This is a genomic window from Microbulbifer sp. CNSA002, from assembly GCF_047324085.1.
Taxonomy (GTDB): domain Bacteria; phylum Pseudomonadota; class Gammaproteobacteria; order Pseudomonadales; family Cellvibrionaceae; genus Microbulbifer.
In genome coordinates, this window is record NZ_CP172449.1 from 4683763 (window position 1) to 5030000 (window position 346238).

Here is a 346238-nt window from a genome sequence, read left to right on the forward strand (position 1 = left end):
CATCCCCAGGAGTAAATATTTTCGTGCACGCAGGAAGTCCAACTCGCGTTTCTGCATACTCTCAAAGGTGCGTTCGATGTTGCTCTGGAAGTGCTCCAGGCCGGGTAATTCAGCGCAGTAGAGACGCGACCACTCCTCCCCAAACTCGGTTTCCAATGCCGAAAACAGTGGCTTTGCAAACGTGTTATCCACAGCCCCCATACCCGCAGCAGCAAGGATTACGATATCCGCCATGGCTTCCTCTTCTTATTATTCTATCGGCGCCTTCGCAGCGCTCGGCTTTTTTAATTGAATGAACATTGATGAAAACCCGCACAAGGGGCATTCTCACTGCCAAAGAAAAATCGAAAAAATACTGAAAGTGGCGCGAGGGGAAGCTGCACAATAATGCATCCCTTTACGAGCCGGTGTGGATACATCACAGTAAATATGAACTAACGTACCCACTAGTGAGCCGCAGAAACTGCATTGCGACGGGTTGAGATGACCGATTTAACCCGAATAGTAATATACTGCCCAAAGCTAAACCGGCGCCACTCCAATTTGCCACCCAAGAGGCGGAATCACCAGAAAGCTGGCCTATTACAGTGCTGTAACAATACCCGGGTCCTGGTGCATAATAGTGGCTGTACAAAAATCAAACATTTATAACAATCCCTCCCGCAGCGATGCTTTTAACTTCCAAATACAGCCTGCCGGATTGCCCCGAGCACGCCCTATCGCGCCCGCGCCTGCTGTCGGTTCTGAACCAATGCCACAGCGATCAACTGCTGTTGGTGACGGCTCCTGCGGGATACGGCAAGACCACGCTGGTTACCTCCTGGGCCTCACAGCAGGACAACCCGGTCGCCTGGTATACGCTGGATGCCAGCGATAATGAACCGAGCCAATTCTGCCGCTACCTGGTGGAAAGTGTGCACAGGGCGACCGGCAATGGTATCCCCCAGACTCACCAGTTATTGTCCGCGCCCCAGCGCCCGGACCCCTCAACCCTGGTGAGCCACCTGCTGTCGGAACTGCGGGGCCTGCCCAGCGAACTGCGCATCGTGCTGGATGACTACCACCAGATCGACAACCAGCAGGTGCACGACACTACCCGCTTTTTGTTACGCCACGCCCCCGCCGGTGTCGGTATTGTTCTCACCAGTCGCAGCCAACCGCCTTTGGGCCTGGCCACCCTGCGAGTTCAAGGGCGATTACTGGAATTGGGCAGTAATGAGCTGGCCCTCAACATTGAGGAAATCGCTACCCTGCTCAAGCAGCGCCTGCCGTTTAATCTCGACGGCGACCGCGCAGCCCAACTGCATCATCTCAGTGAGGGCTGGCCCCCCGCCGTACAGCTATTCACTTTATCGGTGCGCGACAGCAACGAAGTGGATCGCTATCTGGCAGAGCTGGAGCAGGGCCACAGTCATATTCTCGATTACCTGGCTGAGGAAGTGCTGGAGCGGCTGGAACCCCAACTGCGCCAGCTCCTTTCCTGCACATCGATCCTCACCCGGGTGAATGCCCAACTGGCAGAGCGCCTTACCGGTCGCCAGGATGGTCAGCAGTTGCTGGAAGAAGCCGCGCGCCGGGGGTTATTCCTGCAGGCGCAGGATTCAAGTCGCCAGTGGTTCCGCTTCCACCCGGTCTTCGCCCGCTTCCTGCAGCGGCAAATCAATGACCGCGAACACTTGCTGCAACTGCACAGCACTGCCTGTGATACCTGGCAAGAATTAGACCAGCCAGTGGAGGCCCTGCGCCACGCTCTGGCCGGGGGCGACCGCGAGCGGTTAAAGCAACTGCTCAACGACCGAGGGGAACAACTTCTGCGCGCGGGGCAATCGCGCCTGCTGCGGGACTGCCTCGACTGGCTCGGTGACGAAGCCCTGCAACACAGCGCCCGCTTTACCCTCCTGTCCGCCAAAATGGCGCGGGAGAATTTTGAATACGACCTGTGCGAGAAAAACCTGGCGGCCTCGGAAAGCTGGCTGCAGCGGGAGGACCCGGCACAGTGGCGCGACTTTGAAGGCGCCTTTGCCACCATGCGCGCCCAGGTGGCCATTGCCCGAGGGCAGACACTGCAAGCCAAGGAGTATGCCGAAGAAGCTTTGGCCCTACTCCGCGCAGACCAGCTGGGCGAGAGAATCTCTGCTCTGCTGGTCACCGGTGAGACCAGCTTCTGCCTGGGTGCCTTGCAAGAGGCCAACCGCTATATGCAGGAAGTTGAAGCCCTGGCGATCGCCGAACGAGATATCCCCAGCGCCGCCTGGGCCATCTGCCAACAGACAGAAATCGCCTTTGCCCAGGGCTTACTGAAAAAAGCGTCCACGCTGCAGGAGAAGGTGCAGACCCTGGTGCAGAAAAATCACCTGTCCACACTACCCATCTCGGAATTTGTGTGCCGGCTGCGCGGCCAGCTGCAATGGGAGTCCGGCGATCTGGAAGGTGCCGAGCAATCCGCTCGCCGAGGTATGCAAATCAACCGCCGGGTCGGCGAGCACTGGTTGCTGCCGGAGTACACCCTGCTGTTAAAAATCGCCCAGGCCCGAGGAGAGAAAGAAGAGTCCCTGGAGTGGCTTGAGCGTATCGAGCGGCTGCTCACAGACGGGCGCTACCACCGGGACTGGATCGCCAACGCCGATGCCACCCGCATCCGCACCTGGCGCGCCCTGGGCAATCAGCAGGCCATCGCCAGCTGGTTGGAACAGGCTACTCCCGTCGCTGACAGGCCCAGCAATCACTTTGAGCAGTGCCACGGGCGCAACCATGTGCGCGCGATGATTGAGCTGCACCACTGGTCCGATGCCAACCGCCTGTTGAGCCGCCTGAAACAAGTCGCCAACGAGTGCGGCCTGGAAACAGATCGCCTGCGCAACCGGGTGCTGGAATCCCACCTGCTGTGGCTGAGGGAGCAATACCCGCAATCTGTGGAGGCTATTAGTGAAGCCCTGCTTCTCTCCCACGAACGGGATTTTCGCGCCAGCTTCCTGCAGATCGGCAAACCTTTAATCGTTATCCTGAAAGCCGCCCTGGAAAATGGCCTGGGAGATGCGGAGTCCAGCAAAGCCCAACAACTGATCAAAGCGGCACAGCAGCAGCCAGAGCTGGACGGTGGTATTCGCATCGAACTGGATGACACCATTATCCGCGAGATACTGGCCAGCGATGCCGTGCCGGACTTCCTGCGCCACTCCCCACTCACCCCAAGGGAATGGCAGGTACTCAATGCGATTCACTCGGGGCTGTCGAACGAGAAAATCGCCCGTCACTTTAAGGTGGCACCGAGCACCATCAAGACCCATATTCGCAGCCTCTACCAAAAGCTGGACGTCAAGGATCGCCAGGAGGCCATCGCCCTGGCCGAGCAAATGCTTCGCTCGGTCCAGGACAAGCCCTAAACAGTCCTGCTCCAGCGGCACAGGGACGTGCCCACTATGCTCCTCATCCCCCGCCCGCCAATACCAAACCACCCCAGGCCGGTCACCCTTTACCCCCCTCTCCCCCCTCGCCGGGGAGGAGGAAGCCCGCCAATGACTGCTCCATACTCACCCTATCCTTTAAAGGTGGACTATCTCCCCCTTTCAAATAATGAAACAAGGCAGTAATCCATGAGCGGCTACAGCTATGAGTGGTGGCGCAACAGCGTTATTTATCAGATTTACCCACGCAGCTTCTGCGACGCCAACGGAGATGGCATCGGTGATATTCCCGGAATTACGCAAAAACTGGATTATGTAAAATCCCTCGGCGTAGACGCCATCTGGATCTCACCCTTTTTTAAATCGCCGATGGTGGATTTTGGCTATGACGTTGCCGACTACCGCGATGTCGACCCTATTTTTGGCAACCTGGAAGATTTCGACCGGATGATCGAAGCGGCCCACGAGCGCGGCCTGAAAGTGATTATCGACCAAATCCTCAGCCACACCTCGGACCAGCACCCCTGGTTCCAGGAGAGCCGCGCCAACCGCGACAACCCCAAAGCGGACTGGTATGTCTGGGTTGATCCCCAAGAAGATGGCACCCCTCCCAACAATTGGGTCTCCGTATTCGGAGGAGGCTCCTGGCGCTGGTGTACCCGCCGCCGCCAGTACTATTTGGCCAACTTCCTCAAAGAGCAGCCGGACCTGAATGTACACAACCCGGAAGTCCAGGAGCAGTTGCTCGCCGATATGAAGTTCTGGCTCGATCGGGGTGTAGATGGTTTCCGACTGGATGCGGTCAACTTTATTTTCCATCAGCAGGCCCTGGGCAATAACCCGGCGCGCCCGCTCAAGCTCGACGAGAAAGGCCTGCCGCCAGTCAATCACTACGACTACCAGTGGCACCAGAATGATAAATCCCAGCCGGAAAACCTGGTGTTTCTCCAGCGGGTAAGACAGTTAATGGATCAATATCCCGGCACTGTAACCGTAGGTGAAGTTGGCGACGACAATACCCACAAAATCATGGCCGAGTACACCACGGAAAAACGCCTGCACATGGCCTATTCCTTCGATCTATTGACCGAGGATTGTAGTGCGGACTTCCTGCGCGAAACCCTGGAAAAAAACCGCGACGTAATCGACAAGGGCTGGCCCTGCTGGTCGATCAGTAACCACGATGTACCCCGCTCAATAACCCGCTGGAACAAAGGCTTTAACGACGATCAAGCCGATACCAGAGCCCCGCTGTTCCTGCTGATGCAATTGGCACTGCGCGGCAGTGTCTGCCTCTATCAAGGGGAAGAACTGGGCCTGCCGGAAGCGGAAATTGCCTATGAAGACCTGGTAGACCCCTACGGCATTAATCTGTGGCCGGAATTCAAAGGCCGCGATGGCTGCCGCACACCGATGCCCTGGACCAATACCAGCGACGACAACGCAGGCTTTTCCACAGCAAAACCCTGGCTACCCGTCTCTGGGGAGCACCAGCAACGGGCAGTAGAGGTTCAGCAGGACGCCCAGCGCTCCATGCTCAACCGCTTCCGCGCACTGATCGAATGGCACCGGGAGCTACCCCAATCGTTGGCGACAGCAGAGCAGGAAGTGATCGACAGCGGCAGTGATTTGTTTGCTTTTGTAAGGCGCAGCGACAGCGAAGAAATGCTGGTTGTTCTCAACCTGGGGCAAAACAGTGGCACCCTGGAATTACCTGCAGCATTCTCCGGTGCGCAGAATATTACCCCGGCACTGTTTGCTGGCAATGCAGAAGGAAATAGCTTAGAGCTAGCTGCCGCAGATGCCTGTGTGCTGCTGCGTAAAAAAGCCTGATTGATTAGCAATATTTAAAAGATGCCCAGCTCATATTCGAGCCTGGGCATCGAGTAAGAATTACAGTCTCTCTGCAACGTCTCTTCCTTTCGACGTCTGCTTTCCCGCCGGCACAATGCCGGCTTTTTTCTGTTTAACTCCAGCACTTCATCATCTATAGCCTGCAAAATAAAAAAACCCGATAAAGATATCCGGTATGGCTCCCCTCTCAAGGTAAGTCTTCGCTATTGGAAATAACCAAATGCAAGGCCAAAATCATCAACTAATGAAAAATACCAACTCATCGAGTTAAGAATCCTTCAATCTCAATTTAAAGCACTACCACTGGAGAGTCACGTCATATGATTTTTCAAATTAAAAATTGAAAAATCAAAACGTTTATATAAAACCGATAATAGGACTTATGTTTTAGCTACTTCGAAATGGGACAGTCCTTCCTTGAAGTACAAGGTGAGAGAGGTTTCTCGCAACCTTCCCACCCTATCAGTGAGACTGGTTTCCTTAACAAAATATATGAATTGCTTCTCCCAGTGAGTATAAGTTTACCTCTTCTTTCTAAAACAACCGTACTTAATTTCAAATATGCTACCAGGAGACTCCCGTGAAGCATTCAGTCTTACTTGGTACTTAACCGCGAATATCTTCCATAACATTGCTATTCAAACTGTCTTATATACAGCATTTCATATCTTGTTCTACTTTCAATATCAGAATTCAAGAGAAGCTTCTCCTATTTCTGGAGAGAGCGAGCTAAGTCATTGACTTTAAAGGAGGTGACACTATTGTCACGAGCAAGAAAAGCAGGTAGATATATATCCGCTGTTATATATCTACCTGTTGAGAATTGCGCCAAAGCCTCTAACCTACTGATATTGCTGTGTTTTTTGGGTAATCTTGGATGACTGCACCAGAATTATATAGAAGGGTGATATAAAGACGCTTCTTTTGAATTAACTGTTAGGCACCAGTATGCACAAAAAGGATATTACAGTTGGCTATGCCTGCTTGGAGTGCAAGAAAGTCTTCAGGAAGCACAAATATACCCAGGATAAACGCGGAAACTGGGAGCCTGTAGAGTACGAGGTTGTCTGCCCACAATGCTCAAGGGTAATGTTTGAAACGGGCTCTGCCTTCAAGGCCCCAAAGGTCACCGACACAAAGGCATGGGCCAAACTTAGGCCGTTATTCGAAAGTGGCTACAAATTTAACCCAGATTTCGGCAGTCCATTCGAGGAGCCCCCAGCTGTAAAAGAGGTGCCCCGCAAAGCTCCTGAGTCAGAATTTAGAAAACCCGCGAGGAAGAGGCGTAAAAATGCCTAACAAAGCCAAGCACGACCGCCAGAAAAGCTGGCTGGACCTACATTCCGCAGCTTCGCTGCTCCATTTCGGCCCGTGTTGGCGGCGTTAAGTGCAGGAAGAATATGAAGAAAATTTTTGGTTCGACATTTTATTTTAAAAAGCTATTCCCCTCCGTGTGGTTTGGATTTCTGGCTTTTTTTATCATTACAGCGGTATTGTCGGGTGCAATGGCTGAGTCTTTTCTTGTTCTTTAAGAAGTCGCTTTGGGACTTGGCTGATGAGGTCTACGACGAAGGAGATTCGGTAATGTTCCGAAAAGGGGATAAAGAACAAAGGGTGTACTTAAAAGACATCATCAATGTTAGTCATACTCAAATGCAGTCCCCAGAAAAGGTTGTACTTCATTTGCGGAAAGAAGGAGCAATTGGCAAAGAGCTGGCATTTAATCCTCCCATGCGCTTTAACATGTTCACTAAAAATCCAATGGTGAATGATCTTATTAAGCGGGTAGATCGTGCTAAAAGCACTTAACAATCCGCAGCAATCGCTCCCGTTGGTCGCTGGGACAGCCAAAACGCTGCGCTTATTTGTCTGCCCCTGTGCGGGGCGTTACTAGAACCATATGAATAAGATCATCATCACATTATTGCTTTCAGTGATTGGCCAAGACGTACTCGCTTGTTCTTTTAGCGAGCGTAGTGGCGAAGAAAAATTTAAAGATGCAAATCGTGTATTTCGAGCAAAGATTGTCGGAACTCAGCTGGGAACTGAGAACTTGGAAGGTGAAACCTTCGAAATTGTTAAAGCAAAATATAAATTGATTGAGTCCTACAAAGGCCGTAATACTAAGAGCGGCTATGTAAAAGAGCTTACTTTCAGCCCAGGTAATTGTATGCTCGGTCTACTAACCGGAATGGAATATATTATATATCTTGGCGATACAGATTTTGTAACTCTACCAAGTGGTTCTTGGGGCTATTTCAATCCAGAAGGTACGCAAGTGTTGCCAGAGCTTGAGAAGTTACGGGCTCTCGCTAAAGGCGAGCGCAGTGCTCCGTAGCGCTAGTAACAAGCAGCGGCAGAGCGACAGCCAACGCTACGCACCTTTTGTGTTACTCGCTGGCGCTCAAACACTAACACAAAATGCGCTCCGCGCTGGCTGCGCCTGCGCTGGGCGTTAAATTTCCTAAGGGCAATCTCCAGTGAGTCGTATTGATAACTCTCTCATTGTGATTTCACTTTTACCGTGGTTATCGGCTATGTGGGTAAACTGGTATGTCATTGAGATGGGCTTTGTCCATACAAACGAGTCTCGTGACGTTGCAAGGCTAGCTCTCCATGTAGTTGCCGGTTTTACCGCGACGTATTTGGCTATTTTATTTCTATGGTATCGCAAGCAGCGATTCAGACTGTACAATTGTTTACCATATCTGAGCTGTATCAGTTTTTTAATATGGCTTAAATCGCTGGGGTGGCCTCAATGGACATAAAATTTAACCAGGCCAGGCAAGATCGCCCAGCTTAAGGCTGGGCTGGACAGCCTACGCTCCGCTTCGGCTGCCCTTGCTGGCAACGTTATGTGAGCTTGTGATGAAAAGTTCAAAAGCTTTAAAGCATATATCGAGCGTCGAAATTGGCCTTGGCTTTATACTTGCGCTGATTTCCATGTGGCTGTTCCTAAATATTACTCTAGAGCCAATCCACCAAGAGCCGCATAGTATTGATAGGATCATCGCCTCAGTATCATTGCTAGGGTCCCTAAGCTTATTGATTCCTGGCGTTGCTCTGCGTATTTCAGTCAAGGTGGGCACCATACTGCAGTCTTTAGTGATTATTTTTGCAGTGTTTATCATGTGGTTGGGTTCTAAATAGGATGCAAGCAAGCTCACTTAACAAACACAGGCAGAATGCTCCGGCCCGTAGGGCCTGCGCGGGACGCCCTACGCTTCGCTTCGGTCGCCCCTGCTGTGGGCGTTATGGTTTATCGATGAAAAGATTAATTCCACTAATTTTACTCTTTATTTCATTTCCCTCTTACTCAGGGAAACTTTTTACTTTCAATAAAGATGATGTTGTATTCAATGTACTATCGCATATTCAGTTAAGGCACTCAGACCTCGCAAAAGTGGAACTCATGCCAGGAAAAGTGCAGGCACGTATTAATAACGAGGGAGACATGGAAGCTTATTTGTTCTTTAGGTATAAAGCTAAAAATGAGCTAGGGGTATTGTTCGTGTGTGGGAAAGTTAATGAGGATGGCGAGCTACTTGCTATATCAAGAGACCTTGAAGGTAGGCGCGGCGTAGCGAACTTTGTGTTTCCTAAAGCAATGGGGTGCTATGAAAAGCCATAACAAAGCCAAGCAAAATCGGCAGCGCAAAATGCGCGCTGCCTGGACCTCGCTATCGCTCGGCCTTTGTTGGCGACGTTATGCACTCTTACGGAGTATAAGTTGAAAAATTTACTTCCAATAATTTTGGCTTTATCTGCCCATTCTACATGGGCAGAAGATTTATGCCCTGTAAACGAAAATGTCGAACCTGATATGAGAATGCCCGAATCATATTTCACCAAGGACCGAGCGGCAGAGGCATCCAAAAAGATACAAGGGATTGTTACGGGTACAGACAAGGTTTATGAATGGATTACTGTGCCCAACTCACTAAAGCTAATTGAAGGGTATGTTCTTAGACGTGATGCCTTAAACAGCCAAGGCACTATGCGTGAATATCATGTTTCACAGTTCTGTTCATTTATGCAATCTGAAGCATGGTGGTATGACTAAGTGCATAACAAGCGGCTGTTGTCGCCCCTGCGAGGCTGGGACGGCCTTTCCGCTGCTTCGCAGCTACAAGTCCTCCCCAAAGCCGGACATTAACTCCCATAAAGGAATTTGAGTATGAGCCATGACTTAGGCTTCTTTTCCATAAAGCAAGGAGCCACAACAGCGGAAGTGAGAGCAGCTCCCTCATGGCCGCAATCAGAGGAGCTTAAGTCATTCATTTCAGCCTTAGAAAATGAATATCCATGCATTGATACTCTCTCCGATGATGAAGTTGATAATAGTCCTTGGTTGTGCGGCTTCGATAAAGGTGAAGGCCACATAATCGTGAGCATGGTTTTTAGCCGTGCGTCCGAGGTAGGTAAATTCGTCTGGAGCTTGCTCGAACAACATGAGCTTATTGTCTTTGACCCTCAAGCAGATAGAGCTTACATAGGTAACAATGAGCTTCCAGAAAGTCAGGAAACTAAAAAATGGTGGCAGTTCTGGAAGTAAGAGTTAACAAGCCCAGCCAGAGGGGCCAAAAAACCGCCGCTTCGCTCTGGTTTTTCGGCCCCTGCTGGCGGCATTACGTGCTAAGGGGATATCGTGTCATTTGACGATAGGTATAGAAATAAAGATTGGAACGAATCTATCGAAGAGTACTTCTACTCGAAGTTGAAACGAGCAAGAACGCAACGAGATCAGTACTTGGTAATCCAAGCTCTTACTTTGGCTGACAAGCATCCAGAGATATCTATTCGTTTGGTTGATGAATACTTCGAATCCAGAAAAGACAAATTTGAAGATGTTCGAGCACTATTAGCAAAAGCCAATGCATTTATCGCGCTAAATGATCTCGAAGGATGTATAGCCACCTTTAAAGAGATACTTGAAATAGAAAGGGAGTTTCCAAACCATCAAACAGGGGTGTACCTTGATTATCCATATTTGGTGGCAACTCAAAAAATAAAAAATGAGTACGCTTACGCACTAAGTGTATTACATGAGCATGTTGATAGGCTTACGTTTCCACTTGATCATTATAAGTGGCACGCCTCTAAAGCTCTAATCAATAACGATGGTTCAGAAGCACAAAAGGCACTTGAAGCGGCCAAAGTTAAGAGGTCTGGATTTCGTTTTCATCAAGATGTCGGTTTGGTGGGTAAAGAACATGAAAAAACAATCAAACATCTGTGCAAATTCAGCACGTAACAAGTGGCTGCTAGGGACTGCATTATGTTTCGCTCCATGCAGCCCCAGAGCCAGACGTTAAGTGTTCTATGAAATGTAAGCACTGCGAATCAGAAATAGAATTACAATCTGCCATAGATAGTGCGGAGTTTTCCTGGCCTCTACGCCAAACGGTTTGGTGCTTGTGTAGTAGATGTGGCAACGGCAATCATGTTCGCTTTGAAAGAGGAATTGCACAAGTAGTTAGCTTGTCAGGCTCCCCTGGTTACGAGTATGAAGTGCTTTCATCAACTAATGAGCCAACTATTGAGGTTCGTGCTGACCAAGAATATTTGCACGTGTGGCTGCAAGGTAAGCACCATGAGGTGCAAGCACGTGCGTAAAACACTTAACAAGGCCATCAACTTTGCGCCTATCGGCGCCGGACAGCCTACGGAAACCTTCCCCCATTGAGTAGACGCCTACCTTTTGAATAGGGTAGGAAAAAATGCCGAAAATACTGAGTGAAGAGCGAGTTGTTGAATATTCAACAGAATTCAAAGTTAGAGTGGTAGCTCTCACTAATCAACTGAAAGTAGATACGACTACTATCGCCAACATTATTGGTTTGCATCCAGTAATGGTGTATAGATGGCGACAGGAAAGTAGAGAAGGCAAGCTGGTCGAGAAGCCCAGTCGTAGAATAAGTATGACAAAAACAACGAAAAATCGGTCTCAAACCGATGATAAAGAGATAAGACGTCTAAAAAAGCAGGTCGAGAAATTGCAAAAGGAGAATGATTTCCTAAAAAAGTGGGAAATGTACCTGAAAGATCCAAAGCTGAAAGATTCTCGTTCATAGCTCTTAATCGATCAGACTTTGGTGTCAGGTACTTATGTAGATACTTGAATGTTTCACCCCAAGGGTTTTATAAGTGGCTCAATCGAGATGAGAGCACTCGTGACATAGAGAATAGGCGAATTCTAGGGTGTATCGAAGCTATCTATACACAGCATGATGGTAATTATGGAAGTCCAAGAATTAGCGCAGAGCTGAAAGCTAATGGTGAACGAATAAATCACAAACGCGTTGAACGCCTTATGAGAGAGGCTGGAATCGTGGGGAAAGCTGGAAGGATCTATCGTCGACGCCCTTTGCCTGGAAATCCTTATATTAAGGTTGAAAACCTACAAAGAGAGCATGGTATGCCGAGTAAACCAGACTCTCAATGGGCTGGTGATGTAACCTATCTGAAGATCAATGGACAATGGCAATATTTAGCTGTGATTATTGATCTTTACTCCCGGAAAGTGTTGGGTTGGGAGTTGTCGGATACTCGAACTGTTGAGCTAACACTGTCAGCGCTAAATAAAGCTGTTCGTCGCAGAAATATAGAATCAGATCTAATATTTCACAGTGACCGAGGTTCTGAGTACGGTGCTTATGCATACCAAAGTCGACTCAAAGAACTGGGTATTGAGCCGAGCATGAACCGTCCAGGATTTATGAATGATAATGTGTATGTAGAATCATTTTTTCAAACACTGAAAACTGAGAGTTTCAAAGGATTTAATTTTGAATCCGTTGAGGAACTAAGAGCTAACTTAGCTTGGTATCTTGATAGGTACTATAACTTTAAAAGAAGACATGGTTCACTTGGGTTCAAAAGCCCAGATGAATATGAAAGAATGGCCGCATAAGATGAATATAAGGTGGCGTCTACTTTAAGGGGGGAGGCTTCTACGCGTTGCTTCGGCTGCCCGTTATGGCGGCGTTAGTTGTAAGGGAGTAAAATGAGATATATCGCAATTTTGGTATTATTTTTAATTGGACAAGCAGAGGCTGCAATCTATAAATGCACTGATGAATCGGGGAAAGTCAGCTTTCAAGAGCAAGAGTGCACAACAAAGTCTAAAGAAAAGCTAAGTATCAAACATAAGAGAGAATCAAATTATAATCACTCAATGTGGATTGAGCCCAATTATGTAGATACAGCTTACTCAGCATTATTTCAAAATGTGTCTATATATGAATTTCAAGGTAATGATAGTATTCTCAAATATATGCCTTTTGGTTGGAAACCTTATAGAGTCAATGGAAAAGTTTTAGAGGTCTATAAAGGCGATTTAAACATAGGTGATACGGCCTCGGTAATCGTATATCTGAGGCCGCCTTATGATAGAAAACAAATATTTTCTAACAAATATCTTTTAAGTTTCTGTAAATCTAAATCTGGTGTTTTCTTTGTGGGCAATGATTTTCAAGCTCAAAAAGCAACTTCAGGAAACATCAGAAAATTTCAAGATATAAAAGAATATGGCACTGACTATAAAGGGGATGGTAAGTGCATCACCAACTGGCCTTCATTTAACCCTGACAAACACAACTAACAAGTTTAGGCAAAGGACTAGCAAACCTGTCACTTAAATTACTTTCGCAATTACGTGCCAGATCCGCCAGCCTGTGCTAAAGGCGTTACATTCATAAATTATGAAAATCGCAACATTACTAGTAATAACATTTTTGATTTCGGCCTGTGCAATTAATCCCCACACTGAAATCTGGGCACCAAAAATTGGAGGGGTGCTAATAGATCATGGTAAGCCTATTTCAGGTATTACTATCAAGGCTGCACGCACAGATTGGCTTAAACCTGTAGAGGGTTGCCCCGATAGTTATCGAGAGGTGGTCACTGACATAGAAGGAAAGTTTCTATTGCCAGCTGACGAGCATTTTTCTCTCTTTTCCGTTATGGGAGATAGTGTTTTTTCATGGAAAGTATGTGCAATTGTCAATGAATCATCTCTGACACTTTGGCTAGGCGAGTCTGTTGGTATTGTTACCGAAAAAGACAATGCAACATTAAAATGTGATATTTCAAATGAATCAACAAATACAGGCAAGGGGGCCGTGCTATGTACCAGCATGTAACAAGTCAATTAACTACGCGCCTTCAGCACCGGACAGCTTACACTACGCTTCGCTACGTTCCAGCTGCCGGTTATTGAGGCGTTATGAGTAAGTTTAAAATGAAGAATGTCCTGATATTTCTATTGGTATTAATACTTCCCCAAATGGGTATGGCATGCTCTTGTTCAAATATTGAAGTCGAGGATTATTTGTCTTCGTGTGATTCTTTATTTGTTGCTCGGTTAGTAAAAGAAGAATATAAAGAATCTGATGGATCAGGAGGCGAAATAAAGGGTAAATTTGGTGCCCCTATTGAAGTATTTCAAGGCGATCCTAGTAAAATAAAAGGGCTTAAAGTTGAGCATATGATTGGTTCGTCTTGTGACCAATATCCAACGATAGGTAGTAAATACTTAGTTTGTGGAAAAAATAATGAAAAATATACTAGCTATAGCCATTGCTCTTATACCGTAGATCACGCGGAACATTATCGCCTAGATATATTAAAACAGCTAAGAGATAAAAACTCATAACAAGCCATTCAAAGCGCCAGCAATCTGGCTGGGACCTCCACTGCGTCGCTTTGTTTGTGCTTTAATAGCACAAATAAATCAACTACGTTCCGGACCCTTAACGGGGCGTTATATTTTTGTTCAGTATTCAACTTTTATCAACATAGGGAAATGGTGTATGAAAGAAGGACTTGAAAAAGTTAAAAGTGAGATCAACTCAAAGATTTCATTCTGGAACAATGTAAAAAGCCGTAAGGTTAAAGCTGGATTAATCGTTCTGTTTATAGGGATAGTTTGTTTGAAAATTTATACAACCGTTTTTACATTCGATTGGTTCACAAACTTAATTCAATGGTTGTAAGTTTGTTTGCAAATATAACAAGCGCTTCAACAAGGACAAATACTGGTTGGCTCCTACGCTGCGCTTCGGATTTTAGCCAGCCAGTATTTGACTGTTAAGCGGGCGTCATGAGCCATCGGTTAGATAATGAAATTCAATCTTATTCCAGCACTCATTTTTGGTTTATTTATTGCGGTACTTAGCCTATATGTTGCTTGGCAGCATAATCCGCAATGTGAGTTTCATTGTGAGGGTGCAATTTATTGGGGGGCGTGGCTGCAAATAGGTTTATCTTGGTTTATTGTCGGCTCGCTTTCGGTATACGGTATTATCTGGTTAATTCGAATTTTTTATAGATTGGTGTGGAGATCCGGTGACAACTCATAACAATCACAGGCACGCTGCTACGGCCCTTCGGGCCTACGCGGGACGGCCTACGCTACGCTCCAGCCGCCCGTGCTGTGGGCGTTATATTTTTTAAGGGAATACATAATTGAAAGGAAAGAACTGCCCTGTGTGCGACAAAGATATTGGTGTTCTGGCAATAGTGAAAGCCGCACTTCCAAGCCGTATAAAGTGCCCCCACTGTAAAACCCAAGTTGTGTATAAACCATTTCCTTGGGTGTTATCGGTTTTGTCCTTGGTGCTGTATTTGGCGCTCTTGATTATTACAATTGCTGTTTACAGCCATTACTTTTCATTCAACCAAAATTCTCATTTAGCAATCTATATTCTATTGGCAATTTTAGTATGGCAGCCATTTGAGCTTGTAATAGCAAATAGACTTAGAAATAAACACAATTTATGGGTAAGATAAAATATAACCAACTGCTCAAACATCGTTCCGGCCAAAAAATGGTCTCCACTGGCCTCGCTATCGCTCGCCGTTTAGCAGGGCGTTAGGTTTCCTTGAGATGCCAGAACCAGATACGAACATAATCCGAAGATTACTGAATGAAAGCAGAGAGCACGATCTTCTCGATTTTATGGAGTGGGATTTGGTCTACAACCGGGAGGATTTGCTTGAAAATCTTCCCGGTAAGAACGGTGATCGAGAAAGAGACATGGATGAGCTTTATACGACTGGGCTTGCCGTTGATCATATTCGCTGTGTTGTTAACTATGACCACGAAAAATCTCAAGTACTAGATGGAAATATGGTTTACACGCTAAACCAGAAGCATTTGAAAAATGGCTAGAAATGGGATGTCTTCGTCTCATACAACAAGAGCTATACGCATATTTAGAGGATAATCCACTTGATTAATCCAAAACCTAACGAGTACAAGCAGGTTGCTGCGTTCCGGCCCATTATTGAGGCGTTATATTTTATGATGAGAATACCGTTACTATTCAGCTTCTTACTTTACTCATCGCTTGCTCTATCATGTGGGGATGATGACTTATTGTCCTACTTGGAGTTCGAGCCTTCGAAACTCTCCGGTGAGGAGAGTCTGCTTCATGTTAAGCTGTCAGTGCCTTTAGTTTGGAAGCATATGAACCTTGCTGGGGCGACATTTGTAAGCCCGAGCGCGAAAATCGCGCTCAAGAATGCAGGGGAAGATACTGGCTTTCGCTCATACAAGCTGAGTGGGTCAAAAGATTTTTTAGAGAAATCAAAGTTTGTAGTGTTTTATGAGCCGCATATTCGCGTTGAAAGAAATAAAGACGGAAATGGCCATAGGGTATCTATGAGGCCTCTTTGTGAGATTTCATTCGATGTTCCACTACAAATATAACAAGCGTAGGTACGGGCGTTAAATGACAACATATAAAGTAACATGAAGTTAGTTATCCCTATAATTTTGATATTTTTGGGTGTTGCTATGTGCCTTTGGGGTAGCATGGAATTACTACAAGTAAAAGAATTTACTGGTAACAAATATACATCTGTAGGCAGGGATTCATACTCTGGGTTAATTGCAGTGTTAATCGGCCTTGCCACATTGGGTTATGGCTTGTTCGAGCTTCACTTAAAACGTGGCACCAAAAAGTAGATGAGTGCTAAATTGATAGTTCAGCCATTTAACAAGTCGGTGTTGTCGCCGCGAAAGACGCGGCTGGGACAGTCTACGCTTCGCTTCTTCGGCCCCAAACCTCAGCGTTATGAGCCTCTCAAAGTATGAATATTTTTAGAGTAATTTTTATAGCTTTATTAGCGGCGTCTTGTTCAAGCCCCGAGAATTACCAAGAGGGTTTTGACTGGATTTTACACGCAAATCCAGAGAGCGAGGCTATCTCTGCGGCTGATAATGGTGATTTACGGCTGATTGGCCTTACAGGCATGCTTCTTAACGAAGTTCCTCTCATTGATAAGAATTGCGAATATGGCAGCAATGTCAAGTATTTAAAGATTGACGACGTAATAGATAGCTTCGCAGAAAGGAAGTACCAAGTAATTGCGCCAGTATATGCGGAAACATATAACTATCATCTCATCACCTATCTTAGGAAAAAGGGTATTGATATATGCAGCCCATAACAAGGTACTCAAACACCGTTCCGACCGAAAAACGGCCTCCACTGGACGCGCGAAAGGCGCGCGCCGTTTAGCACGGCTTATGCTCTATAAGTGATGGATAAAATTTCAATTAATGGCGATTGGCCAGAAATAGAAAACAAAGAACTTGAGAAGCTGATCGCTCAAGAATTTTGGTGTAAGAATAAAAGAGAAGATCAAGCCAATATCCTTTATATAAAAGTTTCAGGTGATTGGATCAGAGTTTACGTTGATTATGAAATTTTATTTTGGCGCTCAGGTAACAATGGCCTAGAAGACCCTAAAGCCAGTAGAGAAACAGATTTTGGCTACCCGTTAATAGATTGGGGCAAAACGTTAGGTATTGAAGGTACAGTTATAAAATCAGTTTCAGCAAACCGCATAACTGGTGGTGCGCAAATAGAGTTTAAGTTCTCAAATAACAAAGTTTTTAAAGTCCAAAGCATAGATGACTATACTACAATCAAAACATAACCAGTTGCCGCACAGTCGCCCTCCGGGCTGGACCGCCCTGACGGTCAGCCTGTAGGCAAGACGTTTTATTTTTGGGTGCATCCGATGAACTTGGGAAGGTGGGATTCAGCAATTTTAAAGAGCGTGTTTTTCCCCGCGTTCCTTGTTCTCATCTATACATTGTATGAAATTGGACTTCCTCAAGATCTATATAGTTGGGCGGGCTTTGGGTTGTTCTCATTAATTTTTCTGGGGGTTTACTTACTATTCTCAATCGTTGGCTGGCTATTATTTGGTTTTCCTGTTCATTGGTTAATTTGCAGGTACGGCAATGGAAGTTATTTTCTATATTTCGGCGCGGCAGTGGTTTTTACTGTCGTTATATATATTTTCTCAGGTGTAGCAGAGACGGCAATAATTTATGGTTCTTTTGCGTTAATTCAAGCAATGCTGTTCAAGTATTATGCATATAAACAAGTACAAACATAACTAAGTCCGCCAGAGGCGGCCAAAAACCGCCGCTTCGCTCTGATTTTTTGGACCCAGCTGGTAACGTTAGCTCTCTATGAAGATTCGAGTATTTACATTTCTGATACCGATGATCTTGTCTTCTTGTACGTCACAAGAGAATAAAGAGGATGTATTGCAGTCCGCATACGGGGATGACCTTGATTACTTTGGTGGCATCACCTTCCTAACAGGGCCTTGGTATGCACCTGGATCTGAGTACGGTTACCACATAAATGATGGTGTGCTCTATATTGCTTATACTCCGGAAGTTGGCCTCGACAAGCGCATTATCAAAGTTTCAGACTGCCCTCAAATAGAAATTGGCATCAAAGAAATTAAACGTGCCATATTTGAAACAACAGAGATATTTGTTGGCATTAAAAAGCCGGCTGAGTCAGAGATCATTATAATGGATGGCCCTAGCTACCGATTGGAGTATCACTCCGATAGCATAAGTGGTTCAATCATCCTTGAGGTGGAGCAAATAACAGTTACGTCACCCCTTGGATTAACGCGGCCTAAAGCCGATGCTTGCGAATGAGCTAACAATCCATGCAAGCGGGACACAGAGCTACGCTCTCCCTCCTTCACTTTGCGTCATGTGTAAAGGGACTTTATGACACTTTTCATATTGGGCATTCTTTCGGTGACAGTATTTTCCCCATTAGTATTGCCTTGGGGTGAAAAACTACTGATTTATTGTACTGCCGTATGGTTTTTATTGTGGCTTATCTTTTTCTTGCAAACGGAGCGTGAAAGTGATCCGATTTATGGTGTAGGTATAGTTGGCGATAGTGCTGCTTTAGGTATTTCAATTTTGGTCTTTGCTATCGTAGTATTCGCACGAGGCTTTATTCATGTTGTCATGAATGAAGTTAAAGCTAATCGTAATCAAATATGACAAGCGCAGGCATGATCGCAAATACTACATATTTGCTGGACCTCCGCCATTTTTTGGAATGTTATGTTCTAGGGTCTTTCGATGCAGATTAAATTGGTACATCCAGTAGTAAAAGCTTTCCTGATGTATTTTTTAAGTGTTATGGCGATTGCGATGTTCTTTGCCCTATTTGGTGATTGGATAAGGGAAAAAACCAACTACTCGCTCATTTTGAAGGGATACATTGTTGGCCCCCTCGTTTGGCCGGTAGCTTACTTGGGGATGGTTTATGGTAAATCGAGAACTTTAGACAATAGTTAGTGATGACAACTCGAAATCTTACCAAGGTTATAAGCTGATGGAGAGATAGGCACATCGACAGCTTTTCCATTTCGGCCTTGCCTTGATTTTAAAGCCTCGCATACTGCGGGCGTTATGAGACATAAGAGTGTATACCTACGAACTTGAAAAGAACATTTGGTCTGAGAAAGACTTCTCCCTAATGGGGGGCACGACTCCAAAATATGGGGTTTCCTGGCTGATACGGAGAATTTCGAGTTTATGATAGATCTCGATTACATTTTTCAATGGATTCATCCAAGAAAAGGGGAAGCATATTTTAAGTTCTGGGTTGCTCCCGTTACGATGGTATTTGAAAATGCTTACGATATTTTACTTGACATTGAATCCAGGCAAGGTGAGCTAGAAGTCGCCGATCTGCATATGGTGAATGAGAGAAAAACAAAGAATGGTCGCTTCGATGAGCATGATTTTCGTTTTGACTACCAGGAAGGGGAATTTAAAATAAGCGCCACTGGTTTCAAAATGTACGTTCGTAAAGCACCAATTTTACAGAGTGGGAAAGCTTTGAATTACAAATTACGCGGAGGTATAGATTTTAGCCGAGAGTACAGTAGCTCATAATAAGTGACTATGGTCGCTCATCAAGTTTTTAAGCCATACTTTCATTCCAATAGGTGTTATTTTTTACCATCGTATTCAGGGTCGTAATCTGCTTTCTCATGCAGAAAATCAGAGCCACCTTTTTAGGTTTGCCAGAGTCGACTAATCGCTTATACATCGGCTTTGGTATGGGATCGTATTGTATGGCGAAGAATTTGTAGTTGTTTAATGGTATCCTTAATACCATTTTTATTACTGGTAAAACTAAAGAATTAATCAGTAGGTCTCACATAAATATCCAGTTGTTTGCTACCGGTATCGATACTGATATTGATCTCTTGAGGTTCCATAAGATAAGCTATCTCCGCCTTGCTATCCAGGCTAGAGGCCCACATGACTATTCAAGTTATGCCTAGTGAGTGTCTGTCACGTTCCTACTTGTTTTATAAACCGGCGCAGCAACGAACTGTGACAAACAAGGCCTTCGGTGGCCGCAGAAGGTGGATCTCAATTTACCCGTTAGCGAAAAGGATTTTCAACATCAGAATCGATTAAGAACAACCATACAAGTCGCAGCAATCGCTCTCTTTGATCTCAAAGACAGTCAAAACGCTACGCTATTTGACTGTCTTTGTGCGAAGCGTTACTTACGGAGAAACTCTTGAAAAAAACAACCTTTTTTTTATTCGCTCTATTTGCCACAAGTAATACCATCGCTCAGGAAGACAATTACTACTTAAGAATATCTTATGGCAGCGTTGACACAGATATTGAAGCCCAAGAAGTTATAGATAGTTATGATTATTCACTATCAGATTCAGAAGGCTGGAGCTTTTCAGCTGGTTACCGGATCAATAGGTTTCTCGCTTTAGAAGGTGGATTTAGCGATTTAGGAAAATCTAGTGGAATGTACCACTACTCAAGTACAGATACTAACTTTAGCATTACAGAAAACCTCAGCTCAGAGATTAAGTTAAAGACACTAGGCTTATCTATTTCTACTGATACGAAAAAAGCATTATATACAGGGCTTCGATTTGGATATCAGCGCTGGGATGTTAAATATAAATTCAAAGGGGAGTATTTGGAGTACCTTGCAGCTCCAACTGTTATTGGAGCTCCAGGTACTGGGGGACCTGTTGAATACTCAGAATCAAGCAAATGGCGCAACGATGGTTACGATTGGTACTATGGGATAGCAGCAGGTTGGAATTATCAGAATTGGGCCATAAGCCTGGAACACACAATCTATAACGTCGATAATGAAACCCCATCTTTCTCTGCATTAGCGCTTAGCTATAATTTCTGAATAATCAGTTTACAGATTCGAAGGCGGCCTCATCGAGGGCCGCGCTATTTTTAAAATAGTATCAAATCCTTGATACATCTCGATCTAGAGCCAATACTCACGGATAGATCGAGTGGTATGATAACAGAGTAACCTAAATGTCCATCGTCATCACCGTGAGTCCTCACTTAACGGCCAGTGGTTCAAGCAACCGAGATGGGTACGTGGCATCCTTGATTTAATGTCGCTCTTGAAAGGTAGATGCTTAACAAATTAGTGCTGTTCGCCTAAACACTAGGCTTAGGACTTACCTACTAATAGTAGATCCCCTATATAGTTGGGTTTTGGCCTATCATGAAATGCACTATAAGCTAAATAGAACTTAGGCATATACTGAAAGCACCTGCATATGGCCTATACCTTAGGCTTGTTGGCCAAGGACTACAGCACGGATTGCTATTCGAAACCCCGTAGAAAAACCGCGACGTTATCAATATAGGCTGACCCTGCAGCTTAATCAGTTGTCACGGATATATCCCTTTCAATAGCCCGCAGAAATAATGGTTTTTCACGCCAGCTTACTGCCCGCTATTTTACCTTTAACTCTACACCTTCAAATTTCTCTTACCACCGTCACCAATGTCCACATAGCGAATGGCGCAAACTGCTAGATTGAGTTATCTAGTGCTGGAACAGACTCCACAGGTAAACCTTTGTCATTGGGAAATCCAAAGTGCAAGGTCAAGAATCATCGCCAAATAATCAAAACAACAGCGACCAGCAATCGCTGGATTTGCAGAACGCTGATATTGATGCAGTTTACACTGAACTAAACACATCACCCGCCGGCCTCACCAAAAATGAAGCCAGCGCCCGCCTGCAAAAATATGGTCCCAATGCCATTCAGGAGAAGGAGCAAAGCGCACTCGCTAAGTTTTTGCGATTTTTCTGGGGCCCCATTCCCTGGATGATTGAAGCGGCCGCATTGCTCTCTGCATTAATTGGCCACTGGCCCGATTTCGCCATCATTATGGCCCTGCTGTTGTACAACGCGATTGCCGGGTTTTGGCAGGAACACAAAGCTGCCAATGCGCTGGCAGCACTGAAGGCCAGTATGGCGCCCAAAGCCAATGTATTAAGGGATGGGGAGTATCAATCCATCGATGCGGCGATGGTGGTCCCAGGGGATATAGTGCGAATCAAGCTAGGGCAAGTCGTGCCCGCTGACGTGCGCTTTACCGAAGGGAAATCCATCAGTATTGATCAGGCCGCCCTTACCGGGGAATCTCTACCCGTCAGTAAGAGCATCGGTGATATTGGCTATTCCAGCAGTATCGCCAAACGCGGGGAGATGACCGCTGTTGTCATTGGTACCGGGCACAATACATTTTTTGGGCGCACCGCCCAACTTGTTGCCGGCGCAGGGCAAAATGCCTCACATTCGCAGAAAGCCGTCACCCATATCGGTGACTTCCTCATCGTGCTGTGTTTGGTGCTGGCCGTTATTCTGGTGGGCACAGAGTTATACCGCGATATCGTGGTCGCCGAAATATGGCACTGGTCAGATATCATCAATATTCTTCGCACTGTACTGGTGTTGCTGATCGCATCAATTCCCGTTGCCATGCCTTCGGTCATCACAGTGACCAATGCTCTCGGTGCCCTGGCGCTATCCCGTAAAAAAGCGATCGTCTCGCGGCTGGAGTCCATCGAAGAGTTGGCTGGTGTTGATATCCTCTGCTCAGACAAAACCGGCACCCTCACCAAGAACCAATTGTGCCTCGAAGAACCTACCTTATTCAGCGCGAAAAAGAACGACCAGTTAATTCTTGCCGCCGCTATCGCATCTGAAGCAGGCGCCAGTGATCCAATTGATCAAGCAATTTTTGCCGGCCTGAAAAATAAGGAAGAACTGAAGAAATATAAGGTTGATGAATTCACTCCCTTTGATCCGGTGAGCAAACGCACTGAAGTCAAGGTACAGAATCAGGATGGGCAAACCCTATATTTCAGCAAAGGGGCCCCCCAGGCTATTGTCGACTTATGTAACTTGAGTGGTGCGAAGGCCGACAAAGCCTCTGCTTGTGTGCAACAACAGGCCTCCAGGGGACTGCGCTCCCTGGGTGTTGCGCAGAAGGCAAACGGCTCACCGTGGCAATTCCTGGGTATTCTGTCTCTTGAAGACCCACCTCGGGATGACTCCAAAGACACTATTCAGCGCGCACGGGAACACGGGCTTCAAGTAAAAATGATTACGGGCGACGATGTGGCTATCGGCAAGGAAATCGCCACCCAAGTCGGTATTGGAACAAATATTTTCGCTGCCAGTAGTGTGTTTACAAAGTCCCAGGATATGGACCACCTGCCATCTACTATCGTCGACACCGTTGAACGTGCAGATGGGTTTGGGCGGGTTTTTCCCGAACATAAATATGCCATTGTGAAAGCATTGCAAGGCAGAGGTCACCAGGTTGCCATGACTGGCGATGGTGTAAACGATGCGCCGGCCCTTAAGCAAGCTGACTGCGGTATCGCCGTTAGCGGAGCAACCGACGCCGCACGCGCGGCTGCAGCCATTATCCTGACCTCTCCCGGACTATCAACCATCGTCGATGCCATCGATGAAGCCCGAAAAATATTTGAACGCATTATTAACTACGTACTTTTCCGGGTATCCATGACCCTGGATATTATGGTCGTGGTTGTCTTTGCTACCATAATGTTCGGCTTCTCGCCCCTAACCCCGGTTATGATCGTACTAGTGGCTCTTCTTGATGACATTCCCATTATGACCATTGCCTACGATAATACTCTGCTTCCCAAGGAACCTGTGCACTGGCAAATGCGAGACCTATTACTGGGCTCCAGCATTATCGGCCTTTTTTCTATTGCTCAAACAATGGGTATTCTCTTTATTGGAATGGAATGGCTCAATAACACCAACTGGCAATCCTGGATCGCATTAAATAAAGAGCAAATTCAAACTATCGTATTTTTACAGATCGTAGCGGGTGGACATCTACTGTTATTCGTTGTGCGCTCTCGTACAGCTTTCTTTTCCAAACCACTACCCGCATTCCCTCTGTTTATCGCAATTGTTGGCACCCAAGCATTTACCGTGCTGATGTGTGGATTCGGCTGGCTGGTGCCGGCAATACCCTGGACTATAATCGGTCTGGTATGGCTATACATGATTATCTGGATGTTTTTCCTGGACCTGGTAAAGAAACTTCTTTATCGAAGATTAAGTGATATCTGAGCCATCTACAAAAGCCTAACAAAGGTAGGCAGTCGAACTATGAATTGTTTCGAAGATTTCAAGGTAAAGCCTGGCATCAAGATAAAGCTCTCCGATATAGATCCGAGCTTCAAACATTGTTACGAAAGTCGTGAAGAGGCACTCCCAGATACCCAGCGTATAGATGAGCAGATACGTTCATTCACTTACAAGCTTTACGCTGAGCGTAAAACATCTCTACTTATCTGCTTGCAGGGAATAGATGCCTCGGGGAAAGATGGCACCATCAAGCATGTATTAGGCGCAACAAATCCACAAATGTGTAGAGCGATTTCCTTTAAGGAACCTTCAAAAGAAGAGAGCGAGCATGATTTCTTATGGCGATATCACAAAGTAACCCCTGCGCGAGGGCATATATCAATCTTTAACCGCTCTCAGTATGAGGGCGTACTGATTGAACGAGTGCATAGCCTGGTTCCAATGGACATTTGGAGTGAACGCTATGATCAAATTAATAACTTTGAGAAATTACTCTCTGAAAGTAACACAATAATACTGAAATTTTTCCTATATATCAGTCAGGATGAGCAGTTGGATAGATTCAAGCAACGTATTGATGATCCCGCCAAACAGTGGAAAATCAGCGAAAGTGATTATACTGAGGCAAAATATTGGGATGAGTATATATGTGCTTTTGAAGATATGCTAAATCAATGCAGCACCGAATACGCGCCCTGGTTTGTTATCCCCGCAAACCACAAATGGTTCCGGGACTTGGCCGTAGCCTCGATTATTTCTGAAGCATTAAAAAAATTAAATCCCCAGTTCCCTGCCCCCACTGTCAACCTGGAAGAGATAAAAACCAAATATCATCAACTTAAGAATTCTTAACAAATTAAAAGCTAAAAAATTAGGGTTCTATTATTCCTTAAACATTTAATAAATAAGTTATCTTTTAATCATAGATTTCTATCAGAAGAATTAAAGTGAATGCGCTGGGCAGCTCGCCGTCATTCTCAATAAATTATACAAAGTCACTCTGCCTCAATACGAAATCAGCTGAAGTATCATTTTCCTCTGGCTACTGATCCCAAATAAGCACTCAATTGTTATCAGTAGCAAATAACTGTATATCGTTCACCCAAATTCATAATCAGGGATAATGAAATTATCTTCTATCGCAGAATCTATCCACCCATAACTATTGAAGCTTTTCGTCCTAGTACTAAATATACTGCAACATAGTTTTCTATAAAAAATTCACCCCAAGGCCTAGCCCATAAAAAAGACCTCTCGAATAGACATACATAGGGTATAACCGCTAGATAATCCAGCCGTTGGTCTGATTATAGATAACCAAAAATAAAAATTTTATAAAATCTATGCAGATATCACTGCTTGACGTAAGGCGAAAATAAAAAACCAGGTAGCATACACTACCTGGCAGAGAAGGATTTGACTTGGTATCAAACGATCAGACCAAATTAAAGCCGTTCAATTTAACCAAAGCGCCGAAAATTTTAACAGACCTCTACGGTATATGGAGATATGCACAGGCTGACCTGCTAGTCAGCGGTCTCTCTACTTTTAATAATAACGATATTAACTCGTCAGTGGACTTTAGATCCGATTTACATTAATAGATAAAGAACTCTCGATAAGAGCTCATAAGATTTATATCTTAAAAGATAACTGCTTCACTGAAAGAAAACTGCTAACCATATAGTTGCCTCATCTGCAGCTGTCTCCACCACCCGGTGCCTTTGATTTGCCCTAATCAACAAGTTATCCCCCTTCCCAAGGTGGTGCCTCTCACCATTTTCCATTTCTATAACACCATAACCGGAAAGTACTAACACCCACTCATGCTCATCTTGATCATACCACCCTGTTTCCGGCGAGGACTGCCCGTAAGATATAATCCGCTCAATCCTGCAGCTTTTCCCCTCTAGTAAATTCTCAAAATGCTCCTTAGAGTGATCACCTGGTAGTTGAGTGAAAAAATTACCCATAGTCTCCCCTAACATTAAATCGGCATGAAAAAACAATTTACAAAAATACAACTATACTAAAATCAATAGACTCTACAAATGGGATTAAGATAGAAAAACATACGCCAACCGAAATCAAAATGAGCCCGAGACCAGAAAATAGAATATCTTTTACTAAACCTTCAATATTGGCTCTTTGACGCCCCCAAAAACACAACACTCACATAAAATATAAAATAGATCATTCGAAATAGATATGAGCACCTATTAAAAAGCAGCAGATACCAGATCACGACCTATAAAACACAAAGAACATATAATGACTATATATTTACATTCAGGGCTACATAAAACAGGCACCACAGCAATACAATGCTACGCCTATAAATATAGAAAGCTATTAAGAAGTAAAGGTATTTTATATCCCATTATTCATCGAAATTTAATTAGCATAGATAAGGGTCACCATCTTTTTGCACACTCATTTTCCGATCACCCTGAGAGCCCGCCTATATCCAGAGGAAAGTTGCTAGCATATGATTGGAAGTCAAAATCGCAGAAAAATAACCTTGATCTATTAATTAGTGCAGAGCCTATTTGTCGACATACTTACAAAACAAAAGATTGCTCCTGGATTGAGGCTCGGCACCATTATTTAAAACAACTCTCCAATACAATACCCCCAGAGCAAACCAAAATCATCTTAACCTTGCGCAGACAAGATAATTTTGCCCAGTCTCTCTACAAAGAACATATTATGAAAGGAGTATCTCCACTAGCGAAACTGTCATTTAAGGAGTTCCTATCAAAGATAGAAGGGAGAACCCTGAACTTTTATAAAAATATAGCAGCATTCAAAAAATTCTTCCCCAATATACAAATACTCATTTACGAGCAGCTATGTAATGGCGACCTACCAGTTAATTTTTTCCGCTCGCTAGGGGTTTCCGGCTTACCAAACTCTAACAAGATCATAAGGGAGAGTCTCTCCAATGAAGAGGCCGTTTTAAAGCAAATATTGAACCAGCAAATACACTCAAAAGCTGAAAATATAAAACTATTAAAATGGATAAAATCTGGCAGTACGCAAAACATAATCAAGCGAACACTACCAAGATCATCACACCTATGGAACTCTGATGAAGATAGAGCTAATTTTTTAGATCGATATTCACAGGAAAACAAAAAAATAAACGATGAATTCCTCAATGGAGGTAAAGAGCTTTTTCCGTCAAACCATACATCTCCCCAAAAAAAGGCTAACATTATCACACTACAGCCATATTTAATTAAAACACTTCAAGCCCTATCTAGTGATATTAAACAGTTACTGGGGGAATACCGCTTTAGAAACATAATCAATGCTATAGAGCACTGATTGCCAAATCTGGTTAGAAGTCCTTTAAAAAGAATCGCCAGCAACAAAGTATGCTACTGGCGCCTAACTATTTAGAGGATCTAAAGTGATAAATCACTTACCGCTGATATATCATTCCAAGAAAAACGCTCAGCACGATATACACTCGTATCATTGACTACCATCTCCCAAACCGTCTCTGCAGTCTGATCGCCGGCGACTTCAACAATATATGCATCTCTATTGTTGCCGGTACTAGCACTGGATGGGCCGCCCGCGCAAAGTAGAATATTCCCTCCGGAAAGTTCATCTACATCCCCTAAAGAATTCGTGTACTTTGGTGCAACGTACTCCCAAGTCTGCACTGCCACCATTTCCTCTGTGTTCAAAGAGAATTTCACTGCGCGGCTATTATAGATCTCACCACTGTATTCGGACTCATTCCTATTATCGTAAATCAGAATATCTCCGTCTGAAGCAAGCATAGCTGCATGCTGAGAAGCCATCCAGGTGCCAGCTTGCAATGAAAATAATTTCTCAAGAAATCCCTCGGAAGTATCCAAATCCCTACCCATAATCCAGTTTACTTCGCCACTATTATGATCAATATTGACCACCCAGCTTTGAGAGCGACTTGACAGTAAAATCGAATTATCCTCAGAAATATAGTGTAATGAGTTAGAGTGAGTCCAATCCAGCGCACCATTGCTCGCTTCTCGACGGGCTAACTCACCGGGGAAACGCTGAGTATCGAGATGATCGAATGCAGACCATTCCCATACAGTATTGCCCTGCCCATCCACTTCAAAAATCGCATCTCCTTTTATCAATTGACCATCAATTGTTTCATAGGCGTTTGTTAATACCAGTAAGTTTCCATTTTCAAGAAGAATTGCATCGTGGTGATAGGCTGGCAGCTCAAATGATTGCAGCGTTTCACCAGCAAAGGAGATAATTCTTGCTTCCTGATCCAACAGCAACATTAAATTGCCATCCTGTAAATTGCGCACTACCGGTGCTCCGGTGAGAGGAGTGTCTCCGTGGAGGTACCAAACAACCTCACCCTCTTCATCGAATCCCCAAAAGGTATTATCCCTGTCACCTGAAGGTGAAAAAATAGTTACACCTCCTTCGCTTTGCTCTGTAAATGTAGTTACCTCAACTGGGGGAGCGCCTTCAGGTAACGAACCAGTCTTGAAAGAAATAGTCGAGCTCTGCACAACGTCTCCACTTTCCAGCATTGCCAGTGCAGTAAAACGGTAAGTGGTATCGGCTCTTAAACCTACTAGGGTCATATCATGCTCTGTGCCCCAATCGGTATAATTTGTTCGCCGACGGTCGGTTACCGCCGAATTGATCCTGATCGCCACTCGCGACTCACTGCTAGTCGATACTTGTGCATTAACCATTAAACTATTTAGTGGATGCATCGAAAGGGTTAATTCTACTTCGTCTTCCAAAATAAGCAGAGTTTCATTCGCTTGCTCTACCTCAACACTCACGCCCGGATTGCTGTAAAGCATTACAATAAATACTAGAAAAAATATGGGTAACGTCGATCTTCCAGTCATAGCCAAATCCTATTTAATAAATATTAAAAGTAATCATCCCTACCCTGGTATTTCATTTTCAGGGGAGCTTCCAATAATCAGCTATCACATAACGCAAAAAGGGTGGATTCGTTTACCTGGCTTTCAAACCAGAAAGGAATATTTTGGGCGATCCCGAAAAGAAAATTTCTTTATTAAATTTTCTAATGCGCAAAGGCCTGCACAACAAATATGAGAAATGGGATAAATGTGGATAACGGTATAGTTGCGACACTTACTAAGATGAAATAAATAACAATAACTTTTGAAACCTATTTCTATTATTCTAGTGTGATTCAAGAACGCTGTTAATTGACTCGTAAGTTACGGTAGATAACTCATAAAACCTTAGCAACTAAGACAAAATTCCTAAAAATCACCAACAACTAGAAGAGCATCCTCTAAGAGAACCTCAGTATATTCCTTTTTGTTGTCACCAGCCCTTAAGACCCACCTTACCATCCCTTGGACTTGTAGTGGTTCATACCGCCGCAGTACCAACCCGCAGCCGAGGCCGAGTATACGGTTATCTGCTTTGGGGAAATCACCAGCTATGGACTTGTCCCTGTAGAAGGGCAGAAATACTTGCCCTTAGACAAACTGTAGCTGGATTCAAAATCCACGGTTGTTTACACGGCCCACTGGTAGTAGAGAGGTGTGTAATGCATAGCCGATCTTCGCTGCAAAATCATCAATCCATTTCCACGAAACAGAAGGGATCTCTACGCAAAAAATCATCATTCGCCGCTGCCGTAGTGATTGTGGGATCTGCAATTCTTGCCCCACTGACCTATGCCGTGGATTATTCCAATTCCCGCTATAACTCGAGATACAGCGCTCAACATGGACATGGAAACTACGGAGCACACTCCAGGTATAGCAGGGACTACCGAGCAAATTCACGGCATAGCAGGAATTACAGATCGCACTCAAGGCACAACCGGGACTACAGAGCACACCCCCGATACAACAGAAATTACAGGGCGCATTCCCGATACAACAGGAATTATCGGGCTCACTCCAGATACGGAACACATTCCAGATACGCGGCGAATCCACGGCATAGCCGCCATATGTGGTTTAAATCCAATATCCAGGGAACACCGCGTATTGTGATCGACCTCAGTGATCAGATGGCATACTTCTATAAGGGTGGGCGCCTGGCCGGTATGTCCCCGGTATCTACCGGCAAAGCCGGACACCGCACACCTACCGGTAACTTCCGTATTTCACAGAAGAAATACAGCCATCGATCAAATCTGTACGGTCACTACATCAGCCCACGGGGCTATGTAATGCGCAGCAATGTGGATGTGCGCCGCCACCGCAAACCTGCGGGTTCTCGATTCCGCGGGGCATCTATGGATTACATGATGCGTATCAATGGCCCCGTTACCATGCATGCCGGCCACGTCCCGGGATATCCCGCCTCTCATGGCTGTATTCGTATCCCCTGGCATATGGCTAAGATTTTTTATGCCCACGCCAAGGTTGGTACCAAGGTGTCCGTGGTGCCTTAAGTTGGAAGTAACAGGTAAATTTTTACCAAGCATAAAAAAGGCGGACTATTTAGTCCGCCTTTTTTAATTAGGAAGCCTCGGCCTCTTTTCTCTTTGTTAAATCCATACGGGTAAAATAATCGTGAGCCGCTCGATTAACATGCCTTGCCAGCAATAAAGTAGACACCATTGTTGGAATCGCCATTACCGCATACATCCCGATGATGATGCTGTTTACCGCACTTAAAGAAGCCACCGCACCCAATATAATCAGCACCATGTAGAGTCCGGTATAAAGACTCTGCCAGCGGCCACCGAAAAGAAAAACATAGCACTTCATACCGTAATACCAGCAGGTAACGATAGTGCTGAAAGCCAGCGGAAGGACCATTAGCAGTAGCAAAATTGGGCCGAACTGCCCAAACACCTGAGAAAATGCCTGTGCAGTCAGGGTGACGCCAGCAATATCCCCTTCCTGCTGCCAAGCGCCAGTCAGTAGTATCACCAGGGCAGTACAAGTGCAGATAACCAGTGTGTCTACAATGGGGCCCAGCATGGCAACCACGCCTTCTCGAACGGGCTCACGGGTTTTAGCTGCACCATGGGCCAAAGACTCTGTACCTATACCCGCCTCATTAGAAAATGCGCCCCGGCTCACCCCTACTGTGATGACCGAACCCAGAGTACCTCCAGCAATAGCTTGACCGCTGAAAGCATCCGAGAAAATTAACGCAAATGCTGCCGGTACCTGCTCCCAGAAGCTGGCAATTACCACAAGGGTCATGCCCAGATAAAACAGCACCATGCCCGGCACTACTCTTGCGGAGAATTTACCGATACGCTGGATACGACCGGCTATAACGTAAGCCGATGCAACAGCAATTAATAAGCCAATAACAAAATCAAAAGTGAGTGAGCCTCCGGGCGCAACCCAACCCAAGGGCTCAGCAAAAGACTCGCGCAGTAGCTGCGTGGTTTGATTGGACTGAAACACCGGCAACATACCGCAGAGTCCCGCCACGGCAAACAGTACCGCGAGCGGCATCCAGCGTCGGCCCAACCCCTCGCGAATAACATACATGGGGCCACCTTGCAGTTCCCCGGAGGTATCACGACCGCGAAACATCACCGCCAGCGTCGCTGTATAAAACTTGGTAGCCACCCCCACCAGGGCGGTTACCCACATCCAGAAAATCGCCCCAGGCCCACCAATCGTAATTGCGATAGCAACCCCGGAAATATTGCCAAGCCCCAGGGTTCCCGACAGCGCTGTGGAAAGCGCTTGGCTATGATTCACTTGACCAGGGTCATTGGGGTCATCATATCGGCCACTTAAAAGCCCAATACTGTGCCCAAGATGACGGTAGGGACGGCCACGAGAATAGATTAATAGCGCGAGGCCGCCACCAACGAGTAGCACTAATAAGGGGGGACCCCAGACAAAACTGGCAAAAGCCTCTAATGCCTGATCAATTGCAGGGAATATCGACATAATTTAATTCATTTCCGGTGAGATCCGCCCAGTCTAGGTACGCTCACACCAGACTGTCAAAATGCCACCATAAAACTCCGTAGCCCCATAAATGCGAAAACTTTGGGAAAACCTGGAATCCCGGCAATAAAAAAGCCCCTAACAGGGGCTTTTCTAACAATCTTTTACAACTTTTTATCAAGCTGTAGTAGTTGCCTTTAATGCGGGCTCGGGTTCAGAACTCTCCCTCACAAGCGCCACCGATATAGCGCCAAGCAACATACACACCCCCGCCAAAACAATGATGTAAATTGCCTGGTTTTCGAAAACTGTTTTCAATATCAAGCCAGCTACCAGGGCGGAAACAATCTGCGGGGCTGCGATAGTGAAATTAAAAATCCCCATATAAACACCAGTCTTATCCGCCGGCAGCGAGTCGGAGAGGATCGCATAGGGCATAGCCAGAATAGCGGCCCAGGCAATGCCCACACCCACCATCGGTAGCAATAATCCCAGGGCGCCACTGGGTACGGAAACTTCTGTAATCAACAGATTCACCTGTGTGGGATCGCCCCCCTGGAAGAACAGGAAGCTGATGTATCCCAAACCGCCCAGTGCCAGCGATAGGGAATAAGTGAGCTTACGCCCCAGCACCTGAGACAAACGGGCCAGGACAATAGAGAAGATCGCTGCGAACAGGGAGTAAGCAGCAAAAATAATTCCTACCCAGTCACCGGCAGCACCCTTAGCGGCAGCGATATGTGCGGGAATTTCTTTGACGCTTTCCAGATAGGCGGGATCAAACCACTTGGCTTCCACTCCCCAAACGTGCTGAGTGATCGCGGGCGTGGTGTAAACCCACATAATAAACAGGGCAAACCAGGAGAAGAATTGCACCAGGGCCAGCTGGCGCATGGTGCGCGGCATTTTAATTAGCAGTTGGAAAAAACCAATCAAGCGCTTTGCCAGTGGAGCTTTTTGCTGTCGCTCCTGCTCCAGTTGCGCGGAGTCGAGACCTTTATAGGCATTGTACTGCTCCGGCGGATACTCCTTGGTGCGCAGCACAGTCCACAACACACTGCCCAGCAGCACTGTGGCGCCGATATAGAAAGCCCATATAACGGAGGGCGCTACCTCTCCCGCACGAGCGGTATTCTCCAGACCAATCACATTAGTCAGAATAAATGGCAACATGGAGCCGAAGATGGCACCAATGTTAATCAGCAAAGACTGTATCGAGTACCCCAGGGTGCGCTGCTCTGATGGCACCATGTCGGACACCAGGGCGCGGAAAGGCTGCATGGTCACGTTAAAGGCCGCGTCCATCAGGGCCAACATAACGCCGCCGAAAATAATTGGGGCCACTATCGCCACCACAATCCCGGCATTGGGCATAAACGCCATCCCCAGGGCTGCGGCGATGGCACCAAAAAGGATAAAGGGGTTGCGGCGACCGAAGCGACTCCAGGTCCGGTCCGAGGCCGAACCCACGATCGGCTGTACGATAAGTCCCATGAGCGGCGCTACTATCCAGAACAGGGATAGAGAATGAAGGTCCGCCCCCAGATCAGACAAGATTCTACTGGCATTGGCATTTTGCAGAGAAAAGCCAAATTGCACCCCGAGAAAACCGAGACTGACATTCCACACTTGCCAAAAGGGCAAGCGCGGTTGCTGGGCTTGCGGCGCAACGGCGCTGCTTGCTGATTGGGTCATAGAGGTCACCGCATCACTAGTTATGCTTATTCTGCCATTCTCACACGCACTCCCGGAGCATCCATCCTCCCCCATAGGGGAGGATGCGGGCCAGATCCTTCGCTTTAGGATAAACTCAGGCCCATGCGTATACGCCGGGCCAACACGAAACTGTGAATCCTAATCAAGCAACTGAAGTCCCGCGCGATGATCCTAAAACTCCCACTCCTGCGCCTGGTGTGTCTCGCAGCTACACTCTGCCTGAGCGCTCAATCCCTGGCCGCTGAACAGCGCAACTACCGCGATCACACCATGAGCGAAGACTCACTAACTGTACAGACGAGTGAGGGCGAGGTCACCCTTACCCCGGTTGGTCCGTCAGCGCTATCGGTGCACTATCGCCGCGAAGGCCTGAAGCAGTTGCCCTCATTTGCGTTGGCCACCAATTCTGCTGGCCGATCCGAGGCGATGCTGGAGCAACAAGGGGACAAGCTCGTTTACCGCACTGGCTCGCTTACTGCAGTCATCCACAAGTCTCCCTTCCGAATCGAGTACTTGCGCGGTAGCGAACAAATCCTGAGTGAAGAGAGTGGTTTCTTTGCCACCGAGACGATGCGCGGATTCCGTTTCGCACTGTCGCCAGAGGAAAAACTGCTGGGTGGCGGAGAGCGGGTTATGGGGATGGACCGTCGCGGTCAACGCCTGCCTCTATATAACCGTGCCCATTACGGATACACCACCGAATCCAACCAGATGTATTTTTCCCTGCCAGCGGTACTGTCCAGCAACAAATACATTCTGCTGTTCGACAACTCTGCCACCGGCACCCTGGATCTGGGCGCAAACGAAGAAGATATCCTGCAATTTGAAGCTGTAGCCGGGCGCACCGCTTACATCGTGGTTGCCGGTGAGACTTATCCACAGTTGCTGGAAAATTATGTATCCACCACCGGCAAACAGCCCCTGCCCCCCCGTTGGGCCCTGGGTAACTTCGCCTCCCGCTTTGGCTATCACAGCGAAGCTGAAGTCCGCGCAACCGTGGATAAGTTTGCCGAAGAAGATTTCCCCCTGGACGCCCTGGTGTTGGACCTCTACTGGTTTGGCCCGGATATAAAAGGTCATATGGGCAATCTTGCCTGGGACAAAGAAGCCTTTCCCGAACCAGAAAAGATGATGGCCGACCTTAAAAAACGCGGCATCAATACCATCCTGGTGACCGAGCCTTTTGTCCTCTCCACCTCCGAGCGCTGGCAGGAAGCCGTGGCGAATAATGCCCTGGCCAAAAACCTGGCCGGAGAGCCTAAGCGTTTTAATTTCTATTTCGGCAATACCGGCCTGATCGATGTCTTCGCTAAAGATGGCCGCGACTGGTTCTGGAATATTTACGATGGGTTATTGGAACAGGGCGTAGCCGGCTGGTGGGGCGACCTGGGTGAACCGGAAGTTCACCCCTCCGATACCGTTCACGCAATCGGTATGGCCGATGAAATCCACAACGCCTTCGGCCACGCCTGGGCGCAATTACTGCACGAACGCCAAACGGCAAAGCACCCTGAGCGCCGCCCCTTTATTATGATGCGCGCCGGTTTTGCCGGCTCCCAGCGCTACGGCATGATCCCCTGGACCGGCGACGTCGCTCGGGAATGGGGTGGCTTACAGCCCCAGGTGGAATTGGCTCTGAGTATGGGCTTGCTGGGCTTTGGCTACACCCATTCAGACCTGGGAGGCTTTGCCGGCGGCGAGAAATTTGACCGCGAACTCTACATCCGCTGGTTACAGTACGGCGTATTCCAACCGGTTTATCGCCCGCACGCCCAGGAGCATATTGCCTCTGAACCGGTTTTCCACGATCGCCGCACCCGCGATATCCTGCGCGAATATGTAAAACTGCGCTATCGCCTGCTGCCCTACAACTACACCCTCGCCTTCGAAAACAGCCAGACCGGCATGCCGCTGATGCGCCCGCTGTTTTTCGAAAACGAAAGTGACCTATCTCTCCTGGACTACAAGGATGCCTACCTTTGGGGGCAGGACTTCCTCGTTGCCCCGGTCGTGGAAGAAGATGTGGATGAGGTCGCGGTAAAACTGCCCGGCGGCACCTGGTTCGATTACTGGACTGATGAACAATATTCTGGCGATCAGGCCCTGGTAGAGGTGAACCTGAAAACGATTCCTGTACTGGTGCGGGCCGGCGCCATTATTCCCACCATTGACGATATTCACAGCAGCCGCGATTACTCCAGTAAAAACCTGATCCTGGACTACTACGCGCACCCATCAGCAGCAAAGTCCGAGCGCTATGTTTATGAAGATGATGGCGCTACCGCGCAGGCTTTTGAAAAAGGCAAATACGAGAAGCTGCATTTCTCAGCTGAAAACAAACAGCAGGGTTTAACCTTCGCCTTTAAGCGTGAAGGAGACGGTTATACCGGTATGCCGGAATCCCGCAAGGTCAATTTAAAGATCCACAACTGGCAACAAGTGCCTGCGCAGCTCGATGTTACCGGCGAATCCCTGCCTATTTTCGACAGTGAAAAAGACTTTGCTCAGGCACCCCGTGGGGCCTGGTACAACAGGCGCAAGCAGCAACTGCTGGTTAAATTTGACTGGCACAAAAAACCGCTGGATTTAGTGCTCAAAAATCAATAATTCAGCAAACCGCTGTTCACTGACAAAAAAATTTAAAGTCATCAGGAAACAATGAAGAAGTTACATTCCCTGTTTATTGCCAAACTCCTTTCGGCTTCCCTACTGGGCGCTGCTCTATTCGGCACTGCCGGCTGCAGCCAGGAGAGCAGCCCGGAAGAAATACAGCCCGCTGAAAAAGTTGCGGAGAAAAAAGCCGTTATCTACCAAGTGCTACCGCGCTTATTTGGCAACACTAACAGTACCAACAAACCCTGGGGCACACTCGAAGAGAATGGTGTAGGTAAGTTCTCCGACTTTACCCCAAAAGCACTGAATGGAATCCACGCGCTGGGCGCCACCCATATCTGGTACACCGGCGCCCTGCACCACGCGCTCGTTGGCGACTATACGGAATACGGTATCAGTAACGATGATCCAGATGTGGTCAAAGGCCGCGCCGGCTCTCCCTATGCCATCAAGGATTACTACAGCGTAAACCCGGACCTGGCCAATAACCCAGCAGAGCGATTACAGGAATTCCGCGCACTGGTGGAACGCAGCCACGCGGCCGGCCTGAAAGTAATTATCGATATAGTGCCTAACCATGTAGCCCGCGCCTATCATTCTCTCGATAAACCCCAAGGCGTGCAGGATTTTGGAGCTGGCGACAACACCCAGGTCACCTACGCCCGCAACAACAATTTCTACTATGTGGTGGGCGAAGACTTCCGCGTGCCCGTTGCAGAAGACAGTTATCAGCCACTCAATGGCGAAGCCAATGATCTTGTCGATGGGCAGTTTGTAGAGAGTCCAGCTAAATGGACCGGTAATGGCGCGCGCAGTGCACAACCTGCCATGCACGACTGGTATGAAACCGTCAAAATTAATTTTGGCGTTCGCCCCGATAACAGCAAGAACTTTTCTGAGCTACCCCAGGAGTATGCCGAGCGCGACTACCGGGCCCACGCCCAGTTTTGGGCAGACAAGAAAGTCCCGGATACCTGGAAAAAATTCCGCGATATCGCCCACTACTGGCTGGACTTTGGCGTGGACGGATTCCGCTATGATATGGCCGGTATGGTACCGGTAGAATTCTGGAGCTACCTGAATTCCTCCATCAAAATGCGCAACCCCAACACACTGTTACTTGCCGAAATCTATACTCCAGAGCGCTATCGGGATTATCTGCATCTGGGCAAAATGGATTATCTCTACGATAAAGTCGGTACTTACGACGCTATTCGTGCGGTCATGGAGAACAAGGGCAGCGCAGATAAAATCGCAGAGGTACAGGCAAGCCTGGTAGATATTTCCTCTCATATGTTGCGCTTTATGGAGAACCACGACGAGCAGCGTATTGCCAGCCCACAATTTTCTGGCAACCCAGAGGCAGGCAAACCTGCAATGCTGGTGTCTGCCACGCTCTCTCCAGCCCCTACCTTGGTTTACTTTGGCCAGGAGTTAGGAGAACCCGCCAACAAAGATACCGGCTTCGGCAAAGCCAGCCGCACCACCATTTTCGACTACTGGTCAGTACCCAGTGTGCGCCGCTGGAACAATGAGGGCACTTTTAACACTGCACTGTTGACAAAAGAAGAAAAAGAGCTGCGCATCTTCTACCAGCGCCTGCTTAATTTCTCCAAACAGAGCCCGGCCTTACTTGGCGATTACCTGGACTTGCACAGCTACAACCGCAAGCAAAACTCTGGCTATGGGGAAAAACAATTTTCCTTTGCCCGCTGGAGCGAACATGAAAAATTGTTGGTAATCGCCAACTTCGATAACAGGGCAGTGGAGTTTGATTTTCAGTTGCCTACAGCACTTCTAGAGGCCTGGAAACTACAACCGGGCAGCTACCTGGCTGAAAGCCAGATATCCAATAAGGTGGCAAACCTTATCTTGGAAAAAGACCAAGCCTCCACAAAGATCCAGTTGGCCCCCTACGAAAGCCATATCTTTGCAATATCCACTGCCCCCCAGAAATAGCCACTCAGCCCTGGAGGGGACTACTCCCCTCCAGGAACGCTTAAGCATAGCAATTTATACCCACCCTACCCCCTTTCTCACAACATAATCCCGACAATCCCTAACCATACTCATCAGGTAACTCGCTTGACATAAACACTACTCCATGTATATTGCTCACAATTATATTGTGCACAATTTAAATAAAAGCCGAAATTGATATGCAAGGGGACATTATGAACCGACAACCTAGCCGCTATTTTTCACCACTAAACCTAATTTTGGCTGCACTTTTAGCATCAGTAGCACTTCCTACAATGGCTGAAACTAACAAGGCTGAACAGAGCGAAGCACCTATCCAGGTAACAGACGAGACTTTTAACTGCATCCGAGATATGACCAAGGTGCGGGGGTTTTATGTGGATAATTTACTGGGAGATCTGGATGGGACTCTAGAGGTCGCAAACTCCAGCACTGGAGGTGTTTATCCTCCTGGATCAGTGGTCCAGTTGGTACCCGGGGAAGTGATGATCAAACACCAAAAAGGCTTTAACCCCGCCACTAAAGATTGGGAGTTTTTTGAACTGGATGTTTCTGAGGAAGGCAGCAAAATCCGTAAGCGAGGTTTTGTTGATGTAGTTAACCGTTTTGGAGGTAACTGCTTTGCCTGTCATGTCCAGGCCAAACCGCAGTGGGATTTAATTTGCGAGACCGGACACGGCTGTGAACCCATACCATTAACAAAAGAAATACTGGCCTTGCTGCAAAAAACCGATCCTCGTTGTGAATCGAACCCAAAGTTAAATCAAGAAGAGAATGCAAAATTGCAGGCGCTACAACAAGCTCTGCTGGCTAAAGAAAAAGAAAATAAATAACTAAAGAAGCCTGCAGACCAACTTCCTGGCCTGCAGGCTCTTATCAATTACAGTGCAACCACACTATAAATCATGGTTTGATCATTCACCTGCACCTTGTAGCTTCCGCTTACAGAAGTGTAGATATCAGACCCACCCTGCTCCAAGTCACCATCGGAGTCGCTATCGCCGTAGTTTTCAGTCCAGTCAGCATTAACATCGAACTTGAAACGCTGCTGGGATTGGCCATCAAAATTTACCTGGATTTCCCAGGTATTGTCGGCAACTAATTCCATAGCGTCAGCACCCCAACTATTTGGTGTGCCACGGAAATAAAGTGAGGAAAAGTTGGATGCGTAACTACCACAGTCTGCACAGGTCAGGCTGTAGCTCAGGGTTTCATCATTTACCTCAACAATATAGGTACCTGATACATCGGTGTAGATATCATCCCCACCCTGCTCCAGAGAACCGTCCGCATTGTTATCCCCGTAGTTTTCAGCCCAGTCACTGCTGACATCAAACTTAAAGCGCTGGTTACTGCTGCCATCAAACACCACAGTGGCACGCCAGGTATTATCTGCAACCAGGGTCATCGCCTGAGTGCCCCAGCTATTGGGCGTACCGCGGAAATTTAATGCCGTAAAGTTTTGAGCATAACCAGCATTGGGATCAGTCACGGTAATGGTTGCCGTAGCACTATCGGTCAGGCCATCGTTGTCAGTAACAGTGACTGTCTCGGTATAAGTGCCCGCACTGGCGAAGCTCAAAGTCGTCGAGGAAGAACTACCACCACTGCTCCAGCTATAGGAAACCACACTACCGTCGCTATCAGTAGAGCTGCTGGCATCCAGGGTGACACTCTGATTGACTTCTACTGTGCTGGATACTGGAGTCACACTTGCAGTGGGTGCTTGCTGGGAAGAGACCTCGGTGATCGAATAGGCCAGAGTCTCATCATTTACTTCAATCAAGTAGTTACCGGTTACAGAGGTATAGATATCTTCTCCGGTTTGATCCAGCGTGCCATCAGCACCATCGTCACCGTAATTTTCGGCCCAGTCACCATAGATATCCAACTTAAAGCGTTGGTCTGCCTGGCCATCAAAATTGACCACCAATTGCCAGGTATTATCTGCTACCAATTCAAAAGCCGTTGCTTCCCAATTATTTGCTGTGCCACGGAAATAAAGGCTGGGGAAACCTGTACCAGAACATTCATCACCACAGGGACCAGATAGCTGCCCACCGTGAATGGCAGCAGCGGAATAAGCTGCAACATTGAAAGTGGCATAGCCATTGCTGCCTACGGAAATAACATCGCCACTGCACTCATCATCTCCCGCCAGGACATTGCAGTAGTCCCCTGCAGGAAGGCCTGTATACAGTGTCTGGCTGAAAGAATTACCCTCGTTATTGATAACGACATAGCCTTTATCACCGCGTCCAAAGGCAATCTGGTTATCTCCGTTATCCCACCAATTTTCCATACTGGTGCCATCGGTATAGTTACGGAAACCCACCATATTGGCAATATTGCCCCATCGGTGCTGACATATCCATTCGTTGTTTTCACAACTCTCCGGACCAGTATTGGGGGGACCAATATCCGTATCGGTAAAGTCATAACCTGACATTACCTTCGGATAGCCATAGGGGTGTGCCAGCATAAAAACGTTGGCCAGGTTGTACTTGTAGCCATCGTGATAGGTCAGGTTACCGCCGCCACCGTGGCCACGCTCACGATCGTGGTTGTCGATAAAGTGAACTGCATCGCTGGAAGATAAAAGTCCCCAACTCTCGCCAATACTGGCAAGATTTTTAATTTGGCCGTTAAAATTACTCGCCACATCAGTGCCGTACTTAAACTCAGTCACACGGCCCAGGAAAGTGTAGTTGTACGGCTGAATCTCAGAAGCTTCGCCAGCTGCGCCGATAACTTCAGAAAAGATCCAGGGATTGCCAGCTTTACTCATGATGCCGTACATATCGCTGGGAGACATGTGCTTAACCGCATCTACACGGAAACCATCAACGCCCATACCCTGCAATTTATTTAGGTAATCGGCCAGGGTCTGCTGAACATAAGTGGAACCAGTATCCAGATCCGGAAGTCCAACCAAGCGGCAGTTCCAGACATTATTGGCATCACTATAGTTATCGACGGTGCACTCCGAATGATAATCCCAAGAGGAAAACTCTCCAGGGTGATTCAACAGTGTCCACTCGGTGCCGCCTGAACCTGTACCACCGCCATTCCAGGCCGCAGTATGGTTGATCACTACATCAGCATAGATTTTCACACCCGCCGCATTACAGCGACTGATCATGCTCTGTAACTCAGCCTCGGTACCGCTGCGGCTGGTCAGGTTAGTGTAGGAAACCGGCTGGTAGCGCGCCCACCAGGTGGTGTGGCTGATATGTTCATGGGGCGGGGAGATCTGTACCGCATCAAAACCTTTTGGCCCCAGGAACTCCTCACATTCACTGGCGATATCATTCCAGCTCCATTCAAACAAGTGTACAAAGGCTGTACCTGCGCTGGCATGGGTACTGGACATGGCTCCGAGTACGATACTCGCGCCTCCCAGAAGCCCTTTTAACGGAAATTGTTTTTTCATTTTAGCTTTCCTTTTTCTCTCATCTTTAGTCGTTATCTTTTTTGTATAAGGAGAACCCCAGGAGCAGTTGCCCACCAATGATTAATGGCTCTCCATTTCTACATAAATAGGGTCAACCTATAAGCACGCCTTTTCCCAGGCACTTGCAAATACTTGGATTGCATTCGCCCCACAGTAGGAGCTAGAAATATTCTCCTCAGGCGACACAACCAATAGGCATTCGCTCAAGAAAAGAATTTGTGGGAAGCACCGAAAGCGGCGAAGAAAAGTTCAGGCTTATCATCACAGGTGACCATTTATTATTTTTTGCAATTCAAGCCAGATATTTGGAAACCCCAACTACGCAGTATCTAAACTGCTGGATTTCAATACCCGGCCAATTGATCACTCATCCTGAGATATCCACAGACCACCAAAGGCATCAATAAACCGGTAGTGTGTGAACAGATACCGAACAGCAGCGGTAATATGCACCTCCTGTGCTACTGCAAACCCGAAATTACAACTATTCGGGCATTTGGAAGGCTAATAATCAGTGCTTGAGAGCACATCCTCCCTATAGGGGGCGTAGTAGATATTTGTGCTACAGGTCTAAATAGCGAAGATAATTTGGCTTTTAAGACCAAAATTTAAACAGATGGGAAAACAGAATCACTCACAACTCTAGCTTTAAATGCTTGAAGTAATGACGGTATGTGAGCACTTCTTAGCGATGACTCTAGATAGATAGAAATTAATACTCCAGATATTTCTTAGTTATTCCATGAGCATAATCGCAGTGTTCATCAAACTCACTTACAGGCCAATCTCGAAACTCCAGTAGATCCTGACCTATTTCTGATATCTCATCAGATAGCTCAAGTTGAGCCAACCAGTTTGCAAGAATTGCACCCACACCCTAATTGGCACCAATCAGGATTCCGCTAATAGAGCCTGTAGAATCTAAATCGCCATCGTGATTAACAGCCATCAGCAACGCTTCTTTGAAGCTTGGAGCTTTAGGGGCACAGTAAACTGAAATAACAAGAGCCTCTTCAGTCGCCCAACCTTCCCCCACCTGTTCAATCGCCCGACCTCAAGGTCTATCTCCACGAGCAAGCTCTTCAGCCAACTCTATAGCTATAGCGTCTCCATATGATTTGGATGTTTACACAGCTCCGTTATAGCTGTAGTAATGCCTTATTTACCGTAGTCTAGAGTAATATTGCATCAAGGATATCGAGAAAATCGACATAATCCTGCATTATGTGCGCTGGGCTTACAAGAAATTACTCGACTGTTCGACAAGTGTAAATGGAGGCAGTAATTGAAATTTAGCAAGCGGCAAGTAACTTTTCTTTCACTTGCCTTATTATCTGGATTTGTTGCATGGTACGCACTCGGTGCTGCATCTTCTTGTGCTCATTTTGATATTAAAGATTTTTGCAAAGGCGTATTTACTGTTGCACAAGATGAAATGGTGCTAAGCGAAAAGTTAAACTGCTTCCGGCTAGTCGAGTTATCTAGTTCGCTATGCGACTACACTTTCAAACTGGGTATAGGTGCGCTAGCCCTGGGTATATCGACGTTAATAATTAGCATTAGAGAATTAATCTACTCAAATGTCGTAGACAACTGGAATATCGAAAATTCATAATAAATTAATGAAAGTCACTCCGACAGGGCTGGAGCTTCACTTCGCAGTTTCTCTGTAACGCTTAAACCTTTTATAGTGCGTTATGAGCCAAGTAGAATGAATAAAGAAATTGCTAATTGATAACTAGCATATAACTAGCCAATGAACTACACCTCTGCGACATTTCAGGGCTTACATTTTGTTTAACTACGTTTTAGGTACCCAGTACGGCTACCTTAATGGTCAGGAACTGGATTTGTGTCAGTTCAATCAGTAGCTAAAAATATATAACAAACGACGGTACAAATACATGTTTTGCGTTTTGATCTCTCTACCAGTCGCTAGCAAGAGGGACGGGCGTTAAACATAGAACCTTTCTAAAAACACTTCAATTTGTCACTTAAACACCCAAATCACTAAGTTTATCTACCTACCTCCTACAGTAGATGTGGCAATCTGCCATACAAAACCTGCTATGCATCTAAGCTATTGCGGTAGATAATTTTGATTAGTTCCTCAGACTGAAGGCTCAAGTTTTGGCATAGTGTATCTGAAGGAAATTGCCTTACAACTTGGCACCATAGCTTCATTCAAGTGTGATCTCACCTTATCAGTAGAGAAAGTAATGTATTTTCCTTGTAAACTTACCGGGCAGTGAACATGTAGTTCATTCCATCTGCACTAACTATAAAACCGCTCAGCCGGTAACTGAAATAGACAGCTAGGGCTCGATCCCTACTGTGAAGCTTCAGCTTTTATATTCAAATTAAGGGGAAAAGGATGAAATTTTTCAAAGGGATAAAGGTATTTTGCCTTGCAGTGACACTTTCAGCTTTATACGGATGTGGTGTCGCACACGTAAAAACAGACGTTCAAGCGCAAAGTTTTGAAGACTATAAAAATATATTAATACAAGACGTAAGGGTGTACTCAAATGAAAGTGCAGCCAAAAACAATAGTGCCCTACAGGAAAAAATGAAAAGTTGGGAGCTCCATACCCGCAGTGAACTCGAGGAATTTGCCAGAGAGAGCGATTATCAACTCGTCAATTCCTTAGATGAAGCTGAAGGTAAGACTTTGCTCGTTGATCTTGATGTGAAGGTTCAATACGGAAATCGCGCATTGCGCTGGGCTGTTGGCTTTGGCGCAGGAAAGGGAGGCGTTGACTCTGTCCTGACTGTTAAGGACTCCGAAACCGGTGATGTTAAATACAAGGCTCATGCCGATAGTGATCTGTCCGTGGGCGGTGCAGGTGGAGATATTGGCGCTGTACTTAAGAAAAATATCAAAGCGCTCATTGACCAGTATCGGGAAGTCTAAACCTTACGAATTGAGCACTAGGGACGCGCGTATAGTGCGCGCTCCCTCTTCACCGGGTAAGTTTCTTTGGGAAAGACTAAAAGAACCGATCACGGCTTAACTCAAAGAGCCTGTAGCCGATAGTTACTTATGGTGTTGTAGTTAGCCCCCACTCTCTAAGTAATTCCAATCCCAACATACTCCAACCAGCTCTCAATAACGCTACCAGGCAAGAATACATTTTGAATTCTGGTCACCCGCATTTTGGTTCTAGTAGGGCTTGCACGCGCTACCTATAAACTTGATCTACCTCAATACCTCCACCCCCAACTTCGCCATTATGCGCAACAAAATTATTCGATGAGATAGGCGCCAAATTCGACAAATGGGACAGTCAGGTACTCGGGCTGACCACCCCATCATGATAGATTAGACCTCTTGGTCAACTGCAGGTCGCACTGGCCAGTAACACGCTTAGTTGAGGAGAAAAAATGGAGCAGCAAAGCACCGTATTCGTTGTAGTGGACCCTAACGATGAGAAGCATGTAGCTCTGGAGCGAGCCCTGATCACTTCACGTGGACGCAATCCTCAGCCGCGACTGGCTGTATTCGTCGCAGTTGATGGTGAAGCGGTGGATACCCGTGCAGTTAACGACCACCTATTTCGCGATGAGTCGTGGTTCCGTGAACAAATTCGTGAACCCATCTCAGAAGCTGGTCTTTCCTGTGAGATCACTGTTTGCTGGTCCAGTGATTGGCAGGCGGCCATCGTGCAGGAATCAAAGCGTTGCAACGCAGAAATGATCTACCTACCAGTACACGCGAAGAGCAGCCGTCGCTTTACCTTCGCCGAATCCAAATGGCGAGTCCTGAAAACAGCGCGCTGCCCAGTAGTATTGATTCGCCCTGGCGCCAAGGACGAGCGCAAAGTTGTATTGGCTACCGTTAACTACCAGGCAAAAACCCTCGAGCAGCGCGAGCTCAATCGCCAGATCAGCGAACGCGCGACCTATATCGCAGGTCATTACGGAGCAGAGCTACACCTCGTAAACGCCTTCCTGGATTCCATGCTCTACCCAGATCGCGGTGCTTTGGCCAAGCTTGCCGATAAAACCGGTGTCCCCACCCATCGCATTCACGTAAAGCGCGGCTATACCAGCGATGTTGTTGAGGAGGTGGCCCGTGAGATCGATGCAGACTTGGTCGTGATGGGAACCATGAATCAGTATGGCGAGACCGGTTCATTCCTGCGTGGCAATACTGCCGAGCGTGTAATTGGCCAGTTGGACGTTGATGTGATGGTATGTAACCAGTTCACCACAACAACAATGAACAACGATTAAGTCATCCCATTTTCAAGGATGCTGAAAGCCCCAGCAGTGCTATCTGCAGGGGCTTTCTTTTTTGGATTTACTGCGATTTAGCCGATAGTAGTAGCAGAGTTCCCTCGGTATCGAAATTCACCCTGCCATCCTCAACTTTGGCTCGCTTGCCCGAATAGTAATCGGTCAGTTCGATACCATCGGCAAACACACCTTTAACTGATACGCTCTTCTCACCCGCGGACAGTTCCATCGCCACAACTACCGGCTGCTCACCAGATAAGGTGCGGGAGAATGTATAAGGCTTATCCTCCAGCTTCTGGTGTACACCAGCTCCAACTGCCGGGTGCGATCGACGAAACTGCCCCAGCTTCTGCCAATGAGCCAGCAATGCACGGGTTTCCGGCTTTTCCAAGTCATCCCAGTTCATATTGGTGCGCATAGAGGCGTCGCCGAATGCGCGATCATCAATCATGGGGCGCGCCAGTTCATCACCGTAATATATCTGCACTGCACCGGGCGCCAACATCAGTTTACTTGCGGCACTCAGTGTGTGCTGGCGCTCGCGGTCAAATGAGTGATGGTCATCGTGGGAGCCTAGATAATTTAGGACACCGAGCCCTTTTAGTTCACCACTGTTCAAGGAGGAGGAATAGCTGGAGAAAATATCCTCCGCTGGCTTGCCCGCAACCTGGGCAAAATCAAAGTTAATCAGGCTGTCAAAACCGTACTGATAAAAGTCTACTTTCCGATCGCTATAATCGTAAGAGCGACCAACACTGGGACCAAAGTTGTTAACGCCGAAATGGTAAACCTCACCCACCATAAAGAAATTGCGATCGTCCAATTTCTTCTTCGGGTTCTCAGCCTTCCACTCCGCCAGGGCTATATCCGCTTCGTTTTTCAGTATTGCCCAGGCTTGTGGCTCTACATGTTTGACGGTGTCCACACGAAAACCATCGACACCGTATTCACGCACCCAGTCGGTTAACCACTTGATCAGGTAATATTTGGGGGCGCGGGGATAGCCAGTGCGCTCGAAAAAGGCATCCAGTTCACGCTGCTCTTGCTGCAGGCGGCCTTCTTTTTTCCACTTTGCCACCAGTTGCGGCGGCAACTCGACATCTTTCTCGCTCTCCGTGAGGATATCCGTCAGGTTCGCGTGAATTGCACACTCAACATTGCCGGCATAGTCAGACCAGTCGCATTGCTGGCTATTGCGCAGCCAACTCGAGGGCCATCTGGAATCCTGTTCAGTGACTGGCCCGGTGTGATTGAGAATTACATCCAGCAATACGCGAATCCCCTGGCTGTGAGCTACCTCAATCAATTCTGCCAGTTCTGCTTCGGTGCCAAAGTTGGCATCTACGGCAGTCCAGTCCTTAGGCCAGTAGCCATGGAAAGCGTAGGTGCGTTTATCGGACTCATTGTAGCCATGGATGTTCTCAATCACCGGGGCCATCCAGATAGCATCGACTCCGAGATCATTAAAATACCCCGCTTCAATTTTCTCGATAACGCCGCGCAGATCCCCTCCCTCAAAGCCACGCAGGTATGCCGCATCGTCTTTGCGACCGTAGGGGAAGTCATTGCTGCGATCGCCGTTATTAAAACGGTCCGGCAACATAAAATAGACTGTCGCATTGCGCCAAAAAGGATCTACCGGCTCTGCAGCCACGGCAGCTTGTACACCACCCAGCATCAGGCCAATCAATAAGCTGGTGAATTTTCCCATTGTTCTCTCTTTTATTCGCCGCTCAGAATCAGCAACCACCCGCATAGCGGGTGGTATGGTGAAAGCCCCCAGAGGGGGCTTGTTACAATCCCGCCAATTGCATCTGCTCTTGCCGGCGTTCTTCAACCTCTTGATTCTTGATGTACTCTCGAATCATCTGCTCATCAAGCCCTACTGTACTCACGCAGTAGCCCCGAGCCCAAAAATGTCTTCCTGTGAAATTTCTCTGTACATGCTTGTACTTCCGAAATATCCGGATCGCAGATTTCCCTTTCAGAAACCCAACCGTATTGGAAACACTTATCCTGGGAGGAATCATTAACAACATATGAATGTGATCCCTCATTGCGTACCCCTCGACCAACTCAATGCCTTTTTGACGACACAAGTCTCGGAATATTGCTCCAATCTCACGTCTCAATGCCCCAACTAACGCTTTCTTTCGATACTTGGGCACAAATACCACATGGTACCTGCAATAATGTTTCACGTGAGCTTGGCACTGCCAATCTCGCATATGGCCTCCTTAAAGAACTTGCCGGTTCATGGAGGCCATATTTTTACTCTGCACGCCGGAACGGCAGAGCCTTGTCAAGTCTCACCGCCAGAGGCGGTGGTTTACCCATGTATTAATTATTCAGAAGCTCCCCAGGCCACTCTAATAGGCCCAGTAAATCAAACATCCTCCCGCGCGGGGGCGTAGGTGCTGCGCAGGGTATAAGACCGGCAATAAGGTTGTGCAATTACCCCATAGTAAAACTATTTTGCGAGCGGCGCTTTTGCAGAGTAATGTAAAACCAGCAGATCGCGAGAAACCGCAGCGCTTTGTCGTGGTCCAAGCGTCACATTCTGTTAGCAGTCAAAGGAGGCAGGGAATGTCGGAACAACAATCTAGGCAAGGGTGGATCATCGGCATTATTGTGGTGGTCGTTGTCGCTGCAGCAGCCTATTGGCTCTGGACCGGCGAGGAAAAGAAAAAAGAAATTCCCACTATCGGTGTTGTCGAAGAACCCCAAACTGCTCCCGAGCCAGAAGCCCTGGCACAACCTGAGAGCCAGGAACCAGCCCAGCCGCCCGAGGAGCCGGTCATTGAAGAGGAGCCCGGCAGAGAGCCGCCTCCCCCCCTGAACGAGAGTGACAAGGCCGCATATGACGAGTTAATGTCCTTGGCACCCGACGGCGCCCTGTCCCGCTGGCTGGTACCCGACGAAGTAATACGTAAATGGGTGGCCGCTGCCAATGCAGCATCCCGTGGTGAGCTGATTCACAAGCATCGCCCGCTGAAAACCATTCGCGGCCCCATCACCGTTACCGGGTCATCCGCTGAGGGCTACCAACTGTCCCCGGAGAACTATCGCCGTTACGACCAACCAGTACGATTGTTCGCACTGGCTAACACTGATGCCATCATTACTTTGTATCAGTACTGGTACCCCCGTTTAGCTCAGGCCTATGGCGAGCTGGGGATTCGCAACAAGTCATTCCACCAGGTGGTGATTGGAGCAATCGACAATGTACTGGCAGCGCCAGATGTTGAAGGCCCTATTCAATTGATACGCCCGTCGGTGTATTACAAATTTGCCGACCCAAAACTGGAAAAACTCCCTGGAATACAAAAGCTGATGATCCGCATGGGCCCCGACAATGCAGCCCGGGTTAAGGAAAAGCTCAAAGAGATAAAGGCTAAGCTCGAAGAAATGCCCGTTCAGGAGCAAACCCAATAAGCAGATCTCAGGCCACTCAGCTTACAAGCTGGGTGGCCTCCCACCTTTAAGATTCGGTTGTTTTTTAACCATTTCATCGCCTGGACACAACAAACCCTGCCTTCATCAATTTGAACCGCCGAAAAACTTATTCAAAACGCCAGCGGTCATACCCATCCGATACTCAGCCCATAGCCATTGGGGTATATTACCGGCTGTTCACTAAACGATCCCAACACCAAGCGGCAACAGGCACTGCCCTATAGGGAAAGATCCAGGGTTCAACAGGAGCGAATCAATCGTAGGGTGCCCTGCGTGCCCCTTCTGCTTACTCCCCACCCAAGATCTATTCTGTCTCCGCCGGTATAGGCTGTAGATAACAATCGAGGCTCATTTTGAAATATCGTTCCTTCGGCCAAATTCTGGCTGTGACTCTCTTATTTGCTGTGTCGCTGGCCCAGGCTACCCCTGAAATTAACATAGCCCCAACACCCACTTGGGTGGATGCCGTCGACCTCTCGAGTAGTGTCACTGCACCCGAAGGCAGTGTTAGGTATCACCTGAGTAACTCCCAGATATCCCATACGAACGAACAACACCAATACTATTTTCAGTTGGTGATGGAGCCCCTCAATCAGCAAGGGGTTAAACAGGTATCGGAACTGAACATTAGTTTTTACCCCGCATTCCAGCAGCTGGTCGTCCACGAAATTACCGTCACCCGCAATGATCAAGTGATTGATCGCCTGGAAAAACAGGACTTCAAGTTATTCCAGTCTGAGCAGGAACTGTCCAGCAAACTCTACTCTGAAATGTGGAATGCGCTTTACATTCTTGAGGATATCCGACCCGGTGACCAAATCTCCTACGCTTATACGCTCGAGGGAAGCAATCCTATTTTTGAACGCGGGGATTTTGGTACTTTCTACCTATCATGGCCAGATGCCATCGACAGGCGCTATGTAAAAATTACCAGTGACAACAAGCTCAACTACCGTTTTAACAATGAAAAAGTACCGGTGAACGTTACCCGCAATAACGGCACTTACCAGTACACGCTGGACCTGAAGCAGGTGTCTCCGATACTTCAGGAGGGGGAATACCCTCACTGGCATGACCCATTCAACTACATCCAATATTCAGGCTATAACAGCTGGGCTGAAGTGAACGACTGGGCAATGACACTCTACGATATTGACCTTTCCCTGCCAAAGGAACTCACCCGACAATTGGATCAATGGCGTGCAGAGGAAGGCCTTGAGAGAGCGGTCAGCAAGGCTATTACCTACGTTCAGGAGGATATTCGCTACTTTGGGATCGAGTTTGGAATCAACTCACACCAACCGCGAACGCCGAGAGAGACTTTGGATAAGCGCTATGGCGACTGTAAAGACAAGGCCATATTAATAACCGCCATGTTGTCTCACCTGGGGGTTAACTCTTACCCCGCTTTGGTGTCTTCAGGACGCGGGCGTGACCTTGCCAATGATATCCCCTCTCCCAGTTCGTTTGATCATGTAATCAGCGTCATTGAACTCAATGGACAAGATTATTGGGTTGACGGCACCGCTTCCGGACAGGGCTCTAATATCAAGAGTAAAGGCTTCTTTGATTATGAATTGGCACTCCCCATTCGAAAGGGAACCCGAGCATTAAAACAAGTAACCACGATTTATCCCGCCAATGGCACTCTGCAACTGGATGTCACCGAAAATTTTGAAATCAATGCCAGTGCCAATACCGCAGGGCTAACTGTTGAGTCCACCTACAGCGCTCTCAAAGCGGAGCAGATGCGTCAATTTTTCCAGTCAGCGGACTCTGAATACATAAAGAGTAATTACGCAAACTTTATGGCAACTTACTACCCCGGTATTGAAATCACATCCAATATCAAGCACCAGGACAATCGGGGTGAAAATATACTTCAGGTATCGGAGCTATATGAGATCAGTGATTTTGCCGAGTTGAACTCTGCCCGGAAGATTTTCTCACTGTATGGCTCCAGTATCGCCTCTTATATTACCAGCCCCCAGAAGCGTATTCGCCAGAGCCCATTAGCGCTGGCACATCCTGTGGATATCAACCACAAAGCAGTAGCCAAAATTACTGGAGAGGTTTTGTGGAGAGAGGAATCCCAGGATCTACAGATAGAAAATCCCTGGTTCACCTTCTCCAGAACCTCCGATCATATTGGCAATAACATCTCGGTGAACTACGCCTTTAAATCCAAAGCGGACCATGTCCGCAATACGGATATTGCCGAGTATATGGAGCAACTCGATAAACTGGATGAAGCACTTCAATATCAGTTCTGGGCCAAGGGCGATAATTCGAATACTCAGGAAACCAGCAAGGCAATGAAAAACCTGGTTAAGTCACTGATCAGGAAGTAAATAATGAAAAAATTCCTTTTTGCCCCCGTTATTTACTTACTGGCCTCTTGTGCGGCCCACACTTCCATCGAACCCGGCGATAGTGAAATAAGGCTGCTAACCGAACAAATTGCTAGCGCTCCAGATAAAGTTGCTTATGAGGATTTCTGGGTTGCCTATCTTGAGTCTCAGCAACCCCTGAATAATATCGCGGCCAGAGAGCGCTACCAGGCGGAGCTATCCGCGATTGAATCTGGGGATAAGTCTTGTGAAGCCGTGGACTGGAAGGCCGTAACAAACAACAACATCCTGTCACTGACGCCCCATCTCAGCGCTGCAGAATGCTATGAGTCTGTGGGACAGTTAGAAGCCGCCAACTACCATAAAAACCTGTTTGAATTTATTGCTACTGGTATCCTTTCCGGACGCAGTGGTGAGTATAGCTATAGTGCCTTTGAGGTCGGAAGCTGGGCAGATGCAGAAGACCTGCTCACCATATCCGGCTATGAAATTATTGATAGCTATTTTGAATTTGCAAATAGTCGCAATGCTATATACCGCGTATATAACGTAAAGGAAGTAGGCGGCTATCAGGTATCGAAAATCTACTTCGATAATGCCCGCTTTCTACACCGACTGCTCGCGATCCGGTATCCATTTGCCGGCACATCGGATCAGCTATATGCCGATATTATCCAGATATTAGCCTCTACAGACTATGCTGCTCGACACGCCGAAGGCATTGTGTTTCATGCGGAGGGTCAGTATCCACAGGCTGAACAAGCTTATCTGGACGCTATTGTTATGGGATCCATTTCCGCCAATATCAGTTTAGGGCGGCTGTGTCTCAGTGGCAAAACTGAAAAATTTGCAGTTAACGAGTGCGCACAATTATTTGTTGCTGCTGCGGACCTGGGCCTCGAAGAGGCGAAGATTTACCTAGCCTATATAGCCTTTATGGGCCTGGGAATTGACCCAGACAAAGAATTAGCAACTTCACTACTTTCCAGTGCCGAACAACACCTGAGGAAGGGCCAGGCGGAGTACGAACTCTACTCCCTTTTTGCGTCAGAAGAATTTAACTCAGCTAACGAATCCGGTGCTGCACAATTCTTGCAAGCCAGCGCTAATAAAGGTTACCCCGTAGCCCACTTTACCCAGGCTATTGGTTACCTTGAGCAGAATAATTACTATCAATTTGAAAAGCTTATTCAAAAAGCTTCCGATAGTGGCTTTTCACCAGCCCAGTTTTTTTACGCCAGCTACCTGCTGGAGGAGAAAAAAGAAATCAGTGGGGGCATGGCACTTCTCAATGAGGCCGCAATTGCAGGAAACCCCGCCGCACTCTTTGAGAGAGGGCGTATCACACAACTAGGCGCCCATGGCCAACCGGTTAATATCAATCAATCTATCAGGGACTATCAAGCTGCGGCATATCGCAATCATCTTCCTGCACAATTAAAAATGGGGATCCTGCATTCCAAGAATATTATTGCAGATGCCAACGCCGATATTGCCTATGCCTGGTATTTATTGTGTGGACGGGCCGGCCACCTGGAGTGTATTACCAATATGGGTTACTCCGCCGAAAATGGTTATGGAGTGGAACAAAACCCGACTCATGCAGCACAACTTTATAGGCTCGCAGCTGCAGAAGGCTCAGCCAACTCCAGTGCCAGGTTGGCCGGACTCTACGAGGCAGGTAACGGAGTAGAAAAGGACCTGGAACAGGCAATCTATTATTACACTCAAGCAGCAGAGAGGGGATTAGCAAGTGCTATGAATAAGCTGGGGCTCATATACTTGGACTCCGGTAGTGATTCTTTCCATAACTATCCCGAGGCTCTTCATTGGTTCGAGCAGGCAGCGAATCAAAATTCAAAGTATGGATACTTTAACCAAGCCCGTATGTATGAACAGGGGCTTGGTGTAGAAGCTAATCTAGATCGAGCAATGTCACTCTACGAGGAAGCCTCAAAGAGAGGGCATGGTATAGCTTCACTAAAAATTGCTGAGGCCTATAGTCAAGACGAAAATCCAGGCAAAAACCTTGATCAGGTACGTTACTATTTGAAATTGGCTACTGAACAAAGTGACGACCAGCAGTTGAAACAAATCCTGGAAAACTGCGCAAACACAAAAGATTGCAATGTCTCACACTTAAAACAGTTTCTGAGTGGACTCTCTGCAGAATAAGATTATTTATGCGGTCGACTATTCACAGCGAATAGTTGACCGCGTTCAACCTTCTTTTGCCAACAAGTTCCTAAACCACTCTTTTCCTCACTTAAAAATCCCCAACTATTTTTCAGCCTGTTTTCTTTAGTTTTATTGGCAAAAAATTCCTAGGTGCGATCGATAGCACCATTTTTTGCTCAAGTAAAAAATCAGCCTCAAAAGCAAGCCAACCATCACAGATTATGACTGACAGCTCTTTATACTCCGCGCCAATTATATTTGGTTTAACGGATCTATCGAGGCGATATGACCTATTCACTGAAGTTACTCACAGCTATCAGTTTATCTGTATTTCTTACTGCTTGCGGTGGGGGCGGAAGCTCCGATGACAACGAACCTGACGATACTCCAGTAAGCAACGATAGCGATTCAGGGGCAAACTCTGACGGCGATGATGACGATGGCAATACTGGCTCTGATGATGACAGCTCCAGCTCTGATGATGATGACAGTTCAGATTCGGATGATGACGACGGCGATGACTCCCCTAGCATAAGCGGTGACAGCGGCAGCGTCAGTGAAGATGTCGAGACAACGGTTTCTGGGCAACTGGTCGATGACTCAAACAGCAATCAAACCTTTGAATCCGGAAATTTTCAAGGGACTTACGGAGAGCTTGAAATATCCAGTGATGGCAGCTGGACCTATACTTTGGACCTTGAACTATCCGATCCAATTGCTGGCTCAGAATTAGTGACCGACACATTTAATATTGGTATCGGTTCCAGTGATTCAGAAGCCACTATATCCATTTCCATAACCGGTTACGACGATGCCTACACGTTCAACCCCGCCAGCCCACTGGCCACTTTGATTGTTGAAGGTAAGGAATTTTCTTCGGGAACGTTCCTTTTGGAGGATGTCGATGGCAATACTCCGGAGTTTGTCGAGGAAACACTTAACGGATCCTACGGCGATTTCAAGTTATACAGCAACGGAGATTGGGAATACAGCCTGAATGATTCTGCAGACAGTTTAAACAATGGTGAAACGACAGAAGATACCATTTCATTTCAACTTAGCGATGGCACTACTCAATCGATTACCTTCTCTGTCGTCACTTTAGAGCCTGATGAAAGCAGTATCGTATTCATTTTCATGAACTTCTCTGATGCCGTACCTACAGATACCACTGATATCTCTGATATTGCAGATATGGTCTTTAACGATGAAGACTCTCTCGATAATACCTACCTAAAGAATTCATTGGGACAACTAAAATTCCTGCGCCATCGCATCAGCGACAGCTCCCTGGAACATTACTGCTATGGAGAAGGTAGCAATGAAGATAGCTCCATTGACTGTATCAGTTACAACATTCCGGATAACCAAGACGGTGGCACTTTAAGCGTTGACGATGCGGCAGCCCGCTCCAGCCAGGGAGGAGAATATACAGACGGAGGATACACTTGGCGTGACAATGCAACAGAATGGGCAGAAGCCAATTTAGTTGATAACAATAACAACCCTATCAACCTAAGCGACTGGCGCCACCGTGTTTACATCTACCCGCCAAAGGCCAAGAGTGCTGGGCTGGTTGGGGCTGGTGTCGCCTCTGTTGGTGGTAAATGGAGCATCGTTACCGCTTATACAGACCAGATAATAATGGGCCATGAACTTGGCCACAATATTGGACTCAGCCATGCCGGCAATGATGACAACAATGATGGCGATACCTTCGATAGTGGCGAAAGCGAGTATGGAACAGATGGGAGCTTTATGGGGAATGCCTGGACTTCGCGCTTATTTGGCAGTGGTCACCGAGAGTACATGGGCTGGTATGATTTATTCCCCGAATATACCCAAACGGTAACCCAGACCGCCGGCAGCACCGAAGAGGTGGAGATTGAGGCTATTGAGCTGACTGCGGGAGAGCTCTCAGGAAACCTGCCCCAGCAGCTGAAAGTTGAGAGTGCGGGTAGTCAGAATGGAGAAGACTACTACTACGTGAACTACCATGTAGGCCATGACATACTGAACCCATCGTCTCATATGGAAAATTCAGTATCCATTCATTATCTCGATAATAGACTCTTTAACCATGTAGCAGAACTCAAGGAACCAGGAGATAGTTTTACCGACTCAAATATTGGCTTAACCATTGAGTTTCAATCTATGGCCGCAGACAAACAGTCGGCCACTATCTTAGTCAGTTACAGTGATTAGACTATAAATCCGTTACCGCAGGATAAATACTATGAAAAAGTTCATTCTAATAGCGTTTGCATTGAGCTTCTCCCTGTTTGTGCAAGCAGAGGAGATTGTAACTGGCACCTTGGAGGAAATTATCTCTGAAGATTTTGAAACGGGAAAATCCGAGCGTAAGTTTTCCCTGAAAGATGAGCAGACTGGCCGCTACTTCTTCCTGAATGCCGATGAGGCCAAGCTCAAAGGTATGAAATCTGGAGATCGGGTTAAAATTCGTGGTGAGCGTGGAGAAAAGCACATACTACGTATAAAAGAATCAGAGAAAATAGAAGTAAAGGATAGCGAATAGCCATTTATTAATTTAAAACGATTCACCTCCCTATCTGATTAAAGCGGAATAGTGCTCAGAGATAACCCGAGCACTATTCCAGATTTTCTTCTACCCCACCCTTAATTGATTTAACTGATCCATGTGCGGCATAAAGTTCAGAGCACAGCGGCGGTTAAAATCCTTGATTTCCTCCAGTTTATATTTGTGTGCAAACTCATTACCTGGACGCAACTGTTCCTGCCCCGGGTAAATCCCCTTGCCAGTCAACAGGCAATTCCAGGATACATTCGGGAAATAGACATCCAGTTTTTGATCCAGTAGTTCATCAGTAATATTCTTGCCTGCCATCCAGGACATCAAGATTGAACGCAGGGAGGGAGATATCTTTTCATTAGAGCCATTGGCAATCCAATAATCCGTATCTGTTCTCGAACTAATACGATAGTGACAGACGATATAGTCCCGCACCGCATCAAAACGAGCGCTGATACGATTATTAAAGTCATCCCTATATTTATCAGTATGATCACCATTGTTATAGGCCTCTATAAAGCGCACTACAGTCTCCTGAACCATATCAAGCGCCGTTGCCTCCAAAGGCTCAATAAAGCCTTGGGAGAGCCCCACCGCCAGGCAGTTCTTGGCCCAGTGTTGGGCAACCCGTCCCACCTTGAACTTTAATCTACGCGCCTCGACATCACTGTCCAGCAAACCCAAGTGAGCGCGAAATTCCGTTTCTGCCTTGTCATCATCGACAAAGCGAGAGCTGTAAACGTAGCCGTTGCCATTGCGATTAGTCAGGGGGATTTTCCAGGCCCAGCCATATTTCATCGCAGTAGAAATAGTGTGCGGTGCATACTCCCTTTCCTGGTCCGTAGCAAATACAACCGCAGAGTCGTTATACAGACTCTCAGCGCTACTAATAAATGGAACTTTCAAGGATTGTTGTATAAGACTTCCACGGAAGCCGGAACTGTCCACATACAGATCAGCTTTGAGAACCTCACCGTCAGTAGTTTTCAGGTGATCAATATTCCCCTGTGCATCGAGCATAGCACCAGCCACTGTCGCCACCTTATAGCGAACCCCTTTTTTTTCGGCAACACCCCGCAGGAACTGGCCCAATAAACCAGAATCAAAATGGTAGCCATAGGCAATTTCAAAAGGGAAGTTTTCTGGTGCGACCGGGGATAATTTTTGCCGAATCATCTCAGTGGCCAGAAAGAAGTGGTCCGGGTGCCCCTCCAAGTCAACGCCCTTCCTGCGCAGGTAACTATTATGAAAAAATGCCGGGATAGTAAATTGGTCAGGCTGGCCAACAAAGGGATGAACATACTCGGTAAAGCCCGGTTTGACCGACCAATCCCTAAAGGTAATACCGACCTTGTAAGTAGCGTTACAAGCAGGCATCCACTCCGATTCGCTAACTCCTATAGTCTCCATAAAACCCTTTAGTGGCGGAGTTGATCCCTCCCCCACACCGATAATTCCAATATCCGGTGATTCCACCAGGGTGATTTCAAACCCTTTATTCTGCCAATGGGTCGCCATCAGATTGGCGGTTATCCAGCCAGCGGTACCCCCGCCAAGAATAATTATTTTTTTACATTGATTGCTCATGGCGACTCTCAAAAATTCGGCACCGCACTTATTTTCGGGCCATTTGATATTTCAAAAAAAAACCGCCCGGCAAGCGTAGCTCAGCGGGCGGTCTCTTATCACATCTTCAGTTTACACCGAAAGAATCAGCGATACTTAGTAGCTATAGTTCAAGCCGAGGTAGAACTGACGTCCAAACTCAGTGTATTCACCGAGGACGCCATCTACTCCGTATGATTTCACATCAGCCTCATCCGTAAGATTGTTCGCTGAGAAAATCACATCGATACCATTATCAAATGCGTAGGATATCTGTGCATCGACAGTGGTATAGGCTTGCGCTTCCACTGGTGTGGAGCTACCTGGTACCGGCATATTCAGGATAAATTCATCCCGATAGCGAACATTGACATGGGAGCTGAAATTACCAATATCCCAGAATACTGTAGTGCTCCAGACATTTTCAGAGAGGCCCGGCAATGGCAGGTTTTCACCATAGAGGTTACCGCCACTCACTTCGGTTTCACTCTCAGTATATGAATAGCTGGCGGTCATACCCAAGCCAGCCCAAATACCTGGCAGCTGATCAAAGGTTTTGGTACCCGCAAGCTCGATGCCTCGAATATAACCACCCTTGTCATTGTTCACGTAAGTCTCAAAAGCGCCAGCTTCCAGACCAACGGGAATTTCAATACCCAGGGAATCAAACAGCGCCGTCCGATCTGCCTGGCTGTCCAGGTAGATATACTGCTTTTCTACCAGGCTTTCGATATCTTTCCAGAAAATGGCTGCAGTTACCGCGCCGCCATCTTCGAAATAGTGCTCATAAGCCAGGTCAAACTGGTTTGCACGGAAAGGATCGAGGTAGGGAGACCCCTTGGTCCAAACGTTGTACTCCGTAGCGCCATCGTTGTTAACACTGTTCCAGGAGCCAGCGCCGCCCTTCAGCTGCCCAACTGGCGGACGGCCCATCACTTTAGCTGCAGCAAAGCGAATGTAGTCCTGCTCGGTCAGCTCAAAGTTCAAGTTAAGGGAAGGCAGGGTATCTGTGTATTCGGGGCCGTACTCAACATAGTCGTAGCTATCTGAAGTTACACCCACGTCATCAGTAATTTCGATACCATTGCCAGCACCCACATTTTGGATACCGCTGGACTTCACATCGGTTTCAACAACCCGTACACCGAAATTACCAGTTACTGGAATACTACCCAACTGGGTTTCGATATTGGCCATCAGGTAGTAGGCAAAAACTTCCTCTTTCACAGCACCGGACTCAACGAAAGTCCAGTCCTGGCTAAATACCTTTTTACCTTCGTAATTACCGGCACCAAAAATACTGGAAGCCAGGGCATCCATATCGTTGACTACGAATTGTGGTATCCCATTGGTAGATTCAATGCTGACATAGCCGTCCAGTAGTTGCGGCTCACAATCGATGTCGGACAGGTTATCCGCGCAGTAGTCATTGAATTGACCATCGCGGCTACCGTACAGGAAAGCACCACGCTCAGAATCGAAAGTACGCTCAGAGACACGGAATCCAGTCTCTATAGAGGCAATGGCTCGCCACTCCAAGTCAAACTTGTAATCGAACTTGAAGGCTTCAACTTTATCTGTGTACTCGTGGGGGTACTCTTCGTAGCGCGACAAACGCATGGTATCCAGATCGGTGAAATCTACACCGGAGAAAACGCCTGAGGGAATACCATCACCATTAAGGGAATAGGCAAAGCTCTGCCCAGCAGCTTCTTCCCAGGTCTCTAAGTTCCCATTGTCATCGTAGGTCAGGTCGTAAGCGTGCATGGATACAATCTGATCCTTGCGCGTCTTGGTGCCCTTACTATAGGAGTAGTCAACGGCCAGGGTATGGCGGTCACCAAAATTCCACTCCAGGTTCAGGCCAATACTATCGCTGTCCGCCTGAGTGGATTGATCCTCAGAGCGGGATTCAAACCAGGGGCTGGAATCGTAAACAGTTTTTGGATCGGTAATAATTACCGTTCCATCGGTAACCACTCCGCCGTTTACTTCCGTATCGGAAAGGGTATACATGTCTGTATTGGCCAGCCCACCAACCGTAATACCGTGGCGAGTATCCACACGCTCAAAGTCAGATTTGAAGTAATCCAACTGGGCCTTGAAACCATCGGTAGGCTCAAAAACGACGCTAGCCAGGTAACCATTGCGGGTATCGGTACCATCACCTGACTGCCATTGGAATGCGCGCGGCAAAGCATCTGCGCTGCCGTCACCATCGTAATCGCTTGCCGGCGGTTCATAACCGATCTGGGCGTCTGCACCCGTGCGGGACTTTACAAAGCTATTCGGCTGCTCAAGGTGGGAATAACCCAGGGCGACGCCCACCTTGTCATCCATAAATTTACCCATGTACGACAGCGTGACACGCTCACCGAACTCGTCGGCACCGACGTCGTCTGCTGCGTCGTTAAACGACATGCGTACATTGGCATTAAAGTTGTGTTCTTTCTCGGCGTCGAGAGGATTGGCTGTTTTCAGCTCTACAGAACCCGCTACACCACCTTCAATATGAGAGGCTTTCGGAGTCTTGTAGACCGCCGCCTGATTAATCAGCTCTGCTGGGTACTGGTCAAAAGATATCCAGCGAGTACTTTCGGTATAACCACTGGTAGAGGCCTGCTCACGACCATTCAGAGTGGTCTGCAGGAAGTCGCCGTTCATACCGCGGATATTTAGCTGTGAGGACTGACCGTTGGATCGCACGGTGGTTACGCCGGGCAGACGGCCCAGGGCATCGGCGATTGATTGGTCGGGAAGAGATGACAGCGCGCCCGCATCTATCACATCGGCCACAACATCGGCGGCGCGCTTGGCTTCAACGGAGTCCAAAACGCTGGTGCGAATACCGGTAACTGTTACTTCTTCCAGTGTTTCCTGCTCCTGAGCATAGGCCCCAACCGAGGTGGACACGGAGGCCGCGATGGCAGCAGATAGCAAAGTGGGTCTGAGCGCCCCTTTACCTTTATTGGATAGACTCATCATCTTCTCCCTGGACTTATCGTTATGTTGAGACCCTGCATCCTAGGGCGGCCCCTAATCCATAACATCCTCCCCCGAGGGGGGAGGAGACGGGAAAAAGTGTGAGATCAATCACAGGTGTAATTTAATACACGTTTGTCAGGCCATAACCCAACAAAAGTAGCGGGCAATTACCCCTCAAGCTGTACTGCAGCGCCAATCAGAGCCTGATAACCCGCATTCAACGCGTATACCGGAACGGCCTCCATCCATTGAGCGACACGCCCTTTCGTCAGGAAACGCTGCTCAAACTCGCTCTCAGGTAGCAGTTCAGCGATCCTGGGCAGTATACCACCGCCCAAAAATACCCCGCCACGAGCGCCCATGTACAAGGCCGCATCCCCGGCCGCACTGCCGAGGAAATTCAGGAAATCTATCAGAGCTTCACGGCACAGCGGATCTGAACTTTCAAGGCCTCGGGCGCTGATATCGGGAGGCGTCAGGTCCTCAGCGGTCTCTCCGTTCAGCTCGCAAACTGCGCGATAGAGATTAACCAGCCCATTGCCCGACAAAACCCATTCGTTGAAAACAGGTAACTGGGTTTTCATCAGGATTTGCAGCAACTGCAATTCACGCTCAGTGGAGACTGTCAGGTTGGCATGCCCGCCCTCTCCCGCCAGCACATGGTATCGGCCATCGGCTTCAGCCAGTCCGGCAACACCGAGGCCGGTTCCGGGACCGAGCACCGCCATAGGGGCACCTGCCTGCCGGGGAGTATCGCGCAGTACCTGGTAATCTGATTCGGCCAGACGGGGCAGAGACTGAGCCAAGGCGGCAAAATCATTAATCAGCTCTAGGTGGGGAAAGCTAAACTCTTGCGCCAGCTCCCCGGCGTCAATAGTCCAGCCCAGATTGGTCATATAAACCTTTCCACCTGTTGGAGTCATCTCCAGCGGACCGGCTGCTGCAATACACGCCTTTTCCGGGCGCGGCTGGTTTAACCCATCAAGCCAGTGCTGTAGTGCTGCATCAAATCCCTCGAAGCGTTGGCAATCAACGACTTTGAGTTCTTCCAGCTGGTAACCCTCTGCTACAGGCTTGGCGATGGCAAATCGGGCGTTGGTCCCACCGATATCCGCTACGATACTCGTCATAGTTATCCTTCTAACTTCCCCCTAAAAAAGGCGATATAACTTAAGGCGTCAGACAAAATATTGCCAGCCCCAAAGCTTACTACAGAGGACAACTCACCCTATAAAGAAACCGCATGACCCCATGCATGACCCAGATAAGCTCGGTAAACCTCGCAACAGAAAACCAAACTGCAACTTTCAGTCACTTTATTTTAGCGATCAGCGGGGGGGATATTTTTCACGCTATCGGTAAACGAGCAGATTTCATCTTTACTAAATCGAGTATTGACTCGCTTCTGTGAGGCCGGTTGATAGCTAATACCCACACCGCTACGCCGTGCAACCTGGGGCCGAATGGGGCGGGGGCAAAAATTACCGCCACAGTTAGGGCAGACGTTACTGAGAAATGTCTCGACGCAGGGCTGGCAGAAAGTACATTCGTAAGTACATATCATCGCCTCTTCCGAGTTTGGCGGTAGATCTTTATCGCAATTCTCACAGTTCGGCCTTAACTCCAGCATCCCAGTTCCCTCCTTGTTCGCTAAATAATTTTTTGAAGTTTATTAGTCTTAATTTCTCGCTCAACCTCCCTACACAAAGGAAGTTATCCCAACAGAAAATAACTACATAAAACCTGTATAAGCTTTATATATGGAAGATTAAATAGCTTTTTATATTAACGACTTACTCTATCCAATAGTGGTATTAAAATGACAGTAAATCGACAAATTCCGACATGCTCAACTGTTACAAAATCAACATTGCAAAATGCTTATCCAAGCCATCAAATTGATGACTATCTCTTGATAAGATAACCACATTAATTAATTTCTAAGAAAGGAAAACCAACTTAGACACTTCCCTCAGATTCCACAACCAGAATGCGAGCCTCACCAACAGGATGAGCTACATGTTCCGTGCCCTCAGAAGCGTGGAATATATCACCAGGTTCAAGAAGTTCCGATTCGGTTCTACCTGCCACTTTGTAAAACATTTCTACATGACCATCGAGAACAGCGAAGACTTCCTGGCCATCATTGATATGCCAAATATAAGGTTTATTAGTCCAATGCAGTTTAGTGGTAATCCCGTTCATATTTGCGATAAGTTGCGATTCCCAGGGCTTACTACCGGTAAAATCTCTGCTACGCACTATTTTCATAATGTTTATTCCAATATCGCTTTATAAAATTTCCGGAACCATCATTTAGAGAGTCGGTAACTATAAGGCGGATTCTTCAGGCGCAGGTGAAGTCATGACACCATTTTCATCAGCCTTTTTTTCTGCCAGCTCATCAACTCGCCTCACCCCAAAAGTCACCGTTGGTGGAATTCCCATCCCCAGATCGATGTCCGCAACACGATAATTGCATCCCCTGGCTTTAAGAATGGCATTCACCTTCTCCTGCTTCTCAACCGCTTTGATAACGGTATTGGCTATTACTTCATCACTGCTAAAAGCGGTTACGGACTCATTGACCCTTTCACCGAGTTCCTTGGCTTTATCAAAAATACCCATAATTTCCTATTCCTTCTTTATTCATTCGCGGCCGAAATCATAAGTTAAATATCTATTTTTAGGAACCACAAGCAGGTAGCCCTGACTCCACCTCGGGGCAACAACAATCAAAGGTTAAGACGAGCTGGTCACTTACAGCAGAGGCTTTGAGTAACCAGTTAAAAGGGGCCCATTAGTCAGCACCAGGCCTTTGTACAAAATAAGCTGACCACCTATTCATGAAGCGGCAAATCCGCTGGATTATTCATGCCAAAACCTATTTACCCCTATAATTTCGAGACTCTCCCCCTCTCGTCTTGCCCACCCCAGATTGATGTGTCACTATCATTTTTTTGAGGTTTGGTAACGATAAATGAGTGGGCGCAAGCAGTTCGATGAGTCACAAGTACTAGACAAGGCCATGCGCGTTTTCTGGGAAAAAGGCTACAAAGCAACTTCCTTGTCGGATCTTGAATCGGCCATGGGACTGAATAAATCCAGTATCTACAACACCTTCCAAAGCAAGGAAGGGTTGTATGGCCGCTGTCTGGAACATTTCCACACCCAATACGCCTGCGATGCTATGGATACCTTGAATCACCCGGACTTCCGCACAGCCATGGGCGGCTTCCTGGAAATGCTTCAGTCTGGTATGGAGAGCTCTGAAACTCCTGAAGGCTGTATCGCTACTATGGCAGCAATGGAGGTGGGTGCCAGTGAAGGGTTTCTCGCTGACCTGGTAGCCAAGGGTACCAATGATATGCTGAACCGGATCGAAACCCGTATGCAAAAGGCTATTGACGATGGCCAATTGCAGGCCGATGTCGATTGTGCCGCCCTCGCCGCGATGGTTATGGCGGTAAGCCGAGGCGTAGTGGCCCTGAATAAAGGCACGGGCAGTACCACAGCAGGCAAAAACAGTTACCAACAGCTATCCACAATTCTGGACCAGTATACACTTCCCTAAAAAAAGCCCACCCCAAAACTTCTTGCCTCTTTGGGGTGGGAATGGGGGTATTCCTGTGAGAATTAACTTTTAAAAATAGCGACGTAATTCCAACTGAAAATAGTCGTCGTTGCGCAAATTGTAGGTAGGATCTTCTTCATCGGCATTACCGAAAAAACGCGCTTCCGCTTCCATTAACCAACGGTCATTTAGTCGGTGGGTCAGTTCCAGATTGGAAAAACGACTACCGTTATCCAAATCGGTACTTACGGCAAATAAAAGCTCCGTATCCTGTGTATTATTTAGGGCGTATCGCGCACCTATTGCAATGTCATTTTGACTGGCCGTAGACCAAGGTCCGGTACGATCATCAAATTGATACTCCATTAATACCCCAAGATCTGAGATCGTTTCGCCAATACCATAAAATGTATATTCGAAACCGCCGACAGCCGCTGTCTGGCGATCTTCACCGCGAGGTTTAAATGAAATAGCTTCAAACTTCCACAACCAATCTCCACGGGTAGTTTGGATGTCCACACCCGTCTGATCGATCTGTGCATAGTAAGGCGCAAGCAAGCCATCTTCCGTAAGCAATAATAATGGATCCCGATTAGTGCCGGAAAAATGGCTGAGACCCAGGTCCCAATCCCCAAGTACATGGCTGTAACGCAAGGCCCAATCTATGTGCTTCTCCTCCCGGTCAGATTGATAGACCGCAGCATCCTCATCCACCGGCAGCGGAGCACGCAATCGCCCTTCCCGGCCAGCAAACTGACGCTCGCGAAAGCCCAGTAAACCGTACACCTCCAGTGTTCCCCAATCACGCTCCATCAGGAGGTTAATCATGGGTTGGCCAAGCTTGTCTTCACCATCGATATTTTCCAGCGCATCATCCTGGTTAATCACATCCACCAAATGCACGGTTTCAGTAACTCCCCAAAATACTTTGCGCACCCCGGCGTAAAGCTCGAAACTATCGTAAGCTTTCCACCAGTAAAGCTCGCCGAGATCCGCGTGATTGCGATCGCTATCCTCACTGTCCCAGCGTCCAAAGACACTGGCCACAACACGCTGGTTTCCATCGTCAAAATCCCGGTAGTACTCGAGATTTAAAGACGCAGAAAGACCGGCATCACTTTGTGCTGAATCCAAAGGGTCTGCGGTGAATGCGCGGGCCTCCAGGCCCGCATAACCGCTCAACTCATTTGCTCCAGCCATATGACTCAACGCCGCCAATAGTGGCAACAAAGTGAGTATTTTTCGGTTAACCATGGGCGCAATCCCTATTTCGCCCTGGAGAGACTATTTTTGGTGAAGTCGCGATCGGTAAAACCATTGCCAAATACCCAGTCGCCGTACAACAACTCTGTGGATTTACCAGTCTGGTGATTAACCATTTCCATTTTATTGGCTCGCCAGTATTGATCGCCGTACTGGTTGTAGTCGGAAATCGTGAGGGTCTTCATCAGGTCCCCTTTTCGGTCATAATAGTCGGTTCTCCATGCGCGGTACTCCTCTGTATCAACCCAAAGGTGTTGAATGGAATAACCGGATTTAGGATCAACCGGGTCCAACTCCAGAACAAAGTGATCGCGGCCATCGAAAGACTCGTTGCGCAGATATTTGTAGGTGTATTTCTCCACCTCCTGTGAGGCGATATCTTCATAGGAGAATTCACTACCCATAAATGGTCCAGACTTGTTACTGGAGGAAATACGCTTTACTCGCTTTAAAGCAGGCAAATAGAGCCACTGGTCATCGGATCCCACTTTATGAGTAAAGGACAAAAATGCTGTGCCCTTTACATCCCGAGGGTTGTCAAAAATCACCAGGGATTTATCTCCGTCATTTTCCTGCTCCAGAGTTTTGGTGCGCATAGCCCGCACACTCTCCTCTCCATATTTATTGCGCAGGGTCATTGTTAGGCTGTTGCTGAGATCGCCGAATCCCAAGTCGCGGCGGTCCGCCTCCTTGGCAATTTCCAGACCTTTTTCTGCGGCCAGATCCAGTTCACTGGCAGAAACAGATAAAGCTGCCAGAGCCAGGGCACCTGCTAGGGCCCGTGTCAAAAACGGTTTATTAGAGCGGCTGGGTTGCATAGTTTTGCTCCTTATTTTCAATAGGGGTGATAGCGGGGTCGTACGCCTTGGCATCGAGCTTCATCAAGAGAATCGGAAGAAGTAGGAAATCCGCCAGCAAGGCCATCAAAATGCAAATTGCGGTCAGAAGTGCCATGGAAGAATTCATACCGAAGGAGGACTGGGCCAACACCATAAATCCGGCAATCAGAATGACTGAGGTTACAACTATCGCTACACCCACTGAAGAGAAGGCGTAACGCAGTCCGTCCTCCACGTTATAGCCTGCACGGCGCTGGCGCAGGTATTTACTGAGGAAGTGCACTGTGTCATCTACCACAATACCCAGTGCCATACCGGTCACCATAGTGACAGCCACATTGACTTCAGCTACCAGTGCACCCCAGAGGCCAAATGCCAGGCCGGCCGGCAACAAGTTGGGAATTAAGCTTAAGAAACCGAGTTTGACACTGCGCAGGGCAATACCAATCAGTGCAGAAATTAACACCAGCGCAACCAGAGTGCCCACCAACATGCCCTCCATATTGCGCTCGGCAATATTGGCAAACATGATCGCCGGACCTACACCATAGGCAGTTACACCAATGTTTTTCTCCAGCCAATTACTGCCGGCATCCGCTACCGATTTGAGTTCTTTCGACTTGAGGTTATCGAGAGTCACAATAATCTGCGTCGACGACTTAGCCACATTCAGCTGATTATTTAAATCCAAGCCATAGGGAAGAGACAGCTCGTACAGTAATAAATACTGGGCTGCCAATTCCTGCTCTTCAGGCAACCTGTAGTAGGCCGGATCGTCAGCATGCAGATTTTTGTTCAAGCGCTTGAAAGTATCGCCAATGGTATTGACATGGCGCACCCCGGGCTGGGCCTGCATCCACTCAGTGAAACGCTCCAGATTGGCAAGAAACTCCGGATTGCTAACACCATTGTTGTCACCGGATTCGATCGAGTAAATCAGCTGGTAAATACCAGAGAGGTTGTCATTGATATAATCTGAATCGGTTCGGAACTCCACAGATTCATCAAAGTAACCAACAAAGTCATCATTAATCTCATTGTTTGGAATCATTGCCAGTAATCCCAACGAGATAATGACTCCCGCGAGTAATATTGGGCGCTGACGGCGAATCACAAAATCTCCCAGAGTATCCATGGAGCGTCCAATTTTGGATTCACTGGCGCGACTCTTGGCTGGCAGTATCGCCATCAATGCAGGCAGTAAGGTAACCGATAAGAAGAAAGCCACCATCACACCCATCGCGGTAATATTACCCAGATCGTGGAAAGGAGGCGCATCGGAAAAGTTCATCGACAGGAAGCCAATGGCGGTAGTGATCGAAGTTAAGAACACAGGCCCCATGTTGAGCTGCAAGCTCTCTTTAATTGCATCCTGCTTGCTGAGTCCACGGCGCATTGCAGCAAACAGGCTCACCAATATATGTATCGAATCCGCCACTGCAAGAGTCATGATAATGGTGGGCGCAGAAGCGGAGGGCGGTGTCAATTTAACACCTATAAAACCGGCCAAACCCATTCCTGCGGCCATGGAGAAGACGATAACCAGCAGCGCTGCAAAAGTCGCACTGAAGCTCCGCACCAACAAAAATACAACTGCAATAATCACCAGGTACATGAGCGGAACTAAGGTGCTCATATCTGACTGAGAGGCTTCAAAAAATGCATTACTCAGTAAAATAATACCGGTCGCATAGACCTCTACATCGTATTTTGCCTCAATCTCTTCCATCAATGCCTTTGCAGCTTCAGCCGCTTCAGGGGTTTCATGCATGGATTTTTGTGGAAGCTGGAAGGTGATATTGATTCCTGTAACGGAACCATCACTATTTACCAGGCGCTCCTTCAAGGTGGGATCTGCCAGCGCTACAGCCTTGATAGAGGCCAGGGTTTCTGCATCTAAATTGCTGGCATTTTCCACCAAGTCCTGTACCAGGAGGTCATCTTCCTCGGCAATGGTGTGCTGGAAGTTGGTGATTGAATCCACCCGCAGCGCATAGGGTAACAACCAGGATTTCTCGGTCATCTCCTCTACGGCTGCCAGGGCATCATTGGAAAAGGCATTGACATCTTTAGGCACTACCGCAAACAGAATATTGTCATTCTTGGTATAAGTGCGCTGGATTTGCTCATAGGCCTGTAACTGCGGATTAGATTTACTAAAGAATGCCTGGTAGTCATTATTGAATCCCAGAAATCTTGCTCCGCTTGCAGCAAAGAAGGCTAACAGTAGTGCGCCAATGGCTACCAACCATCGATATCGAATAAGCCAATCCGCATAACGGCTGACCCAATTCGAAGGTAATTGGGGGGATGACATTAAATCAGCTCCTTCAAACAACTTGATAGAAAAATAATGAATCAACAACCTAAGCAAATGAGTATTTACTTACGGCCACAGAATCCCGTAGTAGCCAATATAAAATCAGCTACAAAATTTGATAAAAAGGCACACTAATGCAATCAGCCAAACCATAAATATGACCGAGACATCAATTAAAAGCTATCGCTTTAGGCGCTATAAGAACCACTTCTTTGTAATTAATGGTAGCCAACTATCAGGAAAAGCTTACCTTTCCCCAACACAGGGGCGACCGCGAGAGAGCCGCTGAGTTAAGAGAATACCTAATTTACAGTGTCGTAAATCTAACAATAAATATAATAATTATTTATATGTACCTGGGATATACAGATATATTAGTAACCTGCCTATTATTATCACTATAAATTAACTCGTTAATTATCCTCTAAGAAATAATTAGGGGGCTCGACAAATTAAACATCTCTAATTATTTCCAACCTATGACCAATCAGTATCACCTTCTGTATCACCCAGTCTCGTGAAAACCTTGAGAACCTCCTGCAGCCCTCATTGTTCTGTGGTTATAGCTCTTTCCACAATCTATGCAGAACATCTTGAACCGTTCGGTTCACCATGTCAACAGCGGAAACTCAAAATATATAAAGGCAAAGCAGCTCGAGGGAGTCGGTTACGCAAAATCTGGGGTAGAATCGGCCGACGATAATGAGAATGAAGGAATTGTGCTGTGAAAAAACTGCTCCTGCCCATCGCAATCGGTGCATCGTTGCTGGCTACTCATGCCTTTGCAAGCGATCCTAAGCCTCAGCAATTGCTGGAAAATACTGAATCCAAAGTGATCGAGTGGCGTCGCCACCTGCACCAGAACCCAGAACTGGGCAATCGCGAATTTGAAACAGCCAAATATATTGAAAAACACTTACGTGCACTGGGCCTTGAAGTTGAAACAGGTATCGCCCATACCGGCCTTGTGGGCTTTTTGAGAGGCGGCAAACCGGGGCCAACTGTTGCCTTGCGCGCGGACATGGACGCTCTGCCAGTCACCGAGAGAACCGATGTGCCCTTCGCTTCCAAAGCGAGAACTACTTACCAAGGTAAAGATGTTGGCGTTATGCATGCCTGTGGCCACGATACCCATGTGGCCATGCTGATGGGCACTGCCGAGGTCCTGGCAGGCCTTCGCGATGAGCTGGCTGGAAACGTCTTGTTTATATTCCAGCCCGCAGAAGAAGGCGCACCGGACAATGAAGAAGGTGGCGCGGAGTTGATGCTCAAAGAAGGAATCTTCAAGAAGTACAAGCCGGATGTGGCCTTTGGCCAGCATGTCACTTCATCACTACCCACCGGCGTCATCGGCTATCGCTCGGGCCCGCTTATGGCCGCTGCCGATGAATTCCGTATTACCATCAATGGCCGCCAAACCCATGGCTCACGCCCCTGGGGTGGAGTGGACCCTATTGTCGCCGCGGCACAAGTCGTAATGGGCACCCAAGCCATTGTCAGCCGCCAGATCGACATCACCAAAGAGCCCGCAGTCGTTTCTTTCGGACGTATTGACGGTGGTGTCCGCAACAATATCATTCCCGATAGTGTCTATCTGAATGGCACCATCCGTAATTTTGATATGGATAACCGTGCAGAAATTTTCAAACGCTTAAAAACCACTGCGGAGTTAATTGCTGAAAGCTCCGGTGCAAGCGCAGATGTGGAGATTCTGGAAGGCTATCCGGTAACGATAAATAATGCGGAGCTGACAGAAATGGCCCTGCCTATTCTGAGATCTGCTGTCGGCGACAAGAATGTTGTAGAAGTACCCAAAATCACGGGGGCAGAAGATTTCTCCTACTACGCCAATGAGGTCCCTGGCTTTTTCTACTTCCTGGGAGTAACTCCTAGGGATCAGGATGCTAGCCAAGCTCCAAGCAATCACTCACCGCTTTTCTATGTGGATGAGGACGCTTTGCGTAAGGGTACTGAAGCGCTGACCCTGTTAACTTTGGATTATATGGCGAACTATAAAAAACAGTAATTGTAAAGGAGCCCCTCTTGGGGCTCTCTTTCACAATTATCTATTCCTCAACATCTAAGGTTATAGTTTTTTCAGTTGTTGCTCCATCATCATCCGTAATGCTGAATTTGAAAGACAAAGTGGCGGGCTCTGCTGGTGTCATAAAATAAGCAGTCAGCTTGTCCGCATCAATCAATTCAACTGCAGGGCCAGATACCTGCTCCCATTTCTGGCTCACAATAGTTCCATCCTGATCTCTTGAAGCCCCACCGCTCAAGGTCGAAATTGTATTAATCTTAACACCGCCAACAGCCCCATATGCAACAACCATAAACGGTGGAATGTTCCCTTCTACGATTACCGTAAATATACTCGTTACTATTTGGCCATTGTTATCTTCAACCTCCAGCTCAAACTCCAGAGTAAACTCACTTCCCGGGTTTTGCGGTGCTATAAAACTCGCACTACCATCAGTGTGAGTTATCAATTCAATCCCCCTATCGGAGAGGGAACTCCAGCGATAGTCGACAATATGCGCACCAGGGACATCCCAAGAAATGCCAGGAACCAGTAAGACATTTTCACCGGGCTCAACTTCTTGAGTAGTGCTTATTACTTTCGGGGGAACTAACTCAACATCTACGCTGACTGTCATTTGGCTTGTCGCCCCTCTGTCATCAGTGACACTCAATTTAAATGACAATACAGCTGGCTCTGCTGGAGCTTTAAAATTGGCAATTAAATTATTAGCATTTACTAATTCAACGGGTGGACCCGATACTTGCTCCCATTGTTGGCTCACAATATATCCATCTGGATCATTTGAATAGGAACCATCTAAAGTCACATTTGTATTCGGTTGAACCACTCTCATAGTTCCAACACCCATATTTGGGGGCACATTCCATTTTACAAGTACATTGTATATACCCGTTGCAGTCAGACCATCGTTATCTTCAACCTCAAGCTCAAACTCCAGTGCTAATTCTGTACCCCAGGGAATTTGAGGTGCTGTAAAGCTCGGAATTCCATCGGCGTTGACTGCCAATTCAATATCCGTATTGGAGAGCGAACGCCAACGATAATCTACAATATGACCATCACTATCCGAAGCCGATATAAAAAATAAAACTTCTTTGCCTGGCTCTACCGTTAGAAAAGCATTCCTGACCACAGGAGGTGTTAACACCTTAACAAAAAAAAACCTTTTCTGTTCAGTTTTTGCACCACCGTTATCTTCAATCTCAATCGTAAATACTAATGCTGAGAAAGACACTCCTGGCTCTGCAACTATCCTTGGAACAGTAAAGGTTACGGAACCATCATCAAGCTCTTTCAGCTCAATACGCGGGCCACTAGAAACCTGCTGCCAATGATAGCTAACGATGGTTCCATCGGGATCATAAGACTGGCCTGCGGATAATGTAACCTCTTGGCCGGCAGTAAATGCTGACATTGGCTGATCGACTATCAAAACAGGAGCTAAATTAACTCCAACACTAACCGCCACTTTGCTAGTATTCTTTAGACCCTTATCATCCTCAACTTCCAGCTCGAGAATTAACTCCTGTACAACTCCAGTAATTTCGGAGGGCGCGGTAAAGCTAGCGAAACCATTACCAGAGTCATCTAAGATAACAGGAGTACCGGAAATCTGTGTCCAGCGGTAAGCCACAATACTGCCGTCGGAATCTGAAGACAGAGTACCATTGAGCAGTACCGCCGAATTACCTTCAGCAGTTTGATTTTCACCGGCGATAGCCGTGGGTGGCTGGTTGATATGCCCAGCACCACCTTTTAATATAACCAATCCCTGTAACGGATTTGCGACAACGATATCCGCAATACCATCCCCGTTGATATCTCCACTAGCCATACTCTGGGGGCTAGTATAAGTTGCACCAGGAATGGCAATTTGTTCACTCAAAGCCAAGGTACCATCATCTTGCTGTTGATAAATTCTTAAGAACTCTCCACTGTCCGGCAAGACAACTAAATCAGCAAGGCCATCATTATCAATATCTTTTATTAAAAGCTCTCCAGGAGGACTTCCAAAGCTGTGAATTTCAGGTTGCTGTAATAAGCTATCTTCTCCCTGGTAATATACAGCGATTCTTAAATTATCCTGCCCTCCACCCACTATTGATAACGAAATATCATTGCGGCCATCATTATTAAGGTCACCAATTGCGATTCCTTTTATTTTAATATCATCATTAACATCAGCATTTCCATCTAATTCAATACTGCTAATTTCGCTCAACCTCAAAGAATCATTCGGCGCTAGAACAACCAAGCTATTTTGGAGAGACCCGTTAGCAATTAGAGAAATATCTGTTATACCATCTCCATCCACGTCACCCAGTGCCACCTGCCCTGGACTTTCAATAGCTAGATCGCTAGCGCTACTCACATAGGTAGATGACTCCCCTACTTTATGGGTTATTACAGCACCATTCTCTCCCCAACTAATCCCGAGAATTCCTTTATCACCATTATTACCAAGGTTGACAATTGCGACTCGCTCAGAATAGGAGTTCTCCAAAGATTCCGCATATTCTAAACCGTTAGCAGGATCTTGCAGGTATACCTCAATTATGCCGCCATCAACCCCAACAATAACATCTTTCAAATCATCATTATCAAGATCACCTACTGTAATAGACTGAGGCAGACTTGCCTCTCCACCTGCAAGCGGGTAGTCAATAGACCCTGTCAGACTACCAAATTCATCCTGTAGAAATACTTTTAGCTTAAAGTCATTTTCGGGATCAAAGTTACTCGATGTAGTTAGTACAACATCATCAAGTCCATCATTATTAACATCGGCAACAGAAACTGCCTCTATTTTTGATCCTGTGGAATAAATCTCTACCGGCTGAAACTGAACCTCTCCAATTGCAGTGCTTGCAAGCAGAAAAGCAGCTGAGGAAAGAGCAAAATATTTTGCAAGTAATTTAAGTTTCACAACATCTCCTTGTGTAAAATCGCTTCAAAAGCGGAAGTAAATTAGCACAAAATGTGAAAATTAAGTGTGATCAATTATGAAAGAAAATATCAAGAAAAGACACAAGAGCAGACACTAGTACCGAAAAATAAATTTAAAAATTAATCTTCAAAACAAAAAAATGTATTTCTTTAAGTAAATTAGGCAGGTAAATAGATAAAGTTAAAAGGGACCTCCTAGATTTTTTCTAAGAAATAAAAAAGCGGCCTAAGCCGCCTTTTTATTTCTTTTAATTAAACACGCTAAGCGCTTTCCGAACGTCCTCTATTAGGACGCCGTCTCGGAGCTCGTTGTGGTTTCTGTCCATCACTGCGACCAGCCTCAGCACCGCGCCCTTTACCGTTACCGCCCGCGCGCTTAGCTGGGGCCCCTTTACCCGCAGAGGCGTTACCACTGCGGCTGCTAGAATTTCCACGCCCCTCAGGCTTACCGCGTCCATTACCGCGGTTGCCCCGACGTTCCTCGCTATTGCCGCGCGCTTCACGCCGCCCTTCACTCTTCTGAGAGTTACTCGCAGGGCGCTTGCTGGAGCCGGGCTTTTGCAACCCACCCCGCTTTGGATTACCGGATGCGGGCACCTGGTGGTCTGGCTCAAACTCTTCGATTTCCTCGCGCGGAATTGGCTTGCCGATCAAGCGCTCAATATCGCGAAGCTGCTTAATCTCATCAGCGCTAACAAGGGATACCGCTTGTCCCTGAGCGCCCGCACGCCCTGTGCGGCCAATACGGTGGACATAGTCCTCAGGCACATTGGGCAAATCAAAATTTACTACCTGGGGCAGCTGGTCAATGTCGATGCCTCGGGCCGCGATATCAGTCGCCACAAGAATCTGAACCTTGCCAGCCTTAAAGTCCGCCAGGGCACGAGTTCGTGCATTTTGACTTTTATTACCATGAATGGCTGCTGCCAGGATGCCGTCACCTTCGAGCTGCTTCACCAGCCTGTTGGCACCATGTTTAGTTCGGCTAAAGACCAAGGCTTGGTGCCAGTTATTCTCCCTAATCAAATGACTAAGCAGTTTCGTTTTTCGAGCCTTATCCACAGGATGGAGTTTCTGTCGCACCGTTTTAGTAGTGGAGTTGCGTGGACTGACATCAATTTCCAGCGGATCTTTTACCAAGCCTTTCGCCAGCTGACGAATATCTGGTGAAAAAGTTGCGGAGAATAGAAGGTTCTGGCGCTTGGCCGGTAAAATCCTCAATACTCGTTTGATATCGTGGATGAAGCCCATATCCAGCATGCGGTCTGCTTCATCAAGTACCAGGGCTTCTAAGCGATCGAAGCGAATTGCCCCCTGATTGTGCAGATCCAGCAAGCGCCCAGGGGTAGCTACCAAAATATCCGCTCCGCCTCGCAGGCGAGAAATCTGGGGGTTGATCTTCACACCACCAAACACCACCGCATGGCGCATAGGCAGGTACTGGCTGTACCCCTGCACATTATCGAAAACCTGAGCCGCCAATTCACGGGTTGGAGTGAGTACCAGTGCGCGTACTTGCCCTTTTCTAGCGCGCTCCCCCTGGCTAAGACGATGCAGCAGCGGCAATGTGAAGCCCGCCGTCTTACCGGTACCAGTTTGGGCTGCGGCCATAATATCGCTGCCCTTCATTACCGCAGGAATAGCTTGTGCCTGGATTGGCGTAGGCGCAGTGTATCCCTGTTCTGCAACGGCACGAGCAATCTCCTGGGCAAGGCCCAGATCTTCAAACAACATAAATAAACCTCGAACTGCGCCGCAGGCGCAATCAAACACACTCACTCCCCCTGAGGGAATGAAGAGAGAAATCGGAGTCGACATCGGGAGCCTGTATTGCTCCCAGCGTGTACAGCCGTCTAATCGCCAGTCCTCGTAACCGGCGCGCGGCATTCAGTAGAAATTTCCTGGAAGAATTTTTGAAAAGTTCCGGAGGGGCTACCGGCGGATCACCGGCCTACAAATGACGCAGCTGAGAAAAATCAGCGGCGGTACTATACCACACAAAGGCTGACTGTATAGTTTCACCCAGCCAAACTCCTTTCCTTTATAGGTTTATACAGAGCAGTTGTTGGGGAGATCGTCTTCAGGACCGTAACATAGTTTCACGTTCGCAGCGCGAGCGTCTATCTTTGAGGTACCCCATCCCGTTGCGAACTTGTAAAACAAAGCTGCTCAAAGCAGCCAGGATAGGAACCGTTATGTCACCCAACAACAGTGTGAGTACTGAACACCAAGTTGAGCTGATCACCCTCGGCAATGGACGCAAAGTCTCAATACGCCCCATCTGTCGCAGTGATGGCCAGCTTGAGAAAGAACTAATTGAACAGTTGTCTCCAGAAACTCGCCGCGATCGCTTTATTGGCGGAAGCTGTAAAGCCAGCCAAAAACTATTGGAGTTACTCACAGATAACGACCACCATGTACATGAAGCTTTTATTGCACTCTGCAGTAGTGACAGAGCACAAAGAGCCGTTGCTATAGCACACTACGCACTTGACGTTGACGGACGCGCTTGTGAGTGTGCCGTTGTGGTGAGCGATGACTGGCAGGGGTTAGGTTTGGGACGCTTAATGTTAAAGCGACTCATCAACTGCGCTCAGGATCAGGGGCTTGAACGAATCTATTCGATTGAGTCAGCACAAAATAGACGAGTGGACAGTTTCGCAAAATCCATGGGCTTTACCTGTAAAGCCGATGCCAAAGACTATACCCTGCTCACCTATACACTAGAATTGAAAACTAATCTTGAGACTAATGGCTTTAGTCACAAAGAGGAAGTTTCCCGAATAAATTTGGAGTAAGTGAGTAATTTAAGAATTTAAGTCCATATTTATATTTATTTATCTATATGAAGCAGGTGCCCTTGGTACTTGCTTCACCTATTTTCTACTTAACTGTACATCGTTTTCCTAATACAGTCTTGGCGACCTCAAATTACTTACAGTTATTGGTCTTTTATAATACGACCTCAAGAAAAGTTGGATCACCACCGTCCGCCAAATTTCCATATACTTATTTTGTATTTATACGCTCCACAGCAGGGTACCGCTCACTTACCCATTCATGGCAGATATCTGCCAAGCATTGGGCTAAATCTTTCTCACTAATTTCCGAAGGTATTGATATCCCGGCACTGCGACGCTTACCTTCATTGCTCTGATAGAATGTGGCCCAGCTATTCGACTACCTTTCGATAAACATCTCTTTATCAAAAATATTATATTTAAATTTTTTCATAAAAAACTACATAGAATAAAAAAACTCCACAGGTTTACAGTTACCCACATAAAAATTATTGTAAATTCTCAGTTATACCATCCCTATTTTGTGTAAGTACTTGATAGCTACCGATGATTCTTTCAATCAACTCTGGGGTTAAATCTAAAGCCTCACATTTCTCGCCATTTGCTACAATTGGGGCCAATTGATTAAATTCTTTCTTCAATTCCATAACATGTAAAGAATACAAATGTAACAATATTATTAACAACTCAACCTCTTCTTGCTTGATTATTACTCTTTGCTCAGCCAACTCAATAACTTCAAAAGCGTACTGCTTCTGTCCTTTAGCAGTCAAATTTTCCCAGTAATCTGGTGTTTGCGAAATAGCAAGCTTTGCTTGAAGAGCATTGAAATTTTTTTCACGCTTCGAAGCCAGCCTTGCTATTGGCAGCAGCCGGTCTTCCTGAAAAATTTCCCTGAAATCATCCATATAATACCGGGCCTTAGAAGCACATTTTTGAGGAAGGTCCACCCAGGAGCACGACGCAATAAGAAAATTAATAATTATTAATGACAAGTATTTCATAGATAAACCCCCTTAAGAGCGAGACCTCTATTCAACGAAAACCATACTGAAACAGAAATGTAACATCGAGACTTGTCAACTTGCCACTATGTATCCATTTAGAAACAACTGCCATCAATAGAACACCATCTGGAAAAAAGGATTAACTTTCCAATAAGCAGTAATTACAATCGGTACTACTACAAAGAAAAGCACTATTCCCCAACGTCCTCAGAAATCCATTACCTATAGTGTAAATAGTACGCTTACCACAAGAACGGCCCCTAGTTTCGATGAGATAGGGTATCTGCAGGAGTTAACTTAACTCCTGCAAACCCAATAAGTTCTTCTTTTATATCACTCTTCTTTAGTCAAAAAAATCATCACACGCCAATGGCCCACTAAATTCTAGCAAAGCCTGGGGCATTTGAATTTGCTCCTTCAACTGTCCAAATTGATACAGATAGAAGTTGACATCTGCCTGCATGGATTTCATATAACTCTGCTCACCACCAAAAATAATTACAGAGGGAAACTCCAGCGGATAAAAGCTGGCAATATCTGCTTTTGCTTCGACAACTAACTTGTATGAAATTTTGTTAAGTTCAACTTGTAGATAACCTGAACAAGCATCAGCTTCCCGCTTAACAGAGAAACCATTAAAAGCCGGTAAAAAAATCAGGTCATACTCTTCAGAAACATATCGCCCCGCCCACATTTCAATCTCTGAGTCACCCAGTTTAGCTCCGGTAATCATATAGTAGAGGTCATCTGTTAGCCCCATTGAATAGATCATACCGGCACTGGATTCTTTGTCATACCAGCCCTTATCCAATTGCGCATAGCCAACACCGGCTAGAGACATAGAACCATCAAAGTAACTGTAATTGACTGGGGTACCGACCGTATATAGGAACCACTTTCCTCCTACCCCAGGTATCTCAGGAATAAATCCAAAAGGGGTTTGACCGGGGTTTAACCCATGCCAGTAATGGTGGTGTTCACCAGCCCACTCCATATTAAACAGGAAATCTGGGTGTAAGACCTGTACACCCTGCTCATCGGCCACAACTACTCCCGGTACTTCATAGTAGAACTCATCAATACCTTCAGGGTGCTTCAAGATCACTTCATCAAAAAAGAGATCATACTTCGTGGTAGCTCCGGCCTCTGAAGAAAAAGCTAAATGGATATAGGCTTTAGGCTTGGCAACTGCAAAGTCAGGTGCAATATAGGTTTGTAAGCTAACTTTGAAATATCCCACATCGGGAATTGCAATGTTATAGAACCATTGCTCAGCCCAGGTTTCATCAGAGCTAGGCTCATGTGCACTTAAGTCACTTAGAGTGGTAGCACCAACAAATATGGGAGATATCATTAATCCGATTACAATCAGTATTCTTTTTATCATAAAATACATTGAATAATCCTCTTTTACTCTTCACTAGTTACATTACGACAACAACGTTTAAGCTGGGCATTAATCCAAAGCCGAATTGCCAGCCACAAGATACTAGCCGTACAGTGCAAGATTATTTTTCATTTCTTATGGGTATTAATTATTTGCGATCTATTCTACAAAGATAATCAAATACATTTATTTTAATTTTTTGGTCAATCAACCTTCTACTCAATAAAAGTGGATAGTCATAAAAGCAGCGTGATATTCCTCTTTAATCGCGAATAAACACCTAAACTGTTGGATAAAATTCCCTCCTCTCGGCGCTTTAATTAACATGAATAAGAATATTCCTTCCAAGTTACCAATATTGATTGGTGGTGAGTGGATTCAGTCCAAAAGTACTGAGTGGCTGGATGTAACCAACCCCGCTACCGGCGATGTTATTACACAGGCGCCATTGTCTACCCCGACTGAACTGGAGAATGCAGTAATTTCCGCCAAAGAAACATTTGACCAATGGCGAAATACGCCGGTTACCGCAAGAGCACGGATTATGTTGAGGTACCAGGCGCTTCTGAAAGAAAATCAGGAGCTGCTGGCTGAAATCCTCAGCGAGGAAACAGGTAAAACTTTTGAGGATGCCAAAGGGGACGTCTGGCGCGGTATTGAGGTTGTTGAGCATGCAGCCAATATCGCTTCACTAATGATGGGTGAAACCGTAGAGAATGTTGCCAACACCATCGACTGTTACTCCTATCTACAACCTATTGGAGTTTGTGCGGGGATCACACCATTTAATTTCCCCGCAATGATTCCACTGTGGATGTTTCCAATGGCGATTGCCTGTGGGAATACTTTTATTCTGAAACCCTCTGAACAGGATCCTGTCACGCCTTGCAAACTGGCCGAATTATTTGCTGAAGCGGGGGCTCCAGCAGGTGTTTTACAGGTAGTACATGGCGGCAGGGAACAGGTGGATTTTCTTCTAACGCATCCCGGCATTCAGGCCATTTCATTCGTTGGTTCAGTCCCCGTAGGGCGGCATATTTACCAGATGGGTACCCAGCACCTAAAACGAGTTCAAGCTTTTGCCGGTGCAAAAAACCATATGGTCGTGATGTCCGATGCCAATAAGGCTGCGGCTATTAATAATATTGTTGGATCATCCATCGGAGCTGCCGGGCAACGCTGCATGGCGATTTCCGTCGCTGTACTTGTTGGGGAGACACAACAATGGGTAGACGACATTAAAGACGCTATGTCAGCTATCAAGCCCGGTCATTGGAAGGATACGCAAGCGGGCTTCGGTCCACTAATATCACCCGCTGCTCGTGCGAGGGTGCTTGGGTATATCGCCCAGGGCAAAAAGGAAGGCGCCCGCTGTGTATTAGATGGCTCTGAAATTACTGTCGAAGGGTTTCCCAATGGAAACTGGGTTGGTCCCACCCTATTTGCCGATGTAACTTCGGACATGTCGATCTATACCGACGAGATTTTTGGTCCCGTACTTTGCCTGGTAAATGCCGACTCCCTGGAAGAAGCAATCCAATTAATCAATAACTGCCCCTATGGCAATGGCACCTCAATATTTACGGCTAGTGGCGCTGCCGCACGTAAGTTCCAACACGAAATATTAGTGGGGCAAGTCGGTATTAATGTACCTATTCCAGTGCCATTACCTTTCTTTAGTTTTACCGGCTGGCGAGCGTCTTTTTACGGTGATCAACACGCTTATGGAAAACAAGCTGTACGGTTTTATACCGAAACCAAAACTGTTACGGCACGCTGGTTTGACAGTGATATAGAGCATGCAGAGCACACCAACTTAACCATACAGCTCAAATAATGTTAACTGGAGAGCAGCATGACTAAAACAGTCGCATTTTTAGGGTTGGGCCATATGGGACTGCCTATGGCCACCAACCTGGTCCAGGCGGGCTTTGAAGTTAAAGGGTTTGACCCGGTCACTGAAATACTGGATACCGCTGTAGAAAGCGGTATCAAAAAGTGCTCCTCTCCCCAAGAGTCCGTCGAGGAAGCAGATTTTGTGGTAAGCATGCTGCCTAATAGCGCGGCGGTTGAGTGCCTGTATATTGATGCCGACAAACTACTCGACAGTATTTCTCGCGACTGTTTGATTATCGACTGCTCCACTATTTCTTCCAACAGTTCTAAGCGCCTTATTCGTGAAGCCAGAATCAAAGGCCTGCAAGCCATTGAAGCCCCTGTTTCCGGGGGAGTGGCGGGTGCTAGCAAAGGAACTTTGAGTTTTATGTGTGGGGGAGAGGCCGGTGATGTCGACAGGGCCCGGGAAGTTCTAGAGCCAATGGGTAGCAATATTTTCTATGCAGGAGCAGCGGGATCTGGCCAAACAGCAAAGATTTGTAACAATATGCTGCTGGCTATTCATATGATTGGTACCGCTGAAGCCCTACAAATGGGGGTAGATAATGGACTCGACCCCAATGTGCTCTCCGACATTATGTTAAAGAGTTCAGGAGCCAACTGGTCCCTACAAAATTACAATCCCTATCCCGGAGTAATGCCCGAAGTTCCAGCGAGTAAAAACTATAGCGGTGGCTTTATGGTAAAACTTATGTGTAAGGACCTGGGGTTGGCGCAGGAAGCAGCCACTCAGAGTAAGAGCTATACGCCTCTCGGCTCAATGGCGCGCAATCTCTATGGAATTCTCAATTTGCGCGGAGGTAGTGATTTGGACTTCTCATCTATTCAAAAGCTATTTCAAGAAGTGGATTAGCCGCGTAGCAGGCTGGGTATCCACAACCCCTGCCGCAGCTCCACTTCTCTCCAGCACCAGTTACTGGCTATGGTTGCATGACTTTACCGAGAATTCGGATTTCACGCACTTGATCCCACTCTATAGCAAAGTAGAACTTTTGTTTGCGTCCAGCATTACTGGGAATCGTGAGTTCTTCAGGGTTTCCTTTGCCCCTAAACAAGTTGGTTGCATAGCCATCCTGATTAATAAGGAATACTACGATAACATCAGCTTCCAGAGTATTGATGAGAGCAGCACCAATTGAACTCTACCCTGATTTACGCCCATCATCGATGCCTTCTCTGTCGCCATCCATGATGGTTTTTTGCCAAACTTGACGATACTAGACATCACTGATTCTACCGCTTTCCCTACGCTACACTCCTACTCACCAGTATTTTTTCGTGCAAACACAGAGGAACATAAAATAAGACGGGCAAATAAAATCGTTATTCGCACTGATATCTCCATATCCTTTACTATCCATTCCAGCCTAAGCCAGCTCCGGTTAGCTGGCTTAAGTTGGGAATATTAGCAAAAGAAATATTACCTGGAAAAACGATTAGTGCTTGGGCGGTACAAAATCAGGATTACTGTCCCTGCCCTGTTGCTGCAATTTGAACCTCTCGAATATTTACATGCTGGGGCTGGGAGTACATGAACATAGCTGTGCGAGCAATATCCTCTGCATTAATTGCACCACCAATGGATTCTTTCCATTGTTGATAGGCCTCAATAATTTCTGCTGAGGTAGTGTGGCTTAGCAGCTCTGTTTCCACCGCGCCGGGGCATATGGTCATTACACGTACCCCGGTAGGCGCCACTTCCTCGCGCACGGTTTCACCAATAGCAGAGACAGCATATTTGGTACCACAGTACGCAGCATGATTGATAAATGTTTTTACTCCAGCAATCGAACTGATATTGATAATGGTCCCGGAATGGCGAGTTTTCATATCTTCCAAAACTGCCTGCATACCGTTAAGCAAGGCCAATACATTCACATCGAACATTTGCCGCCACTCATCGGGGTTCTGGGTTTCAATATTGCCCAGTAACATTTTGCCGGCATTGTTAATCAGACAGTCAACCGGGCCGAACTGAGTCTCAGCCTCACGAATTGCCCCGCGCAAGGCTGCCATATCAGTCACATCCACTTTCCTGCAAAGAGTATTTGGCAGATTTAAAGCTTCCAGTTTGTCCACACGCCTTGCCAACAATAATAAAGGATGCCCGGCAGCAGACATATGTTGGGCAATGGCAGCACCAATACCTGAACTGGCTCCAGTAATAACAACGAGTGGTTTGGACATGGGCTCTCTCTCCTTCAATGAGTTATCCCGGCGGATAGTTTTGTTTAAGTAGACCCAGTATAGGAATTCCGACTAATATGATTAGCCCAACCAATCGGAAAACATTGTTTGGTTTTTATGAACAATATCTCATGGCGCGCTATTCGTGCATTTATTCAGGTGGCCGATGCCGGAAGCTTCACCGCTGCAGCGCGGGACAGCGGCTTTTCCAAGGCCAATTTGAGCCAACTGGTCACAGAGCTGGAAACAACCCTGGATATACAGCTTCTCTACCGCACGACAAGACAACTGCGTCTTACCGAGATTGGTGAGGGTTACTATTTGCGTTGCAAGCAAGCGATGCAGCAGTTGGATTCAGCCGCCGAGTGGGCCAGTGAATCAAAGGGAGGACTGGAGGGAAACATCCGCATCAACGCTGTTGGTGGCGTTATCGGGGAGAGCTTGATTGCTCCGCTGGTGATCAAGTTTCAGCAGGCCAATCCAGGAGTTAGAGTCCATCTGGACTTTTCCAGCACCCGAGTAGATTTGATTCAAGACCAGTACGATTTGGTGATTCGTATGGGCAGTTTGCCGGACTCCTCTCTAATCGTGCGTAAACTTCACACTATCAAAACCCGATACGTAGCCAGCCCAAAGTTCCTTCAAGAATATGGACCTATAGAAAAACCTGCTGACTTAGCATCTGTACCGCTAATTTCCGGCAGTGTGGATCAATGGCTGCTAACACGAGGTAAGAATCAACAGGTTGTGCAAGTTGAAAACAGCACTAAATTGATTAGCGGAAGGGTAATGCATCGCGCTGCAATTGAGGGACTTGGAATTACCCGGCTAGCAGATATCTATGTCCAGGCAGATATTGCCAGTGGACGCCTGGTTGAAATTCTGCCCGGCTGGTCTGAGTCTACCGAGCTCTCCATGGTATGCCCGCCCCTACGCCACCAATTATTACGGGTGCGCAATTTGATGCAGTGGCTCAAGGAGGGTTTTGCAGATATTTATTTACAGGCTTTAGCTGTTAGTCCTATTGAATAAAGTACCTCAAATAAACGCGAACAATTTGTCTCTGTGACTATCTTTTCCTAATTACCGTCAAAGTTCACCTTCTGATTTTTTTATTGCCTGTAATTCCACCGGTGACAAAGCCTTGTAGCCACGCAAATAGGGCCAGCCATACCCCCAGCGAAATGGGGTGGGTAAAAAAGGCGTACCGCCAACCCGAACTCCAAGTAACATCATTAGTGCAACTTCTTCTTCCCCGGTTCCAGCTACACAGACTTCCAGATCTTTATCCGCTTGCTCGCGTTCATCGTATGTGCCCCCTTTCCAGTAGGCATAATCATGGGCAATACAGCAGTCGAGCCACAACTCCTGTTGATCAAAAGTTCCATCGGGAAATGCGCTACAACCATCAGTAGTAAATGGTTCTATTTCCTGCGCAAAGGCTTCCAAACTCAATAAGGAAATGAACAATAACCAGCGGCACATCAGTTCTACTCACACACTCGAAAAAAGTAAATCGGCTCGAACACTGGAATATAACCCCACCTCTTCGATAAACCACTAAAAATTGAATTTGAGCCCACTTGCCATTAGTGTCTATTGGACACATAATATTTCAAGACCTATTATTCAAGCCCTGGAGAGACCGGGGTTTATTCACAGCAAGGAGCTTGCTGCTATGGCCCAGCACTACGATTTTGCCGTTTTCATCGGTCGATTCCAGCCATTCCATTCCGGACATCTAAAAGTAGCCCAGTGCGGATTAGCTCAGGCCCAGCACCTGATTATCCTGATTGGCTCCGCCAACCAGCCCCGCAATCCTCGCAACCCCTGGACTCATCGCGAGCGGGAACAATTTATCAGGAAAAGCTTAAGCCAGAGTGACAACAAGCGCCTGACCTGCCTACCTTTAATGGATGTGCCCTATAACGATGAGCTGTGGGTACGCAATGTACAAAACTCCGTTAACGGCATAGTGACCGCTCATCACACCATTCCCCACAAGCCACCTCAAATTGCATTAATCGGGCACCAGAAAGACCAGAGCGGTTTTTACCTCAACCTCTTCCCCCAGTGGGGATCCCTTGGGGTGGAGAATCACAACGAAATCAGTGCAACCCCCTTTAGGGAGGCACTATTTACCGACAGCGCCGATAGCTTGTTGAATTCACTCAACCAAGAAAAGCAATTGCCAGAGGGCACTATTGGCGCTTTAAGAGAGTTTGTGGAGACCAATCCAGCCTACGGCGAAATGCGCGAAGAAATGGCATTCATCCAGCGCTACAGATCCTCCTGGGCCACCGCTCCCTATCCGCCAACTCACGTTACTGTCGATGCTGTAGTGGTCCAATCTGGCCATATCCTGCTGATAGAGCGACGAGCTTTTCCCGGGCGGGGTTTATGGGCGCTGCCCGGTGGTTTTGTCGACCCCGGTGAGCGACTGATCGATGCCTGCCTGCGAGAATTGCGAGAGGAAACACGCCTTAAAGTCCCGACACCAGTGTTGAAAGGATCTATACGCCGGCAGGATGTATTCGATGAACCCTATCGCTCGGCCCGTGGAAGGACTATCACACACGCCTATTACATAGAACTGGCTCCCAGCCAACAGCTACCCAAGGTAAAGGGCGGTGACGACGCTCGCCATGCCCGCTGGGTTCCCCTCGCTGATCTGGACCCTCAGCAGCTATTTGAAGACCACTATTACATCATTCAATCCCTGATTGGCGGTGCCTAAAGCTGGTAGGAGGTGGCCAATTGCCGCCTCTTGCACATTCAACAACTCGCATTACCTTCACCAATACCCAAAAAAACACGCCAATACTTGACAGCTTAGTATCGAAAAGACACTATTAACTTAGTTGGTGTCCTTTAGACAATAATTGGCAAGGCCCGCACTGGAGAGACCGGTGCTAACAACTACTCACGGAGGATTTCCGCGATGAACCAGTACAACCCAATCCTGAATGTCGACAGCTATAAAACCAGCCACTACCTTCAGTACCCAGAGGGAACCCAGTATGTCAGCAGCTATATCGAGAGCCGGGGCGGCCAGTTCAAAGAGGCTGTTTTCTTTGGCCTACAGGCATTTATCAAGCAGTACCTGACTACCCCGATCAACGCAGAGCACATCGAAGAGGCAGAGGAGCTCTGTCTGGCCCATGGCCTGCCATTTAATCGCGAGGGATGGGAATACATTCTCCAGGAGCATCAGGGTTACCTGCCCATTGAGATTCAAGCAGTTCCCGAGGGCAGCGTTATCCCGACTAGGAATGTCTTAGTCCAAGTAGTCAATACAGACCCCAAGTGCTTCTGGCTAACCAGCTATATCGAAACCGCCCTGCTGCGCGCAATTTGGTACCCCACCACAGTTGCCACCCAAAGCCGGGAAGCCAAAAAGGTCATTCAACGATATTTACTGGAAACTGCTGAGGGCCTCGACTCACTGCCCTTCAAGCTACATGACTTTGGCGCACGCGGTGCTAGCAGCGAAGAGACAGCTGCGATTGGGGGCCTGGCCCACCTGGTAAATTTCCAAGGCACAGACACCATTGCCGCCGTACTCGCCGGCCGCCGCTACTACGCAGCCCCAATGGCCGGATTTTCAATACCCGCTGCAGAGCACAGCACCATGACCAGTTGGGGACGCGAGCAGGAAGCCAAAGCCTATGAAAATATGCTGACGCAATTCAGCGGTGACAATCGTCTGGTCGCCGTAGTGAGTGACAGCTACGATCTTTGGAGTGCTATCGAGAATATCTGGGGCGGTGAATTAAAAGAGAGGGTAGAAAATAATGGCGGCACCCTGGTAATTCGCCCGGATAGCGGCGATCCCGTTGATATAGTCACTCAGACTATTGAGCGCTTGATGAGAATATTCGGAGCGACCATTAATAGTAAAGGTTTCCGAGTACTTCCTGACTTTATTCGGGTGATCCAGGGTGACGGGATTTCTCTACACACCATTGAGGGCATCCTCAGCGCAATGAAAGCCAGAAAACAGAGCGCTGAAAATATTAGCTTCGGTATGGGAGGTGAGCTTTTACAAAAAGTTAACCGAGATACCATGAGATTCGCCATGAAAGCCAGTGCGGTTCGAGTCGATGGCCTATGGCGGGATGTTTACAAAGACCCCGCCACCGATAGCGGTAAGCGCTCCAAGAGAGGGCGCTTGGCATTAATAAATCATCCCGGCGGAACGCCCTACACTATTCATGAGCAAGATATTGGTAGCCGTAATAATCTGCTGGAAACCGTCTACCGCAACGGGAAATTACTTATAGAACAAGACCTGGAAACTATTCGGAAACGGGCAGTTATTGTTGAGGGTAGAGATATATTGGCTGTTGCCAGTTAATATTAACTAATCAGTAATCTTTTAGGGAGCGTTGATGTTATTGGAAATTGCAGTTGGAGATGCCTACGGAGCCGGATTTGAGTTTTGTAGCCGTGAGATTATTAACAATAACAATCATGCTAACGGGTATATCTCTCATCCCCTTGGCATCAAACCCGGTTGTTATACCGACGATACTCAGATGAGCTTGGCTATTGCTGAGCTCCTTCTTGAGAATTCGAATCCCCAAGAGTCGGACTTTGCACAAGCTTTTATCCACGCTTATAAGCGTGATCCTCGCCTTGGATATGCATCAGGCTTTCAAAGCCTTCTCGATAGCTGTGAAACTGGAAAGGATCTAACTCGCAAGATAAGGCCTCACAGCAAACGTAACGGTGCAGCAATGCGCTCAGTACCCCTTGGGCTTATTCCCGATATTGATCAACTACTAACAGTGGCTAAATGCCAAGCTAGCGTTACGCACAATACCGAAGAGGGGATCTTATCTGCTCAAGCAGTTGCCCTAATGGCACATCTATTAATCTACCAAAAATCAACTCTAATTGAGTTGCCCAAGCTTATTGAGAAAAAGCTCAACCTAAAATTAATAGGAAGCTGGTCTGGCAAGGTCAACTGTGATGCCTTAGAAACCTTGGCTGCGGTAAATATAGCACTACAAAGTAATCGAGACTTCCTTGGACTATTGAAGACCTGTATAGATTTTGGTGGTGATACTGATAGTGTCGCCGCAATTGCCTGCGGGCTTGCAGCACTTACCAGAGAGTACGATTTGGAACTTCCTTTCAGTTTACTCTCTGGCCTGGAAAATAGTACTTATGGATACCAATACTTGATTGAGCTAGATAAAAAATTAGTTAACAATTTTTTATCTTAAGAAGCGAAACTATTTTTCAGTTAAAGCTCTAAATTTCTTATAAATTTATGATCAGCGGAGCTTTCACTCAAACGATAGAGCGCTGCAGGCCGACCTTTTTCAGAACGTTTTTCACCAGTATCTACTAACAAATTTGCCTGCTCAATTCGCCTGCGAAATGATTTTTTCTGTATTGGTTTACCAATTATTGCCTCATGTACATGCTGCAACTCTGGCAAGGTAAAAGTTTCCGGTAATGCAAATGCAGGCACAATAGTATAGAGCGCTTTTTGAACCAAACGCTCATGGGCACGACTAATAATTTCCTGATGATCAAAAGCCAGAGATAATTGAGATATCTGAGAGTAAGGCAACCAGTCCACACTCGATACGGTATCGATTGCACTTGCACAGCGCTGGTGGGCAATCAAGGCAGTATAGGCAACCGATATCGACCATCCGCGCTTGTCTCGGCTAGATCCACCAAAGGTATAAAGCTGCTCTAAATAGGGAGGTATAACTGATGTCTTTTCTTTTAGCTTTCGGTTAACCGCCGCCTCCAGACTATTATCTTCGGTTTCAGAGACAAATCCTCCAGGCAAAGCCCACTTTCCTTTCTCTGGATGAGCCGAGCGCTTAACCAATAACACCTTGAGAAAGCCTTCGTGATAGGTAAATAGAACTGCATCCACAGTAACTAAAGGAGCGTCAAAGTTACGCTTCTCATAGCGAGCTATATAGTCTTTTTCATTCATAGGGAGAGACAAGTATCATTTAGACACTTAGTGTAACTCGAAGGTATTGGTGGGATAAAGTTATTTACTTTCAGATAATTCTGAGCCGTCAATTTCCTCTTGTAGCTTTTCCAAGTCGTCCAGAATTCTCAGGAATTTCTGTCCAAATTCTGTAACGTTATATTCCACACGGGGAGGAATCTCTGCATAGCTGATCCGCTCCAGTATCCCGAACTCCATATTTCTTCGTAAACATTCATTCAGGACCTTGGTAGTCAAACCCTCAACGCTGCGAACCATCTCCCCCGGTCGATTTACCCCTCCAGCCAGAAGCTGATAGACAGTAAGGGACCATTTACAGCCATAGATAGTCTCAACCATTCTGGCACTTCTCTTGGGCGGGCGCTTTCGCGTGAGCATGTTTTTCTCTGATTTCATCAATACTTACCAAAAAGTAACTAGTGCACCATTTTGTGCTTACTTTTCAACCTATCCGATTCTTTTCTAAACTCCACTCACGTAATGAGCATATCTCAGTGAGGAAATAATATGAGTGACTCCACTAAAAGACCAGATTCTACTGAACAAAAAGAAGTTGCCTTAATCGTTGGTGGTTCCAGTGGTATGGGACTCGCCATTGCAAACCTACTGGTGAAACAGGGAATCCACACAGTTATTATTGGCAATAATCTCAACAAACTTGAAAGAGCCCACAACGAATTAACTCAGATGGGCTCTGCAGAAGCACTTCAGGCAGACCTCTATCAACAGGCTGATATCAGCGATATTATCGAATATATAAAATCCAGCAATCATCATTTTAAATACCTGGTAAACGCCGCTGGATATTTTAATCCTACTGCATTTCTTGAACATACTCGGGAAGACTACGACACTTATCTCGACCTCAACCGTGCCACCTTCTTTATTAGCCAGGCCGTAACAAGAAACATGGTAGACAACGGCGGAGGGAGTGTAGTGAATATTGGCTCCATGTGGGCCAAGCAATCCGTAAAGGCGACACCCTCCTCAGCCTATTCAATGGCCAAAGCCGGTTTACATTCGCTCACCCAACATATGGCGATGGAACTGGCCGATCACAAAATTCGTGTTAATGCAGTATCCCCTGCGGTGGTTAAGACGCCTATCTATGAGTCCTTTATCGATTCGGGGGAAATAGACCAAGCACTTGCTTCCTTCGATAACTTTCACCCTATTGGCAGAATTGGTACCCCCCAGGACATCGCTGGTGTCGTAGATTTTCTTTTAAGCGACAAAGCAAGTTGGGTAACTGGAGCCATTTGGGACGTTGATGGCGGGGTAATTGCTGGGAGAAACTAGAATACCAAAACGCCCGGATAGAAGTATTTTATTCGGGCTCAATTTAGAGAAATTCCTGCACTGCAGCTCCTGCTAAAGAATTGTTATTTTACCTTTTATTTAAATATCCAGAGTAAACCATCAAAACCATCTAAAGTAGAAAATTAAATCCTAAGACATGACCAATCGCTTGTGCAACAAAATACCACTCACTATAAGGTATTTTACAGCATCAACAACATTCTGATCGGCTTGCAATAAGCTATCACTCTTCTCAAAAAATCTAATTGCCTTCTTATGGTCCAAAAACGGCATATCCAAAGTTGCACGGCTATGAACAATATCCTTCATATATTCATAAAGTTTCCTGTTTTTCTTATCCGTAAGTGGTGGAGTCCAAAGAGGCTGTTTTTGCTTCTTGTATACTTGCTCTGTTAACACAGGTTTCATGGCTTCTCTGAGTATATATTTCTCCGTTAACCCGCGAATCTTGTATTTATCCGGCAATACTGAGACATACTCAACCAGGTGATGATCCAGAAAAGGTAGGCGCCCTTCGATAGAGTGAGCCATTTCTGTTCTATCCCCCATCATTGTAAGAACATAGTGGGGCAGCATAGACTTGGTAAAGGTATATAGACTTTTTGATAAAATGGACCTGTTCTTAACCGAAAAGGCACCTCCCAAGTGTTCCAACAGAGTTTCTGCAGGCTGTAAGTTCTGTATATACTCGGCATAACCCTCACAAAACAATGGGAATATCTTTGTGCCCATATCCATAAAGCTCTGCATCCAGTTTGGAAAGAAGCCAAGGGCTGACTTCACCACCTGTGACTGATGCATTCTTGTAGAGGCCATAAAAACGCCTTCGGAAACAGGATCACCAGACTGCAATTTCTGCAAGATAGCTTGCTTTTCTTTTTTTGGAATTGCATCTAAATAATTTTCGATAAAATCTTGCCTGAACCAACCGTAACCAGCAAATACTTCATCTGCTCCATCCCCAGTAAGAACCACTTTATAACCGTGCTCTCGAACAACTCGGCTTAGAACATATTTAGTGATAGCGTTACCGTTAAAGAACATTTTTTCGCCGGTATAAGCAGTATCCTCAAAGCAAGAGATCAGTGTGTCACTATCAATTTCAACAGGGTGATAATTACTTCCCAAGTAATCAGTCATGGATTTTGCGTTAGAGGACTCATCATAGGCCGGATGATCAAAAGATAAGGTGAATGCATCGATCGGCTTATCCACCATACCTTGCGCTATACCAAGCACGGAAGAGGCATCTATGCCACCACTCAAATAGCAGGCAACAGGTACATCAGCTTTGAGCCTTAACTTAATCGATTCAGAGAAGCGCTCGCGCACCTCACTAATAACCTCTTTCTCATCGAAAACATTACTTCTTTGTTCCGCAATAGTGGGGAAGTGTAAATTCCAATAAAGATGAGTCGAAAATTGTAGATTATCCAAATAGGCCAAACCATAATGACCAGGAGGAAGCTCATGAATATTGTTAAATAAGCTAGAGGCTGGAGCATGCAAGAAGCTAATTTCTTGCCAAAAAGTATGTGGATTCCAATCTATCGGCAAGCCAAGCGCTTTGAAGGCCTTAACTTCTGATGCAAAACACAAGCATCCATCTGCCCAGTAATAAAAAAGAGGTTTTATTCCAAATCTATCTCGAGCAGAAAATATTAAGTTTTTTCTTTTATCGTAAAGTACGAAAGAAAATTCTCCTCGAAGATAGTCCAAGCAATAAACGCCAAACTCTTGATATAGGCCGATAAGTATTTCACTATCCGATTGTGTAAGAAAACGATAGTTCCGCCTTATCAAATCATCTTTTATCTCTAAATAATTATAAAATTCACCATTAACAATGCAGACTACCTCTCCATCATCACTCAATAGTGGCTGCTGACCACCTTCCAAGTCAATAATACTTAGGCGCTTATGAGCCAGCCAGGCCCGTCCATCTCCTGATGACCAGAACCCTTCACCATCAGGCCCTCGATGGGAAAGGGTCTGTAATGCTCGATAAATCTGTTCCCGGTTGTATACAACGGTATTTGAAAATACAGCTAGCAGCCCACACATTTTGCTGCCTCCCCAATATCGATAGAAGGACTGCCTCAGATTAGCAAAAAAGTACTTCGCGCCATCTACTCAAAAAAAAGCGAACAAATACTTATACATTAAAGAATTGAACTAGAGATAAGTATGAGATTAAAATTTATAACCAAACTCACATTTCACTAGCTGAGCTTGATTACAAGCTCAGACTTAAAGAGAGTTATAAATTTTAAAGATATCATTTTCTTTCACTATCCAGCTAAGCTTTAGCTAAAACTCTAGATATATTGCTGCTCTAGGAAAATCTTTTGATTTACCTGAGCAACCTAAAATCTTTACTTAGAATAAAGATCTCTAAAATTTACATTGTACGTATTCCATTCGGTCTAGATTAATGATAACAATACCATTTAAACTCAAACAACTAACTTTATACGTAAATATAAATTATACAGCCCAATTAATAAATATAGACCGCTCCTGCATTTTCAGCTTCATTGCTCTCAGGGTTTGCGAACAAACCGCTATCCGCTCCATCTTCAGTGTTCGCCCCTACTGCTAAACTAGCTCCATCTCCACTTAACGCAACAGAGCCACCAAAATGGTCTCTCGAGTCTGTGTTGCTCGCCTTAATATAAGCTTCACTAGACCAGTCTACGCCATTAAATATATAGGTATAAACTGCTCCTGCTCTAGTTGAAGATTCGTCTGTACTATCTCCGAACAATCCTTGGCTATAGCTTTTCTCTCCCCATGCTCCCACGGCGATAGAACTGCCATCATCACTCAGGTTTACCGCCTCTCCAAAATAAGCCGATTCATGAGGATTGAAAGCTTTCAAATTGGCAGTTTGCTCCCAAGCGTTTTCTTTTCGAGAAAAAATGTAGACAGCGCCACTGTTAGATTCACTTTGTAATGGGGCGCCAACTGCTAGAGTTTGCCCATTACCACTTAAATTGAGCGCAAGTCCAAACCAATCATCAGCGACAGGATTACTAGCCGATATCTTGCTATCTTCCACCCAGGATTCACCATCCAACTGGTATAGATAAACGGAACCCGCCCCTGCATTGTCAGCATAAGCCCCAACGGCGAATGAAGCCCCGGCATCATCAAGGCTTATCGAAGAACCAAAACCTAACCCCTCAGAACTATCAGCAGCCTTAATGTAGGCATACTGTGACCAACTTCCCTCCTCATTACGGAACACATATACCGCTCCAGAATCTTCAATAGAATCGCCATCAAGACCACCATCTTCACTGGGTGCGGTTACTGCTAAAGTAGAACCATTTCCACTAAGGCTAAGGGCATAGCCAAATAGGTCATTATTTCCTTGATTGTCTGCTTGAAGTCGGGCGCTATGGACCCAACCTTCATTACTTCGGGAAAAAATATGAACAGCGCCCGCAGAAAAATTATCATTTTCCCCGTTCTCCTTGAATGCCCCTACTGCAAGCGTATAACCATCATCGCTAAGACTCAATGCAGTTCCAAACTCTGCAGCTTCTTGAGGATCTGGAGACTTAAGATAGGCTTGCTGTGTCCATTCGCCATCTTCCTGACTAAAAATATAAACTGCACCTGAATCAGGTGTCAGGTCATCCTCTTGGTCACCACCGCTATCTTCGCGAGGAGCACCTACTGCAAGCAGGTTGCCATCATCGCTAATTGCTAGATCCCAACCAAACTGATCGTCAGCATCCGTATTACTGGATTTAAAATAACCGATACTGCCTATCACATCCTGATCAATTGCTACTGCATCAGAATCGATACATCTCTGATCATCGCAGGTTTGCAATAAGTATTGGGCATTAAGCTTTTTGAATAAAGGCACCACTAATTCAATGCGCTCTTCTTTTGGCGCAATGGGATTTCCAATAGGTTCAAACCCAGAGTGCCCATCAATATTTTCAAATAACTGATAATAAGTTGCCCCAGAAACATCGTTCCAGCGAAAGGTTAGCGTTTTAGGCTTCTCATAATGGACCGCCATCGTAGCAGCTGTAAGCTCGCCACCTGTGTCTGGATCATCTCCCCCGCTCGAAGATCCATTACAACCTGAAAGATATACACTGAACATCAAGATTACTAGGTTAATATTAAATTTCACTATATGCTTTCCTTATAGGTCATCGTATCATTTTTCAAAACTATCTTATCCTTATCCCTTAATTAGATATTATTTTTATTGTCAACACGAAAATACAGAATATTCTCGCATCGCCTTAGCACTAAAATATTTCCAACAAGAACCACTGCAAGAAGTAAAATTCGAATGAACTTCGAATATATCCGTAAATAAACGTCTCCTTTTATAGACTTAGGTCTGATTCTCTTTTAGAGCCTTGACAGGATTAAGGGCTCAGACTGCTTTATTAATTTGCCAATTAAGACTTAGAAGTTCATTCTTGAATTCACAATAGCTAATTAACCAGTATGAAAAAACATAAAAACATAAAAAGCAAACACTCAGACGAGCAGACATTATTATGTATATTTTATTTATTCAGCAGCCGGCAGCAATAACTACTAAACAAAGTGTAAAACACTTATCAACGCCTATACTATTTACCTTTTATTATTGAGTTTGCGCCAATCATCCTGCACACCAAATGGAGCAACCGACCAGTACGAAACCAATAGTAATGCCTATAAATATAATTTGTTAATTTAATCTATAAACCATCACTCTTCACATTACAACCGAGACTTTATAAGACACTCATAATGAAACAGCCATCTAAACACACTGATACTTTTAAGCAGCCTACAAGATTCAACTGACAGAGTGAACTTTTTTTAATAAATATATTTTTACCCTCCGAACTAGAACAATAGGTCCAACTAAAAGTCTTTAATGGCTAGACATCTGTCCGAACTTGAGGGTACGTTCTTATAAAGAAATGTGACTCAAAATTTCTTAGCCAACAAAAATACGGATAATTTTTTAGCAGTTTGAAGCCAGATATCCCACATGTTTACACAAAATAAATCGATGAAGAGATGGCAGCTTAAAAATTTTCGTGCGCCAAAAATAAGAAATGTGGGCTTCTAGCCATTCAGATAATAGAGTATTATTTTATCGTATCTCATACCTTTTATGCATGAAAGCAGTTTAAAAAGGTGTAGTGGTAATTTCTTGCAACTAAAATCTGTAAGTATTCCAATATTTATTTGGAGTTCAAGATATTAGATACTCAACAACTCTTCCAGCTCGCCCTGCATGTAATTGTCGAATCCACGGCTTCATCCTAGATTTACTAACTCCCATGACCTCACAATATTCATTCATTATATATTTTGCCTGACTATCGGTTATACAACCTAATATTTGTACTCGGAGAGAGAAAATACCTCTTTCACAATTGGATCATTATTGATCTTGTTGAATGTAGTGCGACCAGCGGCCAAATTTAATATGACGATTCCTTTTACAACATCTAGATAAATCACAGTCCTATTAAGGCATGATTTAAGCTTAACCTTTGGAACCACCCCTATTACTAATTGAATTTGGTAAAATCAAATCTACTGGTTTTCTTGAATTAACATAATCCCGAAATTCGGGAGCTACATATTCAGAACGCAACTCCCATATCCTTTTAAAAGGGCTCATTGATAAATATGCAGTATATTGACGAGTCATTGAATCCCAAATAGTAAAATCCAACCTGTTTGCCTTATATTGGAAATAGGCCTCTTCCCAGATTTTAAAAAAACGATATACAAAACCAATGATTCTCAAAGTATCGGCACTTGACAAAGAATCAAAATCCTTCATTGCTTTGGCAAAGATGTCTGCCATTGGTCCGTCACAAATTGCTGCCACAGCTTCTCGATGAGCAATGGATATCTCATGCATAGAAGCAATCTTTGATTCTTTATTCTGAACTCTTATTAAAGCGGCAAGATAGACTAAAGATGCGACAACCGCAAAGGCACCGACAAGCTCACCAACGGCACTTAATGTATCCCATAGCATACTCAAAATTCAATCTCGTCAAGCAAGGCGTAAATTATATAATTTTTGACACTATCACTTTAGACTTTGAAAATACCCGAAACTACTAGTCTCACTGTCAAGGTATTATATAGGCACTTGTCACATGGTGCTTATTTCATCTTTTAAAATAATTTAGACTATAGGTAATTAGAAAATGACAAAATAGTAAAACCAATAGAATGGATTGATTTGTGCACTTCTTTTTTATCGAAAATATCACATAGATGCTAAGGCTATATATTTTCGCATCAATGAAGTTGCCTATTTTAAATAAGTATAATTCTAAAACAAGAAATTTAAACTAAAGGAGTTAAATAATATCCAGCTGAAATGGCATCCATTAAGCTGAATAACTGATACAACTTCTGAAAGAGAGATAGAGCCCCTCAAAAGGAAGAGCGCTCCATGTTAATCATATGCATTGATCTGTTGCCTTAGTACACTAAGGCAACACCAATACCTATGTTAGAAAGCTTAACCCACTTCAGCGAGATTCCCTTTACTTTCCAGCCATTGCTTGCGATCCCCAGCACGCTTCTTGGCCAATAACATATCCAAAAGCTGGTTGCTATCATCACCGGTATCGATATAGAGCTGTACGAGACGACGGGTATTGGGGTCCATCGTAGTCTCACGCAATTGCATAGGATTCATTTCTCCCAATCCCTTAAATCGGGTTACCTGAATCTTGCCCTTTTTCTTTTCTGCACTGATACGATCGAGGATGCCCTGTTTCTCAGATTCATCCAACGCATAATAAACGTCTTTACCGATATCAATTCGGAACAGTGGGGGCATGGCCACATAGACATGGCCGTTAGTGACCAACGGTCGGAAATGACGTAAGAAAAGCGCGCATAACAACGTGGCAATGTGCAGACCGTCCGAGTCGGCATCGGCGAGGATACAGATCTTGTTGTAACGCAAGCCTTCCAGGTTATCGCTGCCCGGGTCCACACCGAGGGCTACAGCGATATCATGCACCTCCTGGCTAGCGAGAATTTCCCCTGAGTCAACTTCCCAGGTATTCAGGATTTTACCGCGCAGAGGCATGATAGCTTGGAACTCCCGGTCTCGCGCCTGCTTGGCAGAGCCACCGGCTGAATCTCCCTCTACCAGGAAGAGTTCAGAGCGCGTGGTATCGCCACTGGAGCAGTCTGCCAGTTTGCCAGGTAAGGCCGGTCCCTGAGTAACTTTTTTACGTGCAACTTTTTTCGCGGAGCGCATGCGCTTCTGTGCATTGCCAATACACAGTTCCGCCAGTTTATCGCCCTCTTCCGTATGCTGGTTCAGCCACAAGCTGAATGCATCTTTGGCGACACCGGAAATAAATGCGGTCGCTTCACGAGAGGAAAGTCTTTCTTTTGTCTGGCCAGAGAATTGAGGGTCAGCCAGCTTGGCAGAGAGAACGTAAGAACACTGGCTCCAAATATCTTCTGGTCCCAATTTAATTCCGCGCGGTAGCAGATTGCGAATTTCACAGTATTCGCGCATTGCTTCCAGCAGGCCAGCCCGCAAACCGTTGACATGGGTACCGCCCTGAGCGGTGGGAATCAAGTTTACGTAGGACTCAGCGGTGACCTCTCCGCCCTCTGGCAACCATTGAACCGCCCAGTCTGCCGCCTCAGTAGTAGCTGCAAAACTGCCTACAAATGGCTCTGCTGGCAGTACTTCCCAACCCTGATTTGCAGCGGCCAAATAGTCCTTGAGGCCATCTTCGTAATACCACTCATCGGACTCGCCATCCTGCTCATTGATAAACGTAACCGTGAGACCCGGGCAGAGCACCGCCTTGGCACGCAGAAGGTGTCTTAGGCGCACCACTGAAAATTTGGCGGAATCAAAATATTGGGGATCTGGTAAGAAGCGAACACTGGTGCCTGTTGTGCGCTTGCCGCACTCACCTACTACTTCCAGATCTGAGGCCTTTTCACCATCCTTAAAGCCAATGCGATGAACCTTGCCATCTCGCTGGATAGTAACCTCCAGAACTTTTGAGAGGGCGTTAACCACCGAAACACCGACGCCGTGAAGGCCACCGGAGAATTGGTAATTATCATTGGAAAACTTACCGCCGGCGTGCAAAGTGGAGAGGATAACCTCTACACCAGGCCGTCCCTGCTCAGGGTGAATATCGACAGGCATACCGCGGCCGTTGTCGCTGACAGAAAGCGAGTGGTCCTTGTGTAACACCACTTCAATTTTCTTGGCATGTCCGGCCAGGGCTTCGTCGACACTGTTGTCGATTACCTCCTGAGCCAGGTGATTTGGGCGTGCGGTATCGGTATACATCCCGGGGCGCTTACGCACCGGATCTAGTCCCGTGAGTACCTCAATATCTTCGGCGGAATAATTAGCCATAATTCTTATTGATTACTGCTCGTTAAATAGAAATTCGGTGATAGGGTCGCAATAGCGTGCGAACTCCTGAAAACTATGATCGCCACCGTCTTCAATGGTCTGGCGTTGCCCTTGGTAGAAATCCTGCGCATCGCGATAATCCAGAACTTCATCCCCGCGCTGGGCGAGTAACCAGTAGCGACTCTGTAACGGCTTCTCCAATTCAGCCTGTACCCGCTGCATGGCATCTACATCAACCTGGGTAAGACGGAATTCCTCTTCTTCACCGCTATAGGGTTTTAAAACCTTCCCCACATAGGCTGGAATAAAGCGCGCGGGGCGCACTGCGGGATTTATCAGTACAGCGGGCAATCGGAAGCGCTCACCAAGGTAAGTGCACCAAAATCCCCCCATAGAACTCCCTACCAGTCCAATGGGCCCCCTATCGGACTGCCGAAGGAGATCCTCCACAAGAGCCACCAAAGATTTCTGCGCCTCCTCTGTATAGGGAGGAATCTGCGGTGCACAGAAGGTAACATGCGGGTATTGGGCCTGGAGCCGTTCTCGCATCAACTGGCATTTGAAGGACTGTGGTGATGAAAGGAAGCCGTGCAGATATATCAGCACCGGCCTTCCCTGAAGATCATTAGTTTGCATAGGCGGTGATTATAGCGCCCATATCGTCAATCGGGGGCGCTATGTAACCAGAAGCCTCAAAACGTGAGGGTATCACAGCAATGTGCGATTCAAACTGGCAAAGGCCCGCCTCATATCTACACGCATATCAGACCAGAAAGTTACACTGGTAAAACGCTCCATGCGCCCACCGGGGCCATAGGCACCAAAGTTCTCACCGATATCGCGGCGATCCCGGAAGCGCATCACAGCATTGCCCTCCCGATCATAAAGCGTTCCGACCAGTACCCCATAGGCACTCTGCTCGGTGTAGACGCGCCAGGTCCATGGAGAGGGGTCCAGTGGTGCAGCTACCGAAAATTTTTCCAGGGATAAGGACAGTGTGTAATCTGCCTCTTCCTCCTCCTCTGCTACCACGCTGTTACGCGGTTCGAGAAACTTCTCTGCAAACGTTTTGACCAACAGTGCATTCATCTGCTGTAGGTCCCTATCATCCAGCTCGTAATCTTTCTCTCTGTAGCGGGTGCGTGGCACCGAAGAAAAGCGCTTGGTGTAGTCAATTTGCACAGGGGCAATAAACACTTTGGAGCCGCTCATATCAAAAGCAAAGGCCGCGGCAACTTCATCCAACGAGCTGGATCTGGGAACCAAACCTTGGCTATCCTCCTGCACTGCCAGCTTTGACTCTCCCACCTTACTGGGGTTCTGTGCACAGGCGCCGACTAATAACGCCAAGCCAATGAGCGGTAAAACAAATATTCTGTTCATTATTATTCCTCACTTCCCGATGTTATCCACTTAACTGACGGAGTAGCTGCAAAATACGCATGAAATGAGGGGCAGTAGCACAAATAAAACCCTAGTACCTATTAGCGTATTTTATCAACTGTCAAATACTACTATTGATTCTGGTTTGCCCCATTAAACAAATATCATCAATGATCATAAGTCTGGGGAAATTTCATTGTACGGTCAGAAGACAAAAAAGATAATGGTAAGTTCGTAAAGGGAGGCTTTACAAATAAAGACGAGCTAGAAACTCTCAAATAAAACGATAGAAATCCCACAAAGTGGGACTTCAAAAAAGTAGGCACATTTCAAGGAGAGGTGACTCAGTAGCCGGAAGACGCAAAATCGACAGAGTATTTTGAAACCTCAACCCGTTCGACCCCGGTTTTATAGCTACCGTCATCATATAAATCGAACCAACGATATCCCGGCATCTCGTCGTCTACAGCAAATGGCCCACTACCCGGAGTAAATTGTACAGAAGTGGAGGGTGTCGCATGTAAGCCGACCCGGCCCTCATGGTTATCAAACTGCTGATGTACATGGCCCCACACGAGCGCTTTGACTTGGGGCGCTTTGGATACCATTTGCAAGAGTTGCTCGCGTCCATCGCGCAGCATATGGCCATCAATCCACTTACTACCCACCTGCACCGGCTGGTGGTGCATCATGATCATTACCGGGTGTTCCCGGGTTTCCCAAAGCAGCAGCTGCAAACGCTCAAGCTGAGCTTCGCTGAGACCGCCACATATCTGGTTTTCAACACTGGTATCGAGAAGCAAGAGGCGCCAATTTCCTAAGGCAACCACTTCTGTACAGCGTTGTGGGGCCAGCTGTTTCATACGAGAGCTTAAGTCGTGATTCCCCGGTAGCCAATACCAAGGTTTCTGCACCCTGCGCATTTTCTGAAGAAACCGGCGGTAAGAGGCCTCGGCCCCATTCGCGCTAATATCTCCTGTCGCCACCAGCAGTTGCGCTGCCTGCTGCCTGGAAACGATTGCGGACAGTACCTCATCCAAAGTATGACCGGTATCCAAACCCAGTAATTGATAATCCGGCCGGCTGCCGATGTGTGGGTCTGTTATTTGGATCAGACGATATGAATTGGTCTTATCGGACCTATTAGGCTCATTGTGCTCGCGAATCACTTGCTCACCTTGTAATCACATCCATGTGTTCTACCGCAGAATTAAATTTTTCGGCCATCCAGCACTAATTGAAATTCTGCGCGACCATTTGCAAGACAGTACTCAAGCCACTCACCGAGAAAACGGTTGGCCTGAGGCCTCTCATCTGCGCGCTGCATACGGGAATTTGGGTAAGCGATATCCACTCCTTTACCACCTACCGGTCCACAGCCATTAACTGCTATCACCTCTGCCATCCGCGCATCGTGATAGAGACGAGCGGTCAGGTTGGGAGATGCCAGCCAGTGGCTTTCACTGAGATTTACCTCTGCGTCCAGTGACACTTCTGTGGTGTACCTGGATCTCGCTACCACTCTCAGCTTTAAGCTGCCACCAGGGATTTGATAGCACCATTGCTCTCTCTCTGAAAGCTCAGGTAGCAGCCTCAGTAGACGTAGGTAGTTAGCGTCGCAGTCGGCATGATAAGACGGTAAATCGACGCGATATACTGCTTTACCGTTGCCATTTGGCGACATTTTCATCTGCCTGCGCTGGCGCGCACCTACCTCACGTACTAGAGCCATTATCAACACTCCAATTCATTTGCCGCCGTGACTTACATCTCAGTTTACCTTTTGTGCGGGTAAAGTAGCGCAAAGAGCTGTGACCGCTCAGGCTGGTGGCGTCATATGAGTAAACTGCTTCCGATTTAACTCTAGCCACTGCACCGAAATCAGTGTGGTGGCATTGTCTATCGGGTTTTCTCCCGGGCCGTAATTCCCCCGCATCGCATCTACGACGTTCTGCCTCGGGAATACCCGCAAACGGATATCCTCATTTTCCTCAGCCAAGCCGAATACGCCCTCGGCTTGCTCCAAATCTACCAGGGCACAATACAGATGTATCCGCTCCGAGCTGCCCCCTGGGCTGGGGATATAACTGTGGATAAAATGCAGGTCGTCCACAGTACATCCAGACTCTTCCAATACCTCTCTGTGCGCTACATCCTCCAGACTCTCCCCTTTCTCCACCATACCGGCTACCACTTCAAGACACCAAGGCCCTGCTGGGCGCCCTAGGGCACCAGTGCGGAATTGCTCGGTAAGTGCCAACAGGTCCCTGACAGGATCGTAAAGTAAGACTCCAACGGCCTCTCCGCGCTGAAACAGTTCCCGCTCTATTTCATTGCTCCAACCCCCGCGAAACAAGCGGTGGCGCAATCGCAGGCGCACCATAGTGAAAAATCCCTTAAACACGGTTTCCCTGGAAATTATGTCTACCGAATCAGCGGTGAACTCCGGGTTTAAATCAGTTCGACTGTTATCTTGTGGCATGGTTCGTCTTTCCCTAGGTTTCGGTTTTGCTGCGCTGCTTCCGCGACAAGACCGGGGTACCAGCTGTTATACTCTGCGCCCACCGTACCAGCCGCTGACTGCAGAGGCTATCCGGGTTTCCGTGTTGAATTTCGAGAGTACACAACATGAGAGTGCTGAATATCGCCTATCAGCAGCTACGGCGCTATGGCAAGACAAGGGTTAGCTGGGCACAAAAGCTCACCTTCGGCCTGATTAAAAATAACCACTACACCCAAGTGTTCAGCGACCGCGATATCGCCGCATTTGAGGCACCCTTTGGTATTCGCGACCTGGGTGTAAAAAAGGCGAACCGACGCTTGATGGAAACTGTCGAGGCCTTTGAGCCAGACCTGATCATCGCAGGCCACTGCGATATGATCACTAACGACACCCTGAAGGCCATTAAGCAACGCCTGCCAAATTGCTTTATCGCTCACTGCAATAATGATCCCCTCTTTGTTCCCAGCAATGTCGAGCGAATCAAATACCGCGCGGAAGTCGCCGATGCAGTTTTTGTATCCACCGGGCGAAGAGAACTGAAAATATTTGAGGGCTTTGGTGCTCGTGTTTATCACATGCCGAACCCAGTTGAACCCTCGATTGAAAACCTCAATAACGCTGAACGCACAGATTTAGCCATCGACCTGCTTTTCTGCAGTAACAGCAATAATTTCACCAAGCGTTTGCAAATGGTTAAAAACCTGAAAGATGCCTTGGGGGATTCGCTGAACTTTAAAACCTATGGCAGCTTCGGCGAGGCTCCCGTTTGGGGCCGCGACTACGACCACGCTCTATCTCAAACCAAAATGGGACTGAATTTCAATCGCCAGGATACCCATTACTGGTACTCCTCAGCACGCATGGCGCAGCTGGCGGGCAACGGTATTTTGCAGTTCACCAGTGATAAATTACATTTTGACGACTTGTTGCCTGCTGAGAGCGTCGTTTATTTCTCCGATGAGCAGGACCTATTAGAAAAAATCCGCGAATTTAACGGTGACGATGCCAAGCGACGCGCCTGGGCCGCACGGGCCAGGGAGTTTTTCCACAATGAAATGAACTCGAAGCTCTACGCTCAGTACATTGTCGAAGCCACGAGCTTACAGCCTTTTAGCCACGACTATGCTTGGGCTCAAGATATCAATCTGGATGGCACACTCAGGTAGTGTTGCACCCACTCTATTCGATCAGATGCAATAGATTATGAGTAATAACCCAATTCGAGTCGCACAGATACTCGCCGGTGCTGAGCACGGTGGTGCTGAGAATTTCTTTGTGCGTCTCGTCAGTGGATTAAATCCCCGCAGCGAAATTACAGAAAAAGCGTTTATTCGCAACCACGATCACCGGGTACAGGCACTGCGTAGCAACAGTGTTGAAACCGAAGGTTTTAAATTTGGTGGCAAGCTGGATTTTCTCGGCCGAAAAAAATACCGCAATGCCCTGAACCAATGGCAACCGGATATCGTGATGACTTGGATGGGACGTGCCACTTCAATCACCCCCAACTCTGAAAAATACCGGTTGGTAAGCCGCCTAGGGCACTATTACAACCTGAAGTATTACCGTCACGCAGATTATTGGATCGGCATCAGCAAAGGTATCTGCCAGCATTTAAGGGACGGAGGTATCCCCAAGGATAAAATTTTCCATATCCCCAATTTTGCCGATGAGACACCAGTTAATCCGCTGCCTAGAAACAGCTTCAATACTCCGGAAGACCGGCCCCTGATCCTGGCTGCAGGCCGCCTGCATATCAATAAAGGGTTCGACACCCTCCTGCATTCACTCACCCAGGTTCCCAATGCCACTTTGTGGCTCGCTGGTAGTGGCCCTGAGGAGAGCAAGTTGAAATCCCTATGCCATCAACTCGGCCTGGAAGAGCGGGTTCGCTTCCTCGGTTGGCGCAATGATGTCACCACCCTGATGCGCACTGCGGATATGTTCGTGTGCCCTTCTCGACATGAGGGCCTGGGCTCTATTGTGATGGAGTCCTGGGCCCATCGCTGCCCTATAGTAGCGACAGACTCTCAGGGCCCTGGAGAAGTGATTACCAATGGCAAAACCGGTCTGATTACCCCTATCGATAATGCCGATGAACTGGCCAAAGCCATGAAGTCCGTTATCGAGTCGCCGGAATTGCGCCAAAGCCTGATCGAAAATGCGGCCGAGGAGTACGCAACGACTTATGCGAAACAGGTTATCGTCGACTCCTATATCGATCTATACGAAAACCTGATGAAGAAAGGGCGCTAGCGGTGAATGGCAGCCACCGAATACCCGGTGGCTGCTAAATCGTATTTTTCGTTTCGTGCCAAATCGTACTTATTGATAGGCCGGGGGCAAATCCCGCAAAAGAGCGCTAACCCCATTGGCGATCAGTCGTTGACGCTGCTCAATACTATCGGGGCGTGTTAACAATTCGCTGGCTCTCCCCCCCCAAATCACAGCCCCGCCCGGGCGCCCAATACCCACACTCATAATCACCAAGGGGGCATCTGTCAGGGGCGGTAGTTCCACCACATCCTGTGGCGCATTGCTATCAAACTGTTTGTCCCAGCTGGGATCCCGGGTATCACCGGAGAAAAACTCATCGACTACCGCAACCTGGTAATCCACCACCATATCCGCATCCTGGTCCTGGGAGACTTGGCGATATCCTCGTTGCTGTAACTCTGCGGCAACGGTATCCCGCATTTCTTCATCCAACTCCACCAGCTGGGCAGAGGCATCTTCTGAGCCACTCAACGGCGCTACCCCCCATTTATACGTGGCAAAGGCAACCGGTGGCTCCCCGGTAGCGGCTTTTTCAACCTGTATCTCCTGGCAACCCGCCAATACCAAGATACTCAGCAAGCCTGTTAATAAATAGCGCATAAAAACTCCTACATTCCCGTACTTATTTTACTGGTTCGACCGTGCCGTAAAGTTCTATCTTAGGACTCCAGGTATACCACTTGGGTTCAGCTTTCGGGTAGAGAGGGAAATGGCTGCCCGACTCCACTTCAAATCCCATAAAAGGGGCTTCTGGCGTGGCAAATGCGATCCCCCCCTGCAACAGGGCCTGAGCCGATTCTGTGTTGATATTAAGCCCACTTTTCAGACCGAAATTCACATCGACGCCACTGGCATTCCAAAACACCGTGTGCTCTCGCACCAGGGGCTGGTATTGGGGTTCGATATGAACATAGATATACACTCGATCAGCATACTCCCCCAGGGAAAAACCTGTAACCTCTCCCACTTTTACCTGGCGATAATAAACCGGACTCCCTGCTACCAGAGATCCTCGCCTCGCAGCATCCAGGATAATTCCCAGTCCAGGGCGGGTAAAAGTTTCTGCAAGATCCTCTTCCGGTGCCTGTTCCAAAGCGTAAAACTTTGTCTGTGGATCTCCTAAGCCAGGCTCAAGCGCCAGGTAGCGCCCTGTAATCAGGGTATCCAGATGGGCAATCTTATCGATGCTAATTTGCGGGGAAACCACCCATATACGTGTGCCCTCCCGAGCAAACTGCTCTCCGCGGTGGTAAAGCTTGGCCCTGGCCCACACCTCGCCCAAAGAGCGATCGAGTCTCAGGCGAGTAATCTCTCCAACTTGTACCCCGCGGTAACGCAACGGTGCTCCAACTCTCAGTCCCTCGGCACTGACAAGGCTGACTTGAATTTGTATCCCTCCCTCCATAGCCGCTTCCCGACTACTGAAAAGAGGGAACTGGTCTCCATTTTTTGCCTGCCCGCCTTTTCCAAGGTCTTCCCGGCGTATGCCAAAGGCGACACCGCCGCGCAGGAGTGACATCAGCGAATCTGCCTCCACTTCCACCCCCTCAGTCAAGCTTGCTGTAGCCCGCAATCCGCTCACATTCCAGAACCGAACGCCTTCCTGCACAAAGTGGGCATAGCGGGGCTCTATCACCACATAAACCTCTACCCCCTCGCCATCCCTACGCAATTCCATTCCCTGAACTTTTCCTACCTCTATACGGCGAAAGTAAACCGGCGCGCCCCGCTGCAAAGACCCGGGATTGCGTGAAGTGAGGCGTAAATGCAGCCCCGGCACACGGGGGTCCATCGGTGGCGCAGAGGTTCGCGCAGTGAAATTGCGCTGGGAGCGCTGTCCTTTGCGCAAATCTACTTCTATACGATTACCTTGGATTAAATCGTTTAGTCCGCCAGTAAAATCGAAGGTCGGGGGGGCTAGCCAAAAACGGGTATTTTCGGTGAGCAATTCATCTGTTGTCGGATCCATCAGAACTTTGACTTCCATACCATTCAAACGGCGGTTTGCCTTGGTCCCACTGACTTCCCCTACCTGGATGCCCTGATAGTAAACCTTCGTAGAATCCGGAGTAACATTCACCCCCTGATCGAAATTTAATGTCACTGGAATTCCCGCATCTGCTGCGGCAAAATTTTTATATAACTCAAACTCACTACCATTTACAGCGAGTGGAGACTGACGTTGATTTTCCGGGGTATAAAAACTTACGCCCCCGGCAAAAAGTGCTGCCAGGGATTCTAAATTGACACTGATACCGCTAATACCGCCTTCAATAGAGATCCCTGAACTATTCCAAAAGCGGCTGCCCCGATGAACCAGATAGGCATATTCCCGACGAATAAATAATTCGATACTGACTTCAGTTCCGTTTCGATCCAAACGGTAATCCGCTACCTGACCAACTCGCAGCTGACGATAATATACTGGCGATCCACGACTTAAAGAGCCCAAACGACGGGACTGCAAAACAACACGCAAGCCATCCCCACGGATAAATGCAGGAGGCTGATCCAGGGCAACAAAGTTGCGTTTGCGCTTACCACTACCTGATTCAACGGCAATATAATTGCCAGAAAGTAGTGTTTCCAAGCCGCTAATACCGGTAATAGATAACTCGGGTTTTACTACCCAAAACTCAGTGCCCTCTACCAATAAATATTCTGCACTGCGATTTAAACTAACTTCGGCCAGAACGCCATCGGCTCCATTCAGCTCTTTCGCATTAGGTACAAGGCGCACATCCTGGACCATACCAATATCGACCCCGGAATATTTGACCACCGTTTTTCCTTTTACCAGGCCGTCGCCAGAATGAAATAAAATAGTGGCTTTAACGTCTCCCTCTGACAAATCCTGATAGAGCAACCAGAGAGCAATCAGCCCCGCGATCAAAGGTAAAATCCACACTAGGGGTAATCCCCTGCTTGCGCGCACTACTCCCCGCTGAGCACCTCCATCCAAGCGAGACGCATCACTCGTATCCTGCGGGGGCAGCTCATCAGCCATTTTCTGCGGCGCTCCTATGAGCCGTTTCTGGCTCTACTGCAGACTCATATAAATCTCCGTCATAGGCATCCCAAATTAAACGGGAATCGAAAGTTCGTGCCGCCAACATGGTCACCACTACCACAGAGGCAAAAGCCGTAGCACCAGCTCCAGCAGTTACTTGGGAAATAAATCCCATATCCACTAGCGACACCAAAATTGAAATCATAAATAAGTCTAAGAGTGACCAGCGCCCGATGCCGGAAACTACTCGATATATTTTCATGGACTGAATGGGGTCGAAGGACAGGCGCAACTGAATTTGGATCAGGAGCAATCCCAATCCCAGTAGCTTCATCACAGGAACTGCAATACTGGCAACAAAGACAATTAAAGCTATTCCCCACATTCCCGAGTTATAGAGTTGCATGACCCCGCTAATGATGGTGCTGGGATCACCGGCACCTAAATAAACTACTGTCATTATCGGTAACACATTGGCAGGTAAAAGCAATAAAGTGCCAGTAATCGTCAGAGCCCAAGTTAACATCAAGCTTCCTTCGATTCTGCTGTGTACTCTCGCTCCACAGCGCGGACATCGGCAACGACCATTTTGGGGAAGAATAATTAATTGATGACAGCACAGGCAGCTAGTTAAGCCTTTTTTTAAACCTTTATTTGGTACGCTATTCACAAGCTTGTCCCTTAAGCGCACGACGCTGTGCTAAGCGGTGCCAAATTGCTGTTTGGTCAAAACTCAGGGAAGAGAGATTTGCCAGTAGCATCATGGCACCAAAACAGTACAGCCCCGGTTCTACCTCCATCTTGCCCAAATCCCGTAATTTAATCAGGGCCACCAAAATTCCGAGCATATAGACATCGAGCATGCCCCACTCTTTCAAGTGCTGGTAAAAACGAACAGCATTGGATACCGGTCGGTCAAGCCAGGCCCAAGCACTGCCCCAACAAATAAATAACAACAGGGCAAATTTACCTACCGGAGCCAAAACGCTACAGAAAAGCACCAGCGCCGAGAGCCAAATAAACCCAGCCTTGAAAAGAGAGTAAACGCCATTAAGCAAGGTACTTTCTGCACCAAATGAGAACAGAGAAAAGTCGAGCAACGGCAAGCTAACAGAGGGAATAAACAGTAATAGGCCGGTTAGGCTGAGAGCCAGAGTGTAGTAAATACTATGATTGCCATTGCGATGCAAAGTACAGCGACATCGTGGGCAAATTAGCTTTTGTCCCGGAGGCGCCAAGCCGCCGGTTAAAAGTAGATCGCATTCGTGACAGACCCTCTGCCAATCAGCCAGCATCGCGTTACGCCCCTCATTCATGGACAGTCAGTCCTTGCCTTATTCTGCACAATTTTTGCCGCATCCAAATGCTTATGAGGCGCGTCTATTGAAATATAGGCCCTCAACCTTATTCAATGGGCCAGTGTTATTGCCAAAAAATTACCGATAACCGCACGTAGGTGTCGGTTTAACGAAGATATAGCAAAAAGCCGAAAGCCGTCTCGACGGTCGGTTTGACCCCGGGTAAACTCTCGCGACTGCTATTGGGGAGACTGGCAATATTAGTAATAATCGCAAGCTGGAGCCCTCTATATCCCCACTACGTGACACCAGCTCCAAATAACTTGCAAAAGCTTGAAGACCGTACCCTCCACAGGAAGTCGAAACAGATGAAAAGAAGTAACCGCACAGAGCCGCAAGGCCGCAAGTTGCGTCCGCTGAAAAAACTAATCGCCGCTACGCTGCTGGGCCTGGGCGCCATGCAGGCGCAAGCCGACACCCTGTGGGATATCTATACACAGGCCCTGGAGAATGATCCTCAATTAGCAGCTGATCGCGCCGCTTACCATGCGGGTATCGAGGCCAAATATCAGTTCCGCGCATTCCTGCTTCCTCAGGTTAATGCTACTTTCGAAGCCGCTAGAACTCACTCTGATAGCAGCCGGAATTCTGCTCAGTTACTGGATTTGACTGATAATGACGACGACAATGATGTCGAACTAGTGGATTTTAGAAGCCAAACTAGCAATTCCTTACAGGAAAGAACCTATAGTGCCAACCTGACCCAGGCTATTTTTGACGCTCCAGCCTGGTTCGATTATCAACAGGGCAAGAGATTAACAGAGCAGGCGACAGCAGAATTCAGTGCTAACCAGCAAGAAATGATGATTCGTGTCGCCACCGCCTACTTTGATGTATTGCGTGCTTATGACGTCCTCGAGGCAGCTGCTGCCGAAGAACAAGCCCTGGCTAAACAGCTGGAACAGACGCAACAGCGCTTTGAAGTCGGTCTAACAGCAATTACTGATGTCTACGACTCCCAGGCTGCCTATGACAGTTCCGTTGCCCGGCGCTTAACAGCTCAAGACAACCTCCTCAGTAACTTTGATGCCCTATCAGTATTGACTGGAGGCTACCATGATCAAGTAGCTCCTCTGGTAGATGACTTCCAGGTAGCTCCGCCGGTGCCTTCAGATCGCGCCGATTGGGTTGAGTTTGCCCTCGCCAACAACTTTGTCCTTAAAGCTGCACGACTTGGCGCCGATGCCGCCCGCTATAACGCTCGGGCAGAAGCCAGTGAACACCTACCCACTGTCACTGGCTCGCTTTCTTATAATAAACTCACTCAAGATGGTAACGAGAAAAATCGATTCAGCGACATAACGGGCAGCCAATTTGTACGTTACCCGCAAGATATTGACCAATGGGGAACAAGTGCAGGGGTAACTGTAAATGTGCCCATCTTTACTGGTGGCCTTCTCAGTGCCAACCGTCGCCAGGCTAGAAACCAAGCCTTCCAGGCCCAGGACCTTAGCGTCCTTGCAGAGAGAGATACCATACAAACCACGCGCACCCTGCACCGCGCTGTTGTCACCGATGTATCGAGAGTAGCGGCCCGAGAGCAAGCCGTCGTCTCTGCCAAGAGTGCATTGGATGCCACTCAGGCGGGATACGAAGTAGGCACCCGAAATATTGTAGATGTGCTCCTGGCTCAGCGGACCCTGTTTGACTCACAAACTGACTACGCCAACTCGCTGTACGACTACATTCTAAACTCACTGAGCTTGAAGCAAGCTGCAGGACTCTTATCCCCTAAAGACCTTCAGGATCTGGATATGATGCTGAATCCTGCAAGTAACGTCTCTCGCGTGGAGGAAACTGGAGGCACCAGCCTTCCAGCACCTTCGAAGTAACTGCGTATACGTATCTACCAGAGAGCAGGATTTTTATTCTCTCTCTGGTCTTCATTTTGTGTAGCCAGCCGCTCCACTTCGCCCAGTAAGCGCTGCAAAGCACCACTATTTTCTGAAGCTACTTTTTTCGCTCTCTGACCGGCGGCTTTTCTTTGCCCCACATCATCCAGCCAAGCCTGAACCTGTGAAGCCATCGATTCACTGTCTTCGACTACAATCATGGCTCCAGCCTCCTGCAACAAACTAGATACAGTGGCAAAGTTATGCAGGTGGGGACCGGAAATAACTGGTACCCCCCAGGCAGCGGGTTCAATCATGTTGTGGCCACCAACAGAAACCAAGCTACCTCCCACAAAAGCAATATCACTGGCCCCATAGAAGCGCAGCAACTCCCCCATGGTGTCTCCCAGAATAACCTCATCACTAGCTTTAATGGCTGTGCCTTCACTCCTTCGAACCAGGGCAAAGCCACGCTCCCGACACAGGCGGGCAACACCATCAAAACGCTGTGGATGCCTGGGCACCAACACGAGTAAAAGATCTTTAATTTCTCTCTTCAAAATAGAGAAGGCATCCAAGATCACCTCATCCTCACCCACATGGGTACTAGCCGCCAGCCATATAGGCCTGGAAGACTCCCCCCGCCACTGGTGCGCCAGCGCCTGCGCTTCACTGGCCAGTCCCATGTCAATACTGAGGTCAAACTTGATATTGCCGTTGGCTACTGCTCTCTCCGCAGGTAAGCCCAGATCGATAAACCGCTGCATATCAGCAGGGTATTGCGCAACAACACGATCCAGGTTGCTCAACATCGTTCGAGTCAAAGAGGGAAAACGCCCGTAACCTCGTGCAGATTTTTCACTGAGCCGTGCATTGGCCAATAAAATTGGGATCTTCCTGCTCGAGCAGAGCTTGAGTAGGTTGGGCCAAAGCTCAGTCTCTATAATCACCAATGCACTAGGGCTAAGTGCATTAAGAAATGGCACCAGGCATTCAGGGAGGTCATAGGGAAGGTAGTAGTGAAGTAAGCGGCCACCAAGAATTGGCTGCAAGGCTTCTTGTACGCGCTCGGATCCGGTTGGAGTTGTAGTCGTAACCAACCACTGCCAGTCTGTATGTCGCGCAGCCAATTTAGAGATAACTGGCACGGCGGCTAGGGTCTCCCCTACAGATACAGAATGGACCCAGATTAACGGTGCCCGGCTGTGCCTTTTGGGAACCTGACCCAGACGCTCTCTTAAACGCAACCGATAGGCCGGCTGGCTACGCCCTCTCCACCAGAGACGTAGAAGGACAACAGGTAAAAACAGGCGGAAGAGCCAGGAATAAAATATTTGCATGAAGCAGGGATCACCTAAAGATCAATATTGCCACCAAAGAAAATGCAATGATGACGGTTATCTCTTCCAGGTAAAACACCCCCGTAAGAAAGGCCTCAGGCCATTAGTGATCGACCACCCGGTAAAACTCAGAGCGCACCCCAAAAACACCACAAGCCATGCCGGCTGAACGGCAGGCGCGGAGCCAAGGCCCAGAGCCCAAGCGCTTTCCACCGAAAATCAATCCTAAAATACAGCCTATGCTGGAGATCAACAGTTGCCCCAGAGCCGATACAAAGATGCTGGTATGACCGCGACCTTTGGCAAGTTTATGCTTTGCCAGAGTGATACCAGCGGAGAATTTTCTACGCGACAACCAACGCATATTGGCGCGACTCTCCGGTACAGCCTCGTAAACCCTCGCCTCCAGGCAGTAAACAATCTTTCCGCCCTTGGCCTTAAACTCTGTGAAAAAAATCACATCTGTACCGGCACCTAGAGGGTCCTGCTCATTAAACCTCAGGCCTAGCGATCGGATACTGCTCATCGGTATTAATACATTGCTGGTCGCACAGTAGTTGAGCTGTTCTCCAGTCTTTCGTTTCTGCCGATAAAAAATACGTGAGTAATAGGCAGGCACAGAATCCGGCCAACGCCGAACAACACTGCCACAAACCACGCTACTGCCCCCCAGCTTTTGTGAGTAATCATATAGCTGGATCAACCAATCGGGCTCTACCCACTCATCATCATCAATGAAAACTAGGTAGTCAGCTCCCATATTATCCAGTTCATCGATACAGCGATTACGTGCACAAGGGATTCCCCGCCGCTCTTCAACAGCACAGTTGAGAGGAAAGGGAAAACTTCCCGACAACTCCCCCACAACTTCCCTACCAGCCTGAGTATCCGAATCGTTATCGACAACCAGTGCAGCCACATTTAAGCCCGTGGGTAGCTGTAGCTTGGCCAGGCTTTGCAGAGAACTGCGAAGCCGCTCCGGTCGCTGATAAGTACAAATACAGATCACTAACAAGGGGTGCAATGTAAACTCCAGATTACGGCCAAGGACAAATCGGATATAAGCTATCTGAGCTGGGTTAAAAAAGAATCAGCCTATACCCTTAAGAATGACCTGTCTATAATACCACTTTTGCCAAACGCTTTATCAGGGCATCTATGCTCCATATTATATGCTTGTGCCCGACCTTCCTTGCTAAAACGCAACCCATTAGTCAAATTAATTCAAAAAACTATTCTTATAAGCCCTGGTATATCTCCCCATGAAAATTATGCAGCTTTTACCCGCCCTGAACTCTGGGGGGGTTGAGAGGGGGACCGTTGATCTTGCCCGCTACCTGGTAGCAGGTGGTCATCAGTCAATCGTTGTTTCCAGTGGGGGGAGCATGGTCGAGCAGCTACAAGCTGAGGGCTCAGTCCACATAGAACTGCCAATCCACAAAAAGTCTCTTTTAAGCCTGTTACAGGTCAGATCACTTCGAAAGGTTATCTCTCGTGAGAAGCCCGATATCATCCATGTGCGTTCCAGAGTTCCAGCTTGGCTAGCCTATCTTGCCTGGCGAAATCTTGACCCCGCTAAGCGCCCCCGCCTTGTAAGCACGGCTCATGGCCTTTACTCGATAAATCGATACAGTGCGATTATGGCGAAAACCGAACAGGTAATCGCTATTTCAGAATGTGTGAATAACTACTTACTGGAGAACTATGCAAACGATCTAAAGCGCCCCCCACAGATCGTTTACCGGGGTGTAGATACAGATGAGTTCAATCCCGATATCCAGCCACCGGTGTCCTGGTACCAAAAAGTACACCAGGATTTCCCCCAGCTTGCCGGCAAGCGCTGGCTCCTCTTACCCGGCCGGCTGACCCGCTGGAAGGGGCAAGAAGACTTTATCGATCTAATCCATCAACTAGTCAAAAACCGTTCTGATGTTCACGGCATCATTCTCGGCGGAGCGGAGAAGAACAAGCAGCACTACGCCGATGAATTGGAACAAAAAATTTGCTCAATGAAGCTTGAGAACCACCTTACTCTAGTTGGTCATCGTAGTGATATACGCCACTGGTATAGTGCCTCCAGTTTGGTGTATAACCTATCACGTCGACCTGAGCCATTTGGCAGAACCGTTATAGAGTCCGCAGCAATTGGCACACCTGTCATCGGTTATAACATTGGGGGCCCGGCAGAGTCGCTGAACGCCTGTTTCCCTCAAGGGCTAGTTGATATCAATGATCCAGAAGCCTTATTCACGCGTACTCAGGAATTGCTCGACAGCCCTGGGCAAAAGCCTCATTTATCTACCGATTTCACATTGGGAAGGCAGGCCGAACACACTATTGAAATCTACAAGAGCCTACTCACAGAGCGTACCGGAGCGAACCCGCGTGATTAATTTGAGCCAGAGCGAGCCGTTTGCCAGCGGAGGCAATCGCTTTTGCTACCGACACCCGGAGCGGTCTGAACTCTGTGTCAAGGTGATGCGACCCGGCCGAACAGCGGAGCTATTGGGACGAGCTCCCTGGTACAAAACCTGGCGAGGGGAATCATATTTTGATGACAATCTTCGCGAACAGGAAGGTTATAGCCAGCGGGCCATTGCAACTAATCGAGATGGGCTTTGGCAACATCTGCCTCGATGGTTTGGGATACAGGAGACCAGCTTAGGCCCCGCTGCCGTCACTGATATGATTCTTGACGCTGATGGCAATCCGGCACCTACTCTTCGCCAATACCTAAACAAATATGGACTCAATGCCGAGGTGCGCGAATCTTTACAGCACTTTTCTGAGTGGCTGCTTGAGTATGAAGTACTCACCAAAAATCTGATTGCCCACAATCTGGTCCTGCGAAAAGAGCAGGGGAAACTACAAACTTACCTGATTGATGGGCTGGGTTGTTCCTCTTTCCTGCCTCTGCCAAAAATTTCTAGCTACTTTGCGAAACGCTATATCCATCGCCGTATCGAGCGCATGTGGCTGAGAGTCGAGTGGGAAATTTCCGATAAGGAAACCCCCTGGCGAAAATATGAAGCTGAGGGACTCAAGCGCTAACGGCTTGGCAACCCTGATCGACGCAACAATGCTTGAGCACACAATAGGTATTGATCCAGGGGGTCACGCTGGCCTCCTGCCTTCACCTCAAGCTTTTCACTAACCAAACCTTGATCCAAAAGTCGTAATACCGCTGAACGCACCTTATTAGACTTGCTGCGACTCGGAACCCGAATTACACCGACTTGGGCCCGACTTTGTAACGACTCGAATAGCATAGAGATACTGTCCTCAGTGACCCAGATTGTCTCCGCTTCCGACAACTGCTTCTGAAGCCAGCCCGCCGGACAAGAGCGCCAGTCAACCAACTCAACACTGCTTTTCTCCAGCTGCTCCATGGTACCCGCCGGTGTTCTCCGACTGTCAGAGATACACCAACTCAAGGGTTGGGCCAATAATTTCTCAACTTGCTCCCGGATTGAGAGGGTATCCCAACTGTAATGCTTACTGGGTCCACCCAATAAAATAAGCCCCCTTCCAGGCTGCAGTACATCGCTCTCAAGCGGCTCAGTCAGTGCGCCCTGGCTCACAATCACATTAGGTAGAGGGGGCGGACGGTCGTGTTCGGGTACGACCGCAAAATCAAACCAGCTGTAGGGTAACAAAGGGCGGTTAATTGCCACCGCGCGACCACCAAACCGGCAACGGGCAGACAACATAGGAAGCCGGCTTCGGCGACCTGTGCCAATTAGAAAGTCTGGGGCTGGCAACTCTTCCAGCTCCTCTCCCGCTTTTAGGAGAATACGGCTGGCTGTATATTCTGGTGATATATCAAAAACCTGCACCTCCCCGATATAGCTCCTGCGCACCCCTTCAATCAGAGCTGCGCTCTGCTTTTCATGGGCCCGGTTGCCATCTAAAAAACGCCAAATAGTAAGTTGCAAGATAGGACCCTAAACTACTGAAACACCGGAATATAAGGCAGTGTACCTAGCGCATGCCAGTGGAGCTACTGTAACAAGGCTATGGGAGCCCCAAAACATCCAGTATACTCCTTCCAGGGATTTCCAAAGGGCGTCCCCAGTGAATCCATGCCTCTCAGGAGACCCCGTTAAAGCGCTCAGCCAAACAGACATCCGCTACTACTTTGTGTAAAGCCCCACAATTATCACCAAAAAGCAAAATTTGAGCGTTCATGGACAACAGACTTTTATATAGTACCCACCCATACAGCCTATTTTCGCGCACCTAAATACAAAATTTTCTGAATGGCCGACAGTTGCACCTATGCCTGAACTTGGAAGTACTCTAAACAAGCTTTCCCAGCCCATTTATCGCCAGCAAAGCTCACTGTGGATTTCAGGTCTGCTCAAATGGGCCTTTCTTGGATTATTTCTGCTGGTATGTGGTTACTATGTTTCCCCCAAAGTTTCAGGGGTACAAACCAGCTTTTATCTAACTTTACTACCCACAGCCTTTTTACTGCTGGTATGGAGGAAGAGCTATCACTTCTTAATTTCCTGGCAATTCCTAACCTTTTGTAGCCTGCCAATCATTCTAGCGCTATCAACACTGTGGGCCTCACCGGACACCGCAGATGTTTATAGGCAATCCGATTACTACTGGAAATTGGTTTTATACCTAGCTCTATTCTATTGCGCTGTTTTCTTCCTACTGGAACAATACGGCGACAACATCCTCCATAAGCTATTACTCTCACTTATTGCGATTGGACTGCTGTCCGGTATTGCCTCATTAGTTTCTTACTCCCTTGACGGCGGACTACAGAATCTGCACCGAATTGGCGGTATATCTCTTGAGGGCAATATTGATAAAACAGGAATGCTATTTGGCTTCCACGCTCTTTTTTGCTGCTACGGCCTCTACCAAAACCCCCGCATTTGGCGCTGGTTATCAGGAGCGGGCTTACTCACCTCCTGTATCTATATAGTTTTGTCACAAACCAAAGTCCCGATTGTTATGGCCGGCTTCTCAATCTTTTTGGTTGTATTCGGCAACCTTTCACGACTGCTGAAGATACTCGTTGTTGTTGCCATAGTTTGCGTACTGCCCCTAGCCTATTTTACGTTATATGGTGATCTGCCTCTTCTACACCGGGGTAGTGCCTATTCCGTTCGCATGACGCTCTGGCAAAAGACACTTGAAGAGTTCCTGCAATCCCCACTGTTTGGTCAAGGCCTAGTGCACAAGAAGTTTATCGAGCTAAACAGAATGGTGCCCCATCCACATAATTTCCTCCTGGATATCGCACGCTTCAGTGGAATATTGGGGGTGGCCGCTTGTGCCTGGCAAGGACTCGCAGCCCTGTGGACAGTGAGATCCAAAGAGAGGCTTCTGAGCTGGATTCCCGGTTTGTACTTCACCTGGTTCCTATTCGGTGTATTGGCAATGCTGACATACGCCCAGCAACCTTTGGCCAAGCCCAATTATATTTGGTTCTTTTACTGGATTCCCCTAGCTATCCTGCTGGCACGAAGCAGCATTGAAGACCGGGGCTTGAGCCATTGTAAAACTATCCAGGAAAGTAACCCTCAAAAACAGTAACCGCTGAGAGATAGAGTCACACTGATGAATGTAACCGTATTTGGCACCGGCTATGTGGGCCTGGTGCAAGCAGCAGTCTTAGCCGAAGCTGGCAATAAAGTAGTTTGTATCGATATAGACGCGGACAAGATCAACCGCCTCAAACAGGGCATTATCCCCATTTATGAGCCCGGCCTCGAACCTATGGTGAAGAACAGTATCACCACAGGCAATCTATCTTTTTCAACCGATGCCGCCTTTGGCGTAGAACACGGTGAACTGATCTTTATCGCTGTGGGCACCCCTCCAGATGAGGACGGCTCAGCAGACCTTCGCCATGTGTTAACTGTTGCAAGGACTATTGCAAGCCACATGGAGTGCAAAAAATACATCATCAACAAGTCCACAGTACCTGTGGGTACAGCCGACAAAGTGCGGGCTGCTGTTGAAGAAGAACTGGCTGAGCGGGATAAGTCCGATCTGCCCTTCGATGTTATTTCCAACCCTGAATTCCTCAAGGAGGGGTCGGCGCTCAATGACTGTATGCGGCCAGACCGGATTATTATCGGCACCTCCGAAACAGAATCAGAACAGAAGCTTCGCCACCTGTACGCACCATTTAACCGAAATCACGAAAAAATCCTGGTGATGGACGTAAAAAGTGCGGAGCTGACCAAGTATGCCGCCAACTGCATGCTGGCAACCAAGATCAGCTTTATGAATGAAATGGCAAATATTGCCGATAAAGTGGGCGCTGATATTGAAGCAGTTCGGGCCGGAATCGGCTCAGACCCTCGAGTTGGTTACCAGTTTATCTACGCAGGTATCGGCTACGGTGGCTCATGTTTCCCTAAAGATGTGAAAGCCCTGATTTCCTCGGCTCAACAGCTGGGCATTGCTGCAGATATTCTTGCCGCCGTGGAATCCCGCAACGAGCGCCAGAAACACTATCTCGCCGAAAAAATACAACGTCATTTTAACGGAGATATTCAGGGCAAAACTTTTGCGCTCTGGGGCCTGTCATTCAAACCCAATACAGATGATATGCGCGAAGCCCCAAGCCGTGTGCTGTTAGCTCGATTGTGGGAGCAGGGTGCGAAGGTGCGGGCATTTGACCCTGAGGCCATGGAGGAGTGTCAGCGAATTTTTGGCGATCGCGAAGACCTGACCCTTTGCGACTCCAAGACAGAGGCTTTACAGGGTGCCGACGCCCTGATTGTCGCGACCGAATGGCAACAGTTCAAATCTCTTGATATCGATGAAGTAAGCAGCGCTCTCAGTGCCCCGGTTGTGTTTGACGGACGCAACCAGTACGAACCAGAGGAAATGCGCGAGGCAGGCTTTGATTATTACTGCGTAGGGCGCCCGGACACCACCAGCTCTTACTAAGTAAGCCTTACTTAAAATAAAAACCCGGCCGATGCCGGGTTTTTATTTTCCATCATGCTATTCGCATCTTTACTTCCGCCTGGCCCGCCACATCACTGAGCCAGCCCCGATGCGCAGCACTACGCCCATGTACCACCTCAAAATAAAGGTTTTGCAAACGCCCTGTGATAGGGCCGCGACGACCACTGCCGATAGAACGCCCATCCAATTCACTAATAGGCAATACTTCCGCCGCTGTGCCAGTAAAAAACGCTTCATCAGCGATATAGACTTCATCTCGCGTGATACGCTTCTCTACTACCCTGTAGCCACACTCCCGAGCCAACTCAATAACTGTATCGCGGGTAATCCCATCCAGGCACGACGTCAGCTCAGGGGTATAAATAGTCCCATCGCGAACAATAAAGACATTTTCTCCACTACCCTCAGCAACATAACCCTCAGGGTCCAGTAATAACGCCTCCTCGCAACCATTGCGCACCGCCTCCTGTAACGCCAGCATCGAGTTTATATAGTTACCATTGGCTTTCGCCTTACACATGCTGATATTCACATGGTGTCGGGTGTATGAGGAGGTATTCACCTTAATCCCCTGCTCCAGCGCCTCGGGGCTCATATAGCTAGGCCACTCCCAGGAAGCGACAATCACATGGGTTGAAAGATTTTCTGCGCGCAACCCCATTCCCTCTGACCCATAAAATACCATTGGTCTTAGATACGCTTGGCGCAGGTTATTTTCGCGCACCACAAGCCGCTGAGCTTCATTCAGCTCATCAGTGCTATAGGGCATTGGGATATTCATTATTTTTGCAGAGCGAAACAACCGACGGGTATGCTCTTGCAAACGAAAGATACTGGTCCCGTTATCGGTTTCATAAGCACGTACGCCCTCAAACACCCCCATTCCATAGTGCAGGGTATGAGTGAGGACATGCACCCGGGCATCGCGCCAGGGGACCAATTCACCATCAAACCAGATAACGCCGTCGCGATCGGCAAAAGACATGGGTAACTCCTACAAATCCTGAAAAACAGTTTAATCGGGCAGCAGGTAGAAACCCGGTATTAACCGAGTAATTGCTGCCAGTTTATTTGAACGGTCTTTCTTTCCGCTGTGAATTGGTCATCGCTCACAATCCCTGGCAGTTGTTGTAGTGCCAGGCGATGACCTTCAGATCGGTAGGCTTTGTAGGCGTCGATCAGATGTCCGGCTTGTTTGGCCGGCATCAGGCCTGCGTCAATTAGACTTTCGAGGATGCGGATATTATCGGTATACCGCACGATCGAGGGCGAAGTTTTTGCCCAGGCCAGAGCAGCATATTGAACCATAAATTCAATATCGACAATACCGCCCTCACCGTGCTTTAAGTCAAACTTTTTATCGTTGCTCTTATCGAGGTGCGCACGCATTTTATTGCGCATTTCCACCACCTCATCACGCAATTTATCGCTCTTTCGCGACTGGCAAAGCAATTTTGTACGCAACTGTTGAAACGACTCACTCAGGCGGAGACTACCGGCGACAGATCGAGCTCTCACCAGCGCCTGATGCTCCCAGGTCCAGGCACTCTCCCTCTGGTATTTTTCAAAGGCAGCCAATGAAGTCACCAAGAGTCCTGAATTACCCGAGGGGCGCAGTCTTGTGTCTACCTCATAAAGAGGCCCGCTGAGTGTACGGGTTTGCAATATGTGGATAAGTCGCTGTGCTAGTCGGGTAAAAAAACTCAGGTTATCAATACTGGTTTTACCGTCGGTAACCTGCATCGCATCCGCATCGTGCACAAAAACAATATCCAAGTCAGAACCGTGGCCAAGCTCCAATCCCCCCAGCTTTCCATAGGCGATAATGGCAAAGTGCATGTCCTCTGCCGAGGCCCCCGCAGGCACACCGTATTTATCCACCATCTGTGCCCAGGCGAGTTGCAATGACTGCTGCAATATCGCCTCTGCCAACCAGGTAAGGGAATCACTGACTTTCATCAAAGGCAGGGCACCATTCACCTCTTGTGCCGCAATGCGCAAGCTTTGACTCTGCTTAAAATATCGAAGCGCCTCCATTTGCAATTCCAGATCTTCAGGATCAATCCGCAACAATTCGAGACGCAGCTCATTGGCAATATCTGCCGCCGTAGAGGGTGCCAGTAACCTGCGGGAATCCAGTAACTCATCCAGCAGAATTGGATGGCGCGCAAGTTGCTCAGCAATCCATGGACTGGCACTACAAAGACGCACCAGCTGGTTGAGCACGGGGGGATTTTCATTAATCAGGACGAGATAGGCACTGCGACGCAGTACTGAGCGCACTAAAGGTAAAACACGGGTTAGCACTAACAAGGGATCAGCCTGTAACCCTGCTGCGGCCAGTAGCGTAGGCATAAATTGATCCAGGCGCGCACGGGAAGAAGCAGGTAGTGCCGCAACCATTGTTGACTGGCACAGCTCCGTTAAGTGCTCGAGTGCCTGCGGTGGAGGAAGAAACCCTGTACTTTCCAAAATCTGCAGATTCTCTTCATTTGCAGATTCGTCGCCGCAACTTGCCCAGAGTCCCTGCCACTCCTCAGCCACACTGGGGGCAGCCATTTCCTCTGGTGGAGCGATTACAGTATCGAACTCCCGCTCAACCAAGGAACGAACATCGACCAGCTCACTCTCCAATTGCTTCCAATTATCGCGGCCCAGGGCAAATGCCAATTTTTCCCTTTCACCCTCCTCAGCTGGGAGCGCCTGTGTCTGCTGATCCCGGTAAGCTTGAAGTGCGTGTTCAACTCTCCGCAGCAGCAAATAACAACTGGTCAGTTCACTGGCCACTCCCGGTTCAACATGGCCATCACTTTCCAAAAGGGGCAGTAGCTTGAGCAAGCTGCGCTCGCGCAGCGCGGGTTCGCGCCCTCCGCGAATTAACTGGAATGCCTGGGCAATAAATTCCAACTCGCGTATGCCGCCCCGCCCAAGTTTGATATTGTCCGTTAAACCGCGAGCGCGCACTTGCCGCTGTATCAGGGCTTTCATTTCACGCAAAGCATCAATAGCACTGAAATCGATATAGCGGCGATAAGTAAATGGGCGCAACAACTCCATCAGCTCTTCAGCAAACTCCTCCCTGCCGGCAACAGGGCGAGCTTTGACCATGGCGTAGCGCTCCCACTCACGCCCTTGAGTCTGGTAATAGTCCTCCAGAGCGGCGAAATGGCTTACCAGGGGACCACTGTCACCGTAGGGGCGCAAACGCATATCTACACGAAAAACAAAACCATCCGCATTGATTCCATCCAACGATTTAATCAAGCGCTGGCCGAGTTTTTGGAAAAACTGCTGATTTTCTACACTCTTTTCGCCATCGGTATAACCGGGCTCAGGGTAGGCAAAAATCAGGTCAATATCCGATGAGAGATTGAGTTCCCGGGCTCCCAATTTGCCCATCCCCAACACCACCATCGACTGATTATCGCCAGCTCTACTACGAGGCTCCCCATAGCGATCCACTAACTTTTCATGGTGCCATTGCATCGCCGTACGAATGGATAGCTCTGCCAATTCACTAAGTCGCAGACATGCCTGAGGAATATCCCACTGCCCGGCAAAATCGCGAAATATGACCTCAGTCGTTACCCGGTTGCGCAATAAGCGCAATTGAAGATCCAATTCCTCATCACTTTCTATGGTCGGCAGGGAGAGCCCAAGATCTTGTTTAAGTAACAAATCCCGTAAAAGCTCTGGGCGGCGACAGCACTGTTGATAAAAAAATTCTGAACCAATTAAGCTCCGAGCCACTCCTTGCGCAAGCAATGGCTCTGCCAGCAAGCTCTCCACCTCAACAACAAGCGCGGCCTCCGCCAGTTCACACCAGTCATGCCACATTGACTGAAGTTGAGCGCGGATGGGTTTTGGGCACTGAATGTTGTCAAACATGAGGGTCAATCCTTGGGCGAATATCAGCGAGCAATTCTGCCTAGCTATCGGCATTCCGATAGCTAGCGGTGGTATTGGACAATGAAGAGTGGCCGAGCAAGCCCACCCCTCGGGTCACTTCATTGGCCTCGACATCTTCAAACAGTTTTATCAGAGAAGCCTCTCAAGCTAGAAAGCGATATCCGGCGGTGGGGCCACCCTCAATACCTCTGCCACAGTGGTCAAACCCGCCGCTACTTTTTTCGCACCGGAAAGCCTCAGACTATTCATACCTTCGCGCATCGCCTGGCGCCGCAGTTGCTGTAAATCACAATCGGAGGTGACAATAGCTTGTACCGACTCGCTAAATGGCAGGATTTCATAAATTCCCTGACGCCCACGATAGCCCGTATTACGACACTCCAAGCAACCTTCCGGCCGGTAGACTTTCTCTGGCAGCGGCGCTCTCCAGGGTTTTACCAGAGACTGCCAATCGGCCTCTTCAATTTTGTCCTCCTGCTTGCAACTGGGACATAGTGTGCGCACCAAGCGCTGGGCCATCACCCCGAGGATGGTGGATTTCAACAAATAGTGGGGCAAGCCCAGATCCAATAAGCGGGTGACTGCTGTTGGAGCATCATTGGTATGCAGAGTTGAGATAACCAGGTGGCCTGTCAGTGCCGCTTGAACCGCCATCTGAGCGGTTTCCAGATCTCGAATCTCGCCCACCATGATAATATCTGGATCCTGGCGCATCAGGGTTCTGATACCCGCAGCAAAATCAAAGCCAATGGCATGGTGAACCTGGGTTTGGTTAAAGCTCTCTTCCACCATTTCAATAGGGTCTTCAACGGTAGAGACATTCACCGCACTAGTCGCCAGCTGCTTGAGGCCTGTATACAAAGTGGTAGTTTTCCCCGAGCCGGTAGGGCCGGTGACCAGTACGATTCCATTGGGCCGTGACAGCATCGTCTGCCAACGAGCCAAGTCATCGCCACCCAGCCCCAGGTCTGAATAAGATCGCGCGAGAACTTCCGGGTCGAAGATACGCATTACCAACTTCTCCCCAAACGCGGTGGGCAAAGTAGAGAGGCGCAACTCCACCTCACTGCCATCAGGCCTTTTTGTCTTGATACGGCCATCCTGGGGTTTGCGCTTCTCTGCTACATTCATGCGCCCTAGAATCTTCAGGCGACTGGTAACCGCAGCATTCACTTGATCTGGTAACTCATGAATTGGATGCAAAACACCATCAATACGAAAGCGTATTCGCCCCACTTCCCGGCGCGGTTCAATATGGATATCACTGGCTCGCTGGTCAAAGGCGTGCTGCAACAACCAATCGACGATATTGACGATGTGTTGATCGTTGGCTTCAGGGTCCTTTAAGGTGCCCAACTCCAGCAACTGTTCAAAATTATTTGCTGCTGAGGTTCCCTGAAGGCCGCTTGCGCCAGAGATTGAATTGGAAAGGGAGTAAAATTCGACGCAATGTCGCTTAATATCGGCCGGATCAGCTACCACACGGCAGACCCTGCGGCCGGTGGTATGTTCCAGCTGCTCTTCCCAGCCATGGGTAAACGGTTGAGCTGTTGCTACCACCAGCTCTTCAGCGCCCGCCTCAACACAGAGAATTTGGTGTCGCTTGGCAAACTGAAAGCTCATCACCTCGGTGACAGCGCTTACATTAACCTTAAGCGGGTCTATATGATACAAGGGGTGAGAGGAGCTCTCAGCCAACCAGGCACTGAGGACTTCCCTACTCAGCAAGCTCCCAGGTTGCTTGCGGTTGGCCAGGTCACAACTGGCTATATAGCTGAGCGGGTGCATCTGGGCCTGTTCTGCAGTCCGCGGAGTACCTACGATGCGGTTGGCATCCTCTCGGCTAACAAAGCCCTGCCCCACCAAATCCTCTAGTAATCCGCGCAATTCCAGTATTCGGTCTGCAACTCTGCTTTCTGCCATTGGCAACCCCTTTATTCTCATATGGCGACGTTGCATTGTAGCCCTATCATCAAGCTGTGAAAGTGCGCTGTTAACGCACTGTTACGAAGTTGCCCCGATTGGGGTACCATGCCGCCGTTTTCGCATTCTGAGCAATGGAGCTAACCATGGCCCTGTCGAATATTGCCAACTTATTTGGCCGCTCTCCGATTAAGCCAATCGAGAAGCATATGGCTACGGCCCACGAGGCATCGGCTGACCTGATCCCCTTCTTTGAAGCACTGATCAAAGGTGACCTCAAAGAGGCAGAACAGATCCAACTGCGCATCTCCGCCTCGGAGAACCGCGCTGACGATATCAAGAGAGACCTGCGCCTGCATCTGCCGGACAGCCTGTTTATGCCAGTGTCCAGGACTGACTTGCTGGAATTGCTGCATGCCCAGGATGAGGTAGCCAACACTGCCCAGGATATCGCTGGTCTGGCTGTGGGCAGGAAGATGCAGATTCCCGCACCTCTCCAATCCTTGATGACCACCTTTGTGGAGAGCGCCGTCGCCACCTCTGCACAGGCACTGCGCGCGATCAACGAACTGGACGAGTTGCTGGAAAGTGGCTTTGCAGGGCGCGAGGTGGATATCGCCAAACGCATGACCGAAGAGCTGGATGAACTGGAGCGCAAGTCAGACAAGCTTGAAGTCGAAATTCGCGCGTCGCTGTTTGCTATTGAGAAAGACTTACCTCCGGTGGACGTTATGTTCCTCTACCGGGTTATTGAATGGATCGGTGAACTCGCCGATCGCGCCCACAGCGTGGGCAACCGATTGCAGTTGTTGTTAGCACGTTAGGGGGTTTGGCGTGGAAATTATTAGTCAATACGGCCATATATTATTGATTTTGGCCTGTGTGGCAGGCTTCTTTATGGCCTGGGGCGTCGGTGCCAACGACGTAGCCAACGCCATGGGTACCTCCGTAGGTTCCCGTGCACTGACTATCAAGCAGGCGATTGTTATCGCCATGATCTTTGAATTTGCCGGCGCCTATTTGGCAGGCGGAGAGGTTACCGCAACCATCCGCAAAGGCATTATCGATTCTGAAGTCTTCGCCGCCCAACCGCAGCTGTTGGTATACGGTATGCTTTCGGCACTGCTGGCGGCGGGCACCTGGCTGCTGGTAGCCAGTATTCTCGGCTGGCCGGTATCCACCACCCATTCTATTGTCGGCGCAATTGTCGGCTTCTCTGCGGTAGGTATATCCCCAGATGCAGTGGCCTGGGGGAAAGTGGGCAGCATCGTAGCTAGCTGGGTGGTCTCCCCAGTTCTCGCGGGCACCCTGTCTTTCCTGTTATTCCGCAGTGTCCAGCGCCTGATCCTAGACACGGAAGACCCCTTCAACAATGCCAAGCGCTACATCCCCTTCTACATGTTTGCAGTGGGCTGGATGATTGCCATGGTGACCCTTACCAAGGGCCTCAAGCACGTTCTTAAAGATGCCAATATCCAGCTCAGCTTTATCCAGGATGCCGGTATCGCCGCCCTGGTGGGCCTTGCTGTCGCCGGTATCGGGGTCACCATGCTCAAGCGCGTCCAGCGCGACCCGGCAGCTGAAGCTGAAAACCGTTTCGCCAACGTCGAGCGCGTATTTGCGATCCTGATGGTCTTCACCGCCTGTGCCATGGCCTTCGCTCACGGCTCCAACGATGTCGCCAACGCCGTTGGTCCTCTGGCTGCCGTAGTTAACACCATCCAGAGCGGCGCTATCACCGTTAAATCCACTATGCCTTCCTGGATATTGCTGCTCGGCGGTATCGGTATCGTGGTGGGCCTGGCGACATACGGCTTTAAGGTAATGGCCACTATCGGTAAGAAAATCACCGAGCTGACACCGAGCCGTGGCTTCGCTGCCGAGCTGGGTGCGGCCTCCACCGTCGTACTGGCTTCTGGTACAGGCCTGCCAATCTCCACAACTCACACTCTGGTGGGCGCGGTATTGGGTGTTGGCCTGGCGCGGGGTATTGGCGCCCTGAACCTGCGTATGATCACCACTATCGCCGCATCCTGGGTAGTCACCCTGCCAGCGGGTGCAGGTATTGCGATCCTGTTCTTCTACTTCTTCAAAGGCTTGTTCGGCTAAAACCGAAGCAGCACACAGAGCAGATCAGCAAAGGGGGCTAAAGCCCCCTTTTTTTATGCCTCTCATATCCACCACTTTAGTAAGGCTCCCTGTCGATATCTATTTCGCTCCTCTGGCATTAATATTTAGGGAAATAAACTGGGCCGAGCCCGCCGACCAATCTATGCCTGCGAATCCACCCTGATGCCATTACTGTTGTTTGTCACTCTTCTGTGGGCCTTTTCCTTCAGTTTGATAGGCGCCTACCTGGCCGGACAGGTGGATAGCTATTTTTCCGCAATGACACGGGTGCTCCTTGCCACAGCGCTATTTCTACCCATGCTGAAATGGAAGAGTTGCCCTCCCCGTACCGCGATACGTTTAATTGTGATCGGTGCTGTACAACTGGGGCTGATGCACTTGTTTTACTACCAGTCATTCTTACTGCTCAGTGTCCCCGAAGTACTTCTATTTACTATTTTCACTCCCCTGTATATCACCGCCCTTGAGGACTACCTTAACAGGCACTTTTCTGTCTGGAACCTCACTATCGCAGCCACAGCCGTATTGGGAGCAGCCACTATTCGCTGGGGCTCCCCCAGTAACGACTTTTGGATTGGGTTTGCAGTCGTCCAGGGTGCCAACCTATGTTTTGCCGTAGGGCAGGTGGCATACAAGCGCCTGATGTCCAGAGAGCAAGGCCCCCTCCCGAGACAAACCTTCGCTTGGTTTTTTGTAGGCGCCAGCTTGATCACTGTTATTGCCTGGCTCCTGCTTGGGAAACCGCAGTACCCACAGGGCTCACAGCAATGGGGTGCTCTACTCTGGTTGGGGTTGGTGGCATCAGGTCTGGGGTACTTTTTGTGGAACAAGGGTGCTACGCAGGTCTCTACTGGTACCCTGGCCGCAATGAATAATGCACTGATTCCCGCTGGCTTATTGGTAAATCTGTTAATCTGGAATCGGGATGCCGATCTAACCCGTCTCGCCCTTGGGGGAGGACTGATCGGAGCCGCTGTTATCTTGAATGAATGGCGCAACAAGAGTAGGGAAAGTCACCATGGCGAGTATCGCAGTACCTGACCTGAAGACCCAATTACATCAACTGATCGCCTGCCCCAGTATCAGTGCAACCGACCCTTCCCTGGATATGGGTAACCGCCCGGTGGTTGAGCTACTGGGTGGATGGTTGGAAGGACTTGGTTTCAATGTAGAGGTAATGCCTTTAAAGGGATCTCCCAACAAAGCCAATATGATTGCTACTCTCGGCGGTAAAAGTGGTGATAAAGGCGGGCTCGTTCTATCCGGACATACTGATACAGTCCCCTTTGATGCGGGGCGCTGGCAATCGGACCCCTTTAAGGTTTTAGAGCGCGACAACCGCTTATACGGTCTCGGCACCAGTGATATGAAGGGTTTTTTCCCTCTGGTTATCGAGGCTGCGCAGACTTTTCTCGACAAGCCTTTACAAAAACCATTGATTATTTTGGCAACAGCCGATGAAGAAACAAGTATGAGTGGTGCCCGCGCCCTGGTGCAGGCTGGCAAACCCCAAGCGCGCTACGCGGTAATTGGTGAGCCCACCGGGCTTCGCCCGATACGTATGCACAAGGGGGTTATGATGGAAGCAGTGCGTATTACTGGGCAATCCGGCCACTCATCAGATCCCAGTTTGGGGGCCAACGCGCTCGAGGCCATGCATAAAGTTATTGGTGAACTATTAACACTGCGAAAAGAGTGGCAACAAAAATACAACAACCCCGGATTCGCCGTTCCAGTACCCACGATGAACTTAGGCTGTATCCATGGGGGTGACAACCCCAATCGGATCTGCGGCCACACAGAACTCCAGTTTGATATTCGCCCGTTGCCAGGAATGCAGCTTACGGACCTGCGGGAAGAACTAAACAAACGTATCCTTACCATTCCACAAGACAATAAAATTCAGGTGGAAGTGGCCTCTTTATTCCCCGGCACTGCGCCCTTTGAACAGGATTCCCATTCAGAGTTAGTAAAAGTTGCAGAACAACTTTGTGGCCATCCCGCTGAAAGTGTTGCCTTTGGTACTGAAGCGCCCTACTTGAAGAGTTTGAATATTGACACTATCGTGCTCGGCCCCGGCGATATTGACCAAGCTCATCAGCCGGATGAATTTCTCGCCCTGGATCGTATCAACCCTATGGTCAACATTCTGCGCGACTTGATTGGCCGCTTTTGCCTTTAATCTGCCTGCGACAGCCTCCGGGGCTTTAACACCACAAGACTTGCACACGGTAAGAATTAGTGAGCGACGATAACGCCTCCCTGAACTGGTTTCGCCACGCGGCACCTTACATCAACGACCTGCGCGGTCGCACTTTAGTAATTGGTATCCCCGGCGACGCTTTAGAGCACGCCAATTTCCGCAATCTAGTACACGATATGGCGCTGCTTGCCAGCCTTGGGGTTCGCTTGGTTGTTGTGCACGGCGCGCGGGAACAAATTAATAGAGCCCTGGATGAGCGCGGCATTGAAAATCGATTTCACGAGAACCAGCGTATTACCAATCGAGAGACATTGGAGATTGTTAAGTCTGTCGTGGGTAAACTGCGCTTCGATATTGAAGCCGCATTTTCCCAGGGATTGCCAGACTCGCCCATGGCACGTTCGGCCCTCAAGGTAGTCTCGGGCAATTTTGTTACCGCCCGTCCCAGTGGCGTGCTAGATGGCGTGGACCTGGGCTGGACCGGCACCGTGCGACGCATGGACACCAACACTCTGGAGCAAAACCTAGATCAGGGTTCCCTGGTACTCCTTTCTCCCCTGGGCACATCCCTGACCGGGGAGCTTTTCAATATCAATTACTTGGATCTGGCCGCTGAGGCTTCCAGAGTTTTGCGCGCCGAGAAACTAGTGCTATTCCGCGAACCTGAGCAACTTCAAGTGGACGGAAATCCGGTACACGAGTTAAGTATTTTGCAGGCAGAGCAGGTTTCACCCAAGGTGCAAAGCGCAACCCTGCGCTGTGCCATTCGAGCCTGTAATGCAGGGATCGCCCGTACACACCTACTTAGCTTTTGTAAAAACGGCGCCTTAATTCAGGAGCTGTTCCGCCGTGAAGGCGCCGGTACCATGATTTACCGGGACAGCTACGAAGTTGTGCGCAGAGCGCGAATTACCGATGTGGGCGGTATTCTTGGACTGATCCGCCCGTTAGAGAAAGATGGCGTTTTGGTACGGCGCTCCCGCGAGAAGCTTGAGGCAGAAATTGAACACTTCACGCTTGTGGAAGTGGATGGTACTCCAGTTGCCTGTGCAGCTCTGTATCCCATTAAGGATGACAAGGGCACTACCACAGCAGCCGAAGTTGCCTGCCTTGCAAGCCACCCGGAATTTCGCGGTGGCGGGCGTGGTGCCAAGCTGATGCGCCACCTTGAGAGACAGGCGCAAACAGTCCAGGTTGATGAGCTCTACGTCCTCACCACCCAGACAGAGCACTGGTTTATAGAGCAGGGCTTTGAGCAAGTCGGTATCAGTGAGCTGCCTACCGCGCGAAAGTCCCTGTACAACATTCAGCGCAATTCGAGAATCCTGCGTAAACGCCTGGGGAAAAGTCAGTCCACTTAGTCATAGGAATTTGGAATATCTATCCTTAATACTCCTTTAATGGGTAGTTTGGGCGCAAAAATATCCCAGGAAAGTCCGTTTTTTGCTAAGCTGGCGCATTCATTGTTGCCAGCTGGAATCTGTGACTATGCCCCAATACCGCTCCCGCACCTCTACCGCCGGTCGCAATATGGCCGGAGCCCGCGCCTTGTGGCGTGCCACCGGTATGACGGACGAGGACTTCCATAAGCCAATCATTGCCATCGCAAACTCTTTTACCCAGTTTGTCCCCGGACACGTACACCTAAAAGATATGGGTCAGCTTGTCGCAAGGGAGATTGAACGCGCCGGCGGCGTGGCCAAGGAGTTCAATACGATCGCTGTGGATGACGGTATCGCAATGGGTCACGACGGCATGCTCTATAGCCTGCCCAGCCGCGAAATTATCGCTGACTCAGTGGAGTACATGGTCAATGCCCACTGTGCCGACGCCCTCGTTTGTATCTCCAACTGTGACAAGATCACACCGGGAATGATGATGGCAGCCATGCGCCTGAACATTCCAGTTATCTTTGTCTCCGGTGGCCCGATGGAGGCCGGCAAAACCAAGCTGGCTGACCACAAGCTCGACTTAGTAGATGCTATGGTGATAGCCGCTACAGATACGGCCTCCGACGAGGAAGTTGCTGAGTATGAGCGCTCTGCCTGCCCGACCTGTGGCTCCTGCTCAGGTATGTTTACAGCGAACTCCATGAACTGCCTGACCGAGGCCCTGGGGCTTTCACTCCCTGGTAACGGCACCATGCTTGCGACTCACGCCGACCGCAAGGAGCTATTCCTGCGCGCTGGTCGCGAGATCGTAACCCTGACCAAACGCTATTATGAGCAGAATGACGAAACTGCCCTGCCGCGCAATATCGCCAACCGCACAGCCTTCCGCAATGCCATGGCACTCGATATCGCCATGGGAGGCTCCACTAATACCATCCTGCACCTGCTGGCAACCGCTCAGGAAGGTGAGATTGACTTCACCCTGGAAGATATCGACAGCCTCTCCCGTGAGGTTCCACAGCTGTGCAAAGTTGCCCCCAATACCGAGAAATACCATATAGAAGATGTACACCGCGCTGGTGGTGTAATGGCTATCCTTGGGGCGTTGGAGGCCGCAGGTCTTATCGACTCCTCGCTGCCAACCGCCTACGGTGGTTCGCTCGCCGATGCCCTTGCGCGCTGGGATATTTGCCGCACGGACGACCAATCTGTACTGGAATTCTATCGCGCGGGCCCCGCAGGCATTCCCACCCAAACAGCTTTCAGCCAGGAATGCCGCTGGTCCACTTTAGATGCAGACCGCCAGCGTGGCTGTATCCGTTCTGCTGAGTACGCCTACTCCTCTGAGGGAGGGCTCGCCGTTCTCTTTGGCAACCTGGCCCCCAATGGCTGTGTAGTGAAGACTTCCGGCGTCGATGAGTCGCTCTGGAAGTTCGAAGGCCCCGCCCATGTAGTAGAAAGCCAGGAAGAGGCTGTTTCCAATATCCTCGAAGGGAAGGTCAGTAAAGGGGAGGCTGTTATCGTCCGCTATGAAGGCCCTAAAGGTGGACCTGGAATGCAAGAGATGCTTTACCCCACTAGTTATTTAAAGTCCAAAGGACTCGGTGAGCACTGCGCATTGATTACCGATGGCCGCTTCTCAGGCGGTACTTCAGGCCTCTCTATCGGACATGTTTCACCGGAGGCGGCGTCTGGAGGTAACATCGCTCTCGTGCGCAATGGCGATTTAATACGTATTGATATTCCAGCGAGGAAAATTGAAATCGCTATTAATGAAAGTGAACTCGATAAGCGACGCCGAGAAATGGAAGAAAATCCTAATGGCTGGACGCCAATCGAAAAGCGCCCTCGTAAAGTCAGCAAAGCACTGAAAGCCTATGCCATGCTTGCCACCAGTGCAGACCGCGGGGCGGTGAGGGAAATTGACTGATTAAAACTGTTCTAAACAAAACGGCCCCAAAGGGCCGTTTTTTTATTCCGCTATTTTGTAACTGATTCGATTGCGTACCCCGTAGCGCTCCACTGGCTGGCCATTCTCCATTTGGGGGCGATACTTAAACCGCTCTGCCGCGGCTACAGCGGAGCGATCAAATACGCTCGTGGGATTACCATTAGAATCATAGCCCCCAACCACACGAGCATCACGTACCGCCCCAGTTTTGGTTACCGTGAATTCTACAACGGCATACCCCTCTATCCCCCTGCGCAGTGCCGCATTGGGGTATCGCGGTTTAGCTTTATAAACTGGTAAAGGGTCGCGCGTTATTTGCACCCCGGTAGAAGTAACAGGAGTGGGCGTACCAATCACTACATTCATCGTAACGGGTGTTACCTCAGTTTCCTCAACCCGCATCGTTGGCTGCTCCAGCACAGCTTGTGGCGGTGTAGGCTCCTCATAAGTTTGGGTAACAATCTCTTTTTTTGGCATATGTACCGGTTTTATCGTAGGCAACAGGCTGAGTTTGGGCTCCTCGATATCAGTAGCTACTAGTTGACTCATCAAAAAGATCAATCCAACTGTGATTGCAGCGGCAAAACCCAGGCTCTTTGTGTAGCCCGCGAGTAAATGTGGGGGGAAAAATAAGGGGTTGGAAATCGACTGGCAAGCTCTGTCCATAACACCTCTCCTATTATTGTTAGGGTGCGATAAGCGGCATTCATATGCCGAAAATGGAAAAGCTGATCAGCTACCATTAATCATTAGCCAATTTACAAAAAAATGCAAATAGTCTGTTAATACAGGTTATCTCAAAATTTTGTATTGCCGCCAGAAAAGAAAAAAGCATAAAAAAAGCCGCGCATTACTGCGCGGCTTTCAGGGAGCTAAACAATTAACTAGTATTAAATTGCCAATTGTTTTTCACGCTCCTGCTCACCCTCAACAAAAGAGATCCACTGGTTAGCGAACTTCTCAGAGCGCTCATCTTTCCGTGCAAGCTTGAGGCTCTTTAGTGCTGCGTCATAACGCTTCAAGTTGGCATTAGCCATACCCATCACGATATGCAGCTGATCAACACGCTTGATCCCGCCTTTTGCCAGGGCTTTTTTACCCATGGAAATGGCTTTCTCATTCTGATCCAGGTCGAGATAAATACCGGCCAAACGAGAATAGATTTCACCTTTGTCAGAAAGCTTGGCTGCCGCTTCCAGCTGGGGAATAGCTTTCTGCAGCTCCTGTGCCATCTGGTAGGCCTGAGCCAGGGTTTCCAGGTTTTTAGCCGTACGCGGGATCTTCTTCTCTTGAATACCCTTGGCAATCACCTTGGCCCCTTTATAAGGCATTTCATGCCCCATAAAGAGATACCCCATATTCAACAGGTCCCTATCCTTTTCCAAAGCTCCGGCAAGGTAAGCTGCTTCCATCATGTGCAGCTGGTCCTTTTCGCGCTTTAACTCGCCATACATCGCCGCCAGGGTGGTGTAATAAACGGGCTTCGGATAGTACTTAACCAGATTTTCGAGAACACCGGCCACTTTCTTGTAATCGGTGCGCTCAAAATAAATGAACTGCTGTATACCGTACCAATTTTCTTTTGGTACTTTGCCCTCTTTTTCGTACATGGATACCGCTATATTGATATCCGCAAGAGCCTTATCCTGGTTGCCAAGCTGATTATAAGCTGTGGCACGCAAAGCGTAGGAGTCAGCAGTGATACGATCGGAAACCTTAAACCACTGGTTCAGGTAGTTAATCGCCTGCTTGTAATCCTCAGTAACGAAATACAGCTGAGCCAGCGTAAACAAAGTGCCTACTTCTAAAGCTACCGGCAGGTTTTTTTCACCCTGGTCCAGCACCTTTTTAAAGTAAGGAATCGCCTCTTTGTAACGCTCAGTGCTGTAGTAAACAACACCGAAGAAGTTGTACATCTGGGCAATTTCATAGCCATTGAAGCGCTTCTTAGCTGCGTCCATTTCTTTCAGGGCTACAAGAGCGGCTGGCCAATCCTCTGCATCAGCAGCTTCTTGAGCTTTTTCCAGCTTCTTATACGCAGCTTCGCGCATCGCCGGCACTTTACGAGTTTTTTGCTTACTCGGCTTTTTCTGTTCCTGCGCCTGTGCAGAAGCGAAAGGTGCTGACACACCTACCGCATTCAGCACGGTAACGCTGACCGTCGGTGCCAAAACCAAGGGTAGCGCCACTGACGCGCGCAGAGCGAACTTGGACAAACCTTTCTTGATGGTCGTCAACTTCATAGTGCTTCCCCTTTAGTCCTTAGCCATGTTAAAGCTAATCTTAGTCTTAACATTAGGAACTTCGATCGGCTTGCCATCGACTACCCGCGGCTTGTACTTGTACTTCAACGCGGACTTCAGGGCTGCGCGATTGAAAACCGTTGTGGGCTTGCCGTCCAAAGTGAAGGCTTCAATTACGATCGGATCACGTACAGAGCCGTTAGTCGTTACGGTGTACTCAACGATTACGTAGCCTTCTATCCCCCGCTGCTGAGCGCGACGTGGATATTGTGGCTGTACTTTAACGATCGGCAGGTAGTCACCTTCGCCAAAACTGAAACCTGACAGCTTAACGCCGCCTCCCGCTTTTGGAGCGGAAATGTTGATGTTGCCATCAAGATCCGGCTCTTCAAACTCGGGCTCCGGCATCTCCGGTGGCGGAGTTTCCGGCTCGTCAGGTTTTACCGGCTTAGCGGTGTCGTACTGTGTTTCAATCTTCGTATCAGGCATCACCACATCGGCAACTTTGAAAGTTTCCTTATCCTCAGGAGCTTTCATGTTTGCCGCAATCAGCTGATGCATGGTGAAGATGAGGCCAAAGGTCGTGGCTACCGCCAATGTACCTGCCCCAAGAAGTCTTACCGGATTCATAGCTGTTAACTCTTCTCTGTAGCGACCGAAACTTTCTTGATACCAATCTTCCTGGCTGCTTCTGCAATCAGGGCAATCTTCTCAATACTTGCTCCCTTATCGGGCTGAATTACCAACCACCCTTTCGGGTTTTCCGAGTAGAGACGCTCCAGGACAATTCGTACCTGACGCTCATCAACCTTCTCTTTGGCAATCCAAACCTCGTCACTGTCGTTGATCGCTACCAGGATAGAGGCGGCCTTGAGTTCAGCGGTTGTCGCTTGCGGCTTCTCAACATCAGCACCCGGCTCCTTAATAAAGGTCGCGGTGACGATAAAGAAGATCAGCATGATAAACACCACGTCCAGCATGGGCGTGAGGTCAATTGCGCCGGCTTCTTCTTCTGCCGTATTTTGTCTTTTGCTCATAGCAACTCTCTTAGCGAACTTTTTCAGCGGGAGCTCAGGGAGCCCCCGGCGAAAGTATCTGGCTTGGCTAAACCTTCACAGCAAATAAGTTGGCCTATTCGCTGGTGTGTGCTTAGTGATCCATCGTCAGATGATCTTCGAGTAGCTGGGTTTCACGCTCAGCTTTACGGGCGAGGTAAGTGTTGGCAAATACGCCTGACAGAGCCGCAACCATACCCGCCATTGTCGGGATAGTTGCCATGGATACACCACTGGCCATCTGCTTGGCGTCACCACCACCTGTAATCGCGAGAACGTCGAACACGTTGATCATGCCCCAAACCGTACCCAACAGCCCAAATAGAGGGGCCAGGGCGACACAGGCTTGGATCATGTCCATATTGTCCTGAATTTTCTCAGATACCCGGGAAATCATCGCATAACGGATCTGGTGCGAAGCCCAGGATTTGCGCTCACCGCGCCCCTCCCATTGGTCTACCGCACCTTGAACGTCACTTTTCAAGCCTTTGTTAAAGTAGAAAACACGTTCAAAAATCAGCGTCCACATAAAGAAGGTCAGGCCGGCGATCAGGAACAGTACTGGCCCGCCCGACGCCATAAAGGCGTTGACGGCGGCCCATGCGTCGATTAATGCGTGCATGTTGCCGCCTCCTCTTATTTGCGCTCGGCGTTTTCTGCCACGATACCAGCACTCTGCTCTTCAAGAATATGCAGAACACGCTTGGCACGGGCATTTACGATGGTGTGCATCAGTACAGTCGGGATAGCAACACACAGACCGAGAACGGTAGTGATCAGGGCTGAGGAAATACCACCGGCCATTGCCTTAGGATCGCCCGCACCAAAGATAGTGATCGCCTGGAAGGTTACGATCATACCGGTAACGGTACCCAGCAGACCCAGCAGCGGAGCAACCATGGCGATGATTTTCAGCAGGTTGAGGCCGGATTCGATTGCCGGACGCTCTTTCAGTACTGCTTCTTCCATCTTCAGCTCGAGAGTTTCGCCGTCTACACCTTTGTTCTCTTCCGCAACAGCCAGTACACGACCCAGCGGGTTGTTGGTGTTCGGAGTAGAGGAACGCAGCTGAGCATTCACTTTGGCACCAACACCGGTCAGAACGATCAGGCGGAAGATTGCCAGTAACATCGCAAAGACACCAACAGCAGTGATGATGTAACCAACGATGTCACCCTGGTGCCAACGCTCTACGATGTCCGGGCTGTTGATCATAGCTTTCAGGTAGGAGCCACCGGTAGGACCAGTTGGGTCTACACCGAAGGCACTGAAACCACTGGTAGAAGCCTGCAGAGCTTCAGCCATGCCTTGGAACTTGGCATCCGGCTGACGGATCAGCTCAGCCATTTTGTAGGCATTGTTCATTTCCAGGTATTTACCGTTGGAAACCAGGTTGAAGTTACCTACGCGAACCACTTCCTGATCAGCCTGCTCACCATTGGGCTTGATCACGGTTGCGTTAAACTTAACGATCTTGCCGGATTCAATAGTTTCGCGCTGAATTTCAAACCACAGACGCTCGATTTCTTCGATAGTCGGCAGCTGGGTAGCACTGTTCATCTTAGCCAGAAGACCATCGATGAATTCAGTACGGTTAGGATATTGAGCGGAAACCAGAGAGGAACCGATATTGGCACGCAGGTCAGCAGCAGTAGAGGACATATGGCCGAACAGTTCCTTCAAGGAACCCAGACGCTGGTCCAGTTGCTGACGCTTCTGATCAACAGCAACTTCCTGCTCCTGGTATTTCTTTTCCAGGTCAGAAGAGCGCTTTTCTTCAGCGGTGCGAGTATTTTTGGCTTGGTTTAGCAGAGCATTCTGGTTCGCTTTCTGACGGCGGAACTCAGCTTCACGCTGCTTGTGTTCTTTGGACTCGGCAACTTTGGACTGCTGAACCATTTTCAACAGGTCGTCCAGGGAAGCAGCCTTCTCTTGAGCAACTGCGGAGAAGCTGATCAGACCAGCTGCTGCCGCTACTAAAACGCGTTTGGCGAAAGAGGTTTTCATTGCGCTGCCTCCGGAGCCGGGATCGGCATGGTCATGATGTCGATAGTGGCCTGCTTCTTGGCAATTTTCAGACCGTTCATGAGAGCGCGGCGGTATTCACCTGCGTCGATCTCAACCCACGCTTTTTGCGCTTTGTCATAAGCGAGGGCAATTTCTGCATCAGTAGTCTGAGCCAGCAGGGCGATACGGCCGATTTGCAGAACGCTCACCTCGCGCTCTTGACCGGCAACGGTCAGAGTATCGCGGTAAGAGTCGATCTTACGGGCGTATTCCGCTTCGAAGTTGTACAGTTCCAGTACCTGGCGGAACTTCTCCGCAACACTTACATCGGAACGGTCCATGGTGCTCTTAACACCGTTGAGGTTCGCCATACGCTCTTCGAGCTTGAACGGTGCGTCCAGCTCAATGAACTGCTCCAGACCTTCCAGCATACGCAGGATCAGCGGCTGAATCTGACGTTCAATGACAGTAACGTTGGCAATAGACTCATCCAGCTCATTGATAACTTCGAGCTGGTTGGCCAGCTGCTTTTCCAGCTGACGGTTGTATACGCGCAGACCATCGATTTCTTTATTAACCACCTTGAAGTCCTGCAGCAGGCTGCTGGTTTCGTCGGCAATCTTGTCGATGCGTTTTTGCGATGCCTGGGCCGCAGTGGTTTTCTGCTGGCCGACGGCGAGTACGTTATCGAGAGTATCCGCAGTGGCTACGCTGCCGTAGAGCGCGCCGGCAGACAGCGCAGTGGTCAGCGCCACAGCCATGAATCGCTTGGTTTTCATTAGACCCCCCAGTGGGTTCAATATTTCACAACATGGTCGCGATGAGTTAGCTGCCACAACGCGGTGTCCTTTTGTTTTAAAAACATTGGTTAGAAGACAGCTAAGAGCCGCACATTGTAAACAGCCGATTTGATTATTCAAATGCCGATTGCCAGCATCGGCCCGCTTGGGTAGCAAGGTAACACTTGGGTAACATCCCCGGGTTACTTGCACACATTAGCGGCGACGTTCCTTGTGTAAGCTGTTGGAGAATTTAACAGATCGATCAACTTTTGATCAAATTGTTTTTATTTAAATCTGTCATATTGGACTAATGAGTAGTTGTACTCATTCCTGTCCGAGGCCGGGTAACACTCTCGTGCTGATTCGACCCACGAGTCATCCATGTCGGGAAAGTATGCATCCCCGTCGATATTTGCGTCAACTTCGGTGACATATAAGCGGGCAGCCAGCGGCAGTGCCTGGCGGTAAATTTGTGCCCCACCAATGACCATCACTTCAGTGGCGCCGCTGTCTTTAGCGCAGCTTTGGGCCAGGCTCAGGGCTTTATCCAGAGACTGGACCACCTTTACCCCTTCCGCAACCCAGTCAGCATTACGCGTAATGACAATATTGACACGCCCCGGAAGTGGGCGACCAATAGACTCAAAGGTCTTTCGTCCCATTACTACTGGCTTTCCCATAGTGGTCCGCTTAAAAAACTGCAGATCGCCGGAGATTCGCCAGGGGAGTTCATTGTCCTTGCCGATAGCACCATTGCGGGCAACCGCCGCAATCAAAGCAATTGAAACCGTCATTACCGCTCCTTAAACCGCTACAGGTGCCGGAATATGTGGATAGGCCTCGTAACCTTTGAGTTCAAAGTCCTCGAAGCGGAAAGAAAACAGATCTTTCACATCTGGATTCAAGTGCATTTGTGGCAGAGGCAGAGGGTCGCGTTGCAATTGCAGTTCGACCTGCTCCTTATGGTTGGAGTAGAGGTGAGCATCACCAAAGGTGTGGATAAAATCGCCGGGCTTCAAACCGCATACCTGTGCCAGCATAAGGGTCAACAGGCTGTATGAGGCGATATTAAAAGGCACCCCCAGGAAAATATCTGCGCTTCGCTGGTACAGCTGACAGGACAACTTGCCGTCAGCGACATAAAACTGGAACAGGGCGTGGCAGGGAGCCAGGGCCATGCGTCCTTCACGGGCATTATCAGCAGGTGAAACACCTTCATCTGGCAGATCCGCAGGGTTCCAGGCGCTAACCATCAGGCGCCGGGAGTCCGGGCGGGTTTTCAACTGGTGTACCAACTGCTCAATCTGGTCGATCTGGCGGCCATCCGAAGTGGGCCAGGAGCGCCATTGATGGCCATATACAGGGCCCAGATCACCGTCCTCTGTCGCCCACTCATCCCAAATCCGCACCTTATTGTCCTGGAGGTAGCGGATATTGGTATCCCCCTGCAAAAACCACAGAAGTTCGTGAATAATCGAGCGCAAATGGCACTTTTTAGTGGTGATCAGCGGAAAACCCTCCGCCAAATTAAAGCGCATTTGATAGCCAAACACACTGAGAGTACCAGTGCCGGTGCGGTCACCTTTAACGGTGCCGTTATCGCGCACATGGCGCATTAGATCGAGATACTGCTTCATCTACTGCTATGCTCCGCCTTTAACTCGGGAAGACCCTGCTTTCTTACCTTTCTGCTCAGTTCTCCCCTCGGGAAGCGGCTGAGTTTTATAACTCCACACCAGCAATGCGATGCCGGCAATAATCATTGGCAGGCTCAAAAGCTGCCCACGAGTCATCCATCCAAATAAATCAAAACCAATATGCCCATCGGGCTCCCTGACAAACTCCACCAGGAAGCGGAATACACCGTAGAGCGTCACGAACATACCGCCCACCGCGAGCCGAGGGCGCGGCTTACTGGAGAACCACCAGAGCAGCGCAAAGAGAACCAGCCCCTCAAGGAAGGCTTGATACAGCTGGGATGGGTGCCGGACCAGAAGGTCCGGGTCCTTTGGAAAGACCATGCCCCAAGGGCCTTCAGTTTCACGCCCCCAAAGCTCCTGGCCAATAAAATTACCGATCCGCCCAAGCCCAAGACCGATGGGCACCAGAGGAGCAACGAAATCAATTAGAGCTGGGAAGGTTGTACCAATTTTGCGCGCATAGAGTGCCGTGGCCAACATTACCCCTATCAGCCCGCCGTGGAAGCTCATCCCCCCTTCCCACAGCCGGATCAGTGATATCGGGTCTTCGAGCAACTGGGGGAAATTATAAAAGAACATGTACCCCAAGCGGCCACCGATAACGACACCAATGGCACAGTAGAGAATCAAGTCCTCAACTTCGGATTTAATGACCGGTGACCAGGGTTTGGCACTTCGGCGCAATGCCAACCACCAGGCCGCGACAAAGCCAGCCAAGTACATCAGCCCATACCAGTGCACTTTTAAGGGGCCTATTGCAAAGGCTACCGGGTCAATTTCGGGATAGGTCAGCATGGGGGAATCGCGATTGCTAATAAAGGGCGTATTATGGTCGTAAAGCCCCCCGCTGTGGAAGGGCAGCTTGCCCCTAGGGAAGATCCCCATGTGTCTACTGCTATTCGCCTATCAATGCCACCCGAAATACCCTCTGCTGTTGATCGCCAATCGGGATGAGTTCTATCAACGGCCAACCGCTGCAGCGGCGCGCTGGCCAGGGACCGAGCTAATTGCGGGTAGAGACCTTGAAGCCCAGGGAACATGGGCCGGCGTCTCCCCCGGTCGGGTCGCCGCTGTAACCAATATCCGGGAACCTGGAACACCGGAACCTGTAGGAGCGCTATCCCGCGGGGAAATACCGCAGAAATTCCTCAGCCAACAAATTAGCCCTGAGCATTTCATCCACTACCTGGAATCCCAGCAGTACCGGGGCTTTAACGCCCTGCTGTTTGATGTTGAGAATCAAAACACTCTCTTCTGTGCCGGAAACCGGCACAAGCCATTTACGTTTGAACCGGGTATTCACGGTATCTCCAACGGCGCACCGGACGAACCCTGGCCAAAGGTGGAGAGGGGCAAAGCGGGGCTGGCAGAAATAATACCTGCGGCCGACCAGCTGGTAACAATCGAGAGCTTTGTGGAGCCAGCCCTGGCACTACTCAAAGATCGCACCCCCGCGCCGGACCAACAACTCCCCCATACCGGGCTACCACTGGAGATTGAGCGGGCACTCTCTCCTATATTCATTCAAATTGATGCCGATAGCTCGGCGACAGAACCAATGCTTCGCAATGGAGGCTACGGCACCCGCGCGAGTACCGTGATCACCATCGACCAGAGGGGGTACGGCCAACTTTGGGAGCAGACTTTTATAAACGGCAATCAAAATGGCCCCCTGCGCTACCTCACTACCCAGTCGCCCAATTAAGCGGGGTTAATCCTGATGGCAGACAAATTGTGCATAACTTTTTGTGCAAGCCTCTGCACCATATTCAAATAAGCCCCAGTAAACTCGCCCCATTTTCACCCACGGGCGAAAAATTTGACGCAAAACTCATCATCCGCAAATCCTTACTCTAAAAAGAATAAAGCGCCAAGCAAATTTTGCATTTATTGCCATACTTACTTTCACAGACTGAAGTTGGTTGAGTTTCGCGCAAGCAGGACACCGACAGCAGTCTTAATAAAAGGAAGTCGCGCGGGACGCATGACACGTGCGAGTCACCGATAATATCCCTGAGTATCTGGATGGGCTCGCCACAGGTTGGGAAGGTATGAACGATCTGGCGCCCGGCATTTTCCAAAATATCGCACCGGGCCCCCGCAGAATCGCTGAGGTACCATGTCGTATTTCAACCCCGAGCATCGTAGACGCAAATCTGTACTTCCACTGCTGACACTGGGTAGCCTCTGTGTCTTCATTCTTTATTATGCTTTCGCAGCAAACCAGAAAACCGTGCCCGTTTTACCGGAGAACGCTGTTCGCCCTCATTTAGTACACTGGCTTGAGGAAAACCCCGATGCCTGGCCAGCCCAGGACCCCATTTTCAACCCCGCCGCTGTGCGCAAGATCTACCAGCGTACGGATTACCGCTTGCTTTGGTTCGATAACTACAGCCTAAGTGATAGTGCCAATGACCTGCTGAAACAACTCACAGCTGCCAGCTCCGGCAATCCGAGCAGCATGGTCGACTACCGCTACCACCTGGGATACTTCGATCGCACCCTGCGCGATACGCCTCAACGTCTGCAGATGGCTGCGGTATTGGATATCTTACTGACCGATGCCTTTGTGTCCTATGCGCAAGATACCCAGCTGGACAGGCTAAAGCCCAAAACCCGCCCGCGCCGGGGTGTCACACCGGTTCTGCGGGATAGTGAAGGTTTCCGCTTGGTTGCGACCAGCACAGCTCAACAGCAGGCTTCCAGTGAACCCAGCGGGCGCAAGTACTTCCGCGGATATGATCGCGCAGCCAATCTCGGCAGCAATGTACGCAGCCGCTATTACTCGCGGGAATACAATGCGGATACTTCCGGCAATTACTCAGGACGCAATTATTCCGGTAGCACTCGCACCTATGAGCGCAGTCGATACCGTTCCTACCGGGACAACAATAGTGGCTCGGGTTCTGGCAGTCGTGTTTATTACAACCAGGGGCGGTCAAATACTGCCGCCCCACCGGTGAGATCTGAAAACAGTGAGGGGCCTTACTACGAGGAAAACCGGCCCTATGGCAACGATGTAAGAGCGCTGCGCGGTGAGCTGCAACGACTGCGCAAGATTTCTTCCAGCGGTCGCTGGCGTCCGATCCCCGCGGGTCCTGCCATGACCATGGGTGCACGCCACCCACATGTGGGCCTCCTGCGCAATCTGCTCTCCCTATACGGTGATTACCAGTCTTACTACAGCTACGGCGGCACTGATCGCAATCGCTTCGATCGGGGTCTTCACCAAGCGGTGGTGCGCTTCCAGAAGCGTCACGGCCTGAGGGCAGATGGTATTGTCGGTCGCTCAACTCGCAAACGCCTGAACTTATCCCCAGCTGCGCGCGCCCGCATTGTGGAAATGAATATCAAGCGCCGCGAAGAGTTGCCGGAACAATTGGGTAGCCGCTTTATCCAGGTCAATATTCCCGCGTACCGTCTCAAGTACGTGGAAAACGACCAGGTCAAACTGGCGATGAATGTCGTCGTCGGTAAGAAAAAACACGCAACGCCTGAAATAACCACCCGTGTCAGCAAGGTAGTCTTTAACCCCACTTGGACAGTACCGCGCAGCATCCTGGTGAATGAGATACTCCCCAAAGCTCGTAAAAACCCAGCGGGTATGGAAAAAATGGGATACCGGGTGATTAGCGGTAGGGGTGAAAAACTGCCCCTGACTCCGCAAAACCTATCTGCTGCAGGTGCGGGTTCCTACCTTATGCGCCAAATGGGCGGTGAGGAAAATATATTGGGACGAGTCAAATTTGAAATCCCCAATATTCATGACGTGTACCTGCACGATACGCGCGCGCGCAAACTTTTTTCCCTGACCTCACGGGGCTATAGCCATGGCTGTATCCGCCTGGAAAAACCCCGCCACTTGGCCGAAGCGCTGCTTCGTCCCCAAGGAGATTGGGATCAGTGGCGTATCGATCAATTGACCACAGGAGAGGAAACCACGGAAGTGGATATGTCCCAACTGGTGAAGGTTTATATCACCTACTGGACTGCCTGGGTCGATGGCCAGGGCAACCTGAACTTCCGCCCGGATATTTATGGCAAAGATGGACTGACCGATAATCAATTTTAAAAGAAACCGGGGCGGCTATACGTCGCCCCGGTTATAACCAGGGAATTATTGAGCGTGTTATTCCATTAATTAGCCTTTCTTAAGCAGCGCCATTCCTGAAAATTATTTAAAGACTATCAGTCACAAGTTATCAATGTGAGCACAGTGATAAATCTCACTGATTTCTCAGTGCTTGCAGGGGTGACTTATGGGTGCTGCCAACAATTCACTTTGCGCTTTTTTGCCACGCAACCAACTAACCTCCCTCAGGGCGAGTGCTGCTGCGATTGCCGTAGCAATATCGCTGGGCATTCACTCACCACAAATACTCGCCGAAGCTAAAGATACCGTCGAACCTGACCTGATCGGCAGTCGCGATCCTTTTTTACCTCAGGGCAGGCAATTTTCCCTGCTCAGCGAAGCGTTAGCACGCTATCAAACCCTGGCACAAGGTAATTACTGGAAACCGCTCAGTGCTGGACAACCTATCGCACCGGGCAGCCGCAGTCCCCGGGTTGCGCAATTGAGAAGCCTGTTAATGCTCTATGGTGATCACCATCCCGAAGAGTACGGAGCAGATACTTCTAAAGCAGATGTCTACGACAAAAAATTGCAGCAGGCCGTTAAACGGTTTCAGAAACGTCACGGATTAAAGCAAACGGCACTGGTTGATGAGGGAACCCGGAGTCGACTCAATACCCCGCCAGCTAAAGTTGCCAAAATTCTGGCAGCAAATATTGAACGCTGGAAACAACTCCCCAAGGATTTAGGGCCTCGCTATATCATCGTGAATGTTCCGGAATTTAATTTGCGCCTAATTGAAGGCGATAAAGAGCAATTCCGTATGCGTGTGGTTGTGGGAAAACCAAAACACAAAACACCGCAAATCGCTACCCGTATGACGCGACTGGAATTTAATCCTGTATGGCGTGTCCCGCCCAGTATTGCGCTGCGGGAACTTTTACCCAAGGGCAGTTCCGCCCTCAGGGCAAAAGGTTATCGCCTGATGAATCATCGGGGTAGATCAGTACCATTTACACGTGGAAATGTAGCCGCAGTGCGTCGAGGACAAGTTTCACTGCAACAAAAAGGCGGGCCGGGAAATGCTTTGGGAAGAGTGAAATTTGTTATCCCCAATCGGCAGGCCATTTTTCTCCACGACACAAATAGCAAGCACTTATTTAAAAAATCCCAAAGGGCCTTTAGCCACGGTTGTATTCGCCTGGAAAAACCACTGCAGTTTGCTCGCATGATGTTAGCTCAGCAAAACAAGTGGAGTGATGCCCGTATCAATCGCGCGCTGGGAAGTGGTCGCACCCATGGTGTTGCCCTTAAAAATCCCCTACCGGTTTATATCGCTTACTGGACTGCCTGGATCGATGAAAATGGGCAGCTTCAGTTTCGGCCGGATATCTATAACCGGGATCAGTAATAGGAGGTAGCGGAGTGAAGCGGATAAAGAGCTATAGGGACTACTGAGTTATCAGTATGGCAAATGGCCCATTCCAGCTCGGCATCGCCGCACTGATAAGCCTCGTAATTGCCTCGGCCAGCCCTTTGAATGCTTCATTCACTGGGCAGACCGATGTCATTATTGAGCCAATCAGTTCAACCCAGCAATTGCGCGATACCGCTCAGGCCTACCGAGTGTTAGCGAAAAACTGGCGACCGATTGCCCAGGGGAAAACTTTACAGCCCGGAGACAAAGGCCCTCGTGTCCTGCAACTACGTAACTTGCTGGCAATTTATAAGGATTATCACGGTCAACCCGGGCCGCTTTCCGCCCCACAAAAAGACCCCCGAAGATTTGACAGTGCGCTCCAAGCTGCAGTGGAGCGCTTTCAGGAGCGTCACGGACTGAACGTTACAGGCATCGCCGATGAAGACACACTTGCAGCCTTGGCCGTATCTCCAATAGAGCGCGCTCAGCAAATGGAATTGAATGCATCCCGATGGGAGAAACTAAAGCTCCCTGAGGATGATCGCTACGTAATCGTTAATGTGCCTGACTATCGCTTACAGCTTATCGAAGATGGTTCAGTTGCTCTCGATATGAAAACCGTCGTAGGAAAAAGCAGCACGCGCACACCGGATATGCGCACGCGAATAACCAATATTGTTTTCAGCCCAACCTGGACTGTCCCGCGAAGTATTCTTGTTACCCAGCTTTTGCCCAAGGCACGACACAACCCAACAGCCATGCACAAGCGAGGTTATCGAGTGGTGCAATATCGCAGCGGTAAATCGTCCCCTATTACAGAGGAGACTATTGCCAAGGCAGCCGGTGGGCACGCTACTTTGAGGCAATTGAGTGGCCCTGAGAATACTCTAGGGAAAGTGAAATTTGTTATCCCCAATAAGCAGGCTATTTTTCTCCATGACACACAAGCTCAAAGCCTGTTTAAACTTCGCCAGCGGGCATTAAGTCACGGATGCGTAAGGCTACAAGCACCAGAAGAATTAGCTTATTTTCTTCTCCGTGACCAGGGGTGGGACAGAACCCGGGTAGCGCAGGCAGCCAATGGACACGATGCTCTGAATGTAAAGGTTAAGGGATCACCCCGTATTTACATCGTTTATATGACCGCCTGGATAGATAGGGATGGGCGCCCCCAATTCCGCCCTGATATTTATCATCGTGACAAAGAGCTGCCTTATCCAAATTAGGGAGCCTATCGGCAAGTGAAAAATATTAAGTATCGCTAAAGGATTTTGCCTGTTCTCATTTTCGCTGGCAGCGCTCTATAACGCTAAAGCTCCCCAGGAAATAGAACTTGAAAGACACCGGTCAAAATAACCACCTAAGCAAGTTTGATTTAATTTTCAAAGCACTACTCACACTTCTATTTAAACCCTGGCTTTGGTTTGGAAACTACATCCTTATCATCACAAAATTAGAGCTTTGCCATATTCACAACCGTGGTAGCAATACTGGCCGGATCTAATTTTTCCAGGTTTCTTTTTATCGCCCGCTTCTACTGGAGGGCTCCAGGAAATCGAGATCAATACGCCCCCAAATATAGGGCGGTCCAGGGTCTGCCAGATAACCTAAACAGCTGAATGTCCGGAGAAATACTACGCTAGCAGCACCTAAGCCACATGTATATACATGTACATACAAACTCTTATCTTCTCTATATCTAGGTTGTCTTCTGTATATAGATGGGTAAACCATCCACTAATAAAGAAGGCTATCAAGCTCATGACCGAAGAGGTGATCGGATAGCTCCCAAGTACACTGACGAAACAGCCCGATAAAACTTATAAGTCGCAGAAAAATAATTTTTTAGTGATTAGCGTGCAATGACAACGCTGTCTCCTCCCTATCCAACACCGTCGACTGATCAGCAATAAAAATTCCGGTTTCAGGTAGCAGAAAAGAAAAAATATACCACCGGGGCCATCTAATTATTTCCGAATTAGCAGCTTCAGGTTTGTAACAACTGGTTATTTTTTGTACATTTTCCGCCGTACCCGGTTGCGCCAACTAAGGCAAACCGACGAGAGATTTAACGACGAGGCGGAATTATGAAGAATCCATCCAGACGTCGATTCCTGGCAGTGACCTGCGCAACTGCGGCGGCCGTCAGCGCCGGACCGACTTTCGCAAAAGTAGGTAGCTCCCGCACCCTGAAAATGCGCAACCTGCACACCGGGGAGAAGCTGGAGGCCGCCTACTGGACCAACGGAGATTACAGCAGCGGAGGCCTGAAGCAGTTCAACAAATTGCTTCGTGACCACCGCGCCAACGAAGTGACCCGAATGGACCCCAAGCTTCTAGATATCGTCTACAAGCTGAAGGAGAAGTTCAATTACAACGGCACCATTGAGATTATCTCTGGATACCGTTCACCTAAAACCAATGCCAAGCTGCGTGCAGCTGGCCGAGGCGTAGCGAAACGCAGTTACCACACACGTGGTATGGCCTTGGATATCCGTATGCCGGGAGTGTCCCTGTCGAAGTTGCGCCAGGCAGCACTCAACCTGAAAGCGGGCGGTGTCGGATACTACCCGAAGAGTAACTTCGTACACGTGGATACTGGCCCTGTACGTCGCTGGTAATCCCCACCCAACAGATACAAAAAACCCGGCAGTCGCCGGGTTTTTTGTTATGCCTGTGAGAGCAAGATTTATTCACCATCAACCGGTAAGCTAACCGGCATCACATCCTGATCGGATACTGGCACTTGGGTAGTACCTGCCATCAACCCGGCGATACGTTCCAGAAGTTTGCGTGCCTGCGCCAATTGGGTCAGCTCCGCCAGCTCAATCGGGTCTTCCATTTGCAACAACAAGCTCTCGAAATCCACAAAAGCCTGCTCTAAAGCCGTCACCTGATGTCGATCCAGCAACAGCTCCGCTAAGCCGCCCCCACCAGTGGGAATCCAGTTTGACTGGAGAGTTGCCATAATTGCCAATATCGCCTGCTTTGAATCGGCAGCGCGGCTACTTTCCACATCGCTCTCGGAACTCTCCGGCAACCTGCGCAACAGCTGCTCATCAATCACCCGGGTGTGCGATGCACGGATTTGCTGCAATCGGGCAACCGGTCCAAGGGATAAATAGGGCCGTGACAGGCTGTTGGCTGCCGTCGGCCAACGGCGGGCCAAGCCTGCCATATCTTCTTCCACACCTTTAACGATCAAGCGGGTTAGTTCACGGCGCCGATTGACGGCCAGGGCCTCGGGTTTTTCCCCATCGGACTTAGCCAAAAACTGCTCCGCAACCCGCTCGCTGGTGGGTCCCCAGAGCATGATTTCCAGGGCGTGAAAACCGGTGCTGGCCTCTTCATGTGCCGTCAGGCGGTGCTGCTTGCGCAGGTTCGTTAAAGTCAGATCAATGGCGGTATCGTTAACGATACCGCTCTCAGAATAACCCGGCACTGTATCCAGGTAGCCCGCCTGGGCCGGCCAACTATCTACTGATAACAGTAATTTTCTACCCTGGCTGCGCAACTCTCCCGAAGAAAAAGCCAACTGGATATAAGGCAGTGCAGCAGCAAATTCCCTGTGGGCATCCAGCCAGGCAAGCCTGGCATTTTCCAGCTTATTTTCATTCGGCTGAGCCAGGAGACCATCCACTTCACGCTGCAACGTTTCAACAGCGGCATGGGCGTGGATAACCTGGGCCTCACCCGCCTGCCAAATTGCAAGGGATAATTCGGTCGCAGCCTTTTCATTCACAGGTTGCGGCGCAATACTTTGTTGCGATACCTGCTGCGGTTTTTCTACCGCTTTTTGTTCACAGGCAGAAAGTCCGGCCAGGGCCCCGATTAAAACAGCCAGGGCCCGGTACTGGATAATAGATCCGTTCACTCAATTCCCCATCTTGTGCATTTCACAAATACTGGCAAGCACCTACTCACTCTCTTCCCGCAAACTGATCACCGGCCAGCCGCGAGCCTCAGCTTCTGCGCGCAGGCGATCATCCGGGTCCACCGCAATTGGGTGCTCAACTTCGCCCAGTAAGGGCAGATCATTGATGGAGTCACTGTAGAACCACTTTTCACTGTTGGCGTATTCCGGGTTGTGGGCCAGCCATTGGCGCAACCGGACAACTTTTCCCCCCTGGTAACAGGGTTCACCAACGACCTTTCCGGTGAACCGCCCCTCATCCTCCTCTGGCTCAGTGGCCAGCAGGGTATCGACACCGAGGCGCGAGGCAATAGGCTCAACCACAAAGCGATTGGTCGCAGTGATAATCATGATGTGGTGGCCTTTGCGGCGGTGCTCGCCGATCAGCTCCTGGGCCCGAGGCAGCCACAATTCACTGATAACTTCCTGCATAAACTCGCTTTGCAAGTTATCCAATTGACCACGGGAAAGCTGAGCCAGGGGCTCCAAGGCAAATTCCAGGTAGGCAAAAATATCCAATTCACCGCGCTGGTAATCTTGATAAAAGCGATCGTTAGCCGAGCGGTAACGGGTCCCGTCGACATGTTCACGCTCCACCAGAAATTCGCCCCAGGCATGATCGCTATCACCACCTATCAGCGTGTTATCCAGATCAAAGATTGCCAAGTGCACCGTCGACTCTCCCATAACTATAGGTTCCCCATAAGCATTTGACCGCCAGGAAGCCGGAAACGTCCCCTGCGCGGCCGCTAATTTTACCTTGCGCCGCACGACAGCACACGGACTGCGTCACTGAATTGCTGTAAACCCCCCGCTGTGGAACAATGCAGAACAAGTAAGTGCAGCGCACGGCCGCACACAACAGTATTGAGGATGGTATTTTGGGCGACGGCAAGCCGGCACAGGCCGGACGAAAGAACCGCCGTAAGCCCGCCAAGCATTCGAATCGCAATGATAAAGCCCCGGCCGGTAACAAGAACCGGGGCACGAGTGGCGAGAGCAGCAGCAATATCGATGCCGAGGGGTTCCGCCCCAATGTCGGTATTATCGTGCTCAACGCCCGCGGTCAGGCACTGTGGGCGCGGCGGGTAGGTGGCAAGGACGCCTGGCAATTTCCCCAGGGTGGTATTAATCCGGGCGAAACCCCTGAACAGGCGCTATATAGGGAACTATACGAGGAAGTAGGCCTTACTCGCGATCAAGTCAGTATGATTGCCTGTACTCGAGGCTGGCTGCGTTATCGCCTGCCTCAAAGGCTGATTCGACGTCGCTCCGAACCACTGTGCATCGGGCAAAAGCAAAAGTGGTACCTGCTGAGGCTCGAGGCAGAAGAGGCCTCTATCAGCTTCGACAATGGTTACAAACCTGAATTCGACCACTGGCGCTGGGTAAGCTACTGGCATCCACTGAGTAAGGTGGTGACCTTTAAGCGTGAAGTATACCGGCGCGCACTAACCGAGCTGGCCCCACAACAAATACAGCTGGAGAGACGCTGGCTGCGCGGACAGGAAAGCTGACCGCATAGGGTAGTTAGCAGCGAATCTTCACAAAATGGCCCCGATCAGCATCGAAATTCTACTTTCCGGGGCCATCGAATTTCTCCGTTGATTGGCGAGGACAGGCCATTGCTCGGATCTCTGCGCAGTATCGTTCAGGAAGTAAATGCCGCCCGGAACCTCACCGCGGTGCTCGAAATCATTGTGCATCGCGTGCGGGAAATCATGCACACCCGCGTCTGCTCCGTATATCTGCGCGACAAGCAACACGGTAACTATGTCCTGATGGCCACCGATGGCCTCAACCCCAAAGCGGTTGGCCAGGTCCACCTGGCCCCCGGCGAGGGGCTGGTGGGCAATGTAGTTACCCGCGAAGAGCCGATTAACCTGGAAAGGGCCGAAGCCCACCCCGCCTTCCAATATTTCCCCTCTACAGGAGAAGAGCGCTTCAGCGCCTTTCTCGGCACACCGATCATTCACCACCGCGCCGTACTGGGTGTCCTGGTTGTGCAGCAAGAAGAGAAGCGCCGCTTCGACGAGTGGGAGGAAGCTTTCCTGGTCACACTTTCGGCGCAGCTCGCCGGCGTTATCGCCCACGCCGAGGCCACCGGTCTTCTGGCCTGTATTGGCAAGCAACAACGGGAAACTCACTTCTCTGGCATTGCCGCGTCCCCCGGTGTGGCTATCGGGCGGGTACATATTGTCACCCCGCATGCGAATCTCGGCACAGTGCCCTACTCCGAATGCGAGGATGTGGACACTGAACTGGCCCTGTTTCAACAGGCCCTGACAGCCGCCCAAGAAGAAATTCGCGAAGTCGGTGAGCGCCTGAAGAGCGACCTCAGCCCCGAGGAACGGGCGCTATTCGATGCCTACATCAGCATGTTGGATGACAGCTCCCTCGCCGTCGAAGTGTGCGATCGCATCCAACAACAACTCAGTGCCCAGCGGGCCTGGGCCGAAGTTATGTTGGAACATGTGCGGCGCTTTGAAGCCATGTCCGACTCCTACTTTCGCGATAGGGCCGCCGATGTTCGCGACCTGGGCGCCCGAGTGCTGATGCACCTGCGGCAACAGCAGCAGAGCGACCGGGACTTTCCCGATAACACCATCCTGATCGGCGAAGAGCTAACCGCAGCAGTATTGGCAGAAGTGCCCAGGGAAAAGTTGATCGGAGCCGTATCAGTTAAAGGCTCCTCCAACAGCCATGTGGCTATTATTGCCCGAGCCATGGGACTGCCCGCTGTAATGGGAGTCCAGGACCTGCCCTACGAAACCATCGACGGTGTCGATATGGTGGTGGATGGCTACCGAGGCGATTTGCATATTCACCCCGGCGCAGAACTCAAGCGCCGCTACGACGATATTGTTGCAGAAGAGCAGCAACTGGCCCGCAATCTGGACCACCTGGCTCAACTCCCGGCAATCACTTCCGATGGCCATCGCATTCGCCTGATGGTAAATACCGGGCTGATGGCCGATGTCGTTCGCTCCCTGGAGCGCGGCGCAGAAGGAGTAGGACTTTTCCGCACCGAAGTACCTTTCTTATTGCGAGACCGCTTCCCCTCCGAGGAAGAGCAGCGGGAAATTTACCGGGAGCAACTGGAAGCCTTTGCCCCCCTGCCCGTCACGATGCGCACCTTGGATATTGGCGGCGATAAAGCATTGGCCTATTTCCCGATCGAGGAAACCAATCCCTTCCTGGGGTGGCGCGGCATTCGCGTAACTCTCGATCACCCGGAAATATTCCTGGCGCAAGTGCGCGCCATGATGAAAGCCAGCCTGGGGCTAAATAACCTGCGGATTATGCTCCCCATGATCAGCGGCCTAAACGAGCTCGAAGCCGCGCGCAAACTGGTGGAAAGAGCCTACCGGGAGCTGCTTGAAGAAGGTTACGAAATTGTTATGCCCCCACTCGGGGTAATGGTAGAGGTACCCTCCGCCGTCTACCAAGTGCGGGAACTCGCCGTACATGCAGATTTTATATCGGTGGGTAGTAATGACCTCACTCAATATCTCCTGGCGGTGGATCGCAATAACAGCCGCGTAGCCAATATTTACCACGCCCTGCACCCAGCGGTACTGCGCGCTTTGCAGGAAATCGTAACGGCAGCCCATGCCGTTGGTACCAAAGTAGGGATCTGTGGAGAACTAGCAGGAGAACCTAGTGGTGCATTGTTATTAGTAGCCATGGGCTACGATATGCTATCGATGAACGCCACTAACTTACCGCGAATAAAAGCTACGCTGCGCGCCGTTAGCCGAGCCGATATTGAGCAGCTCTTGCAACAGGTTTTGCAGATGAATAGCCCCGAGCAAATTGAAAGTACCGTGAAGGGGTTTCTTAATGAGGCAGGGTTGAAGGTCTCTTTGCAGCCGTAAATGATGAGGTATTTAAATCTAAATTTACCCAATTTTATAAAGCCTGAGTTCAATATCTAACAACCAAACCGTTAGCCCCTCGCAACAGCAAGATATTTGCCCAAGCGACTAATTAAGAGCTACATCGCTCAACATTATTCTGACCCACCAAATAGCTTCTCAATGTTTCCTAATCCTTAAGCTGCTTTTTCAGAAATGGCAAGCTCATTATATTTTTAAGCGTGTCAATGGAATAGCAGAATGTCCCCCACCCAAAGAAAAAACAAATAACTACTAAATACGCGTGATACTCAATTAGTACACTCACCCCTGAAGCCTTGGCCTCATCACACTTCCAAATTTCCGATAATTCTGACAAGTTAGTGAGTGCCAGCTCTGGTAATTATGGTCATTTTGACCGTTATTTTTGAGCTTTACATAGAATGTATAAAAATACTTTACAAATCAGCAAGTTATAAGTTGAGTTAAAAACCGGGATAGTAGTCAAAGTGATCATTTTTGTAGTTTGCACTTTAGTAGCAATTACATCTAACCCTATGATTTTAATTTAAAATTTCCATTACAGCGGGAAAATTGATTCCGAAATAGTAATCATGATAAAAGTGGTCAGAATGAATACTATATAAATGTTATGCAGATACACACAACAAAGAAAGGACGGAGTTATGTCTAGTCATTATTTCTATGGGGAAATACATCTTGAAAGCCAAGAAAGAGCTCAAAAACTCTGTGACATTGTAGATTACGAAAACATATCAAAATTATACAAAAATGTACCTCCTGAAAAACGACGACACTCTTCAATTCCATCAATTTTTGAAGAAGGCCACCCTGAATATTGTCAATTCGAGATGTGTGTTAACGAAGGAAATCTTGTAAAAATAGCGATTAATGCAACTTTTGAGCTGACGGAAGAGGAAGAACTCAATAATTTAGGAAGGTTCTTATCATCCTTTGGTGCAGAGAAAGGAATCCTGGCTTACTATTACTCAGGTGCTGATTTTACTCCAGAATTTTATAATTATTTTGGAGGGGAGTTTAGTTTGGTCTATAGCTTTGGAGAAGATCAAAATACTGACAATAAAATTCTAGATGAGGGGGCCAACAGTCTAGAAGAAACATTTGAAAATATTCGTAAGCATAATATTAACCTCGAATCTATTCCAAAAAATCCCGAAGAACACTATTACGAAAAGCTAGTTGAAATTATAAAAAAACAAGGCCCACCTATACTATTTGATAGCACCCCGATTCATGAGCTAGAAACTGATCAATATTTAGCAAATAGAATACGTGATAAGTTAATAGAAAAGCTGGAATTCCTTGACAGGGATGGTAGAAAATTACTACAAGAATATATTCATGAAGTTCATAATTCAGCTATAAAAATGTGTTTAGAATCTTTTTATAAATGTAATTGTGAAATTCGCATAAATGGAGTAGATATTTCTAATAAAGGAAAAAATAGAATCGGTGTACATTTCTCATAAAAATGTGTTTAACGAACCACCAGGCTTGAAACTCTATTTTCTAAATATCCAAGCAATAGTCACTTCGCATTGAAAAAGTTACCATAAATGCATAAACTGGGTAGCCGGTAGTTTTTAGCTACCGGCCCCCACACCACCCATCATGCGGGTCCGCAATGGGCGGTTCCTATCCGTAATGAATCTCTACCCAACGATAGTGTCGAGCAGATCTTCATTTGAGTGGAGTGTCATGGCAGTGCGCTACATCAACTTTAACCGACTGGAAACATATCAGTAGGCTAGACCTGTCCTTCAACTCGTGGATTTAGGTTCAGGCCTTCACCCTGTCCAAGGTAATAATCTTGGCATTTGGCTACTATGCCGTCTGCTGACTTCTGTTTAATCACCTTGGCCATTACTGACCGAGGCGCTGCTATTTCCCACCGTTTTGTCGATCCCTGCGATGGTGGCTAGCGGGCTGGGCCTATTTATGAGTCAGCGGCCATGCTGAGAGCTTCACAGTAGCAAGTTAAACAGATCTCCCCAGATAAGAACGTGAACTTTCACTACACAACTGCATCATTTACTCTACCCGTTAGATCACATGGCTTCGGTGTCCTTGGCCACCTCGCCTCCAGGCTAAGCCTTATATGATGTTTCTGTCCGTCAGCTCGTAATTTTGCTAGCGGCTTCCTCCCCACCAGACCTCACGGTATTGCAGTTGCCATTCGCTAGTAGTTAGCATTTAATGGAACCCATTAAATGGTGATCTCCCTACAGGGGACTTTCACCCCATTAGTTCACGCCCACACCCTGTCCAAGGTATTAATCTTGGCATTTGGCTACTATGCCGTCTGCTGACTTCTGTTTAATCACCCTACTCATTACTGAGCGGAGCGCTGCTGTGTTCCACCATTTTTTTTCTATCCCCGCGATGGTGGCTAGCGGGCTGGGCCTACTTATGAGTCAGCGGCCACGCTGACAGCTTCACAGTAGCAAGTTAAACTGATCTCCCCAGATAAGAACGTGAACTTTCACTACACAACTGCATCATTTACTCTACCCGTTAGATCACATGGCTTTGGTATCCTTGGCTACCTCGCCTCCAGGCTAAGCCTTATATTATGTTTCTGTTCGTCAGCTCGTAGCTTTGCTAGCGGCTTCCTCCCCACAAGACCTCACGGTATTGCAGTTGCCATTCGCTAGTAGTTAGCATTTAATGAAGTCCATTAAACGGTGATCTTCCTACAGGGGACTTTCACCCCATTAGTTCACGCCCATGCTGGGCGTACCAAGTAAAGGCACCCGACGTCAAAACCGCCGCTTCGCTTTGGTTTTGTCGCAGGTGCTTTAAACGTTAGATTAATTAGAGTGATTTATGAAGAAGTTAGCGTTTTTTTGTTTTTTATTATTTTCATGCTCATGCATAGCGAAAGATATTGGGTATGATCCACTAGCAGATCCCTTCCAACAGATAGATGAGTCTGCAATACAAGCAAAAAAGGAAAATAAATATATTTTGGTTATTTCAGGTGGAGATTGGTGTCGTTGGTGCCATGTGCTTGACGATTACTTAAGCTCAAATAAAAAAATATACAATGACTTGAAAAATAGCTTTGTTCTAATGAAGGTATATCTGGGAGATAAAAATTACAATGATGAATTTTTTTCTCAGTTACCAGAGTCTAAAGGAGCACCTCACTTTTGGGTATTAAATGCCAATAAGGAAGTATTGCTATCACAAAATACTAGTGTTTTTGAAAAAGGTCGAAATAGCTACGACGATGAAGTATTTACTAAGTTTATTAATCTTATTGAAGAGCACAAATCTAAATCGGGTAGCCGGTAGTTTCTAGCTACCGGCCCCCACACCACCCATCGTGCGGGTCCGCAATGGGCGGTTCCCTATCCGTAATGAATCTCTACCCAACGATCTCGTAATGAAATCAAACCCATCTCTTCGAAGAACTCATTATTGAGCGCAATATGAATACCCTCAGTTTTTGCGCTTCGCCAGTAACTTTTACCGGACGAGCCGCAGGTAACTGCCAGCGACTCACTCACACCCATACGCAGTAAATTTCGAACTTTCGTTCTCACTCTGCGCCAATTCTTCCAATAGCTCATTCTTAATCGCCGTCGTATCCAGCAGTCAAGATCGATACATTTTTGATAGCCTTGCGCTATCCTAAAATAGTTGATCCAACCACGGAGGTATACGGTAAGTTCTTTCAGTTTCTTTTCCATCGAAATACCACGAGATCGCCCTGTAATCTGGCGGACGCAGTATTTAAATTGGCGCAGTGACTTATCATGCCAGACAAGCTTTGCTCCACGGAAAGAAAAACCCAGAAACTTACAACGACTAACCGGGACTACTTGGCTTTTTGCATCGTTAACTTTGAGTTTAAGCTTGCGCTCAACAAAGCGTTTGATGCTAGCCATAACCCGTTCGCCGGAACGCTTAGAGGAAACAACAATCACAAAATCATCCGCATAGCGGACAAAAAGGTGTTGGCGTTTTTCCAGCTCTTTGTCGAGCAGATCGAGTACAATATTGGACAGCAGCGGCGATAAAGGGCCACCTTGCGGCACCCCCTCATAACACGCTTGCCAACATCCATCTTCTACCCAGCCTACGCGCAAGTAGCTTGCGATCAGTTTGAGTAAACGCTTATCGTTAATTCTTTGGCCGAGTAAGCTCATGAGAAAGTCATGATTCACTCGATCGAAGAACTTGGATAGATCGACATCCACCGCTATTCGCTTGCCACCCTCGATATACTTTTGTAGCTTTTTCACCGCGTGATGCTGTGATCGCTTTGGCCGGAAGCCATAGCTAAACTCTGAAAAAGTCACATCGAAAATAGGGTTGATGATTTGCGCGATTGCTTGCTGAATAACACGATCAAAAATCGTAGGTATCCCTAGACCTCGCTGACCACCGTCTGACTTGCGAATGTAGACGCGTCTAACAGGCAGCGGCTGGTAATGACCTTGCCGAATGGCTTCGATAATTTCATCGCCGACTGCCTTGAAGTGCTGCACAAAATCATCAACGGTAATCCCATCAATGCCTGCGGCACCTTTATTCGCGCGAACGTGCTTCCATGCAGCATTGAGGTTTTCTTTGCTGAGGATAGCGTCGAGTAGATTTTCATTTGAGTTAAGTGTCATGGCAGTGCACTACGTCAATTTTATATCCGGCTGGCAACATGTCGGTAGGCTAGCCCTGTCTTTTAACTCATGGATTTAGGTTCAGGCCTTCACCCTGTCCAAGGTATTAATCTTGGCATTTGGCTACTATGCCGTCTGCTTACTTCTGTTTAATCACCTTGATCATTACTTACCGAGGCGCTGATGTGTTCCACCACTTTTGTCGATCCCCGCGATGATGGCTAGCGGAGTGGGCCTATTTATTAGTCAGTGGCCACGCTGACAGCTTCACAGCAACGAGTTAAACAGATCTCCCCAGATAAGAACGTGAACTTTCACTACACAACTGCATCATTTACTCTACCCGTTAGATCACATGGCTTCGGTGTCCTTGGCCACCTCGCCTCCAGGCTAAGCCTTATATGATGTTTCTGTCCGTCAGCTCGTAGTTTTGCTAGCAGCTTCCTCTCCACAAGACCTCACGGTATTGCAGTTGCCATTCACTAGTAGTTAGCATTTAATGGAATCCATTAAACGGTGATCCTCCTACAGGGGACTTTCACCCCATTAGTTCACGCCCATGCTGGGCGTACCAAGTCAATCAGCAACCACCCGCATAGCGGGTGGTATGGTGAAAGCCCCCAGAGGGGGCTTGTTACAATCCCGCCAATTGCATCTGCTCTTGCCGGCGTTCTTCAACCTCTTGATTCTTGATGTACTCTCGAATCATCTGCTCATCAAGCCCTACTGTACTCACGCAGTAGCCCCGAGCCCAAAAATGTCTTCCTGTGAAATTTCTCTGTACATGCTTGTACTTCCGAAATATCCGGATCGCAGATTTCCCTTTCAGAAACCCAACCGTATTGGAAACACTTATCCTGGGAGGAATCATTAACAACATATGAATGTGATCCCTCATTGCGTACCCCTCGACCAACTCAATGCCTTTTTGACGACACAAGTCTCGGAATATTGCTCCAATCTCACGTCTCAATGCCCCAACTAACGCTTTCTTTCGATACTTGGGCACAAATACCACATGGTACCTGCAATAATGTTTCACGTGAGCTTGGCACTGCCAATCTCGCATATGGCCTCCTTAAAGAACTTGCCGGTTCATGGAGGCCATATTTTTACTCTGCACGCCGGAACGGCAGAGCCTTGTCAAGTCTCACCGCCAGAGGCGGTGGTTTACCCATGTATTAATTAACTACGCACCTACGGCGCCGGACAATCAAACCTACGGTTTGTCTTCCTGTTATTGAGGCGTTTAGTTCACAGGAGAAATCATGAAGGTTATACAAATTATATTGTTACTACTTATTTCAAGTGTTTCAGTAGCATCAGATAAAGGAGAATACATGTTATCGGAAAAAGAGTTAGCCGTTCTTAAGGTCGGTAAAAGTGTCGCTGAAGAATTAGCAAAGAAGTTGCAAAATTCTGGAGACCCTAAAAAAATCGAAGCTCTAGACTTAATGAATCAGATGGCTTTAATTAAACAGTTTCTAGTTAGTCGTACGATGACCGTTCCTGTTGCTCATTGCATGAGCGTTGAGGGCGGTGAGAATCTGAAGAAACTTTATGATCAATGGATAGATACAGCTAAAGATGACATTCGAAATGGCTATGAAATAATCAAAGATGGCTTTCAGGGGATGTCATATGAAGAAATGGATAAAGGTACTATCGCTAAAATTGAAGAATTAGAAAGCAAATACTCTTCTTATTCAGAAGATGAATTAAAATCTGAATGCGTAAAAAATAAAAAATCAATTTCAGTTTTTCTAGCCGGTTATGAAAACACTTAACAAATTACTCAAATTCGTTCCGGGCGCAAAAAGCGCGCCATCCACCGAACAGCCTACACTACGTTTCGGCTGCCGTTTAGCAAAGCGTTAAGGTTACCCATGAATCGAGCAACAATAATAAGCTGTTTAACCTTTCTGATTATCGGTTGTGCAAGCACAAATGAATTTGACGACCAAAATAATCATCACATTAAAATTGATGAAGGATTATTCTATATCAGAGAAGTAGCTGCTGGCAGAGTCTTTGAAAACGCTGAAAAGGTCCAGCAAGATTGGGAGGCTAAGACTACCGAGCTTTGCAGTGGTAAGTTTGAGAAAATGATTTATCAAGATGGCGAGCATCATTATATGGTTACTGATGCTGAAACTTTCTTTTTACCATTAGTAACAATGGCTGGTGCCCCAAGAGTTGAAGGTGTTGTTCGCTGTGAAAGCTCGCCTCTTAATACACAACAAGCAACCGAGGTTCTGGTTCGTGAGTTATACCTGCTGCCAAAGGAACCTTAACAAGTCGGTCAATGAACGCCTACGGCTGGACCTCCGCACCGCGTGCTCCGGCCCATTACCGAGGCGCTAAGTTTTATGCTCAAGTATTTTTGTTCATATCGGCCCTCTGGTTAAGCTCTGAAATAGTAGAAGAGATATTTCCTCAATCAATTCAGGCCTAATTCAGATGTAAAATAGGACGAGAAGGAGGGTCTTACTTGTCTTATAAGCGTACAAGGCCTGAGAGAATCCACTATTTGTTATAGGTTTTGATGGTCTTCAGGCCTACAAACGGTACTATTGTATATAATCTATACAACTTTTAGAGATACATTAAGCTAGTGCTGGGGTGTAGCGGCATTGAGTAACCTTAAAAGATGTGTCTCAAACACAACCAAGGCGTTATGTATAAATAGATATGGAAGATCATGTATATAGCCCGACAACTTTTTGGCGGATATTTGGTGGCATTAACGACTTTACCGCTTGGTTTATGCCCTTCTTTCTATTTGCTGCATCATTAGTGTGGTTCTATAGAGAGCGCTCCATTTTATCTGGACTTTCACTTTTCGCAGGAATATTAGTTGCCGCCTCAAGGGTTGCGCACATATTAACACCTAGCGTACATTCAGTTGCCCTTGTGTCCTCCGAACCAACTATTGAGCAAAACCCAATCATCTGGTTTTTATACGTACAAGCCTTAAATATTGGCAGTTTTATTTTCGTTGTATGCGTTGGTTATCATTTTGCATTCAGCCAAACACATAAATCGGGTAGCCGGTAGTTTCCAGCTACCGCCCCCCACACTACCCAACATGCGGGTCCGCAATGGGCGGCCCGTAATGAATTTCCACCCAACAAGCACGCAACGAGATGTCTAACAGGCAGCGGCTGGTATCGCCAACTGCCTTGAATTGCTGCACAAAATCATCAACGGTAATCCCATCAATGCCTGCGGCACCTTTATTCGCTCGAACGTGCTTCCATGCAGCATTGATGTTTTCTTTGCTGAGGATGGCTTCAAGCAGATTTTCATTTGAGTTGAGTGTCATGGCAGTGCGCTACGTCAATTTTATATCCGGCTGGCAACATATCAGTAGGCTAGCCCTGTCTTTTAACTCGTGGATTTTGGGTTCAGGCCTTCACCGTATCCAAGGTATTAATCTTGGTATTAGGCTACTATGCCGTCGGCTGACTTCTGTTTAATCACCTTGATCATTACTGACCAAGGCGCCGCTGTGTTCCACCAATTTTGTTTACCCCCGCGATGGTGGCTAGCGGGCTGAGCCTACTTATGAGTCAGCGGCCACGCTGACAGCTTTACAGCAGCAGGTTGAACAGATCTCCCCAGATAAGAACGTGAACTTTCACTACACAACTGCATCATTTACTCTACCCGTTAGATCACATGGCTTCGGTGTCCTTGGCCACCTCGCCTCCAGGCTAAGCCTTATATGATGTTTCTGTCCGTCAGCTCGTAGTTTTGCTAGCGGCTTCCTCCCCACAAGACCTCACGGTATTGCAGTTGCCATTCGCTCGTAGTTAGCATTTAATGGAATCCATTAAACGGTGATCCTCCTACAAGGGACTTTCACCCCATTAGTTCACGCCCATGCTGGGCGTACCAAGCGTAGGCGCGGGAAAATTTTCCGCTGCGCTCTAAATTTTCCCGTGCTAAGGCGTTACGCATCGGTATTGAGAGGAGCGATCGCTAAATATATAACTACTTTAGTATTTTTATTATTTTTCACGGAGGCAGAATTAGTGAGTGCTGGTACAGACGATTCAAAGATTGAGCTAAATGACGAAGATGGGGCCATTGAGCTAATTTATCGGTCTTCGAAACCGCAGGTTAGCGGTGTAATTGCCTCCAAAGAAGATGGGGAGGATGAATGGTACGTATTTGTAAATGCCGCAGAATTTGTTCGTGATGAACCCCTTGAGAGTAAATTGCGGAAGGTTGTTCACGAATCGTTGCTAAATGTAAATGGCGTCAAATCCGTGGAGGAAGCTGACCGGGAGGAATGGTTGGTGATGGGGAACCCTGATGGTAAAGACTTAGTGCGTGCGTGTATAAATGGCTTGAAATCTATTGAGTCAGAAATAGAAGTTTATATCAATAGTTTTTCTGGCTGATAATGCATAACAAACTAATTGACGCCCGGGAGCAAGCTAGCTCGGACCTCCATTGCATCGCTCGCTTTTGTGCTGAAATAGCATAAAAAAGCTCCTACGTTCCGACCCGTTATTGGGGCGTTAGCTCCAAGACTTACCCACGTTTAGTAGACACCCTGTATCTATTAAATTATCGGTTGTAGTGTTACTTTGTGTAATACCATAATTAGTTACACTTATTCAGAATCTGGGGGTTAAGCTACGAGCTTCACAAGTATGTGTATCACTATCATACTGATTAGCAAAAGCCAACATTCCTATCACCGACATTGATACCTCATTGTATGGCAGTTGTATTTTTTAAATTTCTTCCACCAGTATCATTTATTGAGTTAACATTTTGCTTAATTGTCGTTTCTGCTAGGCATACTGAGGAGCTAACTATAATATTTCTATTTACTTCAATCGCGTTTGGGTACTTTCGAGTGGCGGAGCCTTTGCTTTCTGAGGAGATAGGTGTTAGAGAGGGGAGTAACTCTAACAAATGTCGAAACTTCTTACGCTGAACTCACAACAGATTACTCTCATGTACAGCATACGTTAGATGTCGAATAAATAAACACATAAAAATTGTATTCAAAGAATTTTTGGTAGTATTATGACGATATTTGTTAGGGTGGCATACTCATTATATAAGCTTTCTCCCCCTTCCAATATATCTATATTTACCAAGGGACCTGTAGGAAACTTTCAAATCGTTAGATGGGACTTCTTGTTTCCAAGAGCCAATTGATGTGAAGGTAAAAATTAAAGCTGTTTCATTTGGTGGCACTGTAAGTCAATCTAGTTATATCAAAATCAAAGATTCCGGCAAGCCTACACCTTGTTAACTAAGAACTGCATTCGACATATTGCTTTATGTACTTTTAGTGCGGTTGCTACGCTCCCACTTTCGTGAAAAAAACGCACGAAATAAACTGCACTTGGAAAAATCAACAGCTACAAATATGCCTCACGTATCTTTTACAATGGCCCGTAGATTGGTAATCCTTGTGCTAGGAGTTCAAATTTTCCATTGGTATAAAAGATTTAATGTTAGTGATCCAAATACAGCTGTGTTCAAAAATCTGTGTAAGCTAAATTTTATGTAAGGAAATAGAAAAATGGAAAATACAATATATAAATCACCTGAATCTGAGCTGGAGATTAAAAGTCCACCTAAGACTCTATCTTCCTCAGAAAGGCTAGCAGAGTCTCGGCGGCAAATGGAAGAGTCTAATGCTATCCAAACTTTAAATTTTGTATGGGGGTTAAGGCTCGCCGGAAATATTATTTTTATTCTATTCTTCATAGTAGGATTAATCTCATCCTATAATAGCACTTCGATAGTAACTACAGGCGTACTTATCTTTTCCATTTTATTTTTTTGTACTGAAACATTCTGCATCTTAGGTTATTTTCGTAGAAAATCTTGGTGCCAAATTCCACTTCATACATTTTCAGCATTTTCTTTGTTAAATATACCTTTTGGTACTGTTTTTTCTATATTACATTATATCAAAATGCCTAAAGTTAAATTTGACGATTAATTATTTTTGCCTTGTATACTACCCATACAAGGCAACTTATAATGACCTAATGCTTAAATATACTTGACTATGTATACCCTTTAACATTTCACAAAAAGATTTTATCATTCCATTTTTTGGTATTATTCTTCGGATAAAAAACCTCACAATGAATTTTTTCACAAGTTTATATGCTTTATTTGAAATATTGGCATTCCGGTTGAAGAGGCTATTGATTTTTACCATTACACTCCTACTTGCACTTGCTGCATATTATCTTACTTTTACAGCTTTCTATGATTCATGGTTCCCTTATTATTATGAGGAATATCTTTCATACTTTTTCTTAGCTGGACTAGCAATAGTTGTATTATTACCATTCGCCATTGCAGCCACTTCAGGCCAAAAGAATGGCCTGGGTTATCTTTCTAAGTACGCCAATTCAGCAACGAAGGTTCATTTAGCAGTAGTTATCTTATCTGTGTTAGTTTTTGTTTATATGATGTCCAATGGCGTTTTTTTAGATGAGGCCGGTATTTATCAAGTGGTACCATCAGGTGAATAGACGTAACTAGCAACGGTACCTGGCACCAAGACCGAAGCTCTGCTAAGGTTTTGATGCCGATGCTTTGGATGTTCCACAATTAGGGCCAAGTTCTTAACAGTTTCTATTCCCCTACACCCTTCCCTTCTGGACTCGCATGTAAATTTCTTCACGGTGAACTGGAAGTGATCTGGGAGCTTGTATTCCTATCTTTACCTGATTTCCCTTAACTTCCAATACTGTGATTGAAACATTGGCTCCGATCCTTAGGTTTTCACCAGTTCTGCGCTTTAAGATCAACATATTTCTATTCTCTGCTTTTCAAGCCATGGGTAGACTTTTTATTGATGGACGGCTGAGAAACTAATCTATTGAAGAATGCAGGGGGAGCGCGAGAACGATAGGCATAGAAGAAGAAAAGGCGGACGCAACGCTCCCAGAGCTTGGGGAGTCTCTCCAAGCCGCTGGATGTACTCGACTTTATTGAAGACGAGCGGGTTTCTAGCGTATGATCCATATAGCCACTTTGATAGGTATGTTATCAATTTGGTTAGCTGGCCCCAGGTGTTCCCGCACCTTGGGTCAGCGCCTTTTACTTACTCTTACGTCACGTTACCGTTCTCCTTTGAGAGGGTGGATCTTTTATAAAATCTTATTCTATTGAGTTTCTTTGGTTATAGGCCTTCAAAAAGCGTCCTATTTACGACCAAAATACCAATAAATGTCCATCGATTTTACGCAGATTTGACACTGAAACAAACTTAATAAATTTCAATAAGATCATTTTTGTGCCTATTTTTTGTAAGTTACCGCCTTGGAAAATATCGGCTTATGTAGAAAATGGCCAATCGTATTGGCAATCTTTAATGGCCTTTACGTTAGAACCTCAAGACACAAGACAATCAACAATAAATACGTAAACGTACTCCTCATTTCAAAAGAGAAAGGCTAAGTATCTTCTGAGTATTGGATATATTGCCGTGGGTTTTATGCGACTTACCCATTGGCATTCGCACTCTGATTTTCGGCCAGTAATTTAGGGGGGATATCCTGCATGATCGTACCTATTTACAAGTTCAATGCCCCTGAAAACTTATTAATTACTCTTCTTAAGCCGTCTGTTTTGGCTGGGTGCTACTTATCATACATTCTGATATTTAAAATACTGCAGGAAGCATCCTAACTAGTTGATTTATAAAGATTTTTCCTCAATCTAAAAGAGGGTTCAAGGCGAATATACTGTACACTTGATATGGCCACTGGAAAATTCTTCAATCGATACTGGTTAGTATATTAGTGGGTATCTTTCTCTGATTTGAGTCGTTTTCCATACTTTAGGCATGCTGATAAATGATATGATTTCGTCCACTTTCGATTATACGAATAGACCAGTCAAGGAGAATAAATGGTCAGTCAGAGAATTAATTATTTGCAGGTAGCAGGGATACTCACAGTGTTGGCTGCTTTAGTTCATATCGGGTGTATAGTATTTGGCGGTGATTGGTATCGGTTTCTCGGTGCCGGTGAGCAAATGGCTCAACTAGCTGAAAGTGGCCACCCCTACCCAACTATTGTAACTAGCGTAATTTCAGCCGTTCTACTGCTTTGGGCTAGCTACGCTTTTTCTGGGGCGGGTTTAATTATTAGGTTACCGCTGATTCGGCTTGGCCTGATACTAATCTCAACAATATTTTTGGCTCGTGCGCTGGGTTTTTATTTCATAATGCCGGCCTTCCCAGATAATTCGCTAACTTTCTGGCTAACCAGCTCAGGCATATGTTTAATTCTCGGCTTAACCTATTCGCTTGGTTTAATACAGAGATGGAACCTAATTGGCGGAAAGGCCTAACAATGGGTGTGTTACTAGAAAATTTTATTCGTGAAGAACTCTCCGAGCGCTTGATTGGGCGCATTGAAGCGACTGTTGAAGAAGCTAAGCTTAACCCATCGATAGCTTTTAGAGAGTTTAATGGAAATGTTTATGACCTTGTATTTAATTTTGAAAAATCAGAAGTAAGTGTAAATAGTGTCTTAGATGCTAGTTCAACCGGCACTGAGAACTTGTCAATAGATGTATTTTTATTAGCAATAGGGTCCAATCTTAATTGTTACGTAAATTTGTAAAACTTAAATTTCTAGCTCTTATAGCATGTACCGCTTTAATTATAAGTTGTGGTGAAAACACGTGCACAGCACAATCTGATAAAGTGGTCGCAGCAAAGCGTTTGACTAGTGAACAGTTAACATCTCTCTATCATTCATCACTAGAGCTTATGGATAGCTCTGAAAATATAATACTTACAGGCGATCAGATTCCGGCTATATTTTCAAATACAATTAGTCCAACTCTTATTCGGGTGAAGTCGAAATCTATCTGGCTGTACCTAGAGGCATGTAGCTTTGACAATAAAGTGGTTATCTTTATTAATGCTCCATCTGTGCTCAGTAGGAGTAATATCACAATAAGGTGGGGAGAAGGCCCAACCACACAATCTATTGAGCTTTGGCATCAAGTGTAACAGGTAAGAGTATTATCTTTCCCTATATCATTAAAGATTATGATTAAGAAATTGATATTAGCATTTGTGAGCAGCATAGCTATTGGCTGTTCCACAGTAGTTACAGAATATATTGAGCGGTCTAATAGCTTTGATTTTAAAGAGATTGTTTCTTTCGATAATATTGAAACTTATGGATTTAAAAATAAAAGGCATTGCTCTATAGAGTATAAAGTATGCACAAATAACCTTCTAGGGGAGCCACTTGAAAACAAGAAACTTCGCTATAAGGTTTCCCTGGAATCATTTAGCGGTGTGGAAAGTACTGTCAGCTTAGATATTTCAAAAAGCTCACTGCCTGAGGCGCAGTTGTTCTTATACATGGTTTTAGGGCATCTAAAGAGTTTATGCTGAACTCGACTCTGTACTTCAGGATGTTAGGTTTTAGAGTTATAGTCCCTGACTTATTAGGGCATGGTGAATCTGATGAGGATAAAGAATATGGTGTTGGTGACAGTAAAATAGTTAACGAAATTATCAACAAATATGAAAATAATACCCTGTATATTATTGACAACTCTATGGGTGGTACAACTGCAATGCACATTTTACTTTAAGAAATGACATTGATGAAATATTTCTACAAGCTCCAATGCTTCGATTTGATAAGGCAGTTTTAAATTATACTAAAGCTAACTTTCCGAGTATGATAATGCTTTTCTCAGAGGAAAGCATCAAGCAAGGAGCGTTAGATAGTTTAGTTAGATCCGATATCACCCTTGAACAGACGGACATTCAGCCAATTATTGGATCTTCTAATGTACCTATAATTATTTTTTCATCATATTCAGATCCTATTGCTCCACACAACATCTATAGCGATCTAGCATCGAATGGTGTTTCAATTGTAAAAGTTGACGAACGAAACCACCCAAGTATGTCAATAATTGGTGACAATGAAAGTCGGGAGTTGGTTCACTGGCTCGGCAAGCTATCAAGGTTACGATTTCGACATAACCGGCTTAGCATTTAATCATCTATTAAACGGAGCGACGAACCATGAATGGTGTTATATTCATTGGCTTACAAGCCAGCGGGAAATCCTCTTTTTATCTTAAAAATTTCTATAAAAGCCATCTCCGCCTGAATTTGGATATGCTTAGAACACGACATAGAGAGAAGATTCTATTCAATGCCTGCTTGAAATCTAAGCAGCCAGTTGTGATTGACAACACAAATCCAACGAAAGCAGAGCGGGAAAAGTATATTAATGGCTTTAAAGAGCACCGCTTTGAAGTCATTGGGTATTATTTTTCATCAAATTTGGCTGATTGTATTCAAAGAAATGCCTCCAGAGAGGGTAAAAAGCGAATACCAGACGTTGGGCTAAAAGGGACATACAACAAGCTGGAACTACCGGAATATTCAGAAGGTTTTGACAAGTTATATTATGTAACAATGAAAAACGGGGGTTTCACAATAGAAGAGTGGAAAGATGAAGTTCAATGAGTTAGATAAGAAAATGCGCGTATATGAAACTGCGCATGATCACATTGTTTTACCCGGTATATATATCGTTGCTCGGATTGATGGTCGTTGTTTTACAACACTAACTAAAGATAAGCACAGTTTTGAAGCACCTTATGACCCCAAATTTCGAGATATGATGGTCGAAACCGTTAAACACTTGATGCAATGTGGATTTAAGGTTCTTTATGGATATACACAAAGCGATGAAATATCACTACTTCTTGATTTGAATGAGAATACTTTCGAGAGGAAGGAGCGAAAACTAAATTCAATTCTTGCAGGAGAGGCGAGTGCAAAATTTAGTTTGCTTCTAGGCGACATTGGGGCTTTTGATTGCCGTATTTGCCAGCTGCCCCATAGGCAGCTTGTCATCGATTATTTCCGTTGGAGGAATGAGGATGCTCACAGGAACGCTCTGAATGCCCACTGCTACTGGAGTCTACGCAAGGAAGGCTTATCTCCCGAAGAGTCTGCCGCTACATTTACAAAAATGTCAGTAGTTCATAAAAATGAATTCCTTTTCCAAAAGGGAATCAACTTCAATGACCTTCCGAACTGGCAAAAAAGAGGTGTGGGAATTTATTGGGAGCCTTACGAAAAAGACGCATATAATCCCATTACCGGTGAGGCAGTTAAAGCAAGTCGCAACCGACTGAAAGTTGACCTCAATCTTCCGATGAAGAACCAATACAGTGATTTTATTGATGATATCGTTCCTGAAATCACATGAGGAAATTCGCAACGCGGTATCATTTGATCAATAAGCAGAAATTGATTTAGACGCTTATAAAACAAAAAAGGCTGTGGGGATTACCCACAGCCTTTTTTTAATATGCTTTTTAGCACACTCGCTCTATTAGTCTTCAGACTCTGAGCGATACGTGTCTGCATCCAGCATATTGTCCAGCTCGCTCACGTCGGAGGGCTTGATGCGGAAGAACCAGCCATCGTCGTAAGGAGAGGAATTTACAGTTTCCGGAGCATCTTCCAGAGCTTCATTGACAGCAACTACTTCACCGGAAACCGGGGAGTAGATATCGCTGGCAGCTTTAACGGATTCAACTACACCTGCCTCGTCACCAGCAGCCAGGTTGGTGCCCACTTCTGGAGTCTCAACGTAAACCACATCACCCAGGGCATCTTGTGCGTGATCGCTGATGCCGATGGTTACAGTGCCGTTCTCTTCCAGGCGTGCCCACTCGTGGCTGGAGAGGTATTTCAATTCATTGCGGATTTCGCTCATGCTGTTATCCCTTGATTAAGCATCTAAGTTTATTGTCTTAGTGACGCGTACACCTCTGGGCGACGCTTAAATAACTGACTTGCCGTTGCGTACGAAGCAGGGCTTAACCACCTTGACTGGCTGCAGTTTCTTGCGGATTTCCACCTGTGCGGTATCACCAACACTCACCGGAACTCGCGCCAAGGCGATAGAGTAACCCAGTGTGGGGGAGAAAGTGCCGCTGGTAATGATACCCCGGTCATCACTATCGTCTACCACTACTGGTTGACCAGCGCGCAATACACCGCGCTCTTCCAGCACCAGGCCTACAAGCTTGTGCTTAACGCCATCGGCTTTTTCCTGCTCCAGAACACCACGGCCGATAAAGTTGCGGCTCTCCGGTGCCCAGGCAACCGTCCAGGCCATGTTGGCAACCAGTGGAGAGGTCTCATCGTCCATCTCATGCCCGTACAGGTTCATACCCGCTTCCAGGCGCAGGGTGTCGCGTGCACCCAGTCCACAAGGGGAAACGCCCGCTTCGGCCAGGGCGCGCCAGAAACCACTGGCGTCTTCACCCGGTAACATAATTTCCAGGCCATCTTCACCGGTGTAACCGGTGCGCGCTACGAACCAGCCACCCCGGGCAACGCTTTGGAAAACTTTTAGTGCATCAATCGCGGAAGTCCAATCAATGCCCAAAACCTCTTTGGTTTTCTCGATGGCATTGGGGCCCTGGATAGCGACCATCGCTACATCCGGGCACTCTGTCAGGGTCACATCGAAGGACTCTGCCTGCTTGCGCATCCACGCCAGATCTTTCTCACGAGTTGCACAGTTAACAACCACTCGGTAGCCGGGATCGCGCAGGTAGACGATCAGGTCGTCAATCACGCCGCCTTTGTCATTGAGCATGCCGGTGTAAAGGGCTTTACCCGGGTTGCCATCCAGCTTGGCCACATCATTGGCCAGCAGGTAGCGCAGGTAGTCGCGAGCTTGGGCGCCATCTACGTCGACCACGGTCATATGGGAGACATCGAACATCCCCGCATCGGTGCGCACCTTGTTGTGCTCATCCAGCTGCGAACCATAGTGCAGCGGCATGTCCCATCCACCGAAATCCACCATTTTGCCGCCCATAGCGACATGCGTGTCATACAGAGGAGTTCTATTTCCCATTTTTAAAATCTCAGTCCGTCAGGTTCCGAAGCGGCGTATTCTAGCGGCTTGGGTACCGGCCTTTCCAGCGGGGCAGGCGCGGCAATATATATGCTCTGCAAGCCTAGCAGGCATTGGTAGTAAAACCTGTCCAGGTTCACAGAGGCCGTCAAAGATTCCGCTGGCGCTCTATCCTGCATTCGCCCGCGTTTGGGAATCGGGCAATACCCAATACCCGCTGTATTGGGCTAGTGCAGAGATGATCATTTTTTGATCAGATAAATTCTTAATCAGTCGCTGCCCCGGTCGCGCCCTTGACCAGCCTCTTCCGCGTTCTCTTCTGTGTTTGCAGATTCGTCGACTTTGAGGCCGTACTTCTTCGATCTCCAGCGCCACAAACGCTTAGCCAGCTCCTGGCGGTCGGGTGTTTTATCTGCCTCGTCGACAATTTCTTCGCCGAGCAGGGTCTCCAGCAGATCCTCCAGGGTCACCAAACCTTCGAGACTGCCATATTCGTCCATAACAGCACTAATCTGCACGCGGCGGGACAGCATTTTCTGGAACGCTTGGTAGATAGTGGCTGTTTCCGGCAGGATCAACATTTCACGGCGATAATCCGCCAGAGTTTTCTGGTGCTCGCCTTTGGCGTAGGCCAGCAATAGCTCCTGCCGCAATACAAAACCCACCACACAATCCGGGTCGCGATTTTCATAGACCGGGATACGGGAGAAACGCCCTTTCTCTGCATCCTCGTAGGCCTCTTCCACAGTGATGTCCTGCGGCAGGGAGAAGACCACCGTGCGGGGAGTCATCACCTCGCGCACGGAGTGGTCCCGCAGGGTGAAGAATAGGTTGCGCAGGATACTGGACTCCCGCTGCTCTAACTGCCCTTCGGCCTCGCCAATTTCCGCCATAATGGCGAACTCATCGCGGCTAAAGCCCGTAAGGGTTGGGCCGTGGGACAGGCCTTTGGTCAACCACTCGGACATTTTTACAAACGGGTGGAGCAACCAAACCAGACCGCGCAATACATAAGCGGTAGTGGGGGCCAGTTGGCGCCAGTACACGGCTCCCAGTGTCTTGGGGATAATTTCAGAAAAGACCAGAATCAACAGAGTCAGGATCGCTGATGCGATACCCAGGTATTCATTGCCAAAAACCGCTGCTGCCTGGGCACCGGCACCTGCAGCACCCGCTGTGTGCGCGACGGTATTCAGGGTGAGGATAGCGGCCAGGGGGGCATTAATATCGGATTTTAATTTGCGCAGCAAAGACCCCGCTTTATGCCCTTCCCGTTCCATTAGGCGCACGTATGGCGTTGTTACGCTGAGAATAACCGACTCGGCTATCGAGCACAGAAAAGAAAAGCCAAGGGCAATAAAAATGTAGGTTATCAGTAAAATCATAATTCTCGAGCGTAAATATCACCAGAATAAAAGTTTCGCGCTCCACCTATTGCGCAATAAATCAGTCCACTCAGCAATCCACTGAGTAGCCCTCCAATATTTGCTGGGTTGGCAAAATTAACCCCCAAGATGAAACCAAATATCCCCAACGCACTTAGAACAAGCCAAGCCGTCATTACGAGTAAAATACTCCTAGGAATATCCTGCCAAGCAGGTTGCCAACGCTGAACTACCAAAGCAAAACCAACAAGTGTGTAAATTACTCCCGACATGCCGGCAAAATAGGACTGTGGAGCCCACAAGAACTGTGTGAGGTTTGCCACAAGCCCTCCAAGCACCACCAACGCAATTAAAACTGAGGCCCCTCCTCGAACTTCAATTGGCCGGGCTAAAATCCATAGGGCTAAAGCATTCATAAGGGCCTGCAAGAATGAAAAATGTACAATTGCAGGGCTCCACAACCTCCAATACTCACCTTCCTGCAAGTGCTTAGCCAATGTTGACTGACCGACGCTAGTGCCAGCCGGGTCAGGAGTAATTAAAAGCAAGCCCGCCAAGCTACTAGTGAATAAAAACCACCCCAGAAAACAAAGAGTAATTAACAGAAAAGTTAAAGGGGTGCTATCCAGAGGGAAGCTTGGTATATAGTAAGTCCTCTCACCCCTCTCAGAATCTGGCTCGCTACTCTCCTTGCCTTTAGATTCATTTAACTCTGAATCCACTTCATTAATTTCCAAACCCCGGATCAACTGAGAAAAATAAAAATCAAGATCTATTTTTTCAGTATCCCAGTGACTAATCAGTGGCCTTAAGAGTTCCGCCAATTTAGTATCTTCGGCTATTACGCATTGTTGTTTGCCTTTTTCAATAATTCGTACTGGCAAACCGTGACTTTGTATAAAACGGGCTAATTCCGTCAATTCTTTCTCCATCGGGAAAGAATAAACGGTTATCCATTGGCTCACTTATCACAACCTTTTTTCTAATAGAATCTGAGTCAAAATCCGAGCTACAACTAAACCGCCATAGCCCGCATAATAATCCGCTTCTTTAACATGGGGCTTGCATCTACCATGCTCAACCCAGTGTTACGCAGCCAGCGCCAGTGCACATCGCCAGCACCGAACAAAGACTTAAAGGCACTCATCGCTTTCATAGTGGCGGCGTTGTCGCCGCGACGGCGGCGTTCGTAGCGGGCCAAAACTGAAGAGTGAGAGGGCTCCAGGCCGCGTGCCATAGCGCGGTCAATTTCATCTGCCAGCACCCGTACATCCTGCAGCCCAAGATTTACACCCTGGCCCGCGAGGGGGTGGATACTGTGGGCGGCGTCTCCCACCAATACAGCACCAGGGCCACGATAACGTTCTGCATGGCGCGCGCGCAGGGGGAAGGAAAAGCGCTCACTGACGGATTCCACTTTGCCCAAACGGCTCTCAAAGGCTTTTTCCAGGTTCAGGGCAAAGGCCTGGTCATCCAGCATCAATAGCTCCTGCGCCAACGCTTCATCCGCAGACCAAACCACGGCGCAGTGATTGTCATCCCCCAACCCCGCGAGAGGTAAAAATGCCAGTGGACCCGTTTGTAAAAAGCGCTGCCAAGCGGTGTGACGGTGAGATTTCTCACTGCGCGCGACACACACCAACGCAGTTTGATGGTAATCGGTATCCTGGGAGCGGATATGCAGTAAGTCCCGCACTTTAGAGCGGGCGCCATCGGCACCGATTAACAGGCGGGTGCGCACTATCTCAGGTTGCTCACGGAGGCCATCCTCTTCATTTAAGCGATCTTCACCGCGGGGCTGTAAATGCCAGAGTCCGCAGTCGCGCCACCAGCTCTCCAGGCGAAAACCATTGACCAACTCCACGTTGGGTAGGGTTTCCAGCCGTGCTCTTAACGCGGCGACAATGACATTATTCTCGACGATATGACCGAGATTCGGCAGCTGCACATCGCGGCTGTTAAAGCTTACTGAGCCGGTTCCATCTGCATCCCAAACCCGCATTTCCACATAGGGGCAGGCGCGGCGGCTGGCAATATCATCCCAGGCTCCCACCTCTTCGAGCAGCTCGCGGGAGGCCTGTGTCAGGGCCACCACGCGAGGTTCATACTGCGGTGACAATTGCGGCGTTGTTTCCGGGGACGCCTCCAGCAAGGCCAGACGCATGCCCGGGTGCCGAACTGCCAGCAGCGCTGCCTGGGCCATGCCCACCATGCCCGCACCCACAATGGCAAAATCCAAACGATGTCTGTTCATAAAAGCCAATTCCGCTGAAGTGGCAGTAGCCGTCCCCGACCCTGCACCTTTTAAAGCCCAAATCCCGCCGCTTGACTGACAAATTCCCGGCGCAGCGGCGGGACCATTGTAAGGCCGAGCATTCCCAACTGACGAATTCCCTGTTGCAGCCAGCCGGAAGAGGAAAACAGTGTGGGAATACGGTCACTGAATCCAATCGTCAATTGCTGGTCCAGCTGGCGCATCTCTCCGTATTGCTGCAGGAAATCGAGCCGCCCTGGCAATGTATCCGACGTCACTGTCGACAGCGCTTGTGCCAATCCATAACAGTCCCGCAGAGTCAGGTTAAAACCCTGCCCTGCTACTGGGTGCAAAAAGTGGGCACAATTGCCCATCAACACCACATTCCGGCGCCACTGTTCCTGGGCGATCGATAAACTCAGTGGATACCCCTGAACGGCTCCAACCTTAATAAAACGTCCGGCACGCCAACCAAATACCTGCTGCAGTTTTTTCAGGCGTTCAGCCTCAGGCATTACACCGACACGCTCAGCTTCTGCTTCCTCGCAAGCCCACACTAGTGCCGCGCGGTGCTGCCCTTCTCTATCTGGCAGCGGTAAAAGTGCCATGGGCCCCATTCGGGTGAAGCGCTCGTAAGCCACACCTTGGTGAGGCTGTTGCAGAGCGACAGTAGCGACCAGCGCTCTCTGAGGGTACTTAACCGAGCTGATTTCTATTCCCAGCTGGCGGCAAAGGGGAGAGTTCACCCCATCGGCAACGACCACCAATCCGCAGAACAGTGCCTCATCGGGGGAATTCTCACCGGATCGCCACAACAGGTTTGCGCCCGCAGAGGTCATGTTAATGTCAGTAACCTGCGCCGGCGCTAATAATTGGGTGGAAGTGCTAGTCAGTGCACTGTGGAGAATCGGGCCCAGCGCTGCATTTTCTATCACTGCACCCAGAATGCCCTCAAAGTTGACTCCCTGTCCCTCACGGGTCGAGAGGGCGGCGCCAAATGCATGCCCCCGGTCACTCACATGAATACGATCAATCGGGGCGCTATAGGCTTGCAGAGCAGGCCAGAGTCCAAGCTCCGCAAACAACTGCAAGCTGCCTGCGGCAATGGCTGTGGCTCGCGTGTCGAAACTCGGCAACTGAATACTGGCAGCGGCATCCGGCAGTGCTCTCTGCTCCAGGAGCGCCACACTGAGTTGAGGACAAAAATGTGACAACATTAATGCCAGGCTGGCTCCCGCCATGCCGCCACCGACAATGGCCACATCTACTTTACGCGCCGACTCACCCATCCCAATTCCCCCTTTGATTATTCGGCATTGAAATATTATTGGCCGAACAATCCAACAATCACTTCTAACGGGTCAGTAAGTCCCGTCCGTGAAGCATGGTGTATTCAATATCTTCAATCGCTTTTGGAGCCGCTGCTGAGAGGATCTGAGGCCCTCTATTGGTAAGTGCGACATCATCTTCGATTCGAATCCCGATCCCGCGAAATTCTGCGGGAATACTCTCATCGTCCTCCGGGACATAAATTCCGGGTTCGACCGTCATTACCATTCCGGCTTCCAGCTGGCGCCAGGCTCCATGAATGCGATAATCACCCACATCGTGCACATCCATGCCCAGCCAATGGCCAACCCGGTGCATATAAAACTGCCGATAAGCGCCAGACTCTATCAACCCCTGGGTGTCGCCTCGCAACAGTCCTAAATCGACCAACCCCTGAGTGATTATCTCAACACTGGCAGCGTGGGGATGGTCCCAGTGATTGCCCACTGAAACCTGTTCAATCGCCGCTTGCTGTGCCGCCAAAACGATCTCATAAAGTGCGCGCTGCGGTCCGCTAAATGAACCATTAACCGGATAGGTGCGAGTAATATCGGCCACATAACCACGGTACTCACAGCCCGCATCCACCAGCACCAAGTCCCCATCGCGCAACTGGGCATTATTACTGCAATAGTGCATCACCAACGCATTGCCGCCACCCCCAACGATAGTGGGATAGGCTGTTTCCCGAGCTCCGGAGTCGACAAAGGTATGCAGGAGAGCAGCCTCCAGCTGGTATTCGTAAAGGCCCGGCTGGCATCGGGTCATAGCCCGGCTGTGTGCCTCGGCACTGATTTTGGCCGCCTGCTCCATTAAGCGAATTTCCTGGGCCGACTTGATCAGTCGCATTTCCCGCAACTGGTAATCGAGGTCGACCATTTCCGGTGCCCCCCCGGTATCCGGCGCTGCGGTAATCCGCTCCAGGTAATTGCGGATTCGCTTATCCAAATGGGCGTAGCGGCCCATGGGGAAATAGAGCAGCTCGCGCCCTTCTAGCAGCCCCGGCAAAATATCATCGAGATCACCGATGGGAAATGCATCGTTCAAGCCGCACTGCTGCATCGCGCGCTCCGGCCCCAGGCGCGGGCCATCCCACTTTTCTTTTTCCGCATCGCGCTCGCGACAGAACAACAGGGTTTCTCCCTGTGTTCGTCCCGGCACCAAAACCAGCAGCGCTTCCGGTTCATCAAACCCAGTGAAATACAAAAAATCACTGTCCTGGCGAAACGGAAAATAAGTATCCCGGGAACGCAGTTGCTCCCCAGCAGATGACACGATTGCCAAACTACCTGCGGGCAAATCTGCCATCAGGCGGTTGCGTCGGCGGGCGTACTCAGATCGACTGATTCCCGCTGTGGTTTTCGGGGTCTTAGACATCAGTGAATGGTGGGCTCGCTATTGGAGTCCTTACCCTTTACCTCAGTAAATATATTGAGTACGGCTACGCGCACGTATTCCTGCAGTTCCACCAGTTGCAGCTCAGTCTCCTCACCCTCTTCAACATGTTCGGCATCCAATTGAGCGATGGCACTAATATCTTTTAAAGCTTCGTCACTGGTGGGCATCAATTTTTCCCGGGCCCCGCCGACACCAAAGCCGTGCAGGAATCCATCGCACCAATGACCCAGCGCCAGAGCGCGGGAGACAACATCTTCGTCATCGCACAGCACCAACTGAAAATCGAAGTTAGAGCCGTCGAGCTGCTTGTGGCTTTCCTCAGTCAGCTGGAAAAAATCCCGATTGAGATCTGCCGGCACCGCCTCCACATCGAGCAATCCGGCCAGCTCATTCTGCCAACGCTGTTTGTCCGGTCGCTCGCCCGCCGCCAAAATGCCACAGATAAAACCGTGCAATTCACTGGGGTCAGCCTGCCCCCCAGCTGAGAGAATGGCGTTGGCGAGGAGTTCAAATCGGCTAGCTTCAGAAGTCATGGTTACCGTACAGCTTTTTGTAAATTAGGCTTTTCAATCCGGCCGTCACACTAGTGCCAAACCGGGAATTTGAGGCATTAAGAGACAATTTTGTGATTGTCCGCGCAGGTGCAGCGATTGACCCACCAATACGCCGGCAATATAGTAGCGGAATCCCTCGCAGTCTGTCGTGTTGCGAACTCAGACGTCGACCTCAAATGCAGGAAATATGGATAAGCTGCAAGCGCTAGAAAGCACCGTGGATTCACTCATTGCCCGCTGTCAACAATTGGCGGATGACAATCGTGAATTACGCCGGCAGGAAGCCGACTGGCTGCGTGAACGCCAGCGCCTGATAAAAAATAACGAGGCCGCCCGCTCGCGGGTAGAAGCTATGATTAACCGTCTTAAGGGGCTAACGCAAGATACCTGATGTCTGAAACCGCATCACCCTCCGAAACTGTAACTGTTTCTATTCTCGATAAAGAGTACCGTGTCGCCTGCGCGGAAAGCGAGCGCGCCGGACTACAGGCTTCGGCACACCTGCTACACGAACGCATGTCCCGCATCCGCGCAACAGGTACTGTCATCGGCTTAGAGCGTATCGCCGTAATGGCAGCGCTTAATATTGCCCACGAGCTTATCCAGGCGAAAGCTGAGCTCAGCTCCATTCCCCTGCAAGAGGAAATGTTGGAGCGGCTTACTGATAAGGTGCAAAGTGCATTGGGCGAAATAGACTCGGAAGAAAAACTTCAGGAGTAAGGTGACAAGAAGCCACTTTCTGCTACCGGTCACTTCATTTAAATTTCTGGTTAACAGCCCCCCGCTCTACAAGTTATAATTGGTTCATACCCTGGGGTGTTGGCCAGCAGACTATGTCCTTGAGCCGATAATCTTACCCCGGTGGTTTCCAGCGGGTGCTGGTGAGCAAGTCCGCCTTGTAGCGGAAAGCCTTATGTACTCCGGATCCCACCACCTTGAACCTTACGGTTCAAGGCTCCGTCTACAGCCGCACACTCGGGGTACCCTATTTCTTCACGCTCTTCTCTTCCCACAATGACTGAAACCAAAACGCAACTGCGCCGCCGTATGCGCGCGGGGCGACGGGAACTCAGCGCCTATCAACAGCGTTTGCATGGCCGTGCAGCCATCACTCTCCTGAGCCGTATCCCACAAATGAATCGAGCAGTGCATGTCGGTATCTATTGGCCGACTGATGGCGAGCTGGATGTCCGCTACCTGCTGCAACGTTTTCCACAAAAACATTTTTATTTGCCACAGCTGCCGGCAGAACCACACCCCCACCTCCGGTTCAGGCGTTGGCAAGGCGAACCCCTGGCTTTTCGCAATCGCTATCGCATTCCGGAGCCTGTGCGCACAGCTCACCGCGCTCCCAAGCTCCTGGATCTTGTTTTGGTTCCTCTGGTCGCCTTCGACCCCAGCGGAGCGCGCTTGGGTATGGGGGCCGGTTTCTACGATCGGACTTTTGAGCGCAAACAGTTATTACCAGGCACTGGACCACAACTTATCGGCGCGGCGCACCATCTACAATGTGTGGATAACCTGCCCACAGACAATTGGGATATCCCACTGGATATGGTGGTTACAGAGCAAAGGATTTACCGCTGCCGCTAAAAAGTGGATAGTGGAGTACAAAAAAAGCCGGACACCTAAGTGTCCGGCTTTTTTTGTGTTTGCTCGTGGGCAGAGCGCCCCCCCGGCATCAGCCTAACGGGTAACCACTCCCTGTTGCAGAGCAGCCGGCGGTTCAGCTTCGGAAGAAAATACCTCAGATAAACCACTGGTACTCAACAGAACGCCCGCGACAAAGACAACCACAGCGATTGTCAGCGCATCGGCTTTCATTGGGACCATCCTGTACGATAATTTTGTTTTTATATGCGTTTCGCCCCGCTTATGACCAAAGCCACAGCAAAAGTTCCACGCGAATAGACAATACTCAAGAAGCGGCGTAATAGTAACCGTTTATTGGATATTTTATGAGTTTTTTGTCTCAAAATTAGACAAGCAAGTTCGACAAAACAGGATTTGCAGTCTATACACGTTTCGATAAATGAGACGTCTTTCTCAGGTATCGGGAAGCGATGGTTTAAGCGCCCAAAAATAACCGATAAGCCGGATTCTGTGTTTCATCCCAAAAACGAAATTGAAGCTGGTGTAATAGTGTCTGTAGTTCGTCCCTCGCTGCCGGCTCCACCTGCAATCCCACAAGAACACGCCCATAAGCTGCCCCGTGATTGCGATAGTGAAACAGCGTTATATTCCAACGCCCGGCGAGATGCTCGAGGAACTTGCGCAAGGCCCCCGGGCGCTCGGGAAATTCAAAGCGGTAAATAACTTCGTCGGGCAAGCCCGGCACTCTACCTCCCACTAAATGGCGAATATGCAGTTTCGCCATTTCGTTATCGGTAAGATCGGTAACCTGATAATCTTTGGACTCAAGCTGACTGACCAATTGGCTGCGGTCTTCCTCAGATACCACCTGCAAACCCACAAAGATATGCGCTTCGTTATCACTGGCAAAACGATAGTTAAACTCAGTAATTGAGCGGTCCCCTAAATCCCGGCAGAACTGCAGGTAACTTCCCGGTTGCTCAGCAATTTTTACTGCGAGGACCGCCTCGCGCTTTTCACCGATCTCAGTGCGCTCACTAATGTAGCGCAGGCGATCAAAATTAATATTGGCTCCACTGCACACTGTGGCGAAGGTGCCATTGCGATTGTCGTTTTGCTCCAGATATTTCTTCAGCCCCGCCAAACCGACGGCCCCGGCCGGCTCAGCGATAGAGCGTGTATCCTCGAATATATCCTTAATGGCCGCACAGATTTCATCGGTACTAACAGTGATAACCCCATCCACGGTTTCGCGCAGAACCCGGAAGGTCTCCTCACCGATTTGTGCAACGGCAACACCATCGGCAAACAAGCCCACCTCCGCTAGCCGAGCGCGCTCGCCGGCTTTCAGCGCGGCCTCCAGACAGGCAGCATCCTGCGGCTCTACACCGTAGACTTTGGTTTCCGGACGTACATATTTGATATAGGCGGCCATACCCGCAGCTAAACCACCCCCTCCGACCGGAATAAACACCGCGTCCAGGTTACCCGAGTGCTGTCGCAGCATCTCCATAGCCACGGTGCCCTGGCCGGCGATTACATCGGGGTCATCGTAGGGGTGGATAAATACCAGCCCCCGCTCTTCAACCAGCTCGCGAGCCCTCGCCGCCGCTTCATCAAAAGTATCCCCATGTAGCACGACTTCGGCACCGCGCATGCGCACAGCACTCACCTTAATTTGCGGGGTGGTTTTGGGCATCACTATAGTGGCGCGCACTCCCATTTGGGCAGCGCTCAGGGCAAGCCCCTGGGCATGGTTACCCGCCGATGCAGCAATCACTCCCCGGGCCCGCTCCTCGGCGGGCAACTGCAGGAGCTTGTTGTATGCCCCTCGAATCTTGAAGGAAAACACCGGCTGCAGATCTTCGCGCTTCAACAGAATCCGGTTGTTAAACCGATGGGAGAGTTGGCGCATTTGCTCCAATGGCGTCTCGGTAGCGACATCGTAAATACGTGCGTCTAAAATGCGCTTGATATAGGACTTGGGCATGACGTGTTTGACGGCCGTAGCGGTTAATTACTGTGCGCGACTCAGCGTAGACTAATAGCAGGGTTACAAAGGCCCTGTGTGAAGCGCAGCACCGGCATGACAGTCTAAGCCTTGAGAAGCACATTTGCCACAAAAAACAACCAGACGCGCTTTTTTTTATCGTCAGATACAAATTAAGGCGAAATAATTGCAAAGGAAACTATCCAGAGTATGACCCAGGATGAATTGAAACAGGCGACAGCTCGCGCCGCTATCGACTATATCGCCCCGCGCCTGGAGGACAATTCCATTGTCGGCGTAGGTACCGGTTCCACCGCTAACTTCTTTATCGATTACCTGGCGGAGATCAAAGGTACCTTTGACGGTACTGTGGCCAGTTCTGAAGCCTCCGCACAGCGACTCAAATCCCACGGCATTCCCGTTTATGAACTTAATGCCGTCGACAGCATCCAGTTCTATGTGGATGGTGCCGATGAAGTGAACCCGGCCCTTGAAATGATCAAAGGTGGTGGTGCTGCATTGACTAGAGAAAAAATCGTGGCGGCCTGCTCTGAAGAATTTATCTGCATTGCCGATGAGAGCAAGTGGGTAAAAGTCCTGGGAGAGTTTCCCCTACCGGTTGAAGTTATCCCCATGGCACGCTCGCTGGTTGCCCGGGAGCTGGTTAAACTGGGCGGTGATCCGGTTTATCGTCAAGGTGTGATCACAGATAATGGCAATGCCATTCTCGATGTATACAATCTGCGTATCGAACACCCCACTGTCCTTGAAGAAACCATCAATAACATTACCGGTGTGGTGACCAACGGTATCTTTGCCAAGCGCTCCGCCGATATTTTACTGCTTGGCACCAGTGCCGGAGTGAAGACCATTACCGTTTAAACATGTCGTAAATAGTTATGCACAAAAAAAATAAAAAATGCGGACTGCTGGTTTTGCTCAGTGCTGTTGCACTGAGCAGCGGCTGTGCAACCGCGCCTCCAAGTAATCTCGACAACGTCTGCTCTATTTTCCAGGAAAAAAAGAAGTGGTACGGCGAGGCAAAAGACGCGGAGGAAAAATGGGGCTCTCCAATTGCAGTGATGATGGCAATCATGCACCAGGAATCCCGTTTTGTGCATGATGCCAAGCCCCCGCGCACCAAGATCCTGGGCTTTATCCCCGGCCCGAGGCCGTCCGATGCCTACGGTTATCCCCAGGCTCTGGGGACCACTTGGCGCCACTACCAAAGGTCTTCCTTTAACTACGGTGCCGATCGGGATGATTTTGGCGACGCCATCGATTTTATCGGCTGGTATAACAACACCAGTGCACGCCAGTGCCAGATACGCGCCAATGACACCTACAGCCTTTACCTCGCCTACCACGAGGGGCACGGTGGTTTTAATCGGCGCACTTTCCAGAATAAAGCCTGGCTAAAGAATGTATCCCACAAGGTATCTGCCAGGGCGCAAAAATATCAGCAACAACTCAATAGCTGCGAACAGTCGCTGAAAAAACGCAAGAAATTTCTCTGGATTTTCTAGCTGATCACAGCGACCGTTAGTCGCAAGGCCCACCTCGGTTTAAATTCGGTGCAGTTTTCCTGCATTATGAGCGGCGGCAGCCGCTCACTAAATTTTATGACCTCACAACTACTCCAGGAAAAATTCTCCTTGCTGGCGGAAAAAGGCGCTACAAGGCGCCAGAAACTGACTACGCTGAAGACTAATAGCTACCCGCTTTAGACTTGGTACAGGTCACTAAAGCTCCGCCACAAGCATAAATTTACAGCCCCAACGTGACGCTGGGTGCTCCCTCTGAGAAGCAAAAGCGTCCTTATACTTTTTGGAGTGCCCGATGAAGCTCTTTTTGAAATACCTGGCTGTATTGGCTATATCACTCAGCGTGCCGATGACCTTCGCACAACCTGCTACCAGCCAAACAACCGCCCCCAAAGCTTCGTTTAGCGAACCGCAGCTCAAGCAATTTGCCAACGCCTATCGCTCTATCGTGATGCTGAGTCGAGAATACGCTCCCAAACTGAAAGCGGCTGCCGATATCAAGGAAGCGGAAGCGATCAACAAAGAAGCACAGGGAAAAATGATCGCCGCAATTGAAAAAGCCGGCCTTTCCAAAACCAAATACCAGGAAATTGCCAACAGCATTAAATCGAATCCCGCCCTACTGGAGAAAGTGAACAAAATTCTTCAGCAAAGCCACGCGCCACAGCAGTAATCCAACTTTGTGAGTGGCGCTTTGATCAGCTCATTGCGTCACTCAAATCCAGCTTTACATCTAACACCTGGCAAATAATCGGCAAATTGGTTTTCACCCAATTCTTGTCAAAAGAGCCCCAATCACGCAGCAGGTAGTAGCCGTCATTGTGGCGCACGCCTTCCTGAATGAACTCTACAACTGTGCCATGCCCCGGCAATCCTTTCGCAATAATGTCCTGCACCGTACGGCGAGGCCATCCAGTTGCCTCCTCCAAAGTAGGATTATTGGGACGCGGAATATGCTCGATCAGGTAAGCAATCAACATTCGCCGGCAGATGGTCGGGTTTAACAGACTTGCAACAGACGTCGGTGACATTTGACCAGTCCTTCACTAACGGAATTTTTCCTATTGTTGACGAATATGACTTACAGGTCGAGGAAATAGTGATTCACTATCGCTATCAAACTTTAAAAGAACTGTCAGTCCACAGAGGATCAAGCATAGAAAATTGTTGAGAGCAAAACTGGGATTTTCAGTCGTTAACGCAAAAAATACACATTAAAAGACAGAAATAGACAACTTTTATTCCATAAGCCCATTAAGTTCGAAACTGTCACCACTAATAAAAGCACAGGCAGTTGCATATAAATTAAGCAGAAGCCTGACTTTCTCTCTCTGTTTGCGCATAATCCATACCGTAATACAGCAGCAGACAGAAAATAATTGTGAGGCTGAAAGAGTGGACAATGAAAACCCCAAACTCCGCGAAGCGGGGCTAGGTATTCCCGCCGCTGCGGTAAAGGCCCATCTGGTTGGCGCACAAGCGACCGGACTGGACTGCCAACAACTACTCATCGATAGCGGAATCGCCCCCGCCCAGCTAGATGATCCCGATAGCCGCGTTGGCCGGGAGCAGATGGCCAACTTGTTACGCCTTGAGTGGGATTTTCTGAACGATGAGTCAGGAGGATTCCTGGCGCGCCCTTGGCTGCCGGGCACTTTTGCCATGATGGGGCACGCTTGTATCACCTGTCCCAACCTGCGCCGAGCCCTGCTTCGCTCTAGCCGCTTTATCAGCATGGTGAGTGACGACTTGCACATCAAGCTGGTCGAGGATGGTGAAGAAGCTCGACTGATCATTCACCACACCAATGAAAAAAAATTGCCCAACCAAATTTTCGTCGAATCTATCGCGGTAATCTGGTTGCGCTTTTTTAGCTGGCTGATCGACCGTACCATTTTATTAGAGCGCGTTCTTCTGGCGTTTCCCCCGCCCGACTACAACGAAGACTACAGCGATATGTTCCCTTGCAGGCACTACTTTAACCAAGGTGAAACCTGCCTGGTATTTAACACTCGCTATTTGCAAATGCCCCTGGTACGCGATGAGCAACAGCTGGCAGACTTCCTGTCCCGCGCCCCCGAGTGCCTGTTGACCCAATACAAATCCGACCACAGTTTCACCGGTCGTATTCGCCGTATGCTGCAACAGCAAAACAGTATCGAAAATCTGTCACTGGATGATGTCGCCGCACGCTTGTACACATCTCCACAGACACTGCGCCGCCGCCTCAAAGAGGAGGGCAACAGCTGGCAGGATATTAAAGACTCTGTTCGACGGGATATGGCGGTTTACCAGTTAAAACAACAGGAAACCGCTGTAGCTGAAATTGCCGAGCGCCTGGGCTTTTCCGAACCCAGCGCTTTTAATCGCGCATTTAAAAAGTGGACAGGGCTAGCTCCCGGAGCTTACAGGGATAAATTCCGTAGTTAAGGCGACACTAAAAATCCCGGTCAAAAGACCGGGATTTTTTATAAATGAAATCCACCTTGGCAAATATCCTTTAAAGGGATTCCCGTATCCCGGCTACTCCTGAGAGTTTGTCACTACCCGGATACTAACTCGCTCAACATTGAGGGCTTTTTGGTCCCTCTTCTCTGACATATCTTCCGCTACAGGCTTAGCCGAGCCCATTCCTGTTGCAGTGATACGGTTTGCCGCTATCCCCTTCTTCAGTAGAAGCTCTTTCACTACATCCGCACGTTCTTGGGAAATTTCCTGCTCTGCAATTTCATTGCCCTCACCTTTAACATGCCCTTCAATCGCAATGGTTAAGTTGGGGTTGTCCTGCATGATTTTTGCCAGAGCATCGATATCCTCAGCTGCAGGGTTGGTGATTTTTGCGGTTCCCTTTTCAAAGTTCACCCGCATGGGAAATTCCCGGTCGGGATTGTCTGAAAAGCTCTTGAGGTAATCACGCAAATTACTGGAAAAGTTATCGGGACCCAGTTGCGCTTCCTCTTCCGCTTTCTCAAGGGGGGAATCCCCTACTGGCTGTGAAGCGGACTCCATAAAGCTCGCTTCCTGGGAAGTCATGGAAGGATTACTTTCTGAATTTTCCTTTTTCCCTTTCAACATACACATATTCAATGCGTAGAGAACCACAAGTACCAACAGCAAAGGAAAAAACCAGCTACTGAAACTAACCGGTTTACGTTTTTCTTCGGGCCCCTGAATTGCTGTAGCCCGAGGTTCCTGGGGTTTGGCGTGGCCATGGGTAACCAGAGCGTCTCCCAGCTTCCCAAAATCTGGAACGTCGATTGCTTGGAGAAGGTTATCCGGTATATACCCCTGTAAATGCTCCCGCTGCCCAATCAGGAATGAAGCCAAGTCGGAAACATCCATTTTTTGAACTTTGGCCTGGCTTTGCATCAACGAAGTAACTATCGGTGCGGATACACTCAATAGATCTCCGCCCTCTTTCCCCAAATTATTCGCTGCAACTTCCAGGACCTCTTTTTTACGACTGCTGAAAATTTTTTCCAGCATTTTCTCACCGATGTCTGTAATTGACTTCAACTTTTCTGGTGAGGAAATAGCGGTGGCAAATTTAGACAAATCCAGCGCTTCACTTTCAGAAATTAAATTAAATAAATAACCCATTCCCGTCTTGCTACTAGCCCTGTTCAACATACCAGCCAGTATGTAAGCAACACCTGAGCAGAGTGCAGCTTCACCTTGCCCTGCCGGCAAATTCAAAGCCTTTGTCAGCGCATCAATACCCCCGGAGCCCAATTGGCCGGTAGCCATATCCAAAACATTATCCGCCATAGCCAAACCTCGCTCACCACCTCAGGGACCGTCAAAGTACATTTATTTGTCCGGGGTCACCTGTGTGTTACCCATTCAAATTTTTCTCAGCTGCCCTGTATCACCCATTACCCTGCCTGACATGGGATTCCTCCAGCCGCAAAGATAATTTAAGTGCCAATTTACCGTGCCAAAATTTCAATAGATTTAGGCGCCTTACTTGAGTGTACGGCAGTACCTCCACATGGTTAGGTTAATTTGGAATAAATAAAAAGATATTTGACTAGGAATTTTTCGGTAGTACCTGGAAGCTGAGTCATCTCCCGTGGCAATTTTTATCATTGAACCCAAGCTGCACCGCACTATGGTAATAAGCGAAACCATAAAATAAAAAGAGGCTAAAACCGTGCCAACCGAAGCCTACATCTACGATGCTATCCGCACCCCGCGGGGCAGAGGCAAATCCAGCGGTGCCCTTCACGAAGTCAAACCTATCACCCTGCTTTCAGATCTCCTGAAAGAATTACAGACCCGCAATAGATTCGACACTGCCAAAGTGGACGACATCGTTATGGGCTGTGTTACACCGATCGGAGATCAGGGTGCCGATATCGCAAAAGTTGCAGCTTTAGCTGCCAATTGGGACTGGGATATCGGTGGCGTAACTCTGAATCGCTTCTGTGCCTCCGGTGCCGAAGCGGTCAATCTCGCCGCTACCAAAGTTCGCTCCGGGTGGGAGCATCTGGTAGTGGCCGGAGGTGTAGAGTCCATGTCGCGGGTGCCCATGGGCAGCGATGGCGGCGCTTGGGCGATGGACCCACGCACAGCAATAGATACTGGATTTGCACCCCAGGGCATTGGCGCGGACTTGATCGCTACACTCGGCGGATTTTCCCGCGAGGATGTGGATAACTTTGCGCTGGACTCTCAGCACAAAGCGGCAGCCGCCTGGAAGCGCGGTGCTTTCGAAAAATCTGTGATTCCCGTACGCGACCAAAATGGCCTGACAATACTCGATCACGACCAGCTGGTGCGCCCAGATGCGTCCATAGAGGCCCTGGCACAACTCAAGCCGTCCTTTGCCGGGATGGGTGACCTGTGCTTCGACAGCATTGCCATATCCCGTTACCCACAGGTCGAATCAATCAACCATGTTCACACTGCGGGAAATTCCTCAGGAATCGTCGATGGCGCAGCCGCCCTACTGATCGGCAGTGAACAGGCCGGGCGGGATCTGGGGCTCAGCCCCCGCGCCCGTATTGTCTCCGCTGCGGTAGTGGGCACTGAGCCCACTATCATGCTCACAGGCCCCGCGCCCGCCACTCGCAAAGCCCTAAAGGCCGCAGGCCTGACGGTGCAGGATATTGACCTCTTTGAGGTGAATGAAGCCTTCGCGGCAGTGGTGATGCGTTTCCAACACGAGTTGGACGTGGACCCACAAAAACTCAACGTTAACGGCGGCTCAATCGCTATGGGCCACCCCCTCGGCGCGACCGGTGCAATGCTGATCGGCACAGTATTGGATGAGCTGGAACAACGGCAACTTCGCTACGGCCTGGTCACACTATGTGTGGGCGGCGGTATGGGTGTAGCAACCATTATCGAAAGAGTTTAGGGGGCAGACTATGAAATCCATTCGCCTGGAAAAAGACGATCACAATATTGTCCACCTGATTATGGACAACCCCAATGCCTCAGCCAATGTGATGGATCGGGATTTTACCGAGTCGCTGAGCGCAGCGGTTGAGCAACTTAAGCAGCAAGAATTTTCTGGAATTATTGTTCGCTCCACAAAAAATACCTTTTTTGCCGGCGGCGACCTCAAATCTTTATTTGCAGCAAAAATTGAAGAAGCTAAACCTTTCTTCGAATCCTGCGAATCAATGAAAGCCAACCTGCGCTGGCTGGAAACCCAGGGTAAACCCGTCGTTGCTGCGATTAATGGCACAGCTTTGGGCGGTGGCTGGGAAATTGCCCTCAGCTGCCATCAGCGCATTGTTATCGATAGCACCGCAATAAAACTGGGATTGCCTGAAGTCACATTAGGCTTACTACCTGGTGGTGGCGGCTGTGTACGTATGCCCCGCCTTTTAGGCATCCAGGAGTCTCTACCCTACTTACTGGAAGGAAAACAGGTGAGGCCGCAACAGGCTCTCAAAGCCGGTCTGGTACATCAGCTCGTTACCAGTGAAAATGAATTACTAGAGAAGGCTGTCTCTTATATTCGAGAGAATAGTGAGCAACCTGTTGCTCAGCCCTGGGATCAACCGGATTACCGGATGCCGGGAGGGGACGCAAAGAATCCTAAAAATGCGCAGTTACTGATGATCGCCCCAGCAATGCTGGAGAAAAAAACCAAGGGATGTCTGCCGGCCCCAGAGTCGATAATGGCAACCGTCGTCGAAGGGTCAAGGGTCGACTTCGAAACTGCTACGCGAATTGAGTCCCGACATTTTGTAGGCCTCGCTTGCGGGCAGGTTGCCAAAAACATGATCGGTACTTTCTGGTTTGCACTCAACGAAGTCAAAGCCGGAGCATCGCTGCCCGCCGCCGCCCGCGATCATAAAACGTCGCCCATGCAAAAAATTGGCATACTCGGCGCCGGCATGATGGGCTCAGCCATTGCCTACGCCTGTGCCAGTAAAGGTGTTGATGTCGTATTAAAAGATGTATCCATGGAAGGTGCCTTAGCCGGCAAACAATATGCAGAGAAATCCCTGCAAAAACGCTTACAGCGGGGTCGCATTACCGAGGACAAGGTCAATCAGATCCTCTCCCGTATCACGCCCACAGACAGCAATACCGACCTGGCTGATTGTGAGTTGGTGATAGAAGCAGTTTTCGAAGACCGGGAACTCAAGCGTAAAGTTACCCAGGAAGCCGAAGCACAGCTGCCGAAAAATGCAGTATTTGCTTCCAATACTTCGACACTGCCGATCACTGGGCTCGCTCAAGCTTCCGACCGTCCCCAGCAATTTATCGGCCTACATTTCTTCTCCCCTGCCGACAAGATGCCACTGGTGGAAATTATCTGTGGGGAGCAAACCAGTGATGAGACTCTCGCCCAAGCCTTCGCCTTTGTATTGCAGATTGGCAAGACTCCTATCGTTGTTAACGACAGCCGTGGCTTCTTCACCTCAAGGGTATTCGGCTGCTTTACCAATGAAGGTATCGGCATGCTTAGCGAAGGCGTTAATCCCGCCACCATTGAAAATGCCGCAGCCCTAGCTGGCTTCCCAGTCGGCCCTCTAGCTGTTAGTGACGAGGTCTCCCTAACGCTGATGAGCCGTATACGCCAGCAGACCATCAACGACCTGCAAAAAGAGGGTAAACCCGCCCCCACGCATCCCGCCGACGGAGTGATCGACCGAATGCTTGAAGTGGGTCGCGCTGGTAAGGCCGCAGGTGGCGGCTTCTATACTTACCCTGAGGGCGGGAAAAAGCACTTATGGAGTGGCCTTGAGAAGGAATTTCCCGCCAAAAAGGCACTGCCGATAGAAGATGTGAAGGAACGGCTGCTGTTTATTATGGCTCTGGAGACACTTCGCTGTTATCAAGAGGATGTGCTACGCAGCGTACGCGATGCCAATATTGGCTCTATCTTCGGTATCGGCTTCCCACCCTGGACCGGTGGTGCATTGCAATACATCAGCCAGTTTGGCCTGAAAGCGTTTACCCAACGCGCCCAGCAACTGGCTGATGCCTATGGGGATCGATTTGCCCCGCCAGCAATTTTGCTGGATCTGGCAGAGTCAGGAAAAGCTCTGGCAGACAACCCTTAACCCAGGGGTTTGAGCGATGTAAACAGGCTTTTAAAATCTCGCTGTTTACATCGCCAATCAAAACACTGGTTCAATTTTTCAGTAATAAAATGCGGTGGTGTAAGGATGGTACCAAGAACTGTTTACAACGAAGATCACGAACAGTTTCGAGAAACTTTACGTAAATTTTTAGAAAATGAAGCTGTACCCTACCACCATCAGTGGGAAAAAGATGGTCAGGTAGATCGTAAACTGTGGAATAAAGCTGGAGAAATGGGCTTTCTGTGTCCGCAAGTTGACGAAAAGTATGGTGGCTTGGGGCTGGACTATGGCTACAACTCCATTATTGATGAAGAGGTAGCCCGAGCGGGACTTTCCGGTATTGGCTGGGGCCTGCACTCTAATATTGCAGTGCCCTACATTATTAATTACGGTACGGAAGAACAGAAGAAAAAGTACCTACCCAAATGCATTAGTGGTGAGATGATCACCGCTATCGCCATGTCCGAACCTGGTGCCGGATCGGATCTCCAAGGCGTGAGAACCACAGCTGTGCGCAAAGGGGATCACTATCTGCTCAATGGTTCCAAGATTTTCATTACCAATGGACAGCAAGCAGACCTGGTTATTGTCGTGGCCAAAACCGACCCTCACGAGGGGGCCTCTGGAGTCAGTTTGCTGCTTGTGGAAGCAGATAGCCCTGGATTCAAGAGAGGCAGTAACCTAGAAAAAATAGGCATGAAGGCCCAGGATACTTCAGAGCTGTTCTTTGATGATGTCAAAGTCCCTGCGGAAAACCTTCTCGGTGGAGAGGGACAGGGATTTATTTATTTAATGCAAGAATTGCCTCAAGAGCGTTTAAGTGTGGCAATTTATGCAATAGCTAATGCAGAAGCAGCCCTGCAATGGACGATTGATTACGTACGAGATCGCAAGGCTTTCGGCAAACCCATCTCTGCCTTCCAAAATACACAATTCAAGCTGGCTGAGCTGGATAGTGAGTTGACCGCTCTTCGAGTATTTATCGATCGCTGCTTGGAGCTTCACTATAAAAAGGAACTCGACGTTGCAACTGCAGCGAAAGCCAAGTTATTGAGTACAGATTTCCAATGCAAACTTTTGGATGAATGTGTTCAGTTACATGGCGGCTATGGCTATATGTGGGAATACCCCATCGCCCGGTCTTGGGCCGATGCTCGTGTAGCACGTATTTATGCCGGAACCAATGAAATTATGAAATTAATTATTTCCCGAGACCTCCTGCGCGATGACTAAATTAAAGTGCTAAATTGAAATTTCTGTTCTCAATTAAAATAATGAAATAAAAAGTGAAACAGCAAACGAAGAATCACTGCGCCCCTCTTGAGGGGCTAAAAGTACTCGACTTTTCTACCCTACTTCCCGGTCCCTATGCCACTATGCTATTGGCGGACTTAGGCGCAGAAGTACTAAGAATCGAGTCTCCCACACGCCCAGATTTACTACGGGGCTTTCCGCCTTTAGTCGATGACACGGCTTCCCTATCCGCCGCCCACGCAACCATTAACCGCAACAAACGCTCCCTGGCGATCGATCTAAAAAATCCAAAGGCGCAAGTGGTGATTCACCGGTTGCTTCAGCAATACGATATTGTGATCGAGCAATTCCGCCCAGGAGTAATGGATAGGCTGGGCCTTGGCCACCAAAGCTTAAGCCAACAGCGCGCAGACATTATTTACTGTTCGATTACCGGATATGGCCAGACTGGACCATTAAAGCAACGTGCCGGGCACGATATCAATTATCTCGCACTATCTGGCCTAGCCAGCTATTCCGGCAACCGTGACCATGGCCCCTGCCTGAGCGGCACACAGATAGCAGACATCGCCGGCGGTTCACACCATGCGGTTATGTCGATACTGGCTGCGGTATATCATCGCCAGAGAACCGGGGAAGGCAGTTATATCGATATCAGTATGACGGACTGTAGTTTCGCGTTAAACGCAATTAGTGGGGCCAATGCACTGGCTTTAAATACCGATCCCAAGCTGGAATCCGAGCTGCTAAACGGTGGAAGTTATTATGATTACTATCGCACGGCAGATAACCGCTATCTTTCTGTGGGAAGTTTAGAGCCACAATTTGCTGAGCAATTTTTTACAAAGATAGGTCGAAAGGAGTGGCTGACTCGCATTGTCCAAGACGGGCAACAAGAAACACTTAAGAAAGATATTGCAGAAATTATTGCCACAAAAAGCCAGAAAGAATGGATTGATATATTTCAGGATATTGATGCGTGTATTGAACCCGTACTTAATTTTACAGAAGCTGCTGATAGCGATCTTATCCAATCCAGAGAGATGATCTGTTCTGTGAATGGAGACATTAAACAGATCAACACACCCTTTAGATTTAACGGCCAAAAGCCCCCCTTATTTAACCGAGGGGCAGCTCTGGGAGAGCACAATCACACTGTGCTGGGTGAGCTCGGCTTTAGCGCTGAAGAAATTGAAGAGTTTTGCGAAGTTCAGGGTGTCACTCATTAATCACATTGAACAAGGTTGCTAGAGCAGTGATAGCTGCCTCTAGCTGCCACCCCCGCCACAACCCCCACCACAACTGCTTCCAGAATCTGAAGAGGAGCCGCCACCCCAAATACCAGAGAAGGCACTGCCGGAAGTTCCGCCTTGACAGCTCGCGGCACAACCAATATGACTGGCACAGTGATCCGCAGCGGGACTATTTCTCGATCGACAGTTTAGCGAATAATGAAATCCATCTTTAATCCCCAACTTTTTATCAATTGAGAAAACCAGAGGTAACGACTTTGGCTTGGATGGACTTATACCACTTCGAGCACAAGCAATTCGCCACATCCTCTTAATCCCCTCACTAGCTATGTCCTTATCTGGCAAAACTTCATTGGGTGTGTGGTGCAGAAAGTGTCCAAAAGCTTTATTACAAAAATTGCGATACACCTGTGTGCTTAATATAAATTCATGCCAAGCGACATCAAGCACTTGAGATGGCATAGCGATCATTTGTCTACCAGCCGTTTGACAAATATTCCCTCAACCCATCAAGTACCATACCCAGCTGCTTGTTGCTGAGATGAGGGTATTTTTTCTTCACTCTTTGTTTGAGAGACGGATGGAATTGATAGTCTCTTAAAAATCGTTCCCGCCGTGATTTTCGGTAAAAGAAAAAAGCATAGTACTTACGATCAATAGACAAATTGCTATAAAACCTTCAATTACCATAGTAACCCCCACTTTTAAACAATTATTGTTCTAAATCAAGTCGTAAAAATGCTTTATCTCAATGCAATATCAATAACACTCTTATACCACTCTATTTTAGGAGTTGAGAGTACCAAGTGAGCGCTTATAAGTTGGGACTTGAAGTATTTTTGAATTTTTATTAATCTAACACTTAACAACTTTTCTTTTTGGAGCTATCTACGCCAATGAATTAAGCCTTGCACACACTGGAGATAAACCGGTTTCTTAAGAGGCCATCAATTCCCGTGCAAGTGGCGTACTCCATTCTCTACAATTTTTTCTCAAGATCATGGTATTGCGCCACCCATTCCGACTACCGGAGGGTGAAATGCAGAGCATTTGTTCTATAAAAAATCTTTACTTAAACGTCCCTGAGAAATCTCTATTTAAAGGGATCCATCTTGACTTCCCTCCGGGATTTACTGGCTTAGTGGGAAATAATGGCAGTGGAAAATCGACTTTTTTAGAGGCTTTGATTGGGAAACTAAAGCCTGAACAGGGAAGTATTACTTGGTATACAGACTATCTTAAAGTGGATCAAGTGAGCAGCAATTCCAACAAGAGAATTGTAGATATATTCGACCCTACGGGCCTCTATGACTGTTTTTCACGTATTGAATCTGGCAATCAGAGTGAGGAAGATCTGATGCGTGTCTCAGATTCATGGGAGCTACCTATAATTTGGCAACAGCATTTATACAGCACCGGAATAAATCTCACGTTAGACACTCCTATCGGCAATCTTAGCGGTGGTGAAAGAGTCCGACTGGCTTTAATCAATGCCTTCTCTCATAAAAAACACTACCTACTACTGGATGAGCCTAGTAATCACCTAGATTCAGACGGTAGAAAATGGTTACAGCAGAAAATTAGAAACCATTCTGCCGGAATTCTATTGGTCAGTCATGATCGAAGCTTACTCCAACAAGCTGACACGATAGTGGAACTAGATTCAGGAAAACTACGCACATATGGTGGTAACTATTCACACTACAAGAAAGAAAAAGAGATACAGAGACAGTCTGTAGAAAAGAAAATTGAAAGTACCAAAAAGAATATAAAAAGCCTAAACAAACTTAAGCAAAGTTCTGCTGAAAAAACTACAACCAGAAAAAACCAGGGTAAGAAATTAAAAGGTTCTCAATGTAAATCGCTACTAGATGCGAAAAAAGATCGTGCAGGGCAAAGTTTAGGCAAGCTGACTAGAAACCTGGATCGTCAGCACCAAAAGTTAAAGCTAGACTTAGAAAGTTGCCAAAAGGACTATAAGAGTCATAAGCTCCCCAATATGCAACTTAGTAAAACAGGGCTAACTGGCGGTATTCGTCTGCATGTTGAGGATCTCAAACTGCCCTACGGTATTCAGAGTGATCCCATATCACTTACCATGCACAGTGGCGATCGCTGGCATATTTGTGGCGCCAATGGTAGCGGAAAGACAACGCTACTAAAGATCATTGCTGGTCGAGTTAAACCTCGCAGCGGTTTGTGTAAAACTTTTGGCAGCTGTTTTTATCTGGATCAGAACCTAAGTCAACTAAATGGAAATCTATCTGCCTTGGAAACTTTATCCCGCCTGCACTCTGATAAAGATACCAACTTCTGGCGCACAGCCCTAGCCACAATGAATATTCGAGGTGATTCTGCACTTCGCTCTACCAATACTTTAAGTGGAGGGGAGCGACTAAAGGTTGCTTTACTTGCCGCTACTCGTGGCACTGAGGCACCAGACCTGCTACTACTGGACGAACCGGATAATCATTTGGATCTGGAGTCGCGTATAGCGCTGGAAACTGCGCTGGTAGAATACCCCGGGACATTTTTATTGATCTCCCATGACTCTACTTTTGTAGAAAATGTGGGAGTGAATAGAAGGGTCTATCTATAGGCATATTAAGACCTAAATAAAGGAAGTGAGATGTGAAAACGCTGCGCTTGCTATTAGGGGATCAATTGAACCAAAAACACTCCTGGTTTAGAGGTAACCAGGAGGATAAAATCTACTTTATGGCTGAAATGCGCCAAGAGACCGATTACGTTGTTCACCACATCCAAAAAATTGTTGCCTTTTTTGAAGCTATGCAGATTTTCTCAGAGTGGCTTAAAAATAGGGGCTGCAATGTCATCTACTATCGAATAGACGATAAAAACAACAAACAAAACCTTACAAAAAATATCGAAGATATTATTAGAAAACGCAAAATTGAAAAATTTGAGTACCAACTTCCCGATGAGTACCGACTAGATCAGCAGCTGCTACAACTAGAAAAGAGACTATCAATAGAATTTCAAGCCTACGACACTGAGCACTTTTTAACCACCCGAAAAGAGCTGGCAGACTTCTTCCAGGGGAAAAAATCGCTACTTATGGAAAGCTTCTACCACTATATGCGGAAGAAGCATGACATTCTGATGAATAATGAAAAACCTGAAGGGGGAAAATGGAATTTCGACCAAAGCAATAGAAAGAAATGGAATGGAAAGCTGGACAAACCCAAGCAGGGAAAAATAACAAGTAATGTCACTTCAACTTTATCTCGTATAAAAAAGTCTGGAGTTAAGAGTATTGGAGAGATTGATCCAGAGAATTTTATATGGCCAACCAGCAGGGAGGAATCTATAAAACTACTTCGTCATTTTTGTAAACATCTACTTGCTCATTTTGGCGATTTTCAGGACGCAATGGATCCAGATGAAGCCTTTCTTTATCACAGCCGAATTAGCTTCTCCCTAAATAGTAAACTCATATCTCCAAAAGAGGCTATCGATACAGCGATAAAATCTTGGAAAGATGGAAAAATTTCAATAGGACTTAACCAGATTGAAGGTTTTGTACGCCAAATATTGGGCTGGCGAGAATATATGCGTGGTGTCTACTGGATGTCTATGCCCAGTTATGAGCATCAGAATAAGTTGAAGAATAAAAATAATTTGCCAGATTTTTTCTGGGATGCCAAAACGACCATGAACTGCCTTCACAACACCATCAGGAATAGCTTGGAAAATGCCTATGCTCACCATATCCAAAGGCTTATGATTACCGGTAATTTTGCGCTATTAACACAAACTGACCCTGACCAGGTGGAAAGTTGGTATCTCGGTATTTACATAGATGCTATTCAGTGGGTTGAAATGCCTAATACCCGGGGAATGAGCCAGTTCGCCGATGGTGGATTGGTTGCAACAAAGCCCTATATTAGTAGTGGCTCCTATATCAACAAAATGAGTAACTATTGCAGCGACTGTATTTATGACGTCAAACAACGAACTGGAGAGAAGGCCTGCCCATTTAACAGTCTCTACTGGAATTTCTTAATTGAAAAAAGAAAAATGCTAGAGGGCAATCATAGAATGACAATGATGTTCAGCCTTTTGGATAAGCTTGAGAAGAGTGAAGTGACAGCAATAAAAAAAAGGGCAAAGCAATTTATGACAAAGAAATCGTAATCTCTATATAGATCATAAAATCCTTTATCGAAGGCTTCCTTAATCATTACTAAACTAAGCCAATACTCGCCTTATTAGACTCTGGTCATGAATACTGCAATCATTACCCTCGATTTTATCAACGATATTTGTCATCCAAAAGGACAAATATCAGCAGCGGCCCCAAGAGTCCATAAGAATAGAGTTATTGAGAACACCAATAAACTCCTTATGTGGGGAAGAGCAAGACATCATCTTATTTGCCATATCAGAGTCGCTTTTTCCACCGACTACAGGGAATTCTCCTCTAACTCTCCCCTCTTCAGCTATATCAAAGATATAGGCGCCCTCCGTCAGAAAAGCTGGGGCACTGCTTTTGTTGATGAACTCAATATTACTGATAGCGATATATCTATTTATAAGAGGCGTGTCAGTGGCTTCTATGGGACCGAACTCCCAGTACTTATTGCTAGCAACAATATAGAAAGGATTGTTCTCTGTGGGGTATCAACACAAAATACAGTCGAACTGACAGCCAGGGAAGCTCACGATAGAGATTTTTCAGTACTCATTGCCTCAGATGCCTGTGAATCTGACACGGAATACAATAAACAGAATAGCCTGAACTTCCTCACGAAGATAGGCAGTGTAAAAACTGTCGATGAGATTATTGCTAGTGAGGGTGTTAGTAAACCATGAGTACCCGCATTTCCAATAGAGAATTTGCCCTCAGTGTCATTACCGCAATTCTGGCGGCCAGCTGTATGTCGCTAACCGGGCTATTTGGTAAAGAACTAACCACCTTTAGCTCCTTATCACTGGTGGTCTTTATTCGTTTCTTTGCCCCATTTTTACTCCTAACTTGGATTTGCCTCATTGTTTTCGATAAAAACCCTGTAACTCATCGAATAGACAGGATTGATGGTGCAAGGGCGTTATTCACTTGTCTCGCTCAGTATTGCCTGTTTTATTATTTGTCCAAAGGCTCTCTACTTGTCGCCGCCCTTCTATTTTCAACGTCAGGTTTATTTCTCCCTTTTATTACCCGGTTTGCCAAAAAGGATCCGATAAAAAAGAAGACAGTAGCGGCCTGTTTAATCAGCTTTATCGGCGTTGCTTTTATATTGAAGCCAACTGCTGGCTTTGATAGCTATATGATAGTGGGCCTGCTATCGGGCTTCTTTGGAGCTTGTTCACAGTTTGTAATGCACCACTCTTCAAAGAAGCAAAATACGATATCCTCAACCACCAAGATGTTCGGCCTATCCAGCCTCTATATGCTTGCCATTTTATTGATTGAAGGAAATCTTGGGGAGCTTACGAAAGTCGCGGTATCTCTATCAGACTCGGTAAGTTTTGTGATTGTGATTATTGCTTTTAGCCTGGCGACAATCAGTAATCAATCCTTGCGCACTAAAGCCTATCGTCGGGTAAACAGGCCTGCCAGCCTATCTCCCTATTTATATACAAGCCTGATTTTCTCCGGCATATTGGATTGGTTTGTTTATAGCACACTCCCAACCTGGAATACTTATGCCGGCAGCTTACTGATAGTTATCGGAGGTATTATTCAGGCAATCAGAACTCAACCCCAGATTAAGGCATCTCATTCTTAGCAAGGATAAGCGAGGACAGGGAATAGCGGGAGAAACTCAGCCCCACAGATTCAATTATCTGCAGGGCCCAGACGATTACTTGAACATCAGTTCAGGATTAACCATCGTTTTCATTTCCAGAACGTTGCCATTTGGATCTTCGATAAAGAAAGTTTCCTGTTCGTATTCATTGCCGACAAAGCGACGGTAGGGCTTGTCCAGGTATTCCAACCCGGTAGCTTCGATACGGCCTTTCAGTGCCTGAAACTCATCTTCCGGCAGGTGAATGCCAAAATGAGGAACAGCCACTTCTCCCATATCCACCTTGTGGCGAACATTGGGGAGCTTCTCCTCACTCTGGTGCAGGGTGAGTTCGTTACCCCAAAAGTCGATATCTACCCAGCGACCTTCTTCACTGTTGCCGGTCTTGCAGCCTAAAACATCGCAATAGAATTTCTTGGCGGTTTCCAGGTCCCCTGCCGGAATCGCAAGGTGCAAACAATTCGATTTCATATAGCCTCCAGCCTTTGCTAGCTCCTCATAGAGATCAAAAATTGATTGACTGACATCTGCTAGTCATTAGCCCTTCAACCCTCCCCCCTAACTGCATTAACATTTACTTTGCCGTCGGAGCCACCCAAAGGATACAAATAGGATCAAGTGATCCCGTTAATTATTTAAATAAAAGTGGCCGCTTTACGCGCTGGCAACTTATACCGGGAATATTCCTAATATTAGGGCCCATAGCTTTAGCTAAAGAGCCCGAACTCAGGGAGTATACAGATGCATATCATCGCACCCCGCCCCGAAATGGAATATCCTCCTAGCCTAGGAGTATACTTTAACATATATATTTCAATCTCTAATATCGAACCCGCGGAGAAACTGCTTAGTTATTGAACGTACTCCTCGACACTTCAGCGCCAAATCCTTATAGTGCGGCCCCCACATCACGCCTCCTATTTTGGCGAAACTGGCTTACCAGAGCCCATTTGTAATCCTCAGGAATACTCTCTTGATCTCCACCGCGAATATCACCATGCAGTTTGGTGCCCAACCACTGTTTGAAAACATTTCTGTAAAGTTCGGCAATGGCAACCGATATGGCCTTATCGGGGCCAATGGATGTGGAAAGTCAACCTTTATGAAGATCCTGAGTGGTGCCTTGGCGCCCTCGGCCGGCAACGTATCCATTGAGCCTGGATGCACCATGGGTACTTTGAGCCAAGACCAGTTTGCATTTGAAGAGTACACCGTCGTCGATGCGGTCATCATGGGAGATGTCCGCCTGTGGGAAATTAAGCAGGAACGTGACCGCATATACTCGCTACCGGAAATGAGCGAAGAAGACGGCATGCGCGTAGCCGAGCTTGAAGTCCAATTTGCTGAGCTGGATGGCTATAGTGCAGAGAGCCGTGCGGGAGAAATCCTGCTTGAAGCTGGCATCGACGAATCCCTACATTTTGGCCTGATGAAACAGGTAGCTCCCGGCTGGAAATTGCGTGTATTACTCGCCCAAGCGCTATTTGCCGACCCGGATATTTTATTGTTGGATGAGCCGACCAATAACCTGGACATCCACACCATCAAGTGGTTGGCAGATATACTGAATCAACGCAAAAGCACAATGGTCATCATTTCCCACGATCGCCACTTCCTGAACTCTGTCTGCACCCATATGGCCGACATAGATTATGGTGAATTGCGGGTTTTCCCCGGCAATTATGAGGACTTTGTTGCGGCCTCCACGCTAATACAAGAACAACTTCACGCAGAGAATGCCAAGAAAAGTGCCGAACTGGACGAGCTACAGAGCTTTGTGAACCGCTTTTCTGCCAATGCATCCAAAGCCAAGCAGGCCAGCTCCCGCGCGAAGAAGATGGAAAAAATCAAGCTGGACGAAATCAAACCCTCCAGTCGGGTCAGCCCTTATATTACGTTTAACCAGTGTAAAAAATTGCACCGTCAGGCGCTGACTCTTGAGGGGCTTACCCATGGTTTTGACAGTGAAACGCTATTTCAAGGTGGCGAAATGCTGCTGGAAGCCGGTGCGCGCCTAGCAATTATCGGTGAGAACGGCGTTGGTAAAACAACCTTCCTGCGCTGTCTTGTCAATGAGATCCAAGCAAACAGCGGAGTCGTCAAGTGGTCAGAAAATGCCGCTATCGGCTACTGTCCGCAAGACAGCAGTGCAGATTTTGATGGTGACCTGACGATATTTGAGTGGATGTCCCAGTGGCGCACCCCCAAGCACGATGATCTGGCTGTGCGGGGTATTCTGGGCCGACTATTATTTACCGCAGATGATGCCAATAAAAAGGCAAAGGTCTGCTCTGGCGGCGAGAAAAATCGCCTGCTATTTGGCAAGCTAATGATGATGGACACCAATGTGCTCATCATGGATGAGCCAACCAACCACTTGGACATGGAAGCCATCGAAGCCCTGAACAAGGCACTGGAGAAATATGAGGGCACACTTATTTTTGTGAGTCACGATCGTCAGTTTGTCTCATCCCTGGCAACCCGAGTTATTGAAATCAAAGATCAAGCACTGATTGATTTTCAAGGCACTTACGAGGAATACCTGGCGCACCAGTCAGGTACAGAACAACAGGTAGCCTGATTCCAAACTCGAACCGGAAAAGACATACTGGGGCGATAACAATACTCGCCCCAGGTCTCAAAAGCTGGAAAGTGTAACCAATCACCACCAGATAATACGGGGCTCGGTAGGCATCACCTGAGCCCCCCTAAAGTCGCCCCCCGCTACTGCAATCCATCCAGATTCCTTCCTGGGCCAATTTCCTACGAATTAGTAAAAAAACCAAACAGCCAAATAATTTTTATACAGGTTAAAAGTCGATTTACTTTTTCCAACCATCATCATCGACCTCAGGCCGATGCCTGCCTATATAAGGAAAGCGCTCAGAAGATACATTTCAACCATCCTTATTCTGCTACCAAGCGGATGACTTCCAGTGTCATCAAAGTTAAACAACATCTATTATCGCGAACCCTAAAAGCACCAAAAGTATTCATGTTGCCTGTGCAAGCACCACTGGGGAGCAGATGCCGACTTTCTGGACTATTTACCTAATTTGCCCCTGCAATGTAGCGATTCCCTACTATCAAACCAATTAAACAATACTTTTTTGCTACACCGGCCCATCGCTAACCAATAAATGAGTATCTCGTTTTCCCCAAGCGTGATTTTTTGGTGCAGAGTTACTTAAAAAGCTAGGAAAAAAGCGTAAATGCCGAGAAAAAACACTGGAAAACAGGGGTTAAGTTCTGGTACATTCCGCGACTATTTTTTAACCAACTGCCGATTTTCTCATCGGCCGCCAGTGCGAAATTCGCCTGTCGCTGTAACAGAGGTAATAGAATGAAACCAACCAAGCCCCTGCTACTGCTGGCCTCTAGCCTGTTGTCCGTAGCTGCCCAAGCTGAGATGACCTGGAGTGACAACAGCCTGAGCCTTCTTTACGGCCACGATTACAAAGTCGACTACAGCAAGAACACGGATGACTCTGAGAGATCCGTAGTAACTTTCGAGCACGCCAGTGGCCACAGCTGGGGTGACCTCTTTATTTTTGCCGACTACCTGGACTCGGAAGATGGCTCCAATGAGCTGTATAGTGAGATTTCTCCCCGCCTGAGCTTAGGCAAGCTCAGCGGCAGTGAGCTGGCTTTCGGACCGGTTACCGATGTGCTTGTCGCCACAACTGTGGAGATAGGCAATATGGATGACCCGGATCACCTGACGGCCACAGGCCCTCACTTCACCAATTACCTGACAGGTGTGGGCTTTGATCTCGCGGTACCCGGCTTTTCCTTTGTACAGGCGAATTTTTACCACCGCGATAATGATGACAAGGCCAGCAACGAGCAGCTGACCCTGGTTTGGGCCATGCCTTTTACCCTGGGTGATGCCAGCTTTGTCTACGACGGGTTTATCGATTGGACCAGCGCTTCTGAAGATGCCAATCCAAGCACAAACTTTACCTCCCAGCTGAAATGGGATGCCGGCGCCTCTTGGGGTGAACCCAAGACCCTGTACGCGGGTATTGAGTACGTACACTGGAACGACAAGTTCGGAATTGTCGGTGTCGATTTCGACGAACGCAACGTTAACCTGCTAGTAAAGTACCACTTCTGATATGAAACCCACTGATATCCAAACATCGGCGACCCCAGGGTCCGACATCCCGCAGGTGGGAGGCAATGCCTCATTCCTGGAGAAGTTGTTCAAGCTCTCAGAGCGCCAGACGAATGTTCGCCGGGAAGTGATTGCCGGCGTTACCACATTCCTGACGATGGCCTACATCATTTTTGTGAACCCCAATATCCTGGCTGCAGCAGGTATGGATAAGGGCGCTGTGTTTATGGCGACCTGTCTTGCAGCCGCTATTGGCTGCCTGATTATGGGGCTCTACGCCAACTACCCCATCGCATTGGCGCCAGGTATGGGCCTCAATGCCTTCTTCGCCTACGTTGTCGTCGGTGAAATGGGCTACAGCTGGCAAGTAGCCCTGGGTGCGGTGTTTATATCAGGGGTAATCTTCCTGCTGCTCAGTATCTTCAAGCTGCGAGAGTGGATTATCGATAGTATTCCCCTCTCCCTGCGACAATCCCTGGCAGCGGGTATCGGCCTGTTCCTGGCGATCATTGCCCTGAAGAGTGCCGGTATCGTTGTAGCCAGCCCCGCTACCCTGGTAACCCTGGGCGACCTCAAGTCAATTGAGGCGATCCTGGCAGCACTGGGCTTCTTTATTATTGTGGCGCTGTCCTACCGCCGTATGCTGGGCTCAGTGATGATCGGTATCCTTGCGGTAACCGTCATCGCCCTGGCAATTGGTAAGGTAGAGTTCACCGGTCTGGTATCCGCACCTCCCAGCCTGGCACCAACTTACCTGGAGCTGGATATTGCTGGCGCCTTCGAAGTTGGCATGATCAGCGTGATCTTTGCCTTCCTGTTTGTCGACCTGTTCGACACCGCAGGCACCCTGTTAAGCGTTTCTGATCGCGCCAAACTGCTGGATAAAGATGGCAAGTTGCCTGGAATGGGCAAGGCCCTGATGGCCGACAGTTCCGCATCTGTTGTTGGTTCTGTGCTGGGCTCCTCAACTACTACCTGTTATGTAGAGAGTACTGCGGGAATTACCGCCGGTGGTCGCACAGGCCTGACTGCTGTGGTTTGCGCCGGGCTATTCCTGTTAGCGACCTTCTTCTCGCCCCTAATCGGTATGATTCCGGCCTATGCAACCGCAGGTGCTCTGCTGTATGTTGGCGTCCTGATGACTTCCGGTATGTCATCTATTGATTGGGATGACATTACCGAGGCCGCACCGGCAGTAATCGCCGCAGTGATGATGCCTTTGTCGTTCTCGATCGCGCACGGAATCGCCCTGGGCTTTATTTCCTACGCAGTTATTAAAACGCTGAGCGGACGTAGCAAAGACGTCAGCATCAGTGTCTACGTGTTAGCGGCACTCTTTGTTGCCAAGTTTGCCTTTTTCTGAGGGGTACATTGATGAAAAAGCACTTTATTAGCGCACAGCAGCTCCTGATAGACTCTTATGCTCTCGCCGAGCAAATCTATAAGGACGGCTTTCGCCCAAACTATATTGTCGGTGTTTGGCGCGGTGGCGCTCCTGTGGGCATCGCTGTACAAGAGCTGCTGCACGTGATGGGAGTGGATGCAGACCATATCGCTATCCGCACTTCCTCCTATCTCGGTATCGGTGAGCGTGATAAGAAAGTGCGTGTGCACGGCCTTAACTACCTGATCAAGCGCCTGGAGTCCCACGACTCCCTGTTGATCGTGGACGATGTGCACGACTCTGGCCTGAGTATTGAGCAAACTATCGAAGACCTACGCGCTGCCTGTAAGAAGAACACGCCGGAGATTCGTATCGCGACCCCTTACTACAAGCCGAAGAACAACAAGGCCAAGCGCGAGCCGGATTACTTTATCCACAAGACCGAAGAGTGGTTGGTATTCCCCCACGAGATCGACGGTCTGTCCCGGCAGGAGATTCTGGAGAACAAACCAGAACTCGCCCCCTATGTGGACAGAATCGCCACTGCTGTTTAATCAGCAATATTACCGGGGGCTAATGCCCCCGGTTCTCTTCTCCTCTCATCTCCCTCTCTCCCTTAGGCCATTCCGGCAAACCCTCCCCCGGTACTCAACTCCTGCCATAGGCAATACTTCAATACTCTATTAATAAACCCCACTTATGAAACTAAAGTTAGTGAGAATCAATTTATAAAGTAGAAAAGTTGGTCCAAAATTAATGCGATAAGGCCAAATGTCGGAAAATAAAAATGAACGACAAATCAGCGGGACTTAGTAAATCGCAGCTCGATGCTTACTGGATGCCTTTTACCGGGAATCGTCAATTCAAAAGAGATCCCCGTATTATTACCTCAGCCGACGGCTGCTATTACCGTAGTGCTGATGGCCGCCCCATATTCGATAGTCTCTCTGGCTTATGGACCTGTGGTGCTGGACACAACCGCCCGGAGATAATTGACTCCATTACCCGACAAGCAGCCCTTCTGGATTATGCCCCCGCTTTCCAATATGGCCACCCGGGAGCCTTCCAACTAGCGGAGCGTGTCAGCCAGATGATGCCCATGGGGCTCAATCGTATTTTCTTTACAAACTCCGGCTCTGAATCCGCAGAAACCTCTCTAAAAATAGCTAGAGCCTACTGGCAGAAGATGGGCGCTCCAGGGAAAACAAAATTTATCGGACGCGTGAAAGGCTATCACGGAGTTAATTTTGGCGGTCTTAGTGTGGGGGGTATTAGCGCTAATCGAGCAATCTTTGGCTCATCTTTAGATTCTGACCACCTTCGCCACACCCTTTTACCCCATAACCGCTTTGCTAAAGGACAGCCTGAACAGGGAAGTTTCCTGGCAGACGAGTTGCTGGAACTTATCAAACTGCACGGTTCTGAAAACATTGCCGCTGTTATTGTCGAGCCCGTAGCGGGGTCTGCGGGAGTATTGCCCCCACCAAAAGGCTATCTCCATCGCCTTAGGGAAATATGTACTCAATACGACATATTGTTGATATTTGATGAAGTCATTACCGCTTTCGGACGCATGGGGAAAGCCACCGGAGCAGAGTTTTTTGGAGTGACCCCGGATATGCTCAATACAGCCAAACAGCTTACAAATGGCGCTGTTCCCATGGGCGCTGTGGCTGTGCGTCAAGATATCTACGAGATATTCATGGAAAATGGAGGGCCTCAATACCAACTGGAGCTTCCCCACGGCTATACCTACTCTGGGCACCCACTAGCCTGCGCAGCGGCATTGGCGACACTGGATATTTTAAAGAAAGAAAATTTATTTGAGAGATCTGCGGAGCTTGCCCATATCCTGGAAGACCATATCCATCAACTCAATGGATTACCGTTAATAGAAGATATTCGTAATTGTGGACTTGCCGCAGGCCTGACAATCGAATCAGCTCCAGATGAGCCATTACTCAGGCCTTACTTAATTGCTATGAAGATGTGGGAAAAAGGCTTTTATATTCGCTACGGCGGCGACACATTGCAAATCGGCGTCCCATTTATAGCACAGGCAGAGGAGATTGACGGAGTTATCAACGCATTAGCGGAATCAATCACTGAGGTCGCAAACGGCCAGTAGCCAGAACCTACCCCTTCTCACTCTGTATAAAAGATTCCCCCTACTGATACGGAAAATTTATATCGCCGCCTAGCTATCTTTAATGATACAAAGTAAATCGCAAATAGTAATTCAATAACTCTATATTAAAAATAGCGCCATGAACAAATATATTCGCCTTACAAATGTATTACTAAAGTACAAAGTGGTTATAGCGATTCTATGTGGTATTTTATTAAGTTCCTGTGAGCAAAGAACTACTAAGCAAGAAATAAACTTACCAGCAAAGAAAATTTCATCTCCTATTAGAACCACAGCCCCAGGACTTTCAGAATCTTATGCTGACATTCGTCGTCAGCAAATTGCTGAAGTGGACTATCGGCTGAGCATCAATCTGGATAGTCAAGCTAAGAACTTCTCCGGAATTGTGCACGCAGATATCAATTTTGGAAAAATACTCGAACAGCCGCTCACTATCGATTTTTCCGGTGGTGCGGTTGATTCAATCCAGGTCGATGGAAGATCTGTTCCATTTGAGTACAACAACTACTTTATTTCTATTGATTATCAAAATCTACCAGAAATATCCCACACGATTACGGTGAATTATCAACACCCGTACTCTAACAATGGCTCAGGATTACATCGCTTTAAAGACCCCAAAGACGAAAAGGTCTATTTATATACGGACTTTGAACCTTATGATGCCAATCGCCTATTCCCACATTTTGACCAACCCAATTTGAAAGCGCGTTACACCCTGGATGTAAAGGCTCCAAAAGACTGGGTAGTAGTTAGCGCGGAAAGAGAGGAGAGAGTAGAAGAGAAAAGAAAATCGAACCACTGGTTTTTCCCTCAAACCAAGAAATTTTCATCTTACATATTCTCTTTACATGCAGGTCCTTACCACATCTGGGAAGACACGGCAGGAGATATCCCCCTTCGCTTAATGGCAAGACAGAGCCTGGCAAATTACGTAAAAACAGAAGACTGGTTTACCTTCACCAAACAATCCTTTGAATTCTTTCAGCCCTACTTTGAAATTGATTATCCATTTAAAAAATATGATCAAATACTAGTTCCTGATTTTAACGCCGGCGCTATGGAAAATGTTGGGGCTGTAACATTTAACGATTCTTACATATCCCGAGGAAAAAAGACCCAGGCCCAGCGGATGCGCCTCGCCAATGTTATTGCCCATGAGCTGGCCCATCAATGGTTTGGTAATTTGGTCACCATGAATTGGTGGGATGACCTCTGGCTCAATGAGAGCTTTGCCACTTACATGGCCAATCTGGCTCTAGCCGAAAATAGCGAATTCACTACAGCCTGGGAGAACTATTATTTAGGCGCCAAGCAATGGGCTTACCACACTGATCAACGCCCCACTACCCACGCTATCCAACTTCCAGTTAACAATACTGATGAAGCCTTTGCCAATTTTGATGGAATTACTTATGGCAAAGGCGGCTCAGTACTCAAGCAATTGCCCTACTATTTGGGCAAAGAAGAATTTCGCAAAGGCGTCAGTAATTACTTAAAGGCTTTGTCTTATGACAATTCAACCCTCAATGACTTTATCAACCACCTGGGCAAAGCTGCGGATAAAGATCTTAATTCCTGGCAGCAACAGTGGCTTTACCAGGCCGGCCTCAACACAATTGAAGCCAGCTTCCAGTGCGATGATGACCAAATCAATCATCTGGTAATTCAGCAAACAGCACCAGAGGAATATCCGATATTAAGGGAACAGCGCACACAGCTGGGGGTTTACCAAATGAAAGCTGGAAGTATGAAACGGGTTGCAACCCTTCCAGTGCTTTATAGTGGTGCCAGAACCGAAGTAAAAGAAGCCGTGGGGCTACCCTGCCCAGAGGGGCTATACCCCAATGAAGAAGATTGGGCCTATGTGAAGGTAAATCTGGATGAAGTTACCATCAAGAATATGGCTCAGCATATCAATGATATTGAAGAACCGTTTGCACGACTAATGTTCTGGCAAAGCCTATTTGATAGCACCTATGACGCAAAACTGCCTCTGGATGAGTATATTAGTTTTATAGTGAATAATGGCGCCGACGAAAAGGACATCAATATTATTCGTTTGAATGCCAGATATATTGAATTCACTTACGATTTTCTGACTCAAATCCCCCTAAGCACAAAGCGCCGTAACGAACTTACTCAGACCGTTGAGAGCTTTGTCTGGGGTCAACTACTAGAGGCGGCTGAAGGTAGTGATCAACAAAAAGTCTGGTTTGGTGTTTTTACCAATATCGCCCACTCCACTCCAGCATTAAGTCATGCTAGAGACCTATTAATGGGAGAGTTTGCCATTAAAGGACTGGAACTCGATCCTGATATGCGCTGGAAACTTATCAAGTTGCAGAATCGTTATCTGTTCTCAGATTATGAGCAGGCAATCACAAGAGAATTGGAAAAAGATAACTCCGACAGATCTAAACTCAACGCACTATCTGCTGAAGTTATTCGCCCCCAACCCGAAAACAAATCAAAGTGGGTAGCTAACCTTATATCTAATCGAGAAAAATTCAAGTTAAGCGAAATTCGAAAAATTACAGAGTCCCTTTTTGCACCAGAGCAAATAGAGCTATTTAACATTCACGGTCAACCCATTTTTGATTCACTGGCTCAGGTCAATGAGGATGAATCTCAGGAATTGCTTACTGCTTATGCTTACGCCCTACCGCTAATGTGCTCTAGAGAAAATGTAAATGAGATTACTAAGTCACTAAAAGAAAAACCACAACTTAAGCCCATATTGGTAAAGGCACTAAAAAATCATCGCTACTCCGGAGAACGCTGTATCAATATCGGGAAGCGATTACTTTAAATCTTCTTTAAACTAGCTATTAATATTGAACTAAGGGCAATATCCAGCCCTTAGTTTCCCTTACCAGGCTTTTGGCTGGGTATTGCGCGTAATAAAACGGTGCAAAAAATGATATATTTTATCTCAATGCCCCCTAATAAAGCATATCTATTGCACCAGCCAACTTATACTTATCCTTCTCTAAAAATCTTGTTACAGTGACATTTCAAAGCCTAAAAGTTTAAAGGGCGTTCCTATTTGAACCATTGTTTTAAAAAGAAAGACAATCAAATAAAGATGTATATATCAGTACAATTAGACGACCTGTCCGATGGTTCCATTAACAATCTTCTTGAAACTCATCTACGGGAAATGTACCGACATTCCCCACCTGGAAGCGTTCACGCACTAAATCCTGATGAGTTAAATGACCCTATGATTACCTTTTGGGGAGCGAGAATTGATGGAGTTTTGGCCGGCTGTGGTGCCCTAAAAGAGATCACCCCTGATTTGGGCGAAATAAAATCCATGAAAACTCATTCTCTATTCCTGCGCAAAGGTGTTGCCCGCGCTTTGATAGAAAGAATATTGGAGGAGGCAAAGCAACGTAAATATAAAGAGATAAAGCTGGAGACAGGTCGCGCTGAAGCTTTTGCTCCCGCAATCGCCCTCTATCGCCGTTATGGATTTGAAGATTGCGACCCTTTCAGTCACTATAAAAATGACCCTTTTAGCCTATTTTTAGGTAAAAAATTATAATCAATAGGTATTCCTTATCAGTCAGTGTGAGAGTTTTTATTACCATGGCGCTATCCAGAAGATCCTTTATTAAATATTCCAGCTTAGCTTCCCTTACTTTCGGTGGAGTCAATCTAACCGCTAAAGAGGCTAATTCCAGTCTATCTATATCAAATCTTCCCAGCCTGGAAATGCCTTTACAGGAGATTTACCCCGCAGTCTTTTCTGGTGAGATCTATGTAGCAGGGGGATTTATCCCATCGGATGCGGCAGTTTTCTTCGGTCTCTCTCCAACTAAACAAACACATATCTTTTCTCCAAGGGAACAAAACTGGAGGCATGGGCCCAATTTACCTGAGGTAAGACATCACCTCGGTATGGCCAGTAACTCCAACAGTCTATATGGCATCGGTGGTTTTTTTGGCGATTCGGATAGCGCTTGGCAAGCCCGAAATACCGTTTATAAACTTTCCGGCGAATATAAGCATTGGATAGAAACCAGCCCTCTCCCCCGGCCCTTGGCTGAATCTATTTACACCAACATTGGGGAAGACATCCATGTCATTGGCGGTAAGGCCCCCAACGAACAGTCTAAAAATAGAGATACAAATTTTCATTATGTGCTTACAAGAGGAGATCATTGGGAGCAAGCAGCACCAGCCAATATCAAGCGAAACTCCGCAGGTGGGGCAACTTTAAATAACAGAATTTATGTAGTTGGTGGCCGCCAGGTTAGCGACAATGGTCGCAAGGCCAGGAATCTAACTTATGCCGAAGTTTATGACCCCAGCCTGGATAAATGGGAAAAGATCCGCCCCCTCCCCCAAGCTATTGCCGGGCTCACAGCAACCCCATTAAATAATAAATTAATAGTTACCGGCGGTGAGGCATTTGGCCCCAATGGCAACTGGAAGACCGGTACTGCATATAACAATATTTGGATTTACGATCCAGTCACAGATGATTGGAACAATCAGGGTCATTTGCCCCAAGCACGACACGGTCACGGAGCAGTAGTTATCGGTAATACCCTTTACATATTAGGTGGAGCAAAAAAAGTGGGGCCGCAAGAAACTCTCGCTTCTTTAGTACAAGTAAGATTGAAAGACTGAAGAGTAGACCCATACACAACAAAATTCTCTATTAATTATAAAAATATAGTAAAATATTCGACGAACAATATCGCACACGATTAAAAAACATACAAAAGAAGAGGTTTCAATGAAGCTAATTAAGCTATTCTCTGTAGTTTTCTCAACCCTTTATATGATCGGCTGTGGCTATGTAACTACCAACTATGGAGCCACTCCAGAAAATGTAAATGCTATCAAGGCAGCTGGTGAGAACAGAGTTTCTGTTGATAAATTTTCATCTGTTTCAGGCAAAGAGCGCTCTTCTATTGGCTGCCGAGCTGCAGGACCCATTAAAAATCAAAATGACCAAACATTCGAGTCTTATATCCACAATGCATTTATCAATGAGCTAAAGATGGCTGAGGCTTATGATGAAAGCTCGGAAGTTTCTATTCGAGGTGAAATCTCTGAATTGGATTTTAACTCCAACATAGGTGCTGGAAAATGGAAGCTTTCAGCTACTATTTCCTCTTCGTCTCATAATGGATATCAGGTAGAGTCGATATATCCTTTTTCAACAAACTGGGTTGCTGATAAAGCTTGTCAACAAGTAGCACAAGCCTTCCAGCCCGCAGTATCTGACCTTATCAACAAAATCGTTACACACCCAGAATTTTCCTCTTTAATGAATAATAATTAGTATTAATCCCTCTAAGATCGGCAGGCAAACACGGCATAGTATTTGCCTGCTTTCTTCGTTCTTTATAGTCCACATCAATAATCAAATGCCACTACCACTCTGCCGAGTAGATAAGTATCCAATATATCTATCCCGTATCTCACGCACATAATTAACTGGCTCCCTGCCGCGCACATAACCAAAACGGCTATCGCGATAGTATTCAGGCTGGGACAGCAGCAACATGGCCTCTTCAACATGGCCAAACCACTGGTTAGGGTCCCACTCCAGTCGTCGGGCTAACGCTCTGGCATCCCTGACATGACCGTGACCCGCATTATATGCAGCCAGGGTAAAATAGATCTTCTGCTCTAGGGGTATATTTTCAGGAAAACGTTTATCCAGCCACCCCAAATAAGATACACCTGCGCGGATACCGTTTTCAGGATCATACAAATTGTTAACTCCCATCTGTCGTGCTGTCCGAGGTAATACCTGCATCAAGCCCTGAGCACCTGCAAAGGAGCGCGCTTGGGGGTTAAATTGACTCTCCTGGTACATCTGCGCAACCACCATACGCCAATCCCGATCGGTAGCCTCAGTATATTTCTTTACTATGGGATCAAAGGGCGATAGCTCATCAGTGCTGCGCAGGCGCTGCCCTTGATGTCGGAGGATACGCTTTTGCTCCTTGAAATATTTGTTGTAAGTAACGTTAAAGAACAGGTCCCGATTGTGCTTGTTCAGAAAGTTATTCAGTTGTTCCAATAATACCGGTTGGCCAGTTCGAACGGCCCAGGCGATATCTCGCTCCCCTGGCAACTCCCCCACTACAGTAAAGTCATCCCGGTAAGTGCTTTCAATGGCGGCCAAGTGTGAGTCAACTACGGTATAGGGAAAAATACCCCTGGCTACTGCATCAATAAGAAACTCACTGGTAGCGCCTTTTAGACGGTGGATCTGTAGCGGCACCATATCTTGCCCGTGCTGCTTTTCCATTATTTTGACCAGACTCTCGTGATAGCTCGTGGTGGGATTAACCACTACTGTTTGCCCTGAAAGCAGGATCTCGGGAAGGGGTAGCTCTTTATCAGGCACCTTTGATTTTGCGGCTACTACCTGTTCCGTAACTGTCATATAAGGCTTGGAAAATGCCAATCCCTGCTGGCGGCGAGCCTCGGTAACAGTTAGGGATGCAGCAATCATGTCCCCCATTCCATCATTCAATGCTTCGACCAAATCCTGGTCCTTATCGGGCACAACCATACTCAGGCGTAATTTATGGTCACGGGCAAACTTCCTTAGCAGATCGTAATCAAACCCCATCAACTCACCGCGCCAGATAAAGTAGGAGGCGGGGTGATTGCGAGTAAGTACCCTTAAAGTTCCGCTCTCCTTTATTGCCTGCCAATCTCTCAGTGGCTGCTCTCGGTTCTGACTGGCCAATACCAATTCAGCGGTAAAGAACTCATTCAACTCACGCCTCAAAGCGATAGCATCTTTGCGTACAGCCCAGGCGATAGGCCTGCGGGAATCGAGTTCTGTGGTGGCTGTAAGTTGCGGGTAATCAGTTAGAAGCACATCGGCCAAATTACTATCAATAATTGTTGCGGGGTATTCACCCGCTGCTACAGCCGCGATAAGCTCGTTGGTTGCAACCGGCTTATCGAGGTAGGTGATCCTGTAATTTTCCGTATCGGCTCGCTGCTCCAGGGTTTCAGCAAATGCACTGCCCCGCCGCAGCACGACTTGTAAGGGCACAGCCTCTTCCACCTCGAACTCTTTATGAGTAATTAGCAACTCATCAACATATTGTAATGGGCGGGTAAAACCCAGTGATAACTTGCGTTCTTCGGTGCGAGAAAAATTGGTGGCAATTACATCCCCACGTCCATCAATAACCGCTGGAATTAAATCGGAAAAGTTATCTACGTAAACCCACTGAGGCTTTAACCCGCGGCTACGAGCAAAATTTTCCGCAAGTTTTCGCCACTCTGTTGCAGGTAGTCCTTCTCGTGGTAAGGCGCTCTCCTGGGGGCCCCTTGGAGCCAACAGGCGCAACACACCTCGCTCTAACAGGGCTGGCAAATCTCCTTGCTCTACATAATTTTCAAACTGCGGCTTTGCGGGCTGTTTATTCTGCGGCGTTGGTATCGGTTGTTGGGGAGATTCCGTTAAAACCTGTGAGTTTTCTACAACAGGATCTCTATTACTCTCGCATGCGGCAAGCAGCAATATTAAGACAAATAGCGGAAATATAACGAAAAACCGTTTTCTGCTCACAGTGCACCCTTTCTTATTCTATGAGAAGCATTACCCTTAACGCGCACGCTATGCTTCACAATATGGTATTGCCGCTGTTACAGAAATCGTACCAGTTTGCTGGGAAATTATCCCCTAAAAAAAAGCCCGGCAAAGTCAATTGCCGGGCAAATATACGTTGGCGAATGTCGGATGTCTCTTACACAGAGTGACAAGCCTTTTTTATTCAGTGAGCGCTCTTATGGTTGCTATGATGACTTGGGTTTGCCCTTCAGCTCTGCCAACCTCATTTTTATTTCTTTGTTCTGCTCCTCATCTGGGAGCTCGAACATCAGCGGCTTCGCCACTCGGGCAAAATACTCCGCATCTTTCTTTTGGTAGAGCTCTTCTGCCAGCCACTGGGCAATATGCAGCTCACGGGGGGCACGCTTGTAAGCCTGCTCCAGCTTTTCCAGATATTCCTCTCGGGGGTAATCCAGCATCTCCATAGCCATCGCCAGGCCAAACCAGTGAGATGCATTTTTCGGTTCTTCCTTCACCAGGAAGTCGAACTCTTCCCGCGCCATTTTCAAGCTGCGAAGATCCCGCTTACTACCGGGCGCCACCGCCTGCTGATTAACCGTTAACCAAGCATGGGCACTCAAGTACCAGAGCTGGCCCCGGTCCTTAGTGGGGACACTGGCCAAAAGGTGGCTGGCCTGGGGGAAATTACCCAATCGCAGATCGGCACTCGCTTTAATCGCAGCCAGCTCAGTACTGTAAATACCCGTACTGTAGGCATATTCAATCAACTCATCCAAAGCCAGCAGGTTGTAACCGGACTGGGCGATAAATCCAGCCAGGATACTCACCGATTCTCTTTTACTGAGGCGTTTAACCGTAGGGCTGGCCTCTTTAAAGTCCGCGGGGATAGCGCCACTAAAATGTTCAAAGCTATCCGCCTTATAAGTGGCTACATAGGCCTTTTCAATTTCTTTCACCGACATCCCCAGCGCTTCTTCCAGGGCGAGTACTGGGTCGGCACCATCGTTATAGGCTTTGACGAAATTATCGAAATTATCCTGCTTGCCGCTTTTCATCATCAACCAGTGAGACAGAATCCAACCTCCGGCATAGACATCTGCCTTTTCGTCCGCATCGGTGTTGTACACCGTCGCGCGCAACAGGTCTTCCAGCGGCATAAGCCCGGTATACATCAGGGTCATGGCCCGTTCGCTGGGAATGGAGCCAATTTCGTAGGTGCCTTTTTCCGGGAATGACATGGTTGCCATAAATTCAGCAAACCCCTCGCTATACCAATAGGGGTAGTGGGTGGTGTTGCCGTTATAGCTCAGAAAATGGGTGTATTCGTGGAACAGGAATTCGCGCGCTTTGAGCTGCCTCTCAACGCTGCGACCATCCAGGTTTACCAGGGCATAGTTACCCTCCGCAGAGGTATCGAACAAACCGTTGGTCATATCCGCCAGCTCAACACCCACCAGGTTTGCATAGGTGTCCCGGTCTGCAGCCGCATAAATAGTTAATCGCTCGCTTTTTGGATCTGCATCGAGTAACTCCAAGGCCACTGCGCGATAGCGCTCCAGGTCTGCTACCAGACTTTTGACTGCGTTGGGATCACCATCGGTAATCACGCGAAAATTATCACTGTCGACTTCATACCAGGTCACCTCCCCCAAACCACGCGGCGCGGCGTAGGCTGAAGCGATAAATCCGAAACAAAGTACTAATAGAACAACTGAACGAGAAACCATAGTTCGGGCCACCGAGTCATTGTTGCTGAAGCCCTCCCTAGCTGATTAGCGAAGACGACACAGTACCGGTTTTCACTGATCAAAAAAAGATCAATTTGATCACAAAACGGCTTTTCGCCTATTTTTGTGTGACCGGAAAGACACAAAATAGATAGCTGTTCACAAATAGTTTTCTGCAGCAGATTGCGACATGAAGCGAGACAAACGTCTCAAATTTAGCCCTGTTTACGTACAAAACTAGGATGAACTCCTATAGTACGGGGTCGACCAAGGAGGGAATCCTGGTCAAAAAAATAATAATGATTTCATCAGATGAGAGAAAACTAATGAATACCAAGCCACTACTGGCGCTGCTTGGCGGCGCCCTAATGTCTGCTCATGCCTGGTCGGCACCGGAATATATCGCCGACGTGGATATTACTTCTTTTGACGGTACGGTCCTGGATGCGAACTTATTTATCCCGGAGACGCCCGCACCAGCAGACGGTTACCCCACCGTTATTTTTACCAACAGCTGGGGGCTGGAGAAGCACCAGTACCACTTCCAGGCCAAAGAGCTGGCAGAAAACGGCTACCTGGTGCTCAGCTACTCTACCCGGGGATTTGGGCACTCGGGAGGACTTGTTGACGTCGCAGGGGATAACAGCCTTAACGATGTGGGAGTCCTGATCGACTGGCTGGAAACCAATTACCCGGTGGGCAAGCTGGGTATGGCCGGAATTTCCTACGGCGGTGGAATTTCACTACTGAGTGCCGCTAAGCACCCTCGCGTCGATGCAGTAGCTGCGCTATCCGGTTGGGCAGATGTAGTAGAAGCTTTGTACCCCAATGAAACCGTCAACCTGGTATGGGGCACGCTGCTTGTTACTACGGCCTTCCAGAAAGAGGCCGAACTCGAGCAGGTATGGAGCAACCTGCGCGACGGCGAAAATATGGAACAGGTAATTAATTTCGGTGCTGAGCGCTCCGCAATGAGTTACGTGGACGAAATCAATCAAAACGGCACAGCGGTGTTGCTCTCAAACAATTTCGCCGACTACCTGTTTAAGCCGAATAGCATGACCGATTTCTACTCCCTGCTCGAAGGGCCCAAGAAACTCATGCTAAACCCCGGCACCCACGCGATTACCGAAACTCTTACCGGTAACAACGGCCATATCTGGTCCACCAGTTTCCGCTGGTTCGACCACCACCTTAAAGGCGAGGACAACGGGATCGACACCGAACCCAAGGTGGATATGACTGTGCGTATCAGCAATGAGCTAGAGCAATTCGAGGACTACCCGGTAACAGACGAAAGCACCACCTGGTACCTGCAGCCACGCTTTACCATGTTTAACAATGCAAAAATGGAGAGCGACAAGTACGACGGTTGGAGCTGGAGTAACGAATTCCACGGCGGCTCAGATACCTTTGCAGGCACCGGTATCCCGCTGGTTTCCGATGCACTGGAAGGCTTCGGTATTCCCGTTTACGCGCCCATGATCGCTATCAACGGCTACTACGCCATCGAGTACAAATCACCGATTCAGTGGGAAACCTTGAAGATTCGCGGCGAACCCAAACTCGAAATGTGGGTGGAACCCAGCAAAAAAGAAGTGCAACTCAACGTGCACCTCTACGATGTGGGTCCGCTGGGATTGGGGCGCCTGATAACTCACGCCCCCATTACCCTGCATTCAGACAAGTCTGGGCAAAAACAAAAGTTCGAAGTGGACTTTTTCACCACCAGCTACGATGTCCCGGTTGGCCACCGTGTAGTATTGGCCATCGATACTCAGGGTTATATCTACCAGAAGCCGGAAAATACCAATTACACCATCACAGTGCCCTACAGCAGCAGCAAGGTCTCTAGCCTGACCGTACCGCACCTGTAGGTCTCCCCACAGAAACCCGGCATCCACTGCCGGGTTTCCTCCCACCTTCCCCTCAGCCCAACTATTTGCATCGCGTAATTTTTCTCCAAAGCGGTACAATCAGCCTTTTGGCTGAGTGCTCCCCCTACCATGAAAAAGAACATCCCGCTCGCCCTGCTAACTGCGGCCCTGCTCTCAGTAGCAGGTTGTAACCCCGCAGAAAAAGCATCGGAACCAGCAAAAACCAATACTGCCCAGGAAGTCGAGGCTAAAGGCCTCGATTTTGATAAGGCTCCCGAAGGGCGCCTGCCCGAGGGCACTACCCCCTTGGATTACCAGCTGGAACTGGTGCTGGACCCGCGCAAAGACTCCTTCACCGGCAAGGTGGATATCGATATCCAGCTGGCGGAAGGTGCCCGACATATTTGGCTGCATGGCAAAAACCTGGATGTGCGCGAAGTCTACGCACAGCTCGATGACGGCCGCCAGATTCCGGCCGAATACCGGGAAGTACTGGACAGTGGTGTTGCCGCAGTAGAGTTTGCGGAGAAGATCGATGCGGGCAGTTTCAAACTGCATATCGACTACAGTGCTGCATTTGATCGCAACCTGGCCGGGCTTTTTAAGGTCGAGGAGCAGGGCGATGCCTATGCCCTGGCAAAATCTGAATCGATCCAGGCCCGCAAGTATTTACCCGGCTTCGACGAGCCAGGCCTGAAGGCCCCCTTTACTGTCAGCCTGACAATACCCGAAGGCTACGCAGCGATTAGCAATGGGCCCGAGCTGAAGCGCGAAGCGGCAGGTGACGGCATGGAGAAAGTCACTTTCGCCACCACACCACCGATGTCCACCTATTTGCTGTCCCTGTCAGTGGGCCCATTTGACCAGGTTGAGCGCCCAGCCATTCCGCCGAGTAAATACCGCAAGGAGCCCATTCCCCTGCGCGGCTTCGCCCGTAAAGGTCGCGGTGAGGATATGAACTACATCCTCGATATCACCCCCAAAATGGTGGAGACCTTCGAGACCCAGCTGCAACGCCCCTACCCATTCAAGAAGCTGGACATTATTGCCGCCCCCCAGTGGCCCAGTGGCGCTACTGAGTTGTCTGCGGCAATTACTTATCGCGAACAGCGTATCCTGGTGGGCGACAACCCCGCTCCCGGCACCCGCCTGGCTCTCGTAGAAGTTCATGCGCACGAAATTGCCCATATGTGGTTTGGCAATCAGGTCACCCCTCCCTGGTGGGACGACCTATGGCTGAAAGAAGGTTTCGCTACCTGGGGGGAGGCGCTGGCCCTCACCATTATGGAACCTGAAGAGGGGCACGACCTCAACGCAGCGACTTATGCGATCGGCGCCATGCAGCTAGACTCCCTGGCCAGCACCCGCGCCATTCGTGAGCCCATCGCGGACAACAACAATATTCGCAACGCCTACGATTCGATCACTTACTCGAAGAGCCTGGGCGTTATCCACATGGTGGACACCTATTTCGGAGCGGAAAACTTCCGCCCGGCACTGGGGCGCTACCTGGAAACCTTCTCCGACAGCGTGGCCGACTCACCACCCTTCTACAAAGTGATCGGCCAGGAAACCAACACCCCGGAACTGACCGAGACTTTCCGCAGCTTTGTCGAGCAAAAAGGGGTTCCACAACTGGATATCGCCATGGACTGCAATAGCGACGGCAAGGCCTCGCTAGTGGTTCAGCAGAGCCGTTACAAGCCACTCGGCTCCCCTATCGCCGACGCCAGCGATAAATGGAGCATCCCCTTCTGCTTCAGCACCGATAGCGGCGTGCAGCAGTGCCAGATCCTGACTGAGCCAAGGGAAACCCTGGAGATTACCGGCGGTGCCTGCCCAAACTGGGTAATGCCCAATGCTCAGGGCAGCGGCTACTACCGCTGGAACCTTCCCAAGGCGCAGTGGCAAGCACTGATTAAACAATTTGCCCAGTTCTCTGCCACTGAGCAGCTGTCCATTATCGACAGCGCCTTCTCAGCTTTCGAGGCCGGCAATCTCACTGCGGCACCACTGCTGGAAGTAGTGCGCAAATCCGCAGTGGCGGACAAGCGCCAGGTGATCACCATGCCACTGCGCTACCTGCAGAAGTACCGGGATAATTACCTGGGTGAATCCCAGCGCTCTGCATTCCTGAATTTTGCCCAGAACCTGTACCTGCCGATACTAAATCGCAGCGCCAATAGCAGTGATAGCGACCAGCAGATGCTGCACAGCGACCTGCTAACCTTTATGGCACAAGTTGCAGAAGATCCTGACTCGCGCAAGCAGTTACAGGAAATGGCAACCGCCTTTACCGGCTTTAAACAGGAACGGGATGCGAAGGCGTTAAGCTCTGACCTATACCAGGCAGCCCTGAGTGTGGCAATACAGGATGCGGGGGAGGATTTCCTCGCACACCTGATCAAAGTCCGCGCCGAGCTGGATGATCCCCGCTTTGAAAATGCCAGTGCCAATGCCATCGGTACCAGCAACAATCCCAAGCAAGTGGAAACCATTCAAGCATTAGCGCTCAGCGACGAAATGGGGCCGAGAGAATCATTTGGCCTGATCCATTACGCCCTGGCCCAGCCCAGGGTTCAGGAACAGCACTGGGAGTGGCTGCAACAGAACTTTGACAAGGTAGTAGATAAGATTCCGGCCCAGATCCGCCGCCGCACCCCATCACTTGCCGCTGCCTTCTGCGATAAACAGCACCTGGGCGAACTGCAACAACTCTTTGCCCAGCAAGGTGATTTAGCCCCCGGATACCAGCGCAGCCTCGCGCAAGCCGAGGAGCGAATCCAGCTGTGTATGGCACTGGAGAAAAAAGGCAAAGCGTTAATGGGGGCATTGCCGAAGGCAGTCAATCTCGCTGCTAAACAATAAAAAACAGAAGCTGTTATTTAAATAGCAATTCGAAAAGGCCGGTATTACTAAGTAATACCGGCCTTTTTTATTACTGAGCGTATTTGAGTTAAACGGTTATGAAGAAGCAGACTTATTATGCTTGCGCAGTCGGAAAGATAACCAGATCAATGGCAGTCCCAAAATAATCGCATAAGCACCGATTACCCAGAGCAACGCCAGAGCACCAGCCCCGGGGCTGACTAAAATCGCAACTCCGAAAATCACCGAGAGAACACCAATAGCGATCAGCAGCCACTCGTTATCAATTTCCTTGCGCAGGCGAACAGCACCGACAATTTCAAAGATACCCCGTACCAGGGCCCAGGCACCGATAAAAACGACCAACACTAAAGCGGTAACCTGAGGGAAAATAAAAGTCACAATTCCCGCAGCTAAACTGATCAGCCCCGAGATAATCAACCACCACAGTGGAGTGGACTTATGCCGCCCCATCACCGCTGCAACCAGGGAAAAAATACCATCCAGGAAAGCGTAAACCCCAAAAAGCAGCACCAGGGTCAACAGGGACAATCCCGGCCAGACAAAAGTCAGCACGCCGAAAATCACCGCGACAATACCGCGCAGCAGGAGTAGCCACCAGTTTGCAGACAACACCTGCAAAATAGGTCCGGTCGCCAGGGGAGGAGTGTCAGCGGACATAGAAAAGTCCCCAGGTTGAGTAACTTTCCATATTGAAGAGTCCCTTACCATCAGGGAATTGAATTTTTCCCCAGCGGTTTTTAAAGGCAGCCTACGAGCGCGGCCAGGCAGTCGACTCTGCAAAGACTGTGACCGCGCCGCAGACCACTATTTTCAGTGTAGCTCTAAACGACAATAGGGAAGTTACGCAAACTGCCCTGCGGGTCATAAAAGGAGAGGAAGGGAGAAAACTAATAAGGCAAGACTGCACTCGGGACCGTATGAGGCATGGATGCCGATTATGAGTTTACAGGGATGTATACACGGAGCGTCTCGAGAGAAGTGTATTCTTTCCTTCTGACCCAAGAGTAATTTGGAGAGAACGGCAGCCCGAACGGGCTGCCGCAATAGCAAAATCAGGCCAGAGCGCCGATCACACCACGCAGTTTATCCACAACGGCATCGATCTCGTGCTTCTCGATAATCAGCGGTGGAGACATACACAGGGCATCGCCAATACCGCGGGCCATCACTCCAGCTTCCCAGGCCATGCCAGAGACTTTAGCTCCGTATTTCCCTTTCAGATCCTGCGGCGCGCGCAACTCAATAGCGCCGACCAAACCGTAATTGCGCACATCGATCACATTGTCCAGGTCAGCCAGGCTGTGCAGGGCATTTTCCCAGTGCTGGCCAATTTCACCGGCAGCGCGGGTCAACAGGCCTTCGCGCTCGTAAATATCCAGAGTCGCCATACCCGCCGCACAGGCAACCGGATGTGCTGAGTAGGTATAACCGTGGAAGAATTCCACCGCACCATCGGGAGCCGCATTCATCACGGTTTTATAAATTTCGTCGCTGACAAATACCGCACTCAGGGGCACTGTGGCATTGGTAATCCCCTTCGCGGAGGTGATCATATCCGGGGTTACGCCGAACTCGGTGGAGGCAAATGCAGAACCGGTACGGCCCCAGCCAGAGATAACTTCATCAAAAATCAGCAGTAGGTCGTGCTCATCACAAATTTCCCGCAGGCGTTGCAGGTAGCCTTTGGGAGGCAGTACCACACCGCCGGCACCGGCAAACGGCTCAACAATCACAGCAGCAATCTGGTCGGCACCGTGGAAAGCTACCAGTCTCTCCAGGTCTTCAGCCAACTCAATACCGTGTTCCGGCAGGCCACGGCTGAATGCATTGCGTTCGATATCCAGGGTGTGACGCATATGGTTGGCTTTCACCGGCTGGCCAAAACCCTGGTAGTTAGGAGGAATACCGCCCACAGAAATACCGCCGAAGTTTACTCCGTGATAACCCTTCTCACGGCCGATAAACATAGTGCGAGTGCCCTTGCCGCGTACACGCTGGTATTGCAGGGCAATTTTCAGGGCGCTCTCAACTGCCTCGGAACCGGAATTACCGAAGAACACATGGTCCAGGCCATCGGGAGTGTGCTTTACCAGGCGCTCGGAATATTCGAAACCCAATTCGTGGCCGAAATTAAAAATAGAGCTGTAGTCGAGTGTTTTTGCCTGCTGGTAAATTGCCTCTGCAATTTCAGAACGGCAGTGACCCGCATTGCTGCACCACAAACCCGCAGTCGCATCAATAACCTGGCGACCGCCTTTCTCCGTGAGATAAACCCCCTCGGCGTGCTCTACAATTCTCGGTGCAGACTTAAAGGTGCGGTTGGGGGTAAACGGCATCCAGAAAGCATCGGTTTGCATCTCAGACATAGTATTAATCTCCGCAAGTTCCCTGAAGTTTCAAACTCTTAAGTAGGGGAGCCACAGGCTCCCGAAAATCTGTTCGGGCGCTTGTCACCTAGGACAAGCGCAGGCCAGTTGTGTTCAGACCGGGGCTCAGGCCCCGAAACAGCAATATTTGGTCTCGTAAAATTCGGCCATACCCTCGACGCCGCCCTCGCGGCCAATGCCGGACTCTTTAACACCACCGAAAGGTGCCACAGTGGTGGAGAACACTCCGGTGTTACAGGCAATCATGCCGTAGTCGAGCGCCTCTACCACACGATTGGCACGGCGAATGTTTTCACTCATCACGTACGCCGCCAAGCCGTAGGGCGTTTCATTGGCACGGCGAACCACATCTTCCTCATCGGAGAACTTCTGTACCGCCGCCAGAGGGCCAAAAATTTCCTCCTGGGCGATACGCATGGTATCGGTAACTCCAGTGAGGATGGTTGGCGCAAAAAAGTTATCGCCATTGGCCAGCTGCTCACCACCAATTTCAATTTTTGCTCCGGCCTCAACCGCATCCTGTACCAGCCCCTGAACCCGGTCCACAGCCCTGCAGAAGATCATCGGGCCCATATTGACCCCTTCCTCGGTAGCGTGGCCAATCTTCAGGGCGGCAACCTGCTCGCGCAGCTTTTCCACAAACTCATCGTGCACGGATTCGTGCACGTAAATACGGTTGGTGGCCACGCACACCTGGCCCGCATTGCGGAATTTGGTCGCCATACAGGCGCTGACTGCGGTATCCATATCCGCATCGTCAAATACGATAAACGGCGCGTTGCCGCCGAGCTCCATAGACATTTTTTTCACGGTGCTGGCGCACTGGGACATCAACAGCTTGCCCACAGCAGTGGAGCCGGTGAAGGTGAATTTGGCCACACGGGGATCTTGGGTCAGAACCTTGCCAATTCCCGGAGAATCACTGCCGGTAACTACATTGATAGTCCCCTTGGGCAGGCCCGCTTCTTCCGCTAACTGGCACAGTGCCAACGCAGATAGTGGCGTCTCCAGGGCCGGTTTGATCACCACAGTACAGCCCGCCGCCAGTGCCGGACCCGCCTTGCGGGTAATCATGGCGTTGGGGAAGTTCCAGGGAGTAATACAGGACACCACACCCACCGGCTGGCGGATGGTATTCAGGCGCATGGCCGGGTTGTGAGTCGGGATCGTCTGGCCATAGGCCCGGCGGCACTCTTCCGCGAACCACTCAATAAAGGAAGCCCCGTAGATAATTTCACCTTTCGCTTCCGCTACCGGCTTGCCCTGCTCCAGGCTAAGGATCATTGCCAGGTCATCACTGTTATCCATGATCAGCTGGTACCAGCGCTTGAGAACCGCAGCTCTCTCACCGGCTGTACGGCGGCTCCAAGCGGGGAAGGCTTCACTGGCAGCCGCCACCGCCGCCTCGGCATCCTCTGCGGTACCGTCGGCCACACGGCCTAGCAACTCGCCATTTGCCGGGTCACATACATCTACAGTGGAGGCAGCGTCACGCCATTCGCCCGCTATATAGTTCTGAAATTTCAACAGGTCCGAATTTGCAAGTTTCACAGGAAAATTCCTAGTAAATAGATGTTATTAGTAGTATGCGGCGATTCTGGCCGCAGCTGACTGAGGAGAATAGTAGTATTTTTCCAACTAAAGTTTATATTTATCAAACTTTAATCGAATCCGCAGCCCGCAGCGCCGGAAACAACCTGGAAGTGCAGCTATGAGCAAAACCAAAAACGCCCTGGGAGGCCGCCTCAGCGATATGGATTTGCGCCTGCTGCGCGTCTTCCGCGAGGTTGTCCACGCCGGAGGCATCACCCCTGCCGAAGTCACCCTGAATATCAGCCGCTCCACGATCAGTGTGCATATCTCCGACCTCGAGACACGGCTGGGTATGCAGTTGTGCTTGCGCTCTCGAGGCAGGGCCGACTTCAAACTGACCCCGGAGGGGGAGGCCTTGTATCGGGCTATTTTGGAGCTCGATGGACACCTGGATACCTTCAAAAGCCAGGTCAATGCGATCCAATCCCAACTCACCGGTACCCTGCGCCTGGTAATGCCCGACGATGTATTGGAAATACCGCAACTGAACTTGCCCGGAACTATCACCCAACTGCGTGAGAAGGCCCCGCAACTCCACCTGGAAGTACAACTGGCCGCCCCTCAGGAACTCGAGTTGGAAATCCTCGCAGGCCGCGCCGATATCGGTATCAACCCCCTGCACTCACGCCGACCGGGGCTGGAGTACCAACCCCTGTTTTATCACCAATCGATTCTCTATTGCAGTAACAGCCACCCCTGTGCCCAGGTGTCAGCTATTGATGAGGAGCTACTCACCCAGCAGGAGTTAGCTGCGCCCAGTCATACTGTTCTCTCTGGCGCGGCGCACCTGTATCGATTGTTTCCCAAGCGATCCACAGCCAACCATATGGCAGCCAGGTTGGCGATGATACTTTCTGGGTGCTTTGTGGGTTTCCTACCGGAATACCTGGCCCGCAGATATGTCGGGGAAGGAACCCTGCTCCCCCTGCTGCCGGAGAAGTTTCACTACCAAATACAAAATGCTGTCACCTTCAAAAAAAGTGCAGCAACTCATCCCGCTGTGCAGCTTTTTTTGGGAGCCTTGCAAATCAATAGACAGATATAGCCACTGCTATTTATCCCTAGTGATACTGAAATAATCGAGTCAAGAATCCAGTAAATAGAGAGATAAGAATTTCAAAAATTACCTTTTACTTATGATCGATCCTCTACTGTGGAAATTGTCATAATAATTAAATAAATTTAAACATAAAAACACAACCAAAAAGTAAATCATCTGTAACTTAATGCGCCACAGTGGTAATCTCCTCCTCCAATAGAATTACAGGGATAACCCGTGATAGATTTTAAAAACTCACCAGTATTTAAACTCAAGCCTATAGATATCTCTGAATCCAGGGATGACTTTAATAAGTTCCTGATCGAGGGGGAGTTTATTTTTGCAGGTTTTAAAACTATTCGCGATCAGGTAGTTTTCACCAACAAACGCATTATTGCCGCCAATGTTCAGGGTATCACCGGCTCAAAAGTAGACTACACCTCTTTGCCTTTCAGCAAGATCCAGGCATTCTCTGTTGAGACCGCTGGCACTTTTGACCTGGACTGTGAAATAGAAGTTTATTTAAGCGAGATCGGTAAGGTAAGGTTCGAAATAAGAGGTTCTTTCGATCTTATTCAGTTCAACGAATATATCAGCCAATACATATTGGACTGAATTCAACCCTTAGTAAATACACAAAATAACTGGGGCTCAGCAGCTCCCACAACTTTATCAATCAACCCGATAGTAGAGAGGGATGTCCATGTCGCAAATCTGGTTAGAAAGCCTAATTACTGAAAATGCACAACAAGGCTTTGAACTTGCAATGAAACTTTCCAGGATGGGAGTAAAATATACCCAGCCTTCAGATGAAGTACGGGGTAAGCTGAGGTCCGCCTATGAGGAAAATGCAGATAGCCTGATCGCCTCCTCTCAGGTTGTTGCCATTAACTTCCAAACCGTTGCAGCAGCCAATAATTACTGGCGCGGCTAAAGGATTAAGAATGCGTTATCTTTGTAGAACGGGTAACGCATTCTAGATCTGCAAACATTCAAACAACTTCCCTTCATCTCCTCCTCAATAATTTATGGTCTTTTAGTACTACAAACTCTCTGATTCTGTACTAAAAATTAGCCATCACTATAGGTAGCTGCAAGATCGTCATATTCACTGTTGACGCTCTCGACCTTATTGATATTTATAAACATTGCGATACTGCCTTTGGCACAAGATAGATTAACTCAACGATTAGTAATATTGCGCCTCAAATGGGAAGGTGAATGAGATGGAATACAATGACGATGAAAAGTACTTAATTCAACTTTGGGAAACCCATACCGAGGCCGAATTCGATCTAAAAGATGCCGACGCCGCAATTGCTACCATGACAGAAAATCCCGTATTAATTCATGTACCGGTTAATACCGGCGCAACGGGAAAAGAACCCTTACGAAAATTTTATAGGGATATATTTATTCCTCAAATGCCAGCGGATATAAATTTACAGCTTCTTTCCCGCACCGTGGGCAAAGACAGCTTAGTGGATGAGTTTATTCTTCACTTTACCCATTCTATTCGTATGGATTGGTTCGCACCTGGTATCGAAGCAACAGGGAAGAAGCTATCAGTCCCCCATGTGGGAATTATTAGCTTCTCCAATAGAAAAATCAGCTCTGAGCATATTTACTGGGACCAAGCGACTGTCTTGGATCAATTGGGTATATTGCAGTCAGGTCTACCGGTAACAGGAAGTAGTCAATGTCATCGTTTGCTAAATAGTAATGCTCCGGCAAATGAACTGATACCGTAACCTTCATACCCAAAGGGCAAAATCCAAGCCGCGAACTAACCTGACCAGTCAGTCACAATCGGGTCGACGAAAATAGCCATAACTGAATCTAAAACGTGAGAACTTGCGTCTAACTACTGTAATTTAAATAAATGATATAGCCATTAGGATTTGCGGTAACATCAGTAGATTACCGTTTTCACTAATAAATTTTACCGAATTGGTAGGGGTAGTTATGCGAACACTTGGAAATTTCCTCTGGTTTATCCTTGGCGGTGTCTTTATGGGACTCTGCTGGTGGTTTTGCTCGCTGATTGCCTTTATCAGTATTATTGGTATTCCCTGGGGAAGAGCCTGCTTTGTAATCGGCAAATTTTCTTTTTTCCCCTTCGGCAAGGAGGCAATTTCCCGAGAAGAACTCACCCTGCGCGGTGATATTGGGACAAGTGGCTTTGGTTTAGTCGGAAATATTATCTGGTTCCTATTGGCTGGCATCTGGCTCGCTATTGGCCACCTTCTGCATGCTATTGCCTGTTTCCTTACCATTATTGGAATACCTTTTGGTTTGCAGCACCTTAAGCTTGCAGCAATTTCACTCTCTCCGATAGGTAAGACTATTGTCAGCAAGGAAGTAGCCCATTCCGCTAAAATGCGTAATGCAGATGTTGAAGTGACCAGATTAAGAAGTGGTACTTAAGTAAACATACATTAACAATGATACCGTACCAACTTGGGGCTATTAATAAAATAGCCCTGAGCTCTCAAGCCTCATCGTATTAACTCGACCATAAAAACTTTCAGATCAGAAAAATCACTCTATTAATTTTGTTATAAGTAGATACGATTAATTTATAGTATTCAATTTTGAATCCATCCATTAATATCAAATTCAGAGCTATTCATTTCGTACAGCAATTAGGCAACCTATAGAAACTAAATAATAAAATAAGGATATTTAATGAAAAACATAGCAAGACAAATCTCTGGCTCAATTATACTTTCTTTGGGGCTTATTGGCCTGGATGCCTATGCGGATCCAGTAAAAAATACAGAGCCCGCACAGGTTATGCTTTTTGGTAGTTTTCATTTTAGCAACCCCGGTAAGGATATGGTGAAAACACAAGTTATTAATGTTTATACCGAAGAAAATCAAAACTATTTGGAAGACTTATCCTCACGGATTGCCACTGACTCACCAACACATGTTCTTCTGGAATGTCACACCAATGACGAAAGCAAAATGAACCTTCGCTTTGCCAAATATATTAAAGGTGAGCATAAGTTAAATATAGGAGAAAGCGAACAACTGGGATTTAGGGTAGCCAAGAAGGCGGGCCTATCAAAAGTAAATTGCTATGATTCGGATCAGGATCTTCCTTACGGCGAGCTTTTATCCTATCTGGAGAAGAGTTCTCCTGAGAGGAAAAAGTTGATAGATGATTACCTTGAAGCCTGGGGAAAACGCTTCAATGACTTGTATGCCTCATCAACCTTGGAGCAAGCTCTTGATAAACACAATGACCCCGCCGAAGACAAAGTAAACCTAGGCTCCTATATAATGCTCAATGACGTTGGCCAAGGTGATAACTTTATAGGGGCCGATCTATCCTCCAAATGGTGGTCCAGAAACTTCCGTATGTATGCCAATATCCAAGCCGTCGCCCAACCGGGTACCAAAGTTTTCGTTCTAGGTGGACAGGGGCATAGCTCTATAATGAGACCGATGCTCGAATTGGATGATAAACGTGAAACCTGGGATGTCCGCAGTTATTTCTAAAGAAGGCTCAACACCAAAGTCAGCCCCTTAGGGGGAGGAGCCCTGCCACTGGTTTTATAGATAGAGTAGAACTTTATCTACACCCCAAAGGCAGGGCGCTATGGATATCTATAAGACCTTATTATTCGGTATTCTTTTCAGTCTAATACCACCGTGTACAGCTGAAGAACCCCCTAAAGAAGTACAGGTATCGGCAGGAAAGCTTGAAACACTTCCCTCCCTGACACTGGAAGGACTTGCTGAGCGCCCAATTCATGTATGGCTGCCTGATCAATATCCTACACAGAAACCCTATGCCGTCCTTTATATGCACGATGGACAGATGCTGTTCGACAGTAAAACCACCTGGAATGGTCAGGAGTGGGGCATGGATGAAGTCGCCTCTCGGTTAATAGCAGAAAAGAAGGTACGTCCCTTCATAGTTGTCGCTATCGATAACATTGAGACACTTCGCCACGGTGACTACTTCCCCCAGAAAGCTCGGAGTTTTTTGCCTAAAGAAGCTTCACAGGTCCAACATCCATTTAACCAAGCCGAATTGCGCGGGGATCTTTACTTACAATTTTTGGTGACCAAGGTTAAACCCTATATTGATAGTCATTACGCTGTGAGTGGTGATCCCAGCGACACCTTTATTGCCGGCGCGAGTATGGGGGGATTAATATCACTCTATGCGGTCACAGAGTACCCCGAAGTGTTCTCTACGGCTGCAGCTATATCCACCCATTGGCCAGGGATTAACCCCGACGACAAACTACCGATAGCTAAGGCTATTCGCGACTATCTAGAGGCAAATTTACCTAAGCCTGGAAGTCACCGATTTTATTTTGACCATGGTACAGAAACCCTGGATGCTTATTACCCGCCTCTGCAACGGGCTGTGGATAAAATCATGCGCCAGAAAGGGTATTCCTCTTCAAATTGGCAAACCCAAGTATTTGAGGGTCATGCCCATGATGAGAAATCATGGAATTCTAGACTCGATGAAATATTAATATTTCTATTTGGAAACCCTTAAACAGACGCTTGAGTTACTTTTTTATTTCAGATGCCGGCGTCTATATAAATAAAAGACATAGTTGCCGGCATTCCAACTTATCCCTTAAGACTACTTTGCGACTTTGTGGCATCCAACAATAGTTCTGCAACTACACTTCTCTATCAAGCTCCCAATAGTTTTTGGCAGACAAATGACTATTGCGATTGAAGCTTTTCCTAACGCATCACTTCTCCTGCGACAAGAATGAAACGTAAAAGCCGAACTGTTCTTTTAATACCTGGAATTTTTGATCGAGGAACCTCCTTACTTAGAATGCAGCACGAATTAGCTGCCGAAAATTATGACGTACACTATATCCACCTACGCTATAACTCCGGCTGGCATGGTATGGAACACCTTTCGTCCCAGCTTCTCGCAAAATTGGAGCATATCGTAGATAAAGAAACTACCTGTACCCTGGTGGGATTCAGCATGGGAGGGATAATCGCACGGTATTATTTACAAGCCCTTAATGGTTTGGAGCGGGTGCATAAATTTATATCAATTTCCTCTCCCCACCATGGTAGTTACTGGGCAAACTTTCTTCCTTACAAAGGTGGGAAACAATTGCGGATCGGCAGTGATTTCTTACGCGCGTTGAATTTGGGCATTCAAAAATTGGAGGTTACCGAGCCGGCTTCAATCTGGACACCCTATGACATAACCATTATGCCCCATAGTAGTGCTATCTTGGGCTTGGGAGCATCCTACGAAGTTCCAGTGATACTACATCGAATGATGCCGCTAAGTAGTAAGGTAATTTCACTACTAAAACGGGAAATTAAATCAGGATTAGATAAAGAAGCTCACTGACAGAAACTAGCTTTAATTTTATAAGTTTAACGAGAAGTAAGGCATGGACAGCCCAGAAGAAAAAACTTCGATTACAGATAAGGCAATTCACAACTACTATCGAAAATTTGAAAGCCTGATTGCCTTAATTTTGACTTTTATTATTGTTGTAATCGTAATAGTCGCGATCAGTCGCCTGGGATATTCAGTATACAATATGCTGCTGGTGGGTATGCAGGACCCTCTGGACCATAAAGTATTTCAAACGATATTTGGCGAGATTATTACTTTACTGATTGCACTGGAATTTAGCCATACACTTCAATATGTAGTTACACGTCAACAAAGTATTATTCAAACCAAAGTTGTTGTACTTATTGCTATTTTAGCTTTATCCCGAAAATTTATTATTTTAGATCTTGATAAGGTCAATGCTGGCGAACTTTTGGGATTATCTACTGCCACTCTCGCACTGGGCCTTACTTACTTAATATTGAAGCTTAAAAATAGTAACTAAGGGTACTATTGCAAACCAGACAGTAATCCGGGGTGGAGGAACACCTCCACCCTCTCACTATTTTAACTATCCTCACGTAGAGCGTGATGTAACTTTACCGGTGGGGTCTTACGGGCTTTCTTACTGCGCATACGCAAATTGAGGAACTCCACAGCCATTGAAAACGCCATGGCAAAGTAGATATATCCCTTAGGCACATGGACATCAAACCCTTCAACCACCAGAGTTAAGCCCACCATAATTAAGAAGGATAGTGCCAGCATTTTCACGGTAGGATGACGATCAACAAAATCCCCGATTGGTTTAGCCGCTACCAACATAACGATTACCGCCAGAATAATCGCTATTGCCATGATTGAGATCTCGTCGACCAATCCGACAGCGGTAATTACAGAATCCAAGGAAAAGACAATATCCAATAGTGCAATTTGTAGTAGCACCATCCAAAATCCCGCACTACCGAGAGAGGATGCACTCTCCTCCTCGCCCTCGAGACTATTGTGAATTTCATGGGTAGCTTTAGCGATTAGGAACAGCCCTCCGCCAACCAAAATAATATCGCGACCTGAAATTTCCATGCCATAGATGCTAAATAGTGGCTCGACCAAGCCCATAATCCATACAATAGAGAAAAGCAGAGCCAACCGGGTCACCATTGCCAGGGTAAGACCAATAAAGCGCGCGGGCTCTCTCTGTTTTGGAGGCAACCGTCCAACCAAAATGGAGATAAAGATAATATTATCGATGCCCAGCACTATCTCCAGCGCCGCCAACGTGGCCAATGCTATCCAGGCCTCAGGGCTGGCTATCCACTCAAACATACGGTCTAATCCTTATATAATTTATTATTTAATAAGCCTTTAATGGACAAATACTTTATTTTTCTATTCTGGCTTTATCACTTCAAAATCTAGGTATCTTCCTCCAGCCAAGCTTTCGCCTCAGTTTCTGATTCAAATGTTCGATATTCACCACCAATAAACCAGCTACCTACTTTTCCGGCGACTTTTAGCCAGCGTTTATCTGAAAGTACGGCAACCCGGTTAAACTCCCGGCCGTATTCAATACCCAACTTAAAATCATCCCAAGCCGCCCGAGGCTCCCACCCCTCCAATTCTCGAGCATCCATAAATACGTTTATTTTTGGGTGCTCAACTTTTTCTATTGCTGCGGTCAACATTGGTACCATGGTTTCGTAATCATCATGGGTCAACTTACCACGGGCCTTCACAGTAAGGAAAATATAATCGGATTTCTGTTCCAAACCGATAGACACACCATGGGACGTAACAGTCATAAGACACCTGCAAATCTTTTACGAATTATCACTACATAATCCATACTTTAATCATCGAAAAAGCCATGAATTCATGAGTTAAGATAAAAAGATCATATTAATTGAAAGGTGATAGATTTAAGTATTTGAATAGCTACTCTCTTACAAGCTGATGGTATCAGAACCACTGCCATCAAACTGTACCAGACAGAACTCATTTCCAAAGGGGTCAGTTAATGAAGACTTAACTCCCCATTCTTTTTGCCGGATTTCACCCTGTATCTGTCCACCAGCATCGACCACCTGCTCTATTGCCAGAAGCAAATCCTCTACAACAATATCCATATTTACCGGCGTCCAGTGCCGATCATAGCTACCTATATTTTTTTTACTGTTTATCGGCCAGATCCCCGAATCCCTTTGCTGTAGAAATATAGGCACAGTGCCACCGAGCATCTCAATCATATCCGTTCCCAGGCGGCGACCTTCGTAGAGGCCAAATGCATCTCGATAAAAATTGATCGCACGGTTTAAGTCATCGACATCAATGTTGAGAAGTACTTGCATTGTGATATACGACCCACAAAACTCTGCTTTAGTCAGCTCCTGCTGGCTTGGGTTCTCCACATTGCCAGCAGTAATCAAAAGCTGCACCGTTATCTTCCCCACATGCCTGGCAGAACCAGCTATTCGAATCCACCTCAGCCTCAGCCTCAGCCAGGACCTGTCGGGCTCGCTCCAAATCGCGGTCACGCTCTAACCATAATTCTGGCCAAACCTGGTTGGGGGCTAATTCACCAGTAGCCCCCTGGGCATATTCATTTTTTAATCGTGTTTTTATTCCCGCAACTTCAAGTCGACTCTTTGCCAACTCAACCAACAAGCGGTTTTCATGGGTATAAATAAGTTTCATAATTGGGCCGCACAAATATCAGGAATCCCCAGATTACACAGCTATTAATCTGCAAACAAACCCGGTTTCTGCCAAGCCGGCAATCCCTGAAAATTCTCAGCGCACACCGATCAAACCACAATTTTCATATTCACAGTATTTCTCTTCTCCAACCGTAATGATCTCCAGAATAGACTCTACGGAGTCAACTGCTGAACGGCTGTTCAATAGAATTCTGCCTGAGCGATTGGCAATATATTCAAGGACAACTTTTCCTTTTCTATTGCGATGCTCAGCAATTTTCTGCCCTTTTCTGACTTGATCACCACGATTGACAAATAGCCTGATCCACTCTCTTTGCCTCTGCTTGAGATTGTTATTGTGAGACATACTTGTATAAATTTTTTCTGCGCTAACAAGCCCTGCTATTTCACCAAAAATTGGCGCTTTTTCAGCATGGGCATAGGTCGCACCAATGGCACTTAAAGCCACGAATAGAACGGTAGTTTTGTTCAAATCAGCACCCCTACACGCTATAAAACTCGTGAACTGGAATACTCATATCCTGAAAATGTCGCCCCAAACTTTTCTCAGGGCAATAAGTTAGGTATAGCTGACTAGATAATTCACGCCAGAAAATCCACTGCGCGTCGATCCGGCAGCTGGTATGAAGGTAGAGGGAGATAAACACTGACTACACCGGAGCCCTGTATGTCTAGTGGCAATTCCGGCGTGAGTGGGAAAAATGCATGAGGACCGGGAATCCGGCCCTCAAATCTGAAAAGCTAGCTCAAATCAATCCAGGTGGACTTGAGTTCACAGTACTTATCCAGCGCGTGTAGCGACTTATCGCGGCCATTTCCAGACTGCTTAAAACCGCCAAATGGTACGGTGATATCACCGCCAAAATAGTTATTTACCCAAACAGAGCCGGCGTATATATCCCGGGCCATACGGTGGGCACGCCCCAGGTTATTGGTCCAGATACCCGCCGCCAGGCCGTAGATTGAGTCGTTGGCAATGGCGAGTGCTTCTTCCTCTGTCTCGAACTCGATAACAGACAGTACCGGGCCAAAGATTTCTTCACGGGCGATCGTCATGTCACCGGTGACACCGCGAAATACCGTTGGCTCATAGTAGTAACCGCCTGCTACTTCATCTACCGGTTTGCCGCCGCAAACCAATTGCGCACCCTGCTCCAGGCCCTTGGCCACGTAAAATTCAACCGTATCAAACTGGCTGCGATCGATCAGGGCACCCATACGGGTACTTGGGTTTTGCGGATGCCCAGGCTTAAAGCACTCTGCAGCTTTAGCCACCTTTTGAATAAATTCATCGGCAATAGATTTTTCTACCAACAGACGTGATCCGGCGGTGCAGGTCTCTCCCTGGTTGTAGAAAATGGCCAAAGCCGCCGCTTCGGCCGCCTTATCCAGATCTGCATCGGCAAATACAATATTCGGGCTTTTACCGCCGAGCTCAAGGAAAGTACGCTTGAGGTTGGACTGACCTGAGTATTCGGTCAGGGTTTTGCCTACTTCGGTGGAACCCGTAAAGGTCAGGCAATCGATATCCATATGCAGGCCCAAGGCCTTGCCCAAGCTACTTCCCGGCCCCGGTAGCACATTTAACACACCATCTGGCAGGCCCGCTTCCTTAGCCAGGCCCGCCAGCTTAATCGCGGTCAGCGGTGTGTTAGACGCGGGCTTCAGGATAACGCTGTTGCCGGTGGCCAGGGCCGGCCCCAGTTTCCAAGCGGTAGTGGATAAAGGGAAGTTCCAGGGCACAATGGCGGCCACCACCCCCAGGGGCATACGGGTAACCAAGCCCAGCTCACCGGGGCCGGTCGGGGCCACTTCATCGTAAATCTTGTCGATTGCTTCACCGCTCCAGCGAATCGTAGTGGCCGCTCCAGGGACATCCACGGCCATGGTATCGCCAATCGGCTTACCCGCATCGAGGCTCTCGAGCAGGGCAATTTCCACCAGGTTCTCTTCAATCAACTCTGCAAAGCGCACCATAATTTTTTTGCGCTGCATTGGCGGCATTTTCGACCAGACGCCAGACTCAAAGGTTTCCCGAGCCACCTTTACCACCAAGTCCGCGTCATTTGGACCGCAACTGGCAATTTGCGCCAGCTCTTCACCATTTGCGGGATTAAAAGTGGCGCGAGTTTCACCGGAGAGGGCATCGACATAGCTGCCATTGATAAAGGCACGGCCCTCGATCTTCAGTGAGGCCGCCAGAGCCTGCCATTCCTGCAGGTTTTGGGGGATATTATTTTTCGCTGACATGACACACCTCATTTAATTTGGAGATAGTTTTCCCGGTTATATCGAAAATGTGATCACAAATCAAAGGGCTGAAGTCATTCTAAACTAAGCCACCTGCGTTTCCACACGCAGCCAATCATCTTCCAACTGCATCGCCAGATTATCGCCGTGGTGTAATTCGCCCACTCCCGCCGGTGTGCCCGTCAAAACCACATCACCGGGTTCGAGCGTAAAGTAACTGCTGACATAGGCCACCAGATCGAGAATTGGTGTCAGCATATTTTCGGTTTTACCCTGCTGGCGCAGTTCACCGTTCAGCCATAGGGAATAGCTGAGCTTGTCCCAGTCCGGCAACCAATCGAGTTTCACAAAGGGAGAAAGAGGGCATGACTTATCGAACCCCTTGGCCTTTTCCCAAGGATGTCCCGCTTTTTTCAGCTTCGCTTGGAGGTCGCGCAAAGTTAAATCCAGGGAGAGGCCCAAGCCAGCAATGGCCCCGGGGACTTCTGCCACGTTGGCATTACTCAAGCGCTTACCAATCAACAGGGCAAGCTCACCTTCAAAGTGGCAACTACCGCGCCCCGCTGGTAAATGGATGGCGTCTGCCATAGGTACCGCGGCTGTTGCCGGCTTGATAAATAGCAGGGGTTCTTCTGGCACCGGATTATTTAACTCCGCCGCGTGGTCTGCGTAATTGCGCCCCACACAGACAACCTTCCCCAAACCAAACGGTACTTCACTGCCACAGGTAAATTGATGTTGGTACATAGATAAACAAGATAGTTAGGATAGAAATTTCGAATAAAGCCTTGGAGGCTGCATGTGCTATGATCGCGCCTTCGCCAAAATTGCGGCACCCCCGAAGAAGTGATCTAAGCACTTTGCACCTGTTATTCGCACTCAGTGAAGAGATAGTTTATGGCTCCGCACAGTTCCGATCAAAAGAAGTCCCTGCAAAAAGATAAAATCCGCATCCTGTTGCTGGAAGGCGTACACCAGTCCGCCGTCGACTTACTCAGCTCCCGAGGCTACACCAATGTGGAGTACCTCAAGACCTCCCTGCCTGAAGATCAATTGATCGAGAAAATTGCCGATGCGCACTTTATCGGTATTCGCTCGCGTACCCAGTTAACCCGCAAAGTGTTGGAACATGCGTCCAAACTGGTAGCTGTAGGCTGTTTTTGCATCGGCACCAATCAGGTGGATTTACAGGCGGCGACGGAATTGGGTATCGCGGTATTTAATGCGCCCTACTCCAACACTCGCAGCGTTGCCGAGCTGATTATTGCCGAAACTATTTTTATGCTGCGCGGTATTCCAGAGAAAAATGCTGTGTGTCATCGCGGCGGCTGGCAGAAGTCAGCGGTGGGCTCATATGAGGCCCGGGGCAAAACCCTGGGCATTATCGGCTACGGCGCTATCGGCTCCCAGGTTTCTGTTATGGCCGAAGCTATCGGGATGCGAGTCAGATTCTACGATGTGATTACCAAGTTGCCGCTGGGCAATGCCACCCAAGTAAACTCACTTCCGGAATTGTTGGCGGAATCCGATGTGGTCTCCCTGCACGTACCAGAGTTGCCTTCCACCAAAATGATGATGGGCGCCGAGCAGATCGCGCAGATGAAGCCCGGCAGTATTCTCCTCAACGCCTCTCGCGGCACTGTGGTAGATATTGATGCCCTGGCAGAAGCACTGAAGAGCAATCACCTGGCCGGTGCGGCAATCGATGTCTTCCCGGTTGAGCCCCGTGGCAACAGCGACGAATTCGTCTCTCCCCTACGCGGAATCGATAAGGCGCTGCTGACCCCTCACGTAGGTGGCTCCACTGTGGAGGCCCAGGAGAATATCGGTACAGAAGTATCGGAGAAACTCGCTCACTATTCCGATAACGGCACCACCACCAGCTCTGTGAACTTCCCAGAAGTGGCACTGCCCGGTCACCTGGATACCCACCGCCTGCTGCATATTCACAAGAATGTGCCCGGTGTACTGAGCGCCATCAACCAGGTGTTCTCAGAAAATGCCATCAATATCTCCGCACAGTTCCTGCAAACCAATGAAACAGTGGGCTATGTAGTGATCGATGTGGACGCAGAGTATTCTGATCTGGCACTGGAAAAATTGAAGAGTATCCCCGGCACCCTGCGCTGCCGCGTGCTTTTCTAAGCCTTTCGGTCATTGGCGGGTACCCACAAATACCCGCCAATGACACGCCAATCGGAGCCTTCCTCGCGGTAAAAAAGATTGATCCCCCCCGGCCACCACTTCTACAATGGCCAGACCTATTCTTTTGCTTCAGGCCCAGGTGACCACATCCACGTGCCACCCCTGAACCAAAGCCAGAGTTATCCACAGCAGGTGCTCCCTTGCGTAGTAATGATTCCGCCTCAACCGGCCTTCTCGCCGGGATTTCCGCCTTCCTCATTTGGGGGCTGGCGCCACTGTACTTCAATAAATTACAGGATATTCCCGCTGCGGAAATCCTTGCCCACCGCAGTATCTGGTCGCTGGTACTCGCTATTGGTATTCTGCTGATTGTACGCAAGATGCCGGATTTTCTGGCAACCCTGCGCGACGGCAAGAAGATGCGGATGCTGGCCCTGACCACGGTATTGATCGGCGGTAACTGGCTGGTGTTTATCTGGGCAATCAATAACGGCCATTTGCTCGAAGGCAGCCTGGGTTACTACATCAATCCACTGATCAATATTTTGCTGGGGGTCCTGTTCCTGGGTGAGAAACTGCGGCGACTGCAATGGATCGCTGTGGCACTGGCCGCTACCGGCATTGCCTATGAGCTTTGGCAGTTTGGTCGCATACCGATCATTGCCCTGTTCCTGGCCTGCTCCTTTGCGCTATACGGTTTGGCCCGCAAGCAGGCCCCTGTGGAAAGCCTTACCGGCCTCGCGGTAGAAACTCTCTTTATATTGCCAGTGGCCGTGATCTACCTGTTTTGGAGCGACAGCCCCACCAGCAACTTGCTGAACAACAGCCTGGAGTTAAACAGCTTACTGCTCTTTGCGGGCCCCATTACCCTGGTTCCCCTGCTGCTGTTCACGATTGCCGCGCGCAGGCTCAACTTATCCACACTGGGCTTCCTGCAATACATCGGCCCCACACTGATGCTCGTGGTCGCCACCCAGGTATTGGGCGAGTCTTTCAGCGAAGAAAAGCTCACCACCTTTATGTTTGTCTGGCTGGGGCTAGCGCTCTACTCTGTCGATGCACTGGCACAGCGTAGAAAGCTGCATCTACAAGGTAAAGCAGCGCTTTAACGGTAAAACCTGTGTAAGAATGGCCGCTGAAATTAACCGAAGGCGGCCATCATGAATTACTCGCCGACAGCCAACCCACCTCAAGTGCGACTGCTACCCAGCAGGCAGCGGTCGCTGACTGTTTTACTCGCTACTCTGCTTTGGACCCTGCTACTCAGCTTCGGCTGGAAAGGTGCTTATACAGAGCTCCTACTGCAAACCAGCACAGCTGCCATATCAGCACTGGTTACTTTTTGCCTGTTCGAGCAATGGCCGCGCAACTTGCCTCAACGATTACCTCGCTGGGTAATACAGGTGGTGGGTGTGGCAATCTCTATTCCACTGACATTGCTGATCCTGTCCCCTGCCTTGACAGAACCGGGGGCACTTCCACTTTGGCAGGACCACAGCCGACACTGGAGTTTTCTCCTGATAGCGGTGACCGGCATGTTATTCGGGCCCTGGCTCGCTATGTCTGCGCTGTTGCGCCAGCGGGATATTGCTGTACGAGAGCAGGCGCAACTTTTTGAGCGGCAGCGGGGAGCCCTGGAGCACCAGGCGCTCAATGCGCGGCTGCGTTTATTGCAATCCCAGGTGGCCCCACACTTCTTATTTAATACACTCGCCAATGTGCAAGAGCTGGTAGAGTCTTCATCCCCTCAGGCACCCGCACTACTGAACAACCTGATTGCCTACCTGCGCGCCGCAGTACCGAAACTTGAGTCGGAGCAAAGTACCGTCGGGCAAGAGCTTACTCTGGTGCAGGCTTACCTGGGCCTGATGCAAATGCGTATGCCGGATCGCCTGGAATTTTCTATCAAGGCTGGTGAGGAGGTGCGAAGTCAGTCTTGCCTGCCCATGTCTCTGATGTCACTGGTTGAAAATGCCGTCCGCCATGGCATAGACCCCAGTGAGGAAGGGGGACGTATCGATATTGAAATAAAACTGGAAAGGGGCCTCTGTATTGCCACAGTCACCGATAGCGGTATCGGCATCCAGGACAATTCCAACAGTCTCGGGACAGGGTTGGCAACTTTGAGAGAGCGGCTACAACTCACCTATGGCGATAGTGCAGGCTTGCGTTTGATCGGCCAACAGCCCACGGGTCTTTGTGCCGAATTGGTATTCCCCGCCGAGGAGCAAATATGAGTGCCACGCCCACTACCGCCCTAGTAGCTGACGACGAACCACTACTGCGCCAGTCTTTGATCCGCAAACTCAAAAGTGTTTGGCCGGAGCTAAAGGTTGTTGCGGAGGCCCGCAATGGTCGTGAAGCCGTAGAACTATTTGAAGAAAAACAGCCCGATATCTGTTTTCTGGATATCCATATGCCGGGTAAGTCCGGTATTGAGGCAGCCCAGAGTATCGGGCGTCGGGCCCATTTAGTTTTCGTTACCGCATACGACAACTACGCCGTGGAAGCTTTTAGGCAGGGTGCACTGGACTACCTGGTAAAACCGGTAGAGATTGAGCGGCTCGCCGATACCGCCGAGCGGCTTAGGGAAAGGCTCAGCAGTTGCAAACCCGTCAGTCATCAACAGGAGTTACTCGAGCAATTAGCGAGACAGCTTCAATCCAAGGAAGACAAACCATACCTGCGTTGGATTCACGCTTCCATAGGCCAGCAATTGCGGATGATACCGGTAGAAGATGTGCACTATTTGCGTTCAGATGAGAAGTATACCCTGGTAGCCTGGAGCGAATCCGGCAACAACAATCTCGAAGCCTGTATTCGCACACCATTAAAGGATCTAACCCACCAACTTGACCCCGAACTCTTTGCCCAGGTTCATCGCTCTGTTGTCGTCAATTTAAAGGCCATCCGCCACGTAATAAGGGACGGAGATACCGCTCAAATTACCCTGCTAAATAGGGAGGAAATACTCCCCGTAAGCCGGCGTTACCTGCATCTATTCCGCCAAATGTAATCAGTTTGTTAGTAGGGGGCATTTGAAAGCCAATTTTTTCTCCGATGTTGGTCCGTAGAGATTTTCGCGAATTTATTGGACAACATTAATTCTTGAACAAGAATTACATAAATCTCCATAAGATTGCCGGAAAGTTCAATGAGCCGCCACCTCCTTTTCCTTGCCATTCTGACACTTACATTTATCTCGGAAAATATATTTGGCCAGGACAAAACCAACGACGTAAAGTTTGAAACACTAGTTTCCTCTACAAAGGACTGGGAAGGACATTCCCTACCAAAAATGAAACCGGGGCAACCGGAATTAACGATTGTTAGCGTTACTATTCCGGTGGGCGAACAGATGCCCGTACACAAGCATCCAGTGCTAAACGGTGTCTATGTAGCAGAGGGCACTTTAACCATTGTACTCCCAGGACAGAAGGAAACGCTTACTCTGGGGGCGGGTAAGGCATTTATCGAAGTTACCGATAAATGGCATTATGGGCGCAATGATGGTGATACTCCGGTAACTATTATTCTCTTTTACTCGGGCCTGGAAGGACAACCAACCACCGTCTATAAAAATCCTGATGACAAACTAAGTTAATAGCAGCCTAAATCCTGATCCTTTACAGGGCATGAGTCCACGTCATCTACAGACTTGACCAAAATTTTTAATCATCTTTTTGTACGTTTAAAAATGTCTGCATATCCTTGGTATGTATTTTCCGTACTGACTGGAATCTATAAAACCATGCGACTGATCGTTGATATATTTGCCACTCTTGCCCTCGGGGTGTTTTTCGCGATTTCAAGCCTGGCCGAGCAGCCTGAATCTCTGAAGCGTTACCCACCTTATGTGGAAGATGATGGCAAAATGCACATCTACTTTTGTGGAACTGGCACGCCAGATCCGGCCTATCAATACTTGCGCCATCCCGCCTGCGTTGCTATTCGCAGCAGTGGGAAACTATTCCTCGTCGATGCCGGCGAAGGAGCTACAGCAAGAATTGGCCAGCTCGGCCTTAATCTCGCCCAGCTGGACCCCATTTTTATTACCCACTGGCACTCGGATCACTTTGGTGGTTTGGCCATGGTGATCAACGAGTCCTGGTTTGTTGGTGCCGACTCGCCTATTAATGTCTACGGACCCTACGGCATCCATCGCATTTTGGATGGAATTAACAAGAGTTTTGGGCCGGACATCCTTTTTCGATCGGCAAATAGGCAGGGAATTCTCGATCCAGTCCTAGCGGTCGCCACTCCCCACCTAGTGAATATTGCCGGGGATCAAAGCGAGGTCGTACAAGATGTGTGGCACCACAGGGATACTTATGTCTCTGTGTTTGCCGTACATCACGAACCGGTTTTTCCCGCATTTGGTTACGAGATACGTTTTGGCCCCTGTAAAGTCATCATTACTGGTGATACCCATGTTTTCGATGCGCTAGAGCCAATTGAACGGGATGCCGATCTACTGATTTCTGAGGCTCTCAGCTATGCCCAATACATCAGCAAGCTGAAGCAAACCGGGGATAACCGTCGCGCTCGTTTGCGATATGAGAAGGCAAATCAAATTATCCACTACCATTCCAATACTCTGGACATTGCCAAGATGGCAACCAAAGCGGGAGTAAAATCGGTTGCCTTAACACACCTAATACCACCCCCCGTTACTGAAGCTGACAAGATCGGCTTTATTAAGGGAATGCGTAAATTCTATTCGGGCCCAATTCGGGTAATGGATGACCTGGATGAAATTGTGCTATCGGACAATGGACAGGGTACCTGTAAGGTTGAATACCCTACTAACAAAGTTCCCACAAGTGCAAAACAGACTTCGGAGAAAAGTGATAAACCCCGCAAGAAGCCAGCCTCCACACCGAGTCCCTCCGAATCCAAGAAAGCCAGTCAACAACCCGATTAACAGCAGGCTAAACAGTGTGAGCCGCATACGGTTGGTGGCTCACAAAGCTTCTGGATGGCCATACCATTCCAAATCACTTATCTCACTATTCCGCACTTCAAACCACGCTTTCCGCAGCCTATGCCTAGCTGGGTAGCGCACAACTCAATATTCCAATAGGTTTCTTTGCATACAGTGACTCTAAAGAGACCACCATGGCGTCAATAGCTAGTACCGCACACCCAATAGTCTCAGTACCGTTAGCGATACAGAATCTTTACCTCTATTCACAACGGAACAACACCATAAGTACGTCTTTGCTGACCATATTCTTCTTATGAAATTCCAGCTGATTACCGTGGTTGGAATTTCATCGCAGTCCCCTTTATATAGGTACCGCGACTAGGACCTAACCGACTATTGGCTCTCTATCTGTCAATTTGATTTTACAAGGATATAAAATGACTCAAAAAGAATATGCCAGACTTTCTGGGCTTATTTATTTACTTACTATATTGTTGGGAATATTTTCTTTAGTATATGTGCCTTCTAAAATTCCCACAGCGTGGGAAAATGCATCATTAACAGCGCAAAACATCCTGGAATATGAATTTCTATATAGATTAGGAATTTTAGGCGGGATACTTCTCTATATACTATTTTCAATACTGCCACTAGCTTTATATCGCACATTTGCACCTGTAAATAGAGGATGTGCGTTGTTAATGGTTATTTTTGCTCTCACCAGTATTCCATTTACTCTACTCAATATAGTTAACAAAGTTGATGCTCTCACACTTCTTAGCGGAGCAGAATATCTCCTAACTTTTGAAAAAGAACAAATTTATACCCAGGTATTATTGTTATTAAAATCGTATAGTAACGGAATCCAAATAATCCATGTTCTCTGGGGATTATGGTTACTTCCTTTCGGATACCTGGTCTACAAATCAAACTTACTACCAAAAATACTGGGCATACTGTTAATGGCAGGATGCCTTAGCTATTTAGTAAGGTTCTGCACAAATTTACTTTTCCCTGAATATCAAATCCCCGCTTTTATTAGAGTACCCGCCTCTCTAGGGGAGATCGGAACCTGTCTATGGTTACTAATTATGGGCATTAGAACTCCACCAACTATTACCGAATCAAATCAAAAGTTATCTACCAGTAAGATCGAGGGAATGTCATGAACGATAAAGACAACTTAAAGAGCACATCGACCAAGCTCACTGACAGTCATATAGATGTTAAGATTAAAATAGCCGGGCTATGGGCTTCAGTAGTACTACTTTACATCTATGGGGATTTCTTTGGGCTATTTAGGACAGGAAAAATAGATAGAATAATTGAGGGGTTCGGGCCATTTGGAGCGGTCACACAAGAGTCACTACTTACTGTATCAATCATTGTGTCACTCCCCTGTATTATGGTTGCCCTTACTTTATTACTTAAACCATCTATCTCTCGCTGGATAAATATTATTACATCCTCAGCTTTCATTATTTTCTTATTTGTAACATTTTTAATGTCCACCTGGTATTTCTACTTCTATCTGGGATTTATCGAGATTATTCTCAAATTAGCTATTATTTGGCTGGCTTGGCGCTGGCCTCATGAGGAGTATTAATAGAGTTTTTGACCAAAGGAGAAGGAAAGAACATATTGTACTTGGGCACCGCCGCATAAGGCATGGATGGCGTCTTCGACCTTATCGGGGAAATTTACAGAGCGTTCATTTCTTCTAACTAAGTAGATTCGCTAAGGCTTTCCGAGTGAAAAGTGCAGGTCAAAACTCTGCGAGTTGAGCGATACAAGTTATCGCTCACAGCCTATTTGGTTAACCACTCATCCATCGCCGCTAATATTTGATGGCGATAAGGTTGGGTTTCGTTAATCATCTGGTGCCGGGCACCGCGTATCAATACCCGGTGGCAATTGGGAAAACGATTCCGAACAGCATGAAGACCATAACGCCAATCAACGGTTTTATCATCCGTTCCCTGAACCAAAAGGATCGGGCGCGGGTTGCGTGCCGTGCGGGGAAATGTCTGCAACCAATCCACCATCGCCCTGAGCCAGCTCATAGAGATTGATTGAGATTGAAGGGGGTCCCTGAGTGCCTGACGTCGAGAAAACTCCACATCGTGGGTATTAATCGTAAAGGCCCGGCCGGGTTCGCGGATAAACAGGCGGCCCACATAATATTTCCAGCGATTTAGCCAGGCCCAGTTTGACGGCCTTACCAAGGGAGCCAACAAAAAGACCTTATCCAGAGGCTGCCAGCGGCTGTATTGCAGATGGGCCAGTAGTGCAGCGCCACCGGTGCTCTGGCCCATTGCATGCCAGGGCCCGGGCAACTTATTTCGCGCAATTTCCAACAGTCCATCAAACGCCTGGCGGTATTGCAGGAAAGTATGGATAGCAACACGCTCACCACTGGATAAACCATGTCCGGGGAAATCAAAAATCACTACATTGAGATCCCGCTCCAAGCCAAAGCGGATTGCCGGGCCATAAATACCCGTATGATCAAAATAGCCGTGGCAAATAAACAAGGTGCCCTTGGGTTTCTCGACCATCCAATACTGTGAAACCAGTTCAAATCCGGCAACTTTAAAAGTGCCTACCCCGGTCTTATGGGCTCGGGGAAAATGCAAATCGTAAAAATTACGATAATCCCGCAGCTCTTTGCACAGAGGGGTTTCGTCAGCGCCGAAATCCAGTTCAGGCAACTTCTGACGCAATGCCGAGTAGTCCGGGCGCTTTATTACCGGACTATTATCGTAGGTGCTGAGGTCTTGCAAAGTATCCATTAGTGCAATGGTACTGCATTTTGGCGGTAGGGGTAGTGATATCGTAGCGGGAAAGACAACCTGAAAAGAAAAAGGTGGGCATAGAGCCCACCTCTTCGCAACAGTGGAAGACTGTTACTTGATTTGCGGCTCCAGCTCACCGGCAGCGTAGCGTTCGCTCATAACATCGAGGCTAACAGGGCGAATCTTGCTGGCATTACCAGCAGTGCCAAACGCCTCATAACGAGCGATACAGATTTCCTTCATCGCCTGCATAGCGGCTTTGTAGAACTTACGCGGGTCAAACTCAGATGGGTTCTGAGCCAGGAAGCGACGTGTGGCACCAGTCGAGGCCAAGCGCAGGTCGGTATCGATATTGACCTTGCGCACACCGTACTTGATACCTTCACAGATCTGCTCAACAGGAACGCCGTAGGTTTCCGGGATCTCACCACCAAACTCATTGATTACAGCCAGCCACTCCTGGGGTACAGAAGAGGAACCGTGCATTACCAGGTGGGTGCCAGGAATACGAGCGTGAATCTCTTTGATACGGTCGATGGCCAGGATGTCCCCGGTGGGCGGACGAGTAAACTTGTAAGCACCGTGGCTGGTACCACAGGCAATTGCCAGGGCATCCACCTTGGTTTTCTGTACGAAGTCAGCGGCCTCTTCCGGATCGGTCAGCAGCTGGTCGTGGGACAGCTTGCCCTCAGCGCCAACACCATCTTCCTCTCCCGCCATACCAGTTTCCAGGGAACCCAGGCAGCCCAGCTCACCTTCAACAGAAACACCACAGGCGTGGGCCATATCCACCGCGCGCTTGGTGACATCTACGTTGTATTCGTAAGAAGCCGGGGTCTTGCCGTCTTCCTCAAGGGAGCCGTCCATCATCACTGAGCTAAAGCCCAGTTGGATAGAGCGCTGGCAAACGGCGGGGCTGGTGCCGTGATCCTGGTGCATAACTACCGGGATCTCAGGGAACTCCTCAATAGCCGCAAGAATAAGGTGGCGCAGGAAGGGAGCACCGGCGTACTTGCGGGCGCCCGCAGAGGCTTGAACGATTACTGGAGAATCGGTCTCTTTGGCCGCTTCCATAATCGCACGCATCTGCTCTAGATTGTTTACATTAAATGCGGGTACACCGTAGCCATGCTCTGCGGCATGGTCCAACATTTGGCGCAGGCTGATAAGAGCCATAATTAATTCCTTTCTCGTCTACTCGTAGTATTTGTATTTTTGCTTTTATGACCTGCCTGCAAATTGCGACAGGCCTTATTTTTCGTTATTTAGTCTTGTGCGCGGCTTTCCAGTATAGCGACCGCTGGAAGCTTCTTACCTTCAACATATTCAAGGAAGGCACCGCCACCCGTGGAGATATAGGAAACCTTGTCGGCAATGCCATACTTATCCACAGCTGCCAGAGTGTCGCCGCCACCAGCTATAGAAAACGCTGCGCTCTCGGCAATGGCTTTAGAGAGGTGCTCGGTACCGCCACCAAACTGGTCAAATTCAAACACACCTACAGGACCATTCCAGATAATGGTTTTCGCACTGCTGAGAATTTCTTCCAGTTGCTCGGAGGATTTCGGACCGATATCAAAAATCATATCGTCTTCAACCACAGCATCGGCACTTTTGGTTTCCGCTGCAGCGGATTCACTGAATTCTTTACCTGTGACTACATCAGTTGGCACAGGGATATCACACTTCTGCATCAGGGCCTTGGCGGTATCTACCAGATCGTGCTCGCAAAGGGACTTGCCCACTGGCTTGCCGCTGGCTGCCAGGAAGGTATTGGCAATACCACCACCAACAATCAGCTGATCGACTTTGTCAGCCAGGCTTTCGAGTACCGTCAATTTTGTAGAAACTTTGGAACCACCAACAATAGCAACCAGCGGGCGCGCCGGTTCAGCCAGGGCTTTCTCCAATGCGTCCAGCTCAGCAGCCAATAGAGGGCCGGCGCAAGCAACCGGTGCAAATTTAGCCACACCATGGGTGGAAGCCTGGGCCCGGTGGGCAGTACCAAAGGCATCCATCACGAAGATGTCGCACAACTGGGCATAGGCCTTTGCCAGGGACTCATCGTCCTTCTTTTCACCGCTGTTAAACCGTACATTTTCCAGCAGGGCAACTTCCCCATCGGCCAGCTCAACGCCATCGCGCCACTCTTTGACCAGCGCCACATCACGGCCCAACAGCTCACCCAGGTGTGCGGCGACCGGGGCCAGGGAGAATTCTTCCGCGTACTCCCCCTCTGTAGGGCGCCCCAGATGGGACATCAACAGCACTTTAGCCCCGGCTTCGATGGCGGCTTTTATCGTCGGTAGTGCCGCGCGAATACGTGCATCGGAAGTTACACGACCGTCCTTAACCGGTACATTCAGGTCCTCACGAATAAGTAAGCGCTTACCAGCGAGATCGAGATCTGCCATCAGTTTGACCGCCATTAGCCAATCCTCTTCTACTTCGATTAACTGAAAAATGTGGGCGGCGATTATATCAACTGGAACCTATCGATGCCGATATTAAAAACAGGGGAATACGTTGTTATATCAGCCAATCTACGCATGATTAGCGCACCTGATACTGTCTTAGGGGTCATCAAGCCAAAAGCGACCTTAGTTGATAGCTGTTCGCCCAGGAAGTTAGCGAGTAGTCACTTCAAGTAGAATTGACACCTAACGCCAACTAATGACAATGCTTTCAGGATCAATCCTCCAACCTCCAAAGGACTACCTAAGCCAGTTAAATAAATAAAAGGCCATGTAATTGCGATTAAAGTAGCAATCGACACCAGACAATGTAAATAAAGCCTTGTAGAACTCAGAGTATCAGCCATGAATCAGCCATTCACACACAGAGAGTTACTAATTAATTACGCCAGATAACAAGCAGGCACAGCCAAATTGTACTTCCCGCTTCTAAATTCGATCGCTAGAATCGCCGCCCCCCTTCCAAATGCATATTAGTCACAGAGGCCACTTAAAAGTAAAACTGAGGGTGGCCAACATAAGAGGTAACCAAAACGATGCAACCAACGGATAGTGATATCGTTTTTCAAAGCTATGGACGCTGTTGCAATAAAGAACAGTTTTTTGTGGATTTTTATGATCGTTTTATGGGAAGTTCTACAGACATCCGTCAGCTCTTTGCCAATACAGATATGAAAGCCCAGCGCCATCTTTTGCGTAACGGCATTATGCAGCTGGTGCTTTATTCACGCGGCATGCCAGACACCAAGCTGCGCGCTTTGGGTAAAAGTCACGATCGCAACGGCTATAATATCCGCCCAGAATGGTATCGCCTCTGGCTCGACGCCCTACTCGCCACCATTAGGCAGCACGACGAGGAATATTCGCCAGAAGTTGACGCTGCCTGGAATCGAGCAATCCTTCCGGGTATTGAAATCATACGCCAAGCTTACTGAGTCATACGCCCAAAAAAGTACAACTTAAATTTGCTAAGCCCCAAGCCAGCCATTTATTATCAGACTTTCTGGCAGTTTTTCTCTGCTTATATCAATGCAGGGTTTACTAATGCTGGTTTGGCGCTCCCAATCTAACTTAAAGGGAGTGCAAAGAAAATCACCTGATGCCAGTTTAGAACTATAAAAAATTAAAGCCATGGAACGATAATTCTCTCCTGAAGGAAAAAGGGACAAGGAAACCATTATGAAAACAGTACGGAAGTACAGCATTCCATTAGCGCTCGCTATAGCGCTCTCAGCTTGCAGTGACGCTCCCCAAAATAATAAAAACCCCGAGGCCAAGAAAGATCTGTTTGCCTCCGAGAATTTAGAAAATAAGTTTGAGTCCCTAAAAATAGGTTATGAGAAATTTACTCTGCCCAATGGCCTGCGTGTAATCGTCCATGAGGATCGCAAGGCTCCTATTGTTTCCGTGGGCGTTTGGTACCACGTTGGCTCAAAAGATGAAAAACCTGGAAGAACAGGGTTTGCGCATTTGTTTGAGCACCTGATGTTCAATGGTTCAGAAAACTATAATGACGAGTTTTTTAAACCGTTTGAACTAGCTGGTGCAACTGGTATGAATGGTACCACCTGGCTGGATCGTACAAATTACTTCGAAACAGTACCCACCAACGCCTTAGACATGGCTCTATGGATGGAGTCTGACCGAATGGGTCATCTATTGGGCGCAATTACTCAGGAAAAACTCGATGAGCAACGTGGCGTTGTGCAGAATGAGAAGCGCCAGGGCCAGAACCAGCCCTATGGGAAAGTATGGGAGCGGATGCAGAAAGCAATTTATCCAGCTGGGCATCCCTACTCCTGGACCACCATCGGCTCAATGGAAGACCTGAATGCAGCTTCTCTTGAAGATGTTCACGAGTGGTTTAAACAGTATTACGGCGCAGCTAATACCGTACTAGTACTTGCCGGTGATATTGATGTAGAAACAGCAAAAGAAAAAGCAGCCCATTTTTTTGGCGACATTCCCTCCGGCCCTCCTCTTATCAAGAAAAAAGCGTGGATTGCCAAGCGAGATCAGTCCAGCCGTGAGCAGATGTTTGATCAAGTTGCTCAATCGCGTCTTTATAAAGTCTGGAATACCCCTAATCTAGCTCACGACGATGCTGGAGCTATTGCTTTGGCAGCAGCAGTTTTGGGGGATGGAAAAAACTCCCGGCTCTACCAGCGCCTCGTATACGAAGATCAAATCGCTACCAAAGTTAATATTGGGCTGCATGAATTTGAATTGTCTTCCATCTTCCCTATTGTTGCCGATGTAAAGCCCGGGGTTGAACTCGCAACAGTAGAGGCCGCCATTGAGGAAGAACTACAACGTTTTCTCAAGGAAGGGCCAAGCAAAGAGGAACTTGCAAGGGTTAATATGAGTCACTATGCATCCCAAGCACGCAACCTCGAGCAGGTAGGTGGCTGGGGCGGTAAGGGCGTAATTTTGGCTCGGGGTGAACTCTACCTCGACAATCCCAACGCTTACCTGGAAGCGTTAACCAAAATGCAAAACACCAGCCCTCAAAAGGTAAAAGAAGCCGCAGTAAAATGGCTTTCCAGTGGTGATTATAATCTGGAAGTACACCCTTTCCCCAAATACACTACTTCCGAGACTGGTGCAGATAGGTCTAAATTACCCGATACCGGTGAATTCCCCAGCATCCCATTTCCAGAATTACAGACCACGAAACTCTCTAACGGTCTAAAAGTGATACTTGCCCAACGCGACTCTGCGCCAGTAGTCGATATTCGCCTTATGTTTGATGCCGGTTACGCTGCAGACCAGGGTGCTAAATTGGGAACCTCTAGCTATGCCATGTCCATGCTAAAGGAAGGGACTACAAAATTAAGCGCCTTAGAGATTGATGCCAAAGCAGAAATGTTAGGGGCCAGAATCTCGGCTGGTTCGAACATTGATACTTCTTCTGTACGGCTCAACGCATTAAAAAACAATCTCGATAGCTCCATATCCTTGTTTGCCGATATCGTAATGCATCCAGCCTATTCCGATGAAGAGATTGAGCGGAAACGTGCTCGGTGGATAGCAGGAATCCAGCAGGAAAAAACCCAGCCGGTAAACATGGCTTTGCGGAATCTGCCACCTCTTTTATATGGTGAAGGACATGCTTATGCAGTTCCTCTCACCGGTTCGGGAACAGAAAGCTCTATCAGCTCCCTGAACCGTGAAGATCTGGTAAATTACCACAAAACCTGGATGCGCCCCGATAATGCCACTCTGGTTGCAGTCGGAGATATCAGCATGGGTGATCTGACAAAAAAATTAGAGCAGCACTTTGCGGATTGGAAAGCACCCGAAGAGCCGTTACCTACAAAGAATCTACAACAGGTTGCGCACCCAGAAAAAACCAGAATTTATCTAATTGATAAACCGGGGGCTGAACAGAGCATAATTATTGGCGGTCTCCTGGCTCCGTCGGAAACGGTGCCACAGCGAGAAGCCTTACATATGATGAATGATATATTTGGAGGCACTTTTACCGCACGAATTAATATGAATTTGCGGGAGGATAAGCACTGGGCTTATGGAGCCTATTCATTTATGACTGGGGCCAAAGGACAGCAACCGCTCTTAGTCTATGCACCAGTTCAAACGGACAAGACCAGTGAATCTTTAAAAGAGCTTTATAAAGAACTCCAAGCCTATGTCGGCGATTCTCCAGCAAAAGAAGACGAGCTGCAGAAAATTAAAGACAAGCGAATCAATGAATTACCCGGCCGTTTTGAAACAGTTCGAGCTGTATCAGGAGCTATTTCTGGAATGGTTACCTACGATCGACCTTTGAATTATATGGAAGGTTATGCAAATGAAGTTCGCAATGTCGATCTACCTTCGATCCATTCACTTGCTCGAGATACCTTAAAGGTTGATCAATTTACCTGGATTATCGTTGGAGACAAAACCAAGATAAAAGATAAAATTGGTAAACTTGGTATGGGATCAGTTACCGAGCTCAAAGTAGATAAGGATTTATCTGGCGCAACTTCGACTGAAGAGGGATAAAAGCTAGCGATAGCGGCCAGCCTGTACTCTCATGTATGACTGGCCGCCTTATATCGTTCCAAACGGATGAATACCGATGAAAAATAGAAACACACCTTAATGCTACTCATCTAGTCAACAATAATTGACATGCTGCATTCAAACTAGAATTCTTTGCTCCAACTCACAATTCCCATTATTAGGTATCAAGATGACTCTCGGAGCTTCAACTTTAAAACCCCAATAACTCCCCACAAAAATAGAAACAGCCTAAAAATCTAGCAAACAAAAAATAAAAGCTACGACCACACTTAAAAAAAAATTAAAAACATCCTTAAAAAGATAAAAATAAAACAAAATATAAATTCAATAAGAAAACAAAAACAACAGCAGTCAAAAAATAATTATTCATACGACAAGAAAAGCCTGATAAATTCCCCTCTTCGACGCTCAAGTAAATATCAACAACTAAAAAACTTGAAATTAGAACGTCGACAAAAGCAACAATAAACATAGAAATCTTCAGGAGCATCCAATGAATAAATCCTTGTCTGTATTTGCAGCCAGCATTTTAGCGCTCGCCGTGACCGGCAACGCCACTGCTGAGGACAAGCGTTATATCGTGACTTTCAAGCAGGGAAAAGGCGAATCCGTTAAGTCTTTTATGAAGAAGAGAGGCGGAAGACAGGCTCTTGAAATACGCCGCCAGAATGCAATGGCAGCACATATGTCTGCAACAACCCTAAAAGAAATGCGCTCGAACCCGGATGTTGCTTTTATTGAAGAAGACGTTAAGCGGTATCCGATGTCCCAGGAAACCCCCTACGGAATCACCATGGTGCAGGCAGATCAACTAGGTGATACTCAGGCCGGCAACCGCACAGTCTGTATTATTGATTCCGGCTACGACCTGGTTCACGAAGATTTATCCGGAAACGCCGTCACTGGTACCAGTGACCCAAGCGGCGCAGGTAACTGGTATGAAGATCAAAGCGGTCACGGTACCCATGTGGCCGGCACTATCGCTGCGATGAATAATGGTACTGGTGTCGTTGGCGTGATGCCCAGCAGTAATATTAACCTGCATATTGTAAAAGTGTTTGATGGCGACGGCTGGGCCTACTCCTCCTCCCTAATGGCAGCCGCAGAGGTTTGTGCCGACAATGGTGCCAACATCATCAATATGAGTCTGGGCGGTGAAAATGCCAACTTCCTCGAAAGACGAACCTTTAACAACCTAAATCGTCAGGGAATCCTGTCCATCGCGGCAGCCGGAAACGACGGCAACACCGCGCACTCCTATCCAGCCTCATACTCTTCCGTTGTATCCGTCGGTGCTATCGATAGCGATAAAGCTATCTGGTCCTCCTCTCAACAGACTGACCAGGTAGAACTTTCCGCCCCCGGAGTACAGGTTCTATCTTCTGTTCCCACTGATACTGGCAGAATCTCTAGCTTAACCGTCGGCAGTGTTGACATCGAATCAGCCCCAATATCAGGCACCCCAGCTGGTGCAATCACCGGTTCAATGGAAGACTGTGGTACGGCTGAATCCGCTTGCACCAATGTAGCGGGTAAGATTTGCCTAATTGCGAGAGGCAATATCAGCTTTGCGGAGAAAGTTTTAAATTGTGAGTCCGGTGGTGGTATCGGAGCGATTATTTACAACAATGAAGAGGGATTACTCTCCAGCGCAACCCTGAGCGATACTGTAACCACTATTCCCTCGGTTGGTATTTCTGACACTGACGGTGCAACTCTGCTCACGCAGCTGAGTGCCAGCGTAGATTTGGAAAATGAGGCTACAAGCTACGAATATTTCAATGGCACTTCCATGGCTACCCCACACGTTGCCGGTGTTGCCGCATTGGTATGGAGCCACTTCCCCAACTGTAGCAATACAGAGATCCGCAACGCCCTTACGGCCACAGCGGAAGATCTCGGTGATGCGGGAAGAGATAATGCTTACGGCTACGGCCTCGTCCAGGCAAAAGCAGCCTATGACTACCTGGATACCTACGGCTGCTCCGGCTCCTGATCCCATTCGGATTAACTAGGGCTTAAATAAGAAAGGGGAGCAAAGCTCCCCTTTCCTTTGCCAGAACCGAGAAAAACCTGTTGAGAGTTTTTATAGATAGCCACAGGGTTAAGAAACTGTTTGGGACTCAAGATATATCCACCCCCGTACTGAAATCGCTCTCAGAGAGTAATCCCTCAGCGAGCAGCTGCTTTAAAACCCCCGAACACCGTTCTCTCAAAGTGTCGCGCACTAATCGTACCGTCGGTGTTATTGACTGCCTCCCCGGAGATACCAACCATAGCTCCGTTGCCTTGGGTTTATAGTCTCGCATAGTGGCCACTACCTGACCGGAAAGTAAATCCGCAGACATATCCAGACATGACTTAATGGCAAGTCCATAGCCAGAGGTACACCAACGTCGCACTAGGTCACCGTCATTTGACGACCTGTTCCCAGACATACGTATCTTGTATATCTCTTCGCCCCGAAAAAATTCCCAATTATTGTGCACAATCTCGTGAAGCTGATAAAAAAGGCCATTATGTGCGGAGAGATCCTCCGGTGTTTTCGGGGAACCCTTTTCCTGTAAGTAGGCCGGGGTTGCACACAATAAACGGGGCACGTCACAAATCTTAAAACCATACAGGTTGGCATCCGCTGGGGGGCCGTAGCGCAACGCGATATCCACAGGATCCCGGTAAAAGTCCACTTGACTATCACTGATATTCACTCTAAGACTCAGCCCCGGGTGCTCCTGTAACAATTGATCTAACCACGGAGTTACAAGGTTCCTTCCCAGGTCCGAGGATGCACCTATGCGAAGCTCGCCATCTATCTGACCGCTGTCTTCCTTGAGATTTTGCCGGGCGAGGTCCAAAGTCAGGAGGGCCTCCTCACATTTGGGAATAAACCTTTCCCCAGCACTGGATAGCCGCAATTGCCGCGTTGTGCGAATAAACAAGTCCGCTCCCAGCGCGCTCTCCACACGCTTGATCGCTGCGCTGGCAGTTGCAGTGCGTAAGTCGAGACTGGCGGCGGCCGCAGTGATACTGCGAAACTCAGCCACTTTAAGAATGACCCTCAAGTCTTCAAGCTGCATATTTTCAATATATTTTTGATAAAGATTCAAAGATTATAGTGTTTCTAGCGATGCAATCTAGATCTAGAATGACTTCATCAGCTCGACATCCCAGTCCTTACCCAGGAGGCAGCTAAGCTGTTCACTAGGTCTCCTCTGAAAGGATCAAGGAAAAGAGTACAAACCTTAATCCAACACATATTGAAACAAAGAGGCGTTCACATGAGCAGGCTCACTATCGTTGCCAACATTAAAGCCAAGGCCGACAAAATTGACCTGGTGAAATCTGAATTGTTAAAACTCATTAATACAACACGAGCAGAAGCTGGTTGCATTAATTACAACCTTCATCAAGACAATGACAATCCTGCACACTTCCTGTTTTATGAAAATTGGGAAACTCGCGATCTGTGGCAAACCCACATGAACAATAAGCACCTGGAAGACTATATGAAAGCAACCGAGGGCGCCGTTGAAGAGTTTGTATTGAATGAAATGACCGAGATTGATAACTAATCAAACTCGGTGTGTTATCCAGGTTCCCGCCTGGATAACACCGAGCTAATAAATACACTTCTTCAAAAGGCTTTCCCGGTAAATTAAGCGTAAAAGCCCTTCGACGGAGCAACTCTTCGTCTAGAGCTATTCCCCAATTGCAACCCAGCCAAATAAAATACTAATCAACAAGTCCGGATTGCCAATTAAGGTTGATAATCACCTGTAAATTAAGCTGTCGGTTTATCTGGGTCGGTCATCCTTTGCACTCAATCAGGCCCTATGCTTAAATTATTCCATTAACAGTCACTAATAAACATAATTAGCCTGAAGGATTTATGGAACTGGAATTTTTAACGGCAACCCTGTTTAACCTGGGCATTAACCTAATTTATACGCTGCTAGCGTTATTTATTGGTATCACCGCACTGATTACCATTGATAAGAAACTGCTTCGCTCTGTAGATATCGAAGGCGAGCTAAAAAATGGCAATATCGCCGTATCTATATTTGCATCAACCATATTGATATTTGTTGCCATCATTATTTCGTTTGGCCTCAAGGGATAGCACTATGCGCAAGTGGCTGGCTATCACACTGATACTTTCCCTCGCACTGATCACCCCTGAACTTGTACGGCGAGCTAATACACAGGAGCCGCCAACTAAAAGCACACCGGAAATCCCCCTTTCCGATAATTTATGGAGCTTTGGTAGCAGCGGCAGTCAGTTAGCCAGTATTGTGGACTCACAACAAGGTGTAGTGCGAGTAGTGGGTACCCGCTATCCTCTGGAAGAAAAAACCATCCAGCAAGTAGTCGACAAACGCTCACTGGAAGAGAGCGCTCATGTCTCAGTGTGGAACTGGCAGGGAATTGAGACGGCGACAGCTTCCGCTCGGGGACTGGACCAGCAGCATCACTTTGCCAATAGCTACCTGGTGGGGTTCAAGCCCTTTAAGACTCAACAGCTTTGGGTGCCTCTTTATACACTGGCTATGAATAAAGAGTACCAATACGATCACCTGCAATACGCCGGCTTGTCAGACATTTGGCAAACATCCCGGCAGGCCTATTACCAAAAGCGTGGTGACTGTGAAGACCACGCTATTTTGCTGGCAGATTGGCTGATTGAACTGGGAGTTGATGCGCGGGTGGCACTCGGAACCCATAAAGGTCAGGGGCACGCCTGGGTAGTGGCCATCTTGAACGATCAAGAGTACCTGCTGGAGGCAACCAGCAAACGTCGCCAGACCAGCTGGCAAGCCATGCCCCTGGCAGCGCTGGCGGAGGGTTACGATGCTGAATTTCAGTTTAACCGCCACTTTTTCTGGGCGAAGAAAAACCCAACACCCACTCGACAATACCGAGGCAATCACTGGGTAAAGAAATCCCAGTTTATTCGCGGTTAATGCCCAAAGGGGGTGAGCGTTTACAGCCACCCCCTTTTATCCATTTCAGATCAGATCGGAGACCCTGGCGGCAATGCTTTAACCGCACCAGGTTTTACTTCCAGCTTACCCTGCTTAAAGGCATCGATGCGCTGTGCCTCATAGTAATAGTGCGCACTATAGCCCTCAGGATCATCGCCAAACAGCCGCATAGAACCAATTTCCTGAAGAAGTTTTGCCAGCTCCAAATGCGCTTTGGCCCGCACTGATTCGTCTGCCTTTGCATTACTGGCCAGTAACATCAACTGCTCGATATAGGCATGATTAACCCGCTGGTGCACACTCGCCTGCAGACCGGTATAACCCTCACCCTGCAGAGCCAGTGCGCTCAAGCGCTGCAATAGGCTAGCAAACCCCGGTACCTCACTGCTGCGGGCACTCTGTTGATTCATTCGCGCCGCGCGCTGCGGGTCCATCAGGATTGATAGCGTATGCCCAGCAGCCGCTTCCGCCAGAGCCACCCCATCAAAAGCTACCCCCGTATATGAGGGGAAGCTCTCGATAGTACGTTCGTAGCCATAGGACTTGGGCGGAATCAGCTGCAAGACCTGCTCCGGCAAGGTGAGAAACTGCGGCGAAAGTGTATCCAGCAGTGCATCAATTGCCCGCTGTTGTCGCTCTGCGGGCACCAGGGTATAGCTATTTTGATCGGTACCGTTGTAGACATAGTCATAGTCCAAGCCACCAATCAATTTGCCCACAGCCTCCGCCTGGTAGCGATGACCGTAGTACACAGGCACCAGGGTCTCTTCCAGGTCAGAGCGGGGCGCGGATAAGGGCGCTGCCGCCGCAGAGAAGCTATCCAGGGCATGACGCCTCAAGTCGACCATCCGCTGGAATTCCGTCAATGGGTCGGTGCCGTTGTCCCAAAGGTGTGAGACTGCGTGAGCATTATTGATGGTGCGGGAGTCCGGGTCTGAAATAAAACGCAGCTCTAGTTCCTCAGCCTCAGCGATAACACTGTCGAGATAACTTTTTTCATCATCGCTCTCGCCATAGCCATAGCGAACCGCCAACTTATCCCAACTGCCGATGCCAGTGGCGTAGGCATCTGTCAGGTCCAACTTACCTCCCAGCAGAGAGACCAGCGGAGCCGGGTAATCCATAACGGAAGCCCGCTCTTCGCTACTGGCAGCAAAGTTGTGCGCCAGACCCAGGGTATGGCCTACTTCGTGAGCGGATAACTGACGGATACGGGCCAGGGCCATATTCTTTAGCTGCTCAGTACTGACGGTATCGCCGCGGTAGGGCTGTACAAGCCCTTGAGCAATCAGAAAGTCCTGGCGAACACGCAGGGACCCCAAGGTAACATTGCCTTTTAGAATTTCGCCGGTGCGGGGATCGTAAACCGAATAACCGTAGGACCAACCGCGAGTGGAGCGGTGTACCCAATTAATCACGTTATAGCGAACATCCAAAGGATCGACGCCCTCCGGCAGAATCTCTACGCGAAACGCATTTTTAAATCCTGCTGCAGCGAATGCCTGGTCCCACCAGCTCGCCCCTTCGATCAGGGCGCTGCGCACCGGCTCAGGAACTCCGGAATCTACGTAGTAAACAATCGGCTCCACAACCTCATCGCTACCCGACTTCTTCTCCAGTCGATGACGGTAGATATAACGCTGGTCCAGAGGCTCTTCAATCGCCGTAGCGTAATCTCGATAAGCGAACGGGAAGTAGCCGCTGCGGCTGTGAAAACGGCGGGGCTCATAGTCTTTATCCGGCAATTCAATCAGGGAGATATGCTGGCGCAGGGACACCAATGTAGGAGTCGGAACCACTTCGCGCAGATAGTTTCCCGGAGCTGATCCAGCAAAAGTTAGCTGGGCCTCAAACTCACTGTTCTTGGGAAAGTTTTTTGTGCGGGGCAGATAAATTGCCGATTTGCTCTTATCCACACTGTAACTGCCCTGCTCTGCGCCCTTGAGACGTGTAGCAATGCCGTGCTGATCGCTCAACAGGAAGGGCGTAAAGTCCACCAGTACCGCCTTATCGCTCTGGGCAAGCACCTTGAAGCCCCAGAGTACGGACGAAGCGAAAGCTTCCTCAACCGCGCGGCGCTCAGCCGCATTTGCTGATTGGGCACGGTATTTCAGGTTCACCTGATGCAGTAATACCTTGTTACCCGACTGCTGGAACTTCACCAAGCGGCTCTCACCCACCTGGTTGCGATCCAGGCCCACCGGGTTTGAACCCAGTCCCTGGGCCAGCCCGGTGAGCAAGAGCAGCTCGCGCTCAAACTCATCGATCTCCAACAACACCCGGCCGTTAGCCTCGTCCCAGTAAAAGTCGTGGAAGCCGCTGTGCCTATGCATGCCTGCGGTGTACTCCGCGATGCTCCCGGCCTGTGCCATTGTGCTGACTATCAAGAAGCACAGTGCGGCAATGTGCCTGCTTATGAACATTGAATACCCTCAATTTATTAAGTGTTATGGGCTAAAAATACAGAATACCCGCTGGAACATCCACGCCTGGCCATCACTCCCCGGGCCTGCGTCAGGAAAAAATGAAGAATATTTCTAGCTGCCTGCATCTGTTCGGCTACTCAGGCGCGTCACATTGAAAAGACACACAATAGGAAACCGGCATATGTGGAAGCCAATCGCACTTTCAACCTTGATAGGCCTCGGTATCAGTACCCAGGCAATGGCCCACGATTCTTTTCATGTCGATACCAGCACCTGCACAGTGTCTACGAATTACGCTATTGAAGTAGGCCCGGACTTCTTTACCGTCGATGGGGAAGACGGAAAACTGGTGACATTTCAGCTGCCCAACCAGCTATCAGTGGATGGTGAGTTGCTGTCCCTCAATTCTCAGCAGGAGCAACTGCTTCAGGAATACCGCCAACAGCTACACATCGCCGGTCGCGACACACTGGTACTCACCCTTGAGGCGGTCGATATTGCAATGGATGGCCTATCCATTGCCATCAGCACCCTCGCCGGGCCGGACCACCCGGATATCCTCGAACTCCAACAGTTTTCCGCCGACCTGATCCAGCGCACTGAGGACCGCCTCAATCGAGAGGGCGAGATCTACCAGCTGGGAAACGAGGAAATGGGTAACTATATAGAGAAAACCATCTCTGAAGAGTTTGAACCCCGTATCGAACGCCTCGCTATGGAGTCCGCGGGAACTATTGCCTGGCATGCCTTCAAAGCTGCCTTTACCGGCGGAGAAAGCATTGAAGAACAGGCCACTGAAGAGGCGGAGCGCTTACTGGAACAGCGCGGTAAGAGTATTGAGCAGTCTGCAAACCGCTTGTGTACACAACTGGAATCCATCGATCGACTGGAAAGCGACCTACATCAGCAGGTACCAGAACTCAGTCACTACGACATAGTGAAAGCCGGCCTGGTTGTCATCAATTAGGCGCTCTTGATTTTCATCCCCCCAAACTCGGCCGCACTGCGGCCTCTTTTTTAAATTTTCCACAGTATTGTCACAACCCCTGACGCTGCAAAAACTCCATTGCGTCGGTGACACTTTGTTCAGCATTTTCGACATGGGACATATGCCCCATCTTCTGATACAGAATTAACTCTCCATTAGGCAACTTGTCAGAGAAATACTTTCCTACGGACAAGGGAATAATTTGATCTTCTGCCCCCCAGATAAATAAAATTGGAATTTTAATAGTCTCCAAGTCCGGCAACGGCTGGAAATTGATTGTGGCATTAGCAACCAAATTGATCGCTGTACCGCGATTTTTCTCATAGCGGGAAAGCAAATAGATTCGTTCCAACATTTCCCCCGGCAGAGCCTGCGGATTGTAGAAAAATTTGGAAGCCAGCATTTTTCTCAATAATCCACGACTACCAATGTGCGCAACCATTTTTCGCCCCCAATGGCTGGTGGCAAATCGAGCAATACCAGCAGGCATTTCCAGTCCCTTGCCACATTTATAACCACCGGGAGAGACAAGAATAGCGGCCTTGGGTATATTCGGATGTCCTGTTAAATAGCGTAAAACCCCATTTCCACCAAATGAATGGCCAGCGATCACAAAGTCCCTAAGTTTCAGGGTTGAGACAAATTCTGCAATAAAATCGGCAAAATGCTTAGGTGTATAAGTGCCTCCTGGTAACGGGTCAGTCAATCCATGCCCTGGTAAGTCCACCAAAATAACATGATATTTTTCTGCCAATTTTGTCGCCCAGGCATTCCAGGCGCTCAGTGAATCACCACCACCGTGAAGACAAAGTATATTAACGCCATCAACAGGCCCCATCTCGCGATAATTAACGGATAAACCACCAGCTAGCGTAAGTTGATTAAAAGAGAATTTCAGTAGCTCATTGCGACTTAAACTGGGACTACAAAACGCCATCCACAGAAGCCAGAGTAGAATTAGAAAAAGAATTAAAACCAGCCAAAAAGTCATCGTTCTACCCGAGCCCCTCACCTTTATGCGCTGAAAAAGTGGCTGAGTTGGCGGAAATAGTAATACCGCAAGCAAAAGCTTGAAAATAATGGCCCAGATCCGCGCCCATTCAACAAGGATAGACGGCGCTCGCAACTGAAACTGGCTGCTACACCCAAAGGTAGAAAAAAGAAAACCTCTTAGTAATTCACCAATATCCCTGCCTAACCTAAAAAATGCAAATATTAAGTGCTATTTACTTTAGAAGGCCTCTAGTATTTCATGTCACACAAAGGGTTATCTGGACATCTGAGCCTCCGTCGCCCGGCAAATAGCATCCAGGGTAAGGGCAATATCAATATCGGTAGTCACCCAGGAAGAGACGCTAATACGCAGGGCCGCTTTTCCTCTCCAGGTAGTCGTTCCAAACCAGCAAACGCCCTCCTCCTGTATGGTCCTGACTATCTCTTGAATGTCTTCCGCAGTGCCAATAGTTGCCACCACCTGGTTTAACACTACATCGTTAAGGATCTCATAGCCCATTTCTGCCAAGCCTTCGCACAGATGCTGGGCATGGATACAGCAGCGATCAATCATCGCCGCTACTCCCTTCGGGCCCATCTCCTGAATCGCCGCCCACACTTCCACCCCTCTGGCCCGGCGTGAGAATTCTGGCACCATATCCTTGGGGGGCACCAGCGATCCCACTTGCAAGTATGGCGCCTGGGTTGTCATCACATTGTGTACAGCCCCCGGCTTTCGACAAATTGCCAAACCGCAGTCATAAGGCGTATTTAACCATTTATGAGCATCTACAGCCCAGGAATCTGCTTGTTCTACTCCAGTAGTCAACACTGATTTCGCTGGAGATGCCGCTGCCCACAAACCAAAGGCACCGTCGACATGTACCCAGGCACCTTTGGATTTAACTTCGAGAATTATGTCTGCAAACGGATCAAAACTGCCGGAGTTTACGTTGCCCGCCTGAAGGCAAATAATGGTGGTTTCATCAACCTCGGGAAAAGTATCTGCACGCACCCTCCCCTGTTCATCACAGGGCGCTTTAATCACCTGGTCCATACCAAATCCAAGAATAGAGAGCGCCTTGTGAACTGTGACATGGGACTGTTCAGAAACAACAATACGCAGTGGCGGCGCACCAGCTAGCCCGCTTTTTGCCAGGTCGATATTTAATTTTTGATAAAGCGTATTTCGCGCAGCAGCCAAGCACACCATATTGGCCATAGATGACCCTGTGGTGAAACCCACACTACTTTCCATCGGCAAGGTTAACAATTCCAATATCCAGTTTGCCGCAATACGCTCCAGATAAATTGCAGAAGGCGCCGACGCCTCCAGAACCGCCACTTGGTCCCAAACGGCGTTCATTACCGCCGCGCCCATAGAAGCTGGCGTAGCCCCACCTACCACCAATCCGAAAAATCGCCCACCGGTACTGGCAACTGTTGCCGGAGAACCATAACGATGCAGGCTCTCGACAACAGCCTCTGCCGGTTCCCCAGCCCGGGCCAAGTCGCTGTTAAAAAATTGCATTTGATCAATATCAAAGGCGGACGGACTTACGCGGCGATCGCGAATATCGGAAACATACTCCTCAGCGTACCGCGCTGCCAGGGATAGTACTTCTCTGGCATTAGAAAAATTTTTGCTGTCATTATTATCCATTTTCGCCCCCTCAACTCCTTTTCCAGTACCTGATCTAGTATAAAAAATTAATTACTCTATTAGACTTAAACTAATAAAAAATTAATTAAAACGATACGAACAATAAGGACAAAAACACCTATCTTTATGGCAAGAATCGCTTTTAGATAAAGTTGAAATAACAATAAACCTGGCACGTTTGAAGACAAGGATTAACTTGAAAGGACTTTTTATCTAGTGCTATCTTCTGCCCCAACATAACCAGTCGGGGCTCATACAGTGTTTGCTTACTTGGGGTTTATCTCGCTGGTATGGATGGTTGTAGGTGTTACATTGGCAGGAGCAAAATACTCTGGCTATAGCCATTCAAGACAATTCTGTAGCGAACTAGGAGCCGTTGGAAGCCCAACCCAGAAGCTCTCCCCCCTCATTAACAACTACCCACTTGGCATATTATTCTTCTTATTTGGCCTGCATATAATTCAAATTGAACAGGCCCCATTTGTACTTACCATCATTGGAGTTTTAATTATCATCCACGGTATTGGAACCTGGGTTGCGGGTTATTTTCCTATGGATGCAGATCCCTATACAAAAACCCCTAGTCTTGAATGCCAAATACACTCCTGGGCGGGGATGCTTATGTTGTTGTCTTTACTCATTGCGCCATTGCTAAGTACTTTCAGTAGTTACTTCTCAATAGAATTCAGGCTATTTAGTACAGCCTGCTTGCTCGCTTCTATCTATTTTACTGTTACCTTAAAAAAAGCCTACGAAGAAAAAACCAACCCCGGTCTGCACCAACGTCTCAGCTATGGAGCACAGTTGATATGGTTAACGGGGCTTTCCTTTAATCTGATAACGAGCTGACAAATAATTTATAGCAACTTGGAGTGATCAATCTGATAACGCTTCGAGAACAGTAAAAGCCCCTTCTGGGAGAAAGTAATCGCCCTGGAGTCCGCTCTTCTAACCGCCCACTGCTTTGCCAAGGCATCTTCGAGTATCCATTGACCCAAGCTGCCTGCAAGGTGGCTTTTTCGTTCGCTCCAGTCTAGGCATGACTTGCAAACCGGGCGCTTACGCTGCTTAAAACTAGCTACGGCTGCCCCTCGCTCCTGAAAAAATATTTCGCCCTCTTTAGTCAAGGAAACTTGCTGTGATTGCTCGGAGAGCAACTCACTAGCCAAGAGGGCCTCGTACAATAGAACACCAGTCATTCCTGCTAAATGGTCATAGCAGATGCGGGACTTCCTTAAATCTGGATCTGCGGGCCCAGTGGTAACTTTTTGAGGTACCAGGGTACTACTCAGATTGAGCAGTGCCTCTAGCGCTTCGGCAACTTGATGACTCGCCAGCTGAAAGTACTTGTGCCTACCCTGCTTGCGAACTATCAGCAGCTTGCTATCTACCAGCTTGGAAAGATGATTACTTGTAGTCTGTGCAGTCACATCAGCCTCACAGGCTAACTCAGTTGCTGTCAGTGCTTTTCCACTCATAAGCGCCATCAGTATCTTTGAGCGTGCCCGATCCCCTATCAAGCTGGATATCACCGAAATATCAGGTTCCATAGTTACCCCCACAACAGTTCGCTGGCCACCGAAGTATAGAAAATTAAACCGTCTAGAATGCCAGCAAATTATGAATAGAGGCAACTTAGATGACTGTAACCTGCTTTATTGAATACAAGATCGATCCGTTTAAGCTTGATGCTTTCCGACTGTATGCAGAGAACTGGGGCAAAATTATTCCCGATTGTGGTGGACGGCTATTAGGGTATTTTCTACCTTCTGAGGGCACCAACTTTCAGGCCTTTGGTATTATTAACTTCGATAGCTTGGCTCACTATGAACAATATCGAAAACTGCTGAAGCAATCTCCTCAGGGCAGTGAGAATTTCCAGTTTGCGATGAGAGAGAAGTTTATTCTTGAAGAGAAGCGCAGCTTTTTAAAGGCTGTGCCGGAAACCTACCTGAAGCTTCCACAGGAAAATCAGTGATGATTGCCGTCATATTTGAAGTTACACTAAAGCCTTCAGGAAAAGACAAGTATCTAGCTGTTGCAGCGGACTTAAAAGAACACCTGGCCGACTTTGATGGATTTATCTCAGTCGAGAGATTTCAAAGCCTCAATCAGCCAGAAAAAATTTTGTCACTCTCTATTTGGCGGGATGAAGAATCTGTAGTGAGTTGGAAAAATCACAAGGCACATTGTGATGCACAACACCTAGGCAAAAAACAACTATTTGACAACTATCGTATAAGGATTGGAAAAATTCTTCGGGATTATTCTATGCAATAAATCAACAGTCAAATTTGACTAAGACTATAAAGCCTCTGCATCTTGTTCTCTTACTGAAAAACAGAACGCAGAGGCCCCCATTCCTAAAAACGGACTGACCAAAATAATCGAATTACATTGGCAGAGAAACTATAAGCCGGTTCGTCACCGGGACTGATAGATGTAGCTGAACCGTGTACTGTGACATCGAGAAAGTCATCGTAGTCAAATAGAATATGATCCCAGTAAAGATTAATTGTATTCCTGCGATTTAATAGAGACCAGCGCCGTGGCAACTCATAGGACACTCCCAGGCCAAGGGCCAAGGTTGTGAAATTGCTCAACTCCTTATCACGAGCACGAAAGTTGGTAGCGTTGAGATAGGGAAAAAGGTCGCTGTAAAAATCTGCACTACTCTGCTGATAGTAACGGATCTTTCCTTCAAAAACCCACTCGTCTTGTTCTTTCCAAGGATGGGTATAGCGAAACTCTACATTGTCTGCAACGATTCCCCAACTATCCGCATAGTGTCGATACTCCCCTTTAATCGCTGCGCGATAGGGCAATCTATATTTGGCCCTTAGGGCAACCGCATCACTGTTACGAGTTCTGGGGTAAACCTCGGCCTGATAGCTAAATCCTGTTCCAGATGCTTCATCGAGATACCTAACACTGCGATAAGGGTTGTTGAGATACCCTTCATCCGACACAGTTTCGACACTCACCTCTGCAATCAGCTTTTGCGTGAGAATCTGATTCCAACTAAATGCGTAGCGACGGTGTTGCGCTTCCTCGGCAAAATTATCGTCGCCATTGCGGAACACATCATCACTTCCGTAACTAACCCGCAGGTCGATAGTACTTAAATCGCCAAAGAAACCCTGACTGATGCCGAAAGCAACGGTTTGTGCCTCGTAGTCATTCTCAGAACTGTTGGTGTACCCCACGCTGATCGTAGTTTTATCCACCAGGTAGTCAGCGCCCAAAGAGTACTCATCCCGTTGCTCCGAATACTCACTGGCCGTGGCCTCCACATCAATAGAGGCCCCGGAAATCATGTCCACATAGTAATTGGCAGACAGAGAAACATTGTTGCCAACATTCTGGCGAATCAATACTGAAGGCCCATCAATGGTCACTCCACCACCGCTATAGGCGTGATACATATTGTCTGCCCGCTCTTCGGGAAGCACTGCGGCCACGGCAGCGAGCGGTGCCAAAAATGCCAACCCGCCCCAGCGAGATAGAAGCTTAGTTACAACCACATCCACCTCCACTGCCTCCTTCAGCTCCACGCGCAGCTTCGCGAGCTTCATACACGTGATTCATATAGCGAGCAGCTACCGGATCCTGCTCAAACCCCATAATAGGATCCGCAAGAAATTGTCGTTCGTAGGGTGCAATCCACGGGTTAACAGTGCAACCTGTACTCATCAAGAAAGTGCAAACTAGCAATAGTGCACGCATGACACTACTCCCGAATCAATTCCTTAATCATTTTTTTATAGGCAGCTTCATCCCCATCACGATAACCTTTATGGATATAGCGAACGTTGCCATCACGATCAATAAATACGGTGCTGGGCATAGCGGCAACACCATACATTTTGCTCACTTCCCCTTTGCTATCAAAAAGAATCGGAAAATCCACTGGAATTTTCGCTAATAGCGAGTCCGCATCCTTGCGCTGTGCATCCACATTGACTCCCCAAACCTGGAAGCCAGCAGCTTCATAGCGAGCATGTAGCTGATCCAACAGCGGCATTTCCTGACGACAAGGGCCACACCAGGAAGCCCAGAAATTCAGCATAATGACATCGCCGCGCTGCTCTGCAAGCCTCAAATTTCCGCCTTGGTTGGAACTCAAGGTAAAATCCTTAGAGGGCTCTGCGGCGGAAGCCTGTGACATCGATAAAAGCAGCGTCAGGAAAGCAGCCAGGTATTTCATGGAAGAGTCCTTGTTATTTTTTGATGATCAATTAAAAAAAGATGGTAAGTCCCAATTGGGCAGACAGATTATTGGTGACTTGGGCCTCGCCAAATAATTCATGCTCAAAAACATGGTCGCGAACATCCAGGCGCACTGCGAGCCAATCGTTGGCAAGCATTCTCACTCCTGCACCAAAGTTGTAAGTGAAGTGCTCCTCGTCAGCAAACGAGGTATTTCCCACACCTCCCGCAACATAAAAATTGGCATTAAAAGCCCAGTCATCAAATACAAAGTACTCACCCTGAAAAATATTCCAGCCCACAGAGGTATTGTAATAACTGAGTTCACGCTGCTCATCAGTCAACAGCGGTGCTGCACCGCTCAATCTTTCAAAGCTGGATTCTCCCAACTCAGTCTGGGCATAGGTGGCCTCAATAAAAAAATCTTCGCTGATATGGTAGGCCGCTGAAGTACCGTAAAGGGAATTTGAGCCAAAATCCTCGACATTGATAACACCAGCAAACAGACCAATTTCTATATTTTCACTATCTATCAAGGCGTCACGTATCTCTCGCCGCTCCAGTTCAGGTGCGACAATATCCGCAAGTACTTCATCATCCTGCTGAGCACTGCATACCTGGGTCCCCACCAGTGCGGAAAGCGCCGCAGAGCCTACAGATATACGTCGAAACCAAGTTTCCACTCGACTATCTCCTGATTATTTTCCTGCGTAGTAAGCAAGTAGTGATTTGTGTATTCAGCCCTGATGGCAAAACGGCGCGATAAGTAAGTACGCAACCCTACGCCCGCCAACATCGTTGTATCTTGCCGATCTTCGGTGGCAACGATAGTTGCGTTTGGAGAGGTAACATTTATCCCGGCTCCCAAAACAAAATAAGGGGATATTTTCCAACGTGGAAATGGCTGGTGGACCATTGCCACCTGATAGACTTGGCTGTCTGAATAGGAACCTACCGCCTGGGTTGCACGTATTTCAGTAGCCAGATTGGCAGTAAATTGGTAGCCCAGGCTAACTCCCAGGGATTCCGCTCCAGCAAAATCACCGTAATTCAAACCTAGGTAAAAGTAACCGTCGTCAACATCGGAAAAATCTGGCAGAGGAACTCGAACAATTTCTCCATTTTCTCCGTAGATTTCACGTAAGTCGTCAACTTTTACCCAGCCACTTTTATTGCGTGAAGTAAGCACTTTTACCCAGTCGGTGCGGCGTTTAAGCAGCCAAATTTGTTCACCATACTCAGCGACATAGAATATCGGGTAACCGCGCCCCGGGCCTCGGTAAATATTAATAAATGCATTACCGACTGTAACCGGCTCTGCATCCTCAAGGCCTTTATATTTTTTCTCAGTCTCAGTCTCAGTCTCAGTCTCAGTCTCAACCAATTCTTCTTTTGGGGTTTCATCTGAAGAATCAGATTCCATCAAAGTTCGTTCAGAAGAAGCCTGCCCAGAAAAAAGTAGCAGCAATACAAATACCGCGAAACTGCCAATAGAATTTTGGTGTAACTTCAACATGGTTTAATCTGCCGGCGCCGCAAAAGGATCGTTATAGTATTGAGCGCCAATATCAAACCACTCGGCAATCAAGCGCAACTCGGCATCTTCTAAGTACCCTTGGTGTGCGCCACCATTTTCAAAGATAGAAAAAAACGAGCTCTCAAGAGCAGAGCTCGTCAAGGGAGAGGAAATATTGACGGTAACCATTACCGGGATCGGATCACCGTTACTGTCGAGAACTAATTCGCCATCCTCATCAACCTCGTAAACAGGATTTCCATCATCATCAAATTCCTGTACAAGCCGCGGTGTTAGCACCCCACTGGATAACTCCAATTCAGCGCGATCGGCCACCAGCTCGGAATAGGAAACAAACCAAGCATCATTAACAGAGGAAGCCGAGGTTGTAAGATCTAATTGCCCATCGGGTATTTGAGTTGCTCCAGCAGCATCAACAGGAGAGTGACAGCCTGTACAGGTATAATCAGCTATTACTGCTCCTGTACTATCCAATACTTCACGGGGGAAATCCCAGAGCGGCTGAATATGTTGTTCATAGTGAATGACGATTCGACAATTACTTTCCCACTCTGTTAAACAGGTGGATTCCACCGGTGCATCCGTACTCAAATCACCGTATGAAAGCAATAACTCATCATCCTTAGTCCGTACCGCAGGATCAGTCCATAAATCGGTAAAGTGCAGATCTCCTTCAAGTGCAGCCTCACCAATATACCGGGCCAATAATTGAGCCATGGTCTCGCCCATTTCCGCCAGTAGCGCGGGCTCAGTATTGGAAAATGGTGCTGCCGAGGTCGGCGCTCCATCCCAAGCTGAATCCAGCTGCATATCCGTGCGGCCATGAGGAGCTTCGCTATCGCTAGTATGACAACCGTTACAACTGCGCACTTCACCCGCTTGTAGTTGTAACCAATTGTTATGACTATCGAAAATGCGTTTTCCATCCGCATCGACAACGGATATTGCCAGGGGCATATCTGCGGGAACTTTTACCCTTACGGAACCATCGGGCTGGATTGGGGTATAACCCAATATTTCACGCATGCCCTGATTACCATTGCGGCCAAATGCCGCTCCATCAAAGTCCAGAACATCATCATCGGGAATGCCCACGGCCTTGGAAATTTTCAGGAATCGTGCAGGCCGCAAATCTGCTGTGGTTTGGGCGGGGTCCGCCAAGGTTTCGATTCCGGCAATATCTTCACCATCAAAATCATAAACACTGCGAATATCCAGGATTCCGACAGATTCCTCCACCAGATCCGCATCGACATCGACTCCCGGGACAGGATCTGGAATATAGGTGGGTTCAGTGCGAGGCTCCAGAGTAACCCCTTCGGATATCATTTCTCCCTCTTCCACAACCACAATAGGAAGCTGGGTACCGGCGATATAATCGTAAATCCACAGGCCGTAGAGTGGGTCTGCCAATTGAACTTCTTCGTCTTCGGTAAGAGTATCCGGGCAGGTCTCCAGCAGCTCGGTTTCTTCATTGATAACCCGGCATTCACTCCAGGTTACCAACAAACGACTTGTCCCATCGTAGAATGGCCATGCGGAAGCAAAAGTACCATGGGGAGAAATAGTATCGTCGGTAGTGACTTCTCCAACAGTGATAGAAGCCTGCCCGACCATTTCACCACTTTGCTCCGGCTCACTGTAGGCTTCGCTATAAACAATTCCGTCGATAGTCACGAGATCGCCACCATAAGTGAGCCCAGAGGGAGCGCGCAACGTTACCAAAAGGCGGCCATCCGGCATTTCGTGCGGTCGATTGAAGGCGGCCTCAGTCTCTTCTGTACCCGTATTTTGACTGTGATAACCGTAATAAACCGCCAGGTCAGAACCATCTGGGTTTACTGTATATAAGCTTAATTTATCGATACCTGCCGCATTGTCCCAGCGATTAAACAGGACCCGTCCATCACTCAGTACAACTGGATTTAAATCATGGCTCTGATTAAACGATATTTGAGTGATATCGGTTCCGTCCGCTTCCATTACATGGAGTACAAATGCCGGCTCCTCTCGATTTTCAGTCAGGGCCGAGAATTGCGGTTTACCGTCATCCAGTAAAAGAGCTCTGGAGCGCCGCTGGCGGGTAGAAGAAAAAATAATGCGTCCATCGGGTAAAAAAGCGGGAGCGATATCCTGGCCTTCTTCAGCAGTTAAATCTGACTCAATTACCCGATTGAGTTCTTCTGTTTCGGTGTTGTATACCCAAATATTCCAGGTAGGCTGCTCATCGTCATCAGCGTCTTCTATTTCCGGTGCCCGCATAGCAAATATAAGCTGGCTGCCATCTGCTGAAGTATTCAGATCTTTTACATCGTAATCACCGTCAAATATATTTGCAGTAATGACAGTTTCTGCAGCACTGGCGGTTGCACGGTCTTTTAAAATCAGTTGAGCTCCGGCAAAAAATTCCCCGGGCTCATAAATATTATCCTGAAGGAGGCTGCCATCATCGTCACTACTTAATTGACGAAGTACAAAAGCAACAGGATAGTCCTCCACCACAGGATCTTCGGCTTGGTCTTCACCACCACTGGAACTGCCACCGCCACTACAGGCCGTCACCAATAGCAAAAGCGGTAGCGCACGCAAACATTTCATTTTTGTTATCCACCCGGGTTTGGCACGAGCAGCACACGCCTTTTTTGTGCTCTTAGCCTAAGAACTTTTTTATACGGCTTTGACCGCTGAGGCTAATTCTCGCAAGTTGCGCACAAAAAGTTTGCCAACTGGGACGCAAATATTGAAAGTCATTCTGACATTGTTGAAATCTGCTTTTAGACTGCTTTGCCACACCCCAGTGATCTCACCGACAAAAATAGTCCAATGAAAAATAATTCGTCTCGAGCGCGTGTACTCCGGCTCACCACGGTAACCGCACTGCTCGGAGTAGGTTTGTGGAGTAATTCTGCCCTATCAGCATCGCAGGACCAGGCTCTCCAAATTCACAGCCGCATCACCGGAACCATTCCCAGCGAGAGTGTATTGCTGGATATGGCAGAGGATATAGAAAACGGTGATCCCACCGCTGCGGCGTATACGGCAATGGAGAATGACGCCTTCTATAATGTCACTCTAAAAAATCTGGCCACTCCCTGGACTAATGAGGAGCAGGACGTATTTGAACCATTAAATGATTACACTGCGACGGTAATCGGCATGGTTCGGGACGATATGGACTTCCGCCAACTGCTCTCGGCAAATATTCTCTACACCGGTGATATTTCTGGCCTGCCCTCCTACAACACGGGAAATAACGACCACTACGAGACACTGGAAGCCGGGGGTTATTCCCTGCAGGACAATCTGGTGCAGGAAGCTCAATCCTCTCTCAATGGTCTCCCCGCAGATGCCACCGCCGGCGTTCTTACCAGCCGCGCCGCCGCCAAGGCTTTTTTTAGTGCGGGAACCAATCGCGCCATGTTTCGCTTTACCATGCTCAATCACCTGTGTAACGACATGGAGCAGGTGCAGGATACTTCCCGCTCACCGGATCGTATTCGCCAGGATGTAAGCCGCAGCCCTGGGGGCGACAGTCGGGTATTCCAAAATAACTGTATCGGTTGCCACAGCGGCATGGACCCCATGGCACAGGCATTCGCTTACTACGACTATGTATACGATGCAGACAATGATCCCGATGGTGAAGAGGGAGCCCTGGATTACAACGCAGCCGGTGATATAGATCCAGAAACCGGCAGCCGTGTTAAGGCCAAAAACCTAATTAACAGCGGCAATTTCCCCCACGGTTTTATTATTCCCGACGACAGCTGGGTTAACTACTGGCGCGAGGGCATAAATATGCATCTGGGCTGGAGCGACACCTTGTCCGGCAACGGCAACGGTATCAAATCCCTGGGAGAGGAGTTGTCTAACAGCCGAGCTTTTGCCAAATGCCAAGTAACTAAGGTGTTTCGCCAAGTTTGTCTGCGCGAGCCGGAAGATTCTACCGACCGCAACCGTATCGAAACTATTACCGATGATTTCAGCAATACCGGCTACAAACTTAAGCAGGTATACGCAGACACTGCGGTTTACTGCGCGGGAGATTAAAAAATGAAAACCTATAAAAGTCTCCCAGTGATAGAAAATACACTGATAGTTCGCACGCTTCGTATCGCTTCACTGTTTTGTGCTGCCCTGGCAATCAGTGCCTGTAGTGGTGGCAGTGGAGAGGGCACCGAAAGCCAACCGGATACCAGCGACAACGATGGCACCGCTGCCTATTCCGGACCGGATCCTGAAACCGATGATGTCAATCAATATAAACAGTACATCTGGGATAACCTGGCAGCGACAAATCGATGCGGCAGCTGTCATATTGAAAATAACCAGAGCCCACATTTTGTCCGCGGCGATGATATCAATGCTGCCTACGATGCCGGGCGTGAGTTAATTAACTTATCAGTTCCCGATGAATCCCGTTTGGTAACCAAGGTTGGTGGTGGGCACAATTGTTGGCTTTCCAGCGATGATGCCTGTGCGGAAATTATTACCAACTATATCGAGGAATGGGCTCGGGCTAGCGGCGGCCTAAGCAATACAATCACCCTTGTCGCACCTGTCGAGCGTGAGGTGGGTGCCAGTAAAAGTTTCCCCGAATCCAGCGGCAGCTTTAGCACCACAGTTTACCCTCTGTTGCGCAGCTACTGTGCCAACTGTCACAGTGAAGATGCGACAACGGCACAAACCCCCTACTTTGCCAGCTCTGATGTCGACCTGGCCTACGCATCTGCGGTCAGCAAAATTAACCTGGATTCTCCGGCCGACTCCCGTTTCTCTGTGCGCCTGGGCAGTGAATTTCACAACTGCTGGGATGACTGCTCAGATAACGAAGCGGAAATGACCGATGCGATCCAAGCCTTCGCCGACACTATCAGTGTCACCGAGGTAGACCCCGACTGGGTTACCAGTAAGGCACTGCGCCTCACAGACGGTATTGTTGCGAGTAGTGGCGGCCGTATAGAGAGCAATGCAATTGCTCTCTATGAATTTAAAACCGGCGGCGGCACCACTGCCTACGATACCTCCGGAGTTAACCCCGCAATTGATCTCGCCCTATCTGGCGATGTGGAGTGGATCGACTCCTGGGGGCTGCAATTGAAGGGGGGTAAAGCACAGGGGGCTACTGCAACCAGCAGCAAACTTTACGATACCCTTACAGCCACCGGTGAATACTCAATTGAAATCTGGGCGGCACCAGCCAACGTCTCACAGGATGGGCCCGCGCGTATCGTCACCTATTCCGGTGGCGATGATATTCGCAACTTCACTCTCGGCCAGGATCAATACAGTTACACCGTGCAAAACCGCAATGACAACACCGATGCGGACGGTATGCCTGCCCTGGCAACCGATGATGCCGACCAGGTTGTACAAGCCAGTCTCCAGCATGTGGTGGCCACTTACGATCCAATTAACGGACGCAAGCTTTACGTTAACGGTGCAAATACCGGGGAGCCGGACCCAAGTGAATCCGGTTTACTCTCTACCTGGGACGATACCTTTGCTCTCGCAGTAGGCAGCGAAGTCAGTAACGGCAACAGTTGGGAAGGCTCCATTCGCCTTTTGGCAATTCACTCCCGCGCCCTATCGGAAGAGGATATTGCTACCAACTACGAAGTCGGCGTCGGTGAAAAATATCTGCTGTTATTCAAAGTTGAAGAGCACACAGGCATTGCCGAAAGCTATGTCATGTTTACTGTGCAGCAATTTGATAATTATGCCTATCTGTTTAGTGAACCCACCTTTGTCAGCCTCGACGACAGTGTCGATCCATCTGGAATCGCCATTGAGGGAATGCGTATCGGTATTAATGGCCGCGAAGCGGAGGTGGGCCAGGCCTGGTCCAAGTTATCCACTGCAGTCGACAATAGCTATGTAGCAGGTGAAGGCCAGCAGCTTTCCAGGCTCGGGACCATTATCACTCTGGATAAAGGCCCCCTCGATGATGAATTTTTCCTGACCTTCGAAAAAATCGGCAGCGAAACCTATAACCGGGTTGAGGCTACTCCAGCTGAACCTGCGGATGCCGCTGATCTGGAAGCGCAATCGCGCATAGGTCTGCGCCGATTTGAACAAATCCATGCAAGCCTGTCCCAGGCGACCGGAGTCTCCATGTCCCACCCGGATATTTATGAAACCTGGGAAACTGTGAAACGCCAGCTTCCGGTTGAAAGTGACATTGAAGGATTCCTCGCTGCACAGCAAATGGGTATTACCCAGCTGGCAGTGAAGTATTGCAGCACCCTGGTGGACTCCAGTGAGCGCAGCAGCTACTTCAGTGGATTTGACTTCAGCGCTTCCGCAGACACCGCCTTCGACAGCGCCAGCAAACGCGCGCAGATTATTGATCCGCTCATGGAAGGTTTGCTTGGCCACGAGATGAACTGGCATGACGGCAGCGTCTCGCAGCTTGCCAGCGCCCCGGACCTGGCCTCTGTAGAGACAGAACTGGACACGCTTATCGACACCATGACCGCCTGTGGCAGCAGCTGCGATTCAGGTCGCACAGAAACTACTGTGAAAGCCGTATGTGCTGCCGCCATGGGCAGTGCCATGATCCTGATTCACTGATCGCATAAAAAAGACTAGCGGCTTTGTCGGCAAAACTTTCGCCGGTAAAGCCCCTCCACAATAAAGAGCCGGCACACCGAAAACTATATCCGGGAATATTATGAGCAAGAAAAAACACTTTGATCTGGACCAGCCCCTACGGCACCCGGACCACCACCGCCCGGTAACACGCCGCGACTTTCTCGCTCAAGGCTTCCGAGCGGGCATGGGAACAGTGCTGGGCGGCTCTGTCTTCAGCTTGTTTGCCAATCCCCGTAGTGCCCATGCAGCCCTTTCCTCGGACCTGGAAGCGCTACGAAAAACCAATGGCGGTCCCTGCGATGTCAGTGCATTCGGTGCCGGTAAAATTCCTTTTATTTGTTTCGATCTCGCCGGCGGCGCCAATATTGCAGGCTCCAATGTGCTGGTAGGCAAAGAGGGCGGACAAATGGATTTTCTCGGCACAGCCGGCTACAACAAGCAAGGCCTCCCCGGGGATATGGTTCCCTCCCTCGGTGATGAATTTATCAATACTGACTTGGGTCTCGCCTTCCATAGTGACAGCGGCATGTTGCGAGGCATCCTGGAAAAAATCGCTGCTGGCACAGCATCGGCGACCAACGGTGCAGTTATTCCCGCTCGCTCGGAAAATGATACCGGCAACAACCCACACAATCCCATGTACGGTATTAACCAGGCGGGAGCAAACGGTTCCCTGCTGGCCCTGATCGGCTCCAGCTCCAGTGATTCCGGTGGTAACTCCATGGCTCCTTCCGCCATGATCAACCCCGAAGTTCGCCCCACCAAAGTGGATCGCTCTTCCGACGTTACCGGCCTTGTAGATGTAGGAGACTTGGTGGGGCTGCTCAGTCAGGAGGACACTGTCGCAGTGATGGAGTCCATGTACCGTATCTCCGAAGCGAAACTCAGCAACGTAAATACTAAAGTCAGCACCGATGCAGTCATTAAAGACCTGGTGCGTTGCGGCTATATGAAAAGTGCTGACCTGGCTGATCGCTTTGGCAACCCTGCCGATTTAAATCCCGAATCCGATCCTGATATCGTCGGGCCATCCGGTGTTTTTACCAGTTCAGAATTGAGTGGAGACAGAGAGTTCCAAAAGACCGCCTCAGTGATGAAGCTGGTCGTCAATGGATATGCCGGTGCAGGCACTATTACCATGGGTGGCTATGACTACCATACCGGCGACCGCGCCACAGGAGAGATTCGCGATTTGCGCGCAGGGCGCTGTATTGGCGCTTGCCTGGAGTATGCCGCCCGCCGCAACCAGCCCCTGATGATTTACGTTTTTAGTGATGGTTCCGTTTTCTCCAACGGAATGCTGGACGACTCGGTAGAAGGCCGTGGCAAAGGCGTCTGGACTGGCGATGATCAACAGACAGCCGCCTCATTTTTCCTGGTATACAACCCGGCGGGCCGACCACAATTACTCGGTGGCACGGCGGACGAACAGGCGATCCACCAGCAACTCGGCTATATGCGCAGCTCCGGTGATGTAGAAACAACATCCACCCCCGCCGCTAACAACGTCAATTTATTGGTGGAAACTGTAGTACTCAACTATATGGCCCTGCACGGGGAGCAAGGTAATTTCTCAACCTTATTTCCGAATCACGGTCTCGGCGATAGTAACTTACAAGACAGTATGACTGCCTTCGCCCCCATTATTTAACTTGGATAAGTGATGTTCCGCTTTTTTAAATTGCTATTACTGTGTAGTGCCACACTTTGCGCAATTCCTTCGATGGCCGAATGGCACTACGCTGAACGTGCAATTATGGGAACTCAGGTTCGCCTACAACTTTGGCACGAGGACGGCATTGAAGCCGAGCACCTTATTGAAGAGGTCATGACAGAGTTTCATCGACTTGACGATCAGCTCTCGCCCTATAAGGAAAACAGTGAACTATCACTCGTTAACCGCACAGCTGGCCGGGGAAACGTCAATATTTCCAAAGAGCTCACCAACCTGATTGATAAATCCCTTTGGTTTAGTCAGCTCACCGATGGTGCATTCGATATCAGCTACGCCACCCTGGGCAAGCACTATGATTTTCGCCAGCAGAAACAGGCAGACGCCCAGCTGACGGACTCGTTGTTAGAAGCGTTGAATTACCGCCACTTAAAACTGAATAAAAAGGCCAATACACTCCGTTTTGGCCACGAAAACACAAAAATAGATTTAGGGGGAATTGCCAAAGGCTATGCGGTTGATCGGGCAATTGAGATCCTCAAGCAGGCAGACATTTGCTGCGCCAGTGTCAGTGCCGGTGGCGATTCACGCATGCTGGGAGATAAACAGGGGCAACCCTGGTTAGTGGGTATTCGCCACCCCCGTGAAAAAAGTAAAAATGCTGCGGTTATCCCCCTGCGTGATATTGCTATCTCTACCTCAGGTGATTACGAGCGTTATTTTATTGATGAGCAGCAGGATAGAGTGCACCATATTTTTAATCCATCCACAGGAAAACCCTCGGAAACTTCTGCAAAAGACACTGATAAGTTGATTAGTGTCAGCATTATTGGCCCCCGCGGCTTTGATACCGACCCCCTTTCTACCAGTGTGTTTGTTCTGGGAAAAGAGAAAGGCTTGGCACTTATTAATCGATTGCCCCAATTTGAAGCAGTAGTTATAGATAGTAACCGGAAGTTGTTTTTCAGTCGCGGTTTGGAGAATCTTTGAGTAATCCGTTTTATCTTCATAGAAAATTTGCCAACAAGATCACATCAGATCGTTGATCCCCTGACATAATTTGCGCCGACCAAAGAATAATGCCAATTCCTATCAAAAGGTCTGCCATGAGACGCCCCTTTCAGTGCTTTATTTTATTTATCGGCCTTTTAGGCTCTGCGTTTGTGCAGGCTCAGGAAAGCGATTTCTCTGCGGAGAAATTGGAAGAATTAAAGCGCGATGTACTTAAATTAAACAGGGATTTATTGATTCTTGAAGAAGATTTGCTCTATCCCGCACAGAGCCAAATCGCCTTTTATGTGTCTATGGATGTAGGCCACTATTTTACTTTGGATGCAGTAAAGCTACACATCGATAACAAGTTAAGTGCAAGTCATCTGTATACGGAACATCAGCGGGAAGCGTTGATTCGCGGTGGTATTCAACCGCTTTACAAAGGCAACCTAAAATCCGGTGATTACACTATTTCTGCTTTTATAACTGGCCTTGGGCCCGAAGGGCGCGAATACAAGCGGGCAGCCAAATTGGAATTGAATAAAAGTGATGAGCCCGCCGTTATTGAACTGGTTATCTCAGACAACTCTGGAAAACAACAGCCGGAGTTTGAGTTGGTGCAGTGGCCAACGCCCTGATTAGCCATGTACTACCCATCTTTTACCCGCATCCTATCCCTGGCGCTCACCCTTGCCGCAAGTAACCTTTGCGCTCAGGAAGCGGATACTGTGGCCGAAACAAACGGTCCCAGCAATGAGCAGCGAGCCCCACAAAAATACCAAAGGGCTCAAGACCTGGCTTATGGCGCTACGCTTTACGAGTATTTTCAAGGGAATTACTTTGATGCCCTGAGCACACTGCTGGTTGCTCAACAGCGGGATTCAATTCAAATTCACAGGGATAACGCCGCATTGATAGAGGGCGGGATCAGCCTAGGGTTTGGTTTACATAGACGAGCAGCTGAACTTTTTGAACAGCAGAGTAATGTCGAGGCTGCGCCAAAATATCGCCGCACTGCCTGGTTAAAGCTGGCCGAATTAAATTACCTGAACGGTGATTTTGTCAGCGCAGCAGCACACTTGGAAAAGTCAGGAGTTGCCGAGGAGTCCTCTCTACCTCTCAACTTAGCGCTGCGCAATAAAGACCTCACCACGGCTCAAAAATTACTGAAAACCAGCGATTTATACCCTGCGGAAAAGTTATTGGGACATATCAACTTAGGCGCTGCCTTTGCCAGGTCCGGCCAATTGCCTGCAGCAATTCACGAATATCAAGTCGCTGTTGATTTTGCAGAAACAATTGATATTCCTTCATCTGAAATTCCCATACTCATTGATAAAGCCCATATTGGTATGGGGTACGCCCTGGCACTTGCAGAGCAACACAGCGCAGCTAAAGAAGCCTTTTCCAGGGTTCGCCTCAACACACCCTGGGCAACTCGCGCACTCCTGGGAATGGCTTGGTCCTCTATCAATGGTGAGGACTACCAAGCGGGCATAGACGCACTGCAATTTTTACTGGATAAACACCGCTACAGTCCCGCCGCACGGGAAGCGATGGTAGCCCTGCCTTATGGTTACGAAAAACTGGAAAATCGCTCTGTAGCCCTCAGAGCATATCAAAGCGCTGAAGCTTATTACCTGGAAACGCTTACTGAGTTACACCAGTTACAACAAGACCTGGCGACGGAACCGCTGGCCTATGATCCTGTTCAGCGCGAGGCTTGGCGCTATGGCTGGTTACAACTAGCCCAGGCCTCTCCCCTATTGCGCGATAACCAACACTTTCTGCGGCCAATCCTACAAAGTGACCACTTCCAATTGCGGCTCACCGAACTGCGCGATCTGCAGCAGCTCACCCAGGTCCTACAGACCTGGCAAGATAAACTACCCCAATTTGCTGACCTTATCGAAGAGCGTCACCTGCGCCGTACAACGATTATTGATAACTACAATAGCGCCCAGTTTGACCAGCAGTTGCAGATGGCAACACAGCAATATGATCATTTGAGGGCAGCTCTCGAGCATATTGAACAGGAGCGCGACGCACTCACTTTATTGGCGACCACCGCCACTCCAAATGAACAAAGTGAAACCCTCGAATTACTGGAAATTCTCACCGGCGCTCAAGAACGTCTTAAAAAAATCCAGCACAGCGGCAAAGCCAGCCAACAACAAGCAGAAACCCTGGCGAAAGCCCGGGGGATTTTGCTTTGGCAAGCCAGTGAACAGTATCACGAGAAGTTGTGGCAGCAGCAAAAATCCCTACAACTGCTCGAAGATCAGTTACGCAGGGGGCGGGAACAACGCAAGAAAACAGATACCGAAGCACAGCGGGGGCCACAACTGCGCCAACTAGCCTATCGGGTGGTCACCGCCGGTGACGAAATTCCAGCTCAGCAAGCGGCGATTGGTCGAGCCAGCGAATTGATTGAAGCCGACCTACGCCGAGAAGTTATCGCCCAGCTGGGTAGGGAGCAGCAGCAAATTCACAATTATATGGCCCACACACGCCTGGCTATCGCACGTCTGCAAGACGCTGAAATGCAGGCGATCCCCACAACCTCTCAGGCTGACAGTGACACGGATAATACCGGGGCCGCAGACAATGAATAACGCCCCGCATCCGGCAGCTGTGTTTACCCTGCGCTCCCTGGCTATTGGTATTTGCTGTGCCCTGACAGCCTGCGGCAATCAACCGGTACAAACCCTGGCTGACCTGCCCCGCGCCAACCCACCCAGCCCCCAGGAAGAGGCACCGCAAAATCCGCCCGTGCAAACCGTTATCGCGTTGGAAAACCTGGTGCAAAGTTACCGCATGGCACTGGAGAGCCACACCGATCCCAAGGTTCGGCAACAAATCCATTTGCGCCTGGCTGACTTGGAAATGGAACGACTGGAGCAAAAACAGTCCGACAATCCGGATACTATTGTCGACTACTCCAGCGCGGTCGATTATTACCAAAGCCTCTCTGCACAGCGCCCAAAAGATGATTACATTCTCTATCGCTTAGCCCGCGCCCGAGCACTGGACGGGGAAATGCCTGCGGCCTTACAGGCATTGGAAAAGATTGCCGGTAGCGCACCGGACTCACCGTTTATCGGCGAAGTCTTATTCCGCCGTGGCGAGGCGGCATTCAACCGCAAAGACTACCCCAGTGCCGCCCGAGATTTCCGTGCATTGCTCAAGCAGGGGCCGAGTCCATTTACGGATAATGCTCGCTATATGCTGGCTTGGTCAGAATTTAAATCGAGCAATTACCGCGCATCCACAGAAATTTTTCTCCAGTCGCTGGATATTTTGCACAGTGAGGAACAGGGGGAGGAACTCCCTGTTGGGCGGCAACGCCTGCGTGAAGACAGCCTGCGCGGGCTCGCATTAAACTTCAGCTACCTGGGAGGTGCTGAAGCCATTGAGTCTTTTAACCTCAATGGAGAGCCACGTCCCTATCAGCACCAGCTATACAGTGCACTCGGTACCTGGTATCGGGAAAAAGAGTTGTTCCGCAATAGTGCCGATACCTTTTTACAATTCGTCAATCACTACCCACAAACCCAGCAAGCCCCACAGCTTCATCTTCTCGCCGTTGCAACCTTGCAAGCGGGGAGACTACATAAGGAAGTTCTGCCCACGAAGCGGGACTTTGTGCGTCGCTATGGTGTGAACAGTGATTACTGGCAAGCAGCAGGTGAAACTCAACAACAGGAGTTGGCCAAAACCCTGCAACCATGGCTGTATGAATTGGCCCAGTTTGACCACGCCCGCGCTCAGGAATTGGCTCAGCAGGTCACAAAACTACCCGCGAATAAGGTGAAAGAACGTCGCCTTGTCAGCGCACAATCACTGGGTGCCTATCGCAGCGCAGCCGCGTTATATCAGGAATACGCGCAGACTTTTCCACAAGATCCACGCACGCCATCCATGGTTTTCCTGATGGCGGAGTGTCTTGAGCAGGCTGCAGATCACCCCGCCGCCTGGCGCGCTTACAGCCAGGTCGCCTGGGAATACCAAGATCCCAAGTATGCTGCCGAAGCCGGCTACGGAGCCATCCTCAGTGCAGCCAGAGTGCATGAACAAACTCCGGATCAAGAGTCGGAACAGAAAATCCTGTGGCTCGATCGCAATATCGAAGCGAGCCTGAAATTTGCACAGAGCTGGCCCCAAGACCCGAGAGCTCTGCCAGTACAGCTGGCCGCTGCCGATAAGTTGTTACAACAATCGCGCTTTGCCGAAGCCATCGCCGCTGCCGAGCACGCCGATCAATGGCAACCGCCAGCCAATAGGCAACAGCAAATAAGTATTGCAATAATACTGGCCCACAGCCATTTTTCCCTGAAGCAATATCCCCAGGCAGAGGCTGCCTATACCCGCGCGCTCGGCTACCAGCCAGACGATAAGCTGCGCAAAGACGCATTGCGCCAATTGCAGTTATCCATCTATCGCCAGGCAGAAATCATTTTGGCCCAGCGCGAGAGTGAGGATGCCGCTCCCAGTGAGGAAGCCCTCAATCACCTGCTGCGTATCCGCGATAGCGGGCGCACAGAGGTTGCGGCCACCGCCCAATATGATGCGATTAATTTTCTTATTCAATTAGGGCAGTGGCAGCGCGCCAGCACAGAACTCGCTGATTTCCGCCAGTTTTATCCCGCGCACACCTTGACGCCGACACTGGCTGCCAAAGCCATCGTTATCTTTGAAGCTCTGGAAATGCCGGCGGCTGCCGCCACAGAATTACTGCAATTAGCCGCTACAGATCCGGATCGGGAAGTTCGCCGTCAATCCCTGTTTATGGCAGCAGAAAACCTGCAAAAAGCCGGTGAATACAACAGGGCTATTGAAAGCTATCGCAACTACAGCAAATTGTGGCCAGAACCCGCCGAGCAACGTCTGGAAGCGCAATTTCAGCTGGTCGAAATCTACGCTCAGACCAAAAAGCCCACTAAGCGGAATTACTGGCTACAACAACTTGCACAGAACTCGCTGCAGTCACCCCGCGGGCGTTACCTGGCCGCTTATTCTCAAAGTGAACTGGCGGAACAAAGTTATGCGAAATTTGCTGAACTGGCACTGCGCTTGCCGTTAAAGACCAGTCTCGCTAATAAAAAGCGGGCCATGCAAACCACCGTGGCGGATTACCGCAAAGTCCTGGAGTTTGGCATCGCAGAATTCACCCCTCAAGCAAACTATCGCCTCGCGGAAGTGTACCGACAGCTCAGCCGTGACCTGATGGACTCACAGCGCCCTAAAAACCTGAACGAGCTGGAATTGGAACAATACGAAATTCTACTGGAGGAACAGGCCTATCCCTTTGAGGAGAAGTCTATAGAGCTTCACGAGGCCAATATCCAGCGCACGGTTGAGGGTATTTACGACGACTGGGTTAAACGCAGCTTCCATTCACTGGGAGAGCTGTTACCCGCACGCTACAAAAAAGAAGAAAAAACCCTGGAGTGGAGTGATGCACTGCACTGAATTTAGCGCCCATAAATTATCTTCAATCGCACGGTTATTCACTACTGCGCTATTGGTTTTTCTACTCTCCGCATGTAGCGGCCTGCAAAAGACGACATCGCCCGCAGATAGTGACGCCGCGCAACAACTGACAGAGAACCCCTACTTGCGGGATGGTAAAAGAGTACCGCAACAGGCCCGTGCGGCAATGGAACTGGCTCGCCAGAATTTTCAGGCAAATGATTTACCTGCGTCTGAATCGCAACTGCTCCAAATTACTGAAAAGTGGCCGGAGCTCTCTGGAGCCTGGCTTAACCTGGCAATCGTGCAACAGTCCGGCGAGAAATACGAGGAATCCGAGCGCAGCTTTCGCCAGGCTATTGCTGTAAACGATAACAATGTATTTGCCTGGAATCGTCTTGCCGCCCTGATGCGTGACCGGGGGCGGTTCGAAGATGCAGAGCAATACTACAACGCCGCCATAGAGCGTTGGCCACACTATGCCGATGCACACCGCAACCTGGGAATCCTCTACGACCTTTACCTGCAACAGCCCGAGCGTGCCCTTCAGCATTATATGGCAGCGCAAGATTCCGGTACTGAACAGGATAAATTGCTCAGTGCATGGATACTCGAGCTGGAGCGGAGACTTTAACAATGAAATTATTTTCTAGCCTCATACTGAGCCTGTCTATCTTTGCATACGGCGCAACAGCAGAGGAAATAACAACGCTGGAGTCCACCGTAATTGGCAGTCAGGAACAACCTAAGGTTTTATATATCATTCCCTGGAAGCAAGCCGACAGTTTACAAAGGCTCGACAGCGTTCTGCCGCAAACTTTCTCCTCTGTATTTGAACATCAGGAATATTCTGAATTTCGGCGGGAAATAAAGCTGTTACAAGCTGAACAGGAAAAAACCGATTAGGCTGGCCCAACAAAATTAAAAATAATTTTTTGCGGCGTATGGAAGCGGCACTGCTTAATTTATACAGCGAAGACATGGAACCGCCGCAGCAGGCTTCAACGTCCCGCGGCCCTCTTTATACACCAAGGGTGGGAACTCAATCGCTCTCCCTTTGCACTACAAATTTATAACTTTATCTGTGGAGAATTAAATCATGGAATTCACTCAAGCGATGCTGCGTTTTTTCCAAAATGGCGGACCCTTCATGTACCCAATTGCAGTGGTCCTGGTTATCGGACTGGCAATGGTAGTAGAGCGCTGGATATTTTTATCACGCGCGCGGAATGCCAATAAAAAGGCGTATCAACAAGTATTGCCCATGTTGCAAAAACGCAGCTATCAAAGTGTCTTGCAGCTGGCCCGAGACAACGATGCAGCAATGGGCCGTATCGCCGCAGCGGGCATCAACACTTTGCAATTTGCCAAGCGCGAGGAAAATATTGCCCTGGCTATTGAGGAAGGGATTCTCGAAGCTGTTCCCCGTCTGGAAAAACGCACCAGTTACTTGGCCACTCTCGCTAATATTGCCACTCTGCTGGGCCTACTCGGCACTATTATGGGTCTGATTGCTGCATTTACTGCAGTAGCCAGTGCCGACCCATCTGAAAAAGCGACCATGCTCTCCACCAGTATTTCCGTAGCGATGAACACTACAGCATTCGGTTTGATTTCTGCCATTCCCCTGCTGTTGTTTAACTCAATGCTACAAAATAAAACCAATGAGATTGTCGATAGTTTGCAAATGGCCGGGGTTAAATTCCTTAATCTGCTGACCATGGGACGCCCACAGAAAGCGGAACAACGCACCGCTAACAGTTAAGGGATACCGCCATGCTGAACATAAATATTCGCCGGCGTGGATATGAGGAAGCGGAACTCGATATCACCTCGTTTATGAGTTTGATGACCATTTTGGTTCCTGTGCTACTGCTAAATATGGTGTTTTCCCATATCTCCGTGCTCAAGCTGAACCTGCCGGGTATCAGCGATGGAAGTTCCAGCAGTGTGGAGGAAAATCACCAGCTCGAACTCGTTTTGCGCACGCAGTATGTCGATATCAATTATCCCGCTGGGCAGCGGGTTAAACGCATCCCACACGAAGAAAACTCACCGGATTTCGCCACGATATCTATCGTTTTACAGCAGATAAAACGGCAGTTGCGAGAAAAATCTATCGACAAAGATGATCTGGTGATCCTGTCAGAAAAGGGAACGCCTTACAAAACTCTGGTCGCCGCCATGGATACTGCACGCAGCTACCGGGCTGTAGTGGCCGCATCTGTTGTTGATGCAGAACTGTTCCCCCAGATATCTCTCGGCGATGCACCGGAGCAGACAAAATAGCGGGGCCAAACTATGAAGATAAATGCAGCCGCAAAACTGCAAGAGCGCAGGCAAAGGCAAAAAAAGCAGCAGTCAAAACTGAACCTGGTATCACTGATGGATATCTTCACCATCCTGGTATTTTTCCTTCTGGTGAACTCAACCAGTGATGTTCAGGTTCTGCAGACTGATAAAACCATAAAACTGCCCAAGTCCACCTCACAACAGAAACCCGAGGTGACTACTGTAGTGCGGGTCAACAATAAACAGCTGTTTGTCGGGGACCGATTTATCGCCAGCATCGATGACATCGATCCCAGCGCAGAGAATATTGAAGCCCTGGTAACAGAGCTTAAATACCGTGCTGAACGAGCGGGAGAGCTGAGCGAAGCCCAGAAAACTCTGGGCCGAGCAGTGACTATTTTAGGTGATGAACAAGTTCCCTATGAGTTGCTGAAGCAGATCATGCACACCTGCGCAGCCGCAGACTTCCGCGATATGTCTTTCGCCGTAGAACAAACAGCGCCGGAAGATCCCTCGGGGGTGGAATCCTGATATGAGTACAGCAACCATTAGTTACGCCCCCTGGCAACTACAGGAAACAGTGCTTCCCTGGTCCGCCTCAAGAGAGGAGGATCAGCGCTTTATCAAATTGCTGCGCGGTGGCCTGATAGCCCTGGCCATCAGTGGCATTGCCGTTGCACTGGCGCCAGTACCCGAACTCACCCGGGAACAGGCCGAAAGGGTGCCACCACAGCTGGCCAAAGTGATTCTGGAAAAAAAGGAATTGCCAAAACCCAAGCCAAAGCCGAAACCCAAAGAGCAAAAGAAGCCCGAGGAAAAGAAAAAGCCCGAAGAGAAACCCAAAAAGAAAGCGGAAACACCCGACAAGCCCAAGCCTGTGGAGAAGCCGCGCAAGGTTGAAAATCCCCCGGTTGCCAAGGTACAGCAGGCCCGGGAGAAAGCGGCCAATAGCGGTCTGAATGCACTCGCCGATGATCTGCTGGATATGCGCGAGAGTTTTAATACATCGGATATTAGCCGGGGCCAGCTCAGCTCGGGGAATGCTACTGCCACTAAAATAGAACGCAGTATGATCGCGGATAAGTCAAAAGCCTCCAGTGGCGGCGTTGCCGCCGGTAGAGTAAGTCGGGATACCGGTGGTGTCTCACTGGCCGGACGTGAGAACACCCGAGTACAAAGTACCCAGGCAACGGGTTCAGCCAAAGAAGCGGTGGCCAAGGCCCGAGGGCAAAAATCCATACGTACCGACGATTCCATTCGCAGTGTTATGGAAGCCAATAAAGAGGCCATTATTGGAATCTATAATCGCGCGCTGCGCAGGGACCCAACTCTGCAGGGAAGACTCACCGTACAGTTGGTGATCGCACCGAATGGTGCTATCGCGTCGATCAAACTGGTAGAGAGCGAGCTCAATAACCCGGCACTTGAACGCAAGTTGCTGGCGAGAATCCGCATGATCAATTTTGGTTCTGCCAACGTTGAGAGTACTACCAAGAACTACTCAATCGACTTCCTGCCTTCTTAAGTTCCGATAGCTATCTTGTTTGTAGCGTGGCGACACAGGGACGTGCCGCCATTTGAAGGGCGTTAATAGGTGGGCAAGAAGCTGATCCACCCAATCAACTAAAGCAAATCCAGCGCATAGCGACGCAATGTTTGCATAGGAATAATTTCCAGCGCCTTCACATGTGTACTCTGTAAAAATACCCGGGGTGCCATATCCAATTTCTCCGCTTCAAGCCAGCGCGCGGCACAGAGACACCAACGATCCCCTTCCTTTAAACCGGGAAAATTAAACTCCTCTACCGGTGTGCTCAAATCATTGCCGCGACTGCGGGAAAACTCCAGGAACTTATCAGTCACGGCAACGCAGACGGTGTGAGAACCGAGATCCTCTTTACAGGTGTTACAGCAGCCATCGCGAAAGAAGCCTGTCTTCGGGTCCAGGCTACAAGGCACCAGTGGATCACCAAAGACGTTGACTGAATTTTCTATCTCCATTCCTGACTCTCTCCACTTCTATCACCAATTAGCTGAATGTCCACCAGCTGCCAGCGCAGACCATTGCGTTGCATCAACATGCGCAATTCAGGCCGACCATGCTCACCATATTCAACACTCAGATGATTGAGGTCGGTAAAATGCCAGCCCATGCGCTGCCAGGAATCTTCATTCTCTTCCGCTGCAGAAGTCTCATTCTCGGAAATATCCGGTGTTTCACCACCCTGTCGATAAATTTCCCGCTGAAATGCCTCCAGATCCTCTCCCCCACGAAGAAGGTCGGCAATGCCCTCAGGAGTAATAAACTGTTGTAAAAGTGGATCCATAAAGAAATTTGCACCAGCACTGAGTAATTCATCAAATTCCTGAGGAATAGAGTTACTTAGAGAATTCCTAAGTTGCTGCTGTAAGCGGATCTTTAAATTGTCACGTAAAACAGGAAAATCGACATAGCGCTCTAACGTGTCGATACTCTCAGCTCTAACCTGCGGCTGATCGGATTTAGCCATTTTCGCCGCACGCTGCAATTGCTCGATGGAATAAAACGGCAAGGCGACATACCCAGCGGTAATCAACACCAAAACCAGGCCGCTCATCCACAGTATTTTTTTCATCAATTCTATTCCTTAGTCACTCCCCGGGGATTTTATGCTGAGAAAGATGTATCACCTAATTTGCCAATGTATTGGCGTGGCATTGTTCGCCACTCCTGCCTATGAGATATTTCCCTCCCAAGACTCTGCACCCCATTAATAATCTAAATCTCAATAAGGACAGCTAACAGGATGAGTGACATCTATACGGCACCAAAAGCCGATTTGGCAAGTACGCGGGAAATGGAGGAATTCGGCTCTGTAGAGAAGGGGATTGCAGGGGACTATTCGTTTTCTCTCGGTGAAGCCCTCAGTGAAGGGTGGCAATTATCACTAAGCAATATGGGAACTATATGGCTTAGTTTTATTCTTTACGCACTGGGCGCATCCGCAATAATGCTCATCCTAGCGGCATTAATGTGGGGTTCTATATCATCGGCTGCTGGTTTATCAGGCATGCTATTCCTAGTCATCTTAGCGCCTATCGCCGTAATAGTGATCGTTGCCCCTCTTATGGCAGGTTCTATGATGGTAAGTATAAAGATTGCCAGAGGAGAAAAAACCAGCGCCACCGAGGTATTCTCCTATTTCGATAAAATCGTGCCCCTTGGCCTGGCAATGTTTTTATTATATTTCCTCGTTTCGATTGGCTTTTACCTGTTACTTATTCCCGGTATCTATCTCTCAGTCGCCTATATGATGGCCCTGCCGCTTATCGTAGATCACAACCTGGGTCCCTGGCAGGCAATGGAGGCTTCACGTAAAGCCATCACCAAAAACTGGTTCGCCTTTTTTGGCCTTTTGCTGGTAATGATGGTCATTTACGTTGCAGGCAGCCTTCTATTCCTCATAGGATTAATATTCGCCCTTCCCTGGATTTTTGCGACTTACGGCGTTGCTTACCGTCAGGTCTTCGGCGCCCCCACTCAAAACACATAATCGGTTCTACCAAACAGGAGCGGTGGCTTGCTGGATACCACCTATAACGTCGAAACACCCGAGGGGATTGATTTGCGCGCGCGGGCCGCTGGGCCCGTGCCACGTATCCTTGCGTATGCAGTGGATGTGTTTTATCGATCATTGATATTGGCTGCGATCGGCTTTGCGTTGCTATTTGCCGGCTTTGCCGGTGCGGGTATCTGGCTCGTCTGCGCCTTTCTTCTCGAGTGGTTTTACCCGGTGTTTTTTGAAGTTTTGCGGAACGGCCAGACACCGGGCAAAAAGGCATTTGGCCTAATGGTGGTCAACGACAACCTTACGCCGGTGTCTTGGGGAGCATCCATCGTTCGCAACCTGCTACGCTTTGCGGATTTTATGCCATTTGCCTACGCCACTGGCGTAATAAGCATGACACTGGGGCGTCACTTCCAGCGCCTTGGCGACCTGGCAGCAGCCACCCTGGTGATCTATCGCGAAGAGGAAAAGGCACCAGTTGCCCTGCCGGATACCACCCCGCTCCCACCACCGCAAAACCTTCGCCAGCAAGACCAACAGGCACTGGTTAGCCTTTTGGAGCGCCACCAGGATTTAAGCGAAGCGCGTCAGCAAGAGCTCGCCAATCTGCTCGAACCGATTACTCGGAAAAGGGACAGCGATGCCTTGAGCTACCTGCGCTCCGTGGGCAGTTGGCTACTCGGTGGCAGGGGATAGGCAGAGGTACCTATGAAGCAGAGAGACTTTGAGAATCGCTACCGCGACAGCTGGGAGCAATTAGAAGCCTGGCTGAAAGCGGATCGGAACAAGTCCGAAGTTGCGGCCCTGGACCTACCCGTCGCCTATCGCAACCTTTGCCAGCAGCTGGCAATGGCTAAGGAGCGACAATATACCAACCGCCTGATAGACCACCTCAACCAGCTGGTTATGGCGGCACATCACCGTGTCTACCGCCAGGAAACCTTGCGCCGCAAGGGATGGTTGCACTATTTGTTGGCAGGTTTTCCCCAAGCCGTGCGCGCTAATAGCCGCGCAGTACTGCTGGCATCCGCTTTGTTTTTAATACCTGGCTTGATCCTGGGAGTCGGCACTTACAACAACGATGCCCTGGTGTACGCAGTAATGTCACCAGAACAGGTTATGGGTTTTGAATCCATGTATGATCCGGGCAACCGGGTACTGGGCCGCGAGCGCGGCTCTGATACCGACCTGTTCATGTTCGGTTTTTATATCAAAAACAATATTGGCATCGCCTTTCGCACCTTTGCCGGCGGTGTACTGTTTGGCCTTGGCTCAATTTTCTTCCTGGTGTTTAACGGCATCTATATTGGCGCAGCGTTTGGGCATATCACCCGGGTGGGCTTTGTCTCCACCTTCTACCCATTTGTGATTGGCCATGGCGCCTTTGAGTTGACCGCCATAGTTCTGGCGGGAGCAGCGGGCCTGATATTGGGACGCTCTCTAGTGGATCCGGGCCAGCACAGGCGTACGGTCGCACTGCGCTTGGCCGCTGTCGAAGCAATGAAGATTATGTACGGCACTTTCCTGATGCTGGTGATTGCCGCTTTCCTTGAAGCCTTCTGGTCCTCCAGTGCCAGCACACCGATTGCGATCAAGCTCGGGGTAGGCGCCCTGTTTTGGGTACTGGTCTTTGCGTACTTTATCCTGGCGGGACGCAGGGAGGGCGCAACTCATGCAAATTAAGAATCTGGCTGTGCGAGCCCGCTTGCGCTCTCCCTGGGAGTCTGTCGATCTCGGGATCGCCCTGGCACGAAAATACTGGTGGCAACTTTTTATAGTCTACCTGTTGCCTGCAGCACCGCTATTTGCTTTGTGTTATTGGCTGTTTCCAGAGTCACCAACGCTCTCCATCTTATTTATTTGGTGGCTGAAACCCGTATTTGATCGGCTGCCCCTGTTTATGATCAGCCGCGCATTATTTGGCTCACCGGTATCCATTGGTGAGGCATTGAAGCATTTCTTTAGCCAGAATCGTCGCGACTGGTTTATGTGGCTTACCCTCCGTCGGCTGAGCCCCACACGCTCTTTCGATATGCCAGTTACCGTGCTGGAGCAATCCACGGGCAAGGCCCGTACCTCGCGCCTTGGGGTACTGCACCGCAAACACTCTGGGGCCGCCACCTGGCTAACACTAACGCTTTACCATATTGAGATATTTCTACTTGCCGCATTAAGTGTGATGGCATTTCTGTTTATCCCTGAACAGTATTCCGATGGGATCGATTGGATCCCTCTGCTCCAAGGGGACACTCAATGGCTGGAATGGATATATAACGGACTCTACCTGTTTGTTATGGCAGCAGTAGCCCCCTTCTATATCGTTAGCGGATTTTGCCTTTATATTGGCCGTCGTATTGAATTGGAAGGCTGGGATATAGAAATCCAGTTTCGGGACCTGCTGGAACGCCAGCAGCGTGAACAGGAGTCCCACCGCAGAAGAAAACCAAGCACTGCTGCCCTAATCCTGATCTGCGGGCTCACCTTTGGCTCATTAATTCCAGCGCCCCCCGCCAGCGCCGCATCTTTGGAAACCCCGCAGCAGGCCCAAGAGCATATTGACGAAATCCTCGCCGGCGATGAATTTCATCAAATGAAAGAGATCAGTGGTTGGCGCAAAAAAGACAAATCTGAAACAGAAGCCGTCAAAGAAAAGTTCCCCGAGTGGTTAATTAACTTTATCGAATGGCTTTTTGAGAACTCTAAAGATACGCCTGAAGTTGACGATGAAGTTAAATGGGGCCCAACAATTGCGAAAATCCTGGAGCTGCTGCTTTGGATTGGCTTGGTATTCGGCCTGGGCTATCTGCTTTGGAGACATCACGATAAAATTCTTCAGAGCTTGAAATGGCAGCCTAAGCCAAAGAAAAAGCAGCCCGTCCCCGAAACCCTATTCGGCCTGGATGTACGCCAATCGAGTCTGCCCGATGACGTTTGCGCGGAGGTCATGCGCCTGTGGACAGAGGGAGACAAGCGAGCCAGTTTGGGACTATTGTACCGCGCCACCCTCTCTCACCTGATTGAAGACTTCGAGTTTTATTTTGGCGATCACCTTACCGAAAGTGAATGCGCACAGCTGGTACAAGTAAGGCAACAGGAGCCGAATGAAGTACAGCGCCCAGTAAGTCCCGCCCTGAGTCAATTTGTACAAGAGCTTACTGCAAACTGGCAGCAGCTTGCCTATGCCCACCGGCCGCCAAAAGAGGCTCAGTTAAGCTCACTTTGTAGCCAATGGCAGGAGGAATTTGGCAATGACCGCTAAGAGAATTCTGTTGGCAGCTTTGGTCATAAGTGGCGTTGCACTTGTATGGCTATTCCTCACTTTCTACGAGCGCTACTCCAAGGAGATCGACAGCGGCTGGAGCATGGAAGCCAGACGAAATCCCTACCTGGCAGCAGAAAGATACCTCACCGATATCCAACTGGCGCCGCGTCAGGCAGATAATATATCTGTACTCCAAGGCCTCTCCTCCGATGCCACCCTGTTTATCAGCAGCTCCAGCCAGGTCTATAACCCCACCAAGGCCCAAGAGCTTCTCGAGTGGGTCGAGCGCGGTGGCCACGCCATCGTTGTAGCCTATACCGGCAACTTCGACAGCGACTCCGGGCGCAGTGAAAACCGCGATTGGCTACTTGAGTCCATGGACGTCTCTATCCAAGAGGGACACAGTAAGTTCGAACTGCAAGAAACCCTGGAGCAATTGCTCGGGGAGGATGCGGTACTCGAGCCTGAGCAGAGCCCCGCTGATGCCATGCGGGAGCACAATCGCAAACTGGACGAAGGCGAAACGGAAGATGAGCCGAAGGAACAAGAGGAACCTCGCAACCCCGATGTGTCAGAAGAGGATCTGGTAACCCTGCCTGTTGAGGGCGGCAGCGAAATACAGCTATACCTCGATGCCAGCCACCTGCTCTACCACCCTTCGTTTAATGACGAGACTATCACCGATGGACCTGTCTTCTGGGCAAAAGTACGACGCGGCGATGTCGGCGTACCGTTTATGCAGTTCGAGCGCGGCAATGGTGTGATTACCCTGATGACTGACAGCACCCTGTGGCAGTCCCAGCGTATTGGCCACTTCGATCACGCCTATTTCTTACAATTGCTGGCCGGCGAAGGAGAGTTTGTCTTTCTCACCCGCCCCCGCTTTGAAACCCTTTCTAAGGTTGCTCGTCAATACGCTGCAGAGTTTTTTCTCGCCGGCGCACTGGCCTTACTCGCTTGGCTATTACTACACGGGCGCCGCTTCGGCCCCTTGCAGCCGGAGCCAGAAGTGTCCCGCCGTTCTCTGCTAGAACATATATCCGCCTGCGGCCATTACTACTGGCAGGACGACCAGGGGGAAACCCTGCTGCGCGGCCATCGGGAAGAACTTCTACGTCGTCTTGGCGCCACCCATATCAACGCCACTAAAAAACGCAAACTGTGCGACAAGCTCTGTGCCTCCACCGGTATGGATGAACGGCTAATAGTTGAAACCTTGTGGGGCAAGCCCCCAACAACCGAAGAAACATTTACTGAACACATGCGTAATCTGCAGCGAATTGAGGCAGTCCTATGAACGAGACCACCCTTCAACCAGAACAACAAACCACGGGCCCGTCACCTGACTGGCAGGCTGCGTCCGCCAAACTTCAGATACTGCGCAACAATATCAACCGGTTGCTGATTGGCCAGGAGCAGGTGGTTGACCAGGTACTCGTAGCTCTATTGGCTTCTGGCCACGTACTGCTCGAAGGTGTACCCGGACTCGGCAAAACCCTTCTGGTGCGCACCCTGGCCAACTGCTTTGGCGGCAATTTCCGTCGCATCCAGTTTACCCCGGATTTGATGCCCGCCGACGTTACCGGCCACGCCATGTACAACATGGGAGAGAGCCGCTTTGAAGTGCGTCGCGGGCCGGTATTTACCAACCTGCTGCTGGCGGATGAAATCAACCGCGCCCCCGCCAAAACCCAGGCCGCCCTGCTGGAGGTGATGCAGGAGAAGCAGGTCACTATCGACGGCCAGGCACTGAAAGTACCCAGTCCATTTATGGTACTCGCCACTCAAAACCCCATCGAGCAGGAAGGTACCTACCCGCTACCAGAGGCGGAACTGGACCGATTCCTGCTGAAAGTCCTCATCGATTACCCCAGCCTCGAAGCGGAACTGCAATTGGCCGCCGCCGCCAGCAGTGGCCGAATTGAGCGCAGCCTGCAGGAAAAGCTGGCCGGAGAAATTACTGTCGAGGGATTGCAGCAACTTCAGGCCCTGGTGCCCCAGGTGGGCTTGGACGAACAGGTATTGAATTACGCCGTGCGGCTGGTGCGCGCCACCCGTCAATCACCGCAGCTGCGCAGCCCCGCCGGCCCACGCGCCAGTATCGGCCTGCTACAGGCAGCCCGCGCCAATGCGCTGTTACAGGGACGGGAATTTGTACTGCCGGATGATATCAAGGCCATGGCCATCCCGGTAATGCGCCACCGTATCGGCCTATCTCCAGATATGGAAATTGACGGTGAAACTGCTGATACGGCGCTGGCAATGATTATCGACAGTGTTGAGGCGCCGCGACTGTGACACAGACTGTAGCTGCAACAGAGCAACAGGTAGCACCAGCACAAAGCGGTCGCACCGGCCCGAGTCCGCGCCTGGTCAAACTGCTCGGCTACTGGTGCCTGGCAGCTCTGGCAATTACAGCAGCGCGAATTTGGTTTCCGCAAGCCAGCTCATTTATCGGCAACCTTTGGTGGGGAGCGAGTGCCCTGTTAATCAGCGCCACCCTGCTGGACTATCTCACTGGTTACCGTGTAACCGGTCTGCAGGGGCTGCGGCGATTGCCAGGCAACCTGGCCCTGGGCGTACGCAATACTGCGCGGCTAAAACTTCACAATACCGGCCCACGCCCACTATTACTCCAGATTTCCGACTCAATCCCACAGCAACTGGGATCGACAGGGCTGCCGCGCTCCGCACAACTTAACCCGGACCAGGAAATCACCATCGAGTACGACCTGGTACCCCGTCGCCGAGGCAGTGCCTCTTTCGGACGAATCGAGGTGCTGGCCAACTCTCCCTGGGGACTCTGGCAGACAAGGGTATGGCTGGGACAGGAGCAGACCGTCAAGGTCTACCCCAATTTTCTTGGTATCTCCTCGCTACAATCTCTCTCCACCGAACAGAGCCTGCGCCTGATGGGGTTGCACCAGCAGCAGCGTCGCGGTGAGGGAATGGACTTCCGCCAGCTGCGTGAATACCGCCAGGGAGACAGCCAGCGACAGGTGGACTGGCGCGCGAGCTCACGGCTGCGCAAACTGATCAGCCGTGAATACCAGGACGAGCGCGACCAGGAAATTATTTACATGCTGGATTGCGGCCGCAGGATGCGCGCTAAAGACGGCGAGTTGAGCCACTTTGACCACGCACTCAATGGCTTGCTACTTTCAGCTTATGTCGCCATCAAACAGGGGGACGCGGTCGGCTTGCAGGCATTTGCTGCGGCACAGGAGAGCAGTGGTGGACAGCTGCCGCCAGTAAAAGGCGAAAGTGCAATCAATCTACTGTTGAATAATGTCTACGACCTCCACTCTGGCACCAGTAGCGCAGATTACACTAGCGCCGCACAACAGCTGATGGCCCACCACAAACGCCGTGCCCTGGTAATCCTGATTACCAACTTGCGCGATGAAGATAGTGATGAACTCCTAGCAGCAGTCAAATTGCTGTCGCGCAATCACCTGGTGATGATTGCCAGTCTGCGGGAGACTTCTGTGGACAAATTGCTGCAACAGCCGATTCAGAACTTTGATAGTGCAGTAAACAGCGCCGCAGCGAGGGACTTCCTACGCCGCAGGGAGCAATTACTTCAGCATTTGCAGGCACACAATGTCATAGTGGTAGACTCGAGGCCGGAGCTTTTGCACCAGTCTCTGGTAGAGGCCTATTGGCGCCTAAAGCGCAGCGGCAGAATCTGAATCGACAAATTTACCGAGTGGGGACTCTCCGAGCCCCCACTCTGCAAACCCTCCCTATAACCTTCCCACTACCCGCAATAATCCAGGGCTGTCCGGGAACTCTACCCAATCCCGGGAATCTCTTATTGAGCGCGCTACCTCCTGGAACCTTTAGCTTCCAGCAAAGTTAGATTTATTTTTAGAATGCGCTGAAGAAAAGAAATTAAATTCCAACAAAACCTGATAAAGCTCAATTTACCTCGTATTAGTTCGCAAAAGTTAACTTGGGGCAGTGGCACTTTGCTGTATCACCCGTTAACCTCTTGTTACTCATCTCCGGGTATTTAAAATGGGCCCGGGCAAAGTACAGACCTTCTTATTTATGAGCGGTAAGCGCACCATCCAATACTGTTCCCGTCTGTCCCAGTGGCAGGCGCTATTGCTATTGCTGGTATTTCTCAGCGCGCGAGGCCTGGTTCCTGCCGGTTTTATGCCGGCAGATTTTGCAGCGGGAACGCCCTATGGGCTCTGCCATGGCGATAGCCGCAGCGCATTATTGCTCAATGCCCTCAAAGCGAATTCCCACAGCGATCATCACGGCGACCACTCTTCAAGCCACAACCACGATACGCTTACCGCTCACTCATTTGCCGATAACCATTGTAATTTTTCCGCCGCTGCCAGTATTGCCAGCGCACCAACAACAGAATTGGAAATAGTCCTAACCGGTTTTACTCAACCGCCCTCTTATCCGGCTTTTTTCCACGTTATCTCTAACGCTTACAGCCGCCCACTGATTCGCGCCCCCCCGGTTTAATTCCTTTTTTATTCCAACATCATCACTCCGCAGTTCGCTGTGGACCGCAAGTCTCATTGCTGTCTTAATATTTTCAGCGCTTTGGATCTTGCCAAAATACGACCACTTTTTCAGGTGGGGATATGTCGCGTGCGCCAAATATTACTCAGGCCTGCGCGCTCACTGCTGCGTGTTCGAAACGCCAGCGAAAAGGATTGAAAACCATGCATCAGAGCATCAACGCAAAAATTTTTCTGAAAAAACCTCTCAGCCTGGCACTCGCTGCCTGCTGTACCTTTTCAGCACATCTCGCAGCGGAAGAATCCGAAGAGCCAGAACCATTAAAAGATAGTGAAATGGAACAAATGGTGGTTACTGGGGTAAAGACTGAACTCCCCCTCAACCTGGTAACCGACCCGAAAAAACCCCGTCAGCCATTACCTGCCAATGACGGCGCCGACTACCTGAAAACAATTCCGGGATTTTCCGTAGTGCGTAAAGGCGGCACCAGTGGCGATCCGATGCTTCGCGGAATGGGGGGCTCGCGCCTGGGAATGGTAGTGGATGGAGAAACATTGGCGGGTGGTTGTCCCAGCCGAATGGACCCACCTACAGCCTATATTTTTCCCGAGGCAATGGACGAAATTGAAGTTATTAAAGGGCCACAGAGCGTCCTCTATGGCCCCGGAAATTCCGCCGGCGTAGTTGTGTTTAACCAGCAGCAGGAGCGCCCCACTGAAAGCGACTGGAATATGCATGCGAGCCTGCTCGGCGCCAGTGCCGAGCGCCGCGATGGTCTATTCGATATCTCCTATAGTTCGCCGCAGTTTTCTATCCGCAGCTCCTCGACCTCGGCATCTGCGGACGACTACGAAGACGGGGATGGCAATGAGGTAAATTCCAGTTATGAGCGCTGGAGCAGCCAGGTCAATTTGGCCTGGACTCCCAGCGACGATACACGGGTCGAGTTCGATACTGCATTTAGCGATGGGGAAGCTGCCTATGCAGATCGGGGAGTCGACGGTTCCAAGTTTGCCCGTGAGAGCCACAAAGCTAAATATGTCCGCAGCAATATCAGTAGCTGGCTCGACTCAATTGAGCTCCAGGCCTACTACAACTATATCGACCACATCATGGATAACTACAGCCTGCGCGAGCTATCCAGCACCGCTACCCCCATGGTCATGAATCTCGATAGTGAGACCACAGGTTTCAAGATGGCTCTGGTGTTTACGCCTATGGACGATGTGGAATTGACCAGTGGAATTGATGCCCGGGAAAATCGCCACACCGGGCGTTCGACCATGAACCAGTCCACCATGGACTACCGGGATATGAAGCGAGAGGCCGATGCCGAATTTAGCCAGCTGGGGTTATTTTCTGAGGTCAGCTGGCAAGTCGCAGCCAATCAACGCTGGATCGCCGGTGCACGAGTGGATGATTGGGAAGTAAAAGACCTTCGCGATGAAGTTGCTCTATCCATGATGTCCTCAGTGGATAACCCCACTGCGGGAGAAACTCGCTCAGAGCTATTGAGCAGCGGCTTCCTGCGCTATGAATATGGTCTCGAGAGCGGCCCCAATAGTTCTGCCACACTCTTTGCCGGGCTCGGCTACACTGAGCGCTTCCCCGATTATTGGGAAATTTTCTCCTACGAGACAGCAGACTCCTACAGCGCACTGGATATCGAATCAGAAAAGACCACCCAGCTGGATATCGGCTATATCTATCGCGGTGAAAAACTCTCTGCCAGTGTCTCCGGATTCGTCAATCAGATTGATGACTACCTGATGATTGAGACGGATTACGAAAAAGCTGCAGTAATGAGTAGCATGGACTCTATGGGTAGTATGAATATGGATAGTATGGACTCCTCCGATATTCGCACTACCTCCATTGTCAGAAACATCCAGGCGCGCTCCTGGGGTTTGGAGTTTGACTCCTCATATCAGCTCAACGAGCAGTGGCGCACTGAATTCACCGTAACATCTGTTCGCGGTGCCAACGAAACCGATGGCACTACCTTGGCACAACTGCCGCCTCTGGAGGGCCGCCTGGGACTCTACTATGAACAGGCCCAGTGGTCAGCAGGTGTTTTATGGCGCGCTATCGCAAGCCAGGACCGGGTGGATATCGGCAAAGGCAATATTGTTGGTCAGGATATTGGTGCAACCGACTCTGCCAACGTCGTTTCCATCAATGCCGGCTGGAAACCCAGTAAAAGTGTACTGGTAACTACCGGTATCGATAACCTATTCGATGAGACTTACGCTGAACATATCAGTCGCTCTGGAGCCAATATTATTGGTTTCGATCAGTTGACCCGGGTTAACGAACCGGGACGCACCTTCTGGCTGAAAGCCATTTATCGAATTTAAAAGCTATTGGGGCCCCAGGGCCCCTTTTCCATTCTATAAAAAAATCAGTATTTAATTAAGAAATTTCTACGAATAAATTATTGAGAAAAATAGGTTAAAAGGCGGAGGGCATACTAAAAGCGGTAGGAAAAATTCAAACTCAGGGTACGCAGATGCCCGAGGTTAACACGTTCTATTTTGCCAATATTATTGTAGTTATACTCTAATGAAGTATCGAAATCCTGAGTCCACATAATTCGGTAACCCACCCCGGCGTTCCAAAAGGTATCACTGCCACTGGCATCAATAATATAGATATATCGATCATCCGGATAAAATGGTGGGTATTCTCGATACCAATAGCCTCTTCTTATAACATTGTTCAAATCCACATCGGCATAATTATATCCCACCATCCAATAGAGACATTGAACGTGACAATTCAGGGTAAAATCAATTTTAAAATTTAAACCTACCTGATCTACTGTGACATGATTATCATCAAAATGTGACGCCCGCAGCTCAACTTGCCAGACTCCTACCGCCGGCGTAATTCCAAGGCTGACATAGCCAAAAGAATCCCGCTGCTTATTTAACTGCTGCTCGCCACTCCCAAAACCAACGGTACCGATAATCCGGTACTCTCCCGTGGCGACACCATCAAAAGGATTATTCGCCTCGAATCCATAACTGGTCGCAGCTATAAAAAAGGAAAGCAGGTAGACGGATAGCTTTATCATCGCCACTCACATCAAAAAGCCAGTCATCAAGTTCAAGCTCAGTGAATTATTTCAAGTTGTTTCTACATCAATAATGGCCCAGACGCCTCCTACAAAAGCCGGGTTTTTCTTCAGGTTGTCTACATCACCTGCTTGCGGCATTGGCTGTCCAGCCTGACGGAGCTCTTCCAACCGCTGAAAAATCGTTTCAGCCATTTTTTGCAGGGTCCCCTCAAGGGTATCGGCATAGCAGTGGCAATGCGGCAGATCCGGTGCAATGGCACCAAATCCGGCATATTCAATATTGTGCACCACAACCGGGTAGCGCATTGAAAAATACTCTTATGTATTAGCTTTCCAAAGCGTAGACTGCTTTACATTTTACGGGGGAATTTGGCAAGGAAATTAGCTAATTAGCTAATTAGCTGGGAAATAATATTTCGCGCTGGCACAGATTCAACACTATAAGTGACAGCACTGAGCAGGAAGAACTGCCGTATTCAAATTAAAACCTGCAGCACTACAGTTTTTCACACAAGAAAATATTTGGAATTTAGTTAACGGGGCATTCTACCTAATAGGGCCCGGCGGGAAAATAGCATGCTGTTATAGGTGCGCCGCAGCGCAATATCATTTGCATCGACTGCATTGGAGAGGGCTTCAAAATGCCGCTGCAACCAGTTTATTTCCTCCTCCAGTTCCCGACGCAAACAGCGAATTTCACCTTTATCCTGGTTAAAGCGCAGATCGGGTCCAGACATCAGTGAGCCTCCTGAATTTGGAAATATCCAGATCCCCTTTAAAGCCTCCACCAGTGGTGGTGGAGGCACAAATATACTCTCTATATGTTTACTGGCGTCACACCCTAAGCAGCGGACTTATCCAGCAGTAGGGATTGCCAATCAAAAGAAGAATCGCCAATTACATAGAAAAAGGGATTCAGCAGAGAGTCTTTAGTGTTGTAGCGCAACAAATTAAACTCTTCGTCCACAACAATACCACCTGCTGCTTCAACTACAGCCTGAGCTGCCGCAGTATCCCACTCGCAAGTAGGAGCGAGACGCGGATACAAATCTGCTGCACCCTCAGCAACCAGGCATAATTTCAGCGACGAGCCCATATTTTTGCACTCGACAGCACCCAGTTCAGACTCGATACGTTGTACCAACTGGTCGACGGTGCCAGTTCCATGGCTGCGGCTGGCCACAAGCTCAACAACTTCACTATTATCCAGGCGCGGCTTCAGTGGGCGCACCCGAATGTCAATTTCGCCATTGGCATCGCGCTTAAAGGCTCCTTCGCCCTTGCAGCCGGCGTAAGTGATATTCAGTACCGGTACGTAAACCACCCCCAAAACGGGCTCGCCATTTTCGATTAACGCGACATTTACAGTAAATTCACCGTTGCGTCGGATAAATTCTTTGGTGCCATCGAGCGGATCGACAATCCAGTAACGCTGCCACTGACTGCGCTCTTCGAACGAGGGCATTTCCTGCTCTTCTGATAAAACCGGTACTCCCTCGATAAGCTGTGCTAACGCCGGTTCCAGTACTTTGTGAGCGGCCAGATCTGCGGCAGTTACTGGGGAATCATCTTTCTTTGTCTCGACTTCCAACTCAGCGCTGTTGTGATAAACCTCGAGAATCGCCTCTCCCGCGCGTTTGCAGATCTCTATCACCTGCTCCAAAAGTGCTTTATCCATTACAACTCCATACTCTTTGAATTCACCATTATAAAATCTTAGGCGGAGAAAAGGTCCTGAACGGACAGATAGCGCTCACCAGTGTCATAGCTGAACACCAGTACCCGGCTGCCCGCATCCATCTCCCCCTCGCGCTTTTTCAGGGCCGCAAGGCTGGCACCGGAGGAGATACCCACAAAAATTCCCTCTTTTAATGCGCAACGACGCGCCATTTCAAAACTGTCTTCCTCACTCACCAATACAGTACCGTCGAGTACTTCCGTATTGAGTACCTGGGGTACAAAGCCGGCGCCGATACCCTGCAAACGATGCAGGCCTTTTTCTCCACCGCTAATCACCGGTGATTTCTCCGGCTCTACCGCATAGACCTGTAATTTGGGAAAGTGCTCTTTTAAGACTTCACCACAACCAGTGATATGCCCGCCAGTACCCACACCGGTAATCATATAATCCAGCCCCTCAGGAAAATCTGCCAAGATTTCCTTGGAAGTAACATCCCGGTGCACCTGGGCATTGGCGCGGTTATTAAATTGTTGGGGCATCCAGCTATTCGCATGTGAGGCCAATAACTCCTCCGCCTTAGCAATAGCGCCGCCCATACCGCGCTCTTTAGGTGTAAGGACCAATTCTGCGCCCATTGCCTTCATGACCTGGCGACGCTCTACCGACATAGACTCCGGCATGGTCAGGATCAGGCGATAACCCTTCACGGCAGCAACCATCGCCAGTCCAATACCCGTATTACCAGAGGTCGGTTCGATTATTACCCCACCGGGCTGCAGGGCTCCACGACGCTCTGCATCCTCAATCATCGCCAAGGCAATTCGGTCCTTAATGCTGCTGCCCGGATTAAAGCGCTCTACCTTCATCCAAACTTCTATATCGGGACGGAAGAGGTGATTGATTCTTACGTGAGGGGTATTGCCGATTGTTTCCAGAATATTGGCCGCTTTCATCAGTGAGGCTCTCCATGACTAGTGCTCAAGGCAAACAACTGCCGGGCATGTATTTTCGATGCTCCATATTACCCTAGAAATGTCCCGCGGCCGGCACTGGAGAAAACTCAATTGGAATTAGAGAGTACAAGCTATCGATGATGCGGAGGAAAACCGTTAAATTGATGGGGAGGTATACAAAATAAAAATAAGGTAAGTACCTATGTCCGTAGAAAATTCCGCACCCCAGCACAACTTTCGCAATTACCTGGTACCGATGTTCCTGGCCAGTGCCACTTTATTCATCTTTCTGGATACCTGGAAGCTGGATAACTTGTGGATGCCCGCGCTAAAAGCGCTGCCGATACTGTGCCTAATGATGATTGCCAGACTGGAGCTGCGGGGCAAAACCCTGCTTTTCACTTTTCTAGCCCTCAGTTCCTCCGCCATCGGGGATGTACTCCTCGAAATGCAATTCCCCCAACACTTTGTGTTTGGACTGGGTGCTTTTCTTATTGCCCAGCTAGTCTACGCGCTGGGTTTCCTGCGTTTTGCGGAGCCCCCCAATCGGCGCAACCTTATTCGGACACTACCTGTAGTGATTGCCGCACTGCTTTTGGCTCAAATTATCCTCCCTGCTGCTGGGGATTTAGCCCCGGCAGTATTAGCGTATCTGCTGGCTATCCTCGCCATGGCGGTCGCAGCCGCAATGCACAAGGGTGACGCCGCCCTGCTATTTGCCGGGGCTGTCATCTTTATGGCTTCAGATACATTGATCGCTATTAACAAGTTCATAGCCCCACTACCGCTAGCCGATGCCGCCATCATGCTCACCTACTACAGTGCGCAACTGTGTATCCTGTACGGAATCCGCCGCGCCCAGGCATAATGAAAACGATCCGGGAAGGCAGTGGCAAGCCAACTAAACTTGTCTTCCCGCCCCATTTCAAAGAGGTACATAGCTCCCATGCTCGATTGGCGAAGTATCGATACCGTATTGCTGGACATGGACGGCACCCTGCTGGATTTGCATTACGACAATCATTTTTGGCTCACGCACCTGCCCAAGCGCTACGCTGAAGTCCACGGCTTTGACCCACAGGAAGCCCAGCAGAAGCTCGAGGCTGAGATCAATGCCCGCCGTGGTACGCTGGAGTGGTACTGCCTGGACTTCTGGGCGGAAAAACTGGAGCTGGATATCCTCAGCATATTGCGCGAGATCGAGACCCGCATCGCCCTGCGCCCTCACACTGAGGCGTTTCTGAGCGGCCTGCAACAACTGCAAAAGCCCACCTACCTCGTGACCAATGCGCACCGTCAAGGGTTAGATCACAAGCTGGAGATCACCGGTATCGACCGCTGGTTTGACGGCATCATCTCCTCCCATGATTATGGACATGCCAAGGAGAGTGCCAATTTCTGGGACTCTCTGCGAGATAACCTGGAATTTGACCCTGAGAACACCCTATTTGTCGACGATAACCAATCTGTTCTGAGCGCGGCCCAGGACTACGGTATCGCCCACCTATTGTGTATTCGCCAACCGGATAGCCGCGGGCCCAAACGGGAAATCACCAACTTCCCGGCGATCCATCATTTTGATGAGATCATGGCTTTTAAACGCAGCAGACTGGACACCGGGTCCACCTGATTTCACAAGGAAACCATGGAAAAAGTACGTATCGATAAGTGGCTCTGGGCCGCGCGCTTCTTTAAGACTCGCAGCATTGCCAAGCAGGCGATCGAAGGTGGAAAAGTCCACGCCGATGGCCAGCGGGTCAAAGCCAGCAAGGAAGTCACTACCGGTGTCAAACTGAGCATCCGCCAGGGATGGGATCTGCTGGAAGTTGAAGTAACCGCTCTATCGGATCAGCGGCGCGGCGCCGAGATTGCGCGCACCTTATACCGCGAGACCGAAGACAGTATCGCCCGCCGGGAAAAAGAGAAAACCGAGCGACAGGCAGCCAATGCCGGGATGCAACAGGAGCGCCCCAATAAAAAGCAACGCCGCCAGATACACCGCTTCCTGCGGGAACAAGAGTAGACTCGGCAGACAAAAGTGGTGAAATTTCCGCCATTTCCCACTTTAGCTGCTAAACTGCCCCCACTCAACCGGATAGAAAACAGCCATGATGAAACGACTGATCGCCATTTCCCTGCTGATTTTGCTCGGTACCCAAACCGCCCTAGCAGACAGCCGAGAACACGAGCAGCTCAAGCGCTCAATCATCAAGATTTACACCACCGCCGCCGCCCCGGATTATTTCAACCCCTGGGCCCTGCTCAACCCCAAGCAGCTGTCCGGCTCCGGTGCCGTTATCCGCAACCAGCAAATCCTGACCAACGCACACGTGGTGGCCAACGGCAGCTTCATCCAGGTCCAGCGTCACGGCGATGCAAAGAAATTCCGCGCCCGAGTGAAATTTGTCTCCCACGATGCCGACCTCGCCCTGCTGACCGTCGATGACGAAAGCTTTTTCAACGATACCCGCCCCCTGACCCTGGGCAAATTGCCCGATCTGCAGGAAGAGGTCACCGTCTACGGCTATCCAATTGGCGGCAAATCTCTTTCGATTACCCGCGGAGTACTCTCCCGCGTGGAGCACCAATATTATGCCCATGCGGAAAGTTACCTGATGGCGGGCCAGATAGATGCGGCCATCAACCCGGGCAACAGCGGCGGTCCGGTTATCTCCAATGGCCGCATCGTCGGCGTGGCCATGCAAACCAACCAGAGCGCTGAAAACCTGGGTTACTTTGTCCCCCCCAGCGTGATCGCTCATGTCCTAGAAGATGCCAAGGACAATATGCACCAAGGGTTCCCCGAACTGGGGCTGGTAACCCAAAGCCTGGAAAGCCCATCGATGAAAAAAGCGGCCGGTCTCGAGGAAGACCAGGATGGTGCCATGGTCGTTAAAGTGTTCGACAATTCCCCCGCAGCTGAAGTGTTTAAACCCGGCGATGTCCTGCTCGAAGTCGATGGCTTTAAAGTAGCGGCTGACCGGACTGTGGAATGGAGGGAAAACCAGCGCACCAACTACCACTACGCCGTGGACCGCCACCATGTCGGTGAACGTTTACCCGTGCGCTTCTCCCGCGATGGTAAAGAGCAGACCGCTGAGGTCACGCTGGCCGCAACACCTCCCTCACGCGCTATGGTGCTGGGAGAGCAATTTGACCGCCAGCCCCGCTACTATATCTACGGCGGTGTTGTCTTTGTGCCCCTGAATATGAACCTGATCAAACGCTGGGGCAAAAACTGGCACTCCAAGGCGCCTATTGACTACCTCTATGCCCGCAATCAATGGAGTGACGAGGAGCGCCGCGAGCTGGTCGTCGCCCTGAAAGTACTGCCCGCCAATGTGAACCTCGGTTACCACGATTGGAAGAACTGGATTATCGACTCAGTAAATGGCCACAGCATCAAGGACTTCGACGAGTTCGCTCAATTGATGGAAGGCAACAAACAGGACTTTGTAGATTTGCGCGACCGCTCCGGTTATCGGATGGTCTTGGATGCGGCAGAGGCCCAGGAGCAGCAGCCTCTGATACTGCAGACCTACCATATCCCCCAGCGCCATTCACAGGGGTTGTTCAGCCAGCTGGCCAATAAAGAAGAATAAACATCGGGAGAGGCAAAGGATGCCCATAAAGTTACTGTACTTATCCAGCATTTTTGGCGGTCTGCTCATGACCGCCAACGTTAATGCAGGGGAACTGTATCGCTGGGTCGACGACGATGGCCGGGTGCACTTTGGTGACCGCCCCCCGGCCCACGCAGAGGCCAAGGATATTTCTGGCAACCTGACCCCCATTAATTCTGCCGATGCCACCACAGCACCCAGACGCAGCCAATCGGAACAGCCGCGGAATATCGAACAACAATACCAGGAGCGCTTGAATCGTGAAGCGCAGGAAAGACAACAACAAAGAGACAAGGCCTGTAGCAAGGCCCGCAAAAACCTAAAAATATTACAGGGCCGGGTCGTATTTTTTGACGACAATGGCAAGGAAGTACGCCGCACAGAGCGGGAGCGCGAACAGATGGCACTCGACTATCAACGCCAGGTCAACCTCTATTGCGGATAAGTTAGCCGGCCCCCAGGGGCGCGGCTTCCCCCCATTACTCAGCGACAGCTACCATTTAGGCATATCCACCTCTAAAATCCTGCGGTTTTAATACCGAGAGCCCCCGACCTATGTCCGATCAGCTGGAACGCTTTATTTTCTCCAAACACGATATTCGCGGACAGGTGGTGACACTTACTGATTCCTACCGCGATGTACTGGAACACAACCCACTGCCTACACCAGTAGCCCGCCTGCTGGGGGAGTTCCTCACTGCAGCCAGCCTGCTTTCAACCACACTGAAGTTCGAAGGTGTCCTGAGCCTCCAGGCCCGTGGCGAAGGCGATGTGCCGATGATTATGGCGGAGTGCACTCACCACAGCGACCTGCGCGGCATCGCCCGAGTTGCCGAGGGTGCACAAATCGACGAAAACGCCACCCTGCGCGATATGATCGGCCCCCGTGGAGCCCTGGCCATTACCCTTGAGCCAAAGCGCGGTGAGCGCTATCAAGGTGTGGTTCCCATGGAGCAGGACAACCTGGCCGGCTGCCTGGAAGACTACTTTAAGCAATCGGAACAGCTGGCTACCCGCGTATGGCTGGAAAGCAGTGACAATACCGTCGCCGGTCTTATGTTACAGATTCTGCCAGGCAATAATGCCGCCACGGAAGAAGAAAATCAGGACGCCTGGGAAACAGCGATTCACTTGGCGGAGACCGTAACTGACGAGGAGTTATTTACCGTTCCCCACCCAGAGCTTATTCACCGCCTATTCCACCAATTGGAGCCGGCAACCCTGGGTACCGACACTATTCGCTTCAAGTGCAGCTGCTCGAGAGAGCGCAGCGCCCGCGCGCTGGTTTCCCTGGGTGCAGAGGATGTCTACCGCCTGCTGGAAGAGCAGCAGGGTGAGATTATCGCGGACTGCCAATTCTGTAACACCCAGTACCGCTTTGACCGGGACCAAATTGAGTCGCTCCTCAACGCTCCCCCCCACACTCTTCACTGATCCTCGAAGGGCTGCGCAACCGCCGAATCCTCAGCGCAGCCCTACCACCTGACACCCCTAATCCCTCCATTAAATTCAAAAAAAGAATAATTAGGCGTGCAGCCATAAATGGTGTGAATTTATGTCGACATTATTTTCCATGACAGCGCTGTCATTGACTACAAAATAGCCATAGTTGGTATCCGCATATTTTGAATTTTGCAATAATGCGCCCCCAAAATTTTCTACGGCTGTCTAAACCTTGGGCAGCCCCATTTTATTTACTGTCCAACTTTCACGGGTATTCCACGAATGGCACAGATCGACGACTCCGCGATGGTCTTCAAGAACCTATCACCGGCACAATTGGTAGAGCAGGCTCTGACGCGCGGCGAGGGCAAGCTGTCAGATACAGGCGCTCTGGTGACTGAAACCGGCGCACGCACCGGTCGCTCCCCGGCTGACCGCTTTGTTGTAGAAGAGCCCTCCACTGCCGACAGCATCGCCTGGGGCAACGTCAACCGTCCTTTCCCGCAGGATAAGTTTGACGCCCTGTGGGATCGTGTAGAGGCTTTTGTTGCTGGTCACGATACTTTTGTTCAGCACCTGCATGTGGGCCAGGATGAAGACCACTACTTGCCAGTGGTAGTGACCACCCAAACTGCATGGCACAACCTGTTCGGCCGCAACATGTTTATCCGCGCCGAAAAGTACAACCCCAAGTCCAAGGAAGAGTGGCAAATCCTGCACGCTCCTCACTTTGTCTGTGAGCCCGAGCGCGATGGCACCAACTCCGAAGGCTGCGTAATTATCAACTTCGGCCAGCGCAAAGTACTGCTGGCCGGCATGCGTTACGCCGGCGAAATGAAGAAGGCCATGTTCTCCGTACAGAACTTCCTGCTGCCAGAAAAAGACGTAATGCCAATGCACTGCGCGGCTAACGTCGGCGAAGATGGCGATACCTGCCTGTTCTTCGGCCTGTCCGGTACCGGCAAGACCACCCTGTCCGCGGATCCCGAGCGCTACCTGATCGGTGACGATGAGCACGGCTGGACCAAGGGTGCCGTCTTCAATATGGAAGGTGGCTGCTACGCGAAAACCATCGACCTGAGCCAGAAAAATGAGCCGGTAATCTGGGATGCCATCCGCTTCGGCGCCATCGTTGAAAACGTGGTAACCAACGATCACGGCACTGCTGACTACTGCGACACCAGCCTGACTGAAAACGGCCGCTGCTCCTACCCGCTGGAACACGTTGAAATGCGTCAGCTGGAAAACCGCGCCGGCGAGCCAAAGAATGTTATCTTCCTGACTTGCGATGTATCCGGCGTACTGCCACCGGTATCCATCCTCTCCAAAGAGGCTGCGGCTTACCACTTCCTGTCTGGCTACACCGCCCGCGTAGGCTCCACCGAACTGGGCGCAGAGGCCGGTATCCACCCGACTTTCTCCACCTGCTTTGGCGCGCCGTTTATGCCCCGTGCACCGCGCGAATACGCAGACCTGCTGATGAAGCGCATTGAAGAGTTCGGCTCCAAGGTCTACCTGGTAAACACCGGTTGGACCGGCGGCTCCGGCGACAACGGCAAGCGCTTCCCGATTCCGGTAACCCGCGCTGTCGTTGCCGCTATCCAGAGCGGCGCCCTGGAAGGCGTTGCCACTGAGCACCTGGATGCCCTGAACCTGGATATCCCGATGGAAGTGCCCGGCGTGGACAAGTCTTACCTGAACCCTCGTGAAGCCTGGGCTGACAAAGCTGCTTACGATGATCAGGCAGGCAAGCTGGCCAAGCTGTTCGCCGAGAACATTGAGAAGTTCAATGTCAGCGAAGACGTTAAAAATGCAGGCCCTAAAGCCTAAGTAGAGGTTGTCGGGCACAGTGCGCTGTCCGTGACCCAAAAGCCGCTGCTCCCCCGGGACCAGCGGCTTTTTTTGTGGCTGATCCCAAGCCCGCAGCCCGTCGATTTTTGCGGCTATAGTGAGTAAACAGGCGCCGACGATTTTAGCGTCGGAGGAAAAACTCTCTCAGCAGCAGTCGCGAGCACTATGTCCGCAGGTAACTCGTTTACTCGCTTCGAAACTCTGTTCCCACACAGGCCGCCCGGGCAAAGAGTCAATCGGGTGGTCGTCAGTGCCCTCACTTTAATACTCAGTGCCATCCTGTTTACCCTCTGGCTCTATCTATTCCTCTCCTCGCAAGAGAAGTCCTATGTCGAGCAGCGTGGCTATCGCCTCGCCAACGAGGAGTCCTTTAACAAATTCCTGCGAGAGGGCAGTAACCGCTCCAGCGTACAAGCACTCAATCAGTTGCTTCGGGACCGGGGTGTCGCTGAGGTTTTTCCTATTCGTGATCTTCTGCGACAGGGGGGGGACTGGCTGGAACTGGGGGAACCCCCATTCGCCATACCACCCAGGGACCAGTGGTCCAATATTGTGAAAACCCTCACCCTGGTACGAGACCAGGTAATACCGCTAATTGGCCCTGTCACTGTGGTTTCCGCTTACCGCACTGATGCCTACAACCGAAAACTTGCGACCGAAGACCAGCCCCGCCACCGTGACTTTTGCGGGCTGGACTTAATTCCGAATTCCAATATCGGTAAAAACGAACTCGCTGAAGAGCTAAGCACACTGCACGCACGCCTCGGTCCCGATAGCAATGTCGGGATGGGCCTGATTGACGATGTCCTGTTTCATGTCGATACCTGTGGCTATCGCACCTGGTAATTGAGGGAGCTGCCCGATGGTTATGCAAAGTAACAAAGAGTGCGTAGAAATCGGCCAGCGTCAACTGCGCCGGCGGATCATCATCATTGGGTCAATCGCACTGGCAATTCTCACCGGTCTATTTGTTTTTACTTACGAACGAGCGCGCGAGGCTGATGACCGGGTGAAATCCCCTATCGATATCCTACCGCTGCTAATGATCCCGGAGGTTTACGATATCCAGGGCTATCCGGCAGCTTCCGAGAGGGCATTCAGCCGCTTCCTGAGCAAAGGCAATAACCATGCACGCTTTACTCAACTCAAAAAATTCCTGCGCTCCAACCGGGTTGAACAGGTTGTGCAACCCTATGAGCTATTGCGTCAGGGCAGTGACTGGCAGGATTTGGACGAACCCGCATTCGCCATCCCTCCCAAGGAGCTCTGGTGGGGCATCGTAAATACTCTGCGGGTAATCGAGCGGGAAATAGTGCCCCGCGTCGGCCCGGTAACAGTGGTCTCCGGGTGGCGCACAGTGGATTACAACCGTAAGGCCGGGGGTTCCAAGGGAAGTAAACATCTGCATTTCTGCGGGCTGGATATAGTTCCGAAAAAGAAGTTCTCCCGAGAGCAATTGGTGCCCGTACTGAGGGATATCCACAAGCGCAACGGCCGCGAGTGGCAAATGGGCCTCGGAATCTATCGGGGCATTCGATTTCACGTGGATACGTGCGGATATAGGCGCTGGTAAAACCCCACTGCATCTGCTTAGATAGAGCAAAAATTAGGCGCCCTACCACTGGGCTGCCGAAAGAGAAGCAGAGGAAGTCGCAGTGCAAGAAAAACTGGAAAGGCGCTCATTTATATTGACCTTATTATTGGTCAGCGTAGCTTTTTTACTCCTAATAAAACCCTTCTTTACCCCTATTTTTTGGGCTTGTGCCACCGCACTGATTTTCTACCCCGTGTACCGTCTGCTGATGCAGCGCTTTCCCAATTCGCCTAATTTAATGGCTCTGCTAACCCTGTTTATGTGTATCGTTCTATTGGTGATACCCGTATTGGTAGTGGCCACCTCTTTTATTAATGAAGCGGTAACTCTGTATCACCGGATCCAGGAAGGACAAATTGATGTTTCTAAATCCTTTGAACAGATTCGCAGTGCTTTCCCCAGGGTTAACAGCACGCTCGAAAGTATTGGCGTGGATGTCGAGGAGGCCAAGCAGCGCCTGATGGGTGGAGTGATGAATGCCGGTAGCTTCGTCGCAAAAAATGCGATTGAGGTCGGACAGAATACTGTTAACTTTTTCGTTATGTTGGGTTTAATGCTTTACCTCACCTTCTTCCTGATTCGCGATGGCGAAAGGCTGGTAAACCTGATTATCCATGCCCTACCACTGGGTGATGAGCGCGAGCACCTTTTACTGGCAAAGTTTGCTGAAGTCACTCGCGCAACCATTAAAGGAAATCTGGTAGTCGCTATTACCCAGGGCGGCTTGGGCGGAATTATTTTCTGGGTGCTGGGTCTACCGGCACCGGTGCTTTGGGGTGTATTAATGACACTGTTGTCATTGTTGCCCGCCGTCGGTGCCGCATTGATCTGGTTCCCCGCTTCTATTTACCTCTATGCTATTGGCGAACCCATGAAGGCAACGATTTTACTCGCCTATGGTTTCACCGTGATCAGTCTGGTAGATAACCTGTTGCGCCCAATATTGGTGGGTCGAGACACAAAACTCCCCGACTATTTAGTGCTTTTCTCCACTGTCGGCGGTCTGTTTATGTTTGGAATCAGTGGCTTTGCGATAGGCCCCCTTCTCGCTGCACTATTCCTCGCCTTCTGGGAAATTTTTATGCGTGAGTTTGTGCATCCCGAAGATGTCTTAATGCCACAAAAACCTGAAGATCTTTAACCTGTTCCCCGGGGCGGAAAAGCCTTAATTCCGCCCCACCCAATTAATATACAAAGTCAGCTCGCACAACAGCTCAGTGGGCAGCCTCCTGTAGCTCTTTCAGCTGCAAATTGAGATCGCTCATCGGCGACTGATCAACCAACAGTGCTCCCTCATTTGCCCGATCCAAATCCGCCACCAGTAAAATCACTGTTGAGAAAGTCAGGGCCAAAGCTATAACTACCTGGGCAGATCCCCCGCGACTTATACCCAACTGGTATCCAATTGCCAGCATCGCCAAAATGGTCATAAAGTACAGGGAGAGCCAGAGTGGACCCGGTATACGGTATTGCAGCCCAACCACAACCCTGGCACGGTGCAGATCTACCATCCCGTTAACCTGCTCGGCAAACTGGCGTAAATAATCGGCGTTGTAATCCTGTGCGATGTGCGCCTCGATCAAACGCCAAAGAGCCTGGTGAATTTCCTCACTGCGAGCTACATCTTCCGGAGTGACGGCGATTGATGGGTCAATATCCCTGAGATTTGCATATTCAGCTATTAGGTCTCGCGCCTTATTCTGCTTATCCAATTGCAAAAAGCTCGCATTTAAATATGCGGCCTGGATGGTATTGACCTCCTGCAACAGCAATGCCTTGCGTTCATTAAATCGGTCGGCTGTCATATTAAAGGTAAATGCCAAAACGAATGCGACTAGGCCCAAAGTGGCAGCTACCGCACTGCCCAGGGAAGAATCCTCCTTGATACTGGCATTCACTACCCGCCGCCGCCCCAGATAAATCCCCACAGCTAAAGCGCAAAGCACTACGGCAACTGAAATGGTATAGATCAGTGGAAGTGGCAGAGTATAGAAAAGGCTGTCAAAGCGCATTTAAGCCCCTGCAAAACGGCAAGTCCATAACGGTGCATTGACGCACCAATATTCTTACTTTGGCGCATAAAGCATAGCAGTTATAGCTGAGCTATTGGCCAGTTAGACCTTAGGGCAGTAGCATAGGCGTATCGGTAAACTACAAGGGAAATATTCGTGAAATATCTGCTGATCTTCTTTATTACTGCGTTTATCAGCCTTCCCAGCCTCGCTCTGGAAGTAGGTGAAATGGCGCCAAATTTCACTCTCAAGGGGTCTGATGGCCAAACCCACACATTGGCGGACCTCCAGGGAAAAAGCGCTGTTGTGATCGCCTGGTTTCCCAAGGCATTCACCCGTGGCTGCACCATAGAGTGTAAATCGCTCGCCCAAAACGGTCACTTAATCAAAGATTATGAAGTCACCTATTTTATGGCCAGTACAGATGATCTTGACGATAACACCCGATTTGCTGAAGAGAGCGAAGCGGACTTCCCGTTACTCAGTGACCCCACCGGTGAAACGGCTAAAGCGTACGATGTACTTATTCCCGTAATGAATATCGCCCGCCGCGTTACCATTTATATCGGTAAAGATGGCCGAATTAAAAAAATTGACAAGGATATTAAACCGGCAACCAGCGCAGAGGATATAGCGCGAACGCTTGGTGAATTGGGAACTAAAAAAGTTTCAACCTGAAGGGTAATCCAGATCAATTACTATAAATATCAAATAGCTCAAATTTTGGGCTATTTGTATTGCAAAATCACTTTTTAATAGAAAAAGAAATTCCAAAACAACATTGCTCTCCTTCAAAATCCGCCAGCCACTTACACACACTTAGGTTAACTTCACCCAGGCTAGATTGAACGACATGTTCGAGAAGGTAATCGGGCTCCCCTGAGGAAAATACACGCTGATCAGCCTCACGTAACGCTTTGGCATTCTCTGCCCAGGCCAATTGGACATCAGTTTTACCAACCACATCCTCTCCAGCCAATTCGCATATCCTTTGGTTACCCCAAATATATCTCTCACTTTTATCTTTTACCCAAAACAAGAATGGAACGTCATCAACGACTTTCAATTCATCTCGAGTCATATAACACCTGTGGATTGCTCACATAAAGCATTTAATAAAAATAATAATAGCTGAGTTAATCGACCCCATAAGCTCATAAAAAAATAAAAGGAAAACTTAGCTATATAACTTAATGCATGCGTACCACTATTATGCCGTGCAATTTAACTTCACAAAGGTATCATACGGCCAATAATTAATATTGAATATAGAGAGAGGTTATGAAGGAACTGACCAGACACCTAACAATACTGGCAGCATCATCGATTCTTGTTAGTGCATGTAGCGGAGATGGAAGCAATTCATCTAGCCCAGAGCCGACACCAGAAGTACCATCAATTACCCTACATGGAGTCTTTGATGAAAGCTTCTCTGAGTTTCCAGAAATAACAGTCAGCATTGGCGAAAGCCAATATACTGCCGAGCAAACAAACAACAATGAATTCACGGTTGAAATAGAAGGCGGGCATAGCGACGAGCTAGTAACCATAATTGCGCAGGGTGCGGTCTCAGATGACTGGAGTTATAGTTTTAAATCCTATGCTGGGTCATTTAGTGAACTTTCGAGCCAAGCAATAAATAATGAAGTAAGCTACCTCAACAATAACCCGGGTTTAGTGTTAAACAGCTTATCAGCGTCGATCTCCAATCTTGCAGAGATATCAAACAACAACAGTGAAATCACAACCACTGAAGGCCTAAAAAAACATATTTTCGAAGTGCCTATGGAGGATGCTATTAATTTAGCTATATTCCTAAAAGGTGCAATTAATGAAGAGTTCTCAGACAACACGAACTTTTTCTTTCTCGAAGATAGATATTCAAATACGACAGACTTCATCAGAGATTATTCATTCTCAAAAGCCTATGTAGAAGACATAATTCAATCAAATCAAGAGTATGCAGATGAGCTTCTACTGAAAATCCTAGACAATAATTACTCTCACCAACAGAATTACAGGCTGAATGAATCCTTAGAAACAATCTTTTTGACTGGAAGCTCAGGCAGCGACAATTTAATACCCGGGGTCATACAACTCAAGGAAGAATTACAAAATTCCGGCACAGCTAGTTTTATTGGAATTGGAGAGTTCACTCTGTCACTGAATGAGGACGGTGACATTAATGGACAAATAGCTGACGGAGTAAGCTGGGGCAGGTTCAGCCTTCATAACTGTATAGATATTCGAAACAGCAACTTTAATACAAGGCATATTTATTCGACGCCATATAGCCAGGTACTGGAGATCAACCTCAATAGCACTTGTACAAGCCAGAGCGGGGAGCAATATGAATATAGCGAAAAAAGATACTTAAACACCATAAATACAAGTTATTCCGCCTCCTGGGAATCAATTCCCAGTCACTTTTCAACTAAAACTTACCATCCAAATTTCTACCAAAACTGCAACTGCAACTACTTCTCTGGAAAGTTCAGCATGGACTCTGAGAATACTGGTAAAGAGAAATTTGGTCCGGATCTAAAAGAAGAAGAAACATTTTCAGCAGTTCTAACTAATGAATTAGTCATAAACTACGAAAGTGGCCAACAAACACGTTACATTCCCACGAGTACATTCGGAAATGCGACCAGGGTCATTGCCGTTAGCACAGGTAGCGATGGCACAACAGATATATTTTCTAGTTTTTTGGTTGAAGAAAATGACACACCACTTGAGGCTCCTCCATTAAGAGTGGAGACTCACACTTCATTTCCAACTCCCAATATTTGGGCAATCGTTTATTCCGATAATGGAACTATTCAACAAGAATTTACCTACCCTCTCGATCCATTCAATCCATTTTCTGACTATGACTGGATGACGGATGAACGCAAAGGCTCGTGGGAGATAGCAGCAGACGGCTCAATAGTTTCGAACCACTACTATGATCCAAATCTGGAAACGGAGGAGAATTCCACTGCTGCTTACCTGCCATCCTGCGAGGGACAATCTGAAGACTGCATACTATGGAAAAAAAGGCGATTACGACTTATCAATACCGATGAGGATATATACTATCTTGAATCTTACCTTGAAACCTTCTCTTCAAGACTAGAAGAAGGCCGGACAGATTATAAAAACGGCTTCATTGGCCGCTTTAAAAAAGTAGATATCTAAAACCAGCTGCAATCTATTTTAATTGAAAAATGTGCTTGGAGAAAAGTTTTCCCCAAGCACAAATTCTCTTTATTCCCCACCGATCTCCAATTCTTTTAGCTTCCGTGTCAAGGTATTTCTACCCCATCCCAATAGATCAGCTGCATCGCGTTTACGCCCAGCAGTATGCTTAAGCGCAATTTCTATTAACGCTTTTTCAAATGCGGGAACAGCCTCATTTAAAATTTCGCGCTGCCCAGAGGATAGGGCCTGGTCAGCCCACAAGCGCAGTGCTTTTTGCCAGTCTGCCGGTGTTTCTGTCGTCGCGCCCTGCTGATGCAACTCCTGTGGCAAATCTTCAATATGCACCTCGCGCCCAGAGGCCATCACGGTAATCCAGCGGCAGGTATTTTCCAGTTGTCGTACATTACCGGGCCAATCCAGCCCAGAGAGGTACTCCTCAGTTTCCTTGGTTAGGATCTTTGACTCCACCCCCAGATCTTTTGCCGCAGCATTAAAGAAATGCCTCACCAATCGCGGAATATCCTCACGGCGATCCGCGAGTCTTGGAATATGGATGCGAATAACATTCAGGCGGTGAAACAGGTCCTCGCGAAATTTATGCTGACATACCAACTCTTCCAGATCCTGGTGAGTCGCCGCAATAATACGCACATCCACTTTGACCGGGGTGTGGCCACCGACACGGTAAAATTCACCATCAGCCAACACGCGCAATAACCGGGTTTGCGTATCTGCGGGCATATCACCAATTTCATCTAGAAACAGGGTGCCACCATTGGCCTGTTCAAAACGTCCGGCACGCTGGGAGCTGGCACCGGTAAAGGCCCCTTTCTCATGGCCAAATAATTCAGACTCCATCAGGTCCTTGGGTATAGCCGCCATGTTCAATGCAATAAATGGCTTATCCCTGCGCGGACTGTGATTGTGCAGAGCCTGCGCCACCAACTCCTTACCGGTACCGGATTCACCGTTGATTAAAACGGTGATGTTGGAATGAGACAAACGGCCAATCGCGCGAAACACCTCCTGCATCGCCGGCGCTTCTCCAATGATTTCTTTACTACCCTGACCATTTTCCGGCTCAACCCGCTCTTCAGCACTCTGTTCGCTAGCGTGCATCAATGCGCGCCGGGTTACCGCTACGGCTTCATCAATATCAAATGGCTTGGGCAGGTATTCAAAGGCTCCCCCTTGGTAAGCAGCTACCGCGCTATCCAGGTCCGAGTGCGCAGTCATAATAATTATCGGCAGGCTCGGTCGTTCAGCCTGGAAACGCTGCAACAATTTAAAGCCATCGGAGCCCGGCATGCGGATATCACTGATTACTACATCCGGTGAATCGCTATAGAAATCATCCAGGGCGCGGTCGCCACTCTCGTAACACTGGGTATCAATTCCCTCACGCGATAGCGCTCTCTCCAGCACCCAGCGGATTGATCTGTCGTCGTCAATAATCCAAACGCGATTACTCATTCTCTAGGTTCCTGTATTAGCTAATTCGGTAGTCAGGGGCAGATAAATTTGGAAAATGCTACGGCCGGGTTGGCTGTCACACTTAATCAGCCCCTTGTGCTGATTAATAATGTTCTGGGAAATTGAAAGTCCAAGGCCTGAACCCTCGGCGCGGCCGGAGATCATCGGGAAGAATATCCGCTCGCGAATATCCTCCGGTATGCCCGGGCCGTTATCTTCAATTTCTATACGGCAGACCAATGGACAGTTGCGGCGGCCAATGGTGAATTGGCGCTGGATACGCGTACGCAATACCATCTCCCCACTACTGAGGCCAATACTTTCATCGATGGCTTGCATGGCGTTGCGGGCAATATTAAGCAGCGCCTGAATCAATTGTTCGCTATCGGCGGGGACATCGGGAATAGACGGATCGTAGTCCCTGCGAATTTGAAGCTCACCGATACACTCAGCATCCAGCAACTGGGCAACCCGCTCCAGAACCTCGTGCACATTAACCGGTTGCAGTACTACCGGCTGGCGTGGTCCCAATAAACGGTCAACCAGATTGCGCAGGCGATCCACTTCCTCGATGATAATCTGTGTATATTCGTCTAACTCCCGGTCCGGCAACTCGCGCTGCAATAGTTGTGCAGCCCCACGGATACCACCGAGGGGGTTCTTGACCTCATGGGCCATACCGCGAACCAGGTTTCGTGTCGTTTCCTGGGCACTGAGCAGTGCATCTTCCCTGGCAATTCGCAACAGGCGATCCATCGGCTGCACTTCCACAAGTAGCACAGAAAACTCGGGGACCGGGCTGACTGAGTAATCCACGGTCCGGGTTTCAAGATTGTTCAACCTCCAACTGGCCCGGCGCACTGTATACTTCTCATTTTTGCGCAATGCTTCCCGCATAGCCTCATAGGCAGTGGGAGATTCTCGCACCACCTCCTCCAACTTCGAGCCTTTAACCCGGGTACTGGAGGCGGCCAACAAGTCCTCAGCAGCATTGTTCAAATAGCAAAGCGATAAGTTTTCATCCAGCACCAACACTGCGGAAGTCAGGCTATCGAGTAATTGGCGCAACTGGCGATCATTCAGCATTCACAAAATTTCCGATTCATTCCGAGGCTCTGACCAAACTCCCTTTGGTCACCCCCAGCAAACTAGCGCTGTATCTAGTCAGTGCAAAAAGCAAACCAAAATGGCGCATATGCTGGCATTTGCAGGCGGGAACAACTTCAACCGGACACAATCGGTGCGCAGTTAGCTGCAGTGGCATAGCGAGTTATTCAGCTTAAAAAATGAGATGCCGCCAGTCACAGGCAGAATGCACCATAACGGTGCGCAGGTCAAAAAACAAACAAGCGGAATTAGGAGAGGGTTAGAAGTGAGAGGGCAATTAGATTGAGGGGGCTTTCGCCCCCCAGTATTCAACCCCTGGCTATGGGTCGCTTCACGTAAATTGTGACCACGCGGGATTGAGCCAGAACCCGCCCATTTGAACCCACTAAGACGGCCTGCAGAGTATGTGTTCCACGTTCAAGAGCCGAGATATCTAGAGCATTACCGTCAGAACTCCCCTGCCAGCGCTGCCCATCAATAACCGCATAGAAGCTCGAACCTTCTGGATAGGCTGGAGTTACTTGCACCTCAAGCGCAATCAGGGTTTGCCCAGGGGGGATAGTAGCCTCATTAATTGGGCTCACAATCTGGATAGAAACAGCCCCGGAACCCCTATTTTTGCCGTTTGGCGACAGCTTTCTTGAGGGTAGCTGTCGAGGTAAAGCGATCGGCTGGATGTTGATCGGTGCCAACTCAACTTCCTCCAAGTTTCCATTTGGAGGTGGCGTGTCACTAAAGGTTACCTGACCATCGGGACCCACTATCTTGTATATGGCCCCAGTCTCTGCGAAAGCCACAACAGCTACTATGGGCAAAGCCAATAAAACAGCTTTCAGTAGTTTTTGAATTCCCAACATTCTATTAGCCACCCTGCGACTCCCCCCATTTCAGGTACAGGGACTTTCATACTTTTGGCGCCATTTATTGCTGCTGCAGACCACAGAGCCCTCAAGTCCCGGCTGACAGTGTACTCGCAATAAAAAAGCCCGCACCAGGGTGGCGCGGGCTTTTCGAGAACGGCTCGACGGCATCACGGTGATGCCGGTCGCCATTACACGGAGTAGTACATATCGAACTCGACCGGGTGAGTGGTCATGTTCAGACGCTCTACTTCTTCACGCTTCAGCTCGATGTAGGCATCGATAGCATCGTTAGTGAATACACCACCGGCTGTCAGGAACTCGCGATCCTGGTCCAGAGCATCCAGGGCACCTTCCAGACTGGAAGCGACAGTCGGGTACTCAGCCAGCTCTTCCGGCGGCAGGTCGTACAGATCCTTGTCCGCAGCATCGCCAGGGTGGATCTTGTTCTTGATACCGTCGAGACCCGCCATCAGCAGCGCGGCGAAAGACAGGTACGGGTTGGCGGTCGGGTCCGGGAAGCGAGTCTCGATGCGCTTACCTTTCGGGGAGGGCACGAAAGGAATACGGATAGACGCAGAGCGGTTGCGCGCAGAGTAAGCCAGGATTACCGGCGCTTCGAAGCCAGGTACCAGACGCTTGTAAGAGTTGGTGGAAGCGTTACACAGCGCGTTCAGGGCGCGAGCGTGCTTAACGATACCGCCGATGTAGTACAGAGCAGCTTCGGACAGACCAGCGTAGGCGTCACCGGCAAACTGGTTTACGCCATCCTTGCTAAAGGACTGATGAACGTGCATACCGGAACCGTTATCGCCAACCAGCGGCTTGGGCATAAAGGTCGCGGTCTTGCCGTAGGCGTGGGCAACGTTGTGTACAGCGTACTTGAGGATCTGTACTTCGTCCGCTTTCTTGGTCAGGGTGTTGGCGGCAACGCCGATCTCACACTGGCCGGCAGTACCTACTTCGTGGTGATGCACTTCTACGCGCAGGCCCATCTGTTCCATCGCAGAACACATAGCGGCGCGAACGTCGTGCAGGGAATCCACCGGAGGAACCGGGAAGTAACCGCCTTTAACGCCGGGGCGGTGACCAATATTGCCTTCGGCAAAGTTGTGACCAGAGGACCAGGCTGCTTCTTCGGAGTTGATCTTGTAGAAGGCGCCGCCCATTTCAGCACCCCAGGTAATATCGTCGAATACGAAGAACTCGGGCTCAGGACCGAACAGAGCGGTGTCACCCAGACCAGTGGACTTCAGGTATTCCTCAGCGCGCAATGCGATGGAGCGAGGATCTCGCTCGTAACCCTGACCGGTAATTGGGTCAACGATGTTACAGCGAATGATAACAGTGCTCTCATCGGTGAAGGGGTCGAGGAAAGCGGTCTCGTCGTCCGGCATCAGGATCATGTCGGATTCGTTGATGCCCTTCCAACCGGCGATGGAAGAACCATCGAACATTTTGCCTTCTTCAAAGAACTCACCGTCAACTTCCGACGCAGGGATGGAAACGTGTTGTTCTTTACCCTTGGTATCGGTAAAGCGCAGGTCTATCCATTTCGCTTCACTTTCATTAATCAAACCGAGCGTTTTCGCTGACATTGCAGTCCTCCAGGTCTTGAAAAGTAATTGGTCGCTATGCCTTGCTGTCGCTGCCGGCATTCACTCTCTACCTGGCGTGAAATAAAGCAAGGAGTGTGCCAAATTAGGGCAATCGCCTCATAGTCCCGGTTGGCGCCGGTGCGAGCCCCAGCAAAGTGCTGACGCAGCCAGGATAGATGTATTGTGGCCGAGCAGCCACATAAATACGCACCAAAATAGAACATATTTGCTCTCGCTTCGCCCGCAAACAGTGCACAACCAACTTGGCTCCGGCTAGTTTATAATGCCGCACCTTCTATCAACATGCGGTACCCCACGGATTCCCATGCACTTTGTCGTCAAGTTTTTTCCAGAGATCACCATCAAGAGCAACCCTGTGCGCAAGCGCATGTCGCGCCAGCTCAAGGACAACCTGCAGCGCCTGCTGCGCCAGCTGGACGACCGTATCCAGGTGCGAAAGGATTGGGAAAAGATCGATGTGATCGCGCCCGATGCTGTGTCCCACCTGGGTGGACGTATCGAAGAGGTGCTCTCTCACACCCCCGGCATCGCCAACTTCTCCCGCGTGCGCCAGTTCCCCCTGGGCGACCTGCACGACATGTACGAGAAAACCCTGTCGGTATGGGGAGACGCCCTGAAGGACAAGACTTTCTGCGTCAGGGTTAAGCGCACCGGCAAACACGACTTCCAATCCCTGGATGTGGAGCAGTACGTGGGCGGCGGCCTCAACAAGAACACTGAGGCATCCGGAGTCAAACTGAAAAACCCCGACATCACCGTTAAGCTGGAGATCCGCCACGATAAGCTCAACGTGATCGAAGAGCAGCATCCCGGCCTGGGCGGCTTCCCCCTCGGAACGCAAGACCCGGTATTGTCGCTGGTATCCGGTGGCTTCGATTCTACCGTGGCCAGTTACATGACCATGAAGCGCGGTATCCGCACCCACTTCCTGTTCTTCAACCTGGGCGGACGCCAGCACGAGCTGGGCGTGAAAGAAGTCGCCTACTACCTGTGGAACAAATACGGTGCTTCCCATCGGGTGCGCTTTATCACTGTGCCGTTTGACGAAGTCGTGGCAGAGATTCTCGAGCGGGTCGACGACTCCCATATGGGCGTCATTTTGAAACGCATGATGCTGCGCGCCGCCGATGTGATCGCCAAGGAGCTGGAGGTGGACGCCGTAGTCACCGGTGAAGCCATCGCCCAGGTTTCCAGCCAGACCCTGAAAAATCTGTCGGTGATCGACAGTGTTACCAATACCCTGGTATTGCGCCCACTGATCACCACCGACAAGACCGATATTATCCGTACCTCCCGGGCCATCGGCACTGAAGAGTTCGCCGCCAATATGCCGGAGTACTGCGGCGTTATCTCGGTTAAACCCACCACCCGCGCCAAAATTGAAAAGGTGGAGTCCGAGGAAAACCGCTTCGATTTCACCGTCCTCGATCGCGCTATCAGCAATCGGGTGATGCAAAATATTGATCAGGTGATCGAAGAAGTCGATGGCGAAGCACCGGATGTGGAGATCCGCGAGGAGCCGGGCAGCGCAGTGGTTATCGATATCCGCCACCCGGATGAAGAGGAGCTGGACCCGTTGGAGCTAGGCTGTGAGGTGCAGACTATTCCTTTCTACCGTCTCAACAACAGCTTTGCCCACCTGGACCAGGAGCGTGAGTACCTCCTGTATTGCTCCAAAGGCGTTATGAGCCGCCTGCACGCCTCACACCTGTTGGACGAAGGTTTTCGCAATGTGGGCGTGCTGCGCCCGCTGATTCCCCACAGACCGGAAACCATTAAGAAGTAACTTCTGCTCAAGGCGCGGGCAACCACCGCCCGCGCGGGTTTTAAAGCAATCACCCCCCCGGGGCGGTGATTTTTTACTCAAAATCACTCCCAATTGTCATGCGGCCCCCCTATAATCGCCGCCTTTGGCCGGAATGCTGCTGTAGAAACCCCGCAGGCCCCCGCCCCGACTTACCAAGATTTAACGCCCAGAGGCCCCCAGTGATAGAGAATCTGCGCAATATTGCGATTATCGCCCACGTAGACCATGGCAAAACCACCCTTGTGGACAAGCTGTTGTCCCAGTCCGGCACTCTCGACCGCCGCGACGAAGGCGCCGAGCGCGTCATGGACTCCAACGATCAAGAGCGTGAGCGTGGCATCACCATCCTGGCGAAAAACACCGCTATCCGCTGGAATGACTACCGCATCAATATTGTCGACACCCCAGGGCACGCCGACTTCGGCGGCGAGGTAGAGCGCGTACTGTCCATGGTGGATTCAGTTCTGCTGCTCGTAGACGCAGTAGATGGCCCCATGCCGCAGACCCGCTTCGTAACCCAGAAGGCGTTTGAGCAGGGCCTCAACCCGATCGTGGTGATTAACAAGATCGACCGCCCAGGCGCGCGCCCCGACTGGGTAATGGACCAGGTATTCGACCTGTTCGACAGCCTCGGCGCCACCGACGAGCAGTTGGACTTCCCGGTTGTCTACGCCTCCGCCCTGAACGGCATCGCCGGTCTCGACGACACCGACCTGGCCGACGATATGACGCCGCTGTTCCAGATGATTGTGGACAAGGTTGAGCCCCCGAAAGTTGACCCCACCGGCGCTTTCCAGATGCAGGTTTCCGCTCTGGACTACTCCAGCTACGTAGGCGTAATCGGCGTTGGCCGTATCACTCGCGGTACCCTGAAGCCGAACCAGCAAGTGGTGGTTCTCGATCGCGAGGGCAACTCGCGCAAAGCCAAGGTCCTGCAGGTTATGGGTTACCTCGGCCTGGAGCGAGTGGAAGTGGAGCAGGCCAGTGCTGGCGATATCGTGTGTATCACCGGTGTGGGTGAGCTAAATATCTCCGATACCCTGTGCGACCTGGATACTCCAGAAGCCCTGCCCGCCCTGAGCGTGGACGAGCCCACCGTGAGCATGACCTTCCAGGTCAATGACTCCCCCTTTGCCGGCCAGGATGGCAAGTTCGTTACCTCGCGCAACATCAAAGAGCGCCTTGACCAGGAGCTGATTCACAACGTGGCCCTGCGTGTAGAACAAGGCGACTCTCCTGATAAGTTCAAGGTTTCCGGCCGTGGCGAATTGCACTTGTCTGTCCTGATCGAATCCATGCGCCGAGAAGGTTTCGAGCTGGGCGTTTCCCGCCCCGAAGTGGTGCAGAGAGAGGTCGACGGAGAGATCCACGAGCCTTATGAAGAAGTGGTTATCGATGTTGAGGAACCCCATCAGGGGCCCATTATGGAAGAGCTGGGCCTGCGCAAGGCCGATCTCACCAATATGGAGCCCGATGGCAAAGGTCGCGTGCGCCTAACCTTTATCGTGCCCTCGCGCGGCATGATCGGCTTCCGCTCCCAATTCCTTACCATCACCAGTGGTTCTGGCATTATGACCAGTATCTTCGACCACTACGGTCCGGTGAAGCAGGGTGAAGTGGCCAAGCGCATCAACGGTGTACTGGTTTCCATGGTCAAGGGCAAAACCCTCGCCTATGGTCTGTTCGCACTACAAGATCGTGGTCGCCTGTTCCTGGGCCATGGCGAAGAGGTCTACGAAGGCCAAATCGTCGGTATTCACTCCCGTGGCAACGACCTGGTGGTAAACCCCACCAAGGCCAAACAGCTCACTAATGTGCGCGCGTCAGGTACCGACGATGCACTCACTCTGTCACCACCCATTCGTCACACCCTTGAGCAGGCTCTGGAATTTATCGAAGACGATGAATTGGTAGAAGTGACTCCTAACTTTATCCGCCTGCGCAAGAAAATTTTGCAGGAAAATATGCGCAAGCGCGCGAAGAAATAATTAGTATTTTCTTCAACTTTAAAAAGGGCCCCCTGGGCCCTTTTTTGTTTTACCATTTCATGACATCTTCAATCCCTTAAGAGAGATAATCAAAAACTGCTCCGCGGAAACATTACATAGTGAAGTGGTGATTGATTAACTCGACAGCGGCCATGCGTACTAAACTGCGGGGGAGACTGCTTGCAAGAGGCCGCAAATAACGCTCGCCAGTAACCGGTATTTTTTCCCCACCTCTTAATTTAAAAAGAAAATTTATCTTATTTTTAAATTAAATAATCGACCATTTTTATCGTTGATCTGCTCAAATATTTATTCCTGAAAGGTGCAGTTAAATTTATGTACGCACTTTTTATTGTCCCCATCACAAAATCACAGCGGAAATAAATATAGCCACTCAGCGACTACTCTCCGTGGCTTGCACATTTATTCCACATTTCCTCGCGGAACTTTTACCTCTCCATTTATTCAAATTTTTCCACATATAACGACAAATTTCTTTATACATAATTAAGACCTATGGGAGGTCAATCTAATGTTTTCTTTCCTGCAATCTCAGGATCGAACAAGGATGTTGGTGGGCAGCCGCAGTGAACGCGGATCTAAATTTGGGTTTAAATTAAAAGCTGCGGCGGCACTCGCAGCAGCAATCGCCATCAGCGGAAACGTCAGTGCACAAGAAACCTCTAAACGTGTATCTGCCTATTGGGCCGATTGGGAATACTGGGCCGACTCATCCTTCACCCATGACAACGTGGATTTCTCCAAGCTCACTCACGTTCAGTACGCCTTTGCCTGGAATGACGAAGACGGCAACATCTACTTTACAGACCCCTACGTTTTCTACGGCCTGGGCGCCCAATCATTTTCCGGCGGCGCCGGTGATGGTCCCGTAAAATGCTCGCCGCAATTCTGGCACCCCTACAGCCAATACGATTCCAGTATTCAGCCCGCGGTCTGCCAGGGCTGGAATGACCACGAATCAGGTTTTGTAAAATCGGTACATGACGACGGTGCCAAGGCGATCCTGTCTATGGGCGGCTGGACCCTCTCCCACAAAGTCTCTGAGATGATGGAGAGCGACACCGCGCGTGCAGCCTTTATCGAAAATGCAGTGACACTGCTTACTGACTGGGATTTCGATGGTCTCGATCTCGATTTCGAATACCCCGGCTATGCACCGAACGGCGGCCGCTCGATCGACAAAGAAAACTTCACCACCCTGCTGCAAGAGCTGCGCGCGCGCTTTGATGAGGTTGAAGCGGAGACCGGCAAAAATCTGGAACTGACCGCTGCCGTGGCCTGTGGCCCCTCGATTGCAGAAGAGGGTTATGATTTTGCTGCTGTGGGCGAAGTCCTCGACTATGTCAACCTGATGACTTATGACTTTGGTGGCGACTGGGATACCGTAGCCCAACACACCTCGCCGCTGTACCCCTATGAAGGCCAGGTCAACGAAGGCTTCGACGCAGACAGCTGCCGCAATATGTGGATGACTGAGGGCAATATTCCCGCTGAGAAGATCACCTTGGGTATGTCCCACTACGGCCGCAGCGTGGCTGGCGCCACCGCAATCGGTGAAGCCGCCTCCGGACAAGACGTCGCTCACTGGGGCTCTGACACCGAGACGCGCTACTACCAGATCGTCGAGAAAATGCAGAGCGACTCTTCATTCCAGACCGCTTACGATCCCGAGGCCGTCACCCACTATGGTTGGTTTGAGGATGGCGGTTTTATCTCTTTCGAAGATACGACTTCTATCGCCGCACGCGCCCAATATGTGCTCGACCAGGGCCTGGGTGGCGTGATGATCTGGCAGCTACGCGGTGGAATGCTACTGGAGAACAACGAGTATCAATATCCATTGCTCGATGCCGCACTCGAAGTCTTCGGACAGGGCGGTTCCAGTGATAGCGACACCGGAGGCACAGGAGATACCGGAGACACTGGAGACACTGGAGACACTGGAGACACCGGAGACACCGGAGACACCGGAGACACCGGAGATACTGGAGATACTGGCGACACCGGAAGTGGCGGCGGCAATAATAATGGCGGAAGCAGCACCTGCGTCGCGTTTGAGCAGCCCTATGCCGGCGACCCAGGTTATTCAGTCGGTGACGTTGTTGTCTTTGAAGGAGTCGCCTACGAATCCACCCACGAGCCAAACTGGTGGTCTCCAGGTTCCGCGCCATCGCTGTGGACCGAAACCACCTGTCAAACTGAGGGCGAAGGCTCTGACAATGGTTCCGACAGCGGTTCTGGCGATAGCAACGACAATGGCTCCGATAGCGGTTCTGACGATAACGCCGATAACGGTTCCGATGACAACACCGACAGCAATCAAGGTTCAGGTGAAACCGCTTCCTGCCCCGAATTCCAGCAGCCATATGCTGGTGACGAAGGCTATCAAGTTGGCGACCTAGTAACCTTTGAAGGCCAGGTTTACGTGTCTACCTTTGGACCCAACTGGTGGTCCCCGGCTAACGCCCCCCAGTACTGGGAAGCGAGTTCCTGCCAGTAACCTGGATACACTTTGGCCGCCTTCTCAAGGAAGGCGGCTCTATGTATCTTCTAATAAAAGGGCCCTTATCGGGTCCTTTCTATTTATTATTTAGTCCGCGCTTAAAATAATTATTACGGCGTATCTTGTAAAATATGCATTACTTCACCAAAGTCATCTTTTGACAAATTATTTCTCAACCAACGAATTCCATCATTTGTCAGATTTTGCTCGTATTTAATTTGATTTTGATCTCGAAGATAAATTCTGAGCCTGGGGTAAGAGGCAATAAATCTCTGCAGCTTGTAATCAATTAAACTAAATTTTTATTATCATCCATTCTTAAAATGTATTTTGGAACCCAGCGGCTAGGTGCCGGGCCAGTGCCAGTAGCTGTTTCCACCGCCTGAATTTGACTCCAATTATACTCTTTAGGAAAAAGAGAAAATAATGAATTAAATTTCACTCCATTGGAGCTGACAACAAAATAACTATTTATCCCCAAGACTATCAAAGATAAAAAAAGGATAGGATTCTAAAATTCTTACGAATTGATTGCCTCAACCCAGAGTCCCCTAATATCTTAGTCTTAACCCCTTATCAAGTTCTATTTTGCCGTAGGGATTGCAGCTTAAAGAAGGTCACAAAACGATATTATAGAAACATACATTACTGGCCGCATTGATAAAATATATCCCTCAGTAGTAAGGCCTGCCAAGATAGCGTTCTCAGATAAAGACTGCTCTCGCTGAGATACTAAAAATTTAAAATAAGAAGTAACTATAAGAGCCACTAATGAAAGTAGTAAGCAGAATGACAATTCAGTCCTACTTACAGTGAATAACAACGCGCTGGCTATTCATAGGTGGCATGGGAAACTGTAAAAAGAGGATTTCTTTTTCATTTTAGGGGACTCTCACCCCAGACACAAAGCACATCTATGCCCTATGCCTTCATAGATATTTTGTTCTTGTATGCAAACTTTGCAGTGGTCCATAATTACTAAAAATTTTTAGGCTTAAAAAATACATATAAAAACCATGCATATTTATTAAATTATTGACAACTATCTTTAGCGAATAGATGACTCATTACAACTAACGATTTCAATATTTAGCACGTTAGAACTAAATAGTTAGGTGGAGACATAGCACTTAATAATCAACGGAAGAGTTAGAAAAGACTGTATAGCACCTGAATAACTCTCAATTCATGAGATCAGAAGACGACTTGGTAAGTTATTGCTTGTTAGACTGACATGTGGTGGTTCGATCTGCCTGCACCGCAGAACTACTTTATATACGCCACATTAGGTTATTGAAGGAACCATTAACTGTATGGAATCAATAGTGCTTAACTAAATAATTAACACAATAGGCTGTATCCCATTCAATTACCCGTGACACATCAATTATGGCCATAAAAGCGCTGCTCAACTTTCTGCCACTGCGCCAATGCAGTTTGTGAGTGCAAACAAACTGTGAGTCTCTCGAACCTTGAGGCATAAGCGCGTAAAACGGCCAATCCCTGATGTGCCGCAATCTCGTGAGGGAAGCGGTTAGTGCCAGCTCCCAGTGCCGGAAACAGTATCGTTTTGCAGCCGCGCTCTATCGCCAACTCCAAAACGCTTTCATAGCAGTGCCTCAACAGCACTATGGCCTGGCTCCCCCATTGATCGCCACTACTCCACTGGGGCGTAACAGTATGCAATAAGTAATCGACCGGTAAATCATAGGCTCGAGTCAAGCGAGCTTCACCAACTGGGCATGCTCTTTGATTGGCACATTGGGGGGTTAACCGAGTCCCGCACTGGGCATAAATCTGCGCTGAAAGCCCCCGCCCCCGAATAAGGTGCTTGTGTGCCGGACACACCAACGCATCTCCACACATTGTCAAAATATCGCCAGAAGTCAGTTGAATTTGTGTCACGATTTCTCAGTTCTAAAGTTTGAGTTACTGATACTGTAGCTTGCTACTTTGGTCGGTGACAGATTCCCCCTATACTCACCATTGCTTCACTCCGGCAGTGGCTACCAGCATAGTTGTATGATGCAGGATGGTCCCGAGCAAGCGGAAGGTTGCAGTCGGTATAGCAACGGGAATGACTATGAACTCAGGGTATAACAATCAAAACCCCGCGATATCCACCTCTATTGATGAAGTGCAGCGCATAGATCTGCGCAGACGGATATTGGCCTCCTCTTATATGCTGATATTCGCTATGGCTATCACCGGGGCTATGGCGATTATTGCTCTTACTGCAACCAATATCCTGCAGGCATCGACGCTTTTTATCGTCGCAGTTGTTATTTTATTTGCATACATCACTGTCAACATTATCGGCCCCACCGAAAAAACGCCTCTATTGGTGGGCATTCTCCTACTAGTGCTGTACTTCTACTTACTAATGACTGGTGGTGTAAACAATACCGGTTTGATGTGGGCGGTTATGCTGGTCCCCGGATTTATCAACCTTTACGGCTATAAAACCGGCACCACTGCACTGCTCGGAATAGGTCTCGCTACGGCAGCAATCCTGTTTTACCCGGATTTCCCCGGGCTCACGGCCAAATATGATACGGCCTATCGTGCGCGTTTTATTGCAGTATTTGGCGCACTCACGGCTCTAACCGCATTACTTGACAGTAGCCGCCACCAAACTCAGCAGCTCCTTCAGCGATTAACAGGTGAATTGGAGACTTATGCTGCCACGGACACATTGACCGGATTAGCTAACCGCAGAGAAGCATTTCGCGCCATTCATGAATTAGAGCGCCGGAATGCTGAGCTGAAAGATCAATATGTCATCCTTATTGGTGACTTAGATAACTTCAAGACGATCAACGATACCTACGGGCACTCCTTTGGCGACCGCGTATTACAAGATGTTGCCAAGATATTGAAAAGTAATACCCGGTCTGAGGATATTGTGGCGCGCTGGGGCGGCGAAGAATTTTTATTGCTATTGCCGAATACTGACTTGAAAGGCGGCAGTGTCCTTGCAGAAAAACTTCGTCGCAGAGTATCGACCCTCAGCCGCCGCTATACACGCCCGGTAAAAATCTCAATCAGTCTCGGAGTCGTCGAAGGCAGCACCAATGGCAAGCCACTCAATCAGCTATTGGCCGAAGCAGATAAACGTATGTATCGAGCCAAGAATGGTGGGCGCAACAAAGTGGTAGCCGCATAAATATTAAGTCACCAAGTGGCGCAGTAGATAGCCAACGGCGAGTGCCAGGACCGCTGCGCTACTGCCAAAAAACAGAGTTTTTAAGCCCGCCACCAGCAGGTGGTGGGAAAACACCAATCCTTTGCACAAGCCAATAGCAAAAAAAGCGCAGACCGAAAGAACGGCGCTCGCATAAAATTGTTCGGCGGGATTAAGGCTGTGGAAAAGGTAGGGCAACAGGGGAATAGCACCTACACACAAAAAAGCGACGAAGGTTATCAGTGCCGCCCCCAGAGGCTTATGCTCTAAGCGGCTTATACCGTACTCTTCCGCCAGCATTGTCTCTATCCACAGCTTTTGATTCGCGGTGATAGTGGCAACAATATTATCGAGAACTTCACCTCGAAATCCCTTTCGATAGAAAATCTGCCTGATCTCTTCCCGCTCTCCCTCGGGAATTAAAGCAATATGCTGACGCTCTGTACGCATAGCCGCGGCTCGTTGCTCACGCTCCACACTGGCAGCTTCATAATTGCTTACCGCCATGCTGAAACCATCAGCGATAAGGTTGGCAAAGCCCATCACGAGCACAACCGCTTCGGAGAAGCCTGCACCAAAAGCGCCTGCAACAATGGCAAAGGTAGTTACGCAGCCATCTATCGCTCCCAAAACAAAATCAGAGAGCCACTGTGACTGTGGACGACTTCGCAAGCGCGCCTCAATACGCTCCGGTCGATGCTCCTCAATTAGCGCTTCCCGGCTTTCCTGTTGGTGTTTTGGGTTTTGCCGGTCCATAACCAGGCGAGCTACTGTAAAAACCGCTGCATAACATAAGCATCTTGCAACCTTCCCAAAGGATCGGTAAATGCTCTATCTAGCGTTTTGATAATAGTGAAGCCCAGCTCGGTATAAAGGGTAATTATGGGCTCATTGTCGCTGGGAACGTAGTTGAACTGCATTTCCAAATAGCCGGCGTCCTGGGCTCTGGCGATTGCATGCTGGACCAGTGCACGATCTACACCGCGATCGCGCACATCCGTGTGCACGAGAAAGTTGGCTGTCGCGACATGGCTATGAATACCAGGGAAATTAACCCCTAATTTATACACCCCCAGCAGGTGAGGTAACTCTTCGGTAACATAAGTCTGTAAGTCGTCATTAAGCCATTGAGCAGAAAACACTTCTCGACTGATCTTATGCGAGAAAGGCAGATCCCCTCTGTTTCGCACAACACTAAAGAGGCTCCACATGCCTTCGAGGTCACTCTCTATAGCCTGCCGAATATCCATAGGAATCCATATCTCAGACGGCTTGCCGCACTTGCCTAGCGCACAATGAAGCTCCCCCGATCCACACCGGTATTTCCAGTCTTGGGATCATAGGCATATAGCACAATTTCATAAACACCTGGCAAATCCGTCGCAAAGGGCGCACTAAAAGTATTCATAGTCTCCTGTATCTCTAGCGGCACTCGAGCAAATGATTTGCCATCTCTTTTAATCAATGCCACAACTTCTATCTTACTGCCATCCCAAAGCCCACCATCGGTAAGTGAACATCCGCACATCATTACCACATTAGCGCGAATCTCAAAGGGACTCTGGTCCAAGCCTGTATAGAGATGGGTCTGTGGGCTGAGTAAATCCACCAACATTCCCGGAATTTCCACAATCAGCCCATCACCAGAAATAGGCTTTCCCGGAACCAGCCAAGTCTGTGTCTGCGCCACCACTCGGGCCTGCTTTTTGATATACGGTGCAAGAACTTCCACCGTCAGAAACACCGGCTCACTGATATTCAGTGTAGCGGTAAAATGTGCAGCGCCATCGGCGATAGGTTGGAACCTCTCTCGGGGCGTTTTCATAATTCTGGTGGTGTCACCGGTGCTCCCTTGGGTAAGCCCCTTGGCAAGAATTTCCCCAGAATCTGCATCGCGAATAATAACCATGGCACCACCGATGGAGGAGCCAATAAACTTGGCATCCATGGCCTTGGCGCGCACGGTAATTTCAGTGGGTGTTGGCTCCGCCCATAAAGCGGAAGGAAACAGTTGTAATAGCAGAGCGACGATAATAAATCCTGAACGTCTCATAGATACTCCTCTCTTATACATTGCCCAGAAGATAATAAGCCCCCAAAATACCCACTCCCCAAAACACAGCCCCTACAGCCAACCAAACAAAATTCCAGGGAGTAAATCTCGAGTTAGCCTGTCCTGAAATATCTCCATTAACCATATTGGCAGCTTTCTGTCCCTCATAAAGTGGCCACAATGTAAAGGGTAAGAGAAGTATGCTTACTATATCGATCAATGAAATTACATCGGAGTAATAGGAAATCCTGTCGACAATAGCCCCGGCAATCGCAAAAACTACATATAACGTAGCCCAAAGTGCCGGCACCCAGCGGTAATCCACCTTATCAATCTCGATACGGCTTTGAATCCTGGAAAAAAGGGAGTGAGTAAAAAAGATAGAGAATATCGCCCGCATAACCGGCCACATATTCTCTCCACTAGCACGCTGATATTCTGCCCAATGACGGTAAAACCAATAAACTGAATAGATACCCACTGTACCTAGGCTCATTACCCAGAATTTGGTTGGTGAAACTATATAAAACTGCGCTTCATCTTCTGAAACAGTATCTAATTCAGCCTCTGGGGCAGAGTAAATATTTGAATCCATTGGGACTTTTCCATAAACAAGTATTTTAGGGAAAACCAGCTTTCCTCTATACACAGACGATATTCACAGAAATAAGCCCAATAAAAAAGCCGGGCTATGCCCGGCTTTTTAAAAGAGTCAGCTAAAAAGCTTATGATTGCTTCACTGATTCCACCCAAGAGGCTACGCGGCTCTCCAATACGGGCACTGGCAAAGCACCGCCACCCAGTACGGTATCGTGAAATCCGCGAATATCAAATTTATCACCCAACTGATCTTCAGCCTGCTTGCGCAGCTCCTGAATCTTCAGCATACCGATCTTGTAAGCGGTCGCCTGGCCCGGCCACGCCAGGTAACGACGTACTTCGGAACGTACTGCAGTCTCGGGGATTGCGGAGTTTTGCAGGAAGTACTCCACCGCTTGCTCTTCACTCCAGCCTTTGGCGTGCAGGCCGGTATCAACAACAAGGCGAATGGCTCGCCACATTTCAGCCGTCAGGTGGCCAAACAGGTTATAGGGATCTTCGAAGGCCCCCATTTCTTTAGCAAGCTTCTCAGAGTACAGCGCCCAGCCCTCTACATAGACAGTAAAGTGAGCTTGAGTGCGGAACTGCGGGATACCTTCCAATTCCTGAGCAATTGAGATCTGCATATGGTGACCGGGGTTGCCTTCGTGGTAGGCCACAGTTTCCATATCAGTCGTGGAATAGGCACTCATATCGGACAGGTGCGCATAGTAAATACCCGGGCGGGAACCGTCGGGAGTGCCGGGGTAGTAATGCTGGGCACCGCCATCCTGTTCGCGGAAAGACTCAACCCGCTTTACTACCAACTCAGCTTTCGGCAGAAGGCCAAAGTATTCCGGTAATTTCTTGGTAATGTTGTCCAGGAACGCGGTTGAGTCATCCAGGTAGCCCTGGCGACCTTCATCGGTATTCGGGTAGTAGAATTGGCCATCTTCGCGAATAAACTTGAAGAAGTCCTGCAGGCTACCTTCGAAACCAACCTGCTTCTTGATAGTTTCCATCTCACCACGGATACGCGCCACTTCTTCCAGGCCGATATTGTGGATCTGGTCGGCAGTCAGGTCCGTAGTTGTGGTGTTGGCCAGGCGTTGATTGTAGTAAGCCATACCATTGGGCAAGCTACTAGCACCTTGAGGCTCTGCTGAGGCCTTCTGCATATCCGCTTTGAGCCAGGTAACCAGCCCTTGATATGCGGGGAAGAACTCAGTCTCTAATGCCTTGCGCGCTTCCGCGGTCAGCTTGTCTGCCTGCTTCTGATCAATAGTACCGGCTTCGAGCAGCTCAGCGATCTTTCCTTTGGCGCCGGCCCACAGAGGTGCGTCTTCACCATCGGTAAACGGCGCGCCTTCAATCAATTTACTGGACTGATCAATCGCACCTTCATAGGCAAAGCGCGGGGGGCGGATACCTTCTTTGGACGACAGCTTGGCGCGGTCAAGCAGCTGGTTGATCGCGCGGGAGATACCACCGATACGGGTGATATACGCCTGCATATCTTCAATGTTGTCGACCTTGTGGAAGTTCAGCAGGAAGTTGGGCAACTGCGATTGTGCACCTCCCATCTGCTCAAAGATGTAGCCGTGACGGATAAACGGCGCAGCGGCCTTGGCCTGTTCAAACTGATAAATCCAGATATCGTAGGAAGTTTTCCCTTCCTGGGTCAGCTTGCTGTAGTCGAAATTCTTCTTGAGCTCTTCAACACTTTTCTCTTGCCAAACCAAGCGGCGAGCCTCTGCGGCTTCACTCATATCGTCGATTTGGTCGTAGTGGTCTTTGCGGCCCAGGTAGGACAGCTGAATCGGACTGAACTGCAGCTGTTCCTCATAACGCCCATCCAGCCACTCAGTCAGGCGCTTGGTTTCGGCAACCGCATCTACAGTTACTGAGGCCTCGGCAACCGCATTTTGGGGCTTATCTGCGTTAGCTACAGTCTGGCTACTCTTGTCACCCTGACAGCCCGCAAGGATAGCGACAGCCAGCAGGCTGGGGATCAGTGGGTTGTTCAGCTTTATCGGCATCTTCCTATCTCGATCAAAAGTTGTACAAAAAAACGCCGCTAACTTTGACACGAATTCGGTGAGGTGTCGATTCATGCCCCCCAGAACGCCATATGTTTGCGTTGAGTTGAGGCAAATCGGAGATTTTGGACTAGGTGGACCCAATACCTGGAGCAGGATATTGCCACAAGTGACCCTGCGGTAATGGACTAACGCCGGCTTGTGACCCGGTCCACGATATGTAGCTCTCGCTGGGGAAAGGGTACCGTCAAGCCTTCTGCCTCCAGTGCAGGCTTAAGCTTTTGCATCAGGGACCAATAAACATCCCAGTACTGATCATTGGCAGCCCAGGCCCGCAACTGTAAATTTACCGCGCTGTCAGCAAGCGCCTTAACAGCGAAACTTGGCTCTGGCTCAGCGAGAATACGGGGTTCCTGTTCTACCAAGCGACGTAATACTGTTAGACCGCGATCAATGTCATCGCCATAGGCGATACCCGCCACAATCTCGATACGGCGAGTCTTATTGCGACTGAAGTTGGTGAGCACTTGCCCCCAGATAGCACTGTTGGGTGCGATAATACGCAGCCCATCCGTGGTATCCAGCTCCGTAGTAAATAGCCCTACCTCGCGAACAGTGCCCATTATGTTACCGAACTGAATCACATCCCCAACGCGGAACGGCCGCAATCCCAGTAGTAGAAACCCCGAAGCAATATTTTGCAGGGTATCTTTCAACGCTAAGGCTACTGCCACACCAGTAGCGCCGAGTAGAGCAATTAAGCTGGTAGTGTTAATACCAAATACATCCAATACCAGCAGTGCACCAACAATATAAACCGCCCAGCTCGAAATACTGCGCAGTACTGGGCGCAAGATAACATCAAACCGGTCCGGCAGACGATCAACCGCTCGGCGGGCAAGATGGGCCACAAACAGCGTCACCAAAACTATCAGTAGTGCGACCGCCAACTTTAGGGATAATGCAGTTACTTGGGGCCAATACTCATTGAGTAAGCTATTAATATTCATCGATCCCCGAAAATAAATCCCTATTTTAAATTCAAGCCAAACCTAAATTCTGCGCCTCATCGACACAACGCTGATGAGCCGGACAAGTTTCCAAGTGATCATTGACCATTCCAGTTGCCTGCATATGCGCGTACATAATGGTTGATCCCACAAAACTAAAACCCGCTTTCTTTAACGCCTTACTCATCGCATCAGATTCTGCTGTAGTGGCCGGCACCTGTTTCATGGAGCGGGGGCGATTAACAATCACTCTTCCACCGGTGAACTGCCAGAGAAAATCCCTTAAGGATATACCGCGATCGCGCAATTCGAGGGTTGCCCGTGCATTCTTGATGGCCGATTCAACCTTGAGCCGGTTGCGAATAATTCCCGGGTTGAGAAGTAATTTCTCTACCTTTTTAGGGGTGTACCGAGCAATTTTTTCAGCATCGAAATTATTAAACAGTTTACGATAATTCTCCCGCTTATTGAGCACTGTAATCCAGGATAAGCCCGCCTGGGCCCCCTCCAGCAACAAAAACTCAAACAGGATCTGGTCATCGGTAACCGGCCTACCCCACTCCTCATCATGGTAATTTTGATAAAGTGGTGTAGACAGGCACCAGTCACAGCGCTTTTCCGCCATCATTACTTCCTTTTTATGACTAGCTTGCGCCGGAGAAAAAGTAATACTGAATAAGCTGTAAAACCAAAAGCAAGGCAACTAACCCAAAAATAATATTATTACGATTCACTTCGACTCCAACAAATTGTTCTGTACTAACCAATCGCGACATTCGCATAACATAGTATCCAAAGCCACCCCCGATTGATAACCGAGTTCACGTTCAGCCTTAGCACTACTAGCAACGACTCTCCGCGTTACCAACGTGGCCTTTTCAGGAGTAATAACCGGCTCTTGCCCACTCACACGAGACCAGAGATCGGAAAACCAGGCGATAGATTGAATTAGAAATGCCGGTGTGGTGCGTTTTGGTACAGGTTTATGCAATAACTCAGCGATCTTTCCAAAAAATTCTAAAAAACTGGCATCCGTTCCGGCCAAGATATAGTTTTCGCCACACCGTCCCTTTTCAACCGCATCGATATGGGCTCGCGCTACTGCACCGGCATGGCAAAAAGAACCCCAGCCCGGTGGAACACCTGGTAATTGATTTTTATCAATCAGAAAAAAGGTCTGCGCCCAGCTGGTGGTATCGTATTTACCAACAATTGCACAAGGGTTTAGAAATACCGCATCCAGGCCCTGCTCAATTTCCTTGCGAACGGCAATTTCCTCTCTTTTTTTCGTGTACAGATAGTGATGATGAGGGTCATCTGCCAGCTTATCACTTTCTTCAGTAATTCTTTCCTTATGGTAGCCATAAGCAGAAATTGAGCTGGTCACCACCATACGCCCTACATTTTTCTCCCTGGCAACTTTGGCAATATTCGCCGCCCCCTCAACATTATCTTTCCACTGCTGGGCATTACCGCCGCGCCACATACTGGTATTAGCCGCCATATGGAAAAGTGCATCGACATTATTTGGAATTGCAGCTTGAAGGGACTGAGGGTCATTCAGAGAGGCCTCAACCAGATTGACGCCCAGAGAGCGCAACATATCGGTATTGGAGGTGCGCCGATGCATGGCGGTAACTTTCCATCCATCACCAACCAATTGCTCTACCAAATTAGCGCCGAGAAAACCGGTTCCCCCGGTTACAAATGCGTGTTTCATAAATCCACCGGATGAGTTGTTATCGTTATTCATACCCAGTGATTAGCTCTATCGAAGCCACCTCCTTCCGGAAGGGCAGACCGGTTGGTGATACCACCACTCCGACAGAGTGGGCGGCACACTAACTTCACTAGTGACACCGCCGCAAAACTAAACCCCTTTGCAATCGTCCTACCGGGAGTTTTATTAATTAATCCCGCTATTACTTTTGTTGGGTTAGTTGGAAAGACTACTCGATTTTCATGCCCAGCTGGTAGGCAAGGAAGCTCCACTGATTGGCGAAGTCTTCCACCTGCATCCATACCGGCTTGCCTGCACCGTGCCCAGCCCGAGTCTCTACGGCAAGCCAGACTGGTTTGTCACAGCCCTGATCTTTTTGTAGGGCTGCCGCAAATTTGTAGCTGTGCCAGGGAACCACTCGATCATCGCGATCGGCAGTTGTGATCAGCGTGGCCGGATAGCAGGTGCCCTCACGGGTGTTGTGGACCGGAGAATAGGCATGCAGCGCTTTGAACTCATCGCGATTTTCACTAAGCCCATAATCGCTCGACCACTGCCGGGCATTAGCGGAAGCGGTATGATATCGCAGCATATCCAGGACACCGACTACCGGTAATGCCGCCGCAAATAAATCCGGTCGTTGTACCAGCGTTGCCCCCGCCAATAGTCCACCATTGGAGCGACCACTAATAGCAAGCTTTTCAGGAGAAGTGACTTTCTCCTCGATCAGCCACTCAGCTGCAGCGATAAAATCATCGAAGACATTTTGCTTTTGCGTCTTGGTACCCGCCTGGTGCCAAGCATTGCCGTACTCGCTACCACCGCGCAAGTTGGCCAGTGCCAGGGTGCCGCCCATATCCAACCAACCGACAAAGCGGTTGTAGAAGCGCGGTAACTGAGCGGAGTTAAAACCACCATATCCATAAAGCAGCGTCGGGTTGGAGCCATCTCGCTTCATTCCCTTCTTATGCACGAGGAATAGAGGCACCCGGGTACCGTCCTTACTCTTATAGAAATGCTGACTCACAGTCAGATCGGAAAAGTCTGCTGCATATTTTGGCTGCTTGAACAGTTTGGTTTCACCAGTCTGTACATTCAGGTGGTAGATACTCGGCGGGGTAATAAAATTAGAGAAAGCATAGAAGGTCTCAACTTCATTCGGCTCACCATAAAACCCCTTCACTGAGCCCACCCCTGGCAGCTTCAGCTCGTACTGTTTCTTACCGTTAGTATCGGTCACCAGCACTCGCGATTTCGCATCCTCCAGGTAGTGAAGCACAAAGCGATCACCGATATAACTGGCACTCTGCAAGGCACTAGTCGTCTCCGGCACCAGATCGCGCCAGTGTTTGCGTTGCGGCTTATTCAGATCAATAGCGATTACACGGCCCAGCGGCGCCCCCGCACTGGTCTCAAAGTAAAAGGTGCTCCCTTTATTTCCGAGATACTGGTATAGGCCATCCCAGTCATCCAGAAGCTTAATTACCTTGCCGCTTTCATCCCGTAAATCGCGATAGTAAAAGCCGTTCGAGTCATAGCCGTCGAAGATGCCAAACAGGAGATAGTTACCATCGTCACTCACCGTCGCGCCTGGATTGCGGGTGGGATGATCAGTAATTTCATAGACCAGTTGATCACTTTCCTGGGCATCTCCCAGTCGGTGAAAATATACGGCTACCTGTTTGCTATCATCCGCCGTGCCATCTCTGTTAAACGGGTACCGGCTATAGTAAAAACCGGACTCATCCGGCGCCCAACTGGCATCACTAAACTTGATACCGGTCAGTTGTTCCTTCAGATCCTTGCCTGTCTTTAGGTCGCGAATACGATAGTCGGTCCAGTCAGTGCCACCATCCGAGATACCGTAAGCCAGATAGCGGCCCTTTGGACTGACTTTGAGGCGCTTGGCAGCAATAGTGCCATCTTCACTTAGGGTGCGTGGATCTAAAACCGTATCGCCCTCAGCAGACAGGCTAGAGGCCTTATAGAAAACATTCTGATCCCAATCACCGGTGTTGTAGCTGTAGTAATAGCTATCGCCCTTCTTGTACGGAACACCGTAGCGCTCGTAGCGCCATAGTTCTGCAAGCCGGTCATTGATTTTCTGCCACCCGGGCAGGTCCTTCAAACGCGGTAATGAATGATCATTCTGTTTGGCCACCCAACTCTTTACCTCATCACTGGACATTTTTTCCATCCAGCGATAGGGGTCAGCCACCTTTTGACCAAAATATTCATCAATTTGAGCACCCGGTTTACTATCCGGATAGCTATCAGCTGCGTGAACACTCACCGCAGCAAGTGCACCGGCAACCAGTGCCACTAGCTGTCTCTTCATACCGTTATTCTCGGTTTCTCTACTGGGAACAGTCCGCTAATCTAGGCGATTTAGACGATCGGTTCCAGAGCAGCAGAGAGAAGTGAGATGAAAGGATTGATCCAAAGGGTAAGCCATGCCCAAGTTAATGTAGCGGGAGAGGCCGTTGGGGCCATAGATAAGGGTATCCTCCTGCTGCTAGGTATCGAAGCCCAGGACACTACCGATAGTGCAGATAAGCTGCTGCACAAAGTCCTGAATTACCGTATTTTTCCCGATGATAAAGGGCGTATGAATCTCAACCTCCAAAAGGCGGGAGGTGGGCTCCTGATTGTCAGTCAGTTCACACTAGTTGCCGAAACTGATAGAGGTTTACGCCCGAGCTTTAGTCGCGGCGCATCACCAGAATACGCGGAGGAGCTCTACAACTATTTCGTTAAAAGTTCCAAAGCCCAATTTACGCCAGTGGCCACTGGAATATTTGCAGCGGATATGCAGGTTTCACTAGTCAATGACGGCCCGGTAACTTTTATGCTGGAAACCTAGAGACCTTCCACAGGCTCTTTCTGTTGTTTCACCTAATCAGGAAAACTCTACCAGTTAGTTAGGTTGCTAATGACTAAAAATATCGCTAAAAAATGGAGAGGCAAAAGGATGACTAAAAAGCCTATAGTAGTAAACAGTGATATCAAACTCGATCCACTTTTGGATAGTGACACAGAAATCATCTTTGCCTTAATTGAAAATAACAGACCACTGCTAGAGAAATATCTCTATTGGGCAAAGCTTGTTGTCGACCTCCCAACCACAGAAAAATATATTGCCGACAGAGTATTCAGCAATAGTTTCGGAGCATCCTGGTACAAGATCCACTATTCAGACAAGGTAGTCGGGATCTTTGGCATCAAGGAAATTGACCTTAAAAAACAAAATGCAGAAATAGGGTATTGGTTATGTAAAAGCTGCCATGGCAATGGAATCGTAACTCGAATCGTAAATAAAATATCTAGCTACTTGAAAGATCTGCACGATATTCAAGCGTTGAAAATTCACTGCTTATCTGAAAACAGTGCCAGCATAGCCGTAGCAGAACGCGTAGGTGGAGTGCATAGTGAAACTATTCCAAATTATTATTCGATTGATGGAATATTTCAGGACTTAAAAATCTACACAGTTCCTACCTGATTTATTATTTTAACAGTGGAGTTCAGGAATATTTATTGCTGAATATTTACTGGGCTCCACTCAATACCATCTGACCCTTGTCCCGCATTAAATATACGCTTAACTTTCCAAGTTGCGGTATCTATTTCAACAACTTTTCCGTCTCTCTGAGAACCGGCAAACAAAAACTTTCCGTCCGGAGAGAAAAATAGCGATGCTGGCTGTCTGGCCCCTGCGCTGCCGACATCAATCTCATGTAACTGTTTACGGGTCTTGGCGTCATACACGAGTATACGATTACCATTTAAGTCTGCTACAGCTACCACTTCGCCATCAGGGTGAAACCTGATTCGGATAGGCAGAAAACCAACATCTATCGTTTCTTTTTGCTTTAACGTTTCAGTATCGAAAATAAAGATATTTTCTGACTGATTATTTCCTATCCATAGCTCGCTATTATCGGGGCTTACCCACACTGCCTCCGGCCCATCCCCTGCCGGTATTGTAGATTTCAATTCCATAGTCTCTGTATCAATTACACTGAACGTATCCGACCCCCGGCTAGTAACGTAGGCGGTCTTCAGATCAGGTGATAGTGCAAGCATATGGCTACCTACCTGGTCAGTACGGGCAACGCCCAATACTTTTCCTTCAGCCACATCCACCTTTATCACGTCGCTGGTTTCTTCTGTCGTAACAATCACATTATTGCTGTCGCCCAGCCAAGCGATACCGTGAGGGCCTTTGTGTGGACTGATATCAATTCTTTTCAGGCGCATACCGCTCGCGATATCGAATACATTCAGCTCTTCTCCCACGTAGCCATCTTCAAGGTAAGAAACTACCACCACTTTAGATTTATCCGGCGACACTATTAATTCATGGGGCGAACCTCCAGTTTCCGGTTTCTTAACCTCTTGGCCGGAAGCCAGGTCAATAAAACTCACCGTGCCCTCATATTTATTTCCTACTACCAACGTCTGCGCCCTTAGCGATCCAGCAGCTAAAAGTACTAATGACATGGAAATTAAAAGTAGAAATCTCATTAGCAAGCCTCTCGGAGGAATTTGTCGCTAGTAGAATGCTTCCTTAACAGCACATCCCAGCGAGCCTTTTAGAACTGAAAAGTCAGCCCTGGTTATCCACTGAAACACTGGATAATAGATCGTAAAAATAGAATTCTTTAGATGTTTTCTTCATTACAGGGATGTTACTAACAGAATTCTTGGATAGTACTGTGCATAACTTTTGGATAAAGGTCTAGAAGCCTTTAATTTCGTGCAATGAAATAATTCGATTAAAAAACCAACGAAAAAAGTGTCAGGTTATCCACTAAAAGTAAGACCAGAACGTTACTAACAGAAAGTCTGGATAGAGTTGTGCATAACTTTAATAAACGGGCTACAGGCCCCGTGGTTACAGGGGATTACTGCAGAGACTAAAAAATCACCGATATTTTTATGGGCTAATTTTAATTTTTTGCGGGAGTGGTATGGGTACTTTTCTGAGTTTTACGCGAGTTATTTTTGTTGGATTATTTTTTGTGTGAGTGTAAAGGCGTTTGGAGAGAAGATCGGTAAAGACCTATTTTTATAGGCTTTTTAGGAGAGCATCTGTTTAAGGTGCTCAGGTAATTTTAGCTTTTTCTTTTTTATTTACTGACTGACTTTTAAATAGAAAGTTGAGCATTAAAGTTTTCCAGAATTACTTTTATTTTTTCTATTTAATTTTTACTAAGTATTTTCTGCTTTCCCTCTCTTCCTTCCCTTTCTTATTTTTTGTCTTTTGTTTTTTGCTTCTTTAAAATATTTTCAGCCATAAAAAAAGGGCCACCCTATTGGGTGGCCCTTTTCGGATTAGAAGCCTGACGATGACCTACTCTCACATGGGGAAGCCCCACACTACCATCGGCGATGTTGCGTTTCACTTCTGAGTTCGGCAAGGGATCAGGTGGTTCCACAACTCTATTGTCGTCAGGCAAACTGGCTTGGGTTGGCGTTGGTCTTATAAGCAAAGTGCTTGGCCTGCCGTGTTATCGCTGTTTGCCTCGGTCATATTATTGACCGGCGATAACCCCAAATAAGTCGGTAAAACAATCTGTAGTAATACACCGCAAGCGATCGTATGTCTCTAACTCACAATCCGCTAGCTTAGCTAGTCGTTAGTAACCATCTCTGTTGTATGGTCAAGCCGCACGGGCAATTAGTACTGGTTAGCTCAACGCCTCACAACGCTTCCACACCCAGCCTATCAACGTGGTAGTCTTCCACGGCCCTTCAGGAGGCTCAAGGCCTCAGGGAGATCTTATCTTGAAGGAGGCTTCCCGCTTAGATGCTTTCAGCGGTTATCCCGTCCGAACATAGCTACCCGGCAATGCCACTGGCGTGACAACCGGAACACCAGAGGTTCGTTCACTCCGGTCCTCTCGTACTAGGAGCAACTCTTCTCAAATCTCCAACGCCCACGGCAGATAGGGACCGAACTGTCTCACGACGTTCTAAACCCAGCTCGCGTACCACTTTAAATGGCGAACAGCCATACCCTTGGGACCGGCTTCAGCCCCAGGATGTGATGAGCCGACATCGAGGTGCCAAACACCGCCGTCGATGTGAACTCTTGGGCGGTATCAGCCTGTTATCCCCGGAGTACCTTTTATCCGTTGAGCGATGGCCCTTCCATACAGAACCACCGGATCACTATGACCTACTTTCGTACCTGCTCGACATGTCTGTCTCGCAGTCAAGCGCACTTATACCATTATGCTCATTGCATGATTTCCGACCATGCTGAGTGCACCTTCGTACTCCTCCGTTACTCTTTGGGAGGAGACCGCCCCAGTCAAACTACCCACCATACACTGTCCTCGATCCGGATAACGGACCAGAGTTAGAACCTCAAACATACCAGGGTGGTATTTCAAGGACGGCTCCACAACAACTAGCGTCGCTGCTTCAAAGCCTCCCACCTATCCTACACAAATAGGCTCAAAGTTCAGTGCAAAGCTGTAGTAAAGGTTCACGGGGTCTTTCCGTCTAGCCGCGGGTACACTGCATCTTAACAGCGATTTCAATTTCACTGAGTCTCTGGTGGAGACAGCGTGGCCATCGTTACGCCATTC

General features: G+C 48.7%; 305 protein-coding genes, 2 rRNA genes and 1 other RNA gene (2 of these 308 only partly in view). 181 read left to right on the top strand and 127 right to left on the bottom strand.

Translation table 11 applies throughout. The features are described from left to right. Positions 1-234, bottom strand: partial view of a hypothetical protein gene (locus ACG1BZ_RS20670; protein WP_413663463.1) — the 5' portion only. 660 nt of this gene lie to the left of the window's left edge; the window shows 234 of its 894 coding nt (coding positions 1-234); its start codon is at positions 232-234; the stop codon falls past the left edge of the window. A 434-nt stretch (positions 235-668) separates the two neighbouring features. Here ACG1BZ_RS20670 and malT point away from each other — a divergent pair, with 434 nt between their 5' ends. The 30 genes from malT (at position 669) to ACG1BZ_RS20820 (ending at position 24896) form a co-directional block, all read left to right on the top strand. Further along, on the top strand, positions 669-3383 hold the full coding sequence (gene malT / locus ACG1BZ_RS20675; protein WP_413663464.1) for an HTH-type transcriptional regulator MalT: 2715 nt from the start codon (positions 669-671) through the stop codon (positions 3381-3383). 210 nt (positions 3384-3593) lie between these two features. Continuing rightward, positions 3594-5237, top strand: a complete 1644-nt coding sequence (locus ACG1BZ_RS20680) for an alpha-amylase family glycosyl hydrolase (protein WP_413663465.1) — start codon at positions 3594-3596, stop codon at positions 5235-5237. 969 nt (positions 5238-6206) lie between these two features. Further along, positions 6207-6557, top strand: coding sequence for a hypothetical protein (locus tag ACG1BZ_RS20685; protein WP_413663466.1), 351 nt, complete (start codon positions 6207-6209; stop codon positions 6555-6557). Positions 6558-6758: 201 nt separating this feature from the next. Continuing rightward, entirely contained in the window at positions 6759-7067 is a 309-nt protein-coding gene (locus ACG1BZ_RS20690; protein ID WP_413663467.1) for a hypothetical protein, read from the top strand. Positions 7068-7158: 91 nt separating this feature from the next. Then, positions 7159-7596 (top strand): hypothetical protein, encoded by a 438-nt coding sequence (locus ACG1BZ_RS20695; RefSeq protein ID WP_413663468.1) that lies wholly within the window; start codon positions 7159-7161, stop codon positions 7594-7596. 530 nt (positions 7597-8126) lie between these two features. Beyond that, the gene (locus ACG1BZ_RS20700; RefSeq protein ID WP_413663469.1) at positions 8127-8408 is read left to right on the top strand and encodes a hypothetical protein; all 282 of its coding nucleotides are present in this window, start codon (positions 8127-8129) and stop codon (positions 8406-8408) included. A 115-nt stretch (positions 8409-8523) separates the two neighbouring features. Then, positions 8524-8889, top strand: a complete 366-nt coding sequence (locus tag ACG1BZ_RS20705; RefSeq protein ID WP_413663470.1) for a hypothetical protein — start codon at positions 8524-8526, stop codon at positions 8887-8889. A 99-nt stretch (positions 8890-8988) separates the two neighbouring features. Next, positions 8989-9321 (top strand): hypothetical protein, encoded by a 333-nt coding sequence (locus ACG1BZ_RS20710; protein ID WP_413663471.1) that lies wholly within the window; start codon positions 8989-8991, stop codon positions 9319-9321. A gap of 114 nt (positions 9322-9435) precedes the next feature. Next, positions 9436-9813, top strand: coding sequence for a hypothetical protein (locus ACG1BZ_RS20715; RefSeq protein ID WP_413663472.1), 378 nt, complete (start codon positions 9436-9438; stop codon positions 9811-9813). Between the two features lie 93 nt (positions 9814-9906). Then, entirely contained in the window at positions 9907-10512 is a 606-nt protein-coding gene (locus tag ACG1BZ_RS20720) for a hypothetical protein (RefSeq protein ID WP_413663473.1), read from the top strand. A gap of 68 nt (positions 10513-10580) precedes the next feature. Beyond that, positions 10581-10874: a hypothetical protein gene (locus ACG1BZ_RS20725; protein ID WP_413663474.1), complete on the top strand. Its 294-nt coding sequence runs from the start codon at positions 10581-10583 to the stop codon at positions 10872-10874. 104 nt (positions 10875-10978) lie between these two features. Then, positions 10979-11332 (top strand): transposase, encoded by a 354-nt coding sequence (locus ACG1BZ_RS20730; RefSeq protein WP_413662312.1) that lies wholly within the window; start codon positions 10979-10981, stop codon positions 11330-11332. Then, positions 11284-12171: an IS3 family transposase gene (locus ACG1BZ_RS20735; RefSeq protein WP_413662311.1), complete on the top strand. Its 888-nt coding sequence runs from the start codon at positions 11284-11286 to the stop codon at positions 12169-12171. Before ACG1BZ_RS20730 ends, ACG1BZ_RS20735 begins: the two co-directional genes overlap by 49 nt. 93 nt (positions 12172-12264) lie before the next feature. Next, entirely contained in the window at positions 12265-12861 is a 597-nt protein-coding gene (locus tag ACG1BZ_RS20740; RefSeq protein WP_413663475.1) for a DUF4124 domain-containing protein, read from the top strand. A gap of 100 nt (positions 12862-12961) precedes the next feature. Further along, positions 12962-13402 (top strand): DUF6795 domain-containing protein, encoded by a 441-nt coding sequence (locus ACG1BZ_RS20745; protein ID WP_413663476.1) that lies wholly within the window; start codon positions 12962-12964, stop codon positions 13400-13402. Positions 13403-13485: 83 nt separating this feature from the next. Continuing rightward, a complete protein-coding gene (locus ACG1BZ_RS20750; RefSeq protein ID WP_413663477.1) occupies positions 13486-13914 on the top strand; it encodes a hypothetical protein in 429 nt (142 codons plus the stop codon). 157 nt (positions 13915-14071) lie between these two features. Continuing rightward, entirely contained in the window at positions 14072-14254 is a 183-nt protein-coding gene (locus tag ACG1BZ_RS20755) for a hypothetical protein (protein WP_413663478.1), read from the top strand. Positions 14255-14726: 472 nt separating this feature from the next. Continuing rightward, complete coding sequence (locus tag ACG1BZ_RS20760; protein WP_413663479.1) at positions 14727-15050, top strand: hypothetical protein; 324 nt, start codon at positions 14727-14729, stop codon at positions 15048-15050. Between the two features lie 97 nt (positions 15051-15147). Next, positions 15148-15432, top strand: coding sequence for a hypothetical protein (locus tag ACG1BZ_RS20765; protein ID WP_413663480.1), 285 nt, complete (start codon positions 15148-15150; stop codon positions 15430-15432). A gap of 60 nt (positions 15433-15492) precedes the next feature. Beyond that, positions 15493-15972 carry a hypothetical protein gene (locus tag ACG1BZ_RS20770; RefSeq protein WP_413663481.1) on the top strand — a complete coding sequence of 160 codons (480 nt, stop codon included), beginning with the start codon at positions 15493-15495 and terminating at the stop codon, positions 15970-15972. Positions 15973-16355: 383 nt separating this feature from the next. Continuing rightward, complete coding sequence (locus tag ACG1BZ_RS20775) at positions 16356-16715, top strand: hypothetical protein (protein WP_413663482.1); 360 nt, start codon at positions 16356-16358, stop codon at positions 16713-16715. A 90-nt stretch (positions 16716-16805) separates the two neighbouring features. Continuing rightward, positions 16806-17207, top strand: a complete 402-nt coding sequence (locus ACG1BZ_RS20780) for a hypothetical protein (RefSeq protein ID WP_413663483.1) — start codon at positions 16806-16808, stop codon at positions 17205-17207. An 84-nt stretch (positions 17208-17291) separates the two neighbouring features. Next, on the top strand, positions 17292-17675 hold the full coding sequence (locus tag ACG1BZ_RS20785) for a hypothetical protein (protein ID WP_413663484.1): 384 nt from the start codon (positions 17292-17294) through the stop codon (positions 17673-17675). 76 nt (positions 17676-17751) lie between these two features. Then, complete coding sequence (locus ACG1BZ_RS20790) at positions 17752-18237, top strand: hypothetical protein (RefSeq protein WP_413663485.1); 486 nt, start codon at positions 17752-17754, stop codon at positions 18235-18237. A 75-nt stretch (positions 18238-18312) separates the two neighbouring features. Further along, a complete protein-coding gene (locus tag ACG1BZ_RS20795; RefSeq protein WP_413663486.1) occupies positions 18313-18597 on the top strand; it encodes a hypothetical protein in 285 nt (94 codons plus the stop codon). A gap of 81 nt (positions 18598-18678) precedes the next feature. After that, positions 18679-18897 (top strand): hypothetical protein, encoded by a 219-nt coding sequence (locus ACG1BZ_RS20800; RefSeq protein WP_413663487.1) that lies wholly within the window; start codon positions 18679-18681, stop codon positions 18895-18897. Positions 18898-19137: 240 nt separating this feature from the next. Then, positions 19138-19500 carry a hypothetical protein gene (locus ACG1BZ_RS20805; RefSeq protein WP_413663488.1) on the top strand — a complete coding sequence of 121 codons (363 nt, stop codon included), beginning with the start codon at positions 19138-19140 and terminating at the stop codon, positions 19498-19500. Positions 19501-20140: 640 nt separating this feature from the next. Next, positions 20141-20788, top strand: a complete 648-nt coding sequence (locus tag ACG1BZ_RS20810) for an outer membrane beta-barrel protein (protein ID WP_413663489.1) — start codon at positions 20141-20143, stop codon at positions 20786-20788. 712 nt (positions 20789-21500) lie between these two features. Continuing rightward, positions 21501-24026: a plasma-membrane proton-efflux P-type ATPase gene (locus ACG1BZ_RS20815; RefSeq protein ID WP_413663490.1), complete on the top strand. Its 2526-nt coding sequence runs from the start codon at positions 21501-21503 to the stop codon at positions 24024-24026. Between the two features lie 39 nt (positions 24027-24065). After that, positions 24066-24896: a polyphosphate kinase 2 family protein gene (locus ACG1BZ_RS20820; protein ID WP_413663491.1), complete on the top strand. Its 831-nt coding sequence runs from the start codon at positions 24066-24068 to the stop codon at positions 24894-24896. Positions 24897-25702: 806 nt separating this feature from the next. Here the strand turns inward: ACG1BZ_RS20820 and ACG1BZ_RS20825 are convergent. Beyond that, the gene (locus tag ACG1BZ_RS20825) at positions 25703-26017 is read right to left on the bottom strand and encodes a cupin domain-containing protein (RefSeq protein ID WP_413663492.1); all 315 of its coding nucleotides are present in this window, start codon (positions 26015-26017) and stop codon (positions 25703-25705) included. Positions 26018-26315: 298 nt separating this feature from the next. On the opposite strand from ACG1BZ_RS20825, the gene ACG1BZ_RS20830 reads away from it, so the two are divergent. Further along, entirely contained in the window at positions 26316-27374 is a 1059-nt protein-coding gene (locus tag ACG1BZ_RS20830; protein ID WP_413663493.1) for a hypothetical protein, read from the top strand. An 80-nt stretch (positions 27375-27454) separates the two neighbouring features. Here the strand turns inward: ACG1BZ_RS20830 and ACG1BZ_RS20835 are convergent, their stop codons facing one another. Continuing rightward, the gene (locus ACG1BZ_RS20835) at positions 27455-28924 is read right to left on the bottom strand and encodes an aryl-sulfate sulfotransferase (RefSeq protein ID WP_413663494.1); all 1470 of its coding nucleotides are present in this window, start codon (positions 28922-28924) and stop codon (positions 27455-27457) included. Between the two features lie 861 nt (positions 28925-29785). Between ACG1BZ_RS20835 and ACG1BZ_RS20840 the strand changes: the two genes are divergently transcribed. After that, a complete protein-coding gene (locus tag ACG1BZ_RS20840) occupies positions 29786-30058 on the top strand; it encodes a hypothetical protein (protein WP_413663495.1) in 273 nt (90 codons plus the stop codon). Next, complete coding sequence (locus ACG1BZ_RS20845; protein ID WP_413663496.1) at positions 30016-30462, top strand: L,D-transpeptidase family protein; 447 nt, start codon at positions 30016-30018, stop codon at positions 30460-30462. The genes ACG1BZ_RS20840 and ACG1BZ_RS20845 overlap by 43 nt, the downstream gene beginning before the upstream one ends. 67 nt (positions 30463-30529) lie before the next feature. Here ACG1BZ_RS20845 and ACG1BZ_RS20850 read toward each other — a convergent pair whose 3' ends face one another. Then, positions 30530-31933 carry an alanine/glycine:cation symporter family protein gene (locus tag ACG1BZ_RS20850; RefSeq protein ID WP_413663497.1) on the bottom strand — a complete coding sequence of 468 codons (1404 nt, stop codon included), beginning with the start codon at positions 31931-31933 and terminating at the stop codon, positions 30530-30532. 177 nt (positions 31934-32110) lie between these two features. Continuing rightward, positions 32111-33628 (bottom strand): MFS transporter, encoded by a 1518-nt coding sequence (locus tag ACG1BZ_RS20855; RefSeq protein WP_413663498.1) that lies wholly within the window; start codon positions 33626-33628, stop codon positions 32111-32113. A gap of 186 nt (positions 33629-33814) precedes the next feature. Here ACG1BZ_RS20855 and ACG1BZ_RS20860 point away from each other — a divergent pair, with 186 nt between their 5' ends. The 3 genes from ACG1BZ_RS20860 to ACG1BZ_RS20870 all read left to right on the top strand — a co-directional run bounded on the left by ACG1BZ_RS20860 (position 33815) and on the right by ACG1BZ_RS20870 (position 39075). Next, positions 33815-36256: a TIM-barrel domain-containing protein gene (locus ACG1BZ_RS20860; protein WP_413663499.1), complete on the top strand. Its 2442-nt coding sequence runs from the start codon at positions 33815-33817 to the stop codon at positions 36254-36256. A 51-nt stretch (positions 36257-36307) separates the two neighbouring features. Next, positions 36308-38221, top strand: a complete 1914-nt coding sequence (locus tag ACG1BZ_RS20865; protein WP_413663500.1) for an alpha-amylase family glycosyl hydrolase — start codon at positions 36308-36310, stop codon at positions 38219-38221. 215 nt (positions 38222-38436) lie between these two features. Then, the gene (locus ACG1BZ_RS20870) at positions 38437-39075 is read left to right on the top strand and encodes a hypothetical protein (RefSeq protein ID WP_413663501.1); all 639 of its coding nucleotides are present in this window, start codon (positions 38437-38439) and stop codon (positions 39073-39075) included. Positions 39076-39122: 47 nt separating this feature from the next. Here the strand turns inward: ACG1BZ_RS20870 and ACG1BZ_RS20875 are convergent, their stop codons facing one another. Next, the gene (locus ACG1BZ_RS20875; protein ID WP_413663502.1) at positions 39123-41675 is read right to left on the bottom strand and encodes an alpha amylase C-terminal domain-containing protein; all 2553 of its coding nucleotides are present in this window, start codon (positions 41673-41675) and stop codon (positions 39123-39125) included. Between the two features lie 898 nt (positions 41676-42573). Beyond that, positions 42574-42732, bottom strand: a complete 159-nt coding sequence (locus ACG1BZ_RS20880) for an ADP-ribosylglycohydrolase family protein (RefSeq protein ID WP_413663503.1) — start codon at positions 42730-42732, stop codon at positions 42574-42576. A 249-nt stretch (positions 42733-42981) separates the two neighbouring features. On the opposite strand from ACG1BZ_RS20880, the gene ACG1BZ_RS20885 reads away from it, so the two are divergent. From ACG1BZ_RS20885 to ACG1BZ_RS20895, 3 genes are all read left to right on the top strand, one after another. After that, positions 42982-43311, top strand: a complete 330-nt coding sequence (locus ACG1BZ_RS20885) for a hypothetical protein (RefSeq protein WP_413663504.1) — start codon at positions 42982-42984, stop codon at positions 43309-43311. Between the two features lie 759 nt (positions 43312-44070). Continuing rightward, positions 44071-44610 carry a hypothetical protein gene (locus tag ACG1BZ_RS20890; RefSeq protein ID WP_282931061.1) on the top strand — a complete coding sequence of 180 codons (540 nt, stop codon included), beginning with the start codon at positions 44071-44073 and terminating at the stop codon, positions 44608-44610. A gap of 470 nt (positions 44611-45080) precedes the next feature. Continuing rightward, a complete protein-coding gene (locus ACG1BZ_RS20895) occupies positions 45081-45932 on the top strand; it encodes a universal stress protein (protein ID WP_413663505.1) in 852 nt (283 codons plus the stop codon). Between the two features lie 67 nt (positions 45933-45999). On the opposite strand, the gene ACG1BZ_RS20900 is transcribed toward ACG1BZ_RS20895, so the two are convergent. Next, entirely contained in the window at positions 46000-47646 is a 1647-nt protein-coding gene (locus ACG1BZ_RS20900) for an alpha-amylase family glycosyl hydrolase (RefSeq protein ID WP_413663506.1), read from the bottom strand. 82 nt (positions 47647-47728) lie between these two features. Then, complete coding sequence (gene tnpA / locus ACG1BZ_RS20905) at positions 47729-48163, bottom strand: IS200/IS605 family transposase (RefSeq protein WP_413663507.1); 435 nt, start codon at positions 48161-48163, stop codon at positions 47729-47731. A 358-nt stretch (positions 48164-48521) separates the two neighbouring features. Between tnpA (ACG1BZ_RS20905) and ACG1BZ_RS20910 the strand changes: the two genes are divergently transcribed. From ACG1BZ_RS20910 to ACG1BZ_RS20930, 5 genes are all read left to right on the top strand, one after another. Continuing rightward, a complete protein-coding gene (locus ACG1BZ_RS20910; protein ID WP_413663508.1) occupies positions 48522-49370 on the top strand; it encodes a DUF3014 domain-containing protein in 849 nt (282 codons plus the stop codon). A gap of 374 nt (positions 49371-49744) precedes the next feature. Further along, entirely contained in the window at positions 49745-51742 is a 1998-nt protein-coding gene (locus ACG1BZ_RS20915; RefSeq protein ID WP_413663509.1) for a DUF3857 domain-containing transglutaminase family protein, read from the top strand. A gap of 3 nt (positions 51743-51745) precedes the next feature. Beyond that, positions 51746-53917: a tetratricopeptide repeat protein gene (locus tag ACG1BZ_RS20920; RefSeq protein ID WP_413663510.1), complete on the top strand. Its 2172-nt coding sequence runs from the start codon at positions 51746-51748 to the stop codon at positions 53915-53917. Between the two features lie 288 nt (positions 53918-54205). After that, positions 54206-56125: a VCBS domain-containing protein gene (locus ACG1BZ_RS20925; RefSeq protein WP_413663511.1), complete on the top strand. Its 1920-nt coding sequence runs from the start codon at positions 54206-54208 to the stop codon at positions 56123-56125. A 31-nt stretch (positions 56126-56156) separates the two neighbouring features. Beyond that, the gene (locus ACG1BZ_RS20930) at positions 56157-56456 is read left to right on the top strand and encodes a hypothetical protein (RefSeq protein WP_413663512.1); all 300 of its coding nucleotides are present in this window, start codon (positions 56157-56159) and stop codon (positions 56454-56456) included. Positions 56457-56546: 90 nt separating this feature from the next. On the opposite strand, the gene ACG1BZ_RS20935 is transcribed toward ACG1BZ_RS20930, so the two are convergent. The 6 genes from ACG1BZ_RS20935 to ACG1BZ_RS20960 all read right to left on the bottom strand — a co-directional run bounded on the left by ACG1BZ_RS20935 (position 56547) and on the right by ACG1BZ_RS20960 (position 63689). Next, positions 56547-58058, bottom strand: a complete 1512-nt coding sequence (locus ACG1BZ_RS20935; RefSeq protein ID WP_413663513.1) for a tryptophan halogenase family protein — start codon at positions 58056-58058, stop codon at positions 56547-56549. Between the two features lie 135 nt (positions 58059-58193). Next, a complete protein-coding gene (locus tag ACG1BZ_RS20940) occupies positions 58194-61058 on the bottom strand; it encodes a TonB-dependent receptor (protein ID WP_413663514.1) in 2865 nt (954 codons plus the stop codon). Positions 61059-61228: 170 nt separating this feature from the next. Next, positions 61229-62191, bottom strand: coding sequence for a glucokinase (glk, locus tag ACG1BZ_RS20945; protein ID WP_413663515.1), 963 nt, complete (start codon positions 62189-62191; stop codon positions 61229-61231). Between the two features lie 191 nt (positions 62192-62382). Beyond that, positions 62383-62691, bottom strand: coding sequence for a DUF1272 domain-containing protein (locus tag ACG1BZ_RS20950; RefSeq protein ID WP_413663516.1), 309 nt, complete (start codon positions 62689-62691; stop codon positions 62383-62385). A 329-nt stretch (positions 62692-63020) separates the two neighbouring features. Next, complete coding sequence (locus ACG1BZ_RS20955) at positions 63021-63332, bottom strand: cupin (protein ID WP_413663517.1); 312 nt, start codon at positions 63330-63332, stop codon at positions 63021-63023. Positions 63333-63392: 60 nt separating this feature from the next. Beyond that, positions 63393-63689, bottom strand: coding sequence for a hypothetical protein (locus ACG1BZ_RS20960; protein ID WP_413663518.1), 297 nt, complete (start codon positions 63687-63689; stop codon positions 63393-63395). 352 nt (positions 63690-64041) lie between these two features. On the opposite strand from ACG1BZ_RS20960, the gene ACG1BZ_RS20965 reads away from it, so the two are divergent. Beyond that, positions 64042-64635 carry a TetR/AcrR family transcriptional regulator gene (locus ACG1BZ_RS20965; RefSeq protein WP_413663519.1) on the top strand — a complete coding sequence of 198 codons (594 nt, stop codon included), beginning with the start codon at positions 64042-64044 and terminating at the stop codon, positions 64633-64635. A 69-nt stretch (positions 64636-64704) separates the two neighbouring features. Here the strand turns inward: ACG1BZ_RS20965 and ACG1BZ_RS20970 are convergent, their stop codons facing one another. The 3 genes from ACG1BZ_RS20970 to ACG1BZ_RS20980 are packed head-to-tail and all read right to left on the bottom strand — an operon-like array spanning position 64705 to position 69054. Next, positions 64705-65889, bottom strand: coding sequence for a hypothetical protein (locus tag ACG1BZ_RS20970; RefSeq protein ID WP_413663520.1), 1185 nt, complete (start codon positions 65887-65889; stop codon positions 64705-64707). 11 nt (positions 65890-65900) lie between these two features. Continuing rightward, positions 65901-66716: an outer membrane lipoprotein-sorting protein gene (locus tag ACG1BZ_RS20975; RefSeq protein WP_413663521.1), complete on the bottom strand. Its 816-nt coding sequence runs from the start codon at positions 66714-66716 to the stop codon at positions 65901-65903. Then, positions 66697-69054: an efflux RND transporter permease subunit gene (locus ACG1BZ_RS20980; protein ID WP_413663522.1), complete on the bottom strand. Its 2358-nt coding sequence runs from the start codon at positions 69052-69054 to the stop codon at positions 66697-66699. Before ACG1BZ_RS20980 ends, ACG1BZ_RS20975 begins: the two co-directional genes overlap by 20 nt. A gap of 727 nt (positions 69055-69781) precedes the next feature. Between ACG1BZ_RS20980 and ACG1BZ_RS20985 the strand changes: the two genes are divergently transcribed. Beyond that, positions 69782-71083: a M20 family metallopeptidase gene (locus ACG1BZ_RS20985; protein ID WP_413663523.1), complete on the top strand. Its 1302-nt coding sequence runs from the start codon at positions 69782-69784 to the stop codon at positions 71081-71083. A 40-nt stretch (positions 71084-71123) separates the two neighbouring features. On the opposite strand, the gene ACG1BZ_RS20990 is transcribed toward ACG1BZ_RS20985, so the two are convergent. Then, positions 71124-74030, bottom strand: coding sequence for a PKD domain-containing protein (locus ACG1BZ_RS20990; RefSeq protein WP_413663524.1), 2907 nt, complete (start codon positions 74028-74030; stop codon positions 71124-71126). Between the two features lie 281 nt (positions 74031-74311). Next, a complete protein-coding gene (locus ACG1BZ_RS20995; RefSeq protein WP_413665893.1) occupies positions 74312-75784 on the bottom strand; it encodes a DEAD/DEAH box helicase in 1473 nt (490 codons plus the stop codon). A gap of 461 nt (positions 75785-76245) precedes the next feature. Here ACG1BZ_RS20995 and ACG1BZ_RS21000 point away from each other — a divergent pair, with 461 nt between their 5' ends. Beyond that, on the top strand, positions 76246-76848 hold the full coding sequence (locus ACG1BZ_RS21000) for an N-acetyltransferase family protein (protein ID WP_413663525.1): 603 nt from the start codon (positions 76246-76248) through the stop codon (positions 76846-76848). Positions 76849-77339: 491 nt separating this feature from the next. Here the strand turns inward: ACG1BZ_RS21000 and ACG1BZ_RS21005 are convergent, their stop codons facing one another. Together ACG1BZ_RS21005 and ACG1BZ_RS21010 are read right to left on the bottom strand one after the other, a co-directional pair. Then, positions 77340-77855: a hypothetical protein gene (locus ACG1BZ_RS21005; RefSeq protein WP_413663526.1), complete on the bottom strand. Its 516-nt coding sequence runs from the start codon at positions 77853-77855 to the stop codon at positions 77340-77342. 346 nt (positions 77856-78201) lie between these two features. Further along, a complete protein-coding gene (locus ACG1BZ_RS21010) occupies positions 78202-79245 on the bottom strand; it encodes a hypothetical protein (RefSeq protein WP_413663527.1) in 1044 nt (347 codons plus the stop codon). A 325-nt stretch (positions 79246-79570) separates the two neighbouring features. Here ACG1BZ_RS21010 and ACG1BZ_RS21015 point away from each other — a divergent pair, with 325 nt between their 5' ends. Both ACG1BZ_RS21015 and mmsB read left to right on the top strand, forming a co-directional pair. Further along, entirely contained in the window at positions 79571-81082 is a 1512-nt protein-coding gene (locus ACG1BZ_RS21015) for a CoA-acylating methylmalonate-semialdehyde dehydrogenase (protein WP_413663528.1), read from the top strand. 18 nt (positions 81083-81100) lie between these two features. Next, positions 81101-81994, top strand: coding sequence for a 3-hydroxyisobutyrate dehydrogenase (gene mmsB / locus ACG1BZ_RS21020; RefSeq protein WP_413663529.1), 894 nt, complete (start codon positions 81101-81103; stop codon positions 81992-81994). Positions 81995-82605: 611 nt separating this feature from the next. On the opposite strand, the gene ACG1BZ_RS21025 is transcribed toward mmsB, so the two are convergent. Next, positions 82606-83328: an SDR family oxidoreductase gene (locus ACG1BZ_RS21025; protein WP_282931032.1), complete on the bottom strand. Its 723-nt coding sequence runs from the start codon at positions 83326-83328 to the stop codon at positions 82606-82608. 117 nt (positions 83329-83445) lie between these two features. Between ACG1BZ_RS21025 and ACG1BZ_RS21030 the strand changes: the two genes are divergently transcribed. Continuing rightward, positions 83446-84360 carry a LysR substrate-binding domain-containing protein gene (locus ACG1BZ_RS21030; protein ID WP_413663530.1) on the top strand — a complete coding sequence of 305 codons (915 nt, stop codon included), beginning with the start codon at positions 83446-83448 and terminating at the stop codon, positions 84358-84360. A gap of 57 nt (positions 84361-84417) precedes the next feature. Here ACG1BZ_RS21030 and ACG1BZ_RS21035 read toward each other — a convergent pair whose 3' ends face one another. Then, entirely contained in the window at positions 84418-84813 is a 396-nt protein-coding gene (locus ACG1BZ_RS21035; protein WP_108734714.1) for a hypothetical protein, read from the bottom strand. 193 nt (positions 84814-85006) lie between these two features. Here ACG1BZ_RS21035 and ACG1BZ_RS21040 point away from each other — a divergent pair, with 193 nt between their 5' ends. From ACG1BZ_RS21040 to ACG1BZ_RS21050, 3 genes are all read left to right on the top strand, one after another. Further along, complete coding sequence (locus tag ACG1BZ_RS21040) at positions 85007-86065, top strand: bifunctional nicotinamide-nucleotide adenylyltransferase/Nudix hydroxylase (RefSeq protein WP_413663531.1); 1059 nt, start codon at positions 85007-85009, stop codon at positions 86063-86065. Positions 86066-86269: 204 nt separating this feature from the next. After that, entirely contained in the window at positions 86270-87685 is a 1416-nt protein-coding gene (locus ACG1BZ_RS21045) for a nicotinate phosphoribosyltransferase (RefSeq protein ID WP_413663532.1), read from the top strand. 34 nt (positions 87686-87719) lie between these two features. Next, the gene (locus ACG1BZ_RS21050) at positions 87720-88559 is read left to right on the top strand and encodes an ADP-ribosylglycohydrolase family protein (protein WP_413663533.1); all 840 of its coding nucleotides are present in this window, start codon (positions 87720-87722) and stop codon (positions 88557-88559) included. 20 nt (positions 88560-88579) lie between these two features. On the opposite strand, the gene ACG1BZ_RS21055 is transcribed toward ACG1BZ_RS21050, so the two are convergent. Together ACG1BZ_RS21055 and ACG1BZ_RS21060 are read right to left on the bottom strand one after the other, a co-directional pair. Beyond that, positions 88580-89293 carry an NUDIX hydrolase gene (locus ACG1BZ_RS21055; protein WP_413663534.1) on the bottom strand — a complete coding sequence of 238 codons (714 nt, stop codon included), beginning with the start codon at positions 89291-89293 and terminating at the stop codon, positions 88580-88582. A 60-nt stretch (positions 89294-89353) separates the two neighbouring features. Beyond that, positions 89354-89710 (bottom strand): winged helix-turn-helix transcriptional regulator, encoded by a 357-nt coding sequence (locus tag ACG1BZ_RS21060; protein ID WP_413663535.1) that lies wholly within the window; start codon positions 89708-89710, stop codon positions 89354-89356. Positions 89711-89821: 111 nt separating this feature from the next. Here ACG1BZ_RS21060 and ACG1BZ_RS21065 point away from each other — a divergent pair, with 111 nt between their 5' ends. Then, the gene (locus ACG1BZ_RS21065) at positions 89822-90613 is read left to right on the top strand and encodes an SDR family NAD(P)-dependent oxidoreductase (RefSeq protein ID WP_413663536.1); all 792 of its coding nucleotides are present in this window, start codon (positions 89822-89824) and stop codon (positions 90611-90613) included. A gap of 150 nt (positions 90614-90763) precedes the next feature. Here the strand turns inward: ACG1BZ_RS21065 and asnB are convergent, their stop codons facing one another. From asnB to ACG1BZ_RS21110, 9 genes are all read right to left on the bottom strand, one after another. Further along, complete coding sequence (gene asnB, locus ACG1BZ_RS21070; protein ID WP_413663537.1) at positions 90764-92698, bottom strand: asparagine synthase (glutamine-hydrolyzing); 1935 nt, start codon at positions 92696-92698, stop codon at positions 90764-90766. Positions 92699-93134: 436 nt separating this feature from the next. Beyond that, entirely contained in the window at positions 93135-94790 is a 1656-nt protein-coding gene (locus ACG1BZ_RS21075; RefSeq protein WP_413663538.1) for a histidine kinase, read from the bottom strand. A 1368-nt stretch (positions 94791-96158) separates the two neighbouring features. Further along, positions 96159-96668 carry a hypothetical protein gene (locus tag ACG1BZ_RS21080; RefSeq protein WP_413663539.1) on the bottom strand — a complete coding sequence of 170 codons (510 nt, stop codon included), beginning with the start codon at positions 96666-96668 and terminating at the stop codon, positions 96159-96161. 489 nt (positions 96669-97157) lie between these two features. Then, positions 97158-99044, bottom strand: coding sequence for a DNA topoisomerase IV subunit B (gene parE, locus ACG1BZ_RS21085; RefSeq protein WP_413663540.1), 1887 nt, complete (start codon positions 99042-99044; stop codon positions 97158-97160). Positions 99045-99056: 12 nt separating this feature from the next. Beyond that, positions 99057-99650 carry a YqiA/YcfP family alpha/beta fold hydrolase gene (locus tag ACG1BZ_RS21090; RefSeq protein ID WP_413663541.1) on the bottom strand — a complete coding sequence of 198 codons (594 nt, stop codon included), beginning with the start codon at positions 99648-99650 and terminating at the stop codon, positions 99057-99059. A 102-nt stretch (positions 99651-99752) separates the two neighbouring features. After that, positions 99753-100427: a hypothetical protein gene (locus ACG1BZ_RS21095; protein ID WP_413663542.1), complete on the bottom strand. Its 675-nt coding sequence runs from the start codon at positions 100425-100427 to the stop codon at positions 99753-99755. A gap of 344 nt (positions 100428-100771) precedes the next feature. After that, complete coding sequence (cpdA, locus tag ACG1BZ_RS21100) at positions 100772-101596, bottom strand: 3',5'-cyclic-AMP phosphodiesterase (protein ID WP_413663543.1); 825 nt, start codon at positions 101594-101596, stop codon at positions 100772-100774. 41 nt (positions 101597-101637) lie between these two features. Further along, a complete protein-coding gene (locus ACG1BZ_RS21105; RefSeq protein WP_413663544.1) occupies positions 101638-102159 on the bottom strand; it encodes a DUF1249 domain-containing protein in 522 nt (173 codons plus the stop codon). Between the two features lie 87 nt (positions 102160-102246). Continuing rightward, entirely contained in the window at positions 102247-102909 is a 663-nt protein-coding gene (locus ACG1BZ_RS21110; RefSeq protein ID WP_413663545.1) for an NUDIX domain-containing protein, read from the bottom strand. 146 nt (positions 102910-103055) lie between these two features. Between ACG1BZ_RS21110 and ACG1BZ_RS21115 the strand changes: the two genes are divergently transcribed. Continuing rightward, positions 103056-104096: a glycosyltransferase family protein gene (locus tag ACG1BZ_RS21115; protein WP_413663546.1), complete on the top strand. Its 1041-nt coding sequence runs from the start codon at positions 103056-103058 to the stop codon at positions 104094-104096. A 37-nt stretch (positions 104097-104133) separates the two neighbouring features. Continuing rightward, on the top strand, positions 104134-105186 hold the full coding sequence (locus tag ACG1BZ_RS21120) for a glycosyltransferase (protein WP_413663547.1): 1053 nt from the start codon (positions 104134-104136) through the stop codon (positions 105184-105186). A 69-nt stretch (positions 105187-105255) separates the two neighbouring features. Here the strand turns inward: ACG1BZ_RS21120 and ACG1BZ_RS21125 are convergent, their stop codons facing one another. From ACG1BZ_RS21125 to ACG1BZ_RS21140, 4 genes are all read right to left on the bottom strand, one after another. Next, positions 105256-105807 carry a DUF4136 domain-containing protein gene (locus ACG1BZ_RS21125; protein WP_413663548.1) on the bottom strand — a complete coding sequence of 184 codons (552 nt, stop codon included), beginning with the start codon at positions 105805-105807 and terminating at the stop codon, positions 105256-105258. A 22-nt stretch (positions 105808-105829) separates the two neighbouring features. After that, positions 105830-108214, bottom strand: a complete 2385-nt coding sequence (locus tag ACG1BZ_RS21130) for an MlaD family protein (RefSeq protein WP_413663549.1) — start codon at positions 108212-108214, stop codon at positions 105830-105832. Continuing rightward, positions 108207-108743, bottom strand: coding sequence for a paraquat-inducible protein A (locus ACG1BZ_RS21135; protein ID WP_413663550.1), 537 nt, complete (start codon positions 108741-108743; stop codon positions 108207-108209). The genes ACG1BZ_RS21130 and ACG1BZ_RS21135 overlap by 8 nt, the downstream gene beginning before the upstream one ends. 136 nt (positions 108744-108879) lie before the next feature. After that, positions 108880-109533 (bottom strand): paraquat-inducible protein A, encoded by a 654-nt coding sequence (locus ACG1BZ_RS21140; RefSeq protein WP_413663551.1) that lies wholly within the window; start codon positions 109531-109533, stop codon positions 108880-108882. 350 nt (positions 109534-109883) lie between these two features. Between ACG1BZ_RS21140 and ACG1BZ_RS21145 the strand changes: the two genes are divergently transcribed. After that, entirely contained in the window at positions 109884-111407 is a 1524-nt protein-coding gene (locus ACG1BZ_RS21145) for a TolC family outer membrane protein (protein WP_413663552.1), read from the top strand. 14 nt (positions 111408-111421) lie between these two features. Here ACG1BZ_RS21145 and waaA read toward each other — a convergent pair whose 3' ends face one another. Together waaA and ACG1BZ_RS21155 are read right to left on the bottom strand one after the other, a co-directional pair. After that, positions 111422-112747 (bottom strand): lipid IV(A) 3-deoxy-D-manno-octulosonic acid transferase, encoded by a 1326-nt coding sequence (gene waaA / locus ACG1BZ_RS21150; protein ID WP_413663553.1) that lies wholly within the window; start codon positions 112745-112747, stop codon positions 111422-111424. 103 nt (positions 112748-112850) lie between these two features. Further along, entirely contained in the window at positions 112851-113771 is a 921-nt protein-coding gene (locus ACG1BZ_RS21155; protein WP_413663554.1) for a glycosyltransferase family 2 protein, read from the bottom strand. Positions 113772-114009: 238 nt separating this feature from the next. Here ACG1BZ_RS21155 and ACG1BZ_RS21160 point away from each other — a divergent pair, with 238 nt between their 5' ends. Then, positions 114010-115140, top strand: a complete 1131-nt coding sequence (locus tag ACG1BZ_RS21160; protein ID WP_413663555.1) for a glycosyltransferase family 4 protein — start codon at positions 114010-114012, stop codon at positions 115138-115140. Continuing rightward, entirely contained in the window at positions 115133-115798 is a 666-nt protein-coding gene (locus ACG1BZ_RS21165; RefSeq protein WP_413663556.1) for a YrbL family protein, read from the top strand. The genes ACG1BZ_RS21160 and ACG1BZ_RS21165 overlap by 8 nt, the downstream gene beginning before the upstream one ends. Here the strand turns inward: ACG1BZ_RS21165 and ACG1BZ_RS21170 are convergent. Beyond that, positions 115795-116682 carry an ELM1/GtrOC1 family putative glycosyltransferase gene (locus ACG1BZ_RS21170; protein WP_413663557.1) on the bottom strand — a complete coding sequence of 296 codons (888 nt, stop codon included), beginning with the start codon at positions 116680-116682 and terminating at the stop codon, positions 115795-115797. The two genes, ACG1BZ_RS21165 and ACG1BZ_RS21170, sit on opposite strands and share 4 nt — an antisense overlap. Positions 116683-117025: 343 nt before the next feature. Here ACG1BZ_RS21170 and ACG1BZ_RS21175 point away from each other — a divergent pair, with 343 nt between their 5' ends. Both ACG1BZ_RS21175 and ACG1BZ_RS21180 read left to right on the top strand, forming a co-directional pair. Beyond that, positions 117026-118303 (top strand): O-antigen ligase family protein, encoded by a 1278-nt coding sequence (locus ACG1BZ_RS21175; RefSeq protein WP_413663558.1) that lies wholly within the window; start codon positions 117026-117028, stop codon positions 118301-118303. A 24-nt stretch (positions 118304-118327) separates the two neighbouring features. Continuing rightward, positions 118328-119671: a UDP-glucose dehydrogenase family protein gene (locus ACG1BZ_RS21180; protein WP_413663559.1), complete on the top strand. Its 1344-nt coding sequence runs from the start codon at positions 118328-118330 to the stop codon at positions 119669-119671. A 52-nt stretch (positions 119672-119723) separates the two neighbouring features. Here the strand turns inward: ACG1BZ_RS21180 and ACG1BZ_RS21185 are convergent, their stop codons facing one another. From ACG1BZ_RS21185 to ACG1BZ_RS21195, 3 genes are all read right to left on the bottom strand, one after another. Further along, the gene (locus ACG1BZ_RS21185; protein WP_413663560.1) at positions 119724-120677 is read right to left on the bottom strand and encodes a branched-chain amino acid transaminase; all 954 of its coding nucleotides are present in this window, start codon (positions 120675-120677) and stop codon (positions 119724-119726) included. A 59-nt stretch (positions 120678-120736) separates the two neighbouring features. Then, positions 120737-123580, bottom strand: a complete 2844-nt coding sequence (glnE, locus tag ACG1BZ_RS21190) for a bifunctional [glutamate--ammonia ligase]-adenylyl-L-tyrosine phosphorylase/[glutamate--ammonia-ligase] adenylyltransferase (protein ID WP_413663561.1) — start codon at positions 123578-123580, stop codon at positions 120737-120739. 168 nt (positions 123581-123748) lie between these two features. Then, entirely contained in the window at positions 123749-125524 is a 1776-nt protein-coding gene (locus ACG1BZ_RS21195) for a GspE/PulE family protein (RefSeq protein WP_413663562.1), read from the bottom strand. 146 nt (positions 125525-125670) lie between these two features. Between ACG1BZ_RS21195 and ACG1BZ_RS21200 the strand changes: the two genes are divergently transcribed. From ACG1BZ_RS21200 to ilvD, 6 genes are all read left to right on the top strand, one after another. Then, positions 125671-126348: a TIGR00153 family protein gene (locus tag ACG1BZ_RS21200; RefSeq protein ID WP_413663563.1), complete on the top strand. Its 678-nt coding sequence runs from the start codon at positions 125671-125673 to the stop codon at positions 126346-126348. 10 nt (positions 126349-126358) lie between these two features. Continuing rightward, positions 126359-127633, top strand: a complete 1275-nt coding sequence (locus ACG1BZ_RS21205; RefSeq protein ID WP_282930993.1) for an inorganic phosphate transporter — start codon at positions 126359-126361, stop codon at positions 127631-127633. Positions 127634-127816: 183 nt separating this feature from the next. After that, complete coding sequence (locus ACG1BZ_RS21210) at positions 127817-128695, top strand: carboxylate/amino acid/amine transporter (RefSeq protein WP_413663564.1); 879 nt, start codon at positions 127817-127819, stop codon at positions 128693-128695. Further along, positions 128673-129836: an acetylornithine deacetylase gene (argE, locus tag ACG1BZ_RS21215; RefSeq protein ID WP_413663565.1), complete on the top strand. Its 1164-nt coding sequence runs from the start codon at positions 128673-128675 to the stop codon at positions 129834-129836. The genes ACG1BZ_RS21210 and argE overlap by 23 nt, the downstream gene beginning before the upstream one ends. Before the next feature lie 59 nt (positions 129837-129895). Beyond that, positions 129896-131218 (top strand): amino-acid N-acetyltransferase, encoded by a 1323-nt coding sequence (gene argA / locus ACG1BZ_RS21220; RefSeq protein ID WP_413663566.1) that lies wholly within the window; start codon positions 129896-129898, stop codon positions 131216-131218. 127 nt (positions 131219-131345) lie between these two features. Next, positions 131346-133178, top strand: a complete 1833-nt coding sequence (gene ilvD, locus ACG1BZ_RS21225; RefSeq protein ID WP_413663567.1) for a dihydroxy-acid dehydratase — start codon at positions 131346-131348, stop codon at positions 133176-133178. 42 nt (positions 133179-133220) lie between these two features. Here ilvD and ACG1BZ_RS21230 read toward each other — a convergent pair whose 3' ends face one another. The 10 genes from ACG1BZ_RS21230 to lgt all read right to left on the bottom strand — a co-directional run bounded on the left by ACG1BZ_RS21230 (position 133221) and on the right by lgt (position 141781). After that, entirely contained in the window at positions 133221-133865 is a 645-nt protein-coding gene (locus ACG1BZ_RS21230; RefSeq protein WP_413663568.1) for an energy transducer TonB, read from the bottom strand. Positions 133866-134089: 224 nt separating this feature from the next. Then, entirely contained in the window at positions 134090-135442 is a 1353-nt protein-coding gene (locus ACG1BZ_RS21235) for a tetratricopeptide repeat protein (protein WP_413663569.1), read from the bottom strand. A 12-nt stretch (positions 135443-135454) separates the two neighbouring features. Continuing rightward, a complete protein-coding gene (locus ACG1BZ_RS21240; protein ID WP_413663570.1) occupies positions 135455-136072 on the bottom strand; it encodes an energy transducer TonB in 618 nt (205 codons plus the stop codon). A gap of 5 nt (positions 136073-136077) precedes the next feature. Continuing rightward, positions 136078-136479 (bottom strand): ExbD/TolR family protein, encoded by a 402-nt coding sequence (locus ACG1BZ_RS21245; protein WP_413663571.1) that lies wholly within the window; start codon positions 136477-136479, stop codon positions 136078-136080. A 112-nt stretch (positions 136480-136591) separates the two neighbouring features. Beyond that, positions 136592-137119 carry a MotA/TolQ/ExbB proton channel family protein gene (locus ACG1BZ_RS21250; protein WP_108734755.1) on the bottom strand — a complete coding sequence of 176 codons (528 nt, stop codon included), beginning with the start codon at positions 137117-137119 and terminating at the stop codon, positions 136592-136594. Positions 137120-137133: 14 nt separating this feature from the next. Next, on the bottom strand, positions 137134-138504 hold the full coding sequence (locus ACG1BZ_RS21255) for a MotA/TolQ/ExbB proton channel family protein (protein WP_413663572.1): 1371 nt from the start codon (positions 138502-138504) through the stop codon (positions 137134-137136). Continuing rightward, positions 138501-139283 (bottom strand): DUF3450 domain-containing protein, encoded by a 783-nt coding sequence (locus tag ACG1BZ_RS21260; protein WP_413663573.1) that lies wholly within the window; start codon positions 139281-139283, stop codon positions 138501-138503. The genes ACG1BZ_RS21255 and ACG1BZ_RS21260 overlap by 4 nt, the downstream gene beginning before the upstream one ends. Positions 139284-139570: 287 nt before the next feature. After that, entirely contained in the window at positions 139571-140080 is a 510-nt protein-coding gene (locus ACG1BZ_RS21265) for a dihydrofolate reductase (RefSeq protein WP_413663574.1), read from the bottom strand. 9 nt (positions 140081-140089) lie between these two features. Beyond that, entirely contained in the window at positions 140090-140923 is an 834-nt protein-coding gene (locus tag ACG1BZ_RS21270; protein ID WP_413663575.1) for a thymidylate synthase, read from the bottom strand. 6 nt (positions 140924-140929) lie between these two features. Further along, positions 140930-141781 carry a prolipoprotein diacylglyceryl transferase gene (lgt, locus tag ACG1BZ_RS21275; protein WP_413665894.1) on the bottom strand — a complete coding sequence of 284 codons (852 nt, stop codon included), beginning with the start codon at positions 141779-141781 and terminating at the stop codon, positions 140930-140932. Positions 141782-141869: 88 nt separating this feature from the next. Between lgt and ACG1BZ_RS21280 the strand changes: the two genes are divergently transcribed. The 5 genes from ACG1BZ_RS21280 (at position 141870) to ACG1BZ_RS21300 (ending at position 149099) form a co-directional block, all read left to right on the top strand. After that, the gene (locus ACG1BZ_RS21280) at positions 141870-142691 is read left to right on the top strand and encodes an NRDE family protein (RefSeq protein ID WP_413663576.1); all 822 of its coding nucleotides are present in this window, start codon (positions 141870-141872) and stop codon (positions 142689-142691) included. 414 nt (positions 142692-143105) lie between these two features. Beyond that, the gene (locus ACG1BZ_RS21285) at positions 143106-145058 is read left to right on the top strand and encodes a L,D-transpeptidase family protein (RefSeq protein WP_413663577.1); all 1953 of its coding nucleotides are present in this window, start codon (positions 143106-143108) and stop codon (positions 145056-145058) included. Positions 145059-145245: 187 nt separating this feature from the next. Beyond that, a complete protein-coding gene (locus tag ACG1BZ_RS21290; protein ID WP_413663578.1) occupies positions 145246-146469 on the top strand; it encodes a L,D-transpeptidase family protein in 1224 nt (407 codons plus the stop codon). Positions 146470-146525: 56 nt separating this feature from the next. Further along, positions 146526-147704, top strand: a complete 1179-nt coding sequence (locus ACG1BZ_RS21295; protein ID WP_413663579.1) for a L,D-transpeptidase family protein — start codon at positions 146526-146528, stop codon at positions 147702-147704. Between the two features lie 861 nt (positions 147705-148565). Further along, positions 148566-149099 carry a DUF882 domain-containing protein gene (locus tag ACG1BZ_RS21300; RefSeq protein WP_282930973.1) on the top strand — a complete coding sequence of 178 codons (534 nt, stop codon included), beginning with the start codon at positions 148566-148568 and terminating at the stop codon, positions 149097-149099. A gap of 68 nt (positions 149100-149167) precedes the next feature. On the opposite strand, the gene ACG1BZ_RS21305 is transcribed toward ACG1BZ_RS21300, so the two are convergent. Beyond that, complete coding sequence (locus ACG1BZ_RS21305) at positions 149168-150352, bottom strand: imelysin family protein (RefSeq protein WP_413663580.1); 1185 nt, start codon at positions 150350-150352, stop codon at positions 149168-149170. Positions 150353-150394: 42 nt separating this feature from the next. Then, complete coding sequence (locus ACG1BZ_RS21310) at positions 150395-151063, bottom strand: HAD family hydrolase (RefSeq protein WP_413665895.1); 669 nt, start codon at positions 151061-151063, stop codon at positions 150395-150397. Positions 151064-151401: 338 nt separating this feature from the next. On the opposite strand from ACG1BZ_RS21310, the gene ACG1BZ_RS21315 reads away from it, so the two are divergent. The 4 genes from ACG1BZ_RS21315 (at position 151402) to ACG1BZ_RS21330 (ending at position 157587) form a co-directional block, all read left to right on the top strand. Continuing rightward, on the top strand, positions 151402-151908 hold the full coding sequence (locus ACG1BZ_RS21315) for an RNA pyrophosphohydrolase (protein WP_413665896.1): 507 nt from the start codon (positions 151402-151404) through the stop codon (positions 151906-151908). Positions 151909-152016: 108 nt separating this feature from the next. Beyond that, the gene (gene ptsP, locus ACG1BZ_RS21320) at positions 152017-154269 is read left to right on the top strand and encodes a phosphoenolpyruvate--protein phosphotransferase (RefSeq protein ID WP_282930971.1); all 2253 of its coding nucleotides are present in this window, start codon (positions 152017-152019) and stop codon (positions 154267-154269) included. A 665-nt stretch (positions 154270-154934) separates the two neighbouring features. Continuing rightward, positions 154935-155759, top strand: a complete 825-nt coding sequence (locus tag ACG1BZ_RS21325; protein ID WP_413663581.1) for a hypothetical protein — start codon at positions 154935-154937, stop codon at positions 155757-155759. A 1357-nt stretch (positions 155760-157116) separates the two neighbouring features. Then, a complete protein-coding gene (locus ACG1BZ_RS21330; RefSeq protein ID WP_413663582.1) occupies positions 157117-157587 on the top strand; it encodes a thioredoxin family protein in 471 nt (156 codons plus the stop codon). 56 nt (positions 157588-157643) lie between these two features. Here ACG1BZ_RS21330 and ltrA read toward each other — a convergent pair whose 3' ends face one another. Both ltrA and tnpA (ACG1BZ_RS21340) read right to left on the bottom strand, forming a co-directional pair. Then, the gene (gene ltrA, locus ACG1BZ_RS21335) at positions 157644-158915 is read right to left on the bottom strand and encodes a group II intron reverse transcriptase/maturase (RefSeq protein ID WP_413663583.1); all 1272 of its coding nucleotides are present in this window, start codon (positions 158913-158915) and stop codon (positions 157644-157646) included. Between the two features lie 634 nt (positions 158916-159549). Then, positions 159550-159984 carry an IS200/IS605 family transposase gene (tnpA, locus tag ACG1BZ_RS21340; RefSeq protein ID WP_413663507.1) on the bottom strand — a complete coding sequence of 145 codons (435 nt, stop codon included), beginning with the start codon at positions 159982-159984 and terminating at the stop codon, positions 159550-159552. Between the two features lie 199 nt (positions 159985-160183). Here tnpA (ACG1BZ_RS21340) and ACG1BZ_RS21345 point away from each other — a divergent pair, with 199 nt between their 5' ends. The 3 genes from ACG1BZ_RS21345 to ACG1BZ_RS21355 all read left to right on the top strand — a co-directional run bounded on the left by ACG1BZ_RS21345 (position 160184) and on the right by ACG1BZ_RS21355 (position 161972). Next, the gene (locus ACG1BZ_RS21345; RefSeq protein WP_413663584.1) at positions 160184-160702 is read left to right on the top strand and encodes a hypothetical protein; all 519 of its coding nucleotides are present in this window, start codon (positions 160184-160186) and stop codon (positions 160700-160702) included. Positions 160703-160801: 99 nt separating this feature from the next. Continuing rightward, the gene (locus ACG1BZ_RS21350) at positions 160802-161209 is read left to right on the top strand and encodes a hypothetical protein (protein WP_413663585.1); all 408 of its coding nucleotides are present in this window, start codon (positions 160802-160804) and stop codon (positions 161207-161209) included. Between the two features lie 397 nt (positions 161210-161606). After that, positions 161607-161972 carry a hypothetical protein gene (locus ACG1BZ_RS21355; RefSeq protein WP_413663586.1) on the top strand — a complete coding sequence of 122 codons (366 nt, stop codon included), beginning with the start codon at positions 161607-161609 and terminating at the stop codon, positions 161970-161972. A gap of 22 nt (positions 161973-161994) precedes the next feature. On the opposite strand, the gene ACG1BZ_RS21360 is transcribed toward ACG1BZ_RS21355, so the two are convergent. Beyond that, positions 161995-162240 carry a hypothetical protein gene (locus ACG1BZ_RS21360; RefSeq protein ID WP_413663587.1) on the bottom strand — a complete coding sequence of 82 codons (246 nt, stop codon included), beginning with the start codon at positions 162238-162240 and terminating at the stop codon, positions 161995-161997. Between the two features lie 712 nt (positions 162241-162952). On the opposite strand from ACG1BZ_RS21360, the gene ACG1BZ_RS21365 reads away from it, so the two are divergent. The 3 genes from ACG1BZ_RS21365 to ACG1BZ_RS21375 all read left to right on the top strand — a co-directional run bounded on the left by ACG1BZ_RS21365 (position 162953) and on the right by ACG1BZ_RS21375 (position 165436). Further along, positions 162953-163324, top strand: a complete 372-nt coding sequence (locus ACG1BZ_RS21365) for a hypothetical protein (RefSeq protein ID WP_413663588.1) — start codon at positions 162953-162955, stop codon at positions 163322-163324. 1142 nt (positions 163325-164466) lie between these two features. Beyond that, a complete protein-coding gene (locus ACG1BZ_RS21370) occupies positions 164467-164892 on the top strand; it encodes a hypothetical protein (protein WP_413663589.1) in 426 nt (141 codons plus the stop codon). A gap of 211 nt (positions 164893-165103) precedes the next feature. Then, the gene (locus ACG1BZ_RS21375) at positions 165104-165436 is read left to right on the top strand and encodes a hypothetical protein (RefSeq protein ID WP_413663590.1); all 333 of its coding nucleotides are present in this window, start codon (positions 165104-165106) and stop codon (positions 165434-165436) included. A gap of 111 nt (positions 165437-165547) precedes the next feature. Here the strand turns inward: ACG1BZ_RS21375 and csrA are convergent, their stop codons facing one another. Continuing rightward, a complete protein-coding gene (gene csrA / locus ACG1BZ_RS21380; RefSeq protein WP_413663591.1) occupies positions 165548-165718 on the bottom strand; it encodes a carbon storage regulator CsrA in 171 nt (56 codons plus the stop codon). A 1548-nt stretch (positions 165719-167266) separates the two neighbouring features. On the opposite strand from csrA, the gene ACG1BZ_RS21385 reads away from it, so the two are divergent. From ACG1BZ_RS21385 to ACG1BZ_RS21405, 5 genes are all read left to right on the top strand, one after another. Then, positions 167267-167539, top strand: a complete 273-nt coding sequence (locus tag ACG1BZ_RS21385) for a hypothetical protein (protein ID WP_413663592.1) — start codon at positions 167267-167269, stop codon at positions 167537-167539. 434 nt (positions 167540-167973) lie between these two features. Beyond that, on the top strand, positions 167974-168327 hold the full coding sequence (locus ACG1BZ_RS21390) for a hypothetical protein (protein ID WP_413663593.1): 354 nt from the start codon (positions 167974-167976) through the stop codon (positions 168325-168327). Continuing rightward, the gene (locus ACG1BZ_RS21395) at positions 168321-168530 is read left to right on the top strand and encodes an alpha/beta fold hydrolase (protein ID WP_413663594.1); all 210 of its coding nucleotides are present in this window, start codon (positions 168321-168323) and stop codon (positions 168528-168530) included. The genes ACG1BZ_RS21390 and ACG1BZ_RS21395 overlap by 7 nt, the downstream gene beginning before the upstream one ends. Before the next feature lie 442 nt (positions 168531-168972). Next, positions 168973-169422: an AAA family ATPase gene (locus tag ACG1BZ_RS21400; RefSeq protein ID WP_413663595.1), complete on the top strand. Its 450-nt coding sequence runs from the start codon at positions 168973-168975 to the stop codon at positions 169420-169422. Next, positions 169409-170173: a tRNA(His) guanylyltransferase Thg1 family protein gene (locus tag ACG1BZ_RS21405; RefSeq protein ID WP_413663596.1), complete on the top strand. Its 765-nt coding sequence runs from the start codon at positions 169409-169411 to the stop codon at positions 170171-170173. Before ACG1BZ_RS21400 ends, ACG1BZ_RS21405 begins: the two co-directional genes overlap by 14 nt. Before the next feature lie 126 nt (positions 170174-170299). Here the strand turns inward: ACG1BZ_RS21405 and gcvH are convergent, their stop codons facing one another. The 8 genes from gcvH to ACG1BZ_RS21445 form a co-directional block, all read right to left on the bottom strand. Beyond that, the gene (gene gcvH / locus ACG1BZ_RS21410) at positions 170300-170686 is read right to left on the bottom strand and encodes a glycine cleavage system protein GcvH (RefSeq protein WP_413663597.1); all 387 of its coding nucleotides are present in this window, start codon (positions 170684-170686) and stop codon (positions 170300-170302) included. Positions 170687-170752: 66 nt separating this feature from the next. After that, positions 170753-171841: a glycine cleavage system aminomethyltransferase GcvT gene (gene gcvT, locus ACG1BZ_RS21415; RefSeq protein ID WP_413663598.1), complete on the bottom strand. Its 1089-nt coding sequence runs from the start codon at positions 171839-171841 to the stop codon at positions 170753-170755. Positions 171842-172110: 269 nt separating this feature from the next. Then, positions 172111-173226 (bottom strand): CNNM domain-containing protein, encoded by a 1116-nt coding sequence (locus tag ACG1BZ_RS21420; RefSeq protein ID WP_413663599.1) that lies wholly within the window; start codon positions 173224-173226, stop codon positions 172111-172113. Continuing rightward, positions 173223-174191, bottom strand: a complete 969-nt coding sequence (locus ACG1BZ_RS21425) for a rhomboid family intramembrane serine protease (RefSeq protein ID WP_413663600.1) — start codon at positions 174189-174191, stop codon at positions 173223-173225. Before ACG1BZ_RS21425 ends, ACG1BZ_RS21420 begins: the two co-directional genes overlap by 4 nt. Before the next feature lie 50 nt (positions 174192-174241). After that, positions 174242-175480, bottom strand: a complete 1239-nt coding sequence (locus ACG1BZ_RS21430) for a UbiH/UbiF/VisC/COQ6 family ubiquinone biosynthesis hydroxylase (protein ID WP_413663601.1) — start codon at positions 175478-175480, stop codon at positions 174242-174244. Between the two features lie 50 nt (positions 175481-175530). Further along, positions 175531-176769, bottom strand: coding sequence for an FAD-dependent monooxygenase (locus ACG1BZ_RS21435; RefSeq protein ID WP_413663602.1), 1239 nt, complete (start codon positions 176767-176769; stop codon positions 175531-175533). A gap of 64 nt (positions 176770-176833) precedes the next feature. Further along, positions 176834-178186: a Xaa-Pro aminopeptidase gene (pepP, locus tag ACG1BZ_RS21440; RefSeq protein ID WP_413663603.1), complete on the bottom strand. Its 1353-nt coding sequence runs from the start codon at positions 178184-178186 to the stop codon at positions 176834-176836. After that, positions 178186-178740, bottom strand: coding sequence for a UPF0149 family protein (locus ACG1BZ_RS21445; protein WP_413663604.1), 555 nt, complete (start codon positions 178738-178740; stop codon positions 178186-178188). The genes pepP and ACG1BZ_RS21445 overlap by 1 nt, the downstream gene beginning before the upstream one ends. Before the next feature lie 208 nt (positions 178741-178948). Here ACG1BZ_RS21445 and ACG1BZ_RS21450 point away from each other — a divergent pair, with 208 nt between their 5' ends. The 4 genes from ACG1BZ_RS21450 to ACG1BZ_RS21465 all read left to right on the top strand — a co-directional run bounded on the left by ACG1BZ_RS21450 (position 178949) and on the right by ACG1BZ_RS21465 (position 180354). Then, positions 178949-179152, top strand: coding sequence for a TIGR02449 family protein (locus tag ACG1BZ_RS21450; RefSeq protein ID WP_108734784.1), 204 nt, complete (start codon positions 178949-178951; stop codon positions 179150-179152). After that, positions 179152-179481 carry a cell division protein ZapA gene (locus ACG1BZ_RS21455; RefSeq protein ID WP_413663605.1) on the top strand — a complete coding sequence of 110 codons (330 nt, stop codon included), beginning with the start codon at positions 179152-179154 and terminating at the stop codon, positions 179479-179481. The genes ACG1BZ_RS21450 and ACG1BZ_RS21455 overlap by 1 nt, the downstream gene beginning before the upstream one ends. Before the next feature lie 85 nt (positions 179482-179566). Beyond that, positions 179567-179747, top strand: a non-coding RNA gene (gene ssrS, locus ACG1BZ_RS21460) — 6S RNA. A gap of 28 nt (positions 179748-179775) precedes the next feature. Further along, positions 179776-180354 carry a 5-formyltetrahydrofolate cyclo-ligase gene (locus ACG1BZ_RS21465; protein WP_413663606.1) on the top strand — a complete coding sequence of 193 codons (579 nt, stop codon included), beginning with the start codon at positions 179776-179778 and terminating at the stop codon, positions 180352-180354. Between the two features lie 93 nt (positions 180355-180447). Here the strand turns inward: ACG1BZ_RS21465 and ACG1BZ_RS21470 are convergent, their stop codons facing one another. Together ACG1BZ_RS21470 and ilvA are read right to left on the bottom strand one after the other, a co-directional pair. Continuing rightward, positions 180448-180585 carry a hypothetical protein gene (locus ACG1BZ_RS21470; protein WP_192879435.1) on the bottom strand — a complete coding sequence of 46 codons (138 nt, stop codon included), beginning with the start codon at positions 180583-180585 and terminating at the stop codon, positions 180448-180450. Positions 180586-180829: 244 nt separating this feature from the next. Beyond that, on the bottom strand, positions 180830-182344 hold the full coding sequence (ilvA, locus tag ACG1BZ_RS21475) for a threonine ammonia-lyase, biosynthetic (protein WP_413663607.1): 1515 nt from the start codon (positions 182342-182344) through the stop codon (positions 180830-180832). Positions 182345-182554: 210 nt separating this feature from the next. On the opposite strand from ilvA, the gene rpiA reads away from it, so the two are divergent. From rpiA to ACG1BZ_RS21490, 3 genes are all read left to right on the top strand, one after another. Next, positions 182555-183226, top strand: coding sequence for a ribose-5-phosphate isomerase RpiA (gene rpiA, locus ACG1BZ_RS21480; RefSeq protein ID WP_282930934.1), 672 nt, complete (start codon positions 182555-182557; stop codon positions 183224-183226). Positions 183227-183243: 17 nt separating this feature from the next. After that, positions 183244-183870 (top strand): transglycosylase SLT domain-containing protein, encoded by a 627-nt coding sequence (locus tag ACG1BZ_RS21485; protein WP_282930933.1) that lies wholly within the window; start codon positions 183244-183246, stop codon positions 183868-183870. Between the two features lie 313 nt (positions 183871-184183). Continuing rightward, positions 184184-184561 (top strand): DUF4168 domain-containing protein, encoded by a 378-nt coding sequence (locus ACG1BZ_RS21490; RefSeq protein WP_282930932.1) that lies wholly within the window; start codon positions 184184-184186, stop codon positions 184559-184561. Positions 184562-184586: 25 nt separating this feature from the next. On the opposite strand, the gene ACG1BZ_RS21495 is transcribed toward ACG1BZ_RS21490, so the two are convergent. Then, complete coding sequence (locus ACG1BZ_RS21495) at positions 184587-184919, bottom strand: helix-turn-helix domain-containing protein (RefSeq protein WP_413663608.1); 333 nt, start codon at positions 184917-184919, stop codon at positions 184587-184589. A gap of 364 nt (positions 184920-185283) precedes the next feature. Here ACG1BZ_RS21495 and ACG1BZ_RS21500 point away from each other — a divergent pair, with 364 nt between their 5' ends. Further along, a complete protein-coding gene (locus ACG1BZ_RS21500; protein ID WP_282930930.1) occupies positions 185284-186318 on the top strand; it encodes an AraC family transcriptional regulator in 1035 nt (344 codons plus the stop codon). Positions 186319-186411: 93 nt separating this feature from the next. On the opposite strand, the gene ACG1BZ_RS21505 is transcribed toward ACG1BZ_RS21500, so the two are convergent. Then, positions 186412-187656, bottom strand: coding sequence for an OmpA family protein (locus ACG1BZ_RS21505; RefSeq protein ID WP_413663609.1), 1245 nt, complete (start codon positions 187654-187656; stop codon positions 186412-186414). A 385-nt stretch (positions 187657-188041) separates the two neighbouring features. Here ACG1BZ_RS21505 and ACG1BZ_RS21510 point away from each other — a divergent pair, with 385 nt between their 5' ends. The 4 genes from ACG1BZ_RS21510 to ACG1BZ_RS21525 all read left to right on the top strand — a co-directional run bounded on the left by ACG1BZ_RS21510 (position 188042) and on the right by ACG1BZ_RS21525 (position 193921). Then, complete coding sequence (locus ACG1BZ_RS21510; RefSeq protein WP_413663610.1) at positions 188042-189250, top strand: acetyl-CoA C-acetyltransferase; 1209 nt, start codon at positions 188042-188044, stop codon at positions 189248-189250. A 10-nt stretch (positions 189251-189260) separates the two neighbouring features. Next, positions 189261-191417, top strand: a complete 2157-nt coding sequence (locus ACG1BZ_RS21515) for a 3-hydroxyacyl-CoA dehydrogenase NAD-binding domain-containing protein (protein ID WP_413663611.1) — start codon at positions 189261-189263, stop codon at positions 191415-191417. Between the two features lie 105 nt (positions 191418-191522). Continuing rightward, positions 191523-192671: an acyl-CoA dehydrogenase family protein gene (locus ACG1BZ_RS21520; protein ID WP_413663612.1), complete on the top strand. Its 1149-nt coding sequence runs from the start codon at positions 191523-191525 to the stop codon at positions 192669-192671. A gap of 53 nt (positions 192672-192724) precedes the next feature. After that, a complete protein-coding gene (locus ACG1BZ_RS21525) occupies positions 192725-193921 on the top strand; it encodes a CaiB/BaiF CoA transferase family protein (RefSeq protein WP_413663613.1) in 1197 nt (398 codons plus the stop codon). A gap of 39 nt (positions 193922-193960) precedes the next feature. Here ACG1BZ_RS21525 and ACG1BZ_RS21530 read toward each other — a convergent pair whose 3' ends face one another. Then, complete coding sequence (locus tag ACG1BZ_RS21530; RefSeq protein WP_413663614.1) at positions 193961-194416, bottom strand: glycine-rich domain-containing protein; 456 nt, start codon at positions 194414-194416, stop codon at positions 193961-193963. 568 nt (positions 194417-194984) lie between these two features. Between ACG1BZ_RS21530 and ACG1BZ_RS21535 the strand changes: the two genes are divergently transcribed. The 4 genes from ACG1BZ_RS21535 (at position 194985) to ACG1BZ_RS21550 (ending at position 199698) form a co-directional block, all read left to right on the top strand. Then, positions 194985-196544: an ABC-F family ATP-binding cassette domain-containing protein gene (locus ACG1BZ_RS21535; RefSeq protein ID WP_413663615.1), complete on the top strand. Its 1560-nt coding sequence runs from the start codon at positions 194985-194987 to the stop codon at positions 196542-196544. A gap of 32 nt (positions 196545-196576) precedes the next feature. Further along, positions 196577-198103, top strand: coding sequence for a cryptochrome/photolyase family protein (locus tag ACG1BZ_RS21540; protein WP_413663616.1), 1527 nt, complete (start codon positions 196577-196579; stop codon positions 198101-198103). An 87-nt stretch (positions 198104-198190) separates the two neighbouring features. Continuing rightward, a complete protein-coding gene (locus ACG1BZ_RS21545) occupies positions 198191-198781 on the top strand; it encodes a cysteine hydrolase family protein (protein WP_413663617.1) in 591 nt (196 codons plus the stop codon). Continuing rightward, positions 198778-199698, top strand: coding sequence for a DMT family transporter (locus ACG1BZ_RS21550; protein ID WP_413663618.1), 921 nt, complete (start codon positions 198778-198780; stop codon positions 199696-199698). Before ACG1BZ_RS21545 ends, ACG1BZ_RS21550 begins: the two co-directional genes overlap by 4 nt. Before the next feature lie 75 nt (positions 199699-199773). Here the strand turns inward: ACG1BZ_RS21550 and ACG1BZ_RS21555 are convergent, their stop codons facing one another. Further along, positions 199774-200190 carry a VOC family protein gene (locus tag ACG1BZ_RS21555; protein WP_413663619.1) on the bottom strand — a complete coding sequence of 139 codons (417 nt, stop codon included), beginning with the start codon at positions 200188-200190 and terminating at the stop codon, positions 199774-199776. A gap of 502 nt (positions 200191-200692) precedes the next feature. Here ACG1BZ_RS21555 and ACG1BZ_RS21560 point away from each other — a divergent pair. From ACG1BZ_RS21560 to ACG1BZ_RS21600, 9 genes are all read left to right on the top strand, one after another. Continuing rightward, the gene (locus ACG1BZ_RS21560) at positions 200693-202300 is read left to right on the top strand and encodes an ABC-F family ATPase (protein ID WP_413663620.1); all 1608 of its coding nucleotides are present in this window, start codon (positions 200693-200695) and stop codon (positions 202298-202300) included. A gap of 762 nt (positions 202301-203062) precedes the next feature. Beyond that, on the top strand, positions 203063-203836 hold the full coding sequence (locus ACG1BZ_RS21565) for an outer membrane protein OmpK (RefSeq protein WP_413663621.1): 774 nt from the start codon (positions 203063-203065) through the stop codon (positions 203834-203836). Position 203837: 1 nt separating this feature from the next. Beyond that, positions 203838-205199, top strand: coding sequence for an NCS2 family permease (locus ACG1BZ_RS21570; protein ID WP_413663622.1), 1362 nt, complete (start codon positions 203838-203840; stop codon positions 205197-205199). A gap of 11 nt (positions 205200-205210) precedes the next feature. Beyond that, on the top strand, positions 205211-205774 hold the full coding sequence (locus tag ACG1BZ_RS21575) for a phosphoribosyltransferase (protein ID WP_413663623.1): 564 nt from the start codon (positions 205211-205213) through the stop codon (positions 205772-205774). Positions 205775-206007: 233 nt separating this feature from the next. Then, positions 206008-207348, top strand: a complete 1341-nt coding sequence (locus tag ACG1BZ_RS21580; RefSeq protein WP_413663624.1) for an aspartate aminotransferase family protein — start codon at positions 206008-206010, stop codon at positions 207346-207348. Positions 207349-207487: 139 nt separating this feature from the next. Next, positions 207488-210181, top strand: coding sequence for an aminopeptidase N (gene pepN, locus ACG1BZ_RS21585; RefSeq protein ID WP_413663625.1), 2694 nt, complete (start codon positions 207488-207490; stop codon positions 210179-210181). 237 nt (positions 210182-210418) lie between these two features. Next, on the top strand, positions 210419-210919 hold the full coding sequence (locus ACG1BZ_RS21590; RefSeq protein ID WP_413663626.1) for a GNAT family N-acetyltransferase: 501 nt from the start codon (positions 210419-210421) through the stop codon (positions 210917-210919). A 44-nt stretch (positions 210920-210963) separates the two neighbouring features. Continuing rightward, complete coding sequence (locus ACG1BZ_RS21595) at positions 210964-212010, top strand: Kelch repeat-containing protein (RefSeq protein ID WP_413663627.1); 1047 nt, start codon at positions 210964-210966, stop codon at positions 212008-212010. Positions 212011-212119: 109 nt separating this feature from the next. After that, positions 212120-212671 carry a hypothetical protein gene (locus ACG1BZ_RS21600; RefSeq protein ID WP_413663628.1) on the top strand — a complete coding sequence of 184 codons (552 nt, stop codon included), beginning with the start codon at positions 212120-212122 and terminating at the stop codon, positions 212669-212671. Positions 212672-212752: 81 nt separating this feature from the next. On the opposite strand, the gene ACG1BZ_RS21605 is transcribed toward ACG1BZ_RS21600, so the two are convergent. Beyond that, entirely contained in the window at positions 212753-214933 is a 2181-nt protein-coding gene (locus ACG1BZ_RS21605; protein WP_413663629.1) for a transporter substrate-binding domain-containing protein, read from the bottom strand. Positions 214934-215160: 227 nt separating this feature from the next. Next, positions 215161-216663 carry a hypothetical protein gene (locus ACG1BZ_RS21610; RefSeq protein ID WP_413663630.1) on the bottom strand — a complete coding sequence of 501 codons (1503 nt, stop codon included), beginning with the start codon at positions 216661-216663 and terminating at the stop codon, positions 215161-215163. A gap of 326 nt (positions 216664-216989) precedes the next feature. Between ACG1BZ_RS21610 and ACG1BZ_RS21615 the strand changes: the two genes are divergently transcribed. Continuing rightward, positions 216990-218540, top strand: a complete 1551-nt coding sequence (locus ACG1BZ_RS21615) for a CocE/NonD family hydrolase (RefSeq protein ID WP_282930907.1) — start codon at positions 216990-216992, stop codon at positions 218538-218540. A 129-nt stretch (positions 218541-218669) separates the two neighbouring features. Further along, positions 218670-221408, top strand: a complete 2739-nt coding sequence (locus tag ACG1BZ_RS21620; RefSeq protein WP_413663631.1) for a M1 family aminopeptidase — start codon at positions 218670-218672, stop codon at positions 221406-221408. Positions 221409-221504: 96 nt separating this feature from the next. Here the strand turns inward: ACG1BZ_RS21620 and ACG1BZ_RS21625 are convergent, their stop codons facing one another. The 3 genes from ACG1BZ_RS21625 to ACG1BZ_RS21635 all read right to left on the bottom strand — a co-directional run bounded on the left by ACG1BZ_RS21625 (position 221505) and on the right by ACG1BZ_RS21635 (position 225370). Continuing rightward, complete coding sequence (locus tag ACG1BZ_RS21625) at positions 221505-222089, bottom strand: HdeD family acid-resistance protein (protein ID WP_413663632.1); 585 nt, start codon at positions 222087-222089, stop codon at positions 221505-221507. 395 nt (positions 222090-222484) lie between these two features. Beyond that, a complete protein-coding gene (locus ACG1BZ_RS21630) occupies positions 222485-223798 on the bottom strand; it encodes an aspartate aminotransferase family protein (protein WP_413663633.1) in 1314 nt (437 codons plus the stop codon). A gap of 126 nt (positions 223799-223924) precedes the next feature. Continuing rightward, on the bottom strand, positions 223925-225370 hold the full coding sequence (locus ACG1BZ_RS21635; RefSeq protein ID WP_413663634.1) for an NAD-dependent succinate-semialdehyde dehydrogenase: 1446 nt from the start codon (positions 225368-225370) through the stop codon (positions 223925-223927). 160 nt (positions 225371-225530) lie between these two features. Here ACG1BZ_RS21635 and ACG1BZ_RS21640 point away from each other — a divergent pair, with 160 nt between their 5' ends. From ACG1BZ_RS21640 to ACG1BZ_RS21680, 9 genes are all read left to right on the top strand, one after another. Beyond that, on the top strand, positions 225531-226457 hold the full coding sequence (locus ACG1BZ_RS21640) for a LysR family transcriptional regulator (RefSeq protein WP_413663635.1): 927 nt from the start codon (positions 225531-225533) through the stop codon (positions 226455-226457). 231 nt (positions 226458-226688) lie between these two features. Then, positions 226689-227066: a PH domain-containing protein gene (locus tag ACG1BZ_RS21645; protein WP_413663636.1), complete on the top strand. Its 378-nt coding sequence runs from the start codon at positions 226689-226691 to the stop codon at positions 227064-227066. An 88-nt stretch (positions 227067-227154) separates the two neighbouring features. After that, on the top strand, positions 227155-227385 hold the full coding sequence (locus ACG1BZ_RS21650; RefSeq protein WP_108734816.1) for a hexameric tyrosine-coordinated heme protein: 231 nt from the start codon (positions 227155-227157) through the stop codon (positions 227383-227385). Between the two features lie 292 nt (positions 227386-227677). Further along, entirely contained in the window at positions 227678-228202 is a 525-nt protein-coding gene (locus ACG1BZ_RS21655; RefSeq protein ID WP_413663637.1) for a nuclear transport factor 2 family protein, read from the top strand. Positions 228203-228416: 214 nt separating this feature from the next. Further along, positions 228417-228878: a YccF domain-containing protein gene (locus ACG1BZ_RS21660; protein WP_413663638.1), complete on the top strand. Its 462-nt coding sequence runs from the start codon at positions 228417-228419 to the stop codon at positions 228876-228878. A 261-nt stretch (positions 228879-229139) separates the two neighbouring features. After that, positions 229140-229958 carry a DUF5694 domain-containing protein gene (locus tag ACG1BZ_RS21665; RefSeq protein ID WP_413663639.1) on the top strand — a complete coding sequence of 273 codons (819 nt, stop codon included), beginning with the start codon at positions 229140-229142 and terminating at the stop codon, positions 229956-229958. Positions 229959-230058: 100 nt separating this feature from the next. After that, positions 230059-230976: an alpha/beta hydrolase gene (locus ACG1BZ_RS21670; RefSeq protein ID WP_413663640.1), complete on the top strand. Its 918-nt coding sequence runs from the start codon at positions 230059-230061 to the stop codon at positions 230974-230976. 294 nt (positions 230977-231270) lie between these two features. Next, positions 231271-231810, top strand: a complete 540-nt coding sequence (locus tag ACG1BZ_RS21675) for a lipase family alpha/beta hydrolase (RefSeq protein WP_413663641.1) — start codon at positions 231271-231273, stop codon at positions 231808-231810. A 43-nt stretch (positions 231811-231853) separates the two neighbouring features. After that, a complete protein-coding gene (locus tag ACG1BZ_RS21680) occupies positions 231854-232306 on the top strand; it encodes a phosphate-starvation-inducible PsiE family protein (RefSeq protein ID WP_282930894.1) in 453 nt (150 codons plus the stop codon). Positions 232307-232368: 62 nt separating this feature from the next. On the opposite strand, the gene ACG1BZ_RS21685 is transcribed toward ACG1BZ_RS21680, so the two are convergent. The 7 genes from ACG1BZ_RS21685 to ACG1BZ_RS21715 form a co-directional block, all read right to left on the bottom strand. Further along, the gene (locus ACG1BZ_RS21685) at positions 232369-233127 is read right to left on the bottom strand and encodes a TerC family protein (RefSeq protein WP_413663642.1); all 759 of its coding nucleotides are present in this window, start codon (positions 233125-233127) and stop codon (positions 232369-232371) included. An 89-nt stretch (positions 233128-233216) separates the two neighbouring features. Continuing rightward, positions 233217-233603 (bottom strand): STAS/SEC14 domain-containing protein, encoded by a 387-nt coding sequence (locus ACG1BZ_RS21690; RefSeq protein WP_413663643.1) that lies wholly within the window; start codon positions 233601-233603, stop codon positions 233217-233219. Between the two features lie 141 nt (positions 233604-233744). Then, entirely contained in the window at positions 233745-234236 is a 492-nt protein-coding gene (locus ACG1BZ_RS21695; protein WP_413663644.1) for a VOC family protein, read from the bottom strand. Further along, entirely contained in the window at positions 234178-234495 is a 318-nt protein-coding gene (locus ACG1BZ_RS21700) for a DUF2007 domain-containing protein (RefSeq protein ID WP_413663645.1), read from the bottom strand. The genes ACG1BZ_RS21695 and ACG1BZ_RS21700 overlap by 59 nt, the downstream gene beginning before the upstream one ends. 96 nt (positions 234496-234591) lie before the next feature. Further along, positions 234592-234990, bottom strand: a complete 399-nt coding sequence (locus ACG1BZ_RS21705; RefSeq protein WP_413663646.1) for a hypothetical protein — start codon at positions 234988-234990, stop codon at positions 234592-234594. A gap of 269 nt (positions 234991-235259) precedes the next feature. Continuing rightward, entirely contained in the window at positions 235260-236768 is a 1509-nt protein-coding gene (locus ACG1BZ_RS21710; RefSeq protein WP_413663647.1) for an aldehyde dehydrogenase, read from the bottom strand. Positions 236769-236852: 84 nt separating this feature from the next. Beyond that, complete coding sequence (locus ACG1BZ_RS21715) at positions 236853-237515, bottom strand: fumarylacetoacetate hydrolase family protein (RefSeq protein WP_413663648.1); 663 nt, start codon at positions 237513-237515, stop codon at positions 236853-236855. Positions 237516-237665: 150 nt separating this feature from the next. Between ACG1BZ_RS21715 and serA the strand changes: the two genes are divergently transcribed. The 8 genes from serA to ACG1BZ_RS21755 all read left to right on the top strand — a co-directional run bounded on the left by serA (position 237666) and on the right by ACG1BZ_RS21755 (position 245446). Continuing rightward, on the top strand, positions 237666-238913 hold the full coding sequence (gene serA, locus ACG1BZ_RS21720) for a phosphoglycerate dehydrogenase (protein ID WP_413663649.1): 1248 nt from the start codon (positions 237666-237668) through the stop codon (positions 238911-238913). A 200-nt stretch (positions 238914-239113) separates the two neighbouring features. Beyond that, a complete protein-coding gene (gene rarD, locus ACG1BZ_RS21725; protein WP_108734831.1) occupies positions 239114-240022 on the top strand; it encodes an EamA family transporter RarD in 909 nt (302 codons plus the stop codon). A gap of 51 nt (positions 240023-240073) precedes the next feature. Continuing rightward, positions 240074-241150, top strand: a complete 1077-nt coding sequence (locus tag ACG1BZ_RS21730; RefSeq protein WP_413663650.1) for a sensor histidine kinase — start codon at positions 240074-240076, stop codon at positions 241148-241150. Continuing rightward, positions 241147-241929, top strand: a complete 783-nt coding sequence (locus ACG1BZ_RS21735) for a LytR/AlgR family response regulator transcription factor (RefSeq protein WP_413663651.1) — start codon at positions 241147-241149, stop codon at positions 241927-241929. Before ACG1BZ_RS21730 ends, ACG1BZ_RS21735 begins: the two co-directional genes overlap by 4 nt. A gap of 138 nt (positions 241930-242067) precedes the next feature. Next, complete coding sequence (locus tag ACG1BZ_RS21740; protein ID WP_413663652.1) at positions 242068-242517, top strand: cupin domain-containing protein; 450 nt, start codon at positions 242068-242070, stop codon at positions 242515-242517. 93 nt (positions 242518-242610) lie between these two features. Beyond that, a complete protein-coding gene (locus tag ACG1BZ_RS21745; protein WP_413663653.1) occupies positions 242611-243837 on the top strand; it encodes an MBL fold metallo-hydrolase in 1227 nt (408 codons plus the stop codon). Positions 243838-244277: 440 nt separating this feature from the next. Further along, positions 244278-245009: a DUF4386 domain-containing protein gene (locus ACG1BZ_RS21750; RefSeq protein WP_413663654.1), complete on the top strand. Its 732-nt coding sequence runs from the start codon at positions 244278-244280 to the stop codon at positions 245007-245009. Continuing rightward, a complete protein-coding gene (locus ACG1BZ_RS21755; RefSeq protein ID WP_413663655.1) occupies positions 245006-245446 on the top strand; it encodes a DUF6326 family protein in 441 nt (146 codons plus the stop codon). Before ACG1BZ_RS21750 ends, ACG1BZ_RS21755 begins: the two co-directional genes overlap by 4 nt. 202 nt (positions 245447-245648) lie before the next feature. On the opposite strand, the gene ACG1BZ_RS21760 is transcribed toward ACG1BZ_RS21755, so the two are convergent. The 3 genes from ACG1BZ_RS21760 to ACG1BZ_RS21770 all read right to left on the bottom strand — a co-directional run bounded on the left by ACG1BZ_RS21760 (position 245649) and on the right by ACG1BZ_RS21770 (position 249064). Then, a complete protein-coding gene (locus tag ACG1BZ_RS21760) occupies positions 245649-246632 on the bottom strand; it encodes an alpha/beta hydrolase (RefSeq protein ID WP_413663656.1) in 984 nt (327 codons plus the stop codon). A 114-nt stretch (positions 246633-246746) separates the two neighbouring features. Continuing rightward, complete coding sequence (fba, locus tag ACG1BZ_RS21765) at positions 246747-247811, bottom strand: class II fructose-bisphosphate aldolase (protein WP_282930878.1); 1065 nt, start codon at positions 247809-247811, stop codon at positions 246747-246749. 89 nt (positions 247812-247900) lie between these two features. Further along, on the bottom strand, positions 247901-249064 hold the full coding sequence (locus ACG1BZ_RS21770; RefSeq protein ID WP_413663657.1) for a phosphoglycerate kinase: 1164 nt from the start codon (positions 249062-249064) through the stop codon (positions 247901-247903). A 581-nt stretch (positions 249065-249645) separates the two neighbouring features. On the opposite strand from ACG1BZ_RS21770, the gene ACG1BZ_RS21775 reads away from it, so the two are divergent. From ACG1BZ_RS21775 to ACG1BZ_RS21785, 3 genes are all read left to right on the top strand, one after another. Continuing rightward, positions 249646-250044 carry a globin gene (locus tag ACG1BZ_RS21775; protein WP_413663658.1) on the top strand — a complete coding sequence of 133 codons (399 nt, stop codon included), beginning with the start codon at positions 249646-249648 and terminating at the stop codon, positions 250042-250044. A 244-nt stretch (positions 250045-250288) separates the two neighbouring features. After that, positions 250289-253117: a M16 family metallopeptidase gene (locus ACG1BZ_RS21780; RefSeq protein ID WP_413663659.1), complete on the top strand. Its 2829-nt coding sequence runs from the start codon at positions 250289-250291 to the stop codon at positions 253115-253117. A gap of 514 nt (positions 253118-253631) precedes the next feature. Next, on the top strand, positions 253632-255134 hold the full coding sequence (locus ACG1BZ_RS21785; protein ID WP_413663660.1) for a S8 family serine peptidase: 1503 nt from the start codon (positions 253632-253634) through the stop codon (positions 255132-255134). Positions 255135-255261: 127 nt separating this feature from the next. Here the strand turns inward: ACG1BZ_RS21785 and ACG1BZ_RS21790 are convergent, their stop codons facing one another. Further along, complete coding sequence (locus ACG1BZ_RS21790) at positions 255262-256215, bottom strand: LysR family transcriptional regulator (RefSeq protein WP_413663661.1); 954 nt, start codon at positions 256213-256215, stop codon at positions 255262-255264. A gap of 201 nt (positions 256216-256416) precedes the next feature. Here ACG1BZ_RS21790 and ACG1BZ_RS21795 point away from each other — a divergent pair, with 201 nt between their 5' ends. The 3 genes from ACG1BZ_RS21795 to ACG1BZ_RS21805 all read left to right on the top strand — a co-directional run bounded on the left by ACG1BZ_RS21795 (position 256417) and on the right by ACG1BZ_RS21805 (position 258099). After that, positions 256417-256710: a putative quinol monooxygenase gene (locus tag ACG1BZ_RS21795; protein ID WP_282930872.1), complete on the top strand. Its 294-nt coding sequence runs from the start codon at positions 256417-256419 to the stop codon at positions 256708-256710. Positions 256711-257027: 317 nt separating this feature from the next. Next, on the top strand, positions 257028-257258 hold the full coding sequence (locus ACG1BZ_RS21800; protein WP_108734840.1) for a DUF350 domain-containing protein: 231 nt from the start codon (positions 257028-257030) through the stop codon (positions 257256-257258). Between the two features lie 4 nt (positions 257259-257262). After that, entirely contained in the window at positions 257263-258099 is an 837-nt protein-coding gene (locus ACG1BZ_RS21805; RefSeq protein ID WP_413663662.1) for a transglutaminase domain-containing protein, read from the top strand. A gap of 50 nt (positions 258100-258149) precedes the next feature. Here ACG1BZ_RS21805 and ACG1BZ_RS21810 read toward each other — a convergent pair whose 3' ends face one another. Beyond that, complete coding sequence (locus tag ACG1BZ_RS21810) at positions 258150-260543, bottom strand: zinc-dependent metalloprotease (protein ID WP_413663663.1); 2394 nt, start codon at positions 260541-260543, stop codon at positions 258150-258152. 184 nt (positions 260544-260727) lie between these two features. Here ACG1BZ_RS21810 and ACG1BZ_RS21815 point away from each other — a divergent pair, with 184 nt between their 5' ends. Beyond that, positions 260728-261513 carry a DUF2884 family protein gene (locus ACG1BZ_RS21815; RefSeq protein WP_413663664.1) on the top strand — a complete coding sequence of 262 codons (786 nt, stop codon included), beginning with the start codon at positions 260728-260730 and terminating at the stop codon, positions 261511-261513. Positions 261514-261583: 70 nt separating this feature from the next. On the opposite strand, the gene ACG1BZ_RS21820 is transcribed toward ACG1BZ_RS21815, so the two are convergent. Then, the gene (locus tag ACG1BZ_RS21820; protein WP_413663665.1) at positions 261584-262525 is read right to left on the bottom strand and encodes an alpha/beta fold hydrolase; all 942 of its coding nucleotides are present in this window, start codon (positions 262523-262525) and stop codon (positions 261584-261586) included. A 276-nt stretch (positions 262526-262801) separates the two neighbouring features. Continuing rightward, positions 262802-264190, bottom strand: a complete 1389-nt coding sequence (locus ACG1BZ_RS21825) for a pyridoxal phosphate-dependent decarboxylase family protein (protein ID WP_413663666.1) — start codon at positions 264188-264190, stop codon at positions 262802-262804. 258 nt (positions 264191-264448) lie between these two features. Here ACG1BZ_RS21825 and ACG1BZ_RS21830 point away from each other — a divergent pair, with 258 nt between their 5' ends. Beyond that, positions 264449-265039 (top strand): DUF998 domain-containing protein, encoded by a 591-nt coding sequence (locus ACG1BZ_RS21830; RefSeq protein WP_413663667.1) that lies wholly within the window; start codon positions 264449-264451, stop codon positions 265037-265039. A gap of 8 nt (positions 265040-265047) precedes the next feature. Here the strand turns inward: ACG1BZ_RS21830 and ACG1BZ_RS21835 are convergent, their stop codons facing one another. Next, positions 265048-265740 carry an ArsR/SmtB family transcription factor gene (locus ACG1BZ_RS21835; protein WP_413663668.1) on the bottom strand — a complete coding sequence of 231 codons (693 nt, stop codon included), beginning with the start codon at positions 265738-265740 and terminating at the stop codon, positions 265048-265050. A gap of 89 nt (positions 265741-265829) precedes the next feature. Between ACG1BZ_RS21835 and ACG1BZ_RS21840 the strand changes: the two genes are divergently transcribed. Both ACG1BZ_RS21840 and ACG1BZ_RS21845 read left to right on the top strand, forming a co-directional pair. Then, positions 265830-266168: an NIPSNAP family protein gene (locus tag ACG1BZ_RS21840; protein ID WP_413663669.1), complete on the top strand. Its 339-nt coding sequence runs from the start codon at positions 265830-265832 to the stop codon at positions 266166-266168. Beyond that, a complete protein-coding gene (locus ACG1BZ_RS21845) occupies positions 266168-266470 on the top strand; it encodes an antibiotic biosynthesis monooxygenase family protein (RefSeq protein ID WP_413665897.1) in 303 nt (100 codons plus the stop codon). Before ACG1BZ_RS21840 ends, ACG1BZ_RS21845 begins: the two co-directional genes overlap by 1 nt. A gap of 83 nt (positions 266471-266553) precedes the next feature. Here ACG1BZ_RS21845 and ACG1BZ_RS21850 read toward each other — a convergent pair whose 3' ends face one another. From ACG1BZ_RS21850 to ACG1BZ_RS21875, 6 genes are read right to left on the bottom strand one after another with little or no spacing between them, the layout of a single operon-like run. After that, entirely contained in the window at positions 266554-267765 is a 1212-nt protein-coding gene (locus ACG1BZ_RS21850; RefSeq protein ID WP_413663670.1) for a DUF3570 domain-containing protein, read from the bottom strand. Continuing rightward, positions 267701-267916 carry a DUF4266 domain-containing protein gene (locus ACG1BZ_RS21855; protein WP_413663671.1) on the bottom strand — a complete coding sequence of 72 codons (216 nt, stop codon included), beginning with the start codon at positions 267914-267916 and terminating at the stop codon, positions 267701-267703. Before ACG1BZ_RS21855 ends, ACG1BZ_RS21850 begins: the two co-directional genes overlap by 65 nt. Before the next feature lie 4 nt (positions 267917-267920). Further along, the gene (locus ACG1BZ_RS21860) at positions 267921-268397 is read right to left on the bottom strand and encodes a TlpA disulfide reductase family protein (RefSeq protein WP_413663672.1); all 477 of its coding nucleotides are present in this window, start codon (positions 268395-268397) and stop codon (positions 267921-267923) included. Positions 268398-268428: 31 nt separating this feature from the next. Next, complete coding sequence (locus ACG1BZ_RS21865; RefSeq protein ID WP_413663673.1) at positions 268429-269082, bottom strand: outer membrane beta-barrel domain-containing protein; 654 nt, start codon at positions 269080-269082, stop codon at positions 268429-268431. After that, the gene (locus tag ACG1BZ_RS21870) at positions 269052-269915 is read right to left on the bottom strand and encodes an outer membrane beta-barrel protein (protein ID WP_413663674.1); all 864 of its coding nucleotides are present in this window, start codon (positions 269913-269915) and stop codon (positions 269052-269054) included. Before ACG1BZ_RS21870 ends, ACG1BZ_RS21865 begins: the two co-directional genes overlap by 31 nt. 3 nt (positions 269916-269918) lie before the next feature. Then, complete coding sequence (locus ACG1BZ_RS21875) at positions 269919-272534, bottom strand: hypothetical protein (protein ID WP_413663675.1); 2616 nt, start codon at positions 272532-272534, stop codon at positions 269919-269921. Positions 272535-272759: 225 nt separating this feature from the next. Between ACG1BZ_RS21875 and ACG1BZ_RS21880 the strand changes: the two genes are divergently transcribed. From ACG1BZ_RS21880 to ACG1BZ_RS21940, 13 genes are all read left to right on the top strand, one after another. Further along, a complete protein-coding gene (locus tag ACG1BZ_RS21880; protein WP_413663676.1) occupies positions 272760-273986 on the top strand; it encodes a hypothetical protein in 1227 nt (408 codons plus the stop codon). Between the two features lie 3 nt (positions 273987-273989). Continuing rightward, on the top strand, positions 273990-276509 hold the full coding sequence (locus ACG1BZ_RS21885) for a LamG domain-containing protein (RefSeq protein ID WP_413663677.1): 2520 nt from the start codon (positions 273990-273992) through the stop codon (positions 276507-276509). Between the two features lie 100 nt (positions 276510-276609). Then, positions 276610-278181 carry a hypothetical protein gene (locus ACG1BZ_RS21890; protein ID WP_413663678.1) on the top strand — a complete coding sequence of 524 codons (1572 nt, stop codon included), beginning with the start codon at positions 276610-276612 and terminating at the stop codon, positions 278179-278181. Positions 278182-278193: 12 nt separating this feature from the next. Further along, positions 278194-279192 carry an FAD:protein FMN transferase gene (locus ACG1BZ_RS21895; RefSeq protein ID WP_413663679.1) on the top strand — a complete coding sequence of 333 codons (999 nt, stop codon included), beginning with the start codon at positions 278194-278196 and terminating at the stop codon, positions 279190-279192. A 116-nt stretch (positions 279193-279308) separates the two neighbouring features. Continuing rightward, entirely contained in the window at positions 279309-279833 is a 525-nt protein-coding gene (locus ACG1BZ_RS21900; protein ID WP_413663680.1) for an AraC family transcriptional regulator, read from the top strand. A 6-nt stretch (positions 279834-279839) separates the two neighbouring features. Beyond that, entirely contained in the window at positions 279840-281810 is a 1971-nt protein-coding gene (locus ACG1BZ_RS21905; protein WP_413663681.1) for a hypothetical protein, read from the top strand. Next, positions 281803-284667 carry a tetratricopeptide repeat protein gene (locus ACG1BZ_RS21910; RefSeq protein WP_413663682.1) on the top strand — a complete coding sequence of 955 codons (2865 nt, stop codon included), beginning with the start codon at positions 281803-281805 and terminating at the stop codon, positions 284665-284667. The genes ACG1BZ_RS21905 and ACG1BZ_RS21910 overlap by 8 nt, the downstream gene beginning before the upstream one ends. Next, a complete protein-coding gene (locus ACG1BZ_RS21915) occupies positions 284654-285301 on the top strand; it encodes a tetratricopeptide repeat protein (RefSeq protein WP_413663683.1) in 648 nt (215 codons plus the stop codon). The genes ACG1BZ_RS21910 and ACG1BZ_RS21915 overlap by 14 nt, the downstream gene beginning before the upstream one ends. 2 nt (positions 285302-285303) lie before the next feature. After that, positions 285304-285573: a hypothetical protein gene (locus ACG1BZ_RS21920; protein WP_413663684.1), complete on the top strand. Its 270-nt coding sequence runs from the start codon at positions 285304-285306 to the stop codon at positions 285571-285573. Positions 285574-285766: 193 nt separating this feature from the next. Next, positions 285767-286432 (top strand): MotA/TolQ/ExbB proton channel family protein, encoded by a 666-nt coding sequence (locus ACG1BZ_RS21925; RefSeq protein WP_108734861.1) that lies wholly within the window; start codon positions 285767-285769, stop codon positions 286430-286432. 11 nt (positions 286433-286443) lie between these two features. Continuing rightward, positions 286444-286956 (top strand): biopolymer transporter ExbD, encoded by a 513-nt coding sequence (locus tag ACG1BZ_RS21930; RefSeq protein ID WP_413663685.1) that lies wholly within the window; start codon positions 286444-286446, stop codon positions 286954-286956. A 12-nt stretch (positions 286957-286968) separates the two neighbouring features. Further along, positions 286969-287490, top strand: coding sequence for an ExbD/TolR family protein (locus tag ACG1BZ_RS21935; RefSeq protein WP_413663686.1), 522 nt, complete (start codon positions 286969-286971; stop codon positions 287488-287490). A gap of 1 nt (position 287491) precedes the next feature. Further along, entirely contained in the window at positions 287492-288484 is a 993-nt protein-coding gene (locus tag ACG1BZ_RS21940; RefSeq protein ID WP_413663687.1) for an AgmX/PglI C-terminal domain-containing protein, read from the top strand. Between the two features lie 98 nt (positions 288485-288582). Here the strand turns inward: ACG1BZ_RS21940 and ACG1BZ_RS21945 are convergent, their stop codons facing one another. Both ACG1BZ_RS21945 and ACG1BZ_RS21950 read right to left on the bottom strand, forming a co-directional pair. Continuing rightward, positions 288583-288960 (bottom strand): DUF2237 family protein, encoded by a 378-nt coding sequence (locus ACG1BZ_RS21945; protein ID WP_413663688.1) that lies wholly within the window; start codon positions 288958-288960, stop codon positions 288583-288585. Next, positions 288951-289574, bottom strand: coding sequence for a DUF2939 domain-containing protein (locus ACG1BZ_RS21950; RefSeq protein WP_413663689.1), 624 nt, complete (start codon positions 289572-289574; stop codon positions 288951-288953). Before ACG1BZ_RS21950 ends, ACG1BZ_RS21945 begins: the two co-directional genes overlap by 10 nt. A gap of 171 nt (positions 289575-289745) precedes the next feature. Here ACG1BZ_RS21950 and ACG1BZ_RS21955 point away from each other — a divergent pair, with 171 nt between their 5' ends. The 9 genes from ACG1BZ_RS21955 to ACG1BZ_RS21995 all read left to right on the top strand — a co-directional run bounded on the left by ACG1BZ_RS21955 (position 289746) and on the right by ACG1BZ_RS21995 (position 300614). Continuing rightward, positions 289746-290492: a hypothetical protein gene (locus tag ACG1BZ_RS21955; RefSeq protein ID WP_413663690.1), complete on the top strand. Its 747-nt coding sequence runs from the start codon at positions 289746-289748 to the stop codon at positions 290490-290492. Positions 290493-290519: 27 nt separating this feature from the next. Further along, complete coding sequence (locus ACG1BZ_RS21960; RefSeq protein ID WP_413663691.1) at positions 290520-291203, top strand: RDD family protein; 684 nt, start codon at positions 290520-290522, stop codon at positions 291201-291203. A 12-nt stretch (positions 291204-291215) separates the two neighbouring features. Beyond that, positions 291216-292190: a stage II sporulation protein M gene (locus ACG1BZ_RS21965; RefSeq protein ID WP_413663692.1), complete on the top strand. Its 975-nt coding sequence runs from the start codon at positions 291216-291218 to the stop codon at positions 292188-292190. Then, the gene (locus ACG1BZ_RS21970; protein WP_413663693.1) at positions 292180-293766 is read left to right on the top strand and encodes a DUF4129 domain-containing protein; all 1587 of its coding nucleotides are present in this window, start codon (positions 292180-292182) and stop codon (positions 293764-293766) included. Before ACG1BZ_RS21965 ends, ACG1BZ_RS21970 begins: the two co-directional genes overlap by 11 nt. Beyond that, entirely contained in the window at positions 293756-295066 is a 1311-nt protein-coding gene (locus ACG1BZ_RS21975; RefSeq protein ID WP_413663694.1) for a DUF4350 domain-containing protein, read from the top strand. The genes ACG1BZ_RS21970 and ACG1BZ_RS21975 overlap by 11 nt, the downstream gene beginning before the upstream one ends. Beyond that, complete coding sequence (locus ACG1BZ_RS21980; RefSeq protein WP_413663695.1) at positions 295063-296067, top strand: AAA family ATPase; 1005 nt, start codon at positions 295063-295065, stop codon at positions 296065-296067. Before ACG1BZ_RS21975 ends, ACG1BZ_RS21980 begins: the two co-directional genes overlap by 4 nt. Continuing rightward, a complete protein-coding gene (locus tag ACG1BZ_RS21985; RefSeq protein ID WP_413663696.1) occupies positions 296064-297461 on the top strand; it encodes a DUF58 domain-containing protein in 1398 nt (465 codons plus the stop codon). The genes ACG1BZ_RS21980 and ACG1BZ_RS21985 overlap by 4 nt, the downstream gene beginning before the upstream one ends. 328 nt (positions 297462-297789) lie before the next feature. Then, entirely contained in the window at positions 297790-298257 is a 468-nt protein-coding gene (locus ACG1BZ_RS21990) for a hypothetical protein (protein WP_413663697.1), read from the top strand. A gap of 203 nt (positions 298258-298460) precedes the next feature. Further along, positions 298461-300614, top strand: coding sequence for a TonB-dependent copper receptor (locus tag ACG1BZ_RS21995; RefSeq protein WP_413663698.1), 2154 nt, complete (start codon positions 298461-298463; stop codon positions 300612-300614). A 113-nt stretch (positions 300615-300727) separates the two neighbouring features. Here ACG1BZ_RS21995 and ACG1BZ_RS22000 read toward each other — a convergent pair whose 3' ends face one another. The 5 genes from ACG1BZ_RS22000 to cysK all read right to left on the bottom strand — a co-directional run bounded on the left by ACG1BZ_RS22000 (position 300728) and on the right by cysK (position 303970). After that, on the bottom strand, positions 300728-301333 hold the full coding sequence (locus ACG1BZ_RS22000; RefSeq protein ID WP_413663699.1) for an outer membrane beta-barrel protein: 606 nt from the start codon (positions 301331-301333) through the stop codon (positions 300728-300730). 51 nt (positions 301334-301384) lie between these two features. Continuing rightward, a complete protein-coding gene (locus ACG1BZ_RS22005; protein WP_108734877.1) occupies positions 301385-301642 on the bottom strand; it encodes a type II toxin-antitoxin system HicB family antitoxin in 258 nt (85 codons plus the stop codon). Positions 301643-301869: 227 nt separating this feature from the next. Next, complete coding sequence (locus tag ACG1BZ_RS22010; protein WP_108734878.1) at positions 301870-302073, bottom strand: hypothetical protein; 204 nt, start codon at positions 302071-302073, stop codon at positions 301870-301872. A gap of 104 nt (positions 302074-302177) precedes the next feature. Next, the gene (cysQ, locus tag ACG1BZ_RS22015; RefSeq protein ID WP_413663700.1) at positions 302178-303014 is read right to left on the bottom strand and encodes a 3'(2'),5'-bisphosphate nucleotidase CysQ; all 837 of its coding nucleotides are present in this window, start codon (positions 303012-303014) and stop codon (positions 302178-302180) included. Between the two features lie 38 nt (positions 303015-303052). Continuing rightward, entirely contained in the window at positions 303053-303970 is a 918-nt protein-coding gene (cysK, locus tag ACG1BZ_RS22020) for a cysteine synthase A (protein ID WP_413663701.1), read from the bottom strand. A 202-nt stretch (positions 303971-304172) separates the two neighbouring features. Here cysK and ACG1BZ_RS22025 point away from each other — a divergent pair, with 202 nt between their 5' ends. The 10 genes from ACG1BZ_RS22025 to ACG1BZ_RS22070 all read left to right on the top strand — a co-directional run bounded on the left by ACG1BZ_RS22025 (position 304173) and on the right by ACG1BZ_RS22070 (position 313622). Continuing rightward, a complete protein-coding gene (locus tag ACG1BZ_RS22025) occupies positions 304173-304838 on the top strand; it encodes a lysoplasmalogenase (protein ID WP_413663702.1) in 666 nt (221 codons plus the stop codon). Between the two features lie 78 nt (positions 304839-304916). Then, the gene (yrfG, locus tag ACG1BZ_RS22030; protein ID WP_413663703.1) at positions 304917-305600 is read left to right on the top strand and encodes a GMP/IMP nucleotidase; all 684 of its coding nucleotides are present in this window, start codon (positions 304917-304919) and stop codon (positions 305598-305600) included. Positions 305601-305615: 15 nt separating this feature from the next. Further along, positions 305616-305993 carry an RNA-binding S4 domain-containing protein gene (locus ACG1BZ_RS22035; RefSeq protein WP_413663704.1) on the top strand — a complete coding sequence of 126 codons (378 nt, stop codon included), beginning with the start codon at positions 305616-305618 and terminating at the stop codon, positions 305991-305993. 85 nt (positions 305994-306078) lie between these two features. Next, positions 306079-307572: a S1C family serine protease gene (locus ACG1BZ_RS22040; RefSeq protein ID WP_413663705.1), complete on the top strand. Its 1494-nt coding sequence runs from the start codon at positions 306079-306081 to the stop codon at positions 307570-307572. A 19-nt stretch (positions 307573-307591) separates the two neighbouring features. Beyond that, positions 307592-308038: a DUF4124 domain-containing protein gene (locus ACG1BZ_RS22045; protein ID WP_413663706.1), complete on the top strand. Its 447-nt coding sequence runs from the start codon at positions 307592-307594 to the stop codon at positions 308036-308038. Positions 308039-308148: 110 nt separating this feature from the next. Then, positions 308149-309027 (top strand): Hsp33 family molecular chaperone HslO, encoded by an 879-nt coding sequence (hslO, locus tag ACG1BZ_RS22050; protein ID WP_282930825.1) that lies wholly within the window; start codon positions 308149-308151, stop codon positions 309025-309027. Between the two features lie 291 nt (positions 309028-309318). After that, on the top strand, positions 309319-310866 hold the full coding sequence (locus tag ACG1BZ_RS22055) for a phosphoenolpyruvate carboxykinase (RefSeq protein WP_282930824.1): 1548 nt from the start codon (positions 309319-309321) through the stop codon (positions 310864-310866). Between the two features lie 186 nt (positions 310867-311052). After that, positions 311053-311733: a hypothetical protein gene (locus tag ACG1BZ_RS22060; protein WP_413663707.1), complete on the top strand. Its 681-nt coding sequence runs from the start codon at positions 311053-311055 to the stop codon at positions 311731-311733. Positions 311734-311749: 16 nt separating this feature from the next. Further along, entirely contained in the window at positions 311750-312460 is a 711-nt protein-coding gene (locus ACG1BZ_RS22065) for a D-Ala-D-Ala carboxypeptidase family metallohydrolase (protein WP_413663708.1), read from the top strand. A gap of 82 nt (positions 312461-312542) precedes the next feature. Then, on the top strand, positions 312543-313622 hold the full coding sequence (locus ACG1BZ_RS22070) for an AI-2E family transporter (RefSeq protein ID WP_413663709.1): 1080 nt from the start codon (positions 312543-312545) through the stop codon (positions 313620-313622). Between the two features lie 73 nt (positions 313623-313695). Here the strand turns inward: ACG1BZ_RS22070 and ACG1BZ_RS22075 are convergent, their stop codons facing one another. Then, positions 313696-314493 carry a hypothetical protein gene (locus ACG1BZ_RS22075; protein ID WP_413663710.1) on the bottom strand — a complete coding sequence of 266 codons (798 nt, stop codon included), beginning with the start codon at positions 314491-314493 and terminating at the stop codon, positions 313696-313698. 156 nt (positions 314494-314649) lie between these two features. On the opposite strand from ACG1BZ_RS22075, the gene ACG1BZ_RS22080 reads away from it, so the two are divergent. Next, positions 314650-315171: a peroxiredoxin family protein gene (locus ACG1BZ_RS22080; RefSeq protein WP_413663711.1), complete on the top strand. Its 522-nt coding sequence runs from the start codon at positions 314650-314652 to the stop codon at positions 315169-315171. Positions 315172-315238: 67 nt separating this feature from the next. Here the strand turns inward: ACG1BZ_RS22080 and ACG1BZ_RS22085 are convergent, their stop codons facing one another. Next, entirely contained in the window at positions 315239-315574 is a 336-nt protein-coding gene (locus tag ACG1BZ_RS22085; RefSeq protein WP_413663712.1) for a PAS domain-containing protein, read from the bottom strand. Positions 315575-315774: 200 nt separating this feature from the next. Here ACG1BZ_RS22085 and ACG1BZ_RS22090 point away from each other — a divergent pair, with 200 nt between their 5' ends. Then, complete coding sequence (locus tag ACG1BZ_RS22090) at positions 315775-317673, top strand: hypothetical protein (RefSeq protein WP_413663713.1); 1899 nt, start codon at positions 315775-315777, stop codon at positions 317671-317673. Between the two features lie 69 nt (positions 317674-317742). On the opposite strand, the gene ntrC is transcribed toward ACG1BZ_RS22090, so the two are convergent. The 4 genes from ntrC to glnA all read right to left on the bottom strand — a co-directional run bounded on the left by ntrC (position 317743) and on the right by glnA (position 322714). Further along, positions 317743-319149, bottom strand: a complete 1407-nt coding sequence (gene ntrC, locus ACG1BZ_RS22095; protein WP_413663714.1) for a nitrogen regulation protein NR(I) — start codon at positions 319147-319149, stop codon at positions 317743-317745. A 3-nt stretch (positions 319150-319152) separates the two neighbouring features. Beyond that, positions 319153-320235, bottom strand: coding sequence for a nitrogen regulation protein NR(II) (gene glnL / locus ACG1BZ_RS22100; RefSeq protein WP_413663715.1), 1083 nt, complete (start codon positions 320233-320235; stop codon positions 319153-319155). A gap of 329 nt (positions 320236-320564) precedes the next feature. Further along, a complete protein-coding gene (locus ACG1BZ_RS22105) occupies positions 320565-321125 on the bottom strand; it encodes a DUF4124 domain-containing protein (protein ID WP_413663716.1) in 561 nt (186 codons plus the stop codon). 182 nt (positions 321126-321307) lie between these two features. Continuing rightward, positions 321308-322714, bottom strand: a complete 1407-nt coding sequence (gene glnA / locus ACG1BZ_RS22110; RefSeq protein ID WP_108734896.1) for a glutamate--ammonia ligase — start codon at positions 322712-322714, stop codon at positions 321308-321310. Between the two features lie 325 nt (positions 322715-323039). Here glnA and thiI point away from each other — a divergent pair, with 325 nt between their 5' ends. From thiI to ACG1BZ_RS22125, 3 genes are all read left to right on the top strand, one after another. After that, on the top strand, positions 323040-324521 hold the full coding sequence (gene thiI / locus ACG1BZ_RS22115; RefSeq protein WP_413663717.1) for a tRNA uracil 4-sulfurtransferase ThiI: 1482 nt from the start codon (positions 323040-323042) through the stop codon (positions 324519-324521). A gap of 200 nt (positions 324522-324721) precedes the next feature. Then, positions 324722-326530, top strand: a complete 1809-nt coding sequence (gene typA / locus ACG1BZ_RS22120; RefSeq protein ID WP_282930811.1) for a translational GTPase TypA — start codon at positions 324722-324724, stop codon at positions 326528-326530. Positions 326531-327062: 532 nt separating this feature from the next. Beyond that, the gene (locus tag ACG1BZ_RS22125) at positions 327063-329051 is read left to right on the top strand and encodes a glycosyl hydrolase family 18 protein (RefSeq protein WP_413663718.1); all 1989 of its coding nucleotides are present in this window, start codon (positions 327063-327065) and stop codon (positions 329049-329051) included. A gap of 1386 nt (positions 329052-330437) precedes the next feature. On the opposite strand, the gene ACG1BZ_RS22130 is transcribed toward ACG1BZ_RS22125, so the two are convergent. Continuing rightward, on the bottom strand, positions 330438-330959 hold the full coding sequence (locus ACG1BZ_RS22130; RefSeq protein WP_413663719.1) for a macro domain-containing protein: 522 nt from the start codon (positions 330957-330959) through the stop codon (positions 330438-330440). Between the two features lie 178 nt (positions 330960-331137). Between ACG1BZ_RS22130 and ACG1BZ_RS22135 the strand changes: the two genes are divergently transcribed. Beyond that, a complete protein-coding gene (locus ACG1BZ_RS22135; protein ID WP_413663720.1) occupies positions 331138-332220 on the top strand; it encodes a diguanylate cyclase in 1083 nt (360 codons plus the stop codon). 3 nt (positions 332221-332223) lie between these two features. Here the strand turns inward: ACG1BZ_RS22135 and ACG1BZ_RS22140 are convergent, their stop codons facing one another. The 9 genes from ACG1BZ_RS22140 to ACG1BZ_RS22180 form a co-directional block, all read right to left on the bottom strand. Beyond that, complete coding sequence (locus tag ACG1BZ_RS22140) at positions 332224-332994, bottom strand: VIT1/CCC1 transporter family protein (protein WP_413663721.1); 771 nt, start codon at positions 332992-332994, stop codon at positions 332224-332226. An 11-nt stretch (positions 332995-333005) separates the two neighbouring features. Further along, the gene (locus ACG1BZ_RS22145) at positions 333006-333488 is read right to left on the bottom strand and encodes an N-acetyltransferase family protein (RefSeq protein WP_413663722.1); all 483 of its coding nucleotides are present in this window, start codon (positions 333486-333488) and stop codon (positions 333006-333008) included. A 35-nt stretch (positions 333489-333523) separates the two neighbouring features. Then, positions 333524-334291 (bottom strand): hypothetical protein, encoded by a 768-nt coding sequence (locus ACG1BZ_RS22150; RefSeq protein ID WP_413663723.1) that lies wholly within the window; start codon positions 334289-334291, stop codon positions 333524-333526. Between the two features lie 13 nt (positions 334292-334304). Beyond that, positions 334305-334886, bottom strand: a complete 582-nt coding sequence (locus tag ACG1BZ_RS22155) for a hypothetical protein (protein ID WP_413663724.1) — start codon at positions 334884-334886, stop codon at positions 334305-334307. 130 nt (positions 334887-335016) lie between these two features. Continuing rightward, a complete protein-coding gene (locus tag ACG1BZ_RS22160) occupies positions 335017-336909 on the bottom strand; it encodes a DUF885 domain-containing protein (protein WP_413663725.1) in 1893 nt (630 codons plus the stop codon). A 188-nt stretch (positions 336910-337097) separates the two neighbouring features. Beyond that, on the bottom strand, positions 337098-337919 hold the full coding sequence (locus ACG1BZ_RS22165) for a mechanosensitive ion channel family protein (RefSeq protein WP_413663726.1): 822 nt from the start codon (positions 337917-337919) through the stop codon (positions 337098-337100). Positions 337920-337950: 31 nt separating this feature from the next. Then, positions 337951-338544, bottom strand: a complete 594-nt coding sequence (locus ACG1BZ_RS22170) for a DNA-3-methyladenine glycosylase I (RefSeq protein ID WP_413663727.1) — start codon at positions 338542-338544, stop codon at positions 337951-337953. 105 nt (positions 338545-338649) lie between these two features. Then, positions 338650-339639: an SDR family oxidoreductase gene (locus ACG1BZ_RS22175; protein WP_413663728.1), complete on the bottom strand. Its 990-nt coding sequence runs from the start codon at positions 339637-339639 to the stop codon at positions 338650-338652. Between the two features lie 229 nt (positions 339640-339868). After that, positions 339869-341977, bottom strand: a complete 2109-nt coding sequence (locus tag ACG1BZ_RS22180; RefSeq protein ID WP_413663729.1) for a prolyl oligopeptidase family serine peptidase — start codon at positions 341975-341977, stop codon at positions 339869-339871. A gap of 87 nt (positions 341978-342064) precedes the next feature. Here ACG1BZ_RS22180 and dtd point away from each other — a divergent pair, with 87 nt between their 5' ends. Next, positions 342065-342502, top strand: a complete 438-nt coding sequence (gene dtd, locus ACG1BZ_RS22185) for a D-aminoacyl-tRNA deacylase (RefSeq protein WP_413663730.1) — start codon at positions 342065-342067, stop codon at positions 342500-342502. A gap of 69 nt (positions 342503-342571) precedes the next feature. Next, positions 342572-343141 carry a GNAT family N-acetyltransferase gene (locus tag ACG1BZ_RS22190; RefSeq protein WP_413663731.1) on the top strand — a complete coding sequence of 190 codons (570 nt, stop codon included), beginning with the start codon at positions 342572-342574 and terminating at the stop codon, positions 343139-343141. 32 nt (positions 343142-343173) lie between these two features. Here the strand turns inward: ACG1BZ_RS22190 and ACG1BZ_RS22195 are convergent, their stop codons facing one another. The 3 genes from ACG1BZ_RS22195 to ACG1BZ_RS22205 all read right to left on the bottom strand — a co-directional run. Next, a complete protein-coding gene (locus ACG1BZ_RS22195) occupies positions 343174-344166 on the bottom strand; it encodes a YncE family protein (RefSeq protein WP_413663732.1) in 993 nt (330 codons plus the stop codon). A gap of 816 nt (positions 344167-344982) precedes the next feature. Continuing rightward, positions 344983-345098, bottom strand: a 5S ribosomal RNA gene (gene rrf, locus ACG1BZ_RS22200). A 203-nt stretch (positions 345099-345301) separates the two neighbouring features. Then, a 23S ribosomal RNA gene (locus ACG1BZ_RS22205) occupies positions 345302-346238 on the bottom strand (it continues 1945 nt past the right edge of the window).

Excerpts from the sequence above, each read along its gene's own strand:
- glnL (WP_413663715.1), bottom strand. The coding sequence starts at position 320,235 with ATGCTGAATGATCGCCAGTTGCGCCAATTACTCGATAGCCTGACTTCC.
- ACG1BZ_RS20930 (WP_413663512.1), top strand. The coding sequence starts at position 56,157 with ATGAAAAAGTTCATTCTAATAGCGTTTGCATTGAGCTTCTCCCTGTTT.
- ACG1BZ_RS21710 (WP_413663647.1), bottom strand. The coding sequence starts at position 236,768 with ATGTCAGCGAAAAATAATATCCCCCAAAACCTGCAGGAATGGCAGGCT.
- ACG1BZ_RS20875 (WP_413663502.1), bottom strand. The coding sequence starts at position 41,675 with ATGAAAAAACAATTTCCGTTAAAAGGGCTTCTGGGAGGCGCGAGTATC.
- ACG1BZ_RS20830 (WP_413663493.1), top strand. The coding sequence starts at position 26,316 with ATGACTATATATTTACATTCAGGGCTACATAAAACAGGCACCACAGCA.
- ACG1BZ_RS20860 (WP_413663499.1), top strand. The coding sequence starts at position 33,815 with ATGATCCTAAAACTCCCACTCCTGCGCCTGGTGTGTCTCGCAGCTACA.
- ACG1BZ_RS21800 (WP_108734840.1), top strand. The coding sequence starts at position 257,028 with ATGGAACTGGAATTTTTAACGGCAACCCTGTTTAACCTGGGCATTAAC.
- ACG1BZ_RS21450 (WP_108734784.1), top strand. The coding sequence starts at position 178,949 with ATGGATAAGCTGCAAGCGCTAGAAAGCACCGTGGATTCACTCATTGCC.
- ACG1BZ_RS20820 (WP_413663491.1), top strand. The coding sequence starts at position 24,066 with ATGAATTGTTTCGAAGATTTCAAGGTAAAGCCTGGCATCAAGATAAAG.
- ACG1BZ_RS21265 (WP_413663574.1), bottom strand. The coding sequence starts at position 140,080 with ATGACGGTTTCAATTGCTTTGATTGCGGCGGTTGCCCGCAATGGTGCT.
- ACG1BZ_RS20975 (WP_413663521.1), bottom strand. The coding sequence starts at position 66,716 with ATGCAACCCAGCCGCTCTAATAAACCGTTTTTGACACGGGCCCTAGCA.
- ACG1BZ_RS21625 (WP_413663632.1), bottom strand. The coding sequence starts at position 222,089 with ATGTCCGCTGACACTCCTCCCCTGGCGACCGGACCTATTTTGCAGGTG.
- ACG1BZ_RS21730 (WP_413663650.1), top strand. The coding sequence starts at position 240,074 with ATGAATTACTCGCCGACAGCCAACCCACCTCAAGTGCGACTGCTACCC.
- ACG1BZ_RS21495 (WP_413663608.1), bottom strand. The coding sequence starts at position 184,919 with ATGTCACCGACGTCTGTTGCAAGTCTGTTAAACCCGACCATCTGCCGG.
- ACG1BZ_RS22085 (WP_413663712.1), bottom strand. The coding sequence starts at position 315,574 with ATGACTCGAGATGAATTGAAAGTCGTTGATGACGTTCCATTCTTGTTT.
- ACG1BZ_RS21760 (WP_413663656.1), bottom strand. The coding sequence starts at position 246,632 with ATGGATACTTTGCAAGACCTCAGCACCTACGATAATAGTCCGGTAATA.
- ACG1BZ_RS20825 (WP_413663492.1), bottom strand. The coding sequence starts at position 26,017 with ATGGGTAATTTTTTCACTCAACTACCAGGTGATCACTCTAAGGAGCAT.
- ACG1BZ_RS20695 (WP_413663468.1), top strand. The coding sequence starts at position 7,159 with ATGAATAAGATCATCATCACATTATTGCTTTCAGTGATTGGCCAAGAC.
- ACG1BZ_RS22145 (WP_413663722.1), bottom strand. The coding sequence starts at position 333,488 with ATGGATATTCGGCAGGCTATAGAGAGTGACCTCGAAGGCATGTGGAGC.
- ACG1BZ_RS20725 (WP_413663474.1), top strand. The coding sequence starts at position 10,581 with ATGAAATGTAAGCACTGCGAATCAGAAATAGAATTACAATCTGCCATA.
- ACG1BZ_RS21925 (WP_108734861.1), top strand. The coding sequence starts at position 285,767 with ATGGAATTCACTCAAGCGATGCTGCGTTTTTTCCAAAATGGCGGACCC.
- waaA (WP_413663553.1), bottom strand. The coding sequence starts at position 112,747 with ATGCAAATATTTTATTCCTGGCTCTTCCGCCTGTTTTTACCTGTTGTC.
- ACG1BZ_RS21115 (WP_413663546.1), top strand. The coding sequence starts at position 103,056 with ATGAGAGTGCTGAATATCGCCTATCAGCAGCTACGGCGCTATGGCAAG.
- ACG1BZ_RS20950 (WP_413663516.1), bottom strand. The coding sequence starts at position 62,691 with ATGCTGGAGTTAAGGCCGAACTGTGAGAATTGCGATAAAGATCTACCG.
- ACG1BZ_RS21810 (WP_413663663.1), bottom strand. The coding sequence starts at position 260,543 with ATGTTCATAAGCAGGCACATTGCCGCACTGTGCTTCTTGATAGTCAGC.
- ACG1BZ_RS21595 (WP_413663627.1), top strand. The coding sequence starts at position 210,964 with ATGGCGCTATCCAGAAGATCCTTTATTAAATATTCCAGCTTAGCTTCC.
- ACG1BZ_RS20775 (WP_413663482.1), top strand. The coding sequence starts at position 16,356 with ATGAATATTTTTAGAGTAATTTTTATAGCTTTATTAGCGGCGTCTTGT.
- ACG1BZ_RS21490 (WP_282930932.1), top strand. The coding sequence starts at position 184,184 with ATGAAGCTCTTTTTGAAATACCTGGCTGTATTGGCTATATCACTCAGC.
- ACG1BZ_RS21940 (WP_413663687.1), top strand. The coding sequence starts at position 287,492 with ATGAGTACAGCAACCATTAGTTACGCCCCCTGGCAACTACAGGAAACA.
- ACG1BZ_RS20965 (WP_413663519.1), top strand. The coding sequence starts at position 64,042 with ATGAGTGGGCGCAAGCAGTTCGATGAGTCACAAGTACTAGACAAGGCC.
- ACG1BZ_RS21935 (WP_413663686.1), top strand. The coding sequence starts at position 286,969 with ATGAAGATAAATGCAGCCGCAAAACTGCAAGAGCGCAGGCAAAGGCAA.
- argE (WP_413663565.1), top strand. The coding sequence starts at position 128,673 with ATGGCGAGTATCGCAGTACCTGACCTGAAGACCCAATTACATCAACTG.
- ACG1BZ_RS21395 (WP_413663594.1), top strand. The coding sequence starts at position 168,321 with ATGCTGAACTCGACTCTGTACTTCAGGATGTTAGGTTTTAGAGTTATA.
- ACG1BZ_RS21060 (WP_413663535.1), bottom strand. The coding sequence starts at position 89,710 with ATGAAATCAGAGAAAAACATGCTCACGCGAAAGCGCCCGCCCAAGAGA.
- glk (WP_413663515.1), bottom strand. The coding sequence starts at position 62,191 with ATGACGAGTATCGTAGCGGATATCGGTGGGACCAACGCCCGATTTGCC.
- ACG1BZ_RS21125 (WP_413663548.1), bottom strand. The coding sequence starts at position 105,807 with ATGCGCTATTTATTAACAGGCTTGCTGAGTATCTTGGTATTGGCGGGT.
- ACG1BZ_RS22175 (WP_413663728.1), bottom strand. The coding sequence starts at position 339,639 with ATGAAACACGCATTTGTAACCGGGGGAACCGGTTTTCTCGGCGCTAAT.
- ACG1BZ_RS21965 (WP_413663692.1), top strand. The coding sequence starts at position 291,216 with ATGAAGCAGAGAGACTTTGAGAATCGCTACCGCGACAGCTGGGAGCAA.
- ACG1BZ_RS21405 (WP_413663596.1), top strand. The coding sequence starts at position 169,409 with ATGAAGTTCAATGAGTTAGATAAGAAAATGCGCGTATATGAAACTGCG.
- ACG1BZ_RS21465 (WP_413663606.1), top strand. The coding sequence starts at position 179,776 with ATGACTGAAACCAAAACGCAACTGCGCCGCCGTATGCGCGCGGGGCGA.
- thiI (WP_413663717.1), top strand. The coding sequence starts at position 323,040 with ATGCACTTTGTCGTCAAGTTTTTTCCAGAGATCACCATCAAGAGCAAC.
- ACG1BZ_RS21005 (WP_413663526.1), bottom strand. The coding sequence starts at position 77,855 with ATGAAATACTTGTCATTAATAATTATTAATTTTCTTATTGCGTCGTGC.
- malT (WP_413663464.1), top strand. The coding sequence starts at position 669 with ATGCTTTTAACTTCCAAATACAGCCTGCCGGATTGCCCCGAGCACGCC.
- ACG1BZ_RS21580 (WP_413663624.1), top strand. The coding sequence starts at position 206,008 with ATGAACGACAAATCAGCGGGACTTAGTAAATCGCAGCTCGATGCTTAC.
- ACG1BZ_RS21570 (WP_413663622.1), top strand. The coding sequence starts at position 203,838 with ATGAAACCCACTGATATCCAAACATCGGCGACCCCAGGGTCCGACATC.
- gcvT (WP_413663598.1), bottom strand. The coding sequence starts at position 171,841 with ATGGGAAATAGAACTCCTCTGTATGACACGCATGTCGCTATGGGCGGC.
- ACG1BZ_RS21785 (WP_413663660.1), top strand. The coding sequence starts at position 253,632 with ATGAATAAATCCTTGTCTGTATTTGCAGCCAGCATTTTAGCGCTCGCC.
- ACG1BZ_RS21180 (WP_413663559.1), top strand. The coding sequence starts at position 118,328 with ATGAATGTAACCGTATTTGGCACCGGCTATGTGGGCCTGGTGCAAGCA.
- ACG1BZ_RS21055 (WP_413663534.1), bottom strand. The coding sequence starts at position 89,293 with ATGAATGAAAAAGACTATATAGCTCGCTATGAGAAGCGTAACTTTGAC.
- ACG1BZ_RS22135 (WP_413663720.1), top strand. The coding sequence starts at position 331,138 with ATGAACTCAGGGTATAACAATCAAAACCCCGCGATATCCACCTCTATT.
- ACG1BZ_RS20900 (WP_413663506.1), bottom strand. The coding sequence starts at position 47,646 with ATGGGAAAATTCACCAGCTTATTGATTGGCCTGATGCTGGGTGGTGTA.
- ACG1BZ_RS20980 (WP_413663522.1), bottom strand. The coding sequence starts at position 69,054 with ATGTCATCCCCCCAATTACCTTCGAATTGGGTCAGCCGTTATGCGGAT.
- ACG1BZ_RS21245 (WP_413663571.1), bottom strand. The coding sequence starts at position 136,479 with ATGAGCAAAAGACAAAATACGGCAGAAGAAGAAGCCGGCGCAATTGAC.
- ACG1BZ_RS21105 (WP_413663544.1), bottom strand. The coding sequence starts at position 102,159 with ATGGCTCTAGTACGTGAGGTAGGTGCGCGCCAGCGCAGGCAGATGAAA.
- ACG1BZ_RS21325 (WP_413663581.1), top strand. The coding sequence starts at position 154,935 with ATGTCTAGTCATTATTTCTATGGGGAAATACATCTTGAAAGCCAAGAA.
- hslO (WP_282930825.1), top strand. The coding sequence starts at position 308,149 with ATGTCCGATCAGCTGGAACGCTTTATTTTCTCCAAACACGATATTCGC.
- glnE (WP_413663561.1), bottom strand. The coding sequence starts at position 123,580 with ATGTTTGACAACATTCAGTGCCCAAAACCCATCCGCGCTCAACTTCAG.
- ACG1BZ_RS21530 (WP_413663614.1), bottom strand. The coding sequence starts at position 194,416 with ATGATCGCTATGCCATCTCAAGTGCTTGATGTCGCTTGGCATGAATTT.
- ACG1BZ_RS21390 (WP_413663593.1), top strand. The coding sequence starts at position 167,974 with ATGATTAAGAAATTGATATTAGCATTTGTGAGCAGCATAGCTATTGGC.
- ACG1BZ_RS20745 (WP_413663476.1), top strand. The coding sequence starts at position 12,962 with ATGAAAATCGCAACATTACTAGTAATAACATTTTTGATTTCGGCCTGT.
- ACG1BZ_RS21770 (WP_413663657.1), bottom strand. The coding sequence starts at position 249,064 with ATGGCGGTCAAACTGATGGCAGATCTCGATCTCGCTGGTAAGCGCTTA.
- ACG1BZ_RS21420 (WP_413663599.1), bottom strand. The coding sequence starts at position 173,226 with ATGATTTTACTGATAACCTACATTTTTATTGCCCTTGGCTTTTCTTTT.
- ACG1BZ_RS22150 (WP_413663723.1), bottom strand. The coding sequence starts at position 334,291 with ATGAGACGTTCAGGATTTATTATCGTCGCTCTGCTATTACAACTGTTT.
- ACG1BZ_RS21445 (WP_413663604.1), bottom strand. The coding sequence starts at position 178,740 with ATGACTTCTGAAGCTAGCCGATTTGAACTCCTCGCCAACGCCATTCTC.
- ACG1BZ_RS22140 (WP_413663721.1), bottom strand. The coding sequence starts at position 332,994 with ATGGACCGGCAAAACCCAAAACACCAACAGGAAAGCCGGGAAGCGCTA.
- ACG1BZ_RS20920 (WP_413663510.1), top strand. The coding sequence starts at position 51,746 with ATGAAAAAATTCCTTTTTGCCCCCGTTATTTACTTACTGGCCTCTTGT.
- ACG1BZ_RS21240 (WP_413663570.1), bottom strand. The coding sequence starts at position 136,072 with ATGAATCCGGTAAGACTTCTTGGGGCAGGTACATTGGCGGTAGCCACG.
- ACG1BZ_RS21745 (WP_413663653.1), top strand. The coding sequence starts at position 242,611 with ATGTCTGCATATCCTTGGTATGTATTTTCCGTACTGACTGGAATCTAT.
- ACG1BZ_RS21485 (WP_282930933.1), top strand. The coding sequence starts at position 183,244 with ATGCACAAAAAAAATAAAAAATGCGGACTGCTGGTTTTGCTCAGTGCT.
- ACG1BZ_RS20755 (WP_413663478.1), top strand. The coding sequence starts at position 14,072 with ATGAAAGAAGGACTTGAAAAAGTTAAAAGTGAGATCAACTCAAAGATT.
- ACG1BZ_RS21815 (WP_413663664.1), top strand. The coding sequence starts at position 260,728 with ATGTGGAAGCCAATCGCACTTTCAACCTTGATAGGCCTCGGTATCAGT.
- ACG1BZ_RS21995 (WP_413663698.1), top strand. The coding sequence starts at position 298,461 with ATGCATCAGAGCATCAACGCAAAAATTTTTCTGAAAAAACCTCTCAGC.
- ACG1BZ_RS20785 (WP_413663484.1), top strand. The coding sequence starts at position 17,292 with ATGAACTTGGGAAGGTGGGATTCAGCAATTTTAAAGAGCGTGTTTTTC.
- gcvH (WP_413663597.1), bottom strand. The coding sequence starts at position 170,686 with ATGAGCGAAATCCGCAATGAATTGAAATACCTCTCCAGCCACGAGTGG.
- ACG1BZ_RS21195 (WP_413663562.1), bottom strand. The coding sequence starts at position 125,524 with ATGGCAGAAAGCAGAGTTGCAGACCGAATACTGGAATTGCGCGGATTA.
- ACG1BZ_RS20835 (WP_413663494.1), bottom strand. The coding sequence starts at position 28,924 with ATGACTGGAAGATCGACGTTACCCATATTTTTTCTAGTATTTATTGTA.
- ilvD (WP_413663567.1), top strand. The coding sequence starts at position 131,346 with ATGCCCCAATACCGCTCCCGCACCTCTACCGCCGGTCGCAATATGGCC.
- ACG1BZ_RS21660 (WP_413663638.1), top strand. The coding sequence starts at position 228,417 with ATGCGAACACTTGGAAATTTCCTCTGGTTTATCCTTGGCGGTGTCTTT.
- ACG1BZ_RS22195 (WP_413663732.1), bottom strand. The coding sequence starts at position 344,166 with ATGAGATTTCTACTTTTAATTTCCATGTCATTAGTACTTTTAGCTGCT.
- ACG1BZ_RS22125 (WP_413663718.1), top strand. The coding sequence starts at position 327,063 with ATGTTTTCTTTCCTGCAATCTCAGGATCGAACAAGGATGTTGGTGGGC.
- ACG1BZ_RS21980 (WP_413663695.1), top strand. The coding sequence starts at position 295,063 with ATGAACGAGACCACCCTTCAACCAGAACAACAAACCACGGGCCCGTCA.
- ACG1BZ_RS21820 (WP_413663665.1), bottom strand. The coding sequence starts at position 262,525 with ATGACTTTTTGGCTGGTTTTAATTCTTTTTCTAATTCTACTCTGGCTT.
- ltrA (WP_413663583.1), bottom strand. The coding sequence starts at position 158,915 with ATGACACTTAACTCAAATGAAAATCTACTCGACGCTATCCTCAGCAAA.
- ACG1BZ_RS21655 (WP_413663637.1), top strand. The coding sequence starts at position 227,678 with ATGGAATACAATGACGATGAAAAGTACTTAATTCAACTTTGGGAAACC.
- ACG1BZ_RS21535 (WP_413663615.1), top strand. The coding sequence starts at position 194,985 with ATGCAGAGCATTTGTTCTATAAAAAATCTTTACTTAAACGTCCCTGAG.
- ACG1BZ_RS21040 (WP_413663531.1), top strand. The coding sequence starts at position 85,007 with ATGGCCCAGCACTACGATTTTGCCGTTTTCATCGGTCGATTCCAGCCA.
- dtd (WP_413663730.1), top strand. The coding sequence starts at position 342,065 with ATGAAAGGATTGATCCAAAGGGTAAGCCATGCCCAAGTTAATGTAGCG.
- ACG1BZ_RS21400 (WP_413663595.1), top strand. The coding sequence starts at position 168,973 with ATGAATGGTGTTATATTCATTGGCTTACAAGCCAGCGGGAAATCCTCT.
- ACG1BZ_RS21930 (WP_413663685.1), top strand. The coding sequence starts at position 286,444 with ATGCTGAACATAAATATTCGCCGGCGTGGATATGAGGAAGCGGAACTC.
- ACG1BZ_RS21120 (WP_413663547.1), top strand. The coding sequence starts at position 104,134 with ATGAGTAATAACCCAATTCGAGTCGCACAGATACTCGCCGGTGCTGAG.
- ACG1BZ_RS21045 (WP_413663532.1), top strand. The coding sequence starts at position 86,270 with ATGAACCAGTACAACCCAATCCTGAATGTCGACAGCTATAAAACCAGC.
- ACG1BZ_RS21370 (WP_413663589.1), top strand. The coding sequence starts at position 164,467 with ATGGAAAATACAATATATAAATCACCTGAATCTGAGCTGGAGATTAAA.
- ACG1BZ_RS21700 (WP_413663645.1), bottom strand. The coding sequence starts at position 234,495 with ATGAAACTTATTTATACCCATGAAAACCGCTTGTTGGTTGAGTTGGCA.
- ACG1BZ_RS21330 (WP_413663582.1), top strand. The coding sequence starts at position 157,117 with ATGAAGAAGTTAGCGTTTTTTTGTTTTTTATTATTTTCATGCTCATGC.
- ACG1BZ_RS21880 (WP_413663676.1), top strand. The coding sequence starts at position 272,760 with ATGAAAAATAATTCGTCTCGAGCGCGTGTACTCCGGCTCACCACGGTA.
- ACG1BZ_RS21110 (WP_413663545.1), bottom strand. The coding sequence starts at position 102,909 with ATGCCACAAGATAACAGTCGAACTGATTTAAACCCGGAGTTCACCGCT.
- ACG1BZ_RS20995 (WP_413665893.1), bottom strand. The coding sequence starts at position 75,784 with ATGTTGTTTGAAGATCTGGGCCTTGCCCAGGAGATTGCTCGTGCCGTT.
- ACG1BZ_RS21875 (WP_413663675.1), bottom strand. The coding sequence starts at position 272,534 with ATGAAATGTTTGCGTGCGCTACCGCTTTTGCTATTGGTGACGGCCTGT.
- parE (WP_413663540.1), bottom strand. The coding sequence starts at position 99,044 with ATGGCTAATTATTCCGCCGAAGATATTGAGGTACTCACGGGACTAGAT.
- ACG1BZ_RS20805 (WP_413663488.1), top strand. The coding sequence starts at position 19,138 with ATGATAGATCTCGATTACATTTTTCAATGGATTCATCCAAGAAAAGGG.
- ACG1BZ_RS21685 (WP_413663642.1), bottom strand. The coding sequence starts at position 233,127 with ATGTTTGAGTGGATAGCCAGCCCTGAGGCCTGGATAGCATTGGCCACG.
- ACG1BZ_RS21950 (WP_413663689.1), bottom strand. The coding sequence starts at position 289,574 with ATGAAAAAAATACTGTGGATGAGCGGCCTGGTTTTGGTGTTGATTACC.
- ACG1BZ_RS21470 (WP_192879435.1), bottom strand. The coding sequence starts at position 180,585 with ATGAAAGCCGATGCGCTGACAATCGCTGTGGTTGTCTTTGTCGCGGGC.
- ACG1BZ_RS21735 (WP_413663651.1), top strand. The coding sequence starts at position 241,147 with ATGAGTGCCACGCCCACTACCGCCCTAGTAGCTGACGACGAACCACTA.
- ACG1BZ_RS20800 (WP_413663487.1), top strand. The coding sequence starts at position 18,679 with ATGCAGATTAAATTGGTACATCCAGTAGTAAAAGCTTTCCTGATGTAT.
- ACG1BZ_RS21355 (WP_413663586.1), top strand. The coding sequence starts at position 161,607 with ATGGAAGATCATGTATATAGCCCGACAACTTTTTGGCGGATATTTGGT.
- ACG1BZ_RS21010 (WP_413663527.1), bottom strand. The coding sequence starts at position 79,245 with ATGATAAAAAGAATACTGATTGTAATCGGATTAATGATATCTCCCATA.
- ACG1BZ_RS20935 (WP_413663513.1), bottom strand. The coding sequence starts at position 58,058 with ATGAGCAATCAATGTAAAAAAATAATTATTCTTGGCGGGGGTACCGCT.
- ACG1BZ_RS21270 (WP_413663575.1), bottom strand. The coding sequence starts at position 140,923 with ATGAAGCAGTATCTCGATCTAATGCGCCATGTGCGCGATAACGGCACC.
- ACG1BZ_RS22170 (WP_413663727.1), bottom strand. The coding sequence starts at position 338,544 with ATGGCGGAAAAGCGCTGTGACTGGTGCCTGTCTACACCACTTTATCAA.
- ACG1BZ_RS21185 (WP_413663560.1), bottom strand. The coding sequence starts at position 120,677 with ATGTCTTTTGCCGATCGCGACGGCGTTATCTGGTTTGATGGTGAATTG.
- ACG1BZ_RS20910 (WP_413663508.1), top strand. The coding sequence starts at position 48,522 with ATGTCGGAACAACAATCTAGGCAAGGGTGGATCATCGGCATTATTGTG.
- ACG1BZ_RS21905 (WP_413663681.1), top strand. The coding sequence starts at position 279,840 with ATGTACTACCCATCTTTTACCCGCATCCTATCCCTGGCGCTCACCCTT.
- ACG1BZ_RS21030 (WP_413663530.1), top strand. The coding sequence starts at position 83,446 with ATGAACAATATCTCATGGCGCGCTATTCGTGCATTTATTCAGGTGGCC.
- tnpA (WP_413663507.1), bottom strand. The coding sequence starts at position 48,163 with ATGCGAGATTGGCAGTGCCAAGCTCACGTGAAACATTATTGCAGGTAC.
- ACG1BZ_RS20870 (WP_413663501.1), top strand. The coding sequence starts at position 38,437 with ATGAACCGACAACCTAGCCGCTATTTTTCACCACTAAACCTAATTTTG.
- ACG1BZ_RS21650 (WP_108734816.1), top strand. The coding sequence starts at position 227,155 with ATGTCGCAAATCTGGTTAGAAAGCCTAATTACTGAAAATGCACAACAA.
- ACG1BZ_RS21920 (WP_413663684.1), top strand. The coding sequence starts at position 285,304 with ATGAAATTATTTTCTAGCCTCATACTGAGCCTGTCTATCTTTGCATAC.
- ACG1BZ_RS22190 (WP_413663731.1), top strand. The coding sequence starts at position 342,572 with ATGACTAAAAATATCGCTAAAAAATGGAGAGGCAAAAGGATGACTAAA.
- ACG1BZ_RS21890 (WP_413663678.1), top strand. The coding sequence starts at position 276,610 with ATGAGCAAGAAAAAACACTTTGATCTGGACCAGCCCCTACGGCACCCG.
- cysQ (WP_413663700.1), bottom strand. The coding sequence starts at position 303,014 with ATGGATAAAGCACTTTTGGAGCAGGTGATAGAGATCTGCAAACGCGCG.
- ACG1BZ_RS21360 (WP_413663587.1), bottom strand. The coding sequence starts at position 162,240 with ATGACACTCAACTCAAATGAAAATCTGCTTGAAGCCATCCTCAGCAAA.
- ACG1BZ_RS21675 (WP_413663641.1), top strand. The coding sequence starts at position 231,271 with ATGCAGCACGAATTAGCTGCCGAAAATTATGACGTACACTATATCCAC.
- ACG1BZ_RS21545 (WP_413663617.1), top strand. The coding sequence starts at position 198,191 with ATGAATACTGCAATCATTACCCTCGATTTTATCAACGATATTTGTCAT.
- ACG1BZ_RS21230 (WP_413663568.1), bottom strand. The coding sequence starts at position 133,865 with ATGGACAGAGCTTGCCAGTCGATTTCCAACCCCTTATTTTTCCCCCCA.
- ACG1BZ_RS22060 (WP_413663707.1), top strand. The coding sequence starts at position 311,053 with ATGTCCGCAGGTAACTCGTTTACTCGCTTCGAAACTCTGTTCCCACAC.
- ACG1BZ_RS20970 (WP_413663520.1), bottom strand. The coding sequence starts at position 65,889 with ATGGTTAACCGAAAAATACTCACTTTGTTGCCACTATTGGCGGCGTTG.
- ACG1BZ_RS21505 (WP_413663609.1), bottom strand. The coding sequence starts at position 187,656 with ATGGCGGATAATGTTTTGGATATGGCTACCGGCCAATTGGGCTCCGGG.
- ACG1BZ_RS21750 (WP_413663654.1), top strand. The coding sequence starts at position 244,278 with ATGACTCAAAAAGAATATGCCAGACTTTCTGGGCTTATTTATTTACTT.
- ACG1BZ_RS21640 (WP_413663635.1), top strand. The coding sequence starts at position 225,531 with ATGAGCAAAACCAAAAACGCCCTGGGAGGCCGCCTCAGCGATATGGAT.
- ACG1BZ_RS21910 (WP_413663682.1), top strand. The coding sequence starts at position 281,803 with ATGAATAACGCCCCGCATCCGGCAGCTGTGTTTACCCTGCGCTCCCTG.
- ACG1BZ_RS22005 (WP_108734877.1), bottom strand. The coding sequence starts at position 301,642 with ATGCGCTACCCGGTTGTGGTGCACAATATTGAATATGCCGGATTTGGT.
- ACG1BZ_RS22090 (WP_413663713.1), top strand. The coding sequence starts at position 315,775 with ATGAAGGAACTGACCAGACACCTAACAATACTGGCAGCATCATCGATT.
- ACG1BZ_RS20790 (WP_413663485.1), top strand. The coding sequence starts at position 17,752 with ATGAAGATTCGAGTATTTACATTTCTGATACCGATGATCTTGTCTTCT.
- ACG1BZ_RS21840 (WP_413663669.1), top strand. The coding sequence starts at position 265,830 with ATGACTGTAACCTGCTTTATTGAATACAAGATCGATCCGTTTAAGCTT.
- ACG1BZ_RS20750 (WP_413663477.1), top strand. The coding sequence starts at position 13,486 with ATGAGTAAGTTTAAAATGAAGAATGTCCTGATATTTCTATTGGTATTA.
- ACG1BZ_RS21200 (WP_413663563.1), top strand. The coding sequence starts at position 125,671 with ATGGCCCTGTCGAATATTGCCAACTTATTTGGCCGCTCTCCGATTAAG.
- ACG1BZ_RS22000 (WP_413663699.1), bottom strand. The coding sequence starts at position 301,333 with ATGATAAAGCTATCCGTCTACCTGCTTTCCTTTTTTATAGCTGCGACC.
- ACG1BZ_RS22180 (WP_413663729.1), bottom strand. The coding sequence starts at position 341,977 with ATGAAGAGACAGCTAGTGGCACTGGTTGCCGGTGCACTTGCTGCGGTG.
- ACG1BZ_RS21140 (WP_413663551.1), bottom strand. The coding sequence starts at position 109,533 with ATGAATGAGGGGCGTAACGCGATGCTGGCTGATTGGCAGAGGGTCTGT.
- ACG1BZ_RS21900 (WP_413663680.1), top strand. The coding sequence starts at position 279,309 with ATGAGACGCCCCTTTCAGTGCTTTATTTTATTTATCGGCCTTTTAGGC.
- serA (WP_413663649.1), top strand. The coding sequence starts at position 237,666 with ATGGCTCCGCACAGTTCCGATCAAAAGAAGTCCCTGCAAAAAGATAAA.
- ACG1BZ_RS21670 (WP_413663640.1), top strand. The coding sequence starts at position 230,059 with ATGGATATCTATAAGACCTTATTATTCGGTATTCTTTTCAGTCTAATA.
- ACG1BZ_RS21565 (WP_413663621.1), top strand. The coding sequence starts at position 203,063 with ATGAAACCAACCAAGCCCCTGCTACTGCTGGCCTCTAGCCTGTTGTCC.
- ACG1BZ_RS21235 (WP_413663569.1), bottom strand. The coding sequence starts at position 135,442 with ATGAAGTTGACGACCATCAAGAAAGGTTTGTCCAAGTTCGCTCTGCGC.
- ACG1BZ_RS21260 (WP_413663573.1), bottom strand. The coding sequence starts at position 139,283 with ATGAAAACCAAGCGATTCATGGCTGTGGCGCTGACCACTGCGCTGTCT.
- ACG1BZ_RS22165 (WP_413663726.1), bottom strand. The coding sequence starts at position 337,919 with ATGAATATTAATAGCTTACTCAATGAGTATTGGCCCCAAGTAACTGCA.
- ACG1BZ_RS21610 (WP_413663630.1), bottom strand. The coding sequence starts at position 216,663 with ATGGTTTCTCGTTCAGTTGTTCTATTAGTACTTTGTTTCGGATTTATC.
- ACG1BZ_RS20700 (WP_413663469.1), top strand. The coding sequence starts at position 8,127 with ATGAAAAGTTCAAAAGCTTTAAAGCATATATCGAGCGTCGAAATTGGC.
- ACG1BZ_RS20705 (WP_413663470.1), top strand. The coding sequence starts at position 8,524 with ATGAAAAGATTAATTCCACTAATTTTACTCTTTATTTCATTTCCCTCT.
- ACG1BZ_RS20845 (WP_413663496.1), top strand. The coding sequence starts at position 30,016 with ATGTGGTTTAAATCCAATATCCAGGGAACACCGCGTATTGTGATCGAC.
- ACG1BZ_RS21870 (WP_413663674.1), bottom strand. The coding sequence starts at position 269,915 with ATGTTGAAGTTACACCAAAATTCTATTGGCAGTTTCGCGGTATTTGTA.
- ACG1BZ_RS21145 (WP_413663552.1), top strand. The coding sequence starts at position 109,884 with ATGAAAAGAAGTAACCGCACAGAGCCGCAAGGCCGCAAGTTGCGTCCG.
- ACG1BZ_RS22040 (WP_413663705.1), top strand. The coding sequence starts at position 306,079 with ATGATGAAACGACTGATCGCCATTTCCCTGCTGATTTTGCTCGGTACC.
- mmsB (WP_413663529.1), top strand. The coding sequence starts at position 81,101 with ATGACTAAAACAGTCGCATTTTTAGGGTTGGGCCATATGGGACTGCCT.
- ACG1BZ_RS21775 (WP_413663658.1), top strand. The coding sequence starts at position 249,646 with ATGCAACCAACGGATAGTGATATCGTTTTTCAAAGCTATGGACGCTGT.
- ACG1BZ_RS21575 (WP_413663623.1), top strand. The coding sequence starts at position 205,211 with ATGAAAAAGCACTTTATTAGCGCACAGCAGCTCCTGATAGACTCTTAT.
- ACG1BZ_RS21970 (WP_413663693.1), top strand. The coding sequence starts at position 292,180 with ATGCAAATTAAGAATCTGGCTGTGCGAGCCCGCTTGCGCTCTCCCTGG.
- ACG1BZ_RS21065 (WP_413663536.1), top strand. The coding sequence starts at position 89,822 with ATGAGTGACTCCACTAAAAGACCAGATTCTACTGAACAAAAAGAAGTT.
- ACG1BZ_RS21290 (WP_413663578.1), top strand. The coding sequence starts at position 145,246 with ATGGGTGCTGCCAACAATTCACTTTGCGCTTTTTTGCCACGCAACCAA.
- ACG1BZ_RS20895 (WP_413663505.1), top strand. The coding sequence starts at position 45,081 with ATGGAGCAGCAAAGCACCGTATTCGTTGTAGTGGACCCTAACGATGAG.
- ACG1BZ_RS21255 (WP_413663572.1), bottom strand. The coding sequence starts at position 138,504 with ATGAAAACCTCTTTCGCCAAACGCGTTTTAGTAGCGGCAGCAGCTGGT.
- ACG1BZ_RS20715 (WP_413663472.1), top strand. The coding sequence starts at position 9,436 with ATGAGCCATGACTTAGGCTTCTTTTCCATAAAGCAAGGAGCCACAACA.
- ACG1BZ_RS20850 (WP_413663497.1), bottom strand. The coding sequence starts at position 31,933 with ATGTCGATATTCCCTGCAATTGATCAGGCATTAGAGGCTTTTGCCAGT.
- ACG1BZ_RS21025 (WP_282931032.1), bottom strand. The coding sequence starts at position 83,328 with ATGTCCAAACCACTCGTTGTTATTACTGGAGCCAGTTCAGGTATTGGT.
- ACG1BZ_RS21050 (WP_413663533.1), top strand. The coding sequence starts at position 87,720 with ATGTTATTGGAAATTGCAGTTGGAGATGCCTACGGAGCCGGATTTGAG.
- ACG1BZ_RS21885 (WP_413663677.1), top strand. The coding sequence starts at position 273,990 with ATGAAAACCTATAAAAGTCTCCCAGTGATAGAAAATACACTGATAGTT.
- fba (WP_282930878.1), bottom strand. The coding sequence starts at position 247,811 with ATGGCTCTTATCAGCCTGCGCCAAATGTTGGACCATGCCGCAGAGCAT.
- ACG1BZ_RS22075 (WP_413663710.1), bottom strand. The coding sequence starts at position 314,493 with ATGCGCTTTGACAGCCTTTTCTATACTCTGCCACTTCCACTGATCTAT.
- lgt (WP_413665894.1), bottom strand. The coding sequence starts at position 141,781 with ATGCTGACCTATCCCGAAATTGACCCGGTAGCCTTTGCAATAGGCCCC.
- ACG1BZ_RS21990 (WP_413663697.1), top strand. The coding sequence starts at position 297,790 with ATGGGCCCGGGCAAAGTACAGACCTTCTTATTTATGAGCGGTAAGCGC.
- ACG1BZ_RS21130 (WP_413663549.1), bottom strand. The coding sequence starts at position 108,214 with ATGGCTGATGAGCTGCCCCCGCAGGATACGAGTGATGCGTCTCGCTTG.
- ACG1BZ_RS21160 (WP_413663555.1), top strand. The coding sequence starts at position 114,010 with ATGAAAATTATGCAGCTTTTACCCGCCCTGAACTCTGGGGGGGTTGAG.
- ACG1BZ_RS22045 (WP_413663706.1), top strand. The coding sequence starts at position 307,592 with ATGCCCATAAAGTTACTGTACTTATCCAGCATTTTTGGCGGTCTGCTC.
- ACG1BZ_RS21015 (WP_413663528.1), top strand. The coding sequence starts at position 79,571 with ATGAATAAGAATATTCCTTCCAAGTTACCAATATTGATTGGTGGTGAG.
- ACG1BZ_RS21680 (WP_282930894.1), top strand. The coding sequence starts at position 231,854 with ATGGACAGCCCAGAAGAAAAAACTTCGATTACAGATAAGGCAATTCAC.
- ACG1BZ_RS22025 (WP_413663702.1), top strand. The coding sequence starts at position 304,173 with ATGTCCGTAGAAAATTCCGCACCCCAGCACAACTTTCGCAATTACCTG.
- tnpA (WP_413663507.1), bottom strand. The coding sequence starts at position 159,984 with ATGCGAGATTGGCAGTGCCAAGCTCACGTGAAACATTATTGCAGGTAC.
- ACG1BZ_RS21095 (WP_413663542.1), bottom strand. The coding sequence starts at position 100,427 with ATGAACAGAATATTTGTTTTACCGCTCATTGGCTTGGCGTTATTAGTC.
- ACG1BZ_RS21000 (WP_413663525.1), top strand. The coding sequence starts at position 76,246 with ATGTCACCCAACAACAGTGTGAGTACTGAACACCAAGTTGAGCTGATC.
- ntrC (WP_413663714.1), bottom strand. The coding sequence starts at position 319,149 with ATGAGTAATCGCGTTTGGATTATTGACGACGACAGATCAATCCGCTGG.
- ACG1BZ_RS21350 (WP_413663585.1), top strand. The coding sequence starts at position 160,802 with ATGAATCGAGCAACAATAATAAGCTGTTTAACCTTTCTGATTATCGGT.
- ACG1BZ_RS21295 (WP_413663579.1), top strand. The coding sequence starts at position 146,526 with ATGGCAAATGGCCCATTCCAGCTCGGCATCGCCGCACTGATAAGCCTC.
- ACG1BZ_RS21915 (WP_413663683.1), top strand. The coding sequence starts at position 284,654 with ATGCACTGCACTGAATTTAGCGCCCATAAATTATCTTCAATCGCACGG.
- ACG1BZ_RS21805 (WP_413663662.1), top strand. The coding sequence starts at position 257,263 with ATGCGCAAGTGGCTGGCTATCACACTGATACTTTCCCTCGCACTGATC.
- ACG1BZ_RS21385 (WP_413663592.1), top strand. The coding sequence starts at position 167,267 with ATGGGTGTGTTACTAGAAAATTTTATTCGTGAAGAACTCTCCGAGCGC.
- ACG1BZ_RS20940 (WP_413663514.1), bottom strand. The coding sequence starts at position 61,058 with ATGAGTCTATCCAATAAAGGTAAAGGGGCGCTCAGACCCACTTTGCTA.
- ACG1BZ_RS21740 (WP_413663652.1), top strand. The coding sequence starts at position 242,068 with ATGAGCCGCCACCTCCTTTTCCTTGCCATTCTGACACTTACATTTATC.
- ACG1BZ_RS21345 (WP_413663584.1), top strand. The coding sequence starts at position 160,184 with ATGAAGGTTATACAAATTATATTGTTACTACTTATTTCAAGTGTTTCA.
- ACG1BZ_RS21665 (WP_413663639.1), top strand. The coding sequence starts at position 229,140 with ATGAAAAACATAGCAAGACAAATCTCTGGCTCAATTATACTTTCTTTG.
- ACG1BZ_RS21620 (WP_413663631.1), top strand. The coding sequence starts at position 218,670 with ATGAAAAAGAACATCCCGCTCGCCCTGCTAACTGCGGCCCTGCTCTCA.
- ACG1BZ_RS21035 (WP_108734714.1), bottom strand. The coding sequence starts at position 84,813 with ATGTGCCGCTGGTTATTGTTCATTTCCTTATTGAGTTTGGAAGCCTTT.
- ACG1BZ_RS21285 (WP_413663577.1), top strand. The coding sequence starts at position 143,106 with ATGTCGTATTTCAACCCCGAGCATCGTAGACGCAAATCTGTACTTCCA.
- ACG1BZ_RS21780 (WP_413663659.1), top strand. The coding sequence starts at position 250,289 with ATGAAAACAGTACGGAAGTACAGCATTCCATTAGCGCTCGCTATAGCG.
- ACG1BZ_RS20890 (WP_282931061.1), top strand. The coding sequence starts at position 44,071 with ATGAAATTTTTCAAAGGGATAAAGGTATTTTGCCTTGCAGTGACACTT.
- ACG1BZ_RS22160 (WP_413663725.1), bottom strand. The coding sequence starts at position 336,909 with ATGCCGATAAAGCTGAACAACCCACTGATCCCCAGCCTGCTGGCTGTC.
- ACG1BZ_RS22055 (WP_282930824.1), top strand. The coding sequence starts at position 309,319 with ATGGCACAGATCGACGACTCCGCGATGGTCTTCAAGAACCTATCACCG.
- ACG1BZ_RS21250 (WP_108734755.1), bottom strand. The coding sequence starts at position 137,119 with ATGCACGCATTAATCGACGCATGGGCCGCCGTCAACGCCTTTATGGCG.
- ACG1BZ_RS21600 (WP_413663628.1), top strand. The coding sequence starts at position 212,120 with ATGAAGCTAATTAAGCTATTCTCTGTAGTTTTCTCAACCCTTTATATG.
- ACG1BZ_RS20765 (WP_413663480.1), top strand. The coding sequence starts at position 15,148 with ATGCCAGAACCAGATACGAACATAATCCGAAGATTACTGAATGAAAGC.
- ACG1BZ_RS21550 (WP_413663618.1), top strand. The coding sequence starts at position 198,778 with ATGAGTACCCGCATTTCCAATAGAGAATTTGCCCTCAGTGTCATTACC.
- ACG1BZ_RS21515 (WP_413663611.1), top strand. The coding sequence starts at position 189,261 with ATGAAATCCATTCGCCTGGAAAAAGACGATCACAATATTGTCCACCTG.
- pepP (WP_413663603.1), bottom strand. The coding sequence starts at position 178,186 with ATGTCTAAGACCCCGAAAACCACAGCGGGAATCAGTCGATCTGAGTAC.
- ACG1BZ_RS20740 (WP_413663475.1), top strand. The coding sequence starts at position 12,265 with ATGAGATATATCGCAATTTTGGTATTATTTTTAATTGGACAAGCAGAG.
- ACG1BZ_RS21520 (WP_413663612.1), top strand. The coding sequence starts at position 191,523 with ATGGTACCAAGAACTGTTTACAACGAAGATCACGAACAGTTTCGAGAA.
- ACG1BZ_RS21455 (WP_413663605.1), top strand. The coding sequence starts at position 179,152 with ATGTCTGAAACCGCATCACCCTCCGAAACTGTAACTGTTTCTATTCTC.
- ACG1BZ_RS20865 (WP_413663500.1), top strand. The coding sequence starts at position 36,308 with ATGAAGAAGTTACATTCCCTGTTTATTGCCAAACTCCTTTCGGCTTCC.
- ACG1BZ_RS21435 (WP_413663602.1), bottom strand. The coding sequence starts at position 176,769 with ATGGGTGAGTCGGCGCGTAAAGTAGATGTGGCCATTGTCGGTGGCGGC.
- ACG1BZ_RS21795 (WP_282930872.1), top strand. The coding sequence starts at position 256,417 with ATGAGCAGGCTCACTATCGTTGCCAACATTAAAGCCAAGGCCGACAAA.
- ACG1BZ_RS21555 (WP_413663619.1), bottom strand. The coding sequence starts at position 200,190 with ATGAAATCGAATTGTTTGCACCTTGCGATTCCGGCAGGGGACCTGGAA.
- ACG1BZ_RS22035 (WP_413663704.1), top strand. The coding sequence starts at position 305,616 with ATGGAAAAAGTACGTATCGATAAGTGGCTCTGGGCCGCGCGCTTCTTT.
- ACG1BZ_RS21430 (WP_413663601.1), bottom strand. The coding sequence starts at position 175,480 with ATGAACAGACATCGTTTGGATTTTGCCATTGTGGGTGCGGGCATGGTG.
- ACG1BZ_RS20840 (WP_413663495.1), top strand. The coding sequence starts at position 29,786 with ATGGACATGGAAACTACGGAGCACACTCCAGGTATAGCAGGGACTACC.
- glnA (WP_108734896.1), bottom strand. The coding sequence starts at position 322,714 with ATGTCAGCGAAAACGCTCGGTTTGATTAATGAAAGTGAAGCGAAATGG.
- ACG1BZ_RS21630 (WP_413663633.1), bottom strand. The coding sequence starts at position 223,798 with ATGTCTGAGATGCAAACCGATGCTTTCTGGATGCCGTTTACCCCCAAC.
- ACG1BZ_RS21135 (WP_413663550.1), bottom strand. The coding sequence starts at position 108,743 with ATGTTAACTTGGGCTCTGACGATTACTGGCACTTTATTGCTTTTACCT.
- ACG1BZ_RS21850 (WP_413663670.1), bottom strand. The coding sequence starts at position 267,765 with ATGAAGCTCGCGAAGCTGCGCGTGGAGCTGAAGGAGGCAGTGGAGGTG.
- pepN (WP_413663625.1), top strand. The coding sequence starts at position 207,488 with ATGAACAAATATATTCGCCTTACAAATGTATTACTAAAGTACAAAGTG.
- ACG1BZ_RS21715 (WP_413663648.1), bottom strand. The coding sequence starts at position 237,515 with ATGTACCAACATCAATTTACCTGTGGCAGTGAAGTACCGTTTGGTTTG.
- ACG1BZ_RS20730 (WP_413662312.1), top strand. The coding sequence starts at position 10,979 with ATGCCGAAAATACTGAGTGAAGAGCGAGTTGTTGAATATTCAACAGAA.
- ACG1BZ_RS21825 (WP_413663666.1), bottom strand. The coding sequence starts at position 264,190 with ATGGATAATAATGACAGCAAAAATTTTTCTAATGCCAGAGAAGTACTA.
- ACG1BZ_RS22010 (WP_108734878.1), bottom strand. The coding sequence starts at position 302,073 with ATGTCTGGACCCGATCTGCGCTTTAACCAGGATAAAGGTGAAATTCGC.
- ACG1BZ_RS22155 (WP_413663724.1), bottom strand. The coding sequence starts at position 334,886 with ATGGATTCAAATATTTACTCTGCCCCAGAGGCTGAATTAGATACTGTT.
- ACG1BZ_RS21210 (WP_413663564.1), top strand. The coding sequence starts at position 127,817 with ATGCCATTACTGTTGTTTGTCACTCTTCTGTGGGCCTTTTCCTTCAGT.
- ACG1BZ_RS20680 (WP_413663465.1), top strand. The coding sequence starts at position 3,594 with ATGAGCGGCTACAGCTATGAGTGGTGGCGCAACAGCGTTATTTATCAG.
- ACG1BZ_RS21945 (WP_413663688.1), bottom strand. The coding sequence starts at position 288,960 with ATGGAGATAGAAAATTCAGTCAACGTCTTTGGTGATCCACTGGTGCCT.
- ACG1BZ_RS21755 (WP_413663655.1), top strand. The coding sequence starts at position 245,006 with ATGAACGATAAAGACAACTTAAAGAGCACATCGACCAAGCTCACTGAC.
- ACG1BZ_RS20685 (WP_413663466.1), top strand. The coding sequence starts at position 6,207 with ATGCACAAAAAGGATATTACAGTTGGCTATGCCTGCTTGGAGTGCAAG.
- ACG1BZ_RS21790 (WP_413663661.1), bottom strand. The coding sequence starts at position 256,215 with ATGCAGCTTGAAGACTTGAGGGTCATTCTTAAAGTGGCTGAGTTTCGC.
- csrA (WP_413663591.1), bottom strand. The coding sequence starts at position 165,718 with ATGTTGATCTTAAAGCGCAGAACTGGTGAAAACCTAAGGATCGGAGCC.
- cysK (WP_413663701.1), bottom strand. The coding sequence starts at position 303,970 with ATGAAAGCGGCCAATATTCTGGAAACAATCGGCAATACCCCTCACGTA.
- ACG1BZ_RS21895 (WP_413663679.1), top strand. The coding sequence starts at position 278,194 with ATGTTCCGCTTTTTTAAATTGCTATTACTGTGTAGTGCCACACTTTGC.
- ACG1BZ_RS21615 (WP_282930907.1), top strand. The coding sequence starts at position 216,990 with ATGAATACCAAGCCACTACTGGCGCTGCTTGGCGGCGCCCTAATGTCT.
- ACG1BZ_RS21280 (WP_413663576.1), top strand. The coding sequence starts at position 141,870 with ATGTGTCTACTGCTATTCGCCTATCAATGCCACCCGAAATACCCTCTG.
- ACG1BZ_RS20795 (WP_413663486.1), top strand. The coding sequence starts at position 18,313 with ATGACACTTTTCATATTGGGCATTCTTTCGGTGACAGTATTTTCCCCA.
- ilvA (WP_413663607.1), bottom strand. The coding sequence starts at position 182,344 with ATGCCCAAGTCCTATATCAAGCGCATTTTAGACGCACGTATTTACGAT.
- ACG1BZ_RS21855 (WP_413663671.1), bottom strand. The coding sequence starts at position 267,916 with ATGCGTGCACTATTGCTAGTTTGCACTTTCTTGATGAGTACAGGTTGC.
- rpiA (WP_282930934.1), top strand. The coding sequence starts at position 182,555 with ATGACCCAGGATGAATTGAAACAGGCGACAGCTCGCGCCGCTATCGAC.
- ACG1BZ_RS20955 (WP_413663517.1), bottom strand. The coding sequence starts at position 63,332 with ATGAAAATAGTGCGTAGCAGAGATTTTACCGGTAGTAAGCCCTGGGAA.
- ACG1BZ_RS21845 (WP_413665897.1), top strand. The coding sequence starts at position 266,168 with ATGATTGCCGTCATATTTGAAGTTACACTAAAGCCTTCAGGAAAAGAC.
- ACG1BZ_RS21690 (WP_413663643.1), bottom strand. The coding sequence starts at position 233,603 with ATGACTGTTACGTCCCATGGTGTGTCTATCGGTTTGGAACAGAAATCC.
- ACG1BZ_RS20855 (WP_413663498.1), bottom strand. The coding sequence starts at position 33,628 with ATGACCCAATCAGCAAGCAGCGCCGTTGCGCCGCAAGCCCAGCAACCG.
- ACG1BZ_RS21175 (WP_413663558.1), top strand. The coding sequence starts at position 117,026 with ATGCCTGAACTTGGAAGTACTCTAAACAAGCTTTCCCAGCCCATTTAT.
- yrfG (WP_413663703.1), top strand. The coding sequence starts at position 304,917 with ATGCTCGATTGGCGAAGTATCGATACCGTATTGCTGGACATGGACGGC.
- ACG1BZ_RS21300 (WP_282930973.1), top strand. The coding sequence starts at position 148,566 with ATGAAGAATCCATCCAGACGTCGATTCCTGGCAGTGACCTGCGCAACT.
- ACG1BZ_RS20925 (WP_413663511.1), top strand. The coding sequence starts at position 54,206 with ATGACCTATTCACTGAAGTTACTCACAGCTATCAGTTTATCTGTATTT.
- ACG1BZ_RS22065 (WP_413663708.1), top strand. The coding sequence starts at position 311,750 with ATGGTTATGCAAAGTAACAAAGAGTGCGTAGAAATCGGCCAGCGTCAA.
- ACG1BZ_RS20960 (WP_413663518.1), bottom strand. The coding sequence starts at position 63,689 with ATGGGTATTTTTGATAAAGCCAAGGAACTCGGTGAAAGGGTCAATGAG.
- ACG1BZ_RS21860 (WP_413663672.1), bottom strand. The coding sequence starts at position 268,397 with ATGAAATACCTGGCTGCTTTCCTGACGCTGCTTTTATCGATGTCACAG.
- ACG1BZ_RS21975 (WP_413663694.1), top strand. The coding sequence starts at position 293,756 with ATGACCGCTAAGAGAATTCTGTTGGCAGCTTTGGTCATAAGTGGCGTT.
- ACG1BZ_RS21955 (WP_413663690.1), top strand. The coding sequence starts at position 289,746 with ATGAGTGACATCTATACGGCACCAAAAGCCGATTTGGCAAGTACGCGG.
- ACG1BZ_RS21835 (WP_413663668.1), bottom strand. The coding sequence starts at position 265,740 with ATGGAACCTGATATTTCGGTGATATCCAGCTTGATAGGGGATCGGGCA.
- asnB (WP_413663537.1), bottom strand. The coding sequence starts at position 92,698 with ATGTGTGGGCTGCTAGCTGTATTTTCAAATACCGTTGTATACAACCGG.